This is a genomic window from Hansschlegelia sp. KR7-227, from assembly GCF_049446035.1.
Classification (GTDB): Bacteria; Pseudomonadota; Alphaproteobacteria; order Rhizobiales; family Methylopilaceae; genus Methylopila.
Genome location: NZ_JBMSEA010000003.1, coordinates 1 through 434,602, shown reverse-complemented (window position 1 = coordinate 434,602; position 434,602 = coordinate 1). Strand labels below are relative to the sequence as shown.

The following is a 434,602-nucleotide window of genomic DNA, read 5'->3' as shown; positions in this document are numbered from 1 at the left end:
CAACGCAAAGAGGCTTCACTCGGCGCTCGGCTACCTCAGCCCGCGTCAGTTCGAGGATCACCACGCCCGGCAGACAGTCCAAACCGAAGCATGATCGCTGTCCGGCTCAAGGGGCCCACTCCAGCTGAAGAACATGCTCACGCGGCGCCCCTTCAAGGTCGTGGCGGTGGCGCTTGCCAATAAGATTGCCCGGATGATCTGGGCATTGCTAACCAGAGGTGGAATCTACCGAGATCCAACAGGAATTGAGGCAGGACCTGTCGCCGCATAAGCGCAGGACCGCCGAGACGAGCTGCCCGGCGATCCCCGGCAGGTAAGGTGCACAACAGACGATGAACCACGGGACGAAATCCCGAAACAGGACAGGCCGAAACCCGTGACGCGCACAAAGCGCGCCCCCTTGATCCAGCCACCTGCTTCGCGGACTTCATCGAGGCCAGCGGTCATGACCGCACCAGTAGGCCGGACATATGACCGCACCGTCCTCATGTGGTGAAATCGACTGAAAATGCATCCTTGCACCGCGGGCCGTTCCACATATCACGGGTTGATCGTGGAAGGTCGCGACCTGGACCAAGGATCAGCGTCTTTTTGGAGAGGGGCTGTTCTCGCCTTGCCTGAAGCCGCCGCTGCGAGGTCGAGAACCCGTGGTCGGAACACGCGCGAGCCGCTTCGCCTCTTTCCGGCTGACATAGACGACCTCCAGCGCCCACGGACGACCGCGCGGGCTCCCCCCGACCGAAAACCAGAACGACGAGCGGTCAGGGGGCTTTTGGGAACGAGCGTCTCTGAAGATCCGCCGCCAGCGGAACAGCGTTGATATCTGGGGTCTCAACGTGCTGCAGACACCAATACAAAGGCGTCCCGTTTGGGTGGCGCGACTCAAGGACCCATCTATTCAAGAGTAAATTGAATGGATTATAAGTCTAACCGAAAATATAATGGCTACACCTCTTCCAAAGACGATTTGGAGCGTGTTTACTCCTAATCTCAACAAATATCATTAACGATATTATCTACTAATATCCGGACTTATAATCCATTCTCAATGAAAATACAGATTAAAATAGAAAAATAGTATACTTCAAGGCCAATTTTAGATTGCGAATCGAGATTTATGATGAGATTTATGTTTCGACAGGCATCGACCAATCGGTGTCTGAAGCCGTACTGGCGTTTGGAGTTTAGCCAAGATGATGAAGATTCTCGACGGGAAGCGGTACAACACCGAGACGGCAGAAAAACTCTGCGATCTGCCCTGCAACGTCTACTCGGACGATTTCGGCTGGCACAAAACGGCGCTCTACGTCACGACGAGCGGCGCCTTCTTCCTCGCGGGCGAAGGAAACGCCTCTTCGATGTGGGGACAGTCGGCGCCGGGCGGCGGCAGCATTCCGGGTGAAGGTATCCGGCCGATCGAGCGTGACGAGGCGCGCAAGCATCTCGAGGACGCCGGGGAGGACTACGAGATCGAACGGTTGTTCGAGGTGACCGACGCCTGAAAAGGCGGCTTCAACATAGGACGCTTGATAAAAAAAGGCGGCGCTCATGCGTCGCCTTTTTTGCGGAAGTCGAACAGCGGGATGCCGAGCTTGCGCGCCTTGTCGGCGAGGTTGTCGTTGATGCCGTTGCCGGGAAAGACGATGACGCCGATCGGCAGCACTTCGAGCATGGCGTCGTTGCGCTTGAACGGCGCCGCCTTGGCGTGTTTGGTCCAGTCGGGCTTGAAGGCGATTTGGGCGACCTTGCGCGCATCGGCCCAGCAGGCAGCCATGCGCTCGGCGCCCTTTGGCGATCCGCCATGCAGCAGCACCATGTCGGCATGCTTGGCCCAGACCCGGTCGAGCGCTTCCCAGATCCGGACGTGATCGTTGATGTCGGCGCCGCCGGTGAAGGCGATCTTCGGACCCTTCGGCAGCAGCACCTCGGTTTCCGCGCGGCGCTTGGCCGCGAGGAACTCCCGGCTGTCGATCACGGCGGAGGTAAGCGTCTTGTGGTTGACCATCGAGCCCGATCGCGGTCGCCAGTGCTGGCCCAGATGACGCTCGTAGTGGTCGGCGGCCTGGTCGCGCATGAGCTCGAACGCGTCGCGGCGTTCAAGCAGCGTCTGTCCTTCGGCGGTCAGGCGTTCCAGTTCGACCGACTTCACCTCTGACCCGTCCTGTTCGCGCTGGCCGCGGCGCTGTCCGTGCTCGTTGCTTTCGAGCTCGCGCTCGATCCGGGCGGCGGCGCGGTGGAAGAGGTTGACGGTCGACCACAGCAGGTCGTCGAGATCGGGCTCGAGGCGTGTGTCCTGCAGGGTGACGATAAGGGCGTCGAATATGTCGGCGACGGCGCCGGCCACGCGGTCGCCATCGGGCAGCGGCCTCGGGTCGGGTTCGTCCTGGAACGGGCGGTAGCCATGAAGCTGGAGTTCGTCGAGGACATGGGCGGTCGGGGATGCGGTGTGGTGGTGTTCGAAGCCGTCGTCGTGCCGGTCTTCCATGGGATGCTCTCATCGTCGGGTTCGACCGCGACCCTCGCGGCCTTCATGGCGACGAAGCCGTCGGGCGGGCCGGACCTGCACCCGCAAGGGCCGCAGCGGAGCGGAGGATGGCGACGGCCGGTTGTTTTGCTTCGCGCTGCAAAGGCGGCAAGACGGGACGTCTCGCCGCCGGCGGAAAACAGCCGGGCGCAGCCATTGCCGGGCCGGCACGTTTGACGGCCGATCGCCCTCTCGAAGGCCTGAGGTCGCGGTCCTCGCCGACATGCCGGGAGCATCCGGACCGGAGCGCGACGATGGCGCCGCCACGCCCCTCGTCCCTCCCGGCCTATGCCGACGACGCCATGAACCGGGCGACGTCCTCCGGGGCGAGCTGGACCCGGATCGCCGCCGCCAGCGCGTCCGTCCCGAGCGCCTGAAGATCGTCGTTGAAGTCCCCCAGCTCCGGCGACAGCACAATGGCCTCGATTCCGACCGCCTGCGCCCGAGAGACCAGTGTCTCGCATGCCGCGTCACCAGCCGGATCGTCATCACGGGCGATGTAAAGCCGGCGGAGGTTTGGCCCGAACCGGATGGCGGAGAGGTGGGCGGCTGAGAGCGCCGCCGCCATCGGTAGGGTAGGCAGCACGACACGCAGCGACAGCATCGTTTCAACGCCTTCGCCCGCCGCCATCACGTCGTGCGCGTCGCCGAACCGGACAGCGTTGCCGATCAGGTCGCCTATCGCCCGCCTCGGGGTGTCGACCGGCGCCTTGCCGCATCCGTCCCCAGCGAGCCAGGTGCGGTGCGCTCCGGTAATTCCGCCATCGAGGTCGGTGACGGCCGCGATCATCGCCGGACGGACTTCTGTCGGGCTGTTTTGGTCTGGGCGATAGTAACAGCGGGGATGAAATCGGAGCGCTGCGGAGCCTTGCAAGGCCGTAAGCCCGCGTCCACGCAGATAAGTCTCTGCGAGCGTTCCCCGGATCGACTGCGACATCGCGAATAGCCGCCGCGCGGCTTCGCTCGAGTTGGACGGTGCCGGCGTCCGACGCGGTTTCTGCAACGGTGCCGGCTCCCTATGCGGCAGTCGGAGAAAGCGACGCGCTTCATCCACAACGTCATGGAAGTCGGCGAATCCGCAAGCTCGCCGGATCACGTCGAGCAGGTCGCCATGCTCGCCGGTCGCGGCGTCGGTCTTATGTGCAGTTGAACATAAGACTGATTATGTTGCACCGAGGATTATGTTGCGGCCCTGCGGCGGGCGGCTGTTTTGCAGGGGATCGTCGGCTTCTCCGCAACATAACCTCCGCCCATTCGGGAGGGTCGCGTGATGCCCCGCGACGCTTCCGAGCTGGCGCGGCGCCTCGCGCGCGATGCCGAGGCGGTCTGCCGCCATTATCTGTCGAAGGGTCGACGCCAGGGCCGCTATTGGACGGTGGGCGACGTGCGCAACACGCCCGGGCGGTCGATGTTCGTGCGGCTGAGCGGGCCGGACTCCGGTCCAGGCGCTGCGGGGCGCTGGACCGATGCCGCCTCGGCCGAGCACGGCGACCTGCTCGACGTCATCCGCGAGAGTTGCGGGCTCGGCGAGTTCCGCGAGGTGGCCGAGGAGGCGCGGCGCTTCCTCGCGCTGCCCCGCGCCGAACCGACCGCCGCGCCGAGACCGCCCGTGCCGCAAGGGTCGCCCGAAGCAGCGCGCAGGCTCTGGGCGATCTCGAAGCCGATCGTCGGCACCTTGGCCGAGACATATCTGCGCAGTCGCGGCATCACGAATCTGAGCGGCTGTGAGGCTCTTCGCTTCCACCCGCGCTGCTGGTATCGCGGCGACGATGACGACCCTTGCGATCAGGCTCGGGATGCGTGGCCCGCGCTGATCGCAGCGGTCACGGCGCTCGATGGCACGATCACCGGTGCGCACCGTACCTGGCTCGATCCGGCGTCGGCCTGCAAAGCGCCGGTCTCGACGCCCCGCCGCGCTATGGGCCTTCTGCTCGGCCACGCCGTCCGGTTCGGCCGTCCGGTCGACGTCATGATCGCTGGAGAAGGTATCGAAACGATCCTCTCGCTTCGGCAGGTCATGCCCTCGATGCCGATTGCGGCCGCGCTCTCGGCCAATCACCTCGCCGCGCTCGAACTGCCCATCGGATTACAACGGCTCTATCTGGCGCGAGACGACGATCCCGCAGGGTGCCGCGCGGTCGAGACCCTGGCGGACCGCGCGCGTGCCGCCGGCGTCGAGACGCTGACGCTCGCGCCCGCGCTGGACGACTTCAACGACGACCTTCGCCGGCTTGGCGCCAGGATGCTTCGGAGCGAGCTGTGCGCTCAACTTGCGCCGGACGATCGGCCTCGCGTTGGATCAATATAGCTTCCGCCGACTCACTTGGTCGGGAAGCTCGAGCCTCCAACAACGGAGGCCAACATGTTCAACGACATCTTCTTCCCTCATACCGCCGAGAGGTATCGTGCGGCGCCGCTCGTAGAGCAGCGAGAACGATACCTCGTTCATCTTAAGGCGACCGGCGCGAGACGAACGACCTTGCGCAAGTGCGCCAACGATCAGCTGAGCTTGGTCCGCCTGCTGGGCCTCAAGGAGAGCGACCGGGTGAGCCGGTCGCAGGTCGAGGCTGCTGCGGCGGCGTGGTCGCGTCCGAGCGGACGCCGGTGCGATCGAGCTGCATTGCCCAAGACGCGCGACCGCTTCGTCAGCCACGGTGTTCGATGGCTCGCCTTCCTGGGCTGGCTCGACGAGCGCGATGACGGCCGCCACCCGCGTGACGCCGAGGTCCAGGTCTTCGCACGATGGCTGCGCGAGGAGCGAGGACTCTCCGATGCGACCGTGCAAAGCTATTGCAAGGCGGCCGACCACTTCTTCGGCCAGCTGGCCGCCAAGGGCGTGCAGTTGAGCGCCGTAGGCATGACCGACATCGACGATGCCGTCGCGGCGGAACACACGCGAGGCGCCTGGGGTCGCCGGACGAGACACGATTATGCGCAGCGGCTGAGGCGGTTCTTTGTGTTCGCCGAGATGCGTGGCTGGTGCCGGGCGGGTCTCGCCGCGGGCATCGCGGCGCCGCGCTTCATGGCTGACGAGACCGTGCCGAAAGGGCTGAGGCGCGAGGACGTCGTGCGCCTGCTGGCCTCGGTTGAAGGCAACCGCCCGGTCGACAAGCGCGACCGGGCGATCCTGATGCTGTTCATCGGGTACGGGCTCCGGACCGGAGAGGTCGGCGGCCTGCGGCTGGACGATCTGGACTGGGAGAACGCCATGCTTCGGGTCCGCTGCCCGAAACCGGGCCGGACCCATCTGTGGCCGCTGTCGCAGGGCGTCGGCCACGCCATCCTGCGATACATCAGGGAGGCGCGGCCGTCCGGCTTCGGGCGCAGCCTCTTCTTCACGACGCATGCGCCAATCCGGCCGCTCGACCGAAAAGCCCTGGGCAAGATGGTCCGCGATCGGCTGGCCGGCATCGGCGTCGTCACTGGCCGACGCGGCGCCCACGCGCTGCGGCATGCCGCGGCCCAGCACCTCCTGGATCGGGGCACGCCGATGAAGGTGATCGGCGACTTCCTCGGCCACCGCGACCCGTCGTCCACCACGATCTACGCCAGGGTCGACCTCGCCGCGCTCCGCGAGGTGGCCGCTCTCGACCTGGAGGGCTTGGCATGATCCTGCGCGAGGCAATCGAACGCTATGTTCTCTGGCGCCAAGCTCACGGCGCGAAGTTCACGACCGGGGCGAGCCTGCTGTCCGGCTTCCTTGACCATGCCGATGGCGACGCCTCCTGCGACGCGGTGACCATGGCGCAGATCCTGGCCTACCTGGCGGCCGATGGCCGGCCGACACGTCACCGCGAGAACAGGTACTATGCGCTCGCCGGCTTCTGGCGTCACGCGATCAGTCGCGGCCACGCGGTCCGATCGCCGATGCCGGACGACGCGCCGAGATCGCCCCTTCGTGCGCCGCCGTACATCTACTCGCGCGATGAGCTCAAGCGGCTCTTCGATCCCGCGACCGTGGAGGCAAGCCGGCGCGGCGCGGTCCAACTGGATGCGGCGACGTTCCGCACCCTGCTCATCCTCTTGTACGGGGCGGGGTTGCGCTTCGGGGAGGCGACCCGCCTCACCCTGACCGACGTCGATCTGGCGAACGCCGTCCTGACCATCCGGGCCACGAAGTTCTACAAGAGCCGGCTGGTCCCGATCAGCCCCCAGCTTGCCGCAGTGCTCGAGGGCCACGCGTCCCGGCGCCGACGAGCCGGACTCGTGGACAGCTCGAACGCATTGCTGCTGGCGAACCGGGACGGGACAAGGCTCGCCAGCAGCACAGTGCAGGCCGCGTTCGATGCGCTGCGGCGCCTCGCCGGGATCGGTCGCGCAGCAGGCGGCCGGACGATCCCGCGCATACACGATCTTCGGCACAGCTTCGCGGTCCATCGGCTGACGAGCTGGTATCGGCAGGGCGCCGATGTGCAACGGCTGCTGCCGGTGCTCTCCACCTATCTCGGTCATGCCGATCTGGAGGGCACGAAGGTCTACCTGTCGATGACGCCGGAGCTGCTGGAGCAGGCGTCGCTGCGGTTCGCCGGCTATGCGCTGGGAGGTCAGCATGCCTGACCTCGCAGCCCTCGGCCCCTGGCTCCGCCGGTTCCTCACCGAGCACATCGTCACCGAACGCAATCTCGCCAGGAACACCCGCACGAGCTACCGCGACACCTTCAGCCTGTTGCTACCCTTCGTCAGCCGGAAGCTGCGCAAGCCCGTGGACCGGCTGGCCGTCTCGGACCTCTCGTCCGCCTACGTGCTGCAGTTCCTCGCCCACCTCGAGACCGATCGAGGTTGCTCCGCTCGGACCCGCAATCAACGGCTGGCCGCGATCCGGGCGTTCGCGCGGTTCGTCGGCAGCCGGGATCCGGCCCATGTCGAATGGTGTGGTCACATCCGGGCCATTGCGTCGAAAAGGTCCATGCCGCTGCCGGTCGGATGGCTGACCCGGGCGGAGATGGAAGCGATGTTAGCTGTGCCCGACCGCAGGACCCGGCGCGGCCGGAGCGAGTATGCGCTTCTGCTCTTCCTCTACAACACAGGCGCGAGGGTCTCCGAAGCCGCCGCGCTGAGGGTGCGCGACTTGCAGATCAGGTCGCGGAACGGCAGGCACGATCTCGCCACCTTGCACGGCAAGGGCGGCAGGACGCGCCAGTGCCCGTTGTGGCCAGAAACCGAGCGCGTTCTGGTGGACGAGATCACGGGTCGCGCGGGCGAAGACGCCGTGTTCGTCAGCCGGCTCGGTACGCCGTTCACCCGCTTCGGGGTCTACCGCCTTATCGAGCGTTGCGCGGCCGAGGTTCCCGAACTGGCTGGTCGAACGATAACGCCGCACGTGATCCGGCACACGACGGCGTGCCACCTCGTTCTCGCCGGCGTCGACATCAACACCATCCGCGCCTGGCTCGGACACGTCTCGATCGGCACGACCAACATCTATGCCGAGATCGACCTCACCTTAAAGGCCAACGCCGTCGCGCTTTGCGAGGTGGGGCAGCCACGGCCTGCTCGGTCATGGAAGGAGGACAAGGATCTCATGGCCTTCCTGCGAGCCTTGTGAGGCGGGACGGGGTGTCAGTCTCCATCACCCCGTCCGGACCATTCTCCGACGCATGAAGCGATCCGCGTCCTCCGGGGCGAGCTGGATGCGCAGCGCTGCGCGAACGGCGCCGAGGCCGAACGCTTGCAGATCCTCGTTATGGTCTTCGAGTTGGGGAGAGAAGACCAGCGCCTCGACGCCGGCGGCTTGAGCTCGTTCGGCGAGTGTCGCCACCGCCGCATCCCCCGCAGCGTCGGCATCGCGGGCGATATAGAGGCGACGGAGCGCCGGCGGGAACTGGAGAGCGGCGAGATGGCTGGCCGACAGCGCAGCCGCCATCGGCATGGCTGGCAGCGCGTATCGAAGCGACAGCACCGTCTCGATGCCTTCGCCGGCGGCGATAACATCGTCGGCCACGCCGAACCGGACGGCATGACCGAGAAGATCGCCCATGGCTCGCCGTGGCGTGTCGATCGGCGCCTTACCCAAGCCGTCCGGGGCAAGCCAGGTGCGATGCACACCCGTGATGGCGCCGTTCACATCGGTGACGGCGGCGATCATCGCCGGCCAGGTCTCGGTCGGCGCATGCTCGTCCGGGCGGTAGTAGCATCGTGGATGAAACCGCAATGCGCCCCCATGATGGGTGGTCGTGATGCCGCGACTGCGCAGATATGTCTCGGCCAAGGTGCCGACGATCGGCTTCGAGATCGCCCAGAGCCTGCGCGCTGCTTCGGGCGACCCTTGCGGCACGGGCGGTCTCGGCGCGGCGGTCGGTTCGGCGCGGGGCAGCGCGAGGAAGCGCCGCGCCTCCTCGGCCACCTCGCGGAACTCGCCGAGCCCGCAACTCTCGCGGATGACGTCGAGCAGGTCGCCGTGCTCGGCCGAGGCGGCATCGGTCCAGCGCCCCGCAGCGCCTGGACCGGAGTCCGGCCCGCTCAGCCGCACGAACATCGACCGCCCGGGCGTGTTGCGCACGTCGCCCACCGTCCAATAGCGGCCCTGGCGTCGACCCTTCGACAGATAATGGCGGCAGACCGCCTCGGCATCGCGCGCGAGGCGCCGCGCCAGCTCGGAAGCGTCGCGGGGCATCACGCGACCCTCCCGAATGGGCGGAGGTTATGTTGCGGAGAAGCCGACGATCCCCTGCAAAACAGCCGCCCGCCGCAGGGCCGCAACATAATCCTCGGTGCAACATAATCGGTCCATCTGCCGGCGGCGCTTTTGCCGCATTCTGCTCCGTGCAGTCGGACGAACAGGCTGCGCCCGGGCGTGTTCGCGACATCGCCGACGAGCCAGTACTGCCCTTCTTGGCGTCCGTTCGAAAGATAATGTCGGCACACCGCCTCAGCCTGCTCGGCGAGACGACGCGCCAGATCGGCGGCGATGCTCATGATGTTTCTCTCCAAACGAAAAGGGCCTGCCGTCGCCGGCAGGCCCTCGAAAAGCGCGCTCTCTCGGCTGCGGCTATTCGGCCGCGACCGCTTCGGGCACGAACGCCAACGGTTCGTCGTCCTGAGCCTGTGCCTTGGGTTCTGTGCCGGCCGGGTCGTCGCCATCCGCGGGCGTCTCGCTGGCCTCATCGGCGACCACGTCCACCCCGCTAACCGGCGCGACCGGCACGGCTCGGCCCGGCGTGCGGAGCGGCTCCGGCAACCATCCAGACCCTGCGAGCAGCTCTTCCGCCTTCACGGCCATCTCCGGCTTCTTGAGATGGTCGATCAGCTGCGCCGCCTGCTCGCCCTTCGCTTCCCGCACAGCGGCGAGGATGCGGGCTTTGGTGACACGGCCAAGGAAGTGCTCGGCTGTCGGCGTCCAGCCCGCCGCCGCCATATTGAGATCGACCGCCGCGGCGAGGCGATCAGCGTGCGCGATCGAACGGGGTTTACGGTTGTAGGCTTCGACCGTCGCGTTGATCGACAACGCAACGCAATGCGCGAACAGCGACTGCCGGCTGTCTCCGTCAAACTCCTGAAGCGCGTCCCAGAGGTGGCCGGACTCCTTCGGCAGAGCCCGCCGCCAGGCGTCGTGCCGGGCGGAGACGGCGCGTGCCGACGCGCTGTCGTTCAGTCCCGGCGCCTGGGCTGTGAAGCTTGCGCTCCTGAGATCGAGCTCCAGGCAGGTGTCGAGGCTATAGGGATAGAACGCCTCCAGAGCGAGACAGTGCAGCGCGGCCAGAAACGCCACGTCGAGGTTCTGGCCAAGCGCGTCGCGCAACGCGAGCGTGCGATGCGCCGTGAGCTCGGTCATCAGCCGATCGGGGATCGGCTTTACACCTTCATCCTCATCCGGCTCGGCGATCCGATCCGAGGTAAGCCTCTCGGACGGGTCGCCGCTCACCGCCGCCGCGACGGCCGGACCTTCGGGCTCTGCGTCGGCAGGTTCCGGCTAATTGCCCGCTCGTCCTCCGGCCGGACAAACCCGCGCTCGATCCGGACGCGCCCGTCTGGCGCAATGCTCACAAAGACGCCGGCGCGGGCGATATCATCGCTGTCGAAGGCGATCGGCCGGTCTTCCAGTTCGGCGATCGCCGTCTCGATTTCGCCGAGGCGCTGGTCGACCGCGTCAGGCAGTTCGCCAGATTCCGCATGCTCAGCCTCTAGCGCTTCCGCCTCGGCACGCAGCGCCTCCAGCGTCGCAGTCTCGTCGTCGGTGAGCGGCACGAAATCGCCGGACAGGCGGCGCAGACCATAGGCGTGGCCGTAGTGCATGTCGGGCGCGACCTCGACCCATTTCCACCCCTCTCCGCGGACGGCGTCGCCGGCCTGGTCCAGCTTCTCCGCAACCATCCTGTCGACGAGCCCGACATCTTGCAGCCATCCGCCGTCGTCGCCCTGGAACAGATCGCGCAGCACCGTGCCGCCGGCCTCCACATAGGCGTAGAGCCCGACCCACAGCGCCCGCTTGTCGGACGCGCGAACCGCACCTTGCGTCAGCAGCCGCCGGATCGCGTAAGGCTGCTTGTCGTGGGTTTGTCGGACCAGATCGAACACCTGCTCCTGCCGCTCGTGATCGCCAGAGACTGCGAACGCCATGAGCTGGTCGAGCGTCATGCCGTCCTCGGCGTATACGTCGAGCAGTTTGGGGCTGACGGACGCCAGCCGCAGCCGCTGCTTCACCACCGCGACGGCGACGAAGAAGGCGGCCGCGATCTCCTCCTCGGACTTGCCCTTCTCGCGCATCGCGAGGAACGCGCGGAACTGATCCAGTGGATGGAGCGGCGCCCGTTGAACGTTCTCGGCCAACGAATCTTCCTCTGCGAGGCCTTCAGTGCGGACGACACAGGGGACAAGCGCGGTCTTCGCCAGACGCTTCTGCTTCACCAGCAGCTCGAGCGCGCGGTACCGCCGCCCGCCCGCCGGGATCTCGTACATGCCGGTCTCGGCGCCGTCGGCGTCGACGACGGGCCGGACGACGATGCTTTGCAGCAGCGTGCGCCGGGCGATGTCTTCGGCAAGCTCTTCGAGCGAAACGCCGGCCTTGATCCGCCGGACGTTGCTCTGCGAGAGCACGAGCTTGTTGAAGGGGATGTCGCGTGAGGCGCTGAGTGTGATCTTCTGCACGGTGGCCATGCCGGTTCTCCGCGACGGGCGGGCCAAGAGCCTCTCTCTCGACCTCAAATCCGTCACGAACCTGCGGCCCCCCTCTTACTCGAAGAGGCGGACCGCAAACCCGAAACCACAGGATCAGGACAGCGCCACGACGCCTATCAGGCGGCGCGATCCAATAACTTCTTCGCCCTCGCCTCCAGATCGAGCCGTGCGTCCTGATGCGGCTTGTCGCGCGCCACCGCCGTGATGCCCTGCACGAAGTCGAACACGCTAGTTGGCGGATGCCCTTCCTCCGCGAGCACCGTCTCGATGATCTTCGCGGTCTCCGCCTTGCCGAACCCGCGCTTGCGCAGGAAGTCCGATCGGTCCTCGTCGGTCTGGGCGACGATGCGTTCGCGCGCCGCTCGCACGCCCTCGACGAACGGGCGTGGCGAGGAGTTGGCGAAACGAGTCAACGCCGGCGCCGCCTCATGGGCGAAGCGTGAGGCGGCGTACTTCGAGTGCCGGATCGTGATCTCTTCGAAATCCTCGGCGCCCCAGAGATTCCGGTTCTGGCAAACGGCGCGGAGATAGAAGCTTGCCATGCCGAGCGTCTTGGCGCCGACCTCGGAGTTCCAACAGTAGAAGCCCCGAAAATAGAGGTCGGGAGAGCCGTTCGGCAGCCGACCCGCCTCGATCGGGTTGAGGTCGTCGACGAGAAACAGGAACACGTCGCGATCGGAGGCGTAGAGCGTGGTGGTGTCGCGGGTGACGTCGACGCGTGGATTGTAGACGCCGGTCGACCAGTCGAGCACGCCCGGCACCTTCCAGCGCGTGTCGCCCGTGCCGTTACCAGCGATCCGCTGCACGGCTGACACCAGCTCATGATCGTAGATGCGGCCGTAGTCGGGGCCGGTGACAGCGCGGAGATCAACCCGACCATCGTCGGTCTCGAGCGTCTTGATCTGCTCGGCACGATGCGAGGTCAGGCCGTATTGCAGGTTGATCCCGGCGAGTGTCGCGGGAAGCTGGCGCAGATAGGCTGACGGCGCCCCGACCAGGCTCGCAAGCTGGCCGAAGCTCCAATGCGTCGGCGTAATGGGCTGGCCTAAGCCCGGCAGCACGAGAGACAGGCGCTCTGCGTCGTCTCGGCTCGCCTCCACGCGCATCGCCGCGCTCTCGACCGTGCGCGTCCGGCTCCGCTCTGCCCGACCCTTTACCGATGCGAACAGCTTGGTCAGCGACAGAAACCGCTGATCGTCTGGCCGCAAGAACCATTCCGAGGAGACGCGGCCGATCCGCTGGCCGCGCGACACATCCACTTTGTAGCCGCCGCTCGGGTCGCGCCGGGCGTCGAGAACATCCACATTCGTCATCGGGATCACTCCGCGACGGGCCGGCCGGGAGCCTCTCTCTCGAGCCCAAATCCGTCACGGCGACAGCCGCCGAACTTTTCCTCTTAGCCGCACGGCGTCGCAGGAAACGCGGTCCCTCGTTCTCGCTAGTGATGGCCAAAAACCGAACGACGTCCAAAAACACTCGGCAAGCGTTGTTTTTCCGCGGAAAATCTTCATTCCCGAAAAACTTGTCACCGATTCGAGCACGCTTGCGGGAGCGCGATCAGGCGCACTTTAAACGAGGGACTGACGATGAACCCTTTCAATCAGGACGCTGAGCCTAGCCTCCCGGCGGATTTCGATCACGTCGCGGAAGCCGCCTATTGCAAGGAGGCCATTGAGACAATCGTCAACGATACGCCGAACCCGGGATTGTTTCTCGTGAACCGCGCCCGTCACCCCGAAGCACGCATCGCCATTCCCAAGGAGATGTTGGCGCACCATGCGGCAAATTTCACGGGAGAGCCCTGCACGCTTGTGACCACCCTCCGGGCGCTCGACGACAATAGGATTGTGCTGGGCCCGCGTCATCGCGCCAACTTCAAGGCCGGCGCCGCGGTGCTGTTTGCCGCTAGCGATCTCGAGCTCCTAGCGCCGCGTGTTCACGGAGGACAGGAGGTCGGTCCGTTGAAAGAGCAGGCGCGTGACGGCCTGAGTGTCGTGGTCGTGCTGGCGACAGAGACCGTCCGCGCTTTGCTTGAGGCGCGGGATCATAAGAACTTCACGAAGCCGAGCGGACGTTACGAGGCTCGGCAACTGCTTCCTCAACTCGAGCTCTCATTGGCCAATCTTTTTGACGAAGGCCAGAAGCTGCTCTCGGCCTGGTACTCGGGCCGCAATCCACGTGAAGTTATGACGGAGGCCTACATTACTGCCTTAGCCTTCGCGCGCGAAAGATTGGGCAAGGTCGATCTCGGCGGGCTGATCGACGATCAAGCCCGGGCCGTGGAAGTGGCCGCCGCGGTCTATGCTCGTGTGGAGGACTTCCAGCGTGCGCATCACGGCATGTCCGACGAAAACCGGCACGGCCGCGCTATGACGACCTTTCAGCAGCAGGAGCTCGCTAACGCGCGTCAGGAGTACCTACCCCTTGATGACCTGATGAAGGCGGCGATTGCGATGAATTTCAACCCGTCCCAAGTTTTTCTGAACTTCGCGGCCTACCAGACCGAGTTCGATGTCGCGGCTTTGCTCGGCAGGCTCGACCGCGGTTTCGAGATCGAACTGGACTTGGCGCATCTGCAGCGGCTGGAGCGCCTGTTCGACGCCGCAGAGCGCTGCGACAGCGATCCGAGCGCGGCAGGCGAAGAAGAGTTGGCCGGCGTCGCTGTCCGCAAAGTCGCGCTGCGTTACGACGATATCGGGGCGTGGCGGAAACGCTTCGTCGACCACCGGGCGATCCAAGACGGCGTGATCCTCGCTCCGAAAGCGGTCTGACAGCCCGATATTCAAGGCGGAATCTTCGTTCCCGAAATTTCCAATCCGCTCTCGTCCTACTCAAAGGGTCCCGCAACTGCGGGGCCCTTTTTTCGCATTGGGCTCCGCCTCAGGACCGATCAGAAATGACCAAGCCCAAATTCCCGGACTCCCCCAGCGCCGCCGCTTCGTCGCCGTCCGCCTCTCCGCCGGTCTCGATCATTGTCGACGGCGACGTCGGCGGCGTCGGCAAATCCACCCTCGCGATAATGATGGCGACCGCCTTCCATCTCGTGGAGCAGCCGCTCGACATCTTCGAGCTCGACGAGCAGGGCAAACTCGGACGCTTCATCGGGAACCACGTCGTCGCCCTGCATGGCGCCAAGATGGAGGCGGACGCGGATGGCGACCGCGACGTCGTGCCGATTTTCCAGCCCCTGCATACGGCACTCGTGGACATGCATCACACGCGGCGCTCCCTCGTGCTCGAGGTCGGCGGCGCGCTCACTAGCGTGTGGAATTCGTTCATCAAGGAGGTCGACCTTGACGAGGATCTGGTCGCTCTCGGCATCCCAATGGCGGTTTTTCTGTTGGCGGTCGCGAGCGAGGAGTCGATCCGCCAGGTGACTGCCCAGGCCGCGACACTGCGCCGGATTCTTCCAAGCGCATCCATCGTGATCGTCATGAACGAGCGCGACGGATCCGTGATGCTCGCGGCTGAGGAGATGCCGGAGCCCCTCCGCGGTCGTTTCCAGAAGGTTCTGAGCCTCTACCCCCACATCATCGTGCCGAGGCTGCCGGTCAAGTCGCGCCGCATCTACGAGCGCTTGGGCCTGTCGCCCATCGAAATTGTCGGCTGGCAGGCCGACCACTACCGCGAGGCCTCCGCGCAGACTGGAAAGTCGCTGCTCGAGGCCAAGCGCTTCGTCAAAGACGTCGGCGCCTGGGCTGAAGCGGTGCGCGTCGGACTCGCGCGCGTGCTCCCGTTTTTGGAGGGACGCTGAGATGAGCAATCGCCTCGAACTTTTCCGCAATGAGGTGGCCGCGGCAGAAGCGGAGGACGCCGCGGCACGCGCCGACCTGCTCTCTGAGCTGAAGGCAATGACGCTCATGCAGTTTACGGATATCCCGCAGGCGACGCTCGAATCGCTGACTCACAATCAGTATGTCGAAGTCTTGCGCAGCCTCGTGTTCAACTTCGAGATGATCGACGACTCGGTTGGCGATCTCGATGTCGAGCTCCGCAAGCCCCGCCGCCTCAGCTGGCTCTGGAGCCTGGCGCCGACGCAGATGCGCGCGGTTCTGAAGGGCGTGGGCCTCGGTCTGCTCGTCGGCTGGTTTATGTTGCTCGCTGGCCTGCAGATCACGTCGTGGGTCGACCCGCAGGCGGCGCCCCCGTCGATCACCGAGTGGCCGCGCTGTCCCCACTTCGACGCAACCGTGGACGCCTGCGTCTATCGAGTTGCCGCGCCGATCTCCTGGGCGGGCGCGGCGACACTTCTCAAGATCACAGAGTGGCGGCTGAGATACGCAAACGGCGATCCGGAAGGGCCGATGATCCCAGTCGGAACCGACATCGCAATCTGGCGGGGCAACGCGCTGCTGCTGTTGGAGACGCGACCATGATCGCGTCACGTCATGAGCGGCGGCAGACGGGAGCGGCGAGCGCGCTCGCCCTCCTCGCCGGCCTAGGCGCCTGCGCGATCTCGCTGGTCGCGGCGCAGGCCATGTCGCCCCTGACGGTCGCGCAAGGCGGCGCGGCCGTGACAGTCACGGCAGGCTGGTTCTTCGACGGCCTCGCCGCCGCCTATCAGGCCGCCGCACGCGGGTATCCCGACGTGGCCGTCCTGAACGCCGCGTTCGGTATGCTCGCGGGTGTCGAAGCCGTGCATACCATGTCGATCAAGTCGGGCCTGGCGTGGAGCGCACGTTTCCACGCCGCCGCCGGCGGTCTCGCGGGCTTCATCGCGTTCATCGCAACTTACATGCTCGCTTTCGACTCGACGCCCGTCATCGACACGCGCGAGCATATCGAAGGCCCGCGCCTTATCCGGATCGCTTCAGGCGTTAAAGCGTTAAAGTCGATGATGAAGGACGAGGCCGGCCCCGCCGGCCTCGGGTTCGACCTCTTGCCTGGCGTCGCGATGACCGCGCTGCGCGAACTGCGCGGCGTTTTGATCCTCGGCGCGACCGGTTCCGGCAAGACCCGAATCCTGCTCTACCTGCTCGACCAAATTCTTGCAGCGACAAGGGCGACGCCGGACAGGCGGATCAGATTGTTGGTCCACGACACGACGGGCGAGATTCTGGAGGGTTTTCCCGTTTCCGATCAGGCCTTTGCGGTCCTGCACGGTCACCGCCCCGGCGGCTGGTGCTGGGCCATGGGCCGCGATGTCCTCAGCATCACCGACGCCGAAGCGACTGCTGACGCCTTCGCGCCCAGCACCGAGGGGATTTGGGGACAGGGCGCATCTACATTGCTCGCCGCAGCCATGGCTAAATGCCAAGCCGATAACGGGAAGGCTTGGGGCGTCCCAGAATTCTACGACACGCTCCTTGAAGACCCGATCGTCCTCAAAGCTGCCTACGAAACAATCTACCCGCCGGCCGCCGCCCTCATCGAGGTCGATCCTGAAAGCGGCGCACTTTCGAAGACGACAGTGAGCTTTTTGCTGACGCTGCGCGCCGCCGTCCTGCGGCACCTTCGTCCCCTTGCGGAACATTGGCGCGACGTTCCAGCAAGCCATCGGTTCTCGATCGTCGAGTGGCTCGACGACAGCAACCGTTGCCAGCCGCGTATTGTCATCCTGCAGCGCTCGGCCAAATACGCCGAACTCTCCGCGGCATGGATCGGAGCGATGGTCGACCTCGCCGCTGCTCACGCCAACGACGAGAGTTTCCCCAATTCTCAGACGCGACGAATCTTTCTGGCGCTGGAGGAGCTTCCGACGCTTGGCAAGCTGCGCAGCCTGCCGGGGCTTCTGGATGTCGCGCGCAACAAGGGGATCGGCGTGATCGCGTCGGTCCAGGAACCCGAGCAGCTGACCATCCATTATGGCGAGCTGCAGGCGAAGTCGCTTATGAAGCGCTTCCGAACCCGCATCGTCTGTCAGCAGACGCTCGACGGCGATACCGAAGAGCTTTCCGCGGACGTAATGGGGACGCGGACCGTTCTCGTCGACCAGGAAACCCGGTCCACGGACGGCGAAGGCGCAAAAACTTCCCGTACCGTCGCGAAGGTCGAGAAGGACGTTCCGGTCGTCAGCGGCCGGCATCTCGCGTACGAGCTCGGCGTCCGCGACGGAAAGGTCCGGGCGATCGTCGCCGGCTTCGAAAATCCGGTCGAGTCAAATTGGCCGATGACCACCTGGCCGAAGCGTCGCGGTCGCGATACGAAACCGCCGGCGCAAAACCCTGAAAATCAGCCGGTTTCGGCCGCCTAATCTTCGTTCCTGAAATCCTGCTCCCCGACCGGTCCTAACAGGGATGCCTCACTTGGAGGCGTCCCGCGTGGTCACCCGACCCAACAAGGTTTTTTCGGCAGCGTATTTTAGCCGCGAGGTAGAGGGCGCGCGGTACTATCTTGCGGCCAAAAATCTCGGCGCGATCTGGCTGAAGGGCGACCATCGTCTCGACGTCGCGGCCGGCGCCGCCGTCGAGGCCAAGGACCTCGAGCGGTTGTTCGAAGCCCGGGACGCCGACGGCTCGAGCCTGCTGCACAATTCCGGCGGTGTCGCGAAACGCGTCGCCGCGCTCGAGCTGTCGGTCGGCGTCTCGAAAAGCGTCTCGGCCGCGTGGGCTCTCGGCGACGAACGCCAGCGCGCCGAGATCGAAACCGCGTTCCACAAATCCCTCGAAGCGGTCGCCGATCATGTCGAGCGCAACACCTTCGCACGCCTCGGGCGCGGCGGCGCGACACTCGTCGCCGTGCGTCCCACGCTCGCGGCGTTTATTCAGGTCGACACCCGCCCGGTTCAACTGCCCGACGGAACCTTTGGCGTCCAGCCGCAGCTCCACGCCCATTTGGTCATCCCGAACTGTGTGACCTGCCCGGACGGCAAGGTCCGCAGCGTCGACGGCGCGCCGATCTATCGCGGCGCCAAGTCCTGGGGCGCCGTCCAGCACGCTGTGTTTGCGGCCGAACTCCAGAAGCTTGGCTACGCGATCGAGGCTGCGGGCGAAAATGGAACGTTCGAGATCGTTCCGCCGGATGCCGAGCGCGAGGCGGATCGCGCCCTGCGGACGGTCTGGAGCCAGCGGCGGGCAGCGATCGTCGCAAAGCTTGGCGAGGCTGGCCTGACTACCGCTGCGGCGCCGGCGCTTGCCGCGAAGGCGGCGGTCGCGACGCGTCGAGGCAAGGTCGCCGAAGCGGCGGACGTGTTTGAGCGCTGGCGGGCGGAGGCTGCGGCGCAGGGCGTCGATGTCCCGAACTACGTGGCGCGCCGCCAGACCAGCGCCGAACTGCGCCTGGATCAGCAGAACGTTCTGATCGCCAAGCGGATGGCGTCGGTTCCGGGACGCCTGACCGATCGCGAGGCCACGTTTTCGCATCACGATTTGGTTCGCGAGGTCGCGTCCGCGCTCGTCGGAACCGGCGCCGGCGCCAATCGCATCGACGCCGAGATCGAGACGCTGGAAGCGTCCGGCGCGATCGTGGCGCTCGGCGAAACAACGCGCGAAAAGATCTTCACCACGCCGCAGATGCAGCGGCTGGAGCGCGAGGCGCTGGCGATCGCTTCGCGGCTGTCGGGCGCGCGCTTCCGCACGGTCGATAAGAACCGTCTCGACGAGCGCTGCCGTGAAGCCGGTCTCTCGGCCGAACAGACCGAGGCCGCCAGGGCGATCACAGCCGGCCGGCGGCTGGCGTTTCTGGAAGGCCGAGCCGGCACCGGCAAGACGACGCTGCTGCGGCCTGTCTGCCAGGCCTTCGCCCCGAACGTCAGGGTGATCGGCGCCGCCACCGCGTGGCGCACGGCAAAACTTCTCACCGACGAGCTCGGGATCGAGGCCAAAGCGATCGACAAGTGGCTCGCCGACGCACGCGCCGGAAAGCGCTTCGTCGACCGCTCCACCGTGCTGCTCGTCGACGAGACCTCCCAGGTCGGCGTCAAGGCGATGCACGCCCTGCTCGCCGAGGTCGAGCGCGGCGGCGGCGCGGTCGTGTTCCTGGGCGACCGCGCTCAGACGCTGCCCGTCCCCGCCGGCTTCGGGCTCGATCTCGTTGCGAGAACGACGTCGTCGGCGCAGGTGACGCAGGTCGTCCGGCAGACCGCACCGCGGCTCCGGGCGCTGGTCGAAGGGCTTGCCCGCGGCGAAGTCCGGCCGGCTCTCGAGACGTTCGCCGCCGCCGGCGCCATTCACGAGACGGCAGGCCATAGGGCTGCGGTCCGTGAAGCCGTCGACCGTTGGATGGGGTCAGAAGGCGCTCCGAGCCCAGGTGACGCTCTACTGATCGCGAGGACCAACGCCGGTCGCCTCGCGCTCGACGCGGAAGTGAGGGGCCGGCTCCGCCAGCTCGAAACGCTCCGGGGGCCGGATGTCGCGATCGACGCAGTCACGGCGTCGGGGAAACCTTACGAGCTGAAACTCGCGGTCGGTGATCGCATCCGTTTCGGCGTGCGCGCCGATATCGGCGACGGCGTCATCAACGGGACGACGGGCGAGGTCTTGACGGTCGCGCCTGCCGGCGACGGGCACGCGGACGTCACCGCGCTCGTCGACGGCAAGGCGGTCGCGTTCTTCACGCGCGAGCTCGCCGACGAAACCGGGAGAGCGCGGCTCGCGACCGACTACGCCACGACCGTGTTCTCGGCGCAGGGCCTCACCTCCGACAAAGCCGTGATCCTGGCGGACGCGGGCTACGACCGTCGCGGCATCTACGTCGCCGTCAGCCGCGCGCGCAAAGCCGTCGAGCTCGTCGTCGACCGCGATCCGCTGACCCTCGCCTGCAGGGCCGAGAGCGGGTTCGAGCTCGCGGCGGCGGATATCGGCGCAGGCGAGAGGTTGGAATATCTTGCGGCCCAACTTTCGCGACGTCACGTAAAGACATCGACCCTCGACCTGCTGCCTCACGACGCCGGGCGCCTCGCTCAGCTCCGCCGCGATCTCGTGCGCGATCGAGGCTCGGCCCATGAACTCTGATCGGCGCCCCCCGACCCGGCCGAAGCTGCGGACACGGCCCGGTGTGACGCCGCCCGTGCGATCCTCGCGCTCACCGCGAGCGAGCTCTTCAAAGCTGGCGCGCGACGTCGCCGCCGACCCGAACGTCGTCGGCCTGTGGCCCAATTCGGTTCCAATCACGACCGCCGAGATCGACATCGTCGACCTTTATCTCGGCCGCCTCATCGACAATATTTTAAAGTCTGAGTAGCTCAAAGTAAAAACGAGATAAAATCGTAGTGTTAGGCTCCAAAATTACTGACTATTAGCTTGTGGCTGGTCGAACATGAGATAGTATATTCATACTGATCACCTGATGGGAATTTGGCGATGACGATGCATCCGACGAGCGAGGCGTTCCTGCCGGAGAGCCTTGTCCCTTCATTGCGGTGCTGCGGCTATTATCGGGTTTCTACCGGGCGGCAGGCTGAGTCCGATCTCTCCATCCCTGACCAGAAGAAGCAGGTCACGAGCTTCTGCGCCGTGAAAGGCTGGAGCCTCGACTGTGAATTCGTCGAGCCCGGCGCGTCGGCGACCGACGACAACCGGCCGGCCTTCCAGCAGATGATCGAGCGCGCCACCGATGGCGACCGGCCCTTCGACGTCATACTGGTTCACAGTTTTTCAAGGTTCTTCCGAGATGCGTTTTCGCTTGAGCTCTATGTCCGCCGCCTCGCCAAAGCTGGCGTGCGGCTGGTCTCCATCACTCAGGAACTCGGCGACGATCCCGCTCAGGTCATGATGCGCCAGATCATTGGCCTGTTCGACGAATACCAGAGCAGGGAAAACGGCAAGCACGTCCTGCGCGCCATGAAGGAAAACGCGCGCCAAGGCTTCTACAACGGTTCGCCGGTAGCCCTCGGCTACACGACCGAAGAGGTGGAGAAGCGCGGCGTTCGGATCAAGAAGAAGCTCGTCATCGATCCGGTCGAAGCCGAAACGGTGCGGTTGATTTACGCGCTCTACCTCGAAGGCCACGAGGGCTCCGGCCCGCTCGGCGTCAAGGAAATCGCGAAATGGCTGAACGGGCACGGTCATCGCACCCGCAAGGGCGGACGCTTCGGGATCAGCGGCGTGCACACGATTCTTACAAACGCCACCTATATCGGCGAGGCGACGTTTAATCGCCGCAACTCCCGAACGCTCGCCGCCAAGGCAGTCGCCGAGCACATTGGCGTCGCCGTGCCGCCCATCATCGATCGCGCCACGTTCGACGCCGTTCAGGCCAAGCTGAAGTCCCACAACCCGCGCGTCACAGCGCCACGCTCGGTGACCGGACCTATCCTCCTCACCGGTCTCGCAGCCTGCGCCTCCTGCTCAGGCGCGATGACGCTCCGGACCGGGACCTCCAAGACGGGGGCCGTGCATCGCTACTATTCCTGCTCGACCTGCGCACGACAGGGCAAGTCCGCCTGCAAGGGACGATCGATCCGAATGGACAAACTCGACGATCTCGTCGTCGAGCATCTGTCCGATCGCCTGTTCCAGCCGGACCGCCTCACGGCGCTTCTTGCGTCCGTGATGGCGCGTCGCAACCAGAAATCAGCCGAGGTCGATACACGCGTCACCGCGTTGCAGACCGAGGCGACCGAGGCCGAGGAAAAACTCAAGCGGCTCTACCGCATGGTCGAGGAGGGCGTAACCGATCTCGACGACATTCTGAAAGCTCGGCTCGCCACGCTGAAGGCCGATCGTGACAAGGCAAAGGCCGCGCTTGACCGCATCCTTGAGCGGTCGGCGTCCGCATTCTCATTCGATCCGGAGGCGATCGAGCGGTTCGGCCGGCTCATGCGCCAGAACATTACGTCTGGCGACGTGCCGTTCCGCAAAGCCTACATCCGCTCGGTGGTCGATCGCATCGAAGTCGACGACCACGTCATTCGCATCATCGGCGACAAGGCGACGCTCGAACAGGCCATCGCAGCCGGCGAAACCGGAGCGCAGAGAGTTCGCAGTTTTGTACCGAAGTGGCGCGCCCGAAAGGATTCGAACCTCTGACCCCCAGATTCGTAGTCTGGTGCTCTATCCAGCTGAGCTACGGGCGCGCAGGCCGGCCGGGGCGCAAGGCCCCCGCGGAGGCGGTTAGTTAGCCGCTTGGATCGGGCTTTGCAAGCGCCGGGCGTCCATGGAGGCGGTCACGAGCCGAGCGCCCGGAGAGCGCGTCGGCGTCCTTCAGGCGCGGGCGCGTTCGCGGGCGCGCGCCTGAAGATCGATCGGGCGGTCGGGAATGGTCAGCCGGAAGGTCGCGCCGATCGTGCCCTCGACCGCGGCGATCGATCCGCCGTGGGCGCGCACCAGTTCGGCCGCGATGGCGAGGCCGAGGCCGGTGCCGCCGGTGCGGGTCGAGCCCTGGAACGGCTCGAACAGATGCTCGCGGGCCTTTTTCGGCAGGCCGGGGCCGGTGTCCGACACCTCGATCACCACCACGCCGCCCTCGCGTCGGCCGGAGATGCGAATCTGGTCGCGGGCGGGATCCGGCGCGCCGCGGCTTTCGAACGCCTGGACGGCGTTGCGGCCGAGATTGAGCAGCACGCGGAAGATCTGGTCGGGATCGGCGTCCATGGTCAGGCCGCGCTCGACGGCGGCGACGAACCCCACAGGCCCGCCGCTGGCGAGGCCGAGCCCGGCGCGCACGTCCTCCACGACGTCGGCGACCGACGTCATGCGGCGCGCCGGCGGGGTTTCGTGGGCCGCGCCATAGGACAGCGTCGACTGGCAGAACGAAATCGCCCGGTCGAGCGTCGCGATCAGCCGAGGCGCAAGCTTCTGGACGGTCGGGTCCGACACCGTCCCGAGCCGGTCCGACATCAGCTGGGCGGAGGCCAGCATGTTGCGCAGGTCATGGTTGATCTTGCTGACGGCGAGGCCGAGCGACGCGAGCCGTGACTTCTGCGCGAGCTGGCCGTGGATTTCGCTCTGCATGCGCTCGAGCTCGGCCTCGGCGACGCCGATCTCGTCGCTGCGGCCGGATGCGACGATGATTCGGCTCGCGTCCTCCGGCTGCTCCGCGAAAGCGACCATGGTGCCGGTCAGCCGCCGGACCGGACGCACGATCATCAGGTCAAGCGCGACATAGACCAGCGCCCCGGTCACGAGCGAGATGATCAGGGACAGGAGCAGCACGTTGACGGAAAAGGCGAGCATCGCCTTACGCAGCGGACGCTCGTCGACCACGATCTCCACGAAGTCGCCGGCGTCCGTCGCCTCGGCGATCATCCGCGCCACGCGCTTGTCTCCGTTGATCAGGGTGTCGAAGGCGTCGAGGATCGCGGCGGGGCCCGCCGCCTCGCGCCGGTCGATGACGTCGGCGACCTCCGGCGGCATGTCCGACACCGCGAGCAGCCGGCGCGCGTCGCCGGATTTCAGCACCAGCGCGCGGGCGTCGACGCTTTTCAGGAGCTTGCGGGCGAGCGGCTCCGCCACCATGCCGTCGGGCGCCGCGTCGAGCGCGAGCGCCGCGGTCCGGGCGCGGTTCAGCTGGTCGTCGATGTAGTTGAGGCGGAAGTTCGCGACCGACGGGACGAAGATCAGGACTTCGGTCACCATCACGAACAGCGCGGTGAGCGCGAGCAGCTTGCCGGAGAGACCCAGTCGTCCGGCGGAGGTGTCGGCAGGCGGCGCTTCGTCGGTCATGGGCGTCAGGCGGAGCGTCTCACGGCGGCGTCGGCGCCGCTCGGATGATGCGGCCCGCGCGAGGGCTCGTCAAACGACGGCGCCTGGATCGGGGCGGCGCAGGCGGGCGGTCGCGCCGTGTCGGATAAGGCGCCAGCAGGCCCGGGACGTCAATCGTCGGGGGCGCTCGACGCGCCTCGATGACGCGCGAGTCGAAACCTTTACGCGCGCCACGGTTCCGCCGCATCCGCGAACGTCATATGATGCTCGATCTATACGTGCGGTGGCGGGCCGAAAGCCTGTGACCCCCTGGCGGTTCCGTTTGAAGCCGCGCGCGCCGGCGCGCGCCGGCGATGTGGTGATCTTCATGACCCAGTTCGACTACGCAGCGCTCCGCGCTACGGCTCCGAAAAGCGATCCCTACGACTATCTCGTCGTGCCGTCCTTCGTGCGGCCCGAGGCGCTGCAGGCGATCGTCGCCGACTTCCCGACGGTGCGCGACGCTGGGCCGGTCGCGCCGGAGAAGCTCGAGATCAAGGGCGCGATGAAAGCGCTGCTCGACGAGATGCAGGGGCCGGAGTTCCGCAAGGCGGTGGAGGAGAAGTTCGACGTCGACCTGTCGTCGCGCGCGACGCTGATCACCGTGCGCGGTCTCTGCCGCGCCCGCGACGGCGCGGTCCACACCGACGCGAAGTCGAAGATCGTCACCGTGCTGCTTTACCTCAACCAGGCCTGGGACGCGGATGGCGGCCGTCTGCGCATTCTTCGCTCCGAGCGTCTCGACGACTACGCCGAGGAGGTCCCGCCGAGCGGCGGCGCGTTGCTGATCTTCAAGCGCTCCGATCGGTCGTTCCACGGCCATGAGAGCTTCGAAGGCGTTCGGCGGGCGATCCAGCTCAACTGGATCACCGACGACGAGGCCGCCGAGCGTCGGCGGCGCAAGCGCACGGTGCTGAGCATGCTCGAGCGGCTCAACCCCTTCGCGCCAAAGACCCGCGTGAAGGAAGACATGATGTGAGGGACGCGGGCTCAGACAAGCCTGAGCCGCCGCCTCGAAAGCGGCGGCGTCGCCACGCGCGAGGGACGCGCCGTCATTGACTTGGCGCAGCGCGCTCCCGTATAAGCCGCCGCAGTTCGCGCCCGCGTCCGCCGCGGGCCGTTTTGTTTTGGCCGCGCCTTTTGCGCCCTACGCCCCACCCGGCGTGCGCGGAGGCCTCGGCGACCGGAGACCACGTTCGTGAAACGGACTTTTCAGCCCAGCAAGCTTGTCCGCAAGCGCCGTCACGGCTTCCGCGCGCGCATGGCGACCGTCGGCGGCCGCAAGGTGATCGCCGCCCGCCGCGCCAAGGGCCGCAAGAAGCTGAGCGCCTGACGCGCGCCGTCCGCGCGTCCGCCCGGATAGGCTGATGCCCAAAATCGCGGCGTCGCTCGATATGCTTCGCGTTCGAAGCGAGTTCGTCACGGCGGCGAAGGACGGCGTCAAGGTCGGCGGTCCGCTGGTCGGACTGCAATGGCGCGATCGCGGCGAGCCGCAGACGCTGGCTCGCGTCGGTTTCACCGTGACGAAGCGCGTCGGCGGCTCGGTCGAGCGCACGCGCATGAAGCGCCGGCTTCGCGCTGCGGCCGGGCAGGTCCTCGCCGATCTGGCGCGGCCCGGTTGCGATTACGTGCTGATCGCGCGCCGCACCGTGCTCGACGCGCCTTTCGAACGGCTCACGCGCGAAGTGCGCGAGGTCGCGCGGCGCGCGCATGGGCGCGCCCGAAGCCCCAACGCGGCCCCCGCCGGGCCGCTCCCGCCGGACGGCCGGCGCGAAAGCGGACGCTGATGGACAATCGCAACACCATTCTCGCCGTCGCGCTGTCGATCGCCATCCTGATCGGCTGGCAGTTCTTCTACGCGCGCCCGCAGATGGAGGCGCAGCGCCAGCAGCAGACCACCCAGCAGGCGCTCAACGACGACAAGGCCGCCGGCGGGAGCGCCCCCGGCGCCGCCGCGCCGCAGCCGGGCGCGCCTGCGGCCGGGACCGCCGGGGCGCCCTCTACGGGGGGCAAGACCCGCGAGGACGCCCTGAAGGCGAGCCCGCGCGTCAAGATCGACAGCGCCCGCCTCGACGGCTCGATCGCCCTGATCGGCGGCCGGGTCGACGACGTGTCTCTCAAGGACTACCGCGAGACCGTCGACCCCAAGAGCCCCGAGATCGTGCTGTTCGCGCCGCTCGACAGCCCCCAGCCCTATTACGCCGAATTCGGTTTCGTGAACGCGCCGGGCGGGAGCCTCAAGCTTCCGGACGCGCGCAGCGAATGGAAGGCCGAGACGCCCGGCCCGCTGACCTCGGCGAGCCCGGTCACGCTGACCTGGGACAATGGCGAGGGCCTGACCTTCCGGCGCACGATCTCGGTCGACGGGGACTACATGTTCACCGTGAAGGACAGCGTCGCGAACAGCGGAGCCGCGCCGGCCACGCTGTTCCCTTACGCGCTGATCTCGCGCCATGGCGAGCCGCAGGTCTCGGGCTATTACATCCTGCATGAGGGCCTGATCGGCGTCATGGGCGCGGAGGGCCTGCAGGAGCTGGCCTACAAGAAGATCACTGAGGGGCCGCGCACCTTCAAGGCGACCGGCGGCTGGCTCGGCGTCACCGACAAGTACTGGGCGTCCGCGCTGGTTCCTCCGCAGGACAAGCCCTATGCGGCCCGCTTCGCTTCGACGACGGACGGCGGCAAGGCCTACCAGACCGACTATCTGCTTGACGCCATGACGGTCGCGCCCGGCGCGAGCGTGGAGACGTCGAGCCGGCTGTTCGCCGGGGCCAAGCAGGTCGCGGTCATCGACAAATACGAGCAGGAAGGCGGCGTCCAGAAGTTCGAGCTGATGATCGACTGGGGATGGTTCCACTTCATCACCAAGCCGATGTTCTACGCGCTCGACTTCTTCTACCGGCTCGTCGGTAATTTCGGGATCGCGATCCTGATCGTGACCGTGCTCGTCAAGCTGGTGTTCTTCCCGCTCGCGAACAAATCCTACGTGTCGATGTCGAAGATGAAGCTGGTGCAGCCGGAAATGGTCCGGCTGCGCGAGCGCTATAAGGACGACAAGGTCAAGCAGCAGCAGGAGCTCATGGAGCTCTACAAGCGCGAGAAGATCAACCCGCTGGCGGGCTGCCTGCCGGTCGTGGTGCAGATTCCGGTGTTCTTCTCGCTCTACAAGGTCCTGTTCGTCACGATCGAGATGCGGCATGCGCCGTTCTTCGGCTGGATCCACGACCTCGCCGCGCCCGATCCGACGTCGCTCTTCACCCTGTTCGGCCTCATTCCCTGGACGCCGCCGCACTTCCTGATGATCGGCATCTGGCCCATCATCATGGGAATCACGATGTTCGTGCAGATGCGGCTGAACCCGCCGCCGCCGGACCCGACCCAGGCGGCGATCTTCAACTGGATGCCGCTGTTCTTCACCTTCCTGCTCGGCACGTTCCCGGCCGGCCTCGTGATCTACTGGTCGTGGAACAATTTGCTGTCGATCGCCCAGCAGTGGGTCATCATGAAACGGCAGGGCGTGAAGGTGGACATCCTCGGCAACATCCGCGAGACGTTCCGCAAGAAGCCGGCCGACGCCGCCAAGACGTGAGGCGGGGTCGGCGCGGGCTTCCGGGCAAGCCGGCCCGTATCGGACGACGCGACGGAACGCTCCGCGATGACTGATCCCGCCGACGCGGCCCCGCCCGAAGACCCCTTCCTGGAGCCCGGCCGCAAGCTCTTCGCCGGGCGCTGCGATTTCGTCCTGGGCGTCGCGAAGCTCGAGCAATTGCCGGAGATGGATCGGCCGGAGATCGCCCTCGCCGGCCGGTCAAACGTCGGAAAGTCCAGTCTGGTCAACGCGCTCACCGGGCGCAAGACGCTCGCCAAGACGTCGAACACGCCAGGCCGCACCCAACAGCTCAACTACTTCGACCTCGGCGGGCAGGCCTATGTCGTGGACATGCCAGGCTACGGCTACGCCCAGGCGCCCGTGGCGCAGGTCAGGGCCTGGACGTCTCTGGTCAAATCCTATCTCCGCGGCCGGGCGAGCCTCGCCCGCGTGTTCGTCTTGATCGACGCGCGGCACGGTCTTAAGGAGGTCGACGCCGACGTGCTCGACCTGCTCGACCAGGCGGCGAGCTCCTACCAGATCGTGCTGACCAAGCTCGACCAGATCAAGGAGGCCGACCGCGGCCCGCGGATCGCCGAGACGCTCAACGCGCTGAAGCGACGGCCCGCGGCCTTTCCGGAGGTGCTCGCGACGTCGAGCCGCGACGGGATTGGACTGTCTGAGTTCCGCGCGGCCGTCATGCGCCTGATCGACGAGCGCAGGTAGCTGCGGCGACGATCGTCCCGGTTACGCCGCGGGCGTTGCTAGAGCGCGATCGCCTCGCTCTGAAGCGAAAGATCGTCGCCCGTCATCCCGGGCTTGTCCCGGGATCCAATCCCGCCGACGGCAGTTGCCGTTGACTACGCAGAGGAAATGGGTTCCGGGACAAGCCCGGAACGACGACCGCGGGGAGAGACTGACGATGCCGGGCGACGTTATCGCGCGCTAGACGCGGCGGAACAGCCCGATGATCAACAGCAGCACGATCGCGCCGATGGTCGCGCCGACGATGGCGCCGATCCAACCCGACCCGACGAAGATGCCGAGCTTCGAGAGCAGCCACGCGCCGATGAACGCGCCGATGATGCCGACGATGACGTTGCCAATGATGCCGAAGCCGTAGCCTCGGACGATGAGCCCGGCGAGCCAGCCGGCGACGCCGCCGACAATGAGGATCGCGATGAGGCCGAAGCCAGCGAAGGGTTCCATAGATCCGCGTCCTTGATCTTGCGTGATGTCGTCGTCAAAGGACACATAACGCGCCGGAACGGTCTGACCATGCCGCGGCGCAGCATCCGGCCATCGTCGAATTGCGCGAGGCCCTGCGGACGTCATAGTCCCACGCGAACCTGCCCCATCGAGAAGAAGAGCACGCCCCGATGACCGCTAGCGCCGAGCGCAAGGACCTCTACGATCTGGGCGAGATGCCGCCTCTTGGCCACGTGCCCTCGAAGATGCACGCCTGGGTGGTTCGCAAGGAGCGGCACGGGCCGCCGGAGAGCGCGAACGCGCTCGAAGTGGTGCCGACCTGGGACATCGGCGACGACGACGTGCTCGTCTACGTCATGGCGGCGGGCGTGAACTACAATCACGTCTGGGCCTCGCTCGGCGAGCCGATCTCGCCGATCGACGCGCACAAGTGCCCGATCCACATCGGCGGCTCCGACGCGTCCGGAATCGTCTGGGCGGTCGGCCGCAAGGTCAAGCTCTGGAAGGTCGGCGACGAGGTCGTGATCCACTGCAACCAGGACGACGGCGACGACGAGGAGTGCAATGGCGGCGATCCGATGTTTTCGCCGAGCCAGCGCATCTGGGGCTACGAGACGCCGGACGGCTCCTTCGCCCAGTTCTGCCGGGTGCAGTCGCGCCAGTTGATGCCGCGGCCGAAGCATCTGACCTGGGAGGAGGCGGCCTGCTACACGCTGACCCTCGCCACCGCCTATCGCATGCTGTTCGGGCATCCGCCCCATGCGCTGAAGCCGGGCGACAATGTCCTGGTGTGGGGCGCGTCCGGCGGACTCGGCGTGTTCGCGGTGCAGCTGATCGCAGCCTCGGGCGCGAACGCGATCGGCGTCATCTCCGATGAGACCAAGCGCGACTACGTGCTGGGACTTGGCGCCAAGGGGGTGATCAACCGCAAGGACTTCGACTGCTGGGGCCAGATGCCCAAGGTCAATTCGCCCGAGTACAATGTCTGGGTCAAGAACGCGCGCGCCTTCGGCAAGGCGATCTGGGAGATCACCGGCAAGGGCGTCGACGTCGACATGGTCTTCGAGCATCCCGGGGAAGCCACGTTCCCGGTCTCATGCCTGGTCGTTAAGCGCGGCGGGATGGTGGTGTTCTGCGCGGGCACGTCGGGCTTCAACATCACCTTCGACGCGCGCTATGTCTGGATGCGGCAGAAGCGCATCCAGGGGTCGCACTTCGCCCATCTCAAGCAGGCGAGCGCCGCGAACCGCTTCGTGATCGATCGCCGCGTCGATCCCTGCATGTCGGAGGTCTTCACCTTCGCCGACATCCCCAAGGCCCACACGAAGATGTGGAAGAACCAGCATGCGCCGGGCAACATGGCCGTGCTTGTGAACGCGCCCCGCGCGGGGCTGCGCTCGGTCGAGGACGTGCAGGACGCCTACCAGGCGTCGAAGGCCAAGCCCGCCGCGGCGTGAGGCCCTTGCGGCGCGGCGACGCCAAGTCGCCGCGCGCGCCTTCAGACGTCCTTGTCGTGCGACGTGGAGGTCAGGGCCTTCCGCTCCGAGCGCGTCAGACCGGAGTTGAGCCGGGTGATCATGTAGACCACGAGCGCGACGCCGAACGCCAAAGCGGCCATGTTTCCAATGGCTTCCATGTCCAGATCTCCTCTGCTGCGACGGTCGCCGCGGTCGCGACGACGAGTGGCGTGTAAGGGGACGTCGGGCAGCGAACCCAACCCGGCAATGCCCGTTGGTTGGCTTCATCGCTTTGCGGATACTCGAACGTGTTGAATTTCGGTCGCTTTTGACCAACCGGTTTGGTTCGGCCGATGATGCGGACCGGGGTCGCTCGGGCCCCTTGCGGAGCGGATGATGGTCGCGATCAAGGCTTCCGCCGTGGATGCGTTCGTCGCGCGGCCTCAGCCGGACGTGTTCGCCATCCTTGTTTACGGTCCCGACGCCGGGCTCGTCTCCGAGCGCGTCGAGCGCTTGATGTCCCAGACTCTCGCCGGCTCCGACGACCCTTTCGCGCTGGTGCGCCTCGACGGCGACGAACTGGCCTCCGATCCCGGCCGGCTCGCCGACGAGGCGCGAACGATCGCGCTGTTCGGCGGCCGGCGCGCGATCCGGGTGCGGCTCGGCGGCCGCTCGATCATCGCCGCGGTGGAGGCGCTGCTGGAAGGGCCGAGGCCGGAGTCGCTCACGGTGCTCGAGGCCGGAGATCTCAAGAAGAACGCGCCGGTGCGCGCGCTGTGCGAGAAGCACCGCAACGCTGCGGCGCTGCCCTGCTATTCCGACGAAGCCGCCGTGCGCGCGCGGCTGATCGACGAGGAGACGGCGGCCTCGGGTCTTTTGATCTCGAGCGAGGCCAGGGCCTTGCTTTCGGCTCATCTCGGACCGGACCGGCTCGCCGCTCGCGAGGAGGTCAAGAAGCTTTGCCTCTACGCGCTCGGGCAAGGGCGCATCGAGGTCGACGACGTGATCGCGGTCGTCGCGGAAGCGGGAGAGGTCGGCATGGACGCCGCCGTGGACGCCGCCTTCGCTGGCCGCGTCGCCGAAGTCGCCTCCGCTTTGAAGGCGCTCCGGGGCGCAGGCGCCCCGGCCTCGGCGGTCGTCGCGTTCGCCCTGCGCCACGCGCTCGCCATGCATCGCTGGCGCGACGAAGTGGACGGCGGGCGCTCGCCGCGGTCCATCGTCGAACATCCCGCGGCGGGGCTGCATTTCCGGCGACGTGACGCGGTCGAACGGGCGCTGGCGCGGTGGCCGCTCGCTCGCCTGGGCGATGCGACCGCGAGGCTTGCCGAAGCGGTCGCCGCCGGCCGCAAGTCCGGCGGCGCGATCGGCGAGGCCTCGGCGGAGCGCGCGCTCCTCGCGCTGGCGCAGGAGGCCGCGCGCAGCGGACGGTAGTTTATTTTGTAGAATGCGCGCAATACGCGCATTCACCCGAATAAGTCGACTCGATTGGAGACTCTCTGGCGGCGATTTCGGAGGTCGCCGGGACGATTGGACCCGCGACGCGAAACGAGTCTCCAGGACCTTCCAGACGCGTCCCAGAGGCCGGCGTCATTTTACGGCGCGCCCACACGCCGGTTTTGAGCGCTTCAGCTCTGCCGAACGCCCTTGAGGCGACGCACCACCATTTCAAGCTGGTCGAGAGTGGCGTAGCGGATCGAAAGCTCGCCGCCGCCGCCATTCGTCGACAGCGCGACCTCGAGCCCAAGCACGTCGGACAGCTCGGTCTCGAGCGCGACCAGGTCCGGATCTTTCGGAGCGGCCGGTTTGCGCGGCCGGGCGGATTTGGTTTCGGGCGCGCGCGCCATCGCCTCGACGTCGCGGACGGAGAGTCCGCGGGCGACGACCTTCTTGGCCGTGGCTTCCGGGTCGGGCAGAGCGAGCAGGGCGCGTGCGTGACCGGCCGTCAGGTCGCCGTCCAGAACATGAGCCTTCACCGTGTCCGGGAGCTTCAGCAGCCGCAGGGTGTTCGCGATGTGGCTTCGGCTCTTGCCGATCACGCGCGCCAGATCCTCCTGGGTGTAGGAGAATTGCGCGAGCAGCTGCTCGTAGCCCGCCGCCTCGTCGATGGCGTTGAGGTCCGCGCGCTGGACGTTCTCGACGATGGCGATCTCGAGCGCCTCACGCTCCGTGACGTCGAGCACCACGATCGGCGCGTCGTGCACCCCGGCCCTCTGCGCGGCGCGCCAGCGCCGTTCGCCGGCGATGATCTCGTACATGTCGGTCTCGGCGGAGAGCCGGCGAACGAGGATAGGCTGGATGACGCCCTTCTCGCGAACCGAGGCCGTGAGCTCCTCAAGGTCGCCCTCCCGGAACTGCCGCCGCGGGTTGGCTTTTGACGGCCTGAGATGCGCGATCGGCGCGCGCCGCTGCGGGCGCGCGCGCTCCATGACGGCGCCTTCGTCGCCCACGTCGCCGATCAGCGCCGCAAGCCCGCGCCCGAGGCGCGATTTGCCCTGTTCGTCCGCCATCATGCCCGGCCTCCCGCGTCCGCCGTCACGCCGCGGCGCGCATGGCGCGCTCGCGTTGAATGACTTCGGAGGCGAGCTTGAGGTAGGCCTGCGAACCCATGCATTTCAGATCGTAGAGCAGCACTGGCTTGCCGTGCGAGGGCGCCTCGGACACGCGAACGTTGCGCGGGATCATCGTCTCGTAGACCTTGTCGCCGAGAAATTCCCGAACGTCGGCCACGACTTGACCCGAGAGGTTGTTGCGCGGGTCGAACATCGTCAGCACGACGCCATGAATGGCGAGCTTCGGGTTCAGCGTGGCGCGCACCTGTTCGACGGTGCGCAGCAGCTGGCTTAGACCCTCCAGCGCGAAGAACTCGCATTGCAGCGGCACCAGGATGGCGCTCGCCGCCGCCATGGCGTTGATCGTGAGCAGGTTCAGCGAGGGCGGGCAGTCGACCAGCAGATAGGTGTAGCGGGGCGCGCTGCCGGTAGCGTGGAGCGCCGCGATCGCGTCGCGCAGACGGAAGGCGCGGTCCTTCGCCGTCGCAATCTCAAGTTCGACGCCGAGCAGGTCCATGGTCGAGGGGGCGACGTGAAGCCGAGGAACCCCCGTTTCAAGGATGGCTTCCGCGAGCGTCGCGTCGCCGATCAGGACGTCGTAGGTCGACAATTTTCGCGCCTTGCGGTCGATGCCGAGGCCCGTGGAGGCGTTGCCCTGGGGATCGAGATCGACGATCAGGACGGTCTCGCCGATAGCTGCGAGAGCGGTGCCGAGATTGATCGCCGTCGTCGTCTTGCCGACGCCGCCCTTCTGGTTGGCGAGCGTCAGGACCCGTGGCGCGCCGGGCTCGAACTGGGCTGAGATCATGATGTCGGCTCCGGACCGGCCTTCTGGTCGCGCAAGGTCCGAACAGCCCCGTCGAACTCCTCCACGCGAATGATGCGGGCGTCGGGATCGGTGAGACTCGGATGCAGCGACGCCTTGAATCTCCAGCATTCCGAGGCCTGGGTCAATTCGACGGAGCCCTCCCTGCCCTTGGGGAACAGTCCGATGGCGCCGGTTTTCAACAGCGGTTCGGCGAGACCGAGAAGCGCCGGCAGCGGCGCCAGCGCTCTTGCGCTGACCACGTCGGCCGATCTCGCCGCCTCGGCGAGCGCCCGTTCGATCCGAAGGGGGTGCACCGTCACGACGATCCCCATGGCGCGGGCCGCCTCGCGGAGGAAGGCGGCCTTCTTCAGATTGCTCTCGACGAGATGAACCTTGATCCGTTCGGGCGACAGCGCGGCGACGACAAGGCCCGGAAATCCCGCCCCTGAACCGAGATCGACCCATGTCGCGGCGTCGGCCGGCGCAAGGCCGACGAGCTGCGCGCTGTCGACGATGTGGCGCGACCAGATGTACGGGAGGGTGGCGGAGGCGACGAGATTGGTCGTCGTCTGCCAGCGGTCGACGGCCGCGACGAGCGCATCCAGCCGATCCCATGTTTCACGTGAAACATCGATCAGGGATTCGGCGGCTCTGCGATCGCCGGCGCGCTCGGACGTCACGCGGCGCTTCGCCGCCGCGCGCCGGCGGCAAGCAAGGCGAGCCCAGCCGGCGTCATGCCCTCGATCCGTCCGGCCTGTCCCAGCGTTCGCGGGCGGACCTTCACGAGCTTTTCGGCGAGCTCGGCGGACAGTCCCGGCATTGCGCGATAGTCGACGTCGTCAGGCAAAGACAGGCCCTCTTCCGCGTGATGCCGGCGGATGTCGGCGGCCTGGCGGTCGAGATAGACCGCATAGCGGGCCTCGATTTCGAGCTGTCCCCACGTCGCGTCGTCGATCGACGCTATCTCCGGCCAGATCCGCGCGATATCCGCCCGCGCCGTCGAAGGCTGCGACATGATTTCGAAGGCGGAGCGGCGGCGGCCATCCTGGTTGACGGCGACGCCCGCCCGTTCCGCTTCCCGCGGCGTGACGCCGAGAGCGCGCGTCAGGGCTTCCGCAGCCGCGAGTTTCTGCGCCTTCTCAGCGAAGGCCCGCGCCCGGGCGGCGCCGACGCATCCGAGCCGCTCGCCCTTCTCGGTCAGGCGCAGATCGGCGTTGTCGGCGCGGAGCGACAGCCGGTACTCCGCGCGCGAGGTGAACATGCGATAGGGTTCCGTGACGCCGCGCGTCACCAGGTCGTCGACCATGACGCCGAGATAGGCCTCCGCCCTGTCGAACACGACACCGTCGTTCCCGCCGGCCTTGCGCGCGGCGTTCAGGCCCGCCAGCAACCCTTGCGCCGCCGCCTCTTCGTAGCCGGTCGTCCCGTTGATTTGGCCGGCGAGGAAGAGCCCGCGAAGGCGCTTCAGCTCGAGCGTCGCGTCGAGCTCGCGCGGATCGACGTGGTCATACTCGATCGCGTAGCCCGGCCTGAGCATGACGGCGCGCTCCAGGCCAGGAATGGTGCGGATCAGAGCCTCCTGCGTCTCCTCAGGCAGCGAGGTCGAGATGCCGTTCGGATAGACGGTGGGGTCGTCCAGGCCTTCCGGCTCCAGGAAGATCTGATGGCTGTCCCGCTCACCGAAGCGCACCACCTTGTCTTCGATCGACGGACAGTAGCGCGGCCCCCGGCTGGCGATCTGACCCGAATACATCGGCGACCGGTCGAGATTGGCGCGGATGACGGCGTGCGTCGCCTCGGTGGTGCGGGTGACGTGGCAGTCCACCTGCGCGCGGTCGATCGAACGGGTCAGCGTCGAGAAGGGCTCCGGCGGCGTGTCGCCGGTCTGCGCGTCGAGGCCGGAGTAGTCGATGGTGCGGCCGTCAAGCCGGGGCGGAGTGCCCGTCTTTAGCCGCCCGAGCGTGAGCCCCGCGTCGAGCAACCGCCCCGAGAGCCCGAGCGCCGGCGCCTCGCCGGCGCGGCCGGCCGGGATTTGACGCTCGCCGATGTGGATCAGGCCGCGCAGAAACGTGCCCGTGGTTAGGACGACCGCCCCGGCCGCGACGCGCGCGCCCGCCGCGGTGACGACGCCTGCGACCCGGCCTCCCTGGACGATGAGGTCATCAACCTCCTCCTCCACGATCGAAAGCCCGGACTGCGCCGCGAGCGCGTTCTGGACGGCGGCCGCGTAGAGCCTGCGATCCTGCTGCGCGCGCGGGCCGCGAACGGCTGGACCCTTCGACCGGTTTAAGACCCGGAACTGGATGCCGCCTTCGTCGGCGCAGCGACCCATCAGTCCGTCCAGGGCGTCGATCTCCCGGACGAGATGGCCCTTTCCGAGCCCGCCGATCGCCGGGTTGCAGGACATTGCGCCGATCGTGGCGGCGCGGTGCGTGAACAGGGCGACCGAGGCCCCGGCGCGCGCCGCCGCGGCGGCCGCTTCGCAGCCGGCATGGCCGCCGCCGACGACGGTGACGTCGTAGGCGCGGCGGGCGTGGTTCGGGGTGATCGTCATCGCAGAGCGGATAGCGCCGGCGGAGGTCAGGCGCAATGTTTCACGTGAAACAAGGCGCTATTTGCCGATGCAGAAGGTCGAGAACACGCGGCCGAGCACGTCTTCGACCTCGATCCGGCCCGTGATCCGGCCGAGCTCGAGCGCAGCCATCCGCAAGGCCTCGGCGAGAAGCTCGTCGGGCAGCGCGTCCCAGTCGGCGAGCGCCACGTCGAGCGCGGCGACCGCGCCGGCGAGGGCCCCCCGGTGCCGCGCTCGGGTGAGGCCGACCTCCGCGCCCGCGCCGAGCCCCTGCCTAGCGGCGTCCGACAACTCGGCGATCAGCGCGGCGAGGCCTTCGCCGGTGAGGGCCGAGACGGCGCGCCGTGCGTCTCCCTCGTCGAGCGGGGCGACGTCCACCTTGTTCGCGATCACCCATACGGGGCGATCGCCGAAGCTGATCGGCTCCTCGGCCTGAGCGGCGTCCTCCACCCAGAGGACGAGATCGGCTTCGCCCGCGCGGGCCGACGCGCGTCGCACCCCTTCGCGCTCAGCCGCGTCGCCCGCGTCCCGCAGCCCGGCCGTGTCGGCGAGGATCACCGGCAAGCCGTCGAGATCGAGATGGACCTCCAGCACGTCGCGCGTGGTGCCCGGCGTCTCGGTCACGATCGCGACCTCGCGGCGGGCGAGGGCGTTCAGCAGCGAAGACTTTCCAGCATTCGGACGGCCCACGATCGCCACCCGGAAGCCGTCGCGGAGGCGCTCCGCGCGCGTGTCCGCCAGCGCCGCCTTCATGTCGGCGGCGAGCAAAGCGAGGTCGCCCTGCGCTTCGGCGCGTGCCCGGGGCGAGACGTCGTCCTCGTCCGAGAAGTCGATGCCGGCCTCGATCAGGGCCATCGCGCCGATCAGCCGCTCCCGCCACCGCTCGACGACCGCGGACAGCGCGCCCTCCGCCTGCAGCACGGCCTGCCGGCGCTGCGCCTCGGTCTCTGCCGCGAGGAGGTCGGAGAGGCCTTCGACCTCGGCGAGGTCCATGCGGCCGGACACGAAGGCGCGACGGGTGAACTCGCCGGCTTCCGCGGCCCGCACCCCGGGCACGCCGAGCAGCGCGTCGAGCATCGCTGCGGCGACCGCTCGTCCGCCGTGAACATGCAGCTCGGCGACGTCCTCGCCCGTGACGCTTGTCGGGCCGGGCAGCCAGAGCGCGAGTCCGCGGTCGATCAGCCCGTCCGAGCGGGGATCGCGAAAGGCGCGGAAGCTCGCCCGCCTCGGCGCGGGCAGGGGGCCGCTGACCGCCGCGAGCGCCGCGCCCGCTGACGGGCCGGACAGGCGTATCACGGCGATCGCGGCGCGGCCGGGCGCGGTGGAGAGCGCCACGATCGTGTCGCGGGCGACGAACGCGCTAGGTTGAGATGTCATTTCGTCCGACAGCATCGGTTCCCGCATGCCCAACCGCCTCGCCGCCGCCACCAGCCCTTATCTTCTCCAGCACGCCGACAACCCCGTCGACTGGTGGGAATGGTCGCCGGAAGCCTTTGCCGAGGCGCGCCGGCTGAACCGGCCCGTGCTGCTGTCGATCGGCTACGCCGCCTGCCACTGGTGCCATGTCATGGCGCATGAGAGCTTCGAGGACGCCGATGTCGCGGCCGTCATGAACGAGCATGTGGTCGCGATCAAGGTCGATCGCGAGGAGCGCCCGGACGTCGACCAGATCTACATGGCGGCCCTGCACGCCCTCGGTCAGCAGGGCGGGTGGCCGCTCACCATGTTTCTGACGCCGGAGGCGCAGCCGTTCTGGGGCGGCACCTACTTTCCGAAGGTCCCGAATTACGGCCGACCGGGCTTCGCCGACGTCGTGCGCTCCATCGCGCGCATCTTCCGCGAGGAGCCGGACAAGGTCGCCGGAAACGGCGCCGCCATCGCCGAACGGCTGAAGCCGGCGGCCGCAGCGAATGCTTCGCTCGGGCCTGCGGAACTCGACGACGTCGCGCGACGGCTGGTCCGGGTGTTCGACCCCGTCGACGGCGGCTTCCACGGCGCGCCGAAGTTTCCGCAGGCCGGCGTGCTCGAATCGCTCGCCCGCGCCGCGGCGCGGACGGGCGACGACGCCCTTGCCGATCCGGTCCGGCTGACGCTGCGGCGCATGGCGCGGGGCGGCATCCACGATCACGTCGGCGGCGGCTTCGCCCGCTATTCGGTCGACGGCCGCTGGCTCGCGCCGCATTTCGAAAAGATGCTCTACGACAACGCCCAGCTGCTGCCGCTGTTCGCAAGCTTCGGGCGCGACGCCGGCGATCGGCGCCTGACGGGCGCGGCCCATGGGATCATCGACTGGCTGGCGCGGGAGATGGTGACCGCGGACGCCTTCGCGGCCAGCCTCGACGCCGACAGCGAAGGCGAGGAGGGCAAGTTCTATGTCTGGCGGCGCGAGGAGCTGGACGCGGTCCTCGGCGCGGAGGACGCGGCCTTCGCCGCGGGCACCCTCGACATCGCGCCGGGCGGGAACTGGGAGGGCGGGTCGATCCCGAACCGGCTCGACGAGCCGGAGGACGCGGAGATCGACGAGACCAGGCTCGCGGACGTCCGGGCGCGGCTTCTCGCGGCGCGGGCGGAACGGGTCCGTCCCGGCCGCGACGACAAGCTGCTCGCCGACTGGAACGGGCTCATGATCGCGGCCCTCGCCGAGACCGCGGACGCGCTCGGGCGGCCTGACGCGCTCGATCTTGCGCGAACCGCCTTCGCCTCGATCAAGGCCCGGATGGCGCGCGGCGACCGGCTGGGCCACGCGTGGCGCGCCGAGCGCCTGATCTTTCCGGGCTTCGCTAGCGACTACGGCGCGATGGCGCTGGCCGCGCTCGCGCTCGCCGGCGCGACCGGCGACGCGTCCTATGCGGCGGACGCCGCGCGGTGGGTGGACGCCGCCTTCTCGCATCACCGCAATCCCGGCGGGCCGGGCTTTGCGGTCGACGCCGACGATGCGCCGCGGCTCGTCGTGCGGCCGGAGGCCTTGTCGGACGAGGCGCTGCCGAGCGGGACCGCCCTGGTCCTCGCCGCCGCCCTCAAGCTTGCGGCCTTCGACGCCGACCATGGCCGGCTCACGCGCCTCGACGGGGAACTGGCGGCCCTGATGGGACGGATGGCGTCGAACGTCGTCGGCCACGCCGGCCTGCTCAACGCGCTCGACATGCGGATACGGCTGGGCTCGATCGTCGTGGTGGGGGAAGGGGAGGCCGCGGACGCGCTGCATCGCGCGGCGCTGGCTCTGCCCGCCTGGGAGCGGGTGGTGCGCCGGGTTCGCCGCCTGGAGGAGTTGCCGGAGGCCCATCCCGCCCGGGCGGCGCGGATCGACCGTCCGGCCGCCTTCGTCTGCGCGGGTCAGGTCTGTTCGCCGCCGATCTCGGACGCGGACGGGCTCGCCCGCGCCGTCTCGGATCTGACGCGCGCCGGGCGATAAGCGTCAGCGCTGCGCGCGGCGGTCCTGCACGAGCGGGATCCGACGGGGTCGGGGAGCCTCGCGGGCGATGGGCTCCGCGTCGAGCGGCTCCTCGCCGAACGACTCGAAGCGTTCGCCTTCCGCGACCGGCGGCTCCGGCTCCGGGATCGACGCCGTCGGCGCTTCGTCCGCCAGAGGATCGGGGAGGCCCGGCGGCTCCTGGAAGTCGACGGGCACGCCCGGCGCGACGAGCCCGGCCAGTTCGCGCGCGTCCCAGTTGGTTAACCGCACGCAGCCATGGCTGTTGGTCTTGTCGATCTTCGACGGTTCAGGCGTGCCGTGCAGCCCGTAGGTCGGCTTATCCAGTCCCACCCAGGTGGCGCCGACCGGCCCGTTGGGGCCGGGGGGCAGACGCAGCGCCTTGGTGTTTGTGCCCTGCACGAAATTGACCTTCGGGCGGTACCAGTAGTCCGGGTTGATCGCGATCGCCTTCACCGCGTGCGTGCCCGTCGGCGACGGCATGTCGGAGGAGCCGATGGTGGCGGGATAGGCGACGACGAGGCGCTTGTCCGCGTCGTAGCCGCGAAGCTGCTTGCGCGCCTTGTCCGCGACGACATGCGCGACCTTCGCCTTCAGCGGCTTGCCGACATTGGCGACGATGATCTCTTCGCCGGCGACCGTGAAGGTCGCATGCGGGTTCAGCCGGCGCAGGAACGCTTCGTCCATGTGGAAGCGCTCGGCGAGCAGCTCGGCGGCGTCGCGGTAGCTCAGTCCCGGCAGCGCCGCCTGCTCGGCGTAATCATGCGGCATGGTCGGCACGAAGGGACCGGCCACGTCCTCCGGCGTGATCACATAAGAAGCGAGCACCGGCTCGGCCGAGGTCGCTTCGAGCGCCGCCCAGAGCGCGGCGTCGATGATCCCGTCCTGCGTCTCCCCGCGCATCTCCTCGAAGGCCTTGACCGCCTTGACGACGTTGTCGCCGGCAAGTCCGTCGATCACGCCGGGCGAGGCGTTGTTGCGGTCGAGCAGGACCTGCAGCTTGATCATCCGCGGATCGGAGCGCCGGCCCCTGGGATAGGGGTCCTTGGTGAACACCGCGTCGTTCGCGAGCGCGATGAGCAGGTCGACGGGGTAGCCGTCGGTCGCGACGGGATCGGTGGTCGAGGCGCGCGGAGCCGGCGCGAGCGGCGTGATTGGCTGCGGGGTCGCCGCGCGTTCCGGATATGTGGTTCTCGCGTCCGAAGGAGCGGGCTCGCGCAGGCGTTCCGGCTGGGCCGGGGTCGGCGAATAGATCGACGGCGCCGGCAGCGGGCGCGATTCGATCGCGCCCGTGGTCTCCACGTCGTCCACCGGACTGGCGGATCGGTCGGGGGCCTGCACCCTACGCGGCGCCGCGTAGGGTGCATGGGAGGGCTTGGCCACCGGCTCGAGGCCGAGCAGATCTGAGATCGGATCCGAGTTCTCGGCCGCGGCGGTCCCTGGGACCGGCGAAGCGGCGAGGATGATCGCCAGGGTCGCGGCGACTCGATACATGCGCGGCGCCACTGGCGATCTCCCGTTCAACGCACGGCACACGGGCCCGCGCGAGGCGTCCCGATCGCGAGATTGCGCGAACAGGGTAAACAAATCGGAACCTGGCGAGCCCGGACGGCGGCCGCCTCGCAATCGATCCTCCCGCTCCCCTCCCGGGAGCGCGCTCTCCGTTCGCGCGCCAGCGAACCCTGGCTCATCGCCTGCTCTCGGCTCCGTCCGCGGAAATCCCCTCGCCGCACGGGCGGGCGTGAGGCGGCGCTCGGCCTCCCGATCCAAGTCTCGGATGAGGTCTTCGACGGCGCAGGGCTGCTTGAGCCCCAACCCGGCCACGCCGGCTCGTTGACCGAACCGTTCGGTCAAGCCCTCGACATATTCGGTGCCACCGCCTATTTTGACCGAACCGTTCGGTCAGAACGCATTCCCGCCGCCGGGGATGGGGCGTCGTGAGCTCAGCGGGGGAACGGATGACGGCGGCCAGTCCGGCCAGACGCGTTCTTCCGGCAAAGTCGGGCCGTCGCCGGGGGCGGCTATGGGATCGCCCGGCACGGACCCAGGTGCGTCGGTCGTCCGCAATCGCGCTCAGGCCGGCCCGCTGAGTCGGCTTGAAGCGGCGAGACGGCGTCGAATTGCGTGGCGCCGGCTTATGGGCGAACGTCGCGCCACGCAATCGGTCGACGCGGGAGTGCGCCCGCACCGGCGCGCGATGATTTGGAGGCCGGAGAACCCGGCCGGATGATGGAGCGATGACCCAAGCCGTAATGAACAAGCCGCCGCTCGGCGACGACGTGCTCGACAGCGCGAAGCGGCGCCAGGTGCTCGACGGGGCGCGACAGGTCTTCCTCGCTCACGGCTTCGACGCGGCCAGCATGGGCGAGATCGCGCGCGCGGCCGGCGTCTCGAAGGGCACGCTCTACGTCTATTTCGAGAGCAAGGAAGAGCTGTTCGCGGCCTTGGTGAAGCGGCAATGCGCGCTCACGGCCGAGCGGCTGTTCGAACTCGACGCCGACAATCATGACGTGCGGGAGGTGCTCTTTCGACTGGGCTCGAGCTTCATCGAAGCGATGGTCGAGCCGAGCCACGTGTCGACCGTGCGGATGGTGATCGGCGCGGCCGACCGCAAGCCGGACATCGGCCAGCTGTTCCTCAACGCCGGCCCGCGGGTCGGAGTGGGCCGCCTGTCGGCGTGGCTGCGGGTGATGGTCGAGCACGGCGAACTCGTGATCGAGGATGTCGAAGTCGCGGCCTGGCAGTTTCTGACCACCTGCCACAGCGCCGTGATGATGCCCGTCCTCATCGGCGGCGAGGCGCCGCCGGACCCCGAACGCATCGCCTATCTCGTGGGACGCGCGGTCGACCTGTTCCTCGCTGGATACGGCCCTCGCCCGGCTCATTGAGCGCGGACGCAACGCAGGCCCTGCGGCCGCGCGGATTGACGCGGCCCGGCGAACGGTCGATCACCTCGCCTTCATGAGCGACATGCCGGACGACGTCCCGCCGCCCGTCGCGCCACGGCCGGGGGCGGCGCGTGCGCGCGACGTCGCGGCGACGCTCGCCGTCGCCGGCGCCGGCGCGCTCGGCTTCTGGCTCGTCGGCGCGCCCGCACCATGGCTCGTCGGCGCGGTGATGGCGACCAGCGTCGCCGCCCTCGCCGGCAAGGTGCGCCCTTTGCCGAACCGACTGCGCGACGCGGTCTTCGTGCTGCTCGGCGCGTCGATGGGATCGGCGGTCACGCCCGATACGCTCGCCGGCGTGCTGCTGTGGCCGGGCAGCATGGTCGCGCTCGGCGTCGCCGTCACGGCGATGATCGCGGCGTCCTACCTGATCCTCTGGCGCGGCTTCGGCTGGGACCGCACGACCGCGTTCTACGCCTCTCCGCCCGGCGCGCTGAGCGCGGTGCTCGCGATGGCCTCGTCGACCAGCGCCGACATGAGCAAGGTGGCCGTCGTCCAGGTGTTCCGCGTGTTCGTGCTCGTCGCGGTCGCGCCCGTCGCGATCGTGGTGTCGGGCGCCCCCCCGATCGTCGGCCCAGCCCTTCCGCCCGCGGGGCCCGGAACGATCGCGGCGATCATCGGCGTCGGGATCGCCGGCGCCGCGCTGGCGCATCTCGTCCGTTTGCCGGGCGGACTGATGATCGGCGCCTTCGCGGCGAGCGCAGCCCTCCATGCCGGCGGACTCGTCACGGCCCGCATGCCGGACTGGCTGACGCTGCCGACCTTCGTGATGCTCGGCGCGATCGTCGGCGCACGCTTCTCGGGGCTGGCGCCGCGCGAGATCCTGACGCTGATGCGCGCCTCCGTGGCGTCGTTCCTGGCGACCGCCGGCCTCGGCGTGGCGTTCGCGATCGGCGTCGGCTGGTCGCTCGGGCTGCCGCCGGCTCAGGTGTTCGTCGCCTTCGCGCCGGGCGCGCTCGAGGCGATGATGCTGACCGCCTATCTCCTCGGCCTTGATCCGGCCTATGTCGGGGCCCATCACGTCGCCCGCTTCGTCGCGCTGTCGTTCGGCGTGCCGATCGCGGCCCGTCTCCTGGGCGCCGCGCTCGCCCGGGTCGACGCGCCGGGGGACGACGCCGACGTCTGAGCCCGCGGGCCGCGGAGCGCTGCGGTTCGCGTCGAAGGGCTCCATATGATAGTCATCGCCGCGCCGGGCCTCGAAACGCCCGCGCCTTATCGTCCGACGCCCATGACCTCCCTCGACCTTCCCGTCCGTTCTGACAGCCTGCCGTCTTCCGCCGCCGCCCCGGCGCCGAAGCCTTCGCTCGTCGGATTGACGCGCGCGCGGCTCGCCGAAGCTCTGGCGTCGGTCGGCGTGGCCGAGCGTCAGCTCAAGATGCGCTCGGGGCAGCTCAACCATTGGCTCCACAACCGCGGCGCCGCGTCGTTCGACGCCATGACGAGCGTGTCGAAGGATCTGCGCGCGACGCTCGCGGACGCGTTCACACTGGACCGGCCCGAGATCGTCTCGGAGCAGATTTCGAAGGACGGCACCCGCAAATGGCTGCTGCGCCTGCCGGCTCAGGGGCCGCGCACGCGGCCGGCCGAGGTCGAGGCGGTCTACATCCCCGAGGAGGGGCGCGGCACGCTCTGCGTCTCCTCGCAGGTCGGCTGCACGCTCACCTGCACCTTCTGCCACACCGGAACCCAGACCCTGGTGCGAAACCTGACCGCTGCGGAGATCGTCGCGCAGCTGATCGTCGCGCGCGATCGGCTCGGCGACTGGTCGGGAAGCGTCGCGCCGGAAGGCGCGGTCGTGCCCGGCGACGGCGGACGTTTCGTGACGAACATCGTCTTCATGGGCATGGGCGAGCCGCTCTACAATCTGGACGCGGTGCGCGACGCGATCGAGGTGATCGCGGATGGCGAGGGTCTCGGCGTCGGCCGTCGCAAGATCACCGTCTCGACCTCGGGCGTGGTTCCGGAGATGAGGCGTCTTGGGGAGGAGACCGGCGCGCAGCTTGCGATCTCGCTTCACGCCGTTCGCGACGATCTGCGCGACGTGATCGTGCCGATCAACCGCAAATACAAGATCGCCGAGCTGCTGCAGGCCTGCCGCGACTATCCCGGCGCCTCCAACGCGCGGCGCATCACGTTCGAGTATGTGATGCTCAAGGGCGTGAACGACAGCCCGGCGGAAGCGCGCGAGCTGGTGCGGCTGCTTGCGGGCATGCCCGCCAAGATCAATCTGATCCCGTTCAATCCGTGGCCCGGCAGCCCGTATGAGTGCTCCGACTGGGACACGATCGAGCGATTTTCCGAGATCGTCTTCCGCGCGGGCTACGCCAGCCCGGTCCGCACGCCGCGCGGGCGCGACATCGCGGCCGCGTGCGGTCAGCTCAAATCCGACACCCGCCGCCTCCGGGCCAAGGAGCGGGAGGCGCTCGAGGCGGCCGAGTGACGGATCCGCGCGAACCGGCGTCGCGCGCTGCGCGTTCAGATCTCATGCTCGTCCGGCTCGCGACCCGTCTTCTGCTCTCGCCCCTCGGCTTCGTCTGCGGAGCGCTCGCGGGATTCGGGACGCTCGCGCTGATCTCGTCCCGAAGCGTGCAGACCGCCTGGATGGTGCCGGAGGAGGCGCTGGTGCTCGGCTATGAGTTCACCGCCGACGCGGTCACCATGGCGCTGCTGTTCGCGCCGCTGATGGCGGCGCCGGCGATCGTCGCGGTGCTGATCGCGGAGATGTTCTCCATCCGCTCATGGACCTATCACGCGGTCGCCGGGGCCGTGACCGCGTTGCTGCCTTGGTCGCTCGCTCCGGCGGGGATCGACGGCCCGATGTTCAGCGCCGCGAACGTGGTCGCCGCTGGCGTCGTCGGCGGCCTGGTCCACTGGCTGATCGCGGGCCGCGGCTCCGGTCTGGCGTTGACGGAGGCGAAACCGCCCTCAGGCGCCGACGACCCGTCTCCGCCGCACTGAACGCCGACGCTCTCAGCGGCACGACGGAAAAGGGCGCGCGACCCTAGGCCGCGCGCCCTTTTCGTAATGAGACGGGCGAGGCGCCCGCGGTTCAGTTCGACGCGGCGGGCGCCGGAGCGGTCTTAGCCGGGCCCTTCGCGGCGAGGGCCTTCTGGCTGCGGTCCTGCTTCTCGACGATGCGGGCCGACTTGCCGCGACGCTCGCGCAGATAATAGAGCTTCGCCCGACGGACCTTGCCGCGGCGCACGAGCTTCACGCTGTCGATCAACGGCGAAAACAGCGGGAAGACGCGCTCGACGCCCTCGCCATAGGAGATCTTGCGGACGGTGAAGTTCTGGTTCAAGCCGCCGCCGGCGCGGGCGATGACCACGCCCTCATAGGCCTGCACGCGGACGCGCTCGCCTTCCTTGACCTTGACGTTGACGGTCACGGTGTCGCCGGGGGCGAAATCCGGGATCTGGCGCTTGGAGGCGACGGCCTCCATCTGCTCGCGGTCGAGCTGTTCGATGACGTTCATGGGCGTTTCTCCGCGTCTCCCGCTCTCACGAACGGGGCGCACGAGAGTTTCAGGGGAATCTCGTGAGTGGGGCGGCTCTTACTCGTTTTCGGGAGCCTTGTCGACGCCCCCCGTCGCGGATGCGACATATTTCGCCCAGAGATCGGGTCGGCGGGCCCTCGTGTCGGTGAGCGCGGCGCGCCTGCGCCAGCGCGCGACGGCGGCGTGATCGCCCGACATGAGCTCGGTCGGGATGGTGCGACCCTCGAACTCGCGCGGGCGCGTGTAATGCGGATGCTCCAGCAGCGGGCGCTCGAAGCTCTCGTCGTCGCCGGAGGCATGATCCCCCATGACGCCGGGCAGAAGGCGCACGCAGGCGTCGAGCAGCAGCAGAGCCGCGGTCTCCCCGCCCGACAGCACGACGTCGCCGACCGCGACCTCCTCCAGTCCGCGCGCCAGGATCGCCCGTTCGTCCACGCCCTCGAACCGGCCGCAGACCAGCGTGACGCCGGGACCGGCGGCGAGCGCGCGCACGCGCGCCTGGGTGAGCGGGCGTCCGCGCGGCGTCATGAGTAGGCGCGGCCCGATCGCCCCGGCGTCCGCGGCCGCGTCGAGCGCCGCGGCGAGCACGTCGGCGCGCAGCACCATGCCGGGGCCGCCGCCGGCCGGCGTGTCGTCGACCGAGCCGTGCCGGTCGAAAGCCGAGGCGCGGATGTCGCGGGCGTCGAGCGACCAAGCGCTCCCGAGCGCGCGGCCGGCGAGAGCATGGCCGAGCGGCCCCGGAAACATCGCGGGATAGAGGGTGAGGACGGTGGAGCGCCACATGGGTCTGATACGCGTCGTTCGGGCCGCGGCCGGGAGTGACTGAAGCGGCCAAAGGACCGCGTCGCGCCTGCTATCGCCCGTCGGCGCTCCGGCGTCCATGCGCGCGCGGCGCAGCCTTGCGCAAAGAAGCGTTCACGGCCGCGTTTCCCGGCTTGTCCGGGCCGGCGCGCCGGGCTTAGTCTCGTCATGTGAGCACAGTGGCCATCGAGATCCGGCCTGCCCGAGCGGACGACGCCGCATCGGTCGCCGACGTTCACGACGCGGCCTGGCGGAACGCCTATCGCGGGCTGATCCCCGGCCGCGAGCTCGAACGGATGATCGAACGGCGCGGGCCGTCATGGTGGGCCGGCGCGATCCGGCGGGGCAGCCGCGTCAGTCTGCTGATCTTCGCCGGCGAGACGGTCGGCTACGCCTCCTCCGGCCGCAACCGCGCCTCGACGCTGGCCGTCGGCGGCGAGGTCTACGAGCTCTACCTCAAGCCGGAGTATCAGGGACTGGGCCTCGGCCGTCGGCTCTTCCAGGCCGCCCGCGGCGACCTTGCGGCGCGCGGGCTCTCCGGCGCCGCGGCCTGGTCGCTCGCCGGCAACGACCCGGCCTGCGGCTTCTACGCCCGTCTGGGAGGCAAGCTCGCCGCCCGCGGCGTCGAGCATTTCGGCGACGTCACGCTGGAGAAGTTCGCCTACGTCTGGCGATGAGCCGTCGGCCAGGCGGTCGGCCGGCGGACGTCTTCGTATCAGCTGCGCAGTTTGACCGGGCCCCGCGGCGAAATGCTAGGCGTCGCCGCGGGGGCGCGCTAGAAGTGGCCGCTGTCGAGACAAGGAGCCGCCGATGTTCGTCGCCATGAACCGCTTCAAGGTGTTTCCCGCCGAGGCGGAGACGTTCGAGACCATCTGGCGCGAGCGCGATCGGCATCTTGATGAGGTCCCGGGCTTCGTCGAGTTCCATCTGCTGAAGGGCCCGGCGACCGACGATCACGTGCTCTACGCCTCGCACACGATCTGGCGCTCGCGCGCCGATTTCGAGGCCTGGACGAAGTCGGACGCCTTCCGAAAGGCGCACGCCAACGCCGGCTCGACCAAGCCGATCTACGCCGGTCATCCCCAGTTCGAGGGATTCGAGGCGGTGCTCGTGGAAAAGAAGACCCGCGAAGCGGCGTGACCTGCCGCTGAAGGACGTCGATCCCAATCATCGGCCGGCGTCCGCATGCGATCCGGCGCAACGCGGCCGCGCCGCGTCGTCAACGGCCCGTGACGCCGGCCTGCGCATCCGCTAACCCTGCGCCCCGACGCTTGTTCCGCCTCGGAGACCGCCCCATGACCGACGCCGCCCTTCCCTCCCGCGACGCGATCGGCCGGCGCGTGGCGCGCATGATGCTCGAGGTCGGAGCGATCCATGTGCGCCCCGAAGAGCCCTTCATCTTCACCTCGGGCTGGGCGAGCCCGGTCTACACCGACTGCCGCAAGCTGATCTCCTACCCCCGTCTGCGGCGACAGCTGATGGACGACGCTGCGGCGACCATCCTGCGCGAGGTCGGTTATGAGAGCCTCGACGCGGTGGCGGGCGGCGAGACGGCCGGCATCCCCTTCGCCGCCTGGATCGCTGAGCGGCTGATGCTGCCGATGCTCTACGTTCGGAAGAAGCCGAAGGGCTTCGGCCGCAACGCGCGGATCGAGGGCGCGGTGACGGACGGCCATCGCACGCTGCTGGTCGAGGATCTCGCCACCGACGGCCGCTCAAAGGTCGCCTTCTGCGAAGCGCTGCGCGACGCGGGGCAGGTGGTGGAGCACGCCTTCGTGGTGTTCCACTACGGCATCTTCCCCGAAAGCCGCGCGACCATGGAGAAGATCGGGGTCAAGTTCCACGAGCTCGCGACGTTCTGGGACGTGCTCGCGGTCGCCAAGGAGGACGGCAAGCTCGACGCCGGCAAGCTCGGCGAGGTCGAGGCGTTCCTCAACGCCCCGGCGGCCTGGTCCGCGGCGCATGGCGGCGCGTCGACTTTCGGGGCGGGATGAAGAGACCGAACGGCGGCCGGTCAAGCCTGCGGTTTCGGCGCCTTCGCGGCGAGCGGCTTGGTCGCCCTGGCGCCGGCTGATTTCGGCGCGAAGCCGCCGGTCTTCAACCGCTCGACCAATGCGAGATTGGCGCGCACCTTGTCGTCGGCCTTCGGGCTTGCGGCCGCCAGACGCAGCGTGGCCTGGGCGTTCGGCAGGTCGTTCGACAGCGCATAGGACAGGCCGAGATTGGACAGGATCGATGGCTCGCCGGGCGCCATCTTGAGGGCGGCCGAGTAGTAGCCCCGCGCCTCGTCGGAGCGGCCGAGCTGGTCGAGCGCCGCTCCTTGCGCGTTCAGAATCCTCCAGTTCGGCGCGTCTGGCGTGTGGGCCTTCTCGAGCACGGCGAGCGCGTCTTCGTAGCGCCCGACGTCGGAGAGCGCGCGCCCATACGCCGCGAGAATCTGCTTCTGCCCGGAATGCTTGATGCTCGCCGCCTCGAGCACGGCGAGCGCCTGCGCCCGCTGGCCGAGCGCCCGGAGCGCGAGCCCGTAGCTGTAGGCGGTCGCGGCGTCGTTGGGGTTCTTCTCATAGGCGGCGCCGTAGGAGGCCGCGATCTCGCGCCAGCGCTGCTCGCGCGCCTGGGGGGTAGCGGCTGTTTCCCGGGAGGCGCTGGTCCGCATGATCGAACCGGTGACGTCGCGATCGGCCATGCAGCCGGCCAGCAGCCCGGCGAGCGCGGCGAGCGCAGTCGTCCGGCCAAGTGCAGAGATGACGCGCACCGACATCGTCGAAGTCCCCGCTCACGCGCGACGAAACCCAAGATCCATGCGGTGATAGTTCATTAACCCTAAGGCCCCGTTAACGCCGGGGCAGGGCGGGCGGCGCAGGGTTGATCGAGGCGCCCCGCCGGGTCGAACATGCAGGCGATCCCGCGTCAGGAGACGTCATGCGCCGCATCGCTCTCGCTTGGTGTTTCGCCGCCGCCTTCGCGGCGGCCGTCCCCGCGCTCGCGCAGGAGGCGCCCAAACCGGCGCCGGAGATCGCGAGCCCTGCCGCCCCGAAGTCGGCGGTGCGTTCCAAACGCTGGATGGCCGCGGCGGCGAACCCGCTCGCGGCGGAAGCTGCGGCCGAGATGCTGCGGGCGGGCGGCAGCGCCGTCGACGCGGCGGCGGCGGCGCAGTTCGTGCTCGGGCTTGTGGAGCCGCAGTCGTCAGGTCTCGGCGGCGGCGCGTTCCTCGTTCATTTCAACGCGGCGTCGGGCGAGCTGACGACCCTCGACGGCCGCGAAACCGCGCCAGCGGCCGCCACGCCGACGCTGTTCCAGGACGACCGCGGCGAGCCCCTCGCCTTCATGGACGCGGTCGTCGGCGGCCGCTCGGTCGGGGTTCCCGGCACGCCGCGCCTTCTGGAGGCCGCGCACCGGCGCTATGGCAAGCTCGCCTGGGGACGCCTGTTCGGCCCGGCCCTGAAGCTCGCCGAGGAGGGTTTCGAGGTGTCGCCGCGGCTCGCCGCCCAGATCGCCGAAGACGCGCCCCGACTCGGGCGCGACGCCGCCGCCCGAGCCTACTTCCTGCCCGGCGGCACGCCGCTCGCGGCAGGGTCACGGATCACCAACCGCGCCTACGCCCGCACGCTCGCCGCGCTGCGCGACGGCGGCGCCGACGCGTTCTACGCCGGTCCGATGGCAGCCGAGATCGTGGCGGCCGTGAGGAACGCGGAGAACCCGGGCGTGCTGTCGGTCGACGACCTCGCCCGCTACGCGATCGTCGAGCGGCCGCCGGCGTGCGCGCCGTATCGCGCCGTCGAGATCTGCGGCATGGGCCCGCCCTCCTCCGGCGGGATCGCGGTGGCGCAGATCCTCGGCATGCTGGCGAACAGCGATCTCGCCGCGCTCGGGCCTAAGAGTCCGGAGGCCTGGCGGCTGATCGGCGACGCCCAGCGTCTCGCTTTCGCTGACCGCGAGCGCTACGTCGCCGATCCAGCCTTCGTGCCGCAGCCGACCGCGGGCCTCGTCGCCCGCGACTATCTCGATCGGCGCGCGCGCCTGCTCACCGGCGGACGCGCGCTCGAGAAAGCGGAGGCCGGCGAGCCGAAATTCTCGCACGCCGGCCGCTTCGCGCCCGACACCGCGATCGAGCTGCCCGGCACCAGCCATCTCGTGGTCGTCGACGCGGCCGGCGACGTCGTGTCCATGACCACGACCATCGAAGCCGGCTTCGGCTCGCGCCTGATGGTGCGTGGCTTCCTGCTCAACAACGAGCTGACGGACTTCTCCTTCCGCAGCCACAAGGATGGCGCGCCGGTCACGAACCGCGTGGAGCCTGGCAAGCGGCCGCGCTCGTCCATGGCGCCCACGATCGTGATGAAGGACGGACGCCCGGTCTTCGCGGTCGGCTCGCCCGGCGGCAGCCAGATCATCGGTTACGTCGCCAAGACGCTGATCGCACATCTGGACTGGGGCATGGATCCGGCGGCGGCGGCCGCTCTGCCGAACATGCTGAACCGCCGTGGCCCCTTCGAGCTCGAGAAGGGCACGGAGGCCGAGACCCTCGCAGAACCGCTGAAGGCGCTCGGCTTCGAGATCAAGCTGGACGACATGACGTCGGGCGTGCAGGCGATCGCGATCGGCCCGGACGGACTGACCGGCGGCGCCGATCCACGGCGCGAAGGCGTGGCGATCGGGGAATAGCGGCAGGCCGCGGCGACGTCCGGCGGTCCCCTCGCGCGGCCGCTCGGCCAGGCTACGGCGTCAGCAGGCGCTCGAGATAGTCGAGCTCCTCGCGGGGACGCTCGCTCTCGCCGAGGCGCTTGCGCAACTCCTCCAGCACGCGCCGCGCGCGCTGGGCCTCGATCTCGCCGGGCACCTTGGTGGTGTCGCCGTCGCTCTCGCGTCGGCGAACGGGGCGGCCGAGCGGGTCGTCGTCGCGGCCCTCCTCGCCTTCGCGCTGGCCCTGCTGGCCGGGCTGCCCCTGCTGCCCGGGCTGGCCCTGGCCCTGCTGCTGCTGCATCTGCTCGGCCATCGCCTGGGCGCCCTTGCGCAGGTTCTCGAGCGCCCTCTGCTGCTGGTCGAGCGCCTCGCCGGTCTGGCCCTGGCCGAGCGCGCCGCGGGCCTCGCCCATGCTCTCGCCGGCCTCGCCGAGCGCCTGTTCGCCGCCGGGCTTGCCGCCCTCGGCCTGCTCGCCCTGACCTTGCTGGCCGTCCTGCCCCTGATCGGGCTTGCCCTTCTCCTGGCGCTGGCCCTGCTGGCCTTGCTGCCCCTTCTTCATGTCCTTCATCATCTGGTCGAGCTTGTCGCGCAGCTGACGCTGCTGCTCGGCGAGCTCCTTCATCTCCTGACCGTCTTGGCCGCCCTGCTGTTGCTGGTTCTGCTGGCGACGGCCCTGCTGGTTGCGCTGGTTCCTCTGATTGCGCTCGCCTTGGCGGAACTGCTGGAAGGTCTTGTCGCGGAGCTTGCTCTGCTCGCGGATCATGTCCTGCAGCTTGTCCATTTGCTGCTGCTGGGCCTGGGCGTTCGGATCGGCCTGCTGGCGCTGCGCGTTCTGCAGATTGTCGAGCATGTTGCGGAGCTCGGCGAGCGCCTGGCGGGCGGCGTCCTTCGCGCCCTGCTTCGACAGCTGCTCCATCCGGTCGATCATCTTGCGCAAATCCTGCGGGCGGATCTCCTGCGCGCCGCGCTGGCCCTGCCGCGGGGGCTGGCCCTGCTGCTGCTTCTGCGCCTGCTGCGCCATCTCGCGCATGAACTTCTCCAGCGCCGCCCGCAGATCCTGGGTGAGCTTCTGGATCTCCTGCTCGGACGCGCCGTTCTCAAGCGCCTTGCGCAGCGCCTCCTCCGCGGCGCGCAGGTCGCGTTCGGCTTCCGGCAGGTCGCCGTCCTCGATGCGCAGCGCGATCTCCCAGAGATAGTCCGCCGCGGCTCTCAATTCGTCGTCGCTCCGCGCCAGCTCCAGCCGCCGGTAGGCGGTGGTCAGGCCGAGATAGATGCCTGCTTCGGGGGTGAACTCCTCCGGATAGAGCGTGAGCGCCCGCAGCGCCTGCAGCACGCGCGGCTTGGCGAAGGCGTTGAGCGCGAGAACGCGGCGCTGCTCGACGAGCGCGCGGGCGAGCGGCTTGGTGAAGGTTCGCGCCGGCAGCTTCATCGCGAGCGGCGCGCTCGCGCCCTCCTGGCCGGCGGCGTCGCGCGCGACCAGCGTCATGACGGCGTCGGCGCCTGCGAACGGATGCTCCATCACGTCGAGCGGCGTTTCGGCCTTGCCGTCCTTCGCCTTCGCCCGCGGCAGGCCGAGCTTCACCTTCGGCGCCTCATAGAGCGGACGCTCCTCGGCGGGCGCGGCCGACGGCGCCCGCCCGCCGGACGGGATCTTCGCGGGCGCCTCGCTCTTGAGCGCGAAGCGCGCCTCGGCGCTCGCCACGCCATAATCGTCCTTCACCTCGTAGCCGATGGTCGCGGTGCCGCGCGCGTTCAGCTTGGGCGGACCCGACAGCGTGATCGTCGGCGCTTCGTCGGGAATGACCGAGAAGCGCCAGGACCGTTCTGCGGCGCCGGCCGCGGCGACCCGGACCTCGGCGTCGCCGCCGAGCGTGAAGCGTCGCTCGGTGACGCCTTCCGGCGGCTTCGCGCCGGATTCGACAGGGGCAGCGTCGCCGGTCATGGCGACGTCGACGGAGCCGCCGGACCCGCGGATGACGAGCACGGAGTTCCGGGGCGCCCGCACGGTCTCAACGGAGTCTTCCGGCGCCGCCGCGGCGGCGGCGGGCGCCCCGGCCGTCGTTCCCGCGCGCGCCGTGAGGAAGATCGGCGGACGGCCGGTGTAGCCGGGCGGCGCCACCCAGGCGTCCACGCGCGCCGGCGTCACGTCGGCCGTCGGCGTGGTCCAGTCGAAGGCGGCGCGCACGCGGTCGCCGCGGTCGGCTCCGGCATAGGCGAAGGCGGCGACCGCGACGAGGCCGAGCGCGAAGCGGAGCGCATAAGGGTCGCGGGCGGGGAGATTGGGCGTCGGGCGGCCCGCGCGCAGGGCGTCGGACTCGCGGCTGATCCGCTCGCGATGGGCGGACCACAGAGCGCGGGTGAAAGCGTCCTCGCCCGCGGTCGGGGCGAGCCGGTCGTCGAGACTGGTGGCGGGACGATGCGGTTGTCCGGTGGCCCGGTCGACGCGCGTCAGCGCGGCCTGGCGGCCAGGCGCGGCGACGCGGACGATCGGGGCGAGCGCGGCCAACCCGGCCAAGCAGAACAGCAGGACGCCGATCATCCGCCCGTAAGGCGGCAGAGCGTCCCACAGGCCGAACCAGGACACGGCGAGAAATAGGGTGCCGACGCCGAGCGCGGCGGCGAGGCAGGGCCACGCGCCTTCCCAGACGAGCGCCAGCCGCGCGCGCCGGACGATCCGGTCGATCAGGGCCCCGCGGGGCCCGCGCGGATCGTCGGTGTCATCTGCCTTCAAACGCCGGTCTCCCGCTCCCCGGCCCCCGCCAACGCCTATACGGGAGCGAGGCTAGCATGGACCGGGCCTATGGCCAGCATTGCGGCGCGACGGCGGCGCTCATGCGAACGTGAACGAGGAAGGCCTCGCGCTTACCGCAGCCAGTCCGGGAGGCGGTCCTGCGCGATCATCTCCTCGATCGTGGGGCGCGGGCGAACGACCGCGTAGCGGCCGCCGTCGACGAGGACCTCAGGAACGAGCGGGCGCGAATTGTAGGTCGAGGACTGCGCCGCCCCATAGGCGCCGGCGGACATCACCGCGAGCAGGTCGCCGGCCTTCACCGCGGCGATGTCGCGGTCGAGCGCGAGATAGTCCCCGGTCTCGCAGACCGGGCCGACCACGTCCCCGCGGATGCGCGGAGTATCCGGGCGCGCTTCCGTCACCGGCTGGATCTCGTGATGGGCGTCGTAGAGCGTCGGGCGGATCAGATCGTTCATGCCGGCGTCGACGATCACGAAGGTCTTGTCGGCGCCGTCCTTCACGTAGATCACCCGGGTGAGCAGGATCCCGGCGTTGCCGACGATCAGCCGGCCGGGCTCGAAGATCAGCTTCGCCTTCAGCCCGGACGTCAGCCGCTTCACCACGCCGGCATAGGCGTCCGGGTGCGGCGGCGGATCGTTGTCCCAGCGGTAGGGGATGCCGAGGCCGCCGCCGAGGTCGACATGATCGATGCGGTGGCCGTCGGCGCGCAGATCGCCCACGAAATCAACGAGCCGCGCGATCGCGCTGTCGAACGGGTCGAGCGCGGTGATCTGGCTGCCGATGTGCATGTCGACGCCGGCGACCTCGATCCCCGGCAGGCCGGCGGCCTCCGCATAGACGTCGCGGGCGCGGGCGATCGGCACGCCGAATTTGGTCTCCGACGAGCCGGTCGAGATCTTGGCGTGGCTCCCGGCGTCGACGTCCGGGTTCACGCGCAGGGCGATCGGAGCGGTCGCGCCCTTCTCGAACGCGATCCGCGACAGCGCCCTGAGCTCCGGCTCGCTCTCCACATTGAAGCACAAAATCCCGGCGTCGAGCGCCTGCGCCAGCTCGGCGTCCGTCTTGCCCACGCCGGAGAAGGTGATGCGCTCGCCGGGGACCCCAGCCTTCAGCGCGCGGAGAAGCTCGCCGCCCGATACGACGTCCATGCCCGTCCCGAGCCGGGCGAGAGTGGTCAGCACCGCCTGGTTCGACAGCGCCTTGACGGCGTAGCAGACGAGGTGGTCCACGCCCGCGAAAGCCTCGGAGAACACCCGGACGTGGCGGGTCAGCGTCGCCGTCGAATAGACGTAGACCGGCGTGCCGACTTCGTCCGCGATGCGCGCGAGCGGCACGTCCTCGGCGTGGAGGGCGCCGTCGACATAATCAAAATGATGCATCGGAGATGTCCGCGGGGTCGCGCGCTCAGTTCAGCAGGCCGTCGAGCACGAAGGGGCGGGTCGGCTTCTTGCGCCGCTCCACGGTCTTGCCGTCGGGCAGCTCCACCTTCTCCATCGTCGTCCCCGGCGGGGGCGTGGGATCCCCGCGCCGACCGCAGGCGCCAAGCGCGACGGCGAGCACGATCAGGGTCGAGAGCGAAGCGAGGCGGGCGGGACTCGGCACGGGCGGTCGTTCCTGGCGGGCGTTTTGCGGCGCGACCATACAGCCATGGCGTCGGGATGCGAAAGCCATGTCCGACGCGGGCGTCGCGATCGCCTTCCCTCCAAACGCCAGGAGGGATCAGACCGGAGCGGGGGCCGCCCGCCCTTCGAGCGCCGCCCTGTCCCTCTTCAGCCGCCGCCGCCAGCGCGCGGCCTGGGCGCGGACGTTGCGCGGCGCCGTCCCGCCGTAGCTCGTACGGCTGCGCACGGATTTCGTCACGCCGAGCACCTCGAAGGCCTGCGCGGTGATGCGCGGCTCGACCTCTTGCATCGCGTCGAGCGGCAGACGCTCCAGCGGGACTTTGCGCTCCGAGGCGATCCCCACGATCCGGCCGGTGACGTGGTGCGCCTCGCGGAACGGCATGCCGACCACCCGCACCAGCCAGTCGGCGAGATCGGTCGCCGTGGCGTAGCCCGCGCCCGCCGCGCGCCGCATGGCGGCAAGGTCGGGCGTCATGTCTTCGACCATGCCGGTCGTCGCGGCGACGCAGAGGTCCAGCGTGTCGAGCGCGTCGAACAGCCCCTCCTTGTCCTCCTGCATGTCCTTGGAATAGGCGAGCGGCAGGCCCTTCATGACGGTGAGCAGGCCGACCAGCGCGCCGGTCACGCGGCCGGATTTGCCGCGCACCAGTTCGGCGGCGTCGGGGTTGCGCTTCTGCGGCATGATCGAGGAGCCGGTGGAGAACCGGTCCGACAGGCGGATGAAGCCGAACTGCGGCGTCGACCACAGCACGATCTCCTCCGCGAAACGCGACAAATGGCCGGCGCAGATCGCCGCCATCGACAGCGTCTCGAGCGCGAAGTCGCGGTCGGCGACGCTGTCGAGCGAATTCGCGGTCGGCCGGTCGAAGCCGAGCGCCTTGGCGGTCATCGTGCGGTCGATCGGGAACGAGGTGCCGGCGAGCGCGGCGGCGCCCAGCGGACATTCGTTGAGCCGGCGGCGCGCGTCGACGAGCCGGCCGCGGTCGCGCCCGATCATCTCGACATAGGCCATCAGATGATGGCCGAAGGTCACGGGCTGCGCGCTCTGCAGATGGGTGAAGCCCGGCATGACGGCGCCGGCGTGCGTCGTCGCCTTCTCGACCAGCGCGGACTGCAGGCCGAGCAGGCTCACGTTCAGGGCGTCGAGGGCGTCGCGCACGAACAGCTTGAAGTCGGTCGCGACCTGGTCGTTGCGCGAACGCGCCGTGTGCAGCCGCCCCGCCGCGTCGCCGGCGTACTGGGCGAGCCGGCTCTCGACGTTCATATGGATGTCTTCGAGCGTTCGCGAGAAGGTGAACGTCCCGGCCTCGATCTCGGCCAGCACCTCGTCCAAACCCTTCTCGATCGCGTCGGCGTCGTCTTTCGAGACGATGCCGGCCGCGGCGAGCATCGCGACATGGGCCTTGGAGCCGCGGATGTCCTGAGCGTAAAAGCGGCGGTCGAAATCGATCGAGGCGTTGATCGCCTCCAGAACGGCGTCCGGCGCGTCGGCGAACCGGCCGCCCCACATGGCGTTGCTCATCGCGCTGAGATCCCTTGCCGGCCTGAGGCGTCGCTCGCCCCGAGGCTGTTTTCCACCGAGGTAGACATGCCTGAACCGGCGGCGGCTCCGCGCCGATCCTTCGCCCGCTTGCTCATTCTGGCCGCGCTTGCGGCGATCGGGCTTGGCGCGCTCGCCCTATATGGGATCGGCGGCGGCGACAAGGCGTCCGCATGCGCCGCGTCCAAGGAGACGTTAGCAGCGTTCGGCCGGGCCGCGAAGGGCGAGGTGGCCGGCGTGGTCGCCGCGACCTCCCCTCGCCCGCTCCCCTTGCTCGCCTTCAACGACTCGACCGGCGCCTCAATCGGGCTCGACCGCTTCAAGGGCAAGGTCGTGCTGCTGAACCTCTGGGCCACCTGGTGCGCGCCGTGCCGCAAGGAAATGCCGGCGCTCGATCGTCTCGAGGCCGAGAAGGGCGGGGTCGATTTCGCCGTCGTGCCGCTGTCGCTCGATTTCGGCGGGGCCGACAAGCCGCAGAAGTTCCTGAAGGACATCGGCGCGCAGAAGCTTCAGCTGTTCCACGACCCCGCCGGCAAGGTGCTGCCGGCGTTGAAGAGCGTCGGGCGGGGAACCGGCCTTCCGACCACCCTGATCCTCGACCGCGCCGGCTGCGAGATCGGCTACCTCCCTGGCCCCGCGGAGTGGGCGAGCGACGACGCCAAGCGGCTGATCGAGGCGGCGCTGGGGAGCTGATCGCTCGGCCTACGGTTCGACCGAGCGCCCGGAAGCTTACGGCCGCACGAGGATCTTGCCCTTCGCCTCGCGGCGCTTGATCCGGGCGATCGCCTCCGCGGTCTGGTCGAGCGGCAGCACGGCGTCGACATGGGCGGAGATTTCGCCGTCCGCGGCCCAGTCGAAGATGCGGGCGAGCTCCGCGCGGTGGACGGCCGGCTCCCGCTTGGCGTGCTCGGACCAGAACACGCCGCGCACGTCCGCCCCCTTCAGCATGGGCAGGTTGAGCGGCAGCTTCGGGATGTCGCCGGCGGCGAAGCCGATGACCAGCAGCCGGCCGCGCCAGGCGAGCGCGCGGACGGCGGCCTCCGTCGCCTCGCCGCCGACGGGATCGTAGACGACGTCGACGCCGCGTCCGCCGGTCATCTCCTTCAGCCGGGTCTTGAGGTCTTCGGTCGCGTAGTCGAGCGTCTCGTCCGCGCCGCGCTCGCGCGCGAAGGCGAGCTTCTCGGCCGAGGACGCGCAGGCGATGACGCGGGCGCCGAGCAGCTTGCCGATCTCGACCGCAGCGATCCCGACGCCGCCGCTCGCGCCGAGCACGGCGAGCGTCTCACCGGTCTTCAGCGCCCCGCGGTCGGCGAGGGCGTGCAAGGTCGTGCCATAGGTGATGATGATCCCGGCCGCCCGGTCGAGCGGGAGCTCCTCCGGCACAAGCGTCAGCGCTTCGGCGCGGGCGACGACCTTTTCGCGGCAGCAGCCATAGCCGAGATAGCCGGCGACGCGGTCGCCGACCGCAAGTCCCTCGACGCCGGCGCCGACCGCCGACACCCGGCCGGAGAACTCGCCGCCGGGCGAGAACGGCAGGTCTGGCTTCGTCTGGTAGCGCCCGGCGATGATCAGCGTGTCGAAGAAATTGAGCGCGGCGTAGGCGACCTCGACGACGACCTCGTCCCGTCCAGGCTCTGGATCGGGCAGCTCGACGAGGCGAAGATCCTCGGGGCCGCCGAGGCGCTCGCACAGCACGGCCTTCATGAGCGCGGCCTCATTCCGCTTCGACGAGGCCGGCCGCCTCGAGACTGCGCCTCAGCCGCGTGAAGGCGAGACGGATGCGTGACTTGACCGTGCCGAGCGGCAGCCCGGTGGACTCGGCGATCTCGCTGTGCGAGCGGCCTTCGAAGAAGGCGAGCCGGACGAGCTTGAGCTGCTCGGGCGGGAGCCCGGTCATAGCGTGGCGCACCAGCGTCTCCCGCTCGCGGGCGCCGAGCTGTTCGTCCGGCTGGGGCGCCTCGTCGACCGGCGGCACGGCGTCGTCGATGTCGACCATTACGCCGCGCGAGCGGCGCAACAGGTCGATGCGGCGGTTGCGCGCGATGCGGTAGAGCCAGGTTCCGACCGAGGACTTGGCCGGGTCGAACAGCTCGGCCTTGCGCCAGAGCGCGATCATCGAGTCCTGAGCGATCTCCTCGGCGGCGGCGGGATCGGCGCCGAGCCGCTGCAGATAGGTGGACAGCCGCGGCGCATAATGGTCGAACAGCACGGCGAACGCTTCCCTGTCCCGCTCGGCCGCGACGCGCGCGACCAGCCGGGCCATTTCGGAAGCGATGTCCGAAGGTGAGTTCACGTCGAGCCGATCCGCGCTCAGTGACGAGGCCCCGTCTGTGGGGCGCACGCTCTGGAGAAACGCGCGACCGGCACTAAAGCACGACTGCAGGGGACCGCAACTGACGGGGAATGGACAAATTTTCTAAACTTTTGCCCTAGATTGATGGTCGTGGTCGCCTTGCGCGTCGCCGCCCGGGTCCCTTTGCCCGCGCGAAGGCGCGGGGGGGCCCGGGATCGCCGCGGCGCTTCGTCGGCGCCGCCGAACACGGAAAGCGACGATATGAACGCACGGCCTCGCCACCTTCTCGCCCTTGTCGCGGGCGCATTCGCCTTCGGCTTCGGGGGAGGCGCCGCCGCGCAGGCTCCCGCAGGAACGCAGCCGACCGCGATCGGCACGTTCAAGGACTGGAGCGCATACGCCGCGCCCGTCAAAGGCGGACGGATCTGCTACGCGCTCGCGCAGCCCGAACCGCAGCGCTCCCGGCGCCGGTCTCAGGCCGCGCCGCGCGAAGGCGCGTATTTCTTCATCTCGAACCGGCCTCAGGAGGGCGTGTTCAACGAGGTGAGCGTGATGCCGGGCTTCACGCTCAAGCCGAACAGCGAGGTCGACCTCACCGTCGACGGCGACGAGTTCAAGATGTACGTGCGCGGCGACGGCGCCTTCATGAGCTCGAACGAGGAGCAGGCGAAGCTGGTGCAGGCGATGCGCGAGGCGCGCCGCTCGATCCGGGTGGTTTCGACGCCGACCCGCGGCCGGGCGGTGACCGACAGCTATTCGGTGTCCGGCATCGCGGCCGCCGTCGACAAGATCAACCAGGACTGCCGCGCCGCCGCGCCGAAGACGCGCTGAGGGTTCAACCCTCGCCGGCGCCTTCGGGATAGTCCACCCGGGTCAGCGTCAGGCCCCAGGGCGGAGCGACGGGCCCGCACGCCTTGCGATCGGCGCGCGCCAGCGCCGACGCGAGGTCGTCGGCGCTCCATTTTCCGAGCCCCACCTCCACGAGGGACCCCGCCAGCGACCGCACTTGATTGTGAAGGAAGGAGCGGGCGTCCGTCGCGATCAGGATCTGCTCGCCCTCCCGCGTCACGTCGAGCCGATCGAGCGTCCGGATCGGACTGGCGGCCTGGCACTGTGCGGACCGAAACGTCGAAAAGTCGTGCCGGCCGAGCAGCCGCTTCGCGGCGAGGTCCATAGCCGCGACGTCAAGCCGCTTCGGCACGCGCCAGGCGCGGCCGGCGAGCAGAGCGAGCGGCGGTCGGCGGTCGACGATCCGATAGAGGTAGTGGCGCCGGATCGCCGAGAAACGCGCGTCGAACGCGTCGGGCGCCGCGGCTGCGTCCAGCACCGCCACGGGTCGCGGCGCGAGATGCGCATTGGCGGCGTCCCGCAGGGTGTCGGGCCGCCAGGCCTTGGCGAGGTCGACATGGGCGACCTGTCCGCTCGCATGCACGCCGGCGTCCGTGCGTCCCGCCCCCTTCACGGTCACGGCTTCGCCGGCGAAGGCTTCGATCGCGGTCTCCAGCGCGCCCTGGACCGACGCCCCGTTCGCCTGGCGCTGCCACCCGACGAAGGGCGCGCCGTCATACTCGACGGTGAGGCGGTAGCGCGGCATGCGGCTCAGCCCAGCCGCGCGCCAGGCCCGAGCCGCGCGCCGTTGAGGAAGGACGCGGCGTCGACGGGGCCTTTGCCCGCGCGCTGGAGCTCGAGCAGCCGCACGGCGCCCTCGCCGCAGGCGACCGTCAGCCGATCGTCCAGCACCTCGCCGGGCGCGCCGGCGCCGTCGGCCCGGCTCGCGCGGAGAACCTTCACGCGCTCCGGCCCGCGCGGCCCGGCGAGCTCGAACCAGGCGCCGGGAAACGGGGACAGCCCGCGGATGCGGTCGTGGATCTCGGCGGCGGACGTCCCCCAGTCCACGCGCGTCTCGGCCTTCTCGATCTTGGGCGCATAGAGCGCGCCCTCCTCCGCCTGCGGCTGGAACGTCAGCCCGCCGCGGCCGAGCGCCGCGACGGCGCGCGCCATCAGATCGGCGCCGAGCGTGGACAGCCGGTCATGGAGCTCGCCCGCCGTCTCGTCGGTCCCGATCGCGACGCGCTCGACCATGGCCACGGGGCCGGTGTCGAGCCCCTCCTCCATCCGCATCACCATCACGCCGGTCTCGGCGTCGCCCGCCATGATCGCCCGCTGGATCGGGGCGGCGCCGCGCCAGCGCGGCAGCAGCGAAGCGTGCAGGTTGAGGCAGCCGAGCGGCGGCGCGTCGAGCGCGGCTTTGGGCAGGATCAGGCCGTAGGCGACGACGATCGCGGCGTCGGCCTGGTGGGCCTTGAAGCCCGCAAGCGTGTCGGCGTCGCGAAAGGTGCGCGGCGTCATCACGGGCAGGCCGAGCCTCTCGGCGAGACGGTGGACCGGCGTCCTCGTCAGCTCCATGCCGCGCCGGCCGGCAGGCTTCGGCGCGCGCGTGTAGACCGCGGCGATCTCATGGCCCTGGCCGACGAGTTCGGTGAGCACCGGGACCGAAAACTCCGGCGTGCCCATGAAGACGAGGCGCAGGCTCATGCGCGGGAGCCCGCCCGCGACGTCAGGGGGTGACGGCTTCGGGTTCGCGCCGGTCCCGTTTGTCGCGCTTCGGGAACGACGGAAGCTCGCCCTGGGCGCGCGCCTTCTCGAACTTCTTCGTCACCCGGTCGCGCTTCAGCCGCGAGATGTGGTCGATGAACAGCACGCCGTTGAGATGATCGATCTCGTGCTGGATGCAGACGGAGAGCAGCCCGTCGGCCTCGATCTCCTGCTCGGCGCCCTCGCGGTCGAGGAATCGCACGGTCGCCCGCGCCGGCCGCTCGACCTCTTCGTAATAATCCGGAATGGAGAGGCAGCCTTCCTCGTAGACCTGCCGCTCCTCGGAGGAGGCCACGATCTCAGGGTTGATGAACACCAGGGGTTCGGGCGTCTCGTCCTTGCCGGCGAGGTCGATCACGACCACGCGCTTCGCCTCGCCAATCTGGATCGCAGCGAGGCCGATGCCGGCGGCGTCGTACATCGTCTCGAACATGCGGTCGACCAGCGCGCGCGTGGCGGCGTCGACGCGCTCGACGGGCGCGCTCACCACGCGCAGCTTCGGATCGGGCAGGTAAACCAGCGGCGCGGCGGCCATTTTTCGTCTCGTTGCTCGCAAATGACGGGCGGCGGGCCGCGGATAAGCCCTTGCGGGCGAGGCGTCAACCTGTTCTTTATTTGTTCGCGCGCAGACTCGATTCCATGATGACGCAGTCCTTGTTCGTCCTTGCAGGCCATCCCGTTACGCCGGCGGAAGCGCTCGCCGCCATCGGGCTCGGCGCGCTCGCCTTGCTCGCGCTCGTGCTCCTCGTCCTCATCGGCGCCGGCTCCGCTCGGCGGCGGGAGGCGCGGGAAGCCGAAGCGCGCGCCCGGGAGGCGGAGGCGCGGCTCGCCGGTCTCGAGCGCATGCAGGCCGAGGCGACCGGGCGGCTTCAGGCCTTCGCCGCGGCGCTCGGCTCGCGGCAGGCGGACCTCGCCCGCGGGGTCGCCGAACGGCTCGACGCGGTGGGCGCGCGGGTCGGCGACGGGCTCGCCGCGAGCGGACAGGCCACCGCCGAACAACTCGCCAAGCTCGAGGCGCGCCTCGCGGTGATCGACGCCGCCGGCGCCAGCATCGGCGCGCTGGCAGGGCAAGTCACCGACCTCAAGGCGATTCTCGCCAACAAGCCCGCGCGCGGCGCCTTCGGACAGGGGCGGATGGAGGCGATCCTCAAGGACGCTCTGCCGCCGTCCGCCGTGACCTTTCAGGCGCAGCTCTCGACCGGCGTCCGGCCGGACGCGCTGATCCGCCTGCCCGGCGACCGTCGCGGCCTCGCCGTCGACGCCAAGTTCCCGCTCGAAGGCTTCGAGCGCCTGCGGCTCGCCGAGAACCCGGAGGCGGTCAAGGCGGCCGAGACGAGGGTGCGCGCCGACGTCGGCAAGCATGTGTCGGACGTCGCCGGCAAGTACCTGATCGCTGGCGAGACGCAGGACGTCGCGCTGCTGTTCGTGCCGTCCGAGCAGATCCACGCCGACCTGGCGGAGAAGTTCGACGATCTCGTCGCGCGGGCGCACCGGGCGCGCGTGCTGATCGTCTCGCCGTCGCTTCTGATCCTGGCGGTCCAGGTCGTGCAGGGCCTGACGCGCGACGCGGCGCTGCGGGAGCAGGCGCATCTGCTCCAGGCCGAGGTCGGCCGCCTGCTCGACGACGTCCGCCGCGTCGGCGAGCGCGTGGAGAAGCTGAAGAGCCATTTCGGGCAGGTCGTCGGCGATCTCGACCAGATCGCGATCTCGACCGAAAAGGTGACGCGCCGCGGCATGCGGCTCGAGCAGATGGAGCTCGGCGCCGCGAGCAGCGCCGAGACGCTGCCCAATCCCCTTCAGCGCGAGGCGGCGGAATAGGGACGGTCCGAACTGCGACGGTTTATCGGACCCCCGTTAACGCTTGCTTAACCATGGTGGCAACTTTCCTGTTGTCATTCCAAACCTTTCGACGAAATCCACGTTGAGGGTTGGGACAATCAGGAGACGCTAAAATGCCCGAGCTCCGCAGGACGCTCGAAGCCGAAGACCTCAAACTGCTCGCCTTGCTGGGGCGGATCGACGGGCCCGTGCTCTGCGACCGAGGGGTCGTGGGCCGGCTGCTCGAGCGGGGCCTCGTCGACCGGACCGCCATGGGCTGGACGCTCAGCCCGACCGGCCGCATGCGGCTGCACATGCGGCGCTGAGGCGCCGCTGCTCAAAAGGCCGTGCGGCTCCGGATCGCCGCGGCCAGCGTGCCGTCGTCGAGATAATCGAGTTCGCCGCCGACGGGCACGCCGTGGGCGAGGCGGGTGACCTTCACATTCGAGTCCACGAGCAGGTCGGTGACGTAGTGAGCCGTCGTCTGCCCTTCGACCGTGGCGTTGACGGCGAGGATGATTTCCGCGACTTCGGGGGCCTTGGCCCGTTCGGCCAGCGTGCCGAGGTTGAGGTCTTCCGGACCTCGGCCATCGAGCGGCGAGAGCGTGCCGCCGAGCACGTGGTAGCGCGCCGACACCGCCCCGGACCGCTCCAGCGCCCACAGATCCGAGACGTCCTCGACCACGACGATGACGGAGCCGTCGCGACGGTGGTCGCGGCAGATCGCGCAGGGGTTCTGAGTGTCGACATTGGCGCAGGTCGAACAGACCTCCACGCGCTCGCAGGCGAGCCGCATGGCGTCGGAGAGCGGCTCCAGCAGCTTCTCCTTCCGGGTCAGCAGATGGAGCGCGGCGCGCCGCGCCGAACGCGGCCCGAGCCCGGGCAGCTTCGCGAGAAGCTGGATCAGGCGCTCGATCTCGGGGCCGGCGGCGGTGCGGGACATGCGATCAATCTGGCGCGAAGGACTGAGAGAATCTCCCCTTCCGCTGCCCATCCGTTAGGTCGACGCGGCACGGCGCTGCGGCGAGAAAGCCCCGTCACGCCGAGGAGGCGCGCGCGGTGTCAGACGCGGCCCGCCGCTCAGAACAGCTTCATGCCGGGCGGGATCGGCAGGCCGGCGGTCAGTCCCGACATTTTCTCCTGCATCACGGCCTCCGCCTTGGCGCGCGCGTCGGCGTGGGCCGCGACGATCAGGTCCTCGAGGATCTCGGCCTCGTCCGGCTTCAGCAGGCTCGGGTCGATCTTCAGGCCGCGCAGGTCGCCCTTCGCGGACAGGGTCACCACGACCACGCCGCCGCCCGAGGCGCCCTCGACCGTCACCTGGTCGAGCTCGGCCTGGGCGTCCTGCATCTTCTGCTGGAGCTCCTTGGCCTTCGCCATCATGCCCATGAGGTCGCGCATCGAGAGGTCCTTCGGAGGTCAGAGATCGTCGTCGTCTTCGGCCGGAGGTAGGGCGTCGGCTGCGGCGGCGTCAAGTTCGGGCTCGGCGGTTCCGGACGCGCGCGAGCGCACGTCGGTGATCACCGCGCCCGGATGCCGGTCGAGGATCGCCCGGACATGGGGATGCGCCTGCACGCCGGCGAGCCGCGCGGCGGCCTCCGCGTCGGCGGTCTCCTGGAGCGTCGGCGCGCCGTCCGAGGCCGCGACCGAGACCATCCAGCGCTGGCCGGTCCACTCCTGCGCCTTCTTCGCGATCTGCCCGGCGAGGTCGGGGCTCGCCTCCTCGGTCGGCTGGAACTCCAGCCGGCCATCCTCGAAGCGCACCACGCGGACGTGCCGCGTCAGCGCGTTCTGCAGCAGGATGTCGCGCTCGCGGGCGGCGAGCGCGACAAGGTCCTCGAAGCGCTGCAGCCTGAGATGGGGGGCGGCGTCCGCGGCGATGGCGGGCGCCTGGGCCGGCTCCGGCGAGCGGGCGAGATCGCGCGCCGCCGCCAGCGCCGGGCTCGCCCGCGTCGGCGCCATCGGCTCGGGGCCGCGCGATCCGCCGGAGGGGCCGGAGGGCGCAGGCCCGGCGGGCGCAGGTCCGGCCGGCTCCTGACGGTCGAGCATCCGCAGGGCTTCGTCAGGCGTCGGCAGGTCCGCGGCGTAGGCGAGGCGCACCAGCACCATGTCCGCGGCCTGCGCCGGCTTGGGCGCGCCCTGCGTCTCCGTGACGCCCTTGAGCAGCAGCTGCCAGGCGCGCGACAGCGCCCTCATCGACAGCGTTTCGGCGAAGACCTTGCCGCGAATCCGCTCGCTCTCCGAGAGCGCGGGATCGTCCGCGGCCTTCGGCGCGAGCTTGATGCGGGTGACGAGATGGACCGTCTCGGCGAGGTCGGCGAGCACGGCGACGGGGTCCGCGCCGGAATTGTGCTGCTCGCGAAATCCCTTCAGCGCCGCCGCGGCGTCGCCGCGCATGACGGCGTCGAACAGGTCGAGCACGCCGCCCCGGTCCGCGAGGCCGAGCATCGAGCGGACCGCCTCGGCCCGGACGTCGCCCTCGCCGTGGGCGATCGCCTGATCCAGCAGCGACAGGGCGTCGCGCACCGAGCCTTCCGACGCCCGCGCAATGACCGCGAGGGCCTCGTCCTCGATCGCGACCTGCTCCTTGCGCGCGATGCCGCCGAGATGGGCGGTCATCTCCTCGGCGGCGACCCGGCGGAGCGAAAAACTTTGGCAGCGCGACAGCACCGTCACCGGCACCTTGCGCAGCTCCGTGGTCGCGAACACGAACTTCACATGCGGCGGCGGCTCCTCCAGCGTCTTCAGGAACGCATTGAAGGCGCTCGTCGACAGCATGTGGACTTCGTCGATGATGAAGACCTTGTAGCGCGCCATCACCGGCGCGTAGTGCACGGTCTCCAGGATCTGGCGGACGTCGCCCACGCCGGTGTGGGAGGCGGCGTCCATCTCGATCACGTCGACATGCCGCGACTCCATGATCGCGTCGCAATGCACGCCGGGCTCCGCGAGATCGACGGTCGGCGCGCCGGAGCCGTCGGCGCGCTCGTAGTTCAAGGCGCGCGCCAGGATGCGCGCCGTGGTGGTCTTGCCGACGCCGCGCACGCCCGTCAGGATCCACGCCTGCGCGACGCGCCCGGAGGAAAAGGCGTTGCGCAGGGTGCGGACCATCGGCTCCTGGCCGATCAGGTCCTCGAAGCGCTGCGGGCGGTATTTTCGGGCGAGAACGCGGTAGGGGGTCGCCGTCATGCGTCGTCCCCGGGCCGGGCGTCCCCCGGCCAAGGCCGCGTCGGCCAAGGCTGCGTCGGCCGGCGGCCTGCCGTCATCGGTCGCGCCTCACAGCAGGAGATCGAAGAGAAGGTGGGAGGTCGGACGACGACCCGTATCGGTCTCGTTGGGGCTGCTTCCTTTCGGACCTGACCCGGTTGGCGAGGAACACGCCCATCGCCAACCTCCCGGACGCTATATGGCCCGCGGACCCCGGCTCGCGCAAGACTCACGGATCTCCCGAACAGCGGAACGCACATGCCCGACGACGCTCTTCGCCATCCTCCGCTCGGCTATGCCGGTCTGTCCCTGGACCGCGCCGGCGAACGCCGCGACGAGGCGGCGGCCGACACGGCCGCGCACCCGACGGACGCCGCGCGCACGGTCGTGTTTCTCGGCGACAGGCCCGTGCTGAAGGCCGCCGGGGGCGCGCTCGACCTGCTGTTCGCCGAGGATGAAATCGCGGCGCTCGGCCCGTATGACCGCGTCGCCCTGCTCGGTCTCGACGGGGGCGCGCCCCGCTTCGCCGCGCGCCTCGACCCGGGCGCGGAGACCGCCGTCGCGCGTGACGACGGGCTCGTCTTCGACGATCTGCGGGCGCTCGCGACCGACGGGCGGCTCGCCGGGGAGCCGCTGGCGCTCGCGGGCTACGCCAAGAGCATCGTCGCCTGGCACGCAAGGCACCGGTTCTGCGCCAATTGCGGGGCGGAGACCGAACCGTCGCCGAGCGGCTGGCGGCGCGCCTGCCCGGCCTGCGGCGCCCTGCATTTCCCGCGCGTCGACCCGGTCGTCATCATGCTCGTCACCCGCGGCGATCGCTGCCTGCTCGGCCGCCAGGCGCGGTTTCCGCCGGGCATGTGGTCCTGCCTCGCAGGCTTCGTCGAGCCGGGCGAGACGATCGAAGAGGCCGCCCGCCGCGAAATCGCGGAGGAAGCCGCGGTGACGATCGGCGCGGTGACCTATGAGCTCTCGCAGCCCTGGCCGTTCCCGTCCCAGCTGATGCTCGGCCTCCGCTGCGAGGCCCTGAGCGAGGAGGTGACGCCGGATCTTTCGGAGCTCGAGGATGCGCGCTGGTTCTCCCGGGCGGAGGCCGTCGCGATGCTGGCGCGCGATCACCCGGACGGACTGTTCGCCCCGCCGCCTGCCGCCATCGCCCACCACCTGCTGCGGCGGTTCGCGCAGGGCTAGCGCCCGGCGCGGGGAGCGACGGCCTCATAGGCTGCGGCAATGCGGAGCAGCTCCAGATCGCCGCGCGGGCGTCCGATCAGCTGCATCCCCATCGGCCTTCCGTCCGCGGCGAAGCCCGCCGGCACGTTGACCACGGGAAAGCCCGTGAGCGAACCGGGCGCCGCGACCTCGAACCAGCGGTGGTAACTGTCCATCGGGCGGCCCGCGATCTCCTTTGGCCAGTCCCACTCGACCGGGAACGGAAACAGCTGGGCCGTGGGGAGCGCGAGAATGTCGTAAGTCCGCAGCAGGTCGAGCGCGACGTCGCGCCAGGCCGAACGCGCCGCCGCGGCCGCCGACACGGCCTCGGCGTCGAGCGCGTAGGCCGCCTCGAGCTCCCAGCGCATCTCGGGCTTGACCATGGCGTAGGCGGCAGCGTCGCGTCGCAGCGCGCCCTGCCCGCCGATGAGGGCGAATTGGCGGAGCACGACGAAGGCGCGCCACAGCCCCTCGAAGTCGTAGGCGGGCGTCAGCGGCTCCACGCGCCAGCCGGCGGGCTCGACCGCGGCGAGCGCCGCCTCGCAGAGCGCGAGCACGCCCGGCTCCATCGGCAGATGGCCGCCGAGATCGCCCAGCCAGGCGACGCGCGGCGTCTCGGCCTCCGATCCGTCGAGCCGGTCCTCGAAGCGGTAGCCCGGATCGTCCAGCGCCAGAGGCGCGCGGACGTCGTGGCCCGCGATCACCGAGAGCATCAGCGCGAGATCGCCGACCGAGCGCGCCAGCGGGCCGTCGGTCGAGATCTGCGCGAAAAAGCCGTCATTCGAGGGCAGATGCGGCACGCGGCCGAGCGAGGGACGAAAGCCGAACACGTTGTTGAACGCTGCCGGATTCCGCAGCGAGCCGCCGAAATCCGACCCGTCGGCGATCGGCAGCATCCGCAAGGCGAGCGCCGCCGCGGCGCCGCCGCTCGAACCGCCGGCGCTCAAAGCGGGGTCGAAGGCGTTGCGGGTCCGACCGAACACCGGATTGTAGGTGTGCGAGCCGAGGCCGAATTCCGGCGTGTTGGTCTTGCCGATCACGACCGCGCCCGCCGCTTTCACGCGCGCGACGAGCAGGCTGTCCTCGGTCGGCGTGAAATCGGCATGAACCGGAGAGCCGAAGGTCGTCCGCAATCCCCGGGTGAGCTGGAGGTCCTTGAAGGCGACCGGCAGGCCGGCGAGCGCCCCCATGGCTTCTCCGCGAGCGCGCGACGCGTCGGTCTCCGCCGCCTCGGAGAGCAGCGCGTCGCGCGGGCGCAGCGAAACGATCGCGTTGTGAACGCCGTTCATCGCGTCGATCTGATCGAGAAAGGCGGAGACGACCTCGACCGCCGACGCGTCCCCTCTGGCCAGGCTCGCGCGCAGCGCCGCGCAAGACATCCGACAGAGGTCCGGGGGATCGATCTGTGGCGGCGCGAGCAGCCGCCCCTGAGCGTCGAAAGCGGGGCGTGATGTCGTCATGGGCCGCCTTGCTAGAGGGGTCGCCCGACGACGGCGATCCGCCGTCCGGACTGAGGGCCAACGCTGTCGCAGCGTTTTAGCGCGATTGTCTCGCACAGCGCGAGGGGCGCGACGGCGTCTTATCTTATTGACGAATATACGAAATTTTCCAAGTTAGTCGAACCTGTCTGCGATTTCAGCTGTTCTCAGCATTAGACTGGCTGACTCAGGTGGAACGATGTTTCGCATGTGCCGTTTCCTTTTCAGACAAGTCTTCAGTGGGCAAATTCGACAGACGTATTTCTTTGAGTGGGTCTGAAATAGCGAAGCGCTCTTTCGAGCGACTTTCATCTGGCGGCTTTAGTTCGTTGACGACGTCGGACGCATCTTCGCGTCCGGACATCGGCTCGCTCACTGAAGCAGTTTCTTCTCAGCATGATTCCGGTGTCACGGACAAAAGGACCATCTTTTATGAAGACCCTCATGATTCCCGCGGCTCTCGCCATGGCTCTCGGCGCGGCGGTCGCGTCGCCGGCGAGCGCCCAGGTTACGATCCAGGGCCCGCAGTTTGGCCACAGCGACAGCCGCGACTGCCGCACCATCGAGAAGCGCGTCGTGAAGAACGGCAGGACGACGATCACGCGTGAACGCCGCTGCGACGGCAACCGCGGCGCCCGGCGCCACGGCGATGACCGCCATGTCGATCGTCGCGACGCGAGGCCGGGCATCTATATCGGCCGCTGATCGGCGCCTCACGTCGATTCGGAACAGGGCGCCGGGCCGGAAAGTCCGCGGCCCTTTCTCTTGTGCTGGAACGGCCGCCCGGCCGCCTCTATTGTCGCAAACGAAGCGCGGGCCGCCGCGACGTGAGGAGCGTGTGATGAAGGGTCTGCTCGTGGGCGCCATGGTCGCGCTGGCGGCGTCGCCGGCGGTCGCCGCCGACATGCCGGCCTCCTATGGTCATCGCGGCCACGGCTATGTCGTCGGAGGCACGGTGTGGCGCGTCGGGCCGCCTCCGGAGCTCGACGAGGAGCCGACCTATATCCGCGTGGTCCCTGTCTATCGCCAGACCGAGATCAGATCGCGGAGCGTCTACGCCGAACGTCTTCCCCGTCCGCGTTAAACGAAATAAGGCCGCCTGAGACCGCTACCAGCTGACGGAGCGGTCGATCGGCACGACGTAGTTCCGCCATGGCGCGCGCTCGGCGATCCGGTCGTAAAGCGCCGCGGCCGGGCTGCCTTCCGGAACCATCCACCTCAAATGCATCCAGCCGCGCGTCGAGCCATGGGCGACGAGCTGCGCGATCAGCGCCCGCGCGACGCCGCGCCCGCGCGCCGCCGGTTCGACATAGAGGTCGTCGAGCTGACCGGCGCGCTTGCCCGATATCGCTTCCGGCAGGTCGTAATACAGCGCGAAGCCGACGAGCCGGCCGTCGAGCTCGGCGCCGGCGATCTCTACGACGGGCTCGTTCAGCAGCGTCGCCGCATAGGCCACGTCCGGCGGAGCGACGTCGCGACGCAGCAGAGCCGCGGCGTAAGCCGCGAGCAGCGGCGCGAGACGCTCCGCGTCGCCCGGCCCGAGGCGGGGAAGGACGATGAGGTCGTCCCGCCCCTCGAGGCTCAGCGCCACTCCCGCACGTCGACGAACTTGCCCGCGATCGCCGCCGCCGCCGCCATGATCGGCGAGACCAGATGCGTGCGGCCGCGGAAGCCCTGCCGGCCCTCGAAATTGCGGTTCGAGGTCGAGGCGCAACGCTCTTCCGGCGCGAGCTTGTCCGGGTTCATCGCCAGGCACATCGAGCAACCCGGCTCGCGCCAGTCGAATCCCGCGGCCTTGAAGATCCGGTCGAGACCTTCGGCTTCCGCCTGCTCCTTCACGAGCCCGGAGCCCGGCACGACCATGGCGCTGACATTGCCGTTCACGGTCTTGCCCTCGACGACCTTGGCCGCGGCCCGCAGATCCTCGATCCGGCCGTTGGTGCAGGAGCCGATGAACACCCGGTCGAGCGCGATGTCGGTGATCTTGGTGCCGGCCGTCAGCCCCATGTAGTTGAGGGCGCGCTTGATCGCGACGCGCTTGCCCTCGTCCGCCGCGGCGTCCGGATCGGGCACCACGCCGGTGACCGACACCACGTCCTGCGGGCTGGTGCCCCAGGAGACGATGGGCGGCAGCGCCCCGCCGTCGAGGCGGATCTCGCGGTCGAAATGCGCGCCTTCGTCCGAAAACAGCGTGTCCCAGTAGCGTCGCCCGGCGTCCCAGGCGGCGCCCTTCGGCGCCATGGGGCGGCCTTCCAGGAAGTCGTAGGCCTTCTGGTCCGGGGCGATCATGCCGGCGCGGGCGCCGCCCTCGATCGACATGTTGCAGACCGTCATCCGGCCTTCCATCGACAGCGACCGCATCACCTCGCCGGCGTATTCGATGACGTGGCCGGTGCCGCCGGCGGTGCCGATTTCGCCGATGATCGCGAGGATGACGTCCTTGGCGCCGACGCCTTCGGGCAGCGTCCCGTCGACCGTGATCCGCATGTTCTTCGCGCGCTGCTGGATCAGGGTCTGGGTGGCCAGCACATGCTCGACCTCGGACGTGCCGATGCCGTGCGCCAGCGCGCCGAACGCGCCGTGGGTCGAAGTGTGGCTGTCGCCGCAGACGATCGTCGTGCCGGGCAAAGTGAAGCCCTGCTCGGGCCCGATGATGTGGACGATGCCCTGCCGCTTGTCGAAGGCGTCATAATACTGGATGCCGAACTCGCGCGTGTTCTCGGCGAGCGCGGCGATCTGGGCGGCGCTCTCGGGGTCGGGGTTCGGCAGCTTGCGGTTCGAGGTCGGCACGTTGTGGTCGACGACGGCGAGCGTCTTCTGCGGCGCGCGGACCGTGCGGCCGGTCATGCGCAGGCCCTCGAAGGCCTGCGGGCTCGTCACCTCATGGACGAGATGGCGGTCGATGTAGAGCAGCACGGAGCCGTCGGGCTGCCGGTCGACGACATGGTCGTCGAAGATCTTGTCGTACAGGGTCTTGGGTGCGTCGGGGGCGGTCATGGTGCGCCTTGAAGGGTCGATCTGAGCGTGGGAACGGGTGACGAACGCGCTTGGACGACGCGCTTTACGTCAGCCCGCGAGTCGGCTCGCCGTCGCCGCCAGCCGCGCGTGGAAACGCGACGGCAGTCGCGCGTGATCACTGAGACCCGCGAAGGTCTCCGTGGTCCGCGCCGCTCCGTCTCGTCCGCGTCTGCTCATGGGGGTCATATAGGCGCCAGGCTGGAAGAGTTGCAAATCGCCGCATGCAGGCCAGACCCGCGCCGCCGCAGGGCGCAGCAGCCCTGGACGCCGGATGGCCCGGACGCAAGAACGCCCGGCCGCTCCCCAGCGGCCGGGCGAGGCTTCGAAACGTCCGTGCGTGGAGAGGGGCGGATATCCTGCACGGCGCCGTTCAAAGCGGGGGGATCGCCTCGAAGCCTGCGCATCTTGCGGCGGCGCGGCTGAACGGAGCCCCAGCGGATCGTTCATCGCGGGTTCACGGGCGCCGGCGGGTTCTGACGCGCCGCGCTTGACAATTCCGCGCGGTTTTCGACGTTGACCGCCGGACGCCGCTGCCGGCGCCGAAGGGGATGAAGCCATGGCCGCCGTACTGTCCGCCCGTCCGAGCCGCGTCGCGGCGCTCTTCGTGCTCGCCGGTCTCGCGCTCGGCCTCGCCGGCTGCGGGGTCAACAATGTTCCCACGTTGGAGGAGCAGGCCAAGGCGCGCTGGAGCGAGGTGCAGAACCAGTACCAGCGCCGCGCCGACCTGATCCCGAACCTGGTCGAGACCGTGAAAGGCTTCGCGCGGCAGGAGCAGGAGGTTCTGACCCGGGTCGTCGAGGCGCGCGCCAACGCCACCAAGGTCACGATTGACGCCAGCCAGCTCAGCGACCCCGAGGCGGTCAAGCGCTTCCAGGAGGCGCAGCAGCAGCTCTCCGGCGCGCTCGGCCGCCTGCTGGCGGTGACCGAGAACTATCCCGATCTGAAGTCGAACCAGAACTTCCTGGCGCTGCAGTCGCAGCTCGAAGGCACCGAGAACCGCATCGCCGTCGCGCGGCGCGACTACATCGCGGCGGTGCAGGCCTACAACACCGAGCTGCGCACCATCCCGGGCAAATGGATCGCGGGCTGGCTCTACCCGGAGGCCAAGCCGATGGCGACGTTCGAGACGGCGCAGGAGAACCAGGCGACGCCGAAGGTGACCTTCTAGGCGACGGCCGCGCGACTCAGGGGTTGGTTAGGTTTTTGCCTTAGGGCTGACGAGGGAAGAATAGCGGGGCTCGATCGACATGGCGGGACGGCGTCTGACATGCGCGCTCGCCGCTGCGGCCGTTCTGGCCGTGCTCGCGCCCGCCTCCGCGCAGGACGCCGCGCCGGGGCCGGCCGCGCTGTCGGCTCAGGTCGCCACGCTGAAGACGCCCGACGATCCGACGAAGCGCGCGACCTATGTGAGGATCGTGCGCCGCGAGGCGGCGGCGCGCGGCCTGCCGCCCGAGGTGGCGGAGACCGTCGCCGAGATCGAAAGCGGCACGTCGCCTGACGCGGTGGGCGGCGTCGGCGAGATCGGGCTGATGCAGATCCGTCCGTCGACCGCCGAGATGCTCGGGCATGACGGCGGCGCGCTCGCCTTGTTCGATCCCGAGACCAACGCGCGCTTCGCGGTGCGCTACCTCGCCCAGGCGTGGAAGCTCGCCAAGGGCGACCTCTGTCGCGCGCTGATGAAATACCGCGCCGGCCACGGCGCGGAGCTGATGTCGCCGCTGTCGGTCGAATACTGCCGGCGCGCGAAGGTCTATCTCGCCGGGCTCGGCTCGCCGCTCGCGGACGGGGCGGCGCCGGCGATTGTCGCCGTCGACGTGTTCGGCCCGAGGCCGGCCGGCAAGCCTCGGAAGGGGCGCGCCTATCTCGGTTGGCGGCCGGGCCGGCACACCGCACAGGACAACGCCCGCTTCTGGGCCGCGCACGAGGCGAGGATCAAAGCGCTCGAGGCGCGGATCGAACGGCGGCTCAAGCTGCGGATCGCGCGCCGGGGATAGCCGGCGCTCTCGTCTTGGCGTCCGGCCGGTCTCCTGCCGCCGTCATCCCGGGGGCGAATGCCCAGGGGATGACGGCGAGACTGTGAGCCCGGCCGTCAGGCGAGAGTCGCCTCGAAATTGATCTTCGCGTTCAGGACCTTCGAGACCGGACAGCCTTCCTTGGCCTTCGCCGCGATCTCCTGGAACTGCGCGTCCTCGATGCCCGGCACCGTGGCCGTCACCGACAGGTCGATCGTGCTGATCGTGAAGCCGCCGCCCTGCTGCTCGATGGTCACTGCGGAGGACGCCTTGATCTCGTCGGGCGTGAATCCCGCCTCGCCCAGAATCAGGGATAGGGCCATGGAGAAGCAGGAGGCGTGAGCCGCCCCGATCAACTCCTCGGGATTGGTGCCCTTCTCATCCCCAAACCGCTTCTTGAACGAATAGGGCAGCGACGACAGCGCGCCGCTCTCGGTCGTGATCGTGCCCGAGCCTTCTTTGACGCTGCCGTTCCAGACGGCGCTACCGGTGCGCTTCATGGCGTTCTCGCTTTCGTTGCGATGATCCGCCTGCGGAGCGCGGCGGGTGCGCGCAACATAGGGCGCGCCGCGACGGCGTCAGGCCGGTCGCGGCGTGCTCAACGAGGGCGTCTTCGCGGGCCGTCCTTGCGCGTCCGCAAGCGGCGGAGCGCGGGATCCGGCCTGGGCGGCGCGGATCCGCCGGCGGGAGACGATCGCCGCGTTGAGCTCGGCCCCCAGGATGAAGAGCGCGGCGCTGGCGTTCAGGAAGACGATGGCGGTCATGACGCCCGCAAGTCCCGCATAGGTCGAGGCGTAATTGGCGAAGTGAGCGAGATAGACCGAAAACAGCGTCGCGCCGAGCAGCCACAGAAAGATCGTCAAAGCGACGCCGGGCAGCACGTCGCGGATCCTCCGCCGTCCCCCGGGCAACCAGAGATGAGCGGCGATGATCGCGCTTGCGAGGACGACGACCGTCAGCGCGTAGCGAAGCACGTCGCTCAGCAGTTCGAAGGTCGCGAGCCAGGGCAGGTAGCCAAGCGCGAAGGACCACAGGATCGGCCAGAGCACGATGAACACGGCGACGACGACCAGTCCTAATGCGCCGAGCGCCACGAACCACATGCTCTGCAGCCGCGACAGCCAGATCGGCTTCGACGTGGGCGAATCATAGGCGCGGCCGAGCGCGATGCGGAGCGACTCGACCGCCGAGGACGAGACCCAGAGCGTCAGGAGCACGCCCACCGTCAGCACCCCGCCGCGCGGCGTGTTGAGCACCTTGTCGACTTCGCCCGCGAGCGGAGCGGCGACCGTCGGCGGCCAGGTGTCGAAGATCAGATGCACGATCGACCCCGCGACCTCGCCCGCCCCGAGAAAGGCGGCCAGAGCCGTGACGAAGATCAGGAACGGGAAGATCGCGAGAAGCGCCGACATCGCGATATGGGCCGCGATCGCCCAGCCGGAATGCTGTTCGAATCGCCGCAGGGCGTCCCAGGTGACAGGCGCGAAGCTACGGATCGCGTCTCGCGGTCGTGCGTACATGTGGCGAAAATGTAGCGCGGGCGCGGCGCGGGTGGAGTCCGCCGGGGGCGCGAATTATCGGCGCCGTCATCGCGATCCTTTATCGAAGCGATCACCGATTGGCGCTTGCCTGCCGCGGCTGCAAGGATGAGTAGAGGCCGCGTCCCCCTGTCGGAAGCGTCGCCATGCTCGCGCGCCTGCTGCTGCCGACGGTCTTCGTGCTGATCTGGTCGACCGGCTGGATCGTCGCCAAGCTCGCCGTGCCCCACGCCGATCCCCTGACCTTCCTGTCGGCGCGCTACGCCTGCGCGATCTTGTTGCTCGCGCCGCTGGCGGCCGCGCTCGGCGGCGTGTGGCCGCGCGGCCGAGCGGCCTGGGGCGCGGCCCTGATCAGCGGGGTCATGCTGCATGCGGTCTATCTCGGCGGCGTGTGGTGGGCGATCGCCCATGGCGTGCCGGCCGGCGTCTCCGCCCTCATCGCCGCGCTGCAGCCCCTGTTCACGGCGCTGGCCGCCGGCCCCCTGGTCGGCGAACGGCTCGACGGCAAGCGCTGGGCGGGCGTCGCGCTCGGCTTCGCGGGCGTCGCCGCGGTCGTCGCGCCGAAGCTCGGCGGCCCTTCGACCGACATGGGCGGACTGTGGCTCCCGATCGCCGTCAACGTCGCCGCGATGGCCGCGGTGACGGCGGCGACGCTGCATCAGAAGCGCGCGCTGAAGGACGCGGACCTCCGGACGCTCGCCCCTGTCCAATATCTCGGCGCGCTGGCGGTGACCGCGCCGGCCGCCTTTCTCATGGAGGATCTCAGGTTCGACTTCGTCGCGGCCAACCTTCTGGCGCTCGCCTGGTCCGTCGTCGTGCTGTCGATGGCGGCGATCATGCTGATGCTCGTCATGATCAAGCGCGGCGAGCTCTCCCGCGTCGCGGCGCTGATCTATCTCGTGCCGCCGACCGCCGCCGTGCAGGCCTACCTGATTTTCGGCGAAACGCTGAACGGACTGCAACTCGCCGGCATGGCGCTTGCAGCGGTCGGCGTCGTGCTGGCGGCTGGGTCGTCCCCCGCCGGCCGGCCGGCTTCCGCCGAAGGGTGCATTGCGGCAGAGCCGTCGGACGACAAAGATGACGACGACACGTTGCGCCGGCCGGCCTGATCGGCTCGTTCGCCGGCCGCCTTGCTCCGGAGCACTTTATGACCGCCGCCCAGCCCGTCGCCGCCGCCTCGCAGGAGTCGCCGGCGGCCCGCCTCGAAGCTGTCCTGCCCGCGCTCGACGCGCTTCTCGGGGAAGCTGTCGCCGCCGTCCGGACCAAGGTCGTCAAGGACGGCAAGATCGACGCCGCGGCGCTTGACCGGGAGCAGCGCGCCGGCCACGGCCTCGCCTGGCTCGCGACCTACCGGATGGCGCTGCGCGAGCTGCACCATTGGAGCGAACGCCTCGCCAAGGAGGACCGCTACGGCGCGATCGAGGAGTCGATCCTGCGCGTGGGGGCGGCCGAATATCTCGCGCAGATCGTCGGCGGCATCCCGATGAATCAGGGCGAGATCGTCCGCGCCGCCGATCTTGGACTGGCGCCCGGCCGGCCGGCCGAGCTGATCGGCGAGGTCGGCGCGGAGCTGATCGCCGACGGGGGCACGGCGGAAGCGCGCGCGGAGCTCATGGCCCTCATCCGCCAGGCCGACGGCCGGCAGGGGTTCGGCGACGCGGGCCTCGACGAGACGCACGGCCTGTTCCGCGACGAGATGCGCCGTTTCGCGGAGGCCGAGGTCGCCCCTTACGCCCATGCCTGGCACCTCGCGAACAGCTACATCCCGCTCGAGACCATTCAGAAGATGTCGGAGCTCGGCGTCTTCGGCCTGACCATTCCGGAGGAGTTCGGCGGCCTCGGCCTCGGCAAGGAAGCGATGTGCGTCGTCTCCGAGGAGCTCAGCCGCGCCTATATCGGCGTCGGCTCGCTCGGCACCCGCTCGGAGATCGCGGCCGAATTGATCCTCGGCGGGGGGACCGACGAGCAGAAGGCGCATTTCCTGCCGAAGCTCGCCGACGGCTCGATCCTGCCGACCGCCGTGTTCACCGAGCCGAACACCGGCTCCGACCTCGCGAGCCTGAAGACCCGCGCCGTGCGCGACGGCGACGCCTACAAGGTCAGCGGCGCCAAGACGTGGATCACGCATCCCGTCCGCGCCGACCTGATGACGTTGCTGGTCCGCACCGACCCGAACGAGCCCGGCCACCGCGGCCTCTCGATGCTGCTCGCGGAAAAGCCCCGAGGAACCGACGAAGATCCGTTCCCGGCCGAGGGCATGTCCGGCGGCGAGATCGAGGTTCTCGGCTATCGCGGCATGAAGGAGTACGAGATCTCCTTCGACGGATTCGAGGTCCCGACGTCGAACCTGCTGGGCGGGGTCGAGGGCGAGGGCTTCAAGCAGCTGATGAAGACCTTCGAGAGCGCCCGCATCCAGACCGCCGCGCGCGCGGTCGGCGTGGCGCAGTCCGCGCTCGACATCGGCCTGCGCTACGCCGAGGAGCGCGTCCAGTTCAAGAAGCCGCTGGCCGACTTCCCCCGCGTCGCCGACAAGATCGCGCTGATGGCCGTCGAGGTGCAGATCGCCCGGCAGATCACCTATTTCGCGGCCCGCGAGAAGGACTCGGACCGGCGCTGCGACCTCGAGGCCGGAATGGCCAAGCTGCTCGCCGCGCGCGTCGCGTGGGCTGCCGCCGACAACGCGCTGCAGATTCACGGCGGCAACGGCTTCGCGCTGGAGTACCCGATCTCCCGCGTGCTCTGCGACAGCCGCATCCTCAACATCTTCGAGGGCGCCGCCGAGATCCAGGCGCATGTCATCGCGCGCCGGCTGCTCGAAGCCGGCGCGTAAGACGGCCAGCTAGCGGGCCGTGTCCGGCGCGCCCTGACCTTTCGCGGCGACGTCACCCGTAGGGGTGACGCGCTCCCGCCGCTCTCGCGCTAAGCGATCCTGCAAAGGCCAGCCGGACGAAGGCTGGTCGGCCGCGGCGCGACGGTTCCCGTCGGCGCCGGGCCGAGGCCGGAGCGACCGCCATGCCGACCCAGATCCAAACCGCACAGCAGAATTACGAGGCCACCTTTAACGACCGGTTCGGCGTCCCGCCGTTCAAGCCGACTATCGGCCGCGTCAATCTTACGGTTGGAAACGACAGCTACATCAATCCGGCGGGCGATCGGGACATCATATACGCCAACTTCGGCGATGACTACGTCGACGCCGGCGACGAATGGGACGTCGTCTTCGGGTACATCGGCAATGACACAGTTTACAGCGGCTCGGGCGCGAACCTGCTCTATGGCGAGCAGGGGAACGACAAGCTGGTGGGCGAGATCGGCGGTACGGCGCTGCTCGTGGGCGGCGACGGCGACGACTGGCTGATCGCGCGCGGCGCCGGGGACGACGTCATCGTGGGCGGCGCCGGGAACGACTATGTCGACTATCGCGGCCGCACCACCGCCCTGTCGATCGACCTGCGCGTCGCCAATTTTGAGGCGGACATCGGGTCGGCCCGCGGCGGCGACATCGGCGTCGACCAGATCGGCCAGGTCGAGAACCTGTCCGGCGGCTTGGCGGCCGACACCATCTTCGGCGCCTATATCGCCAACTCGCTCGCGGGCGAGGAGGGCGACGACCAGGTGTTCGGCGAGGGCGGAAACGACACGCTCTATGGCGGTTCAGGCGCGGACTTCCTGCGCGGAAACGGCGAGAATGACAACCTTCAGGGCGAATCCGGCAACGACACGCTGTTCGGCGACGAGGGCGCCGATTTCGCCGAGGGCGGCTCCGAGGACGACGGCGTCTATGGGTGGCTCGGCGGCGACCTCCTGCGCGGCAACGCCGGAAACGACTTGATCAAGGGCGAGCAGGACAACGACACCCTGTTCGGCGACGACGGCGCCGATACGGTCGAGGGCGGCGGCGAGAACGACGACATCTATGGCTGGTTCGGCGCCGACTTCCTGCGCGGCGACGACGGCGCCGACACCATCCGCGGCGAGCAGGACAACGACACGCTCTTCGGCGACGCCGGAGACGACACGGTCGACGGCGGCGGCGAGAACGACGACGTCCGGGGCTGGCTCGGCAACGACTCGCTGATCGGCGGATACGGAAACGACACCGTGCTCGGCGAGCAGGACAACGACTACATGTCCGGCGATTCCGGCGACGACAGCATGGAGGGCGGCTCGGGCGCCGACAACATGTTCGGCGGGACCGAGCGCGACCTCATGCGCGGCGGGACCGAAAACGACACGATAAAGGGCGAGGCCGGCAACGACAGCGTCTATGGCGATCAGGGCGACGACATTCTCTACGGCCTCGACGGCGACGACTATCTCTACGGCGGCGACGGCCAGGACCGGCTGTTCGCCGGCCTCGGCGGAGGCCTCCTCAGCGGCGGGACGGGCGACGACTACCTGTCGCTGCAGGCGGGAGGAACCGCCATCGGCGGCGACGGTGCCGACTCCGTCTACGGCTACACCGATGGCGGCAAGGATTTCGTCAGCCTGGAAGGCGGAAACGACAGCGCCACGCTCGGCGGCGGCTCCGACTACGCGATGGGCGGAGACGGAAACGATTCTCTCTCCGGCGGAACCGGCAACGACACGCTGACCGGCGGCGCCGGCCACGACACGCTGCTCGGCGCTTCGGGATCCGACATGCTGTATGGCGGCGCCGGCCGCGACTCGATCGACGGCGGAAGTGAGACCTTCAGCGGCGGGATCATCCTGTTCGCGACCGACACGCTGAGCTACGGCAGCTCGAAGGCTGCGGTCATCGTCAACCTCGCGACCACCAAGGGAGCGGGCGGCGACGCCGCAGGCGACATCATCCAGAACATCGAAACGCTGATCGGGTCCCGCCTCAACGACAAGCTCTACAGCGACGGCACGAGCGACAAGCTGCAGGGCGGGGACGGACGTGACCTTCTGAAGGGCGCGGGGGGCAGCGACGCGCTCTACGGCGAGAACGGCAACGACACGCTCCAGGGCGGCGAAGGCAGCGACGGTCTTCGCGGCGGGTCCGGCAAGGACGTGCTGACGGGCGCCGCGGGAACCGACTCGTTCTACTTCGACGCCCCGCTGAACGCGGTCGCAAACGTCGACACGATCACCGACTTCGTGGCGGCCGACGACACCATCCGGCTGGACGACGCGATCTTTGGGCTCCTCGGCTCGCTCGAAACAGGTCTTGGGTCTCTGAAGGCCGGAGCGCTGCGGATCGGCTCTCATGCGGCCGACGCCGACGATCGGCTGATCTACTACGCCAAGACCGGTTCGCTGTTCTTCGACAAGGATGGCGTCGGCGGCGCGGCGCAGGTGAGGTTTGCGATCCTCGACAAGGGCCTCGCCCTCACCGAGAGCGACTTCGCCGTATTCTGACGCCCGCCCGCGCGGTCGTCAGCCTCCGTCCGGCAAACGTGAGACCAGGCGCACGAGCTGCGCCTGGCGGGAGACGCCCGCCTTGTCGTAGATACGCCGGCGGTGCGTCTTCAACGAGTTGAGGCCGATCCCCAATCGGCCGGCGATCTCGGCTTCGCCGTCTCCGAGCGCCATTTCGGCGGCGACGCGCGCCTCCGCCGGGGTGAAGCCGAACAGGTCCTGCAGCAGCGCCGGCGCCGCCGCCGGCGCGCCCTTAGAGGAAAATACGAACAGCGCAGCCGCCGGCCGCCGGGCGCCGGCCTCTGCGAGGCGTTCGGCCGCCCTGCTTCCGAGCGGCGTGGCGACCAGCGCGAAGACCGCGCCGCTTTTCCCCCGGAAGCGGACCGGCGAGGGCGCCGCGCCCGCGAGCGCGTCCGCCACCGCCGCGCTGAAGGCCGCGGCGGCCGCCGCGTCGCGGCAGGCCGCGCCGTCCTGCGACAATCGCAACGCGCCTTCCGCCTCGAGCGCCATCGCGGCGCGGTTGGCCAGGAGGACACGTCCGGCTTCGTCGACAAGGACCGTCCCGGGGCTAAGGCCGTCGAGTGCGGAAAGATCGCCGTTCCGCACCCGTGCGAGGCCGTCGGAGCGGCGCGCGAGAGCGATCGCGCGGGCGACATGGGGCGCATAGGCCTCCAGCACCGCGAGGTCGCGAGCCGAGTAGTCGCCTTGCTGGCGGCTGCGTCCGAAGCCCCAGCCGACCCAGCGCTCCGGCCCGGTCCGGACGAAGGTCGCCGCGCCAAAGGCGAGATCGGAGGGGCCCAGGACGTCGGCGTAGAACGCCGTCCGCTCGAGATCGCGAAGCGGGATCAGGCTCGACATCGTGATCGCCCGGCCGGACGGAGGCGGCTGCGCCGGCGTCCAGGGATTGAGCGCGTGCTCCGCCTGGCAAAGCGCGGCCGCCTCCTCGTTGATCGCGCCTGCGGCGCCGAGATGCACGTGCGTCCCGGCCCCCAGATCGGCCTCGATCATCAGCGCCTGAACGCCGCCCACGTCGGCGAGGATGTCCCCGATCGCGCCGCTCCATCCCGCAGCGCCTACAGCGGCCTCATAGAGCGCGTCTGTCACGTCGCGCTTCGCCGCATATGCCGCGCTGGCCATCCCGTCACTCCGCAGCTGTTTCGACGACCGGATCATAAGCATTGGACCGGTCCAATAACAATCAGACGATCAGCATGTCGGGCGATAGCGACCGCTTTCGACAGGCGGGCGCCGACACGCTTCTGTGAGACGCGGATCGCGTCACGCGGGCCGAAGGCGACTTGATGGCCGACGTCCGATCGTGAACGATGCCTGGTCGCTGCAGGAAAACCGCAAGGGAACGCCAATGACGCCGACCGCACGTCTCGTCGCAGCCGCCGGATTGGGAGCCGCCCTGATCGTCGGGCCCGCCGCTCACGCCCAGCAGAAGTTCGTCACGATCGGCACCGGCGGCGTGACCGGCGTCTATTACGCGGTCGGCGGCGCGATCTGCCGGCTGGTCAACAAGGACCGCAAGAGCCATGGCATCCGCTGCTCGGTGGAATCGACCGGCGGCTCCGCCTTCAACGTCAACACCATCCGCGCCGGCGAGCTCGACTTTGGCCTGACGCAGTCCGACGTGCAGTACAACGGCCTGAAAGGGCTCGCGAGCTTCAAGGAGGCGGGCCCGTTCGAGGACATGCGCGCGGTGTTCTCGGTCCATCCCGAGCCGTTCACCGTGCTCGCCCGTAAGGAGATCGCCGCCAAGACCTTCGACGATCTCAAAGGCAAGCGCGTCAACGTCGGCAATCCCGGCTCCGGCACCCGTAATTCGCTCGAAGAGCTGATCGCGACGATGGGCTGGACGCTGAAGGATTTCTCGCTCGCGTCCGAGCTGAAGGCCGACGAGCACGGCCCCGCGCTCTGCGACAACAAGATCGACGCGTTCTTCTACGGCGTCGGCCACCCCTCGGCGAACATCCAGGATCCCACCACGACCTGCGGCGCGAAGCTCGTCGCGATCACCGGGCCTGCGGTCGACAAGCTGGTCGGCGAGAAGCCCTATTACGCCAAGGCGACCATCAAGGGCGGCCTTTACGCCGGAAACGCCGAGCCGACCGAGACCTATGGCGTGCTCGCGACGGTCGTGACCTCCGCGAAGACGCCGGACGAGGTGGTCTACCAGATCGTCAAGGGCACCTTCGAGAACTTCAACGAGTTCAAGAGCCTTCACCCCGCTTTCGCCAATCTCGATCCGGCGAAGATGGTCAAGGACGGCCTGTCCGCCCCGCTGCATCCGGGCGCGGAGAAATACTACAAGGAGAAGGGCTGGCTCTGACCGCTCGCTGGACTGCGGTGTCGCCGCTCCGAGCGCGGCCCCGTCTCTCCCGACCGGGGAGAGATGAAAGCGCACGGCCCGCCGCCCGATGGGCGGGTCGGGGAGGGAGGCCGTGACCGCCATCCAGCCCACCGCGCTCGCCCCCTCCGCCGAGTTGGAGCAACTCGTGGCGGAGGCCGACACCGGCGGCCGCAAGCCGACCGGGGCGGCGGCCAAGATTCTCGCGACCGTCGCGGTGTGCTGGTCGCTGTTTCAGCTCTGGTACGCCTCGCCGCTGCCTTTCGTCTTCGGCTTCGGCATCCTCAACGACACCGAGGCGCGCGCGATCCATCTGGGAATCGCGCTGTTCCTCGCTTTCACGGCGTACCCGGCGCTGAAGTCGTCGCGGCGCGACCGGATCGGCGCGATCGACTGGACGCTCGCGCTGCTCGGCGCCTTCGCGGGCGGCTACTTCTTCCTGTTCTATCGCGAACTTGCGAGCAGGCCGGGCCAGCCGACGACGTTCGACCTCGCCACAGCGGCCGTGGGCGTCGTCCTTCTGCTCGAGGCGACGCGGCGGTCGCTTGGCCTGCCGATGGTGATCGTGGCGCTCGCCTTCCTCGCCTACACCTTCGGCGGGCCCTGGATGCCGGACGTGCTGGCCCACAAGGGCGCCTCGCTCACCAAGACGCTGCAGCACCAGTGGCTGACGACCGAGGGCGTCTTCGGCATCGCCCTCGGCGTTTCGACCAGTTTCGTGTTCCTGTTCGTGCTGTTCGGGACGCTGCTCGACAAGGCCGGCGCCGGCAACTGGATGATGCAAATCTCGATCGCCCTGCTCGGCCACCTGAAAGGCGGACCCGCGAAGGTCGCGGTGGTGTCATCGGCGCTGAACGGCGTCGTCTCGGGATCGTCGGTGTCGAACGTGGTCTCGGGCGGCATCTTCACGATCCCGCTGATGAAGCGGACGGGGCTGTCCGGAGTGAAGGCCGGCGCGATCGAGGCGGCCTCTTCGATCAACGGCCAGATCATGCCGCCGGTGATGGGCGCCGCCGCCTTCCTGATGGTCGAATATGTCGGCATCCCCTACTCCGACATCGTCAAGCACGCCGCGCTGCCCGCCATCGCCTCCTATGTCGCGCTGCTCTACATCGTGCATCTCGAGGCGCTGAAGATCGGCGCCCAGCCGATCCCGCGCGAGAAGATGCCGACGCGGGTGCGGCTGATCCGGACGGGACTCGGGGTGTCCGGCTCGATCGTCGTGCTGTGTCTCGCCTATTACGGGGTGCTCGCCGTCCAGGTCGCATTCGGCGGCGCGGCCGGCTGGGTGCTCGCCGTCCTGGGAGGCGCCCTCTATGTCGGCGCGCTCGCGGCCGCCGCGCGCCGCCCGGATCTTGCGATCGACGACCCAAACGCGCCGATCCTGGTGCTGCCGCGCGCCTGGGACGTGACGATCACGGGCCTCGACTTCCTGATCCCGATCTTCGTGCTGCTGTGGTGCCTGATGGCCGAGCAGATGTCGCCGGGCCTGTCGGCGTTCTGGGCGACGCTCTCCATCATCGCGATCGTCGCGACGCGCCGGCCGTTGCTCGCTTTGTTCCGCAGACAGCCGGTGGCTCGGGAAGCCTCGGGCGCCATGGCCGATCTCGTCGACGGCTTCGCGACCGGGGCGCGCAACATGATCGGCATCGCGATCGCCACCGCGACCGCCGGCATCGTCGTGGGCACGATCACGCTGACCGGCCTCGGGCTGATGATGACGGAGTTCGTGGAGTACGTCTCCGGCGGCAACGTCATCGCCATGCTGATCCTGATCGCGGCCGTCAGCCTGGTGCTGGGCATGGGCATCCCGACCACGGCGAACTACATCCTGGTCGCGACGCTGATGGCCCCGGTGGTGGTCGAACTCGGCGCCCAGGCCGGCCTGGCGATCCCGCTGATCGCGGTCCATCTGTTCGTGTTCTACTTCGGCATCATGGCCGACATCACGCCGCCGGTCGGGCTCGCGTCCTTCGCGGCGGCCGCGATCTCGCGCGAGGATCCGATCGCGACCGGCCTCCAGGGCGCGTTCTACGCCCTGCGCACCGCGATCCTGCCCTTCGTGTTCATCTTCAACCCGACGATCCTTCTGATCGGGGTCGACAGCTGGGCGCATCTCCTCGTCGTCATCATCGTCTCGATGGCGGCGATTCTGCTGTTTTCGGCGGCGACCATGAACTGGTTCGCGACCAAAAGCCGGCTATGGGAAAGCGCGGTGCTTCTGGTCGCCTGCTTCGCGCTGTTCCGGCCCGACTGGTTCATCAACCAGATCCATCCCCCGACGGTCGAGAGGCCCGCCGCGCAGTTCCTCGACGCGGTCGCGGCGGCGCCTGCCGGCCACAGGCTCACCTTCGTCGTCGAAGGCACGACCATCGAGGGCGACGACGTGCGCAAGACGTTGAGCCTGCCGCTCGGCCCCCCAAAGGCCACGCCCCAGGAACGACTGCGCGACAACGGCCTGACGGTCTCCGCGCTCGGCGATCAGCTGACCATCGGAACCGTCACCTTCGGCTCCTACGCCAAGCGCGTCGGCCTCGAGACCGGCCAGACCATCGCCGCCCTTATCGAGCCCGCCCCAGGGCGGCCTTCCGCCGGCTGGGTCTATCTTCCGGCGTTTGCGCTCGCCGGACTGATCTATCTGCTGCAGGTGCGCCGTCGGCGCGTGGCCGAGGACGTCCGGACGGCGGCGGCTTGAACGAACTTCCCCTCATTGCGAACAAAACGAGATTCGTGTGTCCTCCTCCGACAGTCGGGAGACATGATTCGTGGCGCATGAGGCCCATCTCGCGGCGCTCAATCCGGAACAGCTGAAGGCGGCGACGCATGGCGTAAGCGAAGGCTGCGCTACGCCGGTCGGGCCGTTGCTGGTCATCGCCGGCGCTGGATCCGGCAAGACCGCGACGATTGCGCACCGGGTCGCCCATCTCATCGTCAACGGCGCCGATCCGCACCGCATCCTGCTGATGACCTTCTCACGGCGCGCTTCGGTCGAGATGATCCGCCGCGTCGAGCGCATCACGCGGCAGGCTCTCGGCGCCTCGGCCGGCGCCGCCGCGGCTTCGATGCCCTGGGCCGGCACCTTTCACGGCCTCGGCGCGCGGCTGATCCGGGAGCATGCCGAAGCGATCGGCCTCGACCCGCAGTTCACGATCCACGACCGCGAGGATTCCGCCGACCTGATGAACCTCGTCCGGCACGAGCTCGGCTTCTCGAAGACCGAGAAGCGGTTTCCGACCAAGGGAACCTGCCTCGCGGTCTACTCGCGCGCCGTGAACGCGGAGCTGCCGCTCGCCCGCGTGCTCGGCGAGACGTTCCCCTGGTGCGCCGGCTGGGAAGCGGAACTCCGGACGCTGTATGCGGCCTATGTCGAAACCAAGCAGCGGCAGAACGTGCTCGATTACGACGACCTGCTGCTCTACTGGGCCGGCATGGCGGCCGACCCGGGGCTGGCGGCGACCATGGGCGAGCGCTTCGACCATGTGCTGGTCGACGAGTATCAGGACACCAACCGTCTGCAGGCCTCGATCCTGCTGGCGCTCAAGCCCGAGGGCCGCGGCCTCACGGTCGTCGGCGACGACGCCCAGTCGATCTATTCGTTCCGCGCGGCGACCGTGCGCAACATTCTGGATTTCCCGCAGAGCTTCTCGCCGCCGGCCAAGATCGTCACGCTCGACCGGAACTACCGCTCGACGCAGCCCGTTCTCGCCGCCGCGAACGCGGTGATCGAGCGCGCGGAGGAGCGCTTCACCAAGAACCTCTGGTCGGACCGGCCGTCGGACCGCAAACCGAGGCTGGTCAGCGTGGCCGACGAGGCGGCGCAGGCGCGCTGCGTCGCGGAGCAGGTTCTCGTCAACCGCGAGGCCGGACAGGACCTGAAGAAGCAGGCGGTGCTGTTCCGCACGTCGAGCCACAGCGCGATGCTCGAACTCGAGCTCGTTCGCCGCAACATTCCCTTCGTGAAGTTCGGGGGGCTGAAGTTTCTGGAGGCGGCGCATGTCAAGGACATGCTGGCGCTGCTGCGCTTCGTCGAGAACCCGCGCGACCGGGTGGCCGGTTTCCGCGTTCTCCAGCTGATGCCCGGCGTCGGGCCGGCGTCGGCCGCGCGGACCCTCGACGCCGTCGCGGCGGCCCCTGCGCCGTTCGAGGCGTTGCTGGCGGCGCCAGCTCCGGCCCGGGCCGGAGAAGACTGGCGGGCATTTCTCGACGTCGTGGCCGGCATCGCCGGCCGGAGCGCCGGATGGCCGGGGGAGTTCGGTCTCGCGCGGCGCTGGTACGACCCGCATCTGGAGCGGCGCCACGACGACGCGGCCGCCCGGCAGGCCGACCTGCTTCAGCTCGAGCAGATCGCCGCGGGCTACCCCTCGCGCGAGCGGTTCCTGACCGAGCTGACGCTCGACCCGCCGGACGCCACGAGCGACGAAGCCGGCGTTCCGCTGAAGGACGAGGACTATCTGATCCTCTCGACCATACACTCGTCCAAAGGGCAGGAGTGGACGTCCGTGTTCGTGCTGAACGGCGTCGACGGCTGCATGCCCTCCGATCTCGGGACGGGGTCGAAGCCCGAGATCGAGGAGGAGCGCCGCCTGCTCTATGTCGCGATGACGCGGGCGAAGGACGAGCTTTCGATCCTGATCCCGCAGCGCTTCTACGTCCACCAGCAGTCGGGCTATGGCGACCGCCACGTCTACGCCGCCCGCACCCGCTTCATACAGCCGATGATCCTCGACCGCTTCGAGGTCTGCGCCTGGCCGTCGTCGGCCGCGGGAGGCGCCGCGAAGCCCGCGCCGATCCCCCGCGTCGACGTGGCGGCGCGCGTCCGCGCGATGTGGTGACGGGACGGCCTCAGAAGCCGTAAAGGGCGGCAGGGTTGTCGACCAGCACGCGGGCGCGCGCCTGCGCGTCGGGCAGCCAGTCGGCGAGACCGTCGAGCAGATCTCCGGGGTTCAGCACCCGGTCCCAATGCGCGACATGCGGCCAGTCGGACCCCCAGAGGCACCGCGTCGGCGCGGCTTCGGCCAGGGCGCGGGCGAACGGAACGACGTCGCGGTACGGCGCGCCCTCGACAGAGATGCGGTAGGCGCCGGAAAGCTTGACCCAGGCGCCGTCCGCGACCATCGCGAGCAGCGTCCGGAAGCCGGGATCGCCCAGACCGCGGCTGACCGGAAAATGGCCCATGTGGTCGACCACGAACGGAACCGGCAGCGCCGCGAGCCGCGGCGCAAGCTCGACCAGATCCTTGGCGTCGATCAGGAACTGCAGGTGCCAGCCCATCTCGCGGGCGAGCGCTCCATAGCGCTCGATCTGGTCGTAGCCGACGCCTCCGCCGAACAGCACGTTGAGGCGCAGGCCCACGACGCCGGCGGCCGCGAGGTCGGCGAGGTCGCGCTCGGAGATGTCGGGCGCGACCACCGCGACGCCGCGCAGCCGCTTCGGGTTCGCTCGCAGGGTTTCGACCATGAGGCGGTTGTCGGTCCCGTGGACGCTGACCTGGATCAGCACGCCGTAGGTCATGGCCGTGGCGTCGAGCATGGCGAGATAGCGGTCGGCCGGCGCCTCGGGCGGCGTGTAGCTGCGGTCGGGCGCGAAGGGGTAGGCCGGAGGCAGGCCGATGACGTGAGCGTGCGTGTCGACCGCGCCCGGCGGAACCGTAAAGCGGGTCGCGCCGCGCACCTTCGGGTCCGGCCCGGGACAGGCCGGCGCGTCGCCTTTCGGCGTCGCGTCAGTCGGCATGGAGCACCTTGCCTCTCGTCTCGGGCAGCGCGAAGGCCGCGACAAAGAACAGTCCGTAGGCCGCGACGGCGAAGATCGCGATCGCGTTCGCGAGGGACGTCGTGGCGGAGAGATAGCCCACCAGCGCCGGAAACAGCGCGCCGACGCCGCGGCCGAAATTGTAGCAGAAGCCCTGTCCGGAGCCCCTCAGCCGGGTGGGATAGAGCTCGGTCAGGAACGGGCCCATGCCCGAGAAATAGCCGGAGGCGAAGAAGCCGAGCGGGAAGCCGAGCGCCCACAGAGCGCTGTTCGACAGCGGCAGCTGCGTGTAGGCGACGATGACCGCGATCGCGCCGAGCGAGAAGGTCAGAAACAGGTTGCGGCGGCCAATGCGGTCGGCGAGCCAGGCGCCCGTTAGGTAGCCGGCGAACGAACCGACGATGGTGGCCGCGAGGTAGCCCGTCGAGCCGACGATGGAGAGCTTCACCTCCGAGGTCAGGAATTTCGGCAGCCAGGTGGTGATCGCGTAATAGCCGCCCTGGCAGCCGGTCGACAGCAGGGCGGCGAGGATCGTCGTCTTGAGGATCGGACCGGAGAAAATCTCCCAGATCGCCGGGCGCTCGCCGCTCGCGACGGCGCGCGCCCGCGACTGCGCGGCGATCTCCGGCTCCTTCACATACATCCGCAGGTACAGGACCAGCAGCGCGGGCAACGCTCCGATCGCGAACATCCAGCGCCAGGCGATCTCCGGCGGAAGAGCGCTGAAGAGGATGGCCTGGGCCAGCACGGCGAGGCCCCAGCCCACCGCCCATCCCGACTGCACCGAACCCACGGCTCGGCCGCGATATTGCGCGCGAATGGTCTCGCCCATCAGCACGGCACCCGCGGCCCATTCGCCGCCGAAACCGAGACCAAGCAGCGCGCGGGCGACCAGCAGCTGGTCGAAGTTCTGCACGAAAGCGCAGACGAGGGAGAAGAACGAAAACCAGACGATGGTGAGCTGCAGCGTGAGCACGCGGCCGATGCGATCGGCGAGGAAGCCTGCGCCCCATCCGCCGATCGCGGAGGCGAGCAGGGTGACCGTGGCGGCGAGGCCCGCGGTTCCTGGCGCGACGTTCCACAGCGCCGTGATCGTGCCGATCACCAGCGGGTAGATCATGTAGTCCATGCCGTCGAGCGCCCAGCCCGCGGAGCAGGCCCAGAAGGTGCGCCGTTCCGGCGGCGTCATGTCCTTGTAGAAAGCCGAGAGGCTGGTGTCCTCGATCGCGACCGCTTCGACGCCCTCGCCCGTCCGTCCCGTCTCGGCCATGGCGCCGCTCCTTCCGCCCGCCCGCGGCGCGGTCGACCCCCGCCGCGCCGTCCCAGGGTCATATGAAGCAGGCCGGCGCGGCGCCAAGCGCCGCGAGTCCGGCTTTCGCGCGCGGCCGAGGAGCGCCGCGGGCGCGCGCGAACGCGTATCCCGCGCGGGCACGTTAGAAAAGGACTAGCCCGCGTGATACGCCAGTGATATATTACACTTCAAACGCAGGCCCGAGAGCCTCGGGACAGAAGGAGGCGCCCCATGGAAATCGCACAAAGCGCTATGTCGGACCGTCAGCGCCGCTACCGCGCGAACTACCGGCAGCGCGTCGCCGGCTGGTACAACGGTTTTCTGCACATCGCGATCATCTACGCGATCGGCCTCACCGCGCTCTACATCTACATCTCGAACCTGTCGAACGTGACGTGGGTCGAGGCGCTGACCGTGCCGGTGACCTTCCTGTTCTGCAATTTCTTCGAATGGTGGCTGCATCGCTACGTGATGCATCGGCCGTCCACGAACCCGGTCGCGCGCGCCGTCTACAACCGTCATACGTTGCAGCATCACCAGTTCTTCACCGAACACGAGATGCGCTTCGCCGATCACCGCGACTACCGCGTGACGTTCTTCCCGCCCTACGCGCTGGCGACGTTCACGCTGCTGTCGATCCCGGGCGCGCTCATCCTCGGCTTCCTGTTCTCGGCGAATGTCGGCTGGCTGTTCATCACCACGACGACGTCGATCTACATGATCTACGAGTTCATGCACTTCTGCTGCCATGTCGACGAGAACTGGTTCGTGCGGAACGTGCCGTTCATCAACACGAACCGGCGCCACCACACCGCCCATCACGACCAGTCGATCATGATGGAGCGCAACATGAACCTGACCTTTCCGATCATGGACTGGCTGTTCGGGACCTCGGACCTCAATCGCGGCCTGATCGGCACGCTGCTCAACGGCTACGACACCCGCTTCGTCCGGACCGACATGCGCAAGACCTCGCGCACGCCGGGCGCTCCCGACCGCGCGGCGGGCTTCGCCCAGCCGGCCGAGTGAGGCCGGCGGGCCGCGTCGTCGGCCCGCCGAAACACGAGAACGGCGGAGAGCACGTCATGGAGATGATCGAGCCGAACGTGGCGGCGCTCGCATGGTTCGCGCTGTTCGCGAGCATCGCCAGCTTGGGCTTCTATGTCGTGGCCGGGCTGTTCCCGCTCGAGACCCGGCCGGATCTCACGGCGCGACCGGAGAGGCTGGCGCTGGCCGCCGCCACGGCGTTGGCCTTCGCCGCCCTGCTCGTCGGCAGCGCGCTCTATGGGCTCGAGCATCTGCGCTGGACGAGCCTCGTGATCGTCGCAGGGCTCGCCTTTCTCTTCGCGCCGGGGGTGTTCAACCTGTGGCCGACGCGCTGGCGGGACGGGGTCGCGGGACTTGCGATCACGCTCGCCGTCACGGCGGCGGCGATCGGCGCGCTGCAGATGGTCGGCGGCGTCTACCTCGCCTGACGGCGCGCAACATCAAGACACGTTTCGGGAGGACGACATGCCGTTTCACATCAAGATGGGCCTCACCGTGGTCGTCGGCCTGGCGGCGCTCGCCGGCTGGTTCTTCATGGGCTCGCTCGGCCAGACCGGGCCGCAATACGCTCTGTTGTTCCTCGGCCCGTTCACGATGGGCAGTCTGTGGATCTTCCCCGAAGTGATGCGGTCCAAGGCGGACAACAAGCCGGTCGGTCGCGACGCGGCGGGACGGGCGCAATGAAGACCTATTTCGGAGACCGCACGATCGACGGCGTCGCGGTGACGGCGGACGGCGCGCCGCTCGCGCCGCGCCCGGACCTCAAGAGCTTCGCGGGCAATGACTTCGAGTGGAGCTACGAAGGCGCCGCGCCGAAGCAGCTCGCCTTCGCTTTGCTCGTCGATCATCTCGGCGACGCCAAGAAGGCCGAGGCGCTCGCCGACCGCTTCATGCGCGACGTCGTGGCGAACTTCCAGAACGAGTGGGAGATGACGTCGGCCGACATCGACCGCGTTCTGGCGACCTATAGCGACCGGGCGGCCTGACGGCCGCCGGGCGCTCCGTCCCAGCCCCATTCTCCGCCGTCACCCCGGCTTTGTCCGATCCCGGCTTCGCGCCGCCCCAGCGGTCGGCTGACGGCCTCGGGCGAGCCCGGCGCGAGGCTTCCCCGATCGCCCGCCGAGCCCCAGGCTCCGCCCCTTGTGAGTCCCGCCAGATGACCGACGCCGCCAAGCCGCGCGAGAAGCGGACCATCACCGAAATCCGCGAGTCGAAGCGCAGCGGGGAGAAGATGGTCTACATGTCGGTGCCCGACTACACCTCCGCCAAATGGGCGGAGATGGCGGGCGTCGACGTCGCCGTGGTCGGCGACAGCCTCGCGATGATCGCGCACGGCCACGCCAACACCATCCCGGCGACGATGGACATGATGGTGATGCACGCCCAGGCCATCCGCCGCGGCGCGCCCAACACCTTCACGCTCGGCTGCATGCCCTATCAGAGCTACAACACCGTCGACCGCGCGCTCACGAACGCCACGCGCTTCATGCAGGACGGGCTGACCGACGCGGTCAAGCCGCAGGGCGGCAAGAGCCAGGCCCACATCCTGAAGGCGCTCGTCGACTCCGGCATCCCGACCGCCTCGCATATCGGCCTGACGCCGCACACGGTCGCGACCTTCGGCGGCTTCAAGATCCAGGGGAAGACCGCCGACGCCGCCTTCAAGATCCTCGAGGACGCTCTGGCGATCGAGGATTCCGGCTGCTTCATGCTGGAGTTCGAGGCCGTCCCGGCCCGCATCGCGACGCTGATCTCGCAGCAGCTGTCGATCCCGACCATCGGCATCGGCGCAGGCGTCGGCACGGACGGCCAGATCCTGCTCTGCCACGACCTGCTCGGCGTGTTCACCGACTTCAAGCCGAAATTCACCAAGCGCTACGCGAAGCTCACCGAGGTCGCGGTCGCCGGCATCCGCGAATATGTCCGCGAGGTGAAGGAGGGGGCGTTCCCGGACGACGACCACTCCTACACGGTGAAGGACGCCGAATACGACAAGTTCGCCGCGATGGTGGAGAGGCGGAAGCAGGTCTGACCTGACCGGGCCGGCGCGGTCATCGCGCCGTCTGTCCTCCCTAAAGGTCGAGGGTCTTGCGGGTGAAGCTCTCGATGTAGTCCATCAGCCGGTCGGACGCCGCGGCGGCGGCCGACGCGTCGCCGCTCGCGACCGCTTCGGCCACGGCGGCGTGCAGATTAGCCGACTGCGGCAGGTCGCCGACTTCCTTATAATGCAGATACCAGAAGCGCCGGGACAAAGCGGTCATGGTGTTGATCGAGCGCACCGCGAACTCGTTGCGGGCGGCCGCGGCCATCAGCTGATTGAACTCGCGGTCGAGCCGCATGAAGGCGAGGTCGTCGGCCTTGTCCGCCGCGGCGCGCATGGCCGTCGCGATCGTCCGAAAGGCGGAGCGCTCGTCTGCGTTGGACCGCTCCGCGGCGAGCCGCGCCAGAAGCGCCTCGAGCACGCGGCGGGTCTCGATGAGACGGAGCTGGGTTCTGAGGTTGATCTCGGAGACGAGGATGCCCCGCCGCGGAATCACCACGACCAGCCCGTCGCGCGCCAGCCGCTGCAGCGCCTCACGGATCGGCGTGCGCCCGATCGAGAGGCGGCTCGCCAGAGCGAGCTCGCTCAGGAACGCTCCCGGCGGCAGCTGCAGAGTGGTGATCAGCTCCTCGAGCTGAACGTAGGCCTGATCGGTCAGGGTCAGCCCGTCGCCAGTGTCCGGCGCCGAGGCGACCGTCTTCGGGGACGCGTTCGCCCGGCGCTTCCGGGGCGCCGCGGATCGGGATCGCGAACGTGCGGTGGTCAGGTCCATGCGGGGGTCTCGGACGGCGCCTAGCTCGGACGTCCCTAGCATGCGCCGCGGCGGCCATCCAGCAGCGCGACAGCCTGACTATCACTAGTATATCTTTTGCATTTCTGTAACGCGGCTGGTAGCGTTCCGCCAAACATAAGAAGCTCTCGGGGAGGAGCGCATGGCCGACATTTCGTTGCCCTCAGGCGGGTCTGCCGCCGCCAAAAGAACTGCGGCCGTCGCCGCAAGCGACGCGATGATCGCGGCGCGGCTCGAACGGCTGCCGATGACCGGCTATCAACGGCTGATCTTCTCGATCATCGCGACCGCCTGGTTCTTCGACTCGATCGACCTCGGCTCGCTCACCTTCCTGCTTGGATCGATCCGGACAGAGTTCGGCCTGACCACCGCGCAGGCCGGTTTCCTGTCGTCGATGAGCTTCGTCGGCATGTTTCTGGGCGCCGCGCTCTCGGGCATGCTGGCCGACAAGATCGGCCGCAAGGCCGTCTTCCAGGTCAGCATGATCTTCTGGGGGCTCGGCAGCCTCTGGTGCTACTATTCAGCCGACGCGCAAACGCTCGGCTACGCCCGCCTGCTGCTCGGCTTCGGCATGGGCATGGAGTTCCCGGTCGCGCTCGCGATCGTGTCGGAGTTCCTGCCGGCCACGAAGCGCGGCCGCTATCTCGCGATCCTCGAGGGCTTCTGGCCGATCGGCTTCATCGCGGCCGGCCTTCTCAGCCTGTTCTTCCTCAGCCACTTCACCTGGCGCGAGATGTTCCTCGCCCAGGCGGTCCCGGCGGTCTTCCTGCTGGTCGTGCGCATCTTCGTGCCGGAAAGCCCGCGCTGGCTCGCCGACCAAGGCCGGATCGAGGACGCCGACAGGGTGATGTCGGCGATCGAAGCGAACGTGCTCGCGCGCCTTCCCGCGGGCTCCACGCTTCCCGAGCCGCAGCCGCTGCCGGCTGTCGCCCGGGGCGAGCGCCGCTTCTCCTTCCTCGAGTTGTGGACCGGCGCATACGCCCGCCGCACCGTGATGATCTGGCTGGTCTGGTTCTTCGCGCTGCTCGGCTTCTACGGCCTGACCACCTGGCTCGGCGCGCTGCTGCAGGAGGCCGGCTACACCAGCACGAAGTCGGTCGAATACATCGTGCTGATCGCGCTCGCCGGCGTTCCGGGCTTCATCGCCTCGGCGATCCTGATCGACAAATGGGGGCGCAAGCCGACCTGCGCGCTGATGCTGCTCGGCTCCGCCGCCGCCGCCTTCATGTACGGGCACGCGCCGAACTTCGCGCTGCTGATCACCTTCGGCCTGATCATGCAGTTCTTCCTGTTCGGCATGTGGTCGGTGCTCTACGCCTACACGCCCGAGCTCTATCCGACCCGGGCGCGCGCCACTGGCGCCGGCTGCGCCTCCGCGGTCGGCCGCATCGGCTCGCTGATTGGTCCGGCGCTGATCGGCGTGGTGCTGCCGACGCTCGGTCATGGCGGGGTGTTCGCGCTCGGCGCGGGCTCCTTCGTCGTCGCGGCCCTCGCGGTGCTCATCCTCGGCGTCGAGACCAAGGGCAAGCGGCTCGAAGACATCTCGGCCTGATCCGTCGGGAGCGGCCAGCAAAGGCCGGCGGGACGCTTCCGCCGGCTTTTCGCGTTCCAGGTTCCGCGCCTCCTGCGCGCCGCCGCCCCTCGGTATGCCCGGACGCCTAGTTCGGCGCGGCCATGGTCGGCTGCTGCGCGGGCTCGTCCGCGGGCACCCGGCCATGGACGAGGTCGTGGATGAAGCCGAGCTTCCGGATCACCGCGTCCGACAGCACGAACGGATAGGGGTCCGAGGCGCCCATCGACCGGTTGAGCGCGTTGAGCGCGGCGGAGAGCGCGAGCCAGCTGTCGGCGATGCTCGCGATCGTCGTGGTGGGTGCGAAGACGTCGAAATTGATCATCGCCGTCAGGACGTCCTCCTGGTCGACGCGCGGATTGACCACGAATCCCCAGGATCGGCCCGTGTCGAGCGTGTCGACGATGTGGAAGTAATGCGCCCAGGTCTCGGCGAAGTCCTCCCAGGCGTGCGCGCCGGCGTAGGACGAGACGTAGTCGTTCTGCCAGTTGGGCTTGGGCCCGTTGGCGTAGTGGGCTTGAAGCGCCGTCGCGTAGTCCTCGGTGTCGTCGCCGAAGACGGCGCGGCAAGCGGACAGGCGGCCGGCGTCGCGCACGAGCCGGTCCCAGTACCAGTGCCCGATCTCGTGGCGGAAATGGCCGAGCAGCGTGCGGTAGGGCTCGCCCATCGCCGTGCGCCGGATCTCCCGCTCGGCGTCGTCCGCCTCCACCAGGGCGATCGTGATCAGACCGTCGTCATGGCCCGTCAGGACCTTCTGGCCGGCGTCCGGATCGTCGCTGAGGAACTCGAAGCCCAGGCCTTCGGGGTCTTCCGCGCGGGTCTGCAGCGGGAGATCGAGCCTCAGCAGCGTGTAGAACAGGCGCCGCTTGGCGATCTCCATCTTCTGCCACAGGGCGACTTTCGCGGCGTCGGCTGTGTTCGGGACCACCAGATTGTGCCGGCAGCAGCCGCAGAACGGCTCGGCGCGCTCCGCCGGCACCAGCCAGTTGCACACGCCATGCTCGTAATTCGCGCAGTATCGCCAGTTCGCGCCGGGGGCGATGGTCCCGACCGACGTCCAGCCGCCGTCCTGCGGCTCGAGGGCGAGCATCGCGTTCTCCGCGGGCTCGTAGCCGAGCGCGTGGTTGCAGCGCTCGCAGACGACGTTCTCGAAGAACACGATGTGGGAGCAGGACGGGCAGGCGAACAGTTTCATGGGAGAAGACCCTTGGGGCGAGATCGAGCGCGCGCGCTCCCCACAATGTTCGGGGCGTGCTTAGGTTCCAAGCCGAAGCGGCCGGGCCAGCGCTGCCGCCCGCGCGCCGGGGGTCAGTCTCGATCGCCTGACGGCGAGTTCGGCTTGCTGCGCTGCGACAGGCTGCTAAGGATGCCGCTCCACAGATTTCGGAGCCCGTCAGCCCACAGATGTCGATCCTCGCCGCGCTGCATCACGTAACCCACTACACATACGATCGCCCGGTGACGCTCGGGCCACAGGTCGTGCGGCTGCGGCCGGCGCCGCATTCGCGGACGCGGGTTCCATCCTACGCCCTGAAGGTGACGCCGTCCGAGCATTTCGTGAACTGGCAGCAGGACCCGTTCGGCAATTACCTCGCGCGCTTCGTGTTTCCGGAACCGGTCACCGAGCTCAAGATCGAAGTCGATCTGCTCGCCGACATGACGGTCTACAACCCGTTCGATTTCTTCGTGGAGGAGGCGGCCGAGCACTGGCCGTTCGTCTATGAGGCGTCGCTCGCGAGCGATCTCAAGCCCTATCTCGAGACCGAGCCGGCCGGCGCGCAGCTTCAGGCCTTTCTGGGCGCGCTCGATCGCAGCGAGACGCGCACCGTCGATTTTCTCGTCGGGCTGAACCGTCTGGTCGCGAACAAGGTCGACTACCTCATCCGCATGGAGCCGGGCGTGCAGACGCCCGAGGAGACGCTCGAGCGGCGCGCGGGCTCCTGCCGCGACAGCACGTGGCTTCTGGTGCAGGCGCTCCGGCATCTTGGCTTCGCCGCGCGCTTTGTCTCCGGCTATCTGATCCAGCTCAAGCCCGACCTCGTCGCGCTCGACGGTCCGGCCGGCACCGACCACGACTTCACCGACCTGCACGCCTGGTGCGAGGTCTATCTGCCGGGCGCGGGCTGGATCGGCCTCGACCCGACCTCCGGGCTGCTGACCGGCGAGAGCCACGTGCCGCTCGCCGCCACGCCGCACTTCCGCTCGGCCGCGCCGATCACCGGGGCGGCGAGCTTCGCCGAGGTCGAGTTCGACTTCGACATGACCGTCGACCGCGTCTCCGAGCGGCCGCGCGTCTCCTACCCGTTCTCCGACGAGAGCTGGGCCGCGCTCGACGAGCTCGGCGAGAAGGTCGACGCCGAACTCGTGCGCAACGACGTCCGCCTCACCATGGGCGGCGAGCCGACTTTCGTGTCGATCGACGATTTTCAGTCGCCGGAATGGAACGCCGACGCCACCGGGCCGGCGAAGCGCGCTTTGGCCGACGACCTCATCCGACGGCTGCGCGACCGGTTCGCGCCCGGCGGTTTCCTGCATTACGGTCAGGGCAAATGGTATCCGGGCGAGACCCTGCCGCGCTGGACCTTCTCGCTGTACTGGCGCAAGGACGGCAAGCCGATCTGGAAGAACGCCGACCTGATCGCGCGCGAGAAGAGCCCGGCGACGGTCGATCTCGCCGGCGCGGAGACGCTGGTCCACGGCGTCGCCGAGCGTCTCGGGGTGTCGCCGGAGAACGCGGCCCCGGCTTATGAGGATCCGGCCTACTGGCTGAAGCGCGAGGCGGAGCTGCCGGAGAACGTCGACCCGACGAACCCGAAGCTCGCCGACGCCGAGGAGCGGGCGCGCATCGCCCGCGTGTTCGATCGCGGCCTGACGACCGCGAGCGGCTTCGTGCTGCCGATCCAGGCCTGGCAGGGCAAGGGGATCCGATGGCTCTCGGAGCGCTGGTCGACGCGGCGCGGCAAGCTGTTCCTGACGCCGGGCGACAGCCCGGTGGGCTACCGTCTCCCGCTCGGCGCGCTGCCGCATCTGTCGAAGTCGGACTTCCCCTATTTCTTCGCCGCCGACGCCGTCGGCGCGCTGCCGCCGTTGCCGGATCCCGACGCGGTCGCGCTCGGCCACGAGCAGCGCCGCATCTCGGCGTCGAACGCCACGACGGCGACGGCGCTCGCGGCCCCCGACGCGCCCGAGGCGGGCGAGATCGCAGGCTTCGTCCGGACCGCGATGACGGTGGAGCCGCGCGGCGGCAAACTCTCGGTCTTCATCCCGCCGATGGAGTCGGCGGAGGCCTATTTCGATCTGCTCGCCGCGATCGAGGGCGCGGCCGAGGAGCACGGGTTTCCGATCCAGATCGAGGGCTATGCGCCGCCTTACGATCCGCGGGTCAACGTCATCCGGGTCGCGCCGGATCCCGGCGTGATCGAGGTCAACGTCCATCCCGCCGCGTCGTGGCGCGAGGCGGTCGACATCACCACGACCGTCTATGACGAGGCGCGGCAGTCGCGTCTCGGCGCCGACAAGTTCATGATCGACGGCAAGCATGTCGGCACCGGCGGCGGCAATCACGTCGTGGTCGGCGGCGCGACGCCGCTCGACAGCCCGTTCCTGCGCCGCCCGGACCTGCTGAAGTCGCTGATCCTGCATTGGCAGCGGCATCCGGCGCTGAGCTACCTGTTCTCCGGCATGTTCATAGGGCCGACGAGCCAGGCGCCGCGGGTCGACGAGGCCCGCCACGACCAGCTCTACGAGCTCGAAATCGCCATGGCGAACGTGCCGGCGCCCGGCGGCGCGCCCGCCCCGGCGCCTTGGCTGGTCGATCGCCTGTTCCGCAACCTGCTGATCGACGTCACCGGCAACACCCACCGCTCCGAGATCTGCATCGACAAACTCTATTCGCCGGACGGGCCGACCGGGCGGCTGGGGCTCGTCGAGTTCCGCGGCTTCGAGATGCCGCCGGACCCGCGGATGAGCCTCGCCCAGCAGCTGCTGATCCGGGCGCTGATCGCGCGCTTCTGGAAGGACCCCGCGAGCGGCGGCTTCGTGCGCTGGGGCGTCCGGCTCGCCGACCGCTTCATGCTGCCCGCCGTGGTCTGGGAGGACTTCCTCGACGTGCTCGACGACCTCGCGCGGGCGGGCTACCCGCTGCGGGCGGAATGGTTCGAGGCGCAGTGGGAGTTCCGGTTCCCGTTCTGCGGCAAGGTCGAGCGCGAGGGCGTAGCGCTCGAGCTTCGGCAGGCGCTGGAGCCGTGGCATGTGATGGGCGAGACCGGGGCGATCGGCGGCACGGTGCGCTTCGTCGACAGCTCCGTGGAGCGGCTTCAGGTGAAGGCCACGGGCTACGATCCGGCCCGCCATGTCGTGACCTGCAACGGCCGGCCGGTGCCGCTCAGCCCCACGGGGCGCAACGCCGACTGGGTCGCGGGCGTCCGGTTCAAGGCGTGGCAGCCGGCCTCGGGCCTGCATCCGACGATTCCCGTGCACGCGCCGCTGACCTTCGACATCTACGACCGCTGGTCGCGCCGCTCGCTCGGAGGGTGCGTCTATCACGTCGCCCATCCGGGCGGCCGCAACTACGAGACCTTCCCCGTCAACGCCAATGAGGCGGAGGCGCGCCGGCTCGCGCGCTTCGAAGACATCGGCCACACCCCCGGCGTGTTCGATCCGCCCTATGAGGCGCCGAACCCGTTCTTTCCCTGCACCCTCGACCTTCGGAGGCCGGCCAACGGCGGGGGCTGAAGGCGTTCTTCCGCCGGGGCCTGGGGAACGGCGACTAAGGGCGCGGCGTCTCGCCCGTCGCAATCCGCGACGGGGGGCGCCATGATCGTGCGGCGAAGCGTGGGGTTCCGAAAACATCCGTGGCCGAGACCAACACACTGGAGCAGGCGTCGCGCGAGAATTCGGCGATCCGCGATCTGATCGCGGGCTATGCGCCGGCGGCCGGAGGCTTCGACGAGATGGTCGAGGCTTCGGGCGAGGTTCGGCCGCATTACCGTCCGATGGTGGCGGGGCTCGCGCGCATGGCCGAGCCCGAGCGCGCGCGACGTTTTGCGAGCGCGACGCAGTATCTGCGGGAGGCCGGGGTCTACTACCGCGCCTATGGCGGCGACGGCCATGGCGACCGCCCGCGCTCCTGGCCCCTCGCCCATCCGCCCTTGATCATCGCCCGCGCGGAATGGACGGCGCTCGAAGCCGGCCTTGTCCAGCGCGCGGACTTCCTTGAACGGCTGGTCGGCGATCTTTACGGCGAGCGGCGTCTGGTGCGCGACGGCGTGCTGCCGCCGGCGATCCTGGGACGCAATCCGGAGTTCCTCCGTCCGCTCGCCGATCAGGGCGCGAGCGGCAAGCCCCTGATCCGGTTCATCGCCGTCGATCTCGGCCGCGGCCCGGACGGGCGCTGGTGGGTGCTGGGAGACCGGACGCAGGCGCCGTCGGGCGCTGGCTTCGCGCTGGAGAACCGGGTCGCGACCTCCCGGGCCTTCCCGGACTTCATCCGCGACATGAAGATCCAGCGGCTCGCGGGCTTCTTCCAGCGCTTCCGCGAGACGCTCTACGGCCTCGACGACGCCAAAGGCGTCAGGGTCGGCGTGCTGACGCCGGGGCCGCACAGCGAGACCTATTTCGAGCACGCCTACCTCGCGCGCTATCTCGGTTTTCTGCTGCTCGAGGGCGGCGACCTCGCCGTCCACGATTCCCAGCTTGTCGTCCGCACGGTCGACGGCGCGAAGCCGATCAGCGTCCTGTGGCGCCGGCTCGACGGTGATTTCGCCGATCCTCTGGAGCTTTATCCGCGCTCACGGATCGGAACGCCGGGCATCGCGCGCGCCATCCGGGCGGGAACGGTCGAGATGGTGAACGCGCTCGGCTCCGGCATTCTGGAGACCCGCGCTTTGCTCGCCTTCCAGCCCGCGCTCGCCCGCGCGCTGATCGGCGAGGAGCTGAAGCTGCCCACCGTCGCCACCTGGTGGTGCGGACAGGGTAAGGAGCGCGCCTATGTCTCGAAGCACCGCGACCGGCTTTCGCTCGCCGCGGCCTTTCCGCAAGCCGCGGATGGCGAACGCCGAACCCCGCTCGACCTCGGCATTCGCGCGGAGGCGGGAGGCTGGCTGGTCGACAGCCTGAACGCGGACGGCGTGGACGTGGTCGGCCAAGAGATCGTGGGGCTGTCGACGGCCCCCGCTTTCGTCGACGGAAAGCTGCAGGCGCGGCCGGTGACGCTGCGCGTCTTCCTCGCCCGGCACGCCGACGGATGGGCGGTCATGCCCGGCGGCTTCGCGCGGGTGTCGAGCTCGGCCGATCCTCTTGCGGTTTCAATGCAGTCCGGCGGCCATTCGGTCGACGTCTGGGTGCCGTCGGACCGCACGGAGAAGCCGGTGTCGTTGCTGGGCGATCGGCGCCAGGCCTTCGCTCGCCGGCTGCCGAGCGCCCCGCCGTCGCGCGCCGCCGACAATCTCTATTGGCTCGGACGTTACGTCGAACGTGCGGAGGCGGCGACCCGGCTCGTCCGGCTCTACGCCTCCCGCCTCGCCGAGGGCGAGCCCGCCGCGTCGCTCGAGGCCGCGGTGACGTCGGTCCTGGACGATCTCGGAGTCGAGGGCGGGATCGGCGACCTCGCGGCCGGTCTGCTCGCCCGGGCGCAGCGCGCCTTCGACACGGCCTCGCGGATTCGCGACCGCTTTTCGCCCGACGGCTGGCGCGTGCTGCGCGAGATCGTCGATCTCATCGAGACCCATCTTCAGCTCGACGAGCCGGGCGATCTCGTCAACCTCTCGACCGAGGTGCTGACGCGGCTGTCCGGCTTCACGGGGCTGGTCCACGAGAACATGTATCAGTTCACCGGCTGGCGCTTCCTGCAGGCGGGCCGTCTGCTTGAGCGCGGCCAGGCGACGGCGCGCGCCGCGGTCGCCTTCGCGGGCGAGCAGACGCCTGAGGGCGGCCGCGAAGCCCTGCTGGAATTCACCGACAGCCGCGCCACCTACCGTCGGCGCTATTCCGTCGACCTGTCGCGGGACACCGTGATGGATCTGTCCGTGCTCGATCCGCTCAACCCGCGCTCCGTCGCGTTTCAGGTGAACGGCTTCAAGTCGATCCTCGACGAGTTGCCGGGCATGCGCCGCGGGGAGAGCCTCGCCGCCGTGTCGCGGCGCACGGCCCGGCTGCAGGTCCGGCTCGCGACCGGGGACTCGGCGGAAGCGACCGACGCCTTCCTCAATCGCATCGCCGACGACCTCGCGGCGATTTCCGACCTGCTCAGCCACCGCTACTTCAACGCGGCGCCGCAGCCGAACGAACGGCTGACCAGCGAATGATCTACGACATCGTGTTGACGATCGCCTGCGAGTACGGCGACGAGGTCAAGGACGCCCGCCATATTCTCAGGGTCCGGCCGCGGGCGGAGGAAGGCCAGCGTGTCGTGTCCGCTCAACTCTCCGTCGATCCCGACCCCGACGAGATGAGCCGCGAGCGCGACTTTTTCGGCAACGCGTTGGACCACATCCTGGTGCTGCCGCCGCACGGCGCGCTTTCGGCCACGATGCGGGCGCGGGTCGCCGTGGCGCGGACCCCGATCGACCTCGCGGCGACCGCGCGGGTCCGGGACGTCGTCGAGGCCGCGCGAATCGCGCGCGACCCCTCGCCGGAGGGGCCGATGCATTTCCTCGGCGGCAGCCGCATAACGCGCCTGTCGCCGCCGCTGACGGCTTATGCGGCGGAGAGCGTCGACGTCTCCGCGCCGATCGGCGAGGCGATGCTGGATCTGTCGCGCCGGATCAGGGCGGAGTTCGAGTACGACCCTGACGCCACCGCCGTCGACACGACCGTCGAGGAGGCCTTCGAGGGCCGGGCCGGCGTGTGCCAGGATTTCGCGCATGTGATGATCTCGGCGCTGCGCGGCATCGGCCTTCCCGCGGCCTATGTCAGCGGCTTCCTCCGCACCGAGCCGCCTCCGGGCAAGCCCCGCCTCGAAGGGTCCGACGCGATGCACGCCTGGGTCAATGTCTGGCTCGGGCCCGCGCATGGCTGGCGCGGATTCGATCCCACCAATGGAATGCTGGCGCTCGACGACCATGTCACGGCGGCGATCGGCCGGGACTATTCCGACGTGGCGCCGATCGACGGGGTGCTGATCACCGCGGGACCCCAGGAGGCGAGTCATTCCGTCGATGTGATCCCGGTCGAGGACGGCGTCTGACGGACGGAGCGCGCGATGTGGTGACCGACCCGGACGCTGACTTCATCAGGAGCGACGACGCGACCGACCGTGGCGACATGGACCGAACGGAGACGCCCGGCGCGTGGCGCGTCCTGCGGGAAGGCGGCGACTCCGCTCGCGAAATTCTGGCCTTCGACTGGTCGGCCACTCCGCTTGGACCGCTCGCAACCTGGCCGGCGGCCCTTCGGTGCGCCGTCGCGATGATCTTGGGCTGTCCGCAGCCGATGTATGTCGCCTGGGGTCCGGACCTGCGCTTCCTGTTCAACGACGCCTACCGGCCGGTGCTGGGCAAGCGGCTCGGCGGGGCGATGGGATCCCGATTCAGCGATCTGTGGCGCGACGTTTGGGCGAATGTCGCGGAGGCCGTCGGCGACGCGCTTGCCGGCCGCGGAACGCTGTTTCAGGACCTGCCGCTCACCATGACGCGGAACGGCTATCCGGAGGACACCTGGTGGACGTTCAGCTTCTCCCCGCTCTACGACGACGCCGGCGAGGTCGGAGGACTGCTCTGCGTCACCTCCGAGACGACCGCCCGCGTGCTCGCCGAGCGGGGCCGCGCGGTCAGCGACGAGCGGCTGGCGATGGCGATGGCGGTGGGCGACGGCGTCGGGCTCTGGGATTGGGACGTGGCCACGGACCGCATAACGTCCGACCGGCACTTCGCGACGCTTTACGGCGTCGATCCCGAAATTGCGGCCGCCGGCGCGCCGCTCGCGGACTATTTTCGGAACGTTCATCCCGACGATCTCGATGCGCTGACGGCCGCGATCGGGCATGCGATCGAGTTGGGGCGGCCCTTCTCGATGGAGTACCGTCTGGTTCAGCCCGGGGGCGGAGTGCGGTGGGTCGCGGCGCAGGGCCGCTACCAGCCTGCTCCCGATGGCGGCCCCGGCCGCTTTCCGGGCGTCAGCTTCGACGTCACGCATCGGAAGGAGTCGGACGCCGCGCTTCGCGCCGCGAAGGAGGAACGCGACTTCGTCGTCGCGTTGACGGAGCGTCAGCGCGCGATCGGCGATCCCGACGAGATCATGCGCGCGACCGGCGAGGCTCTCGGCCGCCGGCTCGGCGTCAACCGGGTCGGCTTCTACCGCATGACGGGGCCACGGTCGGTGCTCTACGGCCCGTCATGGACCGACGGCGCGCTCGAGCCGCTGATCGGCGAGCGCCCGGCCGATTCCTTCGGCGCACGGGTGGAGGAACTGCGGCGGTCGGGCGCGCCGATCGTGTTCTCCGACAGTCACGTCGATCCGGAGGGAATGCTCGCCGCCTTCCGCCGGAACGGAGTCCGCGCGGCGATCGGCGCGCCATTGCTGCGGGACGGCGACCGGACGGCCGGCATGTTCGTCAATCACTCCGAGCCGCGAACATGGTCCGAGGCCGAAGTCGCGCTGGTGCGCGAGGTCGCCGAACTGACCTGGCTCTCGGTCGAGCGGGCCGAGGCGGTCGTCCGGCTGAACGAGCGGCTGGAGCGGCAGGTCGACCAGCTTGCGCTCACGGCCTACGAGCTTCTGGACGAACGCGAAGGCCGTCTCGCCGCCGAGCGTCATCTGCGTCAGTTGCAGAAGATGGAGGCGGTGGGGCAGCTCACGGGAGGCATCGCGCACGACTTCAACAACATGCTCGCGGTCGTGATGGGCGGCCTCGATCTGCTGCAACGGCGCCTCGCGCGCGGCGACGCCGACGTCGGAAAATATGTCGAGGCGGCGATGGACGGCGCGACCCGAGCGGCCGCGCTGACGCAGCGTCTGCTCGCCTTCTCGCGCCGCCAGCCGCTCGCGCCGGAGCCGATTGACGCCAACCGGCTCGTCGAAGGCATGGCGGAGTTGATGTCCCGCACGCTGGGCGAGACGATCAGGGTCGAAGCCAGACTTGCGCCCGCGCTTTGGACCGCGAAGGCCGATCCGAGCGAGCTCGAAAACGTGCTGCTCAACCTCGCCGTGAACGCGCGCGACGCGATGCCCGGCGGCGGCTGGCTGACCATCGAGACCGGCAACGCCGAGATCGGTCTGCGGGAAGCGCGCGCATCCGACATCGAGCCCGGCGCCTATGTCGCGATCTCCGTCGCCGACAGCGGATCGGGCATGACGCCGGAGACCGCGGCGCGGGCTTTCGAACCGTTCTTCACCACCAAAGGGGTCGGCAAGGGCACGGGGCTTGGCCTCAGCCAGGCCTATGGATTCGCCAGGCAGTCAGGGGGGCATGTCAGCCTTCGCTCCGAGGTCGGGCAGGGCACGACCGTGCGGCTTCTGCTGCCTCGCTCCGAGACCGGGGAATCCGCGCGCGCCAAGGCGCCGGCCGAGCCGCTGCGCGGCGGCTCGCCGGAGGAGGTCGTTCTCGTCGTCGAGGACGAAGAGCGCGTCCGGGCCTATTCCGTCGAGGCGCTGCGCGAGCTGGGCTACGCCGTGATCGCGGCGCCGAACGGGCCGGCGGCGCTCGAAATCGTGGCGTCCGGCCAGCCCGTGAGCCTGCTCTTCACCGACATCGTCATGCCGGGCATGAACGGGCGCGAGCTCGCGCGCCGCGCCCGCGCCGTGCTTCCCCGGCTCAAGGTGCTCTACACCACGGGCTATGACCGCGAGGCGGTGGCGGATGACGGCGCGCCGGACGCGTCGGAGGTGCTGCCGAAGCCGTTCAGCCTCGATCAGCTGACGGCGAAGGTCCGGGCCGCGCTCGACGGCTGACGCCGCACACTCCCGCGTCAGTCCGCCGGAGGCTCCGGCGACACTCCGGCGAGCAGATCGTGGAACGCCGGCAGAGCCGGGTTGCGCGCATCCTCGTTCCACGCCGCGTGAAGCTCGGCGCGCGCCCCTCCGAGCTCGACGGGCCGGAAGGTGACGTTGTCGAAACAGGCGTCGCGCCTCGCTCGGCACGAGCGCGACGCCCAGCCCGGCGCTGACCAGAGCGAGGACGGCCTGCGCGTGGGTCACGCGCCGGGCCACGCGCAGCCGAGCGCTACGAGCTGATCCGCAATGACAGCGTGGACTTCATACAGCCGGACGGCGCCTCCCCTTGCGCGGGCGGCCCGCGATGAGCATTGTCCCGGCCGTTCCCGTCACCCGAAGGCCGAGCCCCTCGACGCATGACCGCGCGCGCGCTGATGGTGCAGGGGACAGGCTCCGACGTCGGCAAGTCGCTGATCGTCGCGGGGCTCGCCCGCGCCTTCGCCGACCGCGGGCTGAAGGTGGCGCCGTTCAAGCCGCAGAACATGTCGAACAATGCGGCGGTGACCGCGGACGGCGGCGAGATCGGCCGCGCCCAGGCGCTGCAGGCGCGCGCCGCGCGCATCCCGTCCAGCGTCCACATGAACCCGGTGCTGCTCAAGCCCCAGGGCGGACACGGCTCGCAGATCGTGGTCCAGGGCCGCGTCGCCGGCGCGGCCTCGGCGCGCGGCTATCAGAACTGGAAGCCGAAGCTCGCCGCAGCCGTGCGCGACAGCTTCGGACGCCTGAAGGCCTCGGCCGATCTCGTGCTTGTCGAGGGCGCCGGCAGCGCGTCCGAGATCAACCTTCGCCGCGCCGACATCGCCAATATGGGCTTCGCGCGAACGGCCGACGTGCCGGTCATACTGGTCGGCGACATCGACCGCGGCGGCGTGATCGCCCAGATCGTCGGAACCAAGGCCGTCATCGACCCGGCCGACGCGGCTCTTGTCGCAGGCTTCATCGTCAACAAGATGCGGGGCGACGCCAGCCTGTTCGACGACGGTCTCAAGGCGATCGAGGCGATGACCGGCTGGCCGGCGCTCGGCGTGGTGCCGCATCTGCCGGCCGCCGCCCATCTGCCGGCCGAAGATTCCGTCGCGCTGGACCGCAGGCGGGAGACGGGCGACGGCGGGACGACGGTCGCCGTGATCGTTCTCCCGTCCATCTCGAATTTCGACGACCTCGATCCGCTGGAGGCCGAGCCGGCCCTGAGGATCGTCCACGTCCGCCCCGGCGGCGCACTCCCTCCGGACGCCGCGCTCGTGATCCTGCCGGGGTCCAAGGCGACGATCGCGGATTTGGCGGCGCTCCGGGCCGGCGGGCTGCATCACGACCTCGCCGTCCACGTTCGACGCGGCGGCCGCGTGTTCGGGATCTGCGGCGGCTATCAGATGCTGGGCCGCCGGATCGACGATCCGCTCGGCGTCGAGGGCCCGGCCGGCGGCGTGGAAGGCCTCGGCCTCCTCGACGTGGCCACGACGCTGACGGGCGAAAAAGCTCTGAGGGCGGTGCGCGGGCGCGCCGAGGGCGCTCGATTCGCCGGCTATGAAATGCATGTCGGCGAGACCGGCGGCCCGGACGCCGACCGACCCTTCGCCGTGTTCGACGACGGTCGGGCGGACGGGGCAAGCTCCGCGGACGGCCGCATCGCCGGAGCCTATGTTCACGGGCTCTACGCCGCCGACGCGCAGCGCGCGGCGCTGCTCGCCTCGCTCGGCGCGGCCTGTGGGGGATTCGACTACGAGGCGCGGGTCGAAGCGGCGCTCGACGCGCTCGCCGCGCATCTCGCCGCCCATCTCGACCTCGACCGCATTCTCACGATCGCGCGGTAGACGTCGCTGCGGGCCGGATGCTCAGTCGACCGTGAGCGCGGACGGCGCCCGCCAGCGCTCGTCGAACACGACCTCGGACAGCGGCAGCCGTACCGCCCAGTGCCGCGCCTCGAGCTCGGGCCGGTCGTAGAGCCGCTCGACATAACCGACGCAGAGATAGGCGACGATCTCGACCTCCTCCGGCAGCCCGAACAGCGGCTTCAGGTCGTCGGGTTCGAAGATCGACACCCAGCCGACGCCTACCCCTTCCGCGCGGGCCGCGAGCCACAGGTTCTGCACGGCGCAGACGGTGCTGTAGAGGTCCGTGTCGCGCTGGTGGGTGCGGCCGAGCACGACCGGCCCGCCGCGCGAGCGGTTGCAGGTGACGCAGATGTTGAGCGGCGCCGTGAGGATGCCTTCCAGCTTGAGCGCGCCGTAGCGTTCGGCGCGTTCGCCGGAGAACATGGCGGCGGCCTCGGCGTTGCGCCGTTCGAAGGTCGCGTGCACCCGACGGCGGGCGTCGAGGTCACGGACCAGAATGAAGTTCCAGGGCTGCATGAGCCCGACGGAGGGGGCGTGGTGCGCGGCCTCCAATATCCGCAGCAGGACGTCGTCCGGGAGCGGCCGCGCGAGAAATTCGCCGCGCACGTCGCGTCGGGTTTCGATCGCGCGATAGACCGCGTCGCGTTCGGCTTGCGTGAAGGGCCCTGCGGGATGCGTCGCGCCCGGCTCCGCGACGGAGCCTGCCGGGTTCGTCCGAGGGAGGGGCGCAGGCGGCATCGCTCAATCGATCCTTGCGAACGCCCCTGCCGACCGAAACTGCGGATCCCGGATGTGGCCCGCCGCTCTGTCGCGCGGGGATCGAGTTCCGCGTCCCGAGAAGCGGAAGCGGCGGCGAAGGTAGTCCCACGAGCGCCCGAGGAGCAAGCCGTCCGGACGTGGCCGCTCGTCCGGAGAAACCGCTTGCCGAGCGCGGACGGCGGGAGCCAGATGGTATCGTGGTCTTCAGCCACGAGCGGCTCTCCGTCCTCCTCGGCTCCGACCCACGATAAGATGAGGCCCCGCCATGCGCGCTCTGTTCGTCGCCGCCCTCGCGTTCAGCGCCGCCATGACGGCGCCCGCGCGGGCCGATCCGCCGGCCAAGGACCGCTATGAGCTGACGCCGGGCGAGGGCGGGTTCATGCGCCGTGACCGCGAGACCGGCGCGACCTCGTTCTGCGCGCCGTCGGCGGACGGCTACGCATGCGGGCCGACGGCCGAGGCGGCCAAGGCCGGCGGCGACGCCATAGCCCGGCTCGAGAAGCGCGTCGCCGCCCTTGAGGCGAAGCTGGCCGCGACGCCCCTTCCGGCGGTCCCGCCGCTGCCGAAGGAGGAGCCGAGGTTGCAGACGCCTACGGACGCCGAGATCGACAAGCTCGCCGACTTCATCGAGCGCGCCGCACGCCGCCTCAAGCGCTTCGCGGAAGAAATGCAGAAAGAGGAGCCGCCGGCCGCGCCGGACCGCCAGAGGCTGTGAGCCGGGCGCGAAATCCGCTTGCCGAAGACGGACGACGGGCGCGGCGCGCGGCGTCGCTTCAGTGCAGCGTGCGCACCGCGTGCGGGCTTTCGAGCGCGAAGGCCGGGATGGCGACGGTGAAAGGCTGACCCGCCTCCGTCTGCATGTGGTAGTCGCCGACCATGATGCCGGACGGAGTGGGAAGGGGCGCGCCGCTCGTGTAGGTGAAGGACTGCCCCGGCGGCAGCGTCGGCTGCTCGCCGACCACGCCCGGGCCCCGCACCTCTTCGGTGCGGCCGCGGCCGTCGGTGATCCGCCAGTGGCGCGCGACCAGCCGGACGGTCTCCGACCCTTCGTTCACGATCTCCACGGTGTAGGCGAAGACGTAGCGGTCCTCCTCCGGCGCCGACTCCTCCACCAGGAAGCGCGGCGACACCGTCACGCGGATCTCGCGCGTCACGGCGGTCCAGGAATGCGGCGTCTCGGCCGTAGAGGTCGTTGGGGCGGTCATGACGCGAACCTAAGCGCCGCGCCGCGCGGGACGTCAAGCGGGACCGGCCGTGGTCTCGCGCGGTTAACGATATGTGAACATGCACGGCGGATCTGGACTGCTGGCGCGCCAGATTCGACTTGATCGGCGCAAGCGCCTCGAATTTACTGCGTTTCGAGGTTCGCGCGCATCAACAAGCACAAAGAAGCGGGCCTCGGGGAAACGCAGGTGAACACCGAAGCGGCGATCGTCCGCGGCCTCTCAGGCTGCGCCCGGGCGCGCGTCAGCGGTGCGCCGCTCAGGAAGGACAACCCGTGACCGACACGACAGATCCAACGGCGCCCCCGGGGGGCGCGAGCACCGGCCGGCGGGGATTTCTCGCCGCGGCTGCAGCCGTCACCGTGGCCAGCGTCGCCGCCCCGTCCGTGGTTCGCGCGCAAACGGCCGTTCGGCTGAAGTTCCAGTCGACCTGGCCGAACAAGGACATCTTCCACGAGTTCGCATCGGATTTCGTGAAGCGCGTCAACGAGATGGGCTCCGGCCGCATCCAGATCGAGCTGCTTCAGGCGGGCGCCGTGGTGCCGGCCTTCCAGCTGATCGACGCGGTCTCGACCGGCGTGCTCGACGGCGGCCATGGCGTCGCCGCCTACTGGTACGGCAAGAACAAGGCGTTCTCGCTGTTCGGCACCGCCCCGCCCTTCGGTTGGAACGCCAACCAGCTGCTGTCCTGGATCAAGTATGGCGGCGGCCAGGCGCTCTACGACGAGCTCACGCAGCAGATTCTGAAACTCAACGTCGTAGGCTTCCTCACCGGCCCGATGCCGACCCAGCCGCTCGGCTGGTTCAAGAAGGAGATCACCGATCCCGAAGGCCTGAAGGGGATCAAGTACCGCACCGTCGGCCTCGGGGCCGATCTGTTCAAGGAGCTCGGCACGGCCGTCACCATCCTGCCGGGCGGCGAGATCGTGCCGGCGATCGACCGCGGCCTGATCGACGGCGCAGAGTTCAACAACCCGTCGTCGGACAAGGTGCTCGGCTTCCCCGACGTCTCGAAGATCTACATGGTCCAGAGCTACCATCAGGCGCTGGAATGCTTCGAGGTGCTGTTCAACAAGCGCAAGTTCGAGGGGCTGCCCGCCGAGGTGCAGGCGATCGTCCGCTACGCTTCGGAGGCGGCCTCCGCCGACATGTCGTGGAAGGCGCAGGATCGCTACTCCAAGGACCTCGAGGCCATCAAGGCCGCGGGCGTCAAGGTGATCCCGACGCCGCAATCGGTTCTGGAGGCCCAGCTCGCCGCCTGGGACAAGGTGATCGCCAACACCCAGGATCCCTTCTTCCAGAAGGTGATCGAGAGCCAGAAGGCCTTCGCCAAGCGCGTCGTCGGCATGACGCGCGAGATGGAGGCGCCCCGCGACCTCGCGTACGACCACTTCTTCAAGGCCTGATCGCCCCAATCGCGGCCGGCCTTCGGGCCGGCCGCGCCGTTTGCGTCGCACGTCGAGGGGACACGCCGGATGCAATTCTATCTTCTCGCCGTCGACCGCTTCAATGCGGCCGTCGGCAAGCTCTTCGCGTGGTCGATCGTCGTTCTCACGCTGGTCATCACCTATGAGGTGCTGTCGCGCCGCATCATGGGCGCGCCGACGACCTGGGCGTTCGACGCGAGTTACATGCTTTACGGCCTGCTGTTCATGTCGGCCGGGGCCTATACGCTGTCGCGCAACGGCCATGTTCGCGGCGACTTCCTCTACCGGCAGTGGAAGCCGCGCACGCAGGCCGGCCTCGACCTCGCGCTCTACATCCTGTTCTTCTTTCCCGGCATTCTGGCGATGGTCTACGCCGGCTGGGCGTTCTTCGATCTGTCGTTCCAGACCAAGGAGACGAGTTCGTTCTCGCCCGACGGCCTGCTGCTCTGGCCGTTCAAGCTGATCATACCGATCACCGGAGTGCTGATGACGATGCAGGGCGTGGTCGAGGTGCTGCGCTGCTGGATCTGCCTCAGGACGGGCGAGTGGCCGCAGCGCCAGAGCGACGTCGAGGAGACCGAACAGCTCATCCTCGCCGAGGCCGCCGCGAACAAGATCGACATCGACATCAACAAGATCCACGTCGACGAGGCCAAGCTGTGAGCGCGCTGATCTCCGATCCCGCGATGGGCGTGATCATGCTCGCCCTGTTCGTCGTGCTGCTGCTGCTCGGCTTTCCGATCGCCTTCACGCTGATGGCCCTCGGCGTCGCCTTCGGCTACTACGCGATGGGCGACACGGTCTTCCAGCTGTTCGTTCAGCGCACCTATTCGGTGATGTCGAGCGACGTCCTGATCTCGGTGCCGCTGTTCCTGTTCATGGGCTATCTCGTCGAGCGCGCGAACATCCTCGACCGGCTGTTCCGCTCGATCCAGCTCGCGGCCGGCGGCCTGCCCGGGTCGCTGGCCCTCGCCACTCTCGTCACCTGCGCTCTGTTCGCGACCGCGACCGGCATCGTGGGCGCCGTGGTGACGCTGATGGGCCTGCTCGCCTTCCCCGCCATGCTGCGGGCGGGCTATGACACCAAGCTGTCGGCGGGCGTGGTCTGCGCCGGCGGCTGCCTCGGCATTCTGATCCCGCCAAGCGTCATGCTCATCCTCTACGGGGCGACGGCGGGCGTCTCGGTCGTCAAGCTCTACGCTGCGGCGTTCTTCCCCGGCCTGATGCTCGCCGGCCTCTACATGGCCTATGTCATCATCCGCGTGCTGCTGAATCCCTCGCTCGCGCCGAAACTTCCCAAGGAGGAGCGGGCCGGCTCCTATTTCGCCGTGCTCTGGGCGCTCGCGACGTCCTTCCTGCCGCTGGCGCTCCTCATCTCCGGCGTGCTGGGCGCCATCATCGGAGGCTACGCGACCCCCTCCGAGGCCGCGGCGATCGGCGCGATGGGCGCGTTCCTGCTCGCGATCGCCTACCGCCAGCTCACCTTCACGAAGCTCAAGGAGTCCGTCTATCTGACCGCCCGCGCGTCGGCGATGGTGTGCTGGCTGTTCGTCGGATCGTTCGTGTTCTCGGCGGTGTTCGCCTATCTCGGCGGCCAGTCGGTGGTCGAGAACTTCATCATCGGCCTCGACCTGACGCCGCTGCAGTTCCTGATCCTGACCCAGGTGATCATCTTCGTGCTGGGCTGGCCGCTGGAGTGGACGGAGATCATCGTCATCTTCCTCCCGATCTTCCTGCCGCTTCTCAGCCACTTCAACATCGACCCGCTGTTCTTCGGCGTCCTCGTCGCCTTGAACATCCAGACCTCGTTCCTGTCGCCGCCGGTCGCGATGGCCCCCTTCTACCTCAAGGGCGTGGCGCCGAAGCACGTCACGATCAACGAGATCTTCGCCGGCGTGCTGCCCTTCCTGTTCATCGTGGTGTTCGCGATGGCGCTGTACTACACGTTCCCGCAGATCGGGCTCTGGCTGCCGAACTATCTGTATGGGGGCGGGGCGCAGTGAGCGGAGCGAGCGCGGCGACCCGCGCCGCCTAAAAGCGCCGTCGTTCCGGGCTCGCCCGGAACCCATTTCCTCTGCGGTTCGAAAGGCCCCGCGCCGGGGGCGGAAATGGATCCCGGGACGAGCCCGGGATGACGGCCAATAGGATGACGATCGCCAAGGCATGACGACCGGCGGGAATGGTTTTCCCCGCGCAAGGCCCACGCTCCCGCGTCAGTTTCGGGGCGAGGGCTCCTCGCCGTTCTCCGCTTCGGCGTCGAGCGAGTCGACCTCGGCCGGGGAAAATCCGTAGCGCGTCGAGCAGAAGTCGCAGGTGACCTCGATCGAGCCGTCGTCGACGCGCATGTCGCGCCGGTCCTGCGCCGTGAAGCTCTTCAGCATGCCCTCGACGCGTTCGCGCGAGCAGCGGCAGGCGTCGCGCACGCCGCGGCTCTCGAACACGCGGACGTCGCGTTCGTGGAACAGGCGGATCAGCAGCCGCTCGGGGGCGAGCGTCGGATCGATCAGCTCATGGTCCTCGACGGTCGCGACCAGGGTCTGCGCCTCCACCCAGGCGTCGTCGTCCGGGGCGTCGTCGAACTCCACGCCGTCGGGCGCGTCGCCGGGGTCGAGATCGGGGGCGCGCATGCGCTCCGGCGCGTCAGGGAGGAACTGCACGAGCAAGCCCCCGGCGCGCCAGGAATGGCCCGGCGCTTCGCCGTTCTGCGCCGACAGGCTTTCGGCGACGGCGAGACGGACCTTGGTCGGGATCTGCTCGGACTGCTTGAAGTAAGCGTGGGCCGCGTCCTCGAGCGTGCCACCGTCTAGCGCGACCACGCCCTGGTAGCGCGACAGCTCCTCGCCCTGCTCGATCGTCAGCGCCATGTGGCCGGAGCCGAGCAGCGGCCCGGTGCCCCGGACGTCATAGAGCCGGCTCTCGTCGAAGCGCGCGTAAGCGCGCATCCGGTCGGGGCTCTCGAAGTCGACCACGATCATGCCGATCGGGCCGTCGGATCGCGTCTGCAGCTGGAAACGGCCGTCGATCTTCAGCGCCGAGCCAAGGAGCACGGCCAGCGCCGCCGCCTCGCCCAGCACCTTCGAGACCTGCGGCGGATAAGCATGCCGCTCCAGCACCGCGTCGATCGACGGCCCGAGCCGCACCACGCGCCCGCGCACGTCGAGCCCGTCGATCTGGAACGGCAGGATGCGGTCGTCGCCGTCCTGGCGGAGGCTTGTGTGAGGATGGTCTGTCATGATCGCCGATACTTAGCGATCATGGGGCGAGAACGGAAGGTCGCGCCGCCGCTCCGACGCGTCGGGCCGGGCGGCCGGCCGGCTCATGCGCTTCCGATGGCCGGCGGCGACCGGTCATGGGCGCGCAGCCGGTACGCCATGACGAGCAGCGCCACGCCGAAGGCGAGAGCGTAGGCGCCGAGCCACCATGTCAGCACCAGCGCGCCGATCAGCGGCGCAATGGCGAGAGCCGCGCCGAAAACGATTGACGCCGCGCCCGCGAGCGCGAGCCACAGGCGCCCGGGCGCCGCCCCGAAAAAGGCCGCGGTGGCGACCATCATGACGCCTGAGACGAAGGACCAGAACGCCATCAGCAGGATGAAGACGAGCACCGTGATGCCGGGCCAGAGCAGGGCGACAGCCGCGGCGGCGAGGCTCGCCAGGCCGCCGAGGAGCAGCGGCCCCCAGCGCCGCCACCCGATCCCGTCGCGGGCGCAGCGGGCGGCGAGATAGAGCTCAGCCGCGCCGTCCGCCAAGGCGTAGATGGCGAAGAGCAGGACGAAGGACAGCATGGCCGCCCCCGGCGCGAACAGGGCGGCGAGGCCAAGCGCCACCGCGAACGCCCCGCGCATCGCGATCGTCCCCCAGCTTCGCGCGAAGGGCAGGGCTATGGACTGGCCCCACTTCTGAGCGAAATCCGACATCGGCCTCAAGTCTCCAGCGCCGCGCCGTCGATCCGGTTCGGCAGTCGGCAGCTTACGCGGGTACGGCCCCGAAGCACCATGCCAGAACGCCCTTCTGGGCGTGCAGCCGGTTCTCCGCCTCGTCGAACACCGCGGACTGCGGACCGTCGATCACCTCGTCCGTCACCTCCTCCCCGCGATGGGCGGGGAGACAGTGCAGGAAGATGGCGTCCGGAGAGGCCTGCCGCATCAGACGCCCGTTGACCTGATAGGGCTTCAGCAGGTTGTGCCGCCGCTCGCCGTCGCCGTCGCCCATGGAGACCCAGCTGTCGGCGACGACCGCGTCGGCGCCCGCGACCGCCGCCTCGGGATCATGTCCGATGTGGAGGTCGGCCCCGGCGTCCCGCGCCCAGGCGACCAGTTCCGGCTTCGGCGCGAGCTCGGGCGGCGTCGCGACGTTCAGCCGGAACTCGAACCGCGCCGCCGCCTCGACCCAGGACGCGAGCACGTTGTTGAAGTCGCCGGTCCAGGCCACGGTCCGCCCGCGGATCGGACCCTTGCGCTCCTCGAAGGTCAGCACGTCGGCCATGACCTGGCAGGGATGCGAGGCCTTGGTCAGGCCGTTGATCACCGGAACCGTGGCGTGGCGCGCAAGCTCCAGAAGCTGTCCATGGTCCAGCATGCGGATCATGATCGCGTCGACGAAGCGCGACAGCACGCGCGCGGTGTCGGCGATCGCCTCGCGCTCGCCGAGCTCGATCTCCTTGCCCGTCACCATCACCGGCTCGCCGCCGAGTTCGCGGATGCCGACGTCGAAGGACATGCGGGTCCGCAGGCTCGGTTGCTCGAACACCATGGCGACGAACTTGCCGGCGAGCGGCTTGTCGGCGGCCGCCTCGACGGTGCGCCGACGGCCCTTCATCTCCCGCCCGGCGTCCACGATCGCGCGCAGCGTCGGGCCGGAAAAGTCCGCAAGGTCGAGGAAGTGGCGAACGTCCGTCGCGCTCATTGCGCCGCTCCGACAGGGGCCGCTTTCGCCATGCCGGCCTCGACCACCGACAGGCCGCGGTCGATGCGCGCCATGGCGTCGCCGATCTCGGCCTCGGTGACGATCAGCGGCGGCAGCAGGCGCACGACGTTGTCGCCGGCCCCGACGGTCAGCAGACGCTGGTCGCGCAAGGCGGCCGCGACCTCCCCGTTCGGGACGACGCAGCGCAGGCCCATCAGGAGCCCCTCGCCGCGCACTTCTGCGACGACGGTCGGATGGCTGTCGACGATCTCGGCGAGGCGCTGGCGCATGACGAGGCCCATGCGCTTGACGTGATCGAGGAAGCCGGGCTCAAGCATCACGTCGAGCACGGCGTTGCCGACCGCCATGGCGAGCGGATTGCCGCCGAAGGTCGATCCGTGAACGCCGGCCGTCATCCCGTCCGCCGCCTCCAGCGTCGCGAGGCAGGCGCCGAGCGGGAAGCCGCCGCCGATGCCCTTCGCCACCGCCATCACGTCCGGGGCGACGCCAGCGTGCTCATGCGCGAACAGCGCGCCGGTGCGGCCCATGCCGCACTGGACCTCGTCGAAGATCAGCAGCAGGCCCTCGCGATCGCAGATCTCGCGCAGCATCCGAAGCGTCGCCGGAGGCACCTCGCGCACGCCGCCTTCGCCCTGCAGCGGCTCGACGAGCACGCCGGCCGTCTCGGGCCCGATCGCCGCCTCGACCGCGGCGAGGTCGGCGAAGGCGACCTGGTCGAAGCCCTCGACCTTGGGGCCGAAGCCCTCAAGATACTTCGCCTGCCCGCCGGCGGCGATGGTCGCGAGCGTGCGGCCGTGGAAAGCGCCTTCGAAGGTGATCAGCCGGTAGCGCTCCGGCTCGCCCTTGGCGTGAAAATGCTTGCGGGCGAGCTTGATCGACGCCTCGAGCGCCTCCGCGCCGGAATTGCAGAAGAACACGACGTCCGCGAAGGTCGCGTCGACCAGCCGTTGCGCCAGCCGTTCGCCCTCCGGGATCTGATAGAGGTTCGAGACGTGCCAGAGCTTCTCGGCCTGGCTCTTGAGCGCCTCGACGAGATGCGGATGGGCGTGGCCGAGGGCGTTCACCGCCACGCCGGAGCCGAAGTCGAGATAGCGCTCGCCCTCGGTCGTGGTCAGCCAGCAGCCCTCGCCACGCTCGAAGGCGAGGCCGGCGCGGGCGAAAACGGGCATCAGCGCGGAGGGGGGCGTCACGGCGGACCCTTTGCGGCGTCGGACCGACGGCCGTCCACGGGTTGCGGCGAGGGGCGTCGGAAAAAAGAAAAAGAGCCGCCCCAGCCGAGCGGCCCTTCGATCGCGCCGATCATATGAGGCGTCGGCCCCGTGTCAATCGCCGGAAAACCCCACATCCTCAAGGGGGTTCCCAAGCCCTGGGGGCCCCACGCGCCGCGCGCGGGGTTTCTCGGAGGGTCCTGCAAGTCCCGTATGGAGGGCCGAACGGCCTGGGGAAAACCCCACTGTTGCATTACGGACTCTTTACGCTGAGTCGGCGCCTATCGTATTTTACCTTTCGTTAAGCACGACATCTCGTGCTGCGGATCGTTTCCAAGCGGGCCTGAGGCGTCTTGACGTCCGATCGCGCGACAGCGCGTGGCGACGAGGGCGATCGGATTCCGCCCATGGGACGGAATTGGAGGATCCGATGCAGTGGACCGACGAGCGCGTCGAGCTTCTCAAGAAGCGGTGGGCTGACGGCCTGAGCGCCAGCCAGATCGCCGCGGAGCTTGGCGGCGTCACCCGCAACGCCGTCATCGGCAAGGTGCACCGGCTCGGCCTGTCCGGCCGCGCGAAGGCCGCCCCCGCCGGCGTGTCGCGCCTGAGGGCGAAGCCGGCCTCCGCGCCGGCCCGTCGTCCGGCCGCCCCCGCGCCGCGCCAGCAGAGCTTCGGCGTGCGCGGCAATCTCGCGCTCGCCGCGGCCCCGGCAGTCGCGTCCCGGCCGTCGCCGGCCCCGCGCGTCGTGCCGATCCAGATGGTCGAGACCACGCCGCTCGCCTGCGAGCGCGTGACCATCATGGAGCTGCGCGAGAACATGTGCCGCTGGCCGCTGGGCGATCCCAGCCAGATCGATTTCCGCTTCTGCGGCGGCCGGTCGAACCCGGGCGTGGCCTATTGCCCGCATCACGCGCAGCTGGCCTACCAGCCGGCGAACGACCGTCGCCGCGATCGTCGGCCGATGGCCATCACCCACTGAAGCGACGATGTTGTCTTCGGCGCCGGCGTAAGCCCGGCGCCGAAAGCCGTCGACGAGCGGGGGCGCGGCCTCGGTCACCCGCGTTCGTCGAGAGCCTGCGCGGGCGCCTCAGGCCGTCGCGCGGGCCAGGTCGCCGAGCAGGCTGGCGGCGACGGAGAGCCGCGCCAGCGTGATCCCCGATCCTGCGATCTCCAAGACCGCGCGGCGCACGCGGGCTGAGTCGGACGAGGCCTCCGCCCAGGCCGCGATCGCGTCCGCGCCGGACAGGCCGGGCGCCGCCGTGAGCGCCGCGACCGACATCGCGCGGGCGGCGACCCCGATCTGGCCGAGCGCGCGGTCGAGCGCCAGACGCTCGTAATAGTCGGACACCGCGATCTGCTGGGCCGAGCGCACCACCTGGGCGATCTGGAAGTGCTCCACCACCGCGAAGATCGTCGCCGCCGCCTCGGCGATCGGCCGTTCGGTCTTTTCCGCGATCAGCACCGCGTCGGGCGCGCCTTCCAAGGCGAACAAGGCGGAGAGCCTGTAGGCCAGCCCCGCCGGCAGGCCGGAGCTCTCGAGTTCCGCGGCCTTGGCCGCGCGCCGTTCGGACGCCTGGCCCAGCGCCGCGTCGAGGCCGGCGCGGATCTCCTCGATCCCGGGCTTGAAGCGCCCGACGACGTTTTCGAGCCCGGCGTCGAGGTCGACGTTTCCGAGAAACCACACCATCCGGTGCAGCATCAGGTCCTGCACGCTGGCGTAGAGGTCGAGCTGAAGGCTGCCCGAAATGCGGGCGTCCAGGGCGTCGATCTCGGCATTGAGTTCGGGAAAGCCGAAGGCGTCGCGCGCCACGGCGAAGGCCGCGGCTATGCGGGCCGCGCTCGCGCCGGTCTGGTCGGACAGGCGCACGACCAGCGCCGGTCCGCCGCGATTGATCATGGCGTTCGCGATCAGCGTGGCGATGATCTCGCGCCTCAGCCGGTGGCCCGCGATCGCGTCCGCGAAGCGCTCGCGCATCCGGCTCGGAAAATAGCCGACGAGGTCCTGCGCCATGTAGGGATCGTCGGGCACCTTCGAGGCGAGCAGATCGTCATAGAGCGCGATCTTCGCCCAGGCCAGCAGCACCGCGATCTCCGGCCGCGTCAGCGGATCGCCTGATCGCGCCCGCTCGGCGAGCGTCGCGTCGTCCGGGAGGGTCTCGACCGTCCGGTCGAGCAGGCCCCGGCCTTCGAGCGTCTGCATCAGCCGGGTCTGGAATCCGGCCTCCTCGGCGCCTGCTCTCCGACTGAGCGAGATCGCGAGCGTCTGCGCATAGTTGTTGGCGAGGACGAGACGGGCGACCTCGTCGGTCATCTCGACCAGGATCGCGTTGCGGTCGGCAAGCTCGAGCGTTCCGTCGCGCACGGGGCCGGCGAAGGCGATCTTGATGTTGACCTCGACGTCCGAGGTGTTGACGCCGGCCGAGTTGTCGATGGCGTCGGAGTTGACCCGGACGCCCTTGCGCGCCGCTTCGATGCGGGCCTTCTGCGTGACCCCGAGATTGGCGCCTTCGCCGATCACCTTGACCCGCAGATCCTGCGGGACGACGCGGATCGCGTCGTTGGCGCGGTCGCCCGCCTGGTCGTCGGTCTCGGTCGAGGCGCGGACATAGGTTCCGATGCCGCCGAACCACAGCAGGTCAGCCGGCGCCTTCAGGATCGCGTTCATCAATTCCTGGGGCGACGCCGACGCCTTGTCGAAGCCGAGCGCCGTCCGCGCCTCCGGGGACAGCCGTATCGTCTTCAGGCTGCGCGGATAGATCCCGCCTCCCTTGGAGACAAGCGACGCATCGTAATCCTGCCAGCTGGAGCGGCCGAGCTTGAACAGGCGCGCGCGCTCGGCGAAGGACGTCGCCGGATCAGGGTCCGGGTCGATGAAGATGTCGCGGTGGTCGAAGGCCGCGACCAGCTTGATCGCAGGCGACAGCAGCATGCCGTTGCCGAACACGTCGCCCGACATGTCGCCGACGCCGACCACGGTGAACGGCGTGGTTTGGATGTCGACGTCCATCTCTCGGAAATGGCGCTTGACCGCCTCCCAGGCGCCCCGGGCGGTGATGCCCATCGCCTTGTGGTCGTAGCCCACCGATCCGCCGGAGGCGAAGGCGTCGCCCAGCCAGAAGCCGCGCGCTTCCGCGATGCCGTTCGCGGTGTCGGAGAAGGTCGCCGTGCCCTTGTCGGCGGCCACCACGAGATAGGGGTCGTCGCCGTCGTGGCGGACGACGTCCTTTGGATGCTTCACCTCGTCGCGCGAGAGGTCGTCCGTGACGTCGAGCAGCGTGTTGATGAATATCTTGTAGGCGGCCTTGCCTTCCTCGAACCAGGCGTCGCGAGGACCGGCCGGCAGCTGCTTCGGCACGAAGCCGCCCTTGGCGCCGACCGGCACGATCACGGCGTTCTTCACCTGCTGGGCCTTCACCAGTCCCAGCACCTCGGTGCGGAAGTCCTGCGGACGGTCGGACCATCTGAGGCCGCCGCGCGCGACCTTGCCGAAGCGCAGATGGACGCCCTCCACGCGGGGCGAATAGACCGAGATCTCGTAGAGCGGCCGGGGCGCTGGAAGGCCCTCGACCTTGCGGCTCTCGAATTTGAAGGCGAGGGTCGCCTTCGGCCGTCCGTCATCCTCGGTCTGGAAGAAGTTGGTGCGGAGAGCGGACTGCACGAGGTTCTGGAAGCGCCGCAGGATGCGGTCTTCGTCGAGGCTGTCGACCGCCTGGAGCGCCTCCTCGAGCTCGGCCGAGATCGCGGCCTCGCGCTCCGCCCGGTCGCCCGCGACGTCGGGGGCGAAGCGGGCGCGGAACAGCGCGACAAGCTTGCCCGCAAGCGGCGCGTGCTTGGCGAGCGTCGTCCACATGTAGTCCTGGTCGTAGGGCGCGCGGGCTTGCCTGAGGTAACGCGACAAGGCCCGAAGCAGCGCGATGTCGCGCCAGCCGAGCCCGCCCTCGAGCGCGAGCGCGTTGTAGCCGTCGCTTTCCGCGTCGCCGATGAGCACGGCGATCAGCAGCGCTTCCAGCCGCTCGTCGAGTTCGCGGGAGAGATTGATCACGCCGCCCTTGGCGCGCTCCAGCGACATGTCGTGGATCCAGACCCGCTGATCGTGCGGGAAACCCGGCCGATCCACGCGGTAGGTCCGCTCGTCGATGACGCGGAAGCCCATATTTTCCAGCATGGGCACGCGCCGCGACAGCGGGATCGGCGCGCCGTGGGAGAACACCTTGAGGCGCATCTCCGGCTCGTCTTCGCGGCGGTAGAAGTCGATGGCGAAGGCGCGGTCCGCCGACAGGGCTTCGATGTGCCGGATGTCGACGACGGCGTCGGCCGCGCTCATGCGCGCTTCATAGGCCCGGCCGAAAGCCTGTCCGTAGCGGCCGGCCAGCGCGCGCGCCTCTTCGCCCGAGCGGCCGTCGCTGAGCGCGACGCGCAGCGAATCCGCCCAGGTCCGCACCAGCACGGAGAGTTCGGCGTCGAGTTGTCCGCCGTCGACCGGCCCGACATCGGCGTGTTCGAGCCCGATGACGAAATGCACCCGCGCCAGCAGGCCTTCGGGGAAGCTCGGCGAATAGGAGGTGACATGGCCGCCGAAGCGCCGGGCGAGATGGTCGCCGATGCGCGCGCGCACGTCGCTGTCGTAGCGATCGCGCGGCACGTAGACGAGCGCGGAGACGAAGCGGCCAAACTTGTCGCGCCGGATGAGCGCCTTGACCCGGGGCCGCTCGTAGAGCGCAAGAACCTCCATCGCGACCGCGTAGAGCGTGTCGACGTCGGTCTGGAACAGCTCGTCGCGCGGATGGGTCTCGAGGATCTGCGCGATCGCCTTGCCGGAGTGGCTGTCCGGATCGAAGCCCGCGCGGCGCGTCACGAGATCGACCTTCCGGCGGATCAACGGCGTCGACCGGGCCGGCCGCGTCACGGCGGCCGCGGTGAACAGCCCGACGATCCGCAGCTCGCCTTCGAGCCGCCCTTCGGAGTCGAACCGCTTGATCCCGACGTAATCCATGTGAAGGCGTCGAAAGACCTTCGACCTCACGCTCGCCTTGGTGACGATCAACGGCTTCGGCTCGTGCAGGAACGCTCGGATCTCCGGCGTCGTGACCACGAGCTCGGTTCCCCTCTGCAGCACCCGAACGGACGGGTCCCTCAGGACGCCGAGCCCCGTCTCGGAGATGCGCTCGAGCCATTCCTCGTCGCGGTCGGCCTTGAGCGCATATTCGCGCGCGCCGAGAAAGATGAAGTCGCCTCCCGCCAGCCAGTCCAGGAACTGGACCGACTCGGCGATCTCGTCGGCGGCGAGCGGCGGCGGGATCTCCCGGAAATCCCGCGCCGCCTGGCGGACCGCGGCGACCATGCCGTCGTAGTCGCGGGTCGCATGCCGCACCTCCGTCAGCACGACGTCGAGCGCCATGACCAGCGCGTCGCGCTCGTCGGCGTCGTCGAGGCGGTCGATATGGAGGTGGATCAGGCTTTCGCGCGGGATGTCCTCGAATTCGGCGCGGTCGGCGTCGCCCCGGAAGGCGGTCAGACGACCCTCTCCGTCGCGCTCGATGGCGAGGATCGGGTGGGCGACGAACCGCGCCTGAATCCCGCGTTCGGTGAGTTCCGCAAGCACGCTGTCGAGCAGGAACGCCATGTCGTCATTGGCGATCTCGAGGACCGTGACCTCGCCCCCGGCGCCGAGGTCGTGGTCGGAGAGGCGGATGTCGTGCGCGTCAGGCGCGCGGTCCTTGACATGCCGCCAGGCGCCCGCCGCGAGGGCGGAGACGGCCTCGGACGAAAGCGGCGCGAGATCTTCCGGCGCCGCGCGGCCGAACAGCGCTTCCACGAAGTCGGGCGGCGGCCCGTCCCCGCCGTCGGCTGCGCCGGCGAACCGCGTGGCCTCCCCGAGCTGGGCCGGCCGCCTGGCGTCGCCGTCGTCCATCGTCGCCTCCTGAGGATCGAAATGGCTCCGCTGCCTAGCATGTGGCGCGTGGCTTCGGAACCAAGAGGGGACGTCGCACACGGTTTGATGACGGCGCCGCGCTCAGTGCGCTCCGATCGCCGCGAACACGTCGTCGGGCGTCCATCCGGCGGCGCGAAGCGAGGCGATCGAGGTCGAGCCACGCGTCTTTGCGAGCTTCAGCCCGTCTGCGTCCGCCATCAGCCGGTGGTGGCGATAGGCCGGGGCGGGCAGGCCGAGCAACCGCTGCAGCAGGCGATGGATCGAGGTCGCGTGGAACAGGTCCTGACCGCGCACGACATGGGTGACGCCCTGCAGCGCGTCGTCGACGACCACGGCGAGGTGATAGCTCGTCGGCGTATCCTTGCGCGCCAAAATGACGTCGCCCCAGTCCTGCGGGCGAGCCGGCACGGAGCCGGTCTCGCCGGCAGGCCCCTCGCCCAATTCGAACCAGCCGAGCGGCTCCGCGCCCGCGGCGGCGATCGCGGCTCCCATGTCGAGTCGCAGTGCGGCCGGGCCCTGGCGCTCGCCGCCGGCGACGCCGGGAACAGGCAGGCGCGGCGCGCCGTCGGGGTCGCGCGGCCACGGCCGGCCGAGATCGGCCTCGGCGCGCGCCGAGGCCGCGGCGATCTCGGAGCGCGCCAGCCGACAGGGATAGAGGAGTCCGCGCGCCTCGAGCGCGTCGAGCGCGCGGCGATAATCGGCCATATGCGCGGACTGTCGTCGCGGCGGCTCCTCCCAGGCGAAACCGAGCCAGGCGAGATCCTCGAAAACGCCGTCCACGAACTCCGGCTTCGTGCGCGCCGGATCGATGTCCTCGATCCTGAGGAGCACCCGGCCGCGGGCCTCCGCCGCCGCGCGCCAGACGCAGGCGGCCGACAGCGCGTGGCCGAGATGCAGCCGGCCGGTCGGCGAGGGGGCGAAGCGGAAGACGGGCGTCATGCGGGCGGAGGTCGCTCCACGAAGGCGGGACAAATCGCGCGAGCGGGCGCCGCACTCTGCAAGTATCGCAAGCCACGGCGCAAGGAACGTGGTAAGCACGGCGATGACCAAACACCGCTTCAAAGTCGGCGACCGCGCGTCGCTTGCCGCCACCGCCTCTCTCAAGATGGCGACCTCGGTCGTGATCACCGGCCTCTACCCCGCCGATCACGAGAACCTGCCGCTGCGCTATCGCGTGAAGGCGCCCAGCGAGTCCCATGAGCGCATGGCGACCGAGGACCAGCTCAAGCCGGGCTGACCCTCGACGCCGCGTCTTGCGGCGACCGCCACGCGCCGGATTGTTCCTTGCCCGATCCGCGGCTAGCGTGCGCAGCCGTGACGCCTGAACGCATCCTCGACAAGCCTGATCTCGACGCCGCCCTCGACGCTCTCTGCGCGCGAGACGCGCGGATGGCCGCTCTGCGCGCCGCAAGCCCCGAACCGCCGCTCCGGAGGATCAGCGCCGACATCGCCGGCCTCGTCTGGATCGTCAATTCGCAGCTCATCTCGGTCGCCGCCGCCCGCGCCATCCATGGCCGCGTCGAGGCCGCGCTGGGCGCTGTGGAGCACGCCGCCCTGTCCGCGGCCCCCGACGAGCTGTTCCGCGCGGCGGGGATGTCCAGGGTCAAGCTGAAGACGGTGAGAGCGCTGTGCGCCGCCGTCGACGACGGGCTCGACGTCGAAGGCCTCGAGGCGCTCGACGAGCCTGAGGCGCGGGCGCGCCTGCTCGCGATCCCGGGCGTCGGACCCTGGACCGCGGACGTCTTTCTGCTGTTCGCCCACGGCCGGCCGGACGCCTTCCCCGCGGGAGACGTCGCGGTCCAGTCCGCGATGAAGGACGTGCTCGGCCTCGCGGCCCGGCCGGACCGAGGCGCGGCGGAAGAGCTCGCCGAACCTTGGCGCCCGCTCCGCGGAGTGGCGGCGCAGCTGTTGTGGGCCTATTACCTGGGCCGGCGGCGAGGCCGGGACGCCGCCCCATCCCGGACGCCCGCCGGTCCCGTTCGGCCCGCATCCGTCGAGGAGATCGCATGAGCCAGGCCATCGACGGCCCCCGCCTTCCCGCCGCCTCGGGCGCGGCGAAGGCGCTCGTCGTGTTCCTCCACGGCTTCGGCGCCGACGGCAATGATCTGATCGCGATCGGCCAGGAGTGGCGGCGCCTGCTGCCGGACGCAGCCTTCGCCTCGCCGCACGCGCCGGAGCGCTGCATGGCGGCGCCGACCGGCCGGCAATGGTTTCCGCTCACCTTTCGCGATCCCGACGAGCGCCGCCGGGGCGTGATCGCCGCGGCGCCCGGCCTCGACGCCTTCCTCGACGCCGAACTCGCGCGGCACAAGCTCCCGCCCGACCGGCTGGCGCTCGTCGGCTTCAGCCAGGGCGCCATGATGGCGCTGCATGTGGGACTGCGGCGCAAGACCCCGCCGGCTGCGATCCTGGGCTATTCCGGCATGCTGGTCTCGCCGGAGGCGCTCGCGGCGGAGGCCACCGGCAAGCCGCCGATCCTGCTCGTTCACGGCGAGCGCGACGACGTCATACCGGTCGACGCGCTGTTCGCCGCGATGGACGGGCTCGCCGCCGCCGAAATTCCCGTCGAATGGCATCTCGCGCCGGGCCTCGGTCACGGCATCGACGGCGAGGGACTGCGCCAGGGCGCAGCCTTCCTCGCGAGCTCGCTCAAACCACGGAGGACAGGCCTTCGAGCGTCTTCACAAGCCTGACACGCCCGATATAGATTATGCCTCAAGCGCAGGCTTGAGCGCCCGCGCGCCGATAGGGAGTGCGTGGTGACGGTCGCCGTCTCGCCTGATGCGTGCCCGGCTCTGGTCCTGAACGCGGATTATCGTCCGCTCAGCTATTACCCGCTGTCGCTGTGGGCGTGGCAGGACGCGATCAAGGCGATCTTCCTCGATCGCGTGCACGTGCTGTCGCATTATGACCGCCGTGTGCACAGCCCGAGCTTCGAAATGAAGCTGCCGTCGGTCGTGTGCCTCAAGACCTACGTCAAGCCGGCGCGACACCCGGCCTTCACCCGGTTCAACGTCTTCCTCCGCGACCGCTTCTCCTGCCAGTATTGCGGCACGCGGGAGGAACTGACCTTCGACCACGTGATCCCGCGCTCGCGCGGCGGGCAGACCACCTGGGAGAACGTCGTCGCGGCCTGTTCGCCCTGCAATCTCCGAAAGGGAGGGCAGATGCCGGACGATTGCGGCATGCGGCCGGCGCAGGAGCCTTTCCAGCCCTCGGTCCACGACCTGCACCGCAACGGCCGCGCGTTCCCGCCGAACTACCTGCACGACAGCTGGCTCGACTACCTCTACTGGGACAGCGAGCTCGAGCCTTAAGCCGTGGCGTTTGGGCCGCGCTCGACCGCTGCTCGCGGTCGCAGGCGCCTTCCGGGGCTTGGCGCCGTCACCCGCCCGTCGTAGATGGCCGCGACGGCGCGGCTTCCGGGCCGCCTTCCACGCACAACGTCAGGGGGCGCTCCATGAAGGCGTTCGTGATCGGATTTCCAAAATCGGGCACGTCCACGCTGCAGGACGCCTTCACGAGAAGCGGCCTGAAATCCGCTCACTGGCGGATCAAGGACGGCGGCTACGTCGGCCGGATGATCTACCAGAGCTTTCTAAACGGGCGGGACCCCCTGGAGAAGCTGGCGGACTTCGACGTGATCGCGCAGGCCGACGTCTGCGTCCCAGGTCAGAAGGTCAATTGCTGGCCGCAGCTCGATTTCAGCGTGCTGGCCGCGATCCGCAAATATCATCCGGAATGCGTGTTCATCCTGAACCGGCGGCCCTCCCAGGACATCGCGTCGTCGATCCTGCGCTGGAACGACTTCTCCAAGCGGCTTGAGCAATCCGACATTCCGGGCCTGCCACGCGGTTACGGCACGAAGGCGAAGCATCTCGTGCAGTGGATCGACGCGCATTGCGAGGCGGCGCGACTGTTCTTCAAGAACGATCCGAACTTCCTCGAGCTCGACATCCTCGACCCCGAGGCTCCGGAAAAGCTCGGCGCGGCGATCAAGACGCCGATCCTGTGGTGGGGTCAGTCCAACGTGAACCGCAGGCAGCCTTCGGCAGCCTGACGCGTCCCGGCGGTCAGCGCCTCGTCAGACCATAGGCCGCGAGCCCCGCGACCGCGGCCGAGATCAGCGCGCTGTAGCCGGCGAGCGAGATCCCGAACAGTCGCCAGGCCGCCGCGTCGCACGGGACGATCCGGGTGGCGCGCATCTGCTCCAGCAGGCCGCCGGCCGCCGTCGGCGCGGCGTTCGCGCCGGCGCAGCTCGCCGGGCCCGGCCAGAAGCTCCATTCGACCCCGGCGTGATACGCCCCGAGCAGGGCGTTCCCGAGGAACAGCGCCCCCGCCACGGCCAGAAGGGGCTTCGCCAGCCCCGACCTTCCGCCGAGCGCCAGAACGCCGGCGACCAGCGCAAGCGGCGCGCCAAGATAATACGGCCAGCGCTCCCACAGGCAGAGCATGCAGGGCACGTAGCCGAAGACGTGCTCGAACACGAGCGCTCCGCCGACCGCGAGGCTGGCGATGGCGGCGACCGCGAAGGCTGCGGTCGCGACCGCAGCCGAGGACGAAGGGCGTGGGATTGTGGTCGTCATGGCGCCGATATGCCTCTTCGCGGCGGCCGCGTCTCCTCCCGTCGAAATTTTTTTTGCGCCTCGCCCGGCGGGCGCTCGGCCTGCGGCCGCTACGCCGGACTGGCGAGCAGCGCTTCGCGCCCTAGCGAGCCGCCGGCTGGCTCACGGGTAAACCTTTGAGCCGTCGCTTGGCGGATAGACCAAGGACGCGAACCGCCCCGCGATCGTGGCGGGTTAATGGAGTCGCTAGGATTTGACGGTCATGGATCTATAAAGTCACCACCTTCAGTATCGGGCTATAGAAATCTGAATTTTGAACGTAATACCTTCGCTGTGTGAGCGATCTCAGCAAGCGTTATCGATCTCAAAGAAATTTTACATCCGCTTTTGATGTGCGCCCGACGCTCTGTTCAGGCGATGTCACCCGGGCGCCTCCCGGGAGCGAACACGTCTTCGATAGCGGATGCGGCAGGGAGTTAATTTATGGCGTTGCTTGGCTTGAATCTGGACGGACTGGTCGGCGGAGTGACCGATGCGGTCGATGATCTTCTTGGAGCAGGGACTGGCGGGATCGTGGGCGACCTCGCCCCCGGCAAGCTCGTCGACAGCCTCGGAACGACGCTCGACGGCGTTCTCGACGGCGGTCCGACCGACCTTCTCGACGACCTCCTCGGAAACGATCTCCTCGATCTCGGCCTGCTGCAGGACGTGCTCGGCGGCGTCGGGGGAGGCGGCCTCGATCTCGGCTCGCTGGACGACCTTCTGAACAGCGTCGACGTCAACGACCTCGGCGGCACGCTTGACGATCTGTTCGACGACGGTCTGCTCGGCCTCGGCGACACCGTGCTCAATCCCGACGCGCTGGGCGATCTCGGTCCCGCCGACCTCCAGTCCACCACCACCTTCGTCACCAATCTCGTGGGCACGGTGCTCGACGTCGCAGGCGACACGGCCGACGTGGGGCTGATCCTCGACTCGCTGCTCGCCGGCGACGACGTGCTGAAGGGCGATGACGGCCCCAACGCCATCGACGGCCGCGCCGGCGACGATTCGATCGCGGGCCTCGGCGGCAAGGACACGCTGACGGGCGGAGACGGCGAGGACACGCTGCGCGGCGGCGAGGGCAATGACGTGCTGAGCGGCGGCGTCGGGGACGATTTGCTGTACGGCGACGCCGGCGCCGACCGGCTGGGCGGCGGTTCGGGCGCCGACAGGATGATCGGCGGCTCGGGCAACGACCAGTACGCCGTCGACAGCCGCGGCGACGTGGTGACGGAAGCCCTCGACGGCGGCCGCGACCTCGTGCTGAGCGCCGTGGGCTATCGCCTCGGCGACCACGTCGAGAACCTCAAGCTGCTCGGCCGGGGCGATCTCACGGGCGTCGGCAACACGCTCAACAACAATCTGTCCGGCAATCTGGGCGATAACGCGCTCCGGGGCGGCCTCGGGAACGATCTGCTCATCGGCTCGGGCGGCGTCGACACCCTGACCGGCGGGGCGGGCGATGACGTCTTCCGCTTTAATCTCCCGTCGGATTCGGGAATCGGAGCGGGGCGCCGCGACGTCATCACGGACTTCGCCGACGGCGACCGCATCTCGGTCGGCCCGCTCGACGGCGACCTCGAGGCGGTGAACGATCAGGCCTTCAGCTATATCGGGGGCACGCGGCCGTTCTCCGGAGACGGGCACGGCGAGATCGGCTTTACGAAGGGCGCGAACTTCACGCTGATCCGCGTCGACGCCGACGGCGACGGCGGCCTCGACTTCCAGGTCCAGCTCACCGGAGCGCACGATCTGGCGCGCGCCGACTTCATTCTCTGACGCGTACGCTTCTGTTCGGGCGGCGCCTCCAGGCGCCGCCCGCCACATTCACACGACGTATTTGACGACGACGAAGCCGCCGACGACCACGACCAGCAGCAGGATGGCGGCGAGCTCGAGACGTTTCTCGATGAATTCGCGCACCGGCTCGCCGTAGCGCCGGAGCAGCCATGCGACGGCGAGGAAGCGCAGGCTGCGCGAGACCAGCGACAGGAAGAAGAACAGGACGAGGTCGTAGCCGGCGAAGCCGGAGGTGATGCTGACCAGTTTGTAGGGGATCGGCGTCAGGCCCTTGAGCAGGATGATCCACATCCCGTAGGCCGCATAGGCCTCGCGGAACGCCTCCATCTTGTCGCCGTAGCCGTAGAGCTGGATGATCCAGAGGCCGACGGTGTCGTAGAGCAGCGCGCCGATCGCATAGCCGAGCATTCCGCCCAGCGTCGAGGAGATGCCGCACAGCCAGGCGAGCCTGTAGGCCTTGTCCGGCCGCGCGATGACCATCGGCACCAGAAGAATGTCGGGCGGCAGCGGGAAGAACGAGGCTTCGGCGAACGACACCCCGGCCAGAGCCGCGTTGGCGCGCGGCCCCGCCGCGAGAGCCAGCGTCCAGTCGTAGAGACGTCTCAGCATGTGTGGTCTTTCGCCGGCGCCCGCGCGGCGCGGCCCGGCAATGGGCGTGGGGGCCGCCGACGGCGGGTCGCCGCGATCAAGCGGGGACGAACCGTGAAAGCATCGTGAAGGCGTTCATGGCGACGGCAACCCGAAGAAAACGCAACGGCTCTAGCAGCCGCCGGCGCCGCCCGCAATGCGGCGCGGCGAAGGCTCGCGCCGCCCCCGTCCGGAATTGACAGATCGGCGCCGCCTCGACATCGTGCCGGCCGCTCGGGAGTCCGGGCGCTGCGGGCGTGGTGGAATTGGTAGACGCGCCGGACTCAAAATCCGGTTCCGCAAGGAGTGTCGGTTCGAGCCCGACCGCCCGCACCACTCGGCGCGCCCCGGCAGCGGCGCAGAGCCGCAGGTCCCGCCCTAGAGCCCGAAGGTGACCCGTCCCGCGGCGTCGATCTGGAACGAAGGGTTCCACGCGATCTCCCAGGCGTGCCCGTCCGGATCCGCGACATAGCCGCGGAGGCCGCCATGCCCAGGGGCGTCGGCCGGTCTGAGGACGTGGCCTCCGGCTGCGACGAGCTTCTCCAAAAGCGTCTCCACGGCCTCGCCCGACCCCACATTGTGCGCCAGCGCGACGGCGCCTGAGCCGGCCTGGCATGGACGCCGCATGTCCTCCTCAAGCCGGGCCTGCAGCCAGGTTCCCAGCACAAGCCCGTTCATCTGATAGAAATGGATGTCGTCGTTCTGAAAGACGGGCGTCCACTCGAAACCGTCGCGGTAGAACCGCCGCGACCGTTGGAGATCAGCAACGCCCAGGGTGACGACGGAAATCTGCTGCTGCACGACCCGCTCCGCTGTCGTTGCGGCCTTCGACGCCGCGCCCCCGGGAAAGCGGCCCCGGCCTTCGGGCGGGGCCGGGCCGTTTCGAACGACCCGCTTTTCGGCCGCGGTCGAGTGTACGCCACGCCTCTCCCGGCGCAAACGAAGCGGTCGCCACGGGAGGTAACGTAATGCAGCGGCTTAACAATTTAATTGGCGAGCGCCGTCGACGTCGTCGTCCGCCCCGTCATATAACTGGCTTCCCCGCTCGCTCACGTCGGCTCCATGGACTGGATCGCGCTCACAGAGGCTGTCCGACGTCGCCCGTCGCTCGGCTATGCGATCGCTGTCGCAGTAAGCGTCGCGGCGCTCGCGCTCCGGCTCGCGATGACCGACGTCTTCGTCGGGTTTCCCTTCATCACCTTCGTGCCGGCTTTCGCTCTCGCCGCCTTTCTGGGCGGCGTCGGTCCTGGCGTCGTCGCGGCCGCGTCGGGCGCGGTCTTTGCGGGCTACTTCTTCATCGAGCCGCTCTACGACTTCGCCTTGCCCTGGCCGTCGGGCTGGATCGCCATGGGGTTCTATGGGCTGATCGCCATCGTCATCATCATCCCGATCGGGACGATGCTGAGGGCCCACGACCGGCTGACGGCGAGCGAAGAGGCGCTGAAGCAGCTCAACGCCGATCTGGAGCGGCGCGTCGCGGACCGGACGGCTGAACTCCAGGCCGAGGTCCGCGAGCACGCCGAGGCGCAGGCGCAGGTCCGCCAGCTGCAGAAGATGGAGACCATCGGCCGGCTGACCGGCGGCATCGCGCACGACTTCAACAATATGCTGGCGATCGTGATCGGCTCCCTGGACCTCGCGAGGCGGCGGCTCACCGGCGATGAGCATCCCCGCGTCGCCTCCGGCATCGCGAACGCGTTCGAGGGCGCCCAACGCGCGGCTACGCTGACCGCGCGTCTGCTGGCGTTTTCGCGGCAGCAGACGCTCGAACCCCAGACGATCGACGCCAACAAGCTGGTCGGCGGCATGTCCGAGATGCTGCGGCGGACGCTGGGCGAGACCATTCGCGTCGAGACGGTGCTCGCCGGCGGCCTGTGGCGCACGCGCGCCGACCCGATCCAGCTCGAAAGCGCGATCGTCAATCTCGCCGTCAACGCCCGCGACGCGATGCCGACCGGCGGCGCCCTGACCATCGAGACCGCGAACACCGATCTCGACGACCGCTATGCGCGCGCCCATCACGAGGTGACGGCGGGCCAGTACGTGATGATCAGCGTGACGGACGCAGGCTCCGGCATGCCGCTGGAGGTCGCCGAGCGGGCGTTCGATCCGTTCTACACCACCAAGGGCGTCGGCAAGGGCACGGGGCTGGGCCTCAGCCAAGTCTACGGCTTCGTCAAGCAGTCCGGCGGGCACGTGAAGATTTATTCCGAGCTTGGCCGGGGAACGACGGTCAAGATCTATCTGCCCCGCCGGCAGGCGGAGCCCGACGCGCCGCCGCTCGCAGCGCTTGCGGAGGCGGCGACTGCGGACGGCGACGTCATCGTGCTCGTGGTGGAGGACGAGGAGCAGGTCCGGCACATGAGCGTCGACGCGCTCCGGGCGCTCGGCTACACGGTCGTGCAGGCGAGCGACGGGGCGCAGGCCCTCGAGCAGCTCTCGCTGCAGCCCCGCATCGACCTGCTCTTCACCGACATCGTGATGCCATACATGACGGGCCGCGAGCTCGCCGACGCCGCGCGCAAGCTCAGGCCCGAGCTGAAGGTGCTGTTCACCACCGGCTACACGCGCAACGCGGTCGTCCACAACGGCATCCTCGACAGCGGCGTCGCTTTCCTGCCGAAACCCTTCACGGTCGAGCAGCTCGCGACGAAGGTCGGCGCGGCGCTCGCCGGAGCCGGCGCGAACCGCTGAAGCGCTTCGAAGGCGGCATGGCCGGATTTTAGCCCAGGCCAGGAGCGCGCCGCGCGCGCCGCGTGGCCGGACGCGTTCCCGAGCGAGGACGGTCGTGCTAGGCGCTGAAGACCCCTCCCGTCGCAGCGCCCCGATGCCCCGCACCATCCTCGACGTCACCCGGCTTCTCACCCGCGCGAGCCACCCGATCGCGACCGGCGTCGACCGGGTCGAACTGGCCTACGCCCGCCGCGCGCTGTCGCTGCCGCCCGAGCGCGTGGGCTTCGCCGCGATCTTCCGGCGCCGGGCGGCGCCGCTCGACCGCGCGGCCGTGGAGGGCTTCGTCCAAGCGCTCGACTCGAAATGGCGCGGGCTCGCCGGAAGTCCCTCGGCGGCGCTGCGCCTCGCGGAGCGTCTCGGAGCTCCGGCGCCGCCCACGCCCCCGGCCGCCGACGCGAGCGACGACGCCTTCCGTCGCGCGCTGAAGCTCAGGGCGCAGGCGGCCCTCGGGCTGGGACGGCGGGCGGTCGGCAGGGGCGACGCCTATGTCCACGTCTCGCACATCCGGCTCGATCGACCGGAGGTTTTCGCGAGCGTCGTCGCAGCCGGCGCGATGCCCGTCATCCTCGTCCACGACCTGATTCCGATCCGGTTTCCCGAATACGGCCGAGAGGGAGAGGCGGAGCGGCACGCGCGCCGCATGACCACCGTGCTCGATCACGCGGCGGTCGTCGTCGCCAACTCGGCCGACACCGCGCGCGATCTCGCAGCCTTCGCCGCCGAAACCGGGCGCCGGACGCCGCCGATGCTGAGCGCGCCGCTCGGCCTGGAGCCGGGCTTCTCCGCCGACGTCGCCCCGCTCGCGACGCCGAAGCCGTATTTCGTGGCTCTCGGCACGATCGAGCCGCGCAAGAACCACCTGCTGCTGCTCCACCTCTGGCGGCGGCTCGCCGAACAGCGGGGAGCAGACACGCCGACGCTCGTGCTGGTCGGCCGGCGCGGCTGGGAGAACGAGATGGTGGTCGACCTGCTCGAGCGCTCGTCGGCCGTTCGGGCGCATGTCGTCGAGGTGAACGACCTGCCCGACGCCGCGCTCGTCGCGCTGGTGAAGGGCGCGCGCGCCCTGCTGTTTCCGAGTTTCGCGGAGGGCTACGGCCTGCCGCTGGCGGAGGCGCTGGCGCTCGGCGCGCCGGCGATCGTGTCGGATCTGCCGTCCTTCCGGGAGATCGCGGGAGAGGCGGTCGAGATCATCGACCCGCTCGATGGTCCGGCTTGGCAGGCCGCGGTGCTCGACTACGCCGACGAGCGGTCGCCCCGCCGCGCCGCCGCGCTCGGCCGCATCGCGGGCTTCACGCCTCCAAGCTGGGAGGGACACTTCCGGATCGTCGCCGAGGCGACCGGGCTCGGCTGACCGGCTCGCGGGGGCACGCCCCCGCAAGCCGCGCGGCGCCGCTCAGGCGCTGTGGTCGCGGATGCCGTAGAACACAAGCACGCCGATCGCCCAGGCGAGCGTGGAGCACAGCAGCACCAGGAAGATCATCTGCAGCCGCTTCGGATAGAGCGAGTCTTCCGGCATATGCGGTTCGACGAAGGTGGCGATGTAGCGGGCCTGGCGCTCGGCGCGCATGCGCGCCGCCTCGACCGACTGAGAGGCTTGCTCATAGGCCTTCTGCGCGAAGTCGCGTTCGGTCGCGAGATTCTCGAACTCCGCCATCGATGCGGAGATCAGCTGGCCCTGGCTGTTCGGGGCGACGGAGCCGATCTTCGCCTTCTCGGTGGCGATGCGCGATTTCAGGGCGTCGACCGCGTTGCGCATCACGCGCACCGTCGGCGCGTCGCGGTTGAGGAAGGCGTTCGCCGCCTGAAGCTCCGCTTCCTGCTTGGCGAGCTGGCTCTCCAGGTCGGCGACGATCTGGCTCTGGGCGGTCGCGACGCTGGTCGGATCCGTCGCGCCCTTGCGGTCGCGGAAGTCTTGGATGGCCTTCCGGGCGAATTTGAGCCGGAGCTCCGCGCGCGACTGCTCCTGCTTGGTCACCGAAATGGTGTCCTCGCGAGCGCGCTCGGAGAGCTTGTTCACGAGCTTCTCGCTCTCGCGCACGGTCTCGCGCGCGATCTTGAGAGCGTCCTCGGGCGTGAAGGCGCGGACGTTGAAGGTGATGATTCCGGAGATCGGCTCGAAGTACACCCAGGCCACCGAGTTCCAGAACAGCGTCAGGTGCTCGATCGTGTCCTCGAAGTCGTAGGGGCGGTACCTGGCCAGGAAGTCGGCGTTCGAATGGCTGTAGATCGCCCGAAGATCCAGCGTGCGCTGGAGGTTGCCGACGAGCTGGCCGCTCTCGATGAACTGGGAGACGATGAAGCTGTCGGAGATCATCGGGGCGGCGGAGCCGCCGATGCCGGTGAGCGCGCCCATAAGGTCGCCGCCGCCCGAGCCGCCGTCATCTGGGCCGCGCACCGCGAAGCGGGCCTCGGCGACATATTGCGGCGCCGCGATGAAGCCGTAGTAGATCGAGGCGAGGAAGGTCGGCAACGCGATCGCGAACACCGCCGAGATCTTGACGAAATTCTTCTTGCTCCGCCCGGCGGCGGCGCGCGGGGCCGGCCGAGCGACGGCGGCGTCCGGCAGATTCGGGGCGCGGCGCCCCGGCACGTCGCGGCGGGGAAGCGGCACGACGGTGTTCGATCCGCGGGTCGCCAGTGGGCCGCCGCGGCCGTCGGAAGCGGCCGCAGCTTCGTCGCCCGCCGGCGCCGCGCGGCGCGCCAGCCGGCCGCGGCCTGCGGCCGGGCCGGCTTCGTTATCGTCGCTCGTCATGCCCCGGGCGTCCGGCCCCGGCCGCGCGGACGAACCCTCCGCGCCGCGCGGGGCGAGCTTCGCCTGGCCGGTCGCCGCCAAAGACTTCAGGATCGAGCGGGCGCGGGCCCCGAGCTGGACGTCGGCGATCTTCGGCGCTGCGGGATCGGTCATTTGCGCCTTTGGCCTCTGATGCTTGCTATAACTTGTCGGTAGGCTTGGTAGGCGTCGGAAGGGTCATTATAGAACGTCAGAGCGCCTTGGTCGAGCAACAGCGCCGCATCGCAATATCCGTCCACCGGACCCACCCGGCTGGTCGCCCAGATCAGCGACCCGTGGCTGATGCGTTCGGCGATGATCGAATCCACCAAATCCTGCTTTCCCGCGGACGCCGCCGGCACCTTCTCGTCGATGAAATACCAATCGAACTGGAACGATAGGGTTAACCCAAGCGCCAACTGGCGACGCTCCGCCCCCGTGTAATGGGCGATCGGACTGCCCTTCTTCAGCTTGACGCCCGCGATCTCGGTCGCGAGACGCAGGACCTCCGTCGCGTCGACGCCGTAGAGATGCGCGAGAAAGCTCGCGTTCTGGCGGAACGTTCCCTTGTTGTCGAGGAACGTGGTTTCGCCGAGCGGCCAGCTCGGCAGGCCGACGGAGCGGATCGCGCCGCGCTCGGGCTCCGCGAGCCCCGACAACATCCGCAGCACCATGGCGTTGTCGGCGCGCGACAGGCCGAGCAACGCGATCCGGCGCCCCATCGGGAGCGAGACGGTGGCGTTCTCGAGGATCCAGCGCTTGTTGCGCTTGTCCTTCGTGGATTTCCAGACGTCAACGAGTTCGAGCATGCCGTCGTCGCGTCAGCGCATTCCGCGAGCCGGCGGACGGCGGCGCAGCGCTCGTTCGCCCGCGAGGCCCAGCAACAAGAAGCAGATCGTCACGGCGAACAGGTAGCCGCGGTCGAGAGAGGCGCACTCATAGCCTGCGTAGAAGCCTTCTCGGAACCATTCGATGCAGTGCACCATCGGGTTCCAGAGCAAGATGTCGCGCAACTGCGGCGGCATGCGGTCGACGAGCGTCGCGAATCCCGAGGTCATGAACATGATCAGCATGATGATGGATTTGAAGTGCACCAGCCCAGGCGCGAGATTGATCGCGAGCGCGAAGGCGAGGGCGTAGGACAGCGAATAGACGGCGGTGACTCCGATCACGAGCAGGCATGTCAGCGGATCGGCGGGCACGGCGTCGAAACCGAACGCCTGGAGGGAGCTGAGGATCACTATCAGCACCACGATCGCCGTGACGATTTCGAGCAGCCACGTCGCATAGGCGGAATCGAGCTTGTGCAGGGTCGGCAGGCCGCTTTTGTGCGTTCTCGTCACGATCGGCTCGACCGAACCCGCGGTCGTCTTCCACATGCGCGCGAGCACGACGCCGATCGCGAAGAAGACCTCGAAGCTGCCCCCGAGCGGCGACTGCTGGCCCGCATGCGAGCTGAACGCCATCTTGAGCACGAAAATCCAGCAGATCGGCTCGATGATCGCCCAGATGTAACCGGCGCGCGAGCCTACGAAGCGGGTCCTGATGCGCTGCAGCATCAGCACGAAGATCGAGCGAAACTGGAGGGCTGCTGAGGCTGGCAGGTTCACGGCTGACCTTCCCGGATGCGGCGCGGCGTGCCTCGAATCGGAGCCGCCGGCGTTGCGTCCTCCGCCGGCGCGCGCCCGTCGCGCCTGCGACCGAGCGAGATGAACGCTACGATCTCGGCGAGATCATGACTTCGCGTCGCGTCCACGTCGAGGGCCCTGGCTGCGCCTACGCCGAGAGTCTCGCCGACGCCGCGCCGAGCGCGTCGACGACCGCGGCGCGAATCTGATCCAGCGAGAACGGCTTCGTCACCACGTCGTGGATCAGGGCCTCAAGCCCGGCCGCCCGCTCGCGCTGGTCGGCGTAGCCGGTCATCAGCAGGATGACGACGTCAGGATAGTCGCGCGCGGCCGTCAGCGCGAGCGCGATCCCGTCCATCATCGGCATGCGGATGTCGGTCAGTAGCAGATCGAAGGCGCCTTGCGCCGCCATGAGTTTCTCCAGCGCGTCGGCGCCGTCGAAGGACGCGGTCACCTCGTGGCCGTCCAGCTCCAAAGCGCGCTTGACGAAGCCGCGGACGGCCTCCTCATCGTCGGTCAGCAGGATGCGGGCCATGACGGGTCTCCTTCAGTGCGGGGCGACGTCGGGGTCGACCTCGACCACCCCGACGAAGGGAAGCTCGCGATAGGCGTGGGCGACGTCCATGCCGTAGCCCACGACGAACAGATCGGGGCAGACGAACCCGACGAGGTCTGCATGGATCGAGACCGCGCGCTTGTTGGGCTTTTCGAGCAGCACGCAGGTGCGGACCCGCCGCGCGCCGCGCGCGGCCATGAGGTCCTTGGCGTAGGCGAGGGTTCGCCCGGACTCGAGTATGTCGTCGACCAGCAGCACGTCGCGGCCCGCGACTTCGCTTTCGATGTCGTGGACGATCCGCACCGTTCCCGAGGATTCGGTCTGGTCACGGTAGCTCGACAGAGAAAGGAACTCGACCTCCGGCGACAGCCCGGCGACGTGCAGGGCGCGGATGAGGTCGGCCGCGAACACGAAGCTTCCCTTCAGCACGGCGATCACGAGCAGATCGTCCTGCGTGGAGATCGCGATGTCCTTCGCGAGCTCCGCGTTGCGGGCGGCGATCGCTTCGGCTGCGAACAGCACGTTCACGCGGCGGGACATAAAAACTCCTGTGCTGCGGCTCACCCGTTCGGGCGGGACGCAAGATCTCGCGGGGAAAGGAAGCGGACGTCGACCGCGCGACCCTCCGCCGGCGGCGAGGCGAGCCGCGCACGAAACGGCGCCGCCTCGCCCGGCGCAAGCTTGGGGCGCCCGGCGACCGTGGTCCAGGCGTAAAGCTCCCGGCCGTCCCGGGAGCGGACCGAGAGCCGCAGCCGCGGCGCCTCGACGACGGCGTCGGTGACGTTGGCGACGGCGCCGGTGACCAGGAGGATGGGGACGCCCTCCTCGACGTCCTCCACCGACCGAACGTCTGAGATCTCCAGCCCGCGGACGTTCACCGGCAGCCCGATCGCCGCATAGAGGCCTGCGAGCGAGGGGACGGCGCGCACCAGCGGACGACGCTCGGCGATCGCGACGCCGATGACGACCAGCCCGCATGCCGCGAGGATCGCGGCGGGGCGGAGCTTGCGGCGGGGCCCATCCGCCGGTCGGGCCGTCGGCTGAGGCGGAGCCGGCCGGCCCTTCGGCGCCGTCTGACCCGCCCCCCTCGCGAACAGGCCGAGCCGCTTCGCTCGGGGCCGTGGAGCGGCGACGTCGGCGAGTTCGGCGTCGATCGTTTCGAGGGTCGGGTCGTGGAGCGGCGTCGCGTCATAGGCGTCGACGGCGTCGGCGTCCTCGAGGCTCTCGATCGGCGCGGGCGGCCCTTCCACGTACCAGGACTGGCGACAGCGGGCGCAGCGCACGGAGCGGCCCGCGCCGACCGCCGCGGCGTCGAGCCTGTAGGACGCCTCGCAGGAAGGGCAGCGGACGAGCATGGCGTTCCCATCGCACGAATCCGCTCCGCCGGACGCAGCCGTCGCGGGACCCGTTCACGACCTCGCCATTTTATCGTTAATGGATCGTTAAAGGGCGGCGCGCGACAAAGGCCAACATCCTTTGTTAAGCCGACCTCGGGGAAGGATGGCTTCATGCTGAGCTTCGAGAATGTCGGCCTGCGCTACGGTCTCGGACCCGAGGTGCTGCGCGATCTGACGTTCGCGATCGAGCCCAACTCGTTCCAGTTTCTCACCGGCCCCTCCGGCGCGGGCAAGACGTCGCTGCTGCGGCTGATGTTCCTCGCGATGAAGCCGACGCGGGGGCTCGTGAAGATTTTCGGCCGCGACATTCTTACGCTTCCGAATCGCGAGCTGCCCTCGCTGCGCCGGAGGATCGGCGTCGTGTTCCAGGACTTCCGGCTGCTCGATCACATGACGACCTATGAGAACGTCGCGCTGCCGCTGCGCGTGGCGGGCCGCGACGAGGCCTCCTACCGCGGCGAGGTGGTCGAGCTGCTGGGCTGGGTCGGGCTCGGCGAGAAGCTCGACGCGCTGCCGCTGGTGCTGTCGGGCGGCGAGAAGCAGCGCGCCGCCATCGCCCGCGCGCTCGTCGCCCAGCCGGAGCTGCTGCTCGCCGACGAGCCGACCGGCAACGTCGATCCGCAGCTGGCGCGGCGCATCCTGCGCTTGTTCGTGGAGCTGCATAAGTCCGGCACGTCGGTCGTGATCGCGACGCATGACATCGCGCTCATGGACCTTTACGACGCACGCCGTCTCGTTCTCCACGACGGCCGACTGCACGTTTACGAATGACATCGCCCGCCGGCGGCGCGCCCGCCAAGCCCTCAAGCCGCGCCGCGGCGAAGACGCCCGCTCCGATCCGCAGGCTTGGGCCGATCGTGCCCGCGTCCTCGGTGTCCGGGCACACGCTCGTGATCGTCATCGCCATCATGACCTATCTCGCGGCGCTCACGATCGGCGCGGTCGACCTCGTGCGGGCGACGGCGAGCGCCTGGGAGCGCGACGTGCTGCGCGAGACCACGATCCAGATCCGTCCGGCGGAGGGCCGCGACCTGGACGCCGCGGTCGAGCGCGCCTCCGCGGTCGCCCGGACGACCGCGGGCGTGACCGACGTGCGCTCCTATTCGAACGAGGAGACCGCCCGCCTGCTGGAGCCCTGGCTCGGCTCGGGCCTGACTCTCGAGGATCTGCCCGTGCCCCGCCTGATCGTGCTGAAGCTCTCGCCGGACGCCGCCTTCGACGCCGCCGGCCTGAAGGCCAGGCTCGAGCGCGAGGCGCCGGGGGCGACGCTCGACGACCACCGGCGCTTCCTCGACCGGCTGGTCGCGATGGCGCGCACCATCGTCGCGCTCGGCGTCGGCGTGCTGATCTTGATGCTGACCGCCACCGTGCTTTCGGTCGTGTTCGCGACCCGGGGGGCGATGGCCGGCAATCGCGACATCGTGCAGGTGCTGCATTTCGTCGGGGCGCGCGACGGTTACATCGCGGGTCAGTTCCAGCGCCGCTTTCTCAGGCTGGGGCTAAAGGGCGGCCTCGCAGGCGGCCTCGCAGCCTTCGGCACCTTTCTGCTCGCCGAGATGACCGCCGAGCAGCGCGTCGGCAGCGCCGCCGTCGATCAGATGGACGCGCTCTTCGGCCGCTTCCAGATCGGCCCCACGGCCTATGCGGGCGTAGCCGTGATCGTGGCGATCATCGCGGTGCTCACCGCCGTCACCTCGCGCGTGACGGTCTACCGCACGCTCCGGGCGATGGGTTGAGCGATGCCGCAACCGCGCCTTTCCGCCCGGACGGACCCGGCGTCCCCAAGACTTGCCGCAGGGGGGAACGAGGCGCAATCTCCGCGCACGAACCGACTCTGGCCCGATGGCTACACCGGCTGAACTCCTTTCCGACGACCGGGCGGCGGCGCGCAAGCCCGCCGCCACGGCCGGACGCGCCGTTCTGGCGGCGGGCCTCCTGCTGGCGGCGACGATCGGGCTCGCCTTGATCGGCTTCATCGCCTTCGTCGGTTCCGTCCCGCCGCCCGTCAGCACGGCGCCTGCGCGCGGCGACGGCATCGTCGCGCTCACCGGCGGAGCCGAAAGGCTGTCCGACGCGCTGCGGCTGCTCGCCTCCGGCCGCGGGCGCCGGCTGCTGATCTCGGGCGTGCATCCCGAGACCACCGACCGCGAGCTCGCTCGGGCGCAGCCCGACTACGCAGCCTTCGCGCGCTGCTGCGTCGATCTCGGACGACGGGCGCTGAACACCGCCGGCAACGCCGTCGAGACGCGGCGCTGGGCGGAGCGACACGGCTTCCACTCGCTCATCGTGGTGACTTCGGGCTATCACATGCCACGGACCCTCATGGAGCTCGCCCGCGAGATGCCGAATGTGGAGCTGATCCCCTACGCGGTCGTCACCGATCGGCTGCGCGAGGAGCCGTGGTGGCGCGACTGGGCGACCGCGAAGCTCCTCGCCGGGGAGTATGTGAAATATGTCGCGGCGCTGGTGAGGGTCCGGCTCGCGCCGCGGCTCGCAAAGTCCGAGGCGACGGCTGAAGGCCGCGGCGCGGCGTCCGAGGGGCGAAGCTGACCTTGCCGCTTACGACCCGCGCCTTCGAGGCGCGCCAGCCGCACGATGCGGACGGTCCGCCGCGCGCCGGCCGCGTCGTGCTATGGCGCTCGCTTCTCTTCAACGTGCTTATGGCGCTGCATGTCTGTCTGACGGCGCTGATCACCGGTCCGTTCATCCTCGTGCTTCCGCGCCGCCACGTGGTCGCGATCTCGCAATGGTGGGCCCGTGGCGGGCTCTGGCTGCTCAAGGTCGTCGTCGGGATCGAGGTCGAGATCCGCGGCCGCGAGAACCTGTCGCCAGGCGGCGCCCTGATCGCGGCGAAGCATCAGTCCGCGCTCGAAACCTTCGCGATCGTGCCTCAGCTTGACGACCCCGTCTTCGTGCTGAAGCGGGAGCTGACCTGGGTGCCGCTGTTCGGCTGGTTCCTGTCGAGGCTGAAGATGATCGCGATCGACCGGTCGGCCGGCGGGGGCGCGCTGCTGCAGATGCTCGACCAGGCGAATGCGGCGATGCGGGCCGGCCGCCAGGTCGTGATCTTCCCTGAGGGCACCCGCCGTCCGGTGGGCGCCCCGCCGCGCTACAAGCTCGGGGTGACGCATCTTTACGAGCGGCTCGACGTCAGCTGCATCCCGGTCGCGATGGACACCGGCGTGTTCTGGCCGCGGCGGACCCTGCGCCGCCGACAGGGGCGCGCCGTGATCCAGTTCCTTGAGCCGATCCCGCCGGGACTCGACCGGGCGTCCTTCGAGAAGCTGCTGCGCCAACGGATCGAGACCGCGACGGACAGGCTGGTCGCCGAAGCGCGCGCCCATCCCGAGGGCGCCGCCGCCCGGCCGGGCAAAATTTGCCTGCCTTGACAGGGGACTAAGCGCGACTCCTTACTATGGTACTGCCCGATCCAAGATGATTCGGTGTCAATGACCACTCGTGCCGATGCTGCAGCTGCGCTGATCGACCAGGTCGCCGCCGCGGCGCCCTCCGTACCCTCGCCCGAGGACCACGGGCTGGCGCTGGTCGCGCGCGAGGGCGGCTTCGGCGATCGTTACCGCGTGTGGCGCGGACGCTCGGGTCGGCGGTATCTGGTCACTGTGATGCCCCTCAGCGAAGCGCTTCGCGTGGAGCATGCGATCACATTGCTCGTCGCGATCGAGCCGGACGGCGCGCGCCGCGTGCTGTGGGCCGGCGACGCGCGCGCCATGCCGGGCATCGAACTCACGCCGGGCGTGCGGCTCGAAGCGCATGTGCACCTTCTGGCCTCCTCCGCGGAGGGCCGTCGGGCGGCGCTGGACGACCTCGCCAGCGGCACGCAGAGCTACTCGTCCGTGCTTACCGTAAGCGCCGAGGCGAGCCAGGCGAGCGTCGGATCGACGACGCCCAGGCGCTCCAGCTCGCGCGCGGTGTTGAGGACGTAGTCGGGATTGGGTCCCGCCGCCCCGACCGCGCCTATGACGCGCTCCAGCGTCTCTTCCGGGGTCAACAGGCCGACATATTGCGGATGGCGGCAGTCCACCACATAGGTCACCGCCTCGACCTCCCGGCCGTCGGCGAGCGAGATCGGCAACATACGTTCGACATAGACGTGGGTCACAAGCTCGCGCTCGCGCAGATAGGAGAGCGTGTCGGTGACGCGGGGCGCCTCGACGCGGAACGCGACGCCCTGACACGAGCCGCCATGGTCAAGGCCGAGAACCAGTCCCGGCCGTTCCGGGGTGCCGCGATGACGGACGGATTCGATGCAGAGCGCGCGGTGATAGCCCTCGATCGAGGCCGGCGCCTGCTCGACGGCCTCGAAGCCCGGCCGCCACATCAGCGAGCCGTAACCGAACACCCAGAGATCGACGTCGGACGGGATCATGCGTCAAGCCGGCAGGGAAACGACTCGCGAGACATGGCCGCGATTCTATGCTCTGCGGTCATGCAAGATGGAAGCCGCATGAAGGTCGCGCCGCGTCATGACGTCGTCTGATCCGCAGGTCGCGCCGGCCGGCCCGCCGCGTCGCCGCGCCCGACTCTTCGTTCCGTTCGCGTTGCTGGCCGTCCTCGCCGCGGTCTGGACAGGCTTCTGGTTCTTCGCCGCCTCGAAGGCGGGGGAGGCGGTCGACGTCTGGCTGAAGCGCGAGGCCGACCGGGGCCGGGTCTATGCCTGCGCGAACCGCTCCGTCGGCGGCTATCCCTTCCGCCTCGAAGTCGACTGCGAGGCGCCGACGGCCCGGTTCGCGTCGGTCGACGGACCGGTGGTGGCGAGCGCGCCGCGCTTCGTCGCGGTCGCCCAGGTCTATGATCCCAAGCGGCTGATCGGCGACCTGACCGGCCCTGTCGCCGTCACCATGGCGGACGGGAGCCGGAGCGATCTCAGCTTCGGACGCGCGCAGGCGAGCCTGCTGGTCGAAGGCAGGCGCTTCGAGCGCTGCTCGATCGTGATGGCGACGCCGCGGCTCGTCGCGGCCGGCGACGAGATCGGCGCGGCGCGCGAGCTCCAGCTCCATCTGAGGCGCACGCCCGATGCGGCTGACGGCGCGTATGACGTGGCCGTCCGCCTCGAGGACGCGGTCTCGCCGCTGCTCGACCTCGCCCCGGTCGGCGAGGGTCCGGCCTCCCTTCTGTTTCAGGTGCAGGCGCAAGGCTTAGGCGATCTTGAGCCGGGCCCGCTCGACCAGCGCCTTCGCGCTTTCGCGGAAGCCGGCGGCAGGCTCAAGGTCGAACTGGCGCGCGTCGAGCGAGGAGGGCTGGCGGCCGAGGCGGCCGGCGACGCCGCGCTCGACGTCGAGGGACGCCTCCGCGGAACCTTCGACGTGACGGCGCGCGGCGTGGACGACGTGATCCAACGACTGCTCGGCGGCGGCCGGAAGGACACGCTGTCCGCCCTGCTTGGCGCGGGGGCGTCGATGCTCGGCGCGAAAGCGGAGCTCGACGGCCAGCCGGCCCGCACCTACCGGGTGACGATCGACAAGGGCCGGCTTTCGGTCGGGCCGATCAAGCTCATGCGCCTGCCGCCGCTGTTCTGAAGCGCTCAGCGCGGGACCGGCAGGCCGCGGACCTTGGCGGCGGCGTCGATGAAGCCCTTGGTCGTCGCCATCAGCTCCGGCACGTCGAGCAGGAAGGCGTCGTGGCCCTTGTCGGTCGCGATCTCGACAAAGGAGACGTTCGCCGCCGCGGCGTTGAGCGCGTGCACGATCTGCCGGCTGTCGATCGTGGGAAACAGCCAGTCGGAGGTGAAGGACGCCACGCAGAACCGCGTCCGCGTGCCCTGGAAGGCGCGCGCCAGCGAGCCGTCATGTTCGGCGGCGAGGTCGAAATAGTCCATCGCCCGCGTGACGTAGAGATAACTGTTGGCGTCGAACCGTTCGACGAAGCTCGCCCCCTGGTGGCGAAGGTAGCTCTCGATCTGGAAGTCCGCGTCGAAGCCGAAGGTGCGGGCGTCGCGGTCCTGCAGGTTGCGGCCGAACTTCGACTGCAGCGCCGCCTCCGACAGATAGGTGATGTGCGCCGCCATCCGCGCCACCGCGAGCCCCTTGCGCGGCGCGACGCCCTCGACGAGGTAGCGGCCCTCGCGCCAGTCCGGGTCGGCCGTGATGGCCTGCCGGCCGACCTCGTGGAAGGCGATGTTCTGCGCGGAGTGCTTGGCGGAGGTCGCGATCGGCAGCGCGGCGAACACGCGGTCGGGATGGCGCGCCGCCCATTGCAGCACCTGCATTCCGCCCATCGAGCCGCCCACGACGCAGAACAGGTCGGGAATGCCGAGATGGTCGAGCAGCATCGCCTGCGCGTCGACCATGTCGCGGATGGTGACGAGCGGCAGGTCGAGCCCGTAAGGCTCGCCCGTGGCCGGATTGGTCGAGGCGGGCCCCGTCGTGCCCATGCAGCCGCCGAGCACGTTGGAGCACACGACGAAGAAGCGCTGCGTGTCGATCGGTCGGCCGGGCCCGACCAGGGTGGTCCACCAGCCCGGCTTGCCGGTGACGGGGTGGGCGTTCGCGACGTGCTGGTCGCCCGTCAGCGCGTGGCAGATCAGCACCGCGTTGCTGCGGTCGGCGTTGAGCTCGCCATAGGTCTGGTAGGCGATCCTGAGCGGCGCGAGCGTCGCCCCGGACTCGAGCCGCAACGGCGCCGCGAGCTTCGCGACGGGGGAACGCGGGTCGTCCGCCTCACGGCGGGCGGCGGCGTTGACCGTGAGCTGGAGGGTGGGGTCGTTCATCTCGCCGGCGCCGGACCGGCGCATGTGCAGTGAAATCGGGACGGAAGGGTGAACCGCCCCGCGCGCGCTCTGTCAACGCTTTACGCGTGCAAGCTCCGCTCGCACGACCGTGTTGGCCTTCCGGCGCCGGCTCGTCTATGAAGATCGCCCCTCGGGGGCGGCCTTTCGCGGCGCGCCCTCCGCCCGAGGCTCAGATCCCGTAGCGACCGCCATGTCCGACGCCCCACCAGACCCGCTCGCCGAGATCCGGCGCGACATCGACCGGATCGACGAGGCGATGCATCGGCTGCTCATGGAGCGCGGCGCGGTCATCGACCGGCTGATCGAGATCAAGCGCACTTCGGACAGCGGCTCGGCGTTCCGGCCCACGCGGGAAGCCGACATGATGCGCCGCCTCGCCGCGCGGCACCAGGGCCGGCTGCCGCTCGCCACGGCCGAGCATCTCTGGCGGACCATCATCGCGACCTTCACCCATGTCCAGGCGCCCTTCACGCTGCATGTCGAGCAGGGCGCCGAGGCCCTCGCCATGCACGACCTGGCGCGCTTCCATGTCGGCTTCGACGTGCCGCTCGTGGGTCACTCGACCGCCTCGCGAGTCGTGGAGGCGGTCGCCCGCTCGACCGGCGACCTCGGCCTCGTGCGGATCGACGCCGAGCCCGCGGTCGCCTGGTGGGAGGCGCTCGGCGGCGACGGCCCGCAGGCGATGGCCCGGCTGCCTTTCTTCAGGGGCCCGAACCACCCGGCTCCCATGCCCGCGCTTGTCCTCGCCCGCCCCGCCGAGACTGCCGCCGCGTCGGAAACCGCGCTGTGGGCGGTCTCCGACGCCGGCGCCCTCGATCTCGCGGATGGCGCCGAGACGCTCGCGAGCGTGACGCGCGGCGGCCGCCGTTCGCGGCTGGTCGCGACGGCCGACGGCGCGTCTCCGGCGGAGGGCTCCGTCCGGCTGGGCGGCTACGCCGCGCCGCAACTCCTGCAGGTCTGAGATCGTCATGACCGTTTCCGTCCGCCGCGCCGATCACGCGCCGCGCCCCCGGCAGGGCGCTCTGGCGATCGAGGCCTATGTGCCGGGGAAGAGCAAGGCCCCGGCCGGCGTGCGGCTGCACAAGCTGTCGTCCAACGAGACGCCGCTCGGGCCGAGCCCGAAGGCGGTCGAGGCGTTCCAGGCCGCCGCCGCGAAGCTCGAAGTCTATCCCGACGGCTCCGCGACGCTGCTGCGCGAGGCGATCGCGCGGGCCAACGGCCTGGATGCCGCGCGGATCGTCTGCGGGGCCGGCTCCGACGAGCTGCTGTCGATGCTGGCCTACGCCTATCTCGAGCCCGGCGACGAGGGCCTGTTCACCGAACACGGCTTCCTCGTCTACAAGATCGCGATCCTCGCGGCCGGCGGGACGCCCGTCGTGGCGCCCGAGACGAACCTGACCGCCGACGTCGACGCCATCCTCTCGCGCGTCACCGACCGCACGCGCCTCGTCTACATCGCGAACCCGAACAACCCGACGGGAACCTATCTGCCGTTCGACGAGGTCAAGCGCCTGCACGCGGGCTTGCCGAAATCGACGCTGCTGGTGCTCGACGCGGCCTATTCGGAATATGTCCGCGCCAACGACTACGCCGCGGGCATAGAGCTGGTCGCGGGCTCCGACAACGTCGTCATGACCCGCACCTTCTCGAAGGTCTTCGGGCTCGCGAGCCTGCGGATCGGCTGGCTCTATGGGCCGCAAGACGTGGTCGACGTGCTGAACCGCATCCGCGGGCCGTTCAACCTGTCGGGACCCGCGATCGCCGCCGGCGCCGCGGCGATCGCCGACCGGGCGCATGTCGACGCGGCGGTCGACCACAACGCGCGGTGGCTGGCGGAGCTCGCCGAGGGCGTCCGCGCGCTCGGGCTCGAGGTCACGCCGAGCGTCGCGAACTTCATCCTCATCCACTTCCCCGACGAGCCCGGCCGCAGCGCCGCGGACGCCGACGCCTTCCTCACGGCGCGCGGCGTCATCCTGCGGGCGGTCGGCGCCTATGGTCTGCCGAACTGCCTCAGGATGAGCGTGGGGACGGAGGAGTCGAACCGTCTGGCGCTCGCAGCCCTCGGCGAATTCGTCGGAGGCCGCGCGCGTGGCTGAGCCTCTGATCGGCCGGCTCGCGATCGTCGGCGTCGGATTGATCGGCTCCGCGATCATCCACGCCGCGCGCCGCGGGCGTCTTGCGGGGACGATCGTCGCGAGCGACGCGAGCCCCGAGGTCCGCGCGCGCGTCGCGGAGATCGGCTTCGCCGACGTCATCGCCGAGACCGCGGCCGAGGCGGCGAACGGCGCCGACCTCGTCATCGTCTGCACGCCGATCGGCGTCTGCGGCGCGGTCGCGGCCGAGATCGGGCCGCATCTGAAGCCTGGCGCGATCCTGTCCGACGTCGGCTCGGTCAAGGGCGCGGTCGTGCGCGACATGAGCCCCCACGTGCCGGCCCACGCGCAATTCGTGCCGGCGCATCCGATCGCCGGCACGGAGAACTCAGGCCCCGACGCCGGCTTCGCCGAGCTGTTCGACGGCCGCTGGACGATTCTCGCGCCCGGCCCGGACGCCGATCCGGCGGCCGTCGCCGCCGTGCGCGCGCTCTGGGAAGGCATGGGCGCCAAGGTCGACACCATGACGGCCGAGCACCACGATCTTGTCTTCGCGATCGTCAGCCACGTGCCGCATCTGATCGCCTACAACATCGTCGGCACCGCCGCCGACCTCGAGGACGTCACCCAGTCCGAGGTGATCAAATATTCGGCCTCCGGCTTTCGCGACTTCACGCGCATCGCCGCGTCCGATCCGACGATGTGGCGCGACGTGTTCCTGAACAACCGCGACGCCGTGCTCCAGATGCTGGCCCGCTTCGTCGAAGACCTCACCGCCCTGCAGCGGGCGATCCGCTGGGGCGAGGGCGACAAGCTGTTCGAACTCTTCACCCGCACGCGGGCGATCCGGCGCGACATCATCGAGCAGGGCCAGGACACCGCCGCGCCGGATTTCGGACGAAGATCCGCCTCCGCGCCGGGCGAGTGACGCGAATAGCGGGGGCCGGGCTCATTTGAGGGCTTGATCCCTGATGCCGCCGGGAGCACACGAGAGCGCCATGGGCACATCCACCGAACGCAACGCCGCCGCGAATCCCTTTCTGAAGCTCGCGCTGGAGCTGGGACCGCTGGTGGTGTTCTTCCTCGCGAACGCCCGCGGCGACCTCTTCATCGCGACCGGCGCCTTCATGGCGGCCACCGTGGTCGCACTGAGCGCGTCGTGGATCCTGATGCGGCGCCTGCCGGTGATGCCGCTGGTGTCCGGCGCCGTCGTGCTCGTCTTCGGCGGGTTGACCCTCGCCCTGCAGGACGAGCTGTTCATCAAGCTCAAGCCCACGATCGTGAACCTGCTGTTCGCGAGCGCCTTGTTCGGTGGGCTCGCCTTCGGCAAGCCGCTGCTCGCGATCGTGTTCGACCAGGCGTTCGATCTGACGCATGAGGGCTGGATGAAGCTCTCGTTTCGCTGGGCCTGCTTCTTCGTGGTGCTCGCCGCCGTGAACGAGATCGTCTGGCGGACGCAGACGACGGACTTTTGGGTGGCGTTCAAGGTCTGGGGCATCATGCCGATCACCATGGTGTTCGCCATGGCGCAGGCGCCCCTCCTGCAGCGCTACTCCGCCGGCGACGCCGCGGCCGAATAGCCGCGGGATTCGGCTGCGAGGTCGAAGCGGAACGGCGCGAGCGGCGCCGCGTAGCGCACGATCGGCCCGTCCGTCTCCATGAGCGCCTGCACCTCGGCGGGCGGTTGAGCCTCCTCGGGGGCGGCCGCAAGGCGCAGTCCCTTCGGAGCGTTGAGCGACGTCAGCGCCGCGAAGGGCGCGGCGAGGACGAAGCTCGCGAGCACGGGCGCGGCCCAGAACATAACCTCGGGCGCCGACAGCGCGAGCGACCCGCCGAGCGCGAGGCCGAACGCCGTCGCCGGCCAGAACTGGCGGACGGCGTCGCGCAGGCGCACACGCCTTCCCTCGCGGTCCTGGGCCTCCCAGCCGACCTTGCGCCGCAGCAGGAACAGGCCGCCGAGAAAGACCGTCACGGAAAAGCTGACGAGCGGCGCGAACAGCAGGCCGAACGCCAGCTCGGCCGCGACGCCCAGGCCGAACGCCCCGACGCCGCCGTAGCGCCTGCGCTGCGCCGGCCTCAGCATGACGTCGAGATATCCCATGATCTTGGGCGCGAACAGGATCAGCGTCATGGCGGCGAGAAGGCCGGTGCTCAGCGCGTAGGGGAAGGCGCCGTCCGCCGCTCCGCCGCCGATCACGGCGGGCGGATCCCAGGCCTGCGCCGCGCCGGCGATCATGAAGCCGATCCAGGCCGGAGCGCCGGCGTACATCAGGATCGCGATGGCGAGGTTCACGCGTCCTACGATCGGCAGCCCGCGGCCGCCGATCAGCCGGAGATACTGCATGTTGCCCTGGCACCACCGCAGGTTCCGGCGCAGGAACTCGGTGAGGGTTGAGGGGTTCTCCTCCCACGATCCGCCTTCCTCGGGCAGCACGCGGACCTCGTAGCCGGCCTTGCGCATCAGCACCGCCTCGTAGAGGTCGTGGCTGAGCACCGGCCCGCCGAGCGGCGGCCCGCCCGGCACCTCGGGCAGCTTCGCGTGGTCGCGGAACGCCTTCACCCGGACCGCGGCGTTGTGGCCCCAGTATTGCCCGCAGTCGCCGGTCCACCACGCCTCGCCCATGGCGTAGGAGCGCACGCTCGCGCGCATGCCGAACTGGAAGGCCCGGGCGAAGACGGTCCGGGCGGGGAGCCCGACGACGAGGCTCTGCACGATTCCGAGCTTGGGGTTCGCCTGTAGCACGCGCACCAGCCGCAGCATCGCCTCGCCCGACATCAGGCTGTCGGCGTCGAGCGTGATCATGGCGTCGTAGGCGCGGCCGCGCGTCTCCACGAACTCGCGGATGTTGCCGGCCTTGAAACCGTCATTGGACGATCGCCGGCGATAGGTCGCCCGCTCGGGACGCGCGAGCGAACTGCGCCACGCGTCGATCTCCGTCTCCTCGGCGGCCACGAGGTCGGGCCTCGAACTGTCGCTCAGCACGACCGCGTCGAACGCCTCGCCGTGGCCGGTGGCGTCGAGGCTTCTGAGCATCGCGTCCAGCCGCCGGACGGCGCGCGCAGGATCCTCGTGCCGCAGGCACATGACGAGCGCGACGCGTCCTCGGATCGCATCGTCCGCGCCGGCGCGCGAGGCGCAGGGGGCGACGACGGCCATCGGGGCGCGTGCGAAGAGCTGGATCGCGAGTCCGATCACCGCGTTCCAGAATCCGACGACGATCCATGGCGCCGAGATCAGGAAGCAGACGAACATCGCGATCTCGGGAAGCGACCAGCCGCCGAAGGCGAGCACCGTCGCGAACGCCGCGGCGAGCCCCCCATAGCTGGCCGCCACGAGGGCGGCCATCGCAAGCCGCCTCGCCGTCAGCACGGCCAGAGACTGCGTTCCGGTCGGCGTCAGTCCGCGTCGACGAAAGGTCAGGCGCTCCACGCGTTCGGAGGAAGCTGGTCTCAGTCCGATGCTGGAACGCATGTCACGCCTTCAATGCGCCCGTCGCGAACGGGCTCCGCCGCCGCGCTATGCCACGGCGGACGGAAGCCGGGTAGGGGCGGGACGCCGTCATTTAGGGGGACGAAGACGCTCGGCAACGCCTCAGGGCCGGACCGGCCCGGGGGCGGCCGGGAATAACGCCCTGAGCGTCAGGTCATGCGGGCGAGAACGCCGTCCCGCTTGACAATCCGGTGATACAGCGCCGCGCCGACATGGAGCGCGATCAGCCCGGCCGCGAGGTAGCCCAGCAGACCATGCAGATCGAACAGGCTTTCGCCGAACGGCTTGTCTTCGGCGGACAAGGACGGAAGGTCGAAGAGGCCGTACATGCTCACCGGGCGGCCGCTGGCGTTCGACGCGACCCAGCCGATGACGGGCATGGCGAGCAGGATCGCATAAAGCGACCAGTGCACCGCGTGGGACAGGCCGATCTGCCAGCGCGGCAGATAGGGCTCGGACGGCGGCGGCGGCGACGTCAGCCGCCAGGCGAATCTCAGGAGCATCAGGGCCCCGACGATGATGCCCGTCGCCTTATGCAGCATCGTCATGAAATCGCGGGTCGGGCCCTTCGGCATGAACTCGCGGCCGATTCCGACGACGATCAGGCCGATCACGACGACCGCGACCACCCAGTGCAGAACCTTGGCCGTCGTCGCGTATTCGCCGCCGGCCGGCCTCAGGGGAGCGGCGCTCATGGATCAGGTTCCTCGACGTGACGCCTCGACCATCAATAGAATCTTTCTAATCTGACTTCGAGGTCGTCCGGGCGCGACGGATGGTCCGGAGAGGCGCGACCGTCTGCGCGATTGACGGGACGTGCCCCTGCGTGATGGGTGCGGCCGGAAACCATGAGGGGAAAATGAGCATGGGAGACGCTGAACGCACGGGCGGCACTCTCGACGCCCTGTTCGACGGCTACCGGCGCTTCCGCGCCGAAGCGTGGCCGGACCTGCGACGGCGCTTCGAGCGGCTGGCGAAGGGCCAGTCGCCGAAAATCATGGTCATCGGCTGCTCCGACAGCCGGGTGGATCCGCAGCAGATCCTGGGAGCCGAGCCCGGCGAGCTGTTCGTGCTGCGCAACGTCGCGGCGCTGGCGCCGACCTACACGCCGGACGGCAGCCATCACAGCTCGAGCGCGGCCTTGGAGTTCGCCGTGCGCGTGCTCGGAGTGGAGCGCATCGTGGTGCTCGCCCATGCCGGCTGCGGCGGCGTCAAGGCGCTGTTCGACGGCGCCCCGCCGGAGGCCGCCGACTTCGTGGCGAGCTGGATGCGGATCGCCGAACGCGCCCGTTCCGCCGTCGACCCCGAGCTGACGGGAACGGCCCGCGAGCGCGCGGGCGAAGAGGCCTGCGTCGACGTCACGATCGAGAACCTCATGACCTTCCCATGGGTGCGCGAACGCGTTGAAGACGGCTCCCTGGCGCTCACCGGCATGCATTTCGGCGTCGCCGACGGCTGCCTTCGCTGCCGGGTCGGCAGCGGCTTCTGGGCCGACGTCCCGGCCGAATGACCTCGAAGCGATCAGGAGACTCCATGACCGACATCATCTTCCGCACCGGCGAGGCCACCGTGCTCGCAGTCGAAGGCCAGGCCACGGACGCGATGCCGGAGGTGCTGATCGGCTCGGTCGACGGGCCGGTCGGTCACGCCTTCGCGTCGATGCTCGGCCAGACGGTCGGCCACACCCGCATGTTCGTGGTGCGCGACCTGAACCAGCTCGTCCGCCCCGCCGCGATCATGACCAGCAAGGTGACGATCCCGTCGGCGGAATATGTCGATTTGCTCGGCGGCGTCGTGCAGGGCGCGACCGGCGACGCGATCGTCGACTGCGTGATCGAGGGCGTGATCCCGAAGGACGTCGTCGACAAGATCTGCATCATCATCACGATCTGGCTCGATCTGCGCTGCGCCGAGGATCCCAATCTCGACAAGGCCGATCTCTACCGGACCAATTACGAAGCGACGAAGCTCGCGATCCGCCGCGCCATGACGGGGGAGCCGACGATCGACGAGCTCATCGCCAACCGGAAGACGGTCAAGCATTACGCGCTCGACGGCGTCGTCGACTATTGACCGCCGCGAACCGGCCTCGACTGTTGCGAGACTGACATGCGCGGCGGGTATCGATGGCGGATGCGCGCGGAGAACGTCGCGCGCGTCCGGAGACCCGCCGATGCTGACCCGCGAGCGCACGATCGAGCATCTCGGCGTCAACATTCCGTTGGACATCGCCGTGCTGACGGACCGCATCCGCGCCTCGATCGAGGCCGGACGCTACGAAACGCGCGAGGCGCGGGCGGTCGCGAAGCTTGCGCGGCCGGGCGACGTGATCCTTGAAGTCGGCGCCGGGATCGGCTTCCTGTCGTGCTACTGCGCGAAGGTCGCCATGGCCTCGAAGGTCGTGGCCTACGAAGCCAATCCGGAGCTGTTGCCGGTCATCAGGCGGCTGCATGACATGAACGGCGTTGCGGTCGACGTCCGCAACGCGATACTGGCCGACCGGGACGGCGAGGCGCCGTTCTATATTGCGGCGCATTTTTGGGGTTCGACGACCAGGAGGACGCGACGCGCGCTGGCGGAGATTTCCGTGCCGATGACGCCGGTGATGAGCGTGATGGCGGAGGTCCGGCCGGACGTCGTCATCATCGACATCGAGGGCGGCGAGCATGACCTGATCTCCGCGATCGATGCGCTTGACGCGCGCGCCGTGGTGATGGAGCTCCACGCGCGGGTGTTGCGCCCCGATGAGCTGAATGGCGTTTTTACGAGGATGTTTGCGCTTGGGTACGCCTATTCCTGCGACGTTTCCGGCGGCCCGATCGTCGCCTTCGAACGCATCGCGCCCGTCCGCGCGCGAACGGCCGGAGCCGCCTGACGCCGCGTTCTCCTTCAGCATCGTCGTCTCGGTCCGGCTGCACGCCGGCAACCCCTGGGTCCTCGACCGCCTCGAGCTTCTGCGCCGGGACGATCGCGCCGCCACCCCCGAGACGATCGTCGTCGATTTCGGCTCCCAGCCCCCTTTCGCCGCCGCGATCGAAGAGGCCTGCGACCGCTTTCGGCTCACCTACGTCTTCGTCGACGATCCCGCGGTGTTTTCGCTCGCCAAGGCGCGAAACATTGGCTTTCGCGCCGCCACGCAGCCGTTCGTGCTGTTTTCCGACATTGATTTCACGTTCCTTTCAAGCGACTTTTTGCGGCTTGAACGGCTTATCGTCACGCTGGAACTCCGCGAGCGGATCGACCAGATCCTCAACTTGCCAGCCTATCATTTGACCGAGGCGGCTACCGCCCTCTGGCAGGCGTCGGATGATCGGGACGCGGCGCTTGAGCGCTGCGCGTTCCGCTCAGTCTACGAGACGTTCGGCAAGGAGCTCGAGTTTGTCGCTCCTTACTCGAACGTGTTCCTGATCAACGCCGCCTTCTTCGAACTCATCGGCGGCTATGATGAGAATTTTCGCGGCCACGGCTCGGAAGACTTCGAGTTCCTCGCGCGCGCCGCGATTCATGCGCGCTTCTATAGGATGCCTCGCCGTATTGATGATAGCTGTTACAGTCCGGCTCGCGCCGATTTCTTCAAACCTAAGACCTATCGCGGCTACCGTCGTTTGCTTGAGGTGATCTGCTTCCCGAGCGAGCTCACGGGCCTTAAGGCGTTCCATCTCTGGCATCCTCGCCCCGAGGACGACGATTGGCGGGTGAACAACGACTGGAAGCGCGAGAAGCTCGCAGAACGCTTCGAGACCTATCTCGGCGACTGGCGCAGGCTTCTCGCCGTCGATTTCTTGCCTCGCTCGAAAACTGCGGCGTGCGTGTGCTTGGATCCGAGCCATGATGGCTACTTCACGCCGCTGAGGGCCGCGGGCTACCGGCTTGATCCGCTGCTTGAGAAGTCGGCGGACGAAATCGCGCGCGTCGACGGGATGTTGGACAGCGGCGAGATTGACGCGTTCGCGGTGTTCAACCCGTATATGAAAAGTCACCAGAGTGTGCGCGGCCTGTTCGACAAAGCCCGCGCGCTGGGCGTCGAGACGATCGTGATCGAGCGCGGAGCCTTGCCGGGAACCGTCTACTACGCGCCCGACGTCGCCTATGTCGACGAGTCGTTCTCGGAAGCCGCGTTCGAAAGCGAGCGTTTCAGCGAAGCCGAACTGCGCGCCGCGCGCGCGTATATGACGGATCTCCGCTGCGGCGGCCGCGCGTTGGAGCAGGGTGCGGGCTACGCGGAGAGCGACGAGCGGCTTCGCGCTCGCCTCGCAGAGGCCCGTGCGGCGCTTGATGGCCGCGACGCGCAGGCCTCTCGCCCCGTCGTCTTCATCCCGTTGCAACTCCCCGAAGACATGGCTGTGACCATGTTCGTGCGCGACGCCGAGCGTTACGACGCCTTCGCGGAAAACCTGGCGAAGGTCGTAGCGGACCGTCCGGACGTGCTCTTCCTGATCAAGGCGCATCCGCTTGCGGGCGACCAGAGCCTGCCGGTCGCGCCGAACGCCGTGCTCGCCGCCCATGACGACAACATCCACAGTCTGATCGACCAGGCGGAAGCGGTCGTGTGCTACAATTCGGGCGTCGGTCTCCTTGCGATCCTGCACGAGAAGCCTGTCGTCACCGTAGGCAACGCCTTTTACAATATCGGCGGAACCGGCCGCCGCGCCGCAAGCCTGGCTGAAGCGGTGACGCTTGCGGCCGGTCGTCCGCCGGCGCCTCCGGTGAACGCCGTGGAGCGCCTCTGTGCGTGGTTCCTATTCCGCAAATATTCGACCTTCGTGGCCGACGACGACATTCGCGAGACGCCGACCCGGAAGATCCACGCCTACCAAAACATCCTGATCACGACGCTGCGCCTCGACGGCCGGAGCTATGAGCTCGGCCGCATGCGCCAGTCCGGATCGTTCGAGCGCAAGAGCTACGGCGCCGCGCGGCTGAATCTCAACGATGAATCGCGCGCCATGGACCCGCCGCAGCTGTCGCGCGCGCGGGCTGTGCTGCTGCTCCAGCTCCAGTCCTTCGTCGCGCTGTGCTATCCCGCCCGCCTAAGGCAGAAGATGCTTCGGGCTCCCCGGTCCTACATCCGGGATTCGCGAAATCCGCTGTTCAGATTCGTCGGCCGCCTCGTGTTCGGCCGGAACCTGTGACCGCGCCCAGCCGCTCGCAAGAGGACGTCGCATGGCCATTCCGGTCTGGCGCTTCGGGATCTGCTACTACCCGGCGCCCAAGGTCGCGAACACGTCGCTCAAGCATGTCATGCATCGTCTGAGGACCGGCGCGGGCTTCGTCGGCCAAGAGAAGCCCGACGGCGGCCGCACCCACATCCACCAGGCCTACGGCACGCCGCTGTTTTCGAAGGTCGAGCATGAGGCCTATGCCGACATGCTGCGCTTCGCGGTCGTGCGGGACCCGATCGACCGGCTGCTGTCGACCTGGGGCAACCGTGTCGTTCATCATGGCGAACTGTCGGAGGCGAAAGCCGACGTCGCTTCCATGCGGGCGAAGAAGCTCGCCTTCGATCCCGACCTCACGACCTTCCTCGACCGGCTCGAGGATTATCTCGAGATGAGCCCCTCGGTGCGCCTGCACGCGCTGCCGCTGGTCGAGTTTCTCGGACCATCGCCGCAGTTCTTCCATCTGCTGTTCGACATCAGCCAGCTGCCGCAGCTCGTGCAGTTCCTGCAGGCGACGACCGGGCGCGAGATCACGCTGCCGCACCGCCAGGCCGACGGGCCGAAGGCGCGCCGCGACGACCTCACGCCGGCGCAGATCCGCAAGCTCGAGGCGCATTACGCGACCGACTACGAGACCTTCGGCGACGCGATGCGCTCAAGCGGGGGAGGGGTGCGGAAGTCGCGCCCGGGCTTCGACCTGCGCGACGCTCAGACTGTCGAGCCCGGCGGCGGCGCCTGAGACGTCCGCCACCTTCGAACGTCGTGCTTGCGCGAAAAGCGAGCTTATTTAACGGTCGATTAGCAAGATCGCGGCCTTCTCTCGGCTCATGCCGACGGACGGTTTCAGCTTCAGTCTGCCCAGGTGGCGGATCACCCGGTGGCTCGCGGAGCCCGGACCGGACGTGCCTGACGACATTCGGCGCGCCCTGATCGCTTCGCTGTTCGGAACCCTGCCGATCTTCGCCGGCGGCGTCGTGAACTCGATCATGGTCGCCGCCATCATCGCCGGCCGCATGGCGACGCCCGTGTTCCTGGGATGGCTCGCCGTCGAGGTTGCGATCTGCGCGCTTCGACTGGTCGTGCTGCTGACCTGCTTTCGCAACGCGGCGCGCGGCCGCCCGACGCCGACCGACGTCTATCTGCTGCTCGGCGTCTGCTGGGCGGGCAGCGTGGGCTTCGGCGCCTTCATCAGCCTGTTGAGCGGCGATTGGGTGATCGCGACGCTCGCCTGCATGTCGGCGGCCGCCATGGTCGGCGGCGTCTGCTTCCGCAATTTCGGCGCGCCGAGGCTCGCCGCGGCGATGATCGTGCTCAGCCTCGGGCCCACCTGCCTCGCCGCGCCGTTCACCGGCGAGTGGATCATGGTCGCGACCTTCGTCCAGATCCCGTTCTATCTCGTCAGCATGCGGATGGCGGCCTACAAGCTGAACGGCCTGCTGGTGACGACCATGCGGGCCCAGGCGGAAAACCAGCACCTGGCCCGCCACGACGCGCTCACCGGACTCCCGAACCGCGTCGGCCTCATGCATGCGATCGAGGAGCGCGCCGATCGGCGCGTCGCGCTGCTCTATCTCGACCTCGACGGGTTCAAGGCCGTGAACGACGGTCACGGCCACGCCGCCGGCGACCGGCTGTTGACCTGCGCCGCGGACCGGCTTCGGACCTTGCTGCGCTCGGGGGATTTCGCCGCGCGGATTGGCGGCGACGAATTCGTCGTCGTCGCGCGCGGGGTGGACCGGCGCCAGGCGTCCAGCTTCGGCGAGCGTCTGATCCAGGAGATCGGCCAGCCTTACGATCTCGGCCAGGGCCTGGTCGTGCGCGTCGGCGTCAGCGTGGGCGTCGCGCTCGCGCCGGACCACGGCGAGGACGTGCCGGACCTGCTCGACGTCGCTGACACGGCGCTCTACCTCGCGAAGACCGCGGGCAAATCGCGCTGCGTGGTCGCCGAGGCTCCGGCGCAGGCTGCGGGGGTGGTCTGAACGGGCGGCGGCCGCCGGCGCTTCACACCGTCCGGAGGTTGCGCATCGGTCGGCCGGGCGCGAGCGCCTCGGCGGCCGCGACAATCGCGCGGGCGTCGATCCGGTGGTGGCGGTAAAGGTCCGCGACCGTCCCGGTCTGGCCGAACCGTTCGACCCCGAGCGCGCGCGTGCGGTGGCCCTTTACGGATCCCAGCCAGCCCAGCGTCGCGGGGTGGCCGTCGAGCACAGTGATCAGACGGCAGTCCTGCGGGATGTCCTCGAACAACCGCTCGACATGCGACTGCTCGACTGCGGCGCCGATCTCGTGCGCCCGGCGCCCTTCCGTCCAGCCGGCGAACAGCCGGTCGGCGGAGGTGATCGCGAGCAGGCCGACGTCGCGGCGATCCTCCGCCATCAGGCCGACCGCGGCGATCGCCTCGGGCGCGATCACGCCGGAATAGGCGACGACCACCTCAGCGTTCGGCCCCGGCTTCCGCAGCCAGTAGCCGCCGTCGACGATCTGCGTCGCGAGGCCGTCGTCGACCGCCCGCGTCGGCTGCTCCAACGGCAGCGTCGAGAGGCGGAGATAGACCGAACCCCCGGTCTCGTCGCGCAGCAGGCCGGGCGCGTCCTCATGGCCCTCGCCGGAGCGCTGCACGTAGTCGAGCGCCCAGCGCAGCACGATCCCGAGCTCGTCGACGAAGGCCGGCTCGAAGCTCGCGATCCCGTCCTGCGCCATTCCGATCAAGGGCGTCTTGAGCGACTGGTGCGCGCCGCCCTCGGGCGCCAGCGACACGCCCGACGGGGTCGCGACGAGGATGAAGCGGGCGTCCTGGTAGCAGGCGTAGTTCAGCGCATCGAGACCGCGCTCTATGAACGGATCGTAGAGCGTGCCGACCGGGATCAGGCGCTCGCCGAACAGCGAATGCGACAGGCCGAGCGCGGACAGCGCGAGGAACAGGTTCATCTCGGCGATGCCGAGCTCGAGATGCTGGCCGTCGGGCGAAAACGACCAGTTGTAGGTCGAGGGGATCCGTTCGGACTTGAACACGTCCGCCATCGCCTCGCGGGCGAACAGCCCGCGCCGGTTCACCCAAGCGCCCAGATTGGTCGAGACCGTGACGTCCGGCGAGGTCGTGACGATGCGCCGGGCGACGTCGCTGTCTCCCTTGGCGAGCTCGTGCATCAGCAGGCCGAACCCCTGCTGGGTCGACATCGTCGGCTGGCTCGGCGCGGCGAGCCGCTCCGGCACGGCGTAGGCCGGCGCGGTGAAGCGGCGCGTTCCCTCCTGGACGAAGGGCGCGGCGGCGAGGAAGGCGTCGAGCTCCGCTTCGGGAATGTCGAGGCCTTCGAACCGGTCCCACTCCCGGCCCTCGCGCACGTCCATGGCCTTCCGCAGCACGTCGATCTGCGCCGGCGTCATCAGGCCGGCGTGGTTGTCCTTGTGGCCCGCGAGCGGCAGGCCGAAGCCCTTGACCGTGTAGGCGATGAAGCAGGTCGGCCGGTCGTGGGTCCGGGCCTCCTCGAAAGCGGCGAGGATCGATTCGAGATCATGGCCGCCGAGGTTCGACATGAGCTCGGCGAGTTCGTCGTCGCTGCGGCGCTCGATCAGGGCGGAAACCGGCCCCTGGTCGCCGAGGTCGTCGGTCAGGCGCTTCCGCCACGCGCGGCCGCCCTGGAAGGTGAGCGCGGCGTAGGTCTGGTTGGGGCAGGACTCAATCCACGCCCGCAGCGCCTCGCCGCCGGGCTCGGCGAAGGCCGCGCGCTGCTTCGCGCCGTGCTTCAGGATGACGACGTCCCAACCGAAGTTGCGGAACATCGCCTCGAAGCGCGCCCACAGACCTTCGCGCACGACGGCGTCGAGGCTCTGGCGGTTGTAGTCGACGATCCACCACGTGTTGCGGACGCCGTGCTTCCAGCCTTCCAGCAGCGCTTCGAAGATGTTGCCTTCGTCCATCTCGGCGTCGCCGAGCAGCGCGACCATCTTGCCTTCGGGACGGGCCGCGCCCCAGCCTTTGGCCCGCAAATAGTCCTGCGTCAGCGCGGCGAACAGCGTCTGCGCCACGCCGAGGCCGACCGACCCGGTCGAGAAATCGACGTCGTCGACGTCCTTGGTTCGGGAGGGGTAGGACTGCGCGCCGCCGAAGCCGCGGAAGGTTTCCAGCTTCTCGCGGCTCTGCGCGCCGAACAGATATTGGATGGCGTGAAAGGCGGGGCTCGCATGCGGCTTCACCGCGACGCGGTCCTCGGGACGCAGGATCGCGAAATAGAGCGCCGTCATGAGGGTCACGAGCGAGGCCGAAGACGCCTGGTGGCCGCCGACCTTCAACCCGTCCGGATTGTCGCGCAGGTGGTTGGCGTTGTGGATCGTCCAGGTCGCGAGCCACAGCACCTTGCGTTCCAGCGCGGAGAGGATCGGCAGGCGAGGATCGGACATTGCGGGTCTCCGGCGATCGTTCGGAGCTTGGAAGTCTAAGCGGGATCTGCTGGCTGAGGCGGCCAATCTCGGCTTATCTTGGCGCTTCCTTTGGCTCGATCCGCCACTCCGCCCGCCTTTTCCGGGATGCAACGCCAATGCGCACGCTCGACGCCATCGATCGGAAGATTCTGGCGCTCGTCCAGGCCGACGCGCGGATGGCGACGCATGAGATCGCCGAGCGGGTCGGCCTGTCGCCGTCCCCTTGCGCGCGCCGCATCCGGCTGCTCGAGCGCGACGGCGTGATCAAGGGCTACGCCGCGATCGTCGACCAGGGGAAGGTCGGCCTGCCCGTCAGCGCCTTCGCCTCGATCAAGCTCGCGCGGCAGAGCGAGGAGGATCTCGAACGGTTCTCGCGCGCCGTGGCGCGCTGGCCGGAGGTCGTCGACTGCTATCTCATGACCGGGCAGCGCGACTATCTTATGCGGATCGTCGTCCGCGACCTCGCGGCCTACGAGGTCTTCCTCAAGGAGAAGCTGACCCGGCTGGACGGCGTCGCCTCGATCGAGACCAGTTTTGCGCTGGGCCAGGTCAAGCACGCCGAGGCGCTTCCCGTGGCGTGACCGGGCCTGCGCCGTCGGGCGTGTCGCTCGTGACGTGCGACGTCACCTGAATTGCGTTGCGCGGCGGGCCCCGTCCAGTATCGTGCCGCCGATCGGGCTTGCGCGTTCAGGAGACCTGGATCGGTCCCGCCGGATCCACCCTCTCATGCGCCCCGACATGTCCGAATCTGAGTCAGCCGCCCCGCCTGCGATCGTCAGAGACCCCGAGCGCCTCGTCGCGCTCGCGAGCTACGGCATTCTCGACACGTCGGCCGAGGAAGGGTTCGACGACATCGTCACGGTCGCCTGCGAGATTTGCCAGGCTCCGGTCGCCCTTGTCAGCTTCGTCGCCGCCGACCGGCAGTGGTTCAAGGCGCGCGTGGGATTTGAAGGCTGTCAGACGCCGCTCGAACAGTCCGTCTGCGCGCATGCCCTGCTCGAACCCGAGATCCTCGTGGTTCCCGACCTTACGAAGGACCGGCGAACCCGCGGCAACACGCTCGTGACGCACGATCCCTTCGTTCGGTTCTACGCCGGCGTGGTTCTGCGCACGCCGGAGGGCCAGCCCCTCGGCACCCTCTGCGTTCTCGACGTCGCGCCGCGTCCGAACGGTCTGACCGCCGGTCAAAGAGGCGCGCTCCTGGCGCTGGGCCGGCAGGTCATGGCCATGCTCGCGCTTCGACGCGTCCTGGCGAAAAGCGGCGACGAACTCGCCGAGCAGGCCCAGATCCTGCTGCGGAGGGCGGAGGCGGCAGCCAAGGCGCAGGAGCGCGAGCTCAGGCTTCGGCTGGCGATCGACGCCACCCAGATCGGCATTTTCGACTACGATCTCGTCGCCGGCCGCCTCGACTGGGACGCGCGCACCCGCGAGCTGTTCGGCGTCCCGCCGGACGCGCCCGTGACCTACGAGGCGAGCTTTCTGAACAGGCTCCACCCCGACGATCGCGTCGCTGCGGACCGCGCCGTGCGCGCGTCGCTCGACGCATCGGGGTCCGGGATTTTCGAGCAGGAGTACCGAACCGTCGGGCCCCACGGCGACGCGGCGCGTTGGATCGCGGCGCGCGGCATCGCGACGTTCGCGGACGGAGAGGCCACGCGCCTCGTCGGAACCGTGCGCGACGTCACGGCCCGCCGGTCCGCCGCCGCCGCCGTCTCGGCGACGCTCGATCGCTACCGCCTCGTCGGCAGGATGACCAAGGACGTCATCTGGGATTGGGATCTCGCGACCGGCGCGGTGCTTTGGAACGACGCGCTGACGGTCGCCTATGGCTACCTCCTCGAGGAGGTCGATCCGGCGCCGCAATGGTGGGTCGACCGCATCCATCCCGACGACCGCGCCCGGACGTTCGAAGACATCCGCACGGTGATCGAGGGTCCGGGCCACGAATGGCAGCATGAGTATCGCTTCCGGCGCGCCGACGGTCTCTACGCCGACGTCCTCGATCGCGGCAGCGTCATTCGCGACGAGAAGGGCCGGCCGCTGCGCATGATCGGCGCCATGCTCGACAATACGGAGCGGAAGGCTGAGGAGGAGCGCCAGCGGCTGCTCAATTTGGAGCTCAGCCATCGCATGAAGAACCTGCTCGCCATGGTCCAGGCCCTGGCGGCGCAAACGCTGCGTTCAGCCGGCGGGCTGGAGGAGGCACGGGAGAAGCTGTTCAGCCGGCTCGTGGCGTTGAGCAAGGCCCACGACATCCTGCTCGCGGGCTCGGCCAACGCGGCGCAGCTTTCCTCGATCGTCGCGCGCGCAGTCGAGCTGATCGCGGATCGTCCCGACCGGGTTTCGACGGACGGGCCGGACCTCGAGGTCGGCTCCAGGGCCGCGTTGCCTTTGATGCTGATGATGCACGAGCTCGGCGCCAACGCCGCCAAATACGGCGCCCTGTCCAACGCCTCGGGCCGGGTCGCGGTCTCCTGGCGCGTCACCGGCGAGCGCGGCGCCGAGACGGTGCGGCTCACATGGTCCGAGAGCGGAGGCCCGGCCGTCGTGGCGCCGACCCGGCAAGGGTTCGGTTCGAAGCTTCTCGAACGCGGGCTTGCGAGACAGCTCGGCGCGACGACCCGCCTGACCTTCCCTGCAGACGGAGCGACCTGCGAGATCGTGGCGCCCCTCGACCGGCTCGCGGCGTCGGATTGAGCCTGGCCGGGATCGAAGCACCCGACCGGCGTCGGCGCGGCGATCGCGCCTAACGCGCGCCGACGGTCAGGGATCGTCGCCCCGGCGCGAAGCGGCTTCGGCTTGATCACGCCGCGACGTTGTTCAGTCGGATGAGCCGAGGCGGAAGTCGCCCTTCATCTACACCAGGCGGAGAACACGCGTTCCGGAAGTCCGGTTGAGACTTATTGCAGGCTGGTCCTCCGAGTGGCGGCAACAACTCTTAACATCTCTCAATCCAACGCAATAAGGCGGCGGCGCACTCTACGGATCACTAGGACGGCGGGCGCCGACTTCGAAGCCGCCGGCGATTCGCCCGTCATCAGGGGATTTGATCCATGACCGCCGCGCAGACTTTTGACGGCTTCACCTTCCTCAGGGAGTGGCTGACCGCGCCCCTGCGCGTCGGCGCCGTCTTCCCCTCCGGCGCCACGCTCGCGAGAGCTATGACCGCAGACATCGGCCCGGAAACCGGCAACGTCATCGAGCTCGGTCCCGGGACGGGCGTCTTCACCCAGGCGCTGATCGAGCGCGGCGTTCCGGAGCGTCGGCTGGCCCTGATCGAGGCGGGCCCGGACTTCGCCACGTTGCTGGACGTGCGCTTCCCCGACGCTCGCATCTTCTGGATGGACGCCTCGCGGCTTCGTCGGCTGCAGCTGTTCGGCGGCGAACAGGCGGGGGCCGTGGTGAGCGGGCTGACGCTGCTCTCGATGACGCCGCGGAAGATCTTCGCGATCCTCGAGGGCGCGTTCGGCCACCTGCGTCCGGGGGGCGCGTTCTACCAGGTCACCTATGGGCCGAGGTGCCCGGTCCCCCGCCCCCTTCTCGACCGGCTGGGACTGAAGGCGAAGCGCGTTGGCTGGGCGCTCGCGAACGTGCCGCCGGCCTCGGTTTACAGAATAGAGCGCCGCGCCTGTCGCCCGTCATTGGAAGGATGGAGATAACCACGTGACCCGCGGCCCGACGAGCACGCCGACGACGCAGCCTCGCCAAGCCGACGCGCGGACGATCACGCCGTGGCGCGCCGGCTCGAGGGGAATCGGACCTCGCCCGCGCCCAGGCAGTCGAACCGAATCCTGACCGCCATGCTCAAATCGATCGAACATGGGGACCACCGTGTCTGCACGGTGTTTTCCCTGGACGTCGCCATTGGCGGGCTGCTGTTCACGGACGAGGACCGCTGGCTTTGGGCGCTGCTCGTCGTTCCCGACGCCCGAGCGAAACCGGGCGCAGCGCCGCCTTTCGGAGGCGTGGCCGCCACCAAGGAGCAGGCGCTGGCGGCGCTCGAGGATCGCTGGAACACCTGGCTTGAGGCGGCCGGATTGGTCTCCCTGTCGGGACTGCGGGCGCATTGACCGCCGGCGACGCGAACGCCCGAAACAACTCTTAACATCACTCAATCCAACGCAACGGCCCGGCGCTCCAGGGTCCGGACCAGCCAGTGACGGGCGCGGCGTAACGCAGCCCGGAATGCGCTGGCCCGAATCCAGGAGCGCGCCGGATGCATCTCGCCAACGCCACCCACACCTTCGCCCGCGCGATGGCGCGGACCGCGGCGCTCGGAGCCTCGCTGCTGCTGTCGTCGGAAGCCGCCGCGGCCGACGCTCAAGCGGCCCCAGGCGCAGGAAGCGTCTCCAGTCCCAGCGATTTCAGCCGGTTCGACTACATCGCGGAGAGGTTCTCCGAGTGGAAGGTCATCCTCGGAGGCGGCGCGATCATCGCGCCGAAGTTCGAGGGGGCCAAGGACGTCAAGGTCATTCCCGTTCCGCTGTTCAAGGCCCGGTTCGCCGACCGGGTGAACGTGGACCCGCTCGGCGTCTCGGTGGAGGTCCTTCAGACCGAGTCCTTCACCCTCGCGGCGCGCGGCGGCTACGAGCTTGGCCGCGACGACGGCGACGACCGCCACCTGAGGGGCCTCGGCGACGTGAACGCCGGCGGCGTCGTCGGCGCGACGGCGGCCTACGCCCTGGGTCCGGTGAAGTTCACTGCGGCCCTCGACAAGACGGTCGGCGGCAGCGAGGGCCTCCTCGCCATCGTCGGGGCCGAGGCGACCGGCGTGTTCGGACCCGTCATCCTGTCGGCGGAGGCCTCCGCGACCTGGGCCGACGACAACCACATGGAAGCCTATTTCGGGGTCACCCGGCGGCAGTCCGCCCGCTCCGGCCTGTCGCGATACCGGGCCGAGGCCGGGATCAAGCGCGTCGACGTCCAGGCTTCAGCCACCTACCTGATCGACGAGCATTGGCTCCTGCGGGGCCAGGCAGGACTGGGCTATCTCGTGGGGGACGCCAAGGACAGCCCGATCGTGGAGAAAAAGGCGCAGCCCTCCGCCCTGCTGATGGTCGGGTATCGGTTTTGAGGCCCGCCATGCTGCGCAAGATCGGCCGTCCGCCTCGATGCCTGTGGGCCCTGCTGCTGCTCATGCCCCCGATCGTGGGGTACGCCGGGAGCGGCGATCCGCTGGCGACGATGCGCGAGGCCCCGAACCGGCCCGCCAAGGGCGATCGGCTCCCCCTCGCGCATCCGGCCGAAACCGCCTGGACCTCGTGCCGAACCGGCGGAGGGATCGGCGGAGAGGCTGGCCTCACAAAACAAAATAAAACCTGCCGTGACATGGCGGACAGCATCGTGAGACGTAAGGATCCAGATCCGGGCGACGGCGGCCGATGAACATGCAGACGCAGAGCCACGCAGCGGAGCCGGCGGGAACGATCCTCATCGTGGAGGACGACCGCGACATCGCGGGCATGCTGGCGGAGACCCTCGCGCAGGCCAGCTTTGCGGCGGTCACGGTCGGGTCGGGGGCGGAGATGGATCGGGCGCGTCGCAGGCAGCCGTTCGACCTCATCGTGCTCGACGTCATGCTGCCGGGAGAGGACGGCTTCAGCATCTGCCGCCGCCTGCGCGCCGAGGCGCGGATCCCGATCATCATGCTCACGGCGCTCGGCGCCGACGTCGACCGCATCGTCGGGCTGGAGTTCGGAGCCGACGACTACGTCACGAAGCCCTTCAACAGCCGCGAGCTCCTCGCCCGGATCAAGGGCCTGCTGCGGCGCGCCGCCTATGGGTCGGAGCGGCCCGATCGGCTGGGGCCGATGACGTTCGCGGGCTGGCGGATCGATCCGGTCGCCCGCATCCTGGTGGACCCCGCCGGATCGCAGGTGTTCATGACGACCGCCGAATTCGATCTGCTGGTCGCGCTGTGCCTCAACGCAGGCCAGGTGCTGGCGCGGGAGCAGCTTCTTGGGCTGACCCATGGGGGCGTCGCCGGCCCCGTCGAGCGCAGCGTCGACGTCCATATCAGCCGCATCCGCCAGAAGATCGAACCGAACCCGAAGGATCCCGCCTTCATCAAGACGGTGAGGCTCGGCGGCTATCTCTTCACGCCCATGGTCGAACCGTCATGACGGGGTGGTTGTCCTGTTTCCTCGCCGGGTCGATCCGCCGCCAGATCCAGATCGTGGCGCTCGGGCCCGTCTTGACCGCGCTGCTCGTGGGAATGCTGATCCAGCCATCCATCCAGGACGACATCTCTTACGCGAGCAAGGTCGCGATCCGGATCCAGCTGGTGGTCGGGCAGGTCGCCGCCGCGAAATCCGCCGAGGAGGCGGCCGCGATCCTCGCCATGACCTCGAAGACGGGCCTCGGGGTCCAGAAGCTCCCGCCGGAACAAGCGTCGAAGGGGCTCGCCGAAGCCAAATCCGCCGACGACCTGCACCAGGACGTCTGGAACCAGTTGCCGGCGTCGCTTTCGCCCGCTGTGCGTCGCCCCGCCGCCGGCGGAGCGAGGGATCAGGTCATCACGGTCACGCTCGGGGACGGCGACGTGCTCGCATTCTCGCCCGAACCCCAGCCGCCGATCTCGTTCCTCGACGAAGACCGGGTGGATTTCGTGCTGAAGATCTTCGTCGTGGTCGTCCCCCTGCTGCTGCTGTCCTTCTACGCCAACACCATGATCATGGTCCCCCTGACGCGGTTCGCCCGAGCGGCCCACGCGCTGGATCCCGACGACGGACCCGACCGGCCATTTGAGGAAACGGGCGTCCGGGAGATCAGCTTGCTCGCGCGCGCCCTGAACGACATGCGCGCGCGCATCCGGCAGATGATCGATGAACGGACGCGCATGGTGCGGGCGATCAGCCACGATCTTCGGACGCCGCTGACCCGCCTCCGCATGCGGGCCGAACGGTCGTCCGACGACGCGCTGCGCGACGCCATGCTCGCCGACATCGTCCGCATCGACGCCATGATCCAGGAGACGCTGACCTACCTGCAGCGGGAGGTCGCGTCCGAGGCGACGCTGCGGGTCGACCTGCCGAGCCTCCTTCAGACCGTCTGCTACGATTTCGCGAACATGGACTTCCCCGTGTCCTACCAAGGCCCGTACCGGCTGGCCTTCGACTGCAAGCCGCAGGCCCTCGTCCGGGCGGTGACGAACCTGGTGGAAAACGGCGTCAAGTTCGCCCATGTCGTCACGGTGCGCCTGAAACCCCTCGCCGACGGAAGCGTCCGCATCGAGGTCGCGGACGACGGTCCGGGTATCCCCGAGGAGCTGCGCGTCAGGGTGCTCGAGCCGTTCTTCAAGGCCGACGCCAGCCGGTCGGCCGGCGCGCAAGGCGGGTTCGGCCTCGGACTGTCCATCGTCCACGACGTGGTCGGCGGTCATGGCGGATCGATGGTTCTGCTCGACGCGGAGCCGCAGGGGCTGGTCGTGCGGCTGCATCTGCCCGCGCCCCTCGGGGCGACGGGCGGCGGCTACGTTCGCGAACCGCCGCCGAAGGCTGTCGGCGCCGCGGCCTGAGCCCATCAGCGTCGCCGCCAGCCCGCTCCTGCGCTACGTTTGAGCGCGCGGTTTGCGCCGACGCCAGACCTGCAGGGCGAACCTCAAAGCCTCACACGTCGAGGTTGGCGACGTTGAGCGCGTTGGCCTGGATGAACTCGCGGCGCGGCTCGACGACGTCGCCCATCAGCTTGGTGAAGATGTCGTCGGCCTCGTCGACCTCCTTGACCTTCACCTGCAGCAGGGTGCGGGCGTTGACGTCGAGGGTCGTCTCCCAGAGCTGGTCAGGGTTCATCTCGCCCAGCCCCTTGTAGCGCTGCAACTGGCTGATGCCCTTGCGGCCGGCGGCGAGCACGCCCTCGACCAGGGCGGAGGGGCCGTGAACCGGCGAGGAATCGTCCTTGCGCAGCAGTTGCGGGATGCGGCCGTAGATCTCCTGCAGATGGGCGGCGCGCTCGTCGAGCTTGCGGGCGTCGGCGCTGGTGATGAAGGCGGCGTCGATCACGGCGGCCTCGCGCACGCCGCGGACGGTGCGGGTGAAGGTGAAGCCTTCCTCGCTCGCCGCCCCCTCCCAGCCGCGCTCGGTGTCCTCGGCGATCAGGTCGAGCCGTCGGGCGACGTAGCCCGCGGCCTCCTGCGCCTTCTCCGGGTCGTGCAGCACGTCGATCGTGAGCGCGCCGGCGATTGCGGCCTGCTCGACCACTGCGCGGGAGTAACGCGAATGCAGCCCGTTCAGGATCTGCCGCGCCTGCCGCGCCGCGTTGACCACTGTGCGCAGGTCGAGCCCTGACCGCTCCTCGCCGCTGGCGAGCCGCAGCGTGACGCCGTCCAGCCCGGAATCGACGAGGTAGTCCTCGAGCGCGCGCTCGTCCTTCAGATACTGCTCGGACTTGCCGCGCACGACCTTATAGAGCGGCGGCTGCGCGATGTAGACGTAGCCGCGCTCCAGGAGTTCGGGCATCTGGCGGAAGAAGAACGTCAGCAGAAGCGTGCGGATATGGCTGCCGTCGACGTCGGCGTCCGTCATGATGATGATCTTGTGGTAGCGCAGCTTGTCGGGGTTGAACTCCTCGCGGCCGATGCCGGTGCCGAGCGCCGTGATCAGCGTGCCGATCTCCTGGCTGCCCAGCATCTTGTCGAAGCGCGCGCGCTCGACATTGAGGATCTTGCCGCGCAAGGGGAGCACGGCCTGGAATTCGCGCGCGCGGCCCTGCTTGGCGGAGCCGCCGGCGGAGTCGCCCTCGACGATGAACAGCTCCGCCTTCGCCGGATCGCGCTCCTGGCAGTCGGCGAGCTTGCCCGGCAGCGAGGCGATGTCGAGCGCGCCCTTGCGGCGGGTGAGCTCGCGCGCCTTGCGGGCGGCCTCGCGGGCGGCGGCGGCCTCGACGACCTTCTGGACGATCGTCTTGGCGTCGGCGGGGTGCTCCTCGAACCAGCGGTTCAGCGCCTCGTTGACGAGGTTCTCGACCGCCGGCCGGACCTCGGAGGAGACCAGCTTGTCCTTGGTCTGGGACGAGAATTTCGGGTCAGGCACCTTGACGGAGAGCACGCAGGTCAGCCCCTCGCGGGCGTCGTCGCCGGTCAGCGAAACCTTCTCCTTCTTGGTCACGCCGGAGCTCTCGGCGTAGCCGTTGACCTGGCGGGTCAGCGCGCCGCGAAAGCCGGCGAGATGGGTGCCGCCGTCGCGCTGCGGGATGTTGTTGGTGAAGCACAGCACGTTCTCGTGGTAGCTGTCGTTCCACCACATCGCGACCTCGACGCCGATGCCGTCGCGCTCCGCGCGCAGCACGATCGGGCTGTCGATCAGCGGGTGCTTGGCGCGGTCGAGATAGCGCACGAAGGCCTCGACGCCGCCCTCGTAGTACAGCTCCTCCCGCCGGGTCTCGACGCCGCGGGCGTCGGTCAGCACGATCTTGACGCCCGAGTTCAGGAAGGCGAGCTCGCGCAGCCGGTGCTCCAGCGTGCCGTAGTCGAAGTCGGTGACGCCGCTGAAGGTCTGGAAGCTCGGCGCGAAGGTCACCTCCGTCCCGCGCTTGCCGTTGGCGGGGCCGGTGACGGCGAGCGGCGCGTCGGCGACGCCGTGGGTGAACGACATCTCGTGGGCCTTGTCGTCCCGCCAGACGCGCAGCGTGAGCTTGGTCGAGAGCGCGTTCACCACCGAGACGCCGACGCCGTGCAGGCCGCCGGAGACCTTGTAGGAGTTCTGGTCGAACTTACCGCCGGCGTGCAGCTGGGTCATGATGACCTCGGCCGCGGAGATGCCCTCCTCGGTGTGGATGCCGACCGGAATGCCGCGACCATTGTCGGTCACGGTGCAGGAGCCGTCGGGGTTCAGGGTGACGGTGACCTCGGTCGCCCAGCCGGCCAGCGCCTCGTCGATCGCGTTGTCGACGACCTCGTAGACCATGTGGTGCAGGCCCGACCCGTCGTCGGTGTCGCCGATATACATGCCCGGCCGTTTGCGCACGGCGTCGAGGCCCTTCAGGACGCGGATCGAGTCCGCGCCGTAGTCGTCGGCGCCGCCGTTCGGGGAGACATCGGTCATCTGCAAAAAACTCTCTTTCGCGCAGCGCTTCGCCGATCTCGCGGGGCGGGGCGGCGGAGGGCGCTCATGAGCGCTCGGGAATCAGGCGTTTCCGCCGTGTCCAACCTACCCCGGGCAGGCTCATAAAGCGAGCTTTCGCGGCCATTTGGAGGCGTTCGCCGCCGCCGCCCGGGGCGGCGATCAAGCATCTGACATATATGATGATTTCGCCGTTTTTCCACAGCGGAGTCTGGAATAGGGTCCGCTCAGCGGCCGCGCGTCATCCGACGGGCCTCGCCGAGCCCCCGGAAACGTCGAAAAGCTGGGCCCGTCGGCCGATCGCCGCGAACGCCGCGGGGTCGGCGCCGGTCAGCCAGGCCTGCGCCCCGAGATCGTCGAGCGCCGCGAACAGCGCCTCGCGGCGGGCGGGATCGAGATGGGCGGCGACCTCGTCGAGCAGCACCACGGGCGACGCCCCGTCGAGCCGGGCGACGAGCCGGGCGTGCGCCAGCACGAGCCCGACCAGAAGCGCCTTCTGCTCGCCCGTGGAGCACCGCTCCGCGGGCATGTCCTTCAGCGTGTGGCGGACGGCGAGATCCGTGAGATGCGGCCCCTCCAGCGTTCTCCCAGCGGCCCGGTCGCGCCTGCGGCCGGCGGCGAGGCGCTCGCGGTACCCGTCCTCGACCGCGGTCGCGGGATCGCTCAGCACCGCGGTCTCCAGCGCGCCGTCGAGCGCGAGCCCGGCGGACGGAAAGGGGGAGGCGGGATCGGCGGTTTCGGCGATCAGGGCCGCCAGGCGCGAAACGGTCTCGGCGCGGGCCGCCGCGACCGCGACCGCGAGCTCGGCCAGCTCGCGCTCCACGGCGTCCAGCCAGCGGGCGTCGGATCGCTCGTCTTCGAGCAGCCGGTTGCGCGAGCGCAGAGCCTTCTCGAGGCCCGAGGCGCGGCCCGCATGCTCGGGGTCGGCCGCGACCACCAGCCGGTCGAGGAACCGGCGCCGGTCGCCCGCCGGCCCGCGGAAGAGGCCGTCGAGATCGGGCGTCAGCCAGACGAGCCGAAGATGGGCGGCGAAGGCGCCGGCCGAGCCGACGGGCGCGCCGTCGATCCGACAGCGCCGCCCGGCGTCGCCGGCGCCAGGGTCCACGCCGGTGCCGAGACGCGTCTCGCCCTCCGGCCCCGCGACCTCGGCCGCGATCGCCCAGGAGCCGTCGCCGTCGACCCTGCCGAGGTCGGCATAGGCCGCCCGGCGCAGCCCGCGTCCCGGCGCGAGCAGCGAGACGGCTTCGAGGATGTTGGTCTTGCCGGCCCCGTTCGCCCCGATGAGCGCGACGGATCCCTCGCCGCACAGGAGGTCGAGCGTCGCATAGGAGCGGAAATTCGTCAGGCGCAGACGCGTGACCGCCGCGCGGCGGGACGCGGGCCGCGCCGTCTGCATCGCCTCCGATTCGTCCAAACAAACCTCCGTCGTCCTCCGGCCTGACCGGAGGACCCATGTTCCAGCGTAGCTCTCGACGCCCGAGATGGGTGGTCCGGTCAAGCCGGACCACGACGAGGTGTTTTATGGCCGATGGAAGAGACGGTTCGTGCCGTCACACCCGCATCGGCATCAGCACGTAGAGCGCCGACGCGCCGTCGCGGTCCTGGACCAGCGTCGGGGAGCCCGGATCGGCCAGGCGGATCAGGGCGGTGTCGCCCTCGAGCTGGCCGGCGATGTCGAGGAGGTAGCGGGAGTTGAAGCCGATATCGAGCGGTTCGGCCTCATAGTCGACCTCGATCTCCTCCGTGGCGTTTCCGCTGTCGGGGTTGGTGACGGTCAGCACCAGCTTGCGGTCGGCGAGCGAGAGCTTCACCGCGCGGCCGCGCTCCGACGAAATCGTCGAGACACGGTCGACGGCCGCGGCGAACTCCGCCCGATCGACCGTCAGCCGCTTGTCGTTGCCGGTCGGGATCACGCGGCCGTAGTCCGGGAAGGTGCCGTCGATCAGCTTCGAGGTCAGGACCGCCTGGCCGGAGGAGACGCGGATCTTGGTCGCCGACAGCTGCACCTGGACCTCACCCTCGGGGTCCTCCAGGAGGCGCTGGATCTCGGCGACCGTCTTGCGCGGCACGATCACGCCCGGCATGCCCTTGGCGCCTTCCGGCGCCGGCATCTCCACGCGGGCGAGACGGTGCCCGTCGGTCGCGACCGCGCGCAGAAGCGCCACGCCGCCCTGCTCGAGCGCATGCAGATAGATGCCGTTGAGATAGTAGCGCGTCTCTTCGTTGGAGATCGCGAACTGGGTTTTGTCGATGAGGCGGCGCAGCTCGGCGGCGCCGATCGCGAAGCGGACAGGCAGATCGCCCGCCGCGAGGTCCGGGAAGTCGCTGTCCGGCAGAGTCTGCAGGGTGAAGCGGGAGCGGCCGGCGCGGATCGTGAGGGTGCCGCGCTCGCCCCCCATCTCGAGCGCGACCTGGCTGCCGTCCGGCAGCTTCCGGACGATGTCGTAGAACGTGTGCGCGGGCACGGTGGTCGCGCCGGGCTGCGTCACGTCGGCGGTCGCGGTCTCGACGATCTCGAGGTCGAGGTCGGTCGCCTGGAGCTTCAGCACGCCGTCGCCGGCGCGGAGCAGAACGTTCGCGAGGATCGGAATCGTGTTCCGCCGCTCGACGACGCGGTGGACATGGGCGAGGGCCTTCAGCAGGGCCGCTCGCTCGAGGGTCGCTCGCATGGTTCGTTCCGCTCCGTAGGGGGCGTCAGGTGACGAAAGCGCCGCCGGGGACGGCGGCGGCGCGCAAGGGCCGGGACGGGAGTGGAGGCTCGCGCCGGGGCTGCGGACATTGCCCCACCCCTTGCCCCGTTTCAAGCGCGACGCTTCCCGTCCGCAACGTCCTCCGGCCGCAGCACCCCGCAACGCGTCCGCGCAGCTTTGTCGCGCGGGGCCTGTCAAAGTCCCGCGGGACGCTACGTCGCAAGATCACCGAACGCAGAGCCGGCGTCTCTTGAGCCCCGAACGGGCGGCCGGCCCGTCCAGCAAGAGGAGATCGCGGCCCGTGCCCGACATTCCCATCGACTTCACGTTTCTGACGAATCTCGTCGTCGTCTACGGCTTCAACATCCTCGGAGCGCTCCTGATCGCGGTCGCAGGCTTCTGGCTCGCGGGCCTCGCCGAGCGCGGCGCCCATCGCGCGCTGATGGCCTCGAAGCGGATGGACGTCACCGTCGCCGGATTCCTGTCCAGCCTCGTACGCTACGGCCTGCTCGCCGTGGTGCTGGTCGCGATCCTGCAGATCGTCGGCATTCAGGCGACGAGCCTCATCGCCGTTCTCGGCGCCGCCTCCCTCGCCATCGGTCTGGCGTTGCAGGGCACGCTGTCGAACATGGCGGCCGGCGTGATGATGCTGCTGTTCCGGCCGTTCCGCGTCGGCGACCAGGTCGAGGTCGCCGGCAAGGCGGGCGTCGTGAAGGAGCTCAGCCTGTTCTTCACCGAACTCGCGAACGCCGACAACGTGCAGATCCTGATCCCGAACGCCTCTGTGTGGGGCGCGGCCGTCGTGAACTACTCGAAATACCCCACCCGCGCGGTGGAGACCTCGATCACCGCGGCGAACGGAGACGCGGACGCCACGATCGCCGACGTTTCCAGGTTTCTGGCGGAGAACCCGCGCGCCTTGAACGACCCGGCGCCTGTCGTCCGCAAGGTCGGCTATGGCGACGCGATCGAGATCGCGGTGAGGGCCTACGCGCCGGCCGCGGAGACGTCGGCGTTGAAATACGAGATCAGCCGGTTCGTCACCGAGCGGAACCGCGCGCGGGAGGCCACGGCGCAGGCCGCGGAGTGACGCCCCGTCCTCATTCCAGGAGCATGCGCTTCAGCAGGTCGACCTCCGCAGCGAGCCCATGGTCGGTCTTCACCAGCAGATCGATCTTGCGAACCGCGTGGAGCACGGTCGTGTGGTCGCGGCCGCCGAAGCGCCGGCCGATCTCGGGCAGCGAGCGCAGGGTGAGCTGCTTCGCCAGATACATCGCGACCTGCCGCGGGCGGACGACCGTCTGGGTACGGCGGGAGGACAGCACGTCGGCGCGGCTGACCTGATAGTGCCGCGCGACGATGCGCTGGATGTCCTCGACCTTCACGCGCTTGGGCTCGACCTGCCGGACGAGATCCCGCAGCGCGGTCTCCGCCATCTCGATCGTGATCGGCGCGTGGGTCAGGGTGTTGTGCGCGAGCAGCCGGTTCACGGCGCCGTCGAGATCGCGGCCGTTGGCGGTCACGATCTTGGCGACATAGGCGATCACTTCCGCCGGCACGTCGAACTTCGGGTGGATCGCCTTCGCCGCCGCCACGCGCACCGCCAGGATCTTGGCGCGCAGTTCCTCGTCGATCGAGCCCATCTCGAGCGTCAGGCCGCCGGCGAGGCGCGACCGCAGCCGCTCGTCGACGCCCTCGAGCTCGGATGGCGGCCGGTCGGCGGCGATGATGACCTGCTGACGCCCATCGAGCAGCGCGTTCAGCGTGTGGCCGAACTCCTGCTGCACGGTCTTGCCCTGCAGGAACTGCAGATCGTCAATCACGAGCAGGTCGATCGCCCGCAGCTTCTCCTTGAAGGACAGCGCGGTCTGCGCCTTCAGCGAGGCGACGAAGTCGAACATGAACTTCTCGGCCGTCAGATAGGTCACCCGGCGGCCGCTCGCCTCGATCGCATGGGCCGTGGCCTGCAGGAGGTGCGTCTTGCCGAGCCCGACCGCCGAGTGGACCACCAGCGGGTTATAGGTCACGGGATCGCCGGGCTTGGCGTCCGCGATCTGGCGGGCGGCGGCGAAAGCGAGCTGGTTGGAGCGTCCCACCAGAAAGCTGTCGAAGGTCAGCCGGCGGTCGAGCGGCGAGCCGGCCAGCCGCGCCGCGTCGGGTCGCGCCGGGAACAGGAACGGCGAGGCGGTCGGCGAGCGCTGCTCGACATGTTCGATCGCGGGGGCCACGACGACGTCGCCGCCATTGGTGGCGAGCTTGGGCGCGGCGACCCGAACGCCGATCGCGATGGCGCGGACGTCCTGGCACTCCTCGCTGACGAGCGCCGTGATGCGGTCGGCGTAATGGCTCTGGATCCAGCTCTTCAGGAAACGGGTCGGCACCGACAGGTGAGCGACGCCGTTCGCCACCTGCTCGAGCGCGATCCGTTCGAACCAGCTCGTGAAGACGTCTTCGCCGAACTCCGCCCGGAGCCGGTCGGCGACCCGCCGCCACCCCGAGCTCGCGTCGTTCCTCGCGCCCTCGATCACGGACAAAACGTTCGAACGGGCGGCGGACGGCGCGGGAGGCATGAGGTCACTCCGGAGGCTCGACGGGGCGGGAGGGCGGGACTGCGGATCGGGCGAAAAAGCGATCACGACTGCGTCCAGGGCAAGCCGACGGCCTTCCAGCCGGCGGAGGCCCCGCGGTGACGCTGTGCGTCGAGCGGGCCTTCAAAGCCGCCCGCGACGTTGAAACAGGCGGTGAATCCCTTGGCGGCCATCGCCGCAGCAGCAGCCTGGCTGCGGACCCCGCTGCGGCACAGGAAGTAGACGGGCGTCCCGGCGCCGGCGCCGGTCGCCTGCAGCGCCTCCGCCACCCGGTCCACGAAACCCTGGTCGACCTGCATGGAGGGGTAGGTCTGCCACTCCGCGAGCACCGGGCGCTTCGACAGCTCCGACAGGTCCGGGATCCCGACAAAGGCCCATTCCGCGCTCGTGCGGACGTCCACCAGCGCGGCGGAAGGATCGCCCGCAAGCGCCTCCCAAGCTTCCTGGGGCGTCGCGTCTCCGGCATAGGACGAGCTCGGCTGGGGCATAACTTCGTTCTCGCCCGGCTTGCGCCCGGCGCCTCAAGTGTCCAGATGATGGTGATGGCCGGCCGTTCAGGGCCTACCTAATATGGCGCAGTCAATCTTTCAGGAAGACGGCGATCCCTTACCCCGCCCCAACTTGGGGCGTTGTGTCAGTTTGAACGATAAACGCTTGGTGTAGTCTCGGAGAGCTTGGACAAACGCCTCAGATCTGAGGATTTGGTCGCGACGTCTCCATGGCCAGGACGATACACAGGGGTCCGGAGCGACGCAACAGGACTCACGGCGCGATTCGATTCGACCGTCGTCCAGCGCCGAACGCCGATTGTGGCAATGCCCTGCATAGCCAGCAAAATCGCTTCAGCGTCCCCCGAATCACCGTTAGCGATTCTTTTTCGAACGGTTTGCGCCGATCGAGGCGTTTCCCCCGGGATTCCGGGTCCGGGTCCGCGTCTAGCGCCTAAAGTCTTGAAAAATAATAGTTATCTATGCGCATCAAGCGCGACCAGACTCTCGAGAGCCGGATTCCATGGGTTTCGAGAGTCAAGCCCAAAAGAGGGCTCCGACGAATACGTTCGTTGCCGTCTTAAAAGGATCGCAAACGAAAAACCCGGCGCAAGGCCGGGTCTTTGGAGCGTCATGCGATGGTTGCGATCACGCAGACAGGCTGCGCACCCGCGAGGCCAGCCGCGACACTTTGCGGGACGCCGTGTTCTTGTGCAGCACGCCCTTCTGGGCGGCGCGCATGATCTCGGGCTCGGCGGCCGCGAGCGCGGCGCGCGCGTCGTCGGCCTGGCCGGCGGCGATCGCTTCCTCGACCTTGCGCAGGAAGGTCCGCACGCGGCTCCTGCGCGCGGTGTTCACCGCGGTGCGGCGGACGATCTTGCGGGCGGCCTTCTTGGCCGACGGCGTATTGGCCATGAACTTCGGTCCTCGGGATGCGGCGTCCGGGCGTTCGCGCGACGCCGCGCCGGTCGAAACACGAGCGGCGAGCCTGACAGGCCCGCCGCGGGAGGCGGTCTCGTAGCAACACTCGCCCGCGGCGTCAACGTTCTCCGACGCCGGCGAGCGCTCCGAAGCCCGGCGACGCCGCCGCGGCGACCGGACCCGGAGCGGGCCCGGGCTCGGCGAAGCGCGCGCGGGGCCATACGATCTTCACCCGCGCGCCGGTCTCCGGGGCGGCGGCGTTGCCGAGATCGAGCCGCGCGCCGGAGCGTTCCAGCAGCGTCTTGGCGATGAAGAAGCCGAGGCCGAGACCGCCGGCCTCGGAGGGTTCGGAGCCGCCGGAGCGGGTCGACACATAAGGCTCGCCCAGGCGAGCCAGCATCTCTGGGGCGAAGCCCGGCCCGTCATCGGCGATCTCGACCACCATCCGCTCGGCGCTCCAGCGCGCGGTGACGCGGACCTGCTCGCGCGCGAAGTCCACGGCGTTCTCCACGATGTTGCCGATGCCGTAGAGCACGATCGGGTTGCGCCGCCAGTGCGGCTCGAGCTCGGCTGCGCCTTCCGCGCGCACCTCGATCGCGACGCCGAAATTGCGGTGGGGGGCGGCGATCTCCTCGAGCATGTGCCGCACCGCCATGCGCTCGTAGGGCGCGCCCTGCCCGTCGAGCGAGGTCAGCTTCTGCAGGATGTCGCGGCAGCGCGTGACCTGCTCGCGCAGCAGAGCGAGATCGTCGCCATGCGCGCCGGGGCTGAGCGCGCGCTCGAGCTCCTTGGCGACGAGCGCGATGGTGGCGAGCGGCGTGCCGAGCTCATGAGCGGCGGCGGCGGCCAGTCCGTCGAGCGCCGAGAGATGCTGCTCGCGCGCCAGCACGAGCTCGGTCGCGGACAGCGCCTGGGCGAGTTCGCGGCCCTCCTCGGAGACGCGCCACGCGTAGACGCCGATGAACACGAGCGCCAGCATCAGCGCGATCCACAGCCCCAGAACGTAAAGCTGGGGCAGTTCCAGCCCGTCCTCCACCGGCCAGGGCAGCGGCATGTGCCGGTAGGCCAGCAGCGAGGCGCACCCCACGACGAGCGCGCCGAGCGCCGCCGTGGTTCGCGGCGACAGCGCGGTCGCCGAGATCATCACCGGCGCGAGGAACATCACGGCGAACGGATTGGTCAGGCCGCCGGTGAGGAAGAGCAGCGCCGCGAGCTGCAGCAGATCATAGGCGAGCAGCAGACCCGCGGCGGGCTCGCGCAGCCGGTGGTTCGGCGGGAAGATCAGGCGCAGCGCGACGTTGAGGCCGGCGGACAGCGCGATCACCGCAAGGCAGGCGGCGAGCGGCAACTCGAATCCGAGGCCGAACGCGACGCCCAGGACCGCCGCGCTCTGTCCCGCCACCGCGAGCCAGCGCAGCCGCACCAGCGTGGCGAGCCTCAGATGGCGCTGCGGCGCGAGATGGTCCGAAACGCAGTCGATGTCGAACGGCATGGCGCGGACTTTGATCCTCTGACGGGCGGTCGCGCAAGTTTCCATAGGCCGGCGGGCCGACGAACGGGCCATTGACGGCGTCCCGTTTAGGGAGAATCGTCTTGCGACGTGTGCGATGCAACATCGGAAGGTCGCGATGGCGCGGGACAGGAAGCGTACCGGGATCGGCGAATTCGCCAACGCCTCGGCGACGCCGGAGTTGGGCGGCTCGGCGTCCTCGATGCCGCTGTATTGGATGTTCGAGGCCGGCCAGGCGTCGCTCGGACCGGCGCGGGCGCTCGCCGAAGCGGGGCGCCTCTTTTTCAAGAACCCGGTCAATCCCGCCTCCCACACGGACTGGGGCCGCAAGGTCGGCGCGCTCTGCGAGGTCTTCGAGCGGGCGACCCGCCGCTACGGCAAGCCGGATTTCGGCATCGCGTCGACGCTGGTCCGCGGCGAGCGCGTCGCGGTCACGCCGCGGGTGGTCTGGAGCCGGCCGTTCTGCGACCTCGTCCATTTCGAGCGGGCGACGCGGCCGGGCTCGCGCAAGGCGCTCAAAGTTCTGATCGTCGCGCCCATGTCGGGCCATTACGCCACGCTGCTGCGCGGCACGATCGAGGCGATGCTGCCGGACCACGACGTCTACGTCACGGACTGGACCGACGCGCGGCTCGTGCCCATGACCGACGGTCCCTTCGATCTCGACGACTACATCGACTACCTCATCTCCATCTTCCATTTCCTGCAGGGCGACTGCCACGTGATGGCGGTCTGCCAGCCGGCGGTGCCGGTCCTCGCCGCGGTCGCGCGGATGGAGGCCGAGGAGGACCCTTACGCGCCGCATTCGATGATCCTGATGGGCGGGCCGATCGACACGCGCGAGAACCCGACCGTGGTCAACCAGCTCGCGATCGAGCGGGGCCTCGACTTCTTCCAGCGCAACGTGATCACGGTGGTGCCCTGGCCGCATCCCGGCGTGATGCGGCGGGTCTATCCCGGGTTCCTGCAGCTCACCGGCTTCGTGAACATGAATCTCGATCGCCATGTCTCCGCTCACTACGAGTTCTTCAACCATCTGGTCGACGGCGACGGCGACAGCGCGGAGAAGCACCGCGAGTTCTACGACGAATACATGGCGGTGATGGACCTGACCGCCGAGTTCTACCTTCAGACGGTCGAGACGGTCTTCATCCGCCATGCTTTGCCGAAGGGCGAGATGACGCATCGCGGCAAGCCCGTCGACTGCTCGAAGATCACGCGCTGCGCGCTCATGACGGTCGAGGGCGAACGCGACGACATCTCCGGCGTCGGACAGACCAGGGCCGCGCACACGCTCTGCACCGGTCTCAAGGACGAGCAACGGGTCCACTGGCTGCAGGAGCGCGTCGGCCACTACGGGGTCTTCAACGGATCGCGCTTCCGCTCGGAGATCGCTCCGCGCATTCACGACTTCATGCTCTCGAACGAACCCCGCGCCGTGCAGAAGGCCGCGTCCGCGCCGATGCGCCCCGCCGAAAGCGAGGGCGTGTCCGCAGGAGCGGCGCTCGACGCGGTCGCGCCGCTGGTGGAGGAACCGAAGAAGGCCCCCGAGCCGCCTGCTCCGACGCCGAAGCCCGCACGCGCCAAACCCGCGGCGGCCAGGCGCGCTCCAGCCGTCAAAGCCCCGCCCGACGATCTGACCAAGATCGTCGGGGTCGGCCCGAAGCTTCAGGCTGTTCTCAACGACGCGGGCATTTTCCGCTTCGCCCAGATCGCGGGCCTCTCGCATGACGAGGTCGCGTCGCTCAATGCGAAGATCGTTCCGCCCGGGCGCATGTCGCGGGAGAAGTGGCAGGAGCAAGCGGCTCGACTCGCCAAAGCGGAATGATTGCTCGACGCTTCGCGGGACCGCCTGGCGTCGGCCGCGCCGTTCGCCAAGGAATGTGGACGCGCTTTTATCTGTTTCTTATTATCGAACGCTGGCGTATGAGCGTTCCTGTTGCGATGCGATGGGGCTCCACCTTGAACTGACCCCATCGGTATCGACAGGTTTCTTATTATTAGAGGGAGACGACTATGACGTTTCGTTTGGCCGCCAGCGCTGCCTTCATGGGCCTCGCTCTTTCGTCGGCGCCCGCCTTCGCCCAGGCCTCCGGCGCGGACGTGCTGAAGGCGCTGAACAAGGACGGCGACAACACGCTCGAACTCGCCGAGGTGATCGACGCCGGCGCCAAGCTGTTCGCCGTTATCAACCCGGACGGCGACACGACGCTCGAGAGCGGCGAGACCAAGGGCCGGATCACCGAGAAGGACTGGAAGCGCTACAACAAGGACGGCGACCAGACGCTCGAAATGGACGAGTGGCTGACGATCCTGCGCGCGCGCTTCAATGCGGCCAACCCGGACAAGGACGGCTCGCTCGACGAGAAGGAGCTGAACACCAAGGCGGGTCAGCTCGTCGTTCTCATGATCATGAAGTGACGGCGAAGATCGTCAGCATGCCTCTGGCCCGCGCCGCGCAGGCGGCGCGGGGTCCGGCGTCGTGACGGCGATCACTGTCCGCCGCCACGACTGGCGGCCTGCGATCCGCAGGCTGCCCGCCGGCGAGGCCGTCGCCGCCATCGGCGACGTGCATGGGCAGGACGATCTGTTCGCGTCGCTGATGGACGCCGTCGCCGAGGAAATCTCGGCGGCCTCCGTCGCCACCTTCGTCCAGCTCGGCGATCTCGTCGATCGTGGACCCAAAGCGATCGAGGCTCTCGCCCGCGCGCGCAAGGGTCTGCCCGGCGCGACGTCAGTGACGCTGATGGGCAATCACGAGGAGCGCCTGCTGCGGGCCACTCTTGGCGGCGATCCCGAGGAGCGCGCGCTGTGGCTGAACTTCGGCGGCGATCAAACGATCGCCGAGGCCGGGGTCGATCCGTCTCGTCCCGACTGGCCCGAGGCCTTCGCCGCCGCGCTCGGTCGCGACACGCTCGACTGGCTCGTGGGCCTGCCCAAATCCTGGCGCGTCGGCGACATTCTGTTCGCCCACGCCGGGATCGATCCGGCCAGATCTCTCGCCGAGCAGGATCCGCACACGCTGATGTGGGTGCGCCGGCCCTGGCTCGACAGCCCCGGCCCATACCCGGAAGGCGTCGCCGTCCTTCACGGTCACACCCCGCGGGAGGTCGTCGACCTCACTCACCCGCACCGGGTCAACCTCGACACGGGCGCCTTCCGCACCGGGCTGCTCTCGGGGCTCGTGGTCCTCGGCGACCGCATGCGGGTGGTTCAGGCGGCGCGCTGAACAATCTCGCGAGCGACGCTCACCAACGCGCCGTCGATGCGCTATCACGCGGGCGCCCCGTCGACCCGCCCCGGACCTCCGCCATGAGCCGCCTGCTGCATCGCGCCGCCAACGTCGTTCCGCCCGTCGCCGTGGGGGGCAGGGGAATCGAGCTGTTCGACCGCGACGGCCGGTCCTATATCGACGCCAGCGGCGGCGCGGCTGTCTCCTGCCTCGGCCACGGTCACCCGGACGTGCTGGCCGCGCTCCACGCGCAGCTCGACCGGCTCGCTTATGCGCATACCGGCTTCTTTTCCTCCGAGCCGGCGGAACGTCTCGCCGAGCGCCTGGTCGAGGACGCGCCGGAGGGGCTGACGCGGGTCTACCTCGTCAGCGGCGGGTCCGAGGCGGTGGAGGCCGCCCTCAAGATGGCGCGCCAATACGCCGTCGAGACCGGACAGGACAAGCGCCGGCACGTCATCGCGCGCCGGCAGAGCTATCACGGCAACACGCTCGGCGCGCTTGCGGCCGGCGGAAACGCCTGGCGCCGCGCCCAGTTCCGGCCTCTCCTGATCGAGACCCATCACGTCGACCCGTGCTTCGCCTACCGCGGACAGGCGGAAGGCGAGACCGGCGAGGCCTACGCCGCCCGCGCCGCGCAGTCGCTCGAGGACAAGATCCTGGAGCTCGGGCCGGATGAGGTTCTGGCTTTCGTCGCGGAGACGGTGGTGGGCGCGACCGCCGGCGCCGTTCCGCCGGTCGCCGACTATCTCCGGCGGGTGCGCGCGATCTGCGACCGCTACGGCGTGCTGCTGATCCTCGACGAGGTGATGTGCGGCATGGGCCGCACCGGGACGTTGCACGCCTGCGAGCAGGACGGCGTCGCGCCCGATCTGCTCACCATCGCCAAGGGCCTCGGCGGCGGCTATCAGCCGATCGGGGCGGTGCTGCTGTCGGAGCCGATCTTCCAGGCCTTCGCGCAAGGCTCCGGATTCTTCCAGCACGGCCACACCTATATGGGCCACCCGATGGCGGCCGCGGCCGGGCTCGCGGTTCAGGACGTCATCCGCCGCGACGGCCTGCTCGCGAACGTGGTCGCCATGGGCGAGCGGCTCGATCGCGGGCTGAAGGAGCGTTTCGGCGCCAACCCGCATGTGGGCGACGTCCGGGGCCGCGGGTTGTTCCGCGCGATCGAGCTGGTCCAGGACCGGGCGACCAAGGCGCCGTTCGATCCGGCGCTCAAGCTGCACGCGTCGATCAAGCGCGAGGCGATGGCGCGCGGGCTGATGGTGTATCCGATGGGCGGCGCGGTCGACGGCGCGCGCGGGGACCATGTGCTGCTGGCGCCGCCCTTCATCGTGGAAGGCGCGCAGATCGACGTGATCGTGGAGCGGCTCGGCGAAGCCGTCGACGCGAGCCTCGCCGCGGCCGCCTGACCTCCGGGGCAGGTCTATTCGGTTGATCCGATCTCGAGCAGCCCGGCGTTGATCGCGACCCAGACGAGGTTGGCGTCGGTCCGTGCGTTCAGCTTCGCCTTGATGCCGGAATGGTAGTTCTGGATCGTCTTCTGGCTGAGCGACAGGGCGTCGGCGATCTGGTCGGTCGTCATGCCCGAGGCGATCAGCTGGAGGATCTCGACCTCGCGCGGCCCGAGGCCGTCGACCGGCGACTTGCGTCCCGACAGCCGCTCCGCCGCGATCTCGCGCGCGATGTCGTCGCTCACCGCCTTGCCGCCCTGCGACACCGTCGCCATCGCGGCGATCAGCGCCTCGGGCGGGCTGCTCTTGGTGACATAGCCGGACGCGCCCGCCTCGAACGCCTTGAGGGCGAAGGGAAGGCCTTCGTGCATCGTGAAGACGAGGATGCGCGCCTTGCGGTCGAAGCCCCGGATGCGCCGGATCGCCTCGAGGCCGCTCGAGCCCGGCATGCTCAGGTCGAGAATGACGATGTCGGTCTGCGACCGGCGGTAGGCGCGATAGGCCTCCGCCGCGCTGCCGGCCTCCGCGCTCACGCAATAGCCGGGCTGGAGCTCGATCAGCTTGCGATAGCCCGCCCGCACCACCGGGTGGTCGTCGACGAGAAGGATCGTCAGCTGGGCCATCGTCTCAGGCCGCCGCGCCGAGGCGCGCGTCCCCGGCGAGCGGGATGGTCGCGGCGATCCGCACCCCGCGTTCGGACGCGCCTGTCGTGAGGCGGCCGCCCAGCGCGTCGACGCGCTCGCGAATGCCGAGCAGGCCGTGGCCGCGGCCGCCGGCTAGGCTCGCAGGATCGCCGCCCCCGTCGTCCTCGACCGTCACGAGAAGCGCGCCCGCCGGCGCGTCCGGGCTCTCCACGCGAACGCGCACCTCCGCCGGCTCGCCGTGCTTGGCGGCGTTCGTCAGGCATTCCTGCGTGATCCGGTAGACGGTGAGGGCCGCCTGCGCCGGCACGGCGGCGAGGTCCCCGACCACGTCGAGCCGGAAGACCGGCCTGCGGCCGCCCGCGCCGGGAACGCGCGCGTTCCAGCTCGTCACGAGATGCTCCAGGCTCTGCTCGAGCCCGATCTCGTCGAGCTCCGGCGGCCGCAGCCGGGCGAGCGCGCCGCGCAGCGTGGTCGCCATCCGGTCGCTGATGACCGCGATCTCGCGCGCGCTTTCGGCGACGTCCGGCCGATCCGCCCTCGTCGCGGTCGCGACGGCTGCGGCGAGGGCGCGGGTCGCGGTCAAGCACTGTCCGAACTCGTCGTGCAAATCGCGGGCGAGGGAGCGGCGCTCCTCCTCCTGCACCTGGAACAGCCGCCGCGTCACCGCCGCGCGCTGCTTGGTGGTGGAGTCGAGACGCGCGGTCAGGTCGTTGAATGCCCGCGCGATATGGCCGAACTCCGCCGTGCGGAACGCCGGCAGGCGCACCGCATGGTCGCCGCCCTCCAGCCGCTTCAGGCCGCGCACGATGGTCTCGGCGGGTTTCAGCGCATGCCCGATCGCGAGCGTCGCCAGCACGCCGATCGCGAGCGCCATCGCGCCGGCGACGCCGACCACCACGCTGACCTGCCGCCACGCCTGGCGCGCGGCGGACTCGGTCTTCGCCTCGGCGACCACCGTGCCGACGGCGCGTCCGCCGAGCGAGATCGTGCGCGTGATCGGCTGGAGAGGTCCGAACAGCGTCTGATTCAGGGCCTCGAACCACGCCGGAGCGCCGTCATCGGCCGTCCTGCGCCCGCCGCAGAGCTTGAGCGGCGGCTCGCCGGTCCACGCCAGACTGACGCAATAGCCGGGGCTGATCACGCGCAGCGTGTCGGAGGTCCGCCAGTCGGGGAAGGCGAACTTGGCGTGCGAGCCCTCATTCCCGCGAAACATCAGCTCGCGCCATGCGAGCCCCACCGCCTCGGTCTCGACGCGGGCGGCCGAGGCGACCGTCTCGGCTCTTATGTTTCGGTCGGCGTCGACCATGACCCAGACGCTTGCGCCCGCGAGGCACAGCATCACGACGCCGCCGAGACGCAGGATGAGGCCGACCAGCAGAGACATCGCTCTTCGCCTTTCGCAGCAAGGCTTTGATGTCCGGGACTTCAGGTCGGATTGCAAGCTGCGCCCGCGCAATCGGGAAAATCTCCCAACACCGCTCGGGAAGTCAGCTCTGTGGATCTGCGCCCTTATTAGCAGGTTCTCAGCTCAAGGCGGGACGCTGTCCGAGCTCAACGAGAACACCGCGCCGCAGGCGCCGCCGCCTTTATCCGGAGGACGTTCATGAAACGCGCATTTCTCCTGGGCTTCGGCGTCGCGCTCGGCGTCGGGGCGGCTCCCGCCATCGCCAACGACAGCGTGGAGACGATCCTGAAGGACCCCAAGCAGTGGGGCATTCAGACCGGCGACTACGCCAACACCCGCTACTCCAAGCTCGATCAGATCACCGCCAAGAACGTCGGCAAGCTGCAGGTCGCCTGGTCGTTCTCGACCGGCGTGCTGCGCGGGCATGAGGGCGGCCCGCTCGTCATCGGCGACGTGATGTACGTCCACACGCCGTTTCCGAACACGGTCTACGCCCTCGACCTGAACCAGGAAGGCAAGATCATCTGGCGCTATGAGCCGAAGCAGGATCCCGGCGTCGTTCCCGTGATGTGCTGCGACACCGTCAACCGCGGCGTCGCCTATGCCGACGGCATGATCTTCTTCCAGCAGGCGGACGCGACCGTGGTCGCGCTCGACGCGAAGACCGGCGAGAAGAAGTGGTCGGTGGTCAACGGCGACCCGAAGAAGGGCGAGTCCAACACGGCGACCGTCCTGCCGGTCAAGGACAAGCTCCTCGTCGGCATCTCCGGCGGCGAGTTCGGCGTCCGCGGCCATCTCACCGCCTACGACCTCAAGACCGGCAAGCAGGTCTGGCGCGCCTATTCGATGGGGCCGGACTCCGAACTCCTCGTGGATCCCGCGAAGACGACCGAGCTCGGCAAGCCGATCGGCGAGAACTCCTCGCTGAAGACCTGGGAAGGCGACCAGTGGAAGACCGGCGGCGGGGCCACCTGGGGCTGGTACTCCTACGACCCCAAGCTGAACCTCGTCTATTACGGCTCCGGCAACCCCTCGACCTGGAACCCGAAGCAGCGCCCCGGCGACAACAAGTGGTCGATGACCATCTGGGCGCGCGATCCCGACACCGGCATGGCCAAGTGGGTCTACCAGGTCACCCCGCATGACGAGTGGGACTACGACGCCGTCAACGAGATGATCCTCACGGATCAGAAGATCGACGGCAAGGAGCGCAAGCTTCTCACCCATCCGGACCGCAACGGCTTCAGCTACACGCTCGATCGCGAGACCGGCGAACTGCTCGTCGCCGAAAAATACGACCCGGTCGTGAACTGGGCGAGCAAGATCGACATGGACAAGTCGTCCAAGACCTACGGCCGCCCGATGGTCGTCGCGAAATACTCAACGGAGCAGAACGGCGAGGACGTCAACTCGCAGGGCATCTGCCCCTCGGCGCTCGGCACCAAGGATCAGCAGCCCAGCGCCTATTCGCCGAAGACCGAGCTGTTCTACCTGCCGACCAACCATGTCTGCATGGACTACGAGCCGTTCCGCGTCTCCTACACCGCGGGCCAGCCTTATGTCGGCGCGACGCTCTCGATGTATCCGGCCCCGAACAGCCATGGCGGCATGGGCAATTTCACCGCCTGGGACAACAAGAAGGGCAAGATCGTCTGGTCGCTGCCCGAACGCTTCTCGGTCTGGTCGGGCGCTCTCGCGACCGCGGGCGACGTCGTGTTCTACGGCACGCTCGAAGGCTACCTGAAGGCGGTCGACGCCAAGACCGGCAAGGAGCTCTACAAGTTCAAGACGCCGTCCGGCATCATCGGCAACGTCATGACCTATGAGCACAAGGGCAAGCAGTACGTCGCCGTGCTCTCGGGCGTCGGCGGCTGGGCGGGCATCGGGCTCGCGGCCGGCCTGTCGGGCGGGAACGAAGGTCTGGGCGCCGTCGGCGGCTACGCCGCGCTCGCCAGCTACACCGCTCTCGGCGGCCAGCTCACGGTGTTCGCGCTGCCGGATTCATGAGGTTCGGGGCGCCGCTCCCCGGCGCCCCAACGCGACTTTCCATAGCCTGACCCGCCTGGCTTTCTCCTCCCTCGGCCCGGCGGCACTTATGGACACGGCGAGCTCCTTCGTGGGCTCGCCGTTTTTTTTCGTCCGCGCGGCGCGAGATGAACGGTCGTTCGGCCTGGACCTTGCTCGGCGGGCGGACCATGGGAGACGCGACATGACCGTGAAGACGCCGTCCTTCGACGCCGCGACGATGCTTTCGGGGCTCCGGCGCTGGGTCGAATGCGAGAGCCCGACCTTCGTTCCCGAGGCCGTCAACGCGATGATGGACCTCGCCTCCGGCGATCTCGCCGCGGCCGGAGCGGCGGTCGAGCGGATCGCGGGACCGCCGGGGCTCGGCGACTGCGTGCGCGCGACCGTTCCGCATCCGCGCCAGGGCGAGAAGGGCGTGCTGGTGATGGCGCATCTCGACACGGTGCACCCGCTCGGCACGCTCGAAGCGCTTCCTTTCCACGTCGAGGGCGGCCGCGCTTACGGGCCCGGGATCCTCGACATGAAGGGCGGGACCTACGCCGCGGTCGAGGCGATCCGGCGGCTGGCCGAGGCCGGGATCGAAACGCCGCTGCCGGTGACCGTGCTGCTGACCTCCGACGAGGAGATCGGCAGCCCCGGCTGCCGCGCGATCATCGAGGCCGAGGCCGCCCGCCATTCCTACGTTCTCGTGCCGGAGCCGGCCCATCCGCCGGACGGCGTCGTCACCGGCCGCTACGCGATCGCCCGCTTCGACCTCGAGGCGACCGGCCGTCCGATCCACGCCGGCTTCGACCCGCGCAAGGGCCGCTCGGCGATCGCCGAGATGGCGCGGCGGATCGGCGAGATCGAGGCGATGACCGACGACGACTGCACCTTCAGCGTCGGCGTCGTCCATGGCGGCCAGTGGGTGAACTGCGTTCCGAAGAGCTGCCGCGCCGAAGCGCTCAGCATGGCCAAGCGCCAGTCGGATCTCGACCGCGGCGTGGAGCGCATGCTGGCGCTGACGCGTATCGACGGCGACGGCCTCGGCTTCCGGGTCACGCGCGGCGTCACGCGGCCGGTGTGGGAGCCGGGGCCGGGCACGATGGCGCTGTACGACCTCGCCCGCGACGTCGCGCGCGACATCGGCTTCGACCTCACGCATGGATCGTCGGGCGGCGGCTCCGACGCCAACTTCACCGGCGCCGCGGGGATCGCTTCGCTCGACGGGCTCGGCGTCGTCGGCGAGGGCTACCACACGCTCGACGAGCACATCGTCGTGGAGAGCCTGCCGCGCCGGGCCGCGCTGATCGCGGGACTGCTGACGCGGCTCGCCTGAAGGGCGATGCCGCGACGTCGGCGTCAGCCGATCCTGCCGCGCGCCGCGACGGCGATCTCGCCGACGATCGCCCCGCCGCGCACGGCGACCAGCCGGTCGACCATGTTGACGACGACGCAGACATGGTTCGGCACGATGCGCACGACCTCGCCGACGCCTGGGCGCTCCCCGCAGGCGGACAGGTCGAGGAAGCCGTGCTCCTCCGACAGCGCGGCGATGCGGGCGCCGGCGAGGTCGAGGATCAGCCCGTGGCCGTCGAGACCGCCGCCGGGATCGCTCGTCAGGGTCTTGGAGCCGGCGTCGACGATCCCGCGCTCCGCGCCAGCGCGGCTGACGACGGTCGCGTAGACCGTGAGCGCGCAGTCGGCGAGCGTCGCGACGCCCGCCGCCATCTGCATGCGGTCGTTGAAGACGTAAGTGCCCGGCCGATGCTCCGTCGCGCCTTTGAGTTCGCCCAGATGCGGCAGGTTCGGAGAGCCGCCGGTCGAGACGATGCGGCAGGCGAGCCCGGCGTCGCGGAGGCCTGCGGTCGCGGCGTCGAGGAAGCTCTGGGTGGCGGGCCAGCGGTCGGGCGGCGGATAGAGCAGCAGGCCGGCGAAGCCGAGGCCGGGCGTCGCCGCGATCCGGCGCGCGAGGGCGACGGCCTCCGCCGGGGTCTCGACGCCCGCCCGCTTCATGCCGGTGTCGCATTCCACCACGACGTCGAGCGTCCGCCCGGCGCGCGCGGCCGCGGTCGCGAGCCCGTCCGCCGTCACGGCGCTGTCGGCGGCTACGGTGACGCTCGCGCGCCGCATGAGCGCGGCGAGGCGCCCGAGCTTCTGCTCGCCGAGAAGATTGTAGCTGATCAGGATGTCGTCGAGGCCGGCCTCCGCCATCACCTCCGCCTCGCCGAGCTTCTGGCAGGTGATCCCGCGGGCGCCGGCGGCGATCTGGAGCTTCGCGATCTCCGGCGATTTGTGCGTCTTGACATGCGGACGGTTGACGACGCCGGCCGCGTCGCAGATCGCCTGCACGCGGGCGATGTTGGCCTCGACGACGTCGAGGTCGATCACGACGGCGGGCGTTCCGAACGTCCGGGCGATCTCGGCGCCGAGCGGGCTCACGAGGCGGCCGCGACCTGTCGCCCGAACGCCGAACCTTCGGCTGCGTGCAGCCAGCGGCCCTTGAGCACGACGCCTTCCGAGACGATGCGCCGGGTCCCCGTCATGCGTTCGCCGACCGTGTCCTCGTAGTCGAACTCTCCGTCGCGGACGGTGAGGACCGTCGCGTCGCCGAGCGAGCCCGGCTTGAGCGAGCCGTATTCGGGCCGCTTCAGCGCCATGGCGGCGTTCACGGTCGAGCGGCGGATCACGTCGTCGAGCGGCATTCCCATGCACAGGAACTTCGACATCGTCGTGACCTGGTCGAAGGCCGGCCCATCGACGCAGAGCTGGTGGACGTCGGAGGAGATCGTGTCGGGCGCGAAGCCCTGCGCCAGCATGGCGCGCGCCGTCTTGAAGGCGAAGGAGCCCATGCCGTGGCCGACGTCGAACAGCACGCCGCGCTCGCGCGCCTCGCGGACCGCGCGCTTCACCGTTCCCTGGGCGGTGCAGGGGGCGTTGGGGAAGGGGCGGAAGCAGTGGGTCAGCACGTCGCCCGGCCGCAGCATGGCGAGCACCTCCTCGTAGGACGGCGGAGGGTGATCGATATGCGCCATGAGCGGCATGCCGACCTCCTCGGCGACCTGAAGCGCGGCGTCGAGCGGCTTCGTGCCCTGGTCGCCCGAGGCGTGCAGGCCGACGCGCACCTTGATCCCGACGATCAGGTCGCGGTTGGCGTCGGCGACCTTCGCGGCCTCGGCCGGCGCCATCAGCCTGATGTCCGCGCTTTCCCCCACCATGATCGTGCGGGAGAAGCCGAAAATGCCGGCGAAGGAGACGTGGAGATAGGCGAGCACGCGCGCCTCCGCGCGCTCGATGATATGGGCCCGGAAGCCCGGCCAGTTGCCGGGGCCTGCGCTGCCGGTGTCGACCGACGTCGTCACGCCGGAGCGGCGGCAGTAGTCGTCCGGGTCGATCCCGAGCGAGGTGCCGCCCCAATAGACATGGGTGTGCAGGTCGATCAGCCCGGGCGTCACGATCGCGCCGGCGACGTCGCGGATCTCCGTCCCCGGGCCGGCCGGCAGATCCGGCCCGAAGCCCGAGACCTTGCCGTTCGCGAAGGCGACGTCGGCGACCCCGTCGAAATCCTGGCTGGGATCGATGACCCGCGCGCCGCGGAGGATGAGGTCGTGGGTGACGGAAAAGGTCATCGGAAGCGGCCGAAAAGGTGATGCGGACAGCAGCCGGCGTGCTTCGAGACGCCGCCCTTTGGGCGGCTCCTCAGCATGAGGACCGTGGAGGATGGCGGCGGAACGGTCTCGACCTGCCCACGTCTCTTCCGCGCTCCGGCATCCTCGGCCCTCCTCATGCTGAGGAGCCTGCGGAGCAGGCGTCTCGAAGCACGCAGACCATCTCCCCCGCCTTCATGCCCGCGCGCCCGACAGCAGCGGATTGTCCTCCGCCGCGCGGTCGTTCAGGTGGCAGGCGGCCTCGTGGCCGCGCTCGACCTCCTTCAGCCGCGGCTCCTCGGACCGGCAGCGCTCAAAGGCGTAGGGGCAGCGGGTGTGGAAGCGGCAGCCCTTGGGCGGGTCGATCGGGCTCGGCACGTCGCCCTTCAGCATGATGCGGTCGCGCTTCGAATCCGGGTCGGGCTTCGGGACCGCGGACAGCAGCGCCTCGGTGTAGGGGTGGCGCGGCCGGGCGAAGATCTGGCGCTTGGTCCCGATCTCCGCGATCTTGCCGAGATACATCACCGCCACCCGGTGCGTCATGTGCTCGACGATCGCAAGATCGTGGCTGATGAACAGCAGCGCGAGGCCGAGCTCGGCCTGGAGGCCGCCGAGCAGGTTGACGATCTGCGCCTTCACGGAGACGTCGAGCGCGGACACCGCTTCGTCGCAGACGATCAGGTCGGGCTCCGCGGCGAGCGCGCGGGCGATGCCGATCCGCTGGCGCTGGCCGCCTGAGAATTCGTGCGGCCAGCGGCCGAGCGCCTCGCGCGGGAGCCCGACCTTGTCCATCAGCGCGTTGAGCTTGCGGTCGAGCTCCTGGCGGTTCTTGGCGAGCCGGAAATTGTTGATCGGCTCGGCCAGCGCGTCGCGCACCCGGATGCGCGGGTTGAGGCTGGAGAACGGGTCCTGGAAGACCACCTGCACCCGCCGCCGCAGCGGTCGGAGCGCACTCGACGACATGTCGTCGATGCGCTGCCCGCCGAGCACGACCTGCCCTCCGGTGGGTTTGAGCAGGCGCAGGATGGCGCGGCCGACCGTCGACTTGCCGCAGCCGCTTTCGCCGACGAGCGACAGCGTCTCGCCCTTCTCGACCCGAAACGACAGGCCGTCGACGGCGTAGACGAAGCGGTCTGCCGCGCCGAACAGGCCGCCGTTCAGGGGAAAGTGCATCTTGAGGTCGTTGACCTCGAGCAGCGGCGCGCTCATGCGGCGACGTCCGTCTCGCGCGCGGCGTGGTGGCAGGCCGCGAAATGGCCGGGGGATTTTTCCTCGAGCGCCGGCGCGAACTGGCGGCAGATCTCCTCGGCCTCGGGGCAGCGGCTTGCAAACACGCAGCCGTCGATCCTGGTCTTGAGGCTCGGCACGATGCCCGGGATCTCGGCGAGCCGCTCGGAGCGGCCCTCGAGCGAGGAGCCCAGCTTCGGCACGGCGCCGAGCAGGCCGCGAGTGTAGGGATGGCGCGGCTTGGCGAAGAGCGGGCGCACCGGCGCCTCCTCGACCTTGCGGCCGGCGTACATCACCACGACCCGGTCGGCGACCTCCGCCACCACGCCGAGGTCGTGGGTGATGATCAGGATGGCGGCGCCGACGCGGGCCTTCAGGTCGCGCATCAGGTCGAGGATCTGGGCCTGGATGGTGACGTCGAGGGCGGTCGTCGGCTCGTCGGCGATCAGCAGCTTCGGCGAGCAGGCGAGCGCCATCGCGATCATCACGCGCTGGCGCATGCCGCCGGAGAGCTGGTGCGGATATTCCGTCGCGCGCCGCTTCGGCTCGGGGATGCCGACGAGCTTCAGCATCTCGACCGCCTTCTCCTCCGCCTGGCCCCGGTCGAGGCCCTGATGGAGCCGGAGCGATTCCCCGATCTGACGGCCGACCCTGAGCACGGGGTTCAGGCTCGTCATCGGCTCCTGAAAAATCATCGAGATGTCGTCGCCGCGGATCGTCTTCATCTCCTTTTCGGAGAGCTTCAGCAGGTCGCGCCCCTCGAAGCGGATCTCGCCGGCGGACTTTCCCGGCGGCTCGGCGATCAGCCGCATGATCGACATCGCGGTGACGGACTTGCCGCAGCCGCTCTCGCCGACGACGGCCAGCGTCTCGCCCTTCTCGATGTGGAACGACACGCCGTCGACCGCGCGGTTGACGCCGTCGGGCGTCCTGAAATGCGTCTGCAGGCGGTCGACCTCGAGCAACGCCATGCGGTCAGAGCCTCTTCGTCTCGGTCACAGGCTCTTCGCCATGCGGGGGTCGAGGGCGTCCCGAAGGCCGTCGCCCAGCAGGTTCACGGCGAGCACGGTGAGCGACAGGAAGACTGCGGGGAAAAACACCAGGCTCGGCTTCACCTGCCAGAGCGCGCGGCCCTCCGCCATGATGTTCCCCCAGGACGGCGTGATCGGCGGCACGCCGGCGCCGATGAAGGACAGGATCGCCTCGACGATCATGGCGGAGGCGCAGATGTAGGTCGCCTGAACCGTCATCGGCGCGAGCGTGTTCGGCAGGATGTGGCGGATAACGATCATCGGCGTTCCCGTGCCGGCGGCGATCGCGGCGTCGACATAGGGCTGCTCGCGCAGGGACAGCACCACGCCGCGCACGAGGCGGGCGACGCGGGGGATTTCGGCGAGCGTGATCGCGACGACCACGTTCTGCAGCGAGCCGCGGGTGAGCGCCATGAGGGCGACCGCGAGCAGGATCGGCGGGATCGACATCATGCCGTCGATCAGCCGCATGACGAAACCGTCGACCCAGCGCACGGTGCCCGACAGCAGCCCGATCGCGAGTCCCGCGATCGAGGCGAGGACTGCGACGGCGAAGCCGACAGTGAGCGAGACGCGCGCGCCGTAGACCACGCGGGAGTAGAGGTCGCGGCCAAGCATGTCGGTGCCGAACCAGGCCTCGGCCGACGGCGGCCGCAGGCGCTTCGAGGTCGCGAGCACGCCAGGATCGACCGTGCCGAGCCACGGCGCGAACACCGCGATCAGCAGCATGACGACGAGAAGCCCGCCGCCGAAGGCGATCGCCGGCCGGCGGCGGGCGAAGCCGAGCGCCCCTGTCAGCCGGCGACGGGGAGGGATGACGTCCGGCAGTTCGGCCGCGACGGCGAGGCCGGGCGGCGGGCGGAGCGCCGCGCTTTCGGCGGCCATCAGTAGCGGATCCTCGGGTCGACGATGGTGTAGACGACGTCGACCCCGAGATTGACGAGCACATAGACGAAGCTGAACAGCAGCACGACGCCTTGGATGACGGGGTAGTCGCGCCTCAGAATCGCGTCGACGATGAGCCGGCCGAGGCCGGGGATCGCGAACACGCTCTCGGTCACCACCGCGCCGCCGATCAGCAGGGCGACGCCGATGCCGATCACGGTGACGATCGGCACGGCGGCGTTCTTCAGCCCGTGCACGAACAGGATGTTGCGCTGGCCGACGCCCTTGGCCTTGGCGGTTCGGATGTAGTCCTGGCTGAGCACGTCGAGCATCGCGGCGCGCGTGATGCGGGCGATCAGCGCGATGTAGACCAGCGCGAGCGTGACCGACGGCAGGATCAGGCTGTGCAGCCACGGACCGACGCCGGCCGCGAAGGGCTTGTAGCCCTGCACCGGAAACCAGCCGAGCTTCAGCGCGAACACATAGGCGACGAGGTAGCCGACGACGAAGACCGGGGTGGAGAAGCCCAGCACGGCGAAGGCCATGGCCGCCCGGTCGATCCAGCTGTCGGCCTTCCACGCCGCGACGACGCCCATCGGCACCGCGACCACGACGGCGATGACGAGCGTGACCGCCATCAGCGACAGCGTCGGCTCGACGCGCTGGCCGATCATGGTGGTGACCGGCAGGTTGGTGAAGATCGACGTGCCGAGATCGCCGCGCAGGATCTGCAGCGCCCATTCGAAGAACCGCACGAGATAGGGTCGGTCGAGGCCCAGCCCCTGGCGAATCTTCTCGACGTCCTCCGGGGACGCCTGGTCGCCCGCGATCACGGCCGCCGGATCGCCGGGGGCGATGTAGAGCAGGCTGAACACGAACAGGGCGACCACGGCCATGACCGGGATCGTGGAGATGACGCGGCGGAGGATGATGACGGGCATCAGGCGGTTCCTCCGGAATGCGCCCGGATCAGAGGCGTGCGCGCTTCGAGACGCATGCCTCCGGCATGCTCCTCAGCCTGAGGAAGAAGGGGTGAGGACGCCAGCGCGCCGAACCTCCTCATGCTGAGCAGCGCCGGCGCTGAGCCGTCGCGTCCCGACGCACGCAGGCCGCCCCTGCAGCCATGTCCCTCACGCCTCCTTCGTCACGTCCCAGAAGAAGGGCAGCGGGCCCTTGCGCACGCCCTTCACGTTCGAGCGCCAGGCCTGATAGCTCAGGAAGAAGCCCGTCGGCGCGTAGACCACGTCGGCGACGGCGGCTTCGTTTGTGCGCGCCAGCGCCGCCTTCTCCGCCTCGAGGTCGGCGGCCTCGAACCAGGCGGTGATGCCCTCCTCGGTCTTCGGGCTGTTCGGCCAGCCGAACCACGCCTTGTCGCCGTTGGCGCGCAACGCGTTGTAGCCCGCGGGGGAGAGGCAGTCGGCGCCGGCGTGCCAGGTGTGGAACATGTTCCAGCCGCCTTCGGCCGGCGGCTTCTTCGAGGCGCGGCGGGAGCCGACGGTGCCCCAGTCGGTCGCGACGAAGTCGACCTTCATGCCCATGCGGCGCAGCAGGTCGGCGGTGACGTCGCCCTGCGCCTTGGTGATCGGCTGGTCCTGCGCCACCACGCAGGTGACCGGCTCGCCGGCATAGCCCGCCTTCTCCAGCATCGCCTTGGCGGCGTCGAGGTTGTTCTGCTTGAGGATGTCGCCGCCCTGCTCGGAGTAGAACTGCGTGCCCGGCGTGAAGAAGCCCGGAAGCGGCTTCCACAGATTGTCGTCGGAGCCGACGATCGCCCGCATGTAGTCTTCCTGGTTCATCGCGGTCAGCACCGCGCGCCGAATCTCGACCTTGTCGAACGGCGGATACAGATGGTTCATGCGGAATGCGCCGACATTGCCGAGCGGATCGGCGATGTCGACCGACACGTCGGACGCCCCTTGCAGCACCGGCACCAGGTCGGAGAGCGGGTTCTCCCACCAGTCGACCTCGCCGTTCTGCAGCGCGGAGAGCGCGGTCGCAGGATCCGGCATGATGATCCACTCGATCCGGTCCAGCATCATCCGCTTGCCGCCGGCGAGCCACGACGCCGGCTCGTCGCGCGGCTTGTAGTCCGCGAATTTCTCGAAGACCGCGATCGCGCCGGGCACCCACTCCTTTTGCACGAACTTCATCGGCCCGGAGCCGACATACTCTTTGACCTGCGTGAAGGGATCGGTCTTGGCGAGACGCTCCGGCATGACGAAGGAGCACGGCGCGTTGTTCTTGCCGAGGGCCAGCAGCATCTTCGGATAGGGCTTCTTCAGCGACCACTTGAAGGTCGTGTCGTCGACCGCGACGAGCTCGTTCTGAATGGCGCGGATCATCAGTCCCATCGGGTCGCGGGCCGACCAGCGGATCAGGCTCGCGACGGCGTCCTTGGCGAGAACCGGCTCGCCGTCGTGGAACTTGAGGCCGGATCGCAGCTTGAACGTCCAGACCAGGCCGTCCGCGGACACCTCCTCGGACTCCACCATCTGCCGCTGCGGCTGCAGCTTCTCGTCGACGCCGTAGAGCGTGTCCCAGACCAGCGCCGCGGCGTTGCGGACGACATATTGCGTGCCCCAGATCGGATCGAAATTCGCCAGATTGGCCTGCGGCACGAACTTCAGCGTCTTCGCCGCGGCGCCTTGAGCGATCGCTGGGGCGGAGAGCCCGCCGGAGGCTCCGATCAGTCCGGCGCCGAGGGAGGCTTGCAGGAAGGTGCGGCGATCCATCGAGTTTCTCCGTGGGGCGGGCCCGCCCCATGCCGGCTGGGACGCCTTACGCCAGGGCCGCTGGAGCAGAGATCATGCCAGCCCGCCGCGCGCGCAGCGGGCCGTCTGCCGACACGGCCAGCTCCCGATTGAAATGGAGGAGCGATGAACAATCAATGGTCAGCGGCGCCGTCCATTTGTGCTCGCTCGATTGCTAGGCGTTCGCCTGCGACGACCTAGGTTGTCGGGGCAGGGATCACAGCCAAGGGGCCGCGCCATGGGCATGTCACGCCGCCGTCTCGGTCAGGTCGCGACGCGAGCCTTGGCCGCTGCGGCCCTCGTCTTCGCCGCGACGGCCGGCGTCCAAGCCAAGACCACCGTCAAGGCCGTGATGCATTCGGGGATCAACATCCTCGACCCGATCGTCACGACCGCGCACATCACGCGCAACCACGGCTATATGATCTTCGACACGCTGCTGTCGATGAACAGCAAATACGAGCCGAAACCGCAGATGGCCGACTTCAAGGTGTCGGACGACAAGCTGACCTACACCTTCACCTTGCGCGACGGACTGTTCTGGCACGACGGGCCGCCTGTCACGGCGGAGGACTGCGTGGCCTCTCTGAAGCGCTGGGCGGCGCGCGACGCGGGCGGGCAGATGCTGATGGACTCGGTCGAGAGCCTGACGGCGACCGACCCCAAGACCATCACGCTCAAGCTGTCGAAGCCGTTTCCCTTCGTGCTCGACCTGATCGCGAAGCCGGCCTCGGTGGTCCCCTTCATGATGCCGAAGCGGCTCGCCGAGACGCCGCCGACCGAGGCGATCAAGGAGATGATCGGCTCCGGTCCGTTCCGCTTCGTCGCCGCGGAGTACCGGCCGGGCGACCGCACCGTGTACGAGAGGTTCGAGAAGTATCAGCCGCGGCCGGAGCCGGCCGAATGGCTCTCGGGCGGCAAGACGGTCAAGGTCGACCGCGTCGAATGGATCAACATGCCGGACGCCCAGACCGCGGTGAACGCGCTGTCGACCGGCGAGATCGACTATATGGAGCAGCCCTCGGTCGACCTGCTGCCGCTGCTGCAGGCCGCGCCCGAGGACGTCACGGTCGAGATCTACAACGAGCTCGGCTCGCAGACGATGGGCCGGATGAACTTCCTCTATCCGCCGTTCGACGACGTCCGCATCCGCAAGGCGGCGCTCTATGCGCTCAATCAGGAAAGCGTGCTGCAGGCGCTGATCGGAAACCCCGAATATTTCCAGCTGTGCCCGTCCATGTATGGCTGCGGCACGCCGCTCTCGACCGACGCCGGCGAAGGCGCGGCCACCATCGGCAAGGGGGACATGGAGAAGGCGAAGGCGCTGCTGAAGGAGGCCGGCTACGACGGCAAGCCGATCGTCATCATGCACCCGACCGACACGATCTCCACGGCCTCCCAGCCGGTGGTCGCGACCGAGCTGCTGCAGGCCGCCGGCTTCAAGGTCGATCTGCAGCCGATGGATTGGCAGACCCTGGTCGCGCGCCGCGCCAGCCAGAAACCACCGGCCGAAGGCGGCTGGAATATGTTCTTCACCAACTGGGTGATCCCGGAGATCTGGAATCCGGTGGTCAACCCGATGATCAACGGCCGCGGCAAGAAGGGCTTCTTCGGCTGGCCCGACGACCCGGAGCTGGAGAAGCTGCGCGCCGATTTCGTGACGGCGGAGGGCGACGACCAGCGCAAGGCGATCGCGAAAGCCATCCAGGAGCGCGCCTATGACCAGGTGATCTATGTCCCGCTCGGCCAATACCGCATGCCGGCCGCCTGGCGGACGACGCTGACGGGGATCGTGAAGTCGCCCATCCCCGTGTTCTGGGGCCTGGAGAAAAAAAGCTGACGGAGGCCTGAATGCCCGCGCTCCCCGACATCGTCGCCTTCGAAGACGATCTGAAGGCGATCCGCCACGATCTGCACGCCCATCCCGAGATCGGCTTCGAGGAGGAGCGCACGTCGGCGATCGTCGCGGAGAAGCTCGCCTCCTTCGGGATCGAGGTGCATCGCGGGATCGGCAAGACCGGCGTCGTCGGCATCCTCCGGGGCGAGGGCGGATCGGGCCGCCGCATCGGCCTGCGCGCGGACATGGACGCGCTGCCGATCGTCGAGACCACCAACCTGCCCTATCGCTCGCAGAACCCGGGCGTGTTCCACGGCTGCGGCCATGACGGCCACACCACGATGCTGCTCGGCGCCGCGCGCTATCTCGCGGCGAAGCGCGACTTTCCCGGCACGGCGGTGTTCGTGTTCCAGCCGGCGGAGGAGGGGCTCGGCGGCGCGCGCGCGATGATCGCAGACGGACTGTTCGACCGCTTTCCCGTCGACGAGATCTACGGGCTGCACAATGCGCCCTATCTCGAGGCCGGCCAGATCGCCGTGTTTCCCGGCCCCGCGATGGCGGCCGCAGACTTCTTCGACATCAGGATCACCGGGGCGGGCAGCCACGCCGCCATGCCCCAGGTGTCGCGCGATCCGGTGGTGGCGGCCTCCGCGCTCGTGCAGGCGCTGCAGTCGATCGTCAGCCGCAACGCCAGCCCGCTGAAGTCCGCCGTGCTGTCGATCACGCAGATCCATGCGGGATCGGCCTACAACGTGATTCCCGAGGAGGCGACGCTGACGGGCACGATGCGGGCCTTCCACCCCGAGATCATGGAGCTCATGCGGGAGCGCCTCAGGGCCGTCGCCGACGGCGTCGCCAAGGCGTTCGCGGTCGAGATCGCCGTCGATCTGCGGTCGATCTTCGACGTGCTGATCAATCACGAGGAGCAGGCCGCGCATTTCGCCGAGGCCGCCCGCGAGATCGTGGGCGACGAGGGGCTGCTGACCGATCCTCGCCCGATGATGGGCTCGGAGGATTTCGCCGACATGCTGCGCAAGGCGCCGGGCTGCTACGCCTGGGTCGGTCAAGCCGGGGACGTGCCGCTGCACAATCCCGGCTATATTCTGGACGACGGCATCCTGCCGGTCGGCGCCAGCCTGCTCGCCCGCATCGTGGAGCGCCGCCTCGCGGCCTGACGGCATGGCGCCTCGTCGCCCCGGCTGCCCGCCGCATACGCCGCCGTCGTCCTCCGGCTTGACCGGAGGACCCATCCTGGACGTAAGGCCTGAACCCGAAATGGATGGTCCGGTCAAGCCGGACCATGACGGCGGCTCTAAGTGAGGTCGTCTCGTTGAGCGCGCCGAAGCGTCAGCCGTCCATCGCGGCCATGGCGCCGGCCCCTTCGGGCAGCACCTGGCCGCCGTCGACCACGATCGTCTGGCCGGTGACGTAATTCGCGGCGTCGCTCGCGAAATAGAGCGCGGCGCCCGCGATGTCGGCGACCACGCCCAGGCGGCGCATCGGGATCGAGGCGCACATTCCGTCGATGTAGTCCTGACCCATGCCGTCGAGGCCCTCGGTCATGATGTTGCCGGGCATGACGGCGTTCACGGTGATCGCGAACGGCGCGAGCTCGATCGCGGCGGTGCGCATGAAGCCGAGCTGGCCGGCCTTGCTCGCCCCGTAATGCGCCCAGCCCGGGAAGCCGGTGATCGGCCCTGTGATGGAGGAGGTCAGCACGATGCGGCCCTTGCCGGCGGCCTTCATGGCCGGCAGCACGGCCGAGACCGACAGGAACGTGCCCTTGAGGTTGACCCCGATCACGTGGTCGAAATCGGCCGCGGTCATGTCTCCGAGCTTCACTGCCGGGAAGATCCCGGCGTTGGCGCAGAGCACGTCGATCGCGCCGTAGCGCTCGAGGGCTGCCTCCGCCATCGCCTTGGTGGAGTCGGTGTCGGCTACATCCGCGGCGAACCCCGTCGCCCCGCCGCCGAGCTCCTTCGCCACGGCGTCGGCCTCCGCGGCGTTGCGCGAGACCACGAGCACCGCGTAGCCGGCGTCCGCGAAGCCTTTCGCGATGCCCTTGCCGATGCCCTTCGTGCCGCCCGTGACGATGACCGAGCGAGGCCGTTCCGCGTTCATCTCAGTCCCTCATGATTGCCATGGATCGCGCGGCGCCTCAGGCCCGGACGCGCGCCTTGTCGGGATCGTAATGCGGGAAGCGGACGACCGTCGCGGAAATTCGTTTCTGCTGGCCGTCGAGCTTGCCGATCTCGACCGCGGTCCCGAGCTCGGCGTAGGTCACGTCGAGCCGGGCGAGCGCGATGGTCTTGCCGAGGACCGGCGAGCGCGTCGCGCTCGTCACCACGCCGATCTGGGCGCGGCCGACATGGACGCAGTCGCCATGGCCGATATGTTCGGCGCCCGTCACGTCGAGGCCGACGAGTTTCTTCGACGGGTTGGCGCGGCGCCGGGCGAGCGCCTCCGAGCCGACGTAAGGGTCGGCCTTCTCCGCGGGGACGGCGAAGCCGATGCCGGCCTCGAACGGGTCCGTCTGGTCGCAGAACTCGTAGCCGGAGAAGGCGAGCCCCGCCTCGATGCGCAGCATGTCGAGCGCCTTCAGGCCGAGCGGCGCGACGCCGTGAGGTTCGCCCGCCGCCATGATCGCGTCCCAAATCTCCGGCGCCCGTTCGGGATGGCACCAGATCTCGTAGCCGAGCTCGCCGGTGTAGCCGGTGCGCGAGACCAGGACGGGGGCGCCCGCGATCCGGCCCACGGTGAAGCGGAACCACTTGAGCTCGGCCAGCGTCGGCTGGTGCGGCGGCGTGACGACGAGGGGGGCGAGGATGTCGCGCGAGCGCGGGCCCTGCAGGGCGACGTTGTGGAGCTGGTCGGTCGAGCTCTTCACCCAGACCTTCAGCCCGTGCTTCGCGGCGAGCTCCCGCAGATGGACCCCGCAATAGTCCTCGCCGCAGATCCAGCGGAAGTTCTGCTCGCCGAGACGGAACACGGTGCCGTCGTCGATCATGCCGCCGTGCTCGTAGCACATGGCGGTGTAGACCACCTGCCCGACGGCGAGCTTCTTCATGTTGCGGGTGACGGCGAGCTGCATCAGCGTCTCGGCGTCGGGGCCGAGCACCTCGAACTTCCGGAGCGGCGACAGGTCCATGATCGCGGCGCGCTCGCGGGCCGCCCAGTATTCGGCGATCGGCCCCTCGGCGGAATAGCAGTCCGCAAGCCAGAAGCCGCGATACTCGACGAACGTCCGCGTCAACGCGGAGGTGCGCGGATGGAATCCGCTTTCGCGCGTCAGGCGCGGCTCGGCGTCGGGCGTCATGCGGTGGGCGATGCCTCTGGAGAAGGTTTCGGACGAATCGTAGACGCGCACATGGACGTCGGTCGGCTCCCAGCCGTTCGCGGGATCGATGTCGTCGGCGCAGGACGAGGAGGCGCAGACGAGATCCGTCAGCGCGCGCAGGAGAACGTAGTCGCCGGGGCGCGACCACGGCTCGTCCATGCCGATCGAATCGTCCGGACCGACGAAGGTGTTGTAGAAAAAGTTGATCGCCGGCCAGCCGGCCTTCGGCGCCACGCCGTAGGGCTTCAGCGCGCGGTTGAAATTGTCCGTGCAGTTGTCGTGACCGGGATAGCCCAAATCGTCGTAGTATTTCGTGTTGCACGCCAGCAGGAAGGCGTCGTGCCGGCCGACGGTGTCGCGCACGATCTCGACCAGCGGCGTCAGGCGGGCGTCGAAATACTTTGAATGCAGGCCGGGACCTGGGTTGGCGGTCGCCATCAGCGTGCGGGTGACGGTCGGATCGAGCCCGAACTCCTCGCCGTTCTCGAGCGCGGCGGCGTCGAAGGCGAGGAAGTCGGAGCACTGCTTGCCGTCGACGTCGATGATCTGGATGTAGTCGCCCGCCTTGACGCGGTAGGCCTCCGCCGTCGCCGCCCGCACCCGCAGGTCGAGCTTCGGCTCGGCGAGCGGCGGCGGAGCCGCCCCGCGCGGGGGCGCGTCGGTCGCGATCTCCACCCTCAGGTCGGTCGGCGGCGTCTGTTCGTCGGGCGCCATGGCGGAGCCCGCGGGCGTCAGCGCGACGACGGCGTCGGCGGTCGCCTCGAAGGCCGCGACGGTCCCGGGAGCGCCGTCGGTCGAAAACAGCCGGAAGCCCGCCAAGCGCGAGACGTCGACGCCGCGGGCGGCGAGCGCCGCCTTCGCCGCGGCGGCCGCGTCCGCGTCGTCCTCGGCGGAGGGCGTGAAGTCACCCACGAGCGCCCCCTCGGCCGCGAACAGCAGGCCGGGTTGACGGCCTTCGGCGTCGAGCACCCGGCAACGGTCGCCCGCCGAGAGGCCGAACACGAGCGGCTCGCCGCCGCGGGCGACGAGCGTCGTCACGCGGCGCGGCTGCGGATCGGGCATGGCGTCCATGAATGCGTCTCCCGGCCGCCGCCGAAGGCGCAGCCCCTGCAATTTGCGTCATGGTCCGGCTCGACCGGACCATCCATGCGCGTGCGTCGGCCGGATCCTCCGTCCCGCCGGAGGATGAAGGCCGCCGGCGCGTCCCGTCGGGCCTTACTCCGCGGCTTCGCGGTTCGGCTGGTTCAGGAACGCGTCGAGCGAGTCGTCCATCGCCTTCATCCACGTCGTGTGATGCACGGGCGCGACGTTGCCGGTGATGACCGACGGGTAGGAACGGTCGCGATAGGTGAGGATGCCCTCGACCTTGTGGTGCTCCCACTCCTTGAACAGCCGCGCCACCTCGTCGACGTCGAGCCGGGGATAATCGGTCGGCGCCAGCAGGTCGCGCATGTAGTCGGTCTGGAAGTCGATCATCTGCTCGGCGTCCTCCAGGGCCTCCTCGCGGCGGACCCAGGCCTCGCTGTCCGCGTGCTGGGCGGCGCGGTCCGGCAGCGCGATCCGGCCGAGCACGACGTCGCGGGCGTACCAGGCCTGCGCGTCGAACATGTTGAAGGTGTAGAACTGGTCCTGCGCGCCGACATACATCAGCTTCGGGTTCGGCTCCCAGAACACGCCCTTGTAGAGGTTCGGCGGGAACAGCCGGTTGCGCGTCTCCAGCCTGAGATCGTCGGGCAGGAACGGGTAGTGGTTGAGATAGCCCGTGCAGAAGATGATCGCGTCGACGTTCTCGGCCGTCGAGCCGTCCTTGAAGTGGCAGGTCTTGCCGACGACCTTGGTCAGCAGCGGCTTCTCCGAGAAGCTCTCCGGCCAGTCGAAGCCCATGGGCTTCGTGCGGTAGCTGAAGGTGATGCGCTTCGCGCCGTATTTGTGGCACTGCGTCGCGATGTCTTCCGCCGAATAGCTCGAGCCGATCAGCAGCACGTGCTTGCCCGCGAATTCGTCCGCGCAGCGGAAGTCGTGGGCGTGCAGCACGCGCCCGAGAAACTTCTCCACGCCTTCGAATTCCGGCACGTTCGGCGTCGAAAAGTGGCCGTTGCACACGAAGACGTAGTCGAACGTCTCCGAGAAGCGCTTCTTGGCGACGAGGTCCTTCACCGTGACGGTGAACTTTTCCGTCTCGGCGTCATATTCGACGTCGCGGACGGCGTGGTTGAACTTGCAGTATTTGCGCACGCCCGACTTCTCGACCCGGCCGGCGATGTAGTCGTGCAGCACGGCGCGGGGAGGATAGGACGGGATCGGGCGGCCGAAATGCTCCTCAAAGGAGTAGTCGGCGAATTCGAGGCATTCCTTGGGGCCGTTCGACCAGAGATAGCGGTACATCGAGCCGTGCACGGGCTCGCCGAACTCGTCGAGGCCGGTGCGCCAGGTGTAGTTCCAGAGGCCACCCCAGTTCGACTGCTTTTCGTAGCAGACGATCTCCGGAACCTCGACGCCCGCCGCCCGCGCCGATTCGAAGGCGCGAAGAACGGCGAGGCCGCTCGGTCCGCCTCCAATGACTGCCACCCTCGTCATGGTATCGCTCCTCCCTGTAACGCGCGCCGATCATCCTTCGTGAAATCGTTTCGACCGGCAATAGTGACGAAGGGCACCACGAGACTGGACGAACCTGCAGCGGAAATGGGCGCCATTGCCGCCGTATTGTGCAATGCAGTCGGTCGACGCTCTTGCGGCGCAGCATTTCAGTCGCAGCGCTTCAATCGGCGCCGCGGGACGCCGCCTTTCATCTTTGACGCCGTCTCCGGCTTCGCCCCCGCGACGCTCACTCCGGATCGGAGAGGGGCGGGGCGCGGCCGAACTTCTGCACGAGCGCCCGCTCCGAGGCGACGCCGGCCTTTCGGTAGATGCGGAGCCGGTAATTTTTGACCGTGCCTTTGCTGATCTGCAGCCTTTGAGCGATCAGGCCGGTGGTGCGTCCGGCCATCACGAGCTCGAAGATCTCCTTTTCGCGTGCGGTCAGGGCGGCGTTGAAGCGGGCAAGCTGGTCCGTCGCCTCGCCGCCGTCGGCCCCGTCGGGCAACGCCGTCAGCACGAACATCCGTCCCGATGGGGCAAGCGGAAAGTAGCGGTCGAACCGCTCGATCTTCAGCAGGTGGTTCGTCAGCGCGACCGACCGCTCGCCGCGGGCGGCCGCCACCGCCTCGGCGATCTCTTTGTCCGCGAGCGCGGCCTCGCGCCAGGACGTCGTGGCGAAGATCTCCAGGCCGAAGCGGTCCTGGACCAGCGTGGGGCGTGTGAGCAGCTCGCTCGCGCTCGCATCCCCGGCGTAGCGCAAGCGGTCGAAGATCCGGCCGAGATGCGCGGTGTGGAAGCCGTCCAGGACCGGGAACATGAGCCTGGCGCGCTCGATCTCGGCGGTCGTGAACAGCCCCTTCTCGCGTTCGAGAAACAGCCCGAGCGAGCAGTGGCCGACGGTCGAGAAGAAGACGCCGAGTTCGTCGGAGATGTTGGCGGAGGCCTTGAACAGCGCGCTGTAGGGCTGCGGGTCGACGCCCCCCTGATCGCGGCTGAAGCCGGCGAGGGTGCGGACGCCCGGCTCTTCGTGCAGCTTCCAGTGAGCGGAGAAGGGATCGAGTTCGGCGCAGCGCGCCACATAGAAGTCGACGACCTGCTGTGGGACGCCGGACGTGTAGATCACGTCCGGCGGCGCGACCCTCGAGTAGCGGATGATCCACCCCGCGCAATGGGGGATCGTCGCGCCGAACAGGCGGATCAGATGCTCGTGGAACCGATCGGTTCCGATGGACGAGGCAACCTCCCCGAGGCGGCGGAACCACTCGTCCTGGGCGATTCTGATCGTCGGCGGGGCGGGGTGTCCGCTCAGGTCGGCCGCTTCTGCGCGGCTCCCGGGCGCCCGGATCGCCGAAACCGCCGCCAGTCCCAGCGCGCTCAAGGCACGCTCCGCTCTTCGAGCTTGGCTTCGTAGAGCGGCAGCAGCTTGTTCACCAGAGCGCGCTCCGTCGACACGGCCGCCTTACGGTAGATCCGCATCTTGCAGTTCTTGATCGTGCCGACGCCGATGTCGAGCCGCCGGGAGATTTCGGCGCTGTTCCTGCCCTGCATCACGAGATCCAGAATATCGCGTTCGCGCGGCGTGAAGATCCCGAGCAGGTTGGACAGCCGCGCGCGGCGGTCGGCGGCCTCCGCGGACCGGCGCTCGAGGACGAACATGCGGCCGCCGGGCGCCAGCGGGAAGTCCCCGCCGAGCGTCTCGCACCGGAGCGTGAGTTCGCCGAGTTCGACCTGCCCGGCCGGCCCGCCGGACATCGTGGCGAGCGCCTGCCCGATCGACGGCGCGCGCGTGACGGCCTCGTCCCAGGACTCGTTGGAGTAGACGGCCTGGCCGGTTCGGTCCTGGATGAGGGTCGGCCGGTTGATCAGGCCGGTCGTCTCCGGCGCGTTCGTGTGGCGAAGTTCGTTGAACAGCCAGCCGAGATGGGCACGCTGAAACCCTTGCAAAGCGGGGAGCATGAGCCGCGCCCTGGCCACCTCCGCCTGCGTGAACCGCCCATGCTCGCGCTCCAGGAAGAACGAGAAACAATTGTGCGCGGTGACGGGAAAGAACACGCCGAGTTCGTCGGTGACGCCGGCCGCCGGCAGGAACAGCCTGACATAATGGAGATACTCCACGCTGTCGTCGCGCAGGGAGGCGAGCGTGAAGACGCCCGCTTCCCGTCGGGCGCGCCAGCGGCGCGAGAACGGGTCCACACCGGAGCATTGCTCGACATAGGTCTGGAGCGCCGGTTCGGAGACGTTCCGCGTGTAGACCACGTCCGGAGGCGCTTCGCCGGAGTACCTGATGATCCAGGCGGCGTCGCTCGGAATGCTGGCCTCCATCAGCTTGATGAGCTCGCAGTGGAAGAACTCGGTGCCGATGGATTTAATGCACTCGCCCGCGTGAGCGAACCAATCGGGAGCGTCCAGGCGTGGCAGAGCAGGCAGCGCGCTCATTGGCTTCATGCCGGGATCGGTGGACGTCCTGTTTAGAAAGAGGCTAGGCGAGCGACGGGTCAACCCCGCGCCGGGAGCGCCGGGGGCGGAAGAGCGGCGTCGCGGCCGTGCCTCCGCCCGCTCGGGCGCCGGCTCATAGTGCCAGTCGTCACCATTGCGCCTCAAAATTCTTTCGCCGACCGTCCGGCAATTGCGTCGTACGAGCGGACCCTCGTCGGTAAGCGTTGGCGTCGGAAGGCGCGGGTTATACGCCCGAGCCGACGGTGATCGCGCGCACGTAGTCAATAGGCGGAAAGCAACGACGGCGTGAACACGCCGGGCGGCGCGCCTGTCGACGCCTTCTGTACCGACGGGAATGCAGGATTGACTGGCGCCTCGTTCATGGTCGTGGCGCCCAAATCTTTATCTTGAAGAAAATTTTTTGACAGATACGAAAAAGACTGCGTCAATACGGTGGTGACGGCGCATCTGCGCGGCCCACCCGATGAAAGCGTCTTCGATGTTTGCAGCCTTGAGCGACTGCGCTGCGAGCGCGTCACGGGCCACGGCTCTCTCCCATCGCATGCGATCGGCGTCCCTTTCGCGGCCCGAGGCGAGAGACGCGCTTCGGGGCCAAGCCCGCGCCGCCGCCGACATCCGACCGGTCTAGCCGCGCAATCAAAAAACAAGACGTGGGGAGAGAGACATGACGTTAGCAGCGACCGAGGCGCCGGTGGGGCCGGACGACGTCCATAGGCTTAAGCGGCACATCTCCTGGACGGGCGCGTTCTGGGTCGCGAGCGGCGTGCCCGCGCTCGTCCTGTTCTCGATCGGCGGCATCGCCGGCACGACGGGCACGGTCGCCTTCGCGATCTGGGCGGCGTCGATGGCGATGGGCTTCCTGCAGTCCTTCGTCTACGCGGAGATCGCGGGCCTGTTCCCCAACAAGTCCGGCGGCGCCTCGATCTATGGCGCGGCCGCCTGGGTGCGCTACGCCAAGCCGATCGCCCCGCTGTCGGTGTGGTGCAACTGGTTCGCCTGGTCGCCGGTGCTGTCGCTCGGCTCCTCGATCGCGGCGGGCTACATCCTGACCGCGCTCGCGCCGGACGCGACGTCCGCGCTCAGGACCTGGACCCTGTTCACGGGCTCGCTCGGACCGGTGTCGTTCTCCTTCAACGCGGCCTTCTTCATCGGCGCCGCCCTGATGCTGCTCACCTTCTTCATCCAGCACCGCGGCATCCTCGGCACGGCGTCGGTCCAGAAGTACATCGGCATCCTGGTCATCGTGCCGCTCGCGATCGTCGGCCTCGTGCCGCTGCTCACGCACGGGGTGAACTGGGCGAACTTCACGCCCTTCGTCCCGCTTGCCGAAGCCTACAAGCCCGAGCCCGGCGCGTGGAACATCGCCGGCTGGACGCTGGTGCTCGGCGGCATGTTCATCGCGGCCTGGTCCACCTACGGCTTCGAGACCGCGGTCTGCTACACGAGCGAGTTCAAGAACCCGAAGACCGACACCTTCAAGGCGATCTTCTACTCCGGTCTGCTCTGCATCGCGTTCTTCGTGATCGTGCCCTTCACGTTCCAGAGCGAGCTCGGGCTGACCGGCATGCTCGAGACCCCGGTGGTCGACGGCTCCGGCGTCGCGGCCGCGCTCGCCCACATGGTCGGCGGCGGACCGCTGATCGAGAACGCGCTGGTCATGCTGATGATCCTCGCGCTGCTGCTGTGCATCATGACGGCGATGGCGGGCTCCTCGCGCACGCTCTTCCAGGGCTCGGTCGACGGCTGGCTGCCGCGCTACCTCTCCTTCGTGAACCACCACGGCGCGCCGACCAACGCGATGTGGACCGATCTCGGCTTCAACCTGGTCCTGCTCGCGATCGCCTGCGCCGACGCCACCTCGTTCTTCTTCATTCTGGCGGTGTCGAACTGCGGCTACATCATCTTCAACTTCCTGAACCTGAACGCCGGCTGGATCCATCGGATCGACAACGGCCATGTCGACCGCCCGTTCAAGGCGCCGGTGGCCATCATCGCGATCGGGACGCTCTTCGCCTTCGTCAACGCGGTCTTCATGGGCGCCGGCGCGAAGGTCTGGAACCCGATGGCGCTCTGGGCGGGGCTGATCACGGCGGCGATGATCGTGCCGGTGTTCTTCTACCGGCACTACGTGCAGGACAAGGGCCGGTTCCCGGACAGAATGCTCGAGGATCTCGGCGTCGGCTCCGACGGCGCGCTGGGCGAGCGCAAGGCCGGCGTGCTGCCGTACCTCACCCTCGCCGCAGGCGTGGCGACGGTGCTGATCGCGAACTGGGTCTTCCAGTTCTGACTTGACGCGGGCCCTGGCGCTTCGCGGCGCCGGGGCCCGGACATCTGATCGAGACACAAGACAAAGGACGCCTCAGCCATATGTCGCCGCAACCCGCCATCAAGAGCCGCCCCATTTACCCGGGCCTCTGGATCGACGAGGCCGCCCGCCGCCATTTGGTCGCCGCCGAAGGCGAGGGGGCGCTGGCCGTCATCGAGACCTTTTCCCGGTCTCCCGAGGCGCTGTCGCGCACGACGCTGGTCTACACGCCCGGCGGCTCCGCTGGCGAAGATCGGGCGGCCCGGCTCGAAGCGCTGGGCGCCGACGCGTTCCATCTCGCGCCGTCGCAGCCGACCGCGCTCATCCGGCTGAAGGGCCTGCTCGCCACCGCCACCATGGGGACGAGGCTCTACGTCGCGGGCGGCGAGGGCTTTATCGGATCGGTGGTGGCGGCCGGCGTCGCCCACGGCGTCGACCACTATTCCATCGTCACGGAACATCGCGGCTCGCTCGCGCGCCGCGTTCAGTGCGTCCACTGCAAGGGCATGACCGAGAACGTCACCGTCTCGCCCTTCGTCTGTTCGCATTGCGGGCTCAATCTGTTCGTGCGTGACCATTTCTCCCGTCGGCTCGGCGCCTTCCAGGGCGTGGTCATCGACGCCGAAGCCCCCGGCGACATTCCCGCGCCCGAGGAGCTCTACCCATGAGCGGCGGCCTCGAGATCAAAGTCCGCGTCGCCGAAGTCGAGCAGGCGACGGACAGCGTGAAACGCTTCCGGCTGGCGGCCGCGGACGGCGCGCCGCTGCCGATCTATTCGGCCGGCGCGCATGTCGTCGTCACGATGGCGGCGGACGATCGCAAGATCAAAAACCCCTACTCGCTGATCGACCGGGCCGAGGACGGCTCGAGCTACCGCATCGGCGTGCTGCGGACCCCGCAGTCGCGCGGCGGCTCGACCTTCATGCATGAGCGGGTCTCCGTCGGCTCCGAGCTCTCGATCAGCGTGCCGGTGAACCTGTTTCCGCTCGTCCGGACGGGCCGCAAGCACATCCTCGTGGCGGGCGGCATCGGCGTGACGCCGATCTACGCCATGGCGGACGAGCTCAGGCGCCAGAGCGCGGCCTACGAGGTGCATTACGCGATGCGGTCGGCCGCCCACGGCGCCTTCGCCGACGAACTGCGCGCGAGGCATGGCGAAAAGCTCCGCCTCTACCGGGACGACGTCCGCGAAGTCCTGGCGGTCGAGGAGATCCTCCAGAATCAGCCGCTTGGCACCCACCTCTATGTCTGCGGTCCCGAAGGCATGATCGAACACATCCTCGCCGGCGGTCGCGCGGCGGGCTGGCCCACGGAGAACCTGCATTCGGAGCGGTTCGCCGCCCATGTCAGCGGCGCGCCGTTTTCGGTCACGCTGGCGAGGGCCGGGATCACCACCGAAGTTCGGCCGGACCAAAGCCTGCTCGAGGCGATCGAGGAGGCCGGCGTCGACGCCCCCTATCTCTGCCGCGGCGGAGCCTGCGGCCAGTGCGAGACGACGGTCGTCTCCGCGGACGGCGAGATCGTCCACCACGATCATTTCCTCACCGAGGAGGAGCGCGCCTCGGGCCGGAAGATCATGACCTGCATGTCGCGGTTCAAGGGCCGCGAACTGGTGCTCGACCTGTGAGGATGGCGTCGCACACCTCGCCTGCGTGCTTCGAGACGCGCTCCTGCGGAGCGCTCCTCAGCATGAGGAGCGGGGAGGATGGCAGGCGCAAACCTCCTCATGCTGAGGAGGCCCGAAGGGCCGTCTCGAAGCACGCAACGCTGTCGATCCTACGCTTCCATCAGTTGAACGGAGCCGCCCGATGACGATCCAGTTCAAGACCGAGACGTTCCGCGACGACTTCACCTTCTCGAACAGCCCGGAGGCTATTCATCGCTTCCCGTTCCCGTTCGACAAGGACCAGTACATGTACGCGGTCAACATCGAGCAGCACATGCCGGGGCCGCCGAAGTCGGCGACCGAGTTTCCGATCGACATCGACGAGCACTACGTCGCGGAGATGGAGGATCGGGCGCTGGTGCTGAAGGCCGATCCGCTGCGCTGCCAGTCCATGCCGCACATGATCACGGCGGAATGGGACCTGGTCGAGCTCCTGATGGAGTCGATGGCCAAGCACTATCCCGAGCATTTCTCGCTGACGCGGGACGGCGACCGTTGGCATTGGATCAACCGGCCGCTCGGCCTCGACCAGCGCTTCACCTTCGGCGACGCCGCGACGCTTCCTTACCCGCCCATGGAGTACGTCACGCGGCAGTGCCAGGGCGACTTCTGTCTGCTCGACCAGCGCAACGACAATCTCTGGATGGACGCCGGCATCGTCACGACCCAGGCGGACTGGTCGCTCGACTTCGACATGGGCATGAACTTCATGGAGTGGCACGCGCCTGTGCCGCTCGCCCATGATCTCGGCGTGTTCGACCGCGCCCTGAAATTCATGCTGAACCTGCAGCTTGGCCGCCCCGTGCGACGGCTCAACTGGACGATGACGGTCAATCCGCGCCTCGACACCAGCCCCGAGAACTACCACAAATGGGGCGTCGACCGGACGACCGTCACGCCGGAGAACGTCGGCGACAAGGTGCATCTGAGGGTCGAGCTGCAGGCCTTGTGGCGCCTGCCGCGCTCGAACGCGATCGTGTTCTCGATCCGCTGCTACCTCATCAAGATGAACGAGCTCGTGACGGTGCCGAAATGGGGCCGGCGGCTGCACCGGGTGCTGCGCGACCTGCCTCCCCAGCTCGCCGACTACAAGGGCCTGACGCGCTACCGCGAGATGACGGTCGACTGGCTCTCGAAGCACGACGACGGCGCGCCGACCTCGCCGGGCTTCTTTCCGGACTGACCTGTGGGAGCAGGGCCGCAGCCCCGACCGCGCGCTTCGAGACGCCTCGGCGCTCGCCGCGGTCGCTCAGCATGAGGAGCGTTCGAACCCGGGCGTCCTCCCCGATCCTCGTCCTGAGGCGGCCCGCAGGGCCGTCTCGACGGACGCAGCTCCGCCGATCCACCCCGCCGACCCAGAGCAAGAACAAGGTGACACGCCCATGAAGCCCGAAGACCTTCCGCGCCAGTCGATCCTCAACGAACGCCACAAGGCGCTTGGCTCCAAGCTCGACGGCGAGTGGAACGGCATGCCGCTCGCGCAGACCTACGCCACCGACCCCTATGAGGAGGTCACCGCGACGCGCAGCCGCGCCGGCCTGATCGACGTGAGCGCGCTGCGCCTGATCAACGCCGTCGGCCCGGACGTGGTGAAGGTCCTGAACCAGATGCTGACCTCCGACGTCGACAAGCTGAAGCCGGGGCAGTCGGCGATCTCGAACATCGTCAACGAACAGGGCCATCTGATCGACGACGTGCTGATCTACCGCAACGGCCCGACCGACTACCGCATCAGCCATGGCGGCGGGTCGCTCGAAGACGTCATCGACGGGTTCTTCGCGGGATCCGACGCGACCTGGACCAAGGACGACGACACCCATGTGCTGTCGCTGCAGGGCCCGCGGGCTCTAGAGATCCTCGACCCGCACACGCCGATGGACCTTTCGACGATCAAGTATTTCGAGCACGCGCCGTCGACCCTGTTCGGCAAGCAGGTGACGCTCGCGCGCGGCGGCTATTCGGCCGAGCGCGGCTACGAGGTGTTCTGCAAAGCGGCCGACGCGGTCGAAATCTGGGACAAGATCCTGGAGGCCGGCGAGCCGTTCGGAATCATGCCGACGTCGTGGACCTGCCTCGACACGGTGCGGCTCGAAGGCGCGTTGCTGTTCTTCCCGTTCGACATGCCGAGGGGCGACGAAACCCCGTGGGAGGTCGGCGCCGACTGGTCCGTCGACCTTGAGAAGCCGGACTTCCACGGCAAGGCGGCGCTCGTCGAGAAGAAGGGCAAGGAACGGGTCGCGAATGTCGGTCTCGAGATCGACGCGCATGAGGCCGTCGAGGCGGGGGCGAAGATCTTCAAGGACGGCGAGGAGGTCGGGACGGTGAACTCGACGATCTACAGCCAACACCTGATGAAATCGATCGCGCTCGCGCATGTGCCGCCGGCCTTGAAGGCCTGGGGAACCCTGCTCGAAGTGCGCTCCGCCCTCGGGACGTTCCCGGCGCACGTCGTCCGCACGCCGTTCTACGATCCCCATCGCATCCGTACCCATCCGCTGGAGGAGCGGGCCGGCTGAGCCGCGATCCGCGCGGTCGTCCGATCACGAGTTTGTGATAAGTCGGACGGCCGCGATTGCCGCGCCAATGGGCGAAAGCGCAACAAATGTGCAGTCCCGATCGCGGATTGATTACGGCGGTGGCAGTAAACTGAAGCAAGTTTTTGTAGTCCACGACCGACGATGCTAAACTTTTAGTGTAGTCGCGCTTTGAGGCGCGAGCGCGCCACTCGATCGACGGTCGCGATGCGATCGGCGGCGGATATTGTCCGTCCCGAGCCGTACAGTCGCGTCTGCCGACGGGGGAGTGAACAGTCGGAGACGGGGATGACGGACCAGCTAACTGCGCTGACCACGATCTTCACGGAGTTTTATTTCTTCCTGACGGTCGTTCTGATGTTTTTCATCCATGTGGGCTTCTGCATGTATGAGGTGGGCGCCGCCCGCGTGAAGAACGTTCAACATACGCTGCTGAAGAACACTATGGCGATCCCGCTGGTCGGGCTCTGCTTCTTCCTGTTCGGCATGTGGATCTACATCGCCTTCCAGGGCTGGCCGGTGAACTCCCTGTCGCTCAGCTTCTCCACCGGCTTCGAGCCGTGGTCGGAGAAGATCGCTCCCAACCTGTCGGATCGGATCTCCGGGGTGTTCTGGGCGGCCTTCGCGCTGTTCGGCATGACCGCGGCCTCGATCGTTTCGGGATCGCTGATCGAACGCACCAAGACTTCGGCCTTCTTCATCATCGCGATCTATGTCGGCGCGATCGCCTGGGTCGTTCCCGCCGCCTGGGGCTGGGCCGGCAATGGCTGGATGTCCCAGTATCTCGGCTTCCACGACCAGTACTGCTCCGCGGTCCTGCACTCCGTCGCCGGCTTCGCGACCCTCGGCGTGCTGATGCATCTCGGTCCCCGCATCGGCAAGTTCGCGCCGGACGGCACGCCGCGCGAGATCCCGCCGCACAATCCCTGGCTGGTCACGATCGGCCTGTTCATGATCTTCGTCGGCTTCTGGGGCTTCTACGCCGCCTGCCACGTGCCGATCGCGAACGTCGCCGCCGAAGGCGCGCCCGCCTACTTCACCGCCACCAACATCTATGGCGTGCCGATCACGCTCTCCGGCGTCACCATGAACTTCCTGCTCGCGCTGTTCGGCGGCATGGTCACGGCGTACGTGATCTCGAAGGGCAACCCGTTCTGGACCTATTCGGGCGGCCTCACCGGCCTGATCAGCGCCTCGGCGGGCAACGACTTCTACCACCCCGTCATCGCGCTCATCATCGCCGTCGCCGGCACGGTGATGGCCTACAAGATGCACTATTGGGTCGAGCGCAAATTCAAGATCGACGACGCCGTCGGCGCCGTCGCGGTCCACGGCTATTGCGGCCTGTTCGGCGGCGTGGTCGCGGGCTTCGCGCTGTGGGGCTATCCGGCCGTCATGCCGTCGGCCGGCGTCGCGGTGACGCTGTCGGAAGGCGCCGGCTGGTTCGGGGCCAACGCCGAGGGCCTGCCGATCGTGACGCCGATCGGCAACCTCATCGGCTCGCTGATCTTCGCCATCGGCTTCGGCTTCGTGCCGGGCTGGGCGCTCGGCAAGGTGCTGAACGGACTCGGCATGCTCCGGGTGCCCCCGGAAGTCGAGCTTCACGGCCTCGACGGCAAGCACATCCCGGAGACCTATCCCGCGTCGTCCGGGCTGGAGGCTGAGTTCGAGTCCATCCAGCGCGCCGAAGCCAAAGCGTAACCCCCTTAAGCTCAACCGAACACAGAAAGGTTCAGGCACATGAGCACTGGCATAACCTCACTCGCCAACCTTCCGGAAATGGGCGCGATCTATCCCTTCGCAGGTTTCGAATGGTTGTTCGCGCTCATCATCCTTGGCTTCACGATCTATTTCGTCATGAGCCAGATCAAGATGGAGCAAGGCGACATCGACGAGGAACTGGCGGCGCCGCAGATGGCGGCCGCTCCGGCGGAATGACGCGCGCGGGGCTTTCGCCCGTGTGCTGACGAGATGAGGCGACGGGCGGCGTCCGAACGGATGTCGCCCGTCGCGCGCTTCGGCCGCGATACCAGGAGCGGGAGACCGCAAGGCCGTTCCTGCGCGGCTCGGAGCGCCGGGCGCGTTTCGCCGCGGCGGCGCGCAAGCCGCCTCACCGAGGGGAAAGCCGAACGACATGACCTATCGAACGACCTTCGGACAGACGAGCTGGGCCTTCGCCGATCTGAAGGACCTGATGGCCAAGGCCACGCCGCCGCGCTCCGGCGACATGCTGGCCGGGATCGCCGCGCAGAGCGCGGAGGAGTGCGTCGCGGCCCGCATGCGTCTGGCCGAGGTCCCGCTCGTCGCGTTTCTCAACGAGGCGCTGGTGCCCTACGAGGACGACGAGGTCACGCGGCTCATCATCGACACGCATGACGCCAAAGCGTTCGCAGGCGTCTCCCACATGACGGTCGGCGACTTCCGGGACTGGCTGCTGTCGGACTTCGCGACGCCCGACGTCCTCACCGCGCTTGCGCCCGGCGTGACGCCGGAGATGGCGGCCGCCGTCTCCAAGATCATGCGCAACCAGGACCTCATCCTGGTCGCCCGCAAGTGCCGCGCGATCACGAAGTTCCGCAACACGATCGGCCTGCCCGGCACGATGGCCGTGCGGCTGCAGCCGAACCATCCGACCGACGACTTCAAGGCGATCACCGCCTCCATCGTGGACGGGCTGCTCTATGGCTGCGGCGACGCGGTGATCGGCGTCAACCCGGCCTCCGACAGCGTGCCGATCATGCTCGAGCTGTCGAAGCTGATGGACGAGATCATCACGCGCTTCGACATCCCGACGCAAAGCTGCGTGCTCACCCATGTCACGACCTCGATCGAGCTCGCCGAGAGGGGCGCGCCGATCGACCTCGTGTTCCAGTCGGTCGCCGGGACGCAGGCCGCGAACAGCTCCTTCGGGATCGATCTCGCGACGCTGAAGGAGGGCTTCGACGCCGCCGCCTCGCTGAAGCGCGGGACCGTCGGCGACAACGCGATGTATTTCGAGACCGGCCAGGGCTCCGCGCTGTCGGCGAACGCCCATCACGGCGTGGACCAGCAGACGCTCGAGGCGCGCGCCTACGCCGTGTGCCGGCCGTTCAAGCCGCTGATCGTCAACACCGTGGTCGGCTTCATCGGCCCTGAATATCTCTATGACGGCAAGGAGATCATCCGGGCCGGCCTCGAAGATCATTTCTGCGGCAAGCTGATGGGCGTGCCGCTCGGTTGCGACATCTGCTACACGAACCACGCCGAGGCCGACCAGAACGACATGGACACGCTGTTGACCCTGCTCGCGACGGCTGGCGTCAACTTCATCATCGGGGTGCCGGGCGCCGACGACGTCATGCTGAACTACCAGTCGACGTCGTTCCACGATCAGCTCTATGTCCGCGAGGTCACGGGGCTGAAGCGCGCGCCGGAGTTCGAGGCCTGGTGCGCCGGGATGGGAATCACGGGCGCGGACGGACGGCTGAAGCCGCAGACCGCGTCGCAGCCGATCCTGCTCGCGGCGCCGAAGGTCGCGGCATGACGTCGGTCGTCGAGGACGTCTGGGGCGAGCTCGCCCGCCTGACGCCCGCCCGCATCGCGCTCGGCCGCTCCGGCGTCGGGCTGCCGACGCGCGAGGTGCTGCGCTTCTCGCTGGCGCACGCAAAGGCGCGCGACGCGGTCCACACGGCGCTCGACGCTGACGCGGTCGAGGCCGCGATCGCCGCGCTCGGCTTCGGGACGCTGCGGGCGACGTCGGCGGCGCCTGCCCGCGACGCCTATCTCCGCCGGCCGGATCTCGGCCGCCGCCTCTCCGACGACAGCCGCGCCGCCCTGACGGAGCGCGCGGCCACGCCCTGCGACCTCGCCTTCGTCGTCGCCGACGGCCTGTCCTCTTCCGCCGTGGCGGCGCAGGCGGAGCCGTTTCTGGCGGCGATGAAGCCGTGGATCGCCGCGGCCGGGTGGTCGGTCGCCCCGGTGGCGGTCGCGACGCAGGCGCGCGTCGCGATCGGCGACGAGGTCGGCGAGCTCCTTCAGGCGCGCGCCGTCGTGGTGCTGATCGGCGAGCGGCCGGGCCTGTCGTCGCCGGACAGCCTCGGCGCCTATCTGACGATCGATCCGAAGCCCGGCCGCAACGACGGCCAGCGCAACTGCATCTCGAACATCCGGCCGGACGGCCTGTCCTTCGAGCTCGCCGCCTTCAAGCTCTCCTGGCTGATCGAGCAGGCGCTGAAGCGCGCGCTGACCGGCGTGAAGCTGAAGGACGAGAGCGACCTGATGCTGGTCGCCGGCCGGCCGCCGGCGCCGGCATTGCCCGCCGCTCAGTAGCGCTTGTAGCTCAGGAACTTGCCGGACATGGCGAGCTTCACGCGGTCGCCCTTCTGGTCGGGCTGGCGCTCCATCGTCATGTCGAAGTCGATCGCCGACATGATGCCGTCGCCGAACTCCTCCTGGATCAACTCCTTCCAGGTCGTGCCGTAGACCATGACGAGCTCGTAGAACCGGTAGATCAGCGGGTCGGTCGGGGGAATCTCGGTGAGCGAGCCGCGATAGGGAATCTCGGTCAGCAGGATCTTCGCCTCCTCAGGCAGATCGAGCAGCTCGGCCGCCTTCTCCGCCTCGTTGGGCTCCAGCTTCATCTGGCCAAGCAGCGCCGCGGTCACGACGATCGGCGAGGTCGAGACGGAGACCTTCTCGTGGATCTCCTTCCAGGTCAGTCCCTTCATGCGCTTGGCGGACAGCACGAGTTCGGTCACGTCGGCGCGGATCATGGCGCGGTTCTCCAGTGGCGGGGTGAGCGGTCGGGTTAAATCAGGCCGTGACGGGCCGGGCCGCGCGGTCGGCCGCCGGCGGCGCCGCTTCGGGGCGCACGACCGGCGGCTTCCGCGGGTCGTAGGTCCCGCCGGCGATCTCGCTCGCGAAGCTTTTCGAACGGGTCACCAGGAAGTCGAGCAGATGGTTCCTCAGCGCGTAGTAGTTGGCGTGCTTGTGGATGTCGGTCCGCTTGCGGTCCTTCGGCAGCGTGTTCTCGACGATCTCGGCGATGCGGGCGCCGGGGCCGTTGGTCATCAGCACGATCTTGTCGGCGAGCAGCATGGCCTCGTCGACGTCGTGCGTGATCATGAAGACGGTCTGGTCGGTCGCCGTGCAGATGCGCCGGACCTCGTCCTGCAGGCTGCCGCGCGTCAGCGCGTCGAGCGCTGAGAACGGCTCGTCCATCAGCAGCATCTTCGGCTCGATCGCGAGCGCCCGCGCGATGCCGACGCGCTGCTTCATGCCGCCGGACAGCTCCGACGGCTTCTTCTGCTCCGAGCCGGTGAGATGCACGACGTCGATGTATGTCTGGCAGTGCGCGCGCACCTTCGCCTTGTCCCAGCCGGGGTGGCGCGAGACGACGGCGAAGGCGATGTTGCCCATCACCGACATCCAGGGCAGCAGCGAGTGGCCCTGGAAGATGACCGCGCGGTCGAGGCTCGGCCCCGAGATCTCGCGGCCGTCGACGATCACCGTGCCGGCCGAGGGTTGGTCGAGTCCGGCCAGCACGTTGAGGATCGTGGTCTTGCCGCAGCCGGAATGGCCGATCAGGCAGACGAACTCGCCCTTCGCGATCGGCAGCCAGACGTCCTCGAACACGGTCGTCTCGCCGCCCCCGCGCGCGGGGTAGCGGCGGGCGAGCGCCTCGATGGAGATGAGGGGCTTGGTCATGGCTCCGCCCTCGTCATGGTCCGGCTTGACCGGACCATCCCCGTCAGACGTTGGGCTCCACGCCGCAGATGGGTCCTCCGGTCAAGCCGGAGGACGACGGCGGCGGGGGCGGGGTAGCGGCGGGCGAGCGCCTCGATGGAGATGAGGGGCTTGGTCATGGCTGGCTGAACCCGACTGCGTGCTTCGAGACGCCCCGGCTGGCGCCGGGCCTCCTCAGCATGAGGCGCGTTTGTGTTTCGGCGTCCTGAACGGTCCTCATGCTGAGGAGGCCCGAAGGGCCGTCTCGAAGCACGCAGGCGGCCGATGGGGCAGTCGCAGGGCGAGCCATCCCCGTCACTCCCGATACGCCACGAGGCGGGCGGCGCGGCCGAGGGCGAGGTCGAGCGCCATGCCGACGAGGCCGATCAGCAGGATCGCGGTGATGATGTTGCCGATCGAGAGGTTGTTCCACTCGTTCCAGACGAAGTAGCCGATGCCGGTTCCGCCCACGAGCATCTCGGCCGCGACGATCACCAGCCAGGCGATGCCGATCGAGATCCGCATGCCCGTCATGATGGTGGGCGCCGCTGCCGGCAGGATCACCAGGAAGGCCTTCCGCAACGCGCCGACCTCGAGCGTCGCGGCGACGTTCAGCCACTCCTTGCGGACGCTCGCGACGCCGAAGGCGGTGTTGATCAGCATCGGCCAGAGCGAGCAGATGAAGATCACGAAGATCGCGGAAATGCCGGAATCCTTGATCGTGTAGAGCGCGAGCGGCATCCAGGCCAAAGGCGAGATCGGTTTCAGGATCTGGATGAAGGGATCGAGCGCCCGGTAGACGAGCGGCGACATGCCGATCAGGAAGCCGAGCGGGATCGCGACCGCAGCGGCGATCAGGTAGCCCACGATCACGCGCCCGAGCGAATAAGCGAGCTGGATCCCCACGCCCTGGTCATTCGCGCCGCGGACGTAGAACGGGTCCTTGATCTGCCCCCACATCGTCGCCGCGACGTCGAGCGGCGTCGGGAACGCGCTCTTGCGCCCCTCCGACGCCGCTCCCGAGACGAGCGCGGCGTATTCAGGATCGACGTTTCCGGCGGTTCCCTGCGTCGGCAGCGTGGCGACGTGCCAGATCGCGATGAAGGCCGCAAAGATCGCGACCGACAACAGGCCGGCGCGGAGCGGGAGCGAAGCGGTCATGAACGGACCGCCCTCAAATCCCGGTCCGGGTAGGGACGCGTGATCCTCCACGGTCGTCCCGGGCTTGTCCCGGGACCCAGAACCATCGCCGCCGCCGTGCCCGGCCCGCAGTAGCGGTTCTGGATTCGGGGACGACCCCGGAATGACGCCCGAACCGCCGGCGCCTCGTGTTCGTCACGGCCTTGGCTCACGGACGCGCCGCGGCCGGAACGAGGAGCGTGGGTCATCTCCTCAGGTCCGCTTGATGGCGAAGGAGACGACGTACTCCTCGGGCTTCGAGGCGTCGAACGGCTTGCCCATCACCGAGAAGGTCTTGGTCGTCGAAGTCGGCGGCGTCAGACCGGCCTCAGCCATCAGCTTGGTGGCGTCGGTCGCGAGGAACACCTCCTTCGCCACCCTGGCGTAATCGACGTCGCCCTTGATCTGCCCCCACCGCTTCATCTGGGTCAGGATCCAGACCGCGAAGCTCTCATAGGGGAACGGATCGAAGGCGATGCGGTCGGGGTCCTTCACCACCTTGCCGAGCCCGTCGGCGAAGGTGCCGGTCAGCACTTGCTCGACGACCGTCTGCGGCTGGTTCAGGTAGTTGGTGGGGGCGATCGCCTCCGCGATCTGCTTGCGGTTCTCGGCCTTCTGCGCGAAGGCGGTGGCCTCGATGATCGCCTTCAGAAGCGCCTGATAGGTCCCGGGCATCTCGGTCACGAACTGCTTCGACGCCGAGAACGCGCAGCAGGGATGGCCGTCCCAGATCTCCTTCGACAGCAAATGGATGAAGCCGACGCCGTCATAGACCGCGCGCTGGTTGACCGGGTCCGGCGCGAGGAAGCCGTCGATGTTGTCGGCGCGCAGATTCGCGACCATCTCGGGCGGCGGCACGGCCCGGATCTGCACGTCCTTGTCGGGGTCGACGCCGTGCTCCGCGAGGTAATAGCGCAGCAGGTAGTTGTGCATGGAGTAGTCGAAGGGGACGGCGAACTTCATGCCCTTCCAGTCCTTCGGGTCGCGCTTGTCCTTGTGCTTGACGGCGAGCGTGATCGCCTGGCCGTTGATGTTCTCGACCGCCGGCATCGTCCAGGGGATCGGGTTGGAGCCCGCCCCGATCGAGATGGCGAGCGGCATCGGCGACAGCATGTGGGCGGCGTCGTATTCCTTGTTGATCGCCTTGTCGCGGATCACCGCCCAGCCGGCGGTCTTCACCACCTCGACGTTCAGGCCCTGCTTCTCGTAGAAGCCCATGGGCTTGGCCATGATGATCGGCGTGGCGCAGGTGATCGGGATGAAGCCGACCTTCAGGTCGGTCTTCTCCGGCTTCAGCCCTTGCGCGAAGACCTCGGTCGCAGTCGCAAGCGGGAACAGGGCGTTGATCGCGGCGAAGGCGGTTCCCGCCCCCACCGCCGTCAGAAAGGCGCGCCGGGTGGCGTCATGGGGAAACAGCGCGCGCATCACCGCGCCCTCGACCGCGCCGCGGGCCTGGTCGTCGGCCGACGCGGCGGGGTCGGCTTCATGGTCGGCCTGGCTTGCATGGCGCCCGCAGGCGCAACCACTCGAGAGGCGGTGGCGGGCGTCGAACGGATCCTTGAACAGCGTCATCGTCTGGCTCCCCGAGCGGCTTCGATCGGAGGCGTTGCAGAACGCGTGCCAGCTCGACCGCGGCCCGAACGGCTCTCAGCTTGTTGAGGCGCTTGCCTCGAACGTCGTTCACGAAATATCGTGGCTCACGAATTTTCGTATCGAGGTGACGAAATGTCGTTGGACATGGGCGGCGGGGTCAGCCGCCTCGCCGCGCGCGCCTTCCAGGAGGCGGCAGGCGCCGCGCTGCTCGTCGATCCCGTCGCCGACAGGGTTCTCGACGCCAATCTCGCGGCGCTGGGCCTCCTTGGCGTCAAGCGCGAAGCGCTGATCGACGCCTCCTTCGCCGCGCTCCATCCGGGTCAGCGGCCGGCGCTCGTCGTGTTCTCCGACGCCGTGCTGACGCTTGGCCGCCATTGGACGCGATCGCTGATCCCGAAAACGGCGGACGAGCGGCCGCTCCGGCTCGAATATGAAGGGGTGCGGCTCACCGAAGACGGTCGCGAAGTGATCCTGCTCGCCCTGACCGATCTCGATGAGCGCCGCCGCCGCGAGACCGGCGCCGAAGCCGAGCTCTACATCCGCGACGGCATCGCCGAGTGGCGGAGGGTCGAGCGCTTCTTCCAGGAGGTCGAGCGCGAGAACCAGCTGATCCTCAAGGCCGCCGGGGAGGGCGTCTACGGCGTCAACGCCGACGGCGCGACCACCTTCCTCAACCCGGCGGCCGAGCGCATGCTGGGATGGACCGCGGAGGAGCTCGTCGGCCGCAACATGCACGCGACCGTCCATCACCATCACGCCGACGGCGCGCATTACGCCAATGACGACTGCCCGATCTACGCCGCCTTCCGAGACGGCGCGGTGCACAACGTCACCGACGAGGTGTTCTGGAGGAAGGACGGGACGCCGCTCTGGGTCGAATACACCTCGACCCCGATCCGCGACCGCGGGCTGGTGGTCGGCGCGGTCGTGGTGTTCCGCGACATCGGCGAACGCCGCGAGGCCGACGCGAAGCTGAAGGCCGCGCTCGCCGAAGTCGACGCGCTGCGCGAGAAGCTCGAGCTGGAGAACGCCTATCTGCAGGAGGAGATCCGGCAGGAGGGCCGCCACCGCGGCATCATCGGCAAGAGCGCGGCGATCGAGACCACGCTGCGCCAGATCGAGCTGGTCGCCCCGACCGACGCGGCGGTGCTGATCACCGGCGAATCCGGCACCGGCAAGGAGCTGATCGCGCGCGCGATCCACGAGGCGAGCGGTCGGCGCGAGCGGCCGATGATCCGCGTGAACTGCGCGGCGATCCCGCGCGAGCTGTTCGAGAGCGAGTTCTTCGGCCACGCGCGCGGCGCCTTCACCGGGGCGCTGCGCGACCGCGTCGGCCGCTTCGAGCTCGCCGACGGCGGCACGCTGTTCCTCGACGAGGTCGGCGAAATCCCGCTCGAGCAGCAGGGCAAGCTGCTCAGGGTCCTGCAGGAGGGCCAGGTCGAGCGGGTCGGCGAAGAAAGGACGCGGGCGGTCGACGTGCGCATCATCGCGGCGACGAACCGCGACCTCGACGCCGAGGTGCGTCGCGGAACCTTCCGGCGCGATCTCTTCTTCCGGCTGAACGTCTTTCCGATCCACGCGGCGCCGCTGCGCGAGCGTCCCGAGGACATCCCGCTGCTCGCGCTCCACATCCTCGACCGCCCCGGCCGGACGCACGGGCCGGTGAAGCCGACGCTCAGCGAGCGCGACGTGCGGCGGCTCTGCGCCTATGACTGGCCGGGCAACGTCCGCGAGCTCGAAAACGTCATCGAGCGGGCGGCGATCCTCGGCCGCGACGGCCGATTCCGCATCGATTTGCCCGGGGCCGAAATCGCTCCGAAGGCGTCCCAGCGCGCGGTCGCCGCCGAACCGGCGCTGCTCTCGGAGGACGACCGCCGCGAGCGCGACCGGGCCAACATCGTGCTCGCGATGCGGGCGAGCGGCGGCAAGCTGTCGGGGCCGGGCGGCGCGGCCGAAAGGCTCGGGCTCCGCCCCACGACGTTGGCTTCGCGCATCAAGACGCTCGGGATCGACCGATCGGCGTGGCGGGCGGTCGTCTGACCAGCGCGGGTCGCGGCCGGCGCGATCATGAGCGCGCGTCCGGCGGCTAACCGCATGAAATCTCTGCTATAGTCTGCGCAACTCGAAGGGGCGCGGGGTCGCGCGGCCGCCGCCGGCAGGCGGACATTCGGGCGGGGCGGAGCGCGAGGAGACATGGCCGTCGAAGACGAAGCGGGCAGCGCCCCGACAGGCCGCGCCGCTCTGATCTGCCAAGCGCTGCGGCGGGCGATCATCGAGCGGGCTCTGAGGCCCGGCGACCGGCTGCCGGAAGATGCGCTGGGCGAGCGCTTCGGCGTCAGCCGCACGATCGCGCGCCACGCGCTGGGGCAGCTCGGATCCGAAGGCCTCGTCCAGCTCCGCCGCAACCGGATCGCCGTCGTGGCGACGCCGAGCTGGGCGGAGGCCCGCGACCTGTTCGACGTGCGGATCGGCCTCGAGCGCCTGGTGGTGGGGCGCCTCGTCGGGCGGCTGACCGACGCGCAGGTCGGAGCGCTCAAGGCCGGCATCGCCGAGGAGCGCGCCGCCGGCGGCGGCCCGGACTCCAACTCGATCCGGCTCGCGACGGAGTTCCACATCAGGCTCGCCGAGATGACCGGCAGCCCGATCCTCATCCGCTACGTCAGCGAGATCGCCTACCGTTGCGGGCTCACCTTGTCGCTGTTCGGCCGGCCGCACTCGTCGGAATGCGCCGTCAGCGAGCATCTCGAGATCGTCGACGCGCTCGCCTCGGGCGACGCCGAGCGCGCGAGGGCGCTGATGGACCATCATCTCGAGGCGGTCGCCGCCCGCGCGCTCGTCGCCGACAGCGCGGCCAAGCCGCGCGACGCCATGGACGCGCTCGCCCCTTACGTGACCGAGGTCGCCCGCCCGAAGACATCCGGAACGCGACGTTGAGGCGGCCTCACGCCTCGATGCCGCGCCGCGTAAGAATGCGCTCGGCGCTGTCGTTCCAGACGTCCATCCGCACGATGCGGCCGTTCCGCACCACGAAACGGTCGACATAGCGGTTGCCCTCGAACGGCTCTCCGTCCGGCCAGGCGCCGTAGAGCGTGCCGACGCTGTAGACGACCGTCTCGTCGTCGCCGGGCGCGACGTCGAAGCGCTCCATCCTTTTCTTCACCCAGGCGTAGCGCATGGCGTTGAAGCCCGTCGGACCGCTCGGATGGGAGAAGGCGCGGCCTCCCGTGAAGACGATCCGGACGTCGTCCGCCATGTAGCGGGCGGCGGCTTCCGGATCGGGGATCATCGAGGCCTCCAGAAAGTCGCGCACCAGCGCGGCGTCGGGAGACAGCGTGTCGGTCGTGAGCATGGCGAGCCTCGGCGCAGGGCGTCCCGACGAAACTTTAAGCGGGATGGCGGACGAAGTGCATGCAATTAGTTCATGCACCTCGTCCGGCGCTGGCGCACCTTTTGAGGGCGCTTGTCGACAGCATGCCGGAGCATTCGCGTGAGCCTCGATCTCGTCGTCACCAACGCGCGACTCCGGGGCGGCGCCTCGACGGTCGCGATCGGCATCGCCGCCGGCCGGATCGCGGAGATCGCGCCCGAGATCGCCTGCGACGCGCCGGCGATCGACGCCGGCGGCATGCTGGCTCTGCCGGGCTTCGTCGACAGCCACGTTCATCTCGACAAGGCGTGCCTGCTGGGTCGCTGCGGCCATGTCGGCGGCGACGTGCGCGCCGCGATCGCGGCGGTGTCGCGAGTGAAGCGGAGCTTCACCGAGGACGACGTCTACGCCCGCGCCGCGCGCTGTCTGGACAAGGCGATCGCCCACGGCACGACGCGCATGCGCAGCCATGTCGAAGTCGATCCGCGGGTCGGGCTGACGAGCTTTCGGGCGCTGCGCCGCCTCAAGGACGACTACGCCTGGGCCGTCGACCTCTCGCTCTGCGTGTTTCCGCAGGAGGGGCTGACCGACGATCCCGGCTGCGAGGAGCTGCTCGTCGAAGCGCTCGACGCCGGCGCGGATCTGCTCGGCGGCTGCCCTTACGCCGACAGCGATCCGATCACGCAGATCGACCGCCTGTTCGATCTCGCCCGGACCTACGACGTCGACCTCGACCTCCATCTCGATTTCGACCTCGACCCGTCCTGGGGCCACCTCGAGGAGGTCTGCCGCCGCGCCGAGGCGTTCGGATGGGGCGGGCGCGTCACGATCGGCCACGTCACCAAGCTGTCCGCGATGACGCCGAACGAATTCGAGCGCGCCGCGCGCCGGCTCGCCGAGTCCGGCGTCGCCGTCACCGCCCTGCCGGCGACGGACCTGTTCCTCACCGGCCGAGACCGGTCCTACGACAAGCCGCGCGGCGTCACGGCGGTCCACGAACTCGTGGCGCGCGGCGTCGCGTGCTCGGTCGCGACCAACAACGTCATGAATCCGTTCACGCCCTTCGGCGACTGTTCGCTGATGCGCATGGCGAACCTCTACGCCAACGTCGCGCAGATCGGCCCGGAGGGCTTCGGCGCCTGCCTCGACCTCGTGACGGAGGGGCCGGCCGCGCTGATGAACCTGGACGATTACGGCCTTCGCGTCGGGGCCGCCGCCGACGTTGTCGTCATGGACGCCGCGAGCGAAGACGACGCCTTCGCGGAGATCGCGCAGCCCGCGTTCGGGCTGAAAAATGGCCGGCTAAGCTTCGAGCGCCAACGCGCGAAGCTGCTTCCGCCCCAGTGACGGCGGCTCAGACGTCGTCGATCACGCTGACATGGGCTGCGACCACCCGCCAGCCCTCGGGCAGCCGCACCCAGGTCTGGCTCTGCCGGCCGATCCTGCCGGGCGCGGTCTCGCGCCGGAACAGCGTGTTCGCGACGGCGTGGTCGCGGCCGTAGGTCGTGATGACGGTTCGCTCCAGCGTGCGCGCCAGCCCTTGGGGCGACCGCCCGCGGCGGAAGGCGCGGATCTCGTCCATCCCATAGAGGTTCTCGGTCGCGCCGTAACGCAGCGTGCGCGGGTCGTCGTTGAACAGCCCCTCCAGGGCGGCGACGTCGTTGCCGACCAGCGCCCTTTCGTAAGCCGCGAAGGCCGCTTCCACCTCCGCCACGATCTCCGGATCGTCGATCACCATGGCGTCTCGCCTCCTCAGCCGAACCGGCGGTCGTAGATCAGCGCGGCGTCGAGCAGCGCCTGCGCGCCCGCGGCGCAGTGCTCCTCCGTCGCGCTCTCCGCCTCGTTGTGGCTGATCCCGTCCTTGCAGGGCACGAAGATCATCGAGGTCGGCGCGGCCCGCGCGACATAGGCCGCGTCGTGGCCGGGGCCGGAGACGATCTCCCGCCAGCCGAGCCCCGAGGCGGCCGCGGCCTCCCGGACGGAAGCGACGCACTCCTCGTCGAACACGACCGGCGCCGACATCCAGTCGCGTCGCGCGTCCGCTTCGAGCGTCAGCTCGGACGTCACGCTCTCCACCGTCGCGAAAAAGACCCGCTCCATTTCGTCGAGCACGGCGTCGTCGGGGTGGCGGAAATCGACCGTGAAGAAGACCTCGCCCGGGATGACGTTGCGCGAATTCGGCTTGGATTCGATCAGTCCGACCGTGCCGACCCCCGGCGCGTGGGCGCGCGCGATGGCGTCGACCGCCTCGATCAGGCGCGCCGCGCCGATCAGCGCGTTGCGGCGGAGGTTCATCGGCGTCGAGCCGGTGTGCGCCTCCTGGCCGGTGAGCGTGACCTCGTACCAGCGGATGCCTTGGACGCCGGTGACGACGCCGATCGTCTTGTCTTCGGCCTCCAGGATCGGCCCCTGCTCGATGTGCAGCTCGAAGAAGGCTGAGAATTTCCGCGCGCCGCAGCGCTCGTCGCCGCGATAGCCGATGCGTTCGAGTTCGGCGCCGAAGGTCGCGCCCGCGCGGTCCTCACGCGACAGCGCGAAGTCCGGCTCGATCGCGCCGGCGAACACGCCCGAGGCCAGCATGGCCGGCGCGAAGCGGGCGCCTTCCTCATTGGTCCAGTTCACGAGCTCGATCGGCGCGTTGGTCTCGTAGCCCGCGTCGTGCAGCGTGCGCAGCGCCTCCAGCCCGGCGAGCACGCCGAGCACGCCGTCGAACTTCCCGCCCGTCGGCTGGGTGTCGAGATGGGACCCGAGCGCGATCGGCGGCAGGTCGTCGCGCTTACCCGGTCGGCGCGCGTACATCACCCCCATGTCGTCGACCGCCACCGCGCAGCCGAGCGCCTCGCAGGCGTTCCGGAACCAGTCGCGGACCTCGCGGTCCTCGTCGGACAGCGTCAGCCGCTTCACGCCGCCCTTCGCCGTGCCGCCGAAGCGGGCGGTCTCGTGGATCGCGTCCCACAGCCGCCGGCCGTCGATCGCGAGGTTGTGGGTGGTCGAGACGCTCATCGCAGGGGGCCTCAATGCACGCCGCGCAGCACGGGGGCCGCGGCGGTCTTCGCCTTGCGCGTCCGGAACGCGACATGATGGGCGGGAAAGGGCGGCCGCGCGACGAAGCGGCCGTGTCCGCGCTCCGCGACGGGCGAGCCGTTCTCGGCCGCGAGCGCCCCGCGCAGGAACACCTTGGCGGCGCGGCCGCGGCAGCGGAAGCCTTCGAACACGTTGTAGTCGATCCGGCTGATCTGGGTCGCGGCCTCGACCGTCGAACTCGCCTCCGGGTCCCAGATCACGAGGTCGGCGTCGGCGCCGGGCAGGATCGCGCCCTTCTTCGGATACATGTTGAGGATCTTGGCGCTGTTGGTCGAGGTCACGGCGACGAACTCGCTCGGCGTCAGCCGGCCGGTCGCGACCCCCGCGGTCCACAGCACGCGCATGCGGTCCTCGACGCCGCCGGTGCCGTTCGGGATTCGGGTGAAGTCGCCGCGCCCGAGGCGCTTCTGCTCGCTCGTGAACGCGCAGTGGTCGGTCGCGACCACCTGGAGGGAGCCCGCCATCAGCCCGTTCCACAGGCTGTCCTGGTGGCTCTTGGCGCGGAACGGCGGCGACATCACGCGGCGGGCGGCCTCGGTCCAGTCGGCGTGGGCGTAGATCGCCTCGTCGAGCGTGAGGTGCTGGATCAGCGGCTCGCCATAGACGCGCTGGCCTGCGGCGCGGGCGCGCGCGATCGCCTCATGGGCCTCGCGCGACGAGGTGTGCACGACGTAAAGCGGGCAGCCCGCCATGTCGGCGATCATGATCGCCCGGCTGGTCGCCTCCGCCTCGACCGAGGGCGGCCGGGAGAGCGCATGGCCCTCCGGCCCGGTGATGCCGCGCGCCAGCAAATCGGCCTGCAGCTGGGCGACGACCTCGCCGTTCTCGGCGTGGACCAGCGGCGTCGCGCCGATCTCGGCGCAGGTCTTGAACGAGCGGAACAGGACGTCGTCGTCCACCATCAGCGCGCCCTTGTAGGCCATGAAATGCTTGAAGGTGTTGACGCCTCCGGCGACCACCGCCCGCATGCCGTCGGCCGTGCGGTCGTCCCAGCCGGTGACGGCGAGATGGAAGGAGAAGTCGCCCGAAGCCTTCGCCGCCTTGTCATGCCAGGCGGCGAGCGCCTCCGGCATGCTCTGGCCGGGGGCCGGGATGCAGAAATCGATGATCGTGGTGGTTCCGCCGGCGAGCGCGGCCTTCGTGCCCCATTCGAAATCGTCCGCCGACACCGTCCCCATGAAGTCGAACTCCATGTGGGTGTGCGGGTCGATCCCGCCCGGCATGACCAGCGCGCCGCCGGCGTCGACGACCTCGCAGCCGGTGGGCGGCTCGATCGTTTCGGCGACCGCCGCGATCGCCTCGTCCTCCACCAGCACGTCGGCGCGCCACGCGCGGTCGGCGGTGACGACGGTCCCGCCTCGGATCAGCAGGGTCATTGGCGACCTCCTCCGGAAAGGTCTCTTGGCATGTCCTCGGGGCGACGGCCCTGCGCGCTTCGAGACGGGCCTGTGGCCCTCCTCAGCATGAGGAGCGTCGCGCAGGCGCTCAGCACGGGGAGCGTTGAGCGGGCGGGATCATAGACCACGATCCGTCCTCATGCTGAGGAGCCTTGGGCGGAACGCCCGAGGCGTCTCGAAGCACGCCAGGCGCCGCCAGGCGGTCACTTCGCCGCGTCGGTCACCGCGTGGGTGAAGGCGCCGGTCGGCTCCTTGGTGATGACGGGCGCGTCGCCGCCGGCCGACAGCAGGGTCGCGACGGTGCGCTTGTAGTCGGCCTCGTCCAGCGCGCCGGCGCCGTCCGCGAGCAGTTTCGCGACCTCGCCCATCATGCGCTTCTGATGCGCCTCGGTCTGGGCGCCGGAGGCGTCGGCTTCGAGCGTGATCTCGGCGGCCTCGTCGGCGTTGTCCCTGGCGTAGGCCCAGCCCTTCATGGACGCCTTCACGAACTTCGCCATCCTGGCGACGAAGGCCGGGTCCGCGAGGTTCTTCCCGTCGACGTAGAGCCCGTCCTCCAGCGTCGCGACGCCCTGGTCCTCGTAGCGGAACACCACGAGATCGTCCGGCTTCAGCCCGCCGTCCACCACCTGCCAGTATTCGTTGTAGCTCATGGTCGAGATGCAGTCGGCTTGGCGCTGCAGGAGCGGGTCGACGTTGAAGCCCTGCTTCAGCACCTTCACGCCGGCGGCCGAGCCGTCGGTCTTGAGGCCGAGCTTCGCCATCCAGGCGAGGAAGGGATATTCGTTGCCGGAGAACCAGACGCCAAGCGTGCGGCCCTTGAGGTCCGCCGGGCTCTTCACGCCCGAATCCGCGCGGCAGGTCAGCATCATGCCCGACCGCTTGTAAGGCTGTGCGACGTTGACGAGCGCGACGCCCTTTTCGCGCGCGGCGAGCGCGGAGGGCATCCAGTCGACGATCACGTCGGCGCCCCCGCCGGCCAGCACCTGCGCCGGCGCGATGTCGGGGCCGCCGGGATTGATCGTGACGTCGAGGCCTTCGGCTTCGTAGAAGCCTTTCTCCTTCGCCACGAAGTATCCGGCGAACTGCGCCTGCGTCACCCATTTGAGCTGGAGCGTCACCTTCTCCGCGGCCTGCGCCGGACCCGCCGTCAGGGCCATGCCGAAGAGGAGGAGGGCGGCGAGAGGCTTCGACATGTGTTCCCCGATGTGCGTTCAGGCCGTCCGCATGCGGATCGACGGGTGCCAGAAGGTCAGTCGCCGCTCGAGCCAGGCGAGAGCGCCGTAGAAAGCCGAGCCCGCGACCGCCGCGACGACGATTTCGGCCCAGACCATGTCGAGCGCGAGCTTGGCGGCTTCCGTCTGGATGCGGAAGCCCATGCCGACAATGGGCGTGCCGAAGAATTCGGCGACTATCGCGCCGATTAAGGCGAGGGTCGAGGCGAGCTTCAGGGCGTTGAAGACGAAAGGCAGCGCCGCCGGAAGGCGAAGCATGACGAGGGTCTGCGCCCAGCCGGCCCCGTAGCTGCGCATCAGGTCGCGTTCGAGCGCCCCGGAGGCTGAGAGGCCGGCGACCGTGTTCACGAAGACAGGGAAGAACGTCATCGCGACGACGACCGCGGCCTTGGACGGCCAGTCGAAGCCGAACCACATCACCATGATTGGCGCGAGGCCGATGATCGGCAGCGCGGAGGCGAAGGCTGCGACCGGCGACAGACCGCGCTTCAGGAACGGGACGCGGTCGGCGATCAGCGCCAGCGTGAAGCCCGCCGCGCAGCCGATCGCCCAGCCGATCAGCGCGCCCTTCAGCGCCGTCTGCCGGAAATCGGCGAACAGCGTCGGCGCCGCCTCCCCGAGCTTGCGCAGGATCGCGGAGGGCGGCGGCATCAAAGCGGGCGAGACGCCCGCCCCCACGACGATCGTCTCCCACAGCAGCGCGAGCCACAGCCCGAAGGCGAGCGGAACGACGAGGTCGCGGGCGCGGTCGCCCCGCGGCGGAGCGGGCGCGCGGGCGAGGGCCGCGTTGATCGCCCATGCGCACAGCCAGAGGCACAGGACGGCGATCCAGAAGCCCGCGGGGGCGCGCCCGGCGACGCTCTCGCCATGCGCGGCGAAGGCGGCGCCGGCGCCGGCCGTCGCCGCCGCGCCCGTGAGCGCATAGAGGGTCGAAGAGCGCGCGGCCGCCGCGGTCATGGCCGCGCTCCCGTCCGGCCGAGGACGACGCGTTCGACGAGCGTCACCGCGCCGACGAGCCCGGCGGCCGCGACCGAGGCCGCGATCAGCGCCGCCCAGAGCTGCAGCGTGTTTCCGTAATAGGAGCCGGCGAGCAGGCGCGCGCCGAGGCCGGACTGCGCGCCGGTCGGAAGCTCGGCCACAATCGCCCCGACCAGCGCCGCCGCGACCGCGACCTTCAGGCTCGCGAACAGGAAGGGGAGCGAGGCCGGCAGCCGCAGCTTGAGAAGCGTCTGGGCCCCCGTGGCGGCGTAGGTGCGCATCAGGTCGGACTGCGCGGCGTCCGGCGAGGCGAGCCCCTTCGCCATGCCGATCGCGACGGGGAAGAAGCAGAGATAGGCCGAGATGATCGCCTTCGGGATCAACCCCTTCAGGCCGACGGCTCCGAGCGCCGTCACCACGATCGGCGCGATGGCGAGTATCGGGATGGTCTGCGAGGCGACGAGCCAGGGCGTCAGCGCCTTGTCGAGCGCGCGGGACCCGACGAGTCCGACGCCGAGCGCCGCGCCGAGGGCTACGCCGCAGAGGAAACCGGCCAGCGTCGACGACAGCGTGACGCCGACATGCGTCAGCAGGTTGCGCGCCGAGCCGAGCCGGGCGTCGAAGACGCTAGTCTTGAGCTCCCACAGGATCTGGTGCGGCGCCGGCAGGAGAGGCCGGTCGAGCGCCCAGGCGGCCTTCGCGAAATCGAGGGCGTCGAGTCCCGGCGAGCGCTGCTCGACGACGCCGGCGTTGAGCCCGACCGCGCCGGCGTACCAGACGGCGATCAACACGGCGCAAACGGCCAGAACGGGCAGCGCTCGACCGGAAGCCATGCGCTGTCGGAACGCAGGCGAGAGCGCGGCGTCGGTCATCGCGCCACGGCCTGCGTCGGCTGGATGCGTGCTTCGAGACGCCTCGGCTCGCGCCGAGGCTCCTCAGCATGAGGATTGTCTATGCCTGTCATCCTCCAACCATCCTCATGCTGAGGAGCCCGCGTCAGCTTGCGTCTCGAAGCGCGCGCGCGGCTGATCCCGGCTGCGCCGTCCGCCCGCGCGCCCTCAGTCATAGGCGTGGCCGGCGCGCAGCGCCTCGCGCACCCGGCGGGCGACCTCGAGGAATTCCGGCGTTTCGCGGAGCTCGAGCGTGCGGTCGCGCGGCAGCGTCGTGGCGTCGACGATGTCGACGATCCTGCCCGGCCGCGGCGACATCACCACGATGCGGGTCGAGAGGAACACCGCCTCCTGGATCGAATGGGTGACGAACAGCGCGGTCTTTCCCGTGCGCCGCCAGAGGCCGTGGAGCTGCTCGTTCAGCCGGTCGCGGACGATCTCGTCGAGCGCGCCGAAGGGCTCGTCCATCAGCAGCAACCCGGCGTCGAAGGCGAGCGCGCGGGCGATCGAGGCGCGCTGCTGCATGCCGCCGGACAGCTGCCACGGAAAGCGCCGCCCCACGCCTTCGAGGCCGACCTCGGCGAGACTCTTTCGCGCCCGTTGCTTTCGCTCGCTCCGCGGGACGCCCATCACCTCGAGCGGCAGGGTCACGTTGCGCTCGATCGTCCGCCAGGGGTACAGCGCCGGCGCCTGGAAGACGTAGCCGTAGGCGCGCGCCTCCCGCGCCGCCTGGGGGGTGAGCCCGCCGATCGAGATCGAGCCCGCAGTCGCCTGTTCGAGGTCGGCGATCACGCGCAGCAGCGTGGTCTTGCCGCAGCCGGAGGGGCCGATCAGCGAGATGAACTCGCCCGGAGCGACGTCGAGGTCGACGTCCTCGAGGGCGTTCACGGGTCCATCCGCCGTCGCGAAGGAAACGCCGAGGCCGCGGATTGCGATGGCCGGGCCGGCGGCGTCGCTTGCTTGCATCAGGAACTCAGGTGGGACGTGCAGGTGCGAAGGCAGGGTGCGGTCGACATGCCGGCGGGTCAAGCGACGCCCGGCCGCCATCGGAGGACGACGCATGGTTCTGGAAGCGCGCGGCTCGTCTCTCAATCAGGGGCGGGGCCGACGTGCTGCGTGCTTCGAGACGGGCCTTCGGCCCTCCTCAGCATGAGGAGGCCTGCGCCTGCCGCCCGTCCGCCGCTGGCCATCCGCCATCCTCCGCCTGCCATCCTCCACCCTCCTCATGCTGAGGAGGCGCGGAACGCGCCGTCTCGAAGCACGCAGGAGACCGCCGCGACTCTTACTCCGCGGCCTCCCGCGCCATCGGGTTCGCCGGATGGTGGGTCCAGGGCAGCGGCTCGGCGATGATGGTTCGGCCCGTTCGCACGTCGACCTCGCCGACCTCGAGCGGCACGAGCTCGATGCAGCCCTCGACCGGGCAGACGGAAGGGCACAGATTGCAGCCGACGCATTCCTCGTCGATGACCTCGAACCGCCGCACGCCGCCGACCTCGCGGGTGATCGCCTGGTGCGACGTGTCCTCGCAGGCGATGTGGCAGCGGCCGCACTGGATGCAGAGGTCCTGGTCGATGCGCGCCTTCACGGCGTAGCCGAGGTCGAGATGCTGCCAGTCGGTGAGCTTCGGCACGGCGCGGCCGACGAAATCGTCGAGGCGGACGTAGCCCTTGTCGTCCATCCAGGCTTCGAGGCCTGCGATCATCTCCTTCACGACCTTGAAGCCGTAGACCATCGCCGCGGTGCAGACCTGCACGTTGCCGCAGCCGAGCGCCATGAACTCGGCGGCGTCCCGCCAGCCCTCGATCCCGCCGATGCCGGAGATCGGCATCCCCGCCGTCTCCGGCGCGCGGGCGATCTCGGCCACCATGTTGAGCGCGATCGGCTTCACCGCCGGGCCGCAATAGCCGCCATGGGTCGCCTGTCCGCCGGTGTGCGGATTGGCGATCATCCGGTCGAGGTCGACGCCGATGATCGAGTTGATCGTGTTGATCAGCGACACAGCGTCCGCGCCGCCGCGCAGCGCGGCCGTCGCCGGCGGGCGGATGTCGGCGACGTTCGGGGTGAGCTTCACGATCACCGGCATGCGCGTGTGCGCCTTGCACCAGCGCGCGACCATTTCGACGTAGTCGGGCACCTGGCCGACCGCCGAGCCCATGCCGCGCTCCTGCATGCCGTGCGGGCAGCCGAAATTGAGCTCGACGCCGTCGGCGCCCGTGTCCTCGACGCGCGCGAGGATCGCCCTCCAGCTCGCCTCCTCGCAGGGGACCATCAGCGAAACGACCAGCGCGCGGTCGGGCCAGTCGCGCTTCACCTGCTTGATCTCCTGCAGGTTCGTCTCGAGCGGCCGGTCGGTGATGAGCTCGATGTTGTTGAAGCCGATCACCCGCCGGTCGGCCGAGTGCAGGGCGCCGTAGCGCGGGCCGGAGACGTTGACGACCGGCGGGTCCTCGCCGAGCGTCTTCCAGACCACCCCGCCCCAGCCTTCGCGGAAGGCGCGCACGACATTGTAGGCCTTGTCGGTCGGCGGAGCGGAGGCCAGCCAGAACGGGTTCGGCGAGCGGATGCCGGCGAAGGTGGTCCTGAGATCAGCCATGCCGGTCCTCCACGCCTCGATCTATTCCGCGGCCTGCGCCCGCCGGCCGAGCGCGGCGTCGATCGAGGCCGCGGCGCGCTTGCCGTCCTCGACCGCGACCACGGTCAGGTCCTCGCCGCCGAAGACGCAGTCGCCGCCGGCCCAGACGCCGGGCAGCGACGTCCGCCGCTCGGCGTCGACCTTGATGCGGCCGCCCTCGAGCGCGAGCGACCCCTCGCCGAGATCCGTCGCCACGAGGGTCTGGCCGATCGCCTTGAACAGCTGGTCGAAGGCGAGCGCGAAGGTTTCGCCCGTGCCGGCCAGCCGCCCGTCCACGACCGCCGTCCGCTCGAAGGTCGCGCGGCCGGGCTCGACCGCGACGGGCCGCGCGAAATGGCGGATCGCGACGCCGGAGGTCAGCGCGAGGTCCTGCTCGTAGCCGCTCGCCCCCATGTCGTCGGGGCCGCGGCGATAGACGATCGTGACCTCTTCGGCGCCGAGGCGCCTGGCCTGCACCGCGACGTCGATCGCCGTCATGCCGCCGCCGATCACCACGACGCGGCGGCCGACGGGCAGCGCTGCGAGATTCTCGCTCTGGCGCAGCGCCGCGATGTAGTCGACCGCGTCCTCCGCGCCGTCCTCCTGCGGCAGCCCGAGCGCGTTGACGGCGCCCAGGCCGAGGCCGAGGAACACCGCGTCGTAATCGCGCCGCAGCGCGTCGAGCGTCACGTCGGCGCCGAGCCGGACGCCCGTGCGCAGCTCGATCCCGCCGACGCCGAGGATGAAGTCGACCTCGCGCTGCGCCACGCCGCCGACCGCCTTGTAGGCGGCGATGCCGTATTCGTTGAGACCGCCAGCCTTCTCGCGCGCCTCGAAGACCACGACCTCGTGGCCCGAGCGAGCGAGCGCGTGGGCGCAGGCGAGGCCCGCCGGCCCGGCGCCCACGACCGCGATCCGCCGCCCGGTCGGCGCGCCGCGGCGGTAGGGCTGGGCGCCGGCGTCGAACAAAGCGTCGGTCGCGAAGCGCTGGAGCAGGCCGATCTTCACCGGAGAGCCGTCGGAGGCGACCCGCACGCAGACCTCCTCGCACAGCGTCTCGGTCGGGCAGACGCGGGCGCACATCGCGCCCATGACGTTGGCGTCGAGGATGGTCTTGGCCGCGGCCTTTGGCTGGCCCTTGGCTATCTGGCGGATGAAAAGCGGGATGTCGATCGAGGTGGGGCAGGCGGTCGCGCACGGCGCGTCGTAGCAGAACAGGCAGCGCTCCGCCTCGACGCGGGCGGCGTTGGGATCGAGCCCCGGATGCAAATCGGCGAAACCCGCGGCGTAGGCCTCCGGCGTCAGCCGTCCGGCTGCGACGTCGATCGGCGCTCCGCCCGCATCTTCCGCCATCAGCGCTCCTCGGCTGTCGCCGCGGCGCCGCGGCGCCGCTCAGGGCGCGATTAGACAGCGATTTCTGGAAGCGGTCTAGAAACTCTTCCGCAGGTGCGAAAGCCGCCCGCCTCAGGAGGTCCGGATCGCCCGGCGCTCGGCCAGGCGCTCGAAGGACTCCTCCACGAGGCTGACATGGTGCAGCATCGTCGCGTGCGCGGCGCCGGCGTCCGCCGCCAGGATGGCCTCGACCACCTGACCGTGCTCGGCATGGGAGCGCGGCAGCCGGCCGGGGGTGCGGAACTGGGCGCGGCGATAGGGCAGCAGGCGCTGCCGCAACCCGCTCGCGATCTCGGCGAGCGGCGCGTTGTGCGCGCCGGCGTAGATGCGGGTGTGGAAGCCGAGATTGGCCGCCGCGAAACCTTCCGTGTCGTTGATCTCCACGAAGGCCGCCATCGAGGCGTGGAACTCCTGCAGCCCGCGCCGCTCCACCGGCGTCATGCCGATGGCGGAGAGCCGCGCGCAGGTCGCCTCCAGCTCGGCCATGGCGCCGAACAGTTCGGCGAGCCGCGCCGGCGTGACGCTCGCGACCACCGCGCCGCGGCGCGGGCGGACCTCGACGAGGCCGCTCGACGCGAGTTGGCGCAGCGCTTCGCGCACCGGCGTGCGCGACACGCCGTAGCGTTCGGCGAGCGTGTGCTCGTCGAGCCGGTCGCCCGGAGCGAAATCGCCGCGCAGAATGCCTTCGGACACGTCGCTGGCGAGGCGGTCGGCGCGGGTGCGGGCGTCGAGGGCGACCATGTCGTCTCCGGGCGGGCGTTCAGGACTCCGCCGGAGCATAGAGGGCCGGCCCCGCCTGTTCCATACATCCTACTCTTTGTGCGTCGGTGATGATCCTTTAGGCATGCAATATCTGAAAATTGCATGCACGATCAGGGCTTGAGGGCGGCGGCCCTGGGGGGCGGAAAGCCCAGCGGCGTCCGCCGGCCAGGCCGACGCCGCGATGACGAGCGCCCATGCGATGACGACGCCCCTCGCCGACCTCGCCTTCGACCTGTCGTCGCTCCGCGCAGCCTATGAGGCGGGACTGTCGCCCGTCGCCGTGGCGGAGGAGGCCCTGGCGCGGATCGACGCTTCGAACGATCCCGGGATTTTCATAGCGCGGTTTTCCCGGCAGGCCCTGCTCGCCGCCGCCGCCGCGCTCGGACCCGCGCCCGACGCGAGGCCGCTATGGGGCGTCCCGTTCGCGGTGAAGGACAACATCGACGTCGCGGGGCTGCCGACCACCGCGGCGTGCCCGGCTTTCGCCTACGAGCCGGAGGCGAGCGCGACCGCCGTCGCCCGGCTGGTCGCGGCCGGCGCGATCCCGGTCGGCAAGACCAATCTGGATCAGTTCGCCGCCGGGCTCGTCGGCCTGCGCACGCCCTATCCCGTCCCGCGCAACGCGGTCGACGCTACGCTCGTACCGGGCGGATCGAGCTCCGGCTCGGCGGTCGCCGTCGCCCGCGGGCTCGTCAGCTTCGCGCTCGGCACCGACACCGCCGGGTCCGGACGCGTTCCGGCCGGGCTCAACAACATCGTCGGCCTGAAGCCGACGCTGGGCGCGGTTCCGACGCGCGGCGTCGTGCCGGCCTGCAGATCGCTCGACTGCGTCTCGGTGTTCGCGCCGTCGGTCGCCGACGCCTATGCGGTGTTCGCCGTGATGGCCGGGGTCGATCCCCAGGACGCATGGTCGCGCGCCGTCCGGGTCGCGCCGCTCGGGGGCCTGCCCCCGCTGACGCGGATCGCGGTTCCGGACGCCGCCAGCCGCCGCTTCGCCGGCGACGCCGCGGCGGCCGCGGCCTTCGACGCCACGATCGGCGATCTCGCGGCGCTGGGCGGGGAGATCGTCGAGATCGATCTGGAGCCGTTCTTCGAGGTCGCGAGCCTGCTCTATGACGGCCCCTTCGTCGCCGAACGCTACCAGGCGATCCGGAGCTTCATCGAGGCGACGCCAGAGGCGCTCCATCCGGTCACGCGCGCGATCATCGAGAGCGCCCGCCGCTTCGACGCCGCGCAGGCCTTCGGAGGGCTGCACCGGCTCGCGGAGCTCAAGCGAGAACTCCGCGAGGTGTGGGGACGCGTCGACGTCATGCTGGTCCCGACCTTCCCGCGGCCGCGCACGGTCGCGGAGGTCGCGGCCGACCCGGTCGGGCTCAACAGCGCGTTCGGGACCTATACGAATTTCGTGAACCTGCTCGACCTCTGCGCGCTCGCAGCCCCCGGCCGGCCGCGCGCCGACGGTCTGCCGGCCGGCGTCACGCTGATCGCGCCCGCCGGCGCGGACGCCCGCATCGCGGCGCTGGGCGAGGCGCTGCACGCCACGGGCGGGACGGCCGTCGGCGCGACCGGCAGGGCGCCCGCGGCCGCGCCGGCCCGCCCCGCCGTGGCCGGGCCCGGCGAGATCGAGATCGTCGTGGTCGGCGCGCATCTCTCGGGCATGGCGCTGAACGGCGAGGTGACGCGCCATGGCGGCCGCTTCCTCCGGACCGCGGAAACGACGCCGAGCTATCGCCTGTTCGCGCTGCCGGGGCAGGTCCGGCGCCCCGGCCTGCTCCGCGTCGCGGAGGGCGCGGGCGCGGCGATCGCGTGCGAGGCGTGGGCGTTTCCGGCCGAGAGCGTCGGGCCGTTCGTCGCGGGCGTGCCCGCGCCGCTCGGCGTCGGCACGCTCCGTCTCGCCGACGGGACGCGCGCCCTGGGCTTCCTGGTCGAGGCGGAAGGCGTCGTCGGCGCCGAAGAGATCACCCATTTCGGCGGTTGGCGCGCCTATGCCCGCCATCTCGAGGCTGCGTGATGGCGCACTCATTCCCCGCACTTTCCGAGGAAGCGCTTGAGGCGCATCTCGACGCCGCGACGGCGCTTCTCGGCCTCGCGGTTCCCGCGGGGGCGCGGGCGTCCGTGCTCACGCATCTGAAGGCGACCGCGGAGGCCGCCCGCTTCGTCGCAGACTTCCCGCTCGACGACGAGCTCGAACCCGCGCCCGTCTTCGCGCCGGGGGGAGCGAAATGAGCCTGGCCCACGCCGCCGCCGCGGCGGGACCGGCGGAACGGTCGGTCGCGGCGACGCTCGCCCGGATCGCGGACGCCGAGCCGCGACTCGGGGCTTTCACCGACGTCACGCCCGCGCGCGCCCTCGCCACGGCCCGGGCGGTGGACGCAGGCGCCGTCGCGGGGCCGCTCGCGGGCGTCCCCTTCGCGGTCAAGAACCTGTTCGACGTTGAGGGACTGCCGACCCGCGCCGGCTCGAAGATCAACCGCGAGCGCTCCCCCGCGACCCGGGACGCCGCGCTGGTCCGCCGGCTGGAGGCGGCCGGGGCGGTGCTCGTCGGCGCGCTCAACATGGGCGAATACGCCTATGACTTCACCGGCGAGAACGTCCATGACGGTCCGTCGCGCAACCCGCACGATCCCGGCCATATGAGCGGCGGCTCCTCCGGCGGCTCGGGGGCTGCGGTCGGGGCGGGGCTCGTGCCGCTCGCGCTCGCCTCCGACACAAACGGATCGATCCGGGTGCCGTCCGCGCTCTGCGGCGTGTTTGGGCTGAAGCCGACCTATGGCCGGCTGACGCGCGCCGGGACGTTTCCCTTCGTCCACAGCCTCGATCATCTGGGGCCGATCGCGGCCTCGACGCGCCATCTCGCGCTCGCCTACGACGCCATGCAGGGCCCCGACCCCGAAGACGCCGCGACGACGACGCGGGCGCCCGAGCCTGTGGCGGCCGCACTCGACGCCGGCTGCGGCGACCTGCGGATCGCCGTGCTCGGCGGCCATTTCGCCCGCGGCGGCGAGCCGGACTGCTTCGAGGCGGTGCGTCGCGTCGCGTCGTTCCTGGGCGCCGGCGGGACCGTCGACTTTCCCGAGGCCGCCCGCGCCCGCGCCGCCGCCTATGTCCTCACCGCGACCGAGGGCGCGGCCCTCCATCTCGACCGGCTGCGCGAGCGGCCGGAGGATTTCGACCCGGCGGTGCGCGACCGCCTGATCGCCGGCGCGACGATCCCCGCCGCCTACGTCGCCCGCGCGCAGCGCTTCCGCCGCTGGTTCGCCGAGGCGGCCGCCAAAGCGTTCGAGACGGCCGACGTCGTGCTCGCGCCGGCGACGCCGTGCCGCGCGCCGAAACTCGGCCAGACCACCATGACGCTCGCCGGCGAGACGGTCGCCCTGCGCCCCAATCTCGGGGTCTTCACGCAACCGCTCTCGTTCATCGGCCTGCCCGTCGTCTGCGCGCCGGTGTGGCTCGACGACGGGCTGCCGCTCGGCGTGCAGATCGTCGCGCCGCCCTGGCGCGAGGACGCGGCGCTCAGGGTCGCGCGCGCGCTCGAAGTTTCGGGAGTTTCGGCCGTGCGACCGCCGGTCATGTGACGGAGCCAGCCACGAGGCGGGCGTTCCATCGGGGGAGACACGCGCATGACGACGATCGCGGCCGAACCGCAGCCGATCACGGTGGACCTCGCCCGGGCGGCGCTGGTCATCATCGACATGCAGCGCGACTTCCTGGAGCCCGGCGGCTTCGGCGAGACGCTCGGAAACGACATCGGCCTGCTGAAGGCCGCGGTCGGTCCCTGCCAGGCGACGCTCGCGGCGGCCCGCGACGCCGGCGTGCTGGTGATGCACACCCGAGAGGGCCACCGTCCGGACCTGTCCGACGCGCCGAAGGCCAAGGTCGAGCGCGGCGAGCCGTCGCTGCGCATCGGCGCGCCCGGGCCGATGGGCCGCATCCTGATCCGCGGCGAGCCCGGCCACGACATCATTCCCGAATTGGCGCCGCTTGCGGGCGAGCCGGTGATCGACAAGCCCGGCAAGGGCGCCTTCTACCAGACCGACCTCGAACTGATGCTCCGGAACCGGGGGATCGACACGCTGTTCGTCTGCGGCGTCACCACCGAGGTCTGCGTCAACACCACGGTGCGCGAAGCGAACGACCGCGGCTACCGCTGCGTCGTGATCGCGGACGCCTGCGCCTCCTACTTCCCCGAATTCCACGCCGCGGGCCTCGCGATGATCAAGGCCCAGGGCGGGATCTTCGGCTGGGTCAGCCAGTCGAGCGCCGTGGTCGAGGCCATGGCCGCCTGAACCGCATGGCATGAGCATACGCGGGCGCCCGCGCACGGCGCTTTTCGCCAGTCATCGGAGACACGCCATGACGGCCACGATCCCTGCTGCGCATGCCAGGCCGGCGCTTTGGACGCCCGGCGACTGGAACGCCTATTTCGGCTTCGGCACCAACATCCTCGTCAACATGCTGGTGCTGACCGGCCTGCTGCGCTTCGTGCTGCAGATGCCGGACGAGCTGGTGTTCGGCCGCATCCTGCCCGCCATGGGCCTGATGATGGCGCTGTCGACCGGCTACTACGCCTGGCTCGCCTACGACCTCGCGAAGAGGACCGGCCGCTCGGACGTCTGCGCGCTGCCCTCGGGCATCAGCGTGCCGCATATGTTCATCGTGACCTTCGTGATCATGCTGCCGATCGCGATCACGACGAAGGATCCTGTGCGCGGCTGGGAGGCCGGCCTCGCCTGGGTGTTCATCCAGAGCTTCATCCTGATGATCGGCGGCTTCGTCGCGCCCTGGGTGAAGAAGGTGACGCCGCGCGCCGCCCTGCTCGGCACGCTCGCGGGCGTCTCCATCGCCTTCATCTCGATGCGCCCCGCGATGGAGATGTTCATGACGCCGCAGATCGGCCTGATCTGCTTCGCGGTCATCATGGCGAGCTGGTTCGGCGGCGTCCGCTTTCCCGGCGGCGCGCCCGCCGGCCTCGTCGCGATCGCCGTCGGCGCGCTGATCGCCTGGGGGTCGACGCTGTTCGGCTTCTCGATCGGCGGCATGAGTCTCGACAAGCTCGCCGGCTCCTTCGCGAGCTTCGGATTCTCGCTGCCGATTCCCGCGGTCGGCCACGTGTTCTCCGGCTTCGAGTTTCTGGGCGTGATCCTCGTCACGGCCATTCCGTTCGGCGTCTACGACCTCGTCGAGGCGATGGACAACGTCGAGAGCGCGGAAGCCGCAGGCGACCATTTCCCGACCACGCGGGTGCTGACCGCCGACGGCGTCGTCAGCCTGATCGGCTGCCTGATGGGCAACCCCTTCATCAACGCGGTCTACATCGGCCACCCCGGCTGGAAGGCGATGGGCGGCCGGATCGGATACTCGCTCGCGACCGGAGCGACCGTTCTGGTGCTGGCGTGGTTCGGCGTGATCGCCGTGCTGCTCGCGCTGGTGCCGGTCGTGGCGATCTCGCCGATCCTGCTCTACATCGGCATGCTGATCGGCGCGCAGGCGTTCCAGACCACGCCGACCGCCCACGCTCCCGCCATCGCGCTCGCTCTCACCCCGCATCTCGCGGCCTGGGCCAAGGTGCTGGTGGACGGCGCGCTCGGGGCCGCGGGAACCTCGGCCGCGGCCGTCGGGATCGACAAGCTCGCCGGCGTCGGCGTGCTCTATCACGGGCTCGAGGTGATGGGCGGCGGCTCGATCCTGACCGGGCTGACGCTCGGCGCGATCGCGACCTTCATCATCGACAAGCGCTTCACGGAAGCCTCCGCCTTCGCGGGCGCCGGGGCGGCGCTCACCTTCTTCGGCTTCATGCATGGCGAGAAGGTCGGTTTCGGGGTGACCCCGTCGGTCGCGCTCGGTTACGCGATGGTCGCGTGCTTCCTCTACGCCTGCGCCCGGCGGGAGGCGCTCGCGCCGTCACCGGCGACGGCGGCCGCGCCCGCCGAATGACGACGCCGGAGCCGCGGGCGTATCCGGTGACCCCGGCGGCGCCAACCGCGGCGTTGCGGCGGTCGAGCGGTCGACGACGCGGCTGACGTCACGCGCCCGCCGGCAGCCGGCCGAAGATCCGGTCGGCCGCCAGCGGCAGAGCGGCGAACCGCTCGCCGGTGGCGTCGCGCACCGCGTTCGCGAGCGCCGCGGCGACCGGATTGAAAGGGCTTTCGCTCATCGACTTCGCGCCGAGCGGCCCGAGCGCGTCATGCGTGTCGGCGAACAGAACCTCGGTGCGCGGCGCGTCGGCGAAGGCCGGCAGGTGGTAGTTGCGAAACGTCCGCGTCGTCACTTCGCCGGCGGGGCTCAGATCGACATGCTCGTAGAGCGCGGCCCCGATCGCCTGCGCCACGCCGCCCTCGATCTGGCCCCGGCACTGCATCGGATTGATCACGGTTCCCGCATCCGCCGCATGGACGCTGCGCAGGATGCGGATCGCGCCGGTGACGCGGTGCACCGCGACGCGGAACGCCTGGACGTTGAACGCGACCGATCGCGGGCTGCCGTCCGTCCGGCCGTGCGCCGAAAGCGGCGAGGCCGCGCCGATTTCGGCGAGCGTCACGGCGGCGTTGGCGGCCGTCACCGCGTCGGCCGTCAGCGCGCACTCCGCGACCGCCACGCCAAGCAGGCCGGCGCCGGCTTCGAGGATCTGGGCCCTGAGCGCGGACGCCGCGAGGAAGGCCGCCTTGCCCGCCACAACCGTGCCGGTCGAGCCGAAGGCGCCAGTGTCGTAGCCCGAGCGGTCGGTGTCGGACTGGACGATCGCGATCCGGTCCGCCGTGGCGCCGAGCGCCGCCGCGACGAGCTGGGCGTGGACGGTCGTCGAGCCGTTTCCGAACTCCGCCGTCCCCACGGCGAGCTCGTAAGCCCCCTCAGCCGTGAGCCGCGCTTCGGCGTTGGCGTGATGGCCGCGCGGCGGGATGGTGTCGAGCATGCCGGCGGCCATGCCTTCGCCGATCAGCCAGTCCGGCGACAGGCCGGTCGGGGCGCCGCGATCCTCGGCCATCGCGGCGCTTGCGAGGTCGAGGCACTGGTCGAGCCCGTAGCTGCCATATTCGACGTCGTGAGGGTGCTCGTCGAAGGCGACCATCGCGTCGCCCGGCCGGATCGCGTTGATGCGGCGCATGTCGTACGGGTCGATCCCGACCTTGCGCGCGAGCTCGTCCATCGCGGATTCGATCGCGAAATTGGTCTGGCTGAGGCCGTAGCCGCGGAAGGCCCCCGACGGCACGGCGTTGGTGTAGACGGCGTGGCCGTCGATCCGCTTGTTCGGGCAGCGGTAGAGGGCGACGGATTCGTTGCAGCCGTGGAAGAAGACGCCGACGCCGTGATTGCCATAGGCGCCGGTGTTGGACAGCACCTCCATCTCGATCGCGGTCAGCGCGCCGCAGGCCCTGGCCCCGAGCTTCACGCGCACGCGCATCGGATGGCGGGTGGTGGCGCCGACGAACTGCTCCTCGCGGGTGAATTCGAGCTTCACCGGCCGGCCGAGCTTCATCGCGGCGAGGGCGACGACGTCCTCCGTCAGCAGCTCCTGCTTGCCGCCGAAGCCGCCGCCGACGCGGCCGCAGACGACGCGCACCTTGTCCTCGTCGAGGCCGAAGATCGAGGCGAGCCGGCGCCGCGCCAGGAACGGCGTCTGCGAACTGGTGCGGACGTTGAGCCGGCCGTCCTCGTCGATCCAGGCGATCGAGCCGTGGGTCTCGAGATGGCCGTGCTGGACGCGGTGGGTTTCGTAGGTGCCCTCGACGATCGCGTCGGCTTCGGCGAAGCCTCGGTCGGCGTCGCCGACGCGGCCGTGGACTTCGGCCAGCACGTTGCTCTTGGGCGCCCGCGAGCCGGCCTTCTCCGGCTCGTCGTGCAGCAGCGGCGCGTCCGGCGCCATCGCGGCGTCCGCGTCGAAGACGGCGGGCAGGGGGTCGTAGTCGACCACGATCCGCCGGCAGGCCTCCTCGGCGGCGGCCTCCGTCTCGGCGACGACGGCGGCGACGCGCTGGCCGATGAAGCGGACCACGTCGTCGAGCACGCGCGTGTCCGGCGGATCGTCGGCGTCGAGCTCATGTAGGCCGGTCGACATCAGCCCCTTGGGCGCGTCCTCATGGGTCAGGATCAGGCGCACGCCGGGAACGGCGAGCGCGGCCGCCGCGTCGATCGACAGGATCTTCGCATGCGCGTGCGGCGAGCGCAGCAGCTTCAGATGCAGCAGGTCCTCGGGCGCGACGTCCATCGTGAAGGGCTCCGAGCCCGTCACGATCCGCCGGCTCGCCGGCGCCGGCAGGTTCCGGCCGGCGGCTTCGCCGGGCGCCGGGGCCTCGACATGGGCGACGCCGCGCACCGCGTCCTCGATCGCGCGGTAGCCGGTGCAGCGACAGAGATTGCCCTTGAGCGCGCCGGGCAGATCGTCGAGCTGCGCCGGCGTCAGGGCCGAAACCGTCGCGATCATTCCGGGGGTGCAGAAGCCGCACTGGAAGCCTTGCGCGGCGACGAAGCGCTCCTGGACGGGAGACAGCGCGCGGTCCTGGGCGAAGCCCTCCACGGTGACGACCTCGCGCCCCTCCGCGCGGAACGCGGGAAAGACGCAGCTGTGAACGGGCAGGCCGTCGACCTGCACCGTGCAGGCCCCGCAATCCCCGGCGTCGCAGCCCTTCTTCACACCGAACCAGCCGAGCTCGCGCAGGAACGTCCGGAGACACTGGCCGGGGCGGGGCTCGTCTGTAAACGTCTGGCCGTTCACGCGAAAGCTCACGCGGCGAGCTCGCGGCGGATGTCTTCGGCGAGGTGGAAGGTCAGCCGGCGGCGCCAATCGGGCGCCCCGTGGACGTCGTGGTGATAGAGGCCTTCCGGAATCGCCTCTCGAAGGGCCGCCGCCAGCGCGGCGGCGTCCGGGACGGCGGGGAAGGTCAGCCGGACCGGCCGCTTCGTCGCGGCGGTGACGGTGAGCGCGAAGCCGCCCGACGGGGCGCCGAGGCCGATCAGCAGCGCCGCGGACCGTCCGCGCGGCGTGAGCGAGATCTGGCGGAACGCCGAGCGCGACCGGAACCCCGCGACCGGCAGCTCGATCGCGCGCAGCAGCTCGCCGCGTCCGAGCGCGTTGGTCCGGTCGCCCGTCACGAACGCCGCCGCCGGGATGCGGCGCTTGGCGCCGTCCGGCGTCCAGATCACGCAGGTCCCGTCGAGGCCTGCGGCGAGCGAAATCATCGGTCCGGCCGGCAGCGCCAGGCAGAGATTGCCGCCGACCGTCGCCATGTTCCAGATCTTGAACGAGCCGAGCAGCGCGTCGCAGCACTGCCTGATCAGCGCCCTCGCGGCCCAGTCGTCGGGAACCGGCCAGTCGTGGAGCTCCCGGATCGTGCAGGTCGCGGCGAGGACCAGCGTCTCCTCGACGAGCTCGATCGGCGTCCAGCCGAAGCCGTCGAGATCGATCAGCCGTCGGAGCGCGAGCTGCGGCTCCGAATAGAGCCAGGTGCCGCCGCCGAGCCAGGCGTCGCCCTCGCGCCATGCGCCGGGAGCGGGCGGAGCAGGCCGCCGGACGATCTCCTCGATCGTGTGGATGTCCAAAGGATCAGCGCTCCCGGGCCGGTGACGGCGCCGACCCGATCGGCGCGAACCTTCGCCGCCGGACGGCAAGCGACATGCCAGCTTTGACCGATCGTAAAAATGCGCCGACGCGACCGCAAGCGAGCACGAAGAGGGGTCCTGACCTGCGCGAAGCGCTCAGCCTATCGCCAGCGCGTCGAGCCGGATGCGAGCGATCTTGTGGACCTCGTCGAGGGCCGTCCGGAACTCGGTCTCCGGCGGGTTTCCGAGACGCGCCGCGAAGGACGCGAGGATGTCGGCGCGCGACAGGCCCGTGACCGCGATGATGAAGGGGAAGCCGAAGCGGGCGTCATAATCCGCGTTCAGCGCCTGAAAGCGCGCGAATTCGTCGGGCGAGCACTGGTCGAGGCGGGCGGAGGCCTGCTCCTTCCGGGACTCGGCCGTCAGCTCCTCGCCGACCTTGAGCTTGCCCACGAGCCGCGGATGCAGCCTCAGCAGTTCGAGCTGCCGGTCGCGACCGGCCGCCTCCACCACGGCGGACATGCGCGCCGCGAGGCGGGCGGGGTCGGCGTCCTCCGGCGTCAGCCCTTCAGCCGCGACAGCCTCTGCCACCCAGGGCGAGCGCTCATAGACGCCGCCGAAGCGCGCGACGAAGGCGGCCGGGGATGGCGTCTCGGGCGAGGAAGCGATCGTCATGTCGGCTCGCGTCGGACAGAAGCGGGACGCTCGTTGTACGGGTTCCCGCGCGGCCGCCGCCAGCGTCGTGGGCGCCGATTTGCGGGGCGCTGGACGGTTTCGGCTGCCGAACTTTTGTTCCTGCGCACGGATTGCGCGGGCCGGCCATCTCGTCCCAGCATACGCGTCGAGGCGCTCCAGCTTGCCGCTTTTCGTGATCGACCCTCCGGAGACGACGCGCGCGTGACCGATCGCCTCAAGACCTGGGCGCCTGTTTTAACGATCGTTCAAACGGCTTGCGCCGTCCGTTCAAGGCGGGCGCTCTGACCATGGGCCGCCTGTCGACCCACATCCTCGACACCGAACTCGGCCGACCCGCGGACGGCGTCACAATCGAGGCGTTCCGGATCGAGGGCGACGGGGCGGAGAAGGTCGCCGAAGCGGTCACCAACGCCGACGGCCGCACCGACGCGCCGCTGCTGGAGGGGCCGTCTTTCGGCGCCGGCGTCTACGAGCTGCGCTTCCATGTCGGCCGCTATCTCGGCGGGAGCCGCCGCAAGACGTCGAGCCCGGCCTTTCTCGACGTCGTCGTCATCCGCTTCGGCGTCGCGGCGGCCGAGCAGCACTATCACGTGCCGCTGCTCCTGCAGGCCCATGGCTACTCGACCTATCGGGGCAGCTGATGCGGCGCGGCCGGCGGACCCATGGCCGCGCCCCTTTCGGCAGGCAGGGTTCTTGCGTCGCGCGGCGCTGCGGGAGGTGAACGCATGGCCGACGTCCCCATCCTGAAGCTCGACCGCATCACCAAGACCTATCCCGGCGTCGTCGCCAACGAGAACGTCTCGTTCGAGATCGCGCCGGGCGAGATCCACGCCCTTCTCGGCGAGAACGGCGCCGGCAAGTCGACGCTCGTCAAGATGATCTATGGCGTCATCAAGCCCGACAGCGGCGAGATGACGTTCGAGGGCCGCCCCTTCGCGCCCGCCAAGCCTTCCGACGCCCGCGCGCAGGGCATCGGCATGGTGTTCCAGCACTTCTGCCTGTTCGAGGCGCTGACGGTCACCGAGAACATCGCGCTCGGCCTGAGCGCGGCCGAGGCCAAGGTCGGCGACCTTCGCCAGCGCATCATCGACGTCTCGACCGCCTACGGCCTCAAGGTCGATCCCGGCCGGCTGGTCGGAACCCTCTCGGTCGGCGAGCGGCAGCGCATCGAGATCGTGCGCTGCCTGCTGTCGGAGCCCAAGCTGCTGATCATGGACGAGCCGACCTCGGTGCTGACGCCGCAGGAGGTCGCGGTCCTGTTCCAGACGCTGCGGCGGCTCGCGGCGGAAGGCTGCTCGATCCTCTACATCTCGCACAAGCTCGACGAGATCCGCGCGCTCTGCGACACGGCGACCGTGCTGCGCGGCGGCAAGCTCGTCGGCAGCTGCGATCCGCGGCGGGAGACCGCCCGCTCGCTCGCGGAGATGATGATCGGCGCCACGCTCAACACGCCGGTGCGCGAGGCCGCCGAGCCCGGCGCGATCCGCCTCAAGGTGACCGATCTCGCGATGGAGAGCGAGGGGCAGTTCGGCACGGATCTCGAGAACGTCTCGCTGGTGGTGCGCGCCGGCGAGATCCTCGGGATCGCAGGCGTCGCGGGCAACGGCCAGACGGAGCTCATGGAGGCGCTGATCGGCGAGCGGCCCTGCCGCTTCGCCAAGCAGATCCAGGTCGACGGCGTCGAAATCGGCAAGGAAGGCCCGCGCGAACGGCGCGCCCGCGGCATGTGCTTCGCGCCGGAGGAGCGGCTCGGCCACGCCGCGGTGCCGGGCATGGCGCTGTGGGAGAACACGCTGCTGTCGGCCGGCCGCGCCAACGACCTCGCGCGGGGCGGCGTCATCAGCCTCGCCAACGCGCGCCGCTTCGCGGTCAAGGTCGTCGACGACATGAAGGTGAAGACCGCGAGCGTGAGGTCGGCGGCCCGCTCGCTCTCGGGCGGCAACCTGCAGAAGTTCATCATGGGCCGCGAGATCCTCCAGAACCCCAAGGTCCTGATCGCCTCGCAGCCGACCTGGGGCGTCGACGCGGGCGCTGCGGCCGCGATCCACCAGGTGCTGCTCGACCTCGCCAAGGGCGGCGCCGCCGTCGTCATCATCAGCCAGGACCTCGACGAGCTGTTCACGATCTCGACGCGCATCTCGGTGATCGCCGGCGGCTATCTGTTCCCCTCGCAGCCGACCGAGGAGCTCACCGTCGAGAAGCTCGGCGTCGCGATGGGCGGACGGGCGAAGGAGATCAAGGCGGCCAAGGAGGCGGCGCATGCTTAAGCTCGTCCTCCGCAAGGAGCCGAACCGGACGATGCTCTACGCGACGCCGTTCATCGCGGTCGCGCTCACCATCGTCGCCGGCTTCGTGCTGTTCACCGCGCTGGGCAAGGACCCCGCGCAGGCGATGTATCTGATCTTCCTGAAGCCGCTCACCTCCTTCGACAGCCTCGCCGAGATGCTGGTGAAGGGCGCGCCGCTGATCCTCATCGCGGTGGGCCTCGCGATCGGCTTTCGCGCCGGGGTCTGGAACATCGGCGCCGAGGGCCAGTTCACGATCGGCGCGATCGCCGGCGGAAGCGTCGCGCTCGCCGCCTATCCCGAAGGCGGCCCGATGCTGCTGCCGCTGATGGCGCTCGCGGGCGCGCTCGGCGGCATGGCCTGGGCCGCGATCCCGGCGCTGCTGCGCAACCGGTTCAACGCCAGCGAGATCCTCGTCAGCCTCATGCTGGTCTATGTCGCGACGCTGCTGCTGAGCTTCCTTGTGCACGGCGCGCTGCGCGATCCGGAAGGCTTCAATTTCCCCGAGAGCCGCCTCTTCCAGGAGGACGCGCTGCTGCCGACGCTGATCCCGGACACGCGCGCCCATATCGGCGTCCTGGTCGCGCTGTTCGCGGCGGCCGCCGCCTATGTCTATCTCGAGCGGCTGATCCTCGGCTTCCAGATCAAGGTGCTCGGCCAAGCGCCGCGCGCGGCGCGCTTCGCCGGCTATTCCGAGAAGCGGATCGTGTGGACCTGCTTCATGATCTCGGGCGGCCTCGCGGGTCTCGCCGGCCTGTTCGAGGCGGCGGGGCCGGTCGGCCAGCTCGTTCCTTCGCTGCCGGTCGGCTACGGCTTCACCGCGATCATCGTCGCCTTTCTCGGGCGGCTGCATCCGGTCGGCGTGGTGTTCGCCGGCATGCTGATGGCGCTCACCTATATCGGCGGCGAGACCGCGCAGATCGAGATGAGCCTGCCGAGCGCGACCACCAGCGTCTTCCAGGGGATGCTGCTGTTCTTCCTGCTCGCGACCGACGTGCTCGTGAACTTCCGCATCGCGCGCGCCCGCAAGCCGCTGGTTTCGGCGCCGGCGCCGGCCGCCTCCGCCCTGAACCCCGCCGAGTGACCGGAGAGGCGTGATGGACCTCGTGCTCAACATCCTGCTCGGCGTCGTGGTGGCCGCGACCCCGCTGGCGTTCGCCGCGATCGGCGAGCTCGTGACGGAGAAGTCCGGCGTGCTGAACCTCGGCGTCGAGGGCATGATGATCGTGGGCGCGGTGGCGGCCTTCGCCGGGACCTACGGCTCCGGCAGCTATGTCGTCGGCATTCTCGCCGGCGCGCTCGCCGGCGCCACGATGGCCGCGCTGTTCGGCCTGCTCACGCTGACGCTGATGTCGAACCAGGTCGCGACGGGCCTGGCGCTGACGCTGTTCGGGCTGGGGCTCTCGGCGTTGATCGGACAGGCCTATTCCGGCGTCTCCCTGCCGCAGTTCCCGCGCCTCGACATCCCCGTGCTGACGGACATTCCCTTCGTCGGCCCGCTGATCTTCGGGCAGGACGCGCTCGTCTACCTGTCTCTGGCGCTGGTCGCCGGGGTGGCGTGGTTCCTGACGAAGACCCGCGGCGGGCTGATCCTGCGCGCCGTCGGCGAGAACCACGAGGCGGCGCACGGCATCGGCTATCCCGTCATCGCCATCCGCTACCTCGCCACGATGTTCGGCGGCGCCTGCGCGGGCCTCGGCGGCGCCTATCTGTCGCTGGTGCAGACCCCGCTCTGGGTCGAGAAGATGACCGCCGGTCGCGGTTGGATCGCGCTCGCGCTCGTCGTCTTCGCCTCATGGCGGCCGCTCCGCGTGCTCGGCGGCGCCTATCTCTTCGGCGGCATCGCCATCCTGCAGCTCCACAGCCAGGCTCTGGGGTTGAAGATCGACGCCCAGATCCTGTCGATGCTGCCTTACCTCGCGACCATCATCGTGCTCGTCGTGATCTCGCGCGACCGGGTGAAGATGAAGCTCAACGCGCCGTCCTGCCTCGGCAAGGCCTTCTATGCGACGAGCTGACGCCGCCGCGTCGCCCGCTTTTCCCAATCTCAAAGGTTTCAAAGGTTGCTACGAAGGAGACGTCCGATGACAAGCGCTTCCCGTCTGTTCGCCGGCGCGGCCGCGGCGCTCGCGATGGCCGTCGGCGTCGCGGTCGCGCCGGCGCAGGCCGATCCGCTGAAGGTCGCCTGGGTCTACACCGGGCCGATCGGCGATCACGGCTGGTCCTACCAGCACGACGTCGGCCGCAAGGCGGTCGAAAAGGCGTTCGGCGACAAGGTGAAGACCACCTATGTCGAGAACGTCTCGGAAGGCCCGGACGCCGAGCGCGTCATCGCGCAGCTTGCGCAGGCCGGAAACGAGCTGATCTTCACCACTTCCTTCGGCTTCATGAACCCGACCGTGAAGGTCGCCCAGCGTTTTCCGAAGGTGAAGTTCGAGCACGCCACCGGCTTCAAGAAGACGAAGAACGTCGGCATCTACAACGCCCGCTTCTACGAGGGCCGCTACGTCGCCGGCATCATCGCCGCCAAGATGAGCAAAACCGGCGTGATCGGCTACATCGCCTCCTTTCCGATCCCGGAGGTCGTGATGGGCATCAACTCGGCCTATCTCGGCGCGAAGACCATCAATCCCGACATCAAGATCAAGACCATCTGGGTCTCGAGCTGGTTCGATCCCGGCAAGGAGTCCGACGCCGCCAAGGCGCTCGTCGACCAGGGCGCCGACGTGCTGATGCAGCACACCGACAGCCCCGCCGCCATGAAGCTCGCCGAGGAGCGCGGCATCTACGCCTTCGGGCAGGCCTCCGACATGTCGGGCTTCGGGCCGAAAGCGCAGCTGACGTCGGTGATGGACGACTGGAACCACTACTATGTCGACCGCGTGAAGGCGGTGATGGACGGGACCTGGACGTCCGACGACACCTGGGCCGGCCTCAAGGACAAAATGGTCGAGCTCGCGCCTTACGGTCCGGCCGTGCCCGACGACGTCAGGATGCTCGCCGACGGCGTCAAGGCCAAGATCATCGCGGGCGAACTGCACCCCTTCACCGGGCCGATCATGAAGCAGGACGGGTCGCCCTGGCTGAAGGAGGGCGAGACGGCGCCGGACAAGGACCTGCTCTCGATGAACTTCTTCGTCCAGGGTGTCGAAGGCTCGCTGCCGAAATGAGTCGCGTGGTCCCCGGACCGACGAGGGCCGGCGCGGACGCGCCGCCTGACATCCGCGCTGCAGCGGCCGCCTGCGTGCTTCGAGACGCGGCCCTGCGGACCGCTCCTCAGCATGAGGTAGGTTCGAGCCGATGCATCCTCCCACGCTCCTCATGCTGAGGAGCCGGCCATCGGCCGGCGTCTCGAAGCACGCGAGGCCATCGGTCCGGCGGGAAGCGCGCCCGGAGCGACAGGCCTGCCGATGAGCGCGCCCGGAAAGCCCTTCGCGCTGCGCGGCCGCACCCTGTCGTTCTGCGACGACCCGTTCCGCGTGCGCCCCGACGAGGCCGTCCGCGCGAATGACGACGGGGCGGTGGTGGTCGCGGACGGCCGGATCGTCGAGGTCGGGCCCGCGCATGAGACGCTCGCGCGCCACCCCGGCGTCGCGGTCGAGACCTACGGCGCGGACGCGCTGATCATGGCGGGCTTCGTCGACAGCCACGCCCATTATCCGCAGATGGAGGTCATCGGCTCCTATGGCGAGCAGCTTCTGGAGTGGCTGAACGTCTACACCTTCCCCGCCGAGACCAAATACTCAGACCGCCAATACGCCCGGGCCGAAGCCGACGCCTATCTCGACTTCTGTCTCGCGAACGGCGTCACCACGGCGTCGGTCTATTGCGCGACCTATCCGACGTCCGTCGACGCGCTGTTCGAAGGCGCGCTCGAGCGCGGCATGCGGATGGCGGCCGGCAAGAACCTGATGGACCGCTTCGCGCCGGCCGCGCTCTGCGACACGGCCGAGACCGGTTATCGCGACAGCAAGGCGCTGATCGACAAATGGCATGGCCGGGGGCGGCTCTCTTACGCCGTCACGCCGCGCTTCGCGATCACCTCCAGCCCTGAGCAACTCGAGGCCGCCGGCGCGCTGTGGCGCGAGCATCCGACGACCCTGATGCAGACGCACATGTCGGAGAACCTCGCCGAGATCGCCTGGGCGCGGGGGCTCTATCCGGACGCGCCGGACTATCTCGGCGCCTATGAGCGATACGGCCTGATCGGCGAAGGCGCGAATTTCGGCCACTGCGTCCATCTCACGGAACGCGAGATCGCGCGCCTGACGGAAACGGGGAGCGGCGTGTCGCACTGCCCGACCTCGAACGCCTTCATCGGCTCGGGCCTGTTCGACATGCAAGGCCTGCGCGACTGCGCGACGCCGCTCAGCGTCGGTCTCGCGACCGACATCGGCGGCGGATCGTCGATGTCGATGTTCGACACCATGAAGGCGGCCTATGAGGTCGCGCAGCTCCGCGGCTACAGCCTGCACCCGGTCAAGGCGTTCTGGCTCGCGACGCAAGGGAGCGCCGACGTGCTGCGGGTCGCCGACCGGATCGGCAATCTGGCGGCCGGCTACGAGGCCGACATGATCGTCCTCGACCTCAAATCGACGCCGCTGATCGCGCATCGCATGCGCACGGCGAACGACCTGTTCGAAGCCCTGTTCGTGCAGATGATCCTGGCCGACGACCGCGCGGTGCGGGCGACCTATGTGGCGGGCAGGAAGCTGCACGACCGGGATGAGATCCGTGCCGAAGGGTGACGCGATCCGCGCTCGTCACGCCGCCGCTTCGCCGGGGCGTGACGGAGGGGCGTTCCGCGGGCGCGCCTCGGGGCCCTTCGGGAGCGTGACGCCATGGACGTGATCGTCTGGGAGTGGCTGAGCTTCTTCGTGCGCTGGACGCATGTGATGGCGGGCATCGCCTGGATCGGCAGCTCGTTCTACTTCGTCCACCTCGACCAGAGCCTGAAGCAGCGGGCGAGCCTGCCGCCGCAGGCCTATGGCGACGAATGGCAGGTCCATGGCGGCGGCTTCTACCACATGGTCAAATACCTCGTGGCCCCGCCTCAGCTCCCGGAGCGCCTCACCTGGTTCAAATGGGAGGCCTACGCGACCTGGCTGTCGGGCTTCGCGCTGCTCGTCATCGTCTATTATCTCGGCGCCCGGCTCTATCTGATCGACGCGAGTGTGCTCGACATCCACCCGATCACGGCCGTGACGGCGAGCCTCGCCGGCCTGTTCCTCGGCTGGTTCGTCTACAACGAGATGTGCGAGTCCCCGCTGGCCGCAAGCGACCTCAAGCTGGCGCTGGCGGGCTTCGCCCTGATCGTCGTGATGGCCTTCGCCTATTCGCTCGTGTTCTCGGGCCGGGGGGCCTTCATGCAGGTCGGCGTGATCATGGGCACGATCATGGCCGCCAACGTCTTCATGGTGATCATCCCGAACCAGAGGAAGGTGGTCGCGGCGCTCAAGGCCGGCGAGACGCCGGACCCGACGCTCGGCGCCAAGGGCAAGCAGCGCTCGCTGCATAACAACTACCTGACGCTGCCGGTGGTCTTCGTGATGATCGGCAACCACTATCCGCTCGCCTTCGCGACCCGGTTCTCCTGGATCATCGTGGCGCTGGTCATCCTGATGGGCGTCTCGATCCGCCATTTCTACAACACCCGTCACCGCGGCCTGCCGTCGCCCTGGTGGACGTGGGGGATCACCGCGCTCTGCGGGCTCGCCATCATGTGGCTGTCGAGCCTCGGTCCGCCTGCGCCGCCGGCCGAGGCCGCGGCCGCCGGCGGCCCGCCGAGCGCGCTCGCTGAAAGCGCCGAGCTGGTGGTCCAGAGCCGCTGCGGCATGTGCCACGCCGCGACGCCGCTCTGGCCGGGCATCGGCGTCGCGCCGAAGGGGGTGAAGCTCGAGACCCTCGCCGAGATGAAGGCGCATGCGCAGGCGATCCGCGTGGTCGCCGTGCTCACCCATTCGATGCCGCCGGGCAACCTCACGGCGATGACGGCCGACGAGCGGGAGACGGTCCGCCGATGGCTCGACGAGGCGAGGTGAGGAGATCGCGGCCGGCGGAGGGCGCCGAGGATTTTCGCTTCGGCGTCGGCGCCGGTCACGCGCGGGGCGTAGACGTCGTCGGACGGCCGGGCGACGTGCAGGCGAGGCTCGGCGCATGCCCCGGCTTGGGGACTATGCCCGCCTTCGTCAGAACCGGACGACGGCCAGCGCCTGGAAGGCGCTCTCGTCCGTCTTGGCGCCGAGCACGTTGCGCCAGTACTGGTATTCGGTGCCGAGGAAGAACACGTCCTTCTTGCCCGTGAAGGCGTAGCCGGCGTCCCAGCGGAACTGCGGCTGGGCGAGGATCCAGTCGCGCTGCTTGGCCCCGCCGAAATCCTTCGTGCGCGAATTGCCGGTGTATTCGATGTGGCCTTCGACGCTGAAGAACTGGCCGCCGATCTCGAAGGGCCGCACAAAGCTCCAGTCGAACTGCCAGCCGTCCTTCTGCCGCGAGGGCGTGTCGCTGTCGTCGATGACCGCGGTCAGCTGCGTGCGGAAGAGCACGAAGCCCGGCACGTTCCAGTCGATATAGCCGCCCGGCAGATAGGCCTGGAAGTTCGAATCGGCTCCGGCGTTGACGCCCGCGACCACCCCGACGTCCTTGATGATCCCGTTGTCGTATTTGATCCCGAGAAGCTTCGCCGAGCTGAAATAGGCGTAGAACTCGCCATAGGCTTCCTTGTCGTTGAAGTTCGTGGGGTCGTTGTCCCTGTCGTCGAGGAAATCGATGAAGAAGAACACGTCGCCGAACACCCAGCTCGAGGCGTGCTGAAGGGTGATGATCGGGGTCCAGCTCTTCGTGCGGTTGAACGGGTTGTCGAGCTTGCCGAGCTGGAACTGAATCTCGGTGACGCTGAAGGTGATGACGGACGGCAGCGACGGCACCGGCTCGGCGACGTCCGCGGCCGACGCCGCGCGCATGTCGCCACACGACAGTCCCGCCACAGACAAGACTGCAGCAGTCCAGTTCCATACTGACCTGCGGCCAAACATCTTCATCCAACTCCCCCTTCAGAGTCGCGAATCTTCGGTCCCCTGCGCCGCGCCGGCAGCAGGGCCCGCCCCCATCTCCATCGATCTGTCGATGTCTCGGAAAAATCCCAGCATTTTACCGAGCGGTCAACTTGATCTGCAGCGTCTCCAATGGGTTATAACGGTTGTGTTACCTACGAAACACAATGATGACTTAAGAGGCGACAGGCCGCGACATCTGTGCGCGGCATGGGCAAAGCCACCGCCGGAACGCGCATCGCACGGCCTCGGCGCCCGATGTTTAGCCATTCATCAGGGCGCGGGCGAGCCGGCCATGAGTCTCCAGCGCGCGGCCCCGATCGATCGAGACGCAGACGCCGTCCTCGACGATCACGCGGCCCTGGACTGCTGTCAGCGCGGCCTTCGAAGGGCCGCAGAACACGAGCGCCGCGACGGGGTCCCACTGGGCCCCGGCGAAGGCGACGTCCGACAGGTCGAAAGCCGCGACATCCGCCGCCTTGCCGGGCTCGAGCGATCCGATGTCGTCGCGGTTCAACGTCTTCGCGCCGCCGCGGGTGGCGATCTCCAGCGCCCGACGGGCGGTCAGCGCGCCGCCGCCCTTGGCCACGCGCTGCAGCAGCATCGCCTGCCGCGCCTCGTTCAGCATGTGCCCGGAATCGTTCGAGGCCGAGCCGTCGACGCCGAGGCCGACGGTCACGCCCGCCGCGAGCATCTCGCGCACCGGCGCCACGCCGCTGCCGAGCCGCATGTTCGAGCAGGGGCAATGCGCGACGCAAGCGCAGGTCCGCGCGAACAGGTCGATCTCGGACGCGTCGAGCTGGACGCAGTGCGCATGCCAGACGTCCGGCCCGCACCAGCCGAGCCCCTCGGCGTAGGCGCCGGGCCGCACGCCGAACCGCTCCAGCGAATAGGCGACGTCCTCGGCGTTTTCGGCGAGATGGGTGTGCAGGCCGACGCCGTAGCTCCGCGCGAGCGACGCGGCGTCGCGCATCAGGCCGCGGCTGACCGAGAAGGGCGAACACGGCGCGACGCCCACGCGAACCATGGAGAAGCGCCGGCCGTCATGGAACGCCTCGATCACGCGCCGGCTGTCGGCGAGGATCGCCTCCTCCCGCTCGACCAGCGCGTCCGGCGGCAGGCCGCCGTCGGATTCCCCGATGCTCAGGCCGCCGCGTGTCGGGTGGAAGCGCACGCCGATCTCGCCGGCGGCCTCGATCGAATCGTCGAGCCGGGCGCCGTTCGGAAACATGTAGAGGTGGTCGGCGCTGGTCGTGCAGCCGGTCTCGGCGAGTTCGGCCAGCCCCACCAGCGTCGACGCGCGGACATGCTCGGGACCCATCCGCCCCCAGATCGGGTAGAGCGCCCTCAGCCAGTCGAACAGCGGCGCGTCCTGGGCCGCGGGGACCGCGCGGGTGAGATTCTGGTAGAGGTGGTGATGGGTGTTGATCAGGCCGGGGATGACGATCCGGCCGGTCATGTCGAGCGTGACGTCGGCCTCGCGCGGCAGCTCGGCCGACGGCCCGACCTGTTCGATCACCCCGTCGCGCGCGAACAGCCCGCCGCCCGCGATCTCGCGCCGTGCGTCGTCCATCGTCACGAGGATGTCGGCGTTCTTCAGCAGCAGGGTCGGCACGGGCGGCGCTCCACGACAGGCAGGGACGATCCCTCTGGTCGCCCCGCCTGCGCATAAGTCGGCTTACGAACGGCCCAGGCGGAGGTCGCGTCCATCCTTATACGTCGCGTCATGCCCAAACTTTGACGCCGGATCCACCGATCGCTGGGCGCCGGACGCATGCGGGGCCGCCCGGAGCCGCGGCCCCGGACGGCCGCATCTTTCAAACCCGGCCGGCGAAAATGTCTTTCTTGACGATCGCGTGGACGCCCCAGTTGCCGTCGACCACCTGCGTCACGCCGAAGTCGACGCCGATCGACATCAGCGACACCGCCTCGTCTTCGGTGAGCTTCTGCGTCGTCATCAGGAAGTGGCGCATCTTGCGGAAGGCGTCGCGCATCGCGAGGTCGACCGACGACTTCGAATAGATGTCGGACTGCGCGGTCGGCCCGAGGTCCTTCAGGTAGTTCGCGAAGCTGAAGCCGTGGACGAGCCACTCGTCCTTGGTCTCCAGCATCGGATAGTCGAGCTCCTCGAGCGGCGTGCCGCCGAGGTCGGCCTTCTTGTGCAGGATCAGCTGGAAGACGCCGGTCAGCGAGCATTCGATCGCCGTGCCGCACAGCTCGCTGTCGCCCTGGCTGGCGTGCGGGTCGCCCACCGACAGCAGCCCGCCCTCGACCGCGACGGGGTAGTACATCGTCGCCCCCTTGCCGATGCGCCAGTTGTCGATGTTGCCGCCGGTGTAGCTCGGCGGGATCGTGTCGACATACTCGGCCTCCGCCGGCGCCAGCCCGAGCGTGCCGAAATGCGGACGAATCGGAATGCGCACGCCCTTCAGCACGTCGAAAGCGCGGTTGGTCTTGGAGTGGTCGACGGGCACGCCGGGATAGTCGATCGTCTCGTGGACGACGCCGAACGGATCGGTCTGGGGGACCCATTTGAAATTGTAGACCGCCTGCGCCCAGCTCTTGGAGCCGGACGAATCGACCTCGTAGATCGTCACCACCTCGCGCTTCTGGCCGCCCAGCATGTCGTTGTAGTGGTAGCCCCACCAGGCGGCGGCGTTCGAGCCGAAGGACTTGCCCTTGAAGGAGGGGTTGGCGCAGGGCCGCGGCGCGCAGTCGAGGATGCGCACCTCCAGCACGTCGCCGGGCTCGGCGCCGCGAACATAGACCGGCCCCGTCATGACATGGACGCCCTGGCCCTCGCCGGAGCCCTTCTTGTAGACCTTGGGGTCGGTCGAGCCCGCGCCGCGGCGGTCCACCCCCTTCTTGTCCTTGGTCCAGAGGAAGACGCTTTCAGCGCCCGGATCGCCCTGGACCATCCGCTCCTGGTCGTCGCAGGCGTGGTGGGTCAACGTCTCGATGGTGACGAGGTCGCCGGACTCGATCTCGACGCGCGGCTTCAAGCTTTTCGAGAAATAGCCCCAGTGCACGGTCTCGTCGGTCGCCGGAAGGTAATGGTGCTTACGTTCGCCGGGCGCGCGGGCGGCGGTCGCCTGCGCGAGAGCGGGCGTGACCAGCGAGGCGGCGCCGACGCCGAGCGTCGCGAGCCCGCCGGCCGCCACGAAGCCGCTCTTGAGGAAGCCGCGCCGCTCGGCGTTCAGGCCCTCCTTGAGCGCGCGGTAATGCAGCTCGAACTGCGGACAATTCGCGTCGTCGCCTTGGCACATCGTGGCGTCTCTCTAAGGTAATGGCGGGACCGGGGAGGCGGTGCGGCCCACCCCCGCGCGGGCCGCGACTTAGGCGGCTCGCAAGGTCGGCGCCAGCCGACGGCGTACACCACGGGAGAGCGACCGATGGCGAAAGAGATCTTCGTGTCCTACGGCGTCGACGTCGACGCGGTGGCTGGCTGGCTGGGCTCCTATGGCGGCGAGGACAGCCCCTGCGACATCTCCCGCGGCGTGTTCTCAGGCCGCGTCGGGTCTCTCCGGCTGCTGCGGCTGTTCGAGACATGGGGGATCCGCACCACCTGGTTCATCCCCGGCCATTCGATCGAGAGCTTCCCCGAGGAGATGAAGGCGGTCGCCGCCGCCGGCCATGAGATCGGCATGCATGGCTACAGCCACGAGAACCCGATCGCGATGACGCCGGAGCAGGAGGAGGCGATCTTCGACAAATGCGTCGAACTGATCGCGACGATCACCGGACAGGGCCCCCGCGGCTATGTCGCGCCCTGGTGGGAGTTCGGCTCAAAGACCAACGAGCTCCTGCAGAAGAAGGGCGTGCGCTACGACCACTCGCTGATGCACAACGACCACCATCCCTATTACGTCACCGTCGGCGACGCCTGGACCAAGATCGACTATGCGCAGCACCCCTCGGCGTGGATGAAGCCGTTCGTCTCCGGAGAGGAGACCGATCTGATCGAGATCCCGGCCTCCTGGTATCTCGACGACCTGCCGCCGATGATGTTCATCAAGGCCGCGCCCAACAGCCACGGCTTCGTCAACCCGCGCGACATTGAACAGATGTGGCGGGACCAGTTCGACTGGGTCTACGAAAATTACGACTACGCCGTCTTCCCGTTGACCATTCACCCCGACGTGTCCGGCAAGCCGCACGTGCTGAAGATGCACGAGCGCCTGTTCCAGCATTTCTCCGCCCATGACGGCGTCAAGTTCGTCGCAATGGAGGAGATCGCCGAGGATTTCGCGCGGCGCTTTCCGCGCTCGGGCGCGGCGCGGCCGCAGTCGTGAGCCGGGTCTCCCGAAACGCGCCGCGACGGGGCTGAGGCGGAGATGTGCGGTCTCTGCGGCGCGTTCGGCGCGAGCGCGCATTGGAGCGAGGGGATCGCCGACATGCGGCGGACCCCCGCGGCCGACCGCGTGCGGCGCTCGGCCGTCGCCAACGAGCTGCTCGGGCTCTACGGCCTGACGCTGAAGGAATGGGCGGGCCGCTTCACCCTGTCGTCGCGGACCGGCAAGGTCGCGATGGTGAATTCGCTCGGGGAGGTCTGGCCCGCGGCCGAGCGGCTGATCGGCCGGCCGTGCGATCCGCTCGATCCCGCGGTGATCGCAGCGCTCGAGGCGCAGGCGTGACGGCGATCCCGGTCGACGTGCTGACCGGGTTCCTCGGCGCCGGCAAGACCTCGCTGCTGAACCGCCTGCTGGCGACGCCGGAGTTTTCCGACGCGGCCGTGCTGATCAACGAGTTCGGCGAGATCGGGCTCGACCATCTGCTGGTGGAGCGCGTCGAGGGCGAAATCGTGCTGCTGAAGAGCGGCTGCGTCTGCTGCACCATCCGCGGCGACCTGAAGGAGGCGCTGCTCGGCCTGCTGGGGCGCCGCGCGCGCGGCGAGATCCCGGCCTTCGGCCGCGTGGTGACCGAGACGACCGGGCTTGCCGACCCCGCGCCGATCGCGGCGACGCTCGCGCTCGATCCCGCCCTTCGCCATCACGTGGCGCCGGGCGCGGTCGTCACGGTCGTCGACGCCGTCAACGGCGCCGCGACCCTCGACGCCCACGACGTCGCCGTCCGCCAAATCGCCGCCGCCGACCGGATCGTGCTGTCGAAGATCGACCTCGCCGCGCCTGCGGTGACGGAGGCGCTGACGCGCCGGCTCGCCAGGCTCAATCCGGCGGCGGAGGTGGTTCCGCTCGACGCGGAGGCGCCGGCGCCGCAGGCGCTGCTGCGCATGAACCCGCATGACGACGCGGCGCGCGGGCGGGAGGTCTCGCGCTGGCTTGCGGCCAAGGTCGAGCCCGAGGACGGCCGCCACGGCCCCGTCCGCGCCTTCGCGCTGACGGCGGACCGTCCGCTCGACTGGGCGCGCTTCGGCCTCTGGCTGTCCATGCTGCTGAACTGCCATGGCGGCTCGATCCTCCGTTTGAAGGGCCTGCTGGAGGCGGAGGGCGTGGCGACGCCCGTCGTGATCCAGGGCGTGCAGCACCTCGTCCACGCGCCGAGCCATCTCGCGGCCTGGCCGCTGGGACGGCGAGGGACGAGGCTCGTCGTCATCGCCCGCGACCTCGATCCCGCTGTGGTCGAACGCTCGTTTCGGGCGTTCTGCGCGCCGGGAGAGCGCGCCGCGCCGCCCCTCTCCGCCGCGAATGCCCAATAATTAGGCGATGCAGGCCGCCTTGGGCGTCTCCGCGCCGCTCCCCGTTGGGCCGCGGCGCCTGGGGCGACCGGCTGACCGTTCGGGGAACGCGGGCGGTCTCACGGCTGGCTGTTGGCCAGCCGCCGCCCCGTCAATCACCCCGATCACCTTGTCGACAGCGGGCCCGGCTTCGCGCTTAGGTGGCATGGCTGTTGCAGCCGCAGGCTGTCCTTCGCCTGGAGCCCGGATGTCCAGCGCCGCCACGATCGATCTCGCCTCCGTCACCAAGCGCTACGGCGACGACGCCGTCGCGGTCGACGCCATCAGCCTCAAGATCAAGGCCGGGACCTATTGCTGCCTGCTCGGGCCCTCCGGCTGCGGCAAGACCTCGACGCTCCGGATGATCGCCGGCCATGAGACGGTGAGTTCGGGCGACATCAGGCTCGGCGACGTCGTCGTCACCGACCTGCCGCCGGCGAAGCGCCACACCTCGATGATGTTCCAGTCCTACGCGCTGTTCCCGCATCTCGACCTTGTCGACAACGTCGCTTTCTCGCTGAAGATGAAGGGGACGCCGAAGGCCGAGCGCCGGGCCAAAGCGCTCGAGATGCTGAAGCTCATGCACATGGAGCCGTACGCCTCGAGGCGGCCGGCCCAGCTCTCCGGCGGCCAGCAGCAGCGGGTCGCGCTCGCCCGCGCGCTGATCACGAGCCCGCAGGCGCTGCTGCTCGACGAGCCGCTGTCGGCGCTCGACCCGTTTCTGAAGGTGCGCATGCGCCAGGAATTGAAGCGCCTGCAGCGCGACCTCGGCGTCACCTTCGTCCACGTCACCCACAGCCAGGAGGAGGCGATGGCGCTGGCCGACCTCGTGGTGGTGATGTCGAACGGCCGGATCGAGCAGGCGGCCGAGCCGCGCGAGATCTTCCACCGGCCGGCGACCGCCTTCGTCGCCCGCTTCATGGGCGACCACAACGTGCTGGCGGGCAAGGTGACAGCGCTCGACGCCGAGGGCGCCACGCTTTCGGCTCCCGAGGGCGTGTCGTTCCGCATCCCGTCGGCCCCGCATCTCGCGGTCGGCGAGGTCGCCGAGGCCGCCGTCCGGCGCGATCGCATCGCGATCGGCGAGAGCCCGACGCCCGGGCTCGGCTTCACCGGCCATGTCCGCAACATCGAATATCGCGGCGGCTCGATGAAGGTCGTGCTCGACGCGCCCGGCGTCGAGGATTTCACGGTCTACGCCGACGAAGCCGCCTTCGACGCCAGGCCCCACGCGGTGGGCGACGCGGTCGCCTTGTCCTGGGCGCTGCCGGACGTCTGCGTCCTCAAGCCCTCGGCCCATTGAGAAACGACGCATAGGAGAAGCGCCATGACCGACACGACGGAAACGCCGAACGGCCTCGACCGACGCACCCTCCTGAAACGCGGAGCGGCCGCGGCGGGCCTCGCCGCCGGCTCGGGCGCGATCACCGGCTTTCCCACGATCTGGGCTCAGAACATCAAGGACGTGACGCTCCGCCAGTTCGGCACCGGCGTCTCGAACCTCAACGCCATAGCCGACAAGGTGAAGGAGGATCTCGGCTTCAAGCTGCAGATGACCGCGCTCGACTCCGACGCCGTCACCCAGCGCACCGTGACCCAGCCCGACAGCTACGACATCGCCGACATCGAATACTGGATCTGCAAGAAGGTGTTTCCGACCGGCGCGCTGCAGCCGATGGATGTCAAGAAGATCAAATATTACGACCAGATCGTCCCGATCTTCACCACGGGCAAGCTGACGCCCGAGAGCGTGATCGCGCAAGGCACGGCGCCGCATTCCGTGAGCTTCGTCGAGGCGCCCGGCGCGAAGAAGTTCGCCTCCCAGCCGACGCAGTGGATGACGCTGATCCCGACGATCTACAACGCCGACACGCTGGGCATCCGCCCCGACCTCGTCGGCCGGCCGATCGCCAACTGGAAGGACATTCTCGACCCGAAGTTCAAGGGCAAGGCTTCGATCCTCAACATCCCCTCGATCGGCATCATGGACGCCGCGATGATCTGCGAGAGCGCAGGGATCATCAAATATGGCGACAAGGGCAACATGACCGAGGCGGAGATCGACACCACGATCGCCACTTTGATCGAGGCCAAGAAGGGCGGACAGTTCCGCGCCTTCTGGAAGACCTTCGACGAGAGCGTGAACCTGATGTCGTCGGGCGAGGTGATCATCCAGTCGATGTGGTCGCCGGCCGTGACGGCGGTCCGCTCCAAGGGCATTCCTTGCGTCTACCAGCCGCTGAGCGAGGGCTACCGCGCATGGGGCGGAGGGCTCGGAATCGGCAAGAACGTCAAGGGTCTGCAGCTCGACGCGGCCTATGAATACATCAATTGGTACCTGTCCGGCTGGTGCGGCGCCTATCTCAACCGGCAGGGCTACTATTCCGCCTGCCTGTCGACGGCGAAGAACCACATGTCGCCCGAGGAATGGGCGTTCTGGATGGAGGGCAAGCCCGCCGCCGCCGAGATCAAGTCGCCCGACGGCAAGCCGATCGAGAAGGCGGGCGCCGTGCGCGACGGCGGCTCCTTCGAGGAGCGCATGGGCAAGGTGGCCTGCTGGAACGCGGTCATGGACAAGGACCGCTACATGGTCCGCAAATGGAACGAGTTCATCGCGGCGTGAGCGTCATGAGGTGCGTCATCTCGGCTCCCTTCCCCGACGCCGGAGGGGGACATCCGCGTCCGGCGCGGCGACGGGCGACGGGGAGGCGGGCGCATGGCCGCGACGGCTGAGGCTCCCGACGTCTCCGCCCAAGCCGGGGTCGCGGCCGCCGCGAGGCGCCGGCGCGCGTTCCCGCTCGCTCCCTATCTGCAGGCCATGCCGCTCGGGCTGATCCTCGGCGTGTTCCTCGTCCTGCCGATCGCGGCGATCGTGATCGTCAGCTTCTGGGACTATGACAGCGTCCAGATCTACCCCGCTTTCATCACCCTGAACTACGCCGAGACTCTCGGCTCCTGGGTGACCTGGAAGACCTTCCTCAACACGCTGAAATTCGTCGCCATCGTCTGGGCGATCACGCTGGTCGTCGGATTCTGGGTCGCCTATTTCCTGGCCTTCCACGTGCGCACGTCGAAGATGCAGACGGTGCTGTTTCTCGTGTGCACGGTGCCGTTCCTGACCTCGAACATCATCCGGATGATCTCCTGGGTGCCGTTCCTCGGCCGCAACGGCCTGCTGAACTCAGCCCTCGTCGATCTCGGAATCGTGCCGGCGCCGCTCGAGTTCCTGCTGTTCTCGGAGTTCGCCGTCGTGCTCGCCATGGTGCATCTCTATGCGCTGTTCATGGTGACGCCGATCTTCAACACGCTGGTCCGCATCGACCGCTCGCTGATCGAAGCCGCGCGCGACGCCGGCGCGAACGGCTGGCAGATCCTCACCAACGTCATCATCCCGCTGGCGAAGCCCGGCATCGCGATCGGCTCGATCTTCGTCGTCACGCTGGTGCTCGGCGATTTCATCACCGTCCGCTTCATGTCGGGCGGCCAGTCCGCCTCGATGGGGCTGATGATCGCGAACCAGATCTCGCTGCTGCAGTATCCCGCGGCCGCCGCCAACGCCGTCGTGCTGCTGGTGCTCGTGCTCTTCATGGTCGCGGCGATCCTGCGGGTCGTCGACATCCGCAAGGAGCTGTGATGGGCGGAAGGCGGGACCGTGCTGCGTGCTTCGAGACGCCGGCCTATGGCCGGCTCCTCAGCATGAGGGTCGTCGAGGACGGCGGGCTCAGACCTCCTCATGCCGAGGAGGCCCGAAGGGCCGTCTCGAAGCACGCGGTATGGCGATCCGGGCCAGGGAGGTCCTGATGCAGGCGGACAAGCGCGGTCCCGGCTTCTACGTCCTCGCGGCCTTCTTCGGCCTGTTCGTGCTGTTCCTCTACGGCCCGCTGTCGACGATCCTGATCCTCGCCTTTCAGGGGCCGAACGGCGGGCTGACCTTCCCGATGAACGGCGTTTCGCTGCGCTGGTTCGCGAACCTGTTCGAGCAGCAGGCGGTGGGGGATTTCGGCGGGTCGTTCTCGCGCTCGCTCATCCTCGGACTGATGGTGATGGCGACGACCGTGGTGGTGTCGCTGCTCGCGGGCCTCGCCTTCCGGCGCGGCTTCCTCGGCTCGACCGCGCTGTTCTATCTCGCGATCTCGAGCCTCGTCGTGCCGTCGATCCTGATCAGCCTCGGCATCGGGCTCGCCTTCCAGATCTTCGGCCTGGAGTCCGCGTGGTACTCCTCCGCCTTCGGAGCGCATCTCACCTGGACGCTGCCCTTCGGCGTGCTGATCATGTTCGCGGTGTTCAACCGCTTCTCGCCGGCCTACGAGGAGGCGGCGCGCGACCTCGGCGCGTCGAACTGGCAGGCGTTCGCTTATGTGGTCCTGCCGATCATCCTGCCGAGCCTCGTCGGCGTCGGCCTGTTCGGCTTCACGCTGTCCTATGACGAGTTCGCCCGCACGCTGATGACCGCCGGCTCCTTCAACACGCTGCCGCTCGAGATCTACGGCATGACGACCAACGTCACGACGCCCGTGCTCTATGCGCTCGGCGCCGTGACCACGCTGGTGTCCTTCGGGGTGATCGGAGCGGCGCTCGCCGGCGTCGCGCTGATCGCCCGCCAGCGCCGCAAGCTCGGCGTGTCGTGAAGCTCCTCGTCGTCAATCCCAACACAACCGCCTCGATGACCGCGACGATCGCCGCGGCCGCGCGGGCGGTCGCCGCGCGCGAGACGGAGATCGTCGCGGTCACCTCCGCGATGGGCCCCGTTTCGATCGAGGGCTTCTACGACGAGGCCTTCGCCGTCCCCGGCGTGATCCACGCGATCGCCGAGGGGGAGACAGCGGGCGCGCAGGCCGCGATCATCGCCTGTTTCGACGACACCGGCCTCGACGCCGCGCGCACGAGCGCGGCGATCCCGGTGATCGGCATCTGCGAGGCGGCTCTCGTCACCGCCGGCCAGATCGCCAAGCGCATCGGCGTCGTCACCACGCTCGCGCGCTCGGTCGTCCCGCTCGAGGAGCTGGTTCGCCGCTACGGCTTCGCGGAGCGCGCGCGCGTCACCGCCTGCGACGTGCCCGTGCTCGCGCTGGAGGACGAGAGTTCGGACGCCCGCGGAAAACTGGAGGACGAGATCGGGCGCGCCGTCGCCGGCGGCGCCGAGGCGATCGTGCTCGGCTGCGCCGGCATGGCCGATCTCGCCGCGGAGCTAACGCTGCGCTTCGGGCTGCCTGTCGTCGACGGCGTGGCGGCGGCGGTCAAGCAGGCGGAGGCCCTCGTCGCGCTCGGGCTTGCGACCTCGAAGCGCGGCGCCTATGCGAGCCCCTCGCCAAAATCCTACGCCGGCGCGATGGCGCCCTTCGCGCCGCGCGCCTGACCTCAGCGCAGACGCAGGCGACGCCCGCGGCCGTCACGCGCCGGCGCGCGCGTTTCCGGTCTCGACGGCGAGCGGGACGTAATGATGCGGCAGGCGCATCGTCACGAGGTCCTTCCGCCGGATCGGATTGGTCGGGTAGGGCGTGGCGAGGTTGGTCGTGTCGAGGCTCGACACGGCGATCCCCTCGCCCTCGACCACGATCGCCTCGGTCCTCGGAAAGGTGAAGGTCTCTGGGCCGAACACGCCGCTCTGGCCGGGATAGCCGTTCTCCGGGTCGACCACGTTGGCGAAGGCGAAGACGAGATTGTTCTCGCCCGCCCGCGCGCGGAAATGATGCCAGTGGAACGGGTCCGCCCCGGTCGGGATCGGATAGTTCTGCTTCACGCTCGTGCCGGCGTGGCCTGAGGCGAAGACTCCGGTCTGCGCGGCCGGGCAGGCGATGAGGTCGCAGCCGCGCAGCGCCAGAATGCGTCCCGCCTCGGGAAACAGCGCGTCATGGCCGATGAGCAGGCCGACGCGGCCGATCGGCAGGTCATAGACCGCCCAGGCGTCGCCCGCCGTGGCCCAGGGTCGGTCGTGAGCGGCCAGATGGATCTTGCGGTAGACGCCGACGACGCCCTCCGGCCCGACCAGCGCCGCGGAATTGTAGACGGCGTCGCCGTCCGCCTCGGCCAGCCCCGCGACGATGTGGATCCCGAGCCGGGAGGCGATCGCGTACAGCCGCGCCACGGACGCGCCCGCCAAGGGCTCGGCCCGCGAGGCCGGGTCCTCGAGCCCGGTGATCGAGAGTTCGGGGAAGACCACGAGCGCCGCGCCGCGCTCAGCAGCCTCGGCCGCGAGCTCGGCGATCCTGGCGAGATTGGCGGCGACGTCGGTCGTCGGGCGGAACTGCGCGGCCGCGATCTTGGACAGCCGCCCGGGCGGAAGCCGGCGATGGCCGTAGAGGCCGAAGAAGTCGAGCGGGTTCCAGCCGGATTGGCCGGTCGGCAGCTCGCGGTAGAGCTTCGGCCGCCGCTGCGCGAAGGTCGGCTCGCCCAGCACCAGGCGCTCGCGGGCGCGGTCGGTGTCGATCGTCGCATAGGCGATGCCGTCGCCGCCGTCGATCACCGCGGCGATCGTCCCGTCCGGCTCGATGACGCAGCTGCCGCCGCTGAACTGGACGGTGCGCTCCAGCCCCCAGCGGTTGCTCTCGATGAGATAGCAGGAATTCTCGAAGGCGCGGCTGATCCAGTAGGGCGCGGGCGTGCGCTCCGACAGCCAGTTCGAGACGTGGCAGATCACGTCGGCGCCGTCGAGCGCGACGAGGCGGGCGGTCTCGACGAAATGGATGTCCATGCAGATGAGCAGCGCGATCCGACCGAGCGGCGTCTCGAACACCTGATGGCCGAGATCGCCCGGCGCCGCCCATTTCGGTTCGGAGATGTAAGGGTGCGACTTGCGGTGCTTGCCGACCACGCCCTCGGGACCGATCAGCGCCGCGGAATTGTAATAGAGACCGGTGGTCGGCTCGACCTCCGGCATGCCGATGACGACATAGGCGCCGGTCGCCCTGGCGATTTCGGCGAAACGGTCCGTGGTCGGGCCCGGAATGGTCTCGACCTGCGACGCGACCTCGTCGCGATCGAACCAGCAGTAGCCCGTGGTCCCCATCTCGGGCGTGACGATCAGCTCGGCGCCGCCGGCTGCGGCTTCGCGCACGAGCTCGATCAGCCGGGCGACGTTGCGCTCCTTCTCGAACATCGTGGGTTCGAACTGGACGGCGGCGGCCTTGAAAATCGGCATGGAGACGGACCTTCCTCGTGCGGCGCGTCGGCCGCGCCGGTCGACGTCGCGCCCGGCGAAAGCGACGTTCCGACGGTCATAAAGAAACGCCGCGCCCCTCCGAAGAGTGGCGCGGCGGCATGCTCCCGGCAGGGATCCCGGTGTTACTTGAGCTTGCTGAGCGAGGTGTCGAACGAGAGGCTCGCCATGAACCGCGCGCCGCACGAATTGCGCTGGCCGATGAAGGTGGCGCACTCGCTGCGCGACAGCTGGCTGTCGGTGTAGCGCAGGTCGAGCGTCATCGCCTTGTAGCTCACGCCGCCGCCGGCGTTCCAGAAGGTGTAGTCCGGAACGAACTTCTTCTCGGCCCAGAACCGGCCGATCTCCGCCGAGATGTAGAACTTGAGGTTCGGCGCGGCGTCGAAGCTCGGCAGGCTGTACTTGCCGAACAGCGAGGCGTGCGTGCTGTCGATGCCGGTGTTGATGAAATCGCTGGTCCAGTAGACGTTGGCGCCGATCGAGAGGTCGTCGCTGAACGCATACTTGGCGATGCCGTAGATTTTCCAGAAGTCGAGCGACCGGAAGCCCTTATCGGCGCCGACATAGTCGATGTAGAGGTAGCCGCCGTCGAGGGTCAGGCCGCCCCAGCTGTGACGAAGGCCGCCATAGTAGTCGAGCTCGGCGCTCGGATCGCTGCCGCCGAAGTTGACGTTCGAGCCCCAGAAGCCGGCATAGACCCAGTCGAAGGCGGACAGTTCCGCATAGCCCTGGATCGCCGGGTCGCCGCTGGTCTGGCTCACGCTGCGCAGGTTGTATTCGCTGGCCAGCTTGACGCCGAACGCGATGTCGAAGTTCGAGATCGCTTCGCCGACCATCGGCGCGGGCTCGGACAGGTCAGCTGCGTAAGCCGCCTGAGCGGCCGGAAAACACGCGAGCGCGGTCACGACCGCCCCGCAGGCATGCTTGGTAAACCACGACATTTCTTCAGTCCCCCGTAGGTCGGTCGATGCGCCGATTTAAGCGACGTCTAGCTGTTTAGACTAGGGTCATTTTGCACCTGCGAGAAAGATGAGCCCAAGTGTTGCTTTTTTGATGCACAATCTTCGGTAAGCCCATGACGTCATTCGCTCGTTACAATCGGGCGATTGACGCGGCGAATGCTCCGCCTGCTCTTAAAGTGAGCAATCGCCGAAATAGTGTGCTCGGCTCCGGCCGTAGCGGATACGTTAACTTTTGACCCCAGCCATCTTCTTGAAGAGAAAGATGCTGGACCCGACGCCATCCCTGCTTGCGGGCGGCACGCGGAATTGTTCGGTCATGTAGCGGTAGACGATATGAGCCGCGGCCGGCGACAAAGCGGGCTTCCAGAGCCAGATGTCGCGCTCGGGATCGATGGCGTTGTCCTGGAACAACGCCTTCGGCGCGTCGGCCGAGCAGCCCACCCGCCACTCCTCCGCCTTCCCGCCAAACTCCTTGATGTAGCTCAGGAACTCGAACTTTATCTGCTGCGCGCTGAAGACCATGGCGGTCAGCCCGGCACGGGCATGAGGCGCGCGTGACGGGAGGCGTCCGCCGTGCGCGCCCGCCAGCGATCCACGCCCGCGGCGCCGCTGCGCTTCTCGTCCGACGACATTTGAGAGACGACGGCCTCTAGAGCATTCAGCGCATTGCCGATTCCATGCTGCGCTGCAAGGGACAGCCAGACATAGGCCTCGACCCTATCCTTCGCGACGCCGAGGCCGTTGGCGTAGAGGAAGCCCAGCCGCGCCTGCGACGGGTAGTGGCCGGCTTCCGCCGCCTTGCGATACCAGGCCGCGGCGGCCGCCGGGTCGTTCGGAACGCCCTGGCCCTTGGAGTAGAGCGTCGCGAGATTGTACTGCGCGAACTGGTCGCCCTGCTCCGCGGCCCGCGTCAGCCACGCCGCGCCCTCCTCGGCGTTCTGCGCCACGCCCTGGCCCATGGCGAGCATCGCGCCGACATTGGTCTGCGCCAGCACGTTCCCGGATTCGGCGCCGGCGAGATACAGCGCGAACGCCATCGGCAGCGACGCCTGAACGCCTTCGCCATGGGCGTACATCACGCCGAGCCAGGTCTTGGCGTCGGGGTCGCCCTGGTTGGCGAGAGCCGAAAACAGGGCGAAGGCTTCCTCGAAGGCGCCGCGATTGTAGGCGGAGACGGCGCCGGCGAGGGAGGAGCCTTCGTCGGCTTCGACGCGCATGGACAGCATGGAGGTCAGCCTCTCGGATTCTGGAACAGCGGCTGCTCGATCGGGCCGCGCGGCATGCGCTCGACGCGGGCGGCGAGGGCGCGCTGCATCCAGCGGCCATGGGGGTCCGACTGCCGGGGCAGGGCCGCGGACCGGGTTTCGGGCCGGAAGCTCGTGGCCCATCGGGCGGCGGCGAGGTGCTCGGCCGCGGCTTCGGTCGCGCGCCCGGCGATCTCGGGACGCCAGCGCTCGACGGAGCCGGCGGCGTCCGCGCCATAGACGCAGACCCGGCACAGCGTCTGGCCGATCGCGGTCTGCTGGAGCACGAGCGCGAGCGTCTCGCTCTCCGTCGCGATCAGCACGAGATTGGGGAAGAGCCAGGCGGTCCGGGCGGCCCGGCCGTCGAGCAGCGTCGTCTCGGCGAGGATCCAGCCGGCGTCCTCATCCTCGGCGACCGGCGCGCCGCCGGCGAGATGCTGGCCGAGCAGCTTCCAGTTCGCGGCGAACTCCAGCCAGACCTCGTCCGAGCGGACCGGCTTGTGATTGCCGAAGAAGCCCGCGGTCTTGTTCAGCGCGGCGAGGCTCGTCTCGGGCGAGGCGGGAGCGACGTCGAGGTTGACGAAGATCAGCGGACCCCAGCTGCGAACGCTCGCGGTCAGCAGACGCTCGGGCCGCAGCCCGAGATATTGGTGCATCTCGGGCGTCCCGTCGCCGAGGTCGCCCGCCGGGATCGCCGGCCGGTCGCGGCTGTAGCCGCAGGAGGTGAAGGAGCATTTCGTCTTGGCGCCGGTCTGGCACTGCAGCGGCACCATGCGGCAGCCGCCATGCTGCGCCTTGTTGAAGCGCCCCTGGAGCCTGCCCTCGGCGGAGCGCTGGACGTGCACGCCATGGGTCCCGACGGTGAAGGGCAGCAGGTCGCCCTCGTTCGGGATCGCCTCATGCGAGCCGACGCAGACCCAGTCCCGCGTCCAGACCGCTTCGTCCTCAAGCTGCGTGAAGCGCAGGGAGCGGAAGGCGGCGGGCGGCAGCACCGTCGGCTCGGGGGCGAGCGCGGCGGCGTAGAACGCGGAGCCGGCCAGGTCCTGGCCTTCGTCGCGATAGCCGAGATCGGGTCGGTGCGGCATGGGACGAGACGCCTTTCGCTCGGTCGAGGCGGTCCCCGGCGTCCGCGAGGGGGCTTGCGGACGCCGGGGTCGGCGTGGCTTTAAGCGCGCGACGTCAAGGCGGGCGACTCGTAGTCGGCGCGGCCGCGGTGCTTGATCGCGTCGGCCGGCGGGGGCGGCAGCGGGCCGTCCGCCATGAAGCGGTTCAGCACGTTGCCGACGAGCGTCGAGATGTTGTTCTGGCACTCGTTCCAGGGCAGCGAGCCGCAGAACGCGATCGACGAGAACGAGAAGCAGCCGCCGCCGTTCGGGGTCTCGTGGAAGGCGATGTCGCCGCGCACGCGCGGATGCACCGTCCCGTCGAGGCCCTGCTGGTTGAAGCCGAAATCCTCCATCACGAGCAGGTAGGCCTCCGTGTGGCGGCCCGCCGAGGTCGCGACCGCCAGCGTGTGCGGGGGCGATCCCAGCATCGTGTCGACGATGTCGAGCTCGAGGCCCGCCGCGCCGCCGCCGACGAGGCCGAAATTGCCGAGCGGCTCGTCATAGGAGATGCCCTCGAACGCCCAGGCGACGCGGGGATCGAGGCTGTCCGGCGTGCGGCTGAAGTAGCTCGAGATGTCGAAGCCTTCCGACGACATGCCGACGCCTGCGACCGAGTGCAAATAGCGGCCGCGGAAGCGCCACATGCCGCCGAGCTCGCCGGTGCCCTGGTGGTAGTACTCGCCGGGATCTGCGCGCCAGGTGCGAATGCCGGATTCGCAGCGCCGCATTTCGGTGAGGACGCCGCGGCCGAGATGCTCGTAGGCCGGGTGGAAGGAGTGCACCCAGTACCAGGCGTCCGCGCCCATATACATCAGGCGGCCGCCGCGCTGCGTGTAGTTGTGCAGCGCGTCGAGCTGGGTGCCCGAATTGTGCTCCGGATGCGAGCCGGTGATGATGACGTTGTAGTTTTCGAGCCGCGCGACGCCGTCATAGGTGACGTCTTCGTCGGTGATGCAGTCATATTCGTAGCCCATCGTCTCCAGCCAGTAGATCAGGTGGAGGTCGGCGGGGTACTGCCACGGCGCCTGGGCCAGGAAGTGGTCGTATTTCGGACGGTTGCTCAGGATCGGGCGCAGCCGCGACGACAGGCAGATGCCGGAGCCGTCAGTGTGCGTGTCGTAGATCGAGCCGCCATATTCGCGGTGCTCGGCCAGGAACATGTTCTGGTGCTGCATGATCGGCACGCGGTAGATGAACAGCTCCGCGCCGCCGGCGTTGCAGGCCACGTGCTCGTTGGCGTAGGCCATGTAGCTGATGGTCGGGACCATCACGGCGATCTTGGACTGCTCCTGGCCGATCTTCGGCACGACCCAGAAGGTGAGGTAGTCTTCGTCGCCCTCGGCGGTGGTCACCTTCAGCGCGTAGAAGCGGCTCTTCGTGCCCTCAGGGACGGTCCACTCCATGTCGGCGTCCCAGCGGGCGTTGTCGACGTCGTCGTCATGGAAGTGGATCGCGCCATATTCCTTGGGCGCGTGCTTCCAGTCGAAGTTCTCGCCCGACCAGTTGTAGCCGGTGAGCGCGCGCGTCGGGCAGTTCACCAGCCGCGCGTCGAAGCGGTAGGGGCCGTTGTCCTTGGCGACGATGGTGTTGATGCCGTCCCAGAAGTCCCAGGCCGCAACGATGACTTCGGACAGCGCCCCGGTCGGGCCGGAGTTGCGGCGCTCGGTGAGGCCCGGCTGGGCGCCGAGCTTCATCTGCTCGATTTCGAAGCGGTTCAGCGCCTTCTTGGAGATGCGCGGGCTGTCGATCTTGCCGTTGTACTTGCCGGTGAAGACGATGCCGGCAGGCATGGACGACTGGGCGAGCGGGCCGCCGTCGAGCGTATCGACATAGGCCGCGATCGCCACCGGGATCGGGGAATGCTCGATCTTGGCCGCGATCGTCGCCGTCGTCGGCTCGATCACCGGGTCGAGCGCGTAGACCACCTGCGGCTCGTGATAGAGCACGACCTCGCCGGTCGCCGCGTCGAAGGACGCCGCGAGGAAGTGCCAGGCGTGGTCGCGGATGGGGACGCCGGTCGTGATCTTGTGCTCGTTGATCCGGAGCTCGACGAAGCCGTCCTCATTGATGAACAGGCCGTAGCCCTTGCCGTCCGACCACTTCGTCACCAGCCCCTGGGCGCCGTGCTTCCAGTAGCGGGGATGGGTCTTGGGCGTCGTCGGCCAGATCCAGCACTGGAGCGTGAAGCTCTCGACGTGGAAGGGCTTGGCGTCCGGGACGAAGCCGTAGGACCCGCCATGGATGATCTGCTTGCGACCCTTATAGGTTCCGTTGACGTCCGCCTCGATCAGCTTCTCGATGAAGCCGGGGCCGCGCGGGTTGGTGTCGCCATTGATCATCTGAACGACTTCCGCCTTGTATTCGGCCGGGCCGTCGCAGTTGACGTAGAACTTGATCTTGTCGCCGGGGTGGACGCCGAACTTATCGGCGTATCCAGTCAACCGCATGGCGCACATCGGACTCTCCAAGGGGTAGCGTAAGGCAAAGCGCCGTCCTTCGCGGTCCGGGCGGAACCGCGCGGCGATGTCGTGTCGTCGTTCGAAAAGCCCCGAACCAGGCGTCGGGGCTTGCGACGGCTATCCGGTCAGGTGACCGGCCAGTTGTCGTCCTTGCGCTTCCAGCCTTCCGCGAAGTGCTCGGGCATGCCGGCCGTTTCCGGCAGCTCGTCGAGCCGCATCAGGAAGATGTCGTGCTGGATCTCCTGCTCGTCGGTGTAGACCTTGTCGTTGACGAACTCCGGCGGCACGCCGCGGATGCCGGACAGCCGGCCGATTCGCCACTCGGCGTCGACCTTGGTGCAGATCACGATGAGCTTGCCCTTGGGGGATTCACCGCGCATCCGCAGCAGTACGCGCCGCAGCACCGGATCCTCGTGGACCCCGCCCGTGACGACGGTGGTGTCGCCGGGGGTTTCGCACTTCAGGACCGAGAAGCCCGCGACGCCCTTCATGGAGTCGACGCACTCCTTGTGCTCCTTGATCAGCGCCTCGCGCTCCGGGGTGCCTTTCTTCGGGATCGGGATCATTGGCGGTCCTCTTTGAGGCAACGGGCGCGACGTGGACAGCAATGTCCATTCGCGCGACAAGACGTCGCCCGTCTCACGGAAGCAACGAGCGCCTCGTTGCTTAAACTTGGCGAATTAAAAACTACAGCAGGCGTCTAGTGAGGTCAACTATCGAGAACAAAATTTTCTAGATAGGAAACACAGACCTTCCGCTAGATGGTCATGTGTTTCTCGACCAGCTCGTCCGTCATCTCCTCGATCGGACCCCTTGCCACCACGCGGCCGTTGTCGACCATCAGGAAGGCGTCGCCGAGCTTGCGCGCGACCTTGATGTGCTGCTCCGTCAGGATCAGGCTGATGCCGAGCTCCTTGTTGAGCATTTTGAGGATCTCGCCGATCTCGTTGACGATGTTCGGCTGGATGCCTTCGGTCGGCTCGTCGAGAAGCAGGATCTGCGGCCCGACCGCGAGCGCCCGCGCGATCGCGAGCTGCTGCTTCTGGCCGCCGGAGAGCAGCCCGGCGCGCTTCTCGAGGTTCTCCTTCAGATAGGGGAAGATCCTCAGGCAGAGCTCCGGAATCTCCGGCGCGTTGTCGGTGCGCGCGAAGGTGCCGAGCAGGATGTTCTCCCGCACCGTGAAGTCGGAGAGGATGCCGCGGCCCTGCGGCACGTAGCCGAGCCCGTAGGTCGCGCGGATATGGGGCGGCTTGCCGGTGATCTCGGTCCCGTTGACGCGGATCGTCCCCGTCGACTTGTCCGTCAGCCCCATGATGGTGCGCATCAGCGTGGTCTTGCCGACGCCGTTGCGGCCCAGCACGCAGAGGCACTGGCCCTTCTCCATCTCGAAGGAGAAGTCCTTCAGGATGCGCGTCGCGCCGTAATAGGACGCGACATTGTCGAAGTTGAGCAGCATGGGTTACGCCGCCTCCTGCTCGCCGAGGTAAACGTCGCGGACGCGCGGGTCGGCCTCGACCTGCTGGATCGTGCCCTGGGCGAGCAGCGATCCCATGTGCATCACGGTGACCACGTCCGCGATCTCGCGCACGAAGCCCATGTCGTGCTCGACCACGATCAGCGTCGCGGTCTTGCGCAGATCCTTGAAGATCCGGGCGGTCTTCTCGATCTCGCCTTCGGTCATGCCGGCGATGGGCTCGTCCATCAGCAGCAGCCGCGGCTCCTGCATCAGCACCATGCCGATCTCGAGCCACTGGGTCTCGCCATGCGAGAGGATGCCGGCGCGCTCGCCGAGCCGATCCTTGAGCCCCGCAAGCGTCGCGATCTCGTCGAGCTTCTCCTTCAGGCCGGCCGAGCGGAACTTGAACAGATTCCAGAACGGGTTGGTCTGTCGGCTGTAGGCCACCTCGAGGTTCTGTCGAACCGTGAGGTCGCGCAGCACCGCCGGCACCTGGAATTTCCGTCCGATGCCGGCGCGCGCGATGACGTGCTCGTGCTGCGCCGTGATGTCCTCGCTGGCGAACAGGATCTTGCCCGACGTCGGCTTGATGCGTCCGGTGATCAGATCGAGCGTCGTGGTCTTGCCGGCGCCGTTGGGGCCGACGAGGCAGCACAGCGTCCCTTCGACGACCTCCATGCTGAAGTCGTTGATCACCTTCGTGGCGTCGAAGCTTTTCGAGAGATGGTGGATTTCGAGAAGGCCTGGCATCGCCGTCCTTACTCCGCGGGCATGGGTTTGGCGCCGCTGTCGCGCTCGACGACGGCTGAGGGCTGGCGCTTCGCGGCGAGCAGCCCGAGGGCGGACTCCAGCAGGCTGGCGAGCCCGTTCGGAAGGAAGCGGACGACGATGATGAAGAAGCCGCCGAGGATGAGCAGCCAGGTGGCGAGGAAGGAGTCGCCGAGATAGCTCTGCGCGCCCTGGATGATGAAGGCGCCGAGGATCGAGCCCAGCAGCGAATACCGGCCGCCGATCGCCGCCCAGATCACCATCGACAGGCTGAAGCTGACGTCGAGCTGGGCGGGCGAGACGTACTGCACCAGCATGACCCAGAGGCAGCCGGCGATCGCCGCGATCAGGCCGGCGATGGTGTAGATCATCGTCTCGTAGCCGGCGACGCTGTAGCCGAGGAAGCGCACGCGCTCCGCGTCGTCTCGGATCGCCTGGGTGACGAGTCCGAAGGAGCTCTGGGTGATCAGCTTGGCGACGACCGTCGCGCCGCACAGGAAGCAGAACACCACCCAATAGGCCGTCGGGCTGTAAGGATCGATCTCGAAGCCGGCGAACTGGAAGGCGGAGGGCGGCGTCAGGCCGTTGACGCCGCCGGTGTAGGGCTGGCGGTCGAGGATGATGGTGTAGAAGGCGCTCAGCATGGCGAGCGTCATGATCGCGAAGAACGGCCCGGAGACGCGGGCGCGGAACATGATCCCGCCGAACACCGCGCAGAACAGAGTCGGCACCGCGATCGACAGGATCAGGCCCGCGGTCGTGCTCTGGAACGGCTGCCAGAGCAGCGGCAGATGATCCAGGCTGTTGTTCAGCATGAAGGGCGGGATCGGGTTCGACTCGTCCTGCGTCTGCATCTGCATGGTCATGGCCATGCCGTAGGCGCCGAGGCCGAAAGCGATGCCTTGTCCGAGATTGAGGATGCCGCCGAAGCCCCAGCACAGGCTGATCGACAGAGCCAGCATGCCATAGACGCCATAGGTGGCGAGCTGGTTCAGCAGGAAAGAATCGTCGACCTTCAGCGGCACGGCCGCAAGGATGGCGAAGAAGACCGCATAGACGATCCACTGCGCCGTCTTGTTGTGGTAGAGATTGCCCATCGTCTCAACGCACTCTTGTCTCGGGGGTCTGGACTTCGGGCAGGCTCATCGCCGAGCGCCTGCCTGGGCGAAGAGGCCCTGGGGCCGGAACCTGAGGAAAACCACGATCAGGACGAAGATGATGAAGCGGGCCATGGTGTCGTTGGTGAAGAAGGCGAACACCGACTGAAGCTCGCCCGTGACGCCGCTCGCCACCACGCTGCCGGCGAGCGAGCCGCCGCCGACGACCACCATCAGGAAGGCCTGCACCACATAGCTCGCGCCCATGGTGGGGAGCACGATCGCCAGCACGCCGAACAGCGATCCCGCGACGCCGGCCAGGCCGGCGCCGAGCGCGAAGGTCAGCATGTAGATGCGGCCGGAATTGATGCCGAAGGAGGCCGCCATCTCCTTGTTCTGCATCACTGCGCGGACCTGGACGCCGAAGCGGGTCTTGTAGAACAGCAGCCATAGGCCAAACACGAGCAGCATCGTCACGGCGAAGATCACGATGCGGAAGGCCGAAATGTTGGCGAAGCCGAGCGAAATGTTGCTCGAAAAGATCTCGGGGGCGGCGATGTATTTCGGATCGCTGCCGAACAGCAGGCGGACGCCCTGCATCAGGACGAGCGAGACCCCGTAGGTCGCGAGCAATGTGTCGAGCGGTCTCTTGTAGAGATAGCGGATCAGGCCGCGCTCCAGCACCAGGCCGACCGCCGCGACGATGACGAAGGACGCCGGAATGCAGAGCAGGAAGGGCAGGCCGAGATAGGACTGCAGCATGTAGGAGCTGTACGCGCCGAGCATGATCAGCTCGCCATGCGCCATGTTGATGACGCCCGCCGTGCCGTAGATGATCGTGAGGCCGAGCGCCGCGATCAGCCAGATGCTGGCGATGCTGACGCCAAGGATCAACGCGTTCAGTAGCGAGCCCAAATCCATCGTCTTCTCATCCGTCGGTCGCCGCTTGGCCGCGGGATACGCCATGTCTGCGAAACCGTGCGCCGTCTGGCCCCCGAGGCCGGCCGGTCACGATTCCGCAGTGCAATAAACGGGCCCTGCGGCGCCGGAGCGCCGCAGGGGAGCGTTGCGTCAGATGACGTTCTTGCGGATCTTGCCGTCGGGGCCCTTCAGGCCGTCCTTGGTGCAGACGCCCGCGTCCGGATAGATCGAGTAGGGATCCGGAGCGACGTGTTCGGCCGCGGCCTTGACGATCTTGAAGGTGCCGTCGGACTGGCACTGGCCGATCTTCGGCTTGACCCAGCAGTTGAAGTTGTTCTCGTCGATCCAGATCAGGCCTTCCGGCGAGACCGCGTCTTCGATGCGGATGCCGCCGGAATTGTCGCGGATGGCGCGCGGCGTGACGTTCTCGACGCCCATCGCGGCGGCGGTCTTTTCGAGGCCCGCCTTGAACACGTAAGCCGAGTTGTAGGTCGACTCCATGTTGTAATGCGTGACGCCGTTCTTGCCGTATTTGCTCTTGAGGAAGCTTTCGACGAACTTCTGGTTCGTCGGGCTTTCGAGTGACTGGAAGTACGGCGCGGACAGGAAGTGGCCGGCGCCGAACTCGGCGCCCATGGCGCGCGTCTCGATCTCGCCGGTGGTGAGCGAGGCGATCGGCATCTTGTCGGCCTTGAAGCCGTCCTGCTTGAACTGCTTGTGGAAGGCGATGTCGGACGCGCCCACCACGGTCGAGAATATGAAGTCGGGCTTGGCTTCCCGGATCTTGTTCAGCACCGGGCCGAACTCGGAGCTGCCGAGCGGGATGTACTCTTCGCCGAGCAGTTCGCCGCCAGCGTTCTTGAGCCACACCTTGGCGTTCTTATTCGACTCTTTCGGCCAGACATAGTTGGAGCCGACGAAGAACACGCGCTTGCCGAAGTTCTCAACCATATAGGGGATGAGATCCTTCGAATGCTGGTTGGCGAGCGGGCCCGTGCAGATCTCGTTCTGCGAGCACTCGGCGCCTTCGTAGCAGGTCGGGTAATACAGCAGATGATCGCGCTGCATGACCGTCGGCAGGATCGCCTTGCGGCTGGCCGAGGTGTAGCAGCCGAAGATCGCGATGACCTTCTCGCGGAGGATCAGCTCCTTGGTCTTCTCGGAATAGACGTTGAAGTCCGACTTCGCGTCGACGATCACGGGCTGGACCGGCACGCCGTTGACGCCGCCGGCGGCGTTGATCTCGTCGAAGGCGTATTGCAGCACGAGGGTGGAGTCTTCCTCCGGCACGGCGAGCGCGCCGGTCAGGGAGAACAGCAGGCCGACCTTGATCGGCTCGCCCTTCTTCAACGTGGCCGCATGGGCTTCGCTCGGAAGCCAGAGATGGGGCGCGGCAAGAGCTGCGGACGCGGCCGCTGTGGTCTTGAGCAAATTCCGGCGTGTAAACTGCATTTCTCACAGCTCCTGGACAGACAAAACCATAGGAGGCGCCTAGATCTATGATCTAGTCGACGAAACTTGGCGCCATTGCCGGTGTAGCTAGATGCTATGTTGCACTGCCAAAGGGCGTCAACGTTTTTCTTCGTAGGCAGAAATGTTTCTTACTGCTGGGCGGAATCTGCCGAGATCCTGCGCATTCCTTGCGCAGGAGACGGGCGCCGCGCCGGTCGTTTGTGCAGTTGAGAGTTGGCCGCCGCGGCGGCCGTCGACTCTCGCCACACCGCCGCCACAAAGTCCGACCCGACGGGCCTCGCCGGCGAGGACCGCGGAGCCCGCGATCCCCGCGCGCTTTCTCAAGACCTGCTAAGGGCGGGACGGCCCCGCTTGGCGGAGGAGGGGTGACCGAGACCTCAGGTTGAGAGGTCGGTACGCTGCACCGCGGCATGACGGCGCCGGCGACGGCTCACTTCCACTGCTTCTCCTCGTTCACCCACAGCGAGCCGGGCAGCCGGCCCGGCTTGATGAAGGCGTCGACGAGGTTGCCCAGCAGCTTCGAGACGTTGTTGTCGAAGCCGTTGACCGGCAGCGCCTGGGCGAAGGCAATCGAGCCCGTGCTGAACACCGCGCCGTCATTGGGGGCTGTGAAATAGACGAGGTCGGCGCGCAGCCGGTAGTCCTGCGAGCCGGCGAGGCCGGGATAGGGGTAGAGGATCTCCTCGATCGACAGCATGTAGTTGTCGCTGTGTCCGCCCGAGGAGGCGAGGATGCGGGCGTGCGGCGGCGTGCCGTAGCGCAGATCGTAGCGGTCGAGCTCCAGACCGGCGGCGCCGCCATAAGCGAGGCCGAAATCGCCGATGATCTCGCCCTCGATCCCCTCCATGATCCACGACACCTGGCGGTGGTAGCTGTCAGGCATGCGGCGGTAGGGCCGGCTGGTTTCGAAGCCCTCGCCGATGAAGCCGACGCCGACCGTCTTCTGCGGCGGACGGCCGAGATTCTTCCACAGCCCGCTCTTCTGGCCGGTGGTCGCGAGGTAATGCTCGCCTGGCCGCGCCTGCCAGGCGCGCATGCCGGAGTCGAGCTTGCGGACCTCCATGATCCAAGGCTCTTCAGGGCGGAACGCGATGTTCCAGTAGAAGCCGTTGCCGCCCGTGTAGATGAACCGGCCGCCGCCCTCGATGTAGTCCTCGGTCGCGTCGAGCATCTCCTCCGAATAATATTCGGGATGGGTGCCGGTCAGGACGCAGGCGTAGGGCTTGAGCGACGCGAGGCCCTCGATATGGACGTCCTCGTCGGTCAGGACGTCGTAGTCGTAGCCCCTGTGCTCGAGCCAGGCGAGGATCGACAGGTCGGCCGGGAACGCCCAGGTCACGCCCATGCTCGACATGCGGTGCTTCGGCCGCATGTTGAGGATCGGCCGCCGGTACGAGCTGAAGCAGACGCCGTTGCCGTCGGCCCAGCTGTCGTAGGTCGACATGCCGAATTCCCAGTTCTTGTACATCTCGACGTCGATCTCGGAGACGATGGGCGGCTGGCCTGTCATCGGTTGGATGATCTCGGCGTCGAAGCTCAGGTGCTCGTTGGCGTAAGCGAGGTAGCTCGCGGTCGGGAAGATCAGCGCGACCTTGCCCTTCGGAACCTTCGGCCGCACGAAGAACACGACATACTCCTCCGCGAGCCCGACGCCGGGGCCGGCCCGGAGGCGGATCGCGTAGCAGCCGCTTCGGAGCGTGTCCGGCAGCTTCACGCTGCGCGTGCGCTCCCAATTGGAATCCACCACCTGGTCGTAGTGGAACTCGACGCCGCCATACTCCTGCGGCGCGAGCCGGAAGCAGTCGTTGCGGCCGCTCCAGTTCCAGCCGGTCTGACCGCGCACCGGGCGGTTGTGCCCGCGCGCGTGCAGTCCGTAGGGGCCGACGTCGATCACGTCGTCGCCGATCCCTGTGTCGGTGTAGCCCGCCGTCGTGTCCCAATAGGCGACGAGCCCGTCCGGCCGCGGCGGCTTGCCGGATTTGATGGCGTCGAGCTCGTCGCGCGACAGCGCCCGGTTGTAGACGCCCGGCCGGTCGATCTTGCCGCAATAGGTCTCGGAGACGAAGTGGCCGCGCGTGTCGTGAAAGTCCCACGACCCCGCCATCAGGAACGGCGTGTCGGCGAGGTGCTTCGGCTTGAAGCGGAAGGTCTCCGCGACGTGCGAGCGATAGTCGATCGGGCACACCCGCCCGAGCAGGCTGTTGTAGCGGTTCGCGACGCTCTCCTGGTGGATGGTCGCGCGCCCGGTCGTGGGATCGTAGGTGGCGGCGACGAAGTACCAGATCTTGGCGATGATCGGCGCTTCGGCCTGGATGTAGTCGACCTCGGAGCCTTGCCCCAGCCAGAACTCGAAATGGCCGCGCTGGTTGATCCCGAGCGAATAGCCGTAATTCTCGACATTGTTCCAGCGGCTGAGCAGGCACTGCCTGAGGCCCGCCTCCGGCAGGCCGACATAGACGAAGGCGAACAGCGTGATCGGCCCGTCGAGCGCGAGCCGCGCGTCGGGGTCCGCGACCTTCAGGTAGGAGCCGACCTGCGTGTACTGCTTGTGGACCGCCCAGGGGCCGTCGGCCTCGCAGTCGACCTCCTCCTCCATGAAGCCCGGGCCGTCCGGATGCTCGTCGCCATGGATGAGGCGGACGAGCTTGGCGTCGGCCTCGGTGACGCCGTCGGCCGAGACGTGGACGTCGATCGTCTCGCCCGGCTTGGTCGAGATCTTGTTGGCGTAACCGAAGATTTTGATCTGGGCCATGCGACGACGCTCCGACGGCGGCCGCGCGTGGCGCGCGGCCCCCGGTTACGATTCAAGAAGGTCCTGGACGCGGCGCAGGAAGACGCCGTGATAGGCCTCGTTCTGCGATGCGTAGATCTTGTCTTCGACGATCCGCGGCGCGACGCCCCGCTGGCCCGACATCGCGACGATGCGGTAGGCCTTGAACGGCTCGACGACGGTGATCGCGTATTTGTCGCCCTGCGGCTGGCGGCGGAAATACAGCAGCAGGCGTTCGAGCGGCTCGCTGTGCTGGCCGAGCGGCTGCTTGCGATGCTCCTCGATGATCTCCTCGGAGACCAGCGTCTTCAGGAAATCGCGCTGCATCTTGTCGTAGCGGCGCCAGTACAGGATGTCTTTGTCTCGTGTTTCCGTGGCTTCCTCGGGCAGCATCTCGCCCCCTTTCTCCGATCGCATGGATCGGCGCTCGCTCTTCTTCTTGTCGCGCCAGGCGCGGAACTGGGCCTTGATCCCGAACAGCCCGCCCTTCAGGAACAGCACGACGCCCAGCATGATCAGGCCGATCAGCACGAGGCGCAGCGGCCCCGTCGAGATCATGACCTTGTCCAGGAAGATGACGATCGCGGTGCCGACGACCGCGCCCTCGGCCCGGCCGATGCCGCCGATGGTGAGCATGGCGAGGCCGAGCAGCACCGTGTCGAAGCCGAAGATCGAGAACGACACGCCGCGGTAGTGGGCCGCGTAGAAGCCGCCGATGAAGCCGAGCCCGATCGACGAGATCACGAACACCCAGATGCGCGCGCGGCGGTAGTCGACGCCGGTCGCCTCCGCGAAGGCCTCGCGCTTCTCCGGCGCCATCTTGAGGATGCGGCCGAGCCTGCGGCCGTCGATGATGCGGTAGAGCGCGAGCGCCATCAGCATCACGACGAAGCAGGCGTAATAGGCGAGCAGCTGCTGGTTGAACGGATCCCAGTCCTGCGGGACATAGGTGTCGGCGCCGTACAGGCCGCCGGTCGAGGAGCCGAACTGCTTGGACTGCAGCGCGTAGACGCGGCAGAGCTCGTTCAGCCCGATCGTGAGCAGCGCGTAGTAAAAGCCGTCGAGCCGGATCGCGGGGATCGCGATGATCAGCCCGAACACCAGCCCTATGCCGGCGCCGACGAAGGGCAGGGTCCACCAGGGCAGGCCGAGATTGATCGACATCCAGGAGACGCCGAAGGCGGCCGCTCCCACCACCGCGTAGCTCGCCAGCGAATAGATGCCGGCGGTGCCGATGATCAGCATCCAGCACAGATTGATCGAAGCGTAGATCGCGAAGGTCGCGCCGGCCGCGAGCAGCGTGTTCTGATACGAGCCCGGCATGATCAGGGGCGCGAGCATGAAGGCGATCAGCCCGAGCGCCCACCAGATCGGCCGCTTGTCGACGATCGTCTTCTCGCGGCGCAGCGTCTTCGGATTGTACTCGCCGCGGATGTTGAGCACCCGCCGGCGGGTCGGCCAGTAGCGCAGCCGGCTCCAGAGCGCGGCGCCGTGGCCCGGCCATTTGTAATAGTAGCGCAGCCGGCCGACGGGAAGCATCGGCGCCTTGGACGCGCGGGTCTCGGTCCAGACCTTCTGCGGGTCGACATGTGGGTTGGCCGGGATCTCCTCCTCGGCGCCGGCCACGTCCCAGACATGGAGAGGGTTCCGCCAGGTGGCGCGCGGCGTCGGCGTCGCGGTCGTGGTCTCGCTGGACATCGGCTCAGGCTTCCCGCGCGCGGTCGAGCATGCCGGCGATGCCGCGCGGCCGGATGAGCAGGATCACGATGATCAGCGCGAACTGCGTGATCAGCACGTACTGCCCGCCGAGCAGACGGCTCGTCAGCGCCTCGTTGAAGCCGAGGATGATCGCCGCGATCACCGCGCCGCGGACGCTGCCAAGCCCGCCGCAGAGCGCGATGCTGACGCCCTTGATCATCGGCGCCAGCCCGCCGAAGGGTGAGATGTAGTAGGTCTGCGACAGCAGCACCGCGGCGAGGCCGGCGAGGCCGCCGGTGATTGCCATGACGTAGAAGCCGGTCTTGCGCACGCCGATGCCGACGATGGAGGCGGCGTGCGGGTTCATCATCATGGCGCGGATCTCGAGCCCGCGGCGGCTCGAGCGCATCCACAGCAGCACCGCCGTCACCACCGCGATCGACACCACGACGTTGCCGACCTTGTCGGAGGTCAGCACCACCCCGGCGACGTTGATCTTCCAGAAGCCGAAGATCTCCGGGAGGTTTTTGGCGCGCGGGCCGAAGAACCACAGCAGCGCCTGGGTGCCGATCAGGCTGATCGCGAGCGTCGCGATCAGCCCGCGCACCGTGAAGTTGGGCTTGTCGTGGATCGGGATGAAGGCGAGGGCGCAGACCAGCAGCCCGCCCAGCGCGCCGGTCAGCACGCCGGCCCCCAGAACCACGATCCCGCTGGTCGAGACATATTGCGCCGCGAGCCACGCGCCGTAGCCCGACAGCGCGAAGATGAAGCCGTAGGCGAGGTTGATGAGGCCGACGCTCGACCAGGTGATCGACAGGCCGATCGCGAGCGTGCCGTAGATGCAGGCGAGCACGATCGCGTTCGTGACGATGAAGCCGAAATCCATCGCTCAGAGCTCCCGACGGGTCTGGAAGCCGAGCGCGACGGAGGCCTCGCCCTTCAGCTTGCCGACATGCATGCCGATGACGCGGTCGACCCGGCCTTCGAGCAGCGCCACGTTCTGTTCCGCGATCACCATCGCGCTGTCGCCGAGCTCGACGCCCATCAGCGCGTCCATCACGCTCTTGCCGATCTTCGGCGCGAGGCCGAGCGACGGCTCGTCGACGAGGAACAGCGACGCCTCCGCCATCAGCCCGCGGCCGATCGAGACCATGCGGCGCTCCCCGCCCGACAGCCGGCCGACCGGCGTCTTCGCGAGCTTCACGAGCGGCGGAAACACGGCGTAGACGCGCTCCTTACGGGACTTGCGCTCCTTCCACGCGCGCGGCGTGAAGGCGCCGGAGTCGAGATGCTCCTCGACGGTCAGGCCGTGGAAGATCTCGTCGCCCTGGGGGATCAGCGCGAGCCCCTGCCGCACCACGAGATGGGTGTAGCGCCCCGGGCCCTGGCTGCGGGTGCGGCCGACTTCGGCGCCGTTCAGCTTGATCGAGCCGCGCTGCCAGCCGGTGAGGCCCGCGATCGCGTAGAACAGGGTCGACTTGCCGTGGCCGTTGAGGCCGACCAGCCCGACCCGCTCGCCGGCGTGGACGACGAAGTCGAGGTCGTGGATCACGCGCATCGGGCCGTAGCCGGCCGAGAGGCCCTGCACGTTCAGCACCTCGCGCGTCGCTTGGCGCGGGGCGGCCGCTGGCGCCGCGAGCGCGTTCATGCCTCCGCGCCTTCCATGTGGGTCTCGAAATAGGCGGCGTGGACTTTCGGATTGTTGAGGATCGCGTCGAGCGGGCCGCTCGCGATGGTCTCGCCGGCGTCCATCACCATCACCCGGTCGGCGATCGTCTCCAGAAGTTCGATCCGGTGCTCGACGATCACCACGGCGACGTTCATCTCTTTCGACAGCATGCGGATGAGGTGGTCGATCTCGTCGACCTCGGAGTTGATGAGGCCGGCCGCCGGCTCGTCCATCAGCAGGATCGCCGGACGGCGCATCAGCAGGCAGGCGAGCAGCAGCTTGCGGCGGTTCATGGTCTCGAGCTGGGCGGTCGGCTCGTCATGGTCGACATGGAGATGGACGAGCTCCGCGCCGTATTCGGCGTCGAGCCGCGTCAGATACGGCCGGTAGGCCTGCCGCGCCGCCTTGAAGGTCTGCCCGACCGTGAGCTCGTCCGGCACGACCGGCGTCTGGTAGGTGCGGCCGATGCCGAGCCGGGCGCGCGCGTGCAGCGGCAGGCCGGTGATATCTTCGCCCTTGAAGGTCACCTTGCCGCTCTTCGGGCGGATCCGGCCGGACAGCACCTCGAATAGGCTGGTCTTGCCGGCGCCGTTCGGCCCGATGACGCCGAGCACCTCGCCGCGCCGCACCTCCAGGCTGAGGCCGTGCAGGATCGAGCGGCCGCCGAGGTCGAGGCGGATGTCCTCGCAGGAAAACAGCGGCGCGTCGCCGGGACGCGCCGACGCCGCGCCCGCCATCAGCTCCACCAGGGCGCGGGCTTCAGCGCGGATTCCTTGATCTCGTAGGGGTAGATGATCTTGTGCTCGACGTCCTGCACCTGGACGTAGAGCTGGCTCATGCCCTTCTCGAGCTCGGTCGCGGTGATCGCGTAGCCGTTGTCGGGGAAGTGCGCGGACTCCTGATACTCGTTGTTCATGTTCATGTAGCCGCAGACCCCGCGATACGGATTGGTCCGGATCCAGTCGCAGACTTCCTTGAACTTCGAGGGGTCGCCGACCGCTTCCCAGGCGGCCTTCAGGTAATAGGCGATGTCGTAGCCGTTGCCGGTGTAGACGAGCCCCATGACGCCGGGGAACCGCTTCTTGTACTTGGCGCGGAAGGCGTTGCCCTTCTCGTCGGCGTAGACGCCGAGCACCGTCGACCAGCAGAAGCCGTTGGCGGCCTCGCCGGCGAGCGTCAGGAACTCGGGCTGCGACGGGCCGTATTGGAGATAGACCAGCGAGTCCGGCACGGGATCGGCCTGGAACTGCTTGCAGAAGGCGGCGTATTCGGCGGCGACCCAGTGGTCGATCATGATCGCGCCGGCGTCGACCTCCTTGAGCTCCTGAATGACCGGGCCCCAGTCCTGCACCGGGAACTGGATGTCGGTGATCTTGGCGACCTCGAAGGAGCTCTTCTTCAGCGCCTCCTGCGCCGCGCGCGAGATCGTCTGGCAGTAGGCGACCTGCTCCTGGACGATGTGGACCTTGCGGTTCTTCGGCTTCCAGGTGCCGGTCTTCTCCATGGCGTCGAGCCAGATCGGGTAGGTGTAGCCGTAGTGCACTTCCGACGGATCGGTCTGGAACACATGGCTGTACTTCACCGGGTCCTTCTTGAAGGCCTCGGTGGCGGCGCGCTGGGTGTTGCCCTGGAGGTAGGGGCATTTGTAGCGCGCCGACACGTCCATCGCCGGGATCGGCACGAACACGAAGGCGTTCGAGATCGCGTGCACCTTGGCGTCGATGCAGGCCGCGATCGCCTGCTGGCAGCTCTCCGGCGAGAGCTTGTCGACGTCGGTGACGAACAGCTTCAGCGGCCGGCCGTTGATCCCGCCGGCGGAGTTGATCTCTTCGAGCGCGAGATTGGTGCCGTTCAGATGGTCGAGATCGTCGGCGACGCCCGCCGCCGCGGTCTGCGAGGTCGGCACGCCGAGCAGGATCGGCTCGGCCGCCCAGGCGCGGGACACGAAGGGCGCCGAAAGCGCCGTGGCCGCTCCCCCGAGCGCCGCGGTCTTCACGAGCGTGCGGCGAGTGATGTTCGACATCGAAGGTCCCCCGAGGTGGCCAGCGTAGCGCCGCCCGTGCGCCGAGCGCCCTCGCAACGGGGCGTTCGCGGAACGGAAAACTAGAGATTTTGTCTAGCTCATGATCCAAACGCTAAGCGGCCGGGGATTGCTCCGTCAAGAGCGATGGCGCTCGGCGAGAAACTTTTTTTCTTCAGAGTAAGAAGGGGCGGACAGGCGCGGGGCCGCCGGAGCCGAGGGCGTCGCGGGCCGCCGGACACTCTGATATAAACAAAACATCTAGACGTTTTTGCCCGTGCACAGAAATGGCGGCCCTTCCGCCGCCGGACTATTGGAAAGCCATCGCGCGCATGACACAACAGTTGCAACGTGCGGCCGGCGCCGGAACGCCGCGCGATCAAATCGACAAGCGCGGCGAATGAGGGGGCGCTTCGGCGCGGTCGGATGAAGATACTCATCGCCGACGATCATTGGGTGGTGCGCGAGTCGCTGAAGCAGGTCATGCGCCGGCTCGAGCAGACGCTGGAGACCTACGAGGCGGAGACGTTCGGCGAAGCGGCCTCGATCCTCGCGCAGCACGACGACGTCGACCTGATGCTGGTCGACCTCGTGATGCCTGGCTTCGACGCCTTCAACGGCCTCCGCAAGCTCCGCGCGGAGTTTCCCGACGTCCCGGTGGTGGTCGTGTCGGTCCACGAGGACGTCGACCACGTGCTGCGCTCGCTGGAGCAGGGCGTCATCGGCTACATCCCGAAATCGTCCGGCGGCGAGGAGATCGAGCGCGCGCTCGAGCGCGTGCTCGCGGGCGAGGTCTCGTTCCCGCGGCGGATCATCGAGCGCTCGACGGCCGCGCCGCCGCCGCCGCGGGCCGAGGCTCCGCCGACGGCGCCTGCGGAGCGCGACCTCGACGTCCTGACCGGCCGGGAACGGGACGTTCTGTCCCTGCTCGGCCGCGGCTATTCCGTGAAGCGCATCGCGCAGGAGCTGGAGCTCAGCACCCAGACGATCCGCGTCCATCTCGGCAACGTCATGAGAAAACTGAACATCCGCGACCGCTCCGAGGCGGTGCATTACGCCATCCGGCATTTCGGCGAGTCGGTTCCGGCCGGACGTGGCTGACGACCCGATCGCGCCTCGTCTCCAGCCCGATCGCGATCCGTCTCCCGCCATCTGGGCCGGCCTCGACGTCGTGCCGCTCGGCGTCGCGATCTGGGCTGCGGACCGCACCCTCGCTTACGCCAACCGGCGCTTTCATCAGGCCTTCGAGTTTTCCGTCCCGCTCGGAACGGGGTTCGACGATTTCATCGTCACCCTGGCCGCGTCCCACGAATGCGTGCTGCCGATCGCGCCGGAGGAGTGGGCGCGTCAGGAGATCGCGACGTTCGGCAGGGACGGGGAGAGCGACTACCTGTTCGCGACCGGCGACATCGTGAACGTGGCGAAAAGCGCCACCGCCGACGGCGGCATGGCGGTCACGCTGCAGGACGTCACCGGAATCAAGCGCAACGAACGCGCGCTCAGGGAGGCCAAGGAGGCCGCCGAGGCGACCGACGAGGCGAAGTCGCGCTTCCTGCGGGCGGCGAACCACGATTTGCGCCAGCCGCTCGCCTCCCTAAAGATCCTGATCTACAGCTGCATGCGCGAGCAGGACGAGGCGCACCGCGCCGACATCCTCCATGCGATGGACGTCGCGACCTCGATCATGGAGGACCTGCTCGGCGCCCTGCTCCAGATCGGGCAGCTCGACGCCGGTCGGATCCAGCCGAAGCTGTCGACCTTCCAGCTGTCGCAGCTCTTCGAACGGCTCGACATCCAGTTCCGCCATCAGGCGGAGGAGAAGGGCCTTCGCCTGCGCTTCGTCGCCCCGCGCGGCACGGTCACGACCGATCGCGCGCTGCTCGAGCGCATCCTCAGCAATTTCGTCGCGAACGCCGTGCGGTTCACGGAGGTCGGCGGCGTCGTGGTGGGATGCCGCAAGAGCGGGCGCAATCTGCGGATCGATGTCGTCGACACCGGCCGGGGCGTCGCCCCGGAGGAGCGCGAACTGGTGTTCGACGAGTTCTACCGCTCGCCGGAGGACCGGCGATCGCCGAAAAGCGGCCTGGGGCTCGGGCTCAACATCGTCAAGCGACTGGCCGATCTGCTCGGACACCCCATCGGACTGCGGTCGGAACCGGGTCGGGGGTCGATCTTCTCCGTCTCGGTTCCGCTTGGAAACGTCTGGCACAGCGACGTCGGCGAGGCCGAGATCAGCGAGGCCGTCGCGGGCGAGTTCGTGGGAACGCCGGTTCTGCTGGTGGAGGACGACGACATCCTGCGCGGCACCATGAAGCGGCTCCTCGAGCGCTGGGGCATCGAGGTGAACGCTGCGGCGGACGAGAGCGAGGCCGTCCGGGCGGTGGAGGAGGGCTTCCGCCCTCGCCTGATCGTCGCCGACTACAATCTCAAGTCGCGCACGGGGGTCGACGTCGTGACCTCCGTTCGAAGCGCGCTCGGACGCGACGTGCCTGCGATGATCGTCACCGCCGACGCGGAGCCGAAGGTCATCGAGAGCATCCGCAGCGCCGGCATTCCGGTTCTCGTGAAGCCGGTCAGCCCTCCGAGGCTGCGCGTCCTCATGCACAATCTGCTGTTCGAGCCGAGCCTGGTCCGGCTGCCGGACCGCAAGGCCGGGGCGGAGGGCCCGCCGTCATGACCTCAGCCGCGCCGATCCCCATCGGCAGCATGGTTCCCCTGACCGGACCTTCGGCCGCCGACGGCGCCGAATTCCGCAAAGGCGTCATCCTTGCGATCGAAGAGATCAACGCCCGCGGCGGGCTGCTCGGCCGCCGATTGGAGCCGATCTTCGCCGACACCTTCCGCCAGACCGCCGAGGAGGTCGTGGCGGCGGCGCGCCGCCTGATCGAGAAGCATAACGTCCACGCGATCGTCAACGGCTACAATATCGGCGCGCAGAACTCTGAATACGAACCGATCGCCGACGCCGGCATCCTGTACGTCCACGCCAACACCCTTCTGCAACACCACGATACGGTGATGAGCGATCCGGAGAGGTACTTCGGGTGCTTCATGACGGACCCCGCCGATTACTGGTACGGCTCGGGCTTCATCAAGTTCATCTCGTGGCTGCGGGATTCCGGGCAGTGGACTCCGACATCGGACCGCATCGCCATCGTCTCGGGGTCGAAGCCCTACAGCATCGTCATCGCCCACGCGATGGCGGCCGCCGCCGCCGGTTTCGGCTGGCGTGTGTGCTTCGGGCCGCGCATCGTCCAGACGCCCACCACCAAATGGCACGACGTGCTTGACGAGATGCGCGCGGTCGATCCGGCGGTCATCGCCAACACGCACTTCTATTCCGGCGATCTCGCCCATTTCCAGCTGCAGTTCATGCGGAAGCCGACCGACAGCATCGTCTATCTCCAGTATGGCGCCATGCATCAGTCGTTCACCGACATCGCGCAGGAGAAGGGCGTGGGCGTCATCGTCAGCACCGTCATCGGGCTGCTGCGCGACGACATCGGCAAGCGCTTCGCCGCCCGCTATCTCGCGCGGTTCGGTGAGGGCTCGACTCCCCAGGTCGGCTGCCAGTCCTACACCGCCATGCACCATTACGCGGTGGCGGCGTCGATCGCCGGCGGCTCGGGACCTCCCGGCGACTTCGAACAGAACCGCAAGGTCGCGCAGGCGCTGCGCGGCGCAATCCACCGCAGCGTCTGCGGCATCGTGCGCTATCATCCGGAGTGGCAGGCGGCCGTGCCCTATCCCGACGTCACCCACGACCCGTCGCTTGGTCTTCCGCATCTGTTTTTTCAGATCCAGGACACGAAGAAGCCGCTCGCGCTGATCGCGCCCGAGCCGTTCAACACGGAGCGTTTCGTAAGCCCGCCCTGGATGAGCGGCCGCAGGCTCTGATCTGCTGCTGGAGCGCGGACCGTCGGGAGGCGGCTCGAGCCGGATCACCTCGCCCGGGAACGTTCGGCCTTACCGCAGCCGTCGTTCCGGGCTTGTCCCGGAACCCATGTCCGCTGGATCGTCAGGGATATGCCGCGTCGACGGCAATGGATCCCGGAACAGGCCCGGGAGGGCGGTCGAGGATTTCCGCGCTTCACAGCGAGCCAGTGGCTCCAACCAGCCACGGCGCCCGAGCGAGCAGCCGGGGCGCGCAAAAAAATCAGCCCGCAATCGAATGCGGGCTGATCCAATAACGTTCAGAACGACTGTGGTTTTACGCCAGTCGATCCATCCACGGGTCTTGAGTTCAACTCCCCGTCACGCGACGTCGGAACAAGCGCATTGCCCCAGACGAAGACGCCTATCAGGCCTGCAACAAAAAGACCGATGACCACCATGAGGATCGTGCGGTTTTTCGAGCGGCCGGCGGGCGTGTCGTTTCGTTCCGAGTTCGACGAGGCCATGAGCGCGCCGCCTACTTGGGCTGCGGCTGCGCTGCGTCAGCACCCGGGGTCGCGCCGATTGTCTTCGGGGAGCCCTTGCCCTTGTCGGATTCGGCTGCGCTGCCCTTGGACTGCTCGCGAACCTCTTGCGGGCTGGTCGCGACCGATCCGGCCGAGTTCTCCATCGCGCCGGTTGCGCCGGGCGAGGACTGTTTGGGGTCGGTGGTCGGGTTCTGGCCAGCTGGAGCTGGTGCATCGGTCGTTGAAGGGGCGGTCTGGGCGAACGCGCCGCCACTCATTAATGTGACGAGCGCGGCGACGGCTAGGATTCGCATGATAAACTCCTTGGGTTCTTGAGAGGAGAACCTCCTGAAGTCATCAAGGTTCCAATTGATGTCGGCGGCGACGGCGATCGACGGCGCATTTAATACGCGGAGAGGTCGTTTCATTATACGGGTATATTGACGCCGCCTCGGAGCGGCCATGTCTCGGGGCCACTCCCAAACCGGATCGAGACCGAGCGATCCTCGCGGCGACCTGCTTGAAGCCCGGCCGCTTTCAGGTCCTAATGCGTCCGTCGAACCTGGGTTTCGACGCGCTCCGAAGGACAGGACCGTCCTCGGACATATCTCCGGCAGAGGCGCCGGGCGTCGGCGGATCGGAGCGCGCTCAGCGCCGCCGCGCGCTCCTCAGTCCGAAGCAGTTTCCGGAGATCGCCAGATGGAACCCGAACCGGGCGCAGGCTGCCTGTCCGCCCATGAGATCCGCGACGAGCCTTACTACCGGGCGGTCGGCGACGAGGTCGACATGTTCGCCGCGGCCTATGCCTGCCGGCTGCCGGTCATGCTCAAAGGTCCGACCGGCTGCGGAAAGACGCGCTTCGTCGAGCACATGGCCTGGCGGCTCGGCCGGCCGCTGGTCACGGTCGCCGCGCATGAGGACCTGACGGCCGCCGACCTCGCGGGCCGCTATCTGCTCGCGCCCGAAGGCACCGTCTGGCATGACGGGCCGCTCACCTTGGCGGTGCGGGAGGGCGCGATCTGCTATCTCGACGAGATCGTCGAGGCGCGCCAGGACACCACCGTCGTCATCCATCCGCTCACCGACGCGCGACGGGCGCTGCCGCTGGAGAAGAAGGGCGAGCTCGTCCAGGCCCACCGGGACTTCCAGCTCACCATCTCCTACAATCCCGGCTACCAGAGCGCGGTGAAGGATCTCAAGGAGTCCACCAAGCAGCGCTTTGTCGCGATCGAGTTCGGCTACCCCGAGCCTGCCGTCGAGGCCGAGATCGTGGCGCGCGAGGCCGACGTCGCGTCCGAGATCGGCAGGGCGCTGGTCGAGGTCGGCCTGCGCTCGCGCAACCTCCGCGGCCACGGCCTCGCCGAGGGCGCCTCGACCCGGATGCTGATCCACGCCGCGAAGCTGCTGCGCGCGGGCGCCGGGCTCGACGCCGCGGTCCGCGCCGCCGTCCTGCTCCCGATCACCGACGAGCCCGACATCCGCGAGGCGCTCGGCGCAGCGATCGCGGCGGGCCTGCCGGAGGGCGTCCGGCTGCAATGAGCGTCGGGACGCTCGCTCCGCCCGCTCCGGCCGCGACCGCGCGGTCGAGCCTGACGCGCCTGCTGTCGGGGCGCGCCGACGTCGGCCCGGCGCTCGCGCGGACGCTCGATCGTCTCGACGGCTGCTGGGGCGGCGCCGAGGTCGAGGCCTGGGCCGACGGCGCGATGAGCCTCGTCCACGCCAACGCCGGCGGCCGATGCCTTCAGGCGTTCTGCCGGCTCAGCGAAGCCGAAGGGCGCCGGCAGTCGGCGACGGCGCTCGCGGCGGACGCGCGCGGCGCGGCGGAGATCGCGCGGCGGGCGGGCTCGCGGGCCGCGCTCGCGACGCTCGAGGCGTGGCCCGCCGCGGCGCTTCGCCTGCCCCAGGCTTGCGATCGCGCGCGGTGGTGGGCGGGCCTTGCGCGTCTGGCGCGCGTCGCGCCGGATTGCGTGGACTTGCTCGCGCCTCGCACGACGATCGCGCTGGGGTCGCTGGATGGCGAGGGCTTCGAAAACTTCGTCGCGGCGGGGCTGAAGGCGGCGGGCGCGGACAAGGCGCGGCTGCGCTACTTCTTCTCGCTCACCGATCCGCAAGCGCGCCGGCTGCTCGAGCGCGCCGGCGGGTCGCTCGGCTTTCACGACGTCGAACGGGGCCTGAAGCTCTACGGCCGGGCCCTCTGGGGAGAGGCTCCGCGCCTCGTCGCGCTCGACGGCGTCGGCGCCGCTCCGGCGCCCCAGCGGGTCTCGATCGTCGGAGATCTGGTCCGCCTGCCGCATGTCTACCGTGGCGTGCCGGCCCAAGAGTCTCAGGCGCTGTACCGGGCGGCGCTCGCCCATGCCCAGGCGCACCTGGCCTTCAGCCGGCGCCAGCCGGTCGGCCGACTGAAGCCCCTCCAGATCGCGCTCATCGGCCTCGTCGAGGACGCCCGCGTCGAGGCGCTCGCGCTCCGCCGTTTCCCCGGTCTTCGCGGGCTGTGGGCGCCCTGGCACGTCGCCCGGCCCGGCGACGCGATGACCGCGGCGCTGCTGATGGCGCGCCTCGCCCGCGGCCTGTTCGACGCCGGCTACGAAGACCCCGACGGCTTCGTCGCCAAAGGCCGCCTTCTGTTCGCCGAAGCCTCCGACCGGCTCGACGATCCCCTGCTCGCGCGGGCGATCGGAGGCCTGCTCGGCAACGACCTCGGCCAGATGCGCCTCAGATTCGACGCCAAGGGCTATGCGACCGAGCCCCTCTACCGCGACGACAATCTCGGCCTGTGGGATTTCGACGAGCCGCCGGACCAGGAGGCTGAAGAGATCGAGCAGGCGGTCGACGCCGCCCGCCCGACGCCCGAGGACTCCGACGACGGCAAGGACTCCGACGAGGCGCCGGAGGAGGATCCCGGCCGCGCTCGCGAAGTCGAAGCCGACGACCGCGGCCGCGCGATCGCGACCTATCCCGAATGGGACCGCGCGGCCGGCGCCGAGCGCGCCGCCTGGACCACCGTCCGCGACGCCCCCGCCGCTCTGGGCGACGGACGGGCGCTGTCCGAGGCGCTCGACCGCCTCGGCGGCTTCCGCGAGCGCGTCGCCCGTCTCGTGCGCGGCGCCCGCGTCGGCCGGGCCGCGCGGCTGAAGCGCCAGCCGGAAGGCTTCGACCTCGACCTCGACGCGGCCGTCGACGCCGCGATCGCGCTCCGGACGGGCGACCTGCCCGACGACCGCATCCACCGCGCCTCCGGCCGGCGCGCCCGCGACGTCGCGACCGTGGTTCTTGTCGATGTCTCCGAATCCACCCGCGACCGCGTCGGCGGCTCATCCGTTCTGGAGATCGAGAAGCTCGCGGTCGCAGCGCTTGCCTCCGCGATGGACGCCGTCGGCGACGTCTTCGCCATCCGCGCCTTCGCCTCCTGCGGCCGCGACGACGTGCGGATGATCCGGGTCAAGGATTTCTCGGACCGGGCCGACGCCTCCGCGATGGCGCGGCTCGCCGGATTGGCGCCGGGTCTCTCGACGCGTCTCGGGGCCGCGCTCCGCCATGTCGGCGCCGAGCTCGAGCCGGTCCGGTCGCACCGCAAGCTCGTCCTTGTCCTGACCGACGGCGAGCCGTCCGACATCGACGTGTCCGACCCGCTCGACCTCGTCGAAGACGCCCGGCGCGCCGCGCTGGCGCTCAGGCGGCGCGGGATCGACGTGTTCGGCGTCACGCTCGGGCCTGCGGCGTCGAGCGCCGTGTTCGGCCGCGCCAACACGATGCCCGCGCGCCGGCTCGAGGATCTGCCGGGCCGCCTGTCCGAACTGTACTTCCGGCTCGCCCGGCTCTGAGCCCGACCGGATCGCTTTGAAGCGGAGGATCCTCGACCGTCATCCCGGACTTGTCCCGGGATCCATTCTCGCGCCGACGTCATCATTGAAGACACAGCGGAAATGGGTTCCGGGACGAGCCCAGAACGACGGCGGCCCAAGAGGCTAAGCGATCCCGGACGATGTGATCCTGCTCTGAACCGGCTGGTGAGAGCGGCTACTTTCGCCGGCGGGCGGGCGAAAATCCCAGCATCGCCTCGACGCCCAGCGTGAAGATGGTCTCGACGCCCGCCGTGATCCGGCCGCCATTGGCGGCGATCAGGCGCACGCCGAGGCCCGCGCCGTTCGGCAGCGGGCTCGCGCCGGCCCGGCAGCCGACGCCGTCGAGCGCCCGCTCGATCGCGCCCGGCTCCGGCAGACGGTCGGCCGGGCCAAGCAGCAGCGCCGAGCCATAGGCGCCGCCGCCGGGACCGAGCAGGGCGCGCGACCCCACGATCTCCCGCCCGTCGACGGTCGCGCGGTCGAGCACAAGCGTCCGGCCGTCAGGCCCGCGCACGCTCACATCCGAGGTCAGCGCGCCGAACGGCCGATCCAGTCCTTCGAAGTCGTGCCAGGCGACGCCGTCGGCGAGGATCGCGAGCGCGCCGGCGGCGAGGCGGACCGAGGTCTCCACCGTCAGCTCCGCGCCCGGAAACAGGATGAGCGGGTCGAGCGTCAGCGCGCAGAAGGCGCCGTCGCCGACCTCGATCCCGGTCGTCTGCCGCGCCCGCGCGGCGCCCGTGTCGTGCACCACGGTCGCGGCCTGGCTGGTGACGTGGGCCGCGGCGCCCGCGCGCACCACGAGCGAGAGGTCCAGCTGGTCGCCGCGATAGATCCCTCCGGAGGCCGACTGGAGATAGAGCGTCGCGAGATCCGGCCGTTCGCGGTCGAGCGCGAAGGGGCGGGTTATGTGAAACGGATAGGGCGCGATCTGGCGCATCAGCGTCGAGCGCCCGCCGCCCTTGGCGAAGACGAGCTCGGCGCGGCGGAACCGGCCGGCGGCGACGTCGCCCGCGGCGTAGTCGGCGGGCTTCATGCGCTGAACAGGACGGCGCGCCCGATCATGTCGGCGACCGCCGCGACGCCCTCTCCGCCGCGGGCGTTGGTCGCGATCACCGGTCTGTCGCCGCGGACCGCGCGCGCCTCGCCGAGCATCGCCTCGAGGTCGACGCCGACATGCGGCGCGAGGTCGACCTTGTTCACGACCAGCAGGTCGCACTTGATCACGCCCGGCCCCTTCTTGCGCGGAATGTCGCCCCCGCCCGCGACGTCGATCACGAAGATCCACCAGTCCACGAGGTCGAGCGAGAAGGTCGAGGCGAGATTGTCGCCGCCGGACTCGAAGATCACGAGTTCGAGGCCGGGGAAGCTCGCCTCGAGATCGTCGCCGGCGGTCATGTTGAGGGTGGGATCTTCCCGGATGACGGTGTGGGGGCAGGCGCCGGCCTCGACGGCCAGCACGCGCTCCGGCTCGATCAGCCCGGAACGGCGGAGGCGCTCGGCGTCCTCCTTCGTCACGAGGTCGTTGGTGACGACCGCGAGATCGACGCCGCGGCCGCGCAGCAGCGGGATGAGCGCCTCGATGAGCGCCGTCTTGCCCGAGCCGACGGGGCCGCCGACGCCGACGCGGGCGGCGGTGACGTTCGGAGCGCGGCCCGCGGTCTCAGCGGAGATGTCGAGCATCTGGGATCACCGCAGCATGTAGCGCCGCGCAAGCGGCAGTTCGGTCGACGGCTCGCAGGTGGCGAGCTCGCCGTCCACGAAGACGTCGAAGGTCTGCGGGTCGACGCGGATGTTGGGACAGGCGTCGTTGTGCAGCATGTCCGACTTCTTGAGCGCCCGCGTGCCGCTCGCCGGCAGCAGTCGCTTCGAGACGCCGAGCTCCTCGCCGAGCCCGCGCGAGATCGCGAGCGGGTGGACGAAGCAGGCCGACAGCGCCGGCGCGGCCTTGCCGAAGGCGCCCCATTGCGGGCGCAGCATCATAGGCTCGCAGGTCATCAGCGAGGCTGCGCTGTCGCCCATGGCGCCCCAGGCGATGAAGCCGCCCTTGACGACGAGCTCCGGCTTGATCCCGAAGAAGGCCGGCCGCCAGATGATGACGTCGGCCATCTTGCCGTCCTCCAGCGAGCCGACATGGTCGGCGATCCCGAAGGTCTTCGCGGCGTTGATGGTGTATTTCGCGATGTAGCGCTTGATGCGCGCGTTGTCGCCGAAGCCCGGCTTCTCCTCCGGCAGCGCGCCGCGCTGGTCCTTCATCTTGGAGGCGAGCTGCCACGTCCGGCAGATCACCTCGTGGATGCGGCCCATCCCCTGGCTGTCGGAGCCGAGCATCGAGATCGCGCCGATGTCGTGCAGAACGTCCTCCGCCGCGATCGTCTGCGCGCGGATGCGGCTCTCGGCGAAGGCCACGTCCTCTGGGATCGCCGGGTTGAGGTGGTGGCAGGTCATGGTCATGTCGAGATGTTCGTCGAACGTGTTGACCGTGTAGGGATTGGTCGGGTTCGTCGACGACGGCAGGCAATAGGCCTCGCCGGCCACCCGGATGATGTCCGGCGCATGGCCCCCGCCGGCGCCTTCCGTGTGGTACATGTGGATGGTCCGCCCGGCGATGGCGGCCAGCGTGTCCTCGAGGAATCCGCTCTCGTTCAACGTGTCGGTGTGCAGTTGCACTTGATAGTCGAGCTCGTCGGCCGAGCGCAGGCAGGCGTCGATCGTCGCCGGCATCGCGCCCCAGTCCTCATGGATCTTCAGCCCGCAGCACCCGGTCTCGAGCTGCTCCTTGAGCGAGCCGGGAATGTGGCTGTTGCCGCGCCCGAGGAAGCCGAAATTCATCGGCCAGGCTTCGGAGGCCTGCAGCATCTTGCCGGTGTTGAACGGGCCGCCGGAGTCGATGCCGACCGTGATCGGCCCGAGCGAGCCGCCGAGCATGGTGGTGAGCCCGCTCGCGAGCGCGTGCTCGACGAGGCCGGCGGAGTCGAAATGCACGTGGACGTCGATCCCGCCCGCGGTCGCGATCAGCCCCTCGCAGTCGCGCACGGTGGTGCCAGCGCCCACGATCAGCCGGGGGTCGACGCCGTCCATGATGGCGGGATTTCCGGCCTTGCCGATCCCGACGATCTTGCCGTCCTTGATGCCGATGTCGCCCTTCACGACGCCCAGCACGGCGTCGATCACGGTCGCGTTGCAGAGCAGGAAGTCGAGCGCGCCGTCGGCGTTGGTGACGCCGGCCGCGAGGCCGAGGCCGTCGCGCAGCGTCTTGCCGCCGCCGTGCAGGCACTCGTCGCCGTAGACGGCATAGTCCTTCTCGACCACCGCGACGAGCGAGGTGTCGCCAAGGCGGACCCCGTCGCCGACCGTCGGGCCGTAATGGGCGGCGTAGTCCTTGCGGGAGATGCTGACCATGGGATCCTCAGGCGCCGCGGAAGCCGGCCGCGCGGGCCTTGGCGAGCGCGGCGTCTTTGGCCGCGGGCGTGGTGGTGTCGCCGTCCGACAGGCCGTTCAGCCCGCCGACGAAGCGCTTGCCCCCGAAGGGTGTGAGCGTCACGTCCTTGCTCTGGCCGGGCTCAAAACGCACCGCGGTGCCCGCCGGAATGTCGAGCCGCATGCCGAAGGCCACGGCGCGGTCGAAGGCCATCGCCCTGTTGACCTCGAAGAAATGGAAGTGCGAGCCGATCTGCACCGGCCGGTCGCCGGTGTTCGTCGCGGTGAGGCAGACGCGCGGGCGGCCGTCATTGAGCTCGATCTCGCCGTCCAGCGCCAGCGTCTCGCCGGGCCGGAGGGGATCGGCGTCGGATCCCTCCGCCGGACGGATCGGCTCATGGACGGTGACGAGCTTGGTGCCGTCCGGGAACATGCATTCGACCTGAAGGATGGTGACCATCGCCGGCACGCCCGGCATGACGTCGTCGCCGGTCAGCACCGTCGCGCCGAAGCCGATCAGATCAGCGACCGAGCGGCCGTCGCGCGCGCCTTCCAGGATTTCGTCGGTGATGAGGGCGACCGCCTCGGGGTGGTTGAGCTTCAGGCCGCGGGCGCGCCGCTTCCGCGCCAGCTCCGCGGCGGTGAAGATGGTCAGGCGTTCGAGTTCGGTCGGCGTCAGCAGCATGTGGCTCTCGGTCGGCGTCTAGTTCGAAAACAGGCGGAGCTCGCCGCGGGCGTGGCGCGAGGCGGCGATGTCGAGCCGCGGCGCGAAGCTTTCGATCCGGTCCGGCGGGTGCGAGGAGGCGATTTCGGCGACAAGCGGCAAAAGGCGACGCACCGTCGCTTGCGCGGCCACCGCGCCGATCACGCCGAGGCGCACCGCGGCGGTCGTGAACCCTGACACGACCATATAGCCGGACGCCAGCACGGCCCCTGCGGCGTCGAGCCCCGCGCCGCGCCAGACCACGCCTTGCGTGACGGCGAGATGGCCGAGGCCTTCGCCCGCCCGCACCCGCGCTTGCCAGGCGGCGGCGCCGGGCGTCCCGATCCGGACATGGGCTGCGAGCAGGCCGGCGCCGTTTCGGCGGGAGCCCGAGCGGAAGGGCTCGCTCAGCGTGGCCGCCTCGACCTCGCGATCGATCTCCACGACGGCGTCGAGGTCGTCGGCCCGCTCGAAGGCGCGGCCGAGCGCCACGCGGTCGGCCGTCGCCCAGCGCCGGCGCAGCGTCGCCGCGACGACCGCTTCGAGCTCCGTGGACGTCAGCCCGCCTTCGGCCGCAAGCCCTTCGAGTCCGTTCGAAAAGGCAAAACCGCCGCTGGGAAAGGCCGCGTCCGCCTGCCACATCGCCAGCAGCTGGCCGATCACGCCGCGAGGCCCTCCGAGACGATCGAGCTCTTGATCGCCCGGCCGGAGAACAGCCCGTCGAGCCGCGCGTAATAGGCGTCCGCCGGCCCCTCCAGCGCGACGAGGAGGCTCTCGCCTTCGAACCGCACGCGCCAATGCAGGTTTCCGGCGTGGTAGCCGAGCTCGACGGCGTCGGCGATCGAGCGCGGCTCCAGCCGCAGCCAGCGCTCGACCTCCGCGCGCACCACGATGGCGCGGGTCTCGTCGATCGCAAGCACGGCGCCGTCGAACAGCTTCTGGTCGCGCGGCAGGGCGATCGCGAGCTCCTCGCCGCCGGCCGTCGTGATCCTGAGGCGCCGGCGCGCCATGTCCGCGCTCGCGATGGTCACCTCGTCGACGGCGTCGCGATGCTCGAGACGATGGATGCGCTCATGCAGATCAGGTGCGGCGCGGTCCCCGACGATGTGGTCGATGTGCAGCATGCCAGTCAGGTTCCTGGGAGGGCGCGTCGCGGGCGGTCGTCTCGTTCCGCCCGCGACGCGGCCGGTCAGCGGTGGGTGGTCGCCGTGGTGGGCAGCCCCTCGATCGGGCACTCGTCGACCCCGACCGTCGGCCGCGTCATCGCCTCCACCATCTCGCGCGTGCCTTCAGGGTCGGCGATCCAGCGCTTGTAGAAGTCGTAGGGGCAGGCGGCTTCGCCCTTGTCGCCGTCGCCGGAGTTGATCATGCCGGTGTAGCCGCGGTGGAGCAACTTGAAGAGGTGGTTGTTCGACTGGCCGTTGCGGCGATGATCGCGGATCAGCGACATCGAAAGCTGGGCGTAGTTGACGCCGTTCTCCTCCGTGCCGCATTCGCCGAGGGTCCGGCCGTCGAAGCCGACGATCGCGGAGTGGCCGAAATACGAGTACACGCCGTCGAAGCCGGTGGCGTTGGCGACCGCGACATAGGTGTTGTTCGCCCAGGCCATCGCCTTCGCCATGACGATCTGCTGCTCCTTAGCCGGGTACATGTAGCCCTGGCAGCGGACGATCAGCTCGGCCCCGCGCATCGCGCAGTCGCGCCAGATCTCGGGGTAATTGCCGTCGTCGCAGATGATCAGGCTGACCTTCAGGCCCTTGGGGCCGTCCGAGACGTAGGTGCAGTTGCCGGGATACCAGCCCTCGATCGGCACCCACGGCATGATCTTGCGGTACTTCTGGACGATCTCGCCCTGGTCGTTCATCAGGATCAGCGTGTTGTAGGGCGCCTTGTTGGGGTGCTCCTCGTGCCGTTCGCCTGTGAGCGAGAACACCCCCCAGGTCTTCGCCTTACGGCAGGCGTCGGCGAAGATTTCCGTCTCCTCGCCGGGGATCGCGGAGGCGGTGTCGTACATCTCCTTGGAGTCGTACATGATGCCGTGGGTCGAGTATTCCGGGAAGATCACGAGATCCATGCCGGGAAAGCCGGACTTCATGCCGACGACCATGTCGGCGATTTTCTTAGCGTTCTCCAGCACCTCGGCCTTGGTGTGGAGCCGCGGCATCTTGTAGTTCACGACGGCGACGCCGACCGTGTCGTTGCTCGAACCGATATCACCGTGAATCATGCCCGTGTCTCCTTATGGCCCATCGAGCGTTCCACGACGCCCTGTCGGCGGGACGCGCGCGCCCATGCGCTGGCCAGCGCAAAGAACGCCTCGCAGCAGCACATGCTGGCGCAGTAAATCGTCAGATCAGATCGCGCTCTTCGCGGCGCGCGGGGAAGCACTCAGGTGTGTTTCACCGTCGCCGCGTGCGACATTCTCTGCCGCGCGCAGTCTAAAACAAAAAAAGCCCGCCAAATCCCGGTAAGGGATCTGTCGGGCTACATCGCCACGCCGGATCGACAGCGTCGTGATCCAGCTTCGCCGCCGAGCCGCTGCATCGCAACCAAGCAACGACGTGAGCTAAGCATCATCCGGACGGAAGTTCAATAGGTCGTTGGCGCGGATGATCGCCGTCGCCATCTCCTCCATCGACACGCGCTTGGCCATCGCCTGCTTCCGGATCGACTGGAAGGCCTCTTCCTCCGTCGCGCTCTGGGACGCCATGAGGATCGCCTTGGCTTTCTGGATCTGCTGGATGCCGTTCAGCTTCCGCTCAAGTTTGCGCACCCGGCGCGCCTGCTCTCTGCGCTCGAGCCAGAGGCTGCGGGCGAGCGCGATCTGGGTCAGCAGTCCGAACGGCTTGACCGGGCGCTCGATCACGGCGAGCACATCGCTTTCGAGGACCAAAGCGAGGGCGGACGGGCTCTCATAGCCCACGATCGCGATCAGCGTGGGCGAGGTCTCGGTGCGGGATTTCACGAGCTTCTGCAGCGCGTCGCGGTCCTCCTGCTCCATCGCGAGCAGCACGAGATCCACGTTCTCCGCGAAGCTCGCCGGGATTGGCCATGTGGTCTCGACGAAGCAGCCGATGCGCTTGAGCTGCTCGACGAGCTGCTTGCCCTCCGCGTCGTTCGGGTGAATCGCCTGGACGCGCAGGCCCTTGATGTCCCGCAGGATCTGGATCGCCATCGCCCGCGCGCCGTCAGCGCCCGCTCGACAGCGACGGCTCGACGAAGTCCGCCGACCAGTCGTCGAGGCTCTGCGAGACGCAATACGGGTCGGGCTTCACGCGCACGCCGGGGTTCCAGACGATCTGGAACGCGCCCTTGGCGTCGAGCCGCGCGACGCGCGGCCACAGATAGGTGTGATGGTTGTCGGCGTCGACGCGGACCCGGCCCTGGGGCGCGTCGAACTCGATCTCCATGATCTCCGCCAGCACCCGCCGCGGGTCGTCGGAGCCCGCGCGCTCGAGGGCGGCGGCGGCGAGATAGATCTGGAAATAGGCGGCTTCCGCCGCCGACGGGATCGGCGCGTCCGCGCCGAAGCGGAGCCGGTAGGAGGAGGTGAATTTGCGGGCCGCGGGAGTGCCCAGCGTCGAAAAGAACGTGGCCGCCGAAATATGGCCCTCCGCGACCCCTTCGCGCATCTCGGCGACGTCGGCCTCGGAGGTGGTCAGGCTCGCGATCGGCATGGTCGAGGGCGAGAACCCGGCGTCGGCGTAGGCCTCGTAGAACGGCGCGGTGGCCTGCCCGACGATCGTCGAGAAGATGGCGTCCGGACTGAACTTGCGGATGCGCTTCACGACGTGGCTGAGGTCATCAGCGCCCGCGGTGAGAGGAATGTACAGCTCCTCCACCACCTTGCCGCGCGACTGGACCACGAAGTCGCTCATGATCCTGTTGGTCTCGTAGGGGTAGATGTAGTTGGAGCCGATGAACAGGAAGCGCTGTCCATGGCGCGCCAGAAGATATTTCGCGAGCTGGAACGCGTTCTGGTTCAGGGTCGCGCCGGTGTAGATCGCCTGGGCGGAGTATTCGAAACCCTCATAGAAGGTCGGGTAGAACAGCAGCCCGCGGAACGAGTCGATCACGGGGAGGACCGCCTTCCGCACGCTCGACATGTAGCAGCCGAAGACGAGCTTGACCCCGTCGGCGCCGATCATCTGCTCGGCCAGCGCTCGGGACTGCTTCGGATCGGAGGCGGCGTCATAGACGACCGGCCTGATTTCACGCCCCAGCACCCCTCCGGCCGCGTTGATCTCGTCGATGGCGAGCAAAGTCGCGTTCAGCTGCGCGCGTTCGATGTTCGCGGTCGCGCCGGTCGTGGAGAACAGCACGCCGATCCGCCAGGGCTCCGTAGCCAACGTCAACTCCGGTTGGTCGTTCATGTGATCGGCCGATGTCACGATGGCCGCCGCGATCTCCATACCGCAATTCCCCCGGGTCCACAGCGTGACGCAAACGACAGGCCGGCATGCGCGGTCAGATGGAGAGGTCGAGGGGGCACGCGTCCTGCTCCCTGTTGCGCGGCGACCCCGGCGTCGTTCATTAGTCGGCGCGGCCGAAGACGGGCCGCCTCCCAGCCCGCATCGGACGACATGAGCACCAGCGCATTCCTGCCGCGACCTGATGCGGCGATAGGCAGCTTTCGCCGCCTTTTCGATCGCTTCGCCGCCTGCGGCGCCACGCCGGCGGGCGGCGTCGACCGCCAGTGCGGGACGCCGGCGGACGGCGAGGCCCGCAACGTCTTTGCGTCCGCCCTGCGCGGCGCGGGCGCCGAAGCGCTGACGGACGCGGTCGGAAACCAGTTCGGGATCTTCCGGCTCTCGGACGTCGCGGACGCGCCGCTCGTGATGATGGGCTCGCATCTCGACAGCCAGCCCCTGGGCGGTCGCTTCGACGGCGCGCTCGGCGTCGCGGCGGCGGCGGCTGTGGGCGAAACGCTTCTTGCGGCGAAGCGCGCCGGCGCCCGGTTCGACGCCGACTTCTGCGCCGTGAACTGGACCAACGAGGAAGGCGCGCGATTTCGGCCGAGCCTGCTCGGCAGCGGGACTTACGTCGGCGCGCACGACGCGGCCTTCGCGCTGTCCCGGGCGGACGACGACGGGGTGACCTTGCGCGAGGCGCTCGGGGCGATCGGCGCCATAGGCGCGAACGTCCCGCCGCCGAAGCCCGCAAGCTATCTCGAGCTGCACGTCGAACAGGGCACGGTTCTTGAAGAGGCGGGGGCGACGATCGGGATCGTCACGCGCAACTGGGGAGCCGCCAAGATCGACGTCACGTATCAGGGCGAACAGGCCCACACCGGACCTTGCCCCATGCCGCGCCGCCGCGACGCGCTGCTCGCGGCGGCCTATCTCATCACTGACGCGCGCGAGATCGCCGACCGCTGGCCAGGCGTGGTCCACACCTCGGTCGGTCGGATCATCGTCGCGCCGAATTCGCCGAACGTGGTGCCGTCCGAGGTCCGGCTCTCGCTCGAGATCCGCTCCGCGGACGACGGAGTGCTGGCCGAGGCCGGCGCGCTCGGAGAAGAGGCGGTCGCGCGGGCGGCGGAGCGCGCGAACGTGGTCGTGGGGTCCGCGACCCGAAACGTCCGCCCGATCCGCGCCCTCACGCCGGCCGTCGCCGACCTCGTCGAGCTGTGCGCGTGCGACGCCGGGCTGGCGAGCCTGCGCATGGACACCGTCGCGGGACACGACGCGCTGAGCCTGCTCGGAATCTGCCCGATCGGGCTTGTCTTCGTCCCCAGCATCGACGGCGTCGCGCACAGCGAGGGCGAAAACACCTCCGACGCGGATATCGAGGCCGGCTTCGCGACGTGTCTCGACGCCGCGTCACGCCTCTGCCGGGCGGGGGGCTCGCCGGAGCGCGTACTGACGGAGAGCCGCGCATGACGCCGTTCGGCGTGGCGGCGACCCCCTTCGACCGCAGGATCGAGGACGCGATCCGCCGCGTCCCCGGGCTCGCCGGGAAGGTGGCGCGCTACGGGCTGGCGGCGCCGGCCGTGGCGTCGCCGGTGCATCGCGCGGTTGCGTCGGACTGCGTCCGACTGGAGCTTAACGACGGCGGCGCCGTGTTCCTCAAGATCCGCCACGAGGATTGCGCGGCGGACGTGACCCCCTGGGCCGGGGAGGCGGCCCGCAAGGCGGCGGAGGCAGGCGTCGGCCCGGACGTTCTGTTCGAAGGCGAGGGTCTGCTCGGCCTCGCCTTCCTGCCCGAGCGCTGGCGATACGGCCGGGCCGGCGACCTGCAGGACCTTTCCGTCCTCGCTCCCGCGATGGAGGCGAAGCGGCGGCTGCATGACGGGCCGCCGCTCGGCCGTCGTTTCAGCCCGTTCGAGCGGGTCGTGGCGCTCGCCGCCGAAGCAGAGACGGCCGGCGCGCCGCTTCCCGACGACACGGGACGGCTGGTGGCCGAGTGCGCCCTCATCGGAGCGGCGATCGAAGCGGCCGGCTACGATCTGAGCTTCTGTCACAATGACGGCGTCGCCTCGAACGTGATGGTCGGCGGGCAGGGCGTTCGTCTCGTCGACTTCGATCTCGCGGGCGACAACGATCCCTGGTTCGACGTCGGCGCGCTCATCAACGAGGCGTGCGCCTTCGAGGCGGACCGCTGCGCGGCGCTGGAGCTGTACGCCGGCCGGGCCGAGGAGCGCATCCTCAACCGATGCCGGCTCTACGGCGCCGTCGACGACGTGATGTGGGGCCTGTGGGGCGTGACCCGCGCCGTCACCTCGGCGCGCACGGGCGTCGAGTTCTACAAATACGGCACATGGCGGCTGCTGCACGCCCGCACGACGATGGGCGATCGCGGCTTCGAAGCGTGGCTGCGCCGCCTGTGACGGACAAGCGTATGAGAGGACTTCGACCGAGATGACGTCCGCGATGTCCTGGAAGCGGCCCGGCGAGGCGCAGAGCGCGGGCGAGCGCGATCTCGAGGCGATCCTCAAGCAGGTGGAGCGCTGGCGGGGCGCGCCGCTGCGCTATCGCCCGGTGTCGGGCGGGATCAGCAACGCCAACTGGTGCGTCGCGGCGGGCGAGGCCGGCGACTACTTCCTGAAGGTGCCGGGGCGCGGCACCGAGATGTTCATCGAGCGCGGGGCTGCGAACGACGCCAGCCGCAAGGCCCACGCCTGCGGCTTCGGCGTCGAAGTGGTCGATTTCCTGCCGGACGTCGGCGTCGAAATCTTCGCCTTCGTGGAAGGCTACCGCGCGTCGTCGAACCTCGACTTCCTGCGTCCGAAGGTGAGGCGCAACGCGGTGCTCGCGCTCAGGGCCTTCAACGATTCCGAGCCGCTGGGGCTCACTAAGACGATCTTCGACATGATTGAGGAGCATGTGAGCCAAGTCGCCCAGGTCGGGGGCCGGCTGCCGGCGGACCAGGCGTTTCTGATGCGCCGGTTCGGGGAGGCCAAGGCCGCGCTCGCCGCGTCGGGCCTCGATCTCGTCCCCTGCATGAACGACACGCTCGCTGGCAACTTCATGATCGACGAGGCCGACCGCGTCCTGCTCGTCGACTTCGAATACGCCTCCAACAACGAGCGCGTCTGCGAGATCGCGCTGTGGTTCGACGAGATGGCGTTTCCCGAGACCGTCGAACGCGAGATGATCGAGACCTATTTCGGCGTCTGGACGCCCCAGATCGACGCCCGGATCAAGGTGCTCAAGGCGTTGGCCGACCTCAAATGGGCGACCTGGGCGATGATCCAGGAGGCCGTCTCGACGCTCGACTTCGATTACTACAAATACGGCGCGTGGAAGCACATGCGCGCCCGCACGCTGTTCCATCACCCGGACTGGCCGGCCTGGCTGAGGCGGCTCTGACCGCCTGAAGACGCAGGCTGGCCGTCTCGCTCGGAAGGTGGCGGACCGCTCGCCGCGGCGGTCGCCAGGACGAGACCGTCCGGAACAAAATGGCCCCGGTCTCCTTTGTCTGGTGCAGGCTCCGGAAGGGCGGAGCCGCACATGTCATGGGAGCAAGCCATGCCTGCGAAATCGCAAGCTCAGCAGAAGGCTGCGGGCGCCGCGCTCGCGGCCAAGCGCGGGGACCAGAAGAAAAGCGACCTGAAGGGTGCATCGAAGTCCATGGTGGAGTCGATGAGCGAGAAGGAGCTCGAGGCGATGGCGTCCTCGAAACGCAAGGGCAAGCCGGAGCACGCCGCAAAGCGCTGACCGTCGTCCGCGCCGCTTCGCGCGCGGCCGACCGGGCAGGCTGGATCGCTGACGTCCTCCGTCGGGTGACCCTCGCGGACGGCGCGCTATAAGCTTGCGCGTGAGCGTGCTCTGCCGGCGCGCCTCGTCGCAGAGCGGATCTCGCATGGCCTCAGGCGCACATCCCTTCTACTCCGCGCATCGGCACGGCTTCGTGCGGGTCGCCGTGGCGACGCCGCGCGTCGCCGTCGGCGATCCCCGGCGGAACGCCGACGCGGCGATCGAGCTTGCGGAGCGCGCGGCCGGCGAGCACGCCGACCTCCTGATCTTCCCGGAGCTCAATCTCTCGGGATACGCGATCGACGACCTGCATCTGCAGGAGGCGCTTCTGGACGAGGTCGAGCGCGCGGTGGCGGCGGTCGCGGACCGCAGCCGGACGCTCGCGACGGCGCTGCTCGTGGGCGCTCCCCTGCGGCGGAACGGCCGGCTCTACAATTGCGCGGTCGCGGTCGCGCGCGGCAGGGTGCTGGGGGTCGTGCCCAAGACGTTCCTGCCGAACTACCGGGAATATTACGAGAAGCGGTGGTTCGCGTCGGGCGCCGGGCTGTGCGGGCTCGACATCGCGATCGCCGGCCAGACGGCGCCGTTCGGGACGGACCTGCTGTTCGCTTCCGCCGACCTGTCCGACTTCACATTCCACGTGGAGATCTGCGAGGACTATTGGTCCCCGACCCCGCCATCGACGCTCGGGGCGCTCGCCGGCGCGCTGATCCTCTGCAACCTCTCGGCGTCCAACATCACCGTGGGGAAGGCCGACGACCGGTCGCTGCTGTCGGCCTCGCAGTCGATGCGCTGTGTCGCGGCCTACGCCTATTCGGCCGCCGGCTCAGGCGAAAGCACGACCGACCTCGCCTGGGACGGGCAGGGTTCGATCCACGAGCTCGGCGAGACGCTCGCCCAGTCCAAACGCTTCTCGCGCGAGCCGCAGATCATCGTCGCCGACGTCGACGTCGAGCGGCTGCGGCTTGAGCGGATGCGCTTCGGCACGTTCAACGACGCGGCCGCCTTGGCCGGGCACCCCGAAACGACGTTCCGCACGGTGAGATTCGCGCTGGAGCCGAGCTTTGGCGACATCGGCCTCAGGCGACCGCTCCGCCGCTTCCCTTACGTGCCGGACACGCCGGCCCGGCTCGACCAGGACTGCTACGAGACATTCAACATCCAGGTCGAGGGGCTCGTCCGCCGGTTCGAGGCGACCTCCGGCTCGAGCATGGTCATCGGCGTCTCCGGGGGGCTGGATTCGACGCAGGCGCTGATCGTCGCGGCCAAGGCCTGCGATCTGCTCGGCCTGCCGCGCTCCGCCATTCTCGGGTTCACGATGCCGGGCTTCGCGACCGGCGAGGAGACCCGCGGCAACGCGTGGAAGCTCATGCGCGCGCTCGGCGTCACGGCCGAGGAGATCGACATACGCCCGGCGGCGCGGCAGATGCTCGCCGACATGGGCCACCCCTTCGCGCGCGGCGAGAAGGTCTACGACATCGCCTTCGAGAACGTGCAGGCGGGCCTTCGCACCGATTATCTGTTCCGGCTCGCCAACCAGCGCGGCGGCTTTGTGGTGGGAACCGGCGACCTTTCGGAGCTCGCGCTCGGCTGGTGCACCTATGGCGTCGGCGACCAGATGAGCCACTACGCCGTCAATGCGGGACTGGCGAAGACGCTGATCCAGTATCTGATCCGCTGGACCGTCGCGTCGCGCCAGTTCGAGGCGGACGCCTGCGCGGTGCTGAACGCGATCCTCGAAACCGAGATTTCGCCGGAGCTGGTGCCGCCGGACGAGGGCGGCGCCATCCAGAGCACGCAGTCGAAGATCGGCCCTTACGAACTGCACGACTTCTTCCTGTTCCACACGCTGCGCTACGGCCTGCCGCCGTCCAAGATCGCCTTCCTCGCCTGGCGCGCCTGGCGCGACGCGTCGGCCGGCGCCTGGCCCGCCGGCTTTCCGGAGGCGGGAAAGAACGCCTATGACCTCGCGACAATCGCGCATTGGCTGGAGGCGTTCCTGCGGCGGTTCTTCCAGACGAGCCAGTTCAAGCGGAGCGCGATTCCGAACGGGCCGAAGATCTCCTCCGGCGGCGCGCTGTCGCCGCGCGGCGACTGGCGCGCGCCCTCGGACGGCGTCGCCGACGCCTGGCTCGCGGAGTTGCGGGAGGCGCTGCCGCCGGAGGCGTCAGGCCGCGGCTGACCGCTGCGGCCAGGCCCTGAGAAGGCTCTCCGCGTCGGTGAAGACGACCTGCTGGCTGAACCGGCCGGCGTAGAGCTTCAGCAGCGCGTCGTGGGTCTCGTCGGACGAGCTGCACAGCGCGTCCTTGGGCAGGACGACGAAATAGCCAAGGTCGACCGCGGACAGGACGGCGGCCAGCACGCAGACGTCCGTCTCCGCGCCGGTGATGACGAGCGTGTCGGCCTTTCGCTCCTGCAGCCTCCGGCCAAGATCCGTGCCTGAGAAGGGCGAGAAGGCCGGCTTGTCCAGCGTCTCCGCCGGTGGGGCGAGGCGCCGGAGAGGCTCGACCAGCTCGATCAGATCCGGGTCCATCCGCTCGGTCGTGAACGACCTCCACCGCTCGAAATACGCCCTCCAGCCCACCCCGGCCGCCTCATCAGGGCTTGCGGGCGGTATGAAGCGGGTGAAAATCGTGTCCGCCGCATGCCGCTCTGCGATCTCCGTCACGACAGGCAGCACGCGCTCCATCCAGGGAGTCCGCCATTCGGTCTCCTCGGCGAACATTTTTTGCATGTCGACGCACAGATGAACCATGCGTCGGGGGGTGAGATCGAGACCGGGCATAGGGAAAGTCCGAAGCTGCGACGCCTGCTATCTAGGAAGCTTCTTCGGGGCCGAGATGTTCCCCGCGAACCCGTCCGTCTTTCGGCCGCGGCGGCGCCGGCGCCGACGATGTGACCCGAGGATGTCGGGCTTTCGACGGACAGGGAGCCCCCGCGCCCTAGGATATTTTCGGGCGCGCTGAGGAAGGCGAATCCCGAATGACGCTTGGTCTCACATCCTTCGAAGTCGACGCCGGGCTGCGGATGCTCGCCGCGGCGGCCTGCGGTCTGGCGCTCGGTTTCAACCGGGACCTCAAGAACAAACCGACGGGAATGCGGACGCTCGCGCTCGTGTCTCTCGGCGCCTGTCTGGTCTCATTGGCCGGACTTCAGCACGAGCCGCTTCGGACGGAGCCTGACGCCATGAGCCGCGTCGTGCAGGGCGTGCTGCAGGGCGTCATGACCGGAGTGGGCTTCATCGGCGCGGGCGTGGTGCTGAAGCTGGAGGACGAGCGCCGCGTCCGAGGATTGACCACCGCGGCCACGGTGTGGGCGACCGCGTCCCTCGGAATCGCCTGCGGTTTGGCGAGCTGGCCGTTGATCTTCTTCGGAGCCGTGCTGACCCTGCTCATCCTGGTGCTGCCGCGGCGGGTGGCGCGCGCGCTCCACAAGGACTTCGGCGAAGACGACGGGTGAAGCCCGCCTCATCTCACGCGTCGACATGCCGTGCGCGGCGCGCGGCCGCGCAGCGTTTCCCTAGCTCGGACGCGCAGTCGGACTCTTCGGCTTGTCCCCGGTGACGGGCCGGCTGGGCGACGAGTGGTCGTCCGGCTTGCGCGTCGCGTCATGATCGCCGGCGGGATTCGCGCCATGCGCTCCATCGTTGTGCGAGTCGCCCTGCGAGGGCGCCATCGCGCCTTTGGCGTCATTCTTGACCTTGGACTTGGACGGAGAGGTCATGCAGGGAGCGCCTTTGATCGAGATGAGGCGACGCGTCCGCGGAGGGCGCGACGCTGGAGGCCAGCCGGGCCCTCCCGCGCCGGCCCCCCTTTCGTAGGAGAATGGAAACTCAGGCGGCCTTGCGCTGAGCCTGCTGCTCCATCCAGGAGCGATGCCGGCGTTCGTCCTCGAGGGCCTTGGCGAAGAAGGCCTTCGACTTCGGGATCGCGTCGTCGTGACGGGTCGCGCGCTCATAGGCGGTGACCGTATCGTCCTCGTTGGTCTTCATCGCTTTGAGGATGGCGGAATCGCCGCCGACCATGTCGGCGAACGCGACTTTTCCGGTCGTCAGCATCTTCTTCATGTCGCCGCCGGTCGGCGCATCGATGTTCAGCTCCCGCGCGATCTCCTGAAGCACCGACAGGTGCTGCGCGTGATCCGCACGGAACTCGGACACCTGGCGCTTCGCCTGCGGGTCGTCGAGGCGCCCTATCGCGGAGTCGTAGGCGGCGATCGCGTCATGTTCGAGATAGATCAGATCCGTCACGAGCGATTCGATCGAGCCTTCCGTTCCAACGGTCGTGGCCATGTTCTCCTCCTGTGTTGAGCCGTCGTCGGCGTCAAATGCAAAAGGGCGGAGAAGGCTTGATCGTTCCCGGCAGGCGTCGGCGTCGCGACCTCGTTACAGCGAGCAGGCCGGCGGCTTCCGGGAGAGCGGGGCAGTCCGCGAATGCTCCCGGCCTCACAGGCGAAAGCGCGCAAGTCCGAACGCCAGCCCGACATTCGCGAGCGCCACGGCCGCCAGCGCCCACAGCGTCGCGCCGGCGCCGGCGCCAGCGAGGAGGAGGCCGGCCGCGAAGGGCGCCGCCGCCTGGCTGACCAGGTTCGGCGCCGCAAGGCGCCCCATCACGACGGGGTACCCGTCGGCGCCGAACAGAGCGAGCGGCGCCGTGCCCCGGGCGATCGACCATACGCCGTTGCCGGCCGCGTAGAGGAGCACGGCGAGCGCGGCGCTTCCGGCGCCGAGAGCGAGCAGGGTCACGCCGAGAGCCACGAACGCGCCCGCCGCCAGAAGGGTGGCGGTCGGATGCAGGCGGCCGCCCGCCATCATCTCGACGATTCGGGCCCCGACCTGCGCGGGGCCGATCAGCGCGCCGATCGCGACGGCGGCGGCGAGCGACAGCCCCTGGGCCTGCAGGATCGTCAGCAGGTGCACGGACAGCGCGGTCTGGACGGCGCCGTTCAGCATCAGGATCACGGCGAGCATGCAAAAGGCGCCGCGCTCCCGCGACGTCCACGCCCCGGGCTGGACGATCGCGGCCGCGCGCAGCTTCCGGGCCTCCCGCGGCAGGAGGGCGAGCAGGGCGGGAGCCATGACGGCGACGTGGAGGGCCGCGTAGGCCAGGCAGGCGCCTCGCCAGCCCAGGCGCTCGACCGCGAGCGCCGACAAGGGCCAGCACACCGTGCTGGCGAAGCCGCCGAACAGCGTGACCGCGGTGATCGCCCGCCGGGCGGACGCTCCGAAGATCCGGCCGAGCGTCGAAAACGCCGCGTCGTAGAGGCCGGCGCCCATTCCGATGCCGAGGGCCGCCCAGCCGACGAGGTAGACAGGCAGAGTGGGCGCAAGGCCGACCGTCGCGAGACCCGCGCCGATCAGAAGCGAGCCGGCGGCCATGGTGGGCCTGCCGCCGAAGCCGTCGATCATCCGGCCGACGAACGGCGCGACCAGGCCCGAGGTCAGCAGGCCGATCGAGCCGCCGCCGACCACCCAGGGCAGGGGCCATCCGGTGTCGGCGGCGATCGGCTGCGCGAGCACCGCGAGCAGGTAGTAGCTGGAGCCCCAGGACAGGATCTGCGCGACGCCAAGCAGCGGGATGACACGCCGTGCGTGGCGAGACCAGGCGTCCGCCGCCGCCCCGTCCACGCTTCAGACGGCCTGCTTCAGCGAAACCCGGGCCTCGAGCGCCGCCGCGCTCTCCTTCCGCTCGCTGTAGCGGTCGGTCAGGTGGTCGGAGACGTCGCGGGTGAGGAGCGTGAACTTCACCAGCTCCTCCATCACGTCGACCACGCGGTCGTAATAGGGCGAGGGCTTCATCCGGCCGTCCTCGCCGAACTCCTGAAAGGCTTTCGCGACCGAGGACTGGTTCGGGATCGTTAGCATCCGCATCCAGCGGCCCAGCACGCGCATCTGGTTGACGGCGTTGAACGACTGCGAGCCGCCCGAGACCTGCATGACCGCGAGCGTGCGCCCCTGCGTCGGCCGCACCGATCCGACCGAGAGCGGGATCCAGTCGATCTGGGACTTCATCACGCCCGTCATGGCCCCGTGACGCTCCGGGCTCGTCCAGACCTGCGCCTCCGACCAGAGCGAGAGCTCGCGCAGCTCCTGCACCTTGGGGTGATCGACCGGCGCGTCGTCCGGCAGCGGCAGGCCCGCGGGATCGAACACCCGCGTCTCGCAGCCGAGGCGGTCGAGCAGCCGCCGGGCCTCGAGCGTCAGCAGGCGGCTGTAGGAGACGGGCCGGAGCGAGCCGTAGAGCAGCAGGACGCGGGGCGGGTGGGTCGACCGCGGGCCATGGAGCCGCGAGAGATCGGTCGCGCGAAACGCGTCCACGGCGAGATTCGGAAGGTCGGTCACGAGAGGTCGCCTTTCGAAGGCTTGGGGCCGGCGTCCCGGGACGCCGACGCGGCGAAGGCCGCGGCGATCTCGGGACGCCCCGCGCAGCAATCCTTGAGAAGGAAGGCGGCGAGCCCCTGCACCGCGTCGAGATCGGCGCGGTAGACGATCAGCCGGCTCCGCCGCTCCGACCGCACGAGGCCGGCGCGCGCGAGGATCGCGAGATGGGTCGAAAGGGTGTTGTGGGGCACGCCGAGCCCGCGTGCGATCTCGCCGACCGGCAGCCCCTCCGGCTCGTGCAAGACGAGCAGGCGGAACGCGTCCAGGCGCGTCGGCTGGGCCAGCGCCCCAAAGGCGTCGATGACGTCTTGTCTGTCCATATGTCGACATATGCCGACATATGGCCACCGGTCAATGGGCAGACGCATTGGCGGTGGGGCGAAGTGCTGAGATTGCTGCGCCGCGAAGAATGTTCTTGCGACGCAACGTGGTTTTCGCCACGATGACGACCGTTCGACGGACTCGGGCCTCGCTCCGGGTGGCTCATCCCGGCGCCTATCCCCGGGCTACCTCACGCGCCCAAGTGCTTGAGCTTCACGCCGCTCCGCGGCGCGGGCGCGCTCCCTTCGATCCGGAACCTCAAAATGACCGCACTTGAAAGAGTGCGACGCGACTGGCTTGGCAATGTCCGTGGGGACGTGCTGGCCGGGATCGTGGTCGCGCTCGCCCTCATCCCCGAGGCCATCGCCTTCTCGATCATCGCGGGCGTCGACCCGAAGGTCGGCCTCTACGCGTCCTTCTCCATCGCCTGCCTGATCGCCTTCGTCGGCGGCCGGCCCGGCATGATCTCCGCCGCCACCGCCGCGACCGCGGTCCTGATGATCACGCTCGTGCGCGAGCACGGCCTGCAATACTTGCTCGCCGCGACCGTGGTCGCCGGGATCCTGCAGGTCCTCGCGGGGCTCCTGCGCCTCGGCGTGCTGATGCGCTTCGTGTCCCGCTCGGTGATGACCGGGTTCGTGAACGCGCTCGCCATCCTGATCTTCATGGCCCAGCTCCCCGAGCTGACCAATGTGCCATGGCTGACCTACGTCATGGTCGCGGCGGGGCTGGCCATCATCTACCTGCTGCCGCGCCTCACGACCGCCGTGCCGTCGCCGCTCGTCTGCATCCTGGCCTTGACCGCAGTCTCGCTGCTGTTCCACCTCGATCTGCGCACGGTCGGCGACATGGGCGAGCTGCCGTCGACGCTGCCCGTGTTCCTCCTTCCCGACGTCCCCCTCACGCTCGAGACCCTGCGGATCATCCTGCCGTACTCGGCTGCGGTGGCGGCGGTCGGCCTGCTCGAATCCCTGATGACGGCCTCGATCGTCGACCAGATGACCGACACGCGCAGCGACAAGAACCGCGAATGCGTCGGCCAGGGCGTCGCCAACTTCGTCACGGGGTTCTTCGGCGGGATGGCGGGCTGCGCGATGATCGGCCAGTCGGTGATCAACGTGAAGTCCGGCGGCCGCGGGCGACTCTCGACCTTCGTGGCCGGCGCATTCCTGCTGTTCCTGATCGTGGTCCTGAGCGACTGGGTGCGGATCATCCCGATGCCCGCTCTGGTCGCGGTCATGATCATGGTCTCGGTCGGCACCTTCAGTTGGTCCTCGATCGGGAACCTCCGGACCCATCCGTGGCAGTCGAGCGTCGTCATGCTGGCGACCACGCTCGCGACCATCGGGACCCACAACCTCGCCATCGGCGTGCTGACCGGGGTGGCGCTGTCGGCGGCCTTCTTCGCCTGGAAGGTCTCGCACTCCTTCACTGTCCGCCCGACCTCCTCGGAGGACGGCGCCGAGCAGGCCTACGAGGTCGAGGGACAGGTGTTCTTCGGCTCGGCCGGGACGTTCGTCGACGCCTTCGACTTCGCGCCCGACGTGAAGCGCGTGCGCATCGACGTGACCCGCGCGCATGTCTGGGACCTGACGGGCGTCGCGGCTCTCGACGCGGTGGTGATGAAGTTCCGACGCCTCGGGGCGGAGGTCGAGGTCGCGGGCCTCAACCATGCCAGCGCCACGATCGTCGACAGGCTCGGCGTCCACGACAAGCCGGGCGCCGTCGACCCGCTCGCCGTCCACTGACCGCGCCGGAGGGGCGACTCAGCCGTTCAGAACCGCGGCGGTCGCCTCACGCAGCCGCCGTTTGTCGTCCGCGGTGACAAGCGCGACGTCGGCCCGCTCCATGGCCAAAACGGAGTGGCGCCGCGCGGCCTGGGCATAGCGGCCGTCGCCCATCCGGGCGAGCGTCCCGAACGCCTTTTGAAGACGCAGGCCAATCTCGACGACGCCCGCGCCGTCGCGTGCGATCCCTGTGAAGATGTCGTCGAACAGGTCGTCCGGTTCGATCGCCGGCACGTGGACGCGAGGGAACGCGACGCCGCCGCCGTCGCCGGGCGTGGGGGGCTCCGCCCAGAGCGCCAGAACGCGCACGGCGCGGCCGATCACGTCGATGGCCGTGCCGGGATCATTGATCCCCGGAGAGAGCGCCCGCGAGGCGATTTCCGACAGGACGCAAACGCCGAAGCGGGGATCCTGGTCGTAGGAGCGGACGTCGTCGAGCGTGAAGCAACTGCGGACGCGGGCGTCGAGGTCGTCCCCGTCGAGCCCCTGCGCCCAGGAGAGCGGCTGCGACGGATCAACGAACTTGCCCGGAAGGATCGCGACGAAGATCCGGCCCTTGCCGTCTTCCGCGATCGCCGACAGCGCCGCCACGTCGAGATGCTGGAGGTAGCCGATCGATTGCGCGTGGATCGGCCGGGCCGAAGGCGGCGGCGCGCCGGGGTCGTCGAAGCGGACGCCGCCCATATGCGGACGATCGCGGCGCGCGCGCATCGCGTCGGCGGCGACCTTCTCGACGCGCGCGGTGGTCTCCGTCACCCGCCCGAGCCTCGAGAGATGGTCGATCCACCTGAGAAGAGTGACCACGATCAGAACGATGACCACGATGGTGACGACGAACAGGACCACGCGCCCCTGGGCGCCATAGGCGCCCGTGCTCAGCGTGACGATGCCGACGAGGCTGAACAGGAACGATCCCAGAAAGGTCGCGAGGACGTTCTGGGTGGTCGTGTCCTCCATGACGAGCTTCGTCGCGCGCGGCGTCACGTTGCTGGTCGCGGCGGAATAGGCGGAGACCATGATGTTCAGCGAGAACGTCGTCACCGCCAGCATACTCGAGGCGATGATGCCCAGGATGTTGTCGACCGCGTCGGCGCCGATCTTGGTCGGCAGATCGGCGGGGATGTAGGGACTGAGCACGATCGCCATGAGGGCGGTGGCGACCGCTCCGACCGAGAACAGGCTGGCGCGGAACCAGATGCGTCGGGTGACGACGGTCAGAGCCCAGGCCCACCGCGACGTCATCGAAAAACCTCGCGAGCGCGCCCTGGCCTTGGCGCAGCTGTCCTGATTGTTCCGCGGCCGTTCGGCGTGACGCCAGAGCGTCCGGCTAAGCGGCCGCCGGCGCTCAAACGGGTCGGGGCCTCAACGCGGGCTCCAGTTTCGCGATCCGTAGGATCGCCCAGCCGATGACGCCGGCGGTCAGCGAGCCGAGCAGGATGCCGAGCTTGACGTCGTTCTGGAGCTCGACGTTGGCCGCAGAGGCCGGCAGGCCGATGGGGATCGCGACGAAGGGCGTCACGCCGTGCAGCGCGTGTTCGAGCCGGTGGCCCGCGGCGGCGCCGTCGAGGAACGCGCGGAGCATTGAGATGGGGCGACGCAGCGGGGCGAGGGTCATGGGCGCTCGAATTCAAGGAGACCGCCCACTTAGCTAGGCCTCCGACCTTGCGATCAACCGAGGCCGCAATCACGACGGCGGGAGGGTCGCCGGGCGCAGTGTGGCGGACTCGGGTTGGGCATCGTCAAGGCGCCCTTCAGTTCTCGAACCTGAGCCTTGGGCTCCCGGAGCCGGAGGCGCCGCCATGGCCGACGTCTTGGGCACGACGCCGAGCACCCTGCCGCGCGCGAGCTACGACGTGGTCGGTTCGGCCGTCTGTCTGGCTGGCGCGGCCATCATATTGTTCGCCGCGCGGACCGGACCGGACCGTCGATCAACGTCGCTCGGCCGGGACGACCTCGCCGTCCTCCTTGGTGAAGTCGCCGGGCAGCGGCGCGGGCAGGATCTCGAGGACGGTCTCGGAGGGGCGACAGAGCCGGACGCCGCGCGCCGTGAACACGAAGGGGCGGTTGATCAGGATCGGATGCTCGAGCATCGCGTCGAGAAGCCGGTCGTCCGAGACCGACGGGTCGTCGAGGCCGAGCTCCGCGAAGGGCGTGCCCTTCTGGCGCGCCGCCTCGCGGACGGTCAGTCCGGCGGAGGCGATCGCCGTCACGAGCGCGTCGCGCGTGGGCGGCGTCTTCAGATATTCGACGATCGTCGGCTCGATCCCGGCGGCCCGGATCATCGCCAGCGTGTTGCGCGAAGTGCCGCAGCCGGGATTGTGCCAGATGGTGACGGAGGGGGTCATGGGCGCGGCCTTCGTCAGGCTCGGGGCGGCGTGACGGACGCCGGGGCGGCGCGCACGCCGCGCGCCTCGTACCAGGGCTTGGAGCGGTTCACGATCCACACGACGGACAGCATCACCGGCACCTCGATCAGCACGCCGACCACCGTCGCGAGCGCGGCGCCCGATTTGAAGCCGAACAGGCTGATCGCCGCCGCGACCGCGAGCTCGAAGAAGTTCGAGGCGCCGATCAGGGCCGATGGGCCGGCGACGCAATGCGCCTCGCCGGTCGCCCGGTTCAGCAGATAGGCGAGGCCGGCGTTGAAATAGACCTGGATCAGGATCGGAACCGCGAGCAGCGCGATGACGAGCGGCTGGGCGATGATCTGCTCGCCCTGAAAGGCGAACAGGAGCACCAGGGTCGCAAGCAGGGCGGCGAGCGACAGCGGCTGGATCCGCGCCAGCAACCGGCCGAGCGCGGCCTCGCCTCCGGAGGCCAGGACCCGGGACCGCAGGATCTGGGCCGCGATCACCGGCGCGACGATGTAGAGGCCGACCGACAGCATCAGCGTCGCCCAGGGCACGGTGATGGAGGACAGGCCGAGCAGCAGGGCGACGATCGGCGCGAAGACCACGATCATGATCGCGTCGTTGACCGCGACCTGGCTGAGCGTGAACAGGGGATCGCCCCTGGTCAGGTTCGACCAGACGAACACCATCGCGGTGCAGGGCGCGGCGGCGAGCAGGATGAGGCCTGCGATGTAGCTGTCGATCTGGTCGGCGGGCAGATAGGGCCGGAACAGCCAGCCGACGAACAGCCAGCCGAGCAGCGCCATCGAGAACGGCTTCACCGCCCAGTTGATGAACAGCGTGACGGAGATGCCCCGCCAATGCGCCCCGACCTCGCGCAGCGCCGCGAAGTCGACCTTGATCAGCATCGGGATGATCATCAGCCAGATCAGCACGGCGACGGGCAGGTTCACGTTCGCGACTTCGAGCGCGCCGATCGCCTGGAACAGGCCGGGCGCGGCGTAGCCGAGCCCGACGCCGGCCACGATGCACAGGAAGACCCAGACGGTCAGGTAGCGTTCGAACAGGGACATGGAGGGCGCTCGGTTGGGGTCAGGCGGCGGACGGATGCGTCGTGCCGATCTCGTCGAGGCGGCGCTGCAGCGAGAGCTTGTCGATGGTCTTGAGCGGCAGGTTGACGAAGATCGAGATGCGGTTCGTCAACATCCGCAACGTGTCGGCGAAGGCGAGCGCCCGTTCGGTCTTGGCGCCCTCGACCGCCGCGGGGTCCGGCATGCCCCAATGCGCCGACATGGGCTGGCCCGGCCAATAGGGGCACTGTTCCCCGGCCGCGTCGTCGCAGACCGTGAACACGAAATCGAGCCTCGGCCCGCCCGGCGCGGCGAATTCGTTCCAGCTCTTCGAACGGAGGCCCGAGACGTCGAAATTCATGCGCCTGAGAAGGTCGAGCGCCATCGGGTGGACCTCGCCTCGCGGATGGCTTCCGGCCGAGTAGGCCTTGAAGCGTCCCCGTCCCTCGCGGTTCATCACGCACTCCGCGAGGATCGACCGCGCGGAGTTGCCCGTGCACAGGAACAGCACGTTGTAAGGGGCGGCGTCGCCCTCAATCGGCTTCATCTCGCTTCTCCCGGGTTGATGAACGGGGACCGCAGCCGCAGTTCCCCTGCAGGGTTTCGAAGATCGGGGCGCAGACCTCGGGATGGCCGTCGCAGCAGTCCGTCAGCAGGTAGCCGACGAGGTCCCGCATGGCGTCGAAGTTCGCGCGATAGAGGATCTGGCGCCCGTCCCGGACCCCGGTGACCAGCCCGGCGCGCGACAGGATCCCGAGATGGGTCGACAGCGTGTTCTGGAGGGCCCCCACCGCGTCGGCGACCGCGCCGGCGGGAAGCGCGTCGGGCGCCTTCGTCATCAGGAACCGGAAGATCCGCAGGCGGGTCGACTGGCCGAGCGCCGAAAGCGCGTCGAGCGCCGCGGCCTCGGCGGGATGGTCGGCGGCTGGCGGCGAAGGAAGCGCTGCGGCTGGCGACATGTCGTCCCCGATGAAAGCGTGTCACAACACATAAATCGATAAATCGACGATTGTCGATATGTTTTTGGAGGCCGTTCCGTCGCTAGGGCCCGACGGACGGAAGCGCCCCCCGACCGGCGGCGGCAGGCTACGGCGAAGCGCGCCGACCCTCTTGAAGGGCCGATCGCGAATTCGCATTTTTTCGGCGTCGGCCGTTCAGAGGCCGAGGAGAGGCGCGTTCAGGCGCCGTTTCGTATCCGTGTCGCTCTAACGGAGGATGTGGTTATGAGCTCGATCGATTGTCCCCTGTTCGCCGATCGTCGGTCCGATCCGACCGGATCGCGGCGCCGCCCGAACATTTTGGGAGGCTAGCGCCGACGACGGCCGACGCCTCGTGCAACCGCAAGTCGCAGATGCGAGATTGGAGATGATTAGAATCGATCCCACATGCGGCCCCGTTTGCGCGCCTGGCGCAGCGGGCTTCCAAACGATCTTCTCCCACCCGTCGGAGGTGCTGGCGGACAAAAAGATGGACGTCGAGAGCAAGCGCGCCCTGCTTGCGTCCTGGGCGTCGGACGCGCGCGCGGTCGAGCACGCGCCGATGTTGAGGCAGCTCGACAGCGGCGCCGTCGTCAAGCTCGACGACGTCCTGTCGGCCTTGCGAAGTCTGGACGCCGACCAGGTCGCGACAGTGCGCCTCTTCTCCAGCGCGGCGGACAGGCGGCGCAAGCCGCCGCTTCGTCTCTTCGGCCGGCGTCCGACGCGACCGGAGGATCCGGACGATCCCCACGAGCCGCCGCCGGCCGCCGCCGCCCGACAGATCGTGCTGGAGGCGGAGGCGGCGTGACCATGGCGGGAGCCCGAGACCGGCCTTACGACGCGGTCACGAACGAGCCGGGCTGGAAGGCCGCCCGAACCGGCGAGGTCGGCCCGCCGTCTCAAGCGGCGCCGACGCGAATGGGCGCCTGCCTGAACGTGGGATGAACCTTCTTATTAGAAAAGGTTCAGATCGGTCCGTTTAGGTTCCATGCCTGCTTCGGGCTGGCCCCCGCCGGGAAAAGGCGCTGGACGTATTTCCGCCCCTCTGCGTCCAGACTGCAAGAAGCATGGCCCGGCCGTTGGGGAACGGTCGGGCCGCATCCTGATCTCCAAAGCAAGAGCCGGGAGCGGCCGCGGGCGCCCGAACGGGAACCCGTTTCGGTCTGGCGGCATCGTCAGTTGCTGAAATGGCGTCCCGGAAGGGATTCGAACCCCTGACCTACGGTTTAGGAAACCGTTGCTCTATCCTGCTGAGCTACCGGGACGCGGCCGGCGCAAAGGGCGTGGCGGGTCGTTGCGTAGCATTTTCGTCCGCGACGGCAAAGCGCGATGCCGCCGTGCGGGCTCCTCCGGGCCGCATTGGCGGCGGCGGAAGGCCGACTCCGCGGGATGGGCGTCTGGTCGGTCGCCCCTCGTGCGGCCGCTGGCGCACGCCGTCCGAGCGCCCGATCATGCGGCCGCCTCGATCCCCCGCCGCGCGTTAGAAAAACGAAGGGAATCCAAATCTAAACACATAATAATAATGTGTCTTTTCAGCACCTTACCAAGCTAAATCAGCCTCGCCACATGCGTGGCGGATTGATGGCGGCTCTGCGATCCCGCACAACCTTGGCGACTGCCCGTCGTGGCGGATGACGATGCGTGTGTGGGGGACATTCGGGGATGGCTCGTCTCAAGAAGCCAGTCTGGTTGCTGGGAACGGCAAGTGTAGCGATGCTGGCGGCGGCCGTCCCCGCCGCGGCGCAGGAGGGCGCGACCGCGCTTCCGGAGCTCACGGTAATCGGCACGACGCCGCTCGGCGGCGACGGCCTGGACCGGGACAAGGTTCCGGCGAACGTCATCAGCGTCACGTCGGACACGCTGCGCGGGGCGAACGCCCCAACGGTGCAGGACGCGCTCTCGCGGACGACGCCGAGCGTCAGCATCAACGACGTGACCGGCAACCCGTTCAACAAGGAGCTGTTCTTCCGCGGTTTTCAGGCGTCCCAGCAGAACGGCGCGCCGCAGGGCCTCGCGGTCTACCAGAACGGCGTGCGCCTGAATGAGTCCTTCGGCGACACGGTGAACTTCGAGTTCATACCGACCGTCGCGATCGACCAGCTCGACATCTGGACCAACAATCCGGTCTTCGGCCTCAACGCGCTGGGCGGCGCGCTCAGCTTTCAGACCAAGAACGGCTTCACGTATCAGGGCACGGAGTTCGAGTTCCAGGCGGGTTCGTTCGGCCGTTTCGAGGGCTCCGGCCAGTACGGCGTCCAGGTCGGCAACTGGGCCGGCTATCTCGCGATCGAAGGCGCCCGCGACGGCGGCTGGCGCGACTTTTCCGAATCGAACCTGAAGCGCGTGTTCGGCGACGTCGGCTACAAATCCGACAGCGCCGAGATCCACCTCAACTTCACCTACGCCGACTCCAAGCTCGGCGTGGTCGGCCCGACGCCGTTCGAACTGCTCGATCAGCGCCGCCGCAACGTCTACACCGGCGACCAGATCAACGAAAACGAGATGGGCATGCTGAACTTGCAGGGCAAGTTCGAGCTGTCCGACGCCTGGTCGCTGCAGGCCAACGCCTATTATCGCAAATACAAGTCCGACCGCGTCGACGGCAACGACACCGACGTACGGCCGTGCCCCGAGGATGGTCCGGACGCCGGCTTCCTCTGCCTCGAGGCGGACGATTTCGGCGCGGAAGAGGGCGATTCGCGCCTGCTCGTGCGCGACCCCGTCACCGGGCGGCCGATCCGCAACACCTTCTACCCCGAGGACGAGGACGATTTCGGCCCGGGCACGACGCCGGGCTCGATCGAGCGCTCGCGCATCCGGACCGACGCCGCCGGCGGCACGCTTCAGGCCACCAACCAGTCCGAGCTGTTCGGCTTCAAGAACCACTTCGTGGTCGGGGCGGCCTACGACTTCGGCAAGACCGACTTCCAGGGCAGCAGCGAGCTCTGCATCATCCCCGGCGACCTGCAGTGCATCGGCACCGGGCAGAGCTACTACACCCAGATCCCCGGCGGATTGACGCCCGTCGACATCACCGCGAAGAACCATTATTTCGGCCTGTATGCCACCGACACGCTCGACCTGACGGATCGTCTGTCCGCGACGATCGGCGGCCGGTGGAACTACGCGAAGCTCACGATCAAGGACCACGGCACGCTGCAGCCGCTGAACGAGGACGGCGTCGCGGACGGCCCGGGCCTCGACGGATCGCACAAGTTCGACCGCTTCAATCCGATGGGCGGCCTGACCTACAAGATCACGCCCGCCATCACCGGCTTCGCGTCCTACTCGGAATCGAACCGGGCGCCGACCGCGCTCGAACTGGGCTGTTCCGACCCGACGCGGCCGTGCCCGCTGGAGTCGACGCTGGTCTCCGATCCTCCGCTCGACCAGGTCATCACCCGCACGGGTGAAGCCGGCTTCCGCGGCCGCCACGAGGCTCTGGGCGGCGTGCTGAACTGGAGCGCGAGCGTCTATCGCGCGAACAACACGGACGACATCCTGAACGTCCCGAGCGAGATCTCCGGCCGCGGCTACTTCCTCAACGCCGGCAAGACACGCCGCCAGGGCGTCGAGCTCGCGACCCAGCTCGTGACCGAGACCTGGATGCTCTACGCCAACTACTCCTATGTCGACGCGACCTTCCGCAAGGCGATCAACCTCGCCTCGCCGAACAACCCCGCCTCGGGCGGCTTCGGCGAGGACGATGACGACGATGACGGCGACGACGACCGCCGCGTCCAGCGCGCCCTGCCTCCCGGAGACGGCGAGATCCGCGTCAACAAGGGCGACCGCCTGACCGGCATCCCGGACCACCAGCTCAAGTTCGGCGGCGCCTATCGCGTCACGCCGAAATGGACGGTCGGCGCCGACGCCGTGATCATGGCCGGCCAGTACTACCTCGGCGACGAAGGCAACCAGAACAAGAAGGTGCCGGGCTACGCGGTGTTCAACGTCAACACCTCGTATCAGGTGACCGACCAGTTCCGCATCTTCGGCGGCATCCGGAACCTGTTCGACAAGAAGTACGAGACGTACGGCACCTATTTCGAGACCGACGACATCGGCTTCCTCGGCCTGGAGGACTCCCGCTCGCTCACGCCGGCGCGGCCGCTCTCGGTCTATGTCGGGCTGAACTACAAGTTCGGCGCGACGGCGGATCCGGTGCTGGTGAGCAAGTACTGACGCGCTCCTCCGATCGCGTCTGTTCGGGGGCCGGCCCTTCGCGGGGCCGGCCCTTTTTGTTCCGGAGGGCTTCAGAGCACCTCGATCGCCGCCGCAAGCTGCGGCGCGGCGGCGGCGATGCGGGGAAGAACGTCCCCGGCGAGCCGCTCCCGGCAGAGTTCGGCCACGTCGCGCGGCAGCCGGCCCAACTGGTGGCGGTAGGCGACCAGCGTCAGCTGGCGGCGGAGCTGAGGACCGGGCAGCGGCGCGAAGGCCACTTCGTCGACCTCATGCGCGGCCTCCAGCACGCAGAGCGGGGTGGTGATCGCGAAGTGGCCGCCGGCAGCCACCATGGCGGCGACGCCGAAGGGCGTGTCGAATTCGAGCCCGCGGGGCGGCTCGAGGCCGAGCCTGCGCAGATGCCGGTCGATGTCGACGCCCGTCGAGGAGCGCGCGCTGTAGCGCACGAATTTCAGCTCGCGCGACAGCCGGTCGAAATCGTCCAGGGTCGCTACCGGGGGCGCGCCGCGCGGCGTTGCGAGCACATAGGCTTCGCTCACCAGGGGCAACCGTTCGAGCCCGCCGACGTCGCCCAGATCGTCGACCCCGATCATCAAATCGAGGTTGCGGGTGACCAGCGCGCTGGCGTGGGCGGCGGTCAGGCCCGAGAAGATGGAGACTTCGTCGGCCCGTCCCGCAAGCATGCCGGCGAGCGGCGCCGCCAGCGCGCGCGACAGCGAATCGACGAGGCCGACGCGCACGAGCGGGAGCCGGCCGCGGGCGACCTCGCGCAGCACCGGCGCGATCTGGCGGGCCTCGGACATCAGCGCGCTCGCGCGCTGGCGCAGTAGGGCGCCGGCGGGCGTGAGCGCGATCGGCCGCACCTTGCGGTCGAACAGGCCGGCGCCCATCCGCGCCTCCAGCTCCTGGACGGCGAGCGAAACGGCGGGCTGCGTCAGCCCGAGCCGCCTTGCGGCCGTCGCCATCGCGCCCTCGTCGCAGACGGCGAGGAAGATCGTGAGGGAGCGCAGATCGAAGGGCAGATCGTCGGTGCGGGCGGACATGCCAGGACGCCTTTTTGGATTCGGCCGCTCGGGGGGGGGCGCGTTCAGTATAAGGTGGATTTATATTGAGCCCGCAACAGAGGTCCGTCACCTTCTGGGCGCAGCAACCCGGACGCCGCCATGTCGACCGACCGTTACTCGATCTTCTCCGTCCTGCGCGAGGCGCTCCGCGGTCATTCCGGATGGCGGCCGGCCTGGCGCGAGCCCGAGCCGAAGGCGGCTTACGACGTCGTCATCGTCGGCGGCGGCGGCCACGGGCTGGCGACCGCGCACTACCTTTCGAAGGCCTACGGGATCACCAACGTCGCCGTGGTCGAGAAGGGCTGGATCGGCGGCGGCAATGTCGGCCGCAACACCACGATCGTCCGCTCGAACTACCTGCTGCCCGGTAACATCCCGTTCTACGAGCACTCCATGAAGCTGTGGGAGGGCCTCGAGCAGGACCTCAACTACAACGCCATGGTCAGCCAGCGCGGCGTCGTGAACCTCTATCATTCGGACGGGCAGCGCGACGGCTACGCCCGCCGCGGCAACGCCATGCGATTGCACGGAGTTGACGCCGAATTGCTGGATGTTGCGGAGTTGAAGCGCATCCTTCCCATGCTCGATTTCGACAACGCCCGGTTTCCCATCAAGGGCGCGCTCCGCCAGCGCCGCGGCGGCACCGTCCGTCATGACGCGGTCGCCTGGGGATTCGCGCGCTCCGCCGACGGCCGCGGCGTCGACATCCTCCAGAACTGCGAGGTGACGGGAATCCGCGTCGAGGCCGGCCGCGTCCAGGGCGTCGAGACCAGCCGCGGCTTCATCGGCGCCAAGAAGGTCGGGCTCGCGACCGCCGGAAACTCCTCGCGCACCGCCGAAATGGCGGGCCTTCGGCTGCCGATCGAGAGCCACGCGCTTCAGGCCTTCGTGACGGAAGGGATCAAGCCGTTCATCGACACGGTCTGCACCTTCGGCGCCGGGCACTTCTACATCTCGCAGTCCGACAAGGGCGGCCTGGTCTTCGGCGGGGACATCGACGGCTACAACTCCTACGCCCAGCGCGGAAATCTGCCGACCGTCGAGGACGTCTGCGAGGGCGGCATGGCGCTGATGCCCTCGATCGGGCGCGTCCGGATGCTGCGCTCCTGGGGCGGGATCATGGACATGACGATGGACGGCTCTCCGATCATCGACCGCACTCCCGTCGACGGCCTCTATCTCAACGCCGGCTGGTGCTATGGCGGCTTCAAGGCGACGCCGGCCTCCGGCGACGCGTTCGCCCATCTCATCGCCCGCGATCAACCCCACCCCGTCGCCGCCGCCTATCGTCTCGATCGCTTCGCCGCCGGGCGTCTGATCGACGAAAAGGGCGTCGGCCCGCAGCCGAACCTGCACTGAGGCCGCCATGCGCATCGCCTGTCCCCATTGCGGCCCGCGCGGCGTCGACGAGTTCGCCTATCTCGGCGACGCGACCGTCACGCGGCCCGATCCCGAGGCGTCGGACGCGCTGAAGGCGTTCGTCGACTACGTCTATTTCCGCGACAACCCGGCGGGCGCCCACCGCGAACTCTGGCAGCACGCGCTCGGATGCCAAAGCTGGGTGGTCGTCACCCGCAACCTGCGCACCCATGCGATCGAGGGCGTCGAGGCCGCGCGCGACGTCGCCGCGGCGCGGACGTCGGGAGGCGCGTCATGAGCCAGGCCAACCGCCTTTCCGCCGGCGGCGCGATCGACCGCGCCTCGTCGCTCGCCTTCACCTTCGACGGCAAGACTTACGCCGGGCATTCCGGCGACACGCTCGCCTCCGCGCTGCTCGCGAACGGGGTGAAGCTCGTCGGGCGGTCGTTCAAATATCACCGTCCGCGCGGAATCCTGACCGCGGGGTCGGAGGAGCCGAACGCGCTCGTCGAACTGCGCTCCGGCGCCCGGCGCGAGCCGAACGTCAAGGCGACGACCGCCGAACTGTTCGCAGGGCTCGAGGCGCGCAGCCAGAACCGCTGGCCCTCGCTCGCCTTCGACCTCCTCGCCGTCAACCAGCTGGCGTCGCCAGCCTTCGTCGCCGGCTTTTACTACAAGACCTTCATGTGGCCGGCCTCCTTCTGGGAGAAGGTCTACGAGCCGCTGATCCGTCGCGCCGCGGGTCTCGGCCGGGCCGCCTGCGCGCCCGATCCGGATTCCTACGAGAAGACCACCGCGCATTGCGACGTGCTGGTGATCGGTTCAGGCCCCGCCGGACTCGCGGCGGCGCTTGCGGCCGGACGGACGGGCGCCCGCGTCATCCTCGCCGAAGAGGATTTCGCGCTCGGCGGCCGGCTGCTCTCGGAGCGCCGCGCCGTCGAGAACGGCCCCGCCTCCGCCTGGGCCGCCGGGGCAGAAGCCGAACTCGCGACCCTGCCGGAGGTCGTCATCCTTCGTCGGACGTCGGTGGTCGCCGCCTATGACGGGGGCGTCTACGCAGCTCTCGAGAAGGCGGCCGACCATCTCCCCGAGCCCGGGCCGCACCAGCCGCGGCAGCGGCTCTGGCGGATCGTCGCGAAGCGCGTGGTTCTTGCGGCCGGCGCGATCGAGCGCCCGATCGCCTTCGGCGACAACGACACGCCGGGCGTGATGCTCGCAGGCGCCGTCCGCGCCTATCTCAACCGCTTCGCCGTGGCGCCCGGCAAGCGCGCCGTTGTGTTCGCCAACAATGGCGACGCCGCCGCGACCGTGCGCGACCTCGTGGCCGCGGGCTGCGAGGTCGCGGCCGTGATCGACGCGCGCGGGGACGCGACGCCGCTCCATTCCGCGGCCCGCGACGCCGGAGCTCCGCTGATCTTCGGCGGCGCGCTGCTGCGCGCCTTCGGAGGGCGTGCGGTCTCGGGCTGCGAGATCGCGGATTCGCGCGGCGGCACGTTCAACGTCGAATGCGACCTCGTCGCGGTCTCCGGCGGCTGGAACCCGTCGATCCATCTTGCGACCCATCTCGGCGGCAAGCCGTCCTGGGACGACGACCTCGCCGCCTTCCTGCCCGGTCTTTGCCCGCCCGGCATGACGGTCGTCGGCGCGGCGGGCGGCGCCTTCGCCCTCGCGGACGCGTTCGAGGCCGGCGGCCGCGCGGGCCGGGAAGCGGCGGCGGACGCCGGTTTCGACGGGGCGCGTTTCGACGCGCCGAAGGTCGACGCCGAGCCGGAAGCGGTGCACGGGCGGGGACCGTGGCGGGTCGCGTCGAAGCGCGGCAAGGCCTTTGTGGACTTTCAGAACGACGTCACGGTCTCCGACGTCGAGCTGTCGGCGCGCGAGGGCTTCCGCTCGGTCGAGCATCTCAAGCGCTACACCACGCTCGGCATGGCGACCGACCAGGGCAAGACGGCGAACGTCGTCGGCCTCGCGCTCATGGCGGAGATCACCGGGAAGTCGATCCCGAACACCGGCATGACCATGGCGCGGCCGCCCTACACGCCGGTCGCGATCGGCGCGCTCGCCGGCGCGCATCGCCACAAGGAGTTCCGTCCGACGCGCCTGCCGCCCTCGCATTTCTGGGCGGAGGAGCAGGGGGCGGTCTTTGTCGAGACCGGCCTTTGGATGCGCGCCGCCTATTTCCCGCGCGCGGGCGAGCTCGACTGGTTCCGCAGCGTCGTGCGCGAGGTCAACACGGTGCGTACGGCGGTGGGCGTGTACGACGCGTCGACGCTCGGCAAGATCGACGTGCAGGGCGCCGACGCCGGGACATTCCTCGACCGGGTTTACGTCAACGCGTTTTCATCGCTCGCCGTGGGCAAGGCGCGCTACGGGCTCATGCTCCGCGAGGACGGCATGGCCATGGACGACGGCACCACGACCCGGCTGTCCGACACGCATTTCTACATGACGACGACGACCGCGAACGCCGGGCCGGTCATGCGGCACCTCGAGTTCTGCAAGCAGTGGCTGTGGCCCGAGCTCGACGTCCATTTCTCGTCCGTGACGGATCAATGGGCGCAATACGCCATCGCCGGCCCGCGTTCGCGCGACGTGGTGGCGGCGCTGGTCGATGAGGGCTTCGACGTCTCGAACGAGGCGCTGCCCTATATGGGCGCCCGCGAGCTCACCGTGTGCGGCGGCGTGAAGGCGCGGCTGTTCCGGCTGTCCTTCTCCGGCGAGCTCGCTTATGAGCTCGCCGTGCCCGCGCGCTATGGCGACGCGCTGATCCGCGCCGTGATCGCGGCTGGCGAGCCGTTCGGCATCTGCCCCTACGGCGCGGAGGCGCTGGCGATTATGCGCATCGAGAAGGGCCACGCCGCCGGCCCGGAGTTGAACGGCACGACCACCGCGGGCGATCTTGGCATGGGCCGCATGATGTCCAAGAAGAAGGACTTCATCGGCCGCACGCTCTCGGCGCGGGAGGGTCTCGTCGATCCGTCGCGACCGAGCCTCGTGGGCTTCCGCCCCGTCGACCGCTCGGCGCGGCTGCGCTCGGGCGCCCATTTCGTCGCGAAGGACGCCGAGGACATGGCGGCGAACGACCAGGGTTACATGACGTCGTCAGCCTATTCGCCGTCGAACGGTCACTGGGTCGGCCTGGGCTTCCTTGCCCGCGGGGCCGAGCGCATGGGCGAGATCGTCCGGGCGGTCGACCCTGTTCGCAACGAGGCGATCGACGTCGAAATCGTCTCCCCCGTCTTCGTCGACCCGGAAGGAGCGCGCCTGCGTGCCTGAGCCCCTGATCGCGCGCTCCGCGCTCCGCCCGCACGTCGCGACCGAGACGACGCCGTCCGGTCCGTCCGGCCTCATCCTGCGCGAGACAAGCGGCCTGACGCTCGCCCATGTCGCGGCGCTGCGCGGCCGGGAAGCCGAACTCGCCGAGGCCGTTCGCGCGGCCTACGGGATCGAGCTGCCGACGGCGCCCAAGCGGGCCGCGGCGGGCGACGTCGCCTTCGTCTGGGCCGGGCCCGGCAAGTGGCTGGCGACCTCCTCGGCGCCTGCGACCGACTTCTCCGTGCTGCCGGCCGCGGTGTCCGACCAGTCCGACGGCCGGACCGTCCTGTCGGTTTCGGGTCCTCGCGCCCGCGAAACGCTGGCGACGCTGATCCAGATCGATCTGCATCCGCGCGCCTTCGCTCCCGGAGACGCCGCGCTGACGCATGCGGCGTCGATCGCGATCCACCTTTGGCAGGTCGACGACGCGCCGACCTATGAGATCGCCTGCTTCCGCTCCTTCGCCGCCACTCTGTGGCGTTGGATCGTCCACGCCGGAAGGGCGCGGGACATCGACGCCCGGCTTGAGCCCTGACGGCGCGTCACGCCACGATCTTGAGGCCGGCGACGCCCGCCACGATCAGGCCGATGCAGGCGATGCGCGCGGCGGTGAGCGGATCGTCGAACAGGATCACGCCCGCGATCGCGGTTCCTGCCGCGCCGATCCCGACCCAGACCGCGTAGCCCGTGCCGAGCGGCAGCGTCCGCAAGGCGATCCCGAGCAGTGTGACGCTGATCGTGATGCACACCGCCGTCACCATGGACGGGACGAGCCGCGTCAGCCCCTCCGAATATTTCAGGCCGACGGACCAACCGATCTCCAGAAGCCCGGCGAGCACGAGGTAGAGCCAAGCCATGCGATGAGCCTTGTCGAGGGCGGGTGTGGGGAAGGGCGGCCGACAGGACATGCGCCCGCGGGAAAAGCGCGTTGCGCGCCGCGACGTCGACGCGCTTGGGGATAGCGCCGTCTTTCGCTAGCGTGTCCTAAAGTTTCCTGCGAGGAAAGATGGGCATGGCTCGAAAGTCCGCCCCGATGCGCGCCGCTGCCCATATCCCCGCCCCCGAGTCGGCCGACGCCTCGGAGCCCTCGGAGGACGAGGCCTATGTGACGGGGTCCGGCGCGCCGGCGGCGATCGAGCGCCGGACGCTCGAGCAGGCGATCGGGCTGCAGATCAGGCACCACCGCAAGACCATGGGATTGACGGTGGCCGAACTCGCGGGCGCCGCCAGCGTCTCGACCGGCATGCTGTCGAAGATCGAGAACGGGCAGATCTCGCCGTCGCTCACCACGCTGCAGACGCTGGCCGGCGCGCTCAACGTGCCGATCAGCCTGCTGTTCTCGGAGTTCGAGGAACGCCGCGACTGCTCCTACGTCGCGGCGGGGCAGGGCGTCGTCATCCAGCGCCGCGGCACCAAGGTCGGCCACAAATACGAGCTGCTCGGCCACATGCTCGGCGGCCCCGTGGCCTGCGAGCCCTATCTGATCACGCTGACCGAGGACGCAGCCCCCTACACCGCCTTCCAGCATGAGGGCACCGAGCTGATCTACATGCTGACCGGCGAAGTGGTCTACGCCCATGCCGGCAACAGCTATCACCTCAAGGCCGGCGATTCGCTGCTGTTCGATTCCGGCGCGCCCCATGGGCCGGAGCGGCTGGTCGTGAAGCCGATGACCTATCTCTCGATCATCATGTACGAGAAGGACTGACGCCCGTCAGGAGGCGCGGGCGAAGGTCTCGTCGAAGGAGTAGCCCGAGCCGCGCACCGTGCGGATCGGATCCGGCTTGCGGCCGCGGTTGATGGCCTTGCGCAGCCGGCCGACATGCACGTCGACCGTCCGCTCGTCGATGTAGACGTCGCGGCCCCACACCCCGTCGAGCAGCTGTTCGCGGGTGAACACGCGGCCGGCCGACTGCATCAGGAACTCGAGCAGCCGGAACTCGGTCGGGCCGAGATGGACCTCGCGGGCCTGGCGGCGGACGCGGCGGTTCTCGCGGTCGAGCTCGATGTCGCCGGCTTTCAGCGTGCGGGACACATGCTCGGGCTTGGACCGGCGCAGCAGCGCGCGGACGCGGGCGAGCAGCTCCGGCACCGAGAAGGGCTTCACCACGTAGTCGTCCGCGCCCGTGGCGAGACCGCGGATGCGCTCCCCCTCTTCGCCGCGGGCGGTCAGCATGATGATGGGCAGACGTTCGGTCTCCGGCCGTGCGCGCAAGCGGCGGCAGAGCTCGATCCCGGAGACGCCCGGGAGCATCCAGTCGAGCAGCAGGAGGTCGGGCGCGCTTTCCTGCAGCCGCATGTCGGCCTCGTCGCCGCGGCCGACCGAGTCGACCTCGTAGCCTTCCGCTTCGAGGTTGTAGCGAAGCAGCGTCGTGAGCGGCTCCTCGTCCTCGACGATCATGACGCGCGGGTTCATGGCGGCGGCCTCAGCGTTGACCGAACTCGATGGTGGTCGTGCTCGTCAGGTCCTGCTTCGGCCGTTCGTCGGTGAGAGAGACGCCATTCACCAGGTAGTACACCGTCTCCGCGACGTTGGTCGCGTGATCGCCGATGCGCTCGATGTTCTTCGCGCAGAACAGCAGATGCGTGCAGAAGCCGATGTTGCGCGGATCCTCCATCATGTAGGTCAGGAGCTCGCGGAACAGCGAATTGTAGAGCGCGTCGATGTCGCCGTCGCGGTTCCAGACCTCGATCGCGCGGGCCTCGTCGCGGCGGGTGTAGGCGTCGAGCACGTCCTTGAGCTGGCCGAGCGTGAGGTCGGCGATGTGGGCGACGCCGCCGGCGAGTTTGGGCGGCTGAAGCTGCCCGTCGAGCGCGACCACACGCTTGGCGATGTTCTTGGCGAGATCGCCGATGCGTTCGAGGTCGTTCGCGATGCGGAGCGCGGCGACCACCTCCCGGAGGTCGACCGCGACCGGCGCTCGGCGCGCGATGGTGCGGATCGCGCCGTCCTCGATGTCATGCTGCAGCCGGTCGATCGAGCGGTCCCACTCGATGACGCGACGCGCCAGCGGCGTGTCGCGCTGGAGCAGCGCGTCGACCGATTCGGCGACCAGCTTCTCGCAGAGGCCGCCCATCTCGGCGAGCTTGTCGCCGAGCTCCTTCAGGTCCGCGTCGAACGACGAGACGATGTGATCCGTCATGGATTTGGTGCTCTCATCCGTCACGTTGAAGCCCACTCGCTTCAGGAACTCAGCCGAAGCGGCCCGTGATGTAGTCCTGCGTTCGTCTGTCATTTGGGCTCATGAAGATCTGCTCGGTTTCGCCGAATTCGACGAGTTCGCCGAGATACATGAACGCGGTGTACTCGGAGGTGCGCGACGCCTGCTGCATGTTGTGCGTGACGATCGCGATGGTGTAGTCGGCCTTGAGCTCGTCGATCAGCTCTTCGATCTTCGCCGTCGAGATCGGATCGAGCGCCGAGCAGGGCTCGTCGAGCAGAATGACCTCCGGCCGCACCGCGATCGTGCGGGCGATGCAGAGCCGCTGCTGCTGGCCGCCGGAGAGCGACAGGCCGCTCGCGTCGAGCTTGTCCTTGGCCTCGGTCCAAAGCGCGGCGCGGCGCAGCGCCTGCTCGACCCGGCCGTCGAGCTCCGATTTGGGGAGCTTCTCGTAGAGCTGCACTCCGAAGGCGATGTTGTCGTAGATCGACATCGGGAACGGCGTCGGCTTCTGAAACACCATGCCGACGCGGGCGCGCAGCAGGTTCAGATCGATCTTCGGCGACAGGATGTCGGTCCCGTCAAGTATCACTTGCCCCTCGGCGCGCTGCTTCGGGTAAAGGTCGTACATCCGATTGAGAACCCGCAGCAGTGTGGACTTGCCGCAGCCGGACGGTCCGATGAAGGCCGTGACCTTGCGATCGTAGATCGGCAGGTTGATGCTCTTCAGCGCGAGAGAGTCGCCGTAGAAGAACTTAAGGTCCCGGATCGAGATCTTTTCGGCATGGCTAGCCGCCGGGACGGGGGCGGGCTTGGAGGCGGAGGCCTGCTGAGACATCTTGGCGGACTGGGCTACGTCGATACTAGTCATCTCAGGCTCCTGGCCGAAAGGACGCGCGCCGTGATGCTGAGGGTCAGAACGGCGAAGGTGATGAGCAGCGCGCCGGTCCAGGCGAGCGCCTGCCAGTCGCTGTAGGGACTGAGAGCGAACTGGAAGATCACGACCGGGAGGCTCGCCATCGGGGCGTTGAGGTCGGTGCTCCAGAACTGGTTGTTCAGGGCGGTGAAGAGCAGGGGCGCCGTCTCGCCGCTCACGCGGGCGATGGCGAGCAGCACGCCCGTGATCATGCCGGCCCGGGCCGCCCGGTAGGCGATGCGCTGGATCACGACCGCCCGCGGCAGGCCGAGCGCGGACGCCGCCTCGCGCAGCTGGTTCGGCACCAGATTGAGCATGTCCTCGGTGGTGCGCACCACGACCGGGATCACCAGCACGGCGAGCGCGACCGCCCCGGCGACGCCGGAGAAGTGGCCCATGCGGATGACGATCAGCTCGTAGACGAACAGGCCGATCACGATCGAGGGCGCGCTCAGCAAAATGTCGTTGATGAAGCGCACCACCTGCGCGAGCCGGCCGTGGCGGCCGTATTCCGCCATATAGGTGCCGGCGAGAATGCCGATCGGAGTGCCGGCCACGACCCCGATCGCCGTCATGATCAGGCTGCCGACGATGGCGTTGAGCAGGCCTCCGGCCGAGCCGGGCGGCGGGGTGTTCTCCGTGAAGACCGCGAGCGACAGGCCGGAGAACCCCTTGATCACCAGGGTGGCGAGGATCGCCACGAGCCAGAGGATGCCGAACAGGGCGGCCGCGAGGGACAGCCCCATCATGACGGAGCTCTTACCCTTGCGTCGGACGTAGAGCGGGTGATTGGCGCTATGGGAGATGGGCTGTGGGACGGCCATGTGCGTCAGGCTCCGGCGCGCTTCTCGAGGCGCATCAGCATGAAGCGAGCGGCCGCGAGCACGAAGAATGTGATGATGAACAGGATGAGGCCGAGCGCGATCAGCGAAGACGTGTAGAGGTCGCCCACGGCTTCGGTGAACTCGTTGGCGATCGAGGCCGAGATGGTGGTGCCCGGGGCCAGGATCGAGCCGGAGATGCGGTGCGCGTTTCCGATGACGAAGGTGACCGCCATGGTTTCGCCGAGCGCGCGGCCGAGGCCGAGCATGCAGCCGCCGATCACGCCGACCCGGGTGTAGGGAATGACGACGTTCCGGACGACCTCCCAGCGCGTGCAGCCGACGCCGTAGGCGGCTTCCTTCAGGACGGGCGGCACGGTCTCGAAGACGTCGCGCGAGATCGAGGTGACGAAGGGCAGCACCATGATCGCGAGGATCAGGCCCGCCGTCAGGATGCCGATGCCGTAAGGCGGCCCGGCGAACACGTCCGACAGGAACGGGACGGGGCCGAAGACGGAGATCAGGAACGGCTGCAGCGTGCCCTGGAGAATCGGCGCGAACACGAAGAGTCCCCAGATGCCATAGATGATGCTGGGAATGCCCGCGAGCAGCTCGATCGCGACGCCGATCGGTCGGCGCAGGATCGGCGGGCAGAGTTCGGTGAGAAAGATCGCGATGCCGAGGCCGACCGGCACCGCGATCAGCATGGCGATCAGCGAGGTGACGAGCGTGCCGTAGATGGGCGAGAGCGCGCCGAACTTCTCGGTGACCGGATTCCAGCTCTCGGTGACGAAGAAGTTCAGGCCGAAGGTCGAGAAAGCGAGCGAGGAGCCCAGGATCAGCGAGATGATGACGCCGCCCAGCATCACGAGGACGAAGATCGCCGAGGCCAGCGTCATGTTGTGGAAGACGCCGTCGCGGATCCTGAAACGGCGAAGGCGTCCGGAGCGGGCGGGGTCGGCGAACTGGGCCCCGGAAGCGTCAAGCGGCAGATCGGTCATGCTGCGATCTCGGGTCGGGTGTCGGGGCGCGCCGGTCGACTGCGGCGCGTCGAGGGGGAGACCGACGGAGGCGCGGCGGGCGCGCCTCCGTCGGGAGAGGGCTTCAGCTAAGCTCGGCCTCGGCCGGTCAGTTGGTAGCCGAGTACAGCGCCTTGCCGTCCGGACCCTTAATTTCCTTAGCCCACACGCTCTGCACCTCGCCGACGACCTTTTCGGGCATCGGGATGTAGTCGAGCTGGGCGGCCATGTCGGCGCCGCTCTTATAGGCCCAGGCGAAGAACTTGAGCGCCTCGGTCGCGGCCGCCGGGTCGGCCGGCTGCTTGTGGATCAGGATGAAGGTCGCCGCCGTGATCGGCCAGCTTTCCGCGCCCGGCTCGTCGGTCAGGATGACGCCGAAGCCCGGCTCGGACGACCAGTCGGCGTTCGCGGCGGCCGCCTGGAACGACGTCATGACCGGCTCGACCGTCTTGCCGTCCCTGTTGATCATCTTGGTGTGCGAGAGCTTGTTCTGCTTGGCGTAGGCGTACTCGACGTAGCCGATCGAGCCCTTGGTCTGCGCCACGTAGTTGGCGACGCCCTCATTGCCCTTGCCGCCGAGGCCCGTCGGCCATTCGACCGCCGTCGCCGCGCCGACCTTGTCCTTCCACTGCGGAGAGACCTTCGCCAGGTAGTTGGTGAAGTTGAACGTCGTGCCCGAGCCGTCCGAGCGATGCACGATGGCGATCGCGGTGGACGGCAGCGTGACGCCGGGGTTCAGCTTCTTGATCGCCGCGTCGTCCCAGGTCTTGACCTCGCCGAGGAAGATCTGAGCGAGCGTGGAACCGTCGAGCGTCAGAGCGCCGGGCGCGACCCCTTCGACGTTCACGACCGGCACGATGCCGCCCATGACCATCGGGAACTGCACCAGGCCGCCCTTTTCGAGCTGATCGCCCTTCAGCGGCGCGTCGGTGGCGCCGAAGGTCACGGTCTTGGCCTGGATCTGCTTGATGCCGCCGCCCGAGCCGATCGACTGGTAGTTCAGCCCGTTGCCGGTCTCCTTCTTGTAGGCTTCCGCCCACTTGGCGTAGATCGGGTAAGGGAAGGTCGCGCCGGCGCCCGAAATGTCGGCGGCGAACGCGGGGGTCGCCATCAGCACGGTCGCTGCGACCATGCCGAGGATCCGGTTGAGCTTCACGAGCTTCTCCTGGTGTTCATCAGAAATCGGTCGCCCGCCGCGGTGCTGCGGCCCCGGGTCGATCGAAGACAGCGCGACGTTATCCGTCGGACGCCACTCTTCTATGACTCCCAGACGACAACTGGATGACGGCGCTCAGGCGCTGATTTTCCAAGCTATCCCGCCTGTTTCAGCGGAACATCCGCCTGCGGCGTCCGGTCCTGCGTGACGCGCTCCAGGACGACCGTGAAGGTCGCGCCCTGTCCGGCGACGCTGTCGATGAGCAGCCTTCCGCCATGTCGCTGCAGGATGTGTTTGACGAGCGCGAGACCGAGCCCCGTGCCGCCCTTGTCGCGGCTGTCGGCCACGTCGACCCGGTAGAACCGCTCGGTCAACCTCGGCACGTGCTCCGGCGCGATGCCGGGACCGAAATCCTGGACGGCGATCCGAATGTCCGCCCCCTCGCCTTGGGCCGAGACTTCGACCCGCCTTCCCTGGCGGCCGTATTTGATCCCGTTTTCCACCAGGTTTTCGACCACGCGGAAGAGCTCGTCCCGGTCGCCGCGCACCCGGAGCGGCGATCCGGCGACCTTGACCTCGACCTCGACGCCGCGCTCCCGGGCGAGCGGCCCCAGGGCGTCCGCGACGCCGCGGACGACTTCGACCACGTCCACCAGATCGAGCGGCCTCATATGCGCCTTGAGCTCGATGCGCGACAGCGACAGCAGGTCGTCGATCAGCCGGGACATGCGGTTGGCCTGGACGCGCATGATCTCGAGGAACCGGTCGCGCGCCGTCGGATCGTTCTTCGCCGGTCCCTGCAGCGTCTCGACGAAGCCGAGCAGCGAGGCCAGCGGCGTCCGCAGCTCGTGACTGGCGTTCGCGACGAAATCGGCGCGCATCCGCTCGGAACGTCGCTGTTCGGTGAGGTCGCGCAGCGCGAGCACGATCGCCGCCGGACCGTCGGGGCCGACCCGGATCGACGCCACATGCGCTTCGCGCCAGCGCTCGACAGGCGTCCGTTCCGTATAGGGCACCACGCGGGGCCGGACGCCCGGCCCCGCCGCGCGCACGGCCTCGAGCACCTCGGGCACGCGCAGCACGAAGGAGATCGGGTCGCCGGCGCGAACCTCGCCCAGGGCGGCCCTCGCGTGGTCGTTGGCGGCGAGCACCACGCCCCGGGCGTCCAGCAGGAGAGTTGGATCCGGCAGGCCCGCGAGAATCGCGTGAGTCTGCGGCGCGACCACCGGCGCCGGCCGAGGGGGCTCGACCGCGGCGGCGGTCCCGCGCCTCCACGGCGCGAGCGCCGTCGCGAGGGCGACGACGGCGAAGGCGAACAGCGCGTCGACGGCGGAAAGCCGTCCCGCGACGGCCAGCGCGATCAGCGCGAGCGCCGCGGCGGCGACCGGCCAACGCGCGTCCGCCAGCCGGGCGGCCGCGGCGCGCGCGGCGGCGGCGAGCCTGGAGCTGCGCAGGCGGGGACGGCGGTGCGCGGGATCGTCCGTGGGAGTCATCGCTCTTGCGGGTTTCGCCGCGGCCGCAGGCCGAGGGCATATCCATCCGGATTCGCCACTCCACACGAGCAAGATGACGGGGCGGCGACACCGTATGGAGGCATCATGACCGAGAACCCCGGTTCGACGAAGCGCGGACCACACGACGAGAGGCGGTCTGCGCCCGACGTCGCGCCTGCATGGACGCTCCGGCGCTTCCGGCCCAAAGGCGGCGAGGGCGCGCAGCCGCGGGCGTCAAGCCGAGCGCGCCTGCGGCCAGCTCAGCTCTTCAGCTTCGCGTTGCACTGTGAGTAGTAGCCGCCGCCCTTCATGATCCATTTCAGGTCGCCGTTGCCGCCGTTCTCCTTGTTCGCGCGGTACTGGTCGACGCAGGTGTGCATGCGCGCCTTGCCGGGCGTCTCGTTGGCGTATTTCGCCGAGACCTCGGTCGGGAACTTGACCGGGCCGGACGACTTCGGCGTGGCGGCGGTCGTCTTCCCCGGCGTCGGCTTCTCCGCCGCGGTCGCGGCGGCCGTCGCGGGCTTCTCGTCGTCGTCCTTGACGGCCGCCGCGGCCTCGGTGGCCGAAGCGTCCTCGTCGGCGCATTCCGCCTTGCGGAAGTCGTTCCACTTCATGCCCTTGAGGGCGTTCGCCTCTTTGGCCGCCTGATACTTGGCGCCGCACTCCTTCATGGTCAGCGCCGAGGCGGGCGCCGCGAAGCCGAGCGCCGCGACGAACGCGGCGGCCGAGCTGAAAGCGAGATATCGGACCATGGCCCGTCGATCCTCCAAACCAGGGACTGAGACTGCGTCCCGCCAGCGTTGTGCGCTCTCCGCGACGGACCGTCGAGCCGTCACTTCGCCGGATGCGGGCCGCTCACGTCCTTGGCGCGGCGGACTGACGCGAGCGGAAGGGGTGGGCGCGGTAGACGCCGAGAATCGCGAGCTCCTCGCAGAAGTAGCCGAGTTCGTCGAGCGCCCGCGCCAACGCCGCATCCTCGGGATGCCCTTCGACGTCCGCGTAGAACTGGGTCGCCGTGAAGGCGCCGTCGAGCTGGTAGCTCTCGAGCTTCGTCATGTTGATCCCGTTGGTGGCGAACCCTCCGAGAGCCTTGTAGAGGGCGGCCGGGATGTTGCGGACGCGGAACACGAAGCTCGTCACCGTGGGCCCGCCGCTTCTCGGCGCCCAGCTGGAATCGCGCGACAGCACGACGAAGCGCGTCGTGTTGTCAGGCGTGTCCTCTACGTCGCGCGCCAGAACCTCGAGCCCGTAGATCTCGGCGGCGAGCGTGGAGGCGAGAGCGGCCCGCGTCACGTCGCCCGCCCGCGCCACCTCCGCGGCGGAGCCGGCCGTGTCCTCGCCGATCACGGCGCGCAGCCCGAGCTCGCGGATCTTGCCGCGGCACTGGCCGAGCGCCTGGACATGGCTCTGGACGGTCCTGATCGTCCCAAGGGTGGCGCCCTTCGGCGCAAGCAGCTGATGGTGGATCGGCATGAAGAACTCGCCGACGATGTTGAGCTTCGCGAGCGGCATCAGGCGGTGCACGTCGGCGACCCGGCCGTTGGCGGAGTTCTCGATCGGGATCATCGCCCGTTCGGCCTGGTCCGCGCGCCGGACGTGCTGGCCCGGTACGATGCCGCGGCCGGCGACCGCGGCGAAGGCGTCCTCGAACGTCGCGCAGGGCAGCGCGACCATGTCGGGGAAGGCCAGGTCGCAGGCCATGTGCGAATTGGCGCCGGGCTCGCCCTGATAGGCGATGCGCGGCTTGTCTGCGGTCCCGCTCATGCGGCGACGTCTCCGGCGGCGATCAGCTCCCGCGCCCGTTCAAGGTCGTGCGGGGTGTCGACGCCGAGCGGGACGGTGTCGACGCGCATCGCGTCGATCCGCATGCCGGCCTCCAAGGCGCGCAGCTGCTCGAGCTTCTCGCGGCGCTCGAGCGGGGACGGCGGCAGTTTGACGAAGCGCTCCAGCGCTTCGCGCCGATAGGCGTAAAGCCCGATGTGATGGTAGAGCGGGCCCGGACCCCAGGGCGCCGTCGCGCGCGTGAAATAGAGGCAGCGGAAGCGATCGGGCGTCACCTCCGACCCGACCATCTTCACCACGCTGTCGGCGGTCCGCTCCTCCTCCCGAACGATCTCCGCGACGAGCGTCGCGATCGACACGTCCGGGTCGGCCAGGGGCGCGAGACTTTGCCGCACCACCGCCGGATCGAGCGTCGGCAGGTCGCCTTGGACGTTCACGATGACGTTGAAGTCCATGTCGGGATCGAGAGCGGTGAGGGCCTCGTAGATGCGATCGGAGCCCGACGGATGGTCGGCGCGCGTCATGACGGCCTGACCGCCGGCCGCGGTCACCGCGTCGGCCACAGCCTGGCTGTCCGCCGCGACTATCACGGGTCCGACGCCCGCCGCCATCGCTCTGCGCCACACATGGACGATCATCGGATCGCCCTGGATGTCGGCGAGCGGCTTGTCCGGCAGACGCGTGGCGGCGAGGCGGGCCGGGATCAGCACCAGAGGCCGCATGGGCGCGCGCACCGTCGGCATAAGGTCTCCGTGATCGACGAACAGCAAAAATGAGCGGCGGCGTCAGCACTAAGTCGCACCGCGCCGGGGGCATAGCCGAGTTGCGGGATTTCCGCAAAACCGGGTAGCTTGCCGCCCGCTGTGGGAAGCGCTGGGGATTCCGTGCGTTGACCAATGTTTTTGGAGAAGGCCCAATGTCGCGAGAGCGACTTGAAGGGCCCCCTGCCCAGTGGGGATTCAGCCGGAGCGGACATGGACTCGTTTCAACTTAACAAGATCGCCGGCGCCGTTCTGGGGACATTGACGGTCGTGCTCGGCGTCAATGCGATCGTCGAGGAGGTCTTCCACCAGGAAGCGCCGGAAAAGCCGGGAATGGAAGTCGCGGTTCCGGAGAAGGGCGCCGGCGGAGCGGGCGGGGGCGAGGCTGCGGCCGCGAGCGGGGCGCTTGCGCTGCTCGCCAAGGCTGATCCGGCGAAGGGCGAGAGCGCGGCCAAGAAATGCGGCGCGTGCCACTCCTTCGACAAGGGCGGTCCGGCCAAGATGGGCCCGAACCTCTACGGCGTCGTCGGCATGAAGCATGGCCATATGCAGGGCTTCGGCTATTCCGACGCCATGAAGAAGACCACGGACAAGACCTGGGATTTCGCCAATCTCGACCATTGGCTCGAGAATCCGAAGGGTTATCTCCCCGGCACGTCGATGTCCTTCGCGGGCGTGAAGAACCCCGAGGAGCGGGCCAATCTTCTGGCCTATCTCAACAAGAATTCCGACAATCCGCAGCCTTTGCCGAAAGCCGGCGAAGGAGCCCCCGCGACCGCGGGGGCGGGCGCTCCGGCCGCAGCAGGCGGCGCAGGCGGCGGCTTCGAGGCCAAGGTGGCGTCGGCCGACGTCAAGAAGGGCGAGAACGCGGTCAAGAAATGCGCCGCGTGTCACTCCTTCGACAAGGGCGGCAAGGCCAAGATCGGTCCGAATCTCTACGGCGTGGTCGGCGCCAAGCACGCGCATCAGGAGGGCTTCGGCTACTCCGACGCGATGAAGAAGACCGGCGGGACCTGGGACGTCGCTTCGCTCGACAAGTGGCTCGAGAACCCGAAGGGCTACATCCCGGGCACCTCGATGTCGTTCGCAGGCGTGAAGAGCGAGGACGAACGCGCCGCGATCGTCGCCTATCTCAACAAGCAGTCGGACAAGCCTCTGCCGCTCGGCGGCGGCGACAAGAAGGCTGAAGCCGCCCCGGCGGCCGCTCCGGCTCCGGCCGGCGGCGACGCCAAGCCTCAGGAACAGGCCAAGGCGGAGCCCGAGGCGGCCAAGCCCGCGAACGAGCAGGCCGGCGGATCGCAGGAGGCGGCGAAGCCCGCCGAGCCGGCGAAGCCTGAAGCCGCGCCGGCCGCCCCGGCCGAGCCCGCGAAGCCTGAAGCCGCCGCTCCCGCGCCGGCCGAGCCCGCGAAGCCCGAAGCCGCCGCTCCGGCCCCGGCTGAACCGGCGAAGCCCGAGGCTCCCGCCGCCGCTCCGGCGGCAGGCGACGCCGAGGAGCCGATCGACAAGCGCCTCGCATCCGCCGATCTCGCCAAGGGCGAAGCGGCGGTGGGCCAGCAATGCGCCGTCTGCCACACCTTGAAGAAGGGCGAGGAGGCGAGCGCAGGCCCCAATCTCTACGGAGTGGTCGGAGCCAAGCACGCCCATCAGGAAGGCTTCGAATATTCCGACGCCATCAAGGGCAAGCAGGGGCCGTGGGACTTCGGTCAGCTCGACGCCTGGCTGAAGAGCCCGGAGACCTACGCGCCCGGAACCATGATGGCGTTCCCGGGCGTCGAGGATCCGCAGGAGCGGGCGAACATCATCGCCTTCCTCAACAAGAACTCGGATAATCCGCTTCCGACGCCTTCGGCGCAGTAAGCTCCGCTCGACGAATCGGAACGAGACAGGCCGGGCCGAGCGCCCGGCCTTTTTCGTGAGCGGCCGGCCTCACGATCGCGTCACGTCGGCGCCCGCGGGGGCGATCGTCTGGAAGAAGCCGCGTTTCGCGACATAATGCGGCCGCGTCGCCGGCCCCCGCCGCGACATCAGAGGATGCGCTCCGACCGATGAGTTTCCGCTTCGCCGCCGCCTTTGCCGCACTGATCGCCTTCGCGCCGCCTGCGACGGCGCAGGACAGTTCGACGGCGCAGCCGGCCTGGCGGCACGGCCTGTCGCTGTTTGGCGACGTGAAGTATCCGCCGGACTTCGCCCATTTCGACTACGTCAACCCGGACGCGCCCAAGGGCGGGATCGTCCGGCTCGCGGCGTCCGGCACCTTCGACAGCCTCAATCCCTTCATCCGCAAGGGAAATCCAGCGGCCGGGATGGGCGACGTCTACGACACGCTGATGGTTTCGGCCTCCGACGAGCCGTCCACCGAGTACGGGCTGATCGCCGAAAGCGTGAAGTATCCGGCGGACTGGTCCTGGGCGACGTTCCGGCTGCGCCCGCAAGCGCGCTGGCACGACGGCTCGCCGGTGACGGTCGAGGACGTCATCTGGTCGTTCGAGACGCTGAAGCGCATCAACCCGCAGCGGCAGTACTACTGGCGCGACGTCAAGGCGGCCCGCAAGACGGGCGACCGCGAGGTCACGTTCGACTTCGCCGGCCCCGGCAACCGCGAACTTCCGCAGATCGTCGGCCAGCTTCAGGTGCTGCCGAAGGCATGGTGGGAGGGGACGGACGCGCAGGGCCGCACGCGCAACATCGAGGAAGGCTCGCTCGAAAAACCGCTTGGTTCCGGTCCCTACCGCGTCAAAGATCTGGCGCCCGGGCGCTGGATTTCGTTCGAGCGCGTCGCCGACTACTGGGCGAAGGACCTGCCTGTCAGCAAAGGCGTCAACAATTTCGACGAGCTGCGCTACGACTATTTCCGCGACGCGACCGTGCTGCTCGAGGCGTTCAAGGCCGACCAATACGACTTCCGGCAGGAGAACAGCGCCAAGAACTGGGCGACCGGTTACGCCTTCCCCGCCGTCCAGCAGAAGCGCGTGGTGCTGGAAAAGTTCCAGAACGGCATGTCCGGCGTGATGCAGGCTTTTGTGTTCAACATCCGCCGCGACAAGTTCAAAGACGCGCGGGTGCGACGGGCCTTCAACCTCGCCTTCGACTTCGAAGAGACAAACAAGACGCTGATGTTCGGGGAGTATGTCCGGATCGACAGCTACTTCTTCGGCACCGAGCTCGCGTCGAGCGGCCTGCCGCAGGGCCGGGAGCTCGAAATTCTGAACGAGATCAAGGACAAGGTCCCGCCGTCGGTATTCACCACGGAGTACAAGAACCCCGTGGGCGGAGGCCCGGAGGCGATGCGGGCCAACCTGCGCGAGGCGATCCGCCTGCTGAAGGAGGCCGGCTGGCAGGTGAAGGACGGCCAGCTCCGCAACGCCCAGTCCGGCGAGCGGATGTCGGTCGAGTTCCTGTATTCCGACCCGAATTTCGAGCGCATCCTGCTGTTCTACAAGCCCGCGCTCGAACGTCTCGGCGTCGAGGTCCGGCTTCGGTCGGTGGATGACAGCCAGTACATCAACCGCATCCGTAGCCGGGACTACGACGTGATCCGCGCGGGCTGGGGCCAGTCGTTGTCGCCCGGCAACGAGCAGCTTGAATATTGGGGCTCGGAGGCCGCCGACCGCGAGGGTTCGCAGAATTTTATTGGGATCAAGGACGCCGGGATCGACGCGCTGATCGAGAAAGTCATCTACGCGAAGGACCGGGAGGATCTCGTCGCCGCGACCCACGCGCTCGACCGGGTCCTGCTCGCGCATGACTACGTCGTGCCGCAGTTCACCTCGACCGCCGACCGCACGGCGCGTTGGGACCGGTTCGCGCGGCCGGCAAAGCTGCCCGCGGCGGGGCCGCTGTTCCCCGACGTCTGGTGGTGGGACGCCGAGAAGGCGAAGGCGATCGGGGACCGTCCGTGACGGCGGGGACCGTCACCCGCCGCCGGGCCGCCACCTTCCTCGGCGCCGCCGCAGCGTTGCCGCTTCTCGCGCGGGGCGCCCGCGCGCAGACCGAAGGCGCGCCGGCCGCTCCGGCGGCCGCGGACGGCGACCCGAAGGCGTTCGGGCCCGAACGGCACGGTCTCTCCGCCTTCGGCGAGCTCAAATACCCCGCGAATTTCAGGCGCTTCGACTATGTCCGAGAGGACGCGCCGAGGGGAGGGACATTCAGCCAGGTGCCCTCGGTCCGCGCGCTGAACCAGAACTTCACCACCTTCAACACGCTGAACGCCTTCATCTTGAAGGGCGATGGCGCGCAGGGGATGGGACTGACCTTCGACACGCTGATGGCCCGGGCGAACGACGAGCCGGACGCGGTCTACGGCCTCGTGGCGCGCTCCGTCGCTGTGTCGGGCGACGGTCTGGCCTACCGGTTCCGGCTTCGGCCCGAAGCGCGGTTCCACGACGGATCGACGTTGACGGCCGACGACGTCAAATGGTCGCTCGAGACGCTGAAGGCGAAGGGCCATCCGCTGATCGCCCAGACCATTCGCGACCTGAAGGCCGTGGAGGTCGAGGCGCCGGATTCGGTCGTTCTGCGGCTGAAGGCGTCCCGCACCCGCGACCTTCCGCTGACGCTCGCGGCCCTTCCAATCTTCTCCAAGACCTACTACGCCACGCGCGAGTTCGACGCCGCGACGCTCGAGCCGCCGCTCGGCTCCGGCCCTTACAAGGTCGGCCGCGTCGAGCAGGGCCGCCTGATCGAGTTCGACCGCGTCCCGGACTACTGGGCGCGCGACCTCGCGCCGAATGTCGGCCAGAACAATTTCGACAAAGTCCGCTTCGAGTTCTTCCGGGACCGCGACGTCGCCTTCGAAGCGTTCAAGGCGCGGGCCTATCTGTTCCGCGAGGAGTTCACCTCGCGCACCTGGGCGACCGGCTACGAGTTTCCGGGCGTACGGGACGGTAAGGTGAAGCGGGAGACGCTGCCGGACCTGACGCCCTCGGGCGGGCAGGGCTGGTTCTTCAACCTCCGCCGTACGAAGTTCCAGGACCCGCGGGTCCGCGAGGCGCTGAACCTCGCCTTCGACTTCGAGTGGATGAATAAGAACCTGATGTTCGGGGCTTACAAGCGCACGGTTTCGGTGTTCCAGGGCGCGCCGGAGATGATGGCGACGGGGCCCGCGACGGGGGAGGAGTTGGCGCTTCTGGAGCCGTTCCGCGGCAAGATCCCCGACGAGGCGTTCGGCGAGCCGCTCACGCCGCCCGTAAGCGATGGTTCGGGGCAGGACCGCAAGCTGTTGCGCGAGGGGCTGCGGCTGCTGCGCGAGGCCGGCTATACGGTGAAGGACGGACGCGCCGTCAACGCCGCCGGCGAAGCGCTGACGATCGAGTTTCTCGAGTTCGATCCCGGGCTCGATCCGCACGTCTCCTCCTACATTAAGAACCTGAAGGTGCTGGGGGTGCAGGCCTCGATCCGGCAGGTCGATCCGGCGCAGTATCAGCAGCGCGCGAACGCCTTCGACTACGACGTGGTCAGCCAGCGGCTCTCGATGGCGGAGACGCCGGGCGAGGGGCTGCGGCAGGTCTATTCGTCGGAATCCGCGACCATTCCAGGCTCGCAGAACATGTCGGGCGTCGCCAACCCTGCCATCGACGCGCTGGTGGAGACAATCATCGCGGCCAAGTCCCGGGACGAACTCAACGTCGCGTGCCGCGCGCTGGACCGGGTGCTGCGCTCGCTGCGGAGCTGGGTCCCCGCCTGGTACAAGGACGTCCACACGCTCGCCTATTGGGACGCGTTCTCGCATCCCGCCGACAAACCGCGCTACGCTCGCGGCGCGCCGGAGACGTGGTGGTGGGATCAGGACAAGGCCGAGAGAGCGGGGATCAAGGCGTGATTCGCCAGACATGTGCTGGGGGCGCAGGCGTCATTCCGGGCTTGTCCTGGAATCCATTCCCGCAGCGTTCGGCAAGGCCCGGCGCTCGCGACGTTTCTGGGTCCCGGGACAAGCCCGGGACGACGGCGCGCGCCCTGCGACCGCGTCGAGCGTGCTCGGCCGAGATGTTCACCATGGCGGGACGCTAGCCTTTGCTCGCTTACGTCGCCCGCCGCGTGCTGCTGATGATCCCGACCCTGCTCGGGATCATGCTGGTGTCGTTCATCATCATCCAGTTCGCCCCGGGCGGCCCGGTCGAGCGCGTCATCGCGCAAGTCACCGGACAGGACACCTCGGCCACCGCCCGCATCTCGGGCGGCTCCGGCAATGATCTGTCGAACGCGAACCCCGCGCAGCGCGCCGGCTCCGACGACCCGATCACCTCGAAATACCGCGGCGCGCAGGGGCTCGACCCCGAATTTATCAAGCAGCTCGAAAAGCAGTTCGGCTTCGACAAGCCGGCGCCCGAGCGCTTCGCCAAGATGATCTGGGACTACGCCCGCTTCGATTTCGGCCGGAGCTATTTCCGCGACATCGACGTCGTCGACCTGATCCTCGAGAAGATGCCGGTGTCGATCTCGCTCGGGCTGTGGATGACGCTGATCTCCTACATGATCTCGGTGCCGCTCGGCGTCGCGAAGGCGATCGGCGACGGCTCGCGCTTCGACGTCTGGACGTCGAGCGTGATCGTGATCGGCTACGCCATCCCCGGCTTCCTGTTCGCGATCCTGCTGATCGTGCTGTTCGCGGGCGGCACCTTCCTCGACTGGTTCCCGCTGCGCGGCCTCACTTCCGACAATTGGGACCAGCTGTCGCTGTGGGGGAAGATCGTCGACTACGTCTGGCACATGACGCTGCCGCTGCTCGCGCTCGCGATCTCGGCCTTCGCGACGACCACGCTGCTGACCAAGAACTCGTTCCTCGATGAGATCCGAAAGCAGTACGTCCAGACGGCGCGGATGAAGGGCTTGACCGAGAACCAGGTGCTCTACGGCCACGTCTTCCGCAACGCGATGCTGCTGCTGATCGCGGGCTTCCCCGGCGCCTTCATCGGCGCGTTCTTCTCCGGGGCTCTGCTGATCGAGACGATCTTCTCGCTCGACGGCCTCGGGCTGCTCGGCTTCGAATCGATCGTCAACCGCGACTACGCCGTGGTGTTCGCGACGCTCTACATCTTCTCGCTGCTCGGCCTCGTCGTCGCCCTCATCTCGGACATCTCCTACATGTGGGTCGATCCCCGCATCGACTTCGAAGCGCGGGAGGTGTGACGCGGATGGCCGACGCCGCCCCGCTCGCCCCGCCCATGGCGAACGCGCCGCGGAAGGGCGCCCTGTCGCCGATCAACCGGCGGCGGCTCGCCAATTTCAGGGCGAACAAGCGCGGCCACTGGTCGTTCTGGCTGTTCATGGTGGTGTTCGTGCTCACGCTGTTCGCGGAGTTCATCGCGAACGACAAGCCGTTCCTCGTGAAATATGACGGCGCCTTCTACCTCCCCGCGCTCACCAGCTACGCCGAGACGACCTTTGGCGGCGACTTCGAGACCGAGGCGGACTACCGCGATCCCTACCTTCAGGATCTCGTCAAGAAGTCCGGCGGCTACATGATCTGGCCGCCGGTGCGCTACAGCTACGATACGATCAACCTCAACCTGCCGACGCCGGCGCCCTCAGCCCCGACCTGGATGCTGGACGACGCGGTCTGCGCCAAGGCGGCGGCCGCCCGGACGCCGGAGGGCGACGTCGCGAAGGCCGACGCCGCAGCTCCGCGCGCGAAATCCTGCGCCGACATCGAATGGAATTGGCTCGGCACCGACGACCAGGGCCGCGACGTGCTCGCGCGGCTGATCTACGGCTTCCGTCTGTCGGTGCTGTTCGGACTCGCGCTGACCGTGCTCTCGTCTATCGTCGGCGTCCTGGCCGGCGCGGTGCAGGGCTATTTCGGCGGCTGGACCGACCTGCTGTTCCAGCGCTTCATCGAGATTTGGACGTCGATCCCGACGCTCTATCTGCTGATCATCCTGTCGTCGGTGCTGCCGCCGAACTTCTGGGTGCTGCTCGGCATCCTGCTCCTGTTCTCCTGGGTCGCGCTGGTGGGCGTGGTGCGCGCAGAATTCCTGCGCGGGCGGAACTTCGAATATGTCCGGGCGGCGCGCGCTCTGGGAGTCTCCAACCGCGCAATCATGTTCCGCCATCTGCTGCCGAACGCCATGGTGGCGACGCTGACTTTCATGCCCTTCATCCTGTCGGGCTCGATCTCGACGCTGACGGCGCTCGACTTCCTCGGCTTCGGCCTGCCGCCGGGCTCGCCGTCGCTCGGCGAGCTGCTCGCGCAGGGCAAGTCGAACCTGCAGGCGCCCTGGCTCGGCATCTCCGGCTTCCTGGTGATCGCGGTGATGCTGTCGCTGCTGATCTTCGTCGGCGAGGCCGTGCGCGACGCTTTCGACCCGCGGAAGACGTTCCGGTAAGAGGAGTGTAGGATCGGGCGCATGGACGAGCGCGACAAAATCATCCGCGAGGACTACCCGGTGGAGAAGCTGCCGGAGGACCTCCGCGCCGGGCTGGGCGCGGGGACCCGCGTGCGGGTGACGGTGGAGGCTGCGGCAGAGAGGATTGAACAATCTGACGCGGCTCGTGAACGCAAGCTGCGCGCGTGGGCGCGAATCAACGCGAAAATCGATGCGGCGCGCGCCAGCCCGCATTTCAAACCCGTTTCGACGGAGGAGGCCGTCGCACGCGTTCGAGAACTGCGTGACGAGTGGGATCGCTGAACGCTGAAATGAGGTTGTACCTGGACGCGAATACGCTCATCGAAGCAGTCGAAGGCGTCGGATCAACGAGGGAACTCCTTGCGAGCATCTTCGGCTCCGTCGTGACTCGCAATACTGAGCTTCTGACCAGCGAGCTCACCTTGGCCGAGACGATTGTCGGTCCCCTGAAAGCGCTTCGCATCTCGCCGGACGATGAAGCGGCCGTCGGCTTCCTTTCTTCCTACATCGGCCTTTTCGAAGACGACGCTGCGCTCCGACCCATCGCGCTTGGTCTGCCCATTCTCCTCAAGGCCGCGAGACTGCGGGCCCGGCATGATGCGCTAAAACTCCCCGACGCCATCCATCTGGCCACCACGGCGCAGTCGGGCTGCCACGTCTTCGTCTCGGGAGATCGAAAGCTTCGCGCACAGGCCGACCGTGAGGGGATTACGACGTGTTCGCTCGCCCCGTCCGACCTCGACGCCCTCCTCGCCCGGATCGCCGACGCCCGATGATCGCCGCCGTATGACCGCCCCCCTGCTCTCTGTCCGCGATCTGTCCGTCGCTTTCGCCGTCGAGGGAGGGACGTCGCTCGCGGTCGACCGGGTGTCGTTCGACCTCGCCAAGGGCGAGACCGTGGCGCTGGTCGGCGAGAGCGGGTCGGGCAAGTCCGTCACGGCGCTCTCGATCGTCCGCCTGCTGCCCTATCCGGCCGCGAGCCACCCGTCGGGGGAGGTGATCTTCAACGGCACGGACCTCTTGAAGGCGCCCGAGCGGGAGCTGCGGAAGGTCCGGGGGGCCGACATCTCGATGGTCTTCCAGGAGCCGATGACGTCGCTCAACCCGCTGCACACGATCGAGCGGCAGGTCGGCGAGATCCTCAAGGTCCATCGCGGCTGGTCGGCCGAGAAGTGCCGGGCGCGCGTGCTCGAACTGCTCGCCCAGGTCGGCATCCCGAACGCGCAGGAGCGGCTCGACGCCTTTCCGCACCAGCTGTCCGGCGGGCAGCGGCAACGCGTGATGATCGCGATGGCGCTTGCCAACGAGCCGGACCTGCTGATCGCCGACGAGCCCACTACCGCGCTCGACGTCACGGTTCAGGCCCAGATCCTCGCGCTGTTGAAGGAACTGCAGACCAGGCTCGGCATGGCGATGCTGTTCATCACCCACGATCTCGGGATCGTGCGCCGGATCGCCGACCGCGTCTGCGTCATGACGGAGGGCCGGGTCGTCGAGCAGGGCGCGACGGCGCGCGTGTTCGACGCGCCCGAGCACGCCTACACGAAGAAGCTGCTCGCAGCCGAGCCGAAGGGCCTGCCGCCCGCCTCCGACGCCGGCGCGAAGCCGGTCGTGGAGGTAACCGACCTCAAGGTGTGGTTTCCGATCAAGCGCGGTTTCTTCCGCAAGACGGTCGGTCACGTGAAGGCGGTCGACGGCGTCTCGATCACCGTCCGGGAGGGCCAGACGGTCGGCGTGGTCGGCGAAAGCGGGTCCGGCAAGACGACGCTCGGCCTCGCCATCCTGCGCCTGATTTCGAGCGAGGGGCGCATCGCCTATCTCGGTCAGGCGATCGAAGGCTTCGGCTTCGCGGAGATGCGGCCGCTGCGGCGCGACATGCAGATCGTGTTTCAGGATCCGTACGGCTCGCTCAGCCCCCGCATGCCGGTGCTCGACATCGTCGCCGAGGGCCTCGGCGTGCAGGGGGCCAAGTTGAAGACGGCGCAAAAGCGCGAGGCGGTCGCGCGCGCGCTCGCCGATGTCGGGCTCGATCCCGCGGCCATGGACCGCTACCCGCACGAGTTCTCCGGCGGCCAGCGCCAGCGCATCGCGATCGCCCGGGCGCTCGCGCTCGACCCCGCCTTCATCGTGCTCGACGAGCCGACGAGCGCTCTCGACATGTCCGTTCAGGCCCAGATCGTCGATCTGCTCCGCGACGTGCAGGCGCGGCGCAAATTGTCGTTCCTCTTCATCAGCCACGATCTCAAGGTCGTGCGCGCCCTCGCCAACGACGTGGTTGTGATGTGTCAGGGCAAGGTGGTCGAGCAGGGGCCGGCCGCGACCGTGATGACGAGCCCGGCGACCGACTACACCCGCGCGCTGCTCGCCGCGGCGTTCGACCTCGAGGCCCACGTCGGCGACCCGGTCGCGCAATGAGGCCTCTCAAGCCGGAGCGGCTGGACGGCGCGGCCTCTGACGCGGTCCTGGAAGGACCGACGCTGCTCTATGACGGCTATCGCCGACTCGAGAGCTGGCGGGTGACGTTGCCTGAGGCCGGCGGGCGCGGCCGCATCCGGCAGACCCGCGAGGTGCTCCGAGCCGGACCATGCGTCGGCGTGATCGCGGTTGATCTCGCCCAAGGGCTTCTCGTGCTGATCCGGCAGTTCCGGCTGCCCGCCTCGCTCGCGACCGGCGAGGGCGACCTCGTCGAGATCGTCGCCGGCCGGGTCGAGCCCGGCGAGGACCTCGAGGCGGCGGCCCGGCGCGAGCTGCTCGAGGAGACTGGCCTCGTCGCGACGGCGATCGCGCCGGCCTTCGCCTTCCTTCCGACGCCCGGCATCGTCGACGAGCACGCCACCGTCTTCCTCTGCGCCGTCGCCGCCTCCGGGCTTCCGGAGCACGCCGGCGCTGCGGACGAGCACGAAGTCACGCGGCCCTTCGCGGTCCCCATCGACGACGCCATCGCGGCGCTCGGCGACATGCGACCGCGCAACGCCTATCTCATGCTGTCGCTGCAGTGGCTGGCGCTGAACCGAGGCCGGATCGAGCCGCTCCTCGCCGGCGCCTGACGGTCAGGACGCGGACCGCGTCGGGTCGCGGGTGGCGAAGGCGGACAGCAGGTCTCCGAAGCGGTCCCCCTGCACGACGACGTGGGAGCGCAGACGCGCTCGGGCGGCGTCGCCGTCTCCCGCGAAGATCGCCTCCAGAATGGCGGCGTGCTCCTCGAACGAGATCTTCAGGCGGTTGCGGACGCGGAGCTGCAGGCGCCGATACGGCCTCAGCCGCCGGTGCAGGGCGCCGCATTGTTCGGCGAGGAACGCGCTGTGGCTCGCCGCGTAGATCGCGTGATGGAAGACCTCGTTGTCGTAGTAATAGGCGTCGAACTCGCCTTGCTCTGCGGCTTCCCGGCAGCGCTCGTGAGCCTGCGTCAGCGCCTCGCGATCACCGGCGTCGTACCGCCGGGCGGCGTGCGCGCCGGCGAGGCCTTCGAGCTCAGCCATCACCTCGAACATCTCGTAGACGCGCTGCGGGCCGTGGTCGGCGACGACCGCCCCCCGCCGCGGCCTGAGCTCCACCACGCCGATCGCGCTCAGCTGCATCAGCGCCTCGCGCACGGGCGTCCGCGACACCCCGAAGCGCTTGGCGACCTGAAGTTCGTCGAGCTTCTCGCCCGGCGCGAAGACGCCGGCGACGATGTCGTTCTCGATGGCGTCACGCAGCTTGCGGACGGCGTTCTCGGTCATCTGCCATGCCCTTCGGGTCTTCGTGTATACAAGAATGGCAGTTATCGTCGAGGTTGAAATTGACATTGCGTACGAGGCTGCGCACGATCGAGCCATAACGACCGGAGCAACGGTCGAGCCATTCCTTGGGAGGACGACCGATGAGACCAGCCGGCCGCATCATGACCGCCGCCGCAGCCGTCGCGCTCGCGATCAGCTTCGCCCCGGCGGCTCAGGCGCAGACGACCCTGAAGGCCTCGCACCAGTTTCCGGGCGGAAAGGGCGACATCCGCGACGAGATGGTCCAGATCATCGCCCGCGAGGTCGAGAAGGCGAATGTCGACCTGAAGATCCAGATCTTCCCGGGCGCTTCGCTCTACAAGCCGAACGACCAGTGGAACGCGCTCAGCCGCGGGCTGCTCGACATGTCGGCCTTTCCGCTCGATTACGCCTCGGGCCGCGTCCCGCAATTCTCGGCGACGCTCATGCCGGGCCTCGTGGGCAGTCTCGACCGCGCGAAGCGGCTCAACAGCTCGCCGTTCATGACCGACATCAAGAAGATCATCGAAGACAACGGCGTGGTCGTGATCGCCGACGCCTGGCTCTCCGGCGGCTTCGTCTCCAAGAAGACCTGCATCACCTCGCCCGACAGCATCAAGGGCCAGGTCGTGCGCGCGGCGGGCCCCGCCTTCGAGCAGATGCTCGCCGGCGCCGGCGCCTCGATCTCGTCGATGCCCTCCTCGGAAATCTACACCGGCATGCAGACCGGCGTGCTCGACGCGGCGAACACATCGTCGGCGAGCCTGGTGTCCTACCGTCTGTTCGAGCAGGGCAAATGCCTGACGGCCCCGGGCGCCAACGCGCTCTGGTTCATGTACGAGCCCGTGCTGATGTCGAAGCGCGTGTTCGACCGGCTGACGGAGGCCCAGCAGAAGGCGCTGACCGCCGCCGGCAAGAAATCGGAGGAGTTCTTCGACGCCGAGATCCGTAAGGGCGACCAGAAGATGGTCGACGCCTTCAAGAAGGCGAACGTCGAGGTCGTCGAGATGTCGAAGGCCGACTACGACGCCTGGCTCGAGGTCGCGAAGAAGACCGCCTACGAAAAGTTCGCGAAGGACGTCCCGGGCGGTAAGGACCTCATCGACAAGGCGCTTGCGGTCGAGTGACCCGAGGCCGCTGACGACGCGCCGGGCGGCTCCCGCCCGGCGCCCCCTCGTTCAGGGCGGGACGCCATCCATGATCGAACGCTTCATCTCCGCCGTGAGCGCGCTGTCGCGCGCCTTCGCGGTCATCGCGACCCTGCTCCTCATCGCGGCGATGCTCGTCGTCTGCCAAATGATCCTGATGCGCTACGTCTTTCGCGCCGCGACGATCTGGCAGACCGACTTCGTCATCTTCGCGGCCACCGCCGCGACGTTCCTCGGCGCGCCCTACGTGCTTCTGAAGAAGGGCCATGTCGGCGTCGACTTCATCGAGCTCCTGCTCAAGCCGGTGCCGCGCCGGGCGCTCAAGATCGTAGGCTCGATCCTCGGTCTCGTGTTCTGCCTCGTGATGCTGGTCGCGAGCTCGATCAATTTCGAGGAGGCCTGGGCGGGCGGCTGGAAGCACGCGAGCGTCTGGGCCCCGCCGCTCTGGGTGCCTATGGCATCGGTGCCGCTCGGCTTCGGCATGCTGTGCCTGCAATACCTCGCCGAAATCGCGAAGGTCGCGACCGCGCCGCTCGAGACGCGCGGCGGCGCGATCGACGAGATCGCGGCCGGCGGCGACGTCGTCACCGCCCACGCGCTGAAGGAGCACGCCCGATGAGCCCGACCATGGCCGGCGTCGCCTTGATCGCGGGACTGTTCGCGCTGCTCGCGACCGGCATGCCGATCGCCTTCGCGCTCGGCCTCGCGGCCGTCGCCGCTCTGTTGCTGCAGGACGGCTTCGGCATGTTCTTCGTGCTGTCCGAGACGATGTTCGGCGGCATCGCGAACCTCGCTTATGTGTCGATCCCGATGTTCGTCCTGATGGGGGCGGCCGTCGCCTCCTCGCCGGCCGGCGGCGATCTCTATTCCTCGCTCGACCGCTGGCTGAACCGGGTGCCCGGCGGACTGGTGCTGTCCAACATCGGCGCCTGCGCCGTCTTCGCCGGCATGACCGGGTCGTCGCCCGCGACCTGCGCGGCGATCGGCAAGATGGGCATCCCCGAGATGATGAAGCGGGGCTACCCCTCTTCCGTCGCGACCGGGTCGATCGCCGCCGGCGGCACGCTCGGGATCCTGATCCCGCCGTCGATCACGTTCATCGTCTATGGCATCTCGACCGAGACCTCGATCGGCCGCCTGTTCATGGCGGGCGTCTTCCCGGGCCTCATGCTGACCGCGATGTTCATGGCCTGGGCGCTGATCGACGCCAAGCGCAAGGGCTACGAATTCTCGTCCCGCGGCGTGCGCTACACGTTGAAGGAGAAGCTATCGGCCCTGCCGCGCATCGGGCCGTTCCTGCTGATCATCGCGGGCACGCTCTACGTGCTCTATGGCGGCATCGCCACGCCGTCGGAGGCCGCCGGCGCCGGCGCTCTGCTGACGCTGCTCGTCGTCGTCATCGCTTACCGGCTCTACAAGTTCGCGCCGATGGCCGGGATCTTCGGCTCGGCGATGCGCGAGAGCGTCATGATCATGATGATCATGGCGGCCGCCGAACTGTTCGCCTTCGCGCTGTCGTCGCTGTTCATCACCCAGACCATCGCCACGGCGATCGCCGCCCTGGAGGTCAACCGCTGGGTGCTGCTCGGCGTGATCAATCTCTTCCTGCTCGTCGCAGGCTGCTTCCTTCCGCCGGTGGCGATCATCGTGATGGCGGCGCCGCTGCTGTTTCCCATAGTGACGCAGGCGGGCTTCGACCCCTACTGGTTCGGCGTCATCCTCACCATCAATATGGAGATCGGACTCATTACGCCGCCGGTCGGCCTGAACCTGTTCGTGATCCGGGCGATCGCGCCGGAGGTGCCGACGAAGGAGATCCTCTGGGGCGCTTTGCCCTACGTGCTCGTGATGATGCTGGCGATCGTGATCCTCTGCATCTTTCCGGGGATCGCGACGTGGCTTCCGAACCATATGATGGGGGTCCCGACGTGAGCGAGACGAGTTTCTTCAGCGACATGCTGCAGTCGATCGCCGATCAAGGGCGGCGGCTGCTGGCGCTCGGTCCTCGCGAGGGCGCGGCGACGCTGCAGCTTCAGGATCGCGGCGGCGTCGAGAAATTGTGCGAGACGCTGTTGTCCAGCCGGGGCGAGGCGTCCGGCATCGCAATCGCGAAGGCGATCCTGGACCGGTGGGACGGCTTCGACGATCGAGATCGCGCCGCGTTCATGCGGATGCTGCTGGAGCGCTTCGGGCCGAACGCCGAGGCGCTCGACCGAGCGATCGACGCGCACCGTGCCGAGCCCTCCGAGCGCACGGCGCAGGCGTTGCATGCCGCGGCCGAGCCGCGTCGCCAAGAACTGATCCGGCGGCTCAATCTCGCGCCGGCCGGCATGTCGACGCTGATGCGCATGCGCGAGACGCTGCTGCGGCTGAAAGCCGACGACCCGGCGCTCGGCGCCGTCGACGACGATTTCGCGCATCTCTTCGGCTCCTGGTTCAACCGCGGCTTCCTGGTGCTGAAGCCGATCGACTGGACGTCGCCGGCGAACGTGCTGGAGAAGATCATCCGCTACGAGGCGGTGCACGAGATCCGGGATTGGGACGAGCTGCGTCGCCGGGTGGCGCCCGACGACCGGCGCTGCTTCGCCTTCTTCCATCCTCGGCTGATCGACGAGCCGCTGATCTTCGTCGAGGTCGCGCTCACCACCTCGATGCCGGCCGCGGTCGACGAGGTGCTCGACCCCGGCCGCGCGCCGATCCGCGCCGGGGCCGCGAGCGCGGCGATCTTCTATTCCATCTCGAACTGCCAGGAAGGCCTGCGCGGCGTCTCCTTCGGCAATTTCCTGATCAAGCAGGTGGTGGAGGATCTGCGTCGCGATCTGCCGGAGATCGCGACCTTCGTCACGCTTTCGCCCGTGCCGGGCTTCGCCGCCTGGCTCGGGCGCGAGATCGAGGACGACGATTCGGAGGCGATCGCAGCCGAGGACCGCGCCGTTCTTGCCGCCGTCGCCGACAAGAACTGGCCGGACGATTCCGCCGCCGTCGAACGCCTCCGCCCGGTGCTGACGCGCGCCTGCGCCTGGTATCTCCTGAACGCCCGCAACACGCGCGGAATGGCCGCCGACCCCGTGGCGCGCTTCCATCTCGGCAACGGCGCGCGGCTGGAGCGCGTCAATTTTCTCGCCGACCGGTCACCCCGGGGGCTCCGGCAGGCCCATGGCATGATGGTCAACTACCTCTACGAGCTCGGCGACATCGAGGCGAACCACGAAGCGTTCGTCGGCCGCGGCGAGGTCGTGGCGTCGAGCTCTGTGAAACGTCTGGTCAAACCCGGCAAGGCGGCCGTCGCGGCGCCGGGCGCGGGGAGGAAGTCCGGCAAGGGGGCCGACCGCAAGGAGCTCGCGCCGTGAGCAACCATCTGTTCGACGCCGTCTCGTCCGCCGCGCCCGACCTCGACGCGCCGTTCCTCGAGACGCTTGACGGCAGGCGCTGGAGCTACGGCGACCTGTTCGACGGTTCGGCGCGTCTGGCGGCGACCCTCGCCGCTCTCGGCGTGGTCCCGGGCGACCGCGTCGCGGTCCAGGTCGAGAAGAGCCCGGAAGCGCTGCTGCTCTACGTCGCCTGCCTGCGCGCCGGGGCGGTCTTCCTCCCGCTCAACGTCGCCTACACGCCGACCGAGCTCGACTATTTCGTCGGCGACGCCGAGCCGCGCCTCCTGGTCGCGTCGCCGGCCGCCGCGGCGGCGCTGAGGCCCGTCGCGCATCGTCACGGCGCGCGGCTGGAGACGCTCGACGCCAAGGGCGGAGGGTCGCTGATGGCCCTCGTCGCCGAGCACGGCGTCCCTTCGTTCGACAATATCGATCGCGGCCCGGACGATCTCGCGGCGATCCTCTACACTTCCGGGACCACCGGGCGCTCCAAGGGCGCCATGCTGACGCACGACAATCTGCTGTCGAACGCGCTCACGCTGAAGGACTTCTGGCGCTTCACGCCCGCGGACCGGCTGATCCATGCGCTGCCGATCTTCCACACCCACGGGCTGTTCGTCGCGACCAACACGATCCTGGCGTCAGGCGCCTCGATGCTGTTCCTGCCGCGCTTCGACGCCGGCGAGGTCCTGTCCCTGATGGACCGCGCGACCGCGATGATGGGGGTTCCGACCTTCTACGTCCGCCTCGCCCAGCATCCCGGCCTGACGCCGGAGGCGACGGCGGGCATGCGCCTGTTCGTCTCGGGCTCCGCGCCGCTGCTCGCCGAGACCCACCGCGCCTTCGAGGAGAAGTCCGGCCACAAGATCCTCGAGCGCTACGGGATGACCGAAACCAACATGATCACGTCGAACCCCTATGACGGCGACCGTGTGGCGGGCGCGGTCGGCCTGCCGCTGCCGGGGATCACGGTGCGCGTGACGGACCCGGAGACCAAGGCGATCGTGGGAGCCGGGGAGGTCGGCATGATCGAGGTCCGCGGCCCGAACGTGTTCAAGGGCTACTGGCGCATGCCGGAGAAGACCCAGGCGGAGTTCCGCGAGGACGGCTTCTTCGTCACCGGCGACCTCGGCAAGATCGACGCCCGCGGCTACGTCACCATCGTGGGCCGCGACAAGGACCTGGTGATCTCGGGCGGCTACAACGTCTATCCCAAGGAGGTCGAGGCCGAGATCGACGAACTCGAAGGCGTCGTAGAGAGCGCGGTGATCGGCGTCGCCCATGCCGATTTCGGGGAGGCCGTCACCGCGGTGGTGGTGAAGGCCGAAGGCGCCTCGGTGTCGGAACGCGGCGTGCTCGCGGCGCTCGACGGCAGGCTGGCCCGCTTCAAGCAGCCCAAGCGCGTGCTGTTCGTGGACGAACTGCCGCGCAACACGATGGGCAAGGTCCAGAAGGCGGCGCTGCGTCAGCGCTACGCCGATCTGTACCAGCCGGCGAAGGTCGGATAGGGGTCCGGCCGGTCCGGTCAGGGGCGAGACCTCCCCAAGCCCAGCGTCGCGAGGATCGCGCGCCCCCGCGAGAGCGCAGTCGGGGGCGGGAGGCTCCGGGCGTCGCGCGGCTTCCGTTCGCGCGGCGGTTGGCCGAGGCGGGCAAAGCCCTATGTCGCTCTTCGAGGCGTCGCCTCCGTTCCCAGGCGCTCTGCGCCCTCGCCTACCGCGACGCTCCGGTCCCATGCGCCTGAAGCCAGACACGCTCGCCCTCACCGCCGTGCTCGCTCTGCTGACCGCGGTGGGGCCGCTGGCGATCGACATGTATCTCCCCTCGCTGCCGCATCTGACGGCGGCGCTCGGCGCGAGCCCCGCGGAAGGGCAACTGACGCTCTCCGCCTTTCTCGTCGGCTTCGCGTCAGGCCAGGTGCTGTATGGCCCGCTGTCGGACGCGCGCGGGCGCAAGCCCGTGCTGATGGTCAGTCTCGCGCTGTTCACCTTCGGCAGCGCGCTCTGCGCGGTCGCGCCGACGATCGAGACGCTGATCGTCGCGCGCTTCGTGCAGGCGCTCGGCGGCGCAGGGCCGGTGGTGCTCGCCCGTTCGATCGTCCGCGATCTCTATTCCGGCCCGCGGGCCGCGCGCGAGCTCGCGCGCATGGCGACGATCCTCGGCCTGATCCCGGCGGTCGCGCCCCTGCTCGGCGGCGTGCTGGAGAACGCGTTCAACTGGCGTGCCACCTTCGTCCTGCTGACGGCGCTGCTTGGCGGCGAGATGCTCATCGTCGCGGCGTTCCTGCCGGAGACGATCCGCGTCCGCATGGCCGGCGCGGTCAGCCCCCGCTCGGTCGCCGCAAGCTACGGCGTGCTCCTTCGCCACCGTGGGTTCCTGACGTATCTCGCGCTCACGGCGATCGGTTTCGCTGGCCTGTTCGCCTACATCTCGACCTCGTCCTTCATCCTTCAGACCGTCTACGGCCTGTCGGAGATCGCCTATGGCGCAGCCTTCGCGATCGGGGTGATCGGCTTCATCGGCGGGACGCTCGCCGCGGGGCCGATGGTCAAGGCGCGCGGCCTCGACGGCGCGATCGGAGTCGGCGCGGCCGCGCTCGCCTTCGGCGGACTGTTGATGCTCGGCCTGGTGCTGCTCGGGCCGAAGTCCCCGGCCTCGGTCGTGGCGCCGATGATGATCTACATGTTCGGCGTCGGGCTGGTGATGCCGCAGGCGATGGCGTCCGCGCTGCAGCCGTTTCCCGAACGCGCCGGCGCGGCGTCCTCCCTGGTGGGCTTCACGCAGATGGCCTTCGGCGCCGTGGTGGGCATAGGGATCGGCCGGACGCTCGACGCCCCCCACGGCCTGCTGGCGCTGCCGATCGCCGTCGCGCTGTTCGGCGTCGCGACGCTCGCGATCTTCCTCGCGACGGGTCGCGCGCGGCGTGGCGGCGTCGCGTGAGCGGGGCTCAGCGCCCCGTGGCGAAGTAGCTCTGCAGGCGCGTCTTGATGCGCTCGGCGATCTGCAGCGCCGCGCGGTTCTCGGCGTCGCGTTCCGCCCGGATGTTCGCGTAGCGCTGCAGCCCGCCGAAATAGGTGGCGTTGGCGAAGGCGTTGCCGGTCACCACGGCGTCGAGCGTGCCGGCGCGGGTCAGCGTGTAGGTCGCGCTCAGCGAGATGGTGCGCGACTGGGGCACGCTGGTCAGAGGATCGACCACGGCGGACTGGCCGGATTCTATCAGCTTGACGTCGAGGCGGTAGGCGACCGGCCCCGGCCCGTCGCCACCCCGCAGCATGAAAATGAGCTCGTCGCGCAGCTTCGCCGGCACCCGTCCTTCCAGCGCCTTGACGTCCACGGTCTTCATGCGCGCCGCGACATTGCCGCCCTCGACCGTCTTCGACGGCGCGCCGCCTTGCGACAGGTCGCCATAAACGGGTCGGAGACAGCCGGTGAGCAGCAGCGCCAGGCCGCCGGCCACGGCGAAGCGGAGGAGGGTGCGGGGATCAGGCGACGACATTCACGATCCTCTGCGGCACGACGATGATCTTGCGGATGGGCTTGTCGCCAACGGCCTTGGCGACGGCTTCGAGCTCGCGCACGATCGTCTCGATCGTAGCGGCGGTCGCCTCGCGCGGCACGACGATCTCGTCCCGCTTCTTGCCGTTGACCTGGACAGGGTAGGTGACGACGTCGCTCGCGAGCAGCGAAAGGTCGGCGTCCGGCCAGCGCGTCTCGGCGACCATCGTCTCGTGCCCGAGCGCAGCCCAAGCCTCTTCCGCGAGATGCGGCGTGAAGGGCGCCACGATCTGGACGAGGATCTCGGCGGCTTCCCGGATCGCGAAGGCGAGGCCCTCGCCGGCGACGTCGTCGCTCTGAAGGGCCTGGCTCAGGGCGTTGCTGAGTTCGTTGATCGCCGCGATGCAGGTGTTGAAGTGAAACTTCTCGACGCCTTCGCCGACGCGGGCGAGCGCGGCGTGGGCCGAGCGGCGCAGGGCCGTCGCGGCTTCACTGATCTCTGTGGGCGCAGGAGCGCCTGGAGGCGAGCCCTTGGCGGCCGCCTCGTTCGCGAGCCTCCAGACGCGCTGAACGCGCCGGTTCGCGCCCTCGACGCCGGCCTCGGTCCAGATCACGTCGCGTTCGGGGGGCGAGTCCGACAGCATGAACCAGCGCGCGGTGTCGGCGCCGTAGGTCTCGATGATGTCGTTGGGGTCGACGACGTTCTTCTTCGACTTCGACATCTTCTCGATCGAGCCGATCTCGACGGCTGAGCCGTCCGAGATCCGGGTCGCGCTGCGCGAGCCTTCGGCGCCGGCGATCGCGACTTCGGCGGGCGCGACCCACTGTCCGTCGGAATCCCTGTAGGTCTCGTGGACCACCATCCCTTGCGTGAACAGGCCCGCGAACGGCTCCTTCACGCCGACATGGCCGGTCGCGTTCATCGCGCGCGTGAAGAAGCGGGCGTAGAGCAGATGCAGGATCGCGTGCTCGACGCCGCCGATATACTGGTCGACCGGCAGCCAGCGGTCGGCGACCGGCCTCACCGTCGGCGTCGTCGCGTCCGGCGCGGTGAAGCGAGCGAAGTACCAGGACGAGTCCACGAAGGTGTCCATCGTGTCGGTCTCGCGGACCGCCTTTCCGCCGCAGCTCGGGCAGGCGACGTTGCGCCAGCCCTCGTGCCGGTCGAGCGGGTTGCCCGGCCGGTCGAAGGCGACGTCTTCGGGCAGGCGGACCGGCAACTGATCGTCCGGAACGGGCACGACGCCGCAGGCCTCGCAATGGATCACCGGGATCGGGCAGCCCCAGTAGCGCTGACGGGAGATCCCCCAGTCGCGCAGGCGCCAATTGACCTTGCGGGCCCCGACAGGCCCGTCGTCGAGCGTCTCGGTCTCCAGCCGGCGCGCGACCTCCTCCTTCGCGGCGTCGACGGTCATCCCGTCGAGGAACCGCGAATTGACCATCGCGCCGTCGCCGTCATAGGCGGCCTCGGCGACCAGGCCCGCGGGATCGACGCCTTCCGGCGCGACCACCGCCGTGATCGGCAGGCCGTATTTCGACGCGAAGCCATAGTCCCGCTGGTCATGCGCCGGGCATCCGAAGATCGCGCCCGTGCCGTAGTCCATCAGCACGAAATTCGCGACGTAGACCGGCAGCTCCCACGCCGGATCGAACGGGTGCCGGACGCGCAGGCCCGTGTCGTAGCCCTTCTTCTCCGCGGTCTCGAGCGCCGCGACGCTGGTGCCGTGGCGGCGGCAGTCCTCGATGAAAGCGGCGAGCTTCGGGTCGCATTTCGCCGCCCCTGCCGACAGGGGATGATCGGCCGCGAGCGCGACGAAGCTCGCGCCGAACAGCGTGTCCGGCCGCGTGGTGTAGACCTCAACCTCGGTCGCGGCGTCGCCGGCGGCCTCATGCGCCGCGTCGGGCGCGAGCGCGAACCGGACCAGAAGGCCTTCCGACCGGCCGATCCAGTTCTTCTGCATGGTCCGGACCTTTTCCGGCCAGCGCGGCAGGTCGTCGAGCGCCGCCAGCAGGTCCTCGGAGAAGTCGGTGATCTTCAGGAACCACTGCGTCAGCTCGCGCTGCTCGACCTCGGCGCCCGAGCGCCAACCGCGCCCGTCGATCACCTGCTCATTGGCGAGCACGGTGTTGTCGACCGGGTCCCAGTTGACCTTGGACTTGCGGCGGTAGGCGAGGCCCGCCTTCAGGAAGTCGAGGAACAGCTTCTGCTGCTGGGCGTAATAGTCGGGATCGCAGGTCGCGATTTCGCGGCTCCAGTCGAGCGACAGGCCGATCGCCTTGAGCTGCTCGCGCATGGTCGCGATGTTGGCGTAGGTCCAGGCCTTGGGATGGACGTGTCTCTCCATCGCCGCGTTCTCGGCCGGCAGGCCGAAAGCGTCCCAGCCCATGGGATGCAGCACGGAGAAACCCTTGGCGCGCTTGTAGCGCGCGACCACGTCGCCCATCGCGTAGTTGCGGACGTGGCCCATATGGATGCGCCCCGACGGATAGGGAAACATCTCGAGCACGTAATAGCTGGGGCGGCCGTCGTCGGCCGCGGTCTCGAAGAGCTTGCGCTCCTCCCACGCCGCCTGCCAGCGCGGTTCAGCTTCGCGCGCGTTGTAGCGCTCCGTCGTCATGGGATGTACGCCAAGCATCTCGAAAATCAGGACGCTTCGGGCTAGATCGCGGGCGCCGCGAAGCGCGCGGACCTTGGCCCGAACGCCGCGGGCGGTCAACATGGGCCGAGAGCCGCGCCTTGAGATTGGCGGCGTTGCGGCTTATGGGCCACCGCTTGGCGTCAAGTTCAGGAGATCCCCGGGGTGAGCGAGACCGAAGACGCGCCGGCCCGGCTAGAGACCGTGCGGAAGGCGATCCGCCGGGCGGAACGGACGGCCGGCCGGCCTGAAGGCGCGACCACGCTGGTTGCGGTCTCCAAGACCTTCGGACCGGACGAGATCGAGCCCGTTCTCGTCGCTGGCCACCGAGTCTTTGGAGAGAACCGGGTGCAGGAGGCCGAGGCGAAGTGGCTGACGCTGCGAGAGCGCTACGCGGATGTCGAGCTCCATTTGATCGGCCCCCTGCAGTCGAACAAGGCCGCCGAGGCCGTCGCGCTGTTCGACGTCATCCATACCGTCGACCGGCCCAAGATCGCGAAAGCGATCGCGAAGGAGATGGCGGAGCAGGATCGGGCCGTGCGCCTTTTCGTTCAGGTCAATGTCGGCGAGGAGGCCCAGAAGGCGGGGGTCGCGCTCAGCGAGCTCGACGCTTTTCTCGCAGCCTGCCGCGACGACTACGGCCTGGCGATCGAGGGCCTGATGTGCATCCCGCCGGTCGACGAGCCGCCAGCGCCCTATTTCGCGCTGCTTCAGAAGCTCGCAAAGCGCCACGGCCTCGCCGGACTGTCGATGGGCATGAGCGCCGACTTCGCCGAGGCCATTCCGTTCGGGGCGACCCATGTCCGCGTGGGGAGCGCGATCTTCGGGACGCGGCCGCGGCCTTGAGCCCGTCGGCGCCCTCCAAAACGCGCATGCCCGGCTTTCGCCGGGCATGAACGGTGACGCGAACTAATCGAGAAACGCTGTCCGGCGCGGGAGAGGGGTCGCATGGGGTCGGAAACGCCCCCCTCCCGTCCGAACGGATGCCGGTACGCATGAACCAGATCCGGCTGACCGAGAGATCGCAAACGCCTTGCCAACCCTAACGCCGTCTCAATGACCCCACCTATGGGGTCCGGGCGCTACGGTTACTCAAGATATTGATCGCGAGCCGCGCGCGCCTCGCATTCGGCGTCGCATTTTGCGAGGCCTCTCGCAGGTTGCGAACGGCGCCGTCCCGCTTCGGGGCGTTAGCGCGTCGCCGCGCCGACCGATTGGGTGCGGGCCGCGATCCGGCGTTTCAGTTCGACGCGCTCGCGGGCGGGCACGCCGAGCAGCTCCGCGGCGCGCCACACGACGTTGTCCTCGAGTTCGTCCGCCGCGCCGTCGGCGAACACGATCTCCCACATCATCTCGATCACGCCAGCGCGCCCTTCCGCATCGAGAGAGCGCTTCAGCACCGAGGTGAAGCCGTAGAGATCGATCGCGTCCGCCTCCCGGCTCTGGGCGACGGCGATCAGCTCGGCGGTCGCGCTCTCGTCGAGGTCGAACCGCGCCTTCAGCACGTCGTGGAGGACGACCCGCTCAGGATCGTCCACGGCGCCGTCGACGCCGATGAGATGTATGAGCAGCGCGGCGGCGGCGACACGGTGATCGTCGACGGCGAATCCATGCTCGTCGGGCGCGCCGGAAAGATCAGTGATGAACCGGCGCAGAACGTCGAGCATAGCGCACCTTGGGGCTGGTCACGTCTTGAGGGCGCGCCGAAGCCGGTCCCCGAGGCGGGCGTGGTCTCGGGACGAACCGAAGCCGGCGTCGTCAAGCTTGAGGATCAGTCCCGCGCCTTGAGAGGTGGCGCGCGGGGAGTGGTGCCGCAAGAGGGATTCGAACCCCCGACCCCGTCATTACGAATGACGTGCTCTACCAGCTGAGCTATTGCGGCGACGGCGCACGCTGTAGCGAAAGGCGCCTCTCATTGCAAGGACGCGGACGCGCGCTTCGTCAGTAGCTGGGGCGCGACGCCGGGAAGGCGCGGCCCCCGTCGAGCGTGTCGGGCGCCTCGCCGCTGGTCGGTCCCGGGTCGTCCGGCGGCCGCGACAAGGGAAACACCGCGGCGGTCGGTCGGGCGGCGATGCGCTGCTGCGGCGCCTCGGACGGTTTGGCCCCGGGCTCGCTCGACTGGGCCGGAGCCGGCGTCGCTCCGACGCGCGCCTCCGGCTTCGGCTTGCCGACGGGTTCGGCGGCGACGGCCCCCTCCTCGACCAGCGTCGGCATCTCGCGCGGAAGCGCCCCCTGCTTGGCGGGAGCAGCCGCCGGCTGCGAGGGAGCCGGGGCGGGAGGCGCGACCTGCACGGGCGTCGGGGGCCGCGGCGCCTCTTCGAGCCAGGCGTCGGCGGCGAGCTTGGGGCGCGTCTCCTCCACCGGGATCTTCCACACGAAGGCGTCGAGCTTGCCGCTGACGGGCGAGATCGGCGCCCATGTCTCGGTCGCGAGCCCGTCCGCCACCCAGGCCGGATCGCGCGGCGCGCGGAGAGCGCGGCTCAGCCATTCGCGGGCTCGACCGGAGTCTTCGTTCGCGAGCTCCTCGAGCTCGGCCATCAGCGCGCATGCGCGCGCCGTCGGGCGTACGCCGAGCAGGCGGCCGATCGACGAGCGCGCCGTGTCGAATTCGCGCGCGGCGAGCGCGGCGCGCGCAAGCGCGATCAGGCCCTCCGGATCGTCGCCGGAGCGCTCGGACAGGCTGCGCGCGCGCCGGAGCTTGTCCCGCGCCGGGTCGCCCGGCCGGACATGGACATAGACCTCCGCGAGATCAGGATGCGGCGTCTTGGCCCATGTCGCCTCGACGATCTTCATCGCCTTCTTGGCGTCGCCCTGTTCCGCGAGCAGCCGCGCGGCGAGCGCCGCGGCCGGCACGAAGTCGGGCGCCAGGCCGTGGGCCTCCCGCGCGCGCTTCACCGCGAGCGCGGGATCGCCGACGCCGTCCATCGCCTGGGCGGTCAGGAGCACTGCGCGACGGCGCTTGACGTCCGCCTTGTCGATCAGGCGGTTTGCGCTCAGCCGCTCGAGAGTGCCGAGCGCCCCGGCCCAGTCGCGCTCGGCGCATTGGAACTCGAACAGCGCCTGTCCCGCCCAGGGCGTCGCGGAGGATTGCCGCACGGCCTCCTCGGCGATGGCCTTGGCGGCGGCGCGATCGCCGCGGCGTTCGGCCTCGACGAACAGGCCGCGCAGGCCGAGCGAGCGGGTCTCGGGCGCTTCCGTCATCGCCCGGAAGGCGGCTTCGGCTCCGGCCCGGTCGCCGGCGAGCTGAGCCGCCTGCGCCGCCAGAACGAGCGTCAGAGGCTCCTTCCCGAGCAGGCGGCTAGCCTCGCTGGACTCCTTGCCCGCCCGGCGCGCGTCCCCGGTCCCGACGGCGACCACGCCGCGCGCGATCGCCTCGTAGCCTTTGGCGCGACGCCGGTTGCGGCGGAACAGCGCGAAGGCCTCAGGCCCCGCTATGATCCAGCGCATCACGTTCCACAGCAGGACGGTGGCGCATGCCACCAGGGCCACGGCGGCCGCAAGAGCCGCGACGCTCAGCTCGGCGCGGTAGCCGAGCCAGTTGATCGTCACGTCGCCTGGCCGGTCGACAAGCCACATCGCGGCGAAGGCGAAAATCCCGACAAGGGCGAGATAGAGGAGGACGCGCACCATGGTCCGAATAGCCCTCAGTCGTTCGCGGAAAGGCGGGCGAGAGCGGCGGTTCGGGCGCCGCGCAGGGCGTCCTCCGCTCCGATGCGGGCGCTCGCCTTGGCCGCCCAGTCGTCTGTCGCAGCCCGCGCGGCTTCGTCGAGTTGGCCGCGGGCGGCCAGCGCCTGCTCGACGTCGCCGGCCTCCGCAAGGCTTTCGACACGCGCGCGGACGGCCGAAGGGTCAGAGCCAGAGGCGTCCTGCGGCGTGATCTTCACGACGGCGCCGGCATTGGCCACGAAACGGTCGAACACCGAGCTCTGTGCGCCCGGCCTCAGCGGCGGCAACGCGGAGACGATCGTCCGGAGTTTCGCGGACAGGGCGGACCGCGTCGGCAACCCGCTTTGGGCGTAGCCGTCGAGCGCTGCAAGTTCGGCGGTCTCGCCGGCGGCGGCCTTGACGCTCGCAAGTTCGGCGGCGAAGGGCCGTCCGGCGTCGAGCGCCTGGCCGAGCGCCCCGAGCGCGACGACCAGCCGCGCCGCCGGATCGCCCTTGGGCCGCACCTTGAGCGCATCGGAAAGCGAGCCGACCTCATCGGCGAGCGGATCGATCTTGTCTCCTAAGGCGGCGACGCCGGTCGTGACGCTCGCGAGATCGTCCTTCGTCGGCGCGGCGACGATTCGGCGCTCCGCGTTTTCGATCCGCGAGGTCAGCACAGCGAGCTCCTCCTTCGTGACGAGATCGCCGGCGCGCAGCTCGATTCCCTCGACCCGGCCGGCAAGCACGCCGATCGCCGGATCGGGGGGCGGGTTCGCCACCTTCTCGACGAGGCCGCGCAGTTCGTTTTCGACGCCCTTCACCCGACCATTCGACGACTCGACCGCCTTGCCGAGCTCCTGCAGCCGGCCGTCGAGCTCGCCCAAGCTTGCCCCGATCGCTTTGGTGTCCGTCGCTTCGACGATCTGTCCAAGCCGCTGGTTGAGCGCGGCGACGTCGCGACGCAACCCGTCGAGCTTCGATTCGGTGGCGATGACGCGGCTAAGGTCGGCCTCGGGCGCACGAATGAGGTAGCGGCCGAAGGCGACCACGACCAGAACGGCGATGACGGCTCCTGCGACGGCTGCCGCGGCTGCGCCAAGGAAGCCAATGCCTTCCGAACGATCGCCGTCGCCGTAGCTTGGCGGGATGGACGCTTTGGGGTCGGCCGAGGCGCCGCCTGCGGAGCGCGCGGCGGCTCGCGCCTCGGCGTTCGGCGACGCCGAAGACGACTCTGCTTTCGACGCCGGGGACGGCGCGGGGCCGGGCTCGGCGGCGGGTCCAGCGGCGGCCTTGCCCGACGCCTCGTCGGAGGGGACGCCGGGCTTCATCGCGGCGGGGTCCGGGGCCTTCGCGTCTGAGGGGGACTGCTGGTCGCCGGACGGCTTGGGCGCGGCCTCGTCCGGCCTTAGAGCGTCGACTTTGGGCGAGACCGGCTTTGGAGCGGCCGCCTTCGCAGCCTCGGCGTTCCGGGCCTCGGTCTTGGACACTTCTGTCGCCGACAGGTCCAGGGTTTGCGGTCGTGGTCTCGCGGCCGACGTCGACTTCGGTTGTCCGCCGCTCTCGGGTCCTTTCGGCTCCGCCATCAGACCGTATTCCCTTTCTGACGTTTGCAGTGAGCCGGCCGCTCGAAGGCGAACAGCCCACCCTACTTAGAGCGACCGCCGCCGGAATGCGAGCCGTCGTGGACGAGCGCGGCGAGCGCCTCGAACAGCGACGGTTCGTCCGGCCGCGGGGCGACGACGACCCGAGGGCAGCCCGCGTCCAACAGCGCGCCGGCGACGCGCTGGGCGAGCGCGAGGTGGGGCAGCGCCCTGGCCTCCGCGCCCAGCCCGGCCTGGTCCGCAAGCGCGATGAAGGTCTCCGCGATCCGCCGCGAATGGTGTAGCGCCGCGCCGATCGAGCCCGCGCGCAGTCCCGCCGCGGCGGACAGGGGCAGCGTCGTCGCCGGCGTCGCCGCGTAGAGCTCCACAACCTCGGTCGCGAAGCCGTCGCGGGCGAGCGCGCCGGCGACGTCGAAAGCCCGGTCGGCGCCGGCCGCATGCAGGAAGCGCGCTCCGGGGGCGAAACGGGCGCGCGCCTCGGCCACCAGGGCCCGGCCGTCGCCGTCGGCGACGTGAACGACGGTGAAGCCTGCCTCATGGCCGGCTGCGGCCGTGCGGTCGCCGACAGCGATCAGCGGGAGGCTCCCCAGCGCCGCCATCTCCGGCCGCCGAGCCAGTTTCCGCAGGCCGTTCGCGCTCGTCGCCAGCACGGCGTCGAACCGGCCCGCGGGGATCGGCGACTCGAGGTCTTCGATCGTCAGAACGGGCGCCAGAACAGCGCGATGACCGAGCTTTGCGAGGCCGTCCGCGGTCCGCGTCGCCGCGCGTTCGGGCCGAAGGACCAGCACGTCCATGGTGGCCCTCAGCCGAACGCGGCGAGCAGATCGGCGGGGGTCCGCGCCTTGACGTCGCGTCCCGCTTCGGCGCCGAGCGCCGCCGCGTCGGTCGCCGAGCCCGAGATCACGCCTTCAACCTCGCGGGCGCCGTCGATCGAAAGCACCAGCCCGCGGAAGCTCAGCGCGCCGTCGGCGACGCGGGCTAGTCCCGCGATCGGCGTGCGGCAGGAGCCGTCGAGCACGGCGAGAAACGCCCGCTCGCAGAGCAGCGCCGCCGCCGTCGCCGCGCAATCGAGGGAGGCGAGCGCGTGATGCGTCCGGTCGTCGCCCTCGCGGGCGGTGACGGCGACCGCGCCCTGTCCCAGCGCCGGCAGGAAGTCGTCCTCGTCGAGAATTTCCGTCGCATGTTCCTGCAGGCCGAGGCGGGTCAGGCCAGCGAGCGCAAGCAGCGTGGCGTGAACCTCGCCGCGGGCGAGCTTGTCGAGCCGCGTCTGCACGTTGCCTCGGAAGGTCACGACCGAAATGTCCGGCCGGCGCCGGCGCACCAGCGCGCCGCGCCTCAGGGACGCGGTTCCGACCACGGCTCCGCGCGGCAGGTCGGCGAGCCTCGGCGCCGCGCCGCCGATCAGCGCGTCGCGCACGTCGGCGCGCGGCAGAGTGGCGGCCAGCGCCGTGCCCGGCGCGAGCGCCGTCGGAAGGTCCTTCGCCGAATGCACGGCGAGGTCGACCCGACCGTCGAGCAAGGCCTCGTCGATCTCTTTGACGAACAAGCCCTTGCCCCCCGCCTCGCTCAGAGGACGGTCCTGGATGGCGTCGCCGCTCGTCCGGATCGAGACGATCTCGACCGCGGCCGGGTCGCCGCCGAGCGCGGCGACGAGCCCGTTGCGCACCGCGTTCGCCTGCCAGAGCGCGAGCGGGCTGCCGCGGGTGCCGATGCGGAACTGGGGCGAGGGCATGCGTGTCGTCTCTCGTAGCAGCGCGTGGCCGTCCATAGCGCGACCGCGGCTCGGCGCGATAGGCGACGATCGCGACGCCCTTACCGGTCAGCCGAGCGTAACGGCGGTCCCCGAAGCGGTCACCATGAGCATGGAGCTTTCCTTGCCGACCGTCTCATAGTCGAGGTCGACGCCGATGACGGCGTTGGCGCCGCGATCCGCCGCTTCTTCGACCATCTCCTGGAGCGCTATGTCGCGCGCGGATTTGAGCTCCTTCTCGTAGGAGCCGGCGCGGCCGCCGACGATGTCGCGAACGGCTGCGAACATGTCGCGGAAGATGTTCGCGCCGAGCACGGCTTCGCCCGAGACGAGGCCGTGATATTCGACGATCCGGCGGCCTTCGACGGTGTTTGTGGTGGTGACGAGCACGACGCGTTCTCCCCTGTGGCGACCTTCGCGCCGAGGGAGATAGGGGCCGCTCCGCCGTTCGGAAGGAGCGGCGCGGCGGTGTCGGCGTCAGGTCGGGCGATGCGCCTCGGCGACCGGGGCCGGGATCGGCGCGAGCTTGCGGTCGAGCGCCTCGGCGAGGAACGCGCCGACGCAGGCATGGCCGGCGTCGTTCATGTGCAGCCGGTCGCGCGAGATCATGTCGCCGCCGCCGGCCATGGCGATCGCCTTCATGGCGGCGTAGCGGCGGGCGAGGGGAACCCCCGTCTGGCTCGCGATGGCGTCGAGCGTCGCGAGATAGGGCGCATAGGCCGCGTCCTGGTTCGGCACGTATTGCGGGTCGAGAAGGGCGGCGTCGACGCCGGCCTGGGCGATGCGGGCGAGGCCGCGTAGCGCCGTCTCGCGGAACGCGGCGAGGTCGACCTTGCGAGCCGCGTCATTGGTGCCGATCTGCCAGATGACGAGATCGGGCTTGGCGGCCGCGATCTCCTTCATCATCCGCCCTTCGGCGCCGATCGCGGTCTCCCCGCCGACGCCGCGCGCCATCACGTCGAAGGTGACGCCAGCGAGGCGGCGCTCCAGTTCGTCCTCGAGCTTCACGGTGTAGCTCTTCCCCGGCGCGCTGGCGCCGACGCCGGCCGTCGAGGATGAGCCGATCACAAGAATCCTGAACGCGTCGCCGGCCTTGAGCTCGGCGGCCGCTCGGTCGAGCTTGCCGCCCAGCCTGAGCGCCTCGTCCGAAACCTTGCAGGGCGTCAGGAGCGGAGCGGCCGACGCCGCGGAGAGGCCGAACGCGATCGAGCCGAGCAGAGCGCCTGCACGGACAAGAGAGACAAAAGACGCCATTCAGGAAAGCCTCGAAACGACGGACAGGCCAGTGCCGACCAAAGCCAAAGCGCAAGGGGTACTCATGTCCCCCTCCTTAAGGCCTTAGCATATCGGACGCGGCGGAGTCAGGTCCGTTAAATCCCGTATGGCTGAGATGCGCGCGAACCGCCCAGGTCGGCGCGGATCAGTGGCGAAAATGCCGCACGCCGGTGAAGACCATGGCGAGGCCGGCTTCGTCGGCCCGGGCGATCACGTCGGCGTCCCGCATCGATCCGCCGGGCTGGATCACGGCGGTGGCGCCGGCCTCGATCGCGGCGTCCAGGCCGTCGGCGAAGGGAAAGAAGGCGTCCGAGGCGACGACGGAGCCGACCGTCAGCGGTTCGGCGAGGCCTGCCGTTTCGGCGGCGGCCGCCGCCTTCTGCGCGGCGATGCGGGCGCTGTCGACGCGGCTCATCTGGCCGGCGCCTATGCCGACCGTCGCTCCGTCGCGGGCGTAGACGATGGCGTTCGACTTGACGTGCTTCGCCACGCGGAAAGCGAAGCGCAGATCGGCGAGCTCACGTTCGCTCGGGCCGCGCCGCGTGACGACCTTGAGCTCGACGTCGTCGATCACGGCGCTGTCGCGGGTCTGGGCGAGAAAGCCCCCCGCGACGGTGCGGATGGCGAGCCCGGGGGCGCGCGGATCCGGCAATCCGCCCGCGACCAGCAAGCGCAGGTTCTTTTTGGCGGCGACGATCTCCCGGGCGTCGTCGTCGGCGCCCGGCGCGATGATCACTTCGGTGAAGATTTCGACGATCTTCCGAGCGCTGTCCGCGTCGAGCGTCCGGTTCAGCGCGACGATCCCGCCGAAGGCCGACACCGGGTCGCAGGCGAGAGCCCGCTCATAGGCCTCGCCGAGCGTCGCGCCCTCGGCCACCCCGCAGGGGTTGGCGTGCTTGACGATGACGCAGGCGGCGGCGCGCGCGGGGTCGAATTCTGCGACGAGCTCATAAGCCGCGTCGGTGTCGTTGATGTTGTTGTAGGAGAGCTCCTTGCCCTGAAGCTGGCGCGCCGTCGCGACGCCGGGGCGCCGCTCGGACGTGCGGTAGAAGGCGGCGCTCTGATGCGGGTTCTCGCCGTACCGCAGCGCCTGCGCCAGCGTCCCTCCAAGCGCGCGGAACGTGGGCGTCGCCTCCCCCGCCTCGCCGGACAGCCAGGTCCCGATCGCGGCGTCGTAAGCGGCGGTGCGCGAAAACGCCTTGGCGGCCAGCCGACGGCGCAGATCGGGCGTGGTCGCGCCGCCATGCGCGTCCATCGCGTCGATCACGGCGGCGTAGTCCGCAGGCTCGACGACCACGGTCACATAAGCGTGGTTCTTCGAGGCGCCGCGGATCATCGCGGGCCCTCCGACGTCGATGTTCTCGATCATGTCGTCGAAGGAGGCGTCGCGCGCCAGCGTCGCCTCGAACGGATAGAGATTGACCACGAGCAGATCGATCGGCGCGATGCCGCGCTCCGCCATCGAAGCTTCGTGACCGGCGTCTCCGCGAATGGCGAGCAGCCCGCCATGGACCATCGGATGAAGCGTCTTCACCCGCCCGTCCATCATTTCGGGAAAGCCGGTGAGCGACGCGACGTCCTCGACCTTGAGACCCGCCTCGGCGATCGCCTTCGCGGTGCCCCCCGTCGAGACGAGCGCGACCTTCCGCTCGGCGAGGGCGCGCGCGAAATCAATCAGGCCGGTCTTGTCGGAGACCGACAGCAGGGCGCGGGCGATCGGGCGTTCGGTCATCGCATAGCTCCGGCTCAGACGACGAACCGGAGCGGGTAGCATCTCGGGCCCTTCAGCAGAAGGCCCGCCTTCCGGCTCCGATGCGCGCCCTTCGTCGCGGGAGCCCGGCTCATCGGGCGGCCTGCGGCTCCTCGAACAGGCTGGCGGCGGTCGGAAGCCGACGGCCGCGCGGCTGGGATTCGGGCTCGAGGCTCTCGAACGACCAGGCGACGCGGGACGCCGTCTTCACGGTCGCATGGATCACGATCTGTTCCGCCCGCCGGGGACCGAGCGGGCCGGACAGGTGGACGCTGTCTTCGAGCTCGACCGGAAAGCCGGGCGCCGAGAAGGCCCAGCCGGCGCCGCTCGGAAGCGCCAGCACCACGCCCTGTCCGTCCTGCCGGGCGCTCGCGCGCACCAAGGGATGAAGGTGAAAGCGCAGAGCGACGCGCGGATCCTCCTCCGTCGGCGCGGAGGGGCGGGCCGGGCGCAGCAGATCTTCGCCCTCGAGCCGGCGGCCGTCGGCTGAGAGCCGAAGCGCGCGTTCATGAATTACGCCGAAGCGGTCGAGGTAGCCGTCATGGCGCGCGACGACGCGCACGCCCTCGCTTGTCGCTTCGCGGCGAGAGACGACCTCCTTCGGTCCGGCGACGATCGCGTCGTGCAGCAGGCGCTTCAGCCGCTTCGGCGCGAAGGCGCAGGACGAGACGCCGCCGATGGTCAGGGTCGAGTGGGCCGCCGTGGCGCGCGCCGCCGCCTCCCAGTCCTCCCGGCCGAAACGCGGCGCGCCGCAATTGACCACGACGCGTTCGGCGCCGATCGAGAACTCGAACGACAGACAGCCGGCATGCGCCTCGCGCGACAATTCGACCGGCGGCGGCGCGCCGGAATCGATCAAAGCGAGGGCGTCGCCGGCGAAGAGGCGCTGGTAGCCGGAATGCGGCGCGTCGTCGTGCGGCCGTCCGCGCACGTCGTCATATGCGAGGATCGTCGCCGTCTGGTCGGCGGGCGCGGGGCCGGCGCCGTTGAACTGGGCGAACTCGCCGTCGCCGTGCCGGAAGAAGCGCAGCATCGGCATCATCCGGTCGATCGCGTTCATCAGCGCGGGGGGAGGCGCCATGTTGCGCGCCGTGAAGGCTTGCCGGAGAGGCAGTAGGTCGAGCAGCACGGCGACGAGCGCCGACGGGTTCCGGCTGACATGTCCGCCGTCCGCGAGGATCTGGCGGTCGAGCTCGCCGGCAAGCTCCGCGGCCGCCGATTTCGCGAGCCGGCCCTCGCCCGAAAGGCACAGCCCGGCATAGGCGAGCGCCGCCGCAACCGTGAGCCGCGGCAGGCCGTCGGGCGCGCGCCCATAGTCCCGGCCGAGACGCCGGGTCTGGCGGCCAAGGCTCCTGAGGAAGCGTCGGTAAAAGGCCGCGTCCGCGCCGTTCAGCACCAGCGGCGCATGGCAGTACCAGGAGATCAGCCGACGCGCCGTGACGTCGGGGGCGAAGGCCGGGGCGTCGTGGCCGCCGCGCAAGGCGATCCACTCGTCGACCAGCGCGCGGGCGTTGGCGCGGGACAGACTGGTGTCGGCCGCGCGCAGATGGCGCAGCCAGGCGAAGCCGTGCAGCGCCGCGGACCATTCCGGCGAGGGCGGCGGGACCTGGAACGGGGACCGCCCCTCGGTCTCGACCGTGCGGCCGGCGAACGCGAACACGCCGCTATAGATCTCGCCGGCCCGGGTCGGGTCCGAGGTCCGGAGATCATGCGGCGCGATGAGAAGCTTCTCCGGAGTCCGGCCGGCGAGCGTCAACGGCGTCCTGGCGAGCGCTCCGAGCCTTCGCTTCGCGGCGCGTGCGCCTGCCCGCAGGACGAGCCCCAGTAGACGCGTCCTGTCGCCGAGGGCTCCCACGCCCGTCACTCCCACCCTCTGCCCGGGGCCGCGAAGACGCCCCATCGACCAAGATTCTGCCACAACGACCGCCGGCTGTCGCGATTCGCGAGGAGGGTCAGCCGATGCGCAGCCGCGCGGCGAAGAACCCGTCGAGACCGGCGAGACGGGGCTCGGGGTTCGCAAGGTGCGACGGCAGGGCGCGCACGCAGCCCTGGTCGTCGATCGCCTCGCGAAGGCCCGGCAGCTCGTCGGGCGTGACCGGCTCGATCCGCGCCTTCGGGTTGCGCGCGAGAAGGCCGGCGATCTGGCGCTCGCCCTCCTCGGGCTCAAGCGAGCAGACGCCGTAGACAAGCAGCCCGCCGGGGGCGACCAGCCGGGCGGCGGCGTCGAGCAGTTGCGCCTGGATCCGGCTGAGGGAGGCCACCTCATGCTCGCGCTTCATCCAGGCGACGTCGGGGTGCCGGCGGATCGTGCCGGTCGAGGTGCAGGGCGCGTCGAGCAGCACCGCCTCGGCCGGCTCCATCGTCACGCTGGCGGCGTCGCCGACCCGCACCGACGCCGAGAGCCCCAGTCGGGACAGGTTCTGAGCCAGCCGCGTCAGCCGCTCGGCCGACTTGTCGACCGCCACGACGTCAGCGCCGGCGGCCGCGAGCTGGGCGGTCTTTCCGCCGGGCGCTGCGCAGAGGTCGATCGCGCGTTTGCCGTCGAGATTGCCGAACAGCTTCACCGGAATCGACGCCGCGGCGTCCTGCACCCACCAGCCGCCCTCCGCGAAGCCTTCGAGGGCTGCGACCTGACCGCCGGACGGCACCCGCACGCCGCCGGTCGGCAGCACGACCCCGCCAAGGCGCGCAGCCCAGCCCTCCGGGTCGGCCTTGACCGACAGGTCGAGCGGCGCCTCGAACGCGACGGCGTCGGCGATCGCCGCGGCGGTCTCCTCGCCATAGGCCTGCCGCCACCGCGCGAACAGCCACGGCGGCAGATCGAGGCCGGGTTCGGGCGTGGGCGCGCCCGCCGCCGCGATCGAGCGCAGCACGGCGTTGGCGAGGCCGGCGAAATGACGGGCGTCGGGGTCGGCCCGGGCCGCGGCGACCGCAAGATCGACCGCGGCGTGGACGGGAACGTCCATGAACAGCGCCTGGGCCGCGCCGGTCGCGAGGATCGCCTCGAGCGGGCCGCCCTTCTTCGGCATGCCCTTGTCGAGCCGCGTCGCGATCAGCCCGCGGAGCGTTCCGAACCGGCGCAGGGTGACGCCGGCGATCGCCCGCGCCAGGCCGCGGTCGCGCTCGTTCAGCGCACGAAAGCCCGTCGGGTCGTGGTCGGCCTCGAGCGCGGCGTCGAGCGTGCGGGTGCGCGATAGCACCCCGTCGACCAGGCGAATGGCCGCGCGTCGCGGCGCGAGACCCGCGGGCTCCGGCTGCTCGCGCCGCGCGAAGCCGGTTTGCGGGCGGCGAGCGCCGAACGGACGTCCGCCCGTCGGAGCCCTCAACCCCAGGGCCCGCTGCGACGGCCGGCGGAAGATCCCCACGGGCTCGACGGATCGTCACGACGCGCCGGCCGCGGCGCCGCCTCGTAGCCGCGCCCCCCGGCCCCCATCGTCCGGGCCAGCTCCATGAGCGCGGCGACGCGGTTTTCGGTCGCCGGATGCGTCGAGAACAGATTGTCCATGCGTTCGCCCGACAAGGGATTGATAATGAACATATGCGCCGTCGCCGGATTGCGTTCCGCGCCGTAGTTCGGAATGTGGGCCGCGCCGCTCGCGATTTTCTGGAGCGCCGTGGCGAGCCATTCGGGCCGCCCGCAGATCTCCGCGCCCAATTTGTCCGCGTCGTACTCCCGCGCGCGGCTGATCGCCATCTGCACGATCATCGCGGCGATCGGCGCCACGATCATCATGGCGATCGACCCGATGATTCCGAAGGGCGAGTTGTTCTCGCGATTGCCGGAGAACATGAAGCCGAAATTCGCGAGCATCGATATCGCGCCGGCGATCGTCGCGGTGACCGTCATGATCAGCGTATCGTGATTCTTCACATGCGCGAGTTCGTGCGCCATCACCCCGGCGACTTCTTCGCGGGTGAGCGAGTTCAGCAGGCCGGTGGTCGCGGCGACGGCGGCGTGTTCGGGGTTCCGGCCGGTCGCGAAGGCGTTCGGCTGGTCCTCGTGCATGATGTAGACTTTCGGCATCGGCAGGTTCGCGCGCTGCGCGAGCTCGCGGATCATGCCGTAGAATTCGGGGGCGGACCGCTCGTCGACCTCCTCGGCGCCGTGCATCGACAGCACCATCTTGCCGGAATTCCAGTAGCTGAAGGCGTTCATGGCGAGCGCCACGGCGAAGGCGACGGCCATGCCGCCCTTGCCTCCGATCAGAAATCCGACGCCCATGAACAGCGCGGTGAGGCCCGCAAGCAGGATCGCCGTGCGAAAGTAGTTCATTGACGTCGGTCTCCTCGGCTCGTGTCATGCGCGCTCGCCGCGCCTCGCTTATATGTGCGCGACGCGACCGCTCCGCCACCAATGGCGCACACGATCGGATCAGTTGGAGACGGAACCCGGCATGAACGACGCTTCGCGCAAATCCGTGTCCGAAGCCGCCGCCCGCGCCCTTGCGGAAGCCGAAGCGCGGCGCGCCGATCAGGAGCGCGCCGAGGCCGAGCTGAAGCGGACGCGCGAGATCGACGGCCGGAAGGGACCCGATCCCGTGCGCTACGGCGACTGGGAAGCCAAGGGAATCGCGAGCGATTTCTGAAACCGAGCCGGCCCCTTCCCGGCGCCCGGTCGCGGCGAGGCTCGTCCGCCGGGGCCTTGCGGGCGCGGGGCTGGTCGCGGCCGTGACGGCTGCGATCGTTCTGTCCGATCTCGACCGGTGGCTGCCGCTCGACCTGAGGGCGCCGCCCGGCGTCTTCACCCAGTGGCGCATCCGGATGCTCGGCGCCGCCCCGGAGGCCTGCGCCGCCGTCCTCCGGCGTTCCGCGGTCGCCGCGACGCCGATTCCGGCGCGCGCCGCGGCGGCCGGCTGCGGCTTTTCCGACGGCGTGACGGTGAGCGGCGTGGCGCTTGGCGCAACGTCGCCCGTCATGCGCTGCCCCCTCGCGGCGGCGTTCGTCGTATGGGAGCGCCACGTCGTGCAGCCAGCCGCCCGGCGGCGTCTGGGGCGGCCGGTCGCCCGCGTCGAACATCTCGGAACCTATGCCTGCCGCGACGTCGCAGGACGGAGCGGCCGCAGATCCCAGCACGCGACGGCGAACGCGATCGACGTCTCAGGCTTCGCTCTCGCCGGCGGCGGCGCCGTGTCGATCCTCGCCGATTGGCGCGGCGACGGCGCCGAGGCCCGCTTCCTGCGCGAGGTCCGGGACGGCGCCTGCGGGCTGTTCGCAGGCGTGCTGTCGCCGGACTATGACGCCGCGCATCGCGACCATCTCCATCTCGATCTCGGCCGGTTCGACAGCTGCCGCTAGCTGGCGCGGATACGTCCGCTGGACGGGCGCGGAAAGCCGAATTCGAACAAATCGTGGAACTATGTATGTCGTCGGCAACGGTCTGTTGACGCGTGGCCCTGTCTGTCATGCCGGTGGAGTAACCGTCCGGGTCCCATTTGGGCCGGGCAAGTCGAGGCGACGGGAATGCTTATGCGACGTGGGTCGGCGCGCGTGATCGGATGGGGCGCCGCCGCCCTGCTTGTGGTCGCGGGGGCGACGCCGGCCTCGGCCCGGGACACGGTGCCGTTCGAGAGCGCCTCCTACAGCGCCGGCACGATCCTGATCCGAAATTCGGAACGCGCGCTCTATCTCGTCACGGGCAACGGCAAGGCCTACCGTTACAGGGTCGCCGTCGGCCGGCCCGGCAAGCAGTGGTTCGGCTCGGCCTACATCAAGGGCAAGTATGTCCAGCCAGCCTGGTCGCCCCCGGACGAGGTGCGGCGCGACAAGCCGTCTTTGCCCGACGTCATCCCCGGCGGCTCGCCGAGGAACCCGATGGGTCCCCGCGCGATCCTGCTCGATCGCTCCGAGATCGCGATCCACGGCACCAACCGCCCGAAATCGATCGGCGCCTTCGCCTCCTATGGCTGCATCCGCATGTTCAACAAGGACATCCTCGACCTCTACGAGCGCGTCAGCGTCGGCGGCAAGGTGGTGGTGGTGCCGTGAGGGGACTGACGACCGAGCCGTCCCCACTTCGATGTGTGGCGCGCGCGCACATCGTCCGCTCGGCTAAGCTGCAAGCGCACGCCGTTGGAGGTTCGCATGCGCGCCGCCCCGCCGGACTGGCCCGATGGGCTGATCCTGTTCGACGGCGTCTGCGCGCTGTGCTCGCGCTGGGTGAGGGCGGTGATCGCCCGCGACCGCTCGCGGCGCTTCCGGTTCGCGTCGATCCAGTCGCCCTACGGCCAGACGCTCGCGGCGGCGGCCGGGGTCGATCCGCACGCGCCTGACACGAACGCCGTCGCGCTCGAGGGACGGCTCCTGTTCAAGTCCGACGCGGCGCTTGCGGTGCTCGGCGAACTGGACGGGCTCGGCTGGACCCGCGCGCTCCGCGCCGTGCCGAAGCCGGCACGGGACTTCGTCTATGACCGCGTGGCGCGGAACCGCTACGTTCTGTTCGGCAAGCACGAGAGCTGCTTCCGGCCGCCGCCGCAGGATCGCGATCGCTTCCTCGACGACGCGCCGCCGCCGGCCGCGGGCGGCTGACGCCTCCGCGGGTCCGACGTTCGGTTCCGGAAGCGCGGCCTCAGGCGGCCTGGCCCTTCCTGCGGTTCTGGCGGCGCTGAACCAGGTCGTCGACGACCGCGGGGTCGGCGAGCGTCGAGGTGTCGCCCAGCGCGTCCGGGTCGTCCTCGGCGATCTTGCGCAGGATGCGGCGCATGATCTTGCCCGAGCGCGTCTTGGGCAGGCCGGGAGCGAACTGGATCAGGTCGGGCGAGGCGATCGGGCCGATGTCCTTGCGCACCCAGGCCACCAGCTCCTTTTTGAGCTCGTCGGTGCCCTCGACGCCGTCCATCAGGGTGACATAGGCGTAGATGCCCTGACCCTTCATGTCGTGCGGGTATCCGACGACGGCCGCCTCCGACACTTTCTCATGCGCGACCAGCGAGCTCTCGACCTCGGCGGTGCCCATCCGGTGGCCGGAGACGTTGATGACGTCGTCCACCCGGCCCGTGATCCAGTAGTAGCCGTCCGCGTCCCGCCGACAGCCGTCGCCGGTGAAGTACTTGTTGGGATAGGTGGAGAAATAGGTCTCCTCGAAGCGCTTATGGTCGCCATAGACCGTGCGCATCTGGCCGGGCCAGCTCTCGGCGATGACGAGATTGCCTTCCGCCGCTCCCTCCAGGACCTTGCCGTCCGCGTCGACCAGCTCCGGCTTCACCCCGAAGAACGGCAGCGTCGCGGAGCCAGGCTTGAGGTCGGTCGCGCCGGGAAGGGGCGTGATCAGGATGCCGCCGGTCTCGGTCTGCCACCAGGTGTCGACGATCGGGCAGCGGCTGTCGCCGACGACGCGGAAGTACCACTCCCAGGCCTCCGGGTTGATCGGCTCGCCGACCGAACCGAGCAGGCGCAGGGAGGCGCGCGAGGTCGCCTTCACCTTATCCTCGCCGCCGCCCATCAGCGAGCGGATGGCGGTGGGGGCGGTGTAGAAGATGTTGACCTTGTGCTTGTCGACCACCTCCCAGAATCGCGAGCTCGAGGGATAGTTCGGCACGCCCTCGAACATCAGCGTGATCGCGCCGTTCGCGAGGGGTCCATAGACGATGTAGGAGTGCCCGGTCACCCAGCCGACGTCGGCGGTGCACCAGTACACGTCGCCCTCGTGGTAGTCGAAGATCGCCTCATGCGTGAAGGCGGCGTAGACGAGATAGCCGCCGGTGGTGTGCAGGACGCCCTTGGGCTTTCCCGTCGAGCCCGAGGTGTAGAGGATGAACAGCGGATCTTCCGCGTTCATCTCCTCCGGCTCGCAGTCGGGCGAGGCGCTCGCGACGGCGTCCTCGTAGCGGATGTCGCGTCCCTCCGTCATCGGCACGTCGGAGCCCGTGCGGGTGACGACGAAGACCGTGTCGACATTGCCGACCTTCGCAATCGCTGCGTCGGCGTTTTTCTTGAGCGGCACCTTCTTGCCGCCGCGCAGGCCCTCGTCGGCGGTGATCAGCACGCGGGACTCGCAGCCTTCGATGCGGCCGGCGAGGCTGTCCGGCGAAAATCCTCCGAACACGATCGAATGCACCGCCCCGATGCGAGCGCAGGCGAGCATGGCGTAGGCCGCCTCCGGGATCATCGGCAGATAGATCGTGACCCGGTCGCCCTTCTTGACGCCGCGATCCTTCAGCGCGTTCGCGAAGCGGCAGACGTGATCGTGCAGCTCCTTATAGGTGATGGCCTTGGAGTCTTTGGGGTCGTCGCCCTCCCACAGGATCGCGGTCTGGTCGCCGCGGTCCTTCAGGTGGCGGTCGACGCAATTGGCCGAGACGTTGAGCGAGCCGTCCTCGTACCATCTGATCGAGACGTTTCCGGGCGCGTAGGAGACGTTCCTCACCTTGGTGAAAGGCTTGATCCAGTCGACGCGCTTCGCCTCATCCGCCCAGAAGCCGTCGGGGTCCTCGATCGAGCGCGCATAGTCGGCGTCGTATTTCGCCTTGTCGTAATGAGCGCGCTTGGCCCATTCCGCCGGCACCGCGTGGATCTTGTCGGACATCGGGCGCGCTCCCAGTCGCGTTTCTTGCTCCCGCCATGAACCGACGGGCTCGCCGGAACTCTAGGTTCAAGCCGCGGGCGCCTCAAGGCGTTCGCCATCGCACTTTGGGACGGCGCTCCGCACCGAAAAGCGGTCGTTCGACCACTTAAGAGTCCAAAAACATTCCAATGACAGAGCTCAGCCGCGGGAGTACCGTGCCGGCGGCGGCGCGTCCTTTGCGGAGTGGGGCAGTGAGCGACGACGGCGGAGATATCAGCGTGCGCGCGAGCGCGGCGAAGGGCGTTTGCGAGGCGCCCCGGGGGCGCAGCGTCACCGGGGGACGCAAATCATGAGCAGCATCGGCGACGAGGACATCGACGACACCGGCGCCACCGGCGACGCCAAGATCGACGGGCTTCTCGGACAGTATCACTGGTCGCTCTACGGCCAGAACGTGATGCGGTACTCGATCACGGACAGTTACGACGATTATGAGGACTCGCGCGAGGCCCTGATCGACGACTATCCCGATTCCAACGCCGAGGACGTCTTCGCGATGCCGGCGAACATGGTTCGGGGCATCGCCGACGCGGCGGCCGAGTTCCGGAACATCCTGACCTTCCGGTTCGACATCGACCAGAACGCCCAGCAGGGGTCGCGGATCCGCTACGGCATCACGGATTTCAGCAACGAGGACACGGACGCGCCGGCCTACGCCTACATGCCGGACGACGAGGACGGCATCACCGACATCGACATCCAGAACTGGATGTCGGGCGACGTGTTCTTCAACGAAGACAAATTCACCGCCGCCAACCCGGTCGTCGGCAGCTACGCATACCACACCATCCTTCACGAGACCGGCCACGCCATGGGTCTCAAGCACGGCCACGAGAGCGAGGAGTTCGATAACGACTTCGTGCGGGCGGCGCTGCCGCGGGAGTGGGACTCGATGGAGTTCTCGGTCATGACGTACCGCTCCTACGTGGGCGATGACGTCAAGGGCGGCTACTCCAACCCCGCCGGCCATTACGCCCAGACGCTGATGATGCTCGACATCGCGGCGCTGCAGTCGATGTACGGCGCCGACTTCACCTCCCAGTCACGCGCCACGACCTACAGTTGGGATCCGACCGACGGCTCCTATTCCATCAACGGCGTGAAGCAGTGGACGCCGCTCGACGACGTCGTGTTCATGACGATCTGGGATGGCGGCGGCCAGGACACCTACGACTTCGCGACATACGGCTCCAACATCGACGTCGACCTCGCCCCGGGCGGCTTTGTCGACCTGAACGCCCAGATCGCTCAGCTCGAGGTGGTCAAGGGCGTCGTCACGCAGGCGGCGCGCGGCAACGTGTTCAATGCGCTGCAATACCAGGACGATTTGCGCTCCCTGATCGAGAACGCGACGACCGGTTCGGGGAACGACACGCTTGGCGGCAACGTCGCGAACAACGCGTTGGACTCGGGTCGCGGCAACGACGTGCTGCGCGGCGGCGTCGGCGACGACACGCTGACCGGCGGGGCCGGATCGGACACGATCTCCGGCGGGACCGGCGTCGACTACGCCGCCTACACCGACAAGACCGGCGTGTCGGTGACGATCGCGCGCATCGGAGCGGCCGCGGTCGGAGCCTGGGACGTGACGGGCTTCGCCGAAGGCGGAGGCGATCAACTGACGGGCGTCGAAGGCTTCATCTTCGGCGAGGGCGCCGACAACGTCCAGGTGAGGGGCGCGCCCGCGATCTATCTCAACGGCCAGGACGGCAACGACACGCTGAACGGCGGCGACGGCGCGGTCACGCTGGTCGGCGGCCGGGGGACCGACGCGCTCGTCGTCGGCGACGGCGTGTTCACGGTCTATGGCGGGCTTGTCACGCCCGCGGGCAACTCGGTCGGCGCGCGCAGCCAGAACGACCGGCTGGTGCTCGACCGCAGCGGCGACGACGACGGCTACTTCTTCGGCAGCGACTTGCCCGACAAGTTCGCGAGATTCTACGATTTCGAGGGCTCGAGCGCCGAAGGCATCGCGCGCATCCAGTTCACCGGCGGCGACGGCGACGACGCGCTCTACGGCGCGATCGGCGCCGACACGCTGGCGGGCGGCCGCGGGCGAGACCTGCTCGAAAGCTATGCCGGCGACGACGTCGTCCGCGGCGGCGGAGACGTCGACACGATCCGGCTGGGCCTCGGAAACGACACTGCTTTCGGAGACGAAAGCGACGACTATCTCGACGGCGAGGAGGGCGACGACGTCCTCTGGGGCGGAATCGGATCGGACCTGCTGTATGGCGGCGAAGGAAACGACGAGATCCACACCGGCCGAGGAGACGACCTCGGCGTCGACGGCGAGGCCGGCAACGACACGCTGATCGGCGACGTCGACGACGAGAACCTGACCGGCGGGACCGGCCACGACTCGCTCGTGGGCGCGGACGGCGCCGACTACCTCCAGGGCGGCGCAGGCGACGACACGCTCGACGGAGGGAACGGCGCCGACGTGCTGCTCGCGGGCGGCGGGAGAGTGGTCGCGATCGGCGGCGCTGGCTTCGACAAGCTCGCGATCGACCGCAGCGGGGAATCGAAGGGCCTCTCCTTCTTCGTCAACGGCGCCAAGGGCAGCGACGGGTCAAGCTCGAGCGGAATCGAGGAGCTCGACTATTTTGGGGGCAGCGGCGCGGACACCGTCACCGCCGGGGCCGGAAGCGACGACATCCATGGCGGCCGTGGCGCCGACGTGCTGAACGGCGGGGCCGGCCGCAACTTCCTGTATGGCGACGCGGGCGCCGACGTCCTCACCGCCGGCTCCGGACGCGACCAGTTCGAGGGCGGCGAAGGCGCGGACCGCTTCGTGTTCCGCGGCGATTTCGGCGACGACGTCATCGCGGACTTCGACGCCGCCCCCGCGGGCGGGCAGGACCGGATCGACCTACGCTCCTTCGATTTCGCCAGCTTCGCCGATTTCCGATCGGAGGTCACGTTGGCCGGAGCGTCGACGGCGACGCTGACCTTCGGGAGGGACGGGCCGACCCTCACGCTGAGCGGCGTCGGCGTCTCGGCGCTGGGCGCGGCGGACTTCTTGTTCTAGCCGGCCGCCGGGACCAGCCGCCACACGGTCGACGTCTTGATCTCGGCGTCCTCGAGGTCGCGCGTGACGGGAACGGCGTAGCTCGCAAGCGCGACGAGGCGGGCTCTCGGAAGGTAGCTGCGGCCGGGATCGCCGATCAGCACGGGGACGCCGTCGGCGAGGAAGCCGTCGAGCCAGGCGAGCAGTCGGGTGGCGAGGTCGCGCTCGTAAAACAGGTCGCCGACCGTCACGAGGTCGACCGGCGGTCGCGGGCGACCGATCGGGTCGGCCCCGGAGGCGTCCACCGCGACGCCGTTCGCCGCGGCGTTGAGCGCGATGGCGGCGAGCGCGAAGCGGTCGACGTCGACCGCCCGCGCCGAGGCCGCGCCGGCCTTCATCGCGGCGATCGCGACGAGACCGGAGCCTGAGCCGACGTCGAGCACGCGCCTGCCGCGGACGATCTCGGGGTGGTCGAGCAGATGGCGCGCCAGCGCCTGGCCGCCGGCCCAGGCGAAGGCCCAGAACGGCGGCGGCAGGCCCACCTCCGCCAGTTCCTCCTCCGTGCGCGACCACAGCGGCGTCGCTTCGTCGGCGACGTGGAGCGAAATCTCCGAGGCGTGCGGAACGGGTCGAAGCCGCGTCTCGGCGCGGACGAAGGCCGCGTGGTCATGGAGGGGAGGAGGCCGCGCGGGATCGTTCAAGCCTTCACGCCGCCCATCCGGCAGATTTCGGCCCATTCGTCGTCCGTCACCGGCTGGACCGAGAGACGCGAATTCGAGGTCAGCGCCATCCCAGCGAGCTTCGGGTTGGCCTTGGCGCCGGCGAGCGTCACCGGCTTCGGCACGTCCGCGACGGCGCGAAGGTCGACGCACTCCCAGGTCGGATTGTCGGCGGTCGAATCCGGATGGGCGAGCTTCGCCACCTCGACGATCCCGACGATCTCCTTGCCTTCGTTCGAATGGTAGAAGAAGCCGCGGTCGCCGAGCTTCATCGCCCGCATGTTGTTGCGCGCCTGGTAGTTGCGCACCCCGGTCCATTCCGCGCCGTCGGCGCCGGCCGCCTTCTGCTGCTCCCACGACCAGGAATCGGGCTCGGATTTGAACAGCCAGTAGGCCATGGGACAGGTCTCTCCGGACGATGCTGCGATGTGTGATCGGCGTGGGCGATCCCCATGCCCGAGCTGCGACGGGCACGGATGGTTTCTGACGTCAGGCCTCGGCCCTGAGCGGGCGGGCGAGCAGGCTTTCGACGGCCTCCGCCACGCTGACGCGGCCCCCAACCACGTCGGCGACGGCCGAGGAGATCGGCATCTCCACGCCATGGCGCCGGGCGAGCGCGACCAGCGCGTCGGCCGTGGCGGCGCCCTCCGCGAGCTTCTCGGGAGGCGGCTCGCCGCGGCCAAGCGCAAGGCCGAGCGAAAAGTTGCGGGATCTGGGCGAGCTCGCGGTCAGCACGAGGTCGCCGAGGCCGGAGAGGCCGGCGAGCGTCTCGCTGCGGGCGCCGAGCGCCACGCCGAGCCGCGCGAGCTCCGCGAAGCCGCGCGCGACCAGCGCCGCGACCGCGCTCGCGCCAAGCCCCCGGCCCTCGACCGCGCCGGCTGCGATCGCAAGGACGTTCTTCGCAGCCCCGCCGAGCGCCACGCCGACCACGTCGCTCGAACGATAGGGCCGGAACGATCGGGTCGCGAGCGTCTCCGCGACGCGGGCGGCGACGGTCTCGTCGGCCGAGGCGAGGGTGACGGCTGTCGGAAGACCGCGCGCGACGTCCTCCGCGAAGCTCGGCCCCGAGAGCAGCGCAGCGGCATGGCCGGGCAGCGTCTCGGCCAGCACCTCCGGCGGCAGCGCCAGCGTCCCGCGTTCGACGCCCTTGCAGCAGGCCACCACCACGGCGCCGCTGGAGAGACGATCCGCAAGCGCGACCGTTACGCCGCGCAGGGCCTGCGTCGGGACCACCAGGAGAACGATCTCCGCGCCCCGGATCGCGTCCGGGTTCGCGGTCGGCAGCACGCCGGGGTGCAGGCGGACCCCTGGCAAGCGGAGCGCGTTGACGCCGCCGCCCGCCATGTCGGCCATGCGGGCCATGTCGCGGCCGAGCAGGGGCGTCGGCCGGGCCGTCGCCTCGGCCGCCACATTGGCGAGCGCCGTGCCCCAGGCGCCGGCGCCCACGACCGCGACGCTCACGCCTTGGCTCCAGGGGCTGCTGCGGCGGCGTCGAGCGGCCAACGCGGTCGCGGCGCGAAGTCCAGTCCGTCCGACAGGCCGAGCGCGAGGCGCTCGGCGCCCGCCCAGGCGATCATCGCGCCGTTGTCGCCGCAGAGCGCGAGCGGGGGCGCCACCAGCCGAACGCCGACCTCGGCCGAGAGGCGCTGCAGGCCGCGGCGGATCGGCCCGTTCGCCGCGACCCCGCCCGCCGCGACCAGCGCGGTCGGCCGCCCGTAGCGCTCGCCGAACAGCCGGAAGGCGGCGCGGGCGCGGTTGACCACCACGTCGACGACGGCGGCCTGGAAGCCGGCGCACAGGTCGTCGACGTCGCCCTCGCTCAGCGGCGCGCAGCGTTCCGCCTCGAGCCGAACGGCGGTCTTTAGCCCGGAGAGCGAGAAGTTCGGCTCGGGCCGTCCGATCATCGGTCGCGGGAAGACGAAGCGGGCGGGATCGCCCTGGACCGCGCGGCGCTCCACCTCGGGGCCGCCGGGATAGCCGAGGCCCAGCATCTTCGCGACCTTGTCGAACGCCTCGCCCAACGCGTCGTCGACGGTTGTTCCAAGCCGCGCGTAGTCGCCGACGCCCTTGACCGCGACCAGCTGGGTGTGGCCCCCCGAGGCGAGCAATAGCAGATAGGGAAAGCTGACCCCGTCCGTCAGCCGGGCGGTGAGCGCGTGGGCTTCGAGATGGTTGACGGCGACGAAGGGCGCGCCCGCCACCAGCGCCAGCGCCTTGGCCGCGGTCAGCCCGACGATGACGCCCCCGACCAGCCCTGGCCCGGCCGCGCCGGCGACGCCGTCGAGGTCCGTGACTGTGACGCCCGCGGTCTTCAGCGCAGCGGCGATCACGCCGTCGAGCGCGTCGATATGGGCGCGAGCGGCGATTTCGGGCACGACGCCGCCATAGGGCGCGTGCTCTTCGATCTGCCCGCGCACCACATTCGACAGAATGGCGCCCGGTCCCGCGCCTTCGCGCCGCACGACGGCGGCGGCGGTCTCGTCACAGGTCGTTTCGAGTCCGAGGACGAGCATGGGGCGGGTGAGCGGTCCGGATGGCGGTTCAGGATGCATAGCGTCGCCGCCCGCTCGGCGCCACCGTGATCGGCGTTCGGGCGAGCGCGAATGTTTCTTCTGAAGAATTATTTTTTCCGTCTAATTGACGCCACGGGCCCCGATGGCTAGCTTCCGCCCCAACAGGTCGGCCGACATCCGGTCGCGGCAGCAGGAGCGGCGCGCCATGTGCGGCATCGTCGGATTGTTCCTCAAAAACAAGGCGCTGGAGCCGCAGCTCGGCGCGATGCTCAGCGAAATGCTCGGCGTGATGTGCGAGCGCGGTCCGGATTCCGCGGGCTTTGCGGTGTATGGCGCGCCGGAGGCGGGGAAGACCAAGCTGACGCTGCGCGCGACAGCCGGCTACGATTTCGCCGGGCTCGCCGCGAAGCTCGGCGACGACGTAGCGCTCGTCGAGCGGGCGACGCATGCGGTCGTGGTCTTTCCGGAGGCGCGCGAGCAGGCGGTGCGCGAGGCGATCGCAAGCCTCGCCCCGGACGTGACCGTCGTCGGTTCGGGCGCCCGGATGGAGCTTTATAAGGAGGTCGGGCTCCCGAGTGAGGTCGCGACCCGCTTCAAGCTCGCCGAGATGACCGGCAGCCACGGCATCGGCCACACGCGGATGGCGACGGAGAGCGCGGTCACGACCAACGGCGCCCACCCGTTCTCGACCGGCGCGGATCAGTGCCTCGTGCACAACGGCTCGCTGTCGAACCATCGCGGCGTCCGCCGCAACCTCGAGCGGCAGGGCGTCACCGTCCAGACCGACAACGACAGCGAAGTCGCCGCCGGCTACCTCACCTGGCGGATGAAGGAAGGGCGCACGCTCGGCCAGGCGCTCGAGGACTCGCTCGGCGACCTCGACGGCTTCTACACCTTCGTCGTCGGCACCGAGACGGGCTTCGGCGTCATCCGCGATCCGATCGCCTGCAAGCCCGCCGTGATGGCTGAGACCGACGACTACGTCGCCTTCGGCTCGGAGTACCGCGCGCTCGCGGGGCTTCCCGGCATCGAGACCGCGAAGGTCTGGGAGCCGGAGCCGGCCAAGGCGTATTTCTGGGAACGCAAGGCGGCCTGAGTCCGCGCAAGTCTCTATTGGGGGAAGACGGCCTGATGACCGCCGACGGACATACGCACTCCTTTGACCTCGCGACCAGCAAGGTGCGCGATCTGAACGCCGCGCTGCACGCATTGAACGGCGGCTCGAACGCCACGCTGTGGAAGGTGACCAACCCGCGCGGGCTGCACGCCATCGCGGCCGGCGTGGACGCGCCCGTCACCGTCGAGGTCGAGGGGCCGGTCGGCTACTACTGCGGCGGCATGAACAAGGAGGCGCGGATCGTGGTCCGCGGCTCGGCCGGCGTCGGCGTGGCCGAGAACATGATGTCGGGCTTCGTGCATGTCGAAGGCGACGCCAGCCAGTCCGCCGGCGCAACCGCCCATGGCGGGACGCTGCTGATCGAGGGCAACGCCGCGGCCCGCTGCGGCATCTCGATGAAGGGCGTCGACATCGTCGTGAAGGGCTCGGTCGGCCACATGTCGGCCTTCATGGCGCAGGCCGGCACGCTGACCGTGTTCGGCGACGCGGGCGAGGCGCTCGGCGACTCCATCTACGAGGCGCGGCTCTACGTCAGGGGCTCCGTCACGAGCCTCGGCGCCGACTGCGTCGAGAAGGAGATGCGCGACGAACACAAGGCGCAGCTCTTCGAGCGCTTCAAGCTCGCCGGCGTCAACGGCGAGATCGATCCGTCCGAGTTCAAGCGCTACGGCTCGGCGCGCACGCTCTACCATTTCCACGTCGACAACGCGTCGGCCTACTGATGGCGGTCGGGACGGAGATCCTGCGTGCTTCGAGACGGCCCTTCGGGCCGCCTCAGCATGAGGACCGCTTTTCGCCATCCTCCCCCATCGTCATGCTGAGGAGCATCGAGCGAGCGATGCGTCTCGAAGCACGCAGCACGCCTCCGCAGCGAGACCCGTCATGAACGAACACATGAAGCCCCCCGTCGCGCCGCGCACGCTCCCGCGCGAGAGCGCCACCTTCGACGCCTACACGCTGTCGGAGATCCGCCGGGCGGCGGCGACCGGCATCTACGACATCCGCGGCGCCGGCGCGAAGCGCAAGCTTCCGCATTTCGACGATCTGCTGTTCCTCGGCGCCTCGATGTCGCGTTATCCGCTCGAAGGCTATCGCGAGCGCTGCGGCACCGACGTGGTGCTCGGCACGCGCTTCGCCAAGAAGCCGATCGAGCTCAAGATCCCGATCACCATCGCCGGCATGAGCTTCGGCTCGCTGTCGGGGCCGGCCAAGGAAGCGCTCGGCCGCGGCGCGAGCGCGATGGGCACGTCGACCACCACAGGCGACGGCGGCATGACGCAGGAGGAGCGCGGGCACTCGACCAAGCTCGTCTACCAGTACCTGCCGTCGCGCTACGGCATGAATCCGGACGACATTCGCAAGGCCGACGCGATCGAGGTCGTGGTGGGGCAGGGCGCCAAGCCCGGCGGCGGCGGCATGCTGCTCGGCCAGAAGATCTCTGCGCGCGTCGCCAAGATGCGCACGCTGCCCGAAGGCATCGACCAGCGCTCGGCCTGCCGGCATCCGGACTGGACCGGGCCGGACGACCTCGAAATCAAGATCGAGGAGCTGCGCGAGATCACCGACTGGGAGAAGCCGATCTACGTGAAGGTCGGCGCGGCGCGGCCCTATTACGACACGGCCCTCGCGGTGAAGGCCGGCGCCGACGTGGTGGTCGTCGACGGCATGCAGGGCGGCACGGCCGCGACCCAGGAAGTGTTCATCGAAAATGTCGGCATCCCGACGCTCGCGGCCGTCCGCAACGCCGTCCGCGCGCTGCAGGACCTCGGCATGCACCGCAAGGTGCAGCTGATCGTCTCCGGCGGCATCCGCAACGGCGCCGATGTCGCGAAGGCCCTGGCGCTGGGCGCCGACGCGGTCGCGATCGGCACCGCGGCGCTGGTCGCGCTCGGCGACAACGACCCGCAATACGAGGCTGAATACGAGGCGCTCGGCACGCGCGCCGGCGCCTATGACGACTGGCACGAGGGCCGCGATCCCGCAGGCATCACCACGCAGGATCCCGAGCTGATGAAGCGGCTCGACCCGGTCATGGCCGGCCGGCGGCTTGCGAACTACCTCGCGGTCATGACGCTCGAGGCGCAGACCATCGCGCGCGCCTGCGGCAAGAGCCACGTCCACAATCTGGAGCCGGAGGACCTCGTCGCTCTGACCATCGAGGCCGCCGCCATGGCGCAGGTGCCGCTCGCGGGAACGAACTGGGTGCCGGGGCAAAACGGCCAGTTCTGAGGCCGTCGGGGCTGGTCCGCGCCGCCGAGACATGAACGACGAAGAGGGCGAAGCGATCGCATCGCAAGCCCTCAAAGGTGCGATCGGCCCGCCGCGGGCCAAACGGGGAAACTGCGAATGGCGACCGATCTGGCCACAGCCGCGAAGGAACGCGGCATCAAATACTTCCTGATCTCCTTCACCGACCTGTTCGGCTCGCAACGCGCGAAGCTCGTGCCGGCGGCCGCGATCGGCGGCATGCAGAAGTCCGGCGCCGGCTTCGCCGGCTTCGCGACTTGGCTCGACATGAGCCCGTCGGACTCCGACATGTTCGCGATGCCCGACGCGGAAAGCCTGATTCAGCTGCCGTGGAAGCCGGAGGTGGCCTGGCTCGCCGCCGATCTCTGGATGGACGGCAAGCCGGTCGATCAGGCGCCGCGCAACACGCTGAAGCGGATGATCGCCAAGGCGGCCGAGCTCGGCTTCGAGATGAAGTCGGGCGTCGAGTGCGAGTTCTTCCTGATCGACCCGTCGGGCACGGGGCTCTCGGACCTCTCCGACACTCAGGAAAAGCCCTGCTACGACCAGCAGGCCCTGATGCGTCGCTACGACGTCATCACCGAGATCTGCGACGCCATGCTGTCGCTCGGCTGGAAGCCCTACCAGAACGACCATGAGGACGCGAACGGCCAGTTCGAGATGAACTGGAACTACGGCCCCGCGCTGCAGATGGCCGATCAGCACGCCTTCTTCAAATACATGGCGCGCTCCATCGCCGAGAAGCACGGCCTGCGCGCGACCTTCATGCCGAAGCCCTTCGTCAACCTGACCGGCTCCGGCTGCCACGCCCATGTCTCGCTCTGGAAGGGCGAGGACAACGCCTTCGAGGACGAGAAGGGCGAGCTCGGGGTCTCCGACATCGGCTACAACTTCATCGGCGGCCTGATCCACAGCGCCGACGCGATTTGCGCGATGACCAACCCGACGGTGAACTCCTACAAGCGCATCAACGCGCCGCGGACCACCTCGGGCGCGACCTGGGCGCCCAATTCGGTGACCTACACCGGCAACAACCGCACGCATATGATCCGCATCCCGGACGCGGGGCGGTTCGAGTTCCGCCTCGCCGACGGCGCGGCGAACCCATATCTGCTGCAGGCAGCCCTGCTCGCGGCCGGGCTCGACGGAATCGTCAACAAGCGCGACCCCGGCGAGCGGCTCGACATCAACATGTATGTCGACGGCCACACGGTGAAGGACTGCAAGCGCCTGCCCCTGAACCTGCTCGACGCGCTGCGCGCTTTCGAAAGCTCGACGGTGGTGCGCGAGGCGTTCGGCGCCGAGTTCGTCACGGCGTTCGCCAAGCTGAAGACCCAGGAATGGAACGCCTTCTCCCGCCATCTCACCCAATGGGAGCGGGACAACACCCTCGACTGCTGAGCGGATCGCCCTCCGTCCGGCCAGTCGGAGCCGCCGGGGTCCTCGGGATCCCGGCGGCCGCGCCTCCGAGCCTCACGGCCCGGTCCCCCTATTGGCGCCTTGCTTTCAGGCGCTTTCTGAGCGCGCGCGCTTCATATGCCTAGAAAGCGGGCAAAGCCGCCCCTGCAGCGATGAGGGGCGTCCGACGTCACCTCCATAACCTGTGGCGGAGACACGCCGGTCGGCGTCCCGTTCTCCCCGGTTGGGCCGTCGGATCTTCGCCGATAAAGATCAAGGTCCGGTCCCAAGCGCGCCACGACGTGACGAGAACGTTTAGGCGGCAAGGTTATCTCGTCCCCGTCCAGCGTGTCCTCATGATCATCCGCGCCGGACCGGTCAATTAAGACCTCGTTAAGAGGCCGTCTTTTGTCCCTAGTCAATTCTGTGGCGCACTAAGGTGTTCCACAATTCTGACTGTGGCGAAAAAGCATCTGTCTCAAACAACGCGGGCAAAGCTCAAAAATCAGGCTCGACAATCGGGGGTGATCGCCTGATTTTCGTTCTCAACCACCTGAGCGTGTTTGTGAATCGGGGATATCGTAATGAAGAAGTTTTCCGGGCTTGCCCTCAAGACGCTGCTCGGCGTCGCCGCCAGCGCCGTAATTGTCGGCCATGCCTCCGCCGCCGACCTCGCCGCGCCTGAGCCGATCGTCGAGGCCGTCGTGCCGTCGATGTGGGACGTCGCCTTCGGCGTCGCCGGCGTCACCGACTACCGGTTCCGCGGCGTCTCGCAGAGCAACCAGAACCCCGCCGTCCAGGGCTATTTCGAGGTCCAGGCGTTCGACTGGATCTACGCCGGCGTGTGGGGGTCGAGCGTCGACTTCCCCGAGCGCCGCAGCCTCACCGATCCCGCGATGGAGGTCGATTTCTACGCCGGCATCCGTCACACGTGGGACGCGTTCACGATCGACGCCGGCGGCATCTACTACTACTATCCGGGCGAGCATAAGGCGTTCCCCGGCCAGAAGCAGATCGACTACTGGGAGATCTACGCCAAGCCGAGCTACTCCTTCGGCGACTTCGGCTCGATCACCGGCAACATCTTCTGGACCAGCGACTTCGTGAACCTCGGCAACGACGCGCTCTATCTGTCGGCGATCCCGAAGGTCAACATTCCGCTCGCCTCGTTCCCGGACCTCGCCTTCTACGTCTCCGGCGAGATCGGCAAGCAGTGGTTCAAGAAGTCGAGCCTCGCCGATCCGGTCGACTACCTGACCTGGAACGTGGGCGCCGGCGTCACCTACAAGGCGATGACGCTGGACGTGCGCTACAGCGACACCGACCTCAAGAAGAGCGAGTGCTACACCAACACCGCGGCCCGCAGCTGGTGCGGCGACGCCATCGTGGCGAAGCTCTCCTTCGACACCGCCTTCAGCAAGCTCAAGTAAGCTTCGCCTGACAGCTTGATCTGAACGACGCCGCGCTCCCCGGAGCGCGGCGTTTTTCGTCGTCCGCGGGCGATGCGCCGCCTTCGCCGCCGGCGCCCGAGCCTGCGACGATGGCGCCCGCGCGCCTCATTTGCTTAGGCCGCGTCTGGGGTCTAACGGTGGCCGCCTCGTCTTCCGGAGCTCGGTCCGCACGTGTTCGTATCCTTCTTTCCGACCCCCCGCTTGTTCTTCCTGTCGGCCGCGATCTGGTCCGCGATCGCGATCGCGATCTGGTACGCCGGCGGCTCCGGGCTCGGCGCGGCGATCGGACTGGCGTACCCGGCGCCCGACGCGCCGCCGGTCATCGGTCCGGGGGTTTTCGCCACCGGGCCGTTCGTCTGGTTTTACCTCTATTACGGGGTGGTGGTCGGCCTGTTCTATGCGGCTTGGGCGACGCTGCGCCCGCACCCGTGGCAGACCTGGTCGATCCTCGGCACGGCGCTGATCCTGTTCACAACCTATTTCCAGGTGCAGGTCTCCGTCGCCGTCAACGCCTGGTACGGGCCGTTCTATGACCTCGTGCAGGCCGCGCTGTCGAAGTCGCGGCCAGTCTCCCTCGGCGAGTTTTACGGCGAAATCATCGCCTTCACCGGCATCGCGATGGTGGCGGTGATCGTCGGCGTGCTGACGCGGTTCTTCGTCAGCCACTACATCTTCCGCTGGCGCACCGCGATGAACGACTTCTACATGGAGCACTGGGGCAGGCTCCGGGAGATCGAGGGCGCCTCCCAGCGCGTGCAGGAAGACACCATGCGCTTCTCGACCATCGTCGAGGGGCTCGGGGTGAACTTCGTCGAATCGATCATGACGCTGATCGCTTTCCTGCCGGTGCTGGTGGCGCTGTCCGGTCCGGTGTCCGAGGTTCCGATCCTGGGTTCGATTCCCCACCCGCTGGTCGTGATCGCGGTGCTGTGGTCCGTGCTCGGCACCGGCTTTCTGGCTCTCGTCGGCGTCAAGCTGCCGGGGCTGCAGTTCCGCAACCAGCGCGTCGAGGCCGCCTATCGCAAGGAACTCGTCTATGGCGAAGACGATTCTTCGCGCGCCCAGCCGGAGACGGTGAGGGAGCTGTTCTCCTGGGTGCGGCACAACTATTTCCGGCTGTATTTCCACTACGCCTACTTCAACGTCGCGCGCATCTCCTATTTGCAGATCGACAACATCTTCCCCTACATCGTGCTCGCGCCGACCATCGTGCTCGGCAAGATCACGCTCGGGGTGATGAACCAGATCCTCAACGCCTTCGAGCAGGTGCGCTCCTCGTTCCAGTATCTCGTCAACTCCTGGACCACGATCGTGGAGCTGCTGTCGGTCTACAAGCGCTTGCGCGCCTTCGAGGCCGTGATCTACGGCGAGCCGCTGCCCTCGATCGACCAGGAGGAGCCGGAGGCCGAGGTCGACGCCTTCGGCGCCCGCACCTGAGGCGCGCGTTTCGAGCGGCGCCGCTCTCCCGCCGGTCGCCGCCGCGCACTAGATCAGAGGCGATGACGCCACCTGCCATCCCCCGTCGCCCTTGGTTCTCGCCGCGATCGCTCGCGATCCTGGCCGGCGCGCTGATCCTGTGCTTCGGCGCCGCCCGGTTGGGAGCGATCGCGACCTTTCCCAATCTGGAGCCGTGGTACCGAGGCCTCGAAAAACCCTGGTTCACCCCGCCCGACGTCGCGTTTCCCGTCGCCTGGACGATCCTGTTCGCGCTGATGGCGGTCGCGGTCTGGCGGGTCGCGCTGCTGTCGGACGGGGCGACGCGGCGCGGCGCTCTTGGCGCCTTCGCGGTCCAGCTCGCGCTCAACGTCGGGTGGTCGTTCGCCTTCTTCGCCGCGCAGAGCCCGCTGCTCGGCCTCATCGAGATCGCGGCGCTGCTTGCGGCGATCGTCTGGACGATCGCGCGGTTTCGTCCGATCGACGGGGTCGCGGCGGCGCTGCTTTGCCCTTATCTCGCCTGGGTCGCTTTCGCGGCCGCGCTCAACGCCGCGATCCTCGTCCTCAACGCCTGACCGGCGCGCGGCGCGACGCGGACGCCGATCTCTCTGGGAACGCCTGCCATGGCCTATGCGCTGTCGACCTACGCCGTCCCCGCCGCCATCGGCGCCGTCGCGATCGTCCTGCTGCTCGGGCTGTTCAACATGATGCGCGGCGGGAGCGCCAACACGTCCCAGAGGCTGATGCGTTGGCGCGTCATCCTGCAGTTTGGCGCGATCGTCGTGATCATGGCGACGCTATGGGCGATGGGGCGCTGACTCCATGGTCAAGCTCAACAAAATCTACACCCGCACCGGCGACGACGGCACCACGGGGCTCGCCATCGGCCCCCGGCGCGCGAAGCACGACCTGCGCATCGAGTCCTTCGGCGCCGTCGACGAGGCGAACGCCGCGATCGGACTTGCGCGGCTGCACGTTTCCGATCTCACAGACATCGACGCGATGCTGGAGCGCATTCAGAACGAGCTGTTCGATCTCGGCGCCGATCTCGCGACCCCTGACGACGGGACCGACCTCGGCTACGAGCCGCTGAGGATCGTCGCCTCGCAGGTCGACGCGCTCGAGCGCGACATCGACGCGCTGAACGCCCGCCTTGAGCCCCTCAGATCCTTCGTCCTGCCGGCGGGCACGGAGCTCTCCGCGCATCTCCACGCCGCGCGCACCATCACGCGCCGCGCGGAGCGCCGCATGACCGAACTCGCCGCGCGGGAGCCGGTGTCGCCCGCGGCGCTGCGCTACGCCAACCGCCTGTCGGACTTTCTGTTCGTGGCGGCCCGCGTGGCCAATCTGGGACGAGGCGACGTGTTGTGGGCGCCCGGAAAGACACGCTGACGCCACGATCGTGCGCCGCCGGCCCCGACGCTCTTTAAGGAGCCGCGCCCGCCGGCCATAGTCCGGGACAGACGGGCGAACAGCGCCCGGTCGACGTCACGAGAGCGCTCCGATGTTCGTCCCTCTCCTGGACGACGCTCCGGTCCGCCGGATCCGGAAGCCATGGGTCACCTATGGCTTCATGGCGGCCTGCGCGCTCGTCTACGCCGTGTTCCAGGCCGGGTGGATCGCCCCGCCGCACAGCGGCGCGCCGGTGTCGTTCGGGCTCATCCCGAGCGTGCTGTTCGGCGACGCGGTGCTTCCGGCCGGCTATTACGTCGTGCCCGCCTGGGCCACGATCGTCACCTCGCTGTTCCTGCATGGCGGCGTGCTGCACCTCGCCGGCAACCTGCTGTTCCTCTGGGTGTTCGGCGACAACGTCGAGGACGATCTCGGACATCTGCGCTACGTCGCGTTCATCCTGCTCTGCGCCGTCGGCTCCGGCCTCGCCCACGCGGCCGGCGCGCCGAACTCCGACGCGCCGCTGGTCGGCGCCTCCGGGGTCGTGGCGGGCGTCGTCGCGGCCTATGTCATGCTGCACCCGCAGGTGAAGGTCTGGGTGCTGCTGTTCTACCGGCTGCCGCTCCGGCTGAGGGCGTTCTGGATCATCGGGGCCTGGGTCGTGTTCCAGGCGGGCAACGCTCTGCTCGCGGGCGAGGCGATGGTCGCCTGGTGGGCCCATGTCGGCGGGTTCATAACCGGCGCCGTGCTCGTCGCCGCGCTGAAACGGCCCGACGTCCAGCTGTTCGACAAGGACCTCACCGCCCGCATCGAACGCCGCGCCCAGGCCACCACCGGGAAGCCCGCCTGATCGGGGCCGCGCTCGGCCGGCCAACGGCGTCCCCGCCCGGACGATGCTGCGCCGAATGTGGGGGTTTCCGCAATCCGGAGGGCGGAGGACGATCCGGCGGTCATGAAGACGGTCCTCACGCTGTTCGTCCTGGCAGGGTATCGCGGCGTCGGAGAACCCCTGCGCGCGCTGGGGCTGAAGCGCGCCCGCCTGGCGGCCTTCGGCCTTGGCCCTGACGACCCGCTGCCCGCCGTGGAGGTCGATCCGATCCGCGCCGCCGACTGCGCGCCAGGCTGCCGCTTCGACCCGGCGGCCCCGAGCGCCGCGATCGACCGCTACGTCGAACGGCCCGGCCGCGGCGGCTTGCTCGCCCGCCGCGTGCGGCTGACGCCGACCGCGATCGATCTCGCCCGGTATCGCGACGTCGCCGCCTTCGAGGCCGCGCTCCGAAAACGCTCCTCGCGCACGCTGCCCAAGATACGGCGCGCTCGCGAGGCCGGCTATGTCGTGCGGCGTTTTCCGGTCGCGCGCCACGTGTTCGACGTCCACGCGGTGAAGACCTCCATGAGCGTGCGCGCCGGCGGCCCGGTGCTCGATTACTGGCTGCTCCGGCCGGGCGACATCGTGCGTCCCTCGCAGCGCTCGCTCCAGCTCAGGCCGCCACGCTGCCAGGCGCACTGGACGGAATGGTGGGGCGTCTTCCTGCCGGAGCCGGGGCGCATGCAAGGGACGGTGAGGGTTGACGAGCGTCTCGTCGCCTACGTCAAGGCGGCCCGGCGCGGCGACCTGCTGCATTACGCCGACATCATGGGCCACCGCGACCATCTCGACCGGGGGGTGATGGCGCTGCTGCATTTCGATCTGATGCGCTGGCTGATTGCAAGCGGCGACCCGATGGCGGCAGGCGTTCGGGCCGTGCTCTACGGCGGCGCCGAGCACGGCCGCGAGGGCCTGCTCACATGGAAGAAGCGGGCGGGGTTCGAGCCGATGCGCCTCGTTCTCAAGGCTGCGCCGGACGAGCATGAATCGGCCCGCTGACAGACCCTCCGACCCACGTCACGACGCGCCTGCGATCGGCCACTGCGGCGAAAAGGGCCGGCGCCGTGCTCAACTTTCTGCTGGTCCCTGCGGCCGTTCCGAGCGTTGACTTGGTCGCCGGGCGCCCCCTAGTGTCCGCGGCGCTTCGCGGGGCCTGCGGTTCCGCGCCGACTTCGAGAGCCGCCGCGCGTCCGCGCCGGATTTCCGCGAACGTCTTGCTTCGAGGTGGACGACCCCCATGAAAGTGCTGGTGCCCGTCAAGCGCGTGGTCGACTACAACGTCAAGATCCGGGTGAAGCCCGACGGCTCCGGCGTCGAGCTCGCCAACGTCAAGATGTCGATGAACCCGTTCGACGAGATCGCCGTCGAAGAGGCGCTCCGGCTGAAGGAGGCCGGGACGGCGACCGAGGTGGTGATCGTCTCGATCGGCCCCGCGCAGGCCGCCGAAACCATCCGCACCGGTCTCGCCATGGGCGGGGACCGCGGCATTCTGGTCAAGACCGATGGGCCGACCGAGCCGCTCGCGGTCGCCAAGATCCTCGTCAAGATCGTCGAGGAGGAGAAACCTGAGCTCGTCATCATGGGCAAGCAGGCGATCGACGACGACTGCAACCAGACGGGCCAGATGCTGGCCGCCTTGCTCGGCTGGCCGCAGGGCACCTTCGCCTCCAAGGTCGCGCCGGGCGGCGACGGCGTCGAGGTGACGCGCGAGGTCGATGGCGGGCTGCAAACCGTGTCGCTCAAGCTGCCGGCGGTGGTCACCACCGACCTCAGGCTGAACGAGCCGCGCTACGCCTCGCTGCCCAACATCATGAAGGCGAAGAAGAAGCCGCTCGACGAGAAATCCGTCGCCGATCTCGGGGTCGACGTCGCGCCGCGGCTCGAGATCCTGAAGACCACCGAGCCGCCGAAGCGCTCGGCCGGCGTCAAGGTCGGCTCGGCCGCCGAGCTCGTGCAGAAGCTGAAGTCCGAAGCGGGAGTGATCTGACCATGGCGACCCTGCTTCTGGCCGATCACCATGAGGACACGCTTGGCGACGCGACCGCCAAGGCGCTGACGGCGGCGCTCCAGATCGGCGGGCCGGTCCACATCCTGGTCGCCGGGGTCTCCCCGAGGGGCGCGGCGGACGAGGCCGCCAAGCTCGACGGCGTCGAGAAGGTGCTCGTCGCCTCCGGCGAGCAGTACGGCCACGGCCTGGCCGAGCCGTTCGCCGAACTGATCCTCGGCCTGATGGACGGCTACGACACGCTGGTGGCGTCCTCCTCCACGACCGGCAAGAACATCCTGCCGCGGGTCGCGGCCAAGCTCGACGTGATGCAGGTCTCGGACATCTCCAAGGTCGAGGGGCCCGACACCTTCGAGCGGCCGGTCTATGCCGGCAACGCGCTGCAGACGGTGAAGTCGACCGACCGGATCAAGGTGGTGACCGTGCGCACCTCGACCTTCCAGCCGACGGGACAGGGCGGATCGGCGACGGTCGAGGACGTCGCCGCAGCCGCCGATCCCGGCCTGTCGAGCTTCGTCCGCGAGGAGCTGACCAAATCCGACCGCCCCGAGCTCGGCGCCGCCAGGATCATCGTCTCCGGCGGCCGCGCCATGGGCTCGTCGGAGAAGTTCAGGGAGGTCATCGAGCCGCTGGCCGACACGCTCGGCGCCGCGATCGGCGCGAGCCGGGCCGCGGTCGACGCCGGCTACGCCCCGAACGACCAGCAGGTCGGCCAGACCGGAAAGGTGGTCGCGCCCGAGCTCTACATCGCGCTCGGCATCTCCGGCGCGATCCAGCATCTCGCCGGCATGAAGGACTCCAAGGTGATCGTCGCCATCAACAAGGACGAGGAGGCGCCGATCTTCCAGGTCGCCGACTACGGCCTGGTGGCGGACCTGTTCAAGGCGGTCCCGGAGCTCCAGGAGGAGCTGGCGAAGGCCGGAAAATAACGGGCGCGGGCGTCGGCCCGCTCCCGACTTTCGTAGAGTGAGCCGTCGCAGCACTGGCGTTGTGCGCTGCGGCACGTAAGATCGCGCCCCGCGCTCGCGACCTCAGGGCGCCACGAAAAAGGACGGTCGGACGAATGCCGACGCAGATATCGAAAGTGGGCGTGATCGGCGCCGGGCAGATGGGCTGCGGCATCGCGCATGTCTGCGCCATCGCAGGCCTCGACGTCGCGATCAACGACGTGTCGCCCGAGCGCGCGAAGGCGAGCCTCGGCGTCATCGACGGCAACATGCAGCGCCAGGAAAACAAGGGCGCAATCAGCGACGAGACCCGAAAGGCCGCGCTCAAGCGCATTTCGGTCGTCGACGGCTACAAGGCGCTGTCCGACTGCGACCTCGTGATCGAGGCCGCGACGGAAGACGAGCAGATCAAGCGCAAAATCTACTCCGAGCTGTGTCCGCAGCTGCCGCCGCAGACGATGGTCGCGACCAACACCTCCTCGATCTCGATCACGCGGCTCGCGGCTTCGACCGACCGGCCGGAGCGCTTCATCGGCATCCACTTCATGAATCCGGTGCCGCTGATGCAGCTCGTCGAGCTGATCCGCGGCATCGCCACCGAAGACGAGACCTTCGACGCCGCCAAGGTGCTGATCGACAAGCTCGGCAAGACCGTGGCGGTGTCCGAGGACTTTCCGGCCTTCATGGTCAACCGCATCCTGCTGCCGATGATCAACGAGGCGATCTACACCCTCTACGAGGGCGTGGGGTCGGTCGACGCCATCGACACCGCGATGCGGCTCGGCGCAAACCACCCGATGGGCCCGCTGCAGCTCGCCGATTTCATCGGCCTGGACACCTGCCTGTCGGTCATGCAGGTGCTGCATGACGGGCTGGCCGACTCCAAGTACCGGCCGTGTCCTCTGCTGGTGAAGTACGTCGAGGCGGGCTGGCTTGGCCGCAAGACCCAGCGGGGCTTTTACGACTACCGCGGCGAGCACCCGGTCCCGACGCGCTGACGCGCTTGACCCCGACCGACGGACCTTAAGTCTTCCTTCAAACGTCGCGTGCACCGTGCCTGCCGGCTCGAGAAGGGAGCATGCGATCGATGGAAGTCTCCGCGCTTGCCGCGTCCGCCGTGGCGACGACGGCCCAGCAGACCCGCGACGGCTTTGCGATCGCCGCGCTGAAGATCGCGAACCAGCAGGATCAGATGATCGCCGACATGGTCGCGCAGTCCGCCGACGCGGCGAAGGCTGAGACCGCCGAAGGCGTCGGCGGGAAGGTCGACAAGCTCGCCTGAAGACGAGCGACCTGATCCTCCGCGGGTTGCCACCCCCGTCGTTCCGGGCTCGTCCCGGAACCCATTTCACCTGCGTTTCGAAGACTTGGCGAGGACCGGCGATGGATCCCGGGAGGAGCCCGGGTTGACGGTCGAGGAGCTTTCGCCGCGATCGGAGCCGACCGATCTCAGGCGAACAGGTCGCGTTGCGGGGCCACCGCCTCGCTGCCGGGGAACACCTTCTCCGCCAGCACCTTCTGAGGCACGCCGAGATGGTCGGCGAGCACGCCCTTGAGAACCGCGCGCAGGTCGGTCGTCGGCATGAGGTCGCGGCCGTCGAGCAGGTTCTTCTCGGCGAGACCCGGCCAGTCCGCGACCACCCGCCCACCCTTCACCGCGCCCCCGAGCAGGAAGGCCACCGTGCCGTTGCCATGGTCGGTGCCGTCGGCGCCGTTCTCGCGCGCGGTGCGGCCGAATTCCGTGACGACGACGACCGCCGTGTCCTTCCATACCGGCTGCAGTCCGGTCTTCAATGCGTCGAGCGCAAGATCCAGGCCCCCGAGCAGCTGGGCGAGGCGGCCGGTCCCCCCGCCCTCGCGCGCGTGCGTGTCCCAGCCGTCATAGCTGAGCGCCGCGACGCGCGGCCCTTCCGCGCCCGCCATCAGCCGCGCCGTGCCCTCGGCGAGCTGGACGAAGTTCTTCTGCATGCGGTTGAGACCGGGCGCCATCTTCGAATCGGCCTGCCCGCCGGCGGCCAACCGATCGGTCGCGACGCCGGCCTCGAACACGCGGGCGAGCTCGGGATCGCGGGCGGCGTAGAGCGCCGCAAGGCGGTCGATCGTGTCGGCGCGGGCCGTGTCGAGCCGCGGCGGCGCCCAGGAGACCGTCGGGGCCGGTCCGCGCAGGATGAGCGGGATCGTCGCTCCGACGCCGAGACCCTTCGCGGGCTTGACGCGGCCTGCGGCCGGCAGTTCGGCGACGGCGCGGTTCAGCCAGCCGGTGGCGAGGCCGCCAGGCTTGGCCGTGCCGTTCTCGAGCGCGTCCTGCCCGTCGAAATGAGACCGGTCGCGATAGGGGGTCGCGACGGCGTGGACGGCGAGCGCATCGCCGGCCTTCACCATGGCGTGCAATTTCTTCAGGCCGGGGTTGAGCGCGAAGGTCGCGTCGATCGGCAGCGCCGCGCCCTCGCCGTGCTCCTTCAGGCCGATGTCCGGCCGCAGCGCGGCGTAAGCCGGATCGCCGATCGGCGGCACGGCCGACAGGCCGTCGAGGGCGCCGCGCAGGATCACGACGACGAGCCGCGGGTCGCGCGCTCCGGCGGCGCTCGCGGTGCGCGGCAGCATCAGCGCCGCGGTCATCGAGGCGGCGGCGCCCGCGAGGAACAGGCGGCGGTCCGGACAGATCAGGGCGTCGCGCGCGTCGGCGCGGATCAGGCGGGTCGAGGACATCGTCATCTCCGCTGCATCTCGGGGCTCATCAGCAGAAGCGCCAGCGCCTGCTCGCGCGAGCCGGCGCGCTTGACCGCCGAGCGGGTCTCGTCGCTCAGCACGTCGCCCAGCAGGTCCTCGGCGAGCGCGTTCGGATCGGTCGAGCTCGCGTTCCGGTCGGCCATGTCGGAGGCGAGATCGAGACGGTTGGTCTGCGCGTCCGGCGCGACCCAGTCGGCGCCCACCAGCGAGAAGCCTTGTGGCGAAGGCGGCCGCCACAGGCTCTGCCCGAGCGTGTCGAGGCCTTTCAGCACGTCGACCATGCGCGGCCGGTCGTCGAAGGCGCGCGTGCAGGCGAACACGAACTCCTGAGGGCTGCGCATCTTGGCGCGCGGCGCCGCCCAGGCCTCGTCGGCGGTCGCGAGCGCGATTGCGACCTGCTTCAGATCGCCGTCGGTGTCGCGGAAGGTTTTTGTGAGCCGGTCGACCAGCGCCTGCGGCGGCTGATCGGCGACGAAGGCGGTCGCAAGACGCCGCGCGACATGCTTGGCGGTCGCGGGGCTGCGGGCCAAGTCGTCGAGGATCGCTTGCGCCTGGTCCTCGCCGCCTTCCGCGTAGCGCTTGCCCATCACCGTCTGCGCGCCCGGCTCGTGGCGGCGCTCGTCGAAGGCGAAGGCGCCGCGGCCAGGCTCGTCCTGCGCGCTGGCGAGCGTCCATCCGGTCAGCGCCTTGGCGAGTGCGATGACGTCGGCCTGGGCGTAGCCGCCGTCGACCCCGAGCGTGTGCAGCTCAAGGAGTTCGCGGGCGTGGTTCTCGTTCAATCCGACGCCGCGCTTCGCGCCGATCGCGCTCTTCGGGCCGGTCGAGCCGTAATTGTCGAGGTAGCGCAGCATCGCAGGGTGGCGGGTCGCCGCGTTCAGCATGTCCGAGAAGCGGCCCAGCACATGCGGGCGGATCGCCTCGCGCTCATAGGCGCCGGTAATCGCCAACACGAAACCGTTCTTGGAGCCCGAAACGGCGAAGTGGTTCGCCCAGAAATGCGTGAGGCGCTCGACATAGCCGATCCTGCACTCGAGCGCCTTGTCGATGCGGGCGCGCACCTCGAGCCGGTAGGCGCGCTGCGAAGGCGGCATCTTTCGCGCGCGCTTCGCCTTGCCGCCGGCCATGTCGCCGCCGGCCGCCATGTCGGCGCCGGCATCGTCCTTCGCGTCGGTCATCCGGCCGTCCTTGCGAAGGACCGCCGCGATCTCCTCCTGGCGGGGGGTGAGGGCCTGCCCGCGCTCCATGCGCCGCTCGAGCCGCGCCGCCGTGATGATGCGCCCGATGTCCGCGCTCGATTCGAGAGCGGCGTCGCCGATCTCGAGGATGTTCTTCTCGTCGAGCTCCTGGCGGACGGCGCCGCGCGGATCGGAGGCCACGCGGCTGCGGTCTCCCGGCCGAGGGCCGAGCCCGAATCGGCTGAGCGCGATCTGGACGTCCGAGTGCGGCAGGTCGAGGCCCTGGGTCGCCATGTCTCTCCTTCCCGCACGCCGTCGACAGCATTGGGGGCGGCGCATTCGCGCGCAAAATAAAGGTCGCCTCGTGACCGCGTCGGCGGCGCGGCGTGCTTTCGGGCTTCTACGCGCGGGTCGTCCGCCCCCTGCGCCGGGGCGCGCCGGCCTGTGGAACCGGACGATCGTAGCGGCCTGATCCACGCTTCCTTAACGCTGCTGATTCCTTACTGGCTGGGCCGCGGGCGGAGCCGGATCCGCCCCTCCAACAGGGTCAGCGACAATGCGTTTTTCGGGACGGCCGCCTGCTTCTGACGACGCCGACCGCGGGTCGGACGGCTACGGGGCGCGGCGTGTCGCGCCTCCTCAGGTGCGTAACGTCCGCACGCCCGACCGGGTGCTGCAGGAGCGCCGCGCCGCGCAGTTCGCGGCCTCCGAGGCGCTTGGGGCGCCCGTGGACCTGGCGCCGGCCGCGGTCGCCGCGCCGCCGGCGCCGCCGCGGGTCGTTGAGAACGGCGCCTCCCTGCCAGGCTGGCTGCAGCCCTTCGCGAGCGGCCCGAACGCGCGCTTCACGCGGACGCCCGACAGCGTGCTGCGCGGCCGGCACCGCATTCCCTCCAAACCCGACGCCGAGCTTCCGATCGAGCCGGAGGCGGCCGCTGACGCCATCGCCGGAATGGCCTTCCCAGACGCCCACGGCGTGTACGCGCGCCATGCGCCGCACACGCTCCGCAAGCTCGTCGAGGCAATCCGCATCGGCGCCGGGGCTCCGTCCCGCGCCGACGAGCAGGACAATATCCCGGTCGAGGCGGCGCCGGCGCCGGAGGCTCCGGAGGCGACTGTCGGATCGCTTCTGACCGGGTCGCTCGGACAGCCCTTCGTGAGCTTCGCGCCCGTCACCTACCGCGCGACCTTCGGCTGGACCCCCGTCGAGACGCAAGCCGAACCGGTGCGCGCGGAGCGCGCGCTGCGCCGCCCGGTCGCAGCCGTCGAGGCGCGCGAACGGACCCAGGGTCGGACGCCCCCTCCAGCGGCCCCTGCGTCGACGCCTGCGTCCGCCGTGGCCCCGTCTCCAGCGCCCGTTCCGGCCCCCGCCGCGCCCCGCGCCGCGGCGCGATCCGCGCCCGCGCGCCCTGCCGCCCCGGTGTTTGGCCCGGCGGCCTACGAGCTGCCGTCGCTTGAGCTGCTGGCCCTGCCACCCGAGACCGAGCCCTGTTCGGAGCATTCCGAGGAGGCGCTCGAGCGCAACTCGGTGAAGCTCCAGCAGACCCTGCAGGATTTCGGCGTGCGCGGCGAGATCATCGATGCCAATCCCGGGCCGGTGGTGACGCTCTATGAGTTCGAGCCGGCCCCGGGCGTGAAGTCCAGCCGGGTGATCGCGCTCGCCTCCGACATCGCCCGCTCGATGAGCGCCAAGTCGGCGCGCGTCGCGGTCGTGGAGGGGCGCAACGTCATCGGCGTCGAGCTCCCCAACGCCACCCGCGAGACCGTCTATCTCCGCGAGCTGCTGGAGACGCCGTCCTTCAGCGAGACCCAGCTCAAGCTGCCGGTCTGCCTCGGCAAGACCATTGGCGGCGAGCCGGTGATCGCCGACCTCGCCAGGATGCCCCACCTGCTCGTCGCCGGCACCACCGGCTCGGGCAAGTCGGTCGCCATCAACACCATGATCCTGTCGCTGCTCTATCAGCACGCGCCGGAGAAGTGCCGGCTGATCATGGTCGACCCGAAAATGCTGGAGCTTTCGGTCTACGAGGGCATCCCCCACCTCCTGACGCCCGTCGTCACCGATCCGAAGAAGGCGGTGATCGCGCTCAAATGGGCGGTCCGCGAGATGGAGGAACGCTACAAGAAGATGTCGAAGCTCGGCGTGCGCAACATCGACGGCTTCAACGCCCGCGCGGCCGAGGCGACGGCGAAGGGCGAGATCGTCACGCGCCAGGTTCAGACCGGCTTCGACCGCGAGACCGGCCAGCCCACTTACGAGGACGAGGTCATGGACCTCGCGGCGCTGCCCTACATCGTCATCATCGTCGATGAGATGGCCGACCTGATGATGGTGGCCGGCAAGGACATCGAGGGCGCGATCCAGCGCCTCGCCCAGATGGCCCGCGCCGCCGGCATCCACGTGATTCTCGCCACCCAGCGCCCCTCGGTCGACGTCATCACCGGCACGATCAAGGCGAACTTCCCGACCCGCATCTCCTTCCAGGTGACGTCGAAGATCGACAGCCGGACGATCCTCGGCGAGATGGGCGCCGAGCAGCTGCTCGGCCAGGGCGACATGCTGCACATGGCCGGCGGCGGACGAATCACGCGCGTCCACGGCCCCTTCGTCTCCGACGCGGAGGTCGAGAAGGTCGTCGACCACCTGAAGCTCCAGGGGCGGCCGGAATATCTCGAGGCGGTCACCGCCGACGACGAGGAGGCCGCAGGGGAGGAGGCGGAGGACGGGGAGTCCGCGGTGTTCGACGCCGGCGATTTCGGCGAGGAGGGTGGCAACGCCTACGACCAGGCCGTCGCCGTCGTGCTGCGCGATCGCAAGGCGTCGACCTCCTACATCCAACGCCGTCTGCAGATCGGCTACAACCGCGCCGCCTCGCTGATGGAGCGCATGGAGCAGGAGGGCATCGTCGGCCCAGCCAACCATGCGGGCAAGCGCGAGATTTTCCGCGGGTCGTGACAGGAGGCGCACCCGTCCGGAACCGCGCGCTGCTCCAACCGTTTGGTTCGCTGGTCCCCTAGCGGAAGGAACGGAATGGAGATCAGCCTCAAGGGCCAGGTCGCGCTCGTGACCGGCGCAAGCTCCGGCATTGGCAGGGCGGTCGCGGAAGCCATGGCGGCGGCCGGGGCCAAGGTCGCCGTGAACTACCATTCGCAGCCCGAAGAGGCGGAGAAGGTCGTCGCCGGCGTCGAGTCCGCGGGCGGCGAGGCGATCGCGGTCGAGGCGGACGTGTCGGAGCCGCGCGACGTCGAGGCGATGTTCGCGACGGTCGCCCAAAAATACGGGGCGATCGACGTCGTCGTGGCCAACGCCGGCATGCAGAAGGACGCCGCCGTCGCGGAGATGACGCTCGACGACTGGCGCAAGGTCATCGACGTCAACCTGACCGGCCAGTTCCTGTGCGCGCAGGCGGCGATCCGCCAGTTCCGCGCCCAGGGACAGCGGCCTGCGTCGAAGGCGCTCGGCAAGCTGATCTGCATGAGCTCGGTCCATGAGGTGATTCCCTGGGCCGGCCACGTCAATTACGCCGCCTCCAAGGGCGGGATCGCGTCAATGATGAAGACGCTGGCGCAGGAGGTCGCGGAGGACGGAATCCGCGTAAACGGCATCGCGCCCGGTGCGATCCGCACGGCGATCAACGCCGAGGAGACCGAAGGCGAGGCGGCCAAGGCGCTTCTGAAGCTCATCCCCTACGGCCGCATCGGCGTCGCCGAGGACGTCGCCAACGCGGCGGTCTGGCTCGCCTCCGATCTCGCCGACTACGTCGTGGGCGCCACCCTGTTCGTCGACGGCGGCATGACGCTTTATCCCGAGTTCCGCGGCAATGGGTGAAGCGCACGCGCGCGCCCCGGCCGCCCATATCGAGGACCACGCGCTGATCGGCGATTGCGCGACGGCGGCCCTCGTCTCGCGCGACGGCGCTATCGATTTCCTGTGTTGGCCGCGCTTCGACAGCCCGACGGTGTTCGCCAGCCTGCTCGACGAGGAGAGGGGAGGCGAGTTCACCATCCGCCCCGTGCTCGACTGCGTGCGCGCCCTGCAGATCTATCTGCCGGACACCAACGTCGTCCTGACGCGCTGGCTGTCGGAGGAGGGCAGCGCCGAGGTGACCGACTTCATGCGCCCCGCCCGCGGGGTAGATGGCGGTGAGCCGCAGCTCCTCCGCCGCGTGGAGGCGACGCGCGGCGAGGTGCGCTTCATCGCGCGCTGCAGCCCGCGCTTCGATTACGCCCGCGCCACGGCGTCGGCGGAGGCCGTGCGCGGCGGCGTGGCGTTCCGAGTGGGCCACGCCACGCTGCGGCTCGCGGCCTCGGTCCCCGTGGATGCGGACGGGCCGGACGCCGTCTCAGACTTCACCCTGTCGAAAGGCGAGGTCGCCTGGTTCGCGCTTGACGGCGGCGACGGCGAGCCCGTTCTCGGCCAGCGGGCCCAGGACGCCCTCGCGGAGGCGGTCGCGTGGTGGAGGCGCTGGACGGCGCAATCGACCTACAAGGGCCGCTGGCGGGAGATCGTGCTGCGCTCGGCGCTGGCGCTCAAGCTGATGACCTCGCGCGATCACGGTTCGATGGTAGCGGCCCCGACCTTCGGCCTGCCGGAAGCGATCGGCTACGGACGGAACTGGGACTACCGCGCGACTTGGATCCGCGACGCCTCCTTCACCGTCTATGCCTTCATGCGGCTCGGCTTCCGGGACGAGGCGGAACGCTTCATGGGCTGGACCGCCGAGCGGCTGAAGCAGAACGAGGGGCGGCTCGAGATCATGTATGCGCTCGACGGCTCGCGCGAACTCGACGAGCGCGACCTCGACCACCTCGCGGGCTATCGTGAGTCGCGCCCTGTCCGCGTCGGCAACGCGGCGGCCGAACAGGTGCAGCTCGACATCTTCGGCGAGTTGATGGACGCGGTCTATCTCCATGACAAATATGGACACGCGACGTCGCACGACTCATGGCGCGCGGCGACCGCGCTCGTCGACTTCGTCTGCGAGCGCTGGCGTGATCCGGACGCCGGCATCTGGGAGGTGCGCTGCGCGCCCCGCGAGTTCCTGCATTCCCGGCTGATGTGCTGGGTCGCGATCGACCGCGCCGTCCGGCTGGCGCGCCAACGCTCGCTGCCGTCGCCCGGACGGCGCTGGCTCGAGACCCGCGACGCCATCCACGCCGACATCTGGGAGAACTTCTGGGACGACGAGCTCGGCCACTTCGTCGAAAGCCGCGGCTCCAAGGACGTCGACGGCGCGATGCTGCTGATGCCGCTCGTCCGCTTCGTCAGCGCGACGGACCCGCAATGGCTCGCGACGCTCGATGCGATCGGGCAGCGGCTGACCGACGATTCCCTCGTGTTCCGCTACCGTCACGACGACGGGCTGGAGGGCCGCGAGGGGGCGTTCACCGCCTGCTCGTTCTGGTACGTGGAGTGCCTCGCCCGCGCCAACAGGCTCGACGAGGCGCGCGAGGCCTTTGAGAAAATCCTGGCCTACGCCAACCACGTCGACCTGTTCGCCGAGGAGATCGGCATGGACGGCCGCCATCTCGGCAATTTTCCCCAGGCGTTGACCCACCTCGCGCTGATCAGCGCGGCCTACTACCTCGATCGCGAACTGTCGGGCGAGCGTTCGACGTGGCGGCCGTGACGGCGGCCGCCGCCCGGACTGCGCCTCAGATCACGTTGGGGTAAATGTAGAGCACGATGATCTGCTGGATGAAGTAGATGATCAGAAGCAGGATCACCGGCGAGATGTCGATGCCGCCCATGGCGGGCAGCATGTTCCGGATCGGCCGCAGCAGCGGTTCGGTGATGCGGTAGAGGAAGTCCCAGATCGCGGCGACCACGGAGTTTCCGAGGTTCACGACGTTGAAGGCGATCAGCCAGGACAGGATCGCCGAGGCGATCAGCACCCACCAGTACAGGTCGAGGGCGAGCATGACGACGTTGAGGAGCGCGCGCATCCGGCCGGGGTGCCTTCTCTCATGAAGCGCTGTGAAGCGTTGCGGAGGGGATCGCTGGCAGATGTAGCCATCGAAGGGCCGAGCGGCAAGTTTCCCCGGCCGGCTATGTCTGCGCCCGATGATCCGCGCGCCAAGGGAAAGGCTCTTCGCCGCGCCGCGCCGGCTGGCAAGCGAGGCTCGCGATCCCGCGCTCCGGCCGGCTCAGCCTTCTTGACAGCCTGCCGGCCCGCCACCTAAATGGCGCGCCTTCGGGACGCGGGGCCGTAGCTCAGATGGGAGAGCGCTGCAATCGCACTGCAGAGGTCAGGGGTTCGATTCCCCTCGGCTCCACCAGCCTCCCGCTAAGACGATGATTAGAAAGAAGGCGGCATCGACAGGTCGCGGAGGCGGGCGACGGCGGCGCCGTCTGTCGGCTCTAGAAGGAGCCCTCGCCCCGCCGCGGTCATGGACATCAGCGTGCCTCGCCGGGGCGGCGTCGACGTGAACCGGCAAGAGTTGTTCACGCACAAGGCGGTCGGAGCGCTCCTCTGAAAGCCGCTTGCTTCGCAGACGCGCGCACCTTCGGCTTGACGCCGGGAATGGACATTGGCTGCCCGCCGATGACCGGACCTTTTGTCATCGCATGACAGGCATGGGCCGGCGTTCGGCCTCAGCTCGGCCACCGAAGAGCTAGCCGTCGTCGCCGCCTCAGCCGTGCCGTGCGTCCTTGAGCATCTGCTCGAAGAACTCGTGGCGCTCGTCATGGTTCTCGACGAGGCCCTTCACGAGCGGCTTTGCGGTCTTCTCGCAGAGCTCCTTGACCCTCTCCGCCTGCTCCTCGACCGAACCGCCCGAGAGCGCGCGGATCATGCCGAGGCCCACCGCCCGCGCGGCGCCCGCGGCGCTGGCGACGATCGGGGCCGCCTCCTCGCGGGTCATGGTGGCGAGGATCTCGTCCCTGATGTGCCAGATCACGCTGTGGGCGTCGCCGTCCTTGCCGCCCGTCTCCCGGGCGAAGTCCGGGTCGATCTTCACGCAGACCGCCGTGAGGTTCTGCGCGAGGAACACGGGCGACAGGATGTTGCGCATGACGTCCTCGTTGAGCGCCCGCGCGGGGGTCGAAACCCCCGACGCGATCGTGAGGAGCGTCACTCCGGCGTAGAGGCTTCTCCGCATGGACGTGACCTTCCTCATGTCGCGGCCGCCACGGCTGCTTCCGGCTGGGGCGCCGGGTCCGGCTTCCTGCGCCGGGTGAACAGAACGTAGAGGGCAGGCAGGACCAGCAGCGTCAGAATCGTAGAGGAGACGACGCCGCCGATCACGACGGTGGCGAGCGGCCGCTGGACCTCGGCGCCCGGCCCGGTCGCGATCGCCATCGGCACGAAGCCGAGCGAGGCGACCATTGCGGTCATCAGCACCGGGCGGAGGCGCGTCAGCGCGCCTTCCGTCACGGCCGCCGTCAGCTCCATGCCCTGCGCGCGGAGCTTCTGGATGAAGGCGATGATGACGAGGCCGTTCAGGACCGCGACGCCCGACAGCGCGATGAAGCCGATGCCCGCGCTGATCGAGAGCGGGATGTCGCGGATCAGCAGCGCCGCGACGCCGCCCGTGAGCGCGAGCGGCACGCCCGAGAACACCAGCGCGGCGTCTTTGACAGAGCCCAGGCTCATGATCAGCAGCGCGAAGATCAGCGCGAGCGCGATCGGGGTCACGATGGCGAGCCGCTGGGTCGCCGAGACGAGCTGCTCGAACTGGCCCCCCCAGCCGATCCAGTAGCCGCTCGGCAGCTTCACCTGCTCCGTGATCGCCTTCTGGGCGTCGCCCACGAAAGAGCCGAGGTCGCGGTCGCGGACGTTGGCCGAGACCACGATGCGGCGCTTGCCGTTCTCGCGGCTGATCTGGTTAGGGCCGGGCGCGACCTCGAGCGCGGCGAGCGTCGAGAGGGGGACGTAGCGGGTTCTCGAGGCGGGACCGCCGCTCAGCACGGCGGGGGTCGCCTGCGGCTCGTCACCGTCCGGGGTCGGCAGCGGCACGGGCAGGGCCTTGAGCGCCTCGATGTCGGTGCGGAGCTTTTCGGGCAGCCGCACCACGATGTCGAAGCGGCGGTCGCCCTCGAAGATCTGCCCGGCCTCCTTGCCGCCCACCGCGATCTCGACGATCTCTTGAACGTCGCCGACGCTCACACCGTAGCGGGCGAGGGCGGCCCGGTTGAGCTTCACCGTCAGGATCGGCAGGCCTGTCACCTGCTCGGTCTTCACGTCGGCGGCGCCAGGGACCTTCTGGAGGACCGTCTGGACCTCGCCCGCGACCTTGAGCAGCATGTCGAGGTCGTCGCCGAAGATCTTCACGCCGACGTCCGAGCGCACGCCGGAGATCAGCTCGTTGAAGCGGAGCTGGATCGGCTGGGAGAGCTCGTAGTTCGAGCCGGGGATCTCCTCCGCGGCCTTCTCTACCTCCTCCATCAGCTCGGCCTTGGACTTCTTCGGGTCCGGCCATTCCGATCTGGGCTTCAGCATGAGGTAGCCGTCCGAGATCGAGGGCGGCATGGCGTCGGTCGCGACCTCGGCGACGCCCGTGCGGGCGAACACCTCCTTCACTTCGGGAAGCTGCAACAGGCGCTTTTCGAGCGCCGCCTGCATCTCCAGCGACTGGGTCAGGCTCGTGCCCGGCACGCGCAGCGCCTGGACGGCGGCGTCGCCCTCGTCGAGGCTCGGGATGAACTCGCCGCCCATCCGCGACGCCGCGATCCCGGTCGCCACGACCAGCGCCGCGGCGGCGGGGGCGACGATCCAGCGGAGCTTGATCATCAGGCCGAGCAGCGGCTGGTAGGTCACGCGCGCCCCGCGCATGAACCAGTTCTCCTTCTCCTTGACCTTGCCCGACACGAAGATCGCGATCGCCGCCGGCACGAAGGTCATCGAGAAGATCGAGGCGCCGAGCAACGCCATCAGCACCGTCACCGCCATCGGCGTGAACATCTTGCCTTCGACGCCCGTGAGGGTGAGGACGGGAAGATAGACGACCGCGATGATCATGGTGCCGAACAGGCTCGGGCGGATCACCTCGCTGGCGCCCGCCAGGATCGTGTCGAAGCGCTCCTGCAGGGTGAGAAGGCGGCCGCGGCGTTCCTGCTCGTGCGCGAGCAGCCTGAGGCAGTTCTCCACGATGATGACGGCGCCGTCGATGATGATGCCGAAGTCGATCGCCCCGAGGCTCATCAGGTTGGCCGAGACCTTGTTCTCGACCATGCCTGTGATCGTGAAGAGCATCGCGAGCGGGATCACGCAGGCCGTGACGATCGCGGCGCGGATGTTGCCGAGGAGCAGGAACAGCACCGCGATGACGAACAGCGCGCCTTCGACGAGGTTCTTCTCCACCGTCGCGATGGTCGCCTCCACCAGCGTCGAGCGGTCGTAGACGGCGCGAGCCTCGACGCCCTCGGGGAGAGACTTCTGCACCTCGCCGAGCTTCTTTTCGACTCGCTCGGCGACCGTCCGGCTGTTTTCGCCGATCAGCAGCATCGTGGTGCCGAGCACGACCTCGTGGCCGTTGAGAGTCGCGGCGCCGTTGCGGAGCTCGCGGCCGTCCCGAACCTCCGCCACGTCCGAAACGCGCACGGGCACGCCCGCATGCGAATTGATGACGATGCCGCCGACGTCCTCGGCCGTGAGCGCCTGGCCCGGCGTGCGGACGAGATACTGTTCGCCGTTCCGCTCGATGTAGCCGGCTCCGACATTGGCGTTGTTGGAGCTGAGCGCCGTCATCACGTCGCGGAACGTGATGCCGTAGGCCATGAGCCGCGCGGGGTTCGGCAGCACGTGGAGCTGACGCTCATAGCCGCCGATCGTGTTGACCTCGACGACGCCCGGCACCGTGCGGAGCTGGGGCGTTATGATCCAGTCCTGGATCGTTCTGAGGTCCGCGGGCGTGTAGCTGGACCCGTCCGGCTTCTTCGCGCCGGCCTTGGCGTCGACCACGTAGTTGTAGATCTCGCCGAGGCCCGTGGAGATCGGCCCCATGGCGGTCTCGGTCCCGGGCGGCAGCTGGTCCTTCGCCTGTTGCAGCCGCTCGTTCACGAGCTGGCGTGCGAAGTAGATGTCGGTCCCGTCCCGGAACACGACCGTGACCTGGGAGAGCCCGTAGCGCGAGAGCGAGCGGGTGTAGTCGAGGTCGGGCAGGCCGCCCATGCTGGTCTCGAGCGGGAAGGTGATGCGCTGCTCGACCTCGAGCGGCGAGAAGCCCGGCGCGGTCGTGTTGATCTGGACCTGGACGTTGGTGATGTCCGGCACCGCGTCGATCGGCAGGCGCAGGAAGTTCCACGCGCCCAGGCCTGCGACGGCGAGACAGGCGAACACCACCAGCCAGCGCTGCGCGATCGAGACGGCGAGGATCCGCTCGATCAGGCCGTTCGGCCTGAAGCCGCTCGTCTCAGTGCTCATGGCTCGCGCTTCCCTTTGCGAGCTCGGCCTTCACGACGAAGCTGTTCTTGGAGGCGTAGGCCTCGCCGGCCTTCAGCCCGGAGACGACCTCGACCGAGCGTCCGTCGCGGCGGCCGAGCGTCACGTCGCGGGCGACGAAGCGGTCCCCTTCGCGCACGAACACCACGTCGCGCCCTTCGAGCGACTGCACCGCGTCGATCGACACGGCGAGCGGCACGTTCTGCTCGGCGGTCGCGACGGCGCCGGTGGCGAACAGGCCCGGCCGGAAGCGGCCGTCATTCGGGATGACGGCGCGTGCGACCGCGCTCTGGGTGTCCGCCGCGCCGATCGGGGAGAGGTAGGAGATCTTCGCCTCGATCGGCGCGCCGCCGTCCTCGGGGTCGATCCGCACGATCTCCCCGATCCGGACCTTGGCGAGGTCGCGGCGATAGACGGAAAAATCGACCCAGAGCGTCGAGAGGTCGGTCACCACGAAGGCGGGCTTCTGTTCGGAGACATATTCGCCGAGCGAGGCCTGCCGCTCGGTCACAACGCCAGCCATCGGCGCCTTCAGCTCGTAGGTCGTCAGGCTCTGGTTGCTCTCGACGACCGCGAGCAGCTCGCCCTTCTTCACCTCGTCGCCGAGGCGCTTGGCGAGCGTGCGGACGACCCCGGGGAAGCGCGGCGTGACCTGCACGACCGCCTCTTGGTTCGCCTGCACGATCCCGTTGAGCTGAAGTTCCTCGCGCAGCGTCGAGGCTTTGGCTGTGCCCAGCGCGATGCCCGCGGCCTTCACCTTGGCCTCGCCGAGCTCGACGACGCCCTCCGGCAGCTCCGCGCCGTGCCCATGGCCGTCGTCTCCAGCGTCGACCGCCGCGACCGTCAGCGGCTGTCCCGCGTCGGCCTTGGGCTTGTCGTGGCCATGGCCGTCGTCGTCATGACCGTGCCCGTCATCCTTGCCCGACCCATGCCCATGACCGTCGTCCTTGGAGGGCTCGCCCTCCTTCTCGTGGCCGTGCCCGTCATGCTTGTTCGAGCCATGCCCGTGGCCGTCGTCCTTGGAGTGGTCGTCGTCCTTGTGACCGTGGCCGTCGCCGTCCTTGTGCTCGTCGGCGGCTGCGACCGCCTTCGCGGCCTCGGCGTGGGCATGGCCGTCGCCGCCCATGAGGCCCGCGTAGAGCGAGAGCGCCTGCGAGGCCAGCGCGGACGGTCCGTGCTGGGCGGCGTAGAGGCCGCCGGCCCCGATGAGGCTCCCCACGATGAGGACGGCGGCGTCGCGCGTGAGCGAACGGCTCATGACAGGTCTCCGGACAAGGCGTTGCGGGTCGCGGCGGTCACGCCCGCGATCGGGAAGGCGGGAAACGTCGAGAATCGTCCCCCGAGGTCGCTGACGCGGCGCACGACGCAGGGCGGCTTGATCGCGTAGCCCTTGAAGTTGCGCGTCTTCCATTCGTGGCCGTGGCCGAGATGCTCGTGGCCGGCGGCGTGGCCGTCGCCCTTGTGGTGGCGGGCCTCGCGGGTCTTCCGCGCGTCGCACTGCGGCGGGCGCGGCCCTTCGTAGGTCCAGCGCGCGGCGACGTTCTGAAGGTCGGCGCCCGGCGCGGGGGCGCAGCCGACGGCCAACGCGGCGAGCAGCAGCGCGCCCGCGGCGCGGACGGATCGGATCGGGGTCATTTGTCTCTCCGGGACAGAACGAGGGCGGATCCCGTCAGGCCTTCGAGACTGGCGAGCGATGCGTGGAAGGAGACGAGCGCGTCGATCTCCTTGAGCGAGGCCTCCGAGAGCGCCGCGCGGGCCTCGAGCAGCTCGAGCAGCGAGTAGCGCCCTTCCGCGTAGCCGGAACGGATGCTGTCGTAGGCCTCCCGGGCGACGGGCAGGACGTTGGCGCGTGTGAGTCTCGCCTCGTCATAGGACCCCCGCAGCGCCTCGTAGGCGTTGCCGACCAGCGCGGTGAGCGCGCGCTGGGCCGCGGCGCGTTCGGCTTCGGTCTTGGCGAGCGTCTCGCCCGCCTCGATCACGCCGCCCTGGTTCCGGTCGAACACCGGGAGCGGCACGCTGAGCGAGGCGATCACGGCGTTGGAGCGGTCCTCGCGGTAGCGCCGCCAGCCGACGCCCGCCGTGACGTCCGGCGTGGCCTTGGCCTGAGCCGCCGCGAGCAGCGCGCGGCGCTGAGCCCTGACCGCCGTGAAGCGCGTGAGCTGCGGGGTCTGAAGCGCACGGGCCATCAATCCGTCGAACGAGGGGGGCGCGCCGATCCGCGTGAGGTCGCCGCCGACCGCATTGAAGGACGGCGCCTTCTCGCCGATCAGCGCCGAAAGCGCCCGGCGCGCGGCCTGGAAGGAAGCGCGCGCCTTGGCGAGCTCGACCCTCGTCGTCTCGGTCGCGAGGCGGCCCCGCGAGATCTCGGCGCTCGAGGATGCGCCCGCCTCGACCCGCCGCTGGAGCAGGGGGCCCAGGCGGTCGAGATCGTCGACCTGTTCCGCCAGCTCGGCGACGCGCTTTTGGGCGCCGAGCGTCCTCGCGAACGCCTCCGCGGTCTCGGCGAGGACCTGGAGGCGTGTCGCCGCCCGGTCCCAGCGCGCCGCGTCGATGTCGGCGGCCGCGACCGCGATGCGGGCGTCCCGCTTGCCGCCAAGCTCGAAGAGCTGGCTGATCTGCAGTGTCGTCTCGGCGGAGTCGAGGTTGCGCTTGGCCTTCGAGCCAAAGGCGTCGTCGAGCTCGGCGGCGAGCTCCGGGTTGGGGAAGACGCCTGCCTGGACGCTCCTGCCGCCCGCCGCCGCGATCTCCCGGTCCGCCGCGGCGAGTCCGGGCGAGGATGCTACGGCGCGGGACAGCGCCTGCGCCAGGGTGAGCGTCCGCGACGACGGCGCGGCATGCGTCGCCGGCGCCGGGAGCAGCGCGATCGCCGCCCCCAGCGCAAGCGCGCGGGTTCTGAAAAACATGACCTGACCTCATGAACTGACGAGCGGGGGCGCGCGGCTTCTCAGGCGCGCGCCGACACGGGTGCCGTCAGGTCAGGCTCGAGGCGGAGGAAGGTCGATAAGGGGCTCGCGTCCGGCCGTCGAGGGCACGGAGGCCCAGGCGGGGGGCGAGCCCAGGGCGCTCGGCGCGGCTGCGATCTGCAGCATCGGCTCCGGGAGTGCGGCGCAGCCATGGCAGCCGTGGCCGACGATCTGACTGCTCATGTCGACGTCGCCGGAGGGGCCGTCGACGTGAATGCCGGAATGGTCGGTCGAGACGCCGGCGGACTGGTCGGCCGAGATCGCGTGGCTCAACGCCGTGTCGAGGGTCGCATGGGCGCCGAAGCTGCGCTCGACCGCGTCGCCGACGCCGAAGGCGACCAGGCAAAGCGCGACCGCGACCCGGACGCAGAAGCGCCAGGCACGCGTTGATCTCGCCGTCGTCGACACGTCCATGCTGCAACGCATCCGGGGAAACGGGTGGCGATGTCAAGCCCCGTGGGCGTCCGCAGCCTCGCAACGAAGATCGCGGCGGTCGCCCGCCGACGCAGCCCTCGACTGTCCCTGGCCTCGGCGCTGAGCGGGAGCCTTCCTCGCCGAAGGCCGGATCCTGCTGACGATCGCGTAGAGGTCGACCATCTTGGCCGGGTCGTCGAGATCGCGCTCGAAAGCATCTTCGAACAGCCGCGACGTTCGCGGATGAATTCGCCGTAGAGCGCCTCGCGGCGGCCGCGATCCTGCGTGATCGGGGCGGCGCGCAGCGGCGAGTGGTGCGTGATCCACGTCGTCGCGAAGGAGGCGAGCCCGCCGATCGCCGAACCCGGCGTCCGTCTCCGCAGTGACGAACCATCGCCCCGGCGAGGCTGCCGTGAACGAGAGCAGGCGGTCGTGCGCGATCCGTCATGCGACACGCCCGTGCGGACTCGCCGCGCTCAGGCCGGGCGGCGCGCAGTCATTTCTCGAGAATCTTGAGCACCATGTCCGCGAAGATGTCGGCGATCTCGTCGGAGGTGTGCTTCCCGGACGGCTTGAACCACAGGAAGCTGTAGAAATACATGCCGAGGATGCCCTTCAGCGCGACCAGCGGCAGCGATTTGAAGAGGCCCTGCGCCTCGCCCTCCTTGAAGGTGCGGTGCCAGACGTCCTGGTACTGCTGGTGCAGGTCCGAAACGATCTTGTGGCGCTGACCCGTCAGGGCGTCGGCCTCGCGGAAGCAGACGGTCATCTCGGGGAGGTTCTGCGCGATCACGCGCATCAGGTACCGGCTCAGCCGACGGACCCGCTGGCGCGGGTCGGGCTCCTTCTGAAGCGTGCCCTGCCCGAAGATCACCAGATCCTCAATGTAGCGCACCACAATATTGAACAGCAAGTCCTCCTTGCTGTTGATGTGATAGTAGAGCGCCCCCCGACCGAGGCCGACAGCCTCTCCGATTTCGGCGACGCCGATCGCTCGATAGCCGCGATCGGCGAACAGCTTCGCGGCGATCTGCTGGATGCGCTCTCGCTGCTGCGTGGCCGGAGCGGTGGGCGCCGACGACAGAGCCGGTCCGGGGTCCGCCATTGCACCATAAGCGTATGGACCAGTCGGTACAGGTGCTTTATCGTCCGCCTTCTTCGCCGCCCGTCGCGGCGGTCGCTTGGAAGCTTCAGGCGTCGTGCGCGTGCGAGGCAAGAGAGGCGTCCTTGATCAGGGGGCACGATCTCACGTGGAGGACGGTCTATGGCGAAAACGCGCCGGCTCCAGGCCCCCAATCGACCGATCGATCGTTTCGTACTTCAGATAGGGCGCTCGTGGAGCCACGCAATTCGACGCATCGCCAGACCTAAGCGCGGCCAGCCGTTCGCGGGCCGGAACCGTCAGGATCGTTCGGACCGAGGCCCGATCGGCGGCAGGTCGGGCCGGGCGTTCAGGCCGGAGGTCGGCCTTCATGCTCAGCCGAAGGCTCCCACGTCTCGTCCGGACGTCAATCGGGGGGCGGGGCCGGCCGCGGAAGACGCGACTTCGCCGTCGCGGCCGACGCGAATTCTTACGAACTGTGCCCGTCCCGGGCATGTCGAGGTCGGCGGGGCGACTTCGCGCCGCATGAGGAGGTCGCTAATGTCGAGCAGCGCGCGGGATGTCTGGGGACAGACCATCAACGGAAAGCCCCACGTCGGGGCGACGGCTCGACGAAGTCGCCGCACGTCGATGAAGGACATCGAGCTGTTCTCCGAGATTTCGGGGGACTTCAACCCGCTTCATTATGACGAGGCTCTGGCCGAGGCCTCGGTGTTCGGCAAGCTCATCGTCCAGGGCGGCGTGATCTCAGGCATTCTGAACGCGCTGGTCGCCGAGGAGCTGCCCGGTCCTGGCACGGTCTTCCTCGACGTCTCGTGGCGCTTCGTAAAGGCGGTCGGGGTCGGCGAAGAGATCGTCGGCGAGGTCGAGGTTCTCAGCGTCCGCGACGACAAGCCGATCGTCAAGCTCAAGACGCGCGTGGCGAACGCCGACGGCGAGGACTGCCTCGTGGGCGAGGCGACCGTCTATGTCGCGGCGCTGCGGCATCTCTCCCAGGCGCGCAGGATCGCAGTCGCATGACCCAAGTCGGGACCTTCCCAGAGGCTGAAAAGGCCGCGAGGTCCGACCGCGCTGCCTGGCGGACGCTCGCCATCCTGAGCGTCGCGATCGTGCTGTCCATGACGACGTGGTTCTCGGCCACTGCGATCGTCACCGAGCTGCGCGCGGTGTGGCGTCTCGACGGCGTCGAGGCCGCCTGGCTGACCAATGCGGTCCAGATCGGTTTCGTGTTCGGGGCGCTGTCGTCGAGCCTCTTCAATCTTCCCGACATGATCTCGGCGCGGACCTTGATGGCCTCCGCGGCCGTCCTCGCCGCAGCGGGCAACGCGATTCTGCTTGTCGCCCCCTCGGCCGAGGTGGCGATCGGCGCCCGGTTCGTGACGGGCGTCGCGCTCGCCGGCGTCTATCCGCCGGCGCTGAAGCTCATCTCGACCTGGTTCGTCCGCGGACGCGGCCTTGCGCTCGGTTGCGTGATCGCGGCGCTGACGCTCGGCTCGGCGTTCCCACATCTGCTGCGCGCCGTCACGTCGACGCTCGACTGGCGCCTCGTCGTCGCGAGCACGTCGGCCATGACCGTGTTCGGCGCGCTGCTGATGGCGCGGTTCGCCCTCGAAGGGCCGACCCCCTATCCGCGCGCCGTCTTCGACCTGAAGCAGATCGGCCGAGTGCTGCGCAATCGGCCGGTCGCGCTCGCGAATGTCGGCTATTTCGGCCACATGTGGGAGCTCTACGCCATGTGGGGCTGGTTTCTGGCCTTCGCCCAGGCCTATCGCAGCGCGAACGGGGCGGATGCGACCTCGGCGGCGTCGCTGATCACCTTCGTGGTGATCGCGTCCGGTGCGGTCGGCTGCATTTTGGGCGGGCTGTTGGCCGACAGGGTCGGCCGAACCGCCACCACCGCCCTGATGATGGCGATCTCGGCCGCCTGCTGCCTCTTGATCGGGCTGGTTTTCCACGGTCCGCTCTGGCTCTTCCTGCTGGTCGCGACGGTGTGGGGCGCATCGGTCGTCGCCGATTCCGCCCAGTTCTCCGCAGTCGTGACCGAGGTGGGCGAAGCGGCGTTCGTCGGAACCGCCCTCGCGCTGCAGCTCGGACTGGGCTTCGCCCTCACCGCGTTCGCGATCGCGGCCGTTCCCGCATTCGCGGATTGGGTCGGCTGGCAGTGGGCCTTCGTCGTTCTCGCGCCGGGTCCGGTCGTCGGCGCCTGGGCGATGCTGAAGCTGCGACGGATGCCGGAGGCCCGGAAGATCGCCCAGGGCCGCCGCTGAGCCCGCCCGAAGCCGCCGGATTTGTATCGTAAGATACAAGATTTGCGCGTTCCGGCCGGCGTCGGCCGCCGCCGTCGAGCGGTCGACGCCGATGGGCGGTCCGAGCATAGAACTTGAGGAATAGTAGGATAGCCGGCGCCTATCGGCCGTTCGTCGAAGGGTGGATACGAGAGGGTTCCTTACCGCTTGATTCCGCCCGAGCGCCGGGTCACTATGTACCGGTCGATACAACGAGTGTCCGAATGCGCTTCGGACTGCGCCGCAGGCGGCGCGAAGCGCCTTTTCCTCCATCCCGCATGCAGCGTGGCATAGGCGTCGATGTCGAAAGTCGTTCTCGCCAGACCGGGCAATGAAAACGGGGCGCCGGCGCCGCGCGCGCCGGCCGACGGCGGCGCTCGGACCGGCCGGTTCGGCAAGCCGAAATCGCCCATGAAGTTCGCCCATTGGCTGCCGAACGTCAGCGGCGGCCTCGTGGTCAGCAAGACGCCACAACGCACCGACTGGAGCCTCGATTACAACGTCGCGCTCGCCAAGATCGCCGAGCAGGCCGGCTTCGAATATGCGCTGACCCAGGTGCGCTTCATGGGCAGCTACGGCGCCGAATACCAGCACGAGTCGATGATGTTCTCGGCGGCGCTGCTGGCGAACACGGACCGGATCAAGATCATCACCGGCGTCTTGCCCGGCATCTGCCATCCCGGCGTGGTGGCCAAACAGGGCGCGACCGCCGATCAGATCTTCAACGGCCGCTGGGCCGTCAACGTCGCGAGCGCCTGGTTCCGCGACGAGTACGACGCGTTCGGCGTGCCCTGGCTCGAGCATGACGAACGCTATGTCCGCTCGCGCGAATTCATAGAGATCCTGCGCGGCGTCTGGGGCGAGGACGATTTCAGCTATGACGGCAAATATTGGCGGATCAACGGCTACAGCCTGAAGCCCAAACCGCTGACGATGCCTGGCCGGCCGACGCCTGAAATCTTTCAGGGCGGCAATTCGCTGGCGGCCCAGCGGATGGCGGCGGCGGTCTCCGACTTCTACTTCATGAACGGCAACACGCCGGCCGGGCACCAGGAGCAGATCGACAACGTTCGACGGCTCGCCGCCGCCGAGGGGCGCCGTGTCCGGTTCGGGGCGAACGCCTTCGTCATCGCGCGCGAGTCGGAGGATGAGGCCTGGGACGAACTTCGCCGCATCGTAGGTTCCGCCGACGCGGAAGCGGTGGGCAAGTTCAAGCATGCGGTCAAGCAAGCGGGTCAGTCCACCCGTGAAAAGAAGGGCATGTGGGTCGATTCGACCGACGCCGATCTCGTTCAATACAATGACGGCTTCAAGACGGGGTTGATCGGCACGCCCGAGCAGATCGCCGAAAAGATCCACAATCTCAAGAAAATCGGCGTGGATCTGCTGCTCTGCGCGTTTTTGCACTTCCACGAAGAGACGCGCTACTTCGGCGATCGCGTCATCCCGCTCGTTCGTGACCTTGAGGCCGCCGACCCCGTCAGGGAGGCAGGCGTCGCATAACGCCTTCGCAGCGACCGTCACGTCCCTCGACGGTCTCTGCGCTCTTTGTCCGCAGTCGAAACAGATGTCTTCGGCTGCCGCCTGCACGTGGAGGAACCAGGCGAATGAATTACATGGCCGCGCTTCCCAACAAACTCGAGATAAACAGCGCGTACGAAATCGTCGAAGAGGCTCGGGCCGGTCGTCCGTTCATTCTCGTGGACGACGAGGATCGGGAGAACGAAGGCGACATCGTCATTCCGGCGCAATTCGCGACGGCGGACGCGATCAACTTCATGGCGCGCAACGGGCGCGGCCTGATCTGTCTCGCGCTCACGCAGCAGCGCGTCGCGCAGCTTCATCTCGCGCCGATGACGCAGTCCCAGCGGACGACGCATCAGACGGCGTTCACGCTGTCGATCGAGGCGCGCACGGGCGTCACGACCGGAATCTCCGCCGCCGACCGCGCAAGGACGATTGCGGTCGCGATCAACCCGGAAAGCCATGCGCACGACATCGTCACGCCTGGCCACATCTTCCCGCTGATCGCGCGCGACGGCGGAACGCTCATTCGCGCCGGCCACACGGAGGCTGCGGTCGACGTGGCGCGCATCGCGGGGCTCAACCCGTCAGGCGTGATCTGCGAGATCATGAACGACGACGGTTCGATGTCGCGGCTGCCGGACCTCATCAAATTCGCGCGCCGGCACGAGCTGAAGCTCGGCACGATCGCCGATCTGATCGCTTACCGGCTGAGGACCGAACGCCTCGTGGAGCTGGTCGTCGCCACCGGCCTCCACCATCCCGCCTACGGCGAGTGGCGCATGATGATCTATCGCGACACGGTCGACGGCGGCGAGCACATCGTCCTCGCCAAGGGCGACCTGACGCGTGCCGAGCCGGTGTTGGCGTGCGTCCACATGTCGGACCCGATCGACGACGTTCTGCTCGCAGGCGACGCCGGTCCGCTCGCCGGCGCGATGTACAAGATCACGCGCGCGAGCCGGGGGGTGATCGTCATTCTCAACGATCCGCGCCGCGACGCGCTCTCCGAGCGCATCCGCACCGGCAGCCCGCACGCACGACCCGGGAAATACCTGAAGGATTACGGCGTCGGCGCTCAGATCCTGCTCGATCTCGGCGTGTCCGAGATGATCGTGATCTCGAATACGCACAAGAACTTCGTCGGATTGGAGGGGTTCGGCCTCAACGTCGTGGGTCATCTGTCGAACGAGATCGAATAACAAGAAGGCTGCTCGAATGGCGGCCAAGCTGGGAGGTTGCGCCATGAACGTGAATCAGGAGCACATCAGGGACCATGCGGGCGCCGCGTCCGCCGGCCGCGCGTTCGTCGACGGCGGAACCTTCCGGGAGATCATGCGGAAGCTCGCCGGCAGCGTGACGGTGATCACCACAGAGGGCCAGGGCGCGCTTCACGGCTTCACCGCCACCGCCGTCTGCAGCGTCTGCGCTGAGCCGCCGACGATCCTGATCGTCGTCAACCGCTCCGCCCGCACGCACCCTCACATCGACCAGAAGGGCGCCTTCGCGGTCAACATCCTCGCCGACGACCAGGTCGATTTGGCGAACCTGTTCGCGTCCAAGTCGAACGAACAGTTCGCGACCGTGCGCTATGTCATGACGCCGAGCGGCGTGCCGGTGATCAAGGACGCCGCCGCCTTCATCGAGTGCCGTACGGCCGAGCGCGTGGACGTCGGCACGCACACGATCTTCATCGGCAGCGTGGTCAGCGGCGGCGCGGCTTCAGGCGCGCCGCTGATTTATCACGACGCGAGCTACGCACGGCCCGTCGTCATCTAGCAGCCACTGGCCCGCTCTCGGCCCAACGGGTCGCGGCGCAGGGCTTGCCCGCCCCACCTCTGGAGGTCATTGCGATGTCGATCGCAGTCGCGCCCTTTCGCCCATTCAAGATCACGCGCGCCTTCGTCGCGGTCTACGCACTCACGATCCTGTCCTGCTGGCTCGTCAACGTCTTCGTCACGGCCTACCCGATCGGGCCCTGGCGTGGAGGAGAGATCAGCAAGTCGTTCTGGCTCGACAATGTCAGCTGGCAGATCTTCGCGGCGTGGTGGGCCTGTCTGTTCGCGGTGTGCGGACTTTGGCCTTTTTCGGGGATCCGAGACCGCTTCGTCCGCGGCGTCGTGGTGACGGCCGTCGCCTGGGCGTTGGGATGGCTCAGCGCCAAGCTGATCATAGTGGTGGGGCCAGGCGCGAGCGGCATCTTCCCGCTCGTCGGCACGACCTGGTTCTTCCTCGCTTTGTTCTGCTTCGCGGGCGCAAACTGGCTGGTCGCGGGGATGCCGCCGTCGCGCCAGTTCTGTCTGCTGCTCCTGCTGATCACGGGCTGCACCTTCCTGGTCACGCACTCGGCCGTCGTGTGGGTGCCGGCCTGGTGGTTCCCCTTTCTGCTGATCGGCCTGTCGACCGGCACGCTGACCTATCTCACCCGCGGCATGAGCCAGCCAGGCCGCGCCTTCGCCATCATCGCCATCCTGTTCGCGATCGTGGCGGCCTGCGTGGAGGTCTCGATCCTGACGGGCTTCTGGACGCCGGAGGCGTCTCCCATCTCGGCCTTCTGGTCGATGGGCCACTTCACGCCCGACAACAGATGGCTCGTCTGCTTCATGGTCGCGACGTCGATCAACTACGCGATGCCGATCATCACCTACAACTGGCCGTTCACCAAGATCGCGATGCCGTGGGGCGGACTTTTGGCCTGCGCCTTCTATCTCGCGCTTGACGTCGTCGTGGCTTCAATCCTGCTCAAGATGGTCGGACCGGTCTTCCCCGACACCGAGACGCTTCTGACCTACGCCTATATGGGCGTGAACTGGTCGCTCGTGCTTCCCCTGGTGTTCGGCGTCGGCTTCGACGAGCCTTATCTGTGGCGCGGGCAGAAGACGCAAGGGGGCTGGGATGACGTTGCGTAGCCGTCTCGGCTCCGACCGTCATCATCTGGCGTCGGCCTATCGGGCGTCTGGAGGGGCGGCTCGTGACGATCGAGAGCGGCGGGACGTCCCGCCGTCGCGGCTGGAAGCGCATCCGGACATGACGGCCGCCGCCCCGGGCGTTCCGGACTTCCTGAAGAACGGTCATGTCGTGCTCGACGATTTCGACGGCGTTCATCGTGGGCATGTCGCGGCCGTGGAGCACGCCGTCCGGCAGGCGCGCCTCACGCGCTGTCCGGTGGTCGCGCTGACCTGTGAGCCGCCTCCAGAAGGCTTCCGCCTGACCGGGCGGGACGAGACGGCGCGGCTGCTGGTCGGCGCGGGCGCGAGCGGCGTGGTGACGCTCGGCCGCGACGCGCTCGACTGCGGCATGGCGTCGGAGCGCTTCGTGTCGGAGGTCCTGGGGCGGCAGCTCTCCGCCAGGAGCGTGATCGTGAGGGCCGACAGCGCCCTCGAACCGCTCTTTCCGGGCGCCGCGGCGTTGGCCGAGATCGCGCCGCGCCATGGGATCGCCGTCCATATCCTGCCCTCGGCGCGCGATCCCGACACGAGCTCCGCAGATCTCGTCCGCAAGAAGCTCGCGGCCGGGGATGTGGAGGCTGCGAGCGTCCTTCTCGGCCGCTTCTGGTCCGTCGAGAGCGTCGTGATCCATGGCGAGAAGCGGGGGCGAGCGCTCGGCGTGCCGACCGCAAATCTCGATCCGTCGCCGCCGATCGGCCTCGCCCACGGAATCTACGCCGTCCGCGCGCTCATCGGGACGCAAATCCACGACGGCGTCGCGAGCTTCGGTCGGCGGCCCCATTTCGACGGCGGCGCGCCGCTGCTCGAGGTCCATCTGATGGATTTCGCCGATGACCTCTACGGCGCGACGCTGCGGGTCGAATTCGTAGCCTTCCAAAGAGGCGAGGCGGCGTTCCGGACCGTCGAGGCGCTTTGCGCGCAGATGGCGCGCGACATCGAGGACGCCCGCAACGCTCTCCGGGCGGCGAATCGCTCGACGAAGAGCGCGCTGAACTGGACCGAACCGCTGACGATCACGGCGCTCGCCCTCTGATCGAAAAACCGGCCCGCGTCGGACGCAGGGCCAGGTCCACGACTTTCGTCTCGGCCGTCGGAATGTTCGTCGCGATTGCTTGACACACAGGCGTCGTCACGTTTGTATCGACCGGTACATACAACACGAGGTCCGACAGGGCCCAAAGAATGGGGAGGCTGCGAATGGCGGCGCGGTTCCAACGGGATCAAAGCTCTGCGGCTTCGGATCTGCGGGTCGGCCCGGACGGCGAACCGTGCCCGTGCAAGGACGGCATGCGGCCCGACGTCGACGTCGGGCGGCGCAGGCTTCTGCTTTCGGCGGCTACGGCGCTTGGCGCGAGCGCGCTTGTTTCGGGTTCGGCGCGGGCGGCGCCGGCGGGCGCGCCGCCCGGGGCGGTGCTCTATGAGGTTCCGGACGATCCGACGAAG

383 protein-coding genes, 5 tRNA genes, 1 other RNA gene, 4 pseudogenes and 1 other annotated feature are annotated in these 434,602 nt (G+C 69.1%); of the genes and pseudogenes, 201 read left to right on the top strand and 192 right to left on the bottom strand.

The window, feature by feature from the left end; genetic code table 11:
- Positions 1-124 precede the first annotated feature (124 nt).
- Positions 125-271, top strand: a pseudogene (locus ACO2RJ_RS19470) (IS110 family transposase); the annotation flags it as partial.
- A 925-nt stretch (positions 272-1,196) separates the two neighbouring features.
- Positions 1,197-1,502, top strand: coding sequence for a hypothetical protein (locus ACO2RJ_RS19465; RefSeq protein ID WP_423269824.1), 306 nt, complete (start codon positions 1,197-1,199; stop codon positions 1,500-1,502).
- A gap of 44 nt (positions 1,503-1,546) precedes the next feature.
- Here ACO2RJ_RS19465 and ACO2RJ_RS19460 read toward each other — a convergent pair whose 3' ends face one another.
- Both ACO2RJ_RS19460 and ACO2RJ_RS19455 read right to left on the bottom strand, forming a co-directional pair.
- A complete protein-coding gene (locus tag ACO2RJ_RS19460; RefSeq protein ID WP_423269823.1) occupies positions 1,547-2,485 on the bottom strand; it encodes a DUF2493 domain-containing protein in 939 nt (312 codons plus the stop codon).
- A 325-nt stretch (positions 2,486-2,810) separates the two neighbouring features.
- Positions 2,811-3,659: pseudogene (locus ACO2RJ_RS19455) on the bottom strand (DUF7146 domain-containing protein); the annotation flags it as partial.
- A gap of 135 nt (positions 3,660-3,794) precedes the next feature.
- On the opposite strand from ACO2RJ_RS19455, the gene ACO2RJ_RS19450 reads away from it, so the two are divergent.
- From ACO2RJ_RS19450 to ACO2RJ_RS19435, 4 genes are read left to right on the top strand one after another with little or no spacing between them, the layout of a single operon-like run.
- Positions 3,795-4,832: a DUF7146 domain-containing protein gene (locus tag ACO2RJ_RS19450; RefSeq protein WP_423269822.1), complete on the top strand. Its 1,038-nt coding sequence runs from the start codon at positions 3,795-3,797 to the stop codon at positions 4,830-4,832.
- 54 nt (positions 4,833-4,886) lie between these two features.
- Positions 4,887-6,134, top strand: coding sequence for a tyrosine-type recombinase/integrase (locus ACO2RJ_RS19445; RefSeq protein ID WP_423269821.1), 1,248 nt, complete (start codon positions 4,887-4,889; stop codon positions 6,132-6,134).
- Positions 6,131-7,081: a tyrosine-type recombinase/integrase gene (locus ACO2RJ_RS19440; RefSeq protein ID WP_423269820.1), complete on the top strand. Its 951-nt coding sequence runs from the start codon at positions 6,131-6,133 to the stop codon at positions 7,079-7,081. Before ACO2RJ_RS19445 ends, ACO2RJ_RS19440 begins: the two co-directional genes overlap by 4 nt.
- Complete coding sequence (locus tag ACO2RJ_RS19435) at positions 7,074-8,069, top strand: tyrosine-type recombinase/integrase (RefSeq protein ID WP_423269819.1); 996 nt, start codon at positions 7,074-7,076, stop codon at positions 8,067-8,069. The genes ACO2RJ_RS19440 and ACO2RJ_RS19435 overlap by 8 nt, the downstream gene beginning before the upstream one ends.
- A 24-nt stretch (positions 8,070-8,093) precedes the next feature.
- Here ACO2RJ_RS19435 and ACO2RJ_RS19430 read toward each other — a convergent pair whose 3' ends face one another.
- The 4 genes and pseudogenes from ACO2RJ_RS19430 to ACO2RJ_RS19415 all read right to left on the bottom strand — a co-directional run bounded on the left by ACO2RJ_RS19430 (position 8,094) and on the right by ACO2RJ_RS19415 (position 12,951).
- On the bottom strand, positions 8,094-9,137 hold the full coding sequence (locus ACO2RJ_RS19430) for a DUF7146 domain-containing protein (protein ID WP_423269818.1): 1,044 nt from the start codon (positions 9,135-9,137) through the stop codon (positions 8,094-8,096).
- Between the two features lie 107 nt (positions 9,138-9,244).
- Positions 9,245-9,439, bottom strand: a pseudogene (locus ACO2RJ_RS19425) (DNA primase); the annotation flags it as partial.
- A gap of 73 nt (positions 9,440-9,512) precedes the next feature.
- Positions 9,513-11,617: pseudogene (locus tag ACO2RJ_RS19420) on the bottom strand (ParB N-terminal domain-containing protein).
- A gap of 137 nt (positions 11,618-11,754) precedes the next feature.
- Positions 11,755-12,951 (bottom strand): DUF932 domain-containing protein, encoded by a 1,197-nt coding sequence (locus ACO2RJ_RS19415; protein ID WP_423269817.1) that lies wholly within the window; start codon positions 12,949-12,951, stop codon positions 11,755-11,757.
- A gap of 273 nt (positions 12,952-13,224) precedes the next feature.
- On the opposite strand from ACO2RJ_RS19415, the gene ACO2RJ_RS19410 reads away from it, so the two are divergent.
- From ACO2RJ_RS19410 to ACO2RJ_RS19380, 7 genes are all read left to right on the top strand, one after another.
- Entirely contained in the window at positions 13,225-14,409 is a 1,185-nt protein-coding gene (locus ACO2RJ_RS19410) for a hypothetical protein (protein ID WP_423269816.1), read from the top strand.
- A 125-nt stretch (positions 14,410-14,534) separates the two neighbouring features.
- Positions 14,535-15,392, top strand: a complete 858-nt coding sequence (locus ACO2RJ_RS19405) for a hypothetical protein (protein ID WP_423269815.1) — start codon at positions 14,535-14,537, stop codon at positions 15,390-15,392.
- A 1-nt stretch (position 15,393) separates the two neighbouring features.
- Entirely contained in the window at positions 15,394-16,014 is a 621-nt protein-coding gene (locus ACO2RJ_RS19400) for a hypothetical protein (RefSeq protein ID WP_423269814.1), read from the top strand.
- Complete coding sequence (locus tag ACO2RJ_RS19395; RefSeq protein WP_423269813.1) at positions 16,011-17,831, top strand: type IV secretion system DNA-binding domain-containing protein; 1,821 nt, start codon at positions 16,011-16,013, stop codon at positions 17,829-17,831. Before ACO2RJ_RS19400 ends, ACO2RJ_RS19395 begins: the two co-directional genes overlap by 4 nt.
- A gap of 67 nt (positions 17,832-17,898) precedes the next feature.
- Positions 17,899-20,529 carry a MobF family relaxase gene (gene mobF / locus ACO2RJ_RS19390; RefSeq protein WP_423269812.1) on the top strand — a complete coding sequence of 877 codons (2,631 nt, stop codon included), beginning with the start codon at positions 17,899-17,901 and terminating at the stop codon, positions 20,527-20,529.
- Between the two features lie 43 nt (positions 20,530-20,572).
- Positions 20,573-20,758, top strand: coding sequence for a hypothetical protein (locus ACO2RJ_RS19385; RefSeq protein ID WP_423269811.1), 186 nt, complete (start codon positions 20,573-20,575; stop codon positions 20,756-20,758).
- A 119-nt stretch (positions 20,759-20,877) separates the two neighbouring features.
- The gene (locus ACO2RJ_RS19380; RefSeq protein ID WP_423269810.1) at positions 20,878-22,545 is read left to right on the top strand and encodes a recombinase family protein; all 1,668 of its coding nucleotides are present in this window, start codon (positions 20,878-20,880) and stop codon (positions 22,543-22,545) included.
- On the opposite strand, the gene ACO2RJ_RS19375 is transcribed toward ACO2RJ_RS19380, so the two are convergent.
- Positions 22,516-22,592 (bottom strand) — tRNA-Arg (locus ACO2RJ_RS19375). The genes ACO2RJ_RS19380 and ACO2RJ_RS19375 overlap by 30 nt on opposite strands.
- A gap of 127 nt (positions 22,593-22,719) precedes the next feature.
- On the bottom strand, positions 22,720-24,180 hold the full coding sequence (locus ACO2RJ_RS19370; protein WP_423269809.1) for a sensor histidine kinase: 1,461 nt from the start codon (positions 24,178-24,180) through the stop codon (positions 22,720-22,722).
- 346 nt (positions 24,181-24,526) lie between these two features.
- Here ACO2RJ_RS19370 and ACO2RJ_RS19365 point away from each other — a divergent pair, with 346 nt between their 5' ends.
- From ACO2RJ_RS19365 to yihA, 5 genes are all read left to right on the top strand, one after another.
- Entirely contained in the window at positions 24,527-25,177 is a 651-nt protein-coding gene (locus ACO2RJ_RS19365) for a 2OG-Fe(II) oxygenase (RefSeq protein WP_423269808.1), read from the top strand.
- 219 nt (positions 25,178-25,396) lie between these two features.
- Positions 25,397-25,531, top strand: a complete 135-nt coding sequence (gene rpmH, locus ACO2RJ_RS19360; RefSeq protein ID WP_423269807.1) for a 50S ribosomal protein L34 — start codon at positions 25,397-25,399, stop codon at positions 25,529-25,531.
- 34 nt (positions 25,532-25,565) lie between these two features.
- Positions 25,566-25,985, top strand: a complete 420-nt coding sequence (rnpA, locus tag ACO2RJ_RS19355; RefSeq protein ID WP_423269806.1) for a ribonuclease P protein component — start codon at positions 25,566-25,568, stop codon at positions 25,983-25,985.
- The gene (gene yidC / locus ACO2RJ_RS19350) at positions 25,982-27,787 is read left to right on the top strand and encodes a membrane protein insertase YidC (protein WP_423269837.1); all 1,806 of its coding nucleotides are present in this window, start codon (positions 25,982-25,984) and stop codon (positions 27,785-27,787) included. The genes rnpA and yidC overlap by 4 nt, the downstream gene beginning before the upstream one ends.
- 66 nt (positions 27,788-27,853) lie before the next feature.
- Positions 27,854-28,513 carry a ribosome biogenesis GTP-binding protein YihA/YsxC gene (gene yihA / locus ACO2RJ_RS19345; protein WP_423269805.1) on the top strand — a complete coding sequence of 220 codons (660 nt, stop codon included), beginning with the start codon at positions 27,854-27,856 and terminating at the stop codon, positions 28,511-28,513.
- 219 nt (positions 28,514-28,732) lie between these two features.
- Here yihA and ACO2RJ_RS19340 read toward each other — a convergent pair whose 3' ends face one another.
- Positions 28,733-28,996 (bottom strand): GlsB/YeaQ/YmgE family stress response membrane protein, encoded by a 264-nt coding sequence (locus ACO2RJ_RS19340; protein WP_423269804.1) that lies wholly within the window; start codon positions 28,994-28,996, stop codon positions 28,733-28,735.
- Between the two features lie 170 nt (positions 28,997-29,166).
- On the opposite strand from ACO2RJ_RS19340, the gene ccrA reads away from it, so the two are divergent.
- Entirely contained in the window at positions 29,167-30,453 is a 1,287-nt protein-coding gene (gene ccrA, locus ACO2RJ_RS19335) for a crotonyl-CoA carboxylase/reductase (protein ID WP_423269803.1), read from the top strand.
- Between the two features lie 41 nt (positions 30,454-30,494).
- Here the strand turns inward: ccrA and ACO2RJ_RS19330 are convergent, their stop codons facing one another.
- Entirely contained in the window at positions 30,495-30,632 is a 138-nt protein-coding gene (locus tag ACO2RJ_RS19330; RefSeq protein ID WP_423269802.1) for a hypothetical protein, read from the bottom strand.
- A gap of 214 nt (positions 30,633-30,846) precedes the next feature.
- Between ACO2RJ_RS19330 and holA the strand changes: the two genes are divergently transcribed.
- Positions 30,847-31,884, top strand: coding sequence for a DNA polymerase III subunit delta (gene holA / locus ACO2RJ_RS19325; RefSeq protein ID WP_423269801.1), 1,038 nt, complete (start codon positions 30,847-30,849; stop codon positions 31,882-31,884).
- 194 nt (positions 31,885-32,078) lie between these two features.
- Here holA and ACO2RJ_RS19320 read toward each other — a convergent pair whose 3' ends face one another.
- The 5 genes from ACO2RJ_RS19320 to mnmE are packed head-to-tail and all read right to left on the bottom strand — an operon-like array spanning position 32,079 to position 37,759.
- Positions 32,079-32,960: a ParB/RepB/Spo0J family partition protein gene (locus tag ACO2RJ_RS19320; RefSeq protein ID WP_423269836.1), complete on the bottom strand. Its 882-nt coding sequence runs from the start codon at positions 32,958-32,960 to the stop codon at positions 32,079-32,081.
- Positions 32,961-32,985: 25 nt separating this feature from the next.
- Positions 32,986-33,810, bottom strand: a complete 825-nt coding sequence (locus ACO2RJ_RS19315) for a ParA family protein (RefSeq protein ID WP_423269800.1) — start codon at positions 33,808-33,810, stop codon at positions 32,986-32,988.
- Positions 33,807-34,490, bottom strand: a complete 684-nt coding sequence (gene rsmG / locus ACO2RJ_RS19310; protein ID WP_423269799.1) for a 16S rRNA (guanine(527)-N(7))-methyltransferase RsmG — start codon at positions 34,488-34,490, stop codon at positions 33,807-33,809. Before rsmG ends, ACO2RJ_RS19315 begins: the two co-directional genes overlap by 4 nt.
- Positions 34,487-36,364, bottom strand: a complete 1,878-nt coding sequence (mnmG, locus tag ACO2RJ_RS19305; protein ID WP_423269798.1) for a tRNA uridine-5-carboxymethylaminomethyl(34) synthesis enzyme MnmG — start codon at positions 36,362-36,364, stop codon at positions 34,487-34,489. The genes rsmG and mnmG overlap by 4 nt, the downstream gene beginning before the upstream one ends.
- 57 nt (positions 36,365-36,421) lie before the next feature.
- Positions 36,422-37,759 carry a tRNA uridine-5-carboxymethylaminomethyl(34) synthesis GTPase MnmE gene (gene mnmE / locus ACO2RJ_RS19300; protein WP_423269797.1) on the bottom strand — a complete coding sequence of 446 codons (1,338 nt, stop codon included), beginning with the start codon at positions 37,757-37,759 and terminating at the stop codon, positions 36,422-36,424.
- Positions 37,760-37,784: 25 nt separating this feature from the next.
- On the opposite strand from mnmE, the gene ACO2RJ_RS19295 reads away from it, so the two are divergent.
- The gene (locus tag ACO2RJ_RS19295; protein ID WP_423269796.1) at positions 37,785-39,794 is read left to right on the top strand and encodes a thioredoxin domain-containing protein; all 2,010 of its coding nucleotides are present in this window, start codon (positions 37,785-37,787) and stop codon (positions 39,792-39,794) included.
- Positions 39,795-39,797: 3 nt separating this feature from the next.
- Here ACO2RJ_RS19295 and ACO2RJ_RS19290 read toward each other — a convergent pair whose 3' ends face one another.
- Positions 39,798-41,306 carry a L,D-transpeptidase family protein gene (locus ACO2RJ_RS19290; RefSeq protein WP_423269795.1) on the bottom strand — a complete coding sequence of 503 codons (1,509 nt, stop codon included), beginning with the start codon at positions 41,304-41,306 and terminating at the stop codon, positions 39,798-39,800.
- Positions 41,307-42,049: 743 nt separating this feature from the next.
- On the opposite strand from ACO2RJ_RS19290, the gene ACO2RJ_RS19285 reads away from it, so the two are divergent.
- From ACO2RJ_RS19285 to ACO2RJ_RS19270, 4 genes are all read left to right on the top strand, one after another.
- Positions 42,050-42,700, top strand: a complete 651-nt coding sequence (locus tag ACO2RJ_RS19285; RefSeq protein ID WP_423269794.1) for a TetR/AcrR family transcriptional regulator — start codon at positions 42,050-42,052, stop codon at positions 42,698-42,700.
- An 82-nt stretch (positions 42,701-42,782) separates the two neighbouring features.
- The gene (locus ACO2RJ_RS19280; RefSeq protein ID WP_423269793.1) at positions 42,783-43,883 is read left to right on the top strand and encodes an AbrB family transcriptional regulator; all 1,101 of its coding nucleotides are present in this window, start codon (positions 42,783-42,785) and stop codon (positions 43,881-43,883) included.
- A 45-nt stretch (positions 43,884-43,928) separates the two neighbouring features.
- Complete coding sequence (rlmN, locus tag ACO2RJ_RS19275; RefSeq protein ID WP_423269792.1) at positions 43,929-45,197, top strand: 23S rRNA (adenine(2503)-C(2))-methyltransferase RlmN; 1,269 nt, start codon at positions 43,929-43,931, stop codon at positions 45,195-45,197.
- Between the two features lie 44 nt (positions 45,198-45,241).
- A complete protein-coding gene (locus ACO2RJ_RS19270) occupies positions 45,242-45,715 on the top strand; it encodes a hypothetical protein (RefSeq protein ID WP_423269791.1) in 474 nt (157 codons plus the stop codon).
- A gap of 91 nt (positions 45,716-45,806) precedes the next feature.
- Here the strand turns inward: ACO2RJ_RS19270 and rplS are convergent, their stop codons facing one another.
- Together rplS and trmD are read right to left on the bottom strand one after the other, a co-directional pair.
- Positions 45,807-46,232 carry a 50S ribosomal protein L19 gene (rplS, locus tag ACO2RJ_RS19265; protein WP_423269790.1) on the bottom strand — a complete coding sequence of 142 codons (426 nt, stop codon included), beginning with the start codon at positions 46,230-46,232 and terminating at the stop codon, positions 45,807-45,809.
- A 78-nt stretch (positions 46,233-46,310) separates the two neighbouring features.
- Positions 46,311-47,036 (bottom strand): tRNA (guanosine(37)-N1)-methyltransferase TrmD, encoded by a 726-nt coding sequence (trmD, locus tag ACO2RJ_RS19260; protein ID WP_423269789.1) that lies wholly within the window; start codon positions 47,034-47,036, stop codon positions 46,311-46,313.
- A gap of 188 nt (positions 47,037-47,224) precedes the next feature.
- On the opposite strand from trmD, the gene ACO2RJ_RS19255 reads away from it, so the two are divergent.
- The 3 genes from ACO2RJ_RS19255 to ACO2RJ_RS19245 all read left to right on the top strand — a co-directional run bounded on the left by ACO2RJ_RS19255 (position 47,225) and on the right by ACO2RJ_RS19245 (position 49,048).
- Entirely contained in the window at positions 47,225-47,731 is a 507-nt protein-coding gene (locus tag ACO2RJ_RS19255) for a GNAT family N-acetyltransferase (protein ID WP_423269788.1), read from the top strand.
- A gap of 133 nt (positions 47,732-47,864) precedes the next feature.
- Positions 47,865-48,194, top strand: coding sequence for an antibiotic biosynthesis monooxygenase family protein (locus ACO2RJ_RS19250; RefSeq protein WP_423269787.1), 330 nt, complete (start codon positions 47,865-47,867; stop codon positions 48,192-48,194).
- Positions 48,195-48,349: 155 nt separating this feature from the next.
- A complete protein-coding gene (locus tag ACO2RJ_RS19245; protein WP_423269786.1) occupies positions 48,350-49,048 on the top strand; it encodes an orotate phosphoribosyltransferase in 699 nt (232 codons plus the stop codon).
- 20 nt (positions 49,049-49,068) lie between these two features.
- Here the strand turns inward: ACO2RJ_RS19245 and ACO2RJ_RS19240 are convergent, their stop codons facing one another.
- A complete protein-coding gene (locus ACO2RJ_RS19240; protein ID WP_423269785.1) occupies positions 49,069-49,815 on the bottom strand; it encodes a tetratricopeptide repeat protein in 747 nt (248 codons plus the stop codon).
- A gap of 161 nt (positions 49,816-49,976) precedes the next feature.
- Here ACO2RJ_RS19240 and ggt point away from each other — a divergent pair, with 161 nt between their 5' ends.
- Entirely contained in the window at positions 49,977-51,719 is a 1,743-nt protein-coding gene (gene ggt, locus ACO2RJ_RS19235) for a gamma-glutamyltransferase (RefSeq protein ID WP_423269784.1), read from the top strand.
- Between the two features lie 52 nt (positions 51,720-51,771).
- Here ggt and ACO2RJ_RS19230 read toward each other — a convergent pair whose 3' ends face one another.
- From ACO2RJ_RS19230 to argH, 4 genes are all read right to left on the bottom strand, one after another.
- A complete protein-coding gene (locus ACO2RJ_RS19230) occupies positions 51,772-54,468 on the bottom strand; it encodes a TIGR02302 family protein (protein ID WP_423269783.1) in 2,697 nt (898 codons plus the stop codon).
- A gap of 131 nt (positions 54,469-54,599) precedes the next feature.
- A complete protein-coding gene (gene lysA, locus ACO2RJ_RS19225; RefSeq protein WP_423269782.1) occupies positions 54,600-55,868 on the bottom strand; it encodes a diaminopimelate decarboxylase in 1,269 nt (422 codons plus the stop codon).
- Positions 55,869-55,893: 25 nt separating this feature from the next.
- The gene (locus tag ACO2RJ_RS19220; RefSeq protein ID WP_423269781.1) at positions 55,894-56,091 is read right to left on the bottom strand and encodes a lipoprotein; all 198 of its coding nucleotides are present in this window, start codon (positions 56,089-56,091) and stop codon (positions 55,894-55,896) included.
- A 117-nt stretch (positions 56,092-56,208) separates the two neighbouring features.
- Entirely contained in the window at positions 56,209-57,633 is a 1,425-nt protein-coding gene (gene argH, locus ACO2RJ_RS19215) for an argininosuccinate lyase (RefSeq protein ID WP_423269780.1), read from the bottom strand.
- A gap of 66 nt (positions 57,634-57,699) precedes the next feature.
- Here argH and tlpA point away from each other — a divergent pair, with 66 nt between their 5' ends.
- Complete coding sequence (gene tlpA, locus ACO2RJ_RS19210) at positions 57,700-58,344, top strand: thiol:disulfide interchange protein TlpA (RefSeq protein WP_423269779.1); 645 nt, start codon at positions 57,700-57,702, stop codon at positions 58,342-58,344.
- A 36-nt stretch (positions 58,345-58,380) separates the two neighbouring features.
- On the opposite strand, the gene ACO2RJ_RS19205 is transcribed toward tlpA, so the two are convergent.
- Positions 58,381-59,355: an NADPH:quinone oxidoreductase family protein gene (locus ACO2RJ_RS19205; protein ID WP_423269778.1), complete on the bottom strand. Its 975-nt coding sequence runs from the start codon at positions 59,353-59,355 to the stop codon at positions 58,381-58,383.
- Between the two features lie 10 nt (positions 59,356-59,365).
- Entirely contained in the window at positions 59,366-59,914 is a 549-nt protein-coding gene (locus ACO2RJ_RS19200; protein ID WP_423269835.1) for a sigma-70 family RNA polymerase sigma factor, read from the bottom strand.
- Positions 59,915-60,205: 291 nt separating this feature from the next.
- Between ACO2RJ_RS19200 and ACO2RJ_RS19195 the strand changes: the two genes are divergently transcribed.
- Positions 60,206-60,775 (top strand): hypothetical protein, encoded by a 570-nt coding sequence (locus ACO2RJ_RS19195; protein ID WP_423269777.1) that lies wholly within the window; start codon positions 60,206-60,208, stop codon positions 60,773-60,775.
- Positions 60,776-60,779: 4 nt separating this feature from the next.
- Here the strand turns inward: ACO2RJ_RS19195 and truA are convergent, their stop codons facing one another.
- From truA to def, 3 genes are read right to left on the bottom strand one after another with little or no spacing between them, the layout of a single operon-like run.
- Positions 60,780-61,538 (bottom strand): tRNA pseudouridine(38-40) synthase TruA, encoded by a 759-nt coding sequence (truA, locus tag ACO2RJ_RS19190; RefSeq protein WP_423269776.1) that lies wholly within the window; start codon positions 61,536-61,538, stop codon positions 60,780-60,782.
- Between the two features lie 5 nt (positions 61,539-61,543).
- Positions 61,544-62,479 carry a methionyl-tRNA formyltransferase gene (gene fmt / locus ACO2RJ_RS19185; RefSeq protein WP_423269775.1) on the bottom strand — a complete coding sequence of 312 codons (936 nt, stop codon included), beginning with the start codon at positions 62,477-62,479 and terminating at the stop codon, positions 61,544-61,546.
- Positions 62,480-62,501: 22 nt separating this feature from the next.
- Entirely contained in the window at positions 62,502-63,074 is a 573-nt protein-coding gene (gene def, locus ACO2RJ_RS19180) for a peptide deformylase (RefSeq protein ID WP_423269774.1), read from the bottom strand.
- 104 nt (positions 63,075-63,178) lie between these two features.
- Between def and ACO2RJ_RS19175 the strand changes: the two genes are divergently transcribed.
- Together ACO2RJ_RS19175 and ACO2RJ_RS19170 are read left to right on the top strand one after the other, a co-directional pair.
- Positions 63,179-64,357 (top strand): DNA recombination protein RmuC, encoded by a 1,179-nt coding sequence (locus ACO2RJ_RS19175; RefSeq protein ID WP_423269773.1) that lies wholly within the window; start codon positions 63,179-63,181, stop codon positions 64,355-64,357.
- A gap of 134 nt (positions 64,358-64,491) precedes the next feature.
- Positions 64,492-64,683 (top strand): hypothetical protein, encoded by a 192-nt coding sequence (locus tag ACO2RJ_RS19170; protein ID WP_423269772.1) that lies wholly within the window; start codon positions 64,492-64,494, stop codon positions 64,681-64,683.
- 11 nt (positions 64,684-64,694) lie between these two features.
- Here the strand turns inward: ACO2RJ_RS19170 and recR are convergent, their stop codons facing one another.
- The 4 genes from recR to ffs form a co-directional block, all read right to left on the bottom strand.
- A complete protein-coding gene (gene recR / locus ACO2RJ_RS19165; protein ID WP_423269771.1) occupies positions 64,695-65,300 on the bottom strand; it encodes a recombination mediator RecR in 606 nt (201 codons plus the stop codon).
- 137 nt (positions 65,301-65,437) lie between these two features.
- The gene (locus ACO2RJ_RS19160; protein ID WP_423269770.1) at positions 65,438-65,758 is read right to left on the bottom strand and encodes a YbaB/EbfC family nucleoid-associated protein; all 321 of its coding nucleotides are present in this window, start codon (positions 65,756-65,758) and stop codon (positions 65,438-65,440) included.
- A gap of 18 nt (positions 65,759-65,776) precedes the next feature.
- Positions 65,777-67,546, bottom strand: coding sequence for a DNA polymerase III subunit gamma/tau (locus tag ACO2RJ_RS19155; RefSeq protein ID WP_423269769.1), 1,770 nt, complete (start codon positions 67,544-67,546; stop codon positions 65,777-65,779).
- Between the two features lie 110 nt (positions 67,547-67,656).
- An RNA gene (ffs, locus tag ACO2RJ_RS19150) (signal recognition particle sRNA small type) lies at positions 67,657-67,754 on the bottom strand.
- A gap of 68 nt (positions 67,755-67,822) precedes the next feature.
- Between ffs and nudC the strand changes: the two genes are divergently transcribed.
- Entirely contained in the window at positions 67,823-68,752 is a 930-nt protein-coding gene (gene nudC, locus ACO2RJ_RS19145; RefSeq protein WP_423269768.1) for an NAD(+) diphosphatase, read from the top strand.
- Here nudC and ACO2RJ_RS19140 read toward each other — a convergent pair.
- Together ACO2RJ_RS19140 and ACO2RJ_RS19135 are read right to left on the bottom strand one after the other, a co-directional pair.
- Entirely contained in the window at positions 68,749-70,230 is a 1,482-nt protein-coding gene (locus ACO2RJ_RS19140) for an amidase (protein ID WP_423269767.1), read from the bottom strand. The two genes, nudC and ACO2RJ_RS19140, sit on opposite strands and share 4 nt — an antisense overlap.
- 205 nt (positions 70,231-70,435) lie before the next feature.
- Positions 70,436-70,624, bottom strand: a complete 189-nt coding sequence (locus tag ACO2RJ_RS19135) for a hypothetical protein (protein WP_423269766.1) — start codon at positions 70,622-70,624, stop codon at positions 70,436-70,438.
- 56 nt (positions 70,625-70,680) lie between these two features.
- Between ACO2RJ_RS19135 and ACO2RJ_RS19130 the strand changes: the two genes are divergently transcribed.
- Entirely contained in the window at positions 70,681-70,953 is a 273-nt protein-coding gene (locus ACO2RJ_RS19130; protein ID WP_423269765.1) for a hypothetical protein, read from the top strand.
- A 136-nt stretch (positions 70,954-71,089) separates the two neighbouring features.
- Positions 71,090-71,332, top strand: coding sequence for a hypothetical protein (locus tag ACO2RJ_RS19125; protein ID WP_423269764.1), 243 nt, complete (start codon positions 71,090-71,092; stop codon positions 71,330-71,332).
- Positions 71,333-71,356: 24 nt separating this feature from the next.
- Here the strand turns inward: ACO2RJ_RS19125 and ACO2RJ_RS19120 are convergent, their stop codons facing one another.
- Positions 71,357-71,839: a GNAT family N-acetyltransferase gene (locus ACO2RJ_RS19120; protein WP_423269763.1), complete on the bottom strand. Its 483-nt coding sequence runs from the start codon at positions 71,837-71,839 to the stop codon at positions 71,357-71,359.
- Entirely contained in the window at positions 71,830-73,245 is a 1,416-nt protein-coding gene (gene leuC, locus ACO2RJ_RS19115) for a 3-isopropylmalate dehydratase large subunit (RefSeq protein WP_423269762.1), read from the bottom strand. Before leuC ends, ACO2RJ_RS19120 begins: the two co-directional genes overlap by 10 nt.
- 577 nt (positions 73,246-73,822) lie before the next feature.
- Between leuC and ACO2RJ_RS19110 the strand changes: the two genes are divergently transcribed.
- Both ACO2RJ_RS19110 and ACO2RJ_RS19105 read left to right on the top strand, forming a co-directional pair.
- Positions 73,823-74,434 (top strand): LemA family protein, encoded by a 612-nt coding sequence (locus ACO2RJ_RS19110; protein ID WP_423269761.1) that lies wholly within the window; start codon positions 73,823-73,825, stop codon positions 74,432-74,434.
- A gap of 79 nt (positions 74,435-74,513) precedes the next feature.
- The gene (locus tag ACO2RJ_RS19105) at positions 74,514-75,260 is read left to right on the top strand and encodes a lytic transglycosylase domain-containing protein (protein WP_423269760.1); all 747 of its coding nucleotides are present in this window, start codon (positions 74,514-74,516) and stop codon (positions 75,258-75,260) included.
- A 95-nt stretch (positions 75,261-75,355) separates the two neighbouring features.
- On the opposite strand, the gene ACO2RJ_RS19100 is transcribed toward ACO2RJ_RS19105, so the two are convergent.
- Positions 75,356-75,778 carry an OsmC family protein gene (locus tag ACO2RJ_RS19100; protein WP_423269759.1) on the bottom strand — a complete coding sequence of 141 codons (423 nt, stop codon included), beginning with the start codon at positions 75,776-75,778 and terminating at the stop codon, positions 75,356-75,358.
- Positions 75,779-75,856: 78 nt separating this feature from the next.
- Entirely contained in the window at positions 75,857-76,798 is a 942-nt protein-coding gene (locus tag ACO2RJ_RS19095) for a YihY/virulence factor BrkB family protein (protein WP_423269758.1), read from the bottom strand.
- Between the two features lie 164 nt (positions 76,799-76,962).
- Between ACO2RJ_RS19095 and ACO2RJ_RS19090 the strand changes: the two genes are divergently transcribed.
- The 3 genes from ACO2RJ_RS19090 to ACO2RJ_RS19080 all read left to right on the top strand — a co-directional run bounded on the left by ACO2RJ_RS19090 (position 76,963) and on the right by ACO2RJ_RS19080 (position 82,180).
- Positions 76,963-77,925: a DMT family transporter gene (locus ACO2RJ_RS19090; RefSeq protein ID WP_423269757.1), complete on the top strand. Its 963-nt coding sequence runs from the start codon at positions 76,963-76,965 to the stop codon at positions 77,923-77,925.
- Between the two features lie 38 nt (positions 77,926-77,963).
- Positions 77,964-79,646, top strand: coding sequence for an acyl-CoA dehydrogenase family protein (locus tag ACO2RJ_RS19085; RefSeq protein ID WP_423269756.1), 1,683 nt, complete (start codon positions 77,964-77,966; stop codon positions 79,644-79,646).
- Positions 79,647-79,828: 182 nt separating this feature from the next.
- On the top strand, positions 79,829-82,180 hold the full coding sequence (locus tag ACO2RJ_RS19080) for a calcium-binding protein (protein WP_423269755.1): 2,352 nt from the start codon (positions 79,829-79,831) through the stop codon (positions 82,178-82,180).
- 18 nt (positions 82,181-82,198) lie between these two features.
- Here ACO2RJ_RS19080 and ACO2RJ_RS19075 read toward each other — a convergent pair whose 3' ends face one another.
- The gene (locus ACO2RJ_RS19075; RefSeq protein ID WP_423269754.1) at positions 82,199-83,317 is read right to left on the bottom strand and encodes a helix-turn-helix transcriptional regulator; all 1,119 of its coding nucleotides are present in this window, start codon (positions 83,315-83,317) and stop codon (positions 82,199-82,201) included.
- Positions 83,318-83,543: 226 nt separating this feature from the next.
- On the opposite strand from ACO2RJ_RS19075, the gene ACO2RJ_RS19070 reads away from it, so the two are divergent.
- The 3 genes from ACO2RJ_RS19070 (at position 83,544) to ACO2RJ_RS19060 (ending at position 89,365) form a co-directional block, all read left to right on the top strand.
- Positions 83,544-84,515: a TAXI family TRAP transporter solute-binding subunit gene (locus ACO2RJ_RS19070; protein WP_423269753.1), complete on the top strand. Its 972-nt coding sequence runs from the start codon at positions 83,544-83,546 to the stop codon at positions 84,513-84,515.
- A gap of 235 nt (positions 84,516-84,750) precedes the next feature.
- Positions 84,751-87,228 carry a TRAP transporter permease gene (locus tag ACO2RJ_RS19065; RefSeq protein ID WP_423269834.1) on the top strand — a complete coding sequence of 826 codons (2,478 nt, stop codon included), beginning with the start codon at positions 84,751-84,753 and terminating at the stop codon, positions 87,226-87,228.
- 70 nt (positions 87,229-87,298) lie between these two features.
- Positions 87,299-89,365 (top strand): ATP-dependent helicase, encoded by a 2,067-nt coding sequence (locus ACO2RJ_RS19060; RefSeq protein ID WP_423269752.1) that lies wholly within the window; start codon positions 87,299-87,301, stop codon positions 89,363-89,365.
- A 10-nt stretch (positions 89,366-89,375) separates the two neighbouring features.
- On the opposite strand, the gene ACO2RJ_RS19055 is transcribed toward ACO2RJ_RS19060, so the two are convergent.
- Both ACO2RJ_RS19055 and ACO2RJ_RS19050 read right to left on the bottom strand, forming a co-directional pair.
- Positions 89,376-90,263, bottom strand: a complete 888-nt coding sequence (locus tag ACO2RJ_RS19055) for an amidohydrolase family protein (RefSeq protein WP_423269751.1) — start codon at positions 90,261-90,263, stop codon at positions 89,376-89,378.
- Entirely contained in the window at positions 90,253-91,551 is a 1,299-nt protein-coding gene (locus ACO2RJ_RS19050; RefSeq protein ID WP_423269750.1) for an MFS transporter, read from the bottom strand. The genes ACO2RJ_RS19055 and ACO2RJ_RS19050 overlap by 11 nt, the downstream gene beginning before the upstream one ends.
- A gap of 252 nt (positions 91,552-91,803) precedes the next feature.
- On the opposite strand from ACO2RJ_RS19050, the gene ACO2RJ_RS19045 reads away from it, so the two are divergent.
- From ACO2RJ_RS19045 to panB, 5 genes are all read left to right on the top strand, one after another.
- Complete coding sequence (locus ACO2RJ_RS19045) at positions 91,804-92,601, top strand: sterol desaturase family protein (RefSeq protein WP_423269749.1); 798 nt, start codon at positions 91,804-91,806, stop codon at positions 92,599-92,601.
- A 56-nt stretch (positions 92,602-92,657) separates the two neighbouring features.
- A complete protein-coding gene (locus ACO2RJ_RS19040; protein ID WP_423269748.1) occupies positions 92,658-93,047 on the top strand; it encodes a hypothetical protein in 390 nt (129 codons plus the stop codon).
- A gap of 37 nt (positions 93,048-93,084) precedes the next feature.
- Complete coding sequence (locus ACO2RJ_RS19035; protein ID WP_423269747.1) at positions 93,085-93,303, top strand: hypothetical protein; 219 nt, start codon at positions 93,085-93,087, stop codon at positions 93,301-93,303.
- A complete protein-coding gene (locus ACO2RJ_RS19030; protein WP_423269746.1) occupies positions 93,300-93,605 on the top strand; it encodes a DUF6166 domain-containing protein in 306 nt (101 codons plus the stop codon). The genes ACO2RJ_RS19035 and ACO2RJ_RS19030 overlap by 4 nt, the downstream gene beginning before the upstream one ends.
- Positions 93,606-93,775: 170 nt before the next feature.
- Positions 93,776-94,651 (top strand): 3-methyl-2-oxobutanoate hydroxymethyltransferase, encoded by an 876-nt coding sequence (panB, locus tag ACO2RJ_RS19025; RefSeq protein WP_423269745.1) that lies wholly within the window; start codon positions 93,776-93,778, stop codon positions 94,649-94,651.
- Between the two features lie 40 nt (positions 94,652-94,691).
- Here the strand turns inward: panB and ACO2RJ_RS19020 are convergent, their stop codons facing one another.
- On the bottom strand, positions 94,692-95,432 hold the full coding sequence (locus tag ACO2RJ_RS19020; RefSeq protein ID WP_423269744.1) for a GntR family transcriptional regulator: 741 nt from the start codon (positions 95,430-95,432) through the stop codon (positions 94,692-94,694).
- Positions 95,433-95,592: 160 nt separating this feature from the next.
- Between ACO2RJ_RS19020 and ACO2RJ_RS19015 the strand changes: the two genes are divergently transcribed.
- Positions 95,593-97,002 carry an MFS transporter gene (locus ACO2RJ_RS19015; protein ID WP_423269743.1) on the top strand — a complete coding sequence of 470 codons (1,410 nt, stop codon included), beginning with the start codon at positions 95,593-95,595 and terminating at the stop codon, positions 97,000-97,002.
- 106 nt (positions 97,003-97,108) lie between these two features.
- Here the strand turns inward: ACO2RJ_RS19015 and ACO2RJ_RS19010 are convergent, their stop codons facing one another.
- Entirely contained in the window at positions 97,109-98,215 is a 1,107-nt protein-coding gene (locus ACO2RJ_RS19010) for a zinc-binding metallopeptidase family protein (protein WP_423269742.1), read from the bottom strand.
- Positions 98,216-98,424: 209 nt separating this feature from the next.
- Between ACO2RJ_RS19010 and ACO2RJ_RS19005 the strand changes: the two genes are divergently transcribed.
- From ACO2RJ_RS19005 to ACO2RJ_RS18985, 5 genes are all read left to right on the top strand, one after another.
- Entirely contained in the window at positions 98,425-101,754 is a 3,330-nt protein-coding gene (locus ACO2RJ_RS19005) for a DUF2126 domain-containing protein (protein WP_423269741.1), read from the top strand.
- A 119-nt stretch (positions 101,755-101,873) separates the two neighbouring features.
- A complete protein-coding gene (locus ACO2RJ_RS19000) occupies positions 101,874-104,324 on the top strand; it encodes a circularly permuted type 2 ATP-grasp protein (protein WP_423269740.1) in 2,451 nt (816 codons plus the stop codon).
- Positions 104,321-105,205, top strand: a complete 885-nt coding sequence (locus ACO2RJ_RS18995) for a transglutaminase family protein (RefSeq protein ID WP_423269739.1) — start codon at positions 104,321-104,323, stop codon at positions 105,203-105,205. Before ACO2RJ_RS19000 ends, ACO2RJ_RS18995 begins: the two co-directional genes overlap by 4 nt.
- 20 nt (positions 105,206-105,225) lie before the next feature.
- The gene (locus ACO2RJ_RS18990; protein WP_423269738.1) at positions 105,226-107,907 is read left to right on the top strand and encodes an ATP-binding protein; all 2,682 of its coding nucleotides are present in this window, start codon (positions 105,226-105,228) and stop codon (positions 107,905-107,907) included.
- Between the two features lie 398 nt (positions 107,908-108,305).
- Positions 108,306-109,760: a cobyric acid synthase gene (locus ACO2RJ_RS18985; RefSeq protein ID WP_423269737.1), complete on the top strand. Its 1,455-nt coding sequence runs from the start codon at positions 108,306-108,308 to the stop codon at positions 109,758-109,760.
- 21 nt (positions 109,761-109,781) lie between these two features.
- On the opposite strand, the gene bluB is transcribed toward ACO2RJ_RS18985, so the two are convergent.
- Complete coding sequence (bluB, locus tag ACO2RJ_RS18980) at positions 109,782-110,519, bottom strand: 5,6-dimethylbenzimidazole synthase (protein ID WP_423269736.1); 738 nt, start codon at positions 110,517-110,519, stop codon at positions 109,782-109,784.
- 286 nt (positions 110,520-110,805) lie between these two features.
- On the opposite strand from bluB, the gene ACO2RJ_RS18975 reads away from it, so the two are divergent.
- Positions 110,806-111,255, top strand: coding sequence for a hypothetical protein (locus ACO2RJ_RS18975; RefSeq protein WP_423269735.1), 450 nt, complete (start codon positions 110,806-110,808; stop codon positions 111,253-111,255).
- Positions 111,256-111,313: 58 nt separating this feature from the next.
- On the opposite strand, the gene apaG is transcribed toward ACO2RJ_RS18975, so the two are convergent.
- Positions 111,314-111,745: a Co2+/Mg2+ efflux protein ApaG gene (apaG, locus tag ACO2RJ_RS18970; RefSeq protein ID WP_423269734.1), complete on the bottom strand. Its 432-nt coding sequence runs from the start codon at positions 111,743-111,745 to the stop codon at positions 111,314-111,316.
- A gap of 293 nt (positions 111,746-112,038) precedes the next feature.
- Here apaG and ACO2RJ_RS18965 point away from each other — a divergent pair, with 293 nt between their 5' ends.
- The 3 genes from ACO2RJ_RS18965 to ACO2RJ_RS18955 all read left to right on the top strand — a co-directional run bounded on the left by ACO2RJ_RS18965 (position 112,039) and on the right by ACO2RJ_RS18955 (position 115,193).
- A complete protein-coding gene (locus ACO2RJ_RS18965) occupies positions 112,039-113,169 on the top strand; it encodes a TRAP transporter substrate-binding protein (protein WP_423269733.1) in 1,131 nt (376 codons plus the stop codon).
- Between the two features lie 69 nt (positions 113,170-113,238).
- Positions 113,239-113,853: a TRAP transporter small permease subunit gene (locus ACO2RJ_RS18960; RefSeq protein WP_423269732.1), complete on the top strand. Its 615-nt coding sequence runs from the start codon at positions 113,239-113,241 to the stop codon at positions 113,851-113,853.
- Positions 113,854-113,876: 23 nt separating this feature from the next.
- A complete protein-coding gene (locus tag ACO2RJ_RS18955; RefSeq protein ID WP_423269833.1) occupies positions 113,877-115,193 on the top strand; it encodes a TRAP transporter large permease in 1,317 nt (438 codons plus the stop codon).
- A gap of 210 nt (positions 115,194-115,403) precedes the next feature.
- On the opposite strand, the gene ACO2RJ_RS18950 is transcribed toward ACO2RJ_RS18955, so the two are convergent.
- From ACO2RJ_RS18950 to ACO2RJ_RS18935, 4 genes are all read right to left on the bottom strand, one after another.
- Positions 115,404-116,423 (bottom strand): Hsp33 family molecular chaperone, encoded by a 1,020-nt coding sequence (locus ACO2RJ_RS18950; RefSeq protein WP_423269731.1) that lies wholly within the window; start codon positions 116,421-116,423, stop codon positions 115,404-115,406.
- 83 nt (positions 116,424-116,506) lie between these two features.
- Entirely contained in the window at positions 116,507-117,106 is a 600-nt protein-coding gene (locus tag ACO2RJ_RS18945) for an HdeD family acid-resistance protein (RefSeq protein ID WP_423269730.1), read from the bottom strand.
- 52 nt (positions 117,107-117,158) lie between these two features.
- Positions 117,159-118,094: an ornithine carbamoyltransferase gene (argF, locus tag ACO2RJ_RS18940; protein WP_423269729.1), complete on the bottom strand. Its 936-nt coding sequence runs from the start codon at positions 118,092-118,094 to the stop codon at positions 117,159-117,161.
- Positions 118,091-119,284 carry an aspartate aminotransferase family protein gene (locus ACO2RJ_RS18935; RefSeq protein WP_423269832.1) on the bottom strand — a complete coding sequence of 398 codons (1,194 nt, stop codon included), beginning with the start codon at positions 119,282-119,284 and terminating at the stop codon, positions 118,091-118,093. Before ACO2RJ_RS18935 ends, argF begins: the two co-directional genes overlap by 4 nt.
- Before the next feature lie 469 nt (positions 119,285-119,753).
- Here ACO2RJ_RS18935 and ACO2RJ_RS18930 point away from each other — a divergent pair, with 469 nt between their 5' ends.
- Complete coding sequence (locus ACO2RJ_RS18930; RefSeq protein ID WP_423269728.1) at positions 119,754-120,302, top strand: GcrA family cell cycle regulator; 549 nt, start codon at positions 119,754-119,756, stop codon at positions 120,300-120,302.
- A 108-nt stretch (positions 120,303-120,410) separates the two neighbouring features.
- On the opposite strand, the gene ACO2RJ_RS18925 is transcribed toward ACO2RJ_RS18930, so the two are convergent.
- Positions 120,411-125,234, bottom strand: coding sequence for an NAD-glutamate dehydrogenase (locus ACO2RJ_RS18925; RefSeq protein ID WP_423269727.1), 4,824 nt, complete (start codon positions 125,232-125,234; stop codon positions 120,411-120,413).
- Between the two features lie 102 nt (positions 125,235-125,336).
- Positions 125,337-126,194 carry a tRNA glutamyl-Q(34) synthetase GluQRS gene (gluQRS, locus tag ACO2RJ_RS18920; protein WP_423269726.1) on the bottom strand — a complete coding sequence of 286 codons (858 nt, stop codon included), beginning with the start codon at positions 126,192-126,194 and terminating at the stop codon, positions 125,337-125,339.
- A 103-nt stretch (positions 126,195-126,297) separates the two neighbouring features.
- Between gluQRS and ACO2RJ_RS18915 the strand changes: the two genes are divergently transcribed.
- The 5 genes from ACO2RJ_RS18915 to ACO2RJ_RS18895 all read left to right on the top strand — a co-directional run bounded on the left by ACO2RJ_RS18915 (position 126,298) and on the right by ACO2RJ_RS18895 (position 129,315).
- Positions 126,298-126,492: a hypothetical protein gene (locus tag ACO2RJ_RS18915; protein ID WP_423269725.1), complete on the top strand. Its 195-nt coding sequence runs from the start codon at positions 126,298-126,300 to the stop codon at positions 126,490-126,492.
- 77 nt (positions 126,493-126,569) lie between these two features.
- Entirely contained in the window at positions 126,570-127,265 is a 696-nt protein-coding gene (locus tag ACO2RJ_RS18910) for a DNA-3-methyladenine glycosylase family protein (RefSeq protein ID WP_423269724.1), read from the top strand.
- Positions 127,262-127,948 carry an alpha/beta hydrolase gene (locus ACO2RJ_RS18905; protein WP_423269723.1) on the top strand — a complete coding sequence of 229 codons (687 nt, stop codon included), beginning with the start codon at positions 127,262-127,264 and terminating at the stop codon, positions 127,946-127,948. Before ACO2RJ_RS18910 ends, ACO2RJ_RS18905 begins: the two co-directional genes overlap by 4 nt.
- Positions 127,949-128,014: 66 nt before the next feature.
- Positions 128,015-128,572 carry an HNH endonuclease gene (locus ACO2RJ_RS18900; RefSeq protein ID WP_423269722.1) on the top strand — a complete coding sequence of 186 codons (558 nt, stop codon included), beginning with the start codon at positions 128,015-128,017 and terminating at the stop codon, positions 128,570-128,572.
- Between the two features lie 143 nt (positions 128,573-128,715).
- Positions 128,716-129,315 carry a hypothetical protein gene (locus ACO2RJ_RS18895; RefSeq protein WP_423269721.1) on the top strand — a complete coding sequence of 200 codons (600 nt, stop codon included), beginning with the start codon at positions 128,716-128,718 and terminating at the stop codon, positions 129,313-129,315.
- A gap of 13 nt (positions 129,316-129,328) precedes the next feature.
- On the opposite strand, the gene ACO2RJ_RS18890 is transcribed toward ACO2RJ_RS18895, so the two are convergent.
- Positions 129,329-129,841 (bottom strand): disulfide bond formation protein B, encoded by a 513-nt coding sequence (locus tag ACO2RJ_RS18890; protein ID WP_423269720.1) that lies wholly within the window; start codon positions 129,839-129,841, stop codon positions 129,329-129,331.
- A gap of 462 nt (positions 129,842-130,303) precedes the next feature.
- Between ACO2RJ_RS18890 and ACO2RJ_RS18885 the strand changes: the two genes are divergently transcribed.
- Entirely contained in the window at positions 130,304-131,641 is a 1,338-nt protein-coding gene (locus tag ACO2RJ_RS18885; RefSeq protein WP_423269719.1) for a calcium-binding protein, read from the top strand.
- Between the two features lie 48 nt (positions 131,642-131,689).
- Here ACO2RJ_RS18885 and ACO2RJ_RS18880 read toward each other — a convergent pair whose 3' ends face one another.
- Entirely contained in the window at positions 131,690-132,271 is a 582-nt protein-coding gene (locus ACO2RJ_RS18880) for a YqaA family protein (protein ID WP_423269718.1), read from the bottom strand.
- Between the two features lie 269 nt (positions 132,272-132,540).
- Here ACO2RJ_RS18880 and ACO2RJ_RS18875 point away from each other — a divergent pair.
- Positions 132,541-132,625: transfer RNA gene (locus ACO2RJ_RS18875), tRNA-Leu, on the top strand.
- A gap of 42 nt (positions 132,626-132,667) precedes the next feature.
- Here the strand turns inward: ACO2RJ_RS18875 and ACO2RJ_RS18870 are convergent.
- Complete coding sequence (locus ACO2RJ_RS18870; RefSeq protein ID WP_423269717.1) at positions 132,668-133,090, bottom strand: VOC family protein; 423 nt, start codon at positions 133,088-133,090, stop codon at positions 132,668-132,670.
- A 261-nt stretch (positions 133,091-133,351) separates the two neighbouring features.
- On the opposite strand from ACO2RJ_RS18870, the gene ACO2RJ_RS18865 reads away from it, so the two are divergent.
- Positions 133,352-134,983, top strand: a complete 1,632-nt coding sequence (locus ACO2RJ_RS18865) for an ATP-binding protein (protein ID WP_423269716.1) — start codon at positions 133,352-133,354, stop codon at positions 134,981-134,983.
- Between the two features lie 133 nt (positions 134,984-135,116).
- On the top strand, positions 135,117-136,373 hold the full coding sequence (locus ACO2RJ_RS18860) for a glycosyltransferase family 4 protein (protein ID WP_423269715.1): 1,257 nt from the start codon (positions 135,117-135,119) through the stop codon (positions 136,371-136,373).
- A 42-nt stretch (positions 136,374-136,415) separates the two neighbouring features.
- On the opposite strand, the gene ACO2RJ_RS18855 is transcribed toward ACO2RJ_RS18860, so the two are convergent.
- From ACO2RJ_RS18855 to ACO2RJ_RS18830, 6 genes are all read right to left on the bottom strand, one after another.
- Positions 136,416-137,927, bottom strand: a complete 1,512-nt coding sequence (locus ACO2RJ_RS18855) for a hypothetical protein (RefSeq protein WP_423269714.1) — start codon at positions 137,925-137,927, stop codon at positions 136,416-136,418.
- Positions 137,924-138,601 carry a hypothetical protein gene (locus ACO2RJ_RS18850; protein WP_423269713.1) on the bottom strand — a complete coding sequence of 226 codons (678 nt, stop codon included), beginning with the start codon at positions 138,599-138,601 and terminating at the stop codon, positions 137,924-137,926. The genes ACO2RJ_RS18855 and ACO2RJ_RS18850 overlap by 4 nt, the downstream gene beginning before the upstream one ends.
- Before the next feature lie 12 nt (positions 138,602-138,613).
- Positions 138,614-139,402 carry an ABC transporter permease gene (locus tag ACO2RJ_RS18845; protein WP_423269712.1) on the bottom strand — a complete coding sequence of 263 codons (789 nt, stop codon included), beginning with the start codon at positions 139,400-139,402 and terminating at the stop codon, positions 138,614-138,616.
- 166 nt (positions 139,403-139,568) lie between these two features.
- Positions 139,569-139,955 (bottom strand): response regulator, encoded by a 387-nt coding sequence (locus ACO2RJ_RS18840; protein ID WP_423269711.1) that lies wholly within the window; start codon positions 139,953-139,955, stop codon positions 139,569-139,571.
- A gap of 12 nt (positions 139,956-139,967) precedes the next feature.
- Positions 139,968-140,516 carry a hypoxanthine phosphoribosyltransferase gene (hpt, locus tag ACO2RJ_RS18835; RefSeq protein WP_423269710.1) on the bottom strand — a complete coding sequence of 183 codons (549 nt, stop codon included), beginning with the start codon at positions 140,514-140,516 and terminating at the stop codon, positions 139,968-139,970.
- A 20-nt stretch (positions 140,517-140,536) separates the two neighbouring features.
- Positions 140,537-141,331, bottom strand: coding sequence for an MJ0042-type zinc finger domain-containing protein (locus ACO2RJ_RS18830; RefSeq protein WP_423269709.1), 795 nt, complete (start codon positions 141,329-141,331; stop codon positions 140,537-140,539).
- 153 nt (positions 141,332-141,484) lie between these two features.
- On the opposite strand from ACO2RJ_RS18830, the gene ftsE reads away from it, so the two are divergent.
- The 5 genes from ftsE (at position 141,485) to ACO2RJ_RS18805 (ending at position 145,317) form a co-directional block, all read left to right on the top strand.
- Positions 141,485-142,144, top strand: a complete 660-nt coding sequence (gene ftsE / locus ACO2RJ_RS18825) for a cell division ATP-binding protein FtsE (protein WP_423269708.1) — start codon at positions 141,485-141,487, stop codon at positions 142,142-142,144.
- The gene (locus ACO2RJ_RS18820; RefSeq protein WP_423269707.1) at positions 142,141-143,109 is read left to right on the top strand and encodes a cell division protein FtsX; all 969 of its coding nucleotides are present in this window, start codon (positions 142,141-142,143) and stop codon (positions 143,107-143,109) included. The genes ftsE and ACO2RJ_RS18820 overlap by 4 nt, the downstream gene beginning before the upstream one ends.
- 106 nt (positions 143,110-143,215) lie before the next feature.
- A complete protein-coding gene (locus ACO2RJ_RS18815) occupies positions 143,216-143,923 on the top strand; it encodes a YdcF family protein (protein ID WP_423269706.1) in 708 nt (235 codons plus the stop codon).
- Positions 143,924-143,925: 2 nt separating this feature from the next.
- The gene (locus ACO2RJ_RS18810; RefSeq protein WP_423269705.1) at positions 143,926-144,762 is read left to right on the top strand and encodes a lysophospholipid acyltransferase family protein; all 837 of its coding nucleotides are present in this window, start codon (positions 143,926-143,928) and stop codon (positions 144,760-144,762) included.
- Between the two features lie 60 nt (positions 144,763-144,822).
- Positions 144,823-145,317: a hypothetical protein gene (locus tag ACO2RJ_RS18805; RefSeq protein WP_423269704.1), complete on the top strand. Its 495-nt coding sequence runs from the start codon at positions 144,823-144,825 to the stop codon at positions 145,315-145,317.
- Here ACO2RJ_RS18805 and ACO2RJ_RS18800 read toward each other — a convergent pair.
- Positions 145,218-145,760: a gamma-glutamylcyclotransferase gene (locus tag ACO2RJ_RS18800; RefSeq protein WP_423269703.1), complete on the bottom strand. Its 543-nt coding sequence runs from the start codon at positions 145,758-145,760 to the stop codon at positions 145,218-145,220. The two genes, ACO2RJ_RS18805 and ACO2RJ_RS18800, sit on opposite strands and share 100 nt — an antisense overlap.
- A gap of 97 nt (positions 145,761-145,857) precedes the next feature.
- Here ACO2RJ_RS18800 and ACO2RJ_RS18795 point away from each other — a divergent pair, with 97 nt between their 5' ends.
- On the top strand, positions 145,858-146,910 hold the full coding sequence (locus ACO2RJ_RS18795; protein ID WP_423269702.1) for a DUF2125 domain-containing protein: 1,053 nt from the start codon (positions 145,858-145,860) through the stop codon (positions 146,908-146,910).
- Positions 146,911-146,915: 5 nt separating this feature from the next.
- Here ACO2RJ_RS18795 and metX read toward each other — a convergent pair whose 3' ends face one another.
- Positions 146,916-148,100, bottom strand: coding sequence for a homoserine O-acetyltransferase MetX (gene metX, locus ACO2RJ_RS18790; RefSeq protein WP_423269701.1), 1,185 nt, complete (start codon positions 148,098-148,100; stop codon positions 146,916-146,918).
- Positions 148,101-148,311: 211 nt separating this feature from the next.
- On the opposite strand from metX, the gene ACO2RJ_RS18785 reads away from it, so the two are divergent.
- From ACO2RJ_RS18785 to ACO2RJ_RS18770, 4 genes are all read left to right on the top strand, one after another.
- Positions 148,312-149,082, top strand: a complete 771-nt coding sequence (locus ACO2RJ_RS18785; RefSeq protein WP_423269700.1) for a chorismate mutase — start codon at positions 148,312-148,314, stop codon at positions 149,080-149,082.
- 7 nt (positions 149,083-149,089) lie between these two features.
- Positions 149,090-150,217, top strand: coding sequence for a histidinol-phosphate transaminase (hisC, locus tag ACO2RJ_RS18780; protein ID WP_423269699.1), 1,128 nt, complete (start codon positions 149,090-149,092; stop codon positions 150,215-150,217).
- Positions 150,210-151,142 (top strand): prephenate/arogenate dehydrogenase family protein, encoded by a 933-nt coding sequence (locus ACO2RJ_RS18775; RefSeq protein ID WP_423269698.1) that lies wholly within the window; start codon positions 150,210-150,212, stop codon positions 151,140-151,142. Before hisC ends, ACO2RJ_RS18775 begins: the two co-directional genes overlap by 8 nt.
- Positions 151,143-151,212: 70 nt before the next feature.
- Positions 151,213-151,794 carry a septation protein A gene (locus tag ACO2RJ_RS18770; RefSeq protein WP_423269697.1) on the top strand — a complete coding sequence of 194 codons (582 nt, stop codon included), beginning with the start codon at positions 151,213-151,215 and terminating at the stop codon, positions 151,792-151,794.
- On the opposite strand, the gene mdoH is transcribed toward ACO2RJ_RS18770, so the two are convergent.
- Both mdoH and ACO2RJ_RS18760 read right to left on the bottom strand, forming a co-directional pair.
- The gene (mdoH, locus tag ACO2RJ_RS18765) at positions 151,764-153,686 is read right to left on the bottom strand and encodes a glucans biosynthesis glucosyltransferase MdoH (RefSeq protein ID WP_423269696.1); all 1,923 of its coding nucleotides are present in this window, start codon (positions 153,684-153,686) and stop codon (positions 151,764-151,766) included. The genes ACO2RJ_RS18770 and mdoH overlap by 31 nt on opposite strands.
- Positions 153,687-153,853: 167 nt before the next feature.
- On the bottom strand, positions 153,854-154,399 hold the full coding sequence (locus tag ACO2RJ_RS18760; RefSeq protein WP_423269695.1) for a cytochrome b: 546 nt from the start codon (positions 154,397-154,399) through the stop codon (positions 153,854-153,856).
- A 170-nt stretch (positions 154,400-154,569) separates the two neighbouring features.
- On the opposite strand from ACO2RJ_RS18760, the gene ACO2RJ_RS18755 reads away from it, so the two are divergent.
- From ACO2RJ_RS18755 to ACO2RJ_RS18730, 6 genes are all read left to right on the top strand, one after another.
- Positions 154,570-155,214: a carbonic anhydrase gene (locus ACO2RJ_RS18755; protein WP_423269694.1), complete on the top strand. Its 645-nt coding sequence runs from the start codon at positions 154,570-154,572 to the stop codon at positions 155,212-155,214.
- 23 nt (positions 155,215-155,237) lie between these two features.
- A complete protein-coding gene (gene fae, locus ACO2RJ_RS18750) occupies positions 155,238-155,777 on the top strand; it encodes a formaldehyde-activating enzyme (protein ID WP_423269693.1) in 540 nt (179 codons plus the stop codon).
- Between the two features lie 100 nt (positions 155,778-155,877).
- Positions 155,878-156,579, top strand: a complete 702-nt coding sequence (locus ACO2RJ_RS18745; protein ID WP_423269692.1) for an FkbM family methyltransferase — start codon at positions 155,878-155,880, stop codon at positions 156,577-156,579.
- Positions 156,485-158,836 (top strand): glycosyltransferase, encoded by a 2,352-nt coding sequence (locus ACO2RJ_RS18740; RefSeq protein WP_423269691.1) that lies wholly within the window; start codon positions 156,485-156,487, stop codon positions 158,834-158,836. The genes ACO2RJ_RS18745 and ACO2RJ_RS18740 overlap by 95 nt, the downstream gene beginning before the upstream one ends.
- Before the next feature lie 31 nt (positions 158,837-158,867).
- A complete protein-coding gene (locus tag ACO2RJ_RS18735) occupies positions 158,868-159,602 on the top strand; it encodes a sulfotransferase family 2 domain-containing protein (RefSeq protein ID WP_423269690.1) in 735 nt (244 codons plus the stop codon).
- Between the two features lie 163 nt (positions 159,603-159,765).
- A complete protein-coding gene (locus ACO2RJ_RS18730; protein ID WP_423269689.1) occupies positions 159,766-160,842 on the top strand; it encodes a diguanylate cyclase domain-containing protein in 1,077 nt (358 codons plus the stop codon).
- A gap of 22 nt (positions 160,843-160,864) precedes the next feature.
- On the opposite strand, the gene ACO2RJ_RS18725 is transcribed toward ACO2RJ_RS18730, so the two are convergent.
- Complete coding sequence (locus tag ACO2RJ_RS18725; RefSeq protein WP_423269688.1) at positions 160,865-163,258, bottom strand: 1-deoxy-D-xylulose-5-phosphate synthase N-terminal domain-containing protein; 2,394 nt, start codon at positions 163,256-163,258, stop codon at positions 160,865-160,867.
- 137 nt (positions 163,259-163,395) lie between these two features.
- Between ACO2RJ_RS18725 and ACO2RJ_RS18720 the strand changes: the two genes are divergently transcribed.
- The 8 genes from ACO2RJ_RS18720 to ACO2RJ_RS18685 all read left to right on the top strand — a co-directional run bounded on the left by ACO2RJ_RS18720 (position 163,396) and on the right by ACO2RJ_RS18685 (position 170,795).
- Positions 163,396-163,860 (top strand): Lrp/AsnC family transcriptional regulator, encoded by a 465-nt coding sequence (locus ACO2RJ_RS18720; RefSeq protein ID WP_423269687.1) that lies wholly within the window; start codon positions 163,396-163,398, stop codon positions 163,858-163,860.
- Between the two features lie 157 nt (positions 163,861-164,017).
- Positions 164,018-165,976, top strand: coding sequence for a sensor histidine kinase (locus tag ACO2RJ_RS18715; protein WP_423269686.1), 1,959 nt, complete (start codon positions 164,018-164,020; stop codon positions 165,974-165,976).
- A 356-nt stretch (positions 165,977-166,332) separates the two neighbouring features.
- The gene (locus ACO2RJ_RS18710) at positions 166,333-166,938 is read left to right on the top strand and encodes a class I SAM-dependent methyltransferase (protein WP_423269685.1); all 606 of its coding nucleotides are present in this window, start codon (positions 166,333-166,335) and stop codon (positions 166,936-166,938) included.
- A gap of 72 nt (positions 166,939-167,010) precedes the next feature.
- Entirely contained in the window at positions 167,011-167,349 is a 339-nt protein-coding gene (locus ACO2RJ_RS18705) for a hypothetical protein (protein WP_423269684.1), read from the top strand.
- Between the two features lie 146 nt (positions 167,350-167,495).
- On the top strand, positions 167,496-168,353 hold the full coding sequence (locus ACO2RJ_RS18700; protein WP_423269683.1) for a MipA/OmpV family protein: 858 nt from the start codon (positions 167,496-167,498) through the stop codon (positions 168,351-168,353).
- A gap of 8 nt (positions 168,354-168,361) precedes the next feature.
- Positions 168,362-168,664 carry a hypothetical protein gene (locus tag ACO2RJ_RS18695; protein ID WP_423269682.1) on the top strand — a complete coding sequence of 101 codons (303 nt, stop codon included), beginning with the start codon at positions 168,362-168,364 and terminating at the stop codon, positions 168,662-168,664.
- A complete protein-coding gene (locus ACO2RJ_RS18690) occupies positions 168,661-169,401 on the top strand; it encodes a response regulator (RefSeq protein ID WP_423269681.1) in 741 nt (246 codons plus the stop codon). The genes ACO2RJ_RS18695 and ACO2RJ_RS18690 overlap by 4 nt, the downstream gene beginning before the upstream one ends.
- Positions 169,398-170,795 carry a sensor histidine kinase gene (locus tag ACO2RJ_RS18685; RefSeq protein WP_423269680.1) on the top strand — a complete coding sequence of 466 codons (1,398 nt, stop codon included), beginning with the start codon at positions 169,398-169,400 and terminating at the stop codon, positions 170,793-170,795. Before ACO2RJ_RS18690 ends, ACO2RJ_RS18685 begins: the two co-directional genes overlap by 4 nt.
- A 91-nt stretch (positions 170,796-170,886) precedes the next feature.
- Here the strand turns inward: ACO2RJ_RS18685 and gyrB are convergent, their stop codons facing one another.
- The 3 genes from gyrB to dnaN all read right to left on the bottom strand — a co-directional run bounded on the left by gyrB (position 170,887) and on the right by dnaN (position 176,006).
- The gene (gene gyrB / locus ACO2RJ_RS18680; protein ID WP_423269679.1) at positions 170,887-173,319 is read right to left on the bottom strand and encodes a DNA topoisomerase (ATP-hydrolyzing) subunit B; all 2,433 of its coding nucleotides are present in this window, start codon (positions 173,317-173,319) and stop codon (positions 170,887-170,889) included.
- A gap of 259 nt (positions 173,320-173,578) precedes the next feature.
- Positions 173,579-174,733 (bottom strand): DNA replication/repair protein RecF, encoded by a 1,155-nt coding sequence (gene recF, locus ACO2RJ_RS18675; protein ID WP_423269831.1) that lies wholly within the window; start codon positions 174,731-174,733, stop codon positions 173,579-173,581.
- Positions 174,734-174,887: 154 nt separating this feature from the next.
- Entirely contained in the window at positions 174,888-176,006 is a 1,119-nt protein-coding gene (dnaN, locus tag ACO2RJ_RS18670; protein ID WP_423269678.1) for a DNA polymerase III subunit beta, read from the bottom strand.
- Positions 176,007-176,328: 322 nt separating this feature from the next.
- On the opposite strand from dnaN, the gene ACO2RJ_RS18665 reads away from it, so the two are divergent.
- Positions 176,329-177,117, top strand: a complete 789-nt coding sequence (locus ACO2RJ_RS18665; RefSeq protein ID WP_423269677.1) for a mechanosensitive ion channel family protein — start codon at positions 176,329-176,331, stop codon at positions 177,115-177,117.
- Positions 177,118-177,127: 10 nt separating this feature from the next.
- Here the strand turns inward: ACO2RJ_RS18665 and dnaA are convergent, their stop codons facing one another.
- The 4 genes from dnaA to ACO2RJ_RS18645 form a co-directional block, all read right to left on the bottom strand.
- A complete protein-coding gene (dnaA, locus tag ACO2RJ_RS18660; protein WP_423269676.1) occupies positions 177,128-178,597 on the bottom strand; it encodes a chromosomal replication initiator protein DnaA in 1,470 nt (489 codons plus the stop codon).
- Positions 178,598-178,659: 62 nt separating this feature from the next.
- The gene (locus ACO2RJ_RS18655; protein WP_423269675.1) at positions 178,660-179,103 is read right to left on the bottom strand and encodes a rhodanese-like domain-containing protein; all 444 of its coding nucleotides are present in this window, start codon (positions 179,101-179,103) and stop codon (positions 178,660-178,662) included.
- A gap of 648 nt (positions 179,104-179,751) precedes the next feature.
- Entirely contained in the window at positions 179,752-180,018 is a 267-nt protein-coding gene (gene rpsT, locus ACO2RJ_RS18650) for a 30S ribosomal protein S20 (protein ID WP_423269674.1), read from the bottom strand.
- Positions 180,019-180,142: 124 nt separating this feature from the next.
- Positions 180,143-181,516 carry an ActS/PrrB/RegB family redox-sensitive histidine kinase gene (locus ACO2RJ_RS18645; RefSeq protein ID WP_423269673.1) on the bottom strand — a complete coding sequence of 458 codons (1,374 nt, stop codon included), beginning with the start codon at positions 181,514-181,516 and terminating at the stop codon, positions 180,143-180,145.
- Positions 181,517-181,652: 136 nt separating this feature from the next.
- Here ACO2RJ_RS18645 and phaZ point away from each other — a divergent pair, with 136 nt between their 5' ends.
- From phaZ to ACO2RJ_RS18625, 4 genes are all read left to right on the top strand, one after another.
- On the top strand, positions 181,653-183,362 hold the full coding sequence (gene phaZ, locus ACO2RJ_RS18640; RefSeq protein ID WP_423269672.1) for a polyhydroxyalkanoate depolymerase: 1,710 nt from the start codon (positions 181,653-181,655) through the stop codon (positions 183,360-183,362).
- 188 nt (positions 183,363-183,550) lie between these two features.
- Positions 183,551-183,955: a hypothetical protein gene (locus ACO2RJ_RS18635; RefSeq protein WP_423269671.1), complete on the top strand. Its 405-nt coding sequence runs from the start codon at positions 183,551-183,553 to the stop codon at positions 183,953-183,955.
- A 61-nt stretch (positions 183,956-184,016) separates the two neighbouring features.
- Positions 184,017-184,763 carry a metallophosphoesterase gene (locus ACO2RJ_RS18630; protein ID WP_423269670.1) on the top strand — a complete coding sequence of 249 codons (747 nt, stop codon included), beginning with the start codon at positions 184,017-184,019 and terminating at the stop codon, positions 184,761-184,763.
- A gap of 83 nt (positions 184,764-184,846) precedes the next feature.
- Complete coding sequence (locus tag ACO2RJ_RS18625) at positions 184,847-186,178, top strand: aspartate aminotransferase family protein (protein ID WP_423269669.1); 1,332 nt, start codon at positions 184,847-184,849, stop codon at positions 186,176-186,178.
- A 14-nt stretch (positions 186,179-186,192) separates the two neighbouring features.
- Here ACO2RJ_RS18625 and ACO2RJ_RS18620 read toward each other — a convergent pair whose 3' ends face one another.
- Positions 186,193-186,843 carry a response regulator gene (locus tag ACO2RJ_RS18620; RefSeq protein WP_423269668.1) on the bottom strand — a complete coding sequence of 217 codons (651 nt, stop codon included), beginning with the start codon at positions 186,841-186,843 and terminating at the stop codon, positions 186,193-186,195.
- A 4-nt stretch (positions 186,844-186,847) separates the two neighbouring features.
- Entirely contained in the window at positions 186,848-188,248 is a 1,401-nt protein-coding gene (locus ACO2RJ_RS18615) for a histidine kinase (protein ID WP_423269667.1), read from the bottom strand.
- A gap of 219 nt (positions 188,249-188,467) precedes the next feature.
- Between ACO2RJ_RS18615 and xoxF5 the strand changes: the two genes are divergently transcribed.
- Positions 188,468-190,276, top strand: coding sequence for a lanthanide-dependent methanol dehydrogenase XoxF5 (xoxF5, locus tag ACO2RJ_RS18610; protein WP_423269666.1), 1,809 nt, complete (start codon positions 188,468-188,470; stop codon positions 190,274-190,276).
- Positions 190,277-190,478: 202 nt separating this feature from the next.
- Positions 190,479-191,612: a M20/M25/M40 family metallo-hydrolase gene (locus tag ACO2RJ_RS18605; RefSeq protein WP_423269665.1), complete on the top strand. Its 1,134-nt coding sequence runs from the start codon at positions 190,479-190,481 to the stop codon at positions 191,610-191,612.
- Between the two features lie 23 nt (positions 191,613-191,635).
- On the opposite strand, the gene ACO2RJ_RS18600 is transcribed toward ACO2RJ_RS18605, so the two are convergent.
- The 7 genes from ACO2RJ_RS18600 to ACO2RJ_RS18570 all read right to left on the bottom strand — a co-directional run bounded on the left by ACO2RJ_RS18600 (position 191,636) and on the right by ACO2RJ_RS18570 (position 199,795).
- On the bottom strand, positions 191,636-192,715 hold the full coding sequence (locus tag ACO2RJ_RS18600; protein ID WP_423269663.1) for a D-TA family PLP-dependent enzyme: 1,080 nt from the start codon (positions 192,713-192,715) through the stop codon (positions 191,636-191,638).
- Positions 192,712-193,902, bottom strand: a complete 1,191-nt coding sequence (locus tag ACO2RJ_RS18595) for an amidohydrolase/deacetylase family metallohydrolase (protein ID WP_423269661.1) — start codon at positions 193,900-193,902, stop codon at positions 192,712-192,714. The genes ACO2RJ_RS18600 and ACO2RJ_RS18595 overlap by 4 nt, the downstream gene beginning before the upstream one ends.
- 213 nt (positions 193,903-194,115) lie before the next feature.
- Positions 194,116-195,129, bottom strand: coding sequence for an ABC transporter ATP-binding protein (locus ACO2RJ_RS18590; protein ID WP_423269659.1), 1,014 nt, complete (start codon positions 195,127-195,129; stop codon positions 194,116-194,118).
- Entirely contained in the window at positions 195,126-196,118 is a 993-nt protein-coding gene (locus tag ACO2RJ_RS18585) for an ABC transporter ATP-binding protein (RefSeq protein ID WP_423269657.1), read from the bottom strand. Before ACO2RJ_RS18585 ends, ACO2RJ_RS18590 begins: the two co-directional genes overlap by 4 nt.
- A 24-nt stretch (positions 196,119-196,142) precedes the next feature.
- Positions 196,143-197,063 (bottom strand): ABC transporter permease, encoded by a 921-nt coding sequence (locus tag ACO2RJ_RS18580; protein WP_423269655.1) that lies wholly within the window; start codon positions 197,061-197,063, stop codon positions 196,143-196,145.
- Entirely contained in the window at positions 197,063-198,004 is a 942-nt protein-coding gene (locus tag ACO2RJ_RS18575) for an ABC transporter permease (protein ID WP_423269653.1), read from the bottom strand. Before ACO2RJ_RS18575 ends, ACO2RJ_RS18580 begins: the two co-directional genes overlap by 1 nt.
- Before the next feature lie 189 nt (positions 198,005-198,193).
- Positions 198,194-199,795 carry an ABC transporter substrate-binding protein gene (locus ACO2RJ_RS18570; protein WP_423269651.1) on the bottom strand — a complete coding sequence of 534 codons (1,602 nt, stop codon included), beginning with the start codon at positions 199,793-199,795 and terminating at the stop codon, positions 198,194-198,196.
- A gap of 256 nt (positions 199,796-200,051) precedes the next feature.
- On the opposite strand from ACO2RJ_RS18570, the gene ACO2RJ_RS18565 reads away from it, so the two are divergent.
- The gene (locus tag ACO2RJ_RS18565; protein ID WP_423269649.1) at positions 200,052-201,653 is read left to right on the top strand and encodes an ABC transporter substrate-binding protein; all 1,602 of its coding nucleotides are present in this window, start codon (positions 200,052-200,054) and stop codon (positions 201,651-201,653) included.
- Positions 201,654-201,664: 11 nt separating this feature from the next.
- Positions 201,665-202,825, top strand: coding sequence for a M20 aminoacylase family protein (locus tag ACO2RJ_RS18560; protein WP_423269647.1), 1,161 nt, complete (start codon positions 201,665-201,667; stop codon positions 202,823-202,825).
- Positions 202,826-202,997: 172 nt separating this feature from the next.
- Here ACO2RJ_RS18560 and fabG read toward each other — a convergent pair whose 3' ends face one another.
- The 6 genes from fabG to ACO2RJ_RS18530 form a co-directional block, all read right to left on the bottom strand.
- Positions 202,998-203,771 carry a 3-oxoacyl-ACP reductase FabG gene (gene fabG / locus ACO2RJ_RS18555; protein WP_423269645.1) on the bottom strand — a complete coding sequence of 258 codons (774 nt, stop codon included), beginning with the start codon at positions 203,769-203,771 and terminating at the stop codon, positions 202,998-203,000.
- A gap of 37 nt (positions 203,772-203,808) precedes the next feature.
- Complete coding sequence (locus ACO2RJ_RS18550) at positions 203,809-206,058, bottom strand: DUF1989 domain-containing protein (protein WP_423269643.1); 2,250 nt, start codon at positions 206,056-206,058, stop codon at positions 203,809-203,811.
- 144 nt (positions 206,059-206,202) lie between these two features.
- A complete protein-coding gene (locus tag ACO2RJ_RS18545) occupies positions 206,203-207,564 on the bottom strand; it encodes an NAD(P)-binding domain-containing protein (RefSeq protein ID WP_423269642.1) in 1,362 nt (453 codons plus the stop codon).
- Positions 207,565-207,811: 247 nt separating this feature from the next.
- Positions 207,812-208,942: a LuxR C-terminal-related transcriptional regulator gene (locus ACO2RJ_RS18540; RefSeq protein ID WP_423269640.1), complete on the bottom strand. Its 1,131-nt coding sequence runs from the start codon at positions 208,940-208,942 to the stop codon at positions 207,812-207,814.
- Positions 208,939-210,009 (bottom strand): response regulator transcription factor, encoded by a 1,071-nt coding sequence (locus ACO2RJ_RS18535; protein WP_423269638.1) that lies wholly within the window; start codon positions 210,007-210,009, stop codon positions 208,939-208,941. Before ACO2RJ_RS18535 ends, ACO2RJ_RS18540 begins: the two co-directional genes overlap by 4 nt.
- Positions 210,010-210,281: 272 nt before the next feature.
- Positions 210,282-210,539, bottom strand: a complete 258-nt coding sequence (locus ACO2RJ_RS18530; RefSeq protein WP_423269636.1) for a hypothetical protein — start codon at positions 210,537-210,539, stop codon at positions 210,282-210,284.
- Positions 210,540-210,685: 146 nt separating this feature from the next.
- Between ACO2RJ_RS18530 and ACO2RJ_RS18525 the strand changes: the two genes are divergently transcribed.
- The 9 genes from ACO2RJ_RS18525 (at position 210,686) to eutC (ending at position 220,834) form a co-directional block, all read left to right on the top strand.
- Positions 210,686-212,308, top strand: coding sequence for an APC family permease (locus ACO2RJ_RS18525; RefSeq protein WP_423269634.1), 1,623 nt, complete (start codon positions 210,686-210,688; stop codon positions 212,306-212,308).
- An 80-nt stretch (positions 212,309-212,388) separates the two neighbouring features.
- A complete protein-coding gene (locus ACO2RJ_RS18520; RefSeq protein WP_423269632.1) occupies positions 212,389-212,994 on the top strand; it encodes a dimethylamine monooxygenase subunit DmmA family protein in 606 nt (201 codons plus the stop codon).
- Positions 212,991-213,953 carry a PDR/VanB family oxidoreductase gene (locus ACO2RJ_RS18515; protein WP_423269630.1) on the top strand — a complete coding sequence of 321 codons (963 nt, stop codon included), beginning with the start codon at positions 212,991-212,993 and terminating at the stop codon, positions 213,951-213,953. Before ACO2RJ_RS18520 ends, ACO2RJ_RS18515 begins: the two co-directional genes overlap by 4 nt.
- Positions 213,954-214,134: 181 nt before the next feature.
- Positions 214,135-215,175, top strand: a complete 1,041-nt coding sequence (locus ACO2RJ_RS18510) for a heme-dependent oxidative N-demethylase family protein (RefSeq protein ID WP_423269628.1) — start codon at positions 214,135-214,137, stop codon at positions 215,173-215,175.
- Positions 215,176-215,374: 199 nt separating this feature from the next.
- The gene (locus tag ACO2RJ_RS18505; RefSeq protein WP_423269626.1) at positions 215,375-216,508 is read left to right on the top strand and encodes an aminomethyltransferase family protein; all 1,134 of its coding nucleotides are present in this window, start codon (positions 215,375-215,377) and stop codon (positions 216,506-216,508) included.
- A gap of 306 nt (positions 216,509-216,814) precedes the next feature.
- Positions 216,815-218,227, top strand: coding sequence for an ammonium transporter (locus ACO2RJ_RS18500; protein WP_423269624.1), 1,413 nt, complete (start codon positions 216,815-216,817; stop codon positions 218,225-218,227).
- Positions 218,228-218,266: 39 nt separating this feature from the next.
- The gene (locus ACO2RJ_RS18495) at positions 218,267-218,464 is read left to right on the top strand and encodes a hypothetical protein (RefSeq protein ID WP_423269623.1); all 198 of its coding nucleotides are present in this window, start codon (positions 218,267-218,269) and stop codon (positions 218,462-218,464) included.
- 196 nt (positions 218,465-218,660) lie between these two features.
- The gene (locus ACO2RJ_RS18490) at positions 218,661-220,049 is read left to right on the top strand and encodes an ethanolamine ammonia-lyase subunit EutB (RefSeq protein ID WP_423269622.1); all 1,389 of its coding nucleotides are present in this window, start codon (positions 218,661-218,663) and stop codon (positions 220,047-220,049) included.
- On the top strand, positions 220,046-220,834 hold the full coding sequence (gene eutC, locus ACO2RJ_RS18485; RefSeq protein WP_423269620.1) for an ethanolamine ammonia-lyase subunit EutC: 789 nt from the start codon (positions 220,046-220,048) through the stop codon (positions 220,832-220,834). The genes ACO2RJ_RS18490 and eutC overlap by 4 nt, the downstream gene beginning before the upstream one ends.
- On the opposite strand, the gene cynS is transcribed toward eutC, so the two are convergent.
- The 4 genes from cynS to ACO2RJ_RS18465 form a co-directional block, all read right to left on the bottom strand.
- Positions 220,828-221,277, bottom strand: a complete 450-nt coding sequence (gene cynS / locus ACO2RJ_RS18480) for a cyanase (protein WP_423269618.1) — start codon at positions 221,275-221,277, stop codon at positions 220,828-220,830. The genes eutC and cynS overlap by 7 nt on opposite strands.
- A 40-nt stretch (positions 221,278-221,317) precedes the next feature.
- Entirely contained in the window at positions 221,318-222,211 is an 894-nt protein-coding gene (locus tag ACO2RJ_RS18475) for an ABC transporter ATP-binding protein (protein WP_423269616.1), read from the bottom strand.
- A gap of 333 nt (positions 222,212-222,544) precedes the next feature.
- Positions 222,545-223,390 (bottom strand): nitrate ABC transporter permease, encoded by an 846-nt coding sequence (gene ntrB / locus ACO2RJ_RS18470; RefSeq protein ID WP_423269614.1) that lies wholly within the window; start codon positions 223,388-223,390, stop codon positions 222,545-222,547.
- A gap of 231 nt (positions 223,391-223,621) precedes the next feature.
- Positions 223,622-224,980: a CmpA/NrtA family ABC transporter substrate-binding protein gene (locus ACO2RJ_RS18465; RefSeq protein ID WP_423269612.1), complete on the bottom strand. Its 1,359-nt coding sequence runs from the start codon at positions 224,978-224,980 to the stop codon at positions 223,622-223,624.
- A 153-nt stretch (positions 224,981-225,133) separates the two neighbouring features.
- On the opposite strand from ACO2RJ_RS18465, the gene ACO2RJ_RS18460 reads away from it, so the two are divergent.
- Together ACO2RJ_RS18460 and ACO2RJ_RS18455 are read left to right on the top strand one after the other, a co-directional pair.
- Positions 225,134-227,041, top strand: a complete 1,908-nt coding sequence (locus tag ACO2RJ_RS18460; protein WP_423269610.1) for a sigma 54-interacting transcriptional regulator — start codon at positions 225,134-225,136, stop codon at positions 227,039-227,041.
- 153 nt (positions 227,042-227,194) lie between these two features.
- Positions 227,195-227,935, top strand: coding sequence for a GntR family transcriptional regulator (locus tag ACO2RJ_RS18455; RefSeq protein ID WP_423269608.1), 741 nt, complete (start codon positions 227,195-227,197; stop codon positions 227,933-227,935).
- Between the two features lie 7 nt (positions 227,936-227,942).
- Here the strand turns inward: ACO2RJ_RS18455 and ACO2RJ_RS18450 are convergent, their stop codons facing one another.
- Positions 227,943-228,350 (bottom strand): nuclear transport factor 2 family protein, encoded by a 408-nt coding sequence (locus ACO2RJ_RS18450; protein WP_423269606.1) that lies wholly within the window; start codon positions 228,348-228,350, stop codon positions 227,943-227,945.
- Between the two features lie 138 nt (positions 228,351-228,488).
- On the opposite strand from ACO2RJ_RS18450, the gene ACO2RJ_RS18445 reads away from it, so the two are divergent.
- A complete protein-coding gene (locus ACO2RJ_RS18445; protein WP_423269604.1) occupies positions 228,489-229,715 on the top strand; it encodes an amidohydrolase family protein in 1,227 nt (408 codons plus the stop codon).
- Positions 229,716-229,722: 7 nt separating this feature from the next.
- Here ACO2RJ_RS18445 and hpxZ read toward each other — a convergent pair whose 3' ends face one another.
- The 10 genes from hpxZ to ACO2RJ_RS18395 form a co-directional block, all read right to left on the bottom strand.
- Positions 229,723-230,106: an oxalurate catabolism protein HpxZ gene (gene hpxZ, locus ACO2RJ_RS18440; RefSeq protein ID WP_423269602.1), complete on the bottom strand. Its 384-nt coding sequence runs from the start codon at positions 230,104-230,106 to the stop codon at positions 229,723-229,725.
- A 14-nt stretch (positions 230,107-230,120) separates the two neighbouring features.
- Positions 230,121-231,371 (bottom strand): M20 family metallo-hydrolase, encoded by a 1,251-nt coding sequence (locus tag ACO2RJ_RS18435; protein ID WP_423269600.1) that lies wholly within the window; start codon positions 231,369-231,371, stop codon positions 230,121-230,123.
- Positions 231,372-231,382: 11 nt separating this feature from the next.
- Entirely contained in the window at positions 231,383-232,828 is a 1,446-nt protein-coding gene (gene hydA / locus ACO2RJ_RS18430) for a dihydropyrimidinase (protein ID WP_423269598.1), read from the bottom strand.
- Between the two features lie 224 nt (positions 232,829-233,052).
- A complete protein-coding gene (locus ACO2RJ_RS18425; RefSeq protein ID WP_423269596.1) occupies positions 233,053-234,042 on the bottom strand; it encodes an ABC transporter substrate-binding protein in 990 nt (329 codons plus the stop codon).
- 18 nt (positions 234,043-234,060) lie between these two features.
- Positions 234,061-235,038: an ABC transporter permease gene (locus tag ACO2RJ_RS18420; RefSeq protein ID WP_423269595.1), complete on the bottom strand. Its 978-nt coding sequence runs from the start codon at positions 235,036-235,038 to the stop codon at positions 234,061-234,063.
- Positions 235,035-235,931, bottom strand: coding sequence for an ABC transporter permease (locus tag ACO2RJ_RS18415; RefSeq protein ID WP_423269594.1), 897 nt, complete (start codon positions 235,929-235,931; stop codon positions 235,035-235,037). The genes ACO2RJ_RS18420 and ACO2RJ_RS18415 overlap by 4 nt, the downstream gene beginning before the upstream one ends.
- A gap of 186 nt (positions 235,932-236,117) precedes the next feature.
- Positions 236,118-236,915 (bottom strand): ABC transporter ATP-binding protein, encoded by a 798-nt coding sequence (locus ACO2RJ_RS18410; protein WP_423269593.1) that lies wholly within the window; start codon positions 236,913-236,915, stop codon positions 236,118-236,120.
- A 316-nt stretch (positions 236,916-237,231) separates the two neighbouring features.
- The gene (gene preA / locus ACO2RJ_RS18405) at positions 237,232-238,542 is read right to left on the bottom strand and encodes an NAD-dependent dihydropyrimidine dehydrogenase subunit PreA (RefSeq protein WP_423269591.1); all 1,311 of its coding nucleotides are present in this window, start codon (positions 238,540-238,542) and stop codon (positions 237,232-237,234) included.
- Between the two features lie 21 nt (positions 238,543-238,563).
- Positions 238,564-239,913 (bottom strand): NAD(P)-dependent oxidoreductase, encoded by a 1,350-nt coding sequence (locus ACO2RJ_RS18400; RefSeq protein WP_423269590.1) that lies wholly within the window; start codon positions 239,911-239,913, stop codon positions 238,564-238,566.
- 111 nt (positions 239,914-240,024) lie between these two features.
- Positions 240,025-240,693: a GntR family transcriptional regulator gene (locus ACO2RJ_RS18395; RefSeq protein ID WP_423269589.1), complete on the bottom strand. Its 669-nt coding sequence runs from the start codon at positions 240,691-240,693 to the stop codon at positions 240,025-240,027.
- A gap of 220 nt (positions 240,694-240,913) precedes the next feature.
- Between ACO2RJ_RS18395 and atzF the strand changes: the two genes are divergently transcribed.
- From atzF to ACO2RJ_RS18370, 5 genes are all read left to right on the top strand, one after another.
- The gene (atzF, locus tag ACO2RJ_RS18390) at positions 240,914-242,725 is read left to right on the top strand and encodes an allophanate hydrolase (protein WP_423269588.1); all 1,812 of its coding nucleotides are present in this window, start codon (positions 240,914-240,916) and stop codon (positions 242,723-242,725) included.
- The gene (locus ACO2RJ_RS18385; protein WP_423269586.1) at positions 242,725-242,940 is read left to right on the top strand and encodes a DUF4089 domain-containing protein; all 216 of its coding nucleotides are present in this window, start codon (positions 242,725-242,727) and stop codon (positions 242,938-242,940) included. The genes atzF and ACO2RJ_RS18385 overlap by 1 nt, the downstream gene beginning before the upstream one ends.
- On the top strand, positions 242,937-244,289 hold the full coding sequence (locus ACO2RJ_RS18380; protein WP_423269585.1) for an AtzE family amidohydrolase: 1,353 nt from the start codon (positions 242,937-242,939) through the stop codon (positions 244,287-244,289). Before ACO2RJ_RS18385 ends, ACO2RJ_RS18380 begins: the two co-directional genes overlap by 4 nt.
- Before the next feature lie 45 nt (positions 244,290-244,334).
- Positions 244,335-245,000 carry a cysteine hydrolase family protein gene (locus tag ACO2RJ_RS18375; protein ID WP_423269584.1) on the top strand — a complete coding sequence of 222 codons (666 nt, stop codon included), beginning with the start codon at positions 244,335-244,337 and terminating at the stop codon, positions 244,998-245,000.
- Positions 245,001-245,067: 67 nt separating this feature from the next.
- The gene (locus tag ACO2RJ_RS18370) at positions 245,068-246,648 is read left to right on the top strand and encodes a regulator (RefSeq protein ID WP_423269583.1); all 1,581 of its coding nucleotides are present in this window, start codon (positions 245,068-245,070) and stop codon (positions 246,646-246,648) included.
- Between the two features lie 88 nt (positions 246,649-246,736).
- On the opposite strand, the gene ACO2RJ_RS18365 is transcribed toward ACO2RJ_RS18370, so the two are convergent.
- From ACO2RJ_RS18365 to uraD, 3 genes are all read right to left on the bottom strand, one after another.
- Positions 246,737-249,436, bottom strand: coding sequence for a molybdopterin-dependent oxidoreductase (locus tag ACO2RJ_RS18365; RefSeq protein WP_423269582.1), 2,700 nt, complete (start codon positions 249,434-249,436; stop codon positions 246,737-246,739).
- On the bottom strand, positions 249,433-250,248 hold the full coding sequence (locus ACO2RJ_RS18360) for an FAD binding domain-containing protein (RefSeq protein ID WP_423269581.1): 816 nt from the start codon (positions 250,246-250,248) through the stop codon (positions 249,433-249,435). Before ACO2RJ_RS18360 ends, ACO2RJ_RS18365 begins: the two co-directional genes overlap by 4 nt.
- Positions 250,249-250,404: 156 nt before the next feature.
- A complete protein-coding gene (uraD, locus tag ACO2RJ_RS18355) occupies positions 250,405-250,923 on the bottom strand; it encodes a 2-oxo-4-hydroxy-4-carboxy-5-ureidoimidazoline decarboxylase (RefSeq protein WP_423269580.1) in 519 nt (172 codons plus the stop codon).
- 308 nt (positions 250,924-251,231) lie between these two features.
- On the opposite strand from uraD, the gene uraH reads away from it, so the two are divergent.
- From uraH to ACO2RJ_RS18320, 7 genes are all read left to right on the top strand, one after another.
- A complete protein-coding gene (gene uraH / locus ACO2RJ_RS18350; protein WP_423269830.1) occupies positions 251,232-251,585 on the top strand; it encodes a hydroxyisourate hydrolase in 354 nt (117 codons plus the stop codon).
- An 84-nt stretch (positions 251,586-251,669) separates the two neighbouring features.
- Positions 251,670-253,211 (top strand): ABC transporter ATP-binding protein, encoded by a 1,542-nt coding sequence (locus ACO2RJ_RS18345; RefSeq protein WP_423269579.1) that lies wholly within the window; start codon positions 251,670-251,672, stop codon positions 253,209-253,211.
- Positions 253,204-254,313, top strand: coding sequence for an ABC transporter permease (locus ACO2RJ_RS18340; protein WP_423269578.1), 1,110 nt, complete (start codon positions 253,204-253,206; stop codon positions 254,311-254,313). The genes ACO2RJ_RS18345 and ACO2RJ_RS18340 overlap by 8 nt, the downstream gene beginning before the upstream one ends.
- Positions 254,314-254,326: 13 nt before the next feature.
- Positions 254,327-255,247, top strand: coding sequence for an ABC transporter permease (locus ACO2RJ_RS18335; protein ID WP_423269577.1), 921 nt, complete (start codon positions 254,327-254,329; stop codon positions 255,245-255,247).
- 66 nt (positions 255,248-255,313) lie between these two features.
- Positions 255,314-256,399: a BMP family ABC transporter substrate-binding protein gene (locus ACO2RJ_RS18330; protein WP_423269576.1), complete on the top strand. Its 1,086-nt coding sequence runs from the start codon at positions 255,314-255,316 to the stop codon at positions 256,397-256,399.
- A gap of 240 nt (positions 256,400-256,639) precedes the next feature.
- Positions 256,640-257,977, top strand: a complete 1,338-nt coding sequence (gene guaD / locus ACO2RJ_RS18325) for a guanine deaminase (RefSeq protein WP_423269575.1) — start codon at positions 256,640-256,642, stop codon at positions 257,975-257,977.
- Between the two features lie 93 nt (positions 257,978-258,070).
- Positions 258,071-259,270 carry a urate hydroxylase PuuD gene (locus ACO2RJ_RS18320; protein WP_423269574.1) on the top strand — a complete coding sequence of 400 codons (1,200 nt, stop codon included), beginning with the start codon at positions 258,071-258,073 and terminating at the stop codon, positions 259,268-259,270.
- Positions 259,271-259,417: 147 nt separating this feature from the next.
- Here ACO2RJ_RS18320 and ACO2RJ_RS18315 read toward each other — a convergent pair whose 3' ends face one another.
- From ACO2RJ_RS18315 to ACO2RJ_RS18305, 3 genes are all read right to left on the bottom strand, one after another.
- Positions 259,418-260,191, bottom strand: a complete 774-nt coding sequence (locus tag ACO2RJ_RS18315; RefSeq protein WP_423269573.1) for a hypothetical protein — start codon at positions 260,189-260,191, stop codon at positions 259,418-259,420.
- A gap of 352 nt (positions 260,192-260,543) precedes the next feature.
- Positions 260,544-261,896: an 8-oxoguanine deaminase gene (locus ACO2RJ_RS18310; RefSeq protein WP_423269572.1), complete on the bottom strand. Its 1,353-nt coding sequence runs from the start codon at positions 261,894-261,896 to the stop codon at positions 260,544-260,546.
- 202 nt (positions 261,897-262,098) lie between these two features.
- On the bottom strand, positions 262,099-263,547 hold the full coding sequence (locus tag ACO2RJ_RS18305; protein ID WP_423269571.1) for an acetamidase/formamidase family protein: 1,449 nt from the start codon (positions 263,545-263,547) through the stop codon (positions 262,099-262,101).
- A 126-nt stretch (positions 263,548-263,673) separates the two neighbouring features.
- On the opposite strand from ACO2RJ_RS18305, the gene ACO2RJ_RS18300 reads away from it, so the two are divergent.
- The 8 genes from ACO2RJ_RS18300 (at position 263,674) to ACO2RJ_RS18265 (ending at position 271,311) form a co-directional block, all read left to right on the top strand.
- Complete coding sequence (locus ACO2RJ_RS18300; RefSeq protein WP_423269569.1) at positions 263,674-264,573, top strand: polysaccharide deacetylase family protein; 900 nt, start codon at positions 263,674-263,676, stop codon at positions 264,571-264,573.
- Between the two features lie 102 nt (positions 264,574-264,675).
- Positions 264,676-264,915 (top strand): hypothetical protein, encoded by a 240-nt coding sequence (locus tag ACO2RJ_RS18295; protein WP_423269568.1) that lies wholly within the window; start codon positions 264,676-264,678, stop codon positions 264,913-264,915.
- The gene (locus ACO2RJ_RS18290; protein ID WP_423269567.1) at positions 264,912-265,937 is read left to right on the top strand and encodes a CobW family GTP-binding protein; all 1,026 of its coding nucleotides are present in this window, start codon (positions 264,912-264,914) and stop codon (positions 265,935-265,937) included. Before ACO2RJ_RS18295 ends, ACO2RJ_RS18290 begins: the two co-directional genes overlap by 4 nt.
- 226 nt (positions 265,938-266,163) lie before the next feature.
- Positions 266,164-267,258: an ABC transporter ATP-binding protein gene (locus ACO2RJ_RS18285; protein ID WP_423269566.1), complete on the top strand. Its 1,095-nt coding sequence runs from the start codon at positions 266,164-266,166 to the stop codon at positions 267,256-267,258.
- Between the two features lie 24 nt (positions 267,259-267,282).
- On the top strand, positions 267,283-268,578 hold the full coding sequence (locus tag ACO2RJ_RS18280) for an ABC transporter substrate-binding protein (RefSeq protein WP_423269565.1): 1,296 nt from the start codon (positions 267,283-267,285) through the stop codon (positions 268,576-268,578).
- Between the two features lie 195 nt (positions 268,579-268,773).
- Positions 268,774-269,589, top strand: coding sequence for an ABC transporter permease (locus ACO2RJ_RS18275; RefSeq protein ID WP_423269829.1), 816 nt, complete (start codon positions 268,774-268,776; stop codon positions 269,587-269,589).
- A gap of 166 nt (positions 269,590-269,755) precedes the next feature.
- Positions 269,756-270,583 carry an ABC transporter permease gene (locus tag ACO2RJ_RS18270; protein WP_423269564.1) on the top strand — a complete coding sequence of 276 codons (828 nt, stop codon included), beginning with the start codon at positions 269,756-269,758 and terminating at the stop codon, positions 270,581-270,583.
- The gene (locus ACO2RJ_RS18265; RefSeq protein WP_423269563.1) at positions 270,580-271,311 is read left to right on the top strand and encodes an aspartate/glutamate racemase family protein; all 732 of its coding nucleotides are present in this window, start codon (positions 270,580-270,582) and stop codon (positions 271,309-271,311) included. The genes ACO2RJ_RS18270 and ACO2RJ_RS18265 overlap by 4 nt, the downstream gene beginning before the upstream one ends.
- Positions 271,312-271,344: 33 nt before the next feature.
- Here ACO2RJ_RS18265 and ACO2RJ_RS18260 read toward each other — a convergent pair whose 3' ends face one another.
- From ACO2RJ_RS18260 to ACO2RJ_RS18175, 18 genes are all read right to left on the bottom strand, one after another.
- Positions 271,345-273,093, bottom strand: coding sequence for a nitrilase-related carbon-nitrogen hydrolase (locus tag ACO2RJ_RS18260; RefSeq protein WP_423269562.1), 1,749 nt, complete (start codon positions 273,091-273,093; stop codon positions 271,345-271,347).
- A 143-nt stretch (positions 273,094-273,236) separates the two neighbouring features.
- The gene (locus ACO2RJ_RS18255; RefSeq protein WP_423269561.1) at positions 273,237-274,052 is read right to left on the bottom strand and encodes a TorF family putative porin; all 816 of its coding nucleotides are present in this window, start codon (positions 274,050-274,052) and stop codon (positions 273,237-273,239) included.
- 246 nt (positions 274,053-274,298) lie between these two features.
- Positions 274,299-274,595 carry a hypothetical protein gene (locus ACO2RJ_RS18250; protein WP_423269560.1) on the bottom strand — a complete coding sequence of 99 codons (297 nt, stop codon included), beginning with the start codon at positions 274,593-274,595 and terminating at the stop codon, positions 274,299-274,301.
- Positions 274,596-274,600: 5 nt separating this feature from the next.
- Positions 274,601-275,299 (bottom strand): tetratricopeptide repeat protein, encoded by a 699-nt coding sequence (locus ACO2RJ_RS18245; RefSeq protein WP_423269559.1) that lies wholly within the window; start codon positions 275,297-275,299, stop codon positions 274,601-274,603.
- 5 nt (positions 275,300-275,304) lie between these two features.
- On the bottom strand, positions 275,305-276,402 hold the full coding sequence (locus ACO2RJ_RS18240) for a ring-hydroxylating oxygenase subunit alpha (protein ID WP_423269558.1): 1,098 nt from the start codon (positions 276,400-276,402) through the stop codon (positions 275,305-275,307).
- Between the two features lie 80 nt (positions 276,403-276,482).
- Positions 276,483-278,870 carry a N,N-dimethylformamidase beta subunit family domain-containing protein gene (locus ACO2RJ_RS18235; protein ID WP_423269557.1) on the bottom strand — a complete coding sequence of 796 codons (2,388 nt, stop codon included), beginning with the start codon at positions 278,868-278,870 and terminating at the stop codon, positions 276,483-276,485.
- 137 nt (positions 278,871-279,007) lie between these two features.
- Positions 279,008-279,448 carry a N,N-dimethylformamidase, small subunit gene (locus tag ACO2RJ_RS18230; RefSeq protein ID WP_423269556.1) on the bottom strand — a complete coding sequence of 147 codons (441 nt, stop codon included), beginning with the start codon at positions 279,446-279,448 and terminating at the stop codon, positions 279,008-279,010.
- 191 nt (positions 279,449-279,639) lie between these two features.
- A complete protein-coding gene (urtE, locus tag ACO2RJ_RS18225) occupies positions 279,640-280,338 on the bottom strand; it encodes an urea ABC transporter ATP-binding subunit UrtE (protein WP_423269555.1) in 699 nt (232 codons plus the stop codon).
- Between the two features lie 3 nt (positions 280,339-280,341).
- Positions 280,342-281,088 carry an urea ABC transporter ATP-binding protein UrtD gene (urtD, locus tag ACO2RJ_RS18220; protein ID WP_423269554.1) on the bottom strand — a complete coding sequence of 249 codons (747 nt, stop codon included), beginning with the start codon at positions 281,086-281,088 and terminating at the stop codon, positions 280,342-280,344.
- Positions 281,089-281,096: 8 nt separating this feature from the next.
- The gene (gene urtC, locus ACO2RJ_RS18215; RefSeq protein WP_423269553.1) at positions 281,097-282,203 is read right to left on the bottom strand and encodes an urea ABC transporter permease subunit UrtC; all 1,107 of its coding nucleotides are present in this window, start codon (positions 282,201-282,203) and stop codon (positions 281,097-281,099) included.
- 45 nt (positions 282,204-282,248) lie between these two features.
- Positions 282,249-283,124, bottom strand: a complete 876-nt coding sequence (gene urtB, locus ACO2RJ_RS18210; protein ID WP_423269828.1) for an urea ABC transporter permease subunit UrtB — start codon at positions 283,122-283,124, stop codon at positions 282,249-282,251.
- A gap of 150 nt (positions 283,125-283,274) precedes the next feature.
- A complete protein-coding gene (locus ACO2RJ_RS18205) occupies positions 283,275-284,576 on the bottom strand; it encodes a transporter substrate-binding domain-containing protein (protein WP_423269552.1) in 1,302 nt (433 codons plus the stop codon).
- Positions 284,577-285,027: 451 nt separating this feature from the next.
- A complete protein-coding gene (locus tag ACO2RJ_RS18200) occupies positions 285,028-287,349 on the bottom strand; it encodes a N,N-dimethylformamidase beta subunit family domain-containing protein (protein ID WP_423269551.1) in 2,322 nt (773 codons plus the stop codon).
- A gap of 45 nt (positions 287,350-287,394) precedes the next feature.
- Positions 287,395-289,065, bottom strand: coding sequence for a branched-chain amino acid ABC transporter permease (locus ACO2RJ_RS18195; RefSeq protein ID WP_423269550.1), 1,671 nt, complete (start codon positions 289,063-289,065; stop codon positions 287,395-287,397).
- 4 nt (positions 289,066-289,069) lie between these two features.
- Entirely contained in the window at positions 289,070-289,951 is an 882-nt protein-coding gene (locus ACO2RJ_RS18190; protein ID WP_423269549.1) for a branched-chain amino acid ABC transporter permease, read from the bottom strand.
- 3 nt (positions 289,952-289,954) lie between these two features.
- Entirely contained in the window at positions 289,955-290,713 is a 759-nt protein-coding gene (locus tag ACO2RJ_RS18185; RefSeq protein ID WP_423269548.1) for an ABC transporter ATP-binding protein, read from the bottom strand.
- Positions 290,710-291,471 carry an ABC transporter ATP-binding protein gene (locus ACO2RJ_RS18180; protein WP_423269547.1) on the bottom strand — a complete coding sequence of 254 codons (762 nt, stop codon included), beginning with the start codon at positions 291,469-291,471 and terminating at the stop codon, positions 290,710-290,712. Before ACO2RJ_RS18180 ends, ACO2RJ_RS18185 begins: the two co-directional genes overlap by 4 nt.
- On the bottom strand, positions 291,471-292,757 hold the full coding sequence (locus tag ACO2RJ_RS18175; protein WP_423269546.1) for an ABC transporter substrate-binding protein: 1,287 nt from the start codon (positions 292,755-292,757) through the stop codon (positions 291,471-291,473). The genes ACO2RJ_RS18180 and ACO2RJ_RS18175 overlap by 1 nt, the downstream gene beginning before the upstream one ends.
- A 423-nt stretch (positions 292,758-293,180) precedes the next feature.
- Here ACO2RJ_RS18175 and ACO2RJ_RS18170 point away from each other — a divergent pair, with 423 nt between their 5' ends.
- From ACO2RJ_RS18170 to ACO2RJ_RS18160, 3 genes are read left to right on the top strand one after another with little or no spacing between them, the layout of a single operon-like run.
- The gene (locus tag ACO2RJ_RS18170; RefSeq protein ID WP_423269545.1) at positions 293,181-293,855 is read left to right on the top strand and encodes a response regulator; all 675 of its coding nucleotides are present in this window, start codon (positions 293,181-293,183) and stop codon (positions 293,853-293,855) included.
- Positions 293,848-295,431 carry a hybrid sensor histidine kinase/response regulator gene (locus tag ACO2RJ_RS18165; protein ID WP_423269544.1) on the top strand — a complete coding sequence of 528 codons (1,584 nt, stop codon included), beginning with the start codon at positions 293,848-293,850 and terminating at the stop codon, positions 295,429-295,431. Before ACO2RJ_RS18170 ends, ACO2RJ_RS18165 begins: the two co-directional genes overlap by 8 nt.
- Positions 295,428-296,651, top strand: coding sequence for an ABC transporter substrate-binding protein (locus tag ACO2RJ_RS18160; protein WP_423269543.1), 1,224 nt, complete (start codon positions 295,428-295,430; stop codon positions 296,649-296,651). Before ACO2RJ_RS18165 ends, ACO2RJ_RS18160 begins: the two co-directional genes overlap by 4 nt.
- Before the next feature lie 296 nt (positions 296,652-296,947).
- Here the strand turns inward: ACO2RJ_RS18160 and ACO2RJ_RS18155 are convergent, their stop codons facing one another.
- Together ACO2RJ_RS18155 and ACO2RJ_RS18150 are read right to left on the bottom strand one after the other, a co-directional pair.
- Positions 296,948-297,154 carry a hypothetical protein gene (locus ACO2RJ_RS18155; RefSeq protein WP_423269542.1) on the bottom strand — a complete coding sequence of 69 codons (207 nt, stop codon included), beginning with the start codon at positions 297,152-297,154 and terminating at the stop codon, positions 296,948-296,950.
- Between the two features lie 11 nt (positions 297,155-297,165).
- On the bottom strand, positions 297,166-297,582 hold the full coding sequence (locus ACO2RJ_RS18150) for a hypothetical protein (RefSeq protein WP_423269541.1): 417 nt from the start codon (positions 297,580-297,582) through the stop codon (positions 297,166-297,168).
- A gap of 271 nt (positions 297,583-297,853) precedes the next feature.
- Here ACO2RJ_RS18150 and ACO2RJ_RS18145 point away from each other — a divergent pair, with 271 nt between their 5' ends.
- A complete protein-coding gene (locus tag ACO2RJ_RS18145; RefSeq protein ID WP_423269540.1) occupies positions 297,854-298,693 on the top strand; it encodes a CbbQ/NirQ/NorQ/GpvN family protein in 840 nt (279 codons plus the stop codon).
- Positions 298,690-300,975: a nitric oxide reductase activation protein NorD gene (locus ACO2RJ_RS18140; protein WP_423269539.1), complete on the top strand. Its 2,286-nt coding sequence runs from the start codon at positions 298,690-298,692 to the stop codon at positions 300,973-300,975. The genes ACO2RJ_RS18145 and ACO2RJ_RS18140 overlap by 4 nt, the downstream gene beginning before the upstream one ends.
- 196 nt (positions 300,976-301,171) lie before the next feature.
- On the opposite strand, the gene ACO2RJ_RS18135 is transcribed toward ACO2RJ_RS18140, so the two are convergent.
- The 9 genes from ACO2RJ_RS18135 to ACO2RJ_RS18095 form a co-directional block, all read right to left on the bottom strand.
- Positions 301,172-302,029 carry an urease accessory protein UreD gene (locus tag ACO2RJ_RS18135; protein ID WP_423269538.1) on the bottom strand — a complete coding sequence of 286 codons (858 nt, stop codon included), beginning with the start codon at positions 302,027-302,029 and terminating at the stop codon, positions 301,172-301,174.
- Positions 302,026-302,676, bottom strand: coding sequence for an urease accessory protein UreG (gene ureG, locus ACO2RJ_RS18130; protein ID WP_423269537.1), 651 nt, complete (start codon positions 302,674-302,676; stop codon positions 302,026-302,028). Before ureG ends, ACO2RJ_RS18135 begins: the two co-directional genes overlap by 4 nt.
- A gap of 6 nt (positions 302,677-302,682) precedes the next feature.
- Positions 302,683-304,395 carry an urease subunit alpha gene (ureC, locus tag ACO2RJ_RS18125; protein WP_423269536.1) on the bottom strand — a complete coding sequence of 571 codons (1,713 nt, stop codon included), beginning with the start codon at positions 304,393-304,395 and terminating at the stop codon, positions 302,683-302,685.
- A gap of 7 nt (positions 304,396-304,402) precedes the next feature.
- Complete coding sequence (locus tag ACO2RJ_RS18120) at positions 304,403-305,098, bottom strand: urease subunit gamma (protein WP_423269535.1); 696 nt, start codon at positions 305,096-305,098, stop codon at positions 304,403-304,405.
- Positions 305,099-305,116: 18 nt separating this feature from the next.
- Entirely contained in the window at positions 305,117-305,779 is a 663-nt protein-coding gene (locus tag ACO2RJ_RS18115; protein WP_423269534.1) for an urease accessory protein UreF, read from the bottom strand.
- Positions 305,776-306,240, bottom strand: coding sequence for an urease accessory protein UreE (gene ureE / locus ACO2RJ_RS18110; RefSeq protein WP_423269533.1), 465 nt, complete (start codon positions 306,238-306,240; stop codon positions 305,776-305,778). The genes ACO2RJ_RS18115 and ureE overlap by 4 nt, the downstream gene beginning before the upstream one ends.
- Before the next feature lie 65 nt (positions 306,241-306,305).
- Positions 306,306-307,343: an aliphatic amidase gene (locus ACO2RJ_RS18105; protein WP_423269532.1), complete on the bottom strand. Its 1,038-nt coding sequence runs from the start codon at positions 307,341-307,343 to the stop codon at positions 306,306-306,308.
- A 339-nt stretch (positions 307,344-307,682) separates the two neighbouring features.
- Positions 307,683-308,291: an ANTAR domain-containing response regulator gene (locus tag ACO2RJ_RS18100; RefSeq protein ID WP_423269531.1), complete on the bottom strand. Its 609-nt coding sequence runs from the start codon at positions 308,289-308,291 to the stop codon at positions 307,683-307,685.
- A gap of 13 nt (positions 308,292-308,304) precedes the next feature.
- On the bottom strand, positions 308,305-309,489 hold the full coding sequence (locus tag ACO2RJ_RS18095) for a transporter substrate-binding domain-containing protein (RefSeq protein ID WP_423269530.1): 1,185 nt from the start codon (positions 309,487-309,489) through the stop codon (positions 308,305-308,307).
- A gap of 210 nt (positions 309,490-309,699) precedes the next feature.
- Between ACO2RJ_RS18095 and ACO2RJ_RS18090 the strand changes: the two genes are divergently transcribed.
- The 5 genes from ACO2RJ_RS18090 (at position 309,700) to ACO2RJ_RS18070 (ending at position 315,496) form a co-directional block, all read left to right on the top strand.
- Entirely contained in the window at positions 309,700-310,998 is a 1,299-nt protein-coding gene (locus tag ACO2RJ_RS18090) for an allantoate amidohydrolase (RefSeq protein WP_423269529.1), read from the top strand.
- Positions 310,995-311,945, top strand: a complete 951-nt coding sequence (locus tag ACO2RJ_RS18085) for a phosphotransferase (RefSeq protein WP_423269528.1) — start codon at positions 310,995-310,997, stop codon at positions 311,943-311,945. Before ACO2RJ_RS18090 ends, ACO2RJ_RS18085 begins: the two co-directional genes overlap by 4 nt.
- 31 nt (positions 311,946-311,976) lie before the next feature.
- Positions 311,977-312,927 (top strand): phosphotransferase, encoded by a 951-nt coding sequence (locus ACO2RJ_RS18080; protein ID WP_423269527.1) that lies wholly within the window; start codon positions 311,977-311,979, stop codon positions 312,925-312,927.
- 159 nt (positions 312,928-313,086) lie between these two features.
- Positions 313,087-313,275 (top strand): DUF3008 family protein, encoded by a 189-nt coding sequence (locus ACO2RJ_RS18075; protein WP_423269526.1) that lies wholly within the window; start codon positions 313,087-313,089, stop codon positions 313,273-313,275.
- 145 nt (positions 313,276-313,420) lie between these two features.
- Positions 313,421-315,496, top strand: a complete 2,076-nt coding sequence (locus tag ACO2RJ_RS18070; protein WP_423269525.1) for an NAD(+) synthase — start codon at positions 313,421-313,423, stop codon at positions 315,494-315,496.
- Here the strand turns inward: ACO2RJ_RS18070 and ACO2RJ_RS18065 are convergent.
- Entirely contained in the window at positions 315,482-316,099 is a 618-nt protein-coding gene (locus tag ACO2RJ_RS18065; protein WP_423269524.1) for an isochorismatase family cysteine hydrolase, read from the bottom strand. The two genes, ACO2RJ_RS18070 and ACO2RJ_RS18065, sit on opposite strands and share 15 nt — an antisense overlap.
- 197 nt (positions 316,100-316,296) lie before the next feature.
- On the opposite strand from ACO2RJ_RS18065, the gene ACO2RJ_RS18060 reads away from it, so the two are divergent.
- Complete coding sequence (locus tag ACO2RJ_RS18060) at positions 316,297-316,773, top strand: MgtC/SapB family protein (protein ID WP_423269523.1); 477 nt, start codon at positions 316,297-316,299, stop codon at positions 316,771-316,773.
- A gap of 60 nt (positions 316,774-316,833) precedes the next feature.
- Here ACO2RJ_RS18060 and ACO2RJ_RS18055 read toward each other — a convergent pair whose 3' ends face one another.
- The 5 genes from ACO2RJ_RS18055 to ACO2RJ_RS18035 all read right to left on the bottom strand — a co-directional run bounded on the left by ACO2RJ_RS18055 (position 316,834) and on the right by ACO2RJ_RS18035 (position 320,013).
- Entirely contained in the window at positions 316,834-317,037 is a 204-nt protein-coding gene (locus ACO2RJ_RS18055) for a hypothetical protein (protein WP_423269522.1), read from the bottom strand.
- Positions 317,038-317,146: 109 nt separating this feature from the next.
- A complete protein-coding gene (locus ACO2RJ_RS18050) occupies positions 317,147-317,605 on the bottom strand; it encodes a DUF2383 domain-containing protein (RefSeq protein ID WP_423269521.1) in 459 nt (152 codons plus the stop codon).
- Between the two features lie 153 nt (positions 317,606-317,758).
- Positions 317,759-318,940: an MFS transporter gene (locus ACO2RJ_RS18045; RefSeq protein ID WP_423269520.1), complete on the bottom strand. Its 1,182-nt coding sequence runs from the start codon at positions 318,938-318,940 to the stop codon at positions 317,759-317,761.
- 3 nt (positions 318,941-318,943) lie between these two features.
- Positions 318,944-319,654: an arsenical resistance protein ArsH gene (arsH, locus tag ACO2RJ_RS18040; protein WP_423269519.1), complete on the bottom strand. Its 711-nt coding sequence runs from the start codon at positions 319,652-319,654 to the stop codon at positions 318,944-318,946.
- A complete protein-coding gene (locus ACO2RJ_RS18035; protein ID WP_423269518.1) occupies positions 319,651-320,013 on the bottom strand; it encodes an ArsR/SmtB family transcription factor in 363 nt (120 codons plus the stop codon). The genes arsH and ACO2RJ_RS18035 overlap by 4 nt, the downstream gene beginning before the upstream one ends.
- Before the next feature lie 135 nt (positions 320,014-320,148).
- Positions 320,149-320,205, top strand: a sequence feature (sul1 is cis-regulatory element that is thought to sense ions involved in sulfur or methionine metabolism; They are found in Alphaproteobacteria).
- 72 nt (positions 320,206-320,277) lie between these two features.
- Between ACO2RJ_RS18035 and ACO2RJ_RS18030 the strand changes: the two genes are divergently transcribed.
- Complete coding sequence (locus ACO2RJ_RS18030) at positions 320,278-321,762, top strand: SulP family inorganic anion transporter (protein ID WP_423269517.1); 1,485 nt, start codon at positions 320,278-320,280, stop codon at positions 321,760-321,762.
- An 18-nt stretch (positions 321,763-321,780) separates the two neighbouring features.
- Here the strand turns inward: ACO2RJ_RS18030 and ACO2RJ_RS18025 are convergent, their stop codons facing one another.
- From ACO2RJ_RS18025 to ACO2RJ_RS18000, 6 genes are all read right to left on the bottom strand, one after another.
- Positions 321,781-323,043: a DUF2254 domain-containing protein gene (locus ACO2RJ_RS18025; protein WP_423269516.1), complete on the bottom strand. Its 1,263-nt coding sequence runs from the start codon at positions 323,041-323,043 to the stop codon at positions 321,781-321,783.
- Positions 323,044-323,146: 103 nt separating this feature from the next.
- Positions 323,147-323,416: a hypothetical protein gene (locus tag ACO2RJ_RS18020; RefSeq protein WP_423269515.1), complete on the bottom strand. Its 270-nt coding sequence runs from the start codon at positions 323,414-323,416 to the stop codon at positions 323,147-323,149.
- A 313-nt stretch (positions 323,417-323,729) separates the two neighbouring features.
- Positions 323,730-324,146, bottom strand: coding sequence for an arsenate reductase (glutaredoxin) (arsC, locus tag ACO2RJ_RS18015; RefSeq protein ID WP_423269514.1), 417 nt, complete (start codon positions 324,144-324,146; stop codon positions 323,730-323,732).
- 14 nt (positions 324,147-324,160) lie between these two features.
- On the bottom strand, positions 324,161-325,225 hold the full coding sequence (arsB, locus tag ACO2RJ_RS18010) for an ACR3 family arsenite efflux transporter (RefSeq protein ID WP_423269513.1): 1,065 nt from the start codon (positions 325,223-325,225) through the stop codon (positions 324,161-324,163).
- A gap of 19 nt (positions 325,226-325,244) precedes the next feature.
- Positions 325,245-325,769 (bottom strand): arsenate reductase ArsC, encoded by a 525-nt coding sequence (locus ACO2RJ_RS18005; RefSeq protein ID WP_423269512.1) that lies wholly within the window; start codon positions 325,767-325,769, stop codon positions 325,245-325,247.
- Positions 325,756-326,181, bottom strand: a complete 426-nt coding sequence (locus ACO2RJ_RS18000) for an ArsR/SmtB family transcription factor (protein WP_423269511.1) — start codon at positions 326,179-326,181, stop codon at positions 325,756-325,758. Before ACO2RJ_RS18000 ends, ACO2RJ_RS18005 begins: the two co-directional genes overlap by 14 nt.
- 508 nt (positions 326,182-326,689) lie before the next feature.
- On the opposite strand from ACO2RJ_RS18000, the gene ACO2RJ_RS17995 reads away from it, so the two are divergent.
- Together ACO2RJ_RS17995 and ACO2RJ_RS17990 are read left to right on the top strand one after the other, a co-directional pair.
- Positions 326,690-327,007 carry a hypothetical protein gene (locus ACO2RJ_RS17995; RefSeq protein WP_423269510.1) on the top strand — a complete coding sequence of 106 codons (318 nt, stop codon included), beginning with the start codon at positions 326,690-326,692 and terminating at the stop codon, positions 327,005-327,007.
- A gap of 2 nt (positions 327,008-327,009) precedes the next feature.
- Positions 327,010-327,144, top strand: a complete 135-nt coding sequence (locus ACO2RJ_RS17990) for a hypothetical protein (RefSeq protein WP_423269509.1) — start codon at positions 327,010-327,012, stop codon at positions 327,142-327,144.
- 243 nt (positions 327,145-327,387) lie between these two features.
- On the opposite strand, the gene ACO2RJ_RS17985 is transcribed toward ACO2RJ_RS17990, so the two are convergent.
- A tRNA-Arg gene (locus tag ACO2RJ_RS17985) sits at positions 327,388-327,464 on the bottom strand.
- Between the two features lie 397 nt (positions 327,465-327,861).
- Between ACO2RJ_RS17985 and ACO2RJ_RS17980 the strand changes: the two genes are divergently transcribed.
- Positions 327,862-330,384, top strand: coding sequence for a TonB-dependent receptor (locus tag ACO2RJ_RS17980; RefSeq protein WP_423269508.1), 2,523 nt, complete (start codon positions 327,862-327,864; stop codon positions 330,382-330,384).
- Positions 330,385-330,455: 71 nt separating this feature from the next.
- Here ACO2RJ_RS17980 and ACO2RJ_RS17975 read toward each other — a convergent pair whose 3' ends face one another.
- On the bottom strand, positions 330,456-331,427 hold the full coding sequence (locus ACO2RJ_RS17975) for a LysR family transcriptional regulator (protein WP_423269507.1): 972 nt from the start codon (positions 331,425-331,427) through the stop codon (positions 330,456-330,458).
- 120 nt (positions 331,428-331,547) lie between these two features.
- On the opposite strand from ACO2RJ_RS17975, the gene ACO2RJ_RS17970 reads away from it, so the two are divergent.
- Genes ACO2RJ_RS17970 through ACO2RJ_RS17955 form a run of 4 tightly spaced genes read left to right on the top strand, consistent with a single transcriptional unit; the run spans position 331,548 to position 336,657 of the window.
- Entirely contained in the window at positions 331,548-332,807 is a 1,260-nt protein-coding gene (locus tag ACO2RJ_RS17970; protein ID WP_423269506.1) for a sarcosine oxidase subunit beta family protein, read from the top strand.
- Between the two features lie 7 nt (positions 332,808-332,814).
- Entirely contained in the window at positions 332,815-333,105 is a 291-nt protein-coding gene (locus ACO2RJ_RS17965) for a sarcosine oxidase subunit delta (RefSeq protein ID WP_423269505.1), read from the top strand.
- Positions 333,102-336,083, top strand: a complete 2,982-nt coding sequence (locus ACO2RJ_RS17960) for a sarcosine oxidase subunit alpha family protein (RefSeq protein WP_423269504.1) — start codon at positions 333,102-333,104, stop codon at positions 336,081-336,083. Before ACO2RJ_RS17965 ends, ACO2RJ_RS17960 begins: the two co-directional genes overlap by 4 nt.
- Entirely contained in the window at positions 336,076-336,657 is a 582-nt protein-coding gene (locus ACO2RJ_RS17955; RefSeq protein WP_423269503.1) for a sarcosine oxidase subunit gamma, read from the top strand. The genes ACO2RJ_RS17960 and ACO2RJ_RS17955 overlap by 8 nt, the downstream gene beginning before the upstream one ends.
- Before the next feature lie 7 nt (positions 336,658-336,664).
- Here the strand turns inward: ACO2RJ_RS17955 and ACO2RJ_RS17950 are convergent, their stop codons facing one another.
- Positions 336,665-336,979, bottom strand: coding sequence for a DMT family transporter (locus ACO2RJ_RS17950; protein WP_423269502.1), 315 nt, complete (start codon positions 336,977-336,979; stop codon positions 336,665-336,667).
- 155 nt (positions 336,980-337,134) lie between these two features.
- Here ACO2RJ_RS17950 and ACO2RJ_RS17945 point away from each other — a divergent pair, with 155 nt between their 5' ends.
- Positions 337,135-337,830 carry a helix-turn-helix domain-containing protein gene (locus tag ACO2RJ_RS17945; protein ID WP_423269501.1) on the top strand — a complete coding sequence of 232 codons (696 nt, stop codon included), beginning with the start codon at positions 337,135-337,137 and terminating at the stop codon, positions 337,828-337,830.
- A gap of 6 nt (positions 337,831-337,836) precedes the next feature.
- On the opposite strand, the gene phoB is transcribed toward ACO2RJ_RS17945, so the two are convergent.
- The 10 genes from phoB to ACO2RJ_RS17895 all read right to left on the bottom strand — a co-directional run bounded on the left by phoB (position 337,837) and on the right by ACO2RJ_RS17895 (position 347,213).
- Positions 337,837-338,538: a phosphate regulon transcriptional regulator PhoB gene (gene phoB, locus ACO2RJ_RS17940; RefSeq protein ID WP_423269500.1), complete on the bottom strand. Its 702-nt coding sequence runs from the start codon at positions 338,536-338,538 to the stop codon at positions 337,837-337,839.
- A gap of 10 nt (positions 338,539-338,548) precedes the next feature.
- Complete coding sequence (gene phoU / locus ACO2RJ_RS17935; protein WP_423269499.1) at positions 338,549-339,265, bottom strand: phosphate signaling complex protein PhoU; 717 nt, start codon at positions 339,263-339,265, stop codon at positions 338,549-338,551.
- Positions 339,266-339,314: 49 nt separating this feature from the next.
- A complete protein-coding gene (gene pstB, locus ACO2RJ_RS17930) occupies positions 339,315-340,154 on the bottom strand; it encodes a phosphate ABC transporter ATP-binding protein PstB (protein ID WP_423269498.1) in 840 nt (279 codons plus the stop codon).
- Positions 340,151-340,948: a phosphate ABC transporter permease PstA gene (gene pstA / locus ACO2RJ_RS17925; protein ID WP_423269497.1), complete on the bottom strand. Its 798-nt coding sequence runs from the start codon at positions 340,946-340,948 to the stop codon at positions 340,151-340,153. The genes pstB and pstA overlap by 4 nt, the downstream gene beginning before the upstream one ends.
- A gap of 80 nt (positions 340,949-341,028) precedes the next feature.
- Positions 341,029-342,021 (bottom strand): phosphate ABC transporter permease subunit PstC, encoded by a 993-nt coding sequence (gene pstC, locus ACO2RJ_RS17920; protein ID WP_423269496.1) that lies wholly within the window; start codon positions 342,019-342,021, stop codon positions 341,029-341,031.
- A gap of 127 nt (positions 342,022-342,148) precedes the next feature.
- On the bottom strand, positions 342,149-343,171 hold the full coding sequence (gene pstS, locus ACO2RJ_RS17915) for a phosphate ABC transporter substrate-binding protein PstS (RefSeq protein ID WP_423269827.1): 1,023 nt from the start codon (positions 343,169-343,171) through the stop codon (positions 342,149-342,151).
- A gap of 179 nt (positions 343,172-343,350) precedes the next feature.
- The gene (locus tag ACO2RJ_RS17910) at positions 343,351-344,688 is read right to left on the bottom strand and encodes an ATP-binding protein (RefSeq protein ID WP_423269495.1); all 1,338 of its coding nucleotides are present in this window, start codon (positions 344,686-344,688) and stop codon (positions 343,351-343,353) included.
- Between the two features lie 260 nt (positions 344,689-344,948).
- A complete protein-coding gene (locus ACO2RJ_RS17905) occupies positions 344,949-345,440 on the bottom strand; it encodes a hypothetical protein (RefSeq protein WP_423269494.1) in 492 nt (163 codons plus the stop codon).
- Positions 345,441-345,543: 103 nt separating this feature from the next.
- Positions 345,544-346,452, bottom strand: a complete 909-nt coding sequence (locus ACO2RJ_RS17900; RefSeq protein ID WP_423269493.1) for a prephenate dehydratase — start codon at positions 346,450-346,452, stop codon at positions 345,544-345,546.
- Complete coding sequence (locus ACO2RJ_RS17895; protein ID WP_423269492.1) at positions 346,449-347,213, bottom strand: 3-deoxy-manno-octulosonate cytidylyltransferase; 765 nt, start codon at positions 347,211-347,213, stop codon at positions 346,449-346,451. Before ACO2RJ_RS17895 ends, ACO2RJ_RS17900 begins: the two co-directional genes overlap by 4 nt.
- A 231-nt stretch (positions 347,214-347,444) precedes the next feature.
- On the opposite strand from ACO2RJ_RS17895, the gene ACO2RJ_RS17890 reads away from it, so the two are divergent.
- From ACO2RJ_RS17890 to ACO2RJ_RS17850, 9 genes are all read left to right on the top strand, one after another.
- Complete coding sequence (locus ACO2RJ_RS17890) at positions 347,445-349,088, top strand: c-type cytochrome (RefSeq protein WP_423269491.1); 1,644 nt, start codon at positions 347,445-347,447, stop codon at positions 349,086-349,088.
- Positions 349,089-349,276: 188 nt separating this feature from the next.
- Complete coding sequence (locus ACO2RJ_RS17885; protein WP_423269490.1) at positions 349,277-351,130, top strand: extracellular solute-binding protein; 1,854 nt, start codon at positions 349,277-349,279, stop codon at positions 351,128-351,130.
- Positions 351,127-353,049 (top strand): extracellular solute-binding protein, encoded by a 1,923-nt coding sequence (locus tag ACO2RJ_RS17880; protein WP_423269489.1) that lies wholly within the window; start codon positions 351,127-351,129, stop codon positions 353,047-353,049. Before ACO2RJ_RS17885 ends, ACO2RJ_RS17880 begins: the two co-directional genes overlap by 4 nt.
- Positions 353,050-353,240: 191 nt before the next feature.
- A complete protein-coding gene (locus tag ACO2RJ_RS17875; protein ID WP_423269488.1) occupies positions 353,241-354,356 on the top strand; it encodes a microcin C ABC transporter permease YejB in 1,116 nt (371 codons plus the stop codon).
- A gap of 5 nt (positions 354,357-354,361) precedes the next feature.
- Positions 354,362-355,552 carry an ABC transporter permease gene (locus tag ACO2RJ_RS17870; protein WP_423269487.1) on the top strand — a complete coding sequence of 397 codons (1,191 nt, stop codon included), beginning with the start codon at positions 354,362-354,364 and terminating at the stop codon, positions 355,550-355,552.
- A 21-nt stretch (positions 355,553-355,573) separates the two neighbouring features.
- Positions 355,574-355,855: a hypothetical protein gene (locus tag ACO2RJ_RS17865; protein WP_423269486.1), complete on the top strand. Its 282-nt coding sequence runs from the start codon at positions 355,574-355,576 to the stop codon at positions 355,853-355,855.
- 8 nt (positions 355,856-355,863) lie between these two features.
- Positions 355,864-356,349 carry a type II toxin-antitoxin system VapC family toxin gene (locus ACO2RJ_RS17860; RefSeq protein WP_423269485.1) on the top strand — a complete coding sequence of 162 codons (486 nt, stop codon included), beginning with the start codon at positions 355,864-355,866 and terminating at the stop codon, positions 356,347-356,349.
- A 10-nt stretch (positions 356,350-356,359) separates the two neighbouring features.
- Positions 356,360-357,988 carry an ABC transporter ATP-binding protein gene (locus ACO2RJ_RS17855; RefSeq protein ID WP_423269484.1) on the top strand — a complete coding sequence of 543 codons (1,629 nt, stop codon included), beginning with the start codon at positions 356,360-356,362 and terminating at the stop codon, positions 357,986-357,988.
- On the top strand, positions 357,985-358,620 hold the full coding sequence (locus ACO2RJ_RS17850) for an NUDIX domain-containing protein (protein WP_423269483.1): 636 nt from the start codon (positions 357,985-357,987) through the stop codon (positions 358,618-358,620). Before ACO2RJ_RS17855 ends, ACO2RJ_RS17850 begins: the two co-directional genes overlap by 4 nt.
- Before the next feature lie 3 nt (positions 358,621-358,623).
- On the opposite strand, the gene ACO2RJ_RS17845 is transcribed toward ACO2RJ_RS17850, so the two are convergent.
- Complete coding sequence (locus ACO2RJ_RS17845; protein WP_423269482.1) at positions 358,624-359,295, bottom strand: GntR family transcriptional regulator; 672 nt, start codon at positions 359,293-359,295, stop codon at positions 358,624-358,626.
- Positions 359,296-359,456: 161 nt separating this feature from the next.
- On the opposite strand from ACO2RJ_RS17845, the gene dctP reads away from it, so the two are divergent.
- From dctP to ACO2RJ_RS17815, 6 genes are all read left to right on the top strand, one after another.
- Complete coding sequence (gene dctP / locus ACO2RJ_RS17840) at positions 359,457-360,440, top strand: TRAP transporter substrate-binding protein DctP (protein ID WP_423269826.1); 984 nt, start codon at positions 359,457-359,459, stop codon at positions 360,438-360,440.
- A 70-nt stretch (positions 360,441-360,510) separates the two neighbouring features.
- On the top strand, positions 360,511-361,080 hold the full coding sequence (locus tag ACO2RJ_RS17835; protein WP_423269481.1) for a TRAP transporter small permease subunit: 570 nt from the start codon (positions 360,511-360,513) through the stop codon (positions 361,078-361,080).
- Positions 361,077-362,393, top strand: coding sequence for a TRAP transporter large permease (locus ACO2RJ_RS17830; protein ID WP_423269480.1), 1,317 nt, complete (start codon positions 361,077-361,079; stop codon positions 362,391-362,393). The genes ACO2RJ_RS17835 and ACO2RJ_RS17830 overlap by 4 nt, the downstream gene beginning before the upstream one ends.
- Positions 362,390-363,811 (top strand): malonyl-CoA decarboxylase, encoded by a 1,422-nt coding sequence (locus tag ACO2RJ_RS17825; protein ID WP_423269479.1) that lies wholly within the window; start codon positions 362,390-362,392, stop codon positions 363,809-363,811. The genes ACO2RJ_RS17830 and ACO2RJ_RS17825 overlap by 4 nt, the downstream gene beginning before the upstream one ends.
- Positions 363,808-365,337 carry a malonate--CoA ligase gene (locus tag ACO2RJ_RS17820; RefSeq protein WP_423269478.1) on the top strand — a complete coding sequence of 510 codons (1,530 nt, stop codon included), beginning with the start codon at positions 363,808-363,810 and terminating at the stop codon, positions 365,335-365,337. The genes ACO2RJ_RS17825 and ACO2RJ_RS17820 overlap by 4 nt, the downstream gene beginning before the upstream one ends.
- A 223-nt stretch (positions 365,338-365,560) precedes the next feature.
- Positions 365,561-366,766 (top strand): multidrug effflux MFS transporter, encoded by a 1,206-nt coding sequence (locus ACO2RJ_RS17815; protein WP_423269477.1) that lies wholly within the window; start codon positions 365,561-365,563, stop codon positions 366,764-366,766.
- A 7-nt stretch (positions 366,767-366,773) separates the two neighbouring features.
- On the opposite strand, the gene lptE is transcribed toward ACO2RJ_RS17815, so the two are convergent.
- On the bottom strand, positions 366,774-367,322 hold the full coding sequence (gene lptE / locus ACO2RJ_RS17810) for an LPS assembly lipoprotein LptE (RefSeq protein ID WP_423269476.1): 549 nt from the start codon (positions 367,320-367,322) through the stop codon (positions 366,774-366,776).
- On the bottom strand, positions 367,309-369,939 hold the full coding sequence (gene leuS, locus ACO2RJ_RS17805; protein ID WP_423269475.1) for a leucine--tRNA ligase: 2,631 nt from the start codon (positions 369,937-369,939) through the stop codon (positions 367,309-367,311). The genes lptE and leuS overlap by 14 nt, the downstream gene beginning before the upstream one ends.
- 183 nt (positions 369,940-370,122) lie before the next feature.
- Here leuS and ACO2RJ_RS17800 point away from each other — a divergent pair, with 183 nt between their 5' ends.
- On the top strand, positions 370,123-370,803 hold the full coding sequence (locus ACO2RJ_RS17800; RefSeq protein WP_423269474.1) for a YggS family pyridoxal phosphate-dependent enzyme: 681 nt from the start codon (positions 370,123-370,125) through the stop codon (positions 370,801-370,803).
- A 344-nt stretch (positions 370,804-371,147) separates the two neighbouring features.
- Here the strand turns inward: ACO2RJ_RS17800 and ACO2RJ_RS17795 are convergent, their stop codons facing one another.
- The 12 genes from ACO2RJ_RS17795 to htpX form a co-directional block, all read right to left on the bottom strand.
- Positions 371,148-371,624 carry a TerB family tellurite resistance protein gene (locus tag ACO2RJ_RS17795; protein ID WP_423269473.1) on the bottom strand — a complete coding sequence of 159 codons (477 nt, stop codon included), beginning with the start codon at positions 371,622-371,624 and terminating at the stop codon, positions 371,148-371,150.
- Positions 371,625-371,763: 139 nt separating this feature from the next.
- Positions 371,764-371,839: transfer RNA gene (locus ACO2RJ_RS17790), tRNA-Thr, on the bottom strand.
- A 59-nt stretch (positions 371,840-371,898) separates the two neighbouring features.
- Positions 371,899-373,587, bottom strand: coding sequence for a heme biosynthesis HemY N-terminal domain-containing protein (locus tag ACO2RJ_RS17785; protein WP_423269472.1), 1,689 nt, complete (start codon positions 373,585-373,587; stop codon positions 371,899-371,901).
- Between the two features lie 14 nt (positions 373,588-373,601).
- A complete protein-coding gene (locus ACO2RJ_RS17780) occupies positions 373,602-375,089 on the bottom strand; it encodes a COG4223 family protein (RefSeq protein WP_423269471.1) in 1,488 nt (495 codons plus the stop codon).
- 158 nt (positions 375,090-375,247) lie between these two features.
- Positions 375,248-375,997, bottom strand: coding sequence for a uroporphyrinogen-III synthase (locus ACO2RJ_RS17775; RefSeq protein ID WP_423269470.1), 750 nt, complete (start codon positions 375,995-375,997; stop codon positions 375,248-375,250).
- A gap of 8 nt (positions 375,998-376,005) precedes the next feature.
- Entirely contained in the window at positions 376,006-376,935 is a 930-nt protein-coding gene (hemC, locus tag ACO2RJ_RS17770; RefSeq protein WP_423269469.1) for a hydroxymethylbilane synthase, read from the bottom strand.
- Positions 376,936-377,022: 87 nt separating this feature from the next.
- Entirely contained in the window at positions 377,023-377,343 is a 321-nt protein-coding gene (locus tag ACO2RJ_RS17765; RefSeq protein ID WP_423269468.1) for a heavy metal-binding domain-containing protein, read from the bottom strand.
- An 87-nt stretch (positions 377,344-377,430) separates the two neighbouring features.
- Complete coding sequence (locus ACO2RJ_RS17760; RefSeq protein ID WP_423269467.1) at positions 377,431-378,207, bottom strand: SGNH/GDSL hydrolase family protein; 777 nt, start codon at positions 378,205-378,207, stop codon at positions 377,431-377,433.
- Between the two features lie 166 nt (positions 378,208-378,373).
- Positions 378,374-379,960 (bottom strand): bifunctional phosphoribosylaminoimidazolecarboxamide formyltransferase/IMP cyclohydrolase, encoded by a 1,587-nt coding sequence (purH, locus tag ACO2RJ_RS17755; RefSeq protein WP_423269466.1) that lies wholly within the window; start codon positions 379,958-379,960, stop codon positions 378,374-378,376.
- 109 nt (positions 379,961-380,069) lie between these two features.
- Complete coding sequence (locus ACO2RJ_RS17750; protein ID WP_423269465.1) at positions 380,070-381,833, bottom strand: heparinase II/III family protein; 1,764 nt, start codon at positions 381,831-381,833, stop codon at positions 380,070-380,072.
- Between the two features lie 97 nt (positions 381,834-381,930).
- Positions 381,931-383,304, bottom strand: a complete 1,374-nt coding sequence (locus ACO2RJ_RS17745) for an RsmB/NOP family class I SAM-dependent RNA methyltransferase (RefSeq protein WP_423269464.1) — start codon at positions 383,302-383,304, stop codon at positions 381,931-381,933.
- On the bottom strand, positions 383,301-384,251 hold the full coding sequence (gene htpX, locus ACO2RJ_RS17740; protein ID WP_423269463.1) for a zinc metalloprotease HtpX: 951 nt from the start codon (positions 384,249-384,251) through the stop codon (positions 383,301-383,303). The genes ACO2RJ_RS17745 and htpX overlap by 4 nt, the downstream gene beginning before the upstream one ends.
- Before the next feature lie 121 nt (positions 384,252-384,372).
- Here htpX and ACO2RJ_RS17735 point away from each other — a divergent pair, with 121 nt between their 5' ends.
- The 4 genes from ACO2RJ_RS17735 to ACO2RJ_RS17720 all read left to right on the top strand — a co-directional run bounded on the left by ACO2RJ_RS17735 (position 384,373) and on the right by ACO2RJ_RS17720 (position 386,503).
- Complete coding sequence (locus ACO2RJ_RS17735) at positions 384,373-384,564, top strand: DUF1674 domain-containing protein (protein ID WP_423269462.1); 192 nt, start codon at positions 384,373-384,375, stop codon at positions 384,562-384,564.
- Between the two features lie 82 nt (positions 384,565-384,646).
- Entirely contained in the window at positions 384,647-385,273 is a 627-nt protein-coding gene (locus ACO2RJ_RS17730) for an extensin family protein (protein ID WP_423269461.1), read from the top strand.
- A 165-nt stretch (positions 385,274-385,438) separates the two neighbouring features.
- Positions 385,439-385,963, top strand: a complete 525-nt coding sequence (locus tag ACO2RJ_RS17725; RefSeq protein ID WP_423269460.1) for a L,D-transpeptidase — start codon at positions 385,439-385,441, stop codon at positions 385,961-385,963.
- A gap of 96 nt (positions 385,964-386,059) precedes the next feature.
- Positions 386,060-386,503 (top strand): thiol-disulfide oxidoreductase DCC family protein, encoded by a 444-nt coding sequence (locus tag ACO2RJ_RS17720; protein WP_423269459.1) that lies wholly within the window; start codon positions 386,060-386,062, stop codon positions 386,501-386,503.
- A 40-nt stretch (positions 386,504-386,543) separates the two neighbouring features.
- On the opposite strand, the gene acs is transcribed toward ACO2RJ_RS17720, so the two are convergent.
- On the bottom strand, positions 386,544-388,499 hold the full coding sequence (gene acs, locus ACO2RJ_RS17715) for an acetate--CoA ligase (RefSeq protein WP_423269458.1): 1,956 nt from the start codon (positions 388,497-388,499) through the stop codon (positions 386,544-386,546).
- A 328-nt stretch (positions 388,500-388,827) separates the two neighbouring features.
- Between acs and ACO2RJ_RS17710 the strand changes: the two genes are divergently transcribed.
- Positions 388,828-391,569, top strand: coding sequence for a M10 family metallopeptidase (locus ACO2RJ_RS17710; RefSeq protein ID WP_423269457.1), 2,742 nt, complete (start codon positions 388,828-388,830; stop codon positions 391,567-391,569).
- Here ACO2RJ_RS17710 and ACO2RJ_RS17705 read toward each other — a convergent pair.
- From ACO2RJ_RS17705 to tsaD, 4 genes are all read right to left on the bottom strand, one after another.
- Positions 391,566-392,285, bottom strand: coding sequence for a class I SAM-dependent methyltransferase (locus tag ACO2RJ_RS17705; RefSeq protein ID WP_423269456.1), 720 nt, complete (start codon positions 392,283-392,285; stop codon positions 391,566-391,568). The genes ACO2RJ_RS17710 and ACO2RJ_RS17705 overlap by 4 nt on opposite strands.
- On the bottom strand, positions 392,246-392,665 hold the full coding sequence (locus ACO2RJ_RS17700) for an EVE domain-containing protein (RefSeq protein ID WP_423269455.1): 420 nt from the start codon (positions 392,663-392,665) through the stop codon (positions 392,246-392,248). The genes ACO2RJ_RS17705 and ACO2RJ_RS17700 overlap by 40 nt, the downstream gene beginning before the upstream one ends.
- Positions 392,666-392,756: 91 nt before the next feature.
- Positions 392,757-393,728: an NAD(P)H-dependent glycerol-3-phosphate dehydrogenase gene (locus ACO2RJ_RS17695; protein ID WP_423269454.1), complete on the bottom strand. Its 972-nt coding sequence runs from the start codon at positions 393,726-393,728 to the stop codon at positions 392,757-392,759.
- Positions 393,725-394,780 carry a tRNA (adenosine(37)-N6)-threonylcarbamoyltransferase complex transferase subunit TsaD gene (tsaD, locus tag ACO2RJ_RS17690; RefSeq protein WP_423269453.1) on the bottom strand — a complete coding sequence of 352 codons (1,056 nt, stop codon included), beginning with the start codon at positions 394,778-394,780 and terminating at the stop codon, positions 393,725-393,727. The genes ACO2RJ_RS17695 and tsaD overlap by 4 nt, the downstream gene beginning before the upstream one ends.
- Before the next feature lie 205 nt (positions 394,781-394,985).
- On the opposite strand from tsaD, the gene ACO2RJ_RS17685 reads away from it, so the two are divergent.
- From ACO2RJ_RS17685 to ACO2RJ_RS17615, 15 genes are all read left to right on the top strand, one after another.
- Complete coding sequence (locus ACO2RJ_RS17685) at positions 394,986-395,876, top strand: class II glutamine amidotransferase (protein ID WP_423269452.1); 891 nt, start codon at positions 394,986-394,988, stop codon at positions 395,874-395,876.
- 35 nt (positions 395,877-395,911) lie between these two features.
- Positions 395,912-396,619 (top strand): protein glxC, encoded by a 708-nt coding sequence (locus ACO2RJ_RS17680; protein WP_423269451.1) that lies wholly within the window; start codon positions 395,912-395,914, stop codon positions 396,617-396,619.
- A 160-nt stretch (positions 396,620-396,779) separates the two neighbouring features.
- A complete protein-coding gene (locus tag ACO2RJ_RS17675; RefSeq protein WP_423269450.1) occupies positions 396,780-398,126 on the top strand; it encodes an FMN-binding glutamate synthase family protein in 1,347 nt (448 codons plus the stop codon).
- Between the two features lie 117 nt (positions 398,127-398,243).
- Complete coding sequence (glnT, locus tag ACO2RJ_RS17670; RefSeq protein WP_423269449.1) at positions 398,244-399,545, top strand: type III glutamate--ammonia ligase; 1,302 nt, start codon at positions 398,244-398,246, stop codon at positions 399,543-399,545.
- A 581-nt stretch (positions 399,546-400,126) separates the two neighbouring features.
- Entirely contained in the window at positions 400,127-400,972 is an 846-nt protein-coding gene (locus tag ACO2RJ_RS17665; RefSeq protein WP_423269448.1) for a TorF family putative porin, read from the top strand.
- A 192-nt stretch (positions 400,973-401,164) separates the two neighbouring features.
- Positions 401,165-402,430 (top strand): peptide antibiotic transporter SbmA, encoded by a 1,266-nt coding sequence (gene sbmA, locus ACO2RJ_RS17660; RefSeq protein ID WP_423269447.1) that lies wholly within the window; start codon positions 401,165-401,167, stop codon positions 402,428-402,430.
- A gap of 62 nt (positions 402,431-402,492) precedes the next feature.
- Entirely contained in the window at positions 402,493-403,002 is a 510-nt protein-coding gene (locus ACO2RJ_RS17655; RefSeq protein WP_423269446.1) for a TspO/MBR family protein, read from the top strand.
- 48 nt (positions 403,003-403,050) lie between these two features.
- On the top strand, positions 403,051-403,245 hold the full coding sequence (locus ACO2RJ_RS17650; protein WP_423269445.1) for a twin transmembrane helix small protein: 195 nt from the start codon (positions 403,051-403,053) through the stop codon (positions 403,243-403,245).
- A 4-nt stretch (positions 403,246-403,249) separates the two neighbouring features.
- Positions 403,250-403,819: a cob(I)yrinic acid a,c-diamide adenosyltransferase gene (locus ACO2RJ_RS17645; protein WP_423269444.1), complete on the top strand. Its 570-nt coding sequence runs from the start codon at positions 403,250-403,252 to the stop codon at positions 403,817-403,819.
- A 112-nt stretch (positions 403,820-403,931) separates the two neighbouring features.
- Positions 403,932-404,669, top strand: coding sequence for a rhomboid family intramembrane serine protease (locus tag ACO2RJ_RS17640; protein ID WP_423269443.1), 738 nt, complete (start codon positions 403,932-403,934; stop codon positions 404,667-404,669).
- 102 nt (positions 404,670-404,771) lie between these two features.
- Entirely contained in the window at positions 404,772-405,686 is a 915-nt protein-coding gene (locus ACO2RJ_RS17635; protein WP_423269442.1) for a hypothetical protein, read from the top strand.
- A gap of 238 nt (positions 405,687-405,924) precedes the next feature.
- Complete coding sequence (locus ACO2RJ_RS17630; protein WP_423269441.1) at positions 405,925-406,674, top strand: electron transfer flavoprotein subunit beta/FixA family protein; 750 nt, start codon at positions 405,925-405,927, stop codon at positions 406,672-406,674.
- 2 nt (positions 406,675-406,676) lie between these two features.
- Positions 406,677-407,621: an electron transfer flavoprotein subunit alpha/FixB family protein gene (locus ACO2RJ_RS17625; protein ID WP_423269440.1), complete on the top strand. Its 945-nt coding sequence runs from the start codon at positions 406,677-406,679 to the stop codon at positions 407,619-407,621.
- 134 nt (positions 407,622-407,755) lie between these two features.
- Positions 407,756-408,637, top strand: a complete 882-nt coding sequence (locus ACO2RJ_RS17620) for a 3-hydroxybutyryl-CoA dehydrogenase (RefSeq protein ID WP_423269439.1) — start codon at positions 407,756-407,758, stop codon at positions 408,635-408,637.
- An 89-nt stretch (positions 408,638-408,726) separates the two neighbouring features.
- Positions 408,727-408,921, top strand: coding sequence for a hypothetical protein (locus ACO2RJ_RS17615; protein WP_423269438.1), 195 nt, complete (start codon positions 408,727-408,729; stop codon positions 408,919-408,921).
- A gap of 167 nt (positions 408,922-409,088) precedes the next feature.
- On the opposite strand, the gene ACO2RJ_RS17610 is transcribed toward ACO2RJ_RS17615, so the two are convergent.
- Complete coding sequence (locus tag ACO2RJ_RS17610; protein ID WP_423269437.1) at positions 409,089-410,348, bottom strand: DUF1501 domain-containing protein; 1,260 nt, start codon at positions 410,346-410,348, stop codon at positions 409,089-409,091.
- 2 nt (positions 410,349-410,350) lie between these two features.
- Entirely contained in the window at positions 410,351-411,838 is a 1,488-nt protein-coding gene (locus tag ACO2RJ_RS17605; protein ID WP_423269436.1) for a DUF1800 domain-containing protein, read from the bottom strand.
- Positions 411,839-412,100: 262 nt separating this feature from the next.
- Here ACO2RJ_RS17605 and ACO2RJ_RS17600 point away from each other — a divergent pair, with 262 nt between their 5' ends.
- From ACO2RJ_RS17600 to ACO2RJ_RS17590, 3 genes are all read left to right on the top strand, one after another.
- A complete protein-coding gene (locus ACO2RJ_RS17600) occupies positions 412,101-414,497 on the top strand; it encodes a DNA translocase FtsK (RefSeq protein WP_423269435.1) in 2,397 nt (798 codons plus the stop codon).
- A 75-nt stretch (positions 414,498-414,572) separates the two neighbouring features.
- Entirely contained in the window at positions 414,573-415,370 is a 798-nt protein-coding gene (locus ACO2RJ_RS17595; protein ID WP_423269434.1) for a glucose 1-dehydrogenase, read from the top strand.
- Positions 415,363-417,171 carry a glycoside hydrolase family 15 protein gene (locus ACO2RJ_RS17590; protein WP_423269433.1) on the top strand — a complete coding sequence of 603 codons (1,809 nt, stop codon included), beginning with the start codon at positions 415,363-415,365 and terminating at the stop codon, positions 417,169-417,171. The genes ACO2RJ_RS17595 and ACO2RJ_RS17590 overlap by 8 nt, the downstream gene beginning before the upstream one ends.
- 25 nt (positions 417,172-417,196) lie before the next feature.
- On the opposite strand, the gene ACO2RJ_RS17585 is transcribed toward ACO2RJ_RS17590, so the two are convergent.
- Positions 417,197-417,487, bottom strand: coding sequence for a YggT family protein (locus ACO2RJ_RS17585; RefSeq protein WP_423269432.1), 291 nt, complete (start codon positions 417,485-417,487; stop codon positions 417,197-417,199).
- A 257-nt stretch (positions 417,488-417,744) separates the two neighbouring features.
- Here ACO2RJ_RS17585 and ACO2RJ_RS17580 point away from each other — a divergent pair.
- Positions 417,745-417,820: transfer RNA gene (locus tag ACO2RJ_RS17580), tRNA-Ala, on the top strand.
- A 354-nt stretch (positions 417,821-418,174) separates the two neighbouring features.
- On the opposite strand, the gene ACO2RJ_RS17575 is transcribed toward ACO2RJ_RS17580, so the two are convergent.
- From ACO2RJ_RS17575 to ACO2RJ_RS17545, 7 genes are all read right to left on the bottom strand, one after another.
- Complete coding sequence (locus ACO2RJ_RS17575; protein WP_423269431.1) at positions 418,175-418,642, bottom strand: hypothetical protein; 468 nt, start codon at positions 418,640-418,642, stop codon at positions 418,175-418,177.
- Positions 418,643-418,656: 14 nt separating this feature from the next.
- The gene (locus tag ACO2RJ_RS17570) at positions 418,657-421,869 is read right to left on the bottom strand and encodes an efflux RND transporter permease subunit (RefSeq protein WP_423269825.1); all 3,213 of its coding nucleotides are present in this window, start codon (positions 421,867-421,869) and stop codon (positions 418,657-418,659) included.
- A 25-nt stretch (positions 421,870-421,894) separates the two neighbouring features.
- Positions 421,895-423,181: a divalent metal ion exporter adaptor subunit IhpB gene (gene ihpB / locus ACO2RJ_RS17565; protein WP_423269430.1), complete on the bottom strand. Its 1,287-nt coding sequence runs from the start codon at positions 423,179-423,181 to the stop codon at positions 421,895-421,897.
- Positions 423,178-423,558 (bottom strand): hypothetical protein, encoded by a 381-nt coding sequence (locus tag ACO2RJ_RS17560; protein ID WP_423269429.1) that lies wholly within the window; start codon positions 423,556-423,558, stop codon positions 423,178-423,180. The genes ihpB and ACO2RJ_RS17560 overlap by 4 nt, the downstream gene beginning before the upstream one ends.
- On the bottom strand, positions 423,555-424,826 hold the full coding sequence (locus ACO2RJ_RS17555; protein ID WP_423269428.1) for a TolC family protein: 1,272 nt from the start codon (positions 424,824-424,826) through the stop codon (positions 423,555-423,557). The genes ACO2RJ_RS17560 and ACO2RJ_RS17555 overlap by 4 nt, the downstream gene beginning before the upstream one ends.
- A gap of 72 nt (positions 424,827-424,898) precedes the next feature.
- Positions 424,899-425,300, bottom strand: coding sequence for a hypothetical protein (locus ACO2RJ_RS17550; RefSeq protein ID WP_423269427.1), 402 nt, complete (start codon positions 425,298-425,300; stop codon positions 424,899-424,901).
- 496 nt (positions 425,301-425,796) lie between these two features.
- Positions 425,797-426,405: a TetR/AcrR family transcriptional regulator gene (locus tag ACO2RJ_RS17545; RefSeq protein WP_423269426.1), complete on the bottom strand. Its 609-nt coding sequence runs from the start codon at positions 426,403-426,405 to the stop codon at positions 425,797-425,799.
- 537 nt (positions 426,406-426,942) lie between these two features.
- On the opposite strand from ACO2RJ_RS17545, the gene ACO2RJ_RS17540 reads away from it, so the two are divergent.
- The 7 genes from ACO2RJ_RS17540 to ACO2RJ_RS17510 all read left to right on the top strand — a co-directional run bounded on the left by ACO2RJ_RS17540 (position 426,943) and on the right by ACO2RJ_RS17510 (position 434,192).
- A complete protein-coding gene (locus ACO2RJ_RS17540; protein ID WP_423269425.1) occupies positions 426,943-427,422 on the top strand; it encodes a MaoC family dehydratase in 480 nt (159 codons plus the stop codon).
- Positions 427,419-428,669 (top strand): MFS transporter, encoded by a 1,251-nt coding sequence (locus ACO2RJ_RS17535; protein WP_423269424.1) that lies wholly within the window; start codon positions 427,419-427,421, stop codon positions 428,667-428,669. The genes ACO2RJ_RS17540 and ACO2RJ_RS17535 overlap by 4 nt, the downstream gene beginning before the upstream one ends.
- Positions 428,670-429,098: 429 nt before the next feature.
- Complete coding sequence (sfnG, locus tag ACO2RJ_RS17530; RefSeq protein WP_423269423.1) at positions 429,099-430,190, top strand: dimethylsulfone monooxygenase SfnG; 1,092 nt, start codon at positions 429,099-429,101, stop codon at positions 430,188-430,190.
- Between the two features lie 113 nt (positions 430,191-430,303).
- The gene (ribB, locus tag ACO2RJ_RS17525) at positions 430,304-431,413 is read left to right on the top strand and encodes a 3,4-dihydroxy-2-butanone-4-phosphate synthase (protein WP_423269422.1); all 1,110 of its coding nucleotides are present in this window, start codon (positions 430,304-430,306) and stop codon (positions 431,411-431,413) included.
- Between the two features lie 43 nt (positions 431,414-431,456).
- On the top strand, positions 431,457-431,990 hold the full coding sequence (locus ACO2RJ_RS17520; protein WP_423269421.1) for a flavin reductase family protein: 534 nt from the start codon (positions 431,457-431,459) through the stop codon (positions 431,988-431,990).
- A 74-nt stretch (positions 431,991-432,064) separates the two neighbouring features.
- Positions 432,065-433,120 (top strand): hypothetical protein, encoded by a 1,056-nt coding sequence (locus tag ACO2RJ_RS17515; RefSeq protein WP_423269420.1) that lies wholly within the window; start codon positions 432,065-432,067, stop codon positions 433,118-433,120.
- 118 nt (positions 433,121-433,238) lie between these two features.
- Positions 433,239-434,192 carry a riboflavin kinase gene (locus ACO2RJ_RS17510; RefSeq protein ID WP_423269419.1) on the top strand — a complete coding sequence of 318 codons (954 nt, stop codon included), beginning with the start codon at positions 433,239-433,241 and terminating at the stop codon, positions 434,190-434,192.
- The last annotated feature ends 410 nt before the right edge of the window (positions 434,193-434,602 follow it).

Coding starts and splice junctions, on each gene's coding strand:
- cynS (WP_423269618.1), bottom strand. CDS start 221,277: ATGATCCGCGCCGACGTGACCGAACTCGTGCTGTCCGCCAAGCGCATG.
- ACO2RJ_RS18755 (WP_423269694.1), top strand. CDS start 154,570: ATGGGAGACGCTGAACGCACGGGCGGCACTCTCGACGCCCTGTTCGAC.
- ACO2RJ_RS19140 (WP_423269767.1), bottom strand. CDS start 70,230: ATGACGACATCACGCCCCGCTTTCGACGCTCAGGGGCGGCTGCTCGCG.
- ACO2RJ_RS18195 (WP_423269550.1), bottom strand. CDS start 289,065: ATGTCCAGCGAGACCACGACCGCGACGCCGACGCCGCGCGCCACCTGG.
- htpX (WP_423269463.1), bottom strand. CDS start 384,251: ATGAACTACTTTCGCACGGCGATCCTGCTTGCGGGCCTCACCGCGCTG.
- phoU (WP_423269499.1), bottom strand. CDS start 339,265: ATGACGGATCACATCGTCTCGTCGTTCGACGCGGACCTGAAGGAGCTC.
- ACO2RJ_RS17645 (WP_423269444.1), top strand. CDS start 403,250: ATGGTCAAGCTCAACAAAATCTACACCCGCACCGGCGACGACGGCACC.
- ACO2RJ_RS18510 (WP_423269628.1), top strand. CDS start 214,135: ATGACGATCCAGTTCAAGACCGAGACGTTCCGCGACGACTTCACCTTC.
- ACO2RJ_RS18330 (WP_423269576.1), top strand. CDS start 255,314: ATGACAAGCGCTTCCCGTCTGTTCGCCGGCGCGGCCGCGGCGCTCGCG.
- ACO2RJ_RS19415 (WP_423269817.1), bottom strand. CDS start 12,951: ATGACGAATGTGGATGTTCTCGACGCCCGGCGCGACCCGAGCGGCGGC.
- ACO2RJ_RS18200 (WP_423269551.1), bottom strand. CDS start 287,349: ATGGCCCAGATCAAAATCTTCGGTTACGCCAACAAGATCTCGACCAAG.
- gyrB (WP_423269679.1), bottom strand. CDS start 173,319: ATGACCGATGTCTCCCCGAACGGCGGCGCCGACGACTACGGCGCGGAC.
- ACO2RJ_RS18695 (WP_423269682.1), top strand. CDS start 168,362: ATGCTGCGCAAGATCGGCCGTCCGCCTCGATGCCTGTGGGCCCTGCTG.
- ACO2RJ_RS18500 (WP_423269624.1), top strand. CDS start 216,815: ATGACGGACCAGCTAACTGCGCTGACCACGATCTTCACGGAGTTTTAT.
- ACO2RJ_RS19280 (WP_423269793.1), top strand. CDS start 42,783: ATGCCGGACGACGTCCCGCCGCCCGTCGCGCCACGGCCGGGGGCGGCG.
- ACO2RJ_RS18515 (WP_423269630.1), top strand. CDS start 212,991: ATGAGCGGCGGCCTCGAGATCAAAGTCCGCGTCGCCGAAGTCGAGCAG.
- ACO2RJ_RS18435 (WP_423269600.1), bottom strand. CDS start 231,371: ATGAGCGTCTCGACCACCCACAACCTCGCGATCGACGGCCGGCGGCTG.
- recR (WP_423269771.1), bottom strand. CDS start 65,300: ATGTCCCGCACCGCCGCCGGCCCCGAGATCGAGCGCCTGATCCAGCTT.
- gluQRS (WP_423269726.1), bottom strand. CDS start 126,194: ATGACGCCCGTCTTCCGCTTCGCCCCCTCGCCGACCGGCCGGCTGCAT.
- ACO2RJ_RS18830 (WP_423269709.1), bottom strand. CDS start 141,331: ATGCTCGTCCGCTGCCCTTCCTGCGAGGCGTCCTACAGGCTCGACGCC.
- ACO2RJ_RS19125 (WP_423269764.1), top strand. CDS start 71,090: ATGAAGGGTCTGCTCGTGGGCGCCATGGTCGCGCTGGCGGCGTCGCCG.
- ACO2RJ_RS17705 (WP_423269456.1), bottom strand. CDS start 392,285: ATGGGCCGAAATCTGCCGGATGGGCGGCGTGAAGGCTTGAACGATCCC.
- ACO2RJ_RS18720 (WP_423269687.1), top strand. CDS start 163,396: ATGCGCACGCTCGACGCCATCGATCGGAAGATTCTGGCGCTCGTCCAG.
- ACO2RJ_RS19195 (WP_423269777.1), top strand. CDS start 60,206: ATGAACGCACGGCCTCGCCACCTTCTCGCCCTTGTCGCGGGCGCATTC.
- ACO2RJ_RS18585 (WP_423269657.1), bottom strand. CDS start 196,118: ATGGCGTTGCTCGAGGTCGACCGCCTGCAGACGCATTTCAGGACGCCC.
- ACO2RJ_RS18025 (WP_423269516.1), bottom strand. CDS start 323,043: ATGACGTCGCGGTGGGCCTGGGCTCTGACCGTCGTCACCCGACGCATC.
- urtB (WP_423269828.1), bottom strand. CDS start 283,124: ATGGATTTGGGCTCGCTACTGAACGCGTTGATCCTTGGCGTCAGCATC.
- glnT (WP_423269449.1), top strand. CDS start 398,244: ATGGCGACCGATCTGGCCACAGCCGCGAAGGAACGCGGCATCAAATAC.
- panB (WP_423269745.1), top strand. CDS start 93,776: ATGACCGACGCCGCCAAGCCGCGCGAGAAGCGGACCATCACCGAAATC.
- ACO2RJ_RS17665 (WP_423269448.1), top strand. CDS start 400,127: ATGAAGAAGTTTTCCGGGCTTGCCCTCAAGACGCTGCTCGGCGTCGCC.
- ACO2RJ_RS17775 (WP_423269470.1), bottom strand. CDS start 375,997: ATGGACGTGCTGGTCCTTCGGCCCGAACGCGCGGCGACGCGGACCGCG.
- ACO2RJ_RS19100 (WP_423269759.1), bottom strand. CDS start 75,778: ATGAAGCGCACCGGTAGCGCCGTCTGGAACGGCAGCGTCAAAGAAGGC.
- ACO2RJ_RS18340 (WP_423269578.1), top strand. CDS start 253,204: ATGCTTAAGCTCGTCCTCCGCAAGGAGCCGAACCGGACGATGCTCTAC.
- ACO2RJ_RS18415 (WP_423269594.1), bottom strand. CDS start 235,931: ATGACCGACGCCGCGCTCTCGCCTGCGTTCCGACAGCGCATGGCTTCC.
- ACO2RJ_RS18620 (WP_423269668.1), bottom strand. CDS start 186,843: ATGGCCCAGCTGACGATCCTTCTCGTCGACGACCACCCGGTGGTGCGG.
- ACO2RJ_RS18190 (WP_423269549.1), bottom strand. CDS start 289,951: ATGGATTTCGGCTTCATCGTCACGAACGCGATCGTGCTCGCCTGCATC.
- ACO2RJ_RS18145 (WP_423269540.1), top strand. CDS start 297,854: ATGGAACCCGAACCGGGCGCAGGCTGCCTGTCCGCCCATGAGATCCGC.
- ACO2RJ_RS17870 (WP_423269487.1), top strand. CDS start 354,362: ATGGCCGACGCCGCCCCGCTCGCCCCGCCCATGGCGAACGCGCCGCGG.
- ACO2RJ_RS17850 (WP_423269483.1), top strand. CDS start 357,985: ATGAGGCCTCTCAAGCCGGAGCGGCTGGACGGCGCGGCCTCTGACGCG.
- ACO2RJ_RS19070 (WP_423269753.1), top strand. CDS start 83,544: ATGACGCCGACCGCACGTCTCGTCGCAGCCGCCGGATTGGGAGCCGCC.
- trmD (WP_423269789.1), bottom strand. CDS start 47,036: ATGTGGCGCTCCACCGTCCTCACCCTCTATCCCGCGATGTTTCCGGGG.
- ACO2RJ_RS17625 (WP_423269440.1), top strand. CDS start 406,677: ATGGCGACCCTGCTTCTGGCCGATCACCATGAGGACACGCTTGGCGAC.
- ACO2RJ_RS17990 (WP_423269509.1), top strand. CDS start 327,010: ATGGCGGGAGCCCGAGACCGGCCTTACGACGCGGTCACGAACGAGCCG.
- ACO2RJ_RS18890 (WP_423269720.1), bottom strand. CDS start 129,841: ATGACGACCACAATCCCACGCCCTTCGTCCTCGGCTGCGGTCGCGACC.
- ACO2RJ_RS17635 (WP_423269442.1), top strand. CDS start 404,772: ATGAAGACGGTCCTCACGCTGTTCGTCCTGGCAGGGTATCGCGGCGTC.
- mnmG (WP_423269798.1), bottom strand. CDS start 36,364: ATGACGATCACCCCGAACCACGCCCGCCGCGCCTACGACGTCACCGTC.
- ureC (WP_423269536.1), bottom strand. CDS start 304,395: ATGGTCAGCATCTCCCGCAAGGACTACGCCGCCCATTACGGCCCGACG.
- ACO2RJ_RS19015 (WP_423269743.1), top strand. CDS start 95,593: ATGGCCGACATTTCGTTGCCCTCAGGCGGGTCTGCCGCCGCCAAAAGA.
- ACO2RJ_RS18400 (WP_423269590.1), bottom strand. CDS start 239,913: ATGGCGGAAGATGCGGGCGGAGCGCCGATCGACGTCGCAGCCGGACGG.
- ACO2RJ_RS17960 (WP_423269504.1), top strand. CDS start 333,102: ATGAGCCAGGCCAACCGCCTTTCCGCCGGCGGCGCGATCGACCGCGCC.
- ACO2RJ_RS18245 (WP_423269559.1), bottom strand. CDS start 275,299: ATGCTGTCCATGCGCGTCGAAGCCGACGAAGGCTCCTCCCTCGCCGGC.
- ACO2RJ_RS19205 (WP_423269778.1), bottom strand. CDS start 59,355: ATGAAGGCCGTGCTGTGCGAGCGCCTCGGCGGCCCCGAGGATCTTCGC.
- ACO2RJ_RS18745 (WP_423269692.1), top strand. CDS start 155,878: ATGCTGACCCGCGAGCGCACGATCGAGCATCTCGGCGTCAACATTCCG.
- guaD (WP_423269575.1), top strand. CDS start 256,640: ATGAGCGCGCCCGGAAAGCCCTTCGCGCTGCGCGGCCGCACCCTGTCG.
- ACO2RJ_RS18270 (WP_423269564.1), top strand. CDS start 269,756: ATGCAGGCGGACAAGCGCGGTCCCGGCTTCTACGTCCTCGCGGCCTTC.
- ACO2RJ_RS17685 (WP_423269452.1), top strand. CDS start 394,986: ATGTGCGGCATCGTCGGATTGTTCCTCAAAAACAAGGCGCTGGAGCCG.
- ACO2RJ_RS18580 (WP_423269655.1), bottom strand. CDS start 197,063: ATGGCCGCCGAAAGCGCGGCGCTCCGCCCGCCGCCCGGCCTCGCCGTC.
- ACO2RJ_RS18955 (WP_423269833.1), top strand. CDS start 113,877: ATGGGCGTGATCATGCTCGCCCTGTTCGTCGTGCTGCTGCTGCTCGGC.
- ACO2RJ_RS17890 (WP_423269491.1), top strand. CDS start 347,445: ATGGACTCGTTTCAACTTAACAAGATCGCCGGCGCCGTTCTGGGGACA.
- ureE (WP_423269533.1), bottom strand. CDS start 306,240: ATGCTGCACATCGACCACATCGTCGGGGACCGCGCCGCACCTGATCTG.
- ACO2RJ_RS17550 (WP_423269427.1), bottom strand. CDS start 425,300: ATGGACGTGTCGACGACGGCGAGATCAACGCGTGCCTGGCGCTTCTGC.
- ACO2RJ_RS18235 (WP_423269557.1), bottom strand. CDS start 278,870: ATGCGGTTGACTGGATACGCCGATAAGTTCGGCGTCCACCCCGGCGAC.
- ACO2RJ_RS18895 (WP_423269721.1), top strand. CDS start 128,716: ATGAAGGCGTTCGTGATCGGATTTCCAAAATCGGGCACGTCCACGCTG.
- ACO2RJ_RS17650 (WP_423269445.1), top strand. CDS start 403,051: ATGGCCTATGCGCTGTCGACCTACGCCGTCCCCGCCGCCATCGGCGCC.
- ACO2RJ_RS18150 (WP_423269541.1), bottom strand. CDS start 297,582: ATGAAACGACCTCTCCGCGTATTAAATGCGCCGTCGATCGCCGTCGCC.
- urtD (WP_423269554.1), bottom strand. CDS start 281,088: ATGCCAGGCCTTCTCGAAATCCACCATCTCTCGAAAAGCTTCGACGCC.
- ACO2RJ_RS18945 (WP_423269730.1), bottom strand. CDS start 117,106: ATGTCGGATTTCGCTCAGAAGTGGGGCCAGTCCATAGCCCTGCCCTTC.
- ACO2RJ_RS19155 (WP_423269769.1), bottom strand. CDS start 67,546: ATGACGGCGACCCCCTACCGCGTTCTCGCCCGAAAATACCGCCCGCAG.
- ACO2RJ_RS17585 (WP_423269432.1), bottom strand. CDS start 417,487: ATGCGCGCGCTCCTCAACGTCGTCATGCTCGCCCTCGACCTGTACTGG.
- ACO2RJ_RS18090 (WP_423269529.1), top strand. CDS start 309,700: ATGAGCACCAGCGCATTCCTGCCGCGACCTGATGCGGCGATAGGCAGC.
- ACO2RJ_RS19290 (WP_423269795.1), bottom strand. CDS start 41,306: ATGTATCGAGTCGCCGCGACCCTGGCGATCATCCTCGCCGCTTCGCCG.
- phoB (WP_423269500.1), bottom strand. CDS start 338,538: ATGAACCCGCGCGTCATGATCGTCGAGGACGAGGAGCCGCTCACGACG.
- tlpA (WP_423269779.1), top strand. CDS start 57,700: ATGCCTGAACCGGCGGCGGCTCCGCGCCGATCCTTCGCCCGCTTGCTC.
- ntrB (WP_423269614.1), bottom strand. CDS start 223,390: ATGACCGCTTCGCTCCCGCTCCGCGCCGGCCTGTTGTCGGTCGCGATC.
- ACO2RJ_RS19160 (WP_423269770.1), bottom strand. CDS start 65,758: ATGCGCGACCTCATGGGCATGATGGCGAAGGCCAAGGAGCTCCAGCAG.
- ACO2RJ_RS17610 (WP_423269437.1), bottom strand. CDS start 410,348: ATGTCCTCGACCCGCCTGATCCGCGCCGACGCGCGCGACGCCCTGATC.
- ACO2RJ_RS19045 (WP_423269749.1), top strand. CDS start 91,804: ATGGAAATCGCACAAAGCGCTATGTCGGACCGTCAGCGCCGCTACCGC.
- ACO2RJ_RS19010 (WP_423269742.1), bottom strand. CDS start 98,215: ATGAAACTGTTCGCCTGCCCGTCCTGCTCCCACATCGTGTTCTTCGAG.
- ACO2RJ_RS18320 (WP_423269574.1), top strand. CDS start 258,071: ATGGACGTGATCGTCTGGGAGTGGCTGAGCTTCTTCGTGCGCTGGACG.
- ACO2RJ_RS18690 (WP_423269681.1), top strand. CDS start 168,661: ATGAACATGCAGACGCAGAGCCACGCAGCGGAGCCGGCGGGAACGATC.
- urtE (WP_423269555.1), bottom strand. CDS start 280,338: ATGCTGCTCAACTTCGACAATGTCGCGTCCTATTACGGCGCGACGCGC.
- ACO2RJ_RS17860 (WP_423269485.1), top strand. CDS start 355,864: ATGAGGTTGTACCTGGACGCGAATACGCTCATCGAAGCAGTCGAAGGC.
- ACO2RJ_RS18135 (WP_423269538.1), bottom strand. CDS start 302,029: ATGAAGCCCGCCGACTACGCCGCGGGCGACGTCGCCGCCGGCCGGTTC.
- pstB (WP_423269498.1), bottom strand. CDS start 340,154: ATGACTAGTATCGACGTAGCCCAGTCCGCCAAGATGTCTCAGCAGGCC.
- ACO2RJ_RS19110 (WP_423269761.1), top strand. CDS start 73,823: ATGGCCGCCGTACTGTCCGCCCGTCCGAGCCGCGTCGCGGCGCTCTTC.
- ACO2RJ_RS18550 (WP_423269643.1), bottom strand. CDS start 206,058: ATGGACGCCATGCCCGATCCGCAGCCGCGCCGCGTGACGACGCTCGTC.
- ACO2RJ_RS18725 (WP_423269688.1), bottom strand. CDS start 163,258: ATGTCCGATCCTCGCCTGCCGATCCTCTCCGCGCTGGAACGCAAGGTG.
- ACO2RJ_RS19020 (WP_423269744.1), bottom strand. CDS start 95,432: ATGGACCTGACCACCGCACGTTCGCGATCCCGATCCGCGGCGCCCCGG.
- ACO2RJ_RS19465 (WP_423269824.1), top strand. CDS start 1,197: ATGAAGATTCTCGACGGGAAGCGGTACAACACCGAGACGGCAGAAAAA.
- mdoH (WP_423269696.1), bottom strand. CDS start 153,686: ATGCGTTCCAGCATCGGACTGAGACCAGCTTCCTCCGAACGCGTGGAG.
- ACO2RJ_RS19170 (WP_423269772.1), top strand. CDS start 64,492: ATGCCCGAGCTCCGCAGGACGCTCGAAGCCGAAGACCTCAAACTGCTC.
- ACO2RJ_RS18140 (WP_423269539.1), top strand. CDS start 298,690: ATGAGCGTCGGGACGCTCGCTCCGCCCGCTCCGGCCGCGACCGCGCGG.
- ACO2RJ_RS18925 (WP_423269727.1), bottom strand. CDS start 125,234: ATGGACGACGGCGACGCCAGGCGGCCGGCCCAGCTCGGGGAGGCCACG.
- ACO2RJ_RS19400 (WP_423269814.1), top strand. CDS start 15,394: ATGAGCAATCGCCTCGAACTTTTCCGCAATGAGGTGGCCGCGGCAGAA.
- ACO2RJ_RS18615 (WP_423269667.1), bottom strand. CDS start 188,248: ATGTCTCTGCTGGTCGGCCTCATCCTGCGTCTCGGCGGCGTCGTGATG.
- pstC (WP_423269496.1), bottom strand. CDS start 342,021: ATGACCGATCTGCCGCTTGACGCTTCCGGGGCCCAGTTCGCCGACCCC.
- ACO2RJ_RS17595 (WP_423269434.1), top strand. CDS start 414,573: ATGGAGATCAGCCTCAAGGGCCAGGTCGCGCTCGTGACCGGCGCAAGC.
- ACO2RJ_RS18280 (WP_423269565.1), top strand. CDS start 267,283: ATGACCGACACGACGGAAACGCCGAACGGCCTCGACCGACGCACCCTC.
- rlmN (WP_423269792.1), top strand. CDS start 43,929: ATGATAGTCATCGCCGCGCCGGGCCTCGAAACGCCCGCGCCTTATCGT.
- ACO2RJ_RS18420 (WP_423269595.1), bottom strand. CDS start 235,038: ATGACCGCGGCGGCCGCGCGCTCTTCGACCCTCTATGCGCTCACGGGC.
- ACO2RJ_RS17620 (WP_423269439.1), top strand. CDS start 407,756: ATGCCGACGCAGATATCGAAAGTGGGCGTGATCGGCGCCGGGCAGATG.
- ACO2RJ_RS19050 (WP_423269750.1), bottom strand. CDS start 91,551: ATGGCCGAGACGGGACGGACGGGCGAGGGCGTCGAAGCGGTCGCGATC.
- ACO2RJ_RS17975 (WP_423269507.1), bottom strand. CDS start 331,427: ATGTCCGCCCGCACCGACGATCTGCCCTTCGATCTGCGCTCCCTCACG.
- tsaD (WP_423269453.1), bottom strand. CDS start 394,780: ATGCTCGTCCTCGGACTCGAAACGACCTGTGACGAGACCGCCGCCGCC.
- pstA (WP_423269497.1), bottom strand. CDS start 340,948: ATGATGGGGCTGTCCCTCGCGGCCGCCCTGTTCGGCATCCTCTGGCTC.
- ACO2RJ_RS17855 (WP_423269484.1), top strand. CDS start 356,360: ATGACCGCCCCCCTGCTCTCTGTCCGCGATCTGTCCGTCGCTTTCGCC.
- ACO2RJ_RS19200 (WP_423269835.1), bottom strand. CDS start 59,914: ATGGCCCGGCTGGTCGCGCGCGTCGCGGCCGAGCGGGACAGGGAAGCG.
- ACO2RJ_RS17520 (WP_423269421.1), top strand. CDS start 431,457: ATGAACGTGAATCAGGAGCACATCAGGGACCATGCGGGCGCCGCGTCC.
- fmt (WP_423269775.1), bottom strand. CDS start 62,479: ATGAGCCTGCGCCTCGTCTTCATGGGCACGCCGGAGTTTTCGGTCCCG.
- ACO2RJ_RS18930 (WP_423269728.1), top strand. CDS start 119,754: ATGCAGTGGACCGACGAGCGCGTCGAGCTTCTCAAGAAGCGGTGGGCT.
- acs (WP_423269458.1), bottom strand. CDS start 388,499: ATGTCCGACAAGATCCACGCGGTGCCGGCGGAATGGGCCAAGCGCGCT.
- ACO2RJ_RS18645 (WP_423269673.1), bottom strand. CDS start 181,516: ATGCCGTTCGACATCGACTGCGTTTCGGACCATCTCGCGCCGCAGCGC.
- ACO2RJ_RS19440 (WP_423269820.1), top strand. CDS start 6,131: ATGATCCTGCGCGAGGCAATCGAACGCTATGTTCTCTGGCGCCAAGCT.
- leuS (WP_423269475.1), bottom strand. CDS start 369,939: ATGACGACGGAGCGCTACAACGCGCGCGAAGCTGAACCGCGCTGGCAG.
- ACO2RJ_RS17540 (WP_423269425.1), top strand. CDS start 426,943: ATGTCGAGCAGCGCGCGGGATGTCTGGGGACAGACCATCAACGGAAAG.
- ACO2RJ_RS17710 (WP_423269457.1), top strand. CDS start 388,828: ATGAGCAGCATCGGCGACGAGGACATCGACGACACCGGCGCCACCGGC.
- ACO2RJ_RS19130 (WP_423269765.1), top strand. CDS start 70,681: ATGAAGACCCTCATGATTCCCGCGGCTCTCGCCATGGCTCTCGGCGCG.
- hemC (WP_423269469.1), bottom strand. CDS start 376,935: ATGCCCTCGCCCCAGTTCCGCATCGGCACCCGCGGCAGCCCGCTCGCG.
- ACO2RJ_RS18885 (WP_423269719.1), top strand. CDS start 130,304: ATGGCGTTGCTTGGCTTGAATCTGGACGGACTGGTCGGCGGAGTGACC.
- ACO2RJ_RS19320 (WP_423269836.1), bottom strand. CDS start 32,960: ATGGCGGACGAACAGGGCAAATCGCGCCTCGGGCGCGGGCTTGCGGCG.
- ACO2RJ_RS18300 (WP_423269569.1), top strand. CDS start 263,674: ATGGCGAAAGAGATCTTCGTGTCCTACGGCGTCGACGTCGACGCGGTG.
- urtC (WP_423269553.1), bottom strand. CDS start 282,203: ATGGGCAATCTCTACCACAACAAGACGGCGCAGTGGATCGTCTATGCG.
- nudC (WP_423269768.1), top strand. CDS start 67,823: ATGCCCGACGACGCTCTTCGCCATCCTCCGCTCGGCTATGCCGGTCTG.
- ACO2RJ_RS18080 (WP_423269527.1), top strand. CDS start 311,977: ATGACGTCCGCGATGTCCTGGAAGCGGCCCGGCGAGGCGCAGAGCGCG.
- hpt (WP_423269710.1), bottom strand. CDS start 140,516: ATGTCCCGCCGCGTGAACGTGCTGTTCGCAGCCGAAGCGATCGCCGCC.
- ACO2RJ_RS18760 (WP_423269695.1), bottom strand. CDS start 154,399: ATGAGCGCCGCTCCCCTGAGGCCGGCCGGCGGCGAATACGCGACGACG.
- ACO2RJ_RS17995 (WP_423269510.1), top strand. CDS start 326,690: ATGGACGTCGAGAGCAAGCGCGCCCTGCTTGCGTCCTGGGCGTCGGAC.
- ACO2RJ_RS18490 (WP_423269622.1), top strand. CDS start 218,661: ATGACCTATCGAACGACCTTCGGACAGACGAGCTGGGCCTTCGCCGAT.
- ACO2RJ_RS18170 (WP_423269545.1), top strand. CDS start 293,181: ATGAAGATACTCATCGCCGACGATCATTGGGTGGTGCGCGAGTCGCTG.
- ACO2RJ_RS18715 (WP_423269686.1), top strand. CDS start 164,018: ATGTCCGAATCTGAGTCAGCCGCCCCGCCTGCGATCGTCAGAGACCCC.
- ACO2RJ_RS18935 (WP_423269832.1), bottom strand. CDS start 119,284: ATGCCCGTTTTCGCCCGCGCCGGCCTCGCCTTCGAGCGTGGCGAGGGC.
- ACO2RJ_RS18770 (WP_423269697.1), top strand. CDS start 151,213: ATGGGCACATCCACCGAACGCAACGCCGCCGCGAATCCCTTTCTGAAG.
- ACO2RJ_RS19285 (WP_423269794.1), top strand. CDS start 42,050: ATGACCCAAGCCGTAATGAACAAGCCGCCGCTCGGCGACGACGTGCTC.
- hisC (WP_423269699.1), top strand. CDS start 149,090: ATGACCGTTTCCGTCCGCCGCGCCGATCACGCGCCGCGCCCCCGGCAG.
- ACO2RJ_RS17545 (WP_423269426.1), bottom strand. CDS start 426,405: ATGGCGGACCCCGGACCGGCTCTGTCGTCGGCGCCCACCGCTCCGGCC.
- ACO2RJ_RS19450 (WP_423269822.1), top strand. CDS start 3,795: ATGCCCCGCGACGCTTCCGAGCTGGCGCGGCGCCTCGCGCGCGATGCC.
- dnaA (WP_423269676.1), bottom strand. CDS start 178,597: ATGCCTCCCGCGCCGTCCGCCGCCCGTTCGAACGTTTTGTCCGTGATC.
- ACO2RJ_RS19395 (WP_423269813.1), top strand. CDS start 16,011: ATGATCGCGTCACGTCATGAGCGGCGGCAGACGGGAGCGGCGAGCGCG.
- ACO2RJ_RS18295 (WP_423269568.1), top strand. CDS start 264,676: ATGCGGCGGACCCCCGCGGCCGACCGCGTGCGGCGCTCGGCCGTCGCC.
- ACO2RJ_RS17630 (WP_423269441.1), top strand. CDS start 405,925: ATGAAAGTGCTGGTGCCCGTCAAGCGCGTGGTCGACTACAACGTCAAG.
- ACO2RJ_RS17845 (WP_423269482.1), bottom strand. CDS start 359,295: ATGACCGAGAACGCCGTCCGCAAGCTGCGTGACGCCATCGAGAACGAC.
- ACO2RJ_RS18240 (WP_423269558.1), bottom strand. CDS start 276,402: ATGCCGCACCGACCCGATCTCGGCTATCGCGACGAAGGCCAGGACCTG.
- ACO2RJ_RS18455 (WP_423269608.1), top strand. CDS start 227,195: ATGGCCGTCGAAGACGAAGCGGGCAGCGCCCCGACAGGCCGCGCCGCT.
- ACO2RJ_RS19330 (WP_423269802.1), bottom strand. CDS start 30,632: ATGGAAGCCATTGGAAACATGGCCGCTTTGGCGTTCGGCGTCGCGCTC.
- ihpB (WP_423269430.1), bottom strand. CDS start 423,181: ATGAGCCGTTCGCTCACGCGCGACGCCGCCGTCCTCATCGTGGGGAGC.
- ACO2RJ_RS18285 (WP_423269566.1), top strand. CDS start 266,164: ATGTCCAGCGCCGCCACGATCGATCTCGCCTCCGTCACCAAGCGCTAC.
- ftsE (WP_423269708.1), top strand. CDS start 141,485: ATGCTGAGCTTCGAGAATGTCGGCCTGCGCTACGGTCTCGGACCCGAG.
- ACO2RJ_RS19245 (WP_423269786.1), top strand. CDS start 48,350: ATGACCGACGCCGCCCTTCCCTCCCGCGACGCGATCGGCCGGCGCGTG.
- ACO2RJ_RS17725 (WP_423269460.1), top strand. CDS start 385,439: ATGCTTATGCGACGTGGGTCGGCGCGCGTGATCGGATGGGGCGCCGCC.
- ACO2RJ_RS17680 (WP_423269451.1), top strand. CDS start 395,912: ATGACCGCCGACGGACATACGCACTCCTTTGACCTCGCGACCAGCAAG.
- ACO2RJ_RS19380 (WP_423269810.1), top strand. CDS start 20,878: ATGACGATGCATCCGACGAGCGAGGCGTTCCTGCCGGAGAGCCTTGTC.
- ACO2RJ_RS18865 (WP_423269716.1), top strand. CDS start 133,352: ATGGACTGGATCGCGCTCACAGAGGCTGTCCGACGTCGCCCGTCGCTC.
- ACO2RJ_RS19315 (WP_423269800.1), bottom strand. CDS start 33,810: ATGATCTCAGCCCAGTTCGAGCCCGGCGCGCCACGGGTCCTGACGCTC.
- ACO2RJ_RS18545 (WP_423269642.1), bottom strand. CDS start 207,564: ATGACGAGGGTGGCAGTCATTGGAGGCGGACCGAGCGGCCTCGCCGTT.
- ACO2RJ_RS17605 (WP_423269436.1), bottom strand. CDS start 411,838: ATGGCGACCCAGGGCCTCGACCTGCCGCACTCGGACGTCCAGATCGCG.
- mnmE (WP_423269797.1), bottom strand. CDS start 37,759: ATGACATCTCAACCTAGCGCGTTCGTCGCCCGCGACACGATCGTGGCG.
- ACO2RJ_RS17555 (WP_423269428.1), bottom strand. CDS start 424,826: ATGTTTTTCAGAACCCGCGCGCTTGCGCTGGGGGCGGCGATCGCGCTG.
- ACO2RJ_RS18250 (WP_423269560.1), bottom strand. CDS start 274,595: ATGGTCTTCAGCGCGCAGCAGATAAAGTTCGAGTTCCTGAGCTACATC.
- ACO2RJ_RS17735 (WP_423269462.1), top strand. CDS start 384,373: ATGAACGACGCTTCGCGCAAATCCGTGTCCGAAGCCGCCGCCCGCGCC.
- ACO2RJ_RS19250 (WP_423269787.1), top strand. CDS start 47,865: ATGTTCGTCGCCATGAACCGCTTCAAGGTGTTTCCCGCCGAGGCGGAG.
- hydA (WP_423269598.1), bottom strand. CDS start 232,828: ATGACCCTGCTGATCCGAGGCGGGACCGTCGTCACCGCCGACCGCGCG.
- ACO2RJ_RS18685 (WP_423269680.1), top strand. CDS start 169,398: ATGACGGGGTGGTTGTCCTGTTTCCTCGCCGGGTCGATCCGCCGCCAG.
- ACO2RJ_RS19085 (WP_423269756.1), top strand. CDS start 77,964: ATGACCGCCGCCCAGCCCGTCGCCGCCGCCTCGCAGGAGTCGCCGGCG.
- argH (WP_423269780.1), bottom strand. CDS start 57,633: ATGAGCAACGCCATGTGGGGCGGCCGGTTCGCCGACGCGCCGGACGCC.
- ACO2RJ_RS18380 (WP_423269585.1), top strand. CDS start 242,937: ATGAGCCTGGCCCACGCCGCCGCCGCGGCGGGACCGGCGGAACGGTCG.
- fae (WP_423269693.1), top strand. CDS start 155,238: ATGACCGACATCATCTTCCGCACCGGCGAGGCCACCGTGCTCGCAGTC.
- ACO2RJ_RS18625 (WP_423269669.1), top strand. CDS start 184,847: ATGAGCCGCCTGCTGCATCGCGCCGCCAACGTCGTTCCGCCCGTCGCC.
- ACO2RJ_RS18960 (WP_423269732.1), top strand. CDS start 113,239: ATGCAATTCTATCTTCTCGCCGTCGACCGCTTCAATGCGGCCGTCGGC.
- ACO2RJ_RS19295 (WP_423269796.1), top strand. CDS start 37,785: ATGCCCAACCGCCTCGCCGCCGCCACCAGCCCTTATCTTCTCCAGCAC.
- ACO2RJ_RS19095 (WP_423269758.1), bottom strand. CDS start 76,798: ATGTACGCACGACCGCGAGACGCGATCCGTAGCTTCGCGCCTGTCACC.
- ACO2RJ_RS18985 (WP_423269737.1), top strand. CDS start 108,306: ATGACCGCGCGCGCGCTGATGGTGCAGGGGACAGGCTCCGACGTCGGC.
- holA (WP_423269801.1), top strand. CDS start 30,847: ATGATGGTCGCGATCAAGGCTTCCGCCGTGGATGCGTTCGTCGCGCGG.
- ACO2RJ_RS18565 (WP_423269649.1), top strand. CDS start 200,052: ATGGGCATGTCACGCCGCCGTCTCGGTCAGGTCGCGACGCGAGCCTTG.
- ACO2RJ_RS19105 (WP_423269760.1), top strand. CDS start 74,514: ATGGCGGGACGGCGTCTGACATGCGCGCTCGCCGCTGCGGCCGTTCTG.
- xoxF5 (WP_423269666.1), top strand. CDS start 188,468: ATGAAACGCGCATTTCTCCTGGGCTTCGGCGTCGCGCTCGGCGTCGGG.
- ACO2RJ_RS18860 (WP_423269715.1), top strand. CDS start 135,117: ATGCCCCGCACCATCCTCGACGTCACCCGGCTTCTCACCCGCGCGAGC.
- ACO2RJ_RS17560 (WP_423269429.1), bottom strand. CDS start 423,558: ATGACCCCGATCCGATCCGTCCGCGCCGCGGGCGCGCTGCTGCTCGCC.
- pstS (WP_423269827.1), bottom strand. CDS start 343,171: ATGGTCGCAGCGACCGTGCTGATGGCGACCCCCGCGTTCGCCGCCGAC.
- ACO2RJ_RS17835 (WP_423269481.1), top strand. CDS start 360,511: ATGATCGAACGCTTCATCTCCGCCGTGAGCGCGCTGTCGCGCGCCTTC.
- rplS (WP_423269790.1), bottom strand. CDS start 46,232: ATGAACGTCATCGAACAGCTCGACCGCGAGCAGATGGAGGCCGTCGCC.
- ACO2RJ_RS17900 (WP_423269493.1), bottom strand. CDS start 346,452: ATGAGCGGGACCGCAGACAAGCCGCGCATCGCCTATCAGGGCGAGCCC.
- ACO2RJ_RS18370 (WP_423269583.1), top strand. CDS start 245,068: ATGACGGCCACGATCCCTGCTGCGCATGCCAGGCCGGCGCTTTGGACG.
- ACO2RJ_RS18050 (WP_423269521.1), bottom strand. CDS start 317,605: ATGGCCACGACCGTTGGAACGGAAGGCTCGATCGAATCGCTCGTGACG.
- preA (WP_423269591.1), bottom strand. CDS start 238,542: ATGGCTGATCTCAGGACCACCTTCGCCGGCATCCGCTCGCCGAACCCG.
- atzF (WP_423269588.1), top strand. CDS start 240,914: ATGACGACGCCCCTCGCCGACCTCGCCTTCGACCTGTCGTCGCTCCGC.
- ACO2RJ_RS17600 (WP_423269435.1), top strand. CDS start 412,101: ATGCGTTTTTCGGGACGGCCGCCTGCTTCTGACGACGCCGACCGCGGG.
- ACO2RJ_RS18805 (WP_423269704.1), top strand. CDS start 144,823: ATGACCACTCGTGCCGATGCTGCAGCTGCGCTGATCGACCAGGTCGCC.
- ACO2RJ_RS18395 (WP_423269589.1), bottom strand. CDS start 240,693: ATGGTCGCCCTCGACGCCCGCACCCGCGCCGACCGCCTCGCCAGCGAC.
- argF (WP_423269729.1), bottom strand. CDS start 118,094: ATGAGCGCGACGGACGTTCGCCACTTCCTCGACCTTGCGGACTTTTCC.
- ACO2RJ_RS19405 (WP_423269815.1), top strand. CDS start 14,535: ATGACCAAGCCCAAATTCCCGGACTCCCCCAGCGCCGCCGCTTCGTCG.
- ACO2RJ_RS18820 (WP_423269707.1), top strand. CDS start 142,141: ATGACATCGCCCGCCGGCGGCGCGCCCGCCAAGCCCTCAAGCCGCGCC.
- ccrA (WP_423269803.1), top strand. CDS start 29,167: ATGACCGCTAGCGCCGAGCGCAAGGACCTCTACGATCTGGGCGAGATG.
- ACO2RJ_RS17590 (WP_423269433.1), top strand. CDS start 415,363: ATGGGTGAAGCGCACGCGCGCGCCCCGGCCGCCCATATCGAGGACCAC.
- ACO2RJ_RS18795 (WP_423269702.1), top strand. CDS start 145,858: ATGACGTCGTCTGATCCGCAGGTCGCGCCGGCCGGCCCGCCGCGTCGC.
- ACO2RJ_RS19005 (WP_423269741.1), top strand. CDS start 98,425: ATGTCGATCCTCGCCGCGCTGCATCACGTAACCCACTACACATACGAT.
- ACO2RJ_RS18915 (WP_423269725.1), top strand. CDS start 126,298: ATGACCAAACACCGCTTCAAAGTCGGCGACCGCGCGTCGCTTGCCGCC.
- ACO2RJ_RS19340 (WP_423269804.1), bottom strand. CDS start 28,996: ATGGAACCCTTCGCTGGCTTCGGCCTCATCGCGATCCTCATTGTCGGC.
- ACO2RJ_RS18070 (WP_423269525.1), top strand. CDS start 313,421: ATGGCCTCAGGCGCACATCCCTTCTACTCCGCGCATCGGCACGGCTTC.
- ACO2RJ_RS18595 (WP_423269661.1), bottom strand. CDS start 193,902: ATGACCTTTTCCGTCACCCACGACCTCATCCTCCGCGGCGCGCGGGTC.
- ACO2RJ_RS18605 (WP_423269665.1), top strand. CDS start 190,479: ATGACCGTGAAGACGCCGTCCTTCGACGCCGCGACGATGCTTTCGGGG.
- ACO2RJ_RS19030 (WP_423269746.1), top strand. CDS start 93,300: ATGAAGACCTATTTCGGAGACCGCACGATCGACGGCGTCGCGGTGACG.
- ACO2RJ_RS18345 (WP_423269579.1), top strand. CDS start 251,670: ATGGCCGACGTCCCCATCCTGAAGCTCGACCGCATCACCAAGACCTAT.
- ACO2RJ_RS17905 (WP_423269494.1), bottom strand. CDS start 345,440: ATGGTCCGATATCTCGCTTTCAGCTCGGCCGCCGCGTTCGTCGCGGCG.
- ACO2RJ_RS19090 (WP_423269757.1), top strand. CDS start 76,963: ATGCTCGCGCGCCTGCTGCTGCCGACGGTCTTCGTGCTGATCTGGTCG.
- ACO2RJ_RS18425 (WP_423269596.1), bottom strand. CDS start 234,042: ATGTCGAAGCCTCTCGCCGCCCTCCTCCTCTTCGGCATGGCCCTGACG.
- ACO2RJ_RS18255 (WP_423269561.1), bottom strand. CDS start 274,052: ATGTCGTGGTTTACCAAGCATGCCTGCGGGGCGGTCGTGACCGCGCTC.
- ACO2RJ_RS19410 (WP_423269816.1), top strand. CDS start 13,225: ATGAACCCTTTCAATCAGGACGCTGAGCCTAGCCTCCCGGCGGATTTC.
- truA (WP_423269776.1), bottom strand. CDS start 61,538: ATGCCGCGCTACCGCCTCACCGTCGAGTATGACGGCGCGCCCTTCGTC.
- ACO2RJ_RS18450 (WP_423269606.1), bottom strand. CDS start 228,350: ATGCTCACGACCGACACGCTGTCTCCCGACGCCGCGCTGGTGCGCGAC.
- ACO2RJ_RS18035 (WP_423269518.1), bottom strand. CDS start 320,013: ATGGACAGACAAGACGTCATCGACGCCTTTGGGGCGCTGGCCCAGCCG.
- leuC (WP_423269762.1), bottom strand. CDS start 73,245: ATGACCGCCCCCGACGCACCCAAGACCCTGTACGACAAGATCTTCGAC.
- ggt (WP_423269784.1), top strand. CDS start 49,977: ATGCGCCGCATCGCTCTCGCTTGGTGTTTCGCCGCCGCCTTCGCGGCG.
- ACO2RJ_RS18120 (WP_423269535.1), bottom strand. CDS start 305,098: ATGCTGCTGACGCCGACCGAACTCGAACGCCTGACCATCTTCACCGCC.
- ACO2RJ_RS18880 (WP_423269718.1), bottom strand. CDS start 132,271: ATGCTGAGACGTCTCTACGACTGGACGCTGGCTCTCGCGGCGGGGCCG.
- dnaN (WP_423269678.1), bottom strand. CDS start 176,006: ATGCGAGCGACCCTCGAGCGAGCGGCCCTGCTGAAGGCCCTCGCCCAT.
- ACO2RJ_RS18700 (WP_423269683.1), top strand. CDS start 167,496: ATGCATCTCGCCAACGCCACCCACACCTTCGCCCGCGCGATGGCGCGG.
- ACO2RJ_RS18850 (WP_423269713.1), bottom strand. CDS start 138,601: ATGCTCGAACTCGTTGACGTCTGGAAATCCACGAAGGACAAGCGCAAC.
- ACO2RJ_RS18570 (WP_423269651.1), bottom strand. CDS start 199,795: ATGGATCGCCGCACCTTCCTGCAAGCCTCCCTCGGCGCCGGACTGATC.
- ACO2RJ_RS18085 (WP_423269528.1), top strand. CDS start 310,995: ATGACGCCGTTCGGCGTGGCGGCGACCCCCTTCGACCGCAGGATCGAG.
- ACO2RJ_RS17515 (WP_423269420.1), top strand. CDS start 432,065: ATGTCGATCGCAGTCGCGCCCTTTCGCCCATTCAAGATCACGCGCGCC.
- ACO2RJ_RS18735 (WP_423269690.1), top strand. CDS start 158,868: ATGGCCATTCCGGTCTGGCGCTTCGGGATCTGCTACTACCCGGCGCCC.
- fabG (WP_423269645.1), bottom strand. CDS start 203,771: ATGAACGCGGAACGGCCTCGCTCGGTCATCGTCACGGGCGGCACGAAG.
- ACO2RJ_RS18005 (WP_423269512.1), bottom strand. CDS start 325,769: ATGAAGCCGATTGAGGGCGACGCCGCCCCTTACAACGTGCTGTTCCTG.
- ACO2RJ_RS18065 (WP_423269524.1), bottom strand. CDS start 316,099: ATGCCCGGTCTCGATCTCACCCCCCGACGCATGGTTCATCTGTGCGTC.
- arsC (WP_423269514.1), bottom strand. CDS start 324,146: ATGACCCCCTCCGTCACCATCTGGCACAATCCCGGCTGCGGCACTTCG.
- sfnG (WP_423269423.1), top strand. CDS start 429,099: ATGAAGTTCGCCCATTGGCTGCCGAACGTCAGCGGCGGCCTCGTGGTC.
- ACO2RJ_RS18800 (WP_423269703.1), bottom strand. CDS start 145,760: ATGATCCCGTCCGACGTCGATCTCTGGGTGTTCGGTTACGGCTCGCTG.
- ACO2RJ_RS18995 (WP_423269739.1), top strand. CDS start 104,321: ATGATCTACGACATCGTGTTGACGATCGCCTGCGAGTACGGCGACGAG.
- ACO2RJ_RS18315 (WP_423269573.1), bottom strand. CDS start 260,191: ATGCGCGCGGCGTCGGCCGCGGACGTCGCCGAGCCGGTGCCGTCGCTG.
- ACO2RJ_RS19430 (WP_423269818.1), bottom strand. CDS start 9,137: ATGCCCCGCGACGCTTCCGAGCTGGCGCGGCGCCTCGCGCGCGATGCC.
- ureG (WP_423269537.1), bottom strand. CDS start 302,676: ATGCTCGACATCTCCGCTGAGACCGCGGGCCGCGCTCCGAACGTCACC.
- ACO2RJ_RS18975 (WP_423269735.1), top strand. CDS start 110,806: ATGCGCGCTCTGTTCGTCGCCGCCCTCGCGTTCAGCGCCGCCATGACG.
- ACO2RJ_RS18535 (WP_423269638.1), bottom strand. CDS start 210,009: ATGAAGCCAATGAGCGCGCTGCCTGCTCTGCCACGCCTGGACGCTCCC.
- eutC (WP_423269620.1), top strand. CDS start 220,046: ATGACGTCGGTCGTCGAGGACGTCTGGGGCGAGCTCGCCCGCCTGACG.
- ribB (WP_423269422.1), top strand. CDS start 430,304: ATGGCCGCGCTTCCCAACAAACTCGAGATAAACAGCGCGTACGAAATC.
- ACO2RJ_RS17950 (WP_423269502.1), bottom strand. CDS start 336,979: ATGGCTTGGCTCTACCTCGTGCTCGCCGGGCTTCTGGAGATCGGTTGG.
- ACO2RJ_RS18335 (WP_423269577.1), top strand. CDS start 254,327: ATGGACCTCGTGCTCAACATCCTGCTCGGCGTCGTGGTGGCCGCGACC.
- ACO2RJ_RS17830 (WP_423269480.1), top strand. CDS start 361,077: ATGAGCCCGACCATGGCCGGCGTCGCCTTGATCGCGGGACTGTTCGCG.
- ACO2RJ_RS18465 (WP_423269612.1), bottom strand. CDS start 224,980: ATGACGCTGTTCAAGGATCCGTTCGACGCCCGCCACCGCCTCTCGAGT.
- ACO2RJ_RS17945 (WP_423269501.1), top strand. CDS start 337,135: ATGGCTCGAAAGTCCGCCCCGATGCGCGCCGCTGCCCATATCCCCGCC.
- ACO2RJ_RS18840 (WP_423269711.1), bottom strand. CDS start 139,955: ATGGCCCGCATCCTGCTGACCGACGATGAGGAGGCCGTCCGCGGCTTC.
- ACO2RJ_RS17785 (WP_423269472.1), bottom strand. CDS start 373,587: ATGGTGCGCGTCCTCCTCTATCTCGCCCTTGTCGGGATTTTCGCCTTC.
- ACO2RJ_RS18060 (WP_423269523.1), top strand. CDS start 316,297: ATGACGCTTGGTCTCACATCCTTCGAAGTCGACGCCGGGCTGCGGATG.
- ACO2RJ_RS18075 (WP_423269526.1), top strand. CDS start 313,087: ATGCCTGCGAAATCGCAAGCTCAGCAGAAGGCTGCGGGCGCCGCGCTC.
- ACO2RJ_RS18105 (WP_423269532.1), bottom strand. CDS start 307,343: ATGATTCACGGTGATATCGGTTCGAGCAACGACACGGTCGGCGTCGCC.
- ACO2RJ_RS17675 (WP_423269450.1), top strand. CDS start 396,780: ATGAACGAACACATGAAGCCCCCCGTCGCGCCGCGCACGCTCCCGCGC.
- ACO2RJ_RS19075 (WP_423269754.1), bottom strand. CDS start 83,317: ATGGCCAGCGCGGCATATGCGGCGAAGCGCGACGTGACAGACGCGCTC.
- rnpA (WP_423269806.1), top strand. CDS start 25,566: ATGCCCAAAATCGCGGCGTCGCTCGATATGCTTCGCGTTCGAAGCGAG.
- dctP (WP_423269826.1), top strand. CDS start 359,457: ATGACCGCCGCCGCAGCCGTCGCGCTCGCGATCAGCTTCGCCCCGGCG.
- recF (WP_423269831.1), bottom strand. CDS start 174,733: ATGCAGACGGCGCGGCCCGCGTCCCGCCGCGCGGCGGTCACGCGTCTG.
- ACO2RJ_RS19460 (WP_423269823.1), bottom strand. CDS start 2,485: ATGGAAGACCGGCACGACGACGGCTTCGAACACCACCACACCGCATCC.
- ACO2RJ_RS18560 (WP_423269647.1), top strand. CDS start 201,665: ATGCCCGCGCTCCCCGACATCGTCGCCTTCGAAGACGATCTGAAGGCG.
- ACO2RJ_RS17895 (WP_423269492.1), bottom strand. CDS start 347,213: ATGCCGACGGTGCGCGCGCCCATGCGGCCTCTGGTGCTGATCCCGGCC.
- ACO2RJ_RS18815 (WP_423269706.1), top strand. CDS start 143,216: ATGGCTACACCGGCTGAACTCCTTTCCGACGACCGGGCGGCGGCGCGC.
- ACO2RJ_RS18785 (WP_423269700.1), top strand. CDS start 148,312: ATGTCCGACGCCCCACCAGACCCGCTCGCCGAGATCCGGCGCGACATC.
- ACO2RJ_RS17885 (WP_423269490.1), top strand. CDS start 349,277: ATGAGTTTCCGCTTCGCCGCCGCCTTTGCCGCACTGATCGCCTTCGCG.
- ACO2RJ_RS19435 (WP_423269819.1), top strand. CDS start 7,074: ATGCCTGACCTCGCAGCCCTCGGCCCCTGGCTCCGCCGGTTCCTCACC.
- ACO2RJ_RS18410 (WP_423269593.1), bottom strand. CDS start 236,915: ATGCAAGCAAGCGACGCCGCCGGCCCGGCCATCGCAATCCGCGGCCTC.
- ACO2RJ_RS19370 (WP_423269809.1), bottom strand. CDS start 24,180: ATGACCGACGAAGCGCCGCCTGCCGACACCTCCGCCGGACGACTGGGT.
- ACO2RJ_RS19035 (WP_423269747.1), top strand. CDS start 93,085: ATGCCGTTTCACATCAAGATGGGCCTCACCGTGGTCGTCGGCCTGGCG.
- ACO2RJ_RS17655 (WP_423269446.1), top strand. CDS start 402,493: ATGACGCCACCTGCCATCCCCCGTCGCCCTTGGTTCTCGCCGCGATCG.
- purH (WP_423269466.1), bottom strand. CDS start 379,960: ATGACCGAACGCCCGATCGCCCGCGCCCTGCTGTCGGTCTCCGACAAG.
- ACO2RJ_RS17615 (WP_423269438.1), top strand. CDS start 408,727: ATGGAAGTCTCCGCGCTTGCCGCGTCCGCCGTGGCGACGACGGCCCAG.
- ACO2RJ_RS17910 (WP_423269495.1), bottom strand. CDS start 344,688: ATGACTCCCACGGACGATCCCGCGCACCGCCGTCCCCGCCTGCGCAGC.
- ACO2RJ_RS17980 (WP_423269508.1), top strand. CDS start 327,862: ATGGCTCGTCTCAAGAAGCCAGTCTGGTTGCTGGGAACGGCAAGTGTA.
- ACO2RJ_RS17865 (WP_423269486.1), top strand. CDS start 355,574: ATGGACGAGCGCGACAAAATCATCCGCGAGGACTACCCGGTGGAGAAG.
- ACO2RJ_RS18855 (WP_423269714.1), bottom strand. CDS start 137,927: ATGACCGATCCCGCAGCGCCGAAGATCGCCGACGTCCAGCTCGGGGCC.
- ACO2RJ_RS18575 (WP_423269653.1), bottom strand. CDS start 198,004: ATGCCCGTCATCATCCTCCGCCGCGTCATCTCCACGATCCCGGTCATG.
- lptE (WP_423269476.1), bottom strand. CDS start 367,322: ATGTCGTCGCCTGATCCCCGCACCCTCCTCCGCTTCGCCGTGGCCGGC.
- ACO2RJ_RS18100 (WP_423269531.1), bottom strand. CDS start 308,291: ATGGCGATCCAGATCCTGCGGGACATCAAGGGCCTGCGCGTCCAGGCG.
- ACO2RJ_RS17575 (WP_423269431.1), bottom strand. CDS start 418,642: ATGCGGAGAAGCCTCTACGCCGGAGTGACGCTCCTCACGATCGCGTCG.
- ACO2RJ_RS18655 (WP_423269675.1), bottom strand. CDS start 179,103: ATGCCCCAGCCGAGCTCGTCCTATGCCGGAGACGCGACGCCCCAGGAA.
- ACO2RJ_RS17965 (WP_423269505.1), top strand. CDS start 332,815: ATGCGCATCGCCTGTCCCCATTGCGGCCCGCGCGGCGTCGACGAGTTC.
- ACO2RJ_RS17700 (WP_423269455.1), bottom strand. CDS start 392,665: ATGGCCTACTGGCTGTTCAAATCCGAGCCCGATTCCTGGTCGTGGGAG.
- ACO2RJ_RS18205 (WP_423269552.1), bottom strand. CDS start 284,576: ATGCAGTTTACACGCCGGAATTTGCTCAAGACCACAGCGGCCGCGTCC.
- ACO2RJ_RS17535 (WP_423269424.1), top strand. CDS start 427,419: ATGACCCAAGTCGGGACCTTCCCAGAGGCTGAAAAGGCCGCGAGGTCC.
- ACO2RJ_RS18590 (WP_423269659.1), bottom strand. CDS start 195,129: ATGAGCGCGCCGCTGCTCGAGGTCAACGACCTCAAGATGCACTTTCCC.
- ACO2RJ_RS17815 (WP_423269477.1), top strand. CDS start 365,561: ATGCGCCTGAAGCCAGACACGCTCGCCCTCACCGCCGTGCTCGCTCTG.
- ACO2RJ_RS17795 (WP_423269473.1), bottom strand. CDS start 371,624: ATGCTCGACGTTCTGCGCCGGTTCATCACTGATCTTTCCGGCGCGCCC.
- def (WP_423269774.1), bottom strand. CDS start 63,074: ATGGCCGCCGCGCCGCTGGTTTACCTGCCCGATCCGAAGCTGCGCGTG.
- ACO2RJ_RS18230 (WP_423269556.1), bottom strand. CDS start 279,448: ATGATCCCGATCCCGAAGAAAGGCACCCCGGAGCGCGAGGCGCTGATC.
- ACO2RJ_RS18160 (WP_423269543.1), top strand. CDS start 295,428: ATGACCTCAGCCGCGCCGATCCCCATCGGCAGCATGGTTCCCCTGACC.
- ACO2RJ_RS19080 (WP_423269755.1), top strand. CDS start 79,829: ATGCCGACCCAGATCCAAACCGCACAGCAGAATTACGAGGCCACCTTT.
- ACO2RJ_RS18185 (WP_423269548.1), bottom strand. CDS start 290,713: ATGAACGCGCTCGCGGCGCCAGCGGCCGCCCCGCGCCAAGCGACGCGC.
- ACO2RJ_RS18375 (WP_423269584.1), top strand. CDS start 244,335: ATGACGACGATCGCGGCCGAACCGCAGCCGATCACGGTGGACCTCGCC.
- ACO2RJ_RS17970 (WP_423269506.1), top strand. CDS start 331,548: ATGTCGACCGACCGTTACTCGATCTTCTCCGTCCTGCGCGAGGCGCTC.
- ACO2RJ_RS18180 (WP_423269547.1), bottom strand. CDS start 291,471: ATGGCGGGCGCGGCGTCGGCGCGTCCCGGCGACGCGCCGCTGTTTTCC.
- ACO2RJ_RS17760 (WP_423269467.1), bottom strand. CDS start 378,207: ATGGCGTCTTTTGTCTCTCTTGTCCGTGCAGGCGCTCTGCTCGGCTCG.
- arsB (WP_423269513.1), bottom strand. CDS start 325,225: ATGTCCCTGTTCGAACGCTACCTGACCGTCTGGGTCTTCCTGTGCATC.
- ACO2RJ_RS19445 (WP_423269821.1), top strand. CDS start 4,887: ATGTTCAACGACATCTTCTTCCCTCATACCGCCGAGAGGTATCGTGCG.
- apaG (WP_423269734.1), bottom strand. CDS start 111,745: ATGACCGCCCCAACGACCTCTACGGCCGAGACGCCGCATTCCTGGACC.
- uraD (WP_423269580.1), bottom strand. CDS start 250,923: ATGACGATCGCTTCCTCGCCCGAGACGCCATCCCCGGCCGCCTTCGTC.
- ACO2RJ_RS17510 (WP_423269419.1), top strand. CDS start 433,239: ATGACGGCCGCCGCCCCGGGCGTTCCGGACTTCCTGAAGAACGGTCAT.
- metX (WP_423269701.1), bottom strand. CDS start 148,100: ATGAACGACCCCACCCTCCAGCTCACGGTCAACGCCGCCGCCCGCCGT.
- ACO2RJ_RS18950 (WP_423269731.1), bottom strand. CDS start 116,423: ATGACAGACCATCCTCACACAAGCCTCCGCCAGGACGGCGACGACCGC.
- ACO2RJ_RS19240 (WP_423269785.1), bottom strand. CDS start 49,815: ATGTCGGTGCGCGTCATCTCTGCACTTGGCCGGACGACTGCGCTCGCC.
- bluB (WP_423269736.1), bottom strand. CDS start 110,519: ATGCCGCCTGCGCCCCTCCCTCGGACGAACCCGGCAGGCTCCGTCGCG.
- ACO2RJ_RS19270 (WP_423269791.1), top strand. CDS start 45,242: ATGCTCGTCCGGCTCGCGACCCGTCTTCTGCTCTCGCCCCTCGGCTTC.
- ACO2RJ_RS18000 (WP_423269511.1), bottom strand. CDS start 326,181: ATGTCGCCAGCCGCAGCGCTTCCTTCGCCGCCAGCCGCCGACCATCCC.
- ACO2RJ_RS18260 (WP_423269562.1), bottom strand. CDS start 273,093: ATGCCGATTTTCAAGGCCGCCGCCGTCCAGTTCGAACCCACGATGTTC.
- ACO2RJ_RS18495 (WP_423269623.1), top strand. CDS start 218,267: ATGAGCACTGGCATAACCTCACTCGCCAACCTTCCGGAAATGGGCGCG.
- ACO2RJ_RS18525 (WP_423269634.1), top strand. CDS start 210,686: ATGACGTTAGCAGCGACCGAGGCGCCGGTGGGGCCGGACGACGTCCAT.
- ACO2RJ_RS17640 (WP_423269443.1), top strand. CDS start 403,932: ATGTTCGTCCCTCTCCTGGACGACGCTCCGGTCCGCCGGATCCGGAAG.
- ACO2RJ_RS18635 (WP_423269671.1), top strand. CDS start 183,551: ATGACGTTTCGTTTGGCCGCCAGCGCTGCCTTCATGGGCCTCGCTCTT.
- ACO2RJ_RS18905 (WP_423269723.1), top strand. CDS start 127,262: ATGAGCCAGGCCATCGACGGCCCCCGCCTTCCCGCCGCCTCGGGCGCG.
- ACO2RJ_RS18505 (WP_423269626.1), top strand. CDS start 215,375: ATGAAGCCCGAAGACCTTCCGCGCCAGTCGATCCTCAACGAACGCCAC.
- uraH (WP_423269830.1), top strand. CDS start 251,232: ATGGGCCGCCTGTCGACCCACATCCTCGACACCGAACTCGGCCGACCC.
- ACO2RJ_RS18020 (WP_423269515.1), bottom strand. CDS start 323,416: ATGACCCTCGCCCCGCTGCGTCGCCCCATCTCAATGCTCCGCGCGTTC.
- ACO2RJ_RS19175 (WP_423269773.1), top strand. CDS start 63,179: ATGATGACGCAGTCCTTGTTCGTCCTTGCAGGCCATCCCGTTACGCCG.
- ACO2RJ_RS18710 (WP_423269685.1), top strand. CDS start 166,333: ATGACCGCCGCGCAGACTTTTGACGGCTTCACCTTCCTCAGGGAGTGG.
- ACO2RJ_RS19055 (WP_423269751.1), bottom strand. CDS start 90,263: ATGCCGACTGACGCGACGCCGAAAGGCGACGCGCCGGCCTGTCCCGGG.
- ACO2RJ_RS17720 (WP_423269459.1), top strand. CDS start 386,060: ATGCGCGCCGCCCCGCCGGACTGGCCCGATGGGCTGATCCTGTTCGAC.
- ACO2RJ_RS18460 (WP_423269610.1), top strand. CDS start 225,134: ATGTCGTTGGACATGGGCGGCGGGGTCAGCCGCCTCGCCGCGCGCGCC.
- ACO2RJ_RS18095 (WP_423269530.1), bottom strand. CDS start 309,489: ATGAACGACCAACCGGAGTTGACGTTGGCTACGGAGCCCTGGCGGATC.
- ACO2RJ_RS18155 (WP_423269542.1), bottom strand. CDS start 297,154: ATGGCCTCGTCGAACTCGGAACGAAACGACACGCCCGCCGGCCGCTCG.
- ACO2RJ_RS19040 (WP_423269748.1), top strand. CDS start 92,658: ATGGAGATGATCGAGCCGAACGTGGCGGCGCTCGCATGGTTCGCGCTG.
- ACO2RJ_RS18055 (WP_423269522.1), bottom strand. CDS start 317,037: ATGACCTCTCCGTCCAAGTCCAAGGTCAAGAATGACGCCAAAGGCGCG.
- ACO2RJ_RS18305 (WP_423269571.1), bottom strand. CDS start 263,547: ATGTGCCAAGGCGACGACGCGAATTGTCCGCAGTTCGAGCTGCATTAC.
- yihA (WP_423269805.1), top strand. CDS start 27,854: ATGACTGATCCCGCCGACGCGGCCCCGCCCGAAGACCCCTTCCTGGAG.
- phaZ (WP_423269672.1), top strand. CDS start 181,653: ATGGCGCGGGACAGGAAGCGTACCGGGATCGGCGAATTCGCCAACGCC.
- lysA (WP_423269782.1), bottom strand. CDS start 55,868: ATGCATCATTTTGATTATGTCGACGGCGCCCTCCACGCCGAGGACGTG.
- ACO2RJ_RS18520 (WP_423269632.1), top strand. CDS start 212,389: ATGTCGCCGCAACCCGCCATCAAGAGCCGCCCCATTTACCCGGGCCTC.
- ACO2RJ_RS18385 (WP_423269586.1), top strand. CDS start 242,725: ATGGCGCACTCATTCCCCGCACTTTCCGAGGAAGCGCTTGAGGCGCAT.
- ACO2RJ_RS18275 (WP_423269829.1), top strand. CDS start 268,774: ATGCCGCTCGGGCTGATCCTCGGCGTGTTCCTCGTCCTGCCGATCGCG.
- hpxZ (WP_423269602.1), bottom strand. CDS start 230,106: ATGGTGATCGACGATCCGGAGATCGTGGCGGAGGTGGAAGCGGCCTTC.
- ACO2RJ_RS18475 (WP_423269616.1), bottom strand. CDS start 222,211: ATGACCAAGCCCCTCATCTCCATCGAGGCGCTCGCCCGCCGCTACCCC.
- ACO2RJ_RS18175 (WP_423269546.1), bottom strand. CDS start 292,757: ATGTCGAACATCACTCGCCGCACGCTCGTGAAGACCGCGGCGCTCGGG.
- rpsT (WP_423269674.1), bottom strand. CDS start 180,018: ATGGCCAATACGCCGTCGGCCAAGAAGGCCGCCCGCAAGATCGTCCGC.
- ACO2RJ_RS19365 (WP_423269808.1), top strand. CDS start 24,527: ATGACCCAGTTCGACTACGCAGCGCTCCGCGCTACGGCTCCGAAAAGC.
- ACO2RJ_RS18030 (WP_423269517.1), top strand. CDS start 320,278: ATGACCGCACTTGAAAGAGTGCGACGCGACTGGCTTGGCAATGTCCGT.